The organism is Geodermatophilaceae bacterium NBWT11 (assembly GCA_014218215.1).
GTDB lineage: Bacteria > Actinomycetota > Actinomycetes > Mycobacteriales > Geodermatophilaceae > Klenkia.
Map to the genome: position 1 here is coordinate 1,314,311 of CP043652.1, position 459,663 is coordinate 1,773,973.

The window sequence follows — 459,663 nt, forward strand, 5'->3', positions numbered from 1 at the left end:
CGAGGAGGCCGACGACCCCGCGGCGTCCCCCCGGGCCCGCTGGCACGCCGTCTGCGCCGCCGTCCGCACCTGGGCCGTGGCCCACCCGCACGAGTACGCCTTGCTCTACGGCTCGCCGGTCCCCGGGTACGTCGCCCCGCAGGACACGGTGCCGGCCGCGGTGCGGGTGGGCGTCGTCCTGGGCCGGGTGCTGGGCGACGCCGCCCGGGCCGGCCTGCTGCCTCCCGCGGCGGGGGCGCCGCCGCACCTGGTCACCGCCGACGCGGCCACCGTGCTGGGCGGCGAGCACCCATCCCTGGACGACGCCGTCCGCGCTCGGGCCCTGCTCACCTGGAGTTCGCTCTACGGGCTGGTCGGCTTCGAGCTGTTCGGCCACTTCGTCAACTCGGTCGCCGACGCCGATGCCTTCTTCACCGCCCAGGTCGACGTCCTCGCCGACCTCCTGGGGCTCTGACCCGGACGCACGAGAGCCCGCCCCCACCACGTGGGGACGGGCTCAGGTGAGGTGCTTCAGGCGATGGCGAGGGTGGTCTCGTTCAGGCCGACCTCGGCCGACAGCACCCGCTCGGCCTTGCCGACGCGGGCCAGCGAGCGGAGCTTCCAGTCACCGGGGGCGGCGAAGAAGCGGAACTCGCCCTCGGGGCTGGTGACGACCTCGGCGGTGAACTCGTCGGTCGAGTCCAGCAGCCGGACGTAGGCGCCGGCGACGGGGTTGCCGTCGTGCCAGACCTGGCCCTGGATGACCGTCTGGGTGGTGAGGTCGACCCCGGCCAGGGAGCCGCCCTGCTTCGGCGCGGAGCACATCGTCAGGCGCCCTTGGCGATCGGGACGCCGACGAGGGAGCCGTACTCGGTCCACGAGCCGTCGTAGTTCTTCACGTCGCTGTGGCCCAGCAGCTCGCGCAGCACGAACCAGGTGTGGCTCGAGCGCTCGCCGATGCGGCAGTAGGCGATGGTCGACTTGCCGTCGTCGAGGCCGGCGTCGGCGTAGAGCTTCGCGAGCTCCTCGTCGCTCTTGAAGGTGCCGTCCTCGTTCGCGGCCTTGCTCCACGGCACGTTGACCGCCGAGGGGATGTGGCCGGGACGCTGGGCGCCCTCCTGCGGCAGGTGCGCGGGGGCCACGAGCTTGCCGGCGAACTCGTCGGGGCTGCGCACGTCGACCAGGTTCTTGGTGTCGATCGCGGCCACGACCTCGTCGCGGAAGGCACGGATGGAGGTGTCGGGCTCGGCGGCCTGGTACTGGGTGGCCGGACGGCTCACGGTGTCCGAGGAGAGCGGACGGCCGTCGAGCTCCCACTTCTTGCGACCGCCGTCGACCAGCTTGACGTCGCGGTGGCCGTAGACCTTGAAGTACCAGTACGCGTAGGCGGCGAACCAGTTGTTGTTGCCGCCGTAGAGGACGACGGTGTCCTCGTTGCTGATGCCCTTGGCGCTCAGCAGCGCGGAGAAGCCCTCGCGGTCGACGAAGTCACGGGACTCGGCGTCCTGCAGGTCGGTCTTCCAGTCGAGCTTGACGGCGCCCTTGAGGTGGCCCCCGTCGTAGGCGGCGGTGTCCTCGTCGACCTCGACGAAGACGAGGCCGGCGTCGCCCAGGTGCTCCTGGGCCCAGTCGGTGCTGACGAGCACGTCGGTGCGGCTCATGGGTGTTCCTCCTGTGTGTGCGGTCTGGGGGGGGTGCGGATCGAGCGGTGCAGGTCAGGCGGTGCGCGCGCGACGGGCGAGCAGGTACAGCTCGCAGCCGAGACAGAACCCGACGGCGGCGTTGAGGAGGGCGGCCACGAGGGCCAGCCCGGTGGCGACGAACCCGACGAGGGGGGCGCCGGCGAGGAGGCCGACGGTGCCCACGAGGGCGAAGCCGAAGCCGACGAGCTGGGCGAACCGCGGCGGGGCCTCGGCCTCCCGCTCGCGGACCGGCCCCAGTCGCGGGGCGACCAGGGTGCGGAAGAGCACGCCGTACGGGGCGTACCGCAGCCCGGCGAACGCGCCGACGGCGAAGACGACGGCCTGGACGGCGAGGAGCCAGCCGCTGCCGGTCAGCAGTACGACGGCGAGCACGACGGTGGTGACCCAGGCGCCGAAGCGCGGGCCGCGGACGTCGACCACCGGCGTCCGGGTGGCGGACGCAGGGGGGTGCAGCGGGGGTGTCACGGTGTGGGGCCTTCCGACGGCGGTCAGGGCGCGTCGAGGCGGGGTGTGCGCCTCAGGAGGCGCGACACAGGCAGCTGCCCAGGCGGCACAGGTCCACTGTGCGTCGCCGAGTCAGCAGGGTGCCCACGGCGCGAGGGTAGCAACACCCGGGGCGGGGCGTGATCACGAGGCCGGAGTGGCCGGGGCGTGCGCGTCCACCAGGGCGCGCAGCTCGTCGGGCCGGGGGGCGCCGCTGCTGCGGCCCAGGACCGTGCCGGCGCGGTCGAGGTAGAACAGCGTCGGGGTGCGCCGGACGTCCAGGGCGCGGACCGCCTCGAGCTGGCTCTCGGCGTCCACGTGGACGGCGGCCAGGCCCGGGTGGGTGGTCTGCAGCTGGGTCAGCCGGGCCTTCGTGGCCCGGCAGGGTGCGCAGAACGCGGTGGCGAACTGGACGACGGTGAGGTCGGCGTCCTCCGGGCGGACGCCCAGCGAGCGGAGCACGTCGGTCGTCGTGGTCACGTCGTCCTCCCCGGTCGCGCGGACGGCACCGCTGCGGCTGCGCAGCCACCAGGCTGCGACACCGGCCACCACGAGGGCGACCAGCAGCACGACTGCACCGGTCCCGTCCACGCACCGCCCAACACGACCGAGCCGGTGGGGATTCCCGTCACTGCAGGACGACGTCGGTGGCCTCGACGGTGACGTCGACGCCGGTGTCGGTGGTCTCCAGCCCGGTGAGCTGCAGGCCGAAGGGCAGCGTGGGGATCGTGTAGCGGAAGTCGAGCAGGTCCTGGGCGGCGTCGACCAGGAAGTCCGGGACGTCGATGCCGGCCCCGGACGCCTGCTGCACGTCGATGACGAGGTCCTGCCCGTCGAGGGCGACCGTCCCGGCCGCGGTGAGCCGGATCGACTGGCCGAGCACCTCGACGGTGCGGGTCACCCGCACACCGTCGCCCTCGCGGGTCAGCTCGACGTCCCCGTCGATCTGGGAGGCGACCAGGGCGTAGGTCAGGGACGCGCGCCCGTCGACCCGTTCGACCGGGATGGCCGACACCTCGCCGCCGACCACGTCGGACAGCGGCACCTGGACGCCCTGGAGGGACACCTCGGCGCTGCCGCCCTCGGGCAGGCCCAGGTCGGCCGCGGTCAACCCCAGCCGGACGTCGGAGTACCGGCCCTCGACGGCCTGGGTGAGGAACGGGAACCCGGTGATGTCGACGTCGGGCTCGCCGGCCAGCTGGCCCTGCCGGGCGACCTGGGCGGCCACCTGGTCCTCGGCGACGACCACCCCGACCCGGTCGGCGGCCACGAGCAGGCCGAGCAGGACGAGGACGGTGATCAGCAGGCCCTTCACCGGGCCGATCCTCCCCGAGCCCCCGCCCGGGCGCTCAGAGGCTGGTCTGGGCCAGCGCGTACGCCACCGGGGCGGCGGCGGCGAACGGCACCACCGCCTGGACCACGGGCAGCGCCCACCCGCGCTGCGGGCGTTCGGCGACCACGTAGCTGGCCCCCACGGCCACCAGCGCGGCGACCCCGGCCACCGCAGCGCCCGTGGTGGCCGCCGACAGGCTGTCCACCAGCTCCCCCGGGGTGCGCCGCAGCACCGACACGGCGACGCCGGCGAGCACCGCGAGCAGCAGCGCCAGCAGGCCGCGGGGCACGCCGAGGGCGATCTGCGGGCGGGGCAGCAGCAGGTCGACGAGGTGGCCGACCAGCAGGGCGGCCCCGACGACGAGAACCGTGGTGTCGACGGCCCGGTCGGCGTCGGTGTCCCCGGCGGAGGTGAGCAGGACCGCCAGCGCGGAGACGACGCACAGCAGCATCACCACCCCGGCCAGCGAGGCGACGAGGTAGCGGCGGGGGGCCGGGCGGGCCATCTGGTGCAGCACCGCCACGAGCAGCCCGGGCCCGAGCACGACCAGCAGCATCCCCGGCTGAGGCCGGTCCGGCAGCGCCATGAGGAGGTCCGCGCCTATCGCGGCGGCCGCCCCGATGGCCAGCGACCCGACGAACCCGCGGATGCCGGTGGCGGTCACCCACGCCGCGACCAGGGCCATCTGCACCACGAGCAGGGCGGCCAGCCGGCCGGGGTCGCCGGCGACGGCGGGCACCCCGACCAGCAGGGCGGTGACCACGACGACGACGCCGGCCGCGGGCAGGTGGTGGGCCGCGCGGGGGAGCTCGGTCTCCAGCGCCGAGTGGCTCACGGGTGGCTCGGGTCGCTGGGCACCGGCGCATCGTCGCAGAGCCCGACGCGGCCCACGGTCTCCCGCGCCCAACGGCCGATCCGCTCGGCCAGCGGCACCGTCATCCCGGACTCGGCGTGCCCCATCCCGGGCACCTCCCACACCGTCGTCCCCGGCCCGGCCGCCCGCGCCAGCGCCCGCACGTGCTCCAGGGGGAAGTAGTGATCGCGGTCGCCGTGCACCAGCAGCAGCGGGGTGGGCGCGATCAGGCTGACCAGCTGGACCGGGGCAGCGGGCAGCTCGGCCCAGGGCGCCCCGAGCCGGATGCCGGTCACCCGGGGGCCCAGCCGCCGGCCCAGCCCGGTCTCCAGCATCCCGTTCACCCGGCGCATCGGGACGGTGTCCCGGACGTACCAGCGGCTGACCGCGCTCACCCCCACGACGGCGTCGGGCCGGTGCTCCCCGACCGCGGCCTGGCGCAGTGCCACACCCGCGCCCATGGACAGGCCCACGGTCACCACGGTCCCGGCGCCGTCGGCCCGGGCCGCCCGCACGGCGGCGTCGACGTCGAGCACCTCGTCGTCCCCGCCGACGCCGGTGGCACCCCCGGACCGGCCGTGGCCGCGGAAGTCCAGGCCGCGCACCTCGCCGAAGGCCGCGAGCACGTGGGCCAGGCGGCGGAACGGGGCGCGGGCGGTGGAGTTGGTGAACCCGTGGGCCAGCACGAACGTGAGCGGCCGCTCGTCACCACCCAGGGGCCGCGGCAGGGCGGCGGGGACGACGATCCCGCGCAGGTCCACCCCGTCGGCCGTGCGCACCGTCACCGCACGGACGTCGCTCGAGGTCGGTACGGCAGGGCCCACGTCGGCTATCCTGCCCTCTCACCTCGACACCGGCGTCGACGCCGAGGCAGTGCAGTGCGTGTGAGGAGACGACATGCGGCTCGTGCTCATGACATCCGCCCGTCAGGCGACGACCGAGGTGCTCCCCGCCCTGGGTCTGCTGGCCCACCAGGTCCGCGTGGTCGCCCCGGAGCTGTCCAGCCTGCTCGACGGGGACGCCGGCGACGTCGTCCTGGTCGACGCCCGGCACGACCTGGTCTCGGCCCGCACGCTGTGCGCGCTGCTGTCCTCGACCGGCGTCGCGGCCTCGGTGGTCGCCGTGCTCAGCGAGGGCGGCCTGGTCGCGCTGTCGGCCGACTGGGGGGTCGACGACGTCGTCCTGGACACCGCCGGCCCGGCCGAGGTCGACGCCCGGCTCAAGTGGGCCTCGGCCCGCCGGCTGGCCGCCTCCACCCCGACCGCCGCCGACGACGGCGGGGTCACCAAGGCCGGTGAGCTCGTCATCGACGAGCACAGTTACTCCGCCAAGCTCCGCGGCCGCCCGCTGGACCTCACGTACAAGGAGTTCGAGCTCCTCAAGTACCTGGCCCAGCACCCGGGCCGGGTCTTCTCCCGCGCCCAGCTCCTCCAGGAGATCTGGGGCTACGACTACTTCGGGGGCACCCGCACCGTCGACGTCCACGTGCGTCGGCTGCGCGCCAAGCTCGGCACCGAGCACGAGCAGCTGATCGGCACCGTGCGCAACGTCGGCTACAAGCTCGACCAGCAGGTCGCCGATGCGACCGCGGCGGCCAACATCGCGGCCGAGACCACCGACAGCGGCGCCCCGCTGCGCTGATCGGCAGACCCTGACCCCCACCCCGCACCCGACCGTCACCGACGTCGACCGGCTCCCCGCCGGCGACGTCGCGGACGTGCTCGCCCTGCTCGCCGCGGCCACGGCCGCCGACCGGGTGCGTCCGGTGTCGGAGGAGGCCGAGCTCCGGCTGCAGCACGGCGGTCCCGCGGGCGGCCACGACGTGCTCGCCCGGGACGACGTCGGGGCCCTGGTGGGCTACGCCCGGCTGGAGACCGAGGGCGAGGAGGCCGAGGCCGAACTCGTCGTCGCCCCCGCCGCCCGGCGCACCGGGGTGGGCGGCCTGCTGCTCACCCGGCTCGAGGCGCTCGCCGCCGAGAGCCCGCTGCGGGTGTGGGCGCACGGGGAGCTGCCCGGCTCCACCGAGCTGGCCACCGGCCGCGGGTACGCCCGGGCCCGCACGCTGCTGCAGATGCGCCGCCCGCTGGACACCGTGGACCCCGAGCCGCGCCCGGAGCTGCCCGCCGACGTGGTGGTGCGCGCCTTCCGCCCGGGCCAGGACGAGGACGCCTGGCTGCACGTCAACGCCCGCGCCTTCGTCCACCACCCCGAGCAGGGCGGGATGACCGCGCAGGACGTCGCCCTGCGCGAGGACGAGGCGTGGTTCGACCCGGCCGGGTTCCTGCTCGCCTGGCGGGTGGCCCCCGACGGCACGGAGACCCTGCTGGGCTCGCACTGGACCAAGACCCACCCGGCCGGCGAGGTCGGCGACGAGGCGGTCGGCGAGGTCTACGTGCTCGGCGTGGACCCCGACGCCCAGGGCCTGCGGCTGGGCCGGGCGCTGACCGACCTGGGCCTGGCGCACCTGCGCGGCCGCGGCCTGGCCGAGGTGCTGCTGTACGTGGAGGAGGACAACACCCCGGCGGTGTCCCTCTACGAGAAGACCGGGTTCACCCGGTTCGCCGTGGACGTCTCCTGGCGGCGGGACCCCGCTCCCTCCTGACCGACGGTCACCGCAGTACCACTCCCCACCCCGATGACGTGAGCCATCCCTCACCCCGTCGGGCGATCCTCGGGCCTCGTTCACCTCCCGTTCACCGACGCACCCGGATCCGTCCACCTCGCACTCCTAGGTTCCAGGAGGTCGGGCTGCCGCTCGGCCGTGCACGGGCACCGCCGAGGCGAGAAGGGCACCGAGATGACGCAGGTCCGCCCCTCCGCTCCCCCGCCGGGACGTCCCGGCTCCGACGCCGCCGTCGCCGTCGAGTCCCCCACCCGCAGCGCACGAGCTCATGGAGCCCAGCGGTGACCACCACCGAGACCCCACCCCTCCCCACGACCGGCCCCCGCCAGGTCGGTGACTCCGTCTTCGCCGGCACCGCCCGCGCCGCCGGCATCCTGATCCTGGTCGTCCTGGCCGGGGTCGCCCTCTTCCTGGTCACCGAGGCCACCCCGGCGATCACCGCGGCCCCCGAGGACGTCCCGGGCGGCGAGGGGCTCGCCGCCTACATCGGCCCGCTGATCTTCGGCACGCTGCTCGCGGCGGTCATCGCGCTGGTCGTGGCCACCCCGCTCGCGGTCGGCATCGCCCTGTTCATCACGTACTTCGCCCCGCGCAAGCTGGCCCAGACGCTGGGCTACGTGGTCGACCTGCTCGCCGCCATCCCCAGCGTCGTGTTCGGCTTCTGGGGCATCTTCGCCCTGGCCCCGGCGCTGGTCCCGCTGTTCGGCTGGCTGGAGGAGCACCTCGGCTTCATCCCGCTGTTCGCCGGGCCCGCCTCGAGCACCGGTCGCACGATGCTCACCGCCGGTCTCGTCCTCGCGGTGATGATCCTGCCGATCATCTCGGCCATCTCGCGCGAGGTGTTCCGCCAGGCCCCGACGCTGCACCAGGAGGCCGCCCTGGCCCTGGGCGCCACGCGCTGGGAGATGATCAAGATGGCGGTGCTGCCCTACGGCCGCTCCGGCGTCATCGGCGGCGCGATGCTCGGTCTGGGCCGCGCACTGGGCGAGACCCTCGCGATCGCCCTGGTGCTCTCGGTCTCCGGTGGCATCACCTTCAACCTCATCTCCTCGAGCAACCCCTCGACCATCGCGGCGAACATCGCGCTGAACTTCCCGGAGTCCACCGGGCTCGACGTGAACGCGCTGATCGCCAGCGGTCTGGCCCTGTTCGTCATCACCCTCGCCGTCAACATGGCCGCCCGGTACGTCGTCAACCGGCGCGCCGACTTCACGGAGTGACCCCGATGAGCACCCAGACCCCCACCGCCCCCAGCCGCCCCGAGTCCACCCCCGAGTTCGACCTCGCCGCCGAGTCCGGCAACCGGCTCACCCGGTTCGCCGGCTGGGGCCTGTTCGTCCTCGGCGCCCTGCTCGCCGCCGCCCCGACCGCCCTGCTGGGCTGGTCCACCGGCCTGTTCGTCGTCCTCGCCGTGGTGCTGGGCACCCTGGTCACCTGGGGCGTCTCGCGCGCCGTCGAGGGCCGCCGCAAGTCCACCGACCGGCTGGTGACCTGCCTGGTCAGCTCCGCCTTCGCGATCGCCATGGTCCCGCTGTTCTCGCTGGTCTACACCGTGGTGAGCAACGGCGTGGGCCGGCTGGACGCCGAGTTCTTCACCAGCTCGATGGTCGGTGTCGTCGGCGAGGGCGGTGGTGCCTACCACGCGATCATGGGCACGCTGATCGTCACCGCACTCGCCACCCTGATCTCGGTGCCGATCGGCGTGATGGCCGCGATCTACCTGGTCGAGTACGGCAACCGCGGCAAGCTGTCGAAGTGGATCACCTTCCTGGTCGACGTGATGACCGGCATCCCCTCGATCGTCGCCGGCCTGTTCGCCTACGCCCTCTTCGCGCTGCTCTTCGGCCCGGGCGTGCGGCTGGGCGTCGCCGGTGCGGTCGCCCTGTCGGTGCTGATGATCCCGGTCGTCGTCCGCTCGGTGGAGGAGGTCCTCAAGCTCGTCCCCAACGAGCTGCGGGAGGCCGCCTACGCCCTGGGCGTGCCCAAGTGGCGCACGATCATCAAGGTCGTGCTGCCCACCGCGGCCGCGGGCCTGGGCACCGGCATCACCCTGGCGATCGCCCGCGTGGTCGGCGAGACCGCCCCGCTGCTGATCACCGTGGGCATCACGACCGCGCTGAACTTCAACCCGTTCGACGGCCGGATGGCGACGCTGCCGGTCTACGCCTACTACCAGCTGACCCAGCCGGGTGTGCCGCCGGAGTTCGGCATCAGCCGGGCCTGGACGGCAGCCCTCCTGCTGATCATCCTGGTCATGGCGCTCAACCTCATCGCCCGCCTGATCAGCCGGGTGTTCGCACCCAAGACCAACCGCTGACCCCGAACCCGACCCGCAGAGAGACGAGAGCAGACACCATGGCCAAGCGCATCGAGGTCTCCGACCTCGACATCTTCTACGGCAACTTCAAGGCCGTGGAGGGGGTCAACGTCTCGATCGAACCGCGCAGCGTCACCGCGCTGATCGGTCCCTCGGGGTGTGGCAAGTCGACCTTCCTGCGGTCGCTCAACCGGATGCACGAGGTCATCCCGGGCGCCCGCGTCGAGGGCAAGGTCGTCATGGACGGCCAGAACCTCTACGACCCGGACACCGACCCGGTCGCCGTCCGCCGGCAGATCGGCATGGTCTTCCAGCGCCCGAACCCGTTCCCCACGATGTCGATCTACGACAACGTGGTCGCCGGGGTGCGGCTCAACGGCGGCCGGATGAAGAAGTCCGACACCGACGCCATCGTCGAGCGCTCCCTGCAGAGCGCGAACCTGTGGAACGAGGTCAAGGACCGCCTCGACCGCCCCGGCGCCGGCCTGTCCGGTGGCCAGCAGCAGCGGCTCTGCATCGCCCGCGCGATCGCCGTCGAGCCCCAGGTGCTGCTCATGGACGAGCCCTGCTCGGCCCTGGACCCGATCTCCACGCTGGCCATCGAGGACCTGATGACCGAGCTCAAGGACCGGTTCACCATCGTCATCGTCACCCACAACATGCAGCAGGCCGCCCGCGTGAGCGAGCAGACCGGCTTCTTCAACCTCAACGGCGTGGGTCAGCCGGGTCGGCTCATCGAGTTCAACCCGACCGAGAAGATCTTCAGCAACCCCGACGTCAAGGCCACCGAGGACTACATCTCCGGCCGCTTCGGCTGAGGCAGCCAGTCCCGCACGTGGGCCCCGTCGACCACCGGTCGGCGGGGCCCTCGTGGTCTCAGCCGCAGGTGGCGGTGGCTTCGGGGGTGGGGGTCGCGGTGGGGACGGCGCTCTCCGGGAGCGCGGCGCCCACGGTGACCGGCTGGACGGCGACGTCGGGGCTGGCGACCACCAGCTGCACCGCTCCGCCGACCGCGTCGCTGGGCTGCAGGACCGAGCCGGGGACGGCGGCGGCCACCGTGCTGGCCTGCGCCGCCGCGTCGGGTCCGAAGCGCACCAGCGTCTGGGACACCGCCCCGGACTCGGTGCCCACGGTGCCGGTGCGGAAGCCCTGCGCGGCCAGCGCGGACGCCGTCGAGGTGGCCACCTCCCCGGTCGCGCCGTCGTCCCCACGGGTGCCGGTGGCGTCCAGGACGTCGACGGTGACGTCGGCGGGGGCCACCGAGACCGTGGCCGGAGCCGCCACCGGGGCCGCCTCGGCGGTGGCCGGCTCGGTCGGGGCGGGCAGCGCGCCGGTGCGGATGACCGCGTCGAACAGGCTCCGGGTGGCGTCGCCGTCGAGCAGCACGTGCGCGGCGGTGCCGCCGGTGGGCACGTAGCCGACCCGCTCGACCGGCAGCGTGGTGCGCTCCACGGCGTCCCCGGACACCTCCCGCAGCGTCGAGGCCAGCGCCCGGACGTCGCCCAGCGTCGTGCCGTCGTCGACGGTGAACGCATCGGCGGCCCGGGTGAGGAAGGACGTCGTCCCGATCGGGTCGACGAGCGACCCGGGGCTCAGCGCCTCGCGCAGGGTGGAGGTCAGCAGCAGCTGCTCGCGTTCGGCCACCTCGGTGCCGGTGACGTCGGAGCCGCTGCTGCCCGGGCGCAGCACCCCGGCGACCTGATCGCCGTCGAGCTCGCTGGTGCCCGCGTCCAGGGTCACCGCGGCGCTGCCGGCCGGCAGGGGCGCCGCGAGGCAGACCGAGATGCCCCCGACGGCGTCGACCATCCCGGGCAGCCCCCCGAGGTCGACCCCCAGGTAGTGGTCCACCCGCAGGCCGGACAGCTGCTGGACCGCGCGGACCAGGCACGAGGGTCCACCGTCGAGCAGCGCGTCGGCGAAGGACTCCGAGGTGGGCTCCCGCCGGCCACCCTCGGCCGTGCGGCACTCGGGGGTGTCCACCAGGGCGGTCGGCGGGACGGTGACCAGCACGGCACGACCGCCCTCGGCGGGCACGTGCGCGATGAGCGTGGTCACCGACGCCGGCCCGGTCTGCCCCGGCAGGTCGGTGCCGACGACGAGGTAGGTCTGCGCGCCGGCCTGCAGCTGGGGCGCGAGCACCTCGGGGGCGTCGGTGGCCAGCGCCGCGACCCGCTGCACCGACCGGTCGACGTAGAAGTACAGCCCCACGTAGTAGCTGCCGACCAACCCGAGCAGCACCGCGAGGACGACGACGGCGCGCACCAGGCGGCGCCGCAGCGGGCTCATCGCGGCCCGGCGCTCCGCACGGGTCGGCGGCCGCTGGACGATCGGCACGTCCCGGCCCGGGATCGGCGGGACGGGTGCCCCGGCCCGGGCGGTGCCGGGCAGCGGCGGCACCGGGGTGGACATCCGGACGCCGTCGCCCTGGGCTGCCGCCCGCGGGGTGCCGGGCAGTGGTGGCACCGGCGCCGAGGGCCGAGCTGCGGGCGCGCGGGGCGGGGTGGGCGGCGGGACGGGCGGGGCGACCGGCGGGGTGGCGGCCTGCGCCGGGAGCTCGCTGGTGACCGGCGGCTGCGGGTCCACCGGACGCCGGTCCGCGCGGCGTCGACCGGCGGCCCGCCCGCCGGTGTCCTGGGCCTCGCGGGAGCGGGCGAGCAGGGCCTCCACGGTCAGCGCCGCGTCGGCGGCGCGCCCCCCACGCCGCGAGGCACGGCTCCCGCGGGGGGTGCTGGGGTCGGTGGGGCTGGTGGGGTCGGGGTGTCCGTCGCCGGGGCCGTCGTCCCGCCTCGGCTGGTCAGCCACCAGGTCTCGACACCCCATCGTCTGTGCTCCGCGGCGCCCTCGGCCCCGGCCGCCGGTCCCCGCCACGAGGTCGGCCGACGCCGCCGTCGGGGACCCGGCCACGATACGGGGAGGTCGGCAGCACCCGGTCGCCCCACGCCGGGTCCGTTCCCTGCGTAGCGTCGGGGCTGTGAAGCTGCCTCCGCTGCCCGGCCCGGCCGACCTGTTCTCCGCCGCGGAGGGCCTGCGCGACCTCGTCACGCAGTCACTCGCCCTCGTCCCCCGGGTCGTCACCGCGGTCGGGCAGGGTGAACTGCTGCTGGACCGGGTGGCCGTGCTGCTGGCCCGGGTGGAGGCCGTCGTCGACCGCGCCGAGGACGCCGTGGCCGGGGTGGAGGGCACCAAGGCCCGCGCCGACCTGGCCATCGCCGGGGTCGCGGCGACCCGGGCCGCCGCGGACGAGGCGATCGCCGGGGTGGAGGCCACCAAGCGGACCGCCGACGAGGCCATCGCGGGAGTGGCCGGCACCCGCACCGACGCGGACTCGGCGATCGCCGGGATCGAGACGACCCGGGCCGCCGCCGACGCGTTGCTCCTCGAGGCGACCGCCCTGCTCGGCCGCACCAGCCCGCTGCTGGACGCCTACCAGCCCGCCCTGGAGCAGCTGGCCCCGCTGTTGCGGACCTTCGCCGACGACCTGGACCCCGCGGAGATCGCCGCCCTGGTCACCCTGGTCGACCGGTTGCCGGTGCTGGTGAAGCACCTGGACGAGGACGTGCTGCCGGTGGTGGCCTCGATGGGCGACCTGGCCCCCGACGTGCACCAGCTGCTGGACACCGTGCAGGACCTGCGCGAACTGGCCAAGGGGTTCCCGGGCTCCAAGCTGTTCCGCCGCCGGGGTGCCGAGGAGATCGCCGAGGAGGAGGCCGGCCAGCGCGGACGCTGACCGACCTCGGCCACTCAGTCCTCCGTGGGGTGGCCCAGGGCGCGGACCACCTCGCCGATCCGGGTGTAGGTCTCCCCTCCGGGCAGCCGGGACAGCTCGTCGGCCACCGCGTCCGGCGCCCGGTGGTCCCGGGCGGCCTCGACCAGGTCGGCGCCGGTGCTCGGGAAGTCCGCCCGGTCCAGCCAGCGCGCCAGCTCGCTCCGCAGCTGCACGGTCGCGGCGTCCGTCCCGGCCGGCACCCCACCGGTCAGGGTGCCGTCGGGAGCGGCGTCGACATCGGGCTGGTCCTCGCCGCTGGGCTCGGCCTCCCGGGACTCCTCCACCCGGCCGTCGTGCCCGGTGCGGGTGACCGCCTCGGACTCCGCGGCGAGCACGTCGTCGCGCATCGCGCCGTGCGTGCCGCCGGTCTGCACGTCCTCCGCCGGACCGGTCACTGCTTGTCCAGCGCCTCGGGCTTGTGCACCGCGGTCTTGCCGGACTTGTCGCTCTCCACCTCGTACTGCGGCTCGTCCTCGCTGGCCTTGACCGTCCGACCACCGGCCTCGGTCTCCTCGGTGATCTTCCGTGTCACGGTGCCCTCGGTCTTGGTGCCGTGGGTCTTCCAGGTGACGTCGTCACCCTTCTTGAGGTCGTCGCTCACGTCGTGCTCCTCGCGTCGTCGGGCCCGACTGCTGCCCGCCCCGCCCCTCGTCCACACATCCCGGGCCAGCGGGAGGGCTCGTCGACCAGCGGAAGCCCGGTTGGTCACCCGTCCGGGTGGCTCGGACCGCTCGAGCCGCCCCTGGGCCCCGGCGCTCACGTAGCGTGGTGTCCAGGACGACGCGACCGGCGAGAGACCCGGTCAGAGCACCGCGGCAGTCACTCTCTGTGATCAGTCGTCCTCGTGATCGCCGGCCCGGTCGGCCCCATTCCCCCGGGGCCGGCCGGGTCGGCCCCGCCGGCCGCCCTAGGCTGGCCGGTCGTGAGCACCCTCGACGTGAGCAGCCCGGAGGGGACCCGCCCGGTCGACGTGCTGACCGTGGTGTCCACCACCGACGTCACGCCCGCCGTGCGCCGGGTCTCGCTGTCGGCGTCTCCCGAGGTGGTCGCCGCAGCCGGACCCACCCTGGCCCTGCTCGTGCCCCGCGTCGGGGACCGCGCGCCCCGCTGGCCCGACGTGGCGCGGGACGGCCGGATCGTGTGGCCGCAGGGCAGCCACGGCGTCGCGCTGCGCAGCTACACCGCGCGCCGGCAGGACCCCGGTGCCGGTCTCGTCGACATCGACTTCGTGCTGCACGGCGACGGCCCCGCCGCCACCTGGGCCGCCGCTGCCACCCCGGGAGACGTGCTGGCCGTGGCCAGCGTGGCCCCCCTCGGGCACACCCCCGCCGGGTGGGTGCTGCTGGTCGGCGACGAGACCGCACTGCCGGCGATCAGCCGGATCCTCGCCGCGGCCGACCCCGGCACCCGGGGCGTGGCCCTGCTGGAGGTCGCCGGCGCCGCCGAGGAGCAGCCCCTGGCGCACCCCGCCGGGGTCGAGGTCCGCTGGCTGCACCGCGGGGACGCCGACCCGGGGGCACCCGACCTGCTGGTCGCCGCCGTCGCCGCCCTGGAGACGCCGGCCGACCCCGACGTCTTCGCCTGGGTCGCCGCGGAGTCCGCGACCGTCCGCGCCGTCCGGGCCGACCTCCGGGGACGGTGGGGCCTGGGCCGGGCCCAGCACCACGCGATCGGCTACTGGCGGCGTGGACGGGCGATGTCCCCCGCCGGGTGACACGGACGGCTTCGCAGACTCCTCACAGGTAGCGTCCAGTCCGGGCCCAGTCGCTGCGAACAACCTGTGGCCCATGACGACGACGGCACCGGAGCGCGGAGGGCACGTGAGCAGCAGCGCGGGACCCCGGACCCCCGAGGCGCGGCTCCTCGTGGTGGACGACGAGCCGAACATCCGCGAGCTGCTCTCGGCCAGCCTGCGGTACGCCGGCTTCGAGGTGGCGACCGCCGCCGACGGCCAGCAGGCCCTCGCCGTCGCCGCGCAGTTCCGCCCCGACCTGCTGGTGCTCGACGTGATGATGCCCGGCCTCGACGGCTTCGGCGTCGTCCGCCGACTGCGGCAGAACGGCACCCAGACCCCGGTGCTGTTCCTCACCGCCCGGGACGCCGCCGAGGACAAGGTGTCGGGCCTGACGCTGGGCGGCGACGACTACGTCACCAAGCCCTTCAGCCTCGACGAGGTCCTGGCCCGCATCCGCGCCGTGCTGCGCCGCAGCCTCAGCGCCCGGCCGGTCGGTGAGGCCCCGCGGCTGGTGTTCGCCGACATCGAGCTGGACGAGGAGTCCCACGAGGTCCTCAAGGCCGGCGAGCTGATCAGCCTGTCGCCCACGGAGTTCAAGCTGCTGCGCTACCTGATGAGCAACCCGGGCCGGGTGCTCTCCAAGGCGCAGATCCTCGACCACGTGTGGAACTACGACTTCAACGGCGAGGCCAACGTCGTGGAGTCCTACATCTCCTACCTGCGCCGCAAGATCGACACCACCGAGCCCCGGTTGCTGCACACCCTGCGCGGCGTCGGCTACTCGTTGCGCCTGCCCCGCGGGAGCTGAGCCGCCCCCGTGTCCGGCAGCGCCACCGATCTCCTGGAGGCCGACCAGCCGCCGCTGCACCCGCAACGGGTGCCGCTGCGGATCACCCTGGTCGGCCTCCTCGTCGTGCTGGTCGCCCTGGCGCTGGCGGCCACCGGCTTCGCGGCGACCAACCTCCTGCGCGAGTACCTCGTCGACCAGCAGGACGCCCAGCTCAGCGGCTACGCCCGCGACCTGGAGGGCGACCCGGCGACGACCCAGACCAACTGCAGCTCACCGGGGTTCCCCTTCGGCGCCAGCTACTTCGCCTGCGTGCCCACCGACGGCCAGACCCGGGTCTTCTACGGTCCGCGGACGAGCGTCTCCTCCCTGCCCGACGTCTCGGCCATCGACGTGGACAGCATCGCCGCCTACGACGACGCACCGCTCACCGTCCGCGGGGCCGACGGCAGCACCTCCTGGCGGCTGGTGGCCGCCCAGGTCTCGGACGGGCTCGTCGTGGTGGTGGGCATCGACCTGTCCGACGACGAGAAGATCCTCGGCCGGCTGATCGCCATCCAGGTCGTCGTCGGCCTGCTGGTGCTGGTGCTGCTGGGCGTCGCCGGGTACCTGCTGGTGCGCAACTCGTTGCGCCCGCTGGTCGAGGTCGAGCACACGGCGGCCGCGATCGCCGGCGGCGACCTGTCCCGCCGGGTGCCCGCCGGCGACGACCGCACCGAGGTCGGGCGGCTGTCCACGGCGCTCAACGGGATGCTCAGCCGGATCGAGGGCGCGTTCCGGGCGCAGGCGACGTCGGAGGAGCAGGCCCGGGCCTCGGAGGCCCGGATGCGCCGGTTCGTCGCCGACGCCAGCCACGAGCTGCGCACCCCGCTGACCTCGATCCGCGGCTTCGCCGAGCTGCACCGGCACGGCGCGGCCAGCGACCCGGAGAGCACCGCCCGGATGATGGGCCGGATCGAGGCCGAGGCCACCCGGATGGGCCTGCTCGTGGAGGACCTGCTGCAGCTGGCCCGGCTGGACCAGCAGCGCACCCTGGCTCTGCTCCCGGTCGACCTGGCCGAGGTCGCCGGGGACGCCGTCCACGACGCCGGCGCGGTCCAACCCGACCGGCCGGTGTCCCTGGTGCTCGAGCCATCCCTGACCGACGTCCCCGTGGTGCTGGGCGACGAGTCCCGGCTGCGCCAGGTGGTGGGCAACCTGGTCACCAACGCCCTCACCCACACCCCGGTCGACGCCGCGGTCACCGTGTCGCTGTCCGAGGACCCCGCGGACCCCGACGTGGTCACCCTGACCGTGGCCGACCGGGGCCCGGGCATGGACCCGGCCGACGCCGAGCGGGTCTTCGAGCGCTTCTACCGGGCCGATGCCTCGCGCACCCGGGCCGCCGGGGGCACCGGGCTGGGCCTGTCCATCGTGTCCTCGCTGGTGCAGGCGCACGGTGGCACCGTCACCGTGCGGACGGCGCCCGGTGAGGGGGCAGCCTTCGTCGTCCGGCTGCCCCGGTCCGGCCCCCCGGACAGCGGCCAGCTGGTGCCCGGGGAGGACCCCGACCCCGCCACCGACGCCCCCGGCTAGCCTCCCCCGGTGCCCGCCCCGCAGACCCCTCGCCGCGACGCCGTGGACCGGCTCGGTGCCGCCACCCGCCGGCTGCGCAGCGCCGTCGTCGGCACCGAGGCCCCCGACGACGTGCTGGACGACGTCGTCGCGCAGCTGGACGCACTGACCGACCTGCTGGCCGCGCACCCCCGGGCCGCCGGTGAGCCGCCCTCGGCCGACCGACGGGCCGACGGCGGCCTCGCCCCCACCGGCGCCTCGGCGTTCGACCCGGCCACCGGCAGCGGCAGCCCGGTCGCCCCCGCCGCTCACCGTCACCCGCGCCCACCACGCCGCCACCGGCACCTGCCGGCTGGGCGCCGTGCAGCAGGGGGCACCCGGTGCGGTGCACGGCGGGGTGCTGGCCCTGCTCCTGGAGACGATGACCGGCCAGGCGGTGCTGGGCGACGACCAGCCGCGGCTGGTCAGCAAGCTGGCGATCGCCTACCGCGGGCCCGTGCCCCAGGACGCCGACCTGGTGCTCGAGGCCCGGGTCACCTCGGCCGAGGACACCCGGTGGCGGGTGACCACCACGCTGGCCACCGCGGCCGACCCGGCGACGGTGCTGACCGAGTGCCAGGGCACCGTCCTGCAGCTGCGCCCCGACCAGCTGGCCCGGCACCGCGCCCTGCAGGCCTGACCGGGCGGGATACGGTCCGGCGGTGACCACCGAGAGCCCCTACGACCCCGAGCTGATGGCCGCGGTCACCGACCTGGGCGACGCCGTCCGCGAGCTGGTGCAGGCCTCGGTGCGCACCACGGTCGGCCCCAGCCAGCTCGCCGCCGCCGCTGCCCGGGCGCGGGAGATCAGCCGGGGGCTGCTCACCAGCACCCGGGACCGGCACGAGCTCCCGGCCCTGGACGACCCGGTCGCCTTCCGCCGGGTGTTCTCCCCGGTCACCGGGGTGGGCAGCGCGATCGCCCCGCCGCTGCGCATCCGCCGGGACGGGGCCGGCGTGGTCGCCGAGGCCACCCTGGGCCTGCAGTACGAGGGCCCGCCCGGCTTCCTGCACGGCGGCATGAGCGGTCTGCTGATGGACCAGCTGCTGGGCTCCGCCGCAGTCGCCGCGGACCGCTGGGGCATGACGGCGCACCTGGAGCTGGACTACCGCGGCCCGGTGCCGCTGCAGACGCCGCTGGTGTTCCGCGCCTGGGTGGCCGAGGAGGACGGCCGCAAGACCACGGTCCACGGCAGCGTCGCCCTGGCCGCCGACCCCGACCGGGTGCTCGTCTCCGTGCGCGGGCTCTTCGTCACCCCCCGGGACGAGCAGATGGCCGCCTACTTCGGCGAGATCACCGACGCCTCCGGCAAGCACGCCCCGCCCGGTCGGGCCACCGACGCCACCGCCCTGCACCCCGGGGACGACGCGTGAGCCGCAGCGACGTCGAGGTCGCCGCCCTCGCCGCCCGGGCCGCCGCCGACGTCCTGCTGCCGCTGCTGCAGGCCGGTGAGCTGCACGACGAGGCCCTCGGCGACGCCGGGGACGCCGCCGCCCAGGCCGCGATCGCCGCCGTCCTCGCTGAGCACCGGCCCGACGACGCGGTGTTCAGCGAGGAGGCCGTCGACGACCCGGCCCGGCTCACCGCGGACCGGCTGTGGATCGTCGACCCGCTGGACGGCACCCGGGAGTACCGCTCCGGGGACCGGCACGACTGGGCGGTGCACGTGGCGTTGTGGGAACGCTCCGCGGGCGACCTGACGGCAGCGGCCGTGGGGCTGCCCGCACTCGGCGAGGTGGTCACCACCGACCCGGCCCCGGTCGTCCCCCCGGTGCCCGACGGTCCGCTGCGCGTCGCGGTGTCCCGCAGCCGACCGCCGGCGCAGGCCCGGGCCGCCGCGGACGCCCTGGGCGCCGTCCTCGTGCCGTTGGGGTCGGCCGGCTACAAGACGCTGGCCGTGGTGCGTGGGGAGGCCGACGCCTACGTGCACGCCGGCGGGATGTACCAGTGGGACTCCGCCGCCCCGGTCGCCGTCGCCCGCGCAGCGGGGCTGTTCGCCTCCCGGCTGGACGGCTCGCCGCTGCAGTACGCGGTGGCCGAGGCGTGGCTGCCCGACCTGGTCGTGTGTCGGCCCGAGCTGGCCGACCGGGTGCTGGCCGCGGTGCGCGCCGGGGCATGAGCGAGACTGATCGGGCAATCCCCACCTGACTGGTGGGGATGACCCGTCCGTCGCCCTCGAGCACCCGGAGCACCTGCGCGTGAGCACCCCTGAGCACCGGCTGACCCAGCTGCAGACCCTCGAGGCCGAGTCGATCCACGTGATCCGCGAGGTCGCCGCCGAGCTCGAGCGTCCGGTGCTGCTGTTCAGCGGCGGCAAGGACTCGATCGTCATGCTCGAGCTGGCCCGCAAGGCCTTCGCCCCGGCCCGCATCCCGTTCCCGGTGATGCATGTGGACACCGGGCTGAACTTCCCCGAGGTGCTGGCCTTCCGTGACCGCCGGGTGGCCGAGCTCGGGGTGGAGCTCGTCGTGGCCTCCGTGCCCGACGCGATCGCCGCCGGCACGGTGAAGCAGGAGCCCAACGGCTCCCGCAACCGCATCCAGACCCCGGTGCTCCTGGACGCCGTCGAGCAGCACGGGTTCACCGCCCTGTTCGGCGGTGCCCGCCGGGACGAGGACAAGGCCCGGGCCAAGGAGCGGGTGTTCAGCTTCCGCGACGAGTTCGGGCAGTGGGACCCCAAGAACCAGCGGCCCGAGCTCTGGGACCTCTACAACGGCCGGATCCACCTGGGTGAGTCGATCCGGGTGTTCCCGCTGTCGAACTGGACCGAGCTGGACATCTGGGGCTACATCGCGCAGGAGCAGATCGCGATCCCCGACCTCTACCTGGCCGCCGACCGTGACGTCGTCGACCGCGCCGGGATGCTCTACGCGGTCAACGAGTTCATCACCCCCCGGGACGGCGAGGAGGTCACCCGCCGGTCGGTGCGCTACCGCACCGTCGGGGACGCCAACCTCACCGCGGCCGTGCCCTCGGAGGCCGCCACCGTCGAGGAGGTCATCGCCGAGATCGCGGTGACCCGGCTGACCGAGCGGGGGGCCACCCGCGGCGACGACAAGGTCAGCGATGCCGCGATGGAGGACCGGAAGAAGGAGGGCTACTTCTGATGGGCCCGTCGCCGTCTGCGCAGCAGCAGCCACCGGACCACGCCCACCAGCAGGGCCAGGCCCAGGAGCCAGCCCACCACCTCGGGCACCCCGGCACCGAGCGGGGCGCCGAAGGCCGCGTCCAGCCCGCGGCTGACCAGCACGGTCACCCCGTAGCCCACCAGGTAGCCGACCACCACGACCGCCAGTGCCGGGACCAGCGGTGCGAAGAACACCGGCCCAGCGTCCGCCTGTGCGCCGTCCCCCGCCACACCCCGACCCAGGAGGTGGCCGCGTGAGCGACCACGACGCCCTGACCTCCGCCGCCGCGGAGCTCGCCACCGCCCGCAAGGACATCCTGCGGATCGCGACCGCGGGTTCGGTGGACGACGGGAAGTCCACCCTCATCGGCCGGCTGCTCTACGACAGCAAGGCCGTCTTCGAGGACCAGTACGAGGCGATCTCGCGGGCCAGCCGGGGCGACCACGTCGACCTGTCGCTGCTCACCGACGGCCTGCGCGCCGAGCGCGAGCAGGGCATCACCATCGACGTCGCCTACCGGTACTTCACCACCCCGCGGCGCACCTTCGTCCTGGCCGACACCCCCGGGCACGTGCAGTACACCCGCAACATGGTCACCGGCGCCTCGACCGCCGACCTCGCGATCGTGCTGGTCGACGCCCGCAAGGGGGTGCTCGAGCAGTCCCGCCGGCACGCGTTCCTCGCCTCGCTGCTGCGGGTGCCGCACCTGGTGGTCGCGGTGAACAAGATGGACCTCGTCGACTGGTCGCAGGACGTCTTCACCGCCATCCGCGACGAGTTCCGGGCCTTCGCGGCCAAGCTCGACGTCCCCGACCTCACCGTCGTCCCCATCTCGGCGCTGGCCGGGGACAACGTGGTCACGCCCTCGGAGCGGATGCCCTGGTACGACGGGCCCTCCCTGCTGGACCACCTCGAGCGGGTCGAGGTGGGCAGCGACGTCAACCTCACCGACGCCCGGTTCCCGGTGCAGTACGTGATCCGGCCGCAGTCCGACGCGCACCGCGACTACCGCGGCTACGCCGGCACCGTGGCCAGCGGGGTGTTCCGCCCGGGCGACGAGGTGCAGGTGCTCCCCTCGGGCCGGACGACGACGATCGCCGCCGTCGACGGCCCCGCGGGCCCGGTGGCCGAGGCGTTCCCGCCGATGGCGGTGACCCTGCGGCTGACCGACGACGTCGACGTCTCCCGCGGGGACCTGCTGTCCCACCCCGCGGGCGGGCCGACCGCGACGCAGGACCTGGACGCGGTGGTCTGCTGGATGACCGACGAGCCCCTGCGGCCCCGGCAGAAGCTGGCCGTCAAGCACACCACCCGCTCGGTGCGGGCGGTGGTGAAGGCGCTGCAGCACCGGCTCGACGTCAACACCCTCGAGCCCGACGACACCGCCACCGAGCTGGGGCTCAACGACATCGGCCGGATCACCCTGCGCACCACCCAGCCGCTGTTCGTCGACGACTACCGGCACAACCGGGCCACCGGCCGGTTCATCCTGGTCGACGAGGCCACCAACGCCACCGTCGCGGCCGGGATGATCACCGCCGCCTCCTGACACGCCGAGAGCGCCCTCCCCGGGGTCCGGGGAGGGCGCTCTCGTCCGTGCTGTGGGGTCAGGCCGCGGCGGTGCTCTCCGCGGTGCTGGCCTCGGCCTCGCCGGCCGCGACCGCCAGCGCCCGGCGGGTGAGCAGCCGGGCCAGGTGCGAGCGGTACTCGGCGTCGGCGTGCATGTCCGAGGACGGCGAGGTGCCCTCCGCGGCCAGCGCGGCGGCCTCCTCGATCGACTTCCCCTCGGCCAGCGCGTCCTCGACGGCGGTGGCCTTCAGCACCACGCCGCCCATGTTGGCCAGTGCCACGCCGACCCCGCCGCCGGGCAGGTGCGCCACGGCGGCCGAGACGATCGGCCAGTCGTTCTCCCGACGGGTGAACTTCTCGTAGGCCCAGCCGGCGTCGCCGGTGCGGGGGACGCGGAGCTCGACGATGAGCTCCCCCTCCTCCATGGCCGTCTCGAAGAACCCGAGGAAGAACTCGGTGATCGGCACGGTGCGGCGGCCGTTCGGGCCCGCGAGCACCACGTCGGCACCGAGCGCGAGGAGCGCGGTGGGCAGGTCCGAGGCGGGGTCGCAGTGCGCGACGGTGCCGCCGAGGGTGCCGCGGTGGCGCACCTGGGGGTCACCGACGCGGGAGGCGACGTGCGGCAGGAGCGGCACCTCGGCCTTCGCCACGTCGGAGTTCTCCAGGTCGTGGTGCCGGGTGCCGGCCCCGATGGCGACCTGGTCGCCGTCGACGCGGACGTAGTTCAGGTCGGCGATCCCGGAGATGTCGATGAGCACCGTGGGGATGGCCAGCCGCAGCTTCATGATCGGCAGCAGCGAGTGCCCGCCGGCGAGGATCTTGGCGTCCTCGCCGTGCTCGGCCAGCGCCGCCACGGCCTCGTCGACCGAGGAGACGCGCACGTAGTCGAACGGGCTGGGGATCACGCGGACACCTCCTGCGACTGCGGGACCTGGCCGGCGACCGGTCCGGCCTCGGCGGCCTTGAGGACCGCCTGGACGATGTTGTGGTAGCCGGTGCAGCGGCAGAGGTTGCCCTCCAGGCCCTCGCGGACCTCCCGGTCGGTCGGGTTCGGGTTCGCCGCCAGGACGCCCACCGAGGCCATGACCATGCCCGAGGTGCAGAAGCCGCACTGGAGACCGTGCTCGGACTGGAAGGCGGCCTGCACGGGGTGCAGCTCGCCGTCCTCGCCGGCCAGGCCCTCCAGCGTGGTGACCTGCGAGCCCTCGGCCTGGAGCGCGAGCACCGTGCAGCTCTTCACCGACAGCCCGTCGACGATCACGGTGCAGGCACCGCAGGACGTCGAGTCGCAGCCGATGTTGGTGGCGGTGAGCCCCAGGTTGTCGCGCAGGTGGTGCGCCAGCAGCATCCGCGGCTCGACCTCGTCGGTCCGCTGCTGCCCGTTGACGGTCATCGAGACCTGCATCAGTTCGTGCTCCCGTTCTGGGTCTGCTGCGCGGCCTGGACGGCCTTCCAGACGCGCATGGAGGTGGCGGGCATGTCGACGTGCCGGACGCCGAGGTGGGCGACGGAGTCGATGACGGCGGACTGCACCGCCGGGGTGGAGCCGATGGTCCCGGCCTCCCCGATCCCCTTGGCACCCAGCGGGTTCATCGGGGTGGGGGTGGCCATCTCGACCAGCTCGAAGCTCGGGAGCTCGGTGGCGGAGATGAACGGGTAGTCGGCCAGCGTGGAGGTCTGCGGGTTGCCGTCCTCGTCGTAGAGGACCTCCTCCAGCAGGGCCTGGGCCACGCCCTGGGCGATGCCACCGTGCCGCTGGCCCTCGGCGAGCAGCGGGTTGATGATCGTGCCGGCGTCGTCGACGGTGACGATGCGGACGACGGTCGCCTTGCCCGACTCGACGTCGGTCTCCACGACGGCCACGTGCGCGCCGAAGGGGAAGGTCGCGGCGGCTGCGGTGAAGGTGGTCTGCACCATCAGCGCCTCCTCGGCGGCCAGCTCGGCGAAGCTCACCGAGACCCCGGGGGTGCCCTTGACCTGCAGCGAGGCGGAGCCCAGGTCGACGATCAGGTCGTCGGGGTTGGCCTCCAGGCGCTCGGCGGCCCGCTTCTTGGCGACCTCGACGAGCTCGACGGCGGCCTGGTGCACCGCCGCACCTCCCTGCTGCAGCGAGCGGGAGCCCATGGTGCCGCCGCCCTTGGGGATCCGGTCGGTGTCACCGTGCAGGACGGTGATCTTCTCGACCGGGATGCCCAGCTGGTCGCTGGCGAGCATCGCCCAGGTGGTGGCGTGGCCCTGGCCGTGCGGCGAGGTGCCGGTGAGGACGGTGGCGGTGCCGTCGGCGTGCACCTCGAGCTCGGCCTCTTCGCCGGTGCCGGCGCCGTTGTCGGCCCCGGTGATCTCGACGTAGGTGCTGATGCCGATGCCCAGCTGGCGGGCGTCGCCACGCTCCCGGCGCGCCTTCTGCTCCGCGCGCAGCCCGGCGTAGCCCGAGGCCTCGAGGGCGCGGTCCAGCGCCGCGACGTAGTCGCCGCTGTCGTAGGTGGCGCCCATCGAGGTGGTGTGCGGCTCGTCGAACTTCGGCACCAGGTTGATCCGGCGCACCTCGGCCGGGTCCATGCCGATCTCGGCGGCGAACAGGTCGACCGCCCGCTCGACGGCGGCGGTGGCCTCCGGTCGGCCGGCGCCGCGGTAGGCGCCGATCGGGGTGGTGTTGGTGGCCAGCGCACGGGCCTGGGCGTGCACCTTCGGGAAGGCGTACGTGCCGGGCGTCATCAGCATCGTCAGCGTGGGCAGCACGACGCCGATGCGCGGGTAGGCGCCGCCGTCCTGGTCGGTGACCAGGCTGTAGGCCTCGATCTTCCCGTCCCGGCTGCCGCCGATCTTCACGACCTGGTCCTGGCCGCGGCCGTGCAGCATCGAGGTGAGGTTCTCCGAGCGGCTCTCGGTCCAGCGGACCGGGCGGCCGGACAGCTTGGCCAGGTGCGCGACGAGGGCGTACTCGGGGTCGGCACCGATCTTGGCGCCGAAGCCACCACCGACGTCGGGGGTGATCAGGTGGACCAGCGAGGCGTCCAGGCCGAGCCACTCGGCGATCTGGCCCTTGGCCTGCTGGGCGCCCTGGTTGGTGCACCAGACGGTGACCCGGCCGTCCTCGCCCCACACGGCCGAGGTCGCGCGGGTCTCCAGCGGCACCGGGGCGACGCGCTGGTTGACCACGGCCTGCTCGACGACGACCTCGCAGCCGTCGAAGAAGTCGGCCGGGGCCGGCTCCCCGAAGGCGGCGAGCACGTTGGTGCCGGCGGCCGGGAAGAGGATCGTCTCGTCCTTGGCGGCGTTCGCGGTGCCGACGACGGCGGGCAGCACGTCGAGGTCGACGACGACCTGCTCCGCGGCGTCCTCGCCCTGGTAGCGCTCCTCGGTGAGGACGACGGCGATCGCGTCACCCACGAAGCGGACGGTGTCGGTGCACAGCCACTGCCGCTCGAACTCGGCCGCGATGAACGGGAAGGGCGGGGCCAGGGGGGGCAGGTCGGTCAGGTCGGCGGCGGTGTAGACCGCGACGACGCCGGGAGCCTGCTTCGCGGCCTCGGTGTCGACCGACAGGATCTTCGCGTGCGCCACCTGGGAGCGGACGAAGGTGGCGTGCAGGGCGCCGGTGAGGCGCTCGTCGGTGAGGTCGTCGGTGTAGACCGCCCCACGCGTCAGGAACTGGGGGTCCTCCGTACGGACCACCCGGGTGCCGAGGATGCTCATGCGCTCGCTTCCACTGTTCGACGTCGGTGTTGCACAGGGGTGTTGACGTCACTCTTGCACGGTGGTGTGAGCGGGACCACCCCCGGTCGCAGCACGGTTGCACCCAGGTGGCACCGGGTGTCATCCGAGCCGGGTGCGGCCCGCCGCCGGAGCCCGTGGTCTGCTGGCGCCGTGAGCGGACCGGGGGCTGTGGGCACCCTGCAGACACCCCCGGCCCGGACGACGGCCGGGACCCTGCTGCTGGCCCTCGCCGTCGTCCTGGTGGCGCTGAACCAGCGCCCGGCGGTCGTCGGGGTCGCACCGGTGCTGGTGGAGCTGCGGGCCGACACCGGGTTGTCCAGCGCGCTGGGCGGGCTGCTCACCTCGCTCCCGGTGCTGTGCTTCGGCGCGTTCGCCCCGGTCGCACCCCGGCTGGCACGCCGGCTCGGGCTGGAGACGGCGGTCGCCGCCTCCCTGGTGCTGCTGACCGGCGGGGTCGCCCTGCGGCTGCTGGACCCGGTCGCGGCGCTCTACGGCGGCACGGTGATCGCCGGCGGTGCCATCGCCGTCGCGAACGTGCTGGTCCCGGCCTACGTCAAGCGCGAGTTCGCCCGGCCCGGCCTGGTCATGGGCGTCTACTCCGCCGCGCTCAACGTCGGCGCCGCGGTGGCCGCCGGGCTCACCGTGCCGTTGCAGATGGCGCTGGGGCTGGACTGGCGGACGGCGCTGGCCGGGTGGGGGCTGCTCGCCGTCCTCGCCCTGGCCGTGTGGCTGCCGGTCGCGGGCACCGGCGCCAGCCGCCGCGGCGGGGTGCGGGCGCCCGGGGCGGTCCTGGGGGTTGCTGCGGGAGCCGCTGGCCCGCCGGGTGACGGTCTTCCTGGGCATGCAGTCGACCCAGTTCTACGCGCTGGCCGCCTGGCTGCCGACCCTGCTCACCGACGCCGGGCTGCCGGCCGCCGACGGCGGGGCGCTCCTGGCGGTGTCCACGGTGACCGGCGCGGTCGGGGCCTTCCTCGGGCCGACGGTCGCGGGCTCGATGCAGGCCCGCGGGCGGGGGCAGCGGCCGCTGGTCCTCGTCGTCCTGGCCTGTTACCTGGTCGGCGTCGGTGGGCTGCTCCTCGCCCCGACCACGGCGACCGTGGTGTGGGTGGCGGTCTTCGGCGTCGCCCAGGGCGGCGGGTTCGCCCTGGCGCTGACGCTGATCGTGCTGCGCTCGGCGACCCCGCTGACCGCGGCCCGGATGGGCGGGGTGGCCCAGTGCCTGGGCTACCTGGTCGCGGCGGCCGGTCCGGTGGTGCTCGGCGTGCTGCACGACCTCACCGGGGGGTGGTCCTGGCCGCTGGCCCTTCTGCTGGTGCTGCTGCTCCCCATGGCCTGGGCCGGGTGGGGCGCGGCCCGCGACGTCGTGCTCCCGGAGTCCTTCCCGGCGCCGCCGCGGGCCTGAGGCTCACTCGGTGGGCTTCGGGGCCTCCGAGGCGTCGCCGTCCCAGTCCTTGCCGGCGTTCTGGGCGTTCTCCGAGGCGCTGTCGGTCTCCTCGGCCACGATGTCGACCATCTCGCGGTCGCTGACGCCCTCGCCGGCGGGCGCGGTGGTGCCCGAGCTGTGGCTCTCGACGGTGTGCGTCTCGGTGTGCGTGGTGGGCTCGCTCATGTTCTGCACTCCTTCTGAGGTGGTCACGGCTCAGTCCCCCGCCGCGGATCGACGCAAACGGACAACGCGGTCCCGCAGCCTGGACGCCGTGCTCGGTCTCGCCGTCCACCTCTCGTTCAGGCCGGACAGATGGGCACGGTGCACCTGAGCTGGCGCAGCGGGGTCGAAGAGCTCGTCTGCACCAGCCGCTGCAGACAGGGCTCGATCACGCAGGTCCGACGGGTCCAGCAGGTGAGCCCGGATGCCGTCGGCGAGAGCTGTCACGTCTCCCTCCGCGACCAGGTGCCCGTACCTCCCTCCCGCGAGGACCTCGGACGGTCCCGCTGTGCAGTCGAAAGCGAGGCAGGGGATGCCACAAGCCAGGGCCTCCGCCAGTGAGAGGGAGAACCCCTCGTAACGGCTGGACAGGACGTAGAGCGCGGAACGGGCCACCACGGAATGCGGGTTCGGGGTGAACCCCGGGAGCCGCACCGAGTCCGCGACGCCCAGCTCGGCGGCCAGCGCCTCGAGGGCCTCCCGCTCACCACCTTCACCCAGGACCACCAGCTCGTGGCTCGGCGCACCGTCCTGCAGGGCTCGTGCGTGGGCTCGGACGAGCAGGTCGAAACCCTTCTGGTGTTCCAGACGTCCACTGGACACCACCGTCGGGTTGCTGACCGAGACCGCGACGGCCGGTGCTGCCTCGGACTGCTGCAGCACATCCCGCCGGTCCACGGAGTTCCGGGCCACGACGACGCTCCTGCTCGACACCCCGAGGCCCTCGATCGCGGGGCGCAGACCATCAGACACCGAGACCGCCAGGGAGGACGTCCGCAAGATCCAGCGGGTGATCGGACGGAGAGGCCGGTCCACGTAGTCCTCGACCGCTCTGTCGGGACGCGACTGCACGGTCACAGCGAGCGGGCGGCCTGTGAGGGAGGCTGCCATCCGCGCCACCAGCAGGCCGAAGCCCACCTCTGTGCCACTCACCACCACCTCTGCACGACGCGCCCGCAGCACAGCCCGCAAGAGCGCCCTGGGCAACGCCGTCCGCAACTGCGCGCCGGGCCGCGTGGCTCGCACGACGTCGAGCCCAGGGGGCAGCGCCGCGGTGCTCCCTTCTGCCTCCCAGGCGACCACGAGGACAGTCACGTGATCTCCGCCCTCATGCCACCGGGCCGCCCGGTCGAGAGTGACCCGGGTCGCCCCGCTGTCTCCCAGATCGGACACCACCACCATCACGTCCATCAGCTCTCCTTCTCCGTCGTCATCTGACGCAGGTCAGCCGGCCGGGACCTCGATCGCGTCGATGGCCTTGAACAGCCGCTGCTCGCTGACCGGGCGGGGGGTGCCGACCACCTGGGCGAACAGGCCGATCCGCAGCTCCTCGACCATCCAGCGGATCCGCAGCACCGGGTCGTCCGGGCCGCCCACCCCGGGCACCTTCGCGCGCAGGTCGCGGTACTCGGTGGCCACGGCCTCCACCGTGGCCTGGCCCAGGGCGTCCCGGGCGGCGTTCGCGGGCAGCTTCTCCAGCCGGTGCGCCATGCCCTTGAGGTAGCGCACCAGGTCGGGCAGCCGGCGTCGTCCGGCGGTGGCGACGAAGCCGCGGTGCAGCAGCCCGGTCATCTGGGCGCGCAGGTCGGCGATCGCGGCCTCGGGCACCCGGCGGCCCGGGGCGGCACCGATCGCGATGGCGGTCTCCCGGGCCTGGGTGAGCACCGCCTCCACCTTGCGCACGCAGTCGGCGGTGATCGTGTGCAGCTGGGTGCGGGAGCCCTCGACCAGCGCATCGAAGGCGGCCTGGTCCCGCGGCGGGCCGCCGTGGGCGGCGATGAGCTCGTCGGCGGCGGCGTCCACGCAGTCGGCGACCAGGTCGGGGATCTCCCCGTCGGGGTTGAACTGCAGGGCCAGCCGGCTGCGCGGGCCCAGGGACTTGACCACCGGCTTCACCGGGGAGGGCAGGCTCAGCAGCAGCAGCCGTCGCGCGCCCAGCCAGGTCAGCCGGGAGGCCTCGGCCGCCGTCGGCACGACCCGGACGCCGACCGTGGCGCCCTCGTCGACCAGGGCCGGGTACGCCGTCACCAGGTGGCCGCCGCGGGAGACCTGCACGGTCGCCGGCAGCGCGCCCAGCGTCCAGGAGGTCAGCCCGGTGCGGGTGACGTCGGCCGATGCCCGCGCCAACGACGCCCGCGACTGCGGGGCGACCTGCCGGCGCAGCGCGGCCAGGTCCTTGCCCTCGGCCAGCGGCCGCTGCTGGTCGTCGAGCACCCGGAAGGTGGCCCGCAGGTGGTCGGGGACGTTCGCGGTGTCCCAGGCGTCCGGGGGCACCTGCACCGCGACGGCCCGGCGGATCTCCCGCTCCAGCGCCGGCAACAGCGCCTCGGTGGGGTCGATGTGCGGCAGCACCTCGCGCACCCGGTCGGGGATGGGCACCAGACCGCGGCGCAGCTGCTTGGGCAGCGCACGCAGCAGGGCGGTGACCAGCTCCTCGCGCTGCCCGGGCACGGTCCAGGCCAGCGAGGCGCCCGAGGTCTGCTCGGCGACGGTGTCCAGCACCGCGAGCGGGACGTCGACGGTGATCCCGTCGTCGTCGGCACCCGGGTCGAAGGCGTAGGTCAACGGCAGGGTCAGGCCCTGCGTCAGGTGCACCTCGTCGGGGAAGTCCCCGGCCGCGACCTGCTCGGCGACGGCGGCGTCGGTGACCATCGCGGGGGTGAAGTCCAGCAGGTCCGGGCGCTGCCGGCGGGCCTGCTTCCACCAGCTGTCGAAGTGCCGGGCGCTGACCACCTCGGCCCCGATGCGGGCGTCGTAGAGCTCGAACACCGTCTCGTCGTCGACCCGCAGGTCGCGGCGGCGGGCGCGCTCCTCCAGCTCGGCGACCCGGGCCAGGACCTGCTGGTTGTGCGCCCAGAAGCGGTGGTTCGTCGTCCACTGGCCCTCGACCAGGGCGTGCCGGATGAACAGCTCCCGGCTGACGACGGGGTCGATCGAGCCGTACTGCACCCGCCGGCCGACGACGAGCGGGATGCCGTAGAGCGTGACCCGCTCGGTGGCGACGACGGAGCCGCGCTTGGCGTCCCACCGCGGCTCGCTGTACTGCCGCTTGACCAGGTGGTCGGCCAGCTTCTCGATGGTCTCCGGGTCGACCCGGGCCACGGTGCGGGCGAAGAGCCGGCTGGTCTCCACCAGCTCTCCGGCGACCACCCAGCGCGGGGGCTTGCGGGTGAGCACCGAGCCCGGGGCGATGACGAAGCGGGCTCCGCGGGCACCGGTGTACTCGCGGGAGCCGCGCCGCTTCTCGGCCGGGGCGGCGTCCTTGCCGGGCTCCAGCTGGAGCCCGACCTGGGACAGCAGGCCCGACAGCAGCGCCGCGTGCACCCCGCGCTCGTCGGGCTCGGGGGCCAGCTCGCCGGTGGTCATCCCCAGCCGGCGCGCGGTGCCGCGCAGCTGGCCGTGCAGGTCCTGCCACTCCCGGATCCGCAGCCAGTGCAGGTACTCGCGCTTGACGGTGCGGCGGAACTGGTTGCCCGACAGCTCGTCCTGCTTCTCGACCAGGTACCGCCAGAGGTTCAGGATCGAGGTGAAGTCGGAGTCCTCGGCGGCGAACCGGGCGTGCAGCTGGTCGGCGGCGGCCTGCGCGTCGGCCGGGCGCTCACGGACGTCCTGCACGGTGAGCCCGGCGGCGATGACCAGCACCTCCTCCAGCACCCCGCGCCGGTCGGCCTCCACGACCATCCGGGCCAGCCGGGGGTCCAGCGGCAGGGCGGCCAGTGCGCGACCGGTCTCGGTGAGCTTCCCGTCGGCGGTGAGCGCCCCGAGCTCCTCGAGCAGCGCGATGCCGTCGGCCACCGAGCGTCGGTCCGGCGGGTCCAGGAACGGGAAGTCCTCCACCTCGCCCAGGCCGAGGGAGGCCATCTGCAGCAGCACCGAGGCCAGGTTGGTGCGCAGGATCTCCGGGTCGGTGAACTCCGGCCGGGAGTCGAAGTCGTCCTCGCTGTACAGCCGGATCGCGATGCCGTCCGAGGTGCGCCCGCACCGGCCGGCGCGCTGGCGGGCCGAGGCCTGGCTGACCGCCTCGATCGGCAGCCGCTGCACCTTGGTGCGATGGCTGTACCGGGAGATCCGCGCCGTCCCGGGGTCGACCACGTAGCGGATGCCGGGCACGGTCAACGACGTCTCGGCGACGTTGGTGGCCAGCACGATCCGCCGTCCGGTGTGCTGCTGGAACACCCGGTGCTGGTCGGCCGCCGACAGCCGCGAGTAGAGCGGCAGCACCTCGGTGTGGGCGAACGCGGCCTCCCCGAGGGCGTCGGCGGTGTCCCGGATGTCGCGCTCGCCGGCCAGGAACACCAGCACGTCCCCCGGGCCCTCGGCGACGAGCTCGCGGCAGGCGTCGACGATCGCGGTCACCTGGTCGCGGTCGGGGTCGGCCTCCGGGTCGTCGGGGTCGATGACCGGCCGGTAGCGCACCTCCACCGGGTACGTGCGCCCGCTGACCTCGACGACCGGCGCATCGCCGAAGTGCTTCGCGATCCGGTCGACGTCGATCGTCGCCGAGGTGATCACGATCTTGAGGTCGGGACGACGGGGCAGCAGCTGGGCCAGGTAGCCGAGCAGGAAGTCGATGTTCAGCGACCGCTCGTGCGCCTCGTCGATGACGATCGTGTCGTACTGGCGGAGCAGCCGGTCGCGCTGGACCTCGGCCAGCAGCACGCCGTCGGTCATCAGCTTCACCAGGCTGGTGTCGCCCACCTGGTCGGTGAACCGGACCTTGTAGCCGACCACCTCGCCCAGGGGTGAGCCCAGCTCCTCGGCCACCCGCTCGGCGACGGTGCGGGCGGCGATCCGGCGGGGCTGGGTGTGCCCGATCCGCCCGCGCACGCCACGGCCCAGCTCGAGCAGGATCTTGGGCAGCTGGGTGGTCTTGCCCGACCCGGTCTCCCCGGCGACGACGACGACCTGGTGGTCCCGGATGGCCGCGGCGATGTCCGCGCGCCGACCGCTCACCGGCAGCTGCTCGGGGTAGCTGACGGTGGGCACCGCGGCGATGCGGGCGGCGATGCGCGCCTCGGCACGGACGACGTCGGCGGCGACCTGCTCGTGCTTGCGGGCCCGGGCGGCCGGGTCGCGCACGGAGCGCAGCCCGTCCAGTCGACGGCGCAGGCGGTGCTCGTCCTCGATCGTCAGCGTGGACAGCCGCGACCGCAGGTCGTCGGACTCGGGCACGTCTCTCCTCGGGGGTCGTACGGGGGCGGTGTCCCTAGGGTCCCACCCGTCCGCCACCGCGATGTCACACAGCCGAGACCCGTGTACGTCACAACTGGTTGCATGTAGCGCGCAACAGTCCTATCGTCCTCGCGTCCCACTGCACGGCACACCCGGAGACCGCATGCCCCGCCCCGACACCCTCCCGGCCCCCGTCCGGCTCGACGACGTGCACGCGCTGTCCGACGAGCTGGCCCGGCTCATGCGGGTCGTGCACGCGCTCAAGGCCCAGTTCGCCGCCTCCGGCAGCGGCGACGCCGCCCGCGAGCGCGCCGCGCACGTGCTGCTCTTCCCGCTCACCCGGCTGGGTCCGCTGCGCCAGGGCGCCCTCGCCGAGCTGCTGCACGCCGACCCCTCGACCGTCAGCCGGCACGTCACGCTGCTGGTCGAGCGGGGCCTGGTCCGCCGGGTCGCCGACGCCTCCGACGGCCGGGTCAGCCGGCTCGTGGTCACCCCGTCCGGCGAGGCCGTCGCCGAGGGGATGAAGGCCGAGCGCGAGGCCCTCTTCGCCAAGGTCACCGAGCAGTGGGCCGACACCGACCTCGCCGCCCTCACCGGCCTCCTCCACCGCTTCGTCGAGGACCTCACCACCGCACTCCCCGACACCTCACCCACCGGCAGCGCCACCACCCCCGAGAAGGACCGATGACCCAGACCACCGACCGCGACACCGCGGCCGCACAGAAGAAGGACGCCCGCGCCGCAGCCGCCGCGCCGGACGCCTCCGGGGCCTTCACCCACCGCCAGATCATGACGATCCTGATCGGGCTGCTGCTGGGCATGTTCCTGGCCGCGCTGGACCAGACCGTGGTCTCCACCGCGATCCGGACCATCGCCGACGACCTGCAGGGCTACGACCTGCAGGCCTGGGCCACCACGGCGTTCCTCATCACCTCGACCATCGCCACGCCGCTCTACGGCAAGTTGAGCGACATGTACGGCCGCCGGCCGTTCTTCATCTTCGCGATCAGCGTCTTCGTGGTCGGCTCGTTCCTCTGCGGCATCTCGCAGTCGATGTACGAGCTCGCCGCGTTCCGCGCGCTGCAGGGCATCGGCGCCGGTGGCCTGATGTCGCTGGCACTGACGATCATCGCCGACATCGTGCCGCCCCGGCAGCGTGCGAAGTACCAGGGCTACTTCATGGCCGTCTTCGGCACGTCCTCGGTGCTGGGCCCGGTCATCGGCGGCTTCCTGGCCGGCCAGGAGTCGATCCTGGGTCTGGCCGGCTGGCGCTGGATCTTCTGGATCAACGTCCCGCTGGGCGCCATCGCGCTGGCCGTGGTGTTCAAGAACCTGCACCTGCCCAAGCGCAGCAACCGCCACAAGATCGACTGGCCGGGTGCCCTCGGGCTCGTCGTGTTCCTCGTCCCGCTGCTGATCGTGGCCGAGCAGGGCCGCACCTGGGGCTGGACCGACCCCAAGTCGCTGATCGCCTACGTCGTCGGCGCCCTGGGCTTCGTCTGGTTCTTCGTCGCCGAGCGCTCCTACGGCGACGACGCCCTGCTGCCCATCCGGATGTTCAAGAACCGGACGTTCACCATCAGCGCACTGAGCTCGATCGTGCTGGGCGCCGGCATGTTCGGCGGCATCCTGCTGCTGCCCCAGTACCTGCAGATCGTGCACGGCTCCAGCCCCACCGTCGCCGGGCTGCAGATGATCCCGCTGGTCGGCGGCATCATGCTCGGCTCGATCACCGCCGGTCAGACCATCTCCCGCACCGGCAAGTACCGGCTGTTCCCGATGGTCGGCGTGGTCCTCATGGTGATCTCGCTGGTCAGCCTGTCGTTCATCGTCGACTCCGACACCTCGGTGTGGTCGCTGGTGCCGTTCATGGTGATGCTGGGCCTGGGCCTCGGGTTCAACTTCCAGCCGATCATCCTGGCCGTGCAGAACGCGGTCAGCCCCAAGGAGATCGGCGTAGCCACCTCCTCGGTGACCTTCTTCCGCCAGATGGGCGGCACGCTGGGCACCGCGGCCTTCCTCTCGGTGCTGTTCTCCGCACTGGGTGACAAGGTGCCCGCTGCCTACGCCGAGGCCCAGGGCACCGAGGCCTTCCAAGCCGCGGCCGCCGCCAACCCCGACCAGGCCGCCCAGCTGCAGGGCGCGGGCACCGACCTGGCCGACACCTCGGTGTTCCAGCGGATCGACTCGGTGCTGGCCGCCCCCTTCAAGGAGGGCTTCTCCAGCTCGATCGACCTGGTCTTCCTGATCGCCGCCGGTGTCGTGGCGCTGGGCTTCTTCGTGCTGGTCTTCCTGCCCCAGCTCGAGCTGCGCACCACCTCGGGTGTCCAGGGTCAGGCCGAGGGCGAGGGCGAGGGCGAGGCGGCCACCCGCACGGCGAACGCCGTCGGCGCCGCAGCACCCACGTCCAGCGCCGCGACCGGGGCGGTGTCCCAGGACGGCGCCCCGGCACTGGACACCGAGGCACACGGCCGGCACGAGGCCGAGGAGCACGGCCGGCACGAGGGGGACGACGACACCCCCACCGGCCTGGCCAGCATCCCGGCCGAGCACCTGCCGAAGTAGCACCCCGCACCCCGACGAGGCCCCCGACCGCACCCGCGGTCGGGGGCCTCGCCTCGTCCGGGGTGGCTCGCACCGGACGGGGGTGCGACGGTCGGGGCATGACCACCGACGCGCTCTTCCCGGGGTTCGACGTCCTCGACCGTGCCGTCGAGCACGAGCACGGGGGGACGACGGTGCACGCCGTCGTCGGCGGGGAGGGCCCACCGCTGCTGCTCCTGCACGGCTACCCGCAGACCCACGTCCTGTGGAGCTCGATCGCCCCGGACCTGGCCCGCGACCACACCCTCGTCGTCCCGGACCTGCGCGGGTACGGCGACTCCGGGACACCGGCCGACGGGGAGGGGCACGCCGGGCACTCCTTCCGCGCGATGGCGGCCGACGTCGCCGCGCTCATGCGCGAGCTGGGCCACGAGCGGTACGCCGTGGTCGGGCACGACCGGGGCGCCCGGGTGACCCACCGGCTGGCCCTGGACCACGCCGACGCCGTCGAGCGGGCCGCGGTGCTCGACGTGCTGCCCACCACGCACGTCTACGGCCACGTCGACCGCCGGCTGGCCACCGCCTACTACCACTGGTTCTTCTACCTGCAGCCCGAGCCGCTGCCGGAGAACCTGATCGCCGGCGACCCGACCGGGTACCTGCACAGCCTGCTCGGTGGCTGGGGCAGTGGACTGGACGTCTACTCCCCCGCCCAGCTCGCCGAGTACGAACGCTGCTTCGCCGACCCGGCCACCCGGCACGCCATGCTCGAGGACTACCGCGCCGGCGCGTCGATCGACCTCGAGCACGACGAGGCCGACGCCGAGGCCGGGCACCGGGTCACCTGCCCGCTGCTCGTGCTGTGGGGCTCGAAGGGCGTCGTCGGCACCGGTCCGGACGACGTCCTGGCGGTCTGGCGCGAGCGTGCGGACGACGTCCGCGGCGAGGCCGTCGACGCCGGGCACTTCCTGGTCGACGAACGCCCCGCCGAGACCCTCACCGCCCTCCGCGCCTTCCTCCACCCCTGACGAGAGGCGCCCTTCTCGTCAGGACCCCTGACGAGAAGGGCGCTTCTCGTCAGGACTCGGGGACCCCGGGGACCGCGGTCTCTGGGAAAGTGGGCCGGTGCCTGCCTCCCTGATCCTGTCCCGCCGTGACCTGGACTTCCTGCTGCACGAGTGGCTGCAGGTGGAGACCCTGACCGAGCGCGAGCGGTTCGCCGCGCACGACCGGGACACCTTCGACGCGGTCCTGGACCTGGCCGCGGAGATCGCCACCGAGCACTTCGCGCCGCACAACCGCACCGCCGACGAGAACGAGCCGCACGTCGTCGACGGGAAGGTCGTGCTGGTCCCCGAGGTCGCCGCGGCGCTGCGGGTCTTCGGCGAGGCCGGGCTGGCCGCGGGCACGTTGAGCGAGGAGCTCGGCGGCATGCAGCTGCCCCAGGTGGTCAGCAAGGCCATGACCACGTGGTTCCAGGCCGCCAACATCGGCAGCTCGGCCTACCCGTTCCTCACCATGGCCAACGCACACCTGCTCATCGCGCACGGCAGCCCCGAGCAGGTCGACACCTACGTGCGGCCGATGGCCGAGGGCCGCTGGTTCGGCACGATGGCGCTGTCCGAGCCGCAGGCCGGGTCGTCGCTGGCGGACATCACCACCCGGGCCGAGCGCCAGGACGACGGCACGTTCCGGCTCACCGGCACCAAGATGTGGATCTCCGGCGGCGACCACGAGCTCAGCGAGAACATCGTGCACCTGGTGCTGGCCAAGATCCCCGGTGGTCCGGCCGGGGTGAAGGGCATCTCGCTGTTCATCGTGCCCAAGTTCCTCCCCGAGGGCGACGGCCTCGGCGAGCGCAACGACGTCGTCCTGGCCGGGCTTAACCACAAGATGGGCTACCGGGGGACGACGAACACCCTGCTCGGCTTCGGCGAGGGCGTGCACACCCCCGGCGGGCGGCCCGGCGCGGTCGGCTTCCTCGTCGGGGAGGAGAACCGCGGCCTGGCCGCGATGTTCCACATGATGAACGAGGCCCGGGTGGGCGTCGGGCTGGGCGCGACGGCGCTGGGCTACACCGGCTACCTGCACGCGCTGGAGTACGCGAAGACCCGCACCCAGGGGCGCCCGCCCGCGGGCAAGGACCCGTCCGCGCCGCCGGTGCCGATCATCGAGCACAGCGACGTGCGCCGGATGCTGCTGGCCGCCAAGAGCTACGTCGAGGGCGGGCTGGCGCTGGGGCTGTACTGCGCGCTGCTGGTGGACGAGGAGGAGACGGCGGAGACCGAGGCGGAGCGCACCCGGGCGCACACCCTGCTCGAGGTGCTCACCCCGATCGCGAAGAGCTGGCCCTCCCAGTGGGGGCTGGCCGCCAACGACCTGGCCATCCAGGTGCACGGCGGCTACGGCTACACCCGGGACTTCCCGGTCGAGCAGTTCTACCGGGACAACCGGCTCAACCCGATCCACGAGGGCACCGTCGGGATCCAGGGCCTGGACCTGCTGGGCCGCAAGGTGGTCGCCGGGGGCGGTGCGGGCCTGCGGGTGCTGGCCGGGACGATCGCGGCGACCACCGCGCGGGCCGCGGGCACCGAGTGGGCCGACCTGGCCGCCGACGTCGACGCCGCGGTGGCCCGGGTCGCCGAGGTGACGACGACGCTGTGGTCGGCCGATGACCCCGACGTCACGCTGGCCAACGCCACGGTCTACCTCGAGGCGGTCGGCCACGTCGTCGTCGCGTGGCTGTGGCTGGAGCAGGTGCTGGCCGCCGGCGACCGGGACGGGGACTTCTACGCCGGCAAGCGCGCCGCGGCCCGGTACTTCCAGCGCTACGAGCTGCCGCGCACGGGACCGCAGTTCGACCTGCTGGCCAGCCTGGACCGCACCACCCTGGACGCCCGGCCCGACTGGCTCTGAACAGCACGACGGCCGCCGTCCCGGGAGGGAGCGGCGGCCGTCGGGTGGTCCTGCTACGCGGTGGCGGGGGCCGTCTCCGGCGCGGTGCGCGCGGCGGCGGTGGCCCGTCGCTCCTGCTCGTAGCGCGCGGTGGACTGCGATCCCAGTGCGATCACGAGGGCGGTCAACAGCAGGAAGCCCAGCAGGGCCACGGCCGGCCAGAACACCATCGGAACAACAACCCCCAGCGTGCAGTGCGGTGGCCGGCGGGGGTGCGCCCCCGGCGGCGTCTCGTCAGGATCGGTGATGCCCGTGCCATCGGCGGCCGAACCCCCTCGGTCGGGGGAAATCACGTGAACTCCCCGTGACGAATCCCGCACCCCGCGACGGACCCACGCGTCTGGTTGCCCCCTGCACCCCACTCCGTGGTGTCATCACCGGGGACGGTCACCACCGTCCGTCGAACCTCGGAGGTCCCCGTGCGCTCCCGCACCCCTGCTCCCGGGCTGCTGGTGCTGACCCTGGCGCTCTCGGTCACCACGCTGTCGCTCCTGCAGTCCCTCGTCGTCCCGATCCTCCCGGTCATCGGGGAGCAGCTCGGGGTCGGCGCCGGTGCGGCCGGCTGGGTGCTGACGGCGAATCTGCTCGCCGCCGCCGTGCTCACCCCGGTCATCGGCCGGCTCGGGGACACCCTCGGCGAGCGCCGGGTGGTCCTGGGCGTGCTGGGCGTCGTCGCCGTCGGCACCCTGCTGGCGGTGCTGACGACGTCGCTGCCGCTGCTGCTGGTCGCCCGGGTGCTGCAGGGCGCCTCGTACGGGCTGTTCCCGCTGTCGATCTCGATCCTGCGTCGCGAGCTCCCGGCGGAGAAGCTCACCGTGGCCATGTCGATCGTGTCCAGCACGCTGGCCGTCGGCGGCGTCATCGGCCTGGTGGTCACCGGCCTGCTCACCCGGGACGGCGGGGACTACCACCACCCGTTCTGGCTGGGCTTCGGCATCGCCGTCGTCGCGCTGGCCCTGGCCGCCTGGGTGCTGCCGGCCCGCGAGCCCAACGCCACCGGCGGGGTCGACTGGTGGGGCGCGGTCGTGCTCGGTGCCGGCCTGGTCCTGCTGCTGCTCCCGCTGTCCCAGGGGCACACCTGGGGCTGGACCGACCCCCGGACGCTGGGCAGCCTGATCGCCTCGGTCGTGGTGCTCGTCGGCTGGGTCGTGCTGCAGCGCCGGCGCACCCACCCGCTGGTCCGCCCGCAGCTGCTGGCCGACCGCCGGATGCTGGTGCCCAACCTGGCCGGGCTGATGACCGGGTTCGGGCTGTTCGCCTCCTTCCTCGCCGTCACCCAGTTCGTCCAGGTGCCCGAGGCCGCCGGCTACGGGTTCGGTGCCAGCACGCTGGAGGCCGCGGTGGTCTACCTGCTGCCCGGGGGCGTCGTCGGGGTGCTGCTGGCCCCGTTCGCCGGCACCGTGGTCAACCGGATCGGCGGCCAGGCCACCCTGCTCATCGGCGCGGGTTCCGGGCTCCTCGGGTTCGTCCTCTTCGCCGTCGCCCGCTCGACGCCCTGGGTCGTGGTGCTGGTCGGGCTGACCACCCAGCTCGCGGTCACCGTCGCCTTCGCCGCTCTCCCGGCCCTGGTCGTGCAGGCCGTCGAGCCCTCGGAGACCGGGGTGGCCAACGGGGTCAACTCGATCACCCGCTCGGTCGGCAGCGCGCTGGCCAGTGCGTTGATCATCACCGTCGTGGCGGGCTCCGCCGACGCGACCGGGCTGCCCAGCAGCGGCTCGTTCACCATCGTCGCCCTGCTCGGTGCCGGCAGCGCCCTGGTGACCGCGCTCGTCGCGGTCTGGGGCCTGGTGTCCGACCGCCGGGGCGGGCGGGGCCGCCGTCCCGACGAGCTGGCCGAGGTGGAGCGGGCCTGCGCCCGGGCCGGCGAGTGGTCCCCGGTGTCCGGGATCCGCTGAAACCGGTTCGGCCTGGTCCGGTGGTGGGCAGGCCTCGGGGGACCCACCCCCGACCCCCACCGGAGCACCCCCATCGCCAGCACCCGAGCACGTGACGGCGACACCCAGACGGACCCGGTGCCCCAGGACGACCAGATCTCCGACGGGGGGCGAGCCGACCACGCCCCCACCGGGGCCGTGGGCAAGCCGACCACCGCCGGCACGTTCAAGCGGCTGATCACCGAGACCAGCGAGGACAACCTCACCGACTGGGCGGCCTCGCTGACCTACTACTTCGTGCTGGCGATGTTCCCCGCCGTCATCGCGATGATCTCCGTCGTCGGCCTGGTCTTCGAGCCGCAGCAGATCAGCGACGCGCTCACCACGCTGCTGCAGTCCATCGCCCCCGGCACCGCCGCGGACACCTTCAGCGGGGTGATCGAGCAGCTCGCCGGCAGCACCGCCACCGCCGGGATCGCGCTGGTCGTGGGCCTGGCGACCGCGCTGTGGGCCGCCTCGGGCTACGTCGGTGCCTTCACCCGCGCCGCCAACGTCATCTGGGAGACCCCCGAGGGACGCACGTTCTACAAGCTCAAGCCGCTGCAGCTGCTGATCACCCTGATCGGCATCCTGTTCGTGGCCCTGATCGCGCTGTCGGTCGTGGCCACCGGCCCGATCGTCGACGCGATCGGCGAGGCGCTCGGCCTGGGCAGCACCGTCACCACCGTCTGGGACATCGCCAAGTGGCCGGTGATGGTCGTGATCGTGGCGATCATGATCGCGATCCTCTACTACACGACCCCCAACGTCCGGCTGCGCGGCTTCCGCTTCGTCTCCCCCGGCGCCGCGTTCGCCCTGGTCGTCTGGATCATCGCCTCGGCACTGTTCGCCTTCTACGTGGCGAACTTCGGCAGCTACAACAAGACCTACGGCGCGCTCGCCGGGGTCGTCGTCTTCCTCGTCTGGCTGTGGATCACCAACCTGGTGCTGCTGATCGGCCTGCAGCTCGACGCCGAGCGCGAGCGCACGATCGAGATGAAGGAGGGCGTGCCGCGCGCGGACAAGGAGATCCAGCTCGACGCCCGCGCGGAGCCCAAGGAGCAGAAGACGACCTAGCCGGACCGGCCCGGTCCGGCCGCGAGCAGCACGACCAGCAGGAGCGCGAGGGACGCCGTCAGCACGCCCAGCACGGCGGCGTCCCGCAACGTGCGCTGCCGGGGCGTGCGCTGCCGGGCCAGTGGTGACTCCGCCCGGCGGTGCGGGCCCAGCAGCCGGACGGCGAAGAGCACCAGCAGCGGCAGCTGGGCCACCCACAGCGCGGTCCGCAGCCCGCCCTCGGCCCGGAACTCCCCGCCGAGCACCAGGGCGTGCCACAACGCCAGCACGTAGGTGAGCGCGGCGGCCTGGTGACCCAGCAGCCACACCCGGCGCGGTACCCGTCGCCGCAGGTACCAGCTGGGGCCCAGCAGCACCGCCAGGTAGAACGCCAGGATCCCGGCGCTCCAGCCCAGCCGGCCGGTCTCGGCGGTCTGCGGCACGAACGAGGCCAGCCACGACCCGCCGCGCAGCCCGACCACCGAGGCCACCGCGTGCAGCAGGGTCAGCGCGAGGACGGCGAGGCTGACCTGGCGGTGCGCGGTGAGCAGCCCGACCCGGCTGCCCAGCACCCGGGGACGGCGGGACCCGGCGACCAGACCGAGCACCAGCCCGCCGTAGGCCCACAGCAGCGCGGCCAGGCCGGAGCCCAGCAGCACCTGGTGGGCCGCACCGCCCTCCCCGGGCCGGGCCGGGACCAGCAGGGAGAAGGCGACGGCGACCGCGGTGACGACGAGGGCGTGGGCGAGCCCGGCCAGGCGGCTCAGGTCGCGGAGCGGCGCATCGACCACATCTGGGCCGGCCGCTCGAACTGGGTCGCGATCTCCCAGCTGACGTGCGGCGGGCCGGTCTCCTTGCGGAAGTTGGCGACCGCGACCCGGGCCAGCTCGGGGTCGGCGGCGACCCGGGCGGCGAGCTCCCGGGCCCGCGGCTCGACCTGGTCGGACTCGACCGCGGCCCAGGCCATCCCGAGCTCGGCGGCACGGGTGCCGCTGACCTCCTCGCCGAACAGCGCCATGGCCGCCGCGGCCTCCCGGCCGATCAGCCGGGACAGGATCACGAAGTGCCCGCCGCCGGGGTGCAGGCCGCGCTTGAGGAACCCGCAGAGCAGCCGGGCGTCGGTGGCCACGACCCGCAGGTCGGCGGCCAGCAGCATGTTCATCCCGGCGCCCACGGCCGAGCCGCGGACGGCGGCCACGGTGGGCACCCGCACCTGGCCCAGCCGGTAGAACGAGTCGTAGATGGCGCCCATGCCGGCGTAGGCGTCCGGGGCGGCGGGGTCCTTGCCGGCGTCGGTGAGGGTCTGCACGTCCCCGCCGGCGCAGAAGCTCTTCCCGACGGCGGTGAGCACCAGGGCCCCGACGTCGTCCCGGCCGTCGACCTCGTCGAAGACGCCGATCAGCTCGGCCGCCATGGCCGGGGTGAGCGCGTTGCGGCGGTCGGGGGCGTTCAGGGTGACGACGGCGACGCCGTCCTCGACCTCGAGCAGGACCTCGGGCACAGCGACTCCTCGTGTCGACGGGGGCCGGCGACGGTGCCGGCCCCCGTGATCAGACCACGCGGGTCAGGAGGCGGCGCGCTCCTCCTCGAGACGCTCGGCGCCCGAGGTGGTCTTGAGCGTCTTCTCCTGGACGAAGAGGACGACGACCAGCGCGAGGGCGGCCAGCGGGGTGGCGATCAGGAACAGCTCGGCGGTGGCGTTGCCGTAGGCGTCCTGCACCAGGCCCTGCACCTCCGGGGGCAGCGACGCGACGTCGGGCACCGCGCCGTCCCCGGTGCTGGAACCGCCGAGCACCGACAGGTCCGCGGCGACCCTGCCGGCGAGCACCGCACCGAGCACGCTGACCCCGATCGTGCCGCCCAGGCTGCGGAAGAACGACAGCACCGAGGTGGCCGCACCCAGCTGGGCGGCCGGGACGTCGTTCTGTGCGGCCAGCACCAGGTTCTGCATCAGCAGCCCGACGCCGATGCCCAGCACGACCATGTACAGCCCGATCTGCACGATCGGGGTGTCGGCCGACAGCGTGGCCAGCAGGCCGAAGCCCAGGGTCATCAGCACGCCACCGGCGACCAGGAAGCGCTTCCAGCGGCCCGTGCGGGTGATGACCTGGCCGGCGACGGTCGAGGAGACCAGCAGACCGCCCACCAGCGGGAGGCTGAGCAGCCCGGCCGCGGTCGGCGAGTAGCCCAGCGACACCTGGAAGTACTGGGAGAGGAAGACCGTCCCGCCGAACAGCGCGATGCCGACCAGGGCGCTGGCGATCACGGTGAGGGTGACGGTGCGGTTCCGGAAGATCGACAGCGGGATGACCGGCTCGGGGACCCTGGACTCCACCACCAGGGCGAGTGCGACGAGCAGCAGCCCGCCGCCGACCATGAGCGCGCTCGGCCCGGAGACCCAGTCGAAGCTGCTGCCGGCCAGGGTCACCCAGATCAGCAGCGAGGAGATGCCGCCGGTGATCAGCAGCGCGCCCAGCCAGTCGATGTGCACCTCGCGGCGGCGCACCTGGGTCAGCTTCAGCGTCTTCTGCAGCAGCACGACCGCGGCCAGGGCGAAGGGGACGCCGAAGAAGAACGTCCAGCGCCAGCCCAGCCACGAGGTGTCCACCAGCAGGCCGCCGATGAGCGGGCCGGAGACGGTGGCGACGGCGAAGACCGCGCCGAAGACGCCGGCGTACCGGCCGAGCTGACGCGGCGGGATCATCGCGGCCATCACGATCTGCACCAGCGCGGTCATGCCGCCGGCGCCGATGCCCTGCAGCACCCGGGCCGCGATGAGCATGGTGGTGTCCTGCGCGAAGCCGGCGACCAACGACCCGGCCACGAAGGTGCCCAGCGCCAGCTGGACCAGCAGCTTCTGGCTGACCAGGTCGGCGAGCTTGCCCCACAGCGGCACGGTGGCCGTCATGGCGAGCAGCTCGGCGGTGACCACCCAGGTGTAGACGGACTGGCTGCCGCCCAGGTCGGCGATGATCGTGGGCAGCGCGTTGGACACGATCGTCGCGGCCAGGATGGTCACGAAGATGCCGACCATCAGCCCGGACAGCGCCTGCAGCACCTCGCGCTGGGTCATCGCCGCACGGGTGCCCCCGGCGGTGCCGCCGGCGGGGTCGGCTGCGGGATCGGCGGTGGTGGTCACGGTGTCCCTCTTCTCGGGGTGGGGGTGGGGAGGCCGTCGACGACGGCGTCCAGCGCCTCGTCGAGCAGCCCGTGCAGGGGGGCGGTGGCGCCGGCGCTGTGCCAGCGCCAGAGCGAGACCCGCAGGACGGTGCTGACCACCGCGGCGACCAGACCCGGGTGGAGGTCGGCCTCGGCGTCGAGGCCGGTGCGGGCGGCCACCGCCAGCGCCAGCTCGCGCTCGTCGGCCGAGCCGGTCTCGACCAGCCGGGGCAGCAGCGACGGGGTCGCGATGACCACGGCGAACACGCGCCGCCAGGTGTCGCCGTCGGCCTGCAGGCGGTCCAGGCAGGCGTGCAGCGCGGCCCGCAGGGCGGTCAGCAGCGGGACGTCGGGCCCCTGCTCGGCCAGCAGGTCGACCAGCCGCGGCCCGCGGTCGGGCTGCAGCAGGGCCTCCTCCTTGGAGGCGAAGTGGTTGAAGAAGGTGCGGTAGGAGACCCCGGCCGCGGTCGCCACGTCCTCCACGGTCACGTGGTCGAAGCCCCGCTCCTCCGCCAGACGCAGCACCGCGTCGGCCAGCGCGGCCCGGGTGTCGGCCTTCTTGCGCTCGCGCAGGCCCGTCGTCGTCACGTGGACCATGGGACACCCTCGCTGCACACTGTGCAATCTTGCAGGGTGTGCAGCCGATCACGGTGGTGCCGGTCACACCCCCCGTCGTCCCGGAGTGGTTCCATTCCCGGAACAGGCGTGCGCGGAGGGAGACGGGTGAGCGAGGACGGCGAGGGTGCTCCGGCGTCGCAGACGCTGGACCGGGGCATCCGCGTCCTGGAGCACCTGGCCGCCACCCGCGAGCCGCAGTCGATCGCCACGGTCGCCGCCGCGGTGGGCGTGCACCGCTCGATCGCCTACCGGCTGCTCCGCACGCTGGAGGCCCACCGGTTGGTCGAACGCGACGACGCCGGCAGCTACGGCGTGGGGCTGGCCGTCGTCGGGCTGTCCCGGTCGGTGCGCCGCACCCTGCAGGCCGCCGCCACCCCGGAGCTCGCCCAGCTGGTGCGGTCCCTGGGCATGACGGCCTTCCTCGTCGTCCGGGACGGCGACGAGGCGGTGACCGTGAACGCCGTCGAGCCCCGGGACAGCCCCGCCCACGTGGCGTTCCGGCCCGGCAACCGGCACCCGGTCGGGCTCGGCGCCACCGGCCTGGCCCTGCTCGTGCCCGACGAGCCCTCCCCCGACGACCGCGCCGACCTGGTCACCGCCCGGGCCCGCGGCTGGGCGTCCACCCTCGGCGAGGTCATCCCCGGGATGCGCGCCGTCGCCGCGCCCGTGCGCCACGCCGACGGGTCGACCGCCGGGGCGCTGGCGGTCATCTTCGTCGACCAGGCGGTGGACGACGCCGTCGTCGGCGCCGCGCTGGCCACCGCAGCCGACCGGGTGTCCGCCGTCCTCGGTTGAGCCTGCCGCGGCCGGGTAGGTGCGCACCTCCCCGAGGAGAGGAACCACCGTGCGCCTGCTCGTGCTGGGAGGTGGGGGCTTCCTGGGCTTCCACGCCGCTACCGCCGCCCTCGGCCGGGGGGACGACGTCACCGTGCTGTCCCGCTCCGGGTCCTCGGTCCTGGACGGCGCCGAGGTGCTCACCGGCGACCGGGAGGGCGACCTGTCGGCCCTGCAGGGCCGGGAGTGGGACGCGGTCCTCGACACCTACACCGACACCGACCTGGGCGCCCCGGCCGTGCGGCGCACCGCCGAGCTGCTGTCGGGCCACGTCGGCGTCTACGGCTACGTGTCGGGGATGAGCGTCTACGCCCCGTCCGGCAGCGCGGTCCCCACCGAGTCCGACGCGGTGCGCTCCCCCGGCACCGAGCCCGACGACGACCCCCTGCAGGAGCGCTCCCTGGCCAAGCTGGCGGCCGAGGAGGTGCTCGCCGAGGCCTTCGACGGCCCGGCTCTGCTCCCGCGGGTCGGGATCATGGTCGGCCCCCGCGACCCCTCCGACAGGTTCACCTACTGGCCGCTGCGGATGGCCTGGGCCCTGGGCGGCACCCGCGAGGGGCCTGCGCTGGTGCCGGGCGACCCCGACCGCCCGGTGCAGTACAGCGACGCCCGGGACATCGCGGCCTGGACCGTGGGGATGCTGGCCGCCGGCCGCGGCGGGGTGTTCAACACCGTCGGGCCCGGACGCCGGGAGACCCTGGGTGAGGTGCTCGCCGCCTGCCAGGAGGCCGCCGGCATCACCTCCGGGCACGTCGAGCTGGTCTGGGCCGACGAGGACTGGCTGCGCCCCCGGCTCGCCGACCACCCCGAGGAGCGCCGGCCGCTGTGGTTCCCCGAGGACCAGATCCCGCAGGACGCCATCGACTCCAGCGCGGCGGTCGCCGAGGGCCTGGTGTTCCGCCCCGCGGTGGAGACCGCCCGGGACACCCTGGTCTGGTCGTGGGACCACGTCGTGGCCGACGGCCTGGAGGCCGGGTTCAGCGCCGACCGCGAGCGCGAGCTGATCGAGGCCTGGCGCGCCCGCTGACCCGGCTACCGTTCCGGGCATGACGACCCCCGGCGACGAGACCACCCCGGAGACCGACGAGACCACCCCCGCGAAGACCCCGGTCTGGTGGACGGCGGTCCCGGTGCTCGTCGGCGCCTACGCCGTCTACGGCCTGCTCCGCGGCGACACCGGGTCGATCTGGCCCTGGGGCGACCTCGTCGTCCTCGCCGTCGCCCTGGTCCTGCTGGCCCTCGTCCTCGCCCCGAAGCTCAAGGCCCGCCGCCGCCCCTGACGAGGAGCACCCTCCTCGTCAGGGCCGGGCGGCCTCCGGGACCCGGGCGGGGTCGGGGAAGGAGCGGTCGCCGAAGAGGACCGCCCGCGCCGCAGCCCGGCCGGGCGGGGTGCGCAGCAGCGCGAACCCGGCCTCGGCGACCACCGGGGTGCGGACGGCGGCCAGCGCACGGCGCATCAGCAGCCTCCCGCGGAACCGGGCCCGCAGCGCCGCCCCGTCGTAGTGCACCGGCGGCCGGCCGGTGCACAGCGCGTCGTCCAGCACCTCGACGGCGTGGTCGCTCAGGCGCAGGCACGGGTCGAGTCCGCCGGCGGTGAGCGGGGAGACCGCGCCGGCCGCGTCCCCCACGAGCAGGCCGTCGGCGCAGCCGATCCGGGCGAGGAGTCCGCCGACGGGGATGGGGCCGCCGCGTCGTTCGACGTCGTCCGGACGCTGGACGCCCTCGAGCCCGGGCGCGGTGGCCGAGAACCGGCGCAGCGCGGTGGTCATGCCGGCGGGGAATCGGGCGGCGTACCCGGCGACGCCGACGTGGGCGTGCCGGCCGTCGTCGACCACCCAGGCCAGGTACCCGGGGGCCAGCCGCGGGTCGAGCACGCAGTGGAAGGTCGGCGTCCGGTCGTGCTCCGGGACGGCGAACACCTCCTCGGCGCCGATCAGCAGGTGCCGGTTGCGGTCCAGGCCCAGCTCGGCGGCGACCCGGGAGCGCGCGCCGTCCGCACCGACCAGGAAGCGGGCGCGCACCCTCAGCGGGCCGGCCGGGCCGGTGAGCAGGTGCCCGCCGGCGTCCCGCCCCTCGAACCGGGTGCCGAGCGCGAGCAGCACCCCGGCACCCTCGGCGTCCCGGGCGGCGGCCAGGTAGAGCGGGCCCATGTCCCCGACCCGGAACTCGTCCCGCGGGCTGTCGAGCACCACCGGGCGGCGCAGTCCCGGCGGGTACAGCGCCACCCGGCGGATGGGAGGACCGAGGCAATCGGCGGGCAGCGGGAAGTCGTCGAGGGTCTTCCGGACGAAGATCCCGGTGGTGCGGACGGCGACGTCCAGGGCCCGCCGCCGGTCGACCAGCAGCACGTCGTGCCCGCGCCGGGCCAGACCGGTGGCGGCGCGGAGGCCGGCGAGACCGGCCCCCACCACGAGGACGTCGACGGTGGCACTCGACAGCGTCATGCGCCGACTGTCGAGCACTACCGATCGAATGTCAATCGATGCTCATCGCGTGTCGATGACTAGACCGCGAGGACGGCGCCGTTCTCGGTGGGCACTCCGGCGCCCCGACGGGTCGGGGTCTGCTCCCCGGCCTCGACCGCGACCGACAGCCGGTTCTCCGCCGGCGGCAGCGGGCAGGTGGCGAGGTCGGTGTAGGCGCAGGGCAGGTTGACCGCCCGGTTGAGGTCCACGACCACCGAACCGTCGGCGTCGGGCTGGACCTGCAGGGAGCGGAACGCGTAGGTGCTCTGCCCGGACGTGGCGTCGGAGAACAACAGCATCAGCCGACCCTCGCCGTGGCCGGGGAAGGCGGTGAGCGCGAGGTCCTGGCCGTCGAGGGTGAACTCGACCCGGCCGGGGGCGTCGTAGACGTGCTCCACGCCCTCGAACGCGCCGCCGACCGTGGTGGGCCGCACCGCGTCGAAGGGGACGTAGCGGCCGACGGAGCGCCAGCGGGGGTCGGCCGGGAAGGCCGGGGTGCCCTCGTGCCCGCGCAGCAGCGGTGACTGCGGGTCGCGCAGCCGGACGACGTACCGGCCGCCGCGCTCGGCCACCTCGACAGCGGCGTCGCCTGCGTGCGCCAGGACGCTCTCCCGCAGGCCCAGCTCGCCGAACGCGTGCTCGCCCACGACCGGGGCGCCGTCGACGCTCAGCTCCTCGCCCTCGGCCAGCGCGACGACGACCCCGCGCGCACCGGCGGACCACCGACCGGGCACACCCGGCACCTCGGCCGGCTCCTCGGTCAGCCAGCCCAGGGCGGTGACGGCGAGGAAGCCGTGCGGGTCGGTGAGCGTGGCCTCCTTCTGCGCGTGCCACGCCTCCCACTCGGCGGTGAAGACGTCGGTCTCGGGTGCGGTGGTGGTCATCGGTACCTCCGGTGGGGTGCAGTGCCCGTCGGAGGTGGTCAGCGCCGGGGGACGGGCACGTGTTCCCCGGTCAGGGACCGATCGTCAGGTGGTGCGGGCGCTGCACGCCGAGCGCCTCGCGCAGCGTGCGGACCGACAGGGCCGCCGCGGCCCGGGCCTCGTCCGGGGCGAGGGACGTCGGCTCGGCACCGCCACCCCTCCACCAGGAACGCCGGGGCGGGGGTGCACCCCAGACCGCGTGCGGCAGGGGCAGGTGTCCGGCGACGTCCGGCGCGCTCCACCCGAGCGCGGCCAGCAGCGCCGCCCGGTCGGCGTCCGGCGGCGCCGAGGTCTCCTGGTGCACCGCCGCGCCCCCGCCGGCGAACTGGACGAGACCCGCGGGCCCGGCGTCCAGCACCAGCGGCTCGTCCTCGGGCAGCGCCCGCAGCCGGTCGGCCAACCACCGCTCGAACCGCTGCCACTCGTCCTCCACGTGGGCCCCGTGGGGATCGAACCCACAACCCGCGGATTAAAAGTCCGCTGCTCTGCCAGTTGAGCTAGAGGCCCTGGGGGGATCCGTAATTCTATCGGTGTTGTCCTCGGGGCTTCCCTCGGTGTTATCCACCAAGCCCGACTCGGCCCTCGGATCCCGCCGCCGCGGAGCCTACGGCAGGCCGATCCGCCGCGAGCGCACCGCGACGGTGCAGCCCCGCCCTGGTCGCTCCCCCCACCGGATCAGCCGGTATCCGTCCTCCAGGCAGGCCAGGCGGAGCTTCGCGGTGTCGTGAAGCGCGGTGGTCGGGCCGGTGCTCAGGTCGATGGGACCGCCCAGGTCGGTGTCGATGGAGGTATGTCGCCGGTGGTGTGGTCCTGGGCCGGTAGGTCACCGGTCACCGGTGCTCGCCTCCTCGGTCTGCTTCAGCCACCGGGCGCGCAGGGTCGCCAGCGGCACCCGCCCGCTGGGACGGTCGACGGCCCAGAAGTCCCAACCGTTGGTGGCGCTTCCTTTGACCGCGACCGCGGCGCTGCTCAGCGTCGGGTACTTTGCGCCGTTCCACTCGACGCCCCCGTCGGCCAGCAGGACGGCAGTGCCGGGCCATACGCCGTTGGTCGAGGTGAGGGTCTCCCCGGCGGTCAGCAGGTCGGCATCGAGCAGTTGCTTGGCCGTGATGCCGTAGAAGCGGTTGCTCCGGGTTCTCGTCGCCGGCCGGACCGTGGCCTGGTCGTCGGGGGTCTCGGTGTCGTAGCCAAGCAGGCTCAGCACCCGTCGGATGGGTGGGACGGTGCTCTCCAGGGCCGCACGCTCGTACGGGGGGAGGGTCTCGTCGCGGGGCCGGTTGCCGTTGTGCAGTCGGGTGTAGGCGGCGGCTTCCAGCAGGTCGTAGAGCCGCCCCTCCAGCCAGCCCACGTGGGCGCTGTTGAACCCAAAGGTGGTGTCACGGCGGATGAGCAGGGCGCGGGTCCAGTGGTCCTTGCCCTTGAGGTGCTGGCCGAGGCGGGTGCGGACGCCGCCTGGGGCCTTGCCGACGTAGCAGCCCCACGTTCCATCGGGCTCGTGCCGATCCAGCAGCACGTAGACGCCAGGGGATTCCCAGTCGACGGTCAGCTCAACAACGGCTGTGCGGCCAACGCCGGCCATCGCCAGCGCGGCGGCCGGGGCGCCGTGGCGGGCGCCCGGCGAAGCTCGGGCAGGCCCGCGACCAGCTCACCCGGATGCGGCGGCGGTAGCGCATGCAGCCGGCCAGCGGGCTGCCGCTCCGGGGAGGCGCGACGGGTAGCTGGAGCGGCCTAGTCAGCGAGGTCGGCCACGCGCTGATCACCGCCAACTGCCAGGGCATCGACGATGCGCTGCCATACCTCGGCAGCCGACCCGTGGGCGTGCGCACGGATCTCCCGCAGCCATCGGGGAAGCGACCAGGATCCCTGCGCAACACTCGTCGCATCCGCCGAGACCAGCGTTTCTACCCAGGGCAGCCCAACGGTGGCCTGGGTTTGGACCGGCGCCTCACCGAGAGAGGCGATGAGGGCGTCGACGCAGGAGGGGCGGCCTGCCGCGTAGGGCAGCCACCGTTCGATCTGTTCGCGCAGCGAGGCAAGATCGGCCCACCGAACCGGCTCACCGGCCAGTTCTCGGGTCAGGTAGCCGGCGTCGTACGCCAGCCGCGGGATGAGCGCCGCGAGCACATCGTCGCCAATGCGCCGGTTGTCGCGGAGTCTGGGCTGACTCTCGACGAAGGCGAGGACGGCGGACATCACCTGCGGCCAGAGTTGCCGGGCGGAGGCGGCCAGCTGGTCCGACTCCTCGGCGGCTGCGCCCAGCGCGCGCAGGAACTCGGCGAGCGGCCACGCCGCCTCGGCGTGCCACGCGATGTGCGCGAACAGCAGCGACGGATCCGCGCTCGCCACAGCGAGGAGTGACCGGGCTGCGACGAGGGCATCGCTGGCGCTGTGCTGGTGGGCGTGGCCCCGCGCGAGGACACCGCGACGGTGCGCGCTCAACAGCGCGGCGAGCAGTCGCGTAGCCGCTTCGTGGACGCATGTCACTGCGGACGCCGGTGCAACCGCGCGGATCGCCGGCGAGAGGTCCGGCACGAGAATGCGTTCGCCCTCCAGGTGGCCGAGCCGGTCGGCGAGGTCGCCCTCGAGGTGGACACGCCGTGATCGCTGCAGCTGTTGATCCCAGTCGCCGATAGCGCTGTCGCGGGCGGAGTCCTCGACCAGGGCCAAAGCCCGGCGGTGAACACACGGTTCCTCGCCGCAGGGAGCGGCCCATAGGGGATCGAGTGCGGCGGCGAAGAACAGCCGAACCTCGCGCGCCGCTGCGGAGGCGAGACGGCCGAGGGCCGCTGTGAGCCGGTCCTCGGCAGCGGAGTCATCGAGCCGGAGCGTCGCGACGATCGGGGCAGCCGACGGGAGCAGCAGCAGTGGCAGACCGCGTGCGGCGCTGCGGTCAGCGCCAAGCGCGAAGAACGACACGTCGTTGTCAGGGGGTAGGCGTTCGGCGACGGTCAGGAGCGTCTGGGCCGCCCACTGCAGGTGGGCTGCGTCGACCGGAACATCCCGAAACAGCGCAGCCTCCAGGGCGTAGGCGGCCACCGCGGCCGGCGCGTCGAGGGCGCTGGTGGGGCCGAGCGCGGGTGGACGGTCGAGGAGTTCCTGCGCAGTGCTGAGGTCAACGGCGAGGTCGGCAACGAGGTCGGTCGTCGTGAGGGGCCGGGACCGCTCGCGGTACTTGAACATCAGTCCGTGCGCCGTCTGGCCTCGGGCGAGGTCCGCGTTGCTCGGGGCGAGTGTCTCGGTGATCTCTTCGGGCGGGGTGACGGAGATGAAGACCGATCCGTCCGGTTCGACCTGCGCCGCGTACCGGTCGATGTCCAGTGCCGTGGCCCAGCCCCGGATCGTGGCCAGCTGCTCTGCCTTCTTCAACTCGTAGCCCGCGAGAACCACGGGGTCGGTGGACGGGGGCTCGACCTGGTCCAGCTCCGTGACAGCCCGGGCCTGCAGCTGGTCGCCGAGTTCCCGCAGGCGACGCCGCCGGCCCTCGTCGCCGTGGGCAACGAGCATGATGGCCGCTTCGCGGAGAGTCCAGCTGCGTCGCTCCGGGTGCGCCAGATCGTCGGACGCTGCGGCGAGACCCGAGTGCTCGCCCGCGGCGCGCCGGAACTCCAGCTGCCAGACGTCGGGTTCGGCGAGGAACGGGTCGAGCGCCTCGCCGGCGTGCTCAAGGTGGCGGATCAGCGTACCGACGATCAACGCGGGCATGGCCAGCGACTCGCACCCATCCAGGAGCAGCGCGACCAGCCGCGTGAGCGGGACACCGGCCTTCACGTGCTCGTCGAGCTCGCGCTCGAGCGCCTGCATCGCGCTCATGCAGGGGTACGGGCCGACCCCGGTCCCTCGGTACCAGAGCCACACGTGGTCGTCGCCGACGTAGTCGCGGGCCGTGCCGTCGAGGTTGAGCGTGCTCTTGTAGTCCCCCGGATCCCCGGGCGCCTGGTAGTCCAGGTTGGCCAGGATTTGCGCCCGGCTTCGTGCCGCGACGTTGAGCATCTTGTTGATCAAGGCGATGCCGCCGACCGGGTCGACCAGCAGCAAGATGCGGAACGGGCCCCGGTAGTGGGCAAACATGGGGGCCCAGAGGCCGAGCGGCAGGTGGTCGCGGATGCCGTCCTCATCGAAGCCGCCGGATCCCCACCCGTCGTCGTCGTCCTCGTCGTCCGGCTGCTCGATGTAGTACGCCTCGGTGAGATCCCGTAGCAGCCCAGCGTTCCACGAGGCGAGCCCAGCAGGGGCCTGGGGCTTCTCCACCGCAGGTCCGAGGTAGTACGGCGCATGCTCGGCCACCATCCGCAGCAGTCGTTCGCCGTCGGCACCCAGGTCGGCCCCAAGCAGGGCCAGCTGCTCGACGACCTCCTCCGACCGGAGCACCTGCGGTAGTTGTCGCCGCGGGCCCACAGTTCGCCGCCTTCGCACGGGCATCGCCGGCCACGACTTCCGCCGTTGCTCGTCGGCGGCGATCTCCTCCGGAGTCCTGTTTGCCAGGTCCGCGGCTCGTCGACGCTCCGCTTCCTCGAGCTCCGCCAATGCCGCATCGCACATGCCGACGAGGCGGTCCCGGAGAGCCATCCTGACCGGGTGACCGGCGGGCGCTCCCGAAGCGACGAGAGACCGCAGCCAGTCCGTGAGCAGCTCGCGCTGCTCCCGAGCAAGCGCCGGCGGAAGCGGGTGGTCCAGGACCGCCTGTACCACCGGTTCGGCCACACGGCTGTCGATCCACGCACCGTCGCGGCGATGCAGGACCGCGATCAGCCGGAGGATCCGGGCGGCGTGCGACGGGACGGCCGCCAGAATGGTGGGCCAGGTGGCACTCACGAGTTGCGACGGCCACGCGGAGATCAACAGTGCCTCGGCGGGGACGTCCGCCCACCGCGGCCCGTGCCCCACGGACGTCAGGCCGTCAAACTGATGCTGCAGTTCGACGACCGCGTCGGCGGCCACGGCAGGTTCTCCGTCACGTCGGCTGCCGAGCAGTGTCTGGCAGGCCAACCGAGCCGCCGGTCGGGCCCAACGGGGAGCGCCGGCACGGGCCATCCTGTCCCCTGGACGCTCGTCGAGCAGCAGCAACTGCGCGACCGCGTAGGTACGAAGGACGTCGTGGGCGAAGACGGGGAGCGGGGTCCACGGGCGATCCGGATCGGCCCGGAGGAGCCCGTCCCGCCGAAGCCCGGCAACCGCCTCGTGGTCCAGGGTGTTCATCACCTGTTCGACCGGCTGCCCGTCGAGCGACTGCATCGCCAGCGCTCGCATGACGGCGTCGCGAGCCTCGGGACGGCCGCGGTCGCTCCGGCCCCCGCGCCGAACGAGCTGTTCCCAAATCTCGAGCATCGCGTCGGCGTCCGTGATCGGCACCCCGGCGCCGCCGGCGCGAACGAGCAGGTCTGCAACGACCGGCCGCTGAATCAGGTCGCGAGCCTGCGGGTTGGCCGCGAGCTGCTGCAGGTGTGGGAATGAGGACTGGAGCTCCTCGAGGTCGCCGTCGGTGAGTCCGGGGACCTCGAAAGGAACGGGTGCCTGTCCGGCACGCTGCCCGAGGATGTCGCCCACGGGCCCACTGACCTCCGATGCCGCCACCGCGACGGGTACGACTCCGGCGTTGATCGCTGCCGACACGAGGTGGCCGAACATCTCGCCGTGCTGTTCCGTGGCGGCATCAGCAGCGTCGATCACGAAAAGGCGGCGAGCGGCGCTCATCTCGCCGAGCGCGTCGCTGACTGGGACGCCGAGCCCGGCGGTCAGCTCCAGCGGGGTGCGGGGCAGATCTCGGAGATTGACCGCGACGCAGTCAACGTCGTCCCCACCGGCGAAGGAACTCACCAGCTCAGCGAGCAGCGCGCTCTTCCCGGACCCGGACTGTCCACATACCAACACCGGGCGCTGCGCAGGGTCCAGGAGGGTCTGCCGGAGGTCGGCCTCGACGTCGGTGCGGCTCAGATGCACGTGCAGGGCGTCCTGCCCAATGCCGCCGACCACGCCACGGATCCCGGCCACCCAGTCCTGCTGCAGTTGATGCAGACGTCTCCACGCCGCCGCGGATGGTGTGGGGGGCGCCTCTACAGCGATCGGGGCCCCCGCCACCTCACCCAGCGCGTCGGCGAGACCTTCCGCCCCGGCCAGCGCTGCGGCGAGGGGCACGAGGTAGAGCCGCCGCTGCTGACCAGCCTCGGCGGTGACCACCAGCCCGATCAGCCGCCCGTCGGGCAGGGCCACCGCGGCCCCGGACATGCCCTTCCAGCCCGCCGCCTCCCCCGGGCTGACGGTCTCGGCGTCCAGCGGCACCCACACCGGCGGCAGCGGCCGGTCCGGGGCCTGCGGCGGCTTGCCCTGCCCGGCCGGCAACACTCGCCCCACCAGCTGCTCGCTCTGCCGCACCCGCTCCGACGACGGCGCCCCCTCCGCCGCCGGCTGCACTACCTCGTCCGGGAACCCGACGGCCTCACACTCCGACTCCGCTCCCGCGCCCAGCCGCACAGCGACCACCGCCGGCGAGTCCGGCTGCAGCCAGCCCGAGGCCTCTGCGTCCGATCGGTCGACCGCCAGGACGGCCAGATCCCACTCCGCGCTCTCCCAGGCCACGACCATCGGCACCCACGCCCCGACCAGCTCGTGCGGGCGCACGACCCGGGCAAGCACCCGCCCATCGGTCAACGCACCGGCGATCACATGCCGAGCGGTCAGCACCCCATCCGAGCCGACCAGTACACCAGACCCCGCCGACCGCGGCGAGGCCCACACCTCCACCAGTCGGTCATCCCACAACACGCCCACCGCGGCCGGCCCCCGGTTCAGCGGCCCGGCTGGTCCTGCTCGCCGCTGACATCCAACGGACCCGGCTCATCGCTGTCGTCGTACAGCTGTGGGGTCAACGTCAGCTCAAGCGTCTGCGTCGCCTGACCTGCGCTGCTGCGGTCGGCACCGGCCTCGATCAGCCACCAGCGCACCTTGCCCCCGGCCTTCGTGTCCGTACGCGCCAGCGCCTCGACCTTCACGGTCACCTTCTCGGCACGAAATCGCACCCGCGCGCCACGACTGTTGACCCATGCCTGCTCCAGCTCCTCGCGCAGGCCCTCGAGCGCATCCGACAGGCCCAGCGTTGCGTCCGGCTCCGGCACGCCTCTCCCCTTCCGGCTGATGAGACCCCCGCACCGTACTGGGCCGCACTCGAGGCCTGGACACCCGTCGAGCAGTCAACGTCCATCTGGCCCACGGCGGCCCCAGTTGAAAGTCCCACCGAGGCACCCGACGTGGCGGGCTCGGAATCGCGCATTCCAGTACAGCGCACCTGGCATTCCAAGATCGCGCTCCGCGCGTCTCAGCAGGTCAGGAAGCCGTCCCACGTGAAGGAGCAAAGTCGCAGGCCTGGATAGAAACCCTGATCTCCCGAGCCCCTGGCCGCTGCGAGTCTCCCAGACCCCCGATCAGGGCGTGGTCACTGCGCAGTCCGGGCGTGGAGTGCGCAGTCGGCACGCCCTGATGCCGGCGTCCCACGCACTGGGACTGGTTGACGCCTCAACCGGGTGAGCCGGCGTCCGGTCACGGAGCGCCACGTCACACCGCCGGCCGCCAGCATGCGCGCCGTCACCCTCCGCAGTCGTCACCTCGCGTGAACACGACACCTTTGTGTCACCCGCTCGGCACCGTTGTACGCCCGCTCGGGGGATGGTGCGACTACAGAGCGCTACCTACGGTTCTGCTTGTCACTGACGGTGACGGACGACGCCGGGGAGGCGCCGTCCACTGGGGGAGCCGAGTCCGCGGCGTAGCGGGTGCAGCACGGCTGACAGACACCGTTCCTGACTCTCGGTCATCAGCCGCCGGTCACTCTCCGGCACCATCGAAACGAGTCACGCATGTCCAGCAAGGACCTGGTCGTCCCGACCCGGCACCTCACCCAGGGCTCCGTCCTGCCCGCCTTCTCGGCCGGCGACGCACCCGTGCTCAAGGTCGCCGCCAGCCTCGGCGAGGCCAAGCGCAGCGTCTCCCGCTTCCTGCACGAGATGCGCTACCGCCCGCCGAAGCGCAAGACCGCCCGGATGCTCGTGCTCATCCCGGCGCACAACGAGGAGGCCACCATCGGCCGCACCCTCGAGGCGCTGCTGACCCAGAGCCGGGTGCCCGACCGCATCGTCCTGCTGGCCGACAACTGCACCGACCGCACCGAGGAGATCGCCCGCCGCTTCCGCGGGGTCACCGTCATGCGGACCGTCGACAACACCGAGCGCAAGGTCGGCGCCCTCAACCAGGGGTGGCGCCGCTGGCAGGCCGGCTACGACTACGTCGCCGGCATCGACGCCGACACCATCCTCGCCCCCGACTGCCTGCAGCAGCTGGAGGAGGAGCTGGCCCAGACCGCCCGCCCCGGCGGCGTGATGGCCCGCTACACCTTCGACCAGAGCCTGGGCTCCACCGCGATGGCCCGGATGCTCATCCGGATGCAGCGCCTGGAGTTCGCCTCCTGGACCATGGACGCGCTGCAGAAGAACCGGAAGACCTACGTCCTCGGCGGTCAGGCCTCCCTGTTCAGCGGCGAGGCACTGCGCAAGGTCACCGAGATGAACCAGACCCAGGGCCCGTGGGACACCACCGCCCAGGTCGAGGACATGCAGCTCACCGGCGACCTGCGCGGGATGAACTACCAGACCCTGGTCTCCACGACGGCCCGCGCCCACGCCGGCCCGATGCTGACCATGCGCTCCCTCTGGGCCCAGCGGCGCAAGTGGGACGAGGGCATGGCCCGGCTGCTGGTCCGGCCCTCGCTGAACAAGTGGACGATGACGCTCTGGAAGCAGCAGCTCTCGCTGCTGGCCAACGGCGTCAGCCGGCTGCTGTTCCTCTTCCTGCTCACCGCCTCGCTGATGGTCAGCCAGTTCGTCTGGTCCTGGATCTGGCTCACCCCGCCGGTCGTGGCCTCGATCCTGAACGCCAAGCTCGCCTGGCGGGTGCCGAACCGGACCATGGGCGACGTCCTGGCCGGGGCGCTCCTGATCCCGGTCGAGCTCTACCTGTGGATGCGGCTGGCCTGCACCACGGCGAGCTGGGCCAACGTGCTGGCCGGCATCAAGAAGGACGGCTGGGAGAACCAGGCCCGCGCCGAGCGGGGCGTCTCCAACGGCCCCGGCAAGGTCATCGCCTGGATGACCGGCATCTCCGTCGTCGTCGCCCTGGTGGTCTTCGGCTGGCTCAACGCCGGCCCGGTCTTCCAGGAGCGCGTGCTGACCGTCGGCTGGGGCGTCCTGGCCATCACCACCGTCGTCCAGACGCTCTTCATGGTCGTCCGGATCCTGCGACCGAGTCGGGGCCTCCAGCCCTGACCCCCCTGACCCCGCCCGCGTCCTCCCCCCAGCGACGCAGGCGGTGATGACCCCGGCCCCGGCCGGTCCCCTCCCCCGGGACCGCGTCCGGGGTCGGGCTCGTTCAGCCGCAGACGCGGTCCACCAGCGCCTGCAGCCGGGCCCGCTGGGCGTCGGTGAGCGGCAGCTCGGGCACCGCCTCGGTCTCTCCCACCCGCACCCGCAGCGGGAACACGAAGGGCTTCTTGGCCTCGGCCAGCACGTGCGGCTCGCAGGTCGCCAGGGTGATCCGCAGCGGCAGCACCAGCTCGCGGTCCCCCAGCGTGACCGGCAGGTCGGTCGAGGTGGCCGGCTCCAGCAGCACGCTGCGCCCCAGGGCGGTGACCTCGACGTCCTCGTCGTGCCCGGCCACCCGGGTGAGGACGACGTCGCCGGTCACGTCGTCCGGCCCGTCGGTGAGGCCGCGCACCTCGAGGGTGACGGCGGCGGTGAACTCGGCGACGGCGCACTCCTCGCCGGCCACTATCGCCAGCGCGTCCCCGGCCAGGGGGACGACGAGGTCCTCGCTCTGCCCGCCGTGGGTCACCGTGACCCGGGCGGCGACCGGCTCCACCGGCTGCCCGCAGTCCACCGCCCCGAACGGCACCGGCAGGTCGATGGTCTGGCCGGCCCGGTACTGCGTGTCCTCGACCGTGGGCGGCCGGGCCGCGAAGGCGGGGCTCTGCAGCGTGACCGCGGTGACCGTGAGCGGCTCGGCGGCGGTCAGCCGCACCTGCACCTGCCCACCGACCGCCTCGTCGGTGCGCAGCCGGACAACCTCGCCGGAGAGCTCGTCGACCGCCGGCAGCGACGGAGCGACGGCCGGTTCCCCGGCGCTGCACCCGGCCGCGAGCAGGACGACGAGGGTCCCCAGGACCGCCGCCGCCCGCATGCCGGCCGACACTAGGAGGCAGCGTGCGCCCGGACCACCCTCCGCCGGGCCCAGGCCGCGGTCACCAGCCCGGCCAGCACCGCGCCGGTGGTGTTGAGCAGGGCGTCCAGCGGGGACACCACCCGGTCCAGCGGCAGCCACCACTGCAGCGCCTCGATCGAGCAGGCCACGGTGAGGGCGGCAGCGAGCAGCCGGCCCGGCCGACGCAGCGACGGCCAGCGGAGGACGGCGAGCACGGCTGGCGGGACCAGCAGCGCCAGGTTGCCCAGCAGCTGGGTGAGCGTGCCGGCGTCGTCCAGGCCGTCCAGGTACCAGCGCAGCTCCACGGCCGGGGCGCCCCAAGACCACCCGCCACCGGGGCCCGCGGGAGTCAACGTGGCCAGCACGACCAGGAGGGCGGCCCCCACGAGCGCGACCGCTGGCACGAGACGACCCGGATCGGCGGTCCGGGGGGCGGGCCGGACGAGGCTCGGTGCGGTCACTCCCCCACGGTCACCCGGCGCCCCGTGACCGCCCCGGGAGGGAGCTGTGGGTCCCCTGGGCGACCCCGAGGTCGGTTGCAGGTGACAACCGTCACGGTTCCTGGCGCGCCCACCGGGAATGCACATCCGCTGCAGGGGTTGGCCACGTAAGCAGTACCGAGAGCTGTTGCGAGACCCCGCACCGCCGAGCACCGCCGCACCATCGGAGAACCCCGTGACCTGCCCGACCCTGCTCCGCCGCCACCCCGCGGTGGACGCCGTCTCCGACGCGGCGGACGAGTCGGCCCACCGGGTGCGTTCCTTCCTGCAGGGCCTGCGCGACGGCGACGCCGGCAGCGCCCAGTTCGCCCGCTTCGTCTTCGTCGGGGGCCTGTCCAGCGCCCTGTACGCGGTCCTCTTCGTCGCTCTCGACGGCTTCGGCGACCAGGCCGCCAACCTCGCCGGCGCGATCGCCTCGACGCTGCTGGCCAACGAGCTGCACCGCCGGCTCACCTTCCACGCCGACGGCCGGGTCTCCTGGTTCACCGCGCAGTGGGAGGGCGGCGGCCTCGCCGTCGTCGGTCTCGTCGCCACCTCGCTGGCGCTGGCCTTCGCCCACCAGCTCCTGGGCGACACCACCTGGCAGGTGAACGTGCTGCTGATCGGCGCCGTCACCGGGGCCATCGGGCTGGTCCGCTTCGTGGCCCTGCGCGCCTGGGTGTTCACCACCCGTTCGCTCCAGCGCGGGTAGTCCCGGGCTCACCGGGTAGGTGGTTGAGGACGCAACCGTCCTCGAGACCCCGGAGGCCTCCCCGCATGACCAAGATCGCTGTCGTCTACTACTCCTCCACCGGCAACACCCACCAGCTCGCCCAGGCCGTGGCCCAGGGCGCGCAGGACGCCGGCGCCGAGGTGCGCCTGCGCCGCGTCGCCGAGACCGCGCCGGACGCCGCACTGGACGCCAACCCGGCCTGGCGCGCGCACGCCGACTCCGTCGCCGACGTCCCGCTGGCCACCCCGGACGACATGGAGTGGGCCGACGGCTACGCCCTCGGCACCCCCACCCGCTTCGGGACGCCGTCCGCCCAGCTCAAGGGCTACATCGACACCCTCGGCGGCCTGTGGGGCACCGGGAAGCTCGCGAACAAGGGCGCCACGGCGTTCACCAGCGCGCAGAACACCCACGGCGGCAACGAGTCGACCATCCTGACGCTGTTCAACGTCTTCTCCCACTTCGGCGCCGTCATCGTCCCGCCGGGCTACACCGACCCGCTGCTCTTCGCCGCGGGCGGCAACCCCTACGGCACCTCGGCCCCCTCGGGCGGCAACCCCGACGCCGTCGCCGACGAGGTGCTGGCCGCAGCCCGTTTCCAGGGCCGCCGGCTCGCCGAGATCAGCGCCAAGATCACCTCCTGAACCACCCGCGCCCGGACGTGAGCCTGCTCGCGTCCGGGCGCGGCCCCACCAGGGGCTCACTACCCTGACCCGGTGACGACACCGCCCGTGACCAGCGACGACGTCGAGGGCGACCCGACCCCCACCCCGGCTCGCCGCAGCCGGCTGCGGGGCCCGGTCCGCTGGTTGCAGCGCATCGTCGTCGCCCTGGTCGGGGCCACCCTGGGCGTGCTGTTGTTCGCCCGGGTCGAGGCACCGATCGGCCCCTTCGACGCCACCGTCGCCTTCACCCCGGCCACCGACGGTGGGGCCGAGCTCGAGATCCCGCCGCTGGGCGCGCTCGCCGTCGACGCCTACGACGGTCCGCTCCGGCTGGACGTCCAGCTGCGCCGGGTCGACCAGCTGCGGGCCCAGGAGCTGGCCACCGACCCCGGTCAGCTCGACGGGGTCGTCGACCGGGTCAGCGCCGACCTGCAGGCCGCGGTCGTCCAGCTGGCCTGGACCACCGCCGCCGCCGGCATCGGCGGTGCGGCGCTGTTCTCCCTCGTCGCGCTGCGCCGGAAGCGGGAGCCGCTGATCGCCGTCGGGCTGTCCACCGTGCTGCTGGTCGGCACCGCCGGCCTGGGGGCTGCGACCTGGCGGCCGGAGGCGCTGTCCCAGCCGACGTACACCGGGCTCCTGGTCAACGCCAACAGCCTCATCGGCAGCGCGCAGGACATCGTGGCCCGCTACGACGCCTACCGGGCCTCCCTGGAGGACCTGGTCACCAACGTCAGCACGCTCTACTCCGCGGTGTCCACGCTGCCCGACCCCTCGGGCACCGGCGACAGCGTGGCGCTGCTGCACGTCGCCGACATCCACCTGAACCCCGCCGGGGCGGACCTGGTGGAGCAGATCGTGAGCCAGTTCGACATCGACGGCGTGCTGGACACCGGCGACATCGTCGACTGGGGCAGCGCCGCGGAGAACCAGACCTTCGACTGGATCGGCGACCTCGGCGTCCCCTACGTCTACATCCGGGGCAACCACGACTCGCTGAACACCGCCCTGGCCGTCGCCGCCCAGCCCAACGCCGTCGTGCTCGACGACTCCGCGACGACGGTGGCCGGGATCGAGGTCGTCGGCGCACCCGACCCCCGGTTCACCCCGGACAAGGACGCCATGCCCGAGACCCAGACGCTGGAGGAGACCGGCGAGGAGCTGCGTGACTTCGCAGAGACCCTCGACGACCCGCCGGCCATCGCGATGGTGCACGACCCCAAGCAGGCCCCGCCGCTGGACGGCGTGGTCGACGTCGTGCTGGCCGGGCACACCCACACCCGTGAGGTGTCGGTGCTCGAGGACGGCACCCGGCTGATGGTCGAGGGCTCCACCGGCGGCGCCGGGCTGCGCGGGCTGCAGGGCGAGGACCCCACCCCGCTCAGCGCCACCGTGCTCTACCTGGACCCCACCACCGGCGCGCTCACCGCCTGGGACGAGATCACCCTGGGCGGCCTCGGCCAGTCCGAGGTGACCATCCAGCGGCAGTACGTCGAACCGCTGCCCACCGGGGACGACGAGACACCCACCGACGAGACACCCACCGACGAGACACCCACCGACGGGACACCCACCGAGGCTCCAGCGGGCCCGACCGGCTGAGCCCTACGCTGCGGCACCATGCGCCTGACGACCCGCCCCGCCCGCCTCGCCGTCCCGCTGCTGGTCGGCGGCCTCGCCCTCGTGCCGCTGGCCGGCTGCTCGTTCACCTCGAACAACGTGTCGTGCTCGGGCTCGGAGTGCACGGCGACCCTGACCGGGGAGGGCTCGGAGGCCTCGATCCTCGGCAACTCGCTGGTGTTCGCCGGCACCCAGGACGGCCGGGCCACGCTGTCGGTCGGGGACGCCGAGGTCTCCTGCGCCGCCGGGGAGAGCGTCAGCGCCGGACCCCTGGAGCTGACCTGCACCAGCGTCAGCGACGACTCCGTGGAGCTGTCGGCCTCGCTGGGGTAGGTCAGGGGGTCTGGACCTCCACCACGACCCGCGAGGGTCCGGTGAGGGCGTAGACCCGGAACGGGGTCTCCGCGCCGAGACCCACGTAGGCCAGCGCCTGGCCCTCGAACACCGAGTCGTAGAAGACGCCCTGCACGGTCCCCGTGTCCGAGGCCGTGCCCCCGCGGGCGATCTCGGGCACGTCGGGCGCCTCGTAGGGGTTCGTGACGCCGGTCAGGGTGACCCGCAGGAACGTCGTCCCCGGCACGTCCACCGGGTCGCCGGTGCCCTCGGCCGTCGCGCTGTCGGTGTAGGCGACGTCCCAGCCCGGCACGGCGCTGCCCGAGACCTCGAAGACCACGCGGTCGAAGCCGTCGTGGGCCCCGATCCGCAGGTCGGTGACCACCGTCGGGCCCTCCCCGGCCTGCGCCTCGCCGGTGTCCGGCTCGGTGTCCGCCGGGAAGGGCGGTGCGTCGGTCGCCGCGTCGTCCTCGGTGTCGTCGGCGGGCGTCCCGGCGTTCCCGGTGGTCGTCGTCGGGGTCGTGGAACTGCTGGCGGCGGCCGGTGAGGAGCTGCTCGAGGTCTCCTCGGTGTCCCCGCCGCCGCAGCCGGCGAGCAGCACCAGCGCGGACAGCGGGACGGCGGCCAGTCCTCGGGTCAGGGCGGTGCGTGGCATGTCCCCACCCTGGCAGCCCCGATCCCGATGGCGGCCGACCGGCGCGCGGGCCTCCCCCGGGCAGGTGAGGCTGCCCTGCCGTTTCACCTCGGCGGGCACCGGGGAGGACGCACCGGCCCCACACCCCACCCCCGGAAGGTCCCCCGTGCTCGACGTCACCGACCTGGTCCTCGAGGACCACCACACGATGCGCCGCCAGTTCGCCCTGCTCGACGACGTCTGGGACGACCCGCGCGCCCTCGGCATGGTCTGGAAGGGCCTCGCCCGACTGCTGGACGTGCACGCCGCGTGCGAGGAGGAGGTGTTCTACCCCTACCTGCTCAAGTACGGCGACTCCGGCGACGACGACGCGACCGAGGGCGACGTCGTCGACGAGACCGACGACGCGATCGGCGACCACGACGAGATCCGGGACGCCGTGGCCGCCGCCGGCAAGGAGGAGCCGGGCACCGAGGCCTGGTGGGCGGCGGTGCGCAAGGCCCGCGAGGAGAACGACGACCACCTGGCCGAGGAGGAGCACGACGCGCTGCCGGACTTCCGTCGCAACGCCTCGGTCGAGCTGAGGGCCGAGCTGGCGCTGCGCTGGCTGGACTGGCGGTACGCGCACGACTCCGGCGAGGGCATCACCTACGACAAGGAGCCCGAGGCCTACATCGAGCAGTACCGGTCGCACCCGGTCGCCGACCCGGTCGAGCACCCCGTCGCGGCGACCTCGGTCACCCACGGCTGAGCAGCTCCTGGCTCGCCCGACCCCCTGTCCGGGGGGTCGGGCGAGCCGTGTATGGTTCGTCCTGCCTCCAGCGAGCACGAGCCCTCATCGTCTAGTGGTCCAGGACGCCGCCCTTTCAAGGCGGTAGCACGGGTTCGAACCCCGTTGGGGGCACGCACCACAGCACAACAGCAAGGCCCTGTAGCGCAGTTGGTTAGCGCGCCGCCCTGTCACGGCGGAGGTCGCGGGTTCGAGTCCCGTCAGGGTCGCCGACCGATGTCCACGGAAGCACCAGCCCGAGGATGCCGGCACCGGGGCCAGGTAGCTCAGTCGGTACGAGCGCTCGCCTGAAAAGCGAGAGGTCGGCGGTTCGACCCCGCCCCTGGCCACCCCACTCCCGCCGATTCGCTTCACAGGACCGGCACAGCACCTCCACCTGGTCCACAGAGGCCGCCCCCGCAGAGTCGTCTCCACGACCTGAGGAGGACCCGTGGAGCAGACCGACCCGCTCGAGACCCGCCACCGGGGCACCCGCCGCGTGCGGGCGGTGACCGCGTCGCTGGCCGGGGCGGCCGTCGTCGGCACCGGGGCGCTCGTCGTCGTGGTCGCCGACCAGCACCCGGCTGCCGCGTCCACGTCCACGTCCACCACCACGCAGGTGCCGGCCGACGCCGACCGGCCCACCGTCCCGTTCGGCGGCCCGCCCTCGACCGGACTCGGCCAGGCCCCCGCCGGCGGCGGCTCGCACGCCTCGAGCGGTGGCTCGTGACCAGCACCCTGCCGGCGCGCACCGTCGCGACGGCGGACTGGGAGGCATGGACCTGCCGGGTGCGGCTGGCCGTCACCGACCCCGCCGCGCTGGACGAGGCCCGTGAGCTGCTCGTCGACGACCTGGCCACCGTGGACCTGGCCTGCAGCCGGTTCCGCCCGGACGCCGAGCTGGCCCTGCTGGACGGCGCGCAGGGCCGCTGGGTGACGGTCAGCCCGCTGCTCACCGAGGCCCTGCAGGTGGCGGTGCGGGCCGCCCGGCTCACCGCAGGGGACGTCGACCCCACCGTGGGCGGCGCCATGGCCGAGCTCGGCTACGACCGGGACCTCGACCGGATCGACCCGGGCGCGGTGCCCGGCGTCGTCCACCCCGTCGCCGGCTGGCAGACCGTCGAGCTCGACGTGCCGGGCAACCGCGTCCGGGTGCCGGCCGGGGTCCGGCTCGACCTGGGTGCGACCGCCAAGGCCTGGACCGCCGACCGGGCCGCGGCCGAGATCACCAGGCGCACCGGGGCCGGGGTGCTCGTCTCGATCGGCGGGGACGTCGCCGTGGCCGGGCCCGCCCCGGAGGGCGGCTGGAGGGTGCGGGTCTCCGACGTCACCGGGGACCCCGACGGCCCGGCGCCGGCGGGCTCGGCCGTGGTCACGCTGACCGACGGCGGGCTCGCCACCTCCAGCACCCGGGCCCGGCGCTGGCTGCACGGGGGCGTCGAGGTGCACCACCTGCTGGACCCGCGCACCGGGCTGCCCGCCCGGTCGGCCTGGCGGACGGTCAGCGTCGCCGCGGGCAGCTGCGTGGACGCCAACACCGTCAGCACCGCCTGCGTCGTCCGCGGGCACCGGGCCCTGCCCTGGCTGCGGGAGCTCGGCGTCCCGGCCCGACTCGTCACCGAGGACGGCGACGTGCTCACCGCCGGGGGGTGGCCGGCGTGACCGCGCTGACCGACGGTGCCTTCCTCTGGTACCTCAACCGGGCCACCGGACTGGTCTCGCTGCTGCTGATGACGGCGACCGTCGTGCTCGGCGTCGCCGTCCAGCGGCAGGTGCGGCTGCCCGGACTGCCGCGCTTCGGCGTGGTCGGCCTGCACCGCAACGTGTCGCTGGTGTCGGCGGTGCTGCTGGTCGTGCACGTGGTCAGCGCGGTCGTCGACTCCTACGTGAGCATCGGCTGGCTGGACACCGTCGTCCCCTTCGTGTCGGGCTACGAGCCGTTCTGGGTCGGCCTGGGCACGCTGGCGGTCGACCTCACCGCGCTGGTCGTGGTGACCAGCCTGCTGCGCGGCCGGCTCCCGGCCCGCGTCTGGCGCGGCGTGCACTGGACCCCCTACGCACTCTGGCCGCTGGCCTTCCTGCACGGGCTGGGCGCCGGCACCGACCTCGGGTCGGGCTGGGTGCTCGCCGGCGCGCTGGCCTGCGCCGCCGCGGTGGCCGTCGCCTCGACGGTCGCCGCCACCGGACGGCTGCGTTCCCGGCCCCCGCTGGAGCGGGCCCCCGCCGCGCTGGCCGCCGTGTCCGCCGGCCCCTCCCCCGCCCCCTTCCGGAACAGGTGACCCCCGTGAGCGCACCCCCGATCACCCGCGGTCTGCTCGGCACCGGTGACCCCTCGCTGGGCGCCCACCTCGCCGCGCACGGCCCCCTGCCCACGCACGGCGACCCGGTGCTCGCCGCCGCCGGGCTGACCGGCCGCGGCGGCGCCGGCTTCCCCACCGCCCGGAAGCTCGCCTCGGTCCGGGACGCCGCCCGTGCGGCGCGCACCCCGGCCGTCGTCGTCGGCAACGGCGGGGAGGGCGAGCCCGCGGCGGCCAAGGACGCGACCCTGCTGGCCCGCTCCCCGCACCTGGTGCTCGACGGCCTGGCCCTCGCCGCCCGGGCGGTCGGCGCGGACACCGTCGTCCTGGCCGCCGGTCATCACCAGCTGGCCGGACTGGACCGTGCCCTCGCCGAACGGGGCGACCGCGGGCGGGTGCGGCTGGTCGGACTGGCCGGCCGGTTCCTGGCCGGGGAGGAGACCGCGCTGGTCGCCGCGGTCGAGGGCGGCCCGCCGCTGCCCCGCGGCAAGAACCCCCCGGTGTGGCAGCGCGGGGTGCAGGGTCGGCCCACGCTGGTGCAGAACGTGGAGACGCTGGCCCGCCTGGCGCTGCTGGCCCGTGGGGAGTCCGCTGCCGGGCACACCCTGGTGACCCGGCACGGGCACACCGTCGACGTCGCGGAGGTGCCCCTGGGGGCCCGGCTGGGCGACGTGCTGACCGTGGACGCCGGCGTGCAGGCCGTGCTGGTCGGCGGGTACCACGGCAGCTGGCTGCCCGCGCACGTCGCTGCCGGCGCGACCCTGGACCGCGACGGGCTGGCCGTGCACGGCGCCGCGCTCGGTGCCGGGGTGCTCGCCGCGCTGCCCGCCGACCGGTGCGGGCTGCGGGAGAGCGCCACCGTGGTCGGCTACCTGGCCGCCCAGTCCGCCGGCCAGTGCGGGCCCTGCCTCAACGGACTCCCCCGCATCGCCGCCGCCCTGGACCGGTTGGCCCGCCCGGGACCGCCCCCTGCCGGCCTGCTGGACGACGTCGCCCGCTGGTCGGGCCTGGTCGTCGGCCGCGGCGCCTGCAGCCACCCCGACGGCAGCGTCCGGTTCGTGGCCAGCGCCCTGCGGGTGTTCGCCCCGGAGCTGGCCGCGCACGCCGCGGGCTGGTGCACCGCGTCGTCGTCGGCACGGCCGTTCCTGCCCGTGCCCGCGGTGACCCGGTGAGCGACCGGCTGCGGGTGGACCCGATCGGCTGCCAGGGGCACGGCGTGTGCGCCGAGCTGCTGCCCGAGGCGATCGCCCAGGACGAGTGGGGCTACCCCCTGCTGGCCGCGGGCGCGCTGCCCGACGACCTGCGCCGTCCGGCCCGGCGTGCCGTCGCGGCCTGCCCCGCACGCGCCCTGCACCTGGACCGTGCGGCAGACTCCGGGCGCTCGGCAGGTCGACAGACACCTCCTGGGGTGCTCACAGGGAACGCGCAGGGAGGGCTCGCACAGTGACTGCCATGACCGCGACGATCCCCACCTCGACAGGCTCCCGGGCGCAGCTGACCCGACCGGACGGCAGCGCCCTGCGGGTGCTGGTCGTCGACGACGAGCGCTCCATCTGCGAGCTGCTGTCCATGGCCCTGCGCTACGAGGGCTGGGACGTCAAGACCGCCTCCGACGGCACCGAGGCCGTCAAGGCCGCCCGGGAGTTCCGCCCGGACGCCGTCGTGCTCGACGTGATGCTGCCCGACATGGACGGCCTCGAGGTGCTGCGCCGGGTGCGCGCGGACCAGCCGCTCGTGCCGGTGGTCTTCCTGACCGCCAAGGACGCCCTGGAGGACCGGATCGCCGGGCTCACCGCCGGCGGTGACGACTACGTGACCAAGCCCTTCTCCCTCGAGGAGGTGGCTGCCCGGCTGCGTGGCCTGTTGCGCCGCACCTCCCGCGTGGTGGCCGACGACGGCCTGCTGGTCGTCGGCGACCTGACCCTGGACGAGGAGTCCCACGAGGTCACCCGCAGCGGCGACGACGTCCGGCTCACCGCCACCGAGTTCGAGCTGCTCCGCTACCTGATGCGCAACCCCAAGCGGGTGCTGTCGAAGGCCCAGATCCTGGACCGCGTGTGGCAGTACGACTTCGGCGGTCAGGGCAACATCGTCGAGCTCTACATCTCCTACCTCCGCCGCAAGATCGACGCCGGTCGCTCCCCGATGATCCACACGCTGCGGGGCGCCGGGTACGTGATCAAGCCCGCCGTCTGACCCCCGAGTGACCCCTCCCGCGCCCGCGACGACTCCCCCCGGCCACCGCCGGCGGCTGTCGTTGCGGGCGCGGTTGCTGGTGGCCTTCCTCGTCCCGACGCTCGTGGTGCTGGCACTGGTCGGGGTGGTCTCCACCCTCACCCTGCGCCACCAGCTGGTCAGCCAGGTCGACGAACGACTGGCCGCCGCGGACTACCGGGCCACCGAGACAGCCCAGGGGTACGGCCCGCTCAGCGGCGCCCCGCAGGGCGGCGACGAGGACGGCGACGGGGACGGCGACGAGCCGGACTTCCTCGACGTCCGCGGCCAGGGTGCCGGCACCCTCACCGCGACGGTCGTCGACGGGGAGTGCACCACCTCCACCGTGCTCGGCGACCGGTTCGCCACCACCACGCTGACCGCCGCGCAGGGGTCGACCGTGGCCGCGGTCGACCCCGGCAGCGGCCCGCGCACCGTGGACCTGGGCGGCGACCTGGGCGACTACCGGGTCGTCGCCAGCCGGACCCCGGACGGCGACGTCATCGTCACCGGGCTGCCGCTGCAGGGTGCCAACCAGGCGCTGCGGATCCTGGTCGCCGTCGAGGTGCTGGTCGGCCTGCTCGGCCTGGTCGCGGCCGCGCTGGCGGCCACCGTGGTCATCCGGCGCACGCTGCGCCCGCTGGACCGGGTCGCCGCCACCGCCACCCGGGTCTCGGAGCTGCAGCTGGCCACCGGCGAGGTCACGCTGGCCGAGCGGGTGCCGCCCGGGGACACCGACACCCGCACCGAGGTCGGCCAGGTCGGCACCGCGCTGAACCGGCTGCTGGACCACGTCGAGGGCTCGCTCACCGCCCGCCAGGCCAGCGAGACCCAGGTGCGCCAGTTCGTCGCCGACGCCAGCCACGAGCTGCGCACCCCGCTGGCCTCCATCCGCGGGTACGCCGAGCTGGTCCGCCGTCAGCACACCGACGTGCAGCCCGAGGTGGGGCACGCGCTGCGCCGGGTCGAGTCCGAGGCGGTGCGGATGTCGGTGTTGGTGGAGGAGCTGCTGCTGCTGGCCCGCCTGGACGCCGGGCGCGACCTGTCCCTGGGCGAGGTGGACCTCGCCGCCCTCGTCGTCGACACCGTCTCCGACGCCCACGTGGCCGGCCCCGACCACCACTGGCGGGTGGACCTCCCCGACGCCGGCGTGCTGGTGCCCGGCGACCCGGTGCGGCTGCACCAGGTGCTGGCCAACCTGCTCGCCAACGCCCGCACGCACACCCCCGAGGGCACGACCGCGACGGTCCGGCTGCGCACCGAGGCCGGCTGGGCCGTGCTCCAGGTGGTGGACGACGGTCCGGGCATCCCCCCGCAGCTGGTCGCGCACGTCTTCGAGCGCTTCGCCCGCGGTGACTCCTCCCGGTCCCGGCAGGCCGGCTCCACCGGCCTCGGCCTGGCGATCGTGGACGCCGTCGTCACCGCCCACCACGGCACGGTCTCGGTGGCCAGCGAGCCCGGGCGCACCGTGTTCACCCTCCGGTTGCCGCACGCCACCGAGGTGGCCCGGGAAGCCGACCCGGAGTCCCTGGCGTGATCGCCGGACAGCCGGGTAGGGCTGGCACATGACGAGCCCCGACACCCCGCCGTCCGAGAGCCCCGCCGACGCTGCCGTCGACGTCGCCCCCGAGGTGTCCACGTCGACGCCGTCCCCCGGGGTGGCCTGCGTGACCGTCGTCGGCGAGCTCACCGCCGAGGCCCGCAAGCCGCTGATCCGGGTGGTCACCGACCTGCTGCTCGGCGACCAGCCGCCCAGGAAGATGCAGCTGGACCTGCACGGCGTCACGTTCCTCAACTCCGCCGGGTTGTCGACCGTGGTCCAGGTGCACCGGATGCTCGAGGGCCGCGGCTCGGAGCTGCAGCTGCTGGTCGGCACCACCGCCGTCGCCCGCCCGCTCCAGCTGTCCGGCCTCTGGCACCGCTTCCAGATCGTCGACGGCCGCCACACCCCCTGACGCGATCCCAGAAACCGCGGTTTCTGGGGCGCTCCTCAGCCCCGGAAACCGCGGTTTCTGGGATCAGAGGCGGGGGAGGTGGTGGGCCAGGTCGGGGTGCGGGCCCAGGGGCTCGGCGTCGGGGACGACGTCGGCGGTGCCGAAGAGGGCGTCCAGCGGGAGGTCCCAGCGGGCGGCCCGGCGCAGGGCCCGGGTGGCCGACACGGTCACCCCGGCGCCGCGCACCTGCCCGACCCCGCCCGGGCGCACCCGCTCGACCAGCGCGGCCAGCCCTCCGGGGGCCCACAGCAGCGGCTCGACGAGGTCGACCTGGGTGCGGCAGCGGGCCAGCACCGCCGGCGGCGGGTCGCCCGCGTGCACTCTCGGGTCGCCGTCGAACAGGTCGGCAGCAGGCGTCCAGACCTGGACGTCCAGGCCCGACGCCAGCACCGACCGGACGCCGAGCACGGTGGCGTCGTCGTCGGCACCCGGCGCCATCCGGACGACGACGTCGGGGTGCGGCCACCAGCCGCCCACGCCGCGGGCCGCCGGGTCGGGCAGCAGCCGGGCCAGCGACCGGGTCTCGGCGTTCTTCTCCCGGCGGGCGGCGACCGGGTCGTCCCCGCGCAGCCCCCAGTCGGGTCCGTCGTGCCAGGCGACCGCCCGCTCGCGGTGGGCCAGCACGGCGCCGGCGGTGACCAGCCGGTGGGCCAGCTCCCAGTCCTCCCCGCCGTAGCCGCCGAAGGTCTCGTCGAAGCCACCCACCTCGGTGAACAGCTCGCGGCCCACGCCCATGACGGCGCTGATGACGAACCGGTAGGAGCGGTCGTCGGCGTCCAGCAGCGACCCGGCCTGCCGCAGCCAGGCGGGTTCGGTGAGCTCCTCGGGCGCCGGACCGCCGGCGAACCAGGCGTGCAGCCGCTCGGGGGTCCAGCCGGCGAGGTCGGCGTGCCGGCGGCGGCCGGTGACCAGCGCGTCGGGGAGCAGCGCGGGCAGCGCGGCCAGCTCGGCGACGTAGCCCGGCTCGGGAACGGTGTCGCCGTCCAGGAAGAGCAGCACGTCGCCGTCGGCGGCCCGGGCGCCCAGGTTGCGCGCGGCGGCGGCCCGGAACCCGCGGTCCTCCTGCCGGACGACGGTGACCCCGGCCGGCACCCGCGGCGGCTCGGGCGAGCCGTCGTCGGCGACCACCACCTGCAACCGGGACGCCGGGTGGGTCTGCCCGGCGAGACCGGCGAGCACCAGGTCCAGCTCGGCCTGGGCCCGGTAGTACGGCACGACGACCGACACGGTGGGCGGCTGCGCCGGCACCGCGTCGGCGAGCGGGGACCAGTCGTTGCCGGCCACGACGTGCCGGCCGTCGGGGAGGGTCAGCACGCGGCAGCCCAGACGGCCCGGTAGGCCGCGACCGTGCCGGCGAGGTCGGCGCCGGTGGGCGTGCCGGGCGCCAGCCAGGTGAGGGCGGGGTCGGCGAGTGCGGCGGCCAGCGCGGGCGCCAGCTCGTCGTAGAGCGTGAGCGTGCCGGGCAGCCGCGCGGCGACCTCCCGGGTGTAGGCCACGTCGGGCACCAGCGGCCGGCGTCCGGCGGCCAGCCAGCTGCCGATCGAGCCGGACGCGCTGACGTGCCGGTGCGGGGCCAGCGGCACCGAGGCGGCACGCAGCCGGGCGGGCAGCTCGGCGTCGGGCACGTAGCCGGTGACGGTCAGCGGGCCCAGCGCGGACAGCTCGGCGACCAGGTCGTCGTGCCCGTCCGAGGGCCGGCCCAGCGCGGTGAGCCCCACGCCGTCCGGCAGGGCGCGCAGTGCCTCGTCGTGGCCCTTGCCCGGGTAGAGGAAACCGAGGACGACGACCTGCCCGTCCGGCGGCGGCACCGGGCCGGCGGGCAGCGTCATCACCGGCAGCGGGACGACGACCGGGGTGCGGTCGGAGAACGCGGCGAGCCGGGCGGCCTCGTGGTCGCTGTTGACCACCACGGTGGCCGCCGTCGCCACGACCGCGGCGTAGGCCCGGGCCCGGCGCTGCTGGAGCACCGAGCCGTCATCGGGCGGCACGTCGTGCAGGGTGACCACCAGTGGGCGGCCCAGCCCGGCCGCCACCGCGGTGAACGCCTCGGCGCTGGCCTCGGCGGTGGGGGCGAACAGCCGGTCGGTGTAGTGCACCTGCACCACGTCGACGTCGGCCGGACCGGGGGCGACCAGCGGTCCCCCGTCGCCCTCGGCCACCTCGCGGGCGTACCGCACGACGCCGTGCTCGGCCGGCCCGACGAGCAGGTGCCCGACCCTCACGAGCTGGTGCGGTCCGCGGCGACCCGGCTGTAGACGTGGGCGTGCACCCGGCGCAGCTGGGCGCGCTGCTCGGCCCGCCAGGCGGGGTCCGCACGCGGCGGCCAGGGCCGGGTGACCGCGACCAGCACGGCGCCGGTGAGCGAGGCGGTGTCCAGCCCGCGGACCTCGTCGTTGCCGTAGGTGACCACGTCGGACCACTGGTCGGCGTAGTGCCCGCAGGTGGGTGCCACCACCCGCGTGCCGACGTCCCGGCAGGCCTCCAGCCAGCCCGAGTGGGTGCCGAACCTGTGCGGCAGCACGGAGACCGCGATGGACTGCAGGTAGGCGGTGAGCTGGTCGTCGTCGTAGCGGCCGTGCACCGCGAGCTCGTACTCCCCGCGCTCGGCGCCGGCCACCAGCCCGGGCACCCGGGTCTCGAGGTCGACGTCGTCGTGCACGTCGACCCGCAGCCGCCCGCCCCCGGACACCGCACCCGACGCGGCCGCCCGGACGACGTCCAGCGGGTCGAGCAGGTTGGTGCGCAGCGACTTCAGGTGCACCCCGACCAACCGGGGCTCCCGACCGACGTCACGCAGCGGGGTGACCAGGCCGGGGTGCGCCACGACGATGCAGCTGCGCTGGAACCGCTCGGCGATCTCGTCCGCGGCGCCCTCGGTGAGGGTCAGCACCACCTCGGCGGCGCCGAGGAGGGCGGCCAGGTGCCGGTCGTGCCGCTCCCGGGTGGAGTGGTGCGGGTTGCGCAGGTCGTGCACGGTCACCACGAGCGCGACGCGGCTGCGCCGGACCGTCTCGGTCCAGGCCAGCATCTCGTCGGGGGTCAGTCCGTCGAAGCCGAAGTGCAGGTGGACGACGTCGACCTCGTCGGCGTGCGCGGCCAGGTACGCCGGGTCCAGCCACGGGCTGGGCGCCCAGGGGTCGCCGTCCGGCGGCGGCGGGCCGACCCGGACGACCTCGGTCGGCAGCACCGCGTCGAGGTAGGGGTGTGCGTAGGGGACGGTCGCGACCCGGATCACGCGGCCACCCACCCGTCGTCGGTCTGCCGCACCAGGCCACGTTCGGCGAAGGCGTCCAGCCAGCCCTGCATCGGCCACCAGCCCCACCGGTCGGCGAAGACCCGGCCGTTGACCAGCACGTCGTCCAGGTGCTCGACCGGGGGACGGGACACCGGGTGGTGCTGGTGGAACGCCGCGGCGCCCCCCACCCAGCGCAGCGGCACCCCGGCGGCGTGCGCGGTCTCGGCGAAGTCGGTGTCCTCGCCGCCGTAACCGGCGTAGGCCTCGCAGAAACCGCCCAGCCGGGTCCAGGTGTCGGTGGTCAGCGCGAACGACAGCGACCAGAACAGCCGGTGGTCCTCGGCGGTCTCCACCGTGCCCTCGGCGGGCACCGGCCGGGCCGGGTGCGGGTCGGCGAGGGTGTGCAGGGTGGCCAGGTCGTAGCCCGCGGCGGACCGCGGTGGCAGGTAGCTCACGGGTCCCGAGTCGAGCACACCGTCCTGTGCGACGGCTGCGTACCGGGCGACCAGCGTCGGCGCGGGCACGCAGTCGACGTCGAGGAAGACCAGCAGCTGCGCGCCGTCGGCGATCGCCGCGGCCGCCCCGGCGTTGCGGGCAGCGGCCAGCGGGAGCCGGTCGGCGGCGGGCAGCTCGACCACGGTGGCCCGGTCACCGACGACGCCACGCACCTCGTCGTCCCCCATGGCGACCACGACGTGCCGGTCGGCCGGGCGGGTCTGCGCGGCGAGGCCGGCCAGCTGCAGGGCGAGGTGGTCGTGCCGGCCGTGCACGACGGTGACGACAGCGGTCCTCATCGCCGCGCCACCTCGGTGACGACGGCGGCGGCCCGCTGCGCGGCGTCCCCGGGCGACCAGCGCTCCCAGGCCCCGCCCCCCAGCTCCTGCGCCCGGGCGAGCAGCCCCGGCCACTCCTCGGCGGCCGGCCAGACCGGCAGGCCGACGGCGATGCCCGTGTCGTGCAGTGCCTCGGTGGTGCGGTGCTGCTCGCGGAAGGGCCGGTCCTGGGCCACCACCACGGCCGGACGGCGGGCCGCAGCCACCTCGGCCAGGGCGTTCTGCCCGGCGTGGGTGACCACGACGTCGGCGGCCGACAGCAGCGGCCACGGGTCGGCCGACCACTCACCCGGGCCACCGAGCACGGTCCAGGTGAGCTCGGGGGTCGAGGCCCGCAGCGCGTCGACGTCCGCGGCGGTGACCGCGCTGCCGCCGCCGCCGGCCAGCAGCACGGCCGTGCCCGGCGCACGGGGGGCGGGCTCGCGGCCGTCGAACCGGGAGACCGCACCGACGTGCACGGCCTTGTCGCCGTACTCGGCCAGCCACGGCGGGTCGAGCACGTCCTGCGGCCAGAAGGCCAGCACCCGGTCGGCCACGGTGTACCCGGTGGTGTGCGGGGTGTCGGTGCGGTCCCCGGGCATGGCGGTGACGACCACCGGCACGCCCATCAGCCGCAGGAAGACGCTGACCTCGACCGACACGTCGACGACCACGACGTCCGGGCGTTCGCGCTCGACCCACGCGGCCAGCCGGGCCATCCGGGCGCGCATGCCGTCGTGCCCGCGGGGCGCCCAGTGCAGGGCGCCGCCGGCGGTGACCTCCTCGGCCGGGTGCGCGTCGTCGGGGTCGAGCTGGACCCAGTCGGCGAACGGCGCGCCCGGCGAGGGCAGCGAGGACAGCCCGACCACGGACTGGTCCAGCGCGGCCGCCACCACGGTCGCGCGGTGCAGGTGACCGCGGCCCTGGTGGTGGACGTACCAGCCGATCACGGCGCCGCCGTGACGCCCGCGCTCACCAGCGACGCGTAGAGCTGCTCGTACCGGGTGACCATGGTGTCCACCGAGCAGTGCGTGCGGGCCCGCTCCCGGGCGGCGGCCCGGGACAGGCCCTCGGCCTCCGGGATGGCCGCGGCCAGCGCGGCGACGTCACCGGCGGGCACCAGGCGACCGACCGTGGGGGTCAGCACCTCGGGGATGCCGCCGCGGGCGAACGCGACGACCGGGGTGCCGCAGGCCAGCGCCTCGGCCACGACCAGGCCGTAGGGCTCGTCCCAGCACGGGGTGACCAGCGCGACCGAGGCCCGGCCGACGGCGGCGGCCAGCTCGTCCTGGCCGAGGTGCCCGAGGTGGGTGACCCCCAGGCCCAGGAAGGGCTCGATGGTCCGCTCGAAGTAGCCGTGGTCGATCACCGGACCGGCGATCTGCAGCTCCCGGCCGGCGGCCAGCGCGGCCTGCACGGCGAGGTGGGTGCCCTTCTCCGGAACGATCCGGCCCGACCAGATCAGCGGCCCGCCACCGGGACCGGCGACCCAGCGGGTCAGGTCGACGCCGTTGGGGACGACGCCGACGGGCTGGCGGACGCCGGCCACCCCGGACCAGGCGCGCGCGGTGTGCCCGCTGACCGCGACCAGGTGCACCGGGGACGGCGTCCCGCTCTGCAGCGCCGACTCCAGCCACGGGGTGGGCGGGCAGTGCAGCGTGGACACCATCGGGACCCGCAGGGCCGGGGCCATCGCGATCGGCAGGTAGTGCAGCGAGTGGTTGTGCACCAGGTCGAAGTCGTGCGCACGGGCGCCGGTGAGCTCCATCATCAGGCTCAGGTAGGCGTGGTGGTCCTCGAGGAAGACCTCAGGGCCCATGCTCACGTCGGCGCGGGCGGCCGGGCTCACCTCGACGGTGCGCACCGGCAGGCTCTCGGCGCCCAGGCTCGGGTCGGACCCGGGGCCGGCGAACAGCGTCACGTCGTGCCCGCGGGCGGCCAGGGACCGGGTGAGCTGCCAGACGTGCGCCTCGAGGCCGCCGGCGAACGGCTCGGCGATGGGGAACCGGCTGGACGCGATCAGCGCGATCCGCAGCCGTCGGCCGGGCTCGGCCGGGGCGACCGGCAGCGAGCTGACGGTGTGCAGCCGGGTGGAGCGGCGTGGGCGGGGCAGGGTCGCCAGACCGGAGGAGCGGCGGCCGCGGCCCTCGGAGGCCGGCCGGGTGGTGGAGAGGGGCTGCTGCTGGGACACGGGGTTCTCGGACACGGACGGGCGACACCTCCAAGCGGGGAGCACCCGCGCAGGACCGGTGGGTCCACGGGGTGCGGTGGGTGGCGGTCTGGCCCCGCTTCATGAGGCGACGACGCGGGCCCGGATCACCGTCCGCTGCGTCATCGGACCGAACGTCCCTGATCTTCACAGACGGGGGGGCCCCCCGCGACCCCAGGTCGCGTGCGATGTACCACCGGCCCGGTGTGTGGTCTGCGTAACCGCCTCTTCCGGGGGGTGCGGATGATCACGGCAGGCGGTCGCGGGTAGCGGTTCGGTAGCGTTCCGCCACCGACCGGGGACGTCTGGGCCTCCTGTGCCGCCCCGGTCCCGTCGACGAGGGGGAACCGTGACCGAGCGCGGGGACGACCGCACACCGGGTGGACAGCCGGGCGGGTGGGGCGCCCAGCGTCCCGGCGGCCCGCAGGGGTCGGGTCCCCAGGGGCCCGGTCCCCAGGGGCCGCAGGGGCCCGGTCAGCAGGGGCCTCAGGGGCCCCCGCCCGGTCGTCCCCCGGTGCCGCCGTCGGGGTGGCCCGGTCAGCAGGCGCCCGGTCAGCAGGGGCCAGGTCAGCAGCGCCCGCAGGGTCCCGGTCAGCAGGGCCCGCGACCGCCGGCTCCGCCGTGGGCCACGCCTCCCGGCCAGCAGGGCCCCGGCCAGCAGGGGTGGGCGCCGCGGGAGGACACCCGCCAGTTCGGCGCCGTCCCCCCGCAGTCCGGCCAGCCCGGTGGCTCGTCGTCGTCCGCGGCCGGTGGGTGGTCGCCGCAGGGTGGCCAGCCGGCCCCCTGGACCGCCCAGCCGGCGACGAGGTCCAGCCGCAAGCCGCTGGTCATCGGCGGCGCGGTGCTGCTGGTCGCGCTCCTGGTCGCCGGTGGCCTCTTCTTCTTCCTGCGCGGCGGGGACTTCACCTACGCCGGGCGCACCGTCACCGAGCCCGAGAAGGTGCTCACCGACGGCGAGAGCGCGATCGACGCCTACGTCAGCAGCCGCAACGGTGCCAGCAGCGACGACACGGCCTGCTTCTACCGGTACCTGGACGCCGACACGACCGACGTGCAGGACGACCTGGTGTGCGGCCCGGTGCTCTTCGTCGACGGCGACACCGAGGCCCAGTACCTGCAGCTGCCGGTGACGCCGTCCGCCGGGTCGGGCGACGTGACCCTGGAGGTCGCCGCGGAGCCGAGCGACCCCGAGCCGCAGCCGATCGGCGACCGTGAGCTGCTCAGCCGGCCCGACGGGTCCTCCCCGCCGGACGGCGCCGGTGGCCTGGAGGTGCCCGAGCCGCAGCGCGCCGAGCCCGGCTACACCGCCGAGGGCCCCTTCGACGACGTCACGCTGGAGGCCCCCTCCGGCCCGGCCGTGCTGGCCGGCCCTGCCGCGCGGGTGACGGTGACCGAGGTCGGCGAGACCGACCGGGTGGGCACCGGTGACGACGCCCGCCGTCCCGCCGAGGGCGAGGTGTTCCGGGTGTTCGGCTACCAGCTCGACTCCGGCATCGGCCTGTCCAACACCGCACCGTCGCTGGCCTACCGGGTCGACGGGGGCGATGAGGTCCCGGTCGACTCCGCCCTGGTCAGCCCCGGTGCGAGCATCGAGGGGCTGCTCTCGGTCCCCGAGGGCGCAACCCTGGACCTCGTCGTGACCGACGGCGACGTGGTGCAGACGCTGTCGCTGGTCGACGGCACCCCGGGCCCGGACAACCTGCAGGTGCTGGTGCGGGAGAACACCGAGGCCGCACCGGTGCCGGCCCAGCAGATCCCGGGCGTGATCAGCGCCCCGGGCCGGGTGACGACGCCGTTCACCTTCACCGTGACGGTCCAGAGCGCCGAGCTGTCCTACTACGCGGGCACCAACGTCACCGCCCTGCCCTCGGGCCCCGACCGGGCGTTCCTGGTGCTCGACACCGACCTGGTGGCCGACGGGCTCAGCGGCGGCGAGGGCCCGGCGGAGTACTTCACGCTGACGCTCCCCGACGGCACCGTGGTGCCCAGCCAGGACCTGGTGCCCGACCCGAGCCTGGTGGGGACGGCGTTCGACGTCCCGGCCGACTTCACCGAGGGCACGCTGACCTTCGGCGGCGTCTTCACCTACCCGGACACCGCGACGGTCGACTTCCAGCCGAACACCCTGTCCTTCGCCGTCTCCGTCCCCGCCGGCTGATCGACGAGGAGCGCCCTTCTCGTCAGGAGTCCTGACGAGAAGGGCGTTTCTCGTCAGGGGGTGCGGAGCTCGGCGAGGATGGGCTTGGCGACGGCGAGGGCGTGGTTGGCGGCGGGGACGCCGGCGTAGACCGCGGTGTGCAGGCAGACCTCGGCGATCTCCTCGTCGGTCAGGCCGTTGTGCACCGCGGCCCTCACGTGCAGCGCGAACTCGTCCCAGTGCCGCAGCGAGGCGGTGATCGCCAGGGTGAGCATCGAGCGGGTGCGCCGGTCCAGGCCGGGGCGCTGCCAGAGGTCACCCCAGGCCACCCGGGTGATGAAGTCCTGGAAGTCGGCCGTCAGCGGGGTGACGGCGGCGACGGCGCGGTCGACGTGCGCGTCGCCGAGCACCTCGCGGCGGGTGCGCATGCCGGCCTCGCGGCGCTCCTCGTCGGTGCTCACGCGACACCGCCCAGGTGGTCCAGCAGCGCGTCGGTGACCTGCTGCGGCTGCTCGAGGTTGGCGATGTGCGCAGCCGGGGTGAGCTGCAGCAGCTGTGCCCCGGGGACCGCCTCGGCGATCGCGGTCTGGTGCTCCGGGGGGAGCGCCGGGTCGTCCAGGCCGCTGACCACGAGGGTGGGCGCGGTGATCCGGGCGAGGTCCGCGCGCAGGTCCATGCCCCCGACGGCGGCGCAGCAGCTGGCGTAGCCCTCGTCGGAGATGCCCTCGATGGTGGCCCGCATCTCGGCGACCAGCCCGGGGTTCTCCGCGGCGAAGGCGGGGGTGAACCAGCGCCCGACGACGGTCTCGGCCAGCGCGCCGGTGCCCTGGGTGCGGGCGGTCTGCGCCCGCTCCACCCAGGCGTCGGGGTTGCCGGTGTGCGCCGAGGTGCACAGCAGCGCGAGCCGGTCGACCCGCTCGGGGTTCCGGGCAGCCAGCCGCATCGCCGTCATGCCGCCGATCGACAGCCCGACGACGTGGGCCCGCTGGACCTCCAGCCGGTCGAGCAGGGCGACGAGGTCGTCGGTCAGGTCGTCGATCGTGGAGTCGCCGTCGGGCACCGGGGAGCGGCCGTGGCCCCGGGTGTCGTAGCGGACCACCCGGTAGCGCTCGGTCAGCGCGGGCACCTGCGGGTCCCACATGGCCAGGGTCGCGCCGAGGGAGTTGGACAGCACGACGACGGGTGCGTCGGCCGGGCCCTCCACGAGGGCGTGCACGTCGATCGGGGGCACGGGGTTCCTCTCAGTCCTGCATCGAGACGGTGTGCGCGGCGAGTGCCGCGTCGGTCTGCGCGCCGGCCTCGCCGACGTCGGGGGTGGCGTGGGCGAGCAGGGCGGCGACGTCGACGTCGGTCCGCTCGGCGACGACGTCGGCCAGGGTGCGGCCCTCCCGGGCGGCGGTGCGGACGGCGTCGGCCGCCGCGTCGTGGGCGGGCCCGCGGCCCAGGCTCTCGGTGAGCGCGTCGGCCAGCGCGCCGGCCAGCTGCGCGCCCCCGGCGGCGTCCACCACGGCGGCGGCGCGGGCGGTGTCGACGGTCAACCCGCCCAGGCAGTCCGCCAGCCAGGCCGCAGCCGAGCCCACCGTGGCCAGCAGCGCCGAGAGGGTGGGCCACTCGCTGTGCCAGGCGCCGGCGGAACGTTCGTGCTCCTGCTCCATCGCCCCGAACAGGGTGCCGACCAGGCCGGGGGCACGGCGAGCGCAGGCCCGGGCGGAGATCGCGGCGACCGGGTTGCGCTTGTGCGGCATGGCCGAGGAGCCGCCGCGTCCCTCACCCGACTCGGCCGCCTCGGCGACCTCGGTCTGGGCCAGCAGCACCACGTCCACCGCGACCGTGGCGACGACGCCGGCGGCAGCACCGAGGGCACCGGCCAGGTCGGCGACCGGCAGCCGGGTGGTGAACCAGGGGACGGCGGTGGTCTGCAGCCCGAGCTCCTCGGCCAGCGCCGCGCGGAGGTCGACGCCGGAGCCGCGGCTGGCGGCCAGCGTGCCGACCGCGCCGCCGTACTGTACCGGCAGCGAGGCGTCCACGGCGCGCAGCCGGGCGCGGGCACCGTCGAGGGCGGCGAGCCAGACCGCGGCCTTCAGCCCGATCGTGGTGGGCAGCGCCTGCTGCAGCAGGGTGCGCCCGATGGTGACGTCGTCCCGGTGCTCGCTCGCCAACCGGGCCGCGGCGTCGGCCGCGGCGGCGAGGTCGGTGTCGACGGCGGCGAGGGCCCGGCGGGCGACGAGCACCAGCGCGGTGTCGACGACGTCCTGGCTGGTGGCGCCCACGTGCACGGCCGCGGCGGCGTGTGGGCCGACCGCGTCGGTCAGCGCGCGCACGAGCGGCGGCACCGGGTTGCCGGCGTCCGCGGCGTGCGCGACGACGGTGGCCAGGTCCAGCGAGCCGGGCTGCCCGGCGAGCCGGGTGACCTCGGCGGCGGAGGTCTCGGCGACCAGCCCGACGTGGGCCGCGGCCCGGGCGAGCGCGGCCTCGACGTCCAGCATGGCCTGCAGCCAGGCCTCGTCGGAGACCGCCGCAGCCGCTCCCCCGCGTGCGAACGTGCCGTCCCAGAGTCCCGTCACGCGCCCATCCTCACACCGCGAAGAAGACGGTCTCGCTGTCTCCCTGCAGGTGCACGTCGAGCCGGTAGCCGTCCTCGCTCGGCTGGGCGACCAGGGTGGCCTGCTGGTCGGGGGTCAGACCGGTCAGCACCGGGTCGGTGGCGTTGGCGTCGGCCTCGTCGGCGAAGTAGACGCGGGTGACCACCCGGTCCAGCAGCCCGCGGGCGAAGACCGAGACGTCGACGTGCGGGGCCTGCCAGCCACCCTCGCCGTCGGGCACCGGGCCGGGCTTGAGGGTGCACACGGCGTACTCGCCGTCCCGGGTGTCCGAGCGACCGAAGCCACGGAAGCCCTCCGTGGTGGCCGCGCCCCGGGGATCGTCGGGGTGGGCGAACCGGCCGTCGGGGTCGGCCTGCCAGGTCTCCACCATCGCGTCGGGGACGACGTCGCCGTTGCCGTCGAGCACCCGGCCGCGCAGCCAGACCGCGCCCGGGGTGCCCTCCGCGACGGCGAACGGGCCGTCGGGCCAGGTCAGCCCGATGGCCAGGTAGGGCCCGACGGTGGCGCTGGGGGTGGTGCGCAGGGTGAGCGGCCCGTCGAGGAACCCGGTGCCGCGGCGCGGGGTGCCCGGCCGCCGGTCGTTGGTCTCGTCGGCGTCGCGCACCAGGTCGCTGTCGTGGGTGGTCATGCCACGTCCCCGTCGTCGTCGGTCTCGAAGGGCGTCTGGTCGGTGCCGCGCAGCACGATGTCCCACGCGTAGGCCAGCGCCCAGTCGGGCTGGGTGCGGGACAGGTCGAACGTGGCGATCGCACGGTCGCGGGCGCCCGGCGGGATGGCGTTGAAGATCGGGTCCTGGCCGAACAGCGGGTCGCCCGGGAAGTACATCTGGGTGACCAGCCGCTGGGTGAACGCGGTGCCGAACAGCGAGAAGTGGATGTGCGCCGGGCGCCAGGCGTTGTGGTGGTTGCCCCACGGGTAGGCGCCGGGCTGGACGGTCGTGAACTCGTAGCGGCCGAGGGAGTCGGTGACCACCCGGCCCAGGCCGTCGAAGTGCGGGTCGAGCGGGGCGGGCCAGTTGTCCACCACGTGCCGGTAGCGGCCGGCGGCGTTGGCCTGCCAGATCTCCAGCAGCGCGTGCGGCACCGGACGGCCGCCGCTGTCCAGCACCCGGCCGAACACGATGATCCGCTGCCCCTGGGCCTCACCCCCGGCGCGCAGCGTGAGGTCGGCGTCCCCGGGGGCGACCCGGTCCTCGCCGAGCACCGGGCCGGTGATCTCGGTGAGCCGGTGCGGCAGGTCGACCGGGGTGCGCAACGGAGCGCGCAGGCCGGTGGACCGGTAGCCGGGGAAGGCGACCGGGGTGCGCTGGTCGACGTCCTCGGGCAGGTACCTCGGCAGGACGAACGAGGACGGGGAGCCGGACATGGGCCGCAACGTACGACGTGACCCCGGTCTCTGGCACTCTCGTCCTCCCACTGGGCGGAAGGGACGCGATGGCGGGCGGGGGCACGGCGGGGCGGTCGGTGACCTCCCGCGCACTGGCGGTGCTGGACGCCTTCGACGTCGACCACCCGCGACTCACGCTGAGCGAGGTCGCAGCCCGCAGCGGGACGCCGATGACCACCGCGCACCGGCTCCTGGGCGAGCTCGCGGCCTGGGGGGCGCTGTCCCGTCGTCCGGACGGCCGGTACGAGATCGGCCGCAAGCTGTGGGACCTGGGCCTGCTGGCCCCGGTCCAGGCCGAGCTGCGCCAGGTCGCCAGCCCCTTCCTGCTCGACGTGCACACCGCCACCCGGGACACCGTGCACCTGGCCGTCCGCGACGGGACGACCGCGCTCTACGTGGACCGGGTGTCGGGCCGGGAGTCGGTGCCGGTGGTCAGCCAGGTCGGCAGCCGGCTACCCCTGCACGCGGTCGGGGTGGGCAAGGTGCTGCTCGCCGCAGCACCCGATGACGTCGTGGAGCAGGTGCTGCGGTCGCTCACCCGGGAGACCCGGCACACCCTGGTCGACCCCGGCCGGCTGGCCCGGGAGCTCGCCGAGGTCCGCCGCAGCGGGTCGGCCCGCACCTCGGAGGAGATGAGCCTGGGGGCCGCGTCGGTCGCCGTCCCGGTCAGCGTGGTGCTGCCCGGGGGACGGCCGGTGGTCGCCGCGGCGCTGGGCATCGTCGTCCCCACGCACCGGGCCGAGCGGGACCTGCCGCGGCTGGTGCCGGTCCTGGAGGTCGCCGCCCGCGGCATCGGCCGCGAGCTGGCCCGCACGGCCGAGTTCTCCTGACCCTCCCCCCTCCCTCCCTCCCCTCCCCTCCTCTCGTTGATCATGGGGTTGTCGCCAGAAGACCCGCCCGCACGAGCGTGTCCCCTGGCAACGACCCCGTGATCACGCGAGAAGGGGGCGGCGAGGGCTTCCGGTCAGCGGAAGGGATCCGTCGCCCCGCCGACGTCGTCCGGGTCACACTCCGGGCGTGCGTACTCAGGTGGGGATCATCGGGGCCGGGCCGGCCGGACTGCTGCTGTCGCGGATGCTCGCGGTGCAGGGCATCGACTCGGTCGTGCTGGAGAACCGCAGCCGCGACTACGTCGAGGCGCGGATCCGGGCCGGGATCCTCGAGCAGCACACGGTCACCACGCTGCGCGACGTCGGCATGGGCGCCCGGCTGGACCGCGAGGGCCTGGAGCACGACGGCATCTACCTCCAGTACCCGGGCGTGAAGCAGAAGCTGGACTTCCCCGAGCTGTGCGGGCGCAACGTGTGGATCTACGGGCAGTCCGAGGTGGTCAAGGACCTCATCGCCGCCCAGCTCGACGACGGCCCGCCACTGCTCTTCGAGGTCTCCGACGTCCAGCCGCTCGACGTGGACACCGACACCCCGCGCATCACGTTCACCGACGCCGACGGGGTGGCCCAGGTGCTCGAGTGCGACGCGATCGCCGGCACCGACGGATTCCACGGCGTCTCCCGGCCGATCGTCACCGCGGCCACCGACGGGCAGCTGTGGGAGCGCACCTACCCCTTCGCCTGGCTCGGCATCCTGGCCGACGTCGCCCCCAGCACCGACGACCTGATCTACGCCCGGCACCCCGACGGGTTCGCGATGCACTCGATGCGCTCGCCGTCGGTGTCGCGGCTCTACGTCCAGGTCGACCCCACCGAGAAGATCGAGGACTGGTCCGACGACCGCATCTGGGAGGCCCTCGCCACCCGGATGGCGATGCCCGGCTGGGAGCTGCAGACCGGGCCGGTCACCGAGAAGTCGATCCTGCCGATGCGCTCGTTCGTGTCCTCCCCGATGCGGCACGGCCGGCTGTTCCTGGCCGGGGACGCCGCGCACATCGTGCCGCCGACCGGGGCCAAGGGCCTCAACCTCGCCGTCGCCGACGTGACCCTGCTGGCCCACGCGCTGGTGCGGCTGCTGGCCGAGAAGGAGACCGATCTGGTCGACGCCTACTCCGACAAGGCGCTGGCCCGGGTCTGGCGCTGCACGCACTTCTCCTGGTGGATGACCTCGATGCTGCACACCTCGGGCGACCCCTTCGACGAGGAGCTGCAGCTCTCCCAGCTGCGCCGGGTGTGCGAGTCCGAGGCAGCCCAGCGCGAGCTCGCCGAGATGTACACCGGCCTGCCGGTCGCGCTCTGAGGAGCCTCAGCCACCCGACAGCGCGGTGAGCGCCCGCACGGCGTCGCCGCCGGCGACCAGGGGGACGACGAACCGCGCCGCCCCCACCCCCAGCCCGACCTCCACCACGTCGGCGTAGCGCCGGTGCGGGGTGACCGCGTGCAGCTCGACCGCGGCTGCCGGCAGCACCAGGCGGGACAGCGAGCGGTCCGGGGCCCGCCCGCGCACCACGGGGTCAGCGCGGGACAGCACCTCCAGGGTGCTGTCGTCGAGGTGGACGAGGGTCGCGGGCAGGGTCGCCGGGGACAGCCGGTGCCCCACCCGGGCGAGCACGCCGGTCGGGCGCAGCCGGGTGCGGTGCTGCACGGCGATCAGGCGGCCGCCCGGACGGCCGCCACGGACCTCGCCCAGGAAGGCGACGAGGGCCACGTCGTCGCGCCCCAGGTCACCCCTGCCCAGTGCGACGCCCGGACCGGCCGGGGCCCGACGGGACGGGAGGGTCGCGGTCAGGTGGTCGACGAGCTCACCGACCGTGGCCGCCGCCGACCCGTTGTAGCCGATCCGCACCGACCCGCCGTCCAGGTCGTACACCGCCAGCCGACCGTCGAGCAGGTCCACGGTGTCCCGGACCCCGGCCACCGCCCCGGCGGGGACCCGGCGCACGGTGAACCCGGGCCCCGGGTCGCCCGTGCGGCTCACGACCGTCAGCGCCCCGCCCTCGAGCGCCAGCAGGTGGTCGTACAGGTCCATCCCGGGGACGGCGTCCCGACGCGCGACGTTCCGCGGCACCTTGAACGCCACGGTCGACCGCGCCACGTCCACCCCGGCCGGGCGGAACAGCGGCGGCACGTCCTCCGTCGTCCGCACCGGGAGGATCCAGGGGCCGAAGGCGTCGTACTCCTGGAGCTGGGTGGCGGACACCCGAGGAGTCTCCCCCGACCACGCGTGCGCACCGGCTCCGTCGGGGGCACCCTGACACCCGTGCTCCCGACGCCCACCGAACGCCGCGCCCCCGGGGACCTCCTGCGGCGCACCCTGCTCGCCGGCGGTGCGCTCCTCCTGCTCGCCGGCTGCGGGAGCGGGGACGACGACACGGCCGACCGCCCGGCCCCGGCGACCGAGCTGACCGTCCAGCTGGACGCCGAGGGCAGCGGGGACGTCGTCACCGCCACGCTGACCTGCGACCCGGCCGGTGGTGACGTGGCCGACCCGCGCGCGGCCTGCGACCAGCTCGCCGCGGTGGGGGTGGCCGGGTTCGCACCGGTCGGCAGCGACGTCGTCTGCACCCAGCAGTTCGGCGGGCCGCAGACCGCGACGGTCACCGGCACCCTGGACGGCGAGGACGTCGACGCCACGTTCTCCCGCACCGACGGCTGCGAGATCAGCCGCTGGGACGCACTGAGCGCCGTCCTGCAACCGGCGGGTTGACCACCGGGACAGCTGGGGCGGGTGGGACCAGGTCTGTCACAGTCCCCGCAGTCGCCGGCCGATGTTCGGTGACATCTGCTCACGCGACGGAACGGTCCGCGTACGTACCGTCATGCCCATGATGGAGACGCTCGTGATCGTCGGTGGTGTGCTGGTGGGCCTGCTGGTGCTGCTGGCCCTGATCGTGAGCCTCAGCGCCCGCCCGGCCGCCGGCCGCGGGACGACGACGGCCACCCGCACCCCGGGCTGGGTCGTCGACTCCGGCCAGAAGCACCCGGACGCCTGGGCCCCGCTGTCCACCACCAGCACGTCCATCCGCGCCACCCGCTGACCCACCCCACGCCCCCGCGGCGTCGATCAGCTGGGACGACCACTGTGCGTCCTCCTCCACCGACGCCGGTGGAGGAGGACGCACGTTCGTCGTCGGAGCTGATCGACGCCGGGGTCAGGCGGGGAGGGCGCGGCGGCGGGCGGTCTCGGCCTCCAGGCGGGCCAGGGTGTCGCGGCGGGCGGCCAGCCGGGACTCGATCGCCGTCCGGGAGAAGACCTCCCCCGGCGTCGTCAGCGGCACCGGGCGCCCGGTGCGCCGCCAGGGGGCGACGGCGTCCTTGCCGGGCCGCACCAGCTGGAGCAGCTGCTCGGTCGCCTGCACCGATCCCAGCGCCGCCAGCCAGGTCTGGTGCAGCTGGTCGTCGGCCAGTGCGGTGGGTTCGACGTCGGCGGGCTGTTCGAACCGGTCACCCAGGTGGAGCAGGTCGCCACCGCCGAGACCGGGGCGTGAACCGTCCCGACCCCAGGCCCAGGGCTCGGTGGGCGCGTCCTCGGTGCGCTCGCCGAACACGTGCACGGCCGGTCGCCCGCAGTGCGGGCAGTCGCCCCGCCAGACCCAGCCGCGGGACTCCTCGTCGGCGACGGCGATCGCGGCCCCGACCGGCAGCGGCTGCCCGCAGGAGTGCGGGCGGGCCTCCAGCAGGAACGCCAGCTCCCGCTCACCGCGCACCTGGGGGCCGCTGCGCAGCAGCACCCGGTCGGGCCACTCCCGGGCCGACCGCGTCTGCAGCGGCAGCGCGGGCAGCCACACCACCGCCAGGACGACGAAGGGCACGAGCATCGAGGGCTCCTGCTCGTTGCCCTCGCTGACCACGTACGCGAGCAGGAACACGGCGATGACCACGCAGACGCCGGTGGTCAGCCGGGCCACGAAGAGCCCCTCGCGGTAGCTGCCGAAGTGCAGCGCGCGCTTGACCCCCCGCCAGGCCAGCGCGGACAGCAGGAACAGGGTGCCGCTGAACAGCACCGTCTTCACCAGGGACAGGAACACCCCGTCGTCCCCGGTCCAGGTGTCGACCAGGACGAGGAGCGCCAGGACCAGCAGGACCAGCGGCACCAGCGCCATCAGGGCGACGGCGAGCAGCACCGCCGCCGGTGGACGTCGACGACGCAGGCCGGCCAGCACCTCGCGGGTGGGCGGGCCCTCCCCCACCGGCGGGCGGGCGGCCTGCAGGACCTTGCGGGTCTCCATCAGCGGCGGGGGCTTGCCGGGCTGGGTCACGGCACGACCCTGACACGGCGGCGTGCCGGCCGGGTGCCGTCGGGACGGATAGGGTCGCCGCGATGTCCTCCGCCCCGCCGCCGGACGCGTCCTGGCTGCTCCCCCTCGGCCGTTCCCTGGGGCCCCGGGAGGACGGCGTCACCCACGACGTGCTGGCCGGTCGGGTGGTGCACGCCCTCGACCCGGTCGGCTGGCTGGTCTGGTCGTTGAGCCACGGGCTCCCCGGTGCCGCGGCCCCCTGGACCGTGGCCGACCTCGAGCTGCAGACCACGGCCGCCGGGCTGCCCGACACCCCCGCCGTCCTCGCCGACCTGCTCGACCGGGGCCTGGTCACCGCGGTCGAGCCCGACGACGCCGAGCTGCTCACCCGGGTGCGGGCGACCGTCCAGCTCCCCGCCCTGGGCAACAGCGCCGCAGAGCCCGAGGTGTGGACGCTGGGCACCCCTGAGGTGCCGCTGGTGCACCTGGACCGGGTCACCTTCGACGCGGTGACCAGCGCACACCGGTTCCCCCACCTGGCCGCCGCCGTGGCCTGGGCCGCGGGCGCTGCCGGCCGGGCCGGGCTCCCGGCCGCGGCCGGCAGTGACGCCGCCGTGCTCACCGCCCGTGTCCGGGAGGCCCTCCCGCTGCTGCTGGCCGTCGGCGCGGTCCACCTGGAGCTCGTGACCGTCGGGGCGTCGGCGTGAGCCTGCCGGGCGGCGCCCGCCTGCTGCCGGTCGGCCAGCGGCTGGGTGAGCTGCACACCGGGACGGGCGGGGAGACCCGGGGCCTGCTGGTGCACACCGGCGGGGAGGCCGTGCTGGTGGAGGACGGCGACCCGGCCGACCTCTGGGACGTGGCGCACGGGCTGACCGCCGTGGTCGGCCACGTGGCCTGGGACCGCGGACAGGTCGGCGCGGTGTTCCCCGACCTGGGCCCGGCCGACGTCGACCGGCTGGTCGAGGACCTGCTCGCCCGCCGGCTGCTCGCCGAGGTCGACCCCGACGACGCCGAGGGGTTCCTGGCCGGCCACCGCTGGTACAGCCGGCTCTCCGGCCTGGGGTACCTCGAACGGGACCACGGCTGGGTCTGCGGGATCGGCGTCCCCGGGGCGCCCCCGGTCCGCGAGGTCTCCCCGCGGGTCTACGAGTTCTGGAGCCTGGCCCCCGAGCTGGGCTCGCTGGCCGAGGCGGCGGACTTCCTGGCCGCCGCCGCGGTCGACGACCCGGGCGTGACCGCGGCCGAGACCGACCCCGCCGCGGTGCGGGCCGCCGTCGTCGACTGGTTGCACGACCTGCTCTGCGTGGGTGCCGGCTGGCTGGAGGCCCTCCCGTGAGCGTGCCCGGGCCCGGACTGCTCGCGCTGGGCTGGTGCTACGAGCTGTGGCCCGACGGCGCCTCGGTCGCCGTCGGCCGCCGTCCGATCGACCCCTGGGACGCCGTGACGCACCGCGTCTGGGCGGCCACCCGGGGCGCCCCGGACCACCCGGCCGGTCAGCCGTGGACGCCCGCCGACGTGGCCCGGGTGGCCGGCACGACCGGGCCCGACACGACCGCCGTCCTCGGCGACCTGGTCGCGCAGGGCGCCGTCGTGGGCATCGACCCGGCCGAGCCGCGCCCGGTCGCCCGGACGCTGACCCTGCTGCCGCTGGCCGAGGGCTGGGGCAACAGCGCCGCCGAGCCCACCGTCTACCGCTACGGGCTCGAAGACGTCGAGCTGGCCCGGCTCCCCCGGGTGCTGCACGACGCGCTGTCGCTGGTGCACCGCTGGCCCGACCTGGCCGCCGCCTGCGACGGGCTGGCGGCCATGGCCCGGGACGCCGACGTGCCGATGGACGAGGCCCGGGACGGCGACGCCCTGCTGCGGCTGGTCGTCGGCTGGCTGCCGGTCTGGTGCTCGATCGGACTGGTCTGCGTACAGCCGGCCGGGGAGGTCTGATGGCCGACGTCGACCAGCAGTGGCCCGGGCTGGTCCTGCCCGTCGGGCACCGGCTCGGCGAGCTGCACGACCCCTCCTCCCCCGGGCCCCGGCAGGTCGTGGTCCGGCACGGCTCGACGGCCGAGCTGCTCACCCCCGAGGACTCCCGGGTCTGGGAGCGGGCGCACGCCGGCGGGGAGCCCTCCGGGGCGCGGGCCGTGGCGGTCGCGCGCCGGCTGCTCGGACTCGGCGTCGACCCCGACGAGGCGGTGCCACGGCTGGTGGCGCGCGGGCTGCTGGTGCACGTCGATCCCCGGGACGACGACGCCCCGAGGGTGTCGGCCACCGTGCGGGCCCGCCCGTCGGGCCAGGCCACCGGGGCCGCCCCGGACGGGACGACGGGCTACGGGCTCCCCGGACTCCCCCCGCTGACCCGGCTGACCGGTCGGCACGTCGACGTCTGGTTGGCCGCCGTCCTGGCCACCGACCTGCGGCGCACCGCTGCCGGGGTGCAGGCGCTGTGGGCCGAGGACCTCGACGGCGCACCCGGCCCGGACCTGGAGCGGCGGGTCCTGGTCGACCTGTGGGACGTCGTCGCCCAGATGGTGTCCGCCGGCGCCGGACACCTCGACACCGCCGGCTGAGGTCCTGCCCTACCCCTCCACCGGTTCCGGGGTCAGCCGGCCCAGCAGCTGGGCGACCGGGGTGAGCCGCAGTGCGGCCGTCGCGGCCGCGGTCTCCCCGGCGGGCAGGACGCGGGGTCCACCGGCCGGCTGCACCGTGCCGTCCGGAGTGACGGTGACCGGGTACTCGGCCAGGTCCGGGCGGCCGCCCGGGCCCGGCCGCTCCGCGAGCAGCACCAGGCCGCGCAACCGGTCCGCGGCGCCGTCGGGCAGCAGCCGGTCCAGCGCGCCCGTGACCGCCTGCTGCACCGCGGCGGGCACGCCCCACCAGAAGGCCGCACCGGGCACCTCGGACAGCACCAGCACCGGACGTCGACCCGGACCGGGCTCGATCCACCGCGCCAGCACGGGCAGCGACTGCCCGGTCGGGGAGGTGACGTGCACGACGGTGGCCGTCGTCCGGCCGGTGCCGTCGCGCCGGTCGTCGACCAGCACCCGCTCGTCGGACCCGCCGGGAGACGGGGCGTGGGCCGGGGCGTGGGCCGGAGCAGCACCGGGAGCGGGGGCGGTCGGGGGCGGGCCGTAGGGGAAGGGCGGTGGCGCGGCTCCCGCGGGACCACGGGACGGGCGGGTGGGTCCGGCCGCCGGGGCTCGGTCCGGCGCGGCCGGCAGGAGTTCCCGGACGACGCGCACGACGACCTCGTCCTCCTCCTCCGGCCACCAGCCCGTGGCGTTGGCGATCCTGGCCATCCGGGCCCAGTCGATCCCGGCGTTCGCCGTCCCGGCACCGGTCGCCGGGCCGCCGGGCAGGGCGGCGTCCAGCTCGAGCACCCGGTCCAGCTCGGGGCTGCCGGGGACGTCGCCGGGACCGAGGCCGTCCGCCCGGGCCGCGTGCAGCAGCCGGGAGATCCGCTCGGGGGCCTCCGCGCGGGGTGCCACCGACAGCCCCGTGGCCAGTCGCGACAGCGCGGCGCGGCCCGCGGGCTCGCCGGGCCGCGCGCCGTCCAGGACGGCGCGGGCGACCGCCTCCGTCTGGGTCTGCATCCACTCGACCAACCGGACGACGAGCCCGGCAGGACGCCGGGGCACGGCGTCCTCGGCCTGCTGCTCGGCCTGGACCGCGCGGGCGGTCGAGGCCGCCTCGGCCCGCCGGACGGCGTCCAACAGCCCGTCGCGGGCGGCCCGCGGTCGGCCCAGCTCGACCTCACGCAGTGCCACGGCCCGGGCGGCCTCGTGCACCTTCAGCGCGGCCGCCCGCTGCTCCCGGGTCGCGGCCCGGCTGTTCTCGGCCCAGGACTCCAGGCTGGTCGACACGCCCGCCGACACCGCGGCCCCGAGTGCGGCGACGACCGCCACGGCCCCGACCTGCGGCAGACCGGCCAGCGTCGTCCAGGTGCCCGGGTCCCAGAGCGCACCGGCGTCGGCGGCGAAGCTGGCGTGCCAGGCGACGACCGAGGCCACCGTGCCCAGGACCGGGGCGGCGACCGCGGTGGCCACCGACCGCACCCAGGGCGCGGTGACCGCCGCATCGGGGGTGACCGGACCGGGCGCGGCGGGCACGGTGGGTCGGACCGGCGTGGGGTCGGGCACCACCGGCAGCTCCACCGACGGGTCGGCCGGGCCGACCAGGGCGTCCAGCAGCCGGCGGCGGGCGACCTGCCGCTCGGCGCGGGCCTCCCGCACCCGGTCGACCCCGGCGGCGACGTCCTCGGCCGCGGCGAGGTCCTGCCGGCGGGCACGGGCGACGGCGCGGGCGTCGGCCACCTCGGCGTCGAGCAGCACGCGGGCAGCGGCGGGCAGGTCGGTCTTCGCCCGGGCCCGGGCCGTGGTGGCGCGCTCGACGGTGGAGGCAGCGGCGTGCTGCCGGACCGCGGTGGCCACGGCGGCGCCGACCGGCAGCACCCCGAGGGCGACCAGCGCTAGCGGTCCTACCCCCACGCCCAGCAGCACCCCGGGCAGGGCGGTGAGCGCACCGGGCACCGCGGCCCCCCAGGCGGCCGAGGCCAGGTGGCTGCGCAGCCGGGGTACGGCGGTGGGGAGCGTGTCCAGCTGCGCGACGACGGGCTGCAGCGTGGGGTCCAGCAGGAGCCGGCGGTGCGGCCAGCCCAGGGCGTCGGGGTCGGACCCGGTCCCGGTGGGGTCGCTGAGCATCCCGGCGGCCTCGGCCGCGGCCCGCAGTCGGGTCTGCAGCGCCGGGTCCGGGTCGTCGCGTCCGGCGTCCAGCACGGCCTGCGCGGCGGTGGCGACGTCGGCCAGCCGGGCCCGGTCGGCCGACCCCAGGGACGCCGCGTCCAGCGGGCCGCGGACCCCACCGGGTGCCAGCACCGGACCCGACGGTGCCTGGCCGGCGGTGCCGTCAGCGGGCGGGTCCCCGGTGACCGGCGGTCCGGTCAGCGGGCCGCGGACGGCTGCCAGCAGCCGTTCGGTGGCCTCGCGCGCCTCGACCTCGACCTGGAGCTCTGCGGCCGCACGGGCCTGCGCGGTGGCCGCACCCCGGGCCTGCTCCACGGCCTTGCGGGTCTGCTCGAGCTCGGCCTTCCGGTCGGCGAACGAGCGTTGCGCGTGCGCCACCAGCCCGGCCGCGGCCGTCGAGGCGAGCGCACCCCAGGCCAGCGCCGGGGACAGCGGCAGCGCAACCAGGGCGAGGACCCCCACCCCGACCAGCGCGGTGGCCGGACCGGTCAGGCTCCGGGCGAGCCACGCGCCGAACCGCGGCACCGACGGCCGGACGTCGGGCGGGCCGGACGGCGTCGTGGCCACCACGTCCCCCGACCCGGTGGGGGCGGGGGCGGCGGGGGTGGTCGCCGGCGGCAGGACGCGACCCGGCCTCGCCCGGTCCGACCGGTCCACCCCGGCGGAGGCCAGCTCCGTCCGGAAGGCCTCGACCTCACCGGCCAGCCGGGCGGTGGCGGCGTCGAGGACCCCGCGGACCGCCGGGGACGGACCGCGCCGGGCGTCGTCGTGCACCGCCATCCGGGCGCTGAGCCGTGCGTGCGCCCGGTCGGCGAGGCCGAGCGCCGTCGAGGCCGCGACCCCGACCGCGGCGGAGGCCACCGCCGTCCCCAGCCTGGCCCAGTCCCCGCTGAGGGCGCCGACGAGCACCCCGGGCACCTGGGCGAGGACCGCGGGCAGGCCCCCGCCCACGAGCACCCGGACCGTCGTCGCCAGCCGGCCGGCCACGGCCTCGGGCACCGCGGAGGTGCCCAGCAGCTCGTTGAGGGTGCGCGCGTCGGCCTCGACGTCGGCCGGCAGCGCGGCCAACCGGAGCTCGACGTCCGGGCTGCCGCCGACGACCTGCCCGGTGGCGGTGTCCGCAGCGCCCTGGACGAGGCCGAGCTCGGTCAACAGCTCGGTCGCCGGTCCGCGGGCGCGCAGCCTGGTCGGGCCGGTGCCCTCGACCATCCGGCGGCGCAGGTCGGCGAGCCGCTCGGCCTGCTCGGGGGAGACGACGCGTCCGGCCGTCAGCCCTGGTCGGCCACCATCTCCTGGTAGACCCCCGCCGCCGTGTCGTGGCCGTTGGACAGGACCGGCCGGACCGTCCCCCGGCGCACCAGGTAGGCCGAGTCGCCCCGCTGGCGGGGCGCCGGCGCCGTCCACCACGCGTCCCGGAACGGCCGGACGTCCCAGCTGCTCGGGTCCTGCTCCGTCGGGTCGACCTCCAGCCACCGCAGCACCGTCTCCAGTGCCTCCTGCGGTGTCCCCGGGGGTGTCGGTCCCGGTGTCTCGTGCTCGCTCAAGCGCTGCTCCCGTCCACGTGCCGCCCGGCTCCCGGACGGCTGCCTCGATCTGCCACACCTGCCGCTGGTAGCCCGGGGGCCACCCGGACGTCTCGCCGGTCTGCCCGTCCACCCACTGCACGCCGTCCTCGATGACGACGGCGTTGAACCAGTGCCCGCCGTCGGGCCCGAGGTCGGCGTCGTGCCAGTCGACCCCGACGACGGCGACCGTGCCCACCGGCCGCCCGACGAGGTCGGTCTCCAGCGCCGTCCAGGCGTCGGCGGTGAACTGCACGTGGTCGGCGTCGGGTGCCGCGGTGAGGGTCTGCGTCGGCTGGCTCCCCGTCCAGGACCACATCTCCTGGCTCTCGCCCGGGCGCAGGGCGCCGTCCCCCAGTGCGGGTCGGACGTCGATGCCCTGCGCGATGTCGGCCACCGCGCGGGAGCACTCACCGCAGTTGTTCGCCCACGGCTGGGCCTGCGCCGAGCGCGGGTCCAGGGCCCGCAGCACCGGGTTGACCGCCGGCACCCAGACCGCCAGGTCGGCCAGCGGGTCGGTGGGCACCACCCGGGCCAGGGCGGCCGCGACGTCGTCCCCGGGTGACAGGTAGCGGCCGGGCTCGACGACCGAGCGCGGGACGCCGGTCTCCACGTCTCCGGGCCGGAAGACCTGCCCTGTGGCAGCAGGACCCGGACCGGGTCGGGGGCTCAGCCCGTCGGCTGGGTCCGCTCCTGCCGGAGGTCGGTCACCTGGGAGGCCGGGACGGTCAGGTTGACGACCCCCCGGTCCACCATCACTGCTCCCAGCGACTCCGCCTCGGCCTGACCCATCCCCGGACAGGCCAGCACGACGTCCTCCGCCGTCCTGGCCAGGACCGGCAGCCGGCGGCCCTGCCAGGTCGCCCAGGTCCGCAGGGTCCAGACCTCGACCTCCGAGCTCGGGACCTCCCTCTCGAACCCCCGGCCCAGCCTGCGGGACACGAAGCCGTCCTCCTGGTCGGTCGACAGCAGCACCGCCGTCCCGCGGGGCCGGACCGAGCCCACGTAGGTCTTCCCCCGCCAGGTCAGGTACGTCCCGTCCTCCAGAGGTGCGGTCGGATCCAGCACGGTGCTCTCCTTCGGACGGCGCAGTGCTGCTCCGGTCAGGGCTGCGCTGCCCAGGTCGATCGCCTGCTGCTCGTCTTGGGTCGGTCCCGCTCGGTCCACCGTCGAGGGTCTCCGTCCCGCCGACCCGTTCCCCGGGCACGGCATCGCCGTCTAGTGCTCCACGACCCCCCGGTCCGGCCAGGTCCCCGTCTCGCGCTGCCGCTTCAGCACGGCCCGGACCAGCGTCGGCATGAGCGGTTCCTCCCCGCCCACCGTCGGCCACTGCGTCGGCGCCCTCGGATCGAGCACCACCCGTCTCGACAGGGCCCCCGGGTCGTCGCCCCACCGGTACTCGACCGTCTCCGGGGTCTCGCTCGCCTTGCGGTACACCAGGTACACCGCCATCCGTGCCCTCCAGACCTTCGATCGTCTCGTCGGCGCGGGTGGGCTCACCCGGCAGCCACTGCCCGTCCACCACGCGGTTCGCGGCCTCGTGGGCCTCGCGGTGGGTCGCCTCCGGGTTCCCCGCCCGGTGGCCGGACTCGGCGACCTGGTGCTCCACCAGGGCGACGTCGACCGCGGTGTGCGTGCCGCGGACGACCCGGGTGAACGCCTCGGCCACGTCCGGGTCCGGGTCGAACCGGGCCCGGCGCGTGGGTCGGCCCGTGTCCGGGTCGGTCAGCAGGTGCTCGTCGACGACGACGTGCTGCAGCGCCCGGCGGACGTCCTCCGCACCGAACCCGGTGGAGCCGTCGGCGCGGGGAGCGTCGACCAGGTTGACCGCCATCGTCGCGGCGGCGGCGGGGTCGCCGACCAGCGCGTCGTAGACCCGCTGTGCCCACTCCCCCTGCACGTCGGGGTCCAGCACGTCCCGCGGCCGGACCGCGCCCCCGCTCTCCAGGGGGGAGTCGTCCCGGGTCAGCTCGGCGGGAGGTCCACCAACGTCGAGCCCGCGGTCACCGCTGCCGCGTCCTCCGGGTGCAGCAGGAGCCCCAGCAGCTCGCCGTCCGCCGTCGTCCGCGAGTGGATCTCCCGGGACCGGACGCGCACCCGCTGGCCCGTCCCCTCGACCTGCAGGGTCGACGCGGTGAAGGGGATCTCCCCCTCCTCCAGCCAGCCCAGCGCCGCCGGGCCCGACCCGGTCAGCTCGTACGTCCTCTGCACCCGGTACCGCACGCCCATGTCCACCCTCCTCGTACGTCTGCCACGCGCCGTCCTCGACGCCGCGCGCCTCGGCCTCCAGGTCGCCGGTGGCGGAGTCCACCACACGTCCGTCCAGGAACTGGTCGACGTGGACGTCCTCGTGCGCCAGCGTGCGGACCAGCGTCTCCCGGTCGGCGAACGCCGCCGGTGCCAGCACGATCTGCGGCCGGCCGTCGGCACCGAGGTTGGTCGACCCGAACGACTGCTGGCCGTCGTAGTAGGCGACGTCGTCGGGGCTGGTGCCGATGAGCACCTCGGCCCTGCCGAGGTCGATGCCGAGCACCGCCGCCACCTCGGCCACGCTGTCCAGGGAGATCGGGACCCGAGCACCACCGTCCAGCGCCTGGGCGCTGGACATCATCTCCTCCGAGCCGCTGCTGGACAGCTCGCTCGGGGGGACGTCCCCATCGCTCAGGAGCTGCTGCGCACCTGCTCCAGGTCGGTCACCTCCGACTCCGGGACGACCACCTCCCAGGCCATCGCGTCCGTCCTGGTCAACCCCAGGTCCCGGGCCCGCGTCTCGTCCCCGTCCCAGGCCAGCGGGAGTTGTCCCGGCGGGTCGCTGCGCGACACCACCCAGAACGTCTCCCCCTGCCACCGGCACCGGGACGTCAGCTCGAACGCCCGGACCTCGCTGGCCGGCACCCGCCGGCGCCAGCCCCTCACCCGGCCCGGGGTGAACTCCGGGTCCTCCTGGGTCTCGGCGAACACCACGTACGTCCCCGGCTCGCTGGTCACCGACCCCCGGTACGTCCGTCCCCGCCACTCCACGTAGGACCCGTCCGGCATCGTCGCGTGTTGCTCCACCGGCCTCACCCCTCTCCTGCGCGGTCACCTGCCGCTCGACGGTCGTGCCAGGCGGGAGGTGGTCGGCCACCGCGTCAGGTGAGGACGGCGGCCGCTGCACCGGGTCCATCCCCGTCGTCGGTGCGTCCTCGACCGGGAGGGCGTGCGGGATCAGTCCGTCAGCTCGGTCCGCTCCTGCCGGAGGTCGGTCACCTCCGTCGGTGCTGCCGTCCCCACGTAGACCCCCGGCGCGGCCTTCGTCAGCCCCAGGGTCCGTGCCTCCGTCTCGTCCCGGCCCAGGTACCCCAGCCGGAGGGCCCCCGACGGGGTCCGTCCCTCCACCCGGAACGGTGCTCCCCTCCACCGGCAGTACGTCGCCAGGCGGTACGGCTGCGCCTGGGTCCTGGGCAGCACCCGGGCCCACCGGCCGGTCAGCGTCGTCGTGAACTCCGGGTCCACCTGGACGTCGGCGAACACCTTCACCGAGCCCGGGGGGCGGCCCGTCGTCGCGGCCTCCCAGGTCCGACCCTGCCAGTCCACGTAGAGGCCGTCTGGACGGATCGGTTCCTCCGGGTGCGGGGTCTCGGGCATCGGTGTCCTCCGTCGTCGTCGCTGCGGTGCTGGTCTGCTGGGCCTGCGCGCCCTCCACGGTGGGGAACCAGACGCCGTCCTCGAAGACGGCCAGCAGGGTCTCCCGGCCCTGGGGGTCCACCCCGTAGATCTCGGCGCCGTCGGGGAGGGGGGAGAAGTCGTCGGCCAGGAACTCGGGCACCCGGACGTCGGGGCTGGAGGTGAGGCCGTTGCCGGTGAACGGCGGGTCCCAGTTGTCCTGGCCCCCGAGCTCCGTGGAGTAGGGCGTGTGCAGCGCCGACGCCGACTCCACCGGGAAGCGCAGCACGGGGGTGAAGGAGTCCTGCGGCGTGTAGGGCGGGCGTCCGTTGCGCTCCACGTAGCCGGGATCGTCGTACAGCAGCGCCAGTCCGTCGATGACCTGCGCCGGTGTCGTCAGGTCCTGCACGTCGGACGCGCGGGTGGTGAAGCCCTTCGTGCCGGCGGGGTCGAACAGGACGACGTCCCCGACGACGACCGGGGTGTTGGACAGGTAGTTGCGCAGGTGCTCGCCGGTGAGCGCGCGCTGCGCGAGGTCGCCGTCGGCCAGCACGACGGCGTCCCGGACGGTGCGCAGCACGGTCCGCTGGTCGGCGTCGAGGTCGGCCAGCGGGGTGGTGCGCAGGGCGTCGTAGGCCTCGGGGGTGACCCCGGGCGGGAGGTGTGCGGCCAGGTCGGCGTCGAAGGACGGCGGCAGGTCGAGCTGCGCCCGGGACCAGGAGGGCGTCACCTGCACCCCGTTGGCCAGCAGCACCTGACCGTCGTCGTCGAGGTTGCGAGGCGGGAGCGGTCCGGACGGGCCGTCGGAGGGCGACTGGTCGGTCGGGGTGCCGTCGCTGGGCGGCCCGTCGCCGGGCGGCGGGGTCAGCTCTGGATCAGGCCCCGCTGCGGCCAGGCGCCCTCCCGACTGGCGGCCACCGCCGCCCGACCGATCACCTTCCCCGTCAGTGCCTGGCTGATCCCCTCCGGGAGCACCGTCTGCGACGGGTCCGCCTTGAGGATCGTCACCCGGTGCCCGGTCGGGTCCTCCGCCCCGCCGAAGAGGTACTCCACCTCCGTCTCGGTCTCGGCTGTCTTCGTGAACTCCAGGTAGATCGCCACGGGACCCTCCGTCGGGGATGCGCTGTCTCGTCTCGGGACGCGGAGCCGGGATGTCGGACTCCCAGTCCGCCACCTCGTTGGCTGCCGCGTGCGCCTCGCGGTAGGGCGCACCCGGGTTCTGCTCGTAGTGCTGGAGCTCGGCCAGCTCGTGCTCGAGGAGCGTGCGGTCCTGCGGCAGGTGCGCCCCGGGCTGCTGCATCCGGAACCACGCCTCGGCGATGTCGGCGTCGGCGTCGTACCGCCGCATCGACGTGCCGTCGCCCTCAGGACCGTCCAGCGGGTGCTGGTCGAGGAACAGGTGCTGGTGGACCGCGGCGAGCTCCGCGGCGCTGAACCCGGTCGACCCGTCGGCGCGTGGCGCGTCGGCGAGGGCCGCCGCCATCCGGTCGACCGCGCCCGGGTCGGCGCGGATCTGGTCGTAGGCGAGCCCGGCCCACACCTCCTGCCCGGCGTAGTCGGTGGCGCGCGGCCGGACGGCGCCACCGCTCTGGGCCTGGGCGTCCGCCCCGGGCTGGTCGGTCGACGCGTCGGTGGTGCCCGCAGCCGCGGCGTTCCTCGCGCGCAGGGCCTGCAGCAGCTGGTCGGAGGTGACGGGGCTGCCGTCGGGGTTGGTCGCCCCCGCCGCGGCGGCGTTCGCCGCGAGCGTGGACACGACGGAGTCGCGGGTGTCCACGGCCTGCTGCAGCCGCTGCTGGGTCTCCGCGTCGGCCCGGCTCCCCGCGTCCTGGTCGGTGTCGGTGCCGGTGCCGGTGTCGGTCGGGCCGTGTCGGTGGCCGTGTCGGTGGCCGTGTCGGTGGCCGTGTCGGTGGCCGTGTCGGTGGCCGTGTCGGTGGCCGTGTCGGTGGCCGTGTCGGTGGCCGTGTCGGTGGCCGTGTCGGTGGCCGTGTCGGTGGCCGTGTCGGTGGCCGTGTCGGTGCCGGTGGCCGTGGCGGCCGGGCCGTCGGTGGCTGTCGTGGTGTCCGTCGAGGTCGAGGCGGTGGACTCGGCCGACCTGGGGGACGCGGTCGCGGAGGACTGCTGACCGGCCGTCGTGGACGTCGTGGTCGGGGCCGGGGCCGGGCTCGTGGTCGACGTGCTGGTGGCTGCGGGGGCAGGGGCAGGTGTCGTGGCTGCCGGGGCGGCCGTGTCGGTGCCCGTCGAGGTGTCCGTCCCCGTCGAGGTGTCCGTCCCCGTCGAGGTGTCCGTCCCCGTCGAGGTGTCGGTCGCCGCGTCCGTGCCCCCCGACGGGTCCGAGGTCGCCGGGGCGCCGGTCGGGTCCGCGGTGGTGGAGGTGTCCGATGCCGCCGGGGACGCCGTCGTCGACGTCTCCGCGGGGGACGCGGGGGTCTTGTCGGTGGTGCTGGAGGCAGGCGGCCCGGACTCCGTCGGGCTCTGCGCCGCCGGGGACGTCGACGTCTCCGCCGGGGCCGAGGCCGTCGTCTCGGTCGTGCCCCCGCTGTCGGTGGTCGCCGGGGAGGACTCGGTGGTCGACGAGCTGCCCGGACCGCTGCTCGTCGAGCTGTCGCTGCCGCCGGACGTGCCGGAGTCGGTGCCCCCGCCCGAGGACGACGGGGACGAGTTGGCGGACGACGAGCCCTGGCTGCCACCACCCTGGCTCCCGGACCCCTGGGCCCCACCGCTCGCCGGGGCGCCACCGGACGGAGCCCCACCGGAGGGCGCCCCCCCGGAGGGAGCCCCACCGGACGGTGCGGCGGCCACGGACGTCCCGCCCGCAGCGGCCGGCGCCCCCGAACCGCTCGCGCCGCCGGCGCCCGAGGTCGCACCTCCGCCCCCGGCCCCCGCCGCCGCTGCGGACCCGGAGCCGGAGGTCGCCGAACCCGAGCCCGTGGCCGACCCGCTGCCCCCCTGGGCTCCCCCGCCCCCGGGAGCCTGCGCGCCCTGTCCCCCGGACACCGGGGCCGAGGTGCCCTGGCCGGCCGAGCCCGCGCTCGTCCCCGGAGCACCCCCGCTCCCGCCGGTGGTCGCACCGGCCCCGCCGAGCTGGCTCTGCGCGGCGTCGCCCCGCGCCACGGCTGCTGCTGCGTTGTTCGCGGCGGCGTCGGCCATGGTGTTCACCGGGTGCCGCACCGCCTGCGCGACCTCGACGCTGGTCGGGCTGATCGTCCCGGCGCGGCCGGCACCGCCCAGCGCGGCGGCCAGCACGTCACCCCCCGTCGGTAGGGCCCACTGCCCGTTGACCACGCCGTTGGTGAGGGTGTTGGCCAGCGGTGAGGTGATCGCGTTGTTCGCCGCGGCGTTGGCGGCGTTGCCCGGCCAGCGGCGGACGGCGTTGCCCACGCCGGGCAGGTTGCCGGTGGCGTCGCGGCCCACCCGGTTCAGCGGCAGGTTGCGGGTGGCCCGGCTGAGCGCCGGCGCGACCGCACCGGCACCGATCAGCGCGCCGGCGGCACCCCCGGCGGCCGCGGTGAGCGTGTTGTTCCAGTTCCAGCTGTCCCGGGTGCCCTGGGCGATCTGGATGCCCTGGCTGATCGAGTCGATGAGGACCTCCTCGCCGACCTCCTCGATCACCTCCCGACCCATCCGGTTGGCCAGGTTGCGGGCCATGCTCTGCGCCGCGCGCTCGCCGACCTCCTGGGCCGCCTCCCGGGCGACGGCCCGGGTCAGGGCCTTGGTCGCGAACTTCTTGGCGACCGCGGCGATGATCTTCTGGATGATCTGACCGATCGCGGTGCGCGCGGTCGCCGCGATCGGACCGAGGGCACCGAGCGAGGCCCCACCGCTGAAGAACGCGGCCACGACGGCGATGAACGCCGCGATCACCGCCACCCAGAAGGCGACGTTGATCGAGATCTTCCCGAACTGGGTCTCCCGGGCGAAGTTGTCGGTCTGCATCGCCATGGACTGGGCGTTCTGCATCAACGCGACCAGACCGGCCTCCGGGGACGCGATCAGCTGCGAGCTGAGGTCCTCGAAGGTGGTCGCAGCCGGCGCGTCCCACCCGGCCTTGAGCTGGCTGCTGGCGTCGCTGAGGTCGGAGGCAGCGGTGGAGAGCTCCTCGACGAGGTCGGACCAGGCGGCGCTGATGTCCCAGACGGCGCTCTCGCTGCCCTCGGGCCAGCTCTGGCCCGCCACGATCATGGAGACGAGGTCGACGAACCAGTCGGGCTGGTCGCCGATCTCCCACGCGGGGCTGACGTCGCCGGAGCTCACGTCACCCCCGTCTCGTCGTGGTGCTCAGTCGTCGGCGGGCAGTCTGGCAGGACGGTGCGCCCGGAGCGGTCGGACCTGCCGACCGCTCCGTCATCAGGAGGAGGAGCCGCGCAACGCGTCGCGGATCGAGACCCGCGGGGTCTCGTCGTCCTGCTGGTCGGTCGGCAGGTCGGTCAGCTCCGTGTGCACGGCCGCCGACTGCGGTCCGGGCGCTGCGCCGCCGCCCTGCTGACCGCCGCCGCCGGCACCGCCGCCACCGCCGCCACCCATCGGGGCACCGGAGGACTGCTGACCGGCCTGACTCGACGCGCCCGGGTCGGCCCCGGCGGGGGACTGCAGCGGCTGGACCGCCTCGAGCGGCGTCGCGCGCTCCAGGGGCGCGGACGCCTCGGCGGGCGTCGACGCGGCCTGCGCCTGTCCCACCACCTCGGCAGGTGCGTCCACCGGTGCGGACGACGCCTCCACCGACGGAGCCGAGGAGCCGGCCGTGCCCAGGGCGACCGCCTGGTCGCCACCGCCACCGCCGCCACCGCCGCCGCCCGCGCTGGACGTCGCTGCGTCCGACGTCAGTGCGACGGCCTGGTCCCCACCTCCACCGCCGCCGCCGGTCGACGGCGCAGGGTCCGACGTCAGCGCGACCACCTGGTCACCACCGATGGACCCCGCCCCGGACGTCACCGTCGGTGCACCCCCCTGGTCCCCACCGTGTCCGCCCTGCCCGGTGCCCGGGCCGCCGTCGGTCGACAGCGCCACGACCTGGTCGCCACCCTGCCCGCCGCCGTGCCCGTCGGACCCGACCTGCCCACCCGAGCCGTCGACCGCTGCGAAGGCCGACGTGACCCCCGTGCCGTGGCCACCGCCGTGTCCCGGCCCGCCGTCGGTCGACAGCGCCACGACCTGGTCGCCGCCGTGCCCGTCGGGTCCACCGTGCCCGCCCTGACCGCCGCCGCCCTCCAGGGAGCCGAACGCCGACACGACCTCGGCGTGGTCGCCGCCGGGTCGACCACCCTCACCGCGTCCACCCTCGCCGCGTCCACCCTCGCCGTGGCCGCCCCCCTCGCCTCGCCCGCCGTCCACGGGTGCCCAACCGTCCGTCGCCACGGCCACGACCTGATCGCCGCGACCGCCTCGACCGCCCTGGCCGCCCTGGCCGCCGGCCGGCACCAGGCCGGCCTCGACGACCTGCGCGCCGTCGCCCCGACCACCGCGGCCGCCGACGGGGGCGAAGGCGGAGACCACGGCCGACGAACCGCCGGCCGATGCACCGCCACCGCCACCACCACCGCCGCCGGAGGCGCCACTGCCGCCGCCGCTCCCGCCGCCCGCGGCGGGCGCCCCGGTGAACTGCCCGTCGGCCTGCCGGACCGGTGCGGCCTGCTCCTCGTCCGAGGCCAGCGAGTCGCCGATGGCCGTCCTGGCGTCCTGGCCCAGCTCGTGCAGGCGGGTGGAGTGCTGCTCGATGCCGTCGGCGACCTGCCCCGACGCGGTCGGGTAGTCGGCGGCGAACTGCGCACCGGCGCCGTCGGCGCCCCAGGGTGCGGCGCCCTCGAGGCCGCGGATGGTGCTCAGGCGGGCCTGGACGTTCTGTCCGAGGGCCGTGTCGGCGGCCTCCCAGGCGGTGATCCCCTTGCCGGCCTGGGCCTCGTCGATGCGTACCTCGTCGCCGCTCATCCCGTCACCTTCCCTGGATCTGCTGGTTCATCGCGCCGAGCATCCCGTCGAGGTCGCCCTCGACGGTGGCCCGCATCTGCTCGGGCGGGATGATCGACTCGAACGTCTCCACGACCTGGTCGCGGGCCTTCCCGATGGCCTTCTGGACGGTCGCGGTGATGGTGTCGGCGAGCTCGCGAGAGTCCGGGCGCCGGTAGATGCGGGGGTCCAGGTCGAGCCGGACGAGGTCGCCACGCGGCCCGACGGTCACCGTCACCAGCCCGTCCTTCGACTTCTCGGTGACCTGGACGGCGCGCGCCTTCTCCACCAGGGCCGGCGCCTGCTCGACCATCTGGGAGAACTTCTGCTGCAGCTGCTCCGAGTAGGCACGCAGCGCCGCGGTCTCCGGCAGTTCGCTGGGTTCCACGGGGTCCTCCTCGGCGTGCGCGCAGGTCTCGGGCCGGGTGGGACGATACTGGTCCGGTCCGGTACGCACCTGCGATCGGGGACGACGACGCACGATCGGGGGACGGGCGCGTGCACCGCTGGGCCGGACGGGGCGGGCTGCTGGTGACCGCGACGCTGCTGCTCCCCCTCGGTGTGGCGGCCCCCGCGGCAGCCGTCCAGGTCTGCGAGCAGCCACCGGCAGCCGCCGGCACCGTCCCGGACGTGCCGTGGCCCCAGCTGTCCTGGGACCCGGCGGAGACGGTGTGGCCGTTCAGCACCGCAGCGGGGGTCACCGTCGCCGTGCTCGACACCGGCGTGCAGGCCGACGTCCCGCAGCTGGCCGGGCGCGTGCTCGAGGGCGTCGACCTGGTGCGCGGGGGTCCGGCCACCGTCGACTGCGTCCCGCACGGCACCGCCCTCGCCGGCATCGTCTCGGCACAGGCCGCCGACGGCGTCGGCTTCCGCGGGCTGGCCCCGGACGCCACGGTGCTGCCCGTGCAGGTCACCGACCAGGCGGCGACGGCGCCCGACGCCGACCCGGTCGACCCGGCCCGGGTGGCGGCGGGCATCGACGCAGCGGTCGGCGCCGGTGCCGGGGTGGTGCTCCTCGGGGTGGTCCTCTACGCCGACGACCCGGGGGTCGCGGCGGCCGTGCAGCGTGCGCAGACCGCCGGTGTCGTCGTCGTCGCCCCGGTCGGGGACGGCCACGACGGCCAGCGGGACGGCACCGGGCCCACCACGGGCCGGGCCACCCCGTACCCGGCGGCCTACGACGGGGTCATCGGCGTCGGCGCCGTGGACGCCTCCGGCCTGCGGGCGGCCGCCTCCCAGGTGGGCGACTACGTCGACCTGGTCGCCCCGGGGCAGGACGTCGTCTCGGCGGCGCTGGGCGGCCAGTCCCTCTACGAGGGGACGGCGTTCGCCGCGGCCTACGTCGCTGCCGGTGCGGCCCTGCTCGTGGGCGACCCCGACCTCGCCCTCCCCCAGGGTGCCGAGCGGGTCGCGGCGGTGGCCCGCCGGCTCACCGCCACGGCCGTCGCCCCGCCGTCGTCCACGGGGTACGGCGCGGGTCTGTTCTCCCCGGGCCGGGCGTTGACCGAGTCGTTGACCGACGCCGCCCCGGCCCCGCTGCCCGGTCGCAGCACCCCGTCTCCGGACCCGGCCGCCGAGGCCCGCGCGGCCGCCGAACGGTCGGCCGCGGCGACGTCCACCGGCTGGGCGCTGGGCCTCGGCGCGGTGGCCGTGCTGGTCGCGGTGGTCACCCTCGTCGTGCCCCGCGCCCGTCGGCGCGGGTGGCGCACCGGACGCCCCGCGCCGGTGGTGCGGGACGAGGTCGAGCCGGGCTTCATCCCCGGCGACGCGCTGTTCCGCCCGCCTCCGCTGCCCTGAGAACGGCCCGGGACGCACGACGGCCGCCACCACCCGGTGGGTGACGGCGGCCGTCGGTGGGCCGGTCCGGCGTCAGGCGCCGGAGACGAGGTTCGTGTTGCGGCTCTCCACGCCCTGCGAGGTCTCGGCTGCGCTGGTCAGCGAGGCCTGGAACTGCTGCAGAGCGGACTTGATGTTGTCCGAGGCCGTCGTCCACTGGCCCTGACGGGTGCCGTAGGCCTGCTGGGCGTCGGAGTCCCACGTCGCCATCAGCTTGTTCACCTGAGCGTTCACGTCGGACAAGGACGCGTCCAGCCCCGAGGTCGCCTTCGACACGTCGGAGGCCGCGTTCTGCTGGAGGGTCCAGCTGACCTGGTAGTCGCCACCGCTGCTCATCGTCTGGGTCTCCTTATCGGGTCAGGCCGGACGTGATGCCGCCGGCAGCACTGTCGACGCTGGTCATCGACGAGCCCATCTCGTCGTCGGCCTGGGTGTAGTTCGTACCGGCCGTGCCCACGTCTGCGGCGATGGACCCCAACGCCTGGTACATCACGTCGCTCTCGTTCTTGACCGTGGCCCGCACGCGGGCGAAGGCGGTCGCGAACTGACCGCGCGACGCCTGCTCCAACAGGGTCAGGTCGCCGTCCAGGGTGCGGAACGTCGACGCCAGAGCTGTCGATGCGTCGGTCGCCGAGCGGGCGAACTCCGCCATCTGCTGTGGGCTGGCACCTGTGCCGTCTGCCATGTGTCCTCAATCCCTCGTGTCCGGCCGTGGTGGACCGGTCGGGCCGTGGTGACGCTCGATGGCGCCGTGAGCGAGGCGAACGGTACCCAAGAGGGCCGGAGCCCGCGACCCTCAGCTGCCGCAGACCCCGTCCCGGACCCGCAGCTCACCCGTATGGGCGATGAGCGCAGGTCAGGCCGGTGCGGCCGCGGCGACCGGGTCCAGAGCCGGCCCCTGGGGCACCCGGGCCACGAGCGACTCGGGCAGCGCCAGCGCCTCGACGTCGGCGTACCCGAGGGTCGCGGCGACCTCGTCGTCGGGGACGGCGAACCGCCGTCCGTCGTCGGTCACCAGGAACAACGGGCCGGTGCCGGCGGTGGCAGAGGACAGCGACCGGACCAGCGCCCCGCCGCCCGGGGGGACGACGACGGCGTCGGCGAGCACCGTGCCCTCGGAGCTGCGCTGGGGGGTGTCCGCCGCGGCGGCGGTGTCCACCTCGGCGCCCAGGGACACCCGGGCGGGCTCCTGGGCACCGGCGAAGGCCGCGCACAACGTCGTGCTCTCCGACGACGGGTCGGCGACCGGGGGCTGCTCCGCCGGGGGGTCGGCCGAGGTCGGCTCGGGCAGGGCCACCCGGTCGGTGGCGTTGGCCTCGGCCGCGGACAGCGGCAGCGCCTCGGGCCGGGCGCCGCCGTAGACGCTGCCCTGGATGTCCGGGTCGGCGAGCAGGAGCGTCGACTGGACCTGGGTGATCTCGACGATCGCGTCGACGTCCACCTGGTAGTACTGCTCGTCGCCGTTGGGCGACTGCACGACCCGGACCTGGCCGACGACGCCCCCGGGGACGGCGGACGAGGGCTGCCCCCGGTCGGCGACCGGCTCCGGGGCCAGCGCACGCCCCTCGGGGAGCCCGTCCAGCCACGCCGTGCCGACCTGCACCTGGGGCTCGTCGCGCAGGACCAGGCCCTCGAGCAGCACCTGCTCGTCGGGCACCGGGAACTGCCGACCGCCCCAGACGACGTGCAGCGTGCCGTCCTCGACGTCCCGGACCAGCACCATGGCCTCGCCCAGCTCGGCACCGCCGCGGGCGCCGCCGCCGACCAGCAACGCGGTGCGCGGCTCGGTCTCCCCGCTGCTGAGCTCCACCGGGGCGGCGCACAGGGTCCACGGGTCGGCCGAGACGGCGTCCGCCGGGGGCAGGGAGTCCGGCCCGCCGACGATCCCCAGCCGCTGACCGCGGGGGGCGTCGCCCAGCGACTCCCGGGACACCGACACGGTCTCCGTGGTGCCGGCCAGGAGCACGGCCGAGGCGTAGTCGGTCACCGGGTGCAGGGCGAAGTCACCCCCTGCGCCCTCGAGCCAGACGTAGCGCGCCCCGGTGCCCTCCTCCACGAGGACGGCACCGGACTCCTGCCACGAGGTGTTGCCCCCGGGCCGGATCACGCCGATCACCCCGGTGACCGCCAGGGACAGCACGGCGACCATCACCCCGGCGAACACCGCGCCGGTCGAGCGCTTCAGCGGGTCCTGGGCCGGGTCGGTCTCCCGCAGCACCAGCCCGGAGACGACGCGACGGACGAGGAACTGGTAGCTCTGGTAGAGGTCCCGGCGACTGGCCACCGGGTCAGCCGTACAGCCCGCGGACGTAGCCGTACAGGCCCACGACCACACAGACGGTGGGGATCACGGCCAGGACGACCAGCACGTCGAGGACGTCGGCCAGCCGGCCGACGTAGGGGCCGGGGGTGCGGTCCCGGTAGACCAGACCGGAGACCAGGACGACGGCGGCGGCCACGACGAGCACCGGCAGCACCACCGCGATCCGGGTCCCGGGCTCCAGGCCCACCGCCGCGGCGACGGCCAGCAGCAGCAGACCGCCGGCCCCGCCGGCGAGGAGCGGCAGCCGGTGTCGCAGGGCCGGGAAGAGCCGGGCGCGCAGCAGACCCGCCACGGCGACGAGGGCGACCAGCACCAGCGCCGACGTCCGGCCGCTGCCCACCAGCAGGACCGCGGCGAGCACGGAGGTGAGCGCCCCACCCCCGAGCATCCCGGTCAGCAGCTCGTCGGAGCGGCGGACCCGGGCCAGGACCCGGGCCCGGGACACCGGCGGCGGGTCGGCGAGCAGGTCCTCGGTGGTCGAGGGCAGCGTGGGCACCGGCAGCCCGCCGAGCCGGATGCTCAGCAGCGGCACCAGCGGGGTGACGGCGACGACCACCGCGGTGGTGATCGCAGCCGCGTCCACCGCGTCCACCGCGTCGGTGCGGGCCACGAGCGCGCCGAGCAGACCGCTCAGGCCGACCACCACGCCACCGACGGCGTACTGCGTGCGCCCGGCCACCCCGACCAGGGCGAGCACCGAGGCCACCACGAGCGCCACCGACCCGCTGAGCACCTGGGCCGGGGACACCGCGCCCAGGGGCAGGTCGCCGAGCCCGACGACCACTCCGCCCGCGGCCGCGCCCGCGGTGCCCACGACCGAGAGCGCCGTGCCGGCGTCGGCGTCGGCGGCGACCCGGGACACCACGACCCCGCCAGCCACGGCGAGCAGCCCGACGCCGAGCAGGAGCAGGCCCGGCAGCGTCCAGGACGGCCCGGTGGTGAGCAGCAGACCGACCGCGACCAGCAGGGCGGCCGTCGACCCGGCCACCCCGGCACGGCGGGTGGCCGCGCTCCCCCACGTCCGGCTCTGCGCCCGGGCGTCGGTGGCGATGGCGTCGACGACGTCGTCGTAGTCCAGTTCGGGCCACTCGGCCTGACGGGGCAGCAGGTGCAGCACCTCGCCGTCCCGCAGCTCCTGGGCGGCCAGGGAGCGGGCGGAGTCGACGAGCGTGCCGTCCGAGCGCCGCAGGACCCAGCCGCCGTGGTCCTGGCCCTCGTCGGCCAGCCCCTCACCGGCGTTGCGCAGCACCGCGGGCAGGAGCTCGGCCACCGGCACGGACTCCGGCAACGCCACGTCGATCCGTCGCCGTGGGGCGGCCACGGTCACCCGGGCGAGCCCACCTCCGACCGCACGCGTCACCGCTCGCCCACCCGTCCGTCTCGACCCGACCCGACCCACGGGACCCGTCCGGGGGGTCGTCCCCCGCCCGGCGCGCCCATACGATACGGATCGGTCGGCACCCGGCCCGTCGTGGCACACCGCACCCAGGCACACACGCAGCAGGGACCGAGGAGGTCGCGCCATCAGCACGGTCGTGCTCCGCCGCCAGCCCCGCCGGGACGCCCCCGAGCTCCCCTCGGGCGAGGTCGTCCTGGACCCGCCCCCGGAGATCCCCGACGCCGGCGGCCGCAAGTGGACCCAGATGCTGATGATGCTGCCGATGCTGGCCGGTGCCGGGGCGATGATGCTGATGTTCTCCGGCGGCCGCGGCGGCCCGCTCGGCTACGTGGCCGGGGGCCTGTTCGGCGTCTCGGCGCTGGGCATGGTCGCCATGGGCTTCATCAACGGCGGTGGCGGCGGCAAGAAGGAGATGGCCGCCAACCGGCGCGCCTACATGCGCCACCTGTCCCTGCAGCGCCGTTCGGTGCGCCGGACGGCGGCGCAGCAGCGCGAGGCGATGCTCTACCGGCACCCCGAGCCCGACCAGCTGTGGGTGACCGCGGCCAGCCACCGCCTGTGGGAACGCCGGGCCGAGCACGCCGACTTCGGCGTCGTCCGCATCGGCCGCGGCCCGCAGGCGCTGGCCACCCCCGTCGTCCCCCCGCAGACCCGCCCGCTCGACGAGCTCGAGCCGCTGTGCGCCAGCGCGCTGCGCCGCTTCGTCCTCACCTACTCCACCGTCCCCGAGCTACCGGTCGCGATGGCGGTGAACGGGTTCTCCCGGGTGCACCTGGTGGGCCCGCGCGAGCGCACCCGCGCCCTGGTCCGCGCGGTGATCGGGCAGCTGGCCGTGCACCACAGCCCGGACGACGTGCTGGTCGCCGTCGTCGCCGGGACCGAGGAGCGCCCCGGCTGGGAGTGGGCCAAGTGGCTCCCGCACGGCCTGCACCCCGAGCGCACCGACGCCCTGGGCAAGCTGCGCCTGGTCACCCCGACCGTGCCGGCGCTGGAGGCGATGCTGGACGACCTGCTCGCCGTCCGGCCGCGGTTCAACCCCGCCGGGGCCACCGCGCAGGTCGCCGGTGCCCACGTGGTCGTGGTGCTCGACGGCGGCGACGTCGCCGGGTCCAGCCACCTGATGAGCGACGGCGGCGTCGAGGGCGTCACCGTGCTGGACCTGTCCACGCCCCCGCCGCGGCTGCTGGACCGCGGCACGCTGGTGCTCGAGGTCGACGAGACCGGGCGGATGCGCAGCCGCACCACCGACGGCGCCGCGGAGATCGGCCGGGCCGACGAGCTGGCCGCACCGCTGGCCGAGGCACTGGCCCGCCAGCTGTCGCCGTTCCGGCTGTCGGCCGGCGCGCGCGGTGAGCAGGCGATGAGCACCGCCATGGGCCTGGCGGACCTGCTCGACATCTCCGACCCCTTCACCTACGACGTGGCAGCCGGCTGGGCCCCGCGCCCCAACCGGGACCTGCTGCGCGTGCCGATCGGCATCGGCCCCGACGGCTCGCCGATCGAGCTGGACATCAAGGAGTCCGCCCAGGACGGGATGGGCCCGCACGGCCTGCTGGTCGGCGCGACCGGGTCGGGCAAGTCCGAGCTGCTGCGCACCCTGGTGCTCGGCCTGGCCGTCACCCACGACTCCGAGACGCTGAACTTCGTCCTGGTCGACTTCAAGGGCGGCGCGACCTTCACCAAGCTGGACCGGTTGCCGCACACCAGCGCCGTCATCACCAACCTGGCCGACGAGCTGCCCCTGGTCGACCGCATGGTCGACGCCATCAACGGCGAGCTGCTGCGCCGGCAGGAGCTGCTCCGCTCGGCGGGCAACTACAGCTCGCTGCGCGACTACGAGCGGGCCCGCACCTCCGGGGTTCCGCTGGCCCCGATGCCGACGCTGCTGATCATCTGCGACGAGTTCAGCGAGCTGCTCAGCGCCAAGCCCGACTTCATCGACCTCTTCGTGCAGATCGGCCGGGTGGGCCGTTCCCTCGGCGTCCACCTGCTGCTGGCCAGCCAGCGACTGGAGGAGGGGCGGCTCCGCGGCCTGGACACCCACCTGTCCTACCGGATCGGGCTGCGCACCAACTCGGCGATGGAGAGCCGGGTCGTGCTGTCGGCCCCGGACGCCTACGAGCTGCCGCGCGCGCCGGGTCACGGGTACGTCAAGTTCGGCACCGAGGCGCTGGAGCGCTTCCGCGCGGCCTACGTGTCGGGCACCTACAAGCGGCAGAGCGAGCGCGGTGAGGTGAAGGCCGCCGAGGGCCCGACCGTGCACGCCTACGACACCCAGTACCTGGCCCCACCGGTGACCACGGTCGACCCGGACGAGCCCGCCGCCACCGACGACGACAGCGTCGGGGAGAGCCTGCTCGACGTGCTCGTCGAGCGGCTGGAGGGCCGCGGCGCCCCGGCGCACGAGGTGTGGCTGCCCCCGCTGGCCGAGCCCGCCACGCTGGACCAGCTGCTGCCCGCGCTGGTGGCCCACGACGACCGGGGCTGCACCGTCGACGCCCCGGACCTGTGGGGGACGCTGCGCGCCCACGTCGGGATCGTCGACAAGCCGCTGGAGCAGCGCCGCGACCCGCTGGTGCTGGACCTGTCCGGTTCCGGTGGCCACCTGGCCGTGGTCGGTGGACCGCAGTCGGGCAAGAGCACGGCGCTGCGGTCGCTCGTCGCGAGCATGTCGCTGACCCACACCCCGCGCGAGGTGCAGTTCTACTGCCTGGACTTCGGCGGCGGGACGCTGTCCAGCCTGGCCGAGCTGCCGCACGTGGGCACCGTCTCCTCCCGTGCGGACGGCGACCAGGTGCGGCGCACCATCGCCGAGCTGCAGGGCCTGCTCGCCCACCGGGAGGCCCGCTTCGGCCGCGAGCGCATCGACGGCATGGGCACCTACCGGCGCCGACTCCGCTCGGGGCAGGTCTCCGACGACCCCTACGGCGACGTCTTCCTCGTCGTCGACGGCTGGCTCACCGTGCGCAACGAGTTCGAGGAGCTCGAGCCGGTCATCACCGACCTCGCCAGCCGGGGTCTGTCCTACGGCATCCACGTGGTGGTCTCGGCCGGGCGCTGGATGGACCTGCGCCCCGCCATCCGCGACCTCTTCGGCACCCGGCTCGAGCTGCGGCTGGGCGACCCCAGCGACTCGGTGCTGGACCGGCGGACCGCGGTCAACGTGCCCGCCGAGACCCCGGGCCGGGGGATCACCCCCGAGAAGCTGCACCTGCTCACCGCGCTGCCCCGCATCGACGGCGAGCAGTCCGTCGAGGACCTGGCCGACGGCGTCGCCGGTCTGGTCGACGAGGTCAAGACCCGCTGGCAGGGCCCGGCCGCTCCCGGCGTCCGACTGCTGCCCGCGCTGGTCGAGCACAGCTCGCTGCTGAGCGACCCCAACCTGGGCATCGCGATCGGGCTGACCGAGAACGACCTGTCCACGGTGCACCTGGACCTCTCCAGCGAGCCGCACCTGGTCGTGTTCGGCGACGCCGAGTCGGGCAAGAGCGCGTTCCTGCGGACCTTCGCCCGCCGCCTGGTCGAGGAGCGGTCGGCCTACGACGTCCGGGTGCTCACGCTGGACTTCCGGCGCTCGCTGCTGGGCGTCGTCGAGGGCGAGCACAGCATCGGCTACGGCACGTCGGCGCCGATGGCGCGGGACATGATCGCCGAGGTCGCCGAGGTGATGCGCAGTCGCCTGCCCGGCCCGGACGTGACCGCGGCCCAACTGCGCGACCGCAGCTGGTGGGACGGCCCCGAGCTCTACCTGGTCATCGACGACTTCGACCTGGTGGCCGCGAGCAACCCCAACCCGCTGCTCCCCCTGGTCGACTTCCTGGCGCAGGGGCGGGACGTCGGGCTGCACGTGGTGCTCACCCGGCGCAGCGGTGGCGCCGGCCGGGCCCAGTTCGAGCCGTTCCTCATGCGGCTCAAGGAGCTGGGCACCCCGGGCATCGTGATGAGCGGCGACCGGAGCGAGGGTGCCCTGGTGGGCAACGTCCGGCCGATGCCGCTCCCGCCCGGTCGGGGCTGGCTGGTGACCCGCAAGCGCGGGACCGAGCTGGTGCAGGTGGCCTGGGCCGACCCGGCGGGCTGAGCCACCCGATCGTGTGGTGCACGCCCCGCAGGACCGCCGTCGGGGCTGCGACCAGCCGGAACGGCCCGGTACCCTTGCCCGCGCAGCACCCCCGGCCCCCGCGGCCGGGCACGACCACGACCCACCCACATCGATGCGGGGAGACGACGTGAGCGACGGCACCAAGGCGAAGCCCGACAGCATCTCCGAGTTCGGGACCAAGACCGTCGGGCAGACCACGGAGCTCGCCGAGGGGTTCTCCACGAACGCCTCGAACGCCCTGGGCGCCAACGTCGGGGCCAGCACGCTGGAGTCCGCGAAGTACTTCCAGGGCACGTACGCCAACCACGCAGAGGCACTGGCGGCGTTCATCGCCGAGGCCGGCGACGGGCTGATGTCGCTGGGGTACGCCGGGGTCACGGTGGCGCAGAACTACCGGGACGGCGACGCCGAACAGCAGGGCGGGATGGACGCCGTGGACGGTGCCTTCCGCCCACCGGCCGGTTCCCCCTCGCTGCAGCGGGACCGGGACCAGAACCAGCAGAACGAGGCGGACGGGGGCTCGGCCACCGGCAACAGCCCCACCACCTGGACCCCGCCGGCGCTGAACGTGTGCACCCCCGGTGGGGCGACGACGACCTCGGACGGCGAACGCGACCCGTTCCAGGAGGTCCAGGACCTGAACGACGAACTCGACGGTGCCGACGGCGAGTTCGACGCCGAGGAGAAGGCCGACGAGACCCGGGAGAACGTCGAGGGACCGGACGAGGCACCCGCGACCCCGTCGCCCTCCCCCGGCCCCCAGCCCTTCCTGCCCGGGTCCACCCCGCTGCCCACCGGTGGCACGCCGACGACGTCGTTCGGCAACCCGTCACCCACGGCCACGCCCTGAGGACGACGGGTCCCACCCGTCGCTGACCCGCACACGCCCCACCACCCCCACCCGGCCCCGTCGGCCGGGCACTCCCGAGGAGCACCGTGCCGTCTGACTTCGGGTACAGCCCGTCCGGTGCAGGTGAGGAGTACCCGGCCTCGCACATGTGCGAGGTCGGGACCGACCCGTACACCCTCGACATCAAGATGCACTACCAGATGGTCATGCAGGAGGACGAGCAGGCGACCCGCGACGCCGCCACCGCCTGGTCCCAGTTGAGCTCCGTGCTGGAGACCCAGCGCGCGACCCTGGCCCGCCGGGCCACGACCCTGCAGGCGGACTGGGAGTCCGACGCCGCGGAGGCGTTCCTGCTCCGGGTCGGCCAGTCCACCTGGTCCCTGGACGACTGGGCGGCAGCGGCCAAGAACACGAGCACGGCGCTGGAGACGTTGGCCGGTGCCATCTCCACGTACCAGGCGCGCATGCAGGTGATCTGGGACGAGTACGCCGCCGATGCCGCGGAGAGCGCCCACCAGGACGCCAACGAGGGGCTCGGCCACATCGGGCTGGGGGACATCGGAGACGTCTTCGGTGAGGACCGGACCGCGACCGTGCTGCGCGAGGCCACCGAGAAGTCGATGCGGGAGGTCGTCAACCCCCTGATGCAGGCCTACGTGGAGGCCTCCGCCGGTCTGGAGCAGGGCAAGAAGTGGGCCGGACCGACCGACGCGGCCACCCCGAGCCAGGCCGCCTGGGCCGGGGCGATGGGACAGCCGGGCGCACCCGGCGCACCTGGTGCACCCGGCGCCCCCGGCGGTCCGGGCGCACCGGCCCCGGTGGCCCCTCCCTCGGGGGTGCCCGGCCAGCCGCCCGGCACCCCGCCCGGTCTCCCCCCGACGTCGCCCCCGGTCACCGAGGTCGGCATCCTCGTCCAGCAGCCGCAGGCCCCGGTGGCGCCGGTGGCCCCCGTGATGCCCGTGGCCCCGGTGGCGCCGGTGGCGCCGTCCGTGCCGGTGGCGCCCGCCCAGGTCGCGCCGCCGCCCTCCGGCGTGGGCACCGCGCCGACCGCGCCCGCCGTGCCGGGTGGGCTCTCCGGTGCTGCAGCTGCCGCCGGTCTGGCCGGTGGCGCGGCCGCGGCCGCAGCCGGTCGGGGCGCACCGCCGGCCGCTCCCGGCGGTCTGGGCGGCCGCACGTCGGCCGGTGCACCCCCCGCCCCCGCCTCCGGGCGGGCTCCGGGTGCCCCGGGCGGTCCGCAGACCCTCCAGGGCCGCAACGCACCGGGGGCACCCCCGGCCGGCGGTGGCGGGCGCCCCGCCGCACCCCAGCTCCCCGGTCGCACCGCCGGTGGACCGGACAGCCCGGCCGGCCAGCGCCCCGGCGCCCCCGGTGGCCCGCCCGGACAGGGCCGACCCGGCGCCCCCGGAACCCCGCCGGGCCAGGGCCGACCCGGCGCTCCCGGTGGCCCCCCGGCGCAGGGACGCCCGGTTCAGGGTCGCCCCGGCAGCCCCGACCTGTCCGGCCGCACCGGCCCCGGCCGTCCCGGCACGGGCAACCCGGCCGGTCCGCACGCCCCGGGCACCCCCGGCCGCCCGCAGGGCCCCGCCGTCCCCCGCCCGCTGCAAGGCAGCCGTGGCGGTCCGTCGGTGCAGTCCCGACCGGGCGCCACGGCCGGCGGCCCCGCCGGCGGCACCCCCACGACGCCTCCCGGTCTCGGCGGGCGCGCCGCCCCGACGCGGGCCACCCGCCCGGAGACGTCGGCGACCGCGCGGTCCTCCATCCGCACCGGTCTGTCCGGGCGCAGCCCGGTCACCGGCAGGCCCGCGGCCGGTGCCGGCACACCCCCGGCCCCCCGCCCCCCGGCGGTGGCCGGCCGCAAGCGCGAGGACGAGCGGACCACCGCCCTGCCCGAGCGCGTGGGCGACGCCGAGCTCTTCGACGTCGACCAGGCCGGGTCCGGGGTCATCGAGCGACCCGAGGAGCGCACCCCGGCCCGCCGGCCGGGGCCCGCCCTCGGTGGCGAGCGCTGACGTGACCACGCCCCCGGCCGACCGGGACCGCACCCCGGGCCGGCACTCCGGCGCCGCCGCCGCACCCCCGCCCGTTGCCCCGCCGCCGCCCGCCCCCGAGCAGCGGGCGGCCCAGCGGCCTCCGGCTCCCGTCCGGCGCATCGCCGCTCCGCCCGCCGCCGGCACGCTGACCGGGAGGGTGCGCACGGCCCGCCCGGCCGGCGCCCCGGTCCCTGCCCCCGCCCCCAGCGGCCCCGCCCCGGCACTGACCCTCGACCCGGCGAGCGCCTACGGCGCCCGCTCCGCCGCACCCGCCACCGCGGCCCGACCGGAGGCGGAGTGGTCGGCCACCGCGCTGGCCGCGGGCTCGGCCGTGGGCACGGCGACCCCGGCTGTCGAGGCGGAACGGGGCACCACCGCTGCCGAGGAGGCCCGGGACCAGCCCGCGGGCGAGGCGGCGCCGGAGGTCCGGGACCGGCCCCCGGCCCCGGTGCCCACCCGACCCCGCGTCCCGCGCCGACCGTGGACCCTGGGCGGGCTGCACCTGGTCCAGGTGCTGGTCTGGGAGCTGGCCCTCGTGGCCGTCCTCGCCGTGCACCGGGAGCCCCTGCCCGTGCTCGTCCCGGTGGCCACGGTCGCCGTGCTCGCCCTGCTGCTGACCACCGTGCGGCTCTCGGGCCGCTGGGCCTGGCAGGTGCTGGCCGCCCGACTGCGCTTCCGGGGACGACGCCGCCGCACGGACCCGCCCGGCACCGACCCGGTGGCCGCGGCCGACGCCGTGCTGGGTGCGGTGACCCGGGGCGGCTGGATCGACGTGGTCCGGGTCGACGGCGTCGACGCCGCGGTCTTCGACCACGCGGGCGGCGCGAGCGTCGTCGTGGAGGCCAGTCCGGCGACGACCCACCCCTTCGACGACCGGGTCCCGGTGCTGCCGGCACTGGGCAGCCTGCTGCCCGCGCCCGAGGACGGTGGCCCCCAGGTCACCGTCCAGCTGCTGGTGCAGACCGTGCCGGCGCCGGGCGTGCTGGGTCCCGAGGACCCGGCGGCGGTGTCCTACCGGGAGCTGACCGGGGGGTCGGTCCCCGCGCGCCGCCGCAGCTGGATCGCCCTGCAGGTGCAGCGGCCACCGGTCGACACCGACGAGGACGACCTGCGCCAGGCACTGGTCAACGCGGTCCGGCGGGTGCAGCGCCAGGTGCGCCGCGCAGGCCTGCGCGGCCACCTCCTCAGCCCCGAGGACGCACGGGCGGGCGTGCTCACCCTGGTCGGGGGCGCTCCGGACGGCACCCCACCCGGGGGCACCCGGGAGACCTGGCGGGCTTGGCACGGCGGGGACCTCCAGCACGTCACCCTGCACGTCGCACGGTGGCCCGACCTCGGCGACGGTGACGCCGCCCGCGCCTGGGTCGACCGGCTCGGCGAGGTACCGGCCCTCACGACGACGGTGTCGGTGGCCGCCCGGCGCACCGGGGACGAGCTGGACCTGGAGGGCACGGTCCGGCTCGTGCTCCCCCCGGGGGACGACGCCCGGGCCGCGGTCACCGCACTGGTCGAGCAGGCGCGGGCCCTCGGCGGCACCGTGCGCCGACTGGACGGCGAGCACGCCGCCGGTGTCGCGGCCACCCTCCCGCTGGGTGGGTTCCTCCGGTGACCGCCCTCCCCAGCCCGGCGTCCGTCGTCCCGGCGACCGTGCTCCCACCGCTGCGCGCCGATGCCACCACCGTCGACGCCCTGCACGTCAGCTCCGGCGGGGGCGGGCTGGTGCTCGGCCGGGACCGGGACGGCGGGACCGTCCGGCTCGCGCTGTTCCGGCCCGAACCGACCGTGGCCCTGGCCGTCGCGCCGCTGTCCCTGGTCCAGGTGCTGGTCGTCCGGTCCCTCGCACTCGGCGCCCAGGTCGTCGTCCAGACCACCCGGCCCGCGGCCTGGAGCACCTTCGCCCAGCTCGCCGCCGGACGCGCGGGGTCCGTCAGCGTCGTGGACCAGCCCGGGACGCTCCGTCCGGGCACGCTCGCCGTCCCGCAGCTGCTGGTGGTCGACGACGAGGCCGGGGGCGGGGACCCGCACCGGGTGGGCGCCTGGGCCACCCAGCTGACCCTGGTGGAGAGCATGAGCCGCTGGAACGCAGCCGGGGTCGGGAACGCCGACGTCGTGCTCACCCAGGGCCTCGGGCTGAGCTCGGCGCAGGTGGTGGGGCGCGCGATGGGCCTGCCCGACCCCGAGTCCTCCCTCGCCGGCCTGCCCGGGGACGTGGTGACCCTGGTCAGCCGGGCCGTCGCGCGCTCGGTGCAGGTCGTCCCCACCAGCGTCGAGCAGTGGCTCCTGCAGGCGGCCGCGCGCCGCTGAGCTCAGTCGAGCAGGGCGGTGTCCTCGCGCAGGCCGCGCACCTCGTCCCGGAGAACCCACCGCCGGTGCACCCCCCGGGCGACCCGTTCGAAGCCGGCGGCCACCGCCTCGGGGGTCGAACCGCCGGCGTACTCGACCAGCAGGTCGCCCCCGCCGTCCCCGGTGCGCTCGTCGTGCACGTGCACCGGCAGGCCTCGCCAGGTGCCAGCGGTGCGCACCAGCAGCAGCACGTCGCAGTCGGCCGCCGGCACCTGGCGCACCCACGGGCCGTCGTCGGTGACCGCGTCGAACCCGGCGGTCGCGCGGGGGGCGACCAGCCACACCCACAGACCGTCGAAGCGCTGCTCGGGGGTGGCCCGCAGCTCCTCGCCCCGCCAGCGGGCCCGGTACGTCGTCCACCTCACGGCTGCTCCTCGGTGACCACCAGCGACCAGACCTCGCGGACGCCGTCCCACACCGCCCGGGCCTGCTGGGCACCCGACGGGTGCAGCTCCCACAGCTCGGCGCCGTGTGGGAGCAGCAGCCCCTGCACCCGGTACTCCCGCACCAGCGAGTCCGGCTGCGCCCACCCGGTGCCGGTGAACGGCTCCTCCTCGACGACCCAGCCCGCCACGGCGTCCCGGCGTTCCTCGTCGACCCCGCCCAGCGGCGTCCGGACCAGCTCCGGTCCGACGACGGCCCAGCGCAGGACGGTGACCGACCCGGTGTCGGAGAGCAGCTCGTCCTCCTCGGCGGCCCGCCCGACGGCGTCGACCAGCGCGGTGGGGGCACCGAGGTGGGCGACGTCGGAGGCGTGGTGCACGTAGCCGGACACCCGGGCCTGCGACGCGGCCAGCAGCACCGGGACGTCGGCCGGCCTCAGCAGCTGCTGGACCACCGCCGGCAGCGCGTCGGGGTCGGCGGCCCGGTCCTCGGCCAGGGTGGGTGCGGCCAGCCGGGCCACCGTGCCGGACTCCAGGAAGAAGGGGTGCTCGGCCCCGGCGTCGACGGCGAGCCCGACGCGGGTGTCCGGCCAGCCGGCGGCCAGCTCCAGGAACGGCGCGACCCGGGCGTGGGTGGCCTCGCCGCGGGTGCACTGCTGCATCCGCTCCACCGAGCTGTAGGCGAGCACCCAGGTCACGCCCTGCGCCTGCGCGGTGGCCCAGGCCGCCGGCTCGTCGCCGGCCGCGGCGGCCGGGGTGATCGGGAGCGCGAGGTCGCCGGTGCGCAGCAGCGCCAGACAGCGCGCGGTGTCACCGGCGCGGGCGGCGGCGTCCAGCGCGGCGGTGAAGACGGCGGGGTCACCGAGCTCCGGGCCCGTCCCGTCGTCCCCCGGTCCGCTCACCTCGGCGAGCCTAGGGGCAGCCGCGACAGTAGGGTCGCAGCGGACCCGCGGGTGCCGTAGAGGACCCGCTCCGACACGTCCGCGAGCAGGAGCTGAGCAGCACCGATGAGCGCCACCCTGCAGGTGTCCACCGACCGCCCCGGCGCCTACCCGACGCTGGCCGAGGCCCTGCTGGACGCCGGTGCCGGCGCGACCGTGGTCCTGGCCGCGGGCACCTACGACGAGGCCCTGGACCTGGTGGGCGCGGACGTGACGATCACCGCGGCGGACGGCGTCGAGGCCGCCGACGTGGTGGTGGGCGGCTCCTCCTACGACCCCACCCTGCGGGTCCGCGGGGGCTCCCTCACCGTCCGCGGGATCACCCTGGTCGGTCGCGAGGCGCACGTCGTGGACGCCGCCGAGGCCACGCTCACCCTCACCGACGTCACGGTGCAGGCCGGCTACGGCGCCGGCGTCCGGGCGGTGGACCGCTGCACGATCACCGTCACCGGTTGCACCGTCACCGGCGCCCAGCAGGGCCTGGTGGTGGAGGACTCCACCGGCACGGTCAGCGGCACCACCATCGCCGAGAGCGCCGACGACGCCGTCGTCGTCCGGCTCGGGGCCGACCCGGTGCTGCGCGACTGCACGATCCGCGGGGCGGGCAGCCGCGGCGTGTACGTCTACCAGTCCGCCCGGCCCACGCTGGAGGGCTGCGAGGTCTCCGCGACCGGCGACCAGGGCATCGCGGTCGCCCAGGGCGGGGCCCCGGTGCTGATCCGGGTCTCGGTGACCGACACCCGCGGGGTCGGCATCGACTTCGGCGCCGGCACCTCGGGCCGGGTCGAGGGCTGCCGCACCGAGGCCACCGCCGCGCCCGGGGTGCGGATCGACGACGCCGCCGACGTCGAGGTGACCGAGGCACCGAAGGCCGCGGCGGTGGGGGTGGGCGCCTCCTCGGCGGCCAAGGGGGACCCCGAGCGCGTCGAGGAGCTGCTCGCCGAGCTGGACCAGATGGTCGGGCTGGAGAGCGTCAAGGACGAGGTCCGCTCGATCATCGACGAGATCCAGGTCAACGAGTGGCGGCGCAGCGCGGGCCTGGCGGTCGGTGGGTCCAGCCACCACCTGGTGTTCGCCGGCGCCCCCGGCACCGGCAAGACCACGGTCGGGCGCATCTACGGCCAGCTGCTCGCCGCACTGGGCGTGCTGCCCGGCGGTCCGCTCAAGGAGGTCTCCCGGCGCGACCTGGTGGGGCAGTACATCGGGCACACCGCGGAGAAGACCGCGGCGGTGTTCGACGAGGCCGTCGGCGGGGTGGTGTTCCTCGACGAGGCCTACACGCTCTCCCGGCAGGCCGGCGGGGGCGGCAACGACTTCGGCCAGGAGGCGATCGACATGATCGTCAAGCTGATGGAGGACCGCCGTGACGCCCTGGCGGTGATCGCCGCGGGCTACACCGCCGAGATGGTCCAGTTCCTCGACGCCAACCCCGGCCTGGCCTCGCGGTTCGTCAAGACCGTGGAGTTCGAGAACTACGGGCCCGACGAGCTCACGCTGATCATCTCCCGGATGATCACCGGCGGGGACTACCTGCTCGACGGGGACGCCGAGCCACTGCTCCTGCAGCACTTCAGCACCGTCGAGCGCGGCGCGGACTTCGGCAACGCACGCGAGGCGCGCAAGCTGTTCGAGAAGCTCCGCAAGGTGCAGTCCCAGCGGCTCCGGCAGCTCGGCGAGCGCCCCACCCTGGCCCAGCTGCAGACCATCACCGGCGACGACGTCCGAGCCGCCGTGGCTGCCTAGGGCGTGGCGAGCGCCGCGCCGAGCGCGGAGGCGGCCAGCCGGATCGCCGCCGAGCGGGTGCGGCCGTCCAGGGCCTCGAGGTGCAGCTGGCTGCCGGTGGCCAGGTGCCGGTCGGCGGGCACGGTCAGGAAGTCCCCGGCCAGCCCGGCGAACCGGGTGCGCGCCTCGGCGATGTCGACCGCCCCGCCCTGTGCGGGCACGTTGGTGACCGCGACGATGCTGCGGTCGGCGAGGGCCTCGAAACCCGACTGGCGCAACCAGCGCAGCACGTTGTGGCTGGCCAGCAGCCCGTCGACGCTGGGCGAGGTGGCCAGCACCAGGCTGTGGCAGCCGCTGACCACCCGGCGCATGAGCGGGGTGGCCAGGCCGGCGCCGCAGTCGGTGACCATCACGGCGACGTGCTTGAAGACGGCGTTCATCGCCTGGACGTAGACGTCCTCGGTGAGCTGCGCGCTCTGCTCGGGGTCCCGGCCGCTGGGCAGCACCCAGGCACCGTCGGCCGAGCGGGCCAGCGCGCCGGCGAGCACCTCGAACCGGCCCGGGTCGCCGGCCGCGGCGAGCTCGTGCGCCGAGGCCTGCAGCGGCACGCCGGTGCGCAGCGCGAGGGACCCGAACGTGGTGTCGGTGTCGAAGAGCAGCACCGGGTCACGGCGGGCGCGGGCCAGCGTGCTGGCCAGCAGCACCGACAGCGTGGTCTTGCCGACCCCGCCCTTGAGCGCGATGACCCCGATCCGCCGCGGGGAGGGCACCGGTGCGGCCAGGTACCCGGTCCAGGCGGCGACGTCGGCCGGGCCGGGCGTGGGGTCGCCCTCGGTGAGGCCGCGGCCGAACAACCGCCGGCGCGGGGCCGGGCGGGGCGCGTCGAGCCCGGCCACCCCGGGGTCGAGGTGCGGGGCGCTGCGGGTGCCGGAGTAGGGCAGGGGCGGGTGGTGCGGTGAGCTCACGTACGGACCCCGCCCGGGCCGGACACGGGGAGGGCACCCTGGGCGGCGAGCGGCGCCGTCGTCCGGAGAGTCCTCATGCCGCACAAGATACGACCCTGCGGGGGCCGTCACCTGCAGGACGTGGCCCGCCCCCACCCCACCGGGTCAGCCGCCGGTGACCAGCTCGGCAGCCCGTTCACCGATCGCCACCGCCGTCGCCGCCGGGCCCCGGGTGGTCACCTGGGGCATGACCGAGGTGTCCACCACCCGCAGGCCCTCGACGCCGCGCACCCGCAGGTGCTGGTCGACCACCGCGCCGGGGTCGGTGTCCGGGCCCATCCGGGCGCTGCCCGACAGGTGGATCGCCGTGGCCAGGTGCGACCGGGCCCAGGCGTCCAGCGCCCCGTCGTCGGCCAGCACGTCGCCGGGCAGGTCGGTGCGCCCGGCGACCAGGGGGCCCATCGCGTCGGTGCGCAGCAGCTCCGCGGCCAGCCGCACCGCCTGCCGCATCCGCCGGCGGTCGGTCCCGGTGCTCAGGTAGCGGTACCGGATGCGCGGCTGGACCGCCGGGTCGGCGCTGGTCAGGGTGAGCACGCCGCGGCTGTCCTCGGCCTGGAGCGCGACGCCGAGGTACAGGTCGTCCCGGGTGCGGGCCTGCTGCCACACCCGCTGCAGCGAGGTGCCGCGCAACGCCCTCAGGGTCGCGGCCGGTCGGCGCAGCACCTCGGTCAGCCCGGAGAGCGCGTGCCCGGAGGAGCGGGACAGCATCACCTTGCTGAACGGCTTGAGCCACGGCATCACCTCCAGGTGGTCCGCGGTGTTCAGCGCGGTGGTCAGCGGCAGCATCGCCCGCGGCATCGGCGTCCGGCGGGTGGGCTGCCAGGTCACGTAGAGGTCGGGGTGGTCGGTGAAGTCGGCCCCCACCCCGGGCAGGTCGACCAGCGGGGTCACCCCCACCGCGCGCAGAACGCCGGCCGGACCGATGCCCGAGAGCATCAGCAGGTGCGGGGAGCCGACGGCGCCGCAGGCCAGCACGACCTCGGCGGCCCGGTGCTCGGTGCCGTCCGCCGTCCGCACCCCGACCGCGCGGCCCCGCTCCACCAGCACCCGCACGACGGGGCTGTCCCCGCGCACCGTCAGCCCGGGGTGCCCGCGCCGGGGCGAGAGGTAGGCCATCGCGGTGTTCACCCGCACGCCGTCGCGGACGTTGACCGGCACCGGCCCCACCCCGGGTGGGGCGTCACCGTTCTTGTCCGGCTCGGCGGGGAACCCCAGCTCCAGGCAGGCCGCGGTGAACGCGTCGCTGACCGGGTGCGGTGCCGTCGTCCGGCTGACCGGCATCGGGCCGGTGGTGCCGTGCAGCGGGTCGCTCTCGCTGCGCCGGAAGGAGGGCAGCACCGCCTCGTGCGACCACAGGTCGTTCCCGCGGGCCGCCCAGCCGTCCAGGTCCTCCTTCGTCGCGCGGATGAAGTAGGTGCCGTTGAGCGCGCTGGACCCACCCAGCACCCGGCCGCGGGGCACCGGCCAGCGCAGGTCGTCGGTGAGCTCCCCGGTGAGGTCCCAGTTCGCCGGGTGACCGGGGACGGCGGCGCCCATGGTCGCGGCGTCCCGGATCGTGGCCGGGAAGTCCTCGGGCTGCGGGTGGTCGCGGCCGGCCTCGAGCACGAGCACCGAACGGCCGGCGTCGACCAGCCGGGCGGCGAACGCGCACCCGGCGGACCCCGCGCCGACCACGACCACGTCCCGGTCGGTCACAGGCCCAGCACGCCCGGCAGGTCCAGCCGGCGGACCTTGCCGGTCGAGGTGCGGGGCAGCTCGCCGACCGGGTGCAGGGACTTGGGCCGCTTGGCCGGGGCCAGCCGCTCCCGGGCCCAGGCCCGCAGCTCCTCGGCCGGCACGTCGCCGACGTAGGCCGCGACCACCCGCTGGCCCCAGTCGTCGTCGGGCACCCCGACGACGGCGGACTCCACCACGGCCGGGTGCGCGTCGAGCACGGCCTCCACCTCGGCCGGGTAGACGTTGACCCCGCCGGAGATGACCAGGTCCTCCCGGCGGCCGTCCAGCCACACGGTGCCGTCCTCGTCCACCCGGCCGAGGTCGCCGACGGTGACGAGGTCACCGCGCCAGGCGGCGGCGGTCTTCTCGGGGGCCCGCCAGTACTCGAACCGGGCCCAGCGGGGGACGGCGCACCACAGCTGCCCGCGTTCGTCGGTCTCCAGGCTCCGGCCGGGCCGGGCCCGCCCCACGCTGCCCGGGTGGGCCAGCCAGTCGGCGGCCGAGCAGACGGTGAACTGGGCCTCGGTGGAGCCGTAGAACTCCCACACCGCCCCCTCGGGGAGCGCCGCGACGACCGCCCGCTTCGTCGGCTCGGGGCAGGGCGCGCCGGCGTGCGCCAGCACCCGGAAGGAGGACCAGTCGACGTCCTCGCGGAGCAGCCGCTGCAGGTGGGTGGGCACGCAGAACGTCGTCGTCGGGCGCAGCCCGCTGATCACCGCGGCTGCGCGGGCGGCGTCGAACGGACCGGGCAGCAGCACCTCTCCCCCGGCCAGCAGGGTGTGCGCGGCGAACCGCAGCGGGGCCGAGTGGTGCAGCGGGGAGAGCACCAGGTGCCGGTCGGTGGGCACGAAGCCCCAGAGGTCGATCTCCTCGGTGGCCAGCGCCCGGGCGTCCTCGTCGGTCAGGACGCCGGACCACACGCCCTTGCGTCGTCCGGTCGTCCCCGACGTGTAGTGCATCGGCCGGGCCAGCGGGAACGGCGCCAGGTCACCGACGGCGTCCCCGAGCAGCTGCGCCGGGTCGTCCCCGACGTCCAGCGCGGGGTCGGCGTCGGCCACCAGGTCGGCCCGCTCGGCCGCCGGCAGCGCGGGGTCCAGCACCACCGGGACGACGCCCACGCGCAACGCGCCCAGGACGACGGCCAGCAGCGCCGGGGACGCCGAGGCCGACACGACCAGCCGGTCGCCGCGGGTCAGGCCGAGGGCGGCGAGCGAGCCGGCCACCCGTCGCTGGTCGGCGAGGCTGTCGGCGGCGGTGACGAGGGGGACGTCGGCGGTGACGGTCACGCCCGCACGGTAGGCCCCGTCCGCTCAGGCCACCCGCCAGCTGTCCCCCGCGCCCCGGACGACCTGGCCCTGGGCGGACAGCTTGGCCAGCGTGGCCCGGGTCGACTGCGCCGCGGCCGGCCAGACCTCGCGGGGCACCGCGGCGTAGACGTGGGCGACCAGCTCGTCGACGGTCTGCGGGCCGGGCAGCAGCGCGTCGACCAGCTGCCACTCGCGGTACGCCCGGTGCGCGGCGTAGAAGTCCAGGACCGCGCCGACGTCCTCGGTGAGCTCCGGGCCGTGCCCGCAGTACAGCGCCGAGGGGCCCAGGTCGTGCACCCGGCGCAGCGAGTCCAGGTAGGCCAGCACGTCGCCCTCGGGGTGGGTGACCACCGAGGTGCCACGGCCCAGCACGTGGTCCCCGACCAGCACCGCGCCGGACTCCAGCCGGTAGGCCAGGTGGTCGCTGCAGTGCCCCGGGGTGCCGACGACGTCCAGCACGGTGCCGGCCAGCTCCACCCGCTCACCGTGCTCGAGGAGCCGGCCGGCGGGCCCGGCGACGTCGGGCGAGGACGCCGCCACGGTGACGCCGAACCGGGCCGCCCAGGGCAGTGCGGCCTCGGCGTGGTCGCCGTGGTGGTGGGTGACGAGCACGCCGACGACCTCGGCGTCCCGCGCGGCCAGCACCTCCTCGACCGCGGCCAGGTGCGCGGCGTCGTCCGGGCCCGGGTCGACGAGCACCGCCTGCCCGCCGCCCGGGGCTCCGACGACGTAGGTGTTCGTGCCGTCCAGGGTCATCGGCGACGGGTTGGGCGCCAGCACCCGGGTGACCAGCGGTTCGAGCTCGGCGGTGCGGGCCAGCTGCCCGGGTGCGGGGAGGTCCCAGGAGCGGCGGGGGTCCGTGGGGGCGGTCACCCGGGCAATGTAGGCACCTGGATACGGTCGAGGCCATGCGTCTCCCCGTGCGCCTGCTGTGCGCCCTCCCGGTGTCCCTGCTCGTGCTGAGCGGCTGCTCGCAGAGCGAGGACGACGTGCGGATGGACGCCTTCTGCTCCGACGTCCCGGCCCTGCTGCGCGACGTCACCGCCGACCTGAACGCCTTCGACGGCTCCGACCCGGCGTCCGGCCCGGCCCTGGTGGACGACGCGGTGCCCCGGCTGGAGGCCGTCGACCCGCCCGCCGACGTCAGCGACGAGTGGGACCGGCTGCTCACCGCGTGGACCGGTGTCCGCGACCTCCTCGGGCAGGCCGACCTCACCGACCCGTCGGCGAACACCGCGCTCGCCCCGGAGCTGGAGAGCCTGGGCACCGAGCTGACCGAGGCCGGCGGGGCGGTCGACGACTGGGGCCAGGCGAACTGCTGAGCCCGGACCGCTCCGTAGCCTGACCGGATGCGTCTGACCACCACCGTCACCTCCGGCCTCTCCGCGGCCGCCGCCCTCGTCCTGCTCACCGCCTGCGGCGGCGCGGACTCCGACGCCACGGCGTCCTCCTCCGCCGGCAGCAGCGCCGCCGGCAGCTCCGGCCCGGCGGAGTCCAGCGCGGCGACCGACGACGAGTCGGTCGCCTTCTGCACCGAGGCCGAGGCCGTGCTGACCGAGGTCGGACCGCAGCTGGAGTCCGCCACCCCCGAGACGATCCCGTCGGTGCTGCAGCAGGTGGTGGACGGCTTCGACACGCTCACCCCGCCGGCGGCCATCGAGGGCGACTTCGGCACCCTGCGCGACGCCTACGCCACCCTGCTGGAGTCGGCGAACGCCAACGACCTGACCACCCCCGAGGGCGAGTCGGCCTTCCAGGCGGTGTTCTCCGACGTTCACGTCGGAGGCCACCACCGCCGAGACCGCGGTGGGTGACTGGATCGACACCAACTGCGCGGACGGCGCGACGCCGACCTCCTGAGCACGGTCCCCCGGGTCCCCTACCCTCGCCGCATGCGCCTGTCCACCACCCTGACCTCGGGCCTCTCCGCGGCCGCGGCCCTCGTGCTGCTCACCGCCTGCGGCGGCTCGGACACCGACGAGACGGCGGCCTCCGCGTCGTCGTCCGGCAGCTCGGCTGCCAGCACCTCCAGCGCCCCGGAGACCACCGAGGGCGGTGGCGACACCGAGGCCGACGCCTTCTGCACCGAGGCCCAGGAGGTCTTCACCGACCTGGAGTCCGCCGGGACGACGGGCGACCCGGCTGCCCTGCCGGGCCTGCTGGCCGAGGCCTCCGAGCGGATCTCGGCGATCGAGGCCCCGGCCGAGATCAGCGGCTCGTGGGACACGCTGACCCAGGCCTTCGCCGGCATCGTCGCCGACACCCAGGGCCTGGACCTCAGCACGGCCGAGGGCCAGGCCGCGTTCACGTCCGCGCTCGGCTCGCTCCAGGGCGAGGCCGCCACGGCCCAGACCGACGTGCAGACCTACGTGCAGGCCAACTGCGACCTGCCCACCACCGCACCGACCTCCTGACCCCACGCACGACAGCGGCCCGGCACCCCTCGAGGTGCCGGGCCGCTGTCGTGTGCGGTCAGCAGCCGCGGATGGTCACTCCACGCGCCGCCATCCACGGCACCGGGTTGACCTGACCGCCGTACATCACGCCGCCGGGGTGCACCTCGAAGTGCAGGTGCGGGCCGGTGGACTGGCCCTTGTTGCCGACCTCGGCGATCTGCTCGCCGGCCGAGACCCGCTCACCGGCGGAGACGAAGTACCGGTTCACGTGGCCGTAGACGGTCACCGCGCCGTCGTCCCCACGGATGTAGACGGCCTGGCCGAAGCCGCTGGCGGCACCGGCCCGGGCCACGACGCCGGAGGTGGCCGCGTAGATCGGGGTGCCGATCGGGGCGGCGATGTCCACGCCGCCGTGCAGGGTGCCCCAGCGGCTGCCGAAGCAGCTGCTGGTCCGGCCGGCCGCCGGGAGGACGTAGCCCGAGGACCCGGCGGACACCGAGCCACCGCCTCCGCTGCTGGCGCCGCCACCGCCACCGCCACCGCCACCACCGCCACCGGAGGACGGCGCCGGGGTGCTGCGGGCAGCGGCGGCAGCAGCCGCGGCGGCCGCGGCGGCCTGCTGCTGGGCGGCCGCGGCGGCGGCCTCCTCGGCGGCACGCTGGTCCAGCCACGCCTGGTAGGCGTTGCGGGCGCCCTGCAGGGAGAGCAGCTGGATCTGCGCGGCCTGCAGCTGGGAGTCGTAGGCGGCCTTGTCGGCGCTCACCTGGGCGTAGACCGCGGTCTGGTCGGCGACCTGGGCATCGGCGTCGTCCTTGGCCTCGGTGGCGGCCTGCTCGGCCGCGGCCTGCACCCCGAGCGCCTCGCGGGCGGCGGAGTCGGCGTTGGCCTGCTGCACCCGGGCGACCTCGAGGTCGCCCAGCACGTCGAGCTGGTTCTCCGCGACCCAGTCCAGCATCGCGGCCCGCTGGACGAGCTCGGCCGGTCCGCCGGCGTCGAGCAGGGCGACCTCGCTGGTGAGGGCGGCGCCGTTCATGTAGCTGTCGCGGGAGAAGTCGCTGAGCCGGCCCTGGGCGTCGGTGACGGTCTGGGTGGCGGCGGCGAGGTCGGCCGCGGTCTGGTCGGCGGCCGCCTGGGCGGCGGCCAGGGCCTCCTCGGCGGCCAGCAGGGCGGTGCCGGCGGCCTCGGCCTGCACCTGCACCTGCTCGAGCTGGGACTCCGCGGCGGCGACCAGGCCGGCGATGCGGCCCACCTCGGCCGCGGCGGCGTCCTGGGCGGCCTGGGCGCCGCCGATCTCGGCGTCGCTGGGGTTGACCGGGGGGGCCGGCACGGCCAGTGCGGGACCGGCACCGGTGACCACGAGCGCAGCCGCGAGCAGGCCCACCAGCGTGCCGGTCAGGGTCCGCCCGGCACGACGGCGGTGCGTCGTCGCGGGTCGGGTCGGACGGGTCCGGCGGGTGCCGGGGGCACGCAGCAGCAGCAGCTGCGACATGGTCGCTCCCTGGGGAAGAGGGATGGACGAGTGGGACGAAAGAGTCCCACCCGCACCACGAGTCACACGAGCAACACGCGGGAGCGCGGCGGAACTCGTCAGTTGCCGATCGCAACCCACGCCGTTCTGTCTCTTCCCCATCGACATGGGACGGGTGGGACTTGAGGGGCTCGGGAGGAGAAATCCCTCGAAGGGGAGCGGCGTGCCGCTCGACCCGGTCCCGCGGGTGCGCTAGGAGACCGGCGGGGTGGGGCGTTCCAGCTCGTGGGCCAGCTGGTCGAGCTCGGCGCCGCCGGCCATCATCGAGGTGATCTCGTCCCGGGTGACCTCGTCCTTGCGGAAGTCGCCCAGGCTGCGGCCGCGCTTGAGCAGCACGAACCGGTCGCCCACCGGGTAGGCGTGGTGCGGGTTGTGGGTGATGAACACGACGCCGAGGCCACGGTCGCGGGCCTGCGCGATGTAGCGCAGCACCACCCCGGCCTGCTTGACCCCCAGCGCCGACGTCGGCTCGTCGAGGATCAGCACCCGGGCACCGAAGTACACCGCCCGGGCGATGGCCACCGACTGCCGCTCACCGCCGGACAGGGTGCCGACCGGCTGGTCGGGGTCCCGGACGTCGATGCCCATGGCGAGCAGCTCCCGCCGGGTGGTCTCCTTCGCCGTCGCCGCGTCGAAGCGCCGGAAGGGCCCCCACCCCTTGGTCGGCTCGGACCCGAGGAAGAAGTTCCGCCAGATCGCCATCAGCGGGATCATCGCGAGGTCCTGGAACACCGTCGCGATGCCGGCGTCCAGCGCCTCGCGGGGGGCACCGAAGCGCACCGGGGTGCCGTCGAGGAGCAGCTCGCCGCGGCTGGGCTGGTGGACCCCGGAGAGCACCTTGATCAAGGTGGACTTGCCCGCCCCGTTGTCCCCCAGCACGCAGGTGACCTCACCGGCCCGGACGCTGGTGGAGATGCCGTCCAGGGCGATGACGGAGCCGAAGTCGCGGCCGATGTCGCGCAGCTCGAGCAGCGGGGGCGTGCCGGTCGTCTCGGTCATCGTCGGGCCTCCGCGTAGCGCCGGATCGCCCGGTTGGTGAGCACGGCCAGCAGCAGCATCGCGCCGAGGAAGAAGAAGAACCAGTCGGAGTCGTAGCGCAGGTAGACGATCCCCTGCTGGGTCATGCCGAAGATCAGCGCACCCAGCGAGGCCCCGATCGCCGAGCCGAAGCCACCGGTGAGCAGGCACCCGCCGATGACGGCCGCGACGATGTAGATCAGCTCGTTGCCGATGCCCACGTTGGCCTGCACCGAGGTCTGGCGCACCGCGTAGACGACCCCGACGAACCAGGCCGCGGCCGCCGTGGTCATGAACAGCGTGATGGTGGTGCGGGCGGCCGGGACGCCGACGTTGCGGCTGGCCACCTCGTCACCACCGGTGGCGAACACCCAGTTGCCGAACCGGGTCTTCAGCAGCACCCAGGTGGCCAGCGCGGTGAACAGCACCCACCACAGGATCGCGATGCGGAACGGCTGCCCGGCGATGGTCACGGTGGAGGCGAAGACGGCCTCGGCGGAGTCGAAGCCGTCGGTGGCCCCGATGCCCCCGGCGTTGACCGTGCCGGTGAACAGCTTGGTCAGACCCAGGTTCAGGCCCTGGAGCATGAGGAACGAGCCCAGCGTGATGATGAAGCTGGGCAGCCCGGTGCGGACGACGAGGAACCCGTTGAGGAACCCGACCGCCAGGGTGATCACCAGCGCGACCGCGATCCCGACCCAGATGCTGGTCTCGAACTGCACCGAGACGATGCCGACGGTCAACGCCGACGTCCCGGTCATCACCCCGGCCGACAGGTCGAAGTGCCCGCCGATCATCAGCAGCGCCACCGCGCAGGCCATGATCCCCAGCGTCGACGCCGGGTCCAGCCAGTTGGCGATGCCGGCCGGGGAGACGAAGACCGAGGACTGGGCGGCGAAGAACGCGAAGACGACGACGGCGCCCACCAGCGCGCCCAGCTCGGGCTTGACCAGCAGCCGCTTGAGCAGGCCCACCGAGGCCACCCGCTCGTCGGCCACGGGCCGGCTCGGTGGTGCGTCCGTCGTCGTCACGGGTGTCTCCGTCGTCTGTGTCAGCTCGGTGGTGGTGTCAGCGGGTGCCGGAGGACGCCAGCTCGGCGATCTCGTCGACGTTGTCGGCGTCCACGATGCCGGGGCCGGTGAGGACCGGCTGGCCACCACCCACGGTGTTCAGGTTCTGCGCGTAGAGCTGCAGCATGACGATCGGCAGGTAGCCCTGCTCGTACTGCTGCTGGTCGACGGCGAAGGAGATGCTGCCGTCCTGGATGCCGGCGATGACGTCGGAGTTGAGGTCGAACGTGGCGATCTCGGCCTCGCTCCCGGCGTCCGTGGCGGCGGTGGCGGCCACCGCGGCGACGGCGGAGTTCAGCGTCAGGACCGCGTCGATGCTCGGGTCGCTCTGCAGCGAGGAGGTGATCGTCGACTGCGCGGCCTGCAGGTCGTTGATGTCCACCTGCAGCGTGGTGACGTCGGTGCCCAGGCCCTGCGAGGCACCGTCGCACCGCTGCTCGAGACCGATGTTGCCGGCCTCGTGCACCACGCACAGCACGTTCGTCCGGCCGTCGGCGGCCAGTCGCTGGCCGGCGCCGAGCCCGGCGATGGTCTCGTCCTGCCCGACGTGCCCGATCGCACCGAACTCCACGGACTCGGCCGCACCGGAGTTGATGGTCACGACCGGGATCCCGGCGGCCACGGCGTCCTCGACGGCGCTCTGCAGCGCGTCCGGGTTGGCCATGGAGACCACGATGCCGTCGACGTCCTGGTTGACGGCGGCCTCGATGAGCTGGGACTGACGCTGCGGGTCGCCGTCGGACTGGTAGTCCACGTCGATGCCGAGGTCCTCCCCGGCCTGCACGGCGCCGTTCTGCACGACGTCCCAGAAGGCGTCCCCGGCCGAGCCGTGGGTGACGACGGCGAAGCTGAGGCTGTCGCCGTCCGCGCCGGTGGCCGCGGCGCCGTCGTCGCCGCCGGAGCAGGCGGAGAGCAGCAGGGGTGCTGCCAGGGCGAGGGCGAGCAGCCGCTGGGGTCGAGCCATGGGAGTCCTCCGGGTGCGTGTGCGTGCCGCGGTCGCACCATCGCTCCCGCGGGGGTCCTGCGTCCCGGTCTCGTCCTGGTCGGACGGACGTCGGTGGACGGGGCCCCGCACGGAGTGTGCGGCACGCGGGGCCCGAGCGGGACGCCCGACCCCCCGGGCGGGTGCCCGTTCCCTACGCTCGGCCCGTGGACGTCATGGGCTCCGGGCACGAACAGGTCGTCTTCTGCTCCGACGAGGAGTCCGGACTGAGAGCGGTGATCGCGGTCTACTCGACCGCCCTGGGTCCGGCCCTGGGTGGCACTCGCTTCTTCCCGTACGCCTCCGAGGAGGCCGCGGTGACCGACGCGCTGGCCCTGTCCAAGGCGATGGCCTACAAGAACAGCCTGGCCGGCCTCGACCTCGGCGGCGGCAAGGGCGTGATCATCGGCGACCCGAGGACGCAGAAGACCGAGGCGCTGCTGCGGGCCTACGGCCGGTTCGTCGAGGCCCTCGGCGGCCGCTACCTCACCGCGTGCGACGTCGGCACGTACAACGCCGACCTCGACGTCGTCGCCCGGGAGACCCGCTTCGCCCACGGGCGCTCCCTGGCGTACGGCGGGTGCGGTGACTCCTCGGTGCTCACCGCGTTCGGCGTCTTCCAGGGCATGCGGGCGGCCGCCCAGCACCGGTGGGGCTCCCCCACCCTCGCCGGGAAGACCGTCGCGGTCGCCGGTGTCGGCAAGGTGGGCTCCTGGCTCGTCGACTCCCTGGTCGAGGACGGCGCGTCGGTCGTCGTCACCGACGTCGACGCCGCAGCCGTGGACCGGCTGCAGGCCAAGCACCCCGGCGTCCGGGCCGTCGGCGACACCGCCGAGCTCGTCCGCACCCAGCACGACGTCTACGCACCGTGCGCCCTGGGCGGGGCCCTGGACGACGAGACCGTGGCCGTGCTGCCCGCCGAGGTGGTCTGCGGCGGGGCGAACAACCAGCTCGCCCACGACGGCACGGCCGCCCTGCTCGCCTACCGCGGGGTGCTCTACGCCCCCGACTACCTCGTCAACGCCGGCGGGGTGATTCAGGTCGAGGACGAGCGGCACGGGTTCTCCTTCGCCCGCGCCGAGGCCAAGGCCACCACGATCTTCGACGTCGCCCTGCGGGTGTTCGCCGCCGCCGACGCCGACGGGGTCTCCCCGGCCGTCGCCGCCGACCGGCTCGCCGAGGAGCGGATCGCCTCGGTCGGCCGGCTCAGCAGCATCCGACTGCCCCTCCGCGGCTGAGACACGCACCACCATCCGGCCCGTGACACCCCGCCCGACCTGCCCGTCCGGGTGGCGGAGGACGGGGACGCGTGCCGACGCCCGATCCGTGTCGTAAGCTCGGCCCAGGACACAGTCAACTCAGTCGGGGTCTCCACACGGGCCGTCCAAGCCCGGAGCTGGACGCCCGCACTCCGGTTACGAGGGGGTCGAGCCATGGGGCGCGGCCGAGCGAAGGCCAAGCAGACACGCGTGGCCCGTGAGCTCAAGTACAGCTCACCGTCCACCGATCTCACTGCTCTGCAGCGAGAGCTCGGTGGCCAGCCGTCGACCTACGTCACTCCGGTGGCCGCGGACGACGACGACGGCGACGAGCTCGCCGGCCGGTGGGCCACCGACGACGACACGGACGACGACTGGGTAGCCAGTCGCTGATCCGCTGCGCCGTCACGGCCAGCAGGACCGGACCACAGCACTCTCACGACACCGTCGCCCCTCGGGACGACGGTGTCGTCGTGTTGTCCACCGTCCGATCCCGGGGACCGCGGTCCTCGTCAGATCAGCGGTAGGAACCGACCAGCCGGGCGGCGGGGGCCGCGTCGTCGGCCCGGGTGCCGATCGTCCCGGCCACCCACGTGGGCACCCCACGGGCGGCGAGCAGCTCCAGAGCGCGGTCGGCGACGTCGGGCGCGACCGCGGCGACCATGCCGACGCCGCAGTTGAACGCCCGCTCGGACTCCGTGCGCGGCACGCCGTGGGACTCCATGAGGTGCACCGGCGCCGGGAGCGCCCACGTGGAGCGGTCCAGCACGGCCTCCAGGCCGGCGGGGACGACGCGGGCGGCGTTGCCGGCCAGGCCACCACCGGTGATGTGGGCGAAGGCGTGCACCGCGTCCACCCCGAGCTCGGCGACCAGCGCCAGGCAGTCCAGCGCGTAGACGCGGGTGGGCTCCAGCAGGGTGGCGCCCAGCTCCCGGTCCAGTCCGGCGGGGGTGCTCAGCAGGTCCAGTCCGGCCGAGGCCACGACCCGACGCACCAGCGAGTAGCCGTTGGAGTGGAACCCCGAGGACGCCATCGCGAGGACGACGTCGCCGTCCCGGACCCGCTCGGGGCCGAGCACCGCGTCGGCCTCGACGACGCCGACGGCGGTGGCGGCCAGGTCGTAGTCGTCGGCGCCCATCAGGTCGCCGTGCTCGGCGGTCTCCCCGCCGACCAGCGAGGCCCCGGCGAGGGTGCACCCGGTGGCGATGCCGGTGACGATCGCGGCGATCCGCTCGGGCACGACCTTCCCGCAGGCCACGTAGTCCTGCAGGAACAGCGGCTCGGCGCCGCAGGCCACCAGGTCGTCGACGCACATGGCGACCAGGTCGATGCCCACGGTGTCGTGCCGGTCCAGCTGCCGCGCGAGGGCGATCTTGGTGCCCACGCCGTCGGTGGAGGAGGCCAGCAGCGGCTTGCGGTACTTCTGGGTGTCCAGGGCGAACAACCCCGCGAACCCGCCGAGGCCACCCACGACCTCGGGCCGGTTGGTGGCGTGCACGGCGCTCTTCATCAGCGTGACGGCGCGCTCGCCGGCGTCGATGTCGACGCCGGACCCGGCGTAGGTGAAGCCCCCGGTCACGGGCGGGACAACGCGTCGTCGGCGCCGCCGGCGGTGCTCGGGCTGCCGGCCTGCTGACCGGTCCACCCGCTCACCGCCCGTGCAGCTGCACGGTCGACGTCGTCGAGCACCGACAGCGTGCGCCGGGAGATGCCCTCCAGCACGTGCTTGCCGAGCACCTCGGGCTCCCCCAGCGGGATCGGGTACTCCCCGGTGAAGCAGGCCGAGCAGAGCCGGTTGGCCGGCTGCTCGGTCGCGGCGATCATGCCGGCCTCGCTGACGTAGCCCAGCGAGTCGGCGTTGATCGAGGCCCGCACGCCGTCGACGTCCAGCCCGTTGGCGACCAGCTCGGCCCGGCTGGCGAAGTCGATGCCGTAGAAGCAGGGCCACTTCACCGGCGGCGAGGCGATCCGGACGTGCACCTCGACCGCGCCGGCCTCGCGCAGCATGCGGATGAGCGCGCGCTGGGTGTTGCCGCGCACGATGGAGTCGTCGACGACGACCAGGCGCTTGCCGCGGATGACGTCACGCAGCGGGTTCAGCTTGAGCCGGATCCCGAGCTGGCGGATGGTCTGGCTGGGCTGGATGAACGTGCGCCCCACGTAGGAGTTCTTGACCAGGCCCAGCCCGTACGGGATGCCCGAGGCCTCGGCGTAGCCGACGGCGGCGGGGGTGCCCGACTCGGGCACCGGGATGACCAGGTCGGCCTCGACCGGGTGCTCCTTGGCCAGCCGCCGACCGATCTCGACCCGGGCGGCGTGCACGCCGCGGCCGGAGATCGTGGTGTCGGGGCGGGCGAGGTACACGTACTCGAAGACGCAGCCCTTGGGCTCGGCGACCGCGAAGTGCTGGGAGCGCAGGCCGTCCTCGTCGATGGCGATCAGCTCGCCGGGCTCCACCTCACGCACGTAGGAGGCGCCGACGATGTCCAGCGCCGCGGTCTCGCTGGCCACGACCCAGCCCCGGTCGAGCCGGCCGAGCACCAGCGGCCGCACGCCCTGGGCGTCGCGGGCGGCGTAGAGCGTGGTCTCGTCCATGAAGGTGAAGCTGAACGCCCCGCGCAGCAGCGGCAGCACCTGCATCGCCGCCGCCTCGACCGACAGGTCCTGCTTGGCCGCGATCAGCGCGGTGACGATGTCGGAGTCGGTGGTGGAGGAGAACGCACCGGAGACGCCCTCGTCGGCGGCCCGGCTGGCCAGCTCGGCGGTGTTGACCAGGTTGCCGTTGTGGCACAGCGCGATGCCGGTGCCCGAGCCCGAGGTGCGGAACGTCGGCTGGGCGTTCTCCCAGGTCGAGGCCCCGGTCGTGGAGTACCGGGTGTGGCCGACGGCGAGGAACCCGCGCAGGCTGGACAGCGTCGACTCGTCGAAGACCTGGCTCACCAGCCCGAGGTCCTTGTAGACCACCACCGAGGCGCCGTCGGAGACCGCGATCCCGGCGGCCTCCTGGCCTCGGTGCTGCAGGGCGTAGAGACCGAAGTAGGTGAGCTTCGCGACCTCTTCACCGGGCGCCCAGACACCGAAGACGCCGCAGGCGTCCTGGGGTCCGGCGTCCTGGGGATCGAGGTCGTGCGTCAGCCGTCCATCACCGCGAGGCACGTCGACGAGGGTACCGGCGCCCGGCGACCTGATCAGCCCCGGTCGGGTGGCTCGCGCCACTGCCGACCGGGACCGCCGGTCAGTGGATGGTGTCGGTCTCCGCCGACACCGTGGTGTCGTCCCCGTGCCCGGTGCGGACGACGGTGTCGCCCGGCAGCGTCAGCAACCGCTCGCGGATGCTCGCCACGATGGTCGGGTGGTCGCTGAAGGACCGCCCGGTCGCGCCCGGCCCGCCGCAGAACAGGGTGTCGCCGGTGAAGACGGTGCCCAGCTCGGCGGCGTGCAGGCAGGTGCTGCCCGGGGAGTGCCCGGGGGTGTGCAGCGCGGTCAGCGTCGTCCCGGCGACGGTGAACGAGGTGCCCTCGACCAGGTCGTGGTCCGGGGTGGCCTCGGCGTGCACGACGTCCCACAGCATCCGGTCCTGGGGGTTGAACCAGATGTCGGCCCCGGTGGCCTCGCGCAGGGCCACCGCGGCGGTGATGTGGTCGTTGTGCCCGTGGGTGAGCACGATCGCGGTGACCGTGCGGCCGCCGATCGCCTCGAGGATCGGCACTGCGTCGTGCGGGGCGTCGACGACCAGCACCTCGCTGTCGTCACCGACCAGCCAGACGTTGTTCTCGACGTCGAAGTCCTGCCCGTCGAGGCTGAACACGCCCGGGACGACGGTCTTGTCGATGCGCGCCGGCATCAGAACACCACGACCGAACGCAGCACGTCGCCGTGGTGCATCTTCTCGAACGCGGCCTCGACGTCGCCGATCGCGATCGTCTCGGACACGAACGCGTCGAGGTCGAAGCGGCCCTGCAGGTACAGGTCGATGAGCATCGGGAAGTCGCGGCTGGGCAGGCAGTCGCCGTACCAGGAGGACTTGAGCGCACCGCCGCGGCCGAAGAGCTCGATCAGCGGGAAGGTGATCTCCATCGTCGGGTTGGGCACACCGACCAGGACGACGGTGCCGGCGAGGTCGCGGGCGTCGAAGGCCTGCTGGTAGACCGCCGGGTGCCCGACCGCGTCGATGGCGACGTCGACGCCGAACCCGCCGGTGAGCTCCTTGATGGCGGCGACAGGGTCGGTCTCCTTCGAGTTGACCGTGTGGGTGGCGCCCATGCCCGTGGCCCACTCGAGCTTGCGGTCGTCGAGGTCGACGGCGATGACCTTGGCGGCACCGGCGAGCCGGGCGCCGGCGATCGCAGCGTCACCGACACCGCCGCAGCCGAACACGGCCACGGTGTCGCCGCGGCCCACGCCGCCGGTGTTGATGGCGGCACCGACACCGGCCATCACGCCGCAGCCGAGCAGGCCGGCCGCGGTCGGGGAGGCGGCCGGGTCGACCTTGGTGCACTGCCCGGAGTGGACGAGGGTCTTCTCGGCGAACGCGCCGATGCCCAGCGCCGGGGACAGCGGGGTGCCGTCGGCCAGCGTCATCTTCTGCGTGGCGTTGTGGGTGTCGAAGCAGTACCAGGGCTTGCCCTTGGCGCACGCCCGGCACGTCCCGCAGACCGCCCGCCAGTTCAGGATCACGAAGTCGCCCACGGCGACGTTGTCCACCCCCTCGCCGACCGCGGAGACCACGCCGGCGGCCTCGTGGCCGAGCAGGAACGGGAACTCGTCGTTGATCCCGCCCTCGCGGTAGTGCAGGTCGGTGTGGCAGACCCCGCACGCCTGCACGTCCACGATCGCCTCACCCGGACCCGGGTCGGGGATCAGGATCGTCTCCAGCGAGACGGGGGCACCCTTGCTGAGGGCGACGACGCCCTGGACCTCGTACGGCATGCACCGGAGCCTATGGGTGGGGTACGACAGGCGCTCCAGGGACGCCCCAGGTCACGATCCGGCGTCGACTTCGGCCCACACCCCTCCAGAGGGGCCTCCGGGCGCGCGATCGGTTGCACACCGCACTACCGTCAGCGACCGCATGGCCCGCGTCACACAGCGGGCCCCCAGCAGACCCCGGGGCACCGCCCCGGCACAGGAGGACCCTCGGTGGCTGTTCCCAGCTTCCTGGCGCGCGAGAAGACCGTCGCCAAGCCCGGCTTCAACCGGTGGCTCATCCCACCGGCAGCTCTCGCCGTGCACCTGTGCATCGGCCAGGCGTACGCGACGAGCGTCTACAAGACCGCCCTGGTCGAGCACTTCGACGCGAGCCTGACCTCGATCGGCGTCGTCTTCTCGATCGCCATCGTGATGCTCGGCCTCTCCGCGGCCGTCTTCGGCACGTGGGTGGACCGCAACGGCCCCCGAGCCGCCATGTTCACCGCGGCCTGCTTCTGGTCCGTCGGCTTCCTGGTCGGCGCCGCCGGCATCGCCACGAACCAGCTCTGGCTGCTCTACCTGGGCTACGGCGTCCTGGGCGGCATCGGCCTGGGCATCGGGTACATCTCCCCGGTCTCCACGCTGATCAAGTGGTTCCCCGACCGCCCGGGCCTGGCCACCGGCATGGCGATCATGGGCTTCGGTGGCGGTGCGCTCATCGCCACCCCGCTCTCCCGCCAGCTGATGAGCCTGTACGACCCCGCCTACGACGGCACCGCGGCCACCGTGCCCAGTGGTGGCGCCGTGGCCGGGCTGTTCGTCACCCTCGGCCTGGTCTACCTCGTCTACATGATGGCCGGGGCGTTCATCGTGCGGGTGCCGGCCGAGGGCTGGAAGCCCGACGGTTTCGACCCCTCCACGGTCAAGCAGAAGTCGCTGGTCACCACCGACAGCGTGTCCGCGGCCAACGCCATCAAGACGCGGCAGTTCTGGCTCCTGTGGGTGGTGCTCTTCTGCAACGTCACCGCGGGCATCGGCATCCTCGAGCAGGCCAGCCCGATGATCCAGGACTTCTTCCGCGAGGGAGACGCCTCCACGGTCGCCGCGGCTGCCGGCGCCGGCTTCGTCGGCCTGCTGTCGCTGTTCAACATGGCCGGCCGGTTCGTCTGGTCCTCGACCTCGGACAAGATCGGTCGCAAGCCGATCTACATGGTCTACCTCGGCGTCGGGCTGCTGCTCTACGTCGCCCTGGCCACCGTCGGCAGCTCGGCCACCTGGCTCTTCGTCGTCCTGGCCGCCGTCATCATCAGCTTCTACGGCGGTGGGTTCGCCACGATCCCGGCCTACCTGCGCGACCTGTTCGGCACCTACCAGGTCGGCGCCATCCACGGCCGGCTGCTCACCGCCTGGGCTGCGGCCGGCGTCGCCGGGCCGCTGATCGTCAACGGCGTGCTCGACACCCAGGGCACCCCCGGTGAGCTGGTCGCGGCCGACTACCGGATCGCCCTGTTCATCATGGTCGGCCTGCTCGCCGTCGGGTTCGTGGCCAACCTGCTCGTGACCCCGGTCGCCAGCAAGTGGCACGAGCCGAAGTCCGACACCACCCCCGCCACCCCGGAGAGGAGCGCCGCCCGATGAGCACCCCCCAGCGCACGCAGTCGTCCACCCCGACCCTGCTGATCGTCGTCGCCTGGCTGCTGGTCAGCATCCCGCTGGCCTACGGCCTGGTCCGCACGATCATCACCGCGGCCCCGCTGTTCACCGGCGGCTGACCCGCCCCGCAGCGCGACCCGACGCCCCGTCCACCCTGAGGTGGGCGGGGCGTCGTCGTCCCCGTGCTCGCCCCACCCCCAGGCAGGGGAAGCCCCGCACACACCCGGGAAGCTCACACCCGGGTGCAGGGCTTCCCCTGCCTGGGGTGGCGGGGTGAGCGCTAGCCGGGCGGGCCGCTGCGGAAGGGGCGCAGGGGCAGGACCGCCGCCAGGTCTGCCCGGTTGCCGCTGGCCGCCACCTTGCCCGCCGCCACCGCGTCGCCCCAGCTCTGCAGGCCGCTCACCAGGCGCAGCCACGTCGCCGCGTCGGTCTCGACGACGTTGGGCGGGGTGCCACGGGTGTGCCGCGGGCCCTCGATGCACTGGACGGCGACGTGCGGGGGCACCCGCACCTCCACCGAGCGGCCGGGCACCTGCTGGGCCAGCCAGCGTGCCGTCGTCTTCACCGCGGCGCCCAGCACCGCACGCGCCGGCTGCTCGGCCTCCCCCCGCAGCCAGGGCAGGCAGGGGGCGAGGGCGTCGCGGAGCGCCTCGGCGGGGATCGGCGGCATGCCGGCCATCAGCTGGTCGGGACCGCCCCGGTGGGGACGGCGCCGACGGTCGCCTCGGGGGTGTCGAACAGCGCGGGAAGCGTGGTCGACCAGGCGGTGCGCAGCTCGGCGAGCGGCAGCTCCAGCAGACCGTCGACGACGAGCGCCTCGCCACCCGTGGTGCCCAGCTCGACCGCCGGGACGCCGCGGCCGCGGGCGGCGGCCAGGACGGTCGCCGGGTCCGAGGTGCTGACGACGGCGCGGGCCACCGACTCCCCGAACAGCGCGGCCGTCGGGTCGCCCTGGACCGACACCGTGGCGCCGACGCCGTACCGCAGCGCCGACTCGGTCAGCGCCTGCGCCAGGCCGCCGTCGGAGAGGTCGTGCGCGGAGCTGACCAGGTCGTCGGCGGCGAGGTCGGCGAGCAGCTCGCCCAGCGCACGCTCGGCGTCCAGGTCCAGCCGCGGGGGGAGCCCCCCGAGGTGGCCGTGCACGACCGAGGCCCAGGCCGAGCCGCCGAACTCCGCGGCCGAGGTGCCGAGCAGCACCAGGGTCTCCTCCGCGGCCCTCCAGCCACCGGACACCCGGGTGCGGACGTCGTCGTGCACGCCCAGCACGCCGATCACCGGCGTCGGGTTGATCGGCACGTCGCCGGTCTGGTTGTAGAGGCTCACGTTGCCGCCGGTCACCGGCAGACCCAGGGCGCGGCAGCCGTCGGCCAGGCCTCGGACGGCCTCGGCGAACTGCCACATGACCTCGGGCTCCTCGGGCGAGCCGAAGTTCAGGCAGTTGGTGACGGCCAGCGGGACGGCGCCGGAGACGGCGACGTTGCGGTAGGCCTCGGCCAGGTTGAGCTGGGCGCCGGTGTAGGGGTCCAGGCGGGCGAACCGGGCGTTGCCGTCCAGCGCGAGGGCGATGCCCCGGTGGGTGGTCTCGTCGATCCGGACGACGCCGGCGTCCTCGGGCTGGGCGAGCACGGTGTTGCCCTGCACGTAGCGGTCGTACTGCTCGGTGACCCAGGACTTGTCCGCGCCGTCCGGGCTGGACACGACCGCGAGCCAGTCGGCGCGCAGGTCGGTCGACGTCGCCGGCGGCAGGTCGGCCTGCAGCGCGTCCAGGTCGGCCGGGCGGGCCATCGGGCGGTCGTAGACCGGGCCGTCGAGGGCCACGGTGCGCGGGGGGACGTCGACGATCTGCTCGCCGTGCCAGCCGACGGTGAGCCGGTCGCCGTCGGTGACCTCACCGATGACGGTGGCCAGCACGTCCCACTTGACGCAGACGGCGAGGAACTGCTCGACCTTGGCGGGCTCCACGATCGCGCACATGCGCTCCTGGGACTCGCTCATCAGGATCTCGGCGGCGGTCAGCGTGGAGTCGCGCAGCGGGACGGTCTCCAGGTCGACGTGCATGCCCCCGGAGCCGGCCGCGGCGAGCTCGCTGGTGGCGCAGGACAACCCGGCGCCGCCGAGGTCCTGGATCCCGGTGACGAGGTCGGCGGCGAAGATCTCCAGGCACGCCTCGATGAGCAGCTTCTCGGTGAACGGGTCGCCCACCTGGACGGCCGGGCGCTTGGCCGGGCCGTCGGCGTCGAAGGTCTCGCTGGCCAGCACCGAGACCCCGCCGATGCCGTCGCCGCCGGTGCGGGCACCGAAGAGCACGACCTTGTTGCCCACGCCCTCGGCCTTGGCCAGCCGGACGTCCTCGTGCCGCATGACGCCGACGCACAGCGCGTTGACCAGCGGGTTGCCGGCGTAGCAGTCGTCGAAGAGCAGCTCGCCGCCGATGTTGGGCAGGCCCAGGCAGTTGCCGTAGCCGCCCACGCCGGCGACGACGCCGGGCAGCACCCGTGCGGTGTCGGGGGCGTCGGCGCGGCCGAAGCGCAGGGAGTCCATGACAGCGACCGGGCGGGCACCCATGGTGAGGATGTCGCGGACGATGCCGCCGACCCCGGTGGCCGCGCCCTGGTAGGGCTCGACGTAGCTGGGGTGGTTGTGCGACTCGACCTTGAAGGTCACCGCGTACCCGTCGCCGACGTCGACGACGCCGGCGTTCTCCCCCATGCCGACCAGCAGCGCCTCGGACCGCGGCAGGTCCCCGAAGGTGCGCAGGTGGACCTTGGAGGACTTGTAGGAGCAGTGCTCGCTCCACATGACCGAGTACATCGCCAGCTCGGCGGTGGTCGGGCGGCGCCCGAGGATCTCCCGGATCCGGGCGTACTCCTCCTCGCGCAGGCCCAGCTCGCGCCAGGGCTGCTCCTCGTCGGGGGTCTCCCCGGCGCGGGTGACGGTGTCGACGGTCATGCGGCGAGTGCTCCCTGGAGGACCGAGGTGAAGAAGCCCAGGCCGTCGGTCGAGGGTCCGGTGAGGTCCTCGACGGCGTGCTCGGGGTGGGGCATGAGGCCGACGACGCGACCGTCGGCGCTGGTCACGCCGGCGATGTCGCGGGAACTCCCGTTGGGGTTGCCGCCGGTGTACCGGACGACGACTCGACCCTCGCCCTCGAGCCGGTCGAGGTCGGCGTCGGCGCCGACGTAGCGGCCCTCACCGTTCTTGACCGGGACGACGATGGTCTGGCCCTGCTCGTAGGACGAGGTCCACGCGGTGTCCGCGCGCTCGACGAGCAGGCCCTGGTCGCGGTTGCGGAAGTGCAGGTGGCTGTTGCGGGTGAGCGCGCCGGGCAGCAGGCCGGCCTCGCACAGCACCTGGAAGCCGTTGCAGATGCCGAGCACGGGCAGACCCTGGCGGGCACGGTCGACGACGGTCCGCATCATCGGGGCCCGGGCGGCGATGGCGCCGGCGCGCAGGTAGTCCCCGTAGGAGAAGCCCCCGGGCAGGACGACGGCGTCGACCCCGGCCAGGTCGTCGTCGGCGTGCCAGAGAGCGACGGCCTCGCCGCCGGCCAGGCGGACTGCGCGGGCGGCGTCGACGTCGTCCAGCGAGCCCGGGAAGGTGATGACACCGATCCGCATGCTCAGGACCCCGGCTGGGTCTCGAGGTGGAGCTCGACGTCCTCGATGACGGGGTTGGCGAGCAGGGTCTCGGCGATCTGACGGAGCTCGGCCTCGTCGGGGGTGCCCTCGACGTCGAGGACGAAGTGCTTGCCCTGCCGGACGCCGGTCACCCCGCTGTGGCCCAATCGGCCCAGGGCGCCGAGGACGGCCTGCCCCTGGGGGTCGGAGATCTCTGGCTTCAGGACGACGTCGACCACCACGCGAGGCACGGCGCCGAGGGTACCGGGGCCCGGAGTGCCCCTCGGACGCTCGCTGTCCTCACCCCGACGAGTCAGGTCCCCCGATCAGGTAGTTCCGGAACAGAGACTGCCGATAGTTCACTCAGTGGAGCCGGACGGACACGTTCCGGTACCTCCTCGTGAAGTGGACCGTCCGTGAACAAGCGCAAGCGCTCCGGCCTGCTGGCCCTGCTCCTCGTCGGCATGCTCGGTGGGGGCATCGCCTTCGCGGCGTGGTTGACCAACGGGACCGGCTTCCTGGGTGGCCGCGCGGGAGACGCCCAGCAGTTCCTCGTCATCGCGACCACCCCCGCCACCGACCTGCTGTACCCGGGCGGCACGGGCATCCTCACGGGCACCATCACGAACCCCAACGACTACCCGGTCCAGGTGCAGTCGGTCACCCTCGGGGCCATCACCACCAGCAACCCCGGCTGCGACGCCTCGAACGTCTCCTTCCCCACCGTCACCCTCACGGGCCTGACCGTGGTGGCGCCGGCGGACTCCGCGGGCACCGTGCTCGCGCTGCCGAACGCGATCGCCATGGACGCCGATGCCGCGGACGAGTGCAAGAACGTGACCTTCACCGTCGCCGTCACCGCCACCGGGACCTCGGTCCCCTGATGACCACGACGACCCTGCGACGGTTCCGGCACACCGCCCGCCGACGGCTGCTCGTCGTGGTGGCGGCCGCGGCGGTGCTCCTGGGCGGCGGCGTGGCGTGGGCCGCGTGGACCGCGACCGGCACCGGCACCGCTGCTGCACAGGCGGTCACCGCCACCGTCGCGGCAGTCACCCCGGGCACCCCGACCGCCTCGCTCTACCCGCGACCCACGGCCGGGTACCCCACGACCGGACCGGGCTCGATCGTGTTCACCGTCAACAACCCGAACCCGTACTCGGTCACCTACAACGCCATCGCCCTGGGCGCCGTCACGTCCGGGAACGAGGGCGCGTGTCCCGCGGTCAACGTCGTGCCGGCCACGCCGACGCCCACGGTGTCGATCACGGTGGCGCCGAACGCGACGTCGACGTTGCAGACCGTGCCCGCCGCCCTGTCCATGCTGCAGTCGGCGCCCAATGGGTGCCAGGGGGTGACCTTCACCGTCGCGGTGACGCTGACCGGCACCTCCGTGCCCGCCTGAGCCCGTGGAGGTCACCCGCGTCGTCCGGCGAGGCCTGACCTCCCTCGCCGTCGCCGTCGTGGTCCTCGGAGGGCTGGCGACCACCCCACCTGCCCGAGCGGCGTGGTCGGCTGCCACCACTCCGGGACCGGCAGCCAGCGCCTCCGTCACCCTCACCGCCCCGACCGGCCTGACCGTCGCCCGGAACAACGGGGTCCTGAGTTCGACGGTGACGGTGTCCTGGAACGCCGTCCTGGTGGACGGCACACCGGTGCCCGGCTACCGGGTCGTCCTGGGCGGGAGCGGGGTCACGCTGCCGACGACCCGCGGGTGCACGACCACGGTGACCACGACCAGCTGCACCGACGTCTTCGCCCTCAACCTCCTCGCCCAGTACACGTACGAGGTGCGCGCGGTCGTCAACAACTGGACCGGGCCACCCAGCACGGGCTCCGCGTGACCGCAGGTGCCGTTCGAGGCGATTCCGTCCGGCCTCCGGCCGATACCGGCAGCAGACCCGTGCCGTTCGGCGCACGGCGGCCGACGACAGGAGCAGCCGTGAGCGACCCCAGCGCGCCCGGCGCGACCCGTCCGGCCACCGGCAGCAGCGTCGAGGTCGTCGGCGAGGACGGTGGCACCCAGGCGCACAGCACGGTCGACAGCAGCCTGGAGCAGGAGCTGGTCCTCGAGGTGGGCAGCGACCGCGAGGGCCGGCGGGTGCGACTGGGCCTGGGCGCCCAGGTGTCGGTGTGGTGGAGCCCGGCGGACACCCCGGTCCGCTGCCGGCCGTACGAGCTGGTCGACGTCCGTGGTGGCGTCGTCCCCACCTGGCGGTTGCGGCCCACCGGGCCCGCGGTCGATGGCGACCGGCGGGTGCACCCGCGCGCGCCGGTGCACGTCCCGGTCGGGCTGGCGATGCCCTCGGGGATGCTGCTCGGCGAGACCGCCGACCTCAGCGAGGGCGGGTTGCGGGTGGTGTTCGTCGCCGAGCCGACGGCGGGCTTCGGCGACGTCGTGCACCCCCTCCCCGACCCGGGTGACCGCGCCACGATGGCCATCGTCCTGGAGGGCGTCCGCACCGAGCTGCGCTGCCGCGTCGTGCACCGCCAGCGCCTGCCCGACGGCCGCAGGACGCTCCGGGTCGCCTTCGAGGACCTGCCCGACGACGTGCGCGTGCGGCTGCGCTCCACCACCGCCCTCGAGCTCGCCCACCGTGCCACCCGCGTCTGACTTCCGGGCGACTCGGTTCCGCGAGGCCGGAAGCGGGACCGTCCGGTCTCCGGTCCGGCTAGCGTCCTCCCGATCCTGGAGGGAGGCCGACGTGACCCTGGCCAGCACGGTCGGCCGTGACCGGCCGGACTCGGGCGCCCGCGTGACGGTGCTCGCCGACGACGTCCTGCACGCCACCGAGGTGCGCCTGTCCACCGAGGTCGAGCTGACCGCTGCCGTGGCCCGCACCCGGGACGGCCGCCGCGTCCGACTCGCCCTGGGCACCGAGCTGCTGCTCAGCTGGTCCGCCGACGGTGGCGTGCGCGCCCGCCGCTACCGGGTGACCGACGTCCTGGGCGGTGGTGACCCGCGGTGGTCGCTGCGACCGCTCGCCCCCGCCGAGACCGGCAACCGCCGACTCGCCCCGCGGGCCGACATCGCCGTCCCGATGGCCGTCCAGGGGCCCGACGGGCTCGTCGTCGGCACCACCGTGGACCTGTCGGTCTCCGGCGCGCGGATCGCGTTCCCCGAACCGACCCTGCGCCGCCGGCTGCCGTCGGCCGGCGCCCCGGCCCAGCTGGTGCTGGTGGTCGACGACGTCCGGCTCGAGCTGGACGCCGACGTCGTCGACCTCGCCGCCCGGCCCGGGGGCCTCCGCGAGCTGCGGGTGGCCTACCTGGGCCTGGACCAGCCCACCGTCGAGGCGCTGCGGACGACGGTGGAACGGCTGCTGGGCGAGCGGGTCAGCTGAACGGCGTCCCGGTCAGCTGCTCGTAGGCGCTCACGTACCGCTCGCGGGTGGCCGCGACGACGTCCTCGGGCAGCTCCGGCGGCGCCGACTGCCGGTCCCAACCCGACGACGTCAGCCAGTCGCGCACGTACTGCTTGTCGTAGGAGGGCTGCGTGGCGCCCGGGGACCAGGTGACGGCCGGCCAGAAGCGCGAGGAGTCCGGGGTCAGCACCTCGTCGGCCAGCACCAGCGTGCCGCCCGCGACGCCGAACTCGAACTTGGTGTCGGCCAGCACGATGCCGGCGGCCGCGGCGATCTCCGCGCCCCGCCGGTAGAGGGCCAGCGTCAGGTCCCGCAGCGCCGCAGCCTGCTCGGCGCCGACGAGCTCGACGGTGCGGGCGTAGGTGATCGCCTCGTCGTGCTCGCCCACCTCGGCCTTGGTCGAGGGCGTGTAGACCGGCTCGGGCAGCCGGGAGCCCTCGACCAGCCCGGCGGGCAGGACGACGTCCTGGATCGCGCCTGCGCGCCGGTACTCCACCGTGCCCGAGCCCGAGAGGTACCCCCGGGCCACGCACTCGACCGGGATCATCTCCAGCCGGCGGACCAGCATCGCCCGCCCGGCGACCTCGGTGGGGACGTCGTCCGCACTGAGCAGGTGGTGCTGGGCACCGTGCGCGGCGAGCACGTCGGCGAGCTGGTCGAACCACCACACCGACAGCTGCGTGAGCACCCGGCCCTTGTCCGGGATCGGGGTGGGCAGCACGTGGTCGTAGGCCGAGATGCGGTCCGAGGCGACCAGCAGGAGGCGGTCGTCCCCTGCGTCGTACACCTCCCGGACCTTGCCCCGGGCGAGGAGCGGGAGGTTCACGACAGGGCGGCCAGGCGCTCGAACAGCGGGTCGAGGTTCTGCACGTACCGCTCGGGTCGGCAGATCTCGTCCAGCCGCGCCTCGTCGAGGGCCACGCCGTCGGTCTCTGCCTTGGCGCGCAGCGTTTCCCGGAACGGGGTGCCGGTCTTCCACGTCTCCATGGCAGCGGTCTGCACCAGGGCGTAGGACTGCTCGCGGCCCATCCCCGCCTCGACCAGCTCCAGCAGCACCGAGGAGGTGTAGATCAGCCCGCCGGTGGAGTCCAGGTTGGCCCGCATCCGCTCGGCGTCCACGACCAGGTTCTCGACCAGACCCGAGGTCAGGTCGAGCAGGTAGTCGGTGGTGATGGCGGCGTCGGGGAGGAAGACGCGCTCGGTCGAGGAGTGCGAGATGTCGCGCTCGTGCCAGAGCGGGATGCCCTCCATGACCGGCACGATCGCGGCCCGGACGACGCGGGCGAGGCCGGCGATCCGCTCGGAGCGGATCGGGTTCTTCTTGTGCGGCATCGCGCTCGAGCCCTTCTGGCCCGACCCGAAGGCCTCGGACAGCTCGCGCACCTCGGTGCGCTGGCCGTGCCGGACCTCCAGCGCGATCGCCTCGCAGACGGTGGCGATGATCGCCAGGGCGGAGACCCACTCGCTGATCCCGTCCCGCAGCACCACCTGGGTGGAGGCGTCGGCGGCGCGCAGGTCCAGCGCCTGCGCGACGGTGACCTCGACCGAGGGGTCGATGAGGGAGTAGGTGCCCACCGCACCGGAGATGGCGACGACGCCGACCGCCGTGCGCGCGGTGCGCAGCCGGTCGCGGGAGCGGGCGGCGGCGAAGGCCAGGTCGGCGACCCGGTGGCCCCACACGTCGGGCTCGGCGTGCACGCCGTGCGTGCGGCCGACCTTGAGGGTGTTCCGGTGGGCCAGCCCGTGGTCGCGCAGCGCGGCGACCAGCCGGTCGGCCTTGGCCAGCAGCACGTCGGTGGCGTCGGTGAGCTGCACGGCCAGGGCGGTGTCCAGCAGGTCCGAGCTGGTCATGCCGTGGTGCACGTAGGCCGCGGCCGAGCGGGGCTCGGTGTTGTCGGCCCACGCGCTGAGGAAGGCGATGACGTCGTGCTGGGTGGTCGCCTCGATCTCGGCGACCGCCTCGGGGGTGGGCGCCGGGGCGTTGCGCACCGGCTCCACGACCTCGGCCGGCACCCGACCGGCGGCGGCGTGCGCCTCGAGCACCAGGGTCTCCACGCGGCACCACAGCTCGTACTTGTGCTGCTCGCTCCAGACCACTCCCATCTCGGGGAGGGTGTAACGCTCGATCATGCGGGTACCAGGGCGGATCGGTCAGCTCGTCGCAGCACGGGGACATCCTCGCGCACGGCCGGCGTGATCGTGAACGGCCCTGCCCCAGCCGCTGCACGTGCACCACCCACCGCGACACCCACCAGCCCCGTCGGACTCCGGTCCACCCGGCCCGGCACACCCGAGGTCCCCCATGCTGCAGCGAGCGAACCACCTGCTGGACCGGGCGCGCGAGCGCATCCGGGCCGCCGCCGAGCACGACCCGCACGCCTGGCCCGACGGCACCGTCCTGGTCATGGAGGACGGCAGCCGGGTGACCGTCGACCACGTCGAGGACCCCGTCGAGGACGACCTCCGGGACGACGTCGGCGACGACGACCTGATCGAGGACGACGCCCGGGAGCACCCGCTCGGCAGCCCGCACCCCGACGCCCCCGACCTGGACTCCCCCGGTGGGGTGAGCGGTCCCCCGGCGCAGGGTCGCGCGGACCAGCGGGTGGCCCAGCGGCGCACCGCCCAGCGTCGGCGCAGCCTGCTCGCCTCGCGCGAGCCCCAGCACGCCGACGCCAACGTGCCCAACGCGCTGAAGACAGCCGCGGCCTGGGCCTGGCGGATCATCCTGGTGATCGCCGGGATCTACGCGGTCCTGTACGCCGCGGCGTACATGGCCGTGGTCGTGGTCCCGGTGATCGTCGCGCTGCTGCTCGCCGCGCTGCTGCAGCCCGGGGCGTCGTTCCTGCGCCGGCACGGCTGGCCCTCCTCGCTGGCCGCCCTGGCGATGCTGATCGTCGGCGTCGGGGTCGTCGCCGGGATCATCACGCTGGTCGTCGAGCGGTTCGCCGCCGGCTTCTCCGACCTGGTCGCCCAGCTCGACGAGGGCATCGGCCAGATCCGGGACTTCGTCGTCACCACCCTGCCGGTCACCGAGCGCCAGATCGACAACGCGATCACCAGCGCCCAGTCCGCCCTGGCCGACAACCAGTCGACCCTCACCCAGGGCGCGCTGACCACGGCGGTCACCGTCGGGGAGGTGCTCACCGGCCTGGTGCTGGCGTTGTTCACGCTCTTCTTCTTCCTCAAGGACGGGCGCAGCATCTGGCTGTGGATGGTGGGGCTGCTGCCCGCCGACAGCCGCGCCTACGTCGACGAGGCCGCCCGACGCTCCTGGCGCACGCTGATCTCCTACGTCCGTGCCACCGCCGTGGTGGCCCTGGTCGACGCGGTCGGCATCGGCATCGCGCTGGCCGTGCTCCAGGTGCCGCTGGTGGTGCCGCTGGCCGCGCTGGTGTTCCTCGGGGCGTTCATCCCGATCATCGGGTCGTTCCTGGCCGGGTCGATGGCCGTCCTGGTCGCCCTGGTGTCCAACGGGCCGATCACCGCACTGCTCGTGCTCGGCGCGACCGTGCTGATCATGCAGCTGGAGGGCCACGTGCTGCAGCCCCTGCTGCTGGGCCGGGCCGTCCGGGTGCACCCGCTGGCCGTGGTGCTCGCGATCGCCGCCGGCCTGCTCATCGCCGGCATCTTCGGCGCGCTGATCGCCGTCCCGACCATCGCCTGCGTGAACGTGGCCGGCACCTACCTGACCCGCCGGCACGAGGGACCGCGGCCGCCGGAGCCACAGCCGCGCCGGGACAAGGTGCCCGTCGCGACGGAGTGAAGGACCCCGCTGCCCCCCGGGCCACGCTCCGCGCGACCCGGGACCCTGCAGCGGGGCCGGTCGCTACGCGACGACGATGGCGCCCTCCAGGGCGGCCAGGCCGATGTCGGTGCGCCAGTGCGCGCCGTCCAGCCGGACGGCGGCCACCCGCTCGTAGGCGGTCTGCCGGGCGTCGGCCAGGTCGGTGCCGACGGCGGTCACCGCCAGCACCCGCCCCCCGGCCGAGTGCACGCTGCTGTCGAGGGCCACCCGGGTGCCGGCGTGCAGCACGCCCTCGCCGTCGGCACCGGTGACGACGTCGCCGGTGCGCGGGGACTCCGGGTACCCGTGCGCGGCCACGACGACGGTCACCGCGGCACCCTCGGCCCACTCCAGCGGCGGGTGGGCGGCGAGGGTGCCGGTGGCCGCGGCCAGCAGCAGCCCGGCCAGCGGGGTGCGCAGCAGCGGCAGGACGACCTGGGTCTCCGGGTCGCCGAAGCGGGCGTTGAACTCGACCACGCGCACGCCCCGGCCGGTGAGCGCCAGGCCGGCGTAGAGCAGACCGCTGAACGGCTCGCCGCGCCGGGCCATCTCGTCGACGGTCGGCTGCAGCACGGTGGCCAGCACCTCCTCGACCAGCCCGGCGGGGGCCCAGGGCAGCGGGGCGTAGGCGCCCATGCCGCCGGTGTTCGGTCCGCCGTCGCCGTCGTCGCGGCGCTTGTGGTCCTGGGCGGGCAGCAGCGGCAGCACCGTCGTCCCGTCGGTGACGGCGAACAGGCTCACCTCGGGGCCGTCGAGGAACTCCTCGACCAGCACCGAGTGCCCGCCCTCCAGCACCGCGTGACCGTGCGCGAGGGCGGCGGCCCGGTCGGTGGTGACCAGCACGCCCTTGCCGGCGGCCAGCCCGTCGTCCTTGACCACGTACGGCGCTCCCGGGGCGTTGACCGCGGCGACCTCGTCGAGCGCGGTGTGCAGCTCGGCCTCCCCGCCCACGGCCCAGGACCGTGCCGTGGGCACGCCGGCGGCCTCCATGACGTGCTTGGCGAAGGCCTTGGAGCCCTCGATCTGGGCGGCCTGCGCCGAGGGGCCGAAGCAGGCGATGCCGGCGTCGCGGACGACGTCGGCCACCCCGGCGACCAGCGGCACCTCCGGGCCGACGACGACGAGGTCGGCGGCCCACGCCACGGCCAGCGCGGTCACCGCCTCGGGATCGGCGGCCGCGACCGGGTGCGCCTCGGCGAGCGCGACCGTGCCGGCGTTGCCCGGCGCACAGGCCAGCGCCGTCACCGCGGGGTCGTGGTCGAGGGCGACACAGAGGGCGTGCTCACGAGCACCGGAACCGATCACGAGCACGCGCATGGCGGGGAACCTACCGGGGCGCCCTGCGACCGCGAGGTCGGTCACACCCGGGCTGCTGCGCCGCAGGTGAGCCGGTCGTCCGCGCGATGGTCAGGCGACTGCCAGGCTCCGTTCGCCGACTGGACACCCGCCCGGAGTCTCCTGGGAGCCATGGACGAGACCGACCTGAGGGTCGCTCCTGCCGCCGCCCCCTCCTCGCGGGTCACCCGCCGTCGACCCGTGGTGGTCGGGCACCGGGGCGCCCCCGCGCACCGCCCCGAGCACACCTGGTCGGGCTACTCCCTGGCCCTGGACCTGGGCGCTGACCTCATCGAGCCCGACGTGGTGGCCACCCGCGACGGGGCCCTCGTCGTCCGGCACGAGAACGAGCTGTCGCTGACCACCGACATCGCCGCGCACCCCGAGTTCGCCGACCGCCGGCGCACCCAGGAGGTCGCCGGGGAGCTCTACACCGGCTGGTTCGCCGAGGACCTGACCCTGGCCGAGGTCCGCACCCTGCGGGCCACCGAGCGCTGGCCGCAGCTGCGCCCGAGCAACACCCGGTTCGCCGGGCTCGAGCCGGTGCTCACCCTGGCCGAGGTGGTCGCGCTGGCCACGTCCCGCGGCGCCCGGGTGCAGGCCGAGCTGAAGAACCCCACCTGGTCGGCCTCCGTCGGGCTGCCGCTGGCCGAGCTGGTGGCCGCCGAGGTCACCGCCGCGGGTGCCCTGGGCGACGTCGTCCTCCAGAGCTTCGACGCCGCCGGGATGCGCGAGCTGCGCGGCCGGCTCGGCGCCGCCGCCACGCTGGTGCAGCTGGTCGGGAGCGAGGCCGTGTACGACGGCATGGTCACCCCCGCCGGGCTGCGCGAGATCAGCACCTACGCCGGGGGCATCGGCCCCAGCACCAAGCGGATCCTGCTGCGCGACGCCGACCAGACGATGGTGGGCGTCTCCGACCTGGTCGCCCAGGCGCACCGGGCCGGGCTCACCGTCGTCCCCTACACCGTGCGGGCGGAGAACACCTTCCTGCCGCTGCACCTGCGCCGCGGCACCGACCCCGCCGCCCGCGGCGACGTGCACGCCGAGGCCCGCCTGCTGCTGGCCCTGGGCGTGGACGGCGTGATCACCGACAGCCCCGAGGTCGCCGTCCGCGAGCGCGCCGAGCTCGAGGCCCCCGCCCTCGCCCCGGTGCGCCCCCGGCTCTGAGGCCCTTCAGCGTGGATCAGGTGACCTGATCGAAGACTGGCCGCCCTCACCAGCGTTGGTGAGGGCGGCCAGCTTTGGATCAGGAGACCTGATCGAAGCTGCGCGGGGCGTCAGTCCAGGAGGTCGTGGATCAGCACGTTCTCGTCGCGGCCGGGGCCGACGCCGATGACGCTGATCCGGGCACCCGAGAGCTCCTCGAGGCGCTTCACGTAGGCCTGCGCGGTGGCGGGCAGCTCGTCGAAGGTGCGGCAGTGCGTGATGTCCTCGGACCAGCCCGGCATCTCCTCGTACACCGGGGTGGCGTGGTGGAAGTCGGTCTGGGTCATCGGCATCTCGTCGTGCCGGACGCCGTCGACGTCGTAGGCCACGCAGATCGGCACCGTCTCCAGCCCGCTGAGCACGTCGAGCTTGGTGAGGAAGAAGTCGGTGATGCCGTTGACCCGCGAGGCGTACCGGGCGATGACGGCGTCGAACCAGCCGCAGCGCCGGTCGCGTCCGGTGGTCACGCCGACCTCGCCGCCCTGCTTGCGCAGGTACTCCCCGAAGCCGTCGAACAGCTCCGTCGGGAAGGGGCCCGAGCCGACGCGGGTCGTGTAGGCCTTCAGGATCCCGACGACCCGCGTGATGCGGGTGGGCCCGATGCCCGAGCCGGCCGAGGCGCCGCCGGCGGTCGGGGACGACGAGGTGACGAACGGGTAGGTGCCGTGGTCGACGTCCAGGAGCGTGCCCTGCGAGCCCTCCAGCAGCACCCACTCCCCGGCGTCGATCGCGTTGCCCAGCAGCAGGCGGGTGTCGGCGATCCGGTGCTTGAGCACCTCGGCGTACCCGGCGTACTCCTCGACCACCTCGTCGACGTCGATGGCCTTGCGGTTGTAGACCTTGACCAGGATCTGGTTCTTCTCCCGGAGCACGGCCTCGAGCTTGTCGCGCAGGATGCCGAGGTCGAGGAGGTCCTGCGCGCGGATGCCGACGCGGGCGACCTTGTCGCCGTACGCCGGGCCGATCCCGCGGCCGGTGGTGCCGATCTTGGCCTTGCCCAGGAAGCGCTCGGTGACCCGGTCCAGGGCGCGGTGGTGCGGCATGATCAGGTGCGCGTCGCTGGAGATCACCAGCCGCGACGTGTCCACCCCGCGCTCCTCCAGGCCGGCGAGCTCGCCGATCAGCACCTCGGGGTCGACGACGACGCCGTTGCCGATCACCGGCGTGCAACCCGGGGTCAGGATCCCGGAGGGGATGAGGTGGAGGGCGTACTTCTCGCCGTCCGGGGTGATCACGGTGTGCCCGGCGTTGTTCCCGCCCTGGTAGCGGACGACGTAGGGGACGCGGCCGCCGAGGATGTCGGTGGCCTTCCCCTTGCCCTCGTCGCCCCACTGGGCACCGATCAGCACGACAGCCGGCATCGGGTGGATCTCCTCAGGTTCTCGGGCCCCGGCGACGACCGGCTGGCAGGTGGGAGGGTATCGCTGTGCCCGTCGTCCCGTTCGACCTGCGCGGTCTCGCCCCCGGTCAGGGGCCCTCGCGCCGACACGTCGCGTCCGTGGTCGACGCGGCGTCCGGCCAGGACACGACGATCGCCGTCGCCGGCCGGGTGCCGGCCCTGGCCGCCGTCCTCGCCCGGCTGTGGAAGACCGACCGACTGCCCGGGGTGGCCGTGGCCTGGGAACCGGTGGACGGCGACCGCGACTGCTCCGGCCTGGCCCGTGACCTGGGCCTGGGCACCGGGGAGCCGCGTGAGCTGTCCCTCGTGCGCGACGACCACGGCGGGGTGCTGCTGCACCACGGCCGTGTCGAGGCCGCCGGGGAGCCGCGCCGGGCGCTGGCCCGCCGGTTCGGCGCGCAGGCCCACCACGACAGCACCAAGATCGCCGACGGCCAGATCACCCGCATCGAGGTGCGGCCGCGCTGGGACGTCGCCGACGAGCTGAGCGTCGGCGTGGTGACCGTGCCGCTGCGTCCGCTCCGGCGCAGCACCGGGCGGGCCGTGCAGATCGCCTGCGACTCGGCCCGGGTGGTGCGCGACGGGGTGCCGCTGGACCGCGACGTCGTCCGCTGGACCTGGTACGCCGACGACCGGGTGCGCTGGCGGCTGCAGCCCTAGCGACCGGGCGCCACCACCGGGACGACGGTCGTGGCGCGGGTCGCGCCCGCGGCCCGCAGCGCCGCCCGCCCCGGACCGGCGGTGACCGCCATCAGCACCAGCCCGACCCCGGCGAGCACCAGGATCGGGACCCCGCCCCGGAGCGCGTCCCCGCTGGCCAGCGCCAGCACGGTGGGGACGACGAAGCCCGCGTACACCGGCAGGTAGAAGGCGCTCAGCAACGCACCGCGCCGGTCCGCGGGCGCCACCCGGTCGCAGACCGCCACGCCCGACGTCATCCCCAGCCCCTCCCCCAGTCCGATCAGCAGGCAGGCCGGCAGCACCCAGGGCCACCCGCCGGGCTGGACGGCGAGGTACCCCAGCGCGCAGCCCACCGCCGCGAGCAGCGCTGCCAGCGGACCGGCCACCACCGGGCCCAGCCGGGTCGCCAGCGGGGTGACCAGCGCGGCGCTGCCCTGCACCAGCAGCGCGGACACCCCGACGAGGGCGAACACCGCCCCGAACCCGGCTCCGGCGACCAGCAGCGGGAACACCGTCAGCGACAGCACCGCGTACGTGTAGACGGTCAGCCCCACCGGCACCAGGTAGGCCCAGAACGCCCGGCGGGCGACCCGGGGGACGCCGAGGGCCAACCGACCGGGACGGCGTTCCAGCACCGTCTCGGGCACCCCGCGCAACGCGAGCACCGCGACCAGCAGCAGCACCGCCGAGGGCACCAGCGCGACCAGCTGGGGTGCCGGCCCCCACTGCACCAGCAGACCGGCGACCAGCGGGCCCGCGGCGAACCCGGTGGCCATCGCCGCACTGGCCACGGCCGCGGCCCGGCGCACCCGACCCGGTCCCTCGTCGTCCTCGGAGGCCGACAGCTCGCGCAGCCACACGGTGCCGACGGTGAACACCGCCCCGCTGGCCAGGCCCTGGGCCACCCGGCCGACCACCAGCAGCGGCACCCCGCCGACGTCGGCGGCGATCAGCACCAGCGTGCAGACCAGCGCGGCGACCACCCCGCCGAGCACCACCCGGCGTCGCCCGTCCCGGTCCGACAGCGGGCCCGCCAGCAGCAGCGAGGGCACCAGACCGACGGCGTAGGCGGCGAAGAACAGGGTCAGCGTCAGGGCGCCCAGGTCGAGCACGTCGGCGTACCGCAACAGCAGCGGGGACGGCGACTGGGTGCTCACCGCCGTCGCGAACAGGGCGAGGAGCAACCGGCGACGCTGCCGGGAGGGGGCCATCTGCGCACCGTAGGGGGTGCGGGGTCCGGGACGCCCCCCGTCGTGGACACTGGGGCACACCGCCTGCGCCGAGGAGGACCCGCTGCCGTCCACCCGACCGCAGGCGCGCGCGTGAGCACCGCCCAGCTGCCGTTCACCGCCCGGCCGGCGCCCCCGCCGCGGTCCCCCGGGCGACGTCTGATCGACCGCGCCCTGGCCCGACCCAGCCTGGCGGCCCTGGTCGCCACGATCGCCGTCGTCGTCTTCTTCGCCCTGCAGGCGCCGCAGCTGCTGACCACCGGCGGCATCGCCACCGTGCTCGACGTGGCAGCGCTGCTCGGCATCGGCGGGGTCGCCGTGGCCATGCTGCTCATCGCCGGTCAGTTCGACCTCTCCGTCGGGGTCGTCGCCACCGGCAGCAGCCTGGTCACCGCGCTCCTGGTCAGCCAGGCGGGCTGGGGGCTGTGGCCGGCGCTGGGGGTCTCGCTGGCCGCCGCGCTGCTCACCGGGCTGGTGAACGGCCTGCTCGTGGTCAGCACCGGGCTGCCCAGCTTCCTGGTCACCCTGGCCACGTTCCTGGTGCTGCAGGGCACCTCGATCGCCGTCACCGAGGCCGTGGCCGGCTCCGGGCAGATCAGCGGGCTGTCGGCCGCCCCCGGCTGGGAGTCGGTGCGGGCGGTCTTCGGCCTGACCGTGCAGCTGGGCGACGGCCGCTTCCGGGTCTCGCTGCTGTGGTGGCTGGGCGTGACGCTGCTGGCCAGCTGGGTGCTCTGGCGCACGCGGTTCGGCAACGCGGTGCTCGGGTCCGGCGGCGCCCCCCGACCGGCCCGGGAGCTCGGCGTCCCGGTCACCCGGACCACGGTCACCCTCTTCCTGGGCACCGCCGCCGCCGGCTGGCTGATCGGCACCCTGGGCCTGGTGCGCCTGAGCGGGGTGCAGGTCGACCCGGTGCTGGGCGCCGAGATCGAGTACGTCGTCGTCGCCGTCATCGGCGGGTGCCTGCTCACCGGGGGCTACGGGTCGGCGGTCGGCGCCTCGATCGGGGCACTGCTCTACGCCGTGGCCCGCGAGGGGATCGTGCTGGCCGGCTGGGACCCGCGTTGGTTCCAGGCCTTCCTGGGCGTCCTGCTGCTGCTCGCCCTGCTGGCCAACGGCGTCGTCCGGCGCCGGCTGCTGGCGGTGCCACGGTCGTGACCGGCACCCAGCCCCCGCTCCCCTTCGAGGAGACCTTCCCCGGCGACCCGTCGGGTGACGCCGTCGCCGGTGACCCCACCGCTCCCCCCGCGGGCACCCCGGTGCTGGAGCTCAAGGGGCTCAGCGTCCGGTACGGCAACGTGCCCGCGCTGGCCCGGGTGTCGGCCCGGCTGCGCGCCGGTGAGGTCACCTGCGTGCTGGGCGAGAACGGCGCCGGGAAGTCGACGCTGGTGCAGGTGCTGTCCGGGGTGCGCCGGCACGACGAGGGCGAGCTGCTCCTCGACGGCACCGCGGTCCGCTTCCGGTCCCCCAAGCAGGCCCGCGCGCGCGGCATCGCCACCGTCTGGCAGGACCTCGCCGTCGCCCCGCTGATGAGCGTGTGGCGCAACTTCTTCCTCGGCTGCGAGCCCACCCGCGGGGTCTGGCCGCTGCGCCGGCTGGACCGCGAGGGCGCCCGGGAGACCACGGTGCGGGCCATGGCCCGGGTCGGGGTCACCGACATCGACCCCGACCGCCCGGCCAGCGCGCTGCAGGCCGGCGAGCGGCACAGCCTGGCCATCGCCCGCGCCCTGCACTTCGGCGCCCGCGTGCTGGTGGTCGACGAGTCCTCCGCGCCCCTGACGGTCAGCCAGCACGCGCTGGTGCTCCAGTCGGTCAGCGCCGCCCGCGACCAGGGCCTGGCCGTCGTCCTGGTCACCCACAACACGCAGTACGCGCACATCGTCGGCGACCGCTTCCTGCTGCTCGCCGGCGGCGCCGTGGCCGGCAACCTCACCCGCGACGACGTCGACGTCGACGACCTCACCCGCCTGGTCGCCGGCGGTGACGACCTCACGGCGCTGGTCAGCGTCCTCCGCGCCGCCCACCCCGACCTCCGCTGACCCGCCCCTGTCCGGTCATCTGGCAGGGATCCGGTCACCGGACACGCTGACCGGATCCCTGCAGGGTGACCGGATCACCCGGCGCGCGGACGACGACGGCGCCCGTCCAGCACCCGGAAGAGCGGTGGCCCGGGCGGGACCTGGGCCAGGAGACGCACCAGCCGGTCGAGAGCTCGCGGCCACCCCTGGTCGTCCAGGTCGGCGTCCACGACCGTCCAGAACCTCAGGCCGGCCGCGATGAGCGCCTCCCGCTGCCGCTTCTCCGCCCAGTGCGCCTGCTCGGTGGTCCGGCCACCCCACGGATCCCGGTACTTCACCCGCCCGTCGCAGGCCATCAGCACACGCTGCCGCCGCCAGAGCCCGTCGGCCTCCCACGTGACGGGCCCAGCGACGACGACCACCTGCAGCTGTGGGATCTCGATCGACGCCTCCACCAGCCGGAGCCTGGTCCGGGTCTCCAACGGGGAGTCCGCTCCGTCGCAGCTGAGGTCTGCCACCCGGCGGGCGGCGGCCACGCCCCGCTGGCCGGCGGCCTCGACCAGGGCCTCCGCCAGCTCCGCCTCGCTCAACCGCCCACCCCAGCGTGCGGCGTCGGTGAGGATCAGCGCCTCCTCCAGCGTCCACTCCCGGGCGCAGTCGACGACGGTGCGGGCGAGCGTGGTGACGGGCAGTCCCAGCCGGGTGGTGGTGGAGCCGGGTGGCAGCGGCGCGTGGGTGACCTCGTAGCCCCGGCCGCGCCGGTGCTGCGCCGGGTCGGTCAGGGTCACCGTCCCGCGCAGCCGCCGTGGTGTGGGCAGGCCCCACACCCGCGCGGCGGACAGCCCGCTCAGCACCGCTGACGGGCGGGCCAGGGTCAGCACCACGGCGGAGGCCTCCAGCACCGGGCGCCGGCCCTCGGCATCGGCCGCGGCCAGGACGTCGGTAGCGACGAACGCACCTCGCCGTAGCCGCACCCATGCGCCGGCGTCGACCAGGCGGCGCACCTCCTGGGGCCCGATGCCCGCGCGGACGAGGTCCCGGGTGCAGACGACGCCGTGCTGTCGCTCGGCCGCCAGCCGCAGGAAGGAGTGCACCCGTCCACCGTGCCGACCCGGAGGCTCCCGCGGGCGACGTCGGCAAGATCTGTGGACAACGGACAGCCGATCACCGTGCAGGGATCCGGTCGGCGTGTGCGGTGACCGGATCCCTGCCAGGTGACCGGCTGGGATGGGGCGGGAACGGGTCAGGCGGCGAGGCTGGGGTCGCAGTCCCGCAGGAGCTCGGTGAGGCGCTGGGTCTCCGCGGTCTCGCCGATCGCCTCGCTGGCCTTGGCCAGCTCCGTCACGCAGCGCAGGAAGCCCTGGTTGGGCTCGTGGCTCCACGGGACCGGGCCGAAGCCCTTCCAGCCGTTGCGGCGCAGGGCGTCCAGGCCGCGGTGGTAGCCGGTGCGGGCGTAGGCGTAGGCCTCGATGGTGCGGCCGCCCTGCAGCGCGTTCTCGGCCAGTGCGGCCCAGGCGGCGCTGACGGTCGGGTGCGCAGCGGCGACGACGGCCGGGTCGGTGCCGTCGGCCAGCGCGTCGTCGGCCTCGGGCTCCGCGGGCAGGCGGGTGGCCGGGGGCTCGCCGAGCAGGTTGTGGTGGGAGTGGGTCACGACTGGGCCCTGCCCGCCGACAGCAGGTCCTCACACGCGGTCTGCACGCGCTCGGCCATGCCGATCTCGGCGGCCTTCATGTAGGTGCGCGGGTCGTAGACCTTCTTGTTGCCGACCTCGCCGTCGATCTTCAGCACGCCGTCGTAGTTGCTGAGCATGTGCCCGGCGATGGGGCGGGTGAAGGCGTACTGGGTGTCGGTGTCGACGTTCATCTTCACGACGCCGTAGGACAGCGCCTCGCGGATCTCCTCCTGCGAGGAGCCCGACCCGCCGTGGAAGACCAGGTTGAACGGCTTGCTGCCGGCCTCGAGGCCGAGCTCGGCGACGACGACCTCCTGGCCCTCCTTGAGGACCTCGGGGCGCAGCTTCACGTTGCCCGGCTTGTAGACCCCGTGCACGTTGCCGAAGGTCGCGGCCAGCAGGTAGACGCCCTTCTCGCCGAGGCCGAGGGTCTTCGCGGTCTGGATGAAGTCGCCGGGGGCGGTGTAGAGCTTGTCGTTGATGTCGTGGCTGACGCCGTCCTCCTCGCCGCCGACGACGCCGATCTCGAGCTCCAGCACGATCTTCGCCGCGGAGGTCTTGGCGATCAGCTCCTCGGCGATGGACAGGTTCTCGTCCAGGTCGATGGCCGAGCCGTCCCACATGTGCGACTGGAACAGCGGGTTCTCGCCCCGGTCCACCCGCTCCTGGGACAGCGCGATGAGCGGCCGGACGTAGGAGTCCAGCTTCTCCTTCTGGCAGTGGTCGGTGTGCAGCGCCACCTGGACCGGGTACTGCTTCGCCACGACGTGGGCGTACTCGGCCAGCGCGCTGGCGCCGACCACCATGTCCTTGACCCGGGTGCCGGAGATGAACTCCGCACCGCCGGTGGAGAACTGGATGATCCCGTCGCTACCGGCGTCGGCGAACCCGCGCAGCGCGGCGTTGACCGTCTCCGAGGACGTGCAGTTGATGGCCGGGTAGGCGAAACCGCCCTCCTTCGCCCGGCTGATCATGTCGGCGTAGACCTCGGGGGTCGCGATGGGCACGGTGACGCTCCTGTCGATCGAGGAAGACCTGCTCGGGGTCCAGTATCCCGCCCCATCGGGGGACGACGACAGCGGGCGAGCGTCGGACCCGGCAGGATCACCGCCCGTGACGACACCCCCCGTCCCCGCCCGCCGGCAGCTGCTCCCCCTCGTGGGGTGGCTCGTGACCCTGGCCGCGGCCCTGTTGTCGATCCTGCTGACCGACGACAGCGTCTGGGGGCGCGGTGTGCTCGAGGACGGCGGGGAGGTCACCGCGACCCAGGGAGTGCTGGTGTCGGTCCCGGACTACCAGGCGACGATCGTCCTGGCCTTCGCCGGCCTGGGCATCGCCGCGGTCGTCGGTCTGGCCGCGGTGCCGTGGTCCAGGGCGACCCGCTGGGCGCTGGCCGCGGTCGTCGGGGCGCTCGTCGTGGCCGGCGTCGTGGCCACCCTCGCCCAGGCGCAGGACAGCCCCACGGGTGAGCTGATCGGCGCCCTGGTCGTCTCCCTGGTCCCGGCTGCCCTGTTCCTGCTGCTGGTCTGGCGGAGGCTGCGCCGCACCAGCGCGTCCATCGCCTTCGTCGCCGTGTCCGTGGGTCTGGTCGCCCACGCGATCACCCTGGTCCGGCTGCTCGGGTCTGCCGGCTCCCCCGCGGCGGGCGCCTGGGCGATGGCCGTGCTGCTGGTCCTGGGTCTGGCCGGCAGCCTGCTGGTGCTGCGGTCGGTCGCCCGGGTCAGCCCCTGACGACCGCGCTGGCCTTGCGGGCGGCGACGGCGACGACGTCGTAGGTCGGGGAGAACGGCGGGGCGTAGGACAGGTCCGACGCCGCGAGGTCCGCGGCGGTCATCCCGGCCCAGATCGCGGTGGCCAGGACGTCGACCCGCTTGCCCGCGCCCGGGCCGCCCACGACCTGACCGCCCAGGATCCGGCCCGAGCCGACCTCGGTGACCAGCTTGACCGTCAGCCCCTCGGCGCCGGGGTAGTAGCCGGCCCGGGTGGTGCCCTCGACGACGTCGCTGGTGAACGCGTAGCCGGCCTGCTCGGCCTGGGTGGTGCACAGCCCGGTGCGACCGATCTCGGTGTCGCCCACCTTGGTCAGCGCCGTCCCCAGCACCCCGCCGAAGCGGGCCGGCCGACCGGCGATGACCGAGCCGGCCACCCGGCCCTGCTTGTTGGCGTGGGTGCCCAGCGCGACGTGCTGGGGCTCGCCGGTGAGCTGGTGGTAGGTCTGCACGCAGTCCCCGGCGGCGAACACGTCGGGATGGCTGCGGCTGCGCATCGTGGCGTCGACGTCGATCCCGCCGGTCACCCCGATCGCGATGCCCGCGGCCTCGGCCAGCGATGCCTCCGGGCCCATGCCCAGCCCGAGGACGATGATCTCGGCGTCGTAGGAGCCCTCGTCGGTGCGCACCCCGCAGGCCCGCCCGTCGGCGTCCAGCAGCACCTCCTCGACCGCCTGGTCGGTGTGCACGGTCATCCCCAGCTCGCGCATCGCGGCCAGCACCAGGTCGCCCATGTCGGCGTCCAGCAGGCCCATCGGCAGCGGGTCGGCCAGCACGACGGTGACGTCCAGGCCGCGGGTCTGCAGCACCTCGGCCATCTCCAGGCCGATGTAGCCCCCGCCCATGACGACCGCGCGCCGGGGACCGTCGGCGGGCAGCTCGTCGATCGCGGCCCGGATGGCCTCGCCGTCGTCGAGCCGGTGCACGCCGAACACCCCCGGGGCGTCCAGGCCGGGGATCGGCGGGCGGGTGGGCTTGCCGCCGGTGGCGATCAGCAGGGTGTCGTAGTCGAACGAGCGCCCGTCGGCGGTGGCCACCGTCCTGGCCTCGGTGTCGATCGCGGTGGCCCGGGTGCCGGTGTGCACGGTGAGCCCCTTGGACCGGTGCTCCTCGGGGGTGCGGGCGACCAGGGCGTCGCGGCCCTCGACCAGGTCACCGATCCAGTAGGGGATGCCGCAGGCGGAGAACGAGGTGTCCCCGCCCTGCTCGAGGACGACGATCTCCAGTTCGTCCTCGTCCCGGATCCGTCGCGCCTGGGCGGCGGCGGACATGCCCGCCGCGTCGCCCCCGATCACCAGCAGTCGTGCCCGCCCCGTCATGGACCGAGCGTCCCAGGAACCACCGGGTTCAGCGCAGCGACGCCGCCCCGGCCAGGTCGGCGACGCTCGCCGAGCGGAACATCTTGCCCGGGTTCAGCAGCCCCTGCGGGTCCAGCGCGGCCTTGACCGCCTGGTGCACCGACAGCGAGACCGGGCCGATCTCGCGCTCCAGCCAGTCGGTCTTGAGGTTGCCGACGCCGTGCTCGCCGGTGATCGTGCCGCCCAGCGACAGCCCGAGCTCGAGGACGTCGTCGAAGGCGCTGAACGCCCGGGTGCGCTGGTCGTCGTCGGTGGGGTCGAACACGACGGTGGGGTGCATGTTGCCGTCCCCGGCGTGCCCGACGACGCCGATCACCAGGCCGCACCGCTCGGCGATGGCGTCGCAGCCGTCCAGGAACGCCGCGATCCGCGAGCGGGGGACGGCGACGTCGTCGATGAGCGTGGTGCCCAACCGCTCCAGGGCGGGCAGCGCCATCCGGCGGGCGGTGAGCAGCAGGTCGCCCTCGGCGGCGTCGTCGGTGACGTGCACCAGGTCGGCGCCGGCGTCGCGGCACAGCTGGGCCAGCGCCTCCATCTCGTCGACCGCGGCCTGCCCGCCGGCGTCGGACTGGGCGACCAGCAGGGCGTGGGCGTCCCGGTCGAGGTCGGCCTTGAGCATGTCGTCCACGGCCCGGATGCAGGTCCGGTCCATCACCTCGAGCAGGCTCGGCACCAGGCCCGAGGTCACCACGGCCTCCACGACCTGCCCGGTCTGCGCGGTGGTGGTGAAGCTGGCGACCAGGGTGACCGGCGTCTTCGGCGCGGGGCGCAACGACAGGGTGGCCTCGGTGATCACCCCGAGGGTGCCCTCGGACCCGACGAAGAGCCGGGCCAGGTCGTAGCCGGCCACGCCCTTCACCGTCCGGCGCCCGGTGCGCAGCACCCGGCCGTCGGCGAGCACGACCTCCAGGCCGAGCACGTAGTCGGTGGTCACGCCGTACTTGACACAGCACAGGCCGCCGGAGTTGTTGGCCAGGTTGCCGCCGATCGTGCACCAGTCGTAGGAGGACGGGTCCGGCGGGTAGAACAGCCCGTCGGTGGCCACCGCGTCCCGCAGCGCCTTGTTGACCACCCCGGGCTGGACGACGGCGAGCCGGTCGGCCGTGGACACCTCGAGGACCGCGTCCATCCGGGTGAGCACCAGGGTGATCGCCCCGTCGATCGCGTTGGCCGCCCCGGCCAGCCCCGAGCCGGCACCGCGCGGGACGACGGGGACGCCGTGCGCCGAGGCGATCCGCATCACCGCGGAGACCTCGTCGGTGGTCCGGGGCAGCACGACCGCGGCCGGGGTGCCGGACTCGGCCAGCATCGCCTGGTCCCGGGCGTAGGCGGCGGTCACGTCGGGGTCGGTGAGCACGCTGCCGGCACCCAGGGCGTCGACGAGCTCGTCGAGCCAGGCGGGCACGGGTGCGGTGTGCGACGTCGTCGTCGCGGTGATGGCGGTCACGCGACCACCGTACGACGGGCCACCGACATCCAGCTCCTGCACAGCCGACGCCCGTACGGTCCCGCCCCGTGACCGGCTTCCTCGACCCGACGAACCTGATCGACACCTTCGGGCTGATCGGCATCGCCGTGGTGCTGTTCGCCGAGTGCGGGCTGCTGGTCGGGTTCTTCCTGCCCGGGGACTCGCTGCTCTTCACCGCCGGGCTGCTGGCCGCCGCCGGTCGCATCGCGCCGCTGTGGGTGCTGCTGCTGGTGCTCCCGGTCGCGGCGATCGCCGGCAACCTGGTGGGCTGGTGGATCGGCCGGAAGGCCGGGCCGGCGGTGTTCCGTCGTCCGGACAGCCGCCTGTTCAAGGCCGACCACGTCGACCGGTCCCAGGCCTTCTTCGACCGGCACGGCCCACGCACCGTCCTGCTCGCCCGCTTCGTGCCGGTGGTGCGCACCTTCGCCACGGTGATGGCCGGCGCCTCCCGGATGGACCTGCGCCGCTTCGCCCTCTGGTCGGCCCTGGGCGGGCTGCTCTGGGCCGGTGGGCTGACCCTGCTCGGCTTCTGGCTGGGTCAGGTCGCCCTCGTCCGGGAGCACGTGGAGCTGTTCGTGCTCGGCGTCGTGGCGCTGTCCCTGCTGCCGGTGGTGGTCGAGGTGCTCCGCACCCGCCGGACGACGGCCTAGGCCAGGCCCAGGTCGCGGAGGTCGAACGCGGCGAGGTAGGTGTATCCGGCGGCCTCGACGGCCGCGCGCGCCCCGCGGTCGACGATCACGGCGATGCCGACGACCTCGGCCCCGGCCTCGGTGAGCGCCTCGGCGGCGGTCAGCGGGCTGGTGCCGGTGGTGGAGACGTCCTCGACGACGAGCACCGTGCGGCCGGCGACGTCGGGGCCCTCGATCCGGCGCTGCAGGCCGTGCGCCTTGCCCTGCTTGCGGACGACGCAGGCGTCCAGGAAGCCCTGACCGTCGCTGGCCGCGTGCAGCATCGCCGTGGCCACCGGGTCGGCACCCAGGGTCAGCCCGCCGACGACGTCGTAGGACAGGTCGACGGTGAGCTGGCGCATCACCCGGCCCACCAGCGGGGCCCCCTCGTGGTGCAGCGTCAGCCGGCGGAGGTCGATGTACCAGTCGGCCTCGGCGCCAGAGGAGAGCGTCACCTTCCCGTGCACCACGGCGAGGTCGGTGATCAGCTCCAGGAGCCGGTCACGGTCGGGGTGGTGGGAGGGCGCGGTCATGCGCCCGACCGTACTGGGGACGACGATCCGGGCATGACCTCCTCCTCGGACCGGGTGGCCGCGGCTGCCCTCGCCGTCGGTTCCGCCGTCGTCGGTGGCCTGGCCACCGACCCGGACAGTCGCTGGTTCCGGCGCCTGGACAAGCCGGCGTTCTACCCGCCACCGCAGGCCTTCGGCATCGTCTGGAGCGCGCTCTACACCGGCATCGCCTGGGCCGGTGGCGAGGTCCTGAGCCGGGCCGACGGGCAGCAGCGCCACGACTTCGGCCGGGCCTACGCGGCGAACCTGGCGCTGAACACCGCCTGGACGCCGCTGTTCTTCCGGGCCCACCGGCCGTGGCTGGCCACCGCGGAGTCCGCTCTGCTCACCGCCTCCACGGTCGACCTGGTGCGGCGGGCCGACCGGGTGAGCCGTCCCGCGGCCGCGGCGCTGGTGCCCTACGCGGCCTGGACGGCGTTCGCGACGGTGCTGTCCGGGGCCATCGCCCGGCGGAACTGACCCACCACGCGCGGCAGGGCCGCCGTCCGGGGTGCGGACGGCGGCCCTGACGGGTCGTGCGGGGTTCGATCAGGCAGCGGCGGGCGCGAGGACCTGGTCGATGATGTAGACGGTCGCGTTCTCGGTCTGCACGTTGCCGCAGATGACGTTGGCGTCAGCGGAGGCCAGCAGGGTCTGGTCGGCCGAGATGGTGAACGACTCGCCGGAGCCCTCGATGGTGACGGTGTCGCCGAGCAGGGTGGTCTGCTCGCCGGCCAGCGCGTCGGGGGCCAGGCGGCCGCCGATGACGTGGTGCTGCAGGACCGAGGTCAGCTGCGGCACGTCGGCCAGCAGGGCGTTGAGGTTCTCCGACGGGACGGCCTCGAACGCCGGGTTGGCCGGGGCCAGCACGGTGATGTCCTCGGCGGAGTTCAGGGTGTCGACCAGGTTGGCGGCCGTGACGGCCTGGACCAGGGTCGAGAGCACCGGGTTGCCGGAGGCGGCGGTGGCGACCGGCTGGGCGCTCATCGTGTCGAAGGAGCCCTCACCGTCGGTGGGGACCAGCGAGCAGGCCTCGCCGAAGGGCTCGGTGGAGGCGGCCTCGGTGGTCTCCGAGGAGGTGGCGCTCTCGGCGGCCGAGGAGGCGGCGGAGGTGGCCGAACCGACGGCGTCGCCGGCCTCGTCCGCGGCGTCGGAGCCACAGGCGGTCATGGTGAGCGCGAAGGCGGAGGTGGCGGCGATCAGGGCGCCACGGGTGAGACGGGTGCTCTTCATGGGGTGGTGCTCCTCGTACTCGTGCGACGGCGTGTCGCGGTGGGGGGTTGTCCCGGTCGGGCCGGGGCGCCTCCGGCCGGATGGCCGTCGACGAGCTCTGTGGGTGTGCTCAGCTGCTGGACAGCGGAAACACGGTTGGGCGGTTCGTGATCACGTCGTGACCACCCGGATCGAGTGCAGTCCGGTGGCGCCGTTCGGGAACGGGGCGACCCGCTCCTCGGTCTGCGTCTCACCGGTCGTGTCCGTGGCCCGGACGGTGAACTGGTGCTGGCCGGCGGCGAGGTCCACGGGCAGGACCCACTGGCGCCAGAGGTCGGCGTTCACCTCGGGGGACAGCTGCGCCTCCACCCAGTCGGCGTCGTCGACCTTGACCTCGACCTTGGCGATCCCCCGGCCCTGGGCCCAGGCGACGCCCGCGACCGGGGTCGTGCCGGCGGGGATGTTGCGCAGGGCGGCCGGGGTGTCGATCCGGGAGAAGACCTTGATCGGGGCGTCGGTGGCCCAGTCCCGCTCGGTCCAGTAGGCGTCGACGGCGTCGTAGGTGGTCGCCTGGATCTCGGTGAGCCACTTGCAGGCCGACACGTAGCCGTAGAGACCGGGGATGAGCATCCGGACCGGGAAGCCGTGGTCCACCAGGAGCGGCTCGCCGTTCATGCCGATCGCCAGCATCGCGTCCTCGACGTCGAGCGCGGACTCGGTCGGCGTGCCGATGGTCATGCCGTCGGAGGACCGGCAGACCAGCTGGTTGGAGGAGGACTGGACGCCGTTCTCGCGGAGGAAGTCCCCGAGCGGGACGCCGATCCAGCGGGCGGTGCTGGCCAGCTTGCCGCCGACCTCGTTGGAGACGCAGGTCAGCGTGATGTCCCGCTCGATCAGGTCGTCGCGGTCGAAGAGCTCCTGGAGCGTGAAGCTGCGGGGGCTGTCGAACATCCCGCTCAGCGTCAGCGAGTACTCCGAGGGGCTGATCTGGGGCACGGTGATGGCCGTGTCGACCCGGTAGAAGTCGGAGTTGGCGGTGAAGAGCGGGGTCAGGTCGGGGGTGCTGGTCGCCAGGTCGGCACCGGCCGGCAGGGCCGGGGCGGCCGAGGACGGGCTGGGCAGGCTCAGGTCGGACCGGGCGCCGGCGACGTCGAAGCGACGCTGCAGCAGACGGCCACCTCCGCCGGTGACGACGGCGGCACCCACCGCGACACCGGAGGTGAGGAAGAAGCGGCGGCGGTCGAGCGCGAAGCCCTTCCGGTCACCGGAGCCGAGCACCTCGCGCAGCCGGTCGACGATCGCCTCGTCGGCGTGCTGCCGGGAGGCTGTCGAGCCCCCACCCTCGACCCGGGCGACCGGGGCGGGGGCCGAGCTGCGGGCGGAGGCCAGCAGCGGGGAGACCAGCGCGCCGAGGGCGACCACGCCCACCAGGGCGCCGACCAGGGAGGGCAGCCCGTCGAGCAGGCCACCGGCCGGACGGGTCACCGCGGCGACGACGCCGATGACGCCGAAGAGCGCGATGCCCAGGAAGCCGACCAGTCGGCTGCGCAGCGAGACCAGGCCGACGGCGAGGGCGTAGAGCGCGATGACGACCAGCACGCCGCCGATGAGGACGATCTTGTCGTCCTCGCCGAACTGCTCGATGGCGAAGCTCTTGAGCGACTCGGGGGTGAGCGTGATGGCCGCGTTGCCGACGGCGACGACCGGGCTGGAGGCGGGGCCCACGAGACCGGCGACCAGCTCCCCGACGCCCAGCGCGACGGCGGCGGCCAGGAGGCCGGCGAGGGCGGCGAGCACCCGACGCAGTCGACGGGCACCCCGGGTGGGGGCGTCGTCGGCGCCGGCTGCGGGGGCCGGGGACTGCTCGGTCAGGGTCACGCCCTGGGTTCGGGCCGAGTGCGTCAACGGTTCATCACGAACCTGTAACGACTGTGGAACGGGGCTGGGCACCGGCTGTGGGTCTGCGTGCCAGGGTGGGCCGGTGCCCCAGACGAGCAGCCCGTCCCCGAGCCCGGCCCCGCCGTCGTTGCGGATCGCGGTAGGCCTGCTCCTGCTGCTCGCGGTGCTGCTGCTGGCCAGCGGGGCGTTGACCCTGGCCGGGCGCGAGACGGTGGTCGACCGGTTCCTGTCCGTCCAGCCCGACCTGGACCGGGAGACCGTGATGCGGTCCCTCGTGCTGGGCCAGGTCCGCTACCTGCTGGTCGGGGTCGCCGCGCTCGTGGCGGCCGTCTTCCTGCTGCGCCGCCGGGCGTGGTCCCGCTGGCTGGGCCTGCTGGCCGTGCTGTTCCTGGGCCTGCTGACGCTGCTGTCGATGGTGGACGCCGGCGGCGCCACCCTGTTCTCCCTGCTGGTCGTGGTGCTCTGCGTCGGTGCCGCCAGCAGCCTGCTGGCCGGGACCACCGCCTCCGCCGTCGGGCGCGGTCGGACGCCGGGGAGCACCCCGGGGACCGCCGCGCCCGACCGGCGCAGCTGACCGGGGTCAGCCGGGCAGGCCGGCCTTCCGACGCTGGCCCTGCACCCGGTACCAGTCGTTGGACGGCTTGAGGGCGAGCAGGGCGACCGCCGCGGCGAGCAGCAGGAACTGCAGCACGCCGAGCAGGGTGATCACCAGCAGCGGGGCGCCGAACACCGAGAAGACCCCCAGCAGGCCCAGCCCGCCGAACACCCAGAGCACGATGCGCGCCCAGTTCTGGCCCTTCCAGGCGAAGTACGCCATGGTCCCGTAGAGCGCGACGCCGAGAAGCGTGACGATCGCGCCCGCGGTCACCCCCGTGGTGCTGATCGAGTCGGTCAGCGACGAGCCGAACGTGGCCTCGTAGTCGGCCCGGCTGTAGCCGAGGTCCTCGAAGGCCTGGTCGACGTAGGCGTCCAGGTTGACGAACGTGATGATCGAGGTGATCAGCCCGATGACGGCCGCGGCCACGAAGGCGTAGATGCCGTACGTGACCGTGCTCGGCCGCGACATCGGCGGCGGGACCGGCCCACCGGGGCCCGGCTGGCCGTACCCCTGCTGGCCGTACGCCTGTTGCTGCCCGTACGGCGGCTGTCCGTACTGCGGCTGTCCCTGCTGCTGACCCCAGCCCGACGGCGGCTGCTGGCCGTAGCCGCCCTGGGGCTGCTGCCCCCAGCCACCCTGCGGCTGCTGGCCGTACCCGCCCTGCGGGGTGGGGCCTCCGCCCTGCCCGCCCTGTTCTCCCCAGCCGGGCTGCCCCTGCTGGCCGTACCCCTGCGGTCCGGACACTGACTGCTCCTCGCTGACGACTGCACTGGCGCGGGGATCATGTCCTGTCCGGTCCGCCGGTGGGCGTCGACGTGCCGACCGGCCACCCGATCGGGCGGGGTGCGTCCGGTCGCACCCACTCCCGGCTGTCCGGGTGCAGCAGCAGCCCGAGGACGACCACCCCGGCGAGCACTCCCCACGGGGAGAGGGACACCGTCGCCACCGCCAGCCCGGCGACCTCGACGACCACCAGCACCCACCAGGCCCACCGGTGCCGGCCGTGGAACGCCCTGAGCACCAGGCCCCACCCGACCAGCAGGCCGACCACACCGCCGAGCACCGGCCCGGCCACCCCGGCAGGCTCCGCGAGGGCGAACGCCGACAGCGCCAGGAGGGGCAGCCCGGCCAGAACCATCTGCAGCACCCCCAGCCGCACGACCCACCGCGTCGCCTGCAGCCCGCGCACCCGGGACCGCACCCCGTCCACCACGCCCATGCCGCCCACCCCGTCCGTCCCGGCGACCGGACCACCCGGCCGCGCAGGAGGGACGGTGTCAGCCGGGACCGACCCCGCGCGGGCTCCGTCCACAGCCTGTGGACGGAGCCCGCGCAGGGGTCAGGCGGCCGGCTCGGCCCGCCGCACGGTCAGCCCGGCGTCGGTGGCCCCGCCGGTCGCGTCCCAGGCCACGTCGACCTCCACGCCGTCGCCGTCCCGGACCTCGCCGGACAGCAGCGCCCGGGCCAGCTGGTCCCCGATCGCCGACTGCACCAGCCGGCGCAGCGGGCGGGCGCCGTAGACCGGGTCGAACCCGGTCATCGCCAGCCACTCCTTGGCCGCGTCGGAGACCCGCAGGGTCAACCGACGAGCAGCCAGCCGACGGGCCAGCACCCCGACCTGGATGTCGACGATGCCGGTCAGCTCCTCGGTGCCCAGCGCCCGGAAGACGACCACGTCGTCGAGCCGGTTGAGGAACTCGGGCTTGAAGTGCGCTCGGACCACCTCGTCGACGGCCCGCCGCTTGGCGTCCGCGGCGATGGACTGGTCGGCGATGACCTGGGAGCCGAGGTTGGACGTCAGCACCAGGATCGTGTTCCGGAAGTCCACGGTGCGGCCCTGGCCGTCGGTCAGCCGGCCGTCGTCGAGCACCTGCAGCAGCACGTCGAAGACGTCCGGGTGGGCCTTCTCCACCTCGTCGAGCAGCACGACCGTGTAGGGACGACGACGCACCGCCTCGGTGAGCTGCCCGCCGGCCTCGTAGCCGACGTACCCGGGAGGCGCCCCCACGAGCCGGGACACCGAGTGCTTCTCGGCGTACTCGCTCATGTCGATGCGGACCATGGCCCGCTCGTCGTCGAAGAGGAACTCCGCGAGCGCCTTGGCCAGCTCGGTCTTGCCCACGCCGGTGGGGCCCAGGAAGAGGAAGGACCCGGTGGGGCGGTCGGGGTCGGCCACCCCGGACCGCGCCCGTCGCACGGCGTCGGCGACGACCCGGACGGCGTCGGGCTGGCCGACCACCCGCCCGGCGAGCACGTCCTCCATCCGCAGCAGCTTGGCGGTCTCGCCCTCCAGGAGCCGGCCGGCCGGGATGCCGGTCCAGGCCTGCACGACCTCGGCGATGTCGTCGGGGCCGACCTCCTCCTTGAGCATCGAGGCCTCGCCGGTGGCACCGGAGGCCTCGGCCAACGCCTTCTCCAGGGCCGGGAGCTGGCCGTAGCGCAGCTCGGCGGCCCGCGCCAGGTCGCCGTCCCGCTCGGCCCGCTCGGCGTCGGAACGGACCGCCTCCAGCCGCTCCTTGGTCTCCCGGATGCGGTCGATGGCGCCCTTGTCCTGCTGCCAGCGGGCGGTGAGCTCGTCGAGCAGCTCGCGCCGGTCGGCCAGGTCCTCGCGCAGTGCGACCAGCCGGGCCTGCGAGGACTCGTCGTCCTCCTTGGCCAGCGCCATCTCCTCGATCTCCAGCCGGCGGACGACGCGCTCGACCTCGTCGACCTCGACCGGGCGGCTGTCGATCTCCATCCGCAACCGGCTGGCCGCCTCGTCGACGAGGTCGATGGCCTTGTCGGGGAGGAAGCGGGCGGTCACGTACCGGTCGGACAGGGTCGCGGCGGAGACGATCGCGGCGTCGGTGATCCGCACACCGTGGTGCACCTCGTAGCGCTCCTTGAGCCCCCGCAGGATGCCGATCGTGTCCTCGACGGTGGGTTCGCCGACGAAGACCTGCTGGAAGCGCCGCTCCAGCGCGGCGTCCTTCTCGATGTGCTCGCGGAACTCGTCCAGCGTCGTGGCGCCGACCATCCGCAGCTCGCCGCGGGCCAGCATCGGCTTGATCATGTTCCCGGCGTCCATCGCGGAGTCGCCGCTCGCGCCGGCCCCGACGATGGTGTGCAGCTCGTCGATGAAGGTGACGATCTCGCCGTCGGACTCGGTGATCTCGGTGAGCACGGCCTTGAGCCGCTCCTCGAACTCCCCGCGGAACTTGGCCCCGGCGACCATCGCGGACAGGTCCAGGCTCATCAGCCGCTTGCCCTTGAGGCTCTCCGGCACGTCGCCGGCGACCATCCGCTGGGCCAGGCCCTCGACGATGGCGGTCTTGCCCACGCCGGGCTCCCCGATGAGGACCGGGTTGTTCTTGGTCCGGCGGGAGAGCACCTGCACGACCCGGCGGATCTCGGCGTCCCGGCCGATGACCGGGTCCACCTTGCCCTCCCGGGCCCGCTCGGTGAGGTCGACGGCGTACTTCTCCAGCGCCTTGTAGGTGCCCTCGGGGTCGGCGGAGGTGACCTTGCGGGTGCCCCGCACGGTGCGGAAGGCAGCGAGGAGCGCGTCGTCGGTGGCCCCGGCACCGGCGAGCACGGCGCCGGCCTCGCCGCCGACGGTCGCCAGCCCGACCAGCAGGTGCTCGGTGGACACGAACTCGTCACCCAGGGCCGTGGCCTGCTCGCCGGCGGCGTTGACCACCCGCAGGAGGTCCCGGGACGGCGACGGCGCGGCGACCGTGGAGCCGGACACGCTGGGCAGCCGGCGCAGCGCGCTCTCGGCCTTGGCCCGCACCTCCCCCGGGATGGCGCCGGTGGCCTGCAGCAGCGGACCGGTGATGCCCTCGGGCTGGTCCAGCAGGGCGACCAGCAGGTGCAGCGGCTCCAGCGCCGCCTGCCCGCGGTCGACCGCCAGCCGCTGGGCCGCGGCGATGGCCTCCTGCGAACGGGTGGTGAGCTTGTCCATGGTCGGGGTGGGGTCCTCTCGGGTGGGGTGCGCGGGTGACTCGTCGGGACAACGGGCGGTGGGTTGAGTCTGTTCCGCTCAACTCTGCGCGTCCAGTCGGGCACGACCCGGTCGCGTGTCGGAACCGACAGTCCCGCGCACCGCCCAACCCGGTCGGGCACCACCTAGGCTGACCCGATGACGGACACCCCGTCGCCGAGCGTGGCTCTCGACGACCAGCTCTGCTTCGCCCTGTACGCCGCCTCGCGGGCGGTGACCGCGCGCTACCGCCCGATGCTGGACCGGATGGGCCTCACCTACCCCCAGTACCTGGTGATGATGCTGCTCTGGGAGACCGACGGGCAGACCGTGGGCCAGCTCGGCGCCCGGCTCTCCCTGGACTCCGGCACGCTGTCGCCCCTGCTCAAGCGGCTGACCGCCGCCGGGCTGGTCAGCCGGCACCGCCGGGTGGACGACGAGCGGTCGGTCTCGATCCTGCTCACCGACGCCGGTCGCGCCCTGCAGACCCAGGCGATGGACGTGTCGAGCGAGATGATCGGGGCACTGGGCCTGGAGATGGCCGAGTTCGACCACCTCAAGGACGAGCTGCGGGCCCTCACCGAACGCGTCGCGGAGGACGGGAACACTCTCCGCGGCTGATCGGTTGTGCACGACCGAACGGGGTCACCAGGCGGTGGCCCCTCGTCGACAGAGGAGTCAGCATGCCCACTCGCACCGCACGCACCGCCTGGAACGGCACCCTGGAAGAGGGCTCGGGCCAGGTCGAGCTCAGCAGCTCGAAGGTCGGCACCTACGAGGTCTCCTTCCCCAAGCGGGCGGCGGACGAGGCCGGCGGCACCACCTCCCCCGAGGAGCTCATCGCCGCGGCCCACTCGTCCTGCTACGCCATGCAGCTCTCGGCCCTGATCGCCCAGGCCGGCGGCACCCCGCAGTCCCTGGACGTCTCCGCTGACGTCTCCCTGGGCCCGGACTCCGCCAACGGCGGCTTCAAGCTCACCGGCATCAAGCTGACCGTCCGCGGCGAGGTCGACGGCCTCGACGCCGCCGGCTTCGACAAGGCCGCCCAGGACGCCAAGGCCGGCTGCCCGGTCAGCAAGGCCCTCACCGGCGTCGAGATCACCCTGGACGCCGCGCTCGAGTCCTGATCGACCACGCCACGGCCCGCCCCCGCACCGGGGGCGGGCCGTCGTGCTGTCCGGACCCTGGGTGCGTGCACAGCGGGTGCACGGGGGACGACGGCACCGTGGGGGGCATGACACCTCCCGCCGAGCACCTCCTGGAGACCCGTCGCCGCGGCACGCTGCGGCTGCGGCTGGCCACCGCCGGCGTCGCCACCGCCGCGCTGCTCGCCACCGGGGCGGCGACGGTCGCCCTCGCCGACACCGGGACGACGGCCACCGCTGAGTCGGGCAGCACCGAGTCGAGCAGCACCGCGTCCACCACCGCCGGGTCCACCACCACCGGGTCCACCACCGCCGGGTCGAGCAGCAGCACCGACGACGGCATCTCGTCGTCCGCCGGCGTGGGCCCGTCGTCCTCGAGCACCGCCGACGCCTCCTCCGGCGGCAGCTGAGCCCTCAGGTCCGCCAGGTGTAGCGCCGCTCGGGCCGCCCGGTCGTGCCGTACCGCAGGTGCACGACCGCCTGCCCGGTCGACAGGTGGTGCTCCAGGTAGCGCCGGGCGCTGACCCGGGAGGCCCCCAGCGCCTCGGCGCACTCCGAGGCCGACAGCCCCGGCTCCCCCGCCGCCCGCAGTACCTGCTCCACCCGCTGGGCGGTCTCCCGGGACAACCCCTTGGGCAGACCCCGGGCCAACTGCGCCTCGCGCGGCCCGGTGAAGGCCCGGTCGACGTCGGACTGCTCCGCCGCCCCGACGGAGGACAGGTGCTCGCGCACCTCCCGGTAGTGCAGCAGCCGCACCCGCAGGTCCTCGGCGGTGAACGGCTTGAGCAGGTAGGACACCGCCCCACCGCGGACGGCGGCCTGCACGGTGTCCACCTCGCGGGCCGCGGTGACCATGAGGACGTCGACGTCCGGGCTGGACTCCCGCAGCCGGCGCAGCACCTCGGTGCCCACCAGGTCGGGGAGGTGGACGTCGAGCAGCACCAGGTCCACCCCGCCCAGGTCCACCCGGTCCAGCGCGTCCTGACCAGTGGCGGCCACGCCGACCACGGTGAACCCGTCGACCCGGCCGACGAACCCGCGGTTCACGGCGGCCACCATCGGGTCGTCATCGACCACGAGCACCCGCACGCTCACGCCGCACCCACCGTCGAGGACGCCAGCTCCGCGGCGCCCACCGGCAGCCGGGCGGTGAACACCGCTCCCCCGCCGGCCGGGGAGTCCACCCGCACGTCCCCGCCGCGGCGGCCGGCGACCAGCTGCACCAGGGCCAGGCCCTGACCGCGCCCCTCCCCGGGCTTGGTCGACACCCCGCGGCGGAACACCGAGTGCAGCACGGCGTCGTCCACACCCGGGCCGTCGTCGGCCACCCGGACCACGACCTCGTCGCCGGCCACCCGCACGTCGACCTGCACCCGGGCGCCGGGCCGGTCGGCGACGGCGTCCAGCGCGTTGTCCACCAGGTTGCCCAGCACGGTGACCAGGTCGGCGGCCAGGCCGGGAGCGACCCGGGGCAGCGCGCTGCCGTCGGTCACGACCACGGTCGCGCCGCGTTCCCGGGCCAGGCTGGACTTCGCCGCCACCAGGGCGCCGACCGCCGGGTCGGCCAGCCGCCGGGTCACCGCGTCGTCCAGCACCGCACCGTCCCGCCCGAGCGCCTCGATGAAGTCGACCACCTCCTCGTGCAGGCCGAGCTGCACCAGGCCCGAGATGGTGTGCAGCCGGTTGGCGAACTCGTGGGTCTGGGCGCGCAGGGTGTCCCCGACGTCGCGGCTGGCGACCAGCTGCTGCTGCAGCGCGACCAGCTCGGTGTGGTCGCGCAGGGTCGTGACCGAGCCGAGCACCCGGCCGGCGCGGTGCAGGTCGGTGCGGGTGAGCACGAGCAGCCGACCGCTGCGGACGACCATCCGGTCGGGGTCGGGGGTGCCGGTGGCCCCGGTCAGCAGGCCGAGCAGCGGCTGCTCGGTGACGTGGTCGGCCAACGGGGCCCCCACGCAGTCCTCGGGCAGGTCCAGCAGCTCGACCGCGGCCTCGTTGACCAGCGTGACGCGCCCGTCGGCGTCCAGGCCGAGCACGCCCTCGCGGATGCCGTGCAGCATCGCCTCGCGGTGCTCGGTGAGCGCGGCGATCTCGGTCGGCTCCAGGCCGAGGGTCTGCCGCTTGACCCGCCGGGCCAGCAGCACCGAGCCGGCCACCCCGAGGACGCCGGCGACCAGCAGGTAGGTGAGCAGGTCGGGCAGCGCGGTGACCAGCAGCGCGGCGGTGCTGGGGTCGTCCTGGGCGACGACGACGGTGCCCAGCAGCGTGCCGTCGTCGGCCAGCACCGGGGCGCGGGCGGCCCGGACGTCCCGGTCGCCCAGCGTCGTCCCCCCGCTCCACCCGGCGCCCAGGGACACCGCGCCGTCGTCGGCGCCGGGGGTGAGCACGGTGCGCAGCAGCCGCGGGTCGTCGGGGGCGGCGAGCACGGTGCCCTCGGCGTCGGTGACGACGATCGAGTCGACCGCGTTGGTGGTGCGCAGGTCCTCCACCACCGGGGCGAGCTGGGCGCCGTCGGCCACCCGGGCCAGCTCGTAGCGCAGCACCGGCAGGCTCGCGGCGTACTCGGCGACCGCCCGCACCCGCCGGTCGGCGCCGGTCTCGCTGGTGAACCGGCTCTGCGCGACCGACACCGCGGCGACGCCGAGCACCACGACGGCGACCAACCCGAGCTGGAAGGCCAGCAGCCGGCCGGCCAGCGAGGTGGGACGTCGGTTCACGGGCCCATGATGGCCCGCCCCGTGGCGTGCCCCACCATGGGCGGATGCGCAGCCGGGCCGGACTCGTCGCGGTCGCACTGCTGCTCGCCGGCTGCGGCGGGGGGCCCGCACCGGTCGAGGACCTGCGGGTCATGGTGCCCAACACGGTGGGCGGTGGCTACGACGTCACCGGCCGGACGGCGGCCCGGGTGCTCGAGGAGACCGGCCTGGCGCCCGGGGTGGAGGTCTTCCAGCTGCCCGGTGCCGGCGGCGCGGTGGGGTTGGCCCGGCTGGCCGGGGAGGCCGGCAACGGGGACCTGCTGATGAGCATGGGGCTGGGCCTGCTGGCGGCGTCCCGGGCCAGCGACGTCACCACCACGGTCGCCGACGTCACCCCGGTGGCCCGGCTCATCGAGGAGCCCGCCGCCGTCCTGGTCACCGCCGACGCCCCGTACGACACGGTCGCCGAGCTGACCGACGCCTGGGCGGCCGACCCGGCCGCGTTCCCGGTCGGCGGCGGGTCGGCGCCGGCCGGGCCGGACAGCCTGCTCGCCCTCCAGCTGGCCGCCGCGGTCGGGATCCCGCAGGACGGGGTGGACTACGTGGCCTTCGACGGCGGCGGCGACCTGGTGCCCGCGCTGCTGTCCGGTCAGGTCGAGGTCGCGTTGTCCAGCACGGCGGAGTTCGCCGACCTGCTGGCCTCGGGCGAGGTGCGGGCACTGGCGACGACGGGGGCGCAGCGGGTGCCCACCGTCGACGCACCCACCCTCACCGAGCTCGGCGTCGACGTCGTCTTCACCAACTGGCGCGGGCTGGTCGCCCCGCCGGGGCTGAGCGCCGAGCAGGTGGACCGGCTGACCGGGCTGGTCGTGGCGATGCACGACTCCCCGCAGTGGCGGGCCGCGCTGGCGACGAACTCCTGGACCGACGCCCTGCTCACCGGCCCCGCGGCCGCGGAGTTCTTCACCGAGCAGCAGCAGGTGGTCGACGACGCGCTGGACCGCGGCTAGGCGGCCTCGCGGACCGCCATCCCGACCAGCACGGTGCGCACCAGCGACTCCGCGGCGTCGGCGACCAGCGCGGCCGCCTCGTCCATGGCCCGCTGCAGCGACATCGGCCCGGGCACGATGCTGCTCACCGCGGCCAGCCCCATCGCGTAGACGGCCTCCCAGCCCTCCCCCAGCGTGCCGGCCAGCGCCACGACCGGGGTCTGCGCGGCGCGGCAGCGGCGGGCCACCTCCGCCGGGACCTTGCCGTGCGGGGTCTGGGCGTCCAGCTGCCCCTCGGCGGTGATCACCAGGTCGGCGACCGCGATCAGCTCGTCCAGGCCCTGCCCGGTCAGCGCCCGGTCGAGGAAGACGTCGAACCGGCAGGCCAGGGTGGCACCGACGGCCATCAGCCCGGCACCCAGACCACCGGAGGCACCGCCGCCGGGGACGACGGCGAGCTCCCGACCGCACGCCCGGGAGAGCGCCGCCGCCCACCGGTCGAGTCCGGCGGCGAGCAGCTCGACCTGCGCCGGGGTGGCGCCCTTCTGCGGTCCGAACACCCGGGCCACCCCGTGCGGGCCGGTCAGCACGTTGCTGGTGTTGCCGGCCACGACCAGCTCGACCTCGGACAGTCGCGGGTCGAGTCCGGACAGGTCGACCTCGGCGACGTCGGCCAGCGCGGCCGCACCCCGGCCCAGCTCGCGACCGTGCGCGTCGAGCACCCGGGCGCCCAGGGCCTGCAGCGCGCCGGCCCCGCCGTCGCTGGTGCCGGAGTCCCCGCAGCCGACCACGACCCGCCGGCACCCGGTGTCCAGTGCCGCCCGCAGCAGCTCGCCCACCCCGGCGGTGGTCGTGCGGGTGGGGTCCCGCCGGTCGGCCGGGACCAGGGACAGCCCGGCGGCCGAGGCCATGTCGATGACCGCCGTGCCGGTGGCGGCCCCGCCCAGGACGGCGACGTGCGCCCGCACGGGGTCACCGACCGGGCCGGTCACCTCGACCGGCACGACCGAGCCGCCGGTGGTCGCGGCCAGCGCCGCGGCCGACCCCTCGCCGCCGTCGACCAGCGGCATGCGGTCGATCACGGCGTCCGGCAGCACCCGGCGGACGCCGACGGCGATGGCGGCGGCCACCTCGCCGGTGTCCAGGCTCTCCTTGAAGCCGCTGGGGGCGATCAGCACGCGGGTGAGGGTCATGAGGGGTCCTTCTCTCGGTCGAGGGGTGGGGGTCAGGAGCTGTGGGGCAGGCCGAGGAGCGGCCAGACGACGAGGGCGAAGACGAGGACCAGGACGGCGGTGAGCGGGCCGAGCACCGCGGACAGCCGGCGCAGCTCGCGCGGTCCGTACGTGGGGGCGCCCTCGATGCGGGCGAAGACCGCGACCGGCTTGGCCGAGGCGGGCAGCGTGTGGCAGAAGCCGGCGGCGGCGGTCGAGGCCAGCGCGGCGGCGACCGGGTCGACGCCGGCCACCGGGGCCAGCGCCACGACCAGCGGGACCAATACGGCCGAACGGGCGGTGCGGGAGGCGATGACGAGGTGCGCGGCCGTGCTCACCACGACGACGACGGCGAGGAAGGCGACCGGGGAGCCGGTGACCGGCCCGCCGAGGGCCAGCCCGGCCAGCGCGGCCGCCGCGCCGGAGTCGACCAGCGCCGAGCCGAGCGCCAGGGTGGCGGCGAGGAACAGCAGCAGGGACCAGGGCACCCGCGCGAGCGCCTCGGACAGCGTCGTCCCGGTGACCCCGGGCGCGGTCACCACGAGGGCGGCACCGAGCGCGACCAGCGCGGGGCTGACCCCGTGCAGGGCCTCGGTGCACCAGAGGGTGACGACGACGCCCAGCAGCACCAGCACCCGCCGCTCCTCGGGCCGGAGCCCGCGCGGGGTGCCGACCTCGGCGGCCAGCCGCTCGGCCGACACGTGCAGCGGGGTGCGCCGCTCGGCGCGGTCCACGGTCTGCCGCAGCACCAGCTCGGCCGCGGTGTGCGAGCTGACCAGCGCCAGCGGCAGGCCGAGCAGCGCCCAGCGCAGGAACGACACGCCCTCCCCGGTGGCCTCGGTGAGCACCGCGCTGGTGACCAGGTGTGCACCGGCGCCGAGCAGCGACCCGACCGCCGACAGCAGCACGACGGTCGGCACGAGCAGGGCCAGTCCGCGGACCAGCTGCGGCCGGTCGGCCAGCACCCGGGCCAGCGCCAGGAACACCGGCAGCGCCAGGGCGGCGCGGCCCGACGTCGAGGGCACCATGAAGGTGGTGGCCACCAGGGCGAGGGTGGTGAGCTGGAACAGCGTGCGCGGCGTGCGGGCCCGGGCCAGCAGCCAGCCGGCGGCCCGGTCGGCCAGCCCGGAGCCGGCGACGGCCACCCCGACCACGAAGGCCGCGACCAGCAGCCAGACCACGTCGGAACCCAGCGTGCCGAAGAGCTCCTCGACCGGGAGCACCCCGGTCACCGCGAGCACCAGGGCCGCGGCCAGCGCGACGGCGGTGTCGTCGAGGTCGGTGGCCACCCAGGCCCAGGTGGCGACGGCGAAGACCGCCAGCGTCAGTCCCCCGGCCGGGTCCAGCCCCCCGACCAGGACGGCGCAGAGCACGGCGAGCAGCACCCCGGCCAGCAGGGCCAGTCCGGCCAGCCGGCCACGGCTCGCGCCGGCCACCGCGTCCCGCACCCGCTCACGCGCGGCCACCCGGAGCCGGTCGCGCCGGCCGGGCGCGGTGGGCAGCGGCCGGGTGACGTCGTCGCGCTGGAGCGTCGGGGAGGTGGGCACGGGATGAACCGTGGTCGTCGTCCCGGTGACCGGCGTGAGACGACGGTGGCAGACCTCTCATGACGCACGCGAGGCCCGCCCCCGGGTGGGGACGGGCCTCGAGCGGTGTCTCTGCGGTGGGGTCAGCGGCGGGCGTCGACCGGCTCGTGCCGCCCGCCCTGGTCCAGCTCGGTGCCGGTGAAGACGGTGACCCGCACCGGCTCCTCGGGGGCGTCCGGACCGGCCACGGCGTGCCGGCCGGCCAGCTGGTCGTCCACCGCGGCCGTGCTGTCGGCCGGGGTCGCGCCGGCCTGCTCGCCGGCCACCCGCTCGTCGCCGCTCTCGGTGCGCAGGGCCACCTCGTGGATGAAGACCACGGCCGCCACCGTGATCACCGACAGGAGCGCGGCGATCAGGAAGATCCGGCCGGTGGCGTCGCCGTAGGAGACCCGGATGAGGTCCTGGATCTCGGGCGGGGCGGTGGTCAGCGTCGCGAGGCCGATGTCGCCGGACCCCGCCTGGCCGGCCGCGCCGGCCGGGAGGCCGTCGGTGATCAGGCTGGCGACCCGGGCGCTGAGCACCGCACCCAGCACCGAGACGCCGATCGTGCCGCCGAGGCTGCGGAAGAACGCGACCGCGGAGCTGGCCGCCCCGAGGTCGGTGGCCGCCACGGTGTTCTGCACGGCCAGCACCAGGTTCTGCATCGTCATGCCGATGCCCAGGCCGAGGACGGCGAGGAAGACGCCGAGCACGACCATGTTCGTGGTGTGGTCGATGGTGGCGAGCAGGCCGAAGCCGGTGGCCACCAGGACCGAGCCGCTGACCAGGTAGGCCTTCCACTTCCCGTAGCGGGAGATCAGGATCCCGGACGCGGTGGAGGAGACCAGCAGGCCGCCGACCATCGGGATGGTGAGCAGGCCGGCCGCCGTCGGCGAGTAGCCGCGGGAGATCTGCAGGTACTGGCCGAGGAAGACCGTCGAGCCGAAGAGCGCGACACCGACGGCGACGCTGGCGATGATCGCCAGGCTGGTCGTGCGGTCCCTGAACAGCCGCAGCGGGACGATGGGCTCCTTGGCCCGCATCTCGGTGACGATGAACGCGGCCACGGCGAGCAGGCCGCCACCGACCATCAGCAGCGTCTCGACCGACATCCAGGCGAACGTGTCGCCGGCCAGGGTGACCCAGATGAGCAGCGAGGAGACACCCGCGGTGAGGAAGGCCGCACCCAGGTAGTCGATCGACACGTCGCGCTTGATCGTGGGCAGGTGCAGCGTGCGCTGCAGCAGCACCAGGGCCACGACGGCGAAGGGGACGCCGACGAAGAAGCACCAGCGCCAGCCCAACCAGCTCGTGTCGACCAGCAGGCCACCGATGAGCGGGCCGCCGACGGTCGCCACGGCCATCACGCCACCCAGCAGGCCGGAGTACCGACCACGCTCCCGGGGGCTGATCATGGCCGCCATCGCGATCTGCACCAGCGCCTGCAGGCCACCCAGGCCCAGGCCCTGCAGCACCCGCCAGCCGATCAGCGTGGGCACCGACTGGGCGAGCCCGGCCAGCATCGAGCCGACCACGAAGACCACGATCGCGATCTGGATGAGCAGCTTCTTGCTCATCAGGTCGGCGAGCTTGCCCCAGATCGGGGTGGACGCGGTGCTGGCCAGCAGGGTGGCGGTGACCACCCAGGTGTACTGGCTCTGACTGCCGCGCAGGTCGGTGATGATCGTGGGCAGGGCGTTCGAGACCACGGTCGAGGACAGGAACGCCACGAAGAGCGCGAGCAGCAGCCCGGACAGCGCCTCGAGGATCTGCCGGTGGGTCATCCGGCCCTGCTGTTCGACCGGGGCGGTGGCCGCCGGTGCTGACCGGGCGTCGGACCGCTCGGTGGTGGTGCTGGCCATGCTGGTTCTCCTGGTGCGCTTCGGTGTCGCGGTGGGGCGGGCTGCGGGCCGGGTGGTGGGCCCGGTCAGCCGGGGACGGGGTGCAGGGCGCGGTCGACGCCAGCGGCGGCCAGGTCGGCGCTGAGCCGTTCGATGAGCCGGCCCAGCAGCTCGGCCTCGTCGTCGGTCCAGTCGGCCAGGGCGGCCACGGCCCACTCGCTGCGGACCTGGCGGGTGTGGGCGAGCACGGCGCGGCCGGCCTCGGACAGCCCGAGCAGGCTGGCGCGGCCGTCCTGCGGGTCGGGACGGCGGGTGATCAGGCCCGAGCGCTCGAGGACGGCGACCTGACGGCTGGCCACCGAGCCGTCGACCCCGAGCTGGAGGGCCAGGGCACTCAGGCGCTGCTCGCCACCGGACTCCAGCGGCACGAGCACGGCCCATCCGTAGGAGGGCAGGTCGCCGTAGAGCTCGTGCGCGGCGCGGTGGGAGAGCTGGCGGCCGACCCGGAGCAGCTGACCGATGCCGACGGTGAGCCGGTCGGTGGTGTCACGGGTGATCCGCACGGTCGCCTCCTGTTGTAGACCTCAACCATCCTCGGTCAGATGGTTGCTGTCTGCAACAGGAGTGCGCTGTGAACCCGCCCACCCGGGCGGGGATGGACCCGGGAGGTCAGTCCTGGGCGGCGCGGACCTGGGCCTCGCGGGCCTCGCCCAGCCGGTTCAGCCGGCCCAGCAGCTCGGCCAGGGTGGAGACGTCGCGGGTCGGCCACTCCTGCAGGTCGGCCTCCCAGCGGGCGCGCCGGGCGTCCCGGATCTCGGAGAGCCGGCGGTGCCCCTCGACCGACGTGCTCAGCACCTGGGCGCGCCCGTCGTCGGGGTCGGCGGCCCGGTCGACCAGGCCGGCGTCGACCAGGGAGGCGACCTGCCGGCTGACGGTGCTCTTGTCCAGGCCGAGGCGGGCGACGACGTCACTGGCCCGCAGCGGGCCGGCGTCGTCGAGCAGCACGAGCAGCCCGTAGGCCGCGCCGTCGAGCCCGCTGGCGAGCTCCCCGGCCAGGCGGCCCTGGATCGCCCGGGCCCGGCGCAGCAGCAGGGCCACCTCGCGTTCGAGCTTCACGTGGGCCCCGTGCGCGTCCAGGTCGTCCCCGGGACGGGCGTCGAGGGCCCCGTCCTGGGTGGCCGGGGACGAGAGCTGCTCGGTCACGGTCATGTCGTCCTCCACGTACACGCCCTCCGATCCGTTCCCGGCCGGCCGCTCGGGCCCGGTCACCGGCTGCCCCGCGGGCCGCGCGGCCGCCAGACCACGAGCGCCGTCCCGGGGTCGGGGTGACCCAGGTCGGGCCGGAAGCCGGAGCGGACCGCGGACTCCGCCGCCATCGCCCGGCGCTGGGCACCGTCGAGCTCGGCGAGCAGCTCGTGCACCCGCAGCTGCAGGGCCTCCACCTGGGACTCCAGCTCGATGATCCGCTTGATGCCGGCCAGGTTGACGCCGTCCTCCTGGCTCAACCGCTGGACCTCGCGCAGCAGGGCGACGTCGCGCGGGCTGTACCGGCGGCCGCCCCCGGGGGTGCGGCCGGGCCGGACCAGCCCGAGGCGGTCGTACTGGCGCAGGGTCTGGGCGTGCATGCCGGCGAGCTCCGCCGCGACGGAGATCACGAAGACCGGGGCGTCCTCGGCGACCGGGCGCGGGTCGCTCACCGGACCCACCCGCTCACGACCCGCTCCCACCCCGGACCGCCGCGGTCACGTGCGGGCGGGGGTCCTCGTGGAGCTCGGTGGCCAGGGCCTCGACGGCCTCCCGGGCCGCCGGGCTGAGCGTGTCGGGCACGGTGACGACGACGGTGACCAGCAGGTCACCGGCCACCCCCTTGGTCTGCACGCCGCGACCGCGCACCCGGAAGGTGCGGCCGCTCGCGGTGCCCGGGGGGACCCGCAGCGACACGTTGGTGTCCAGGGTCGGCACGGTGAGGGTGGTGCCGAGCGTCGCCTCGGCGAAGGTGACCGGCACCTCGAGGGTGAGGTCGTTGCCCTTGCGCCCGAAGAGGTCGCTTCCGCTGACGTGCACGACGACGAACAGGTCACCGGCCGGGCCGCCACGGCGGCCGGGGGCGCCCTTGCCGGCCAGCCGGATGCGCTGGCCGTCCTTCACCCCGGCGGGGATCCGGACGGTGATGGTGCGGGTCTGGTCGGTGATCCCGCTGCCCTTGCAGGTGCTGCACGGGTCGTCGACGACCGAGCCGCTGCCCCGGCACTGCCGGCAGGGCTCGGAGAAGGCGAACGCGCCCTGGCTGCGGCTGGTGACACCGGCCCCGTGGCACACCGGGCAGGCGTGCGGGCTGGTGCCGGGCTTGGCGCCGGAACCGTGACAGGTCGGACAGGAGCCCGGGCTCTGCATCCGCAGCGGGACGGTCACCCCGAGCACGGCCTCGTCGAAGGCCAGCGTCGCCTCGGTCTCCACGTCCTGCCCGCGCGCGGGTCCGGACGCGGCCTGCTGCCGGCTGCGGGTGCCACCGGGGGCCCCGCCCCCGCCGAACAGCCCGCCGAAGATGTCGCCGAGCCCACCGGCCCCGCCGGCGTTCCCACGGGAGCCGCCGGCCTGACCGAACAGGTCACCGAGGTCGAAGGCCTGACCGCCCTGGCCGGCCCCGGGGAACCCGGAGCCGGAGAAGCCGCCGCCGGAGCCGCCCCCGGCGCGGAAGCCGCCGGAGCCGAACAACCGGCGTGCCTCGTCGTACTCGCTGCGGCGGGTGGGGTCCGAGAGCACGTCGTAGGCCTCGGAGACCTCCTTGAACCGGGCCTCGGCGGCGTCGTTGCCCGGGTTCTTGTCCGGGTGGAGGTCGCGGGCCAGCGCCCGGTAGGCCTTCTTGATCGCGGCCGGATCGGCGTCCTTGGCGACGCCCAGCGCGGCGTAGTAGTCCTTCTCGATGAAGTCCCGGGTGCTCATCGGGCGCCCCCCTCCTGCTCGGTCTGCCCGCGCGCGGCGGGCGGTGTCTGGTGCCGGTGCGTCTGCACCGGTGGGTGTCCGGGACGGCGCGAGGCCGTCCCGGACACCGGGGCCGGGCTCAGCCGGTGGGCTGCTCGCCCTGCTCCGGCTCGGCCGTCGGGGCCGCTGCGGCGGGGCTCTCGGGGTCGGAGACCCCGACCATCGCCGTGCGCAGCACCCGCTCACCGCGCCGGAAGCCCGGGCGCAGCACCGTGGTCGCGGTGGGGACCGCGACGTCGGGGGAGGTGTCGTGCAGGACCGCCTCGTGCAGGGCCGGGTCGAACGGGTCGCCCGGGGTGCCGAAGGTGGTCACCCCGAGCCCGTCGAGGAGGCCGAGGACCCGGTCGGCCACGACCTTGAAGGCGCCGGTGAGGTCGCCGTGCTCGCGGGCCCGCTCGATGTCGTCGACGACCGGGATCAGCTGGCCGGCGAACCGCTCGGCCGCCTGGTCGACGACCACGACCCGGTCGCGGTCGACCCGCCGCCGGTAGTTCGCGTACTCCGCGCTGACGCGCTGCAGGTCCTCGGTCCGCTCGGCCAGCTGCCGGGCGGTCTCGTCCTGCGGCTCCTCGGTGGACGGGAGGTCGGTGACCTCGCCGCTCACCGCCTCGCCGGTGGTGGCATCGGGCTGGTCGACCTCGGGGGTCGATCCGGTCTGCTCGCTCATCTGCTCCCCTGGGGTGGCCGGTGGTGCCTGCCCTGCTGGTGACCCGGCGACGGGTCCGGGGGTGCCGGCCGACGCGTCCTGCTCGGACGCGTCGACCGGCACCCCGGCCTGGTCGGTCACTTCTTGTCGGTGTCCTCGTCCACGATCTCGGCGTCGACGACGTCGTCGTCGGCCGGGGTCGAGTCCGAGCCGCCGGTCGCGCCGGCCGCACCGGCAGCGCCGGGCTGGCCCTCGGCGGCGGCGTTCTCCGCCTGCTGGGCGTAGAGCGCGCCACCGACCTCCTGGGAGATGCGGGCGACGTTCTCCTGGGCGGACTTGATCGCCTGGTGGTCGGAGCCACCGAGGGCGGAGCGCAGGTCGGTCAGTGCCGCACCGAGCTCCTCCTTCTTGTCCTCGGGGATCTTGTCGCCGTTCTCCGCCAGGAACTTCTCGGTCTGGTACTGGAGGGACTCGGCCAGGTTGCGGGTCTCGGCCTCGTCGCGGCGCTTCTTGTCCTCCTCGGCGTGGGCCTCGGCGTCGGCCATCATCCGGGCGATGTCGTCCTTGGGCAGGGCCGAGCCACCGGTGATGGTCATCGACTGCTCCTTGCCGGTGCCCAGGTCCTTGGCGTGGACGTGGACGATGCCGTTGGCGTCGATGTCGAAGGCGACCTCGACCTGCGGGACACCGCGGGGCGCCGGGGGAAGACCGGTCAGCTCGAACATGCCGAGCTTCTTGTTGTAGGCGGCCATCTCGCGCTCGCCCTGGAAGACCTGGATCTGCACCGAGGGCTGGTTGTCGTCGGCGGTCGTGAAGATCTCCGAGCGCTTGGTCGGGATCGTGGTGTTGCGCTCGATGAGCTTGGTCATGATCCCGCCCTTGGTCTCGATGCCCAGGGACAGCGGGGTGACGTCGAGGAGCAGCACGTCCTTGACCTCGCCGCGGAGCACACCGGCCTGCAGTGCGGCACCGACGGCGACGACCTCGTCGGGGTTGACGCCCTTGTTGGGCTCCTTGCCCCCGGTGAGCTCGCGGACCAGGTCCGAGACGGCCGGCATCCGGGTGGAGCCACCCACGAGGACGACGTGGTCGATCGCGCTGACCGGGATCCCGGCGTCACGCACGGCCTGGTTGAACGGGGCCTTGGCCCGGTCCAGCAGGTCCTGGGTCAGCCGCTGGAACTCCGCGCGGGTGAGCGTGACGTCCAGGTGGAGCGGGCCGTCGGCGCCGGCGGTGATGTAGGGCAGGTTGACGTTGGTCGACTGCGCGCCCGACAGCTCGATCTTGGCCTTCTCGGCGGCCTCGCGCAGGCGCTGCATGGCCAGCTTGTCCTTGGACAGGTCGATGCCGTTGGCGGCGTTGAAGGTCTTGACCAGGTGGTCCATGACCTTCTGGTCCCAGTCGTCGCCACCGAGGCGGTTGTCGCCGGCGGTGGCCTTGACCTCGATGACGCCGTCGCCGATCTCCAGCAGGCTGACGTCGAACGTGCCACCACCGAGGTCGAACACCAGGATGGTCTGCTCGGTCTCGCCCTTGTCCAGGCCGTAGGCCAGCGCGGCCGCGGTGGGCTCGTTGACGATGCGCAGGACGTTCAGGCCGGCGATCTCACCGGCCTCCTTGGTGGCCTGGCGCTGGGCGTCCTCGAAGTAGGCCGGGACGGTGATGACCGCGTCGGTCACCGGCTCGCCCAGGTAGGTCTCGGCGTCGCGCTTGAGCTTCTGCAGCACCCGGGCGCTGATCTCCTGCGGGGTGTACTGCTTGCCGTCGATCGCGTCGGTCTTCCAGGTCGTGCCCATCTCGCGCTTGACGCTGCGGATGGTGCGGTCGACGTTGGTGACCGCCTGGTTCTTCGCCGACTGCCCGGTGAGGACCTCGCCGTTCTTGGCGAAGGCCACGACCGAGGGGGTCGTGCGGGAGCCCTCGGAGTTGGCGATGACCGTCGGCTCGCCACCCTCGAGGACGGCGACGACGGAGTTGGTGGTGCCGAGGTCGATGCCGACTGCTCGTGCCATGGGTGTCTTGGCCCTTCTCGTGCGGTGTCAGGTGTGGTGCGGGTCCGGTGGGTGTCACGTGCCCGGGCCGGCGGTGTCGTACACACGCCTTGCGCCGAGGCCGCTCAACTTTCCTGCCCACCCTAACGGCAGACCCCCGTGCGGTGTTCCCGGGGAGGTCAGCGGGCCGGTGAGGGGTCGGACAGGTCGTCCGCGCCGGCCCGGGGCACCGGGAGGCGGCTCACCACGGCGTCCCGCCCGTTCTCCTTGGCCACGTAGAGCAGCCGGTCGGCGCGCAGCACGACCGCCTCGACCGAGTCGGCGTCGGTGACCACGCTGACCCCGAAGCTGGCCGTCATCGACAGCCCGCCCGGGAAGGCGTGGGCGGCGATGTCCGCGCGCAGCCGCTCGGCGATCGCCGACCCCGCGGCGAGGTCGGCCCGCGGGACCAGGACCAGGAACTCCTCCCCGCCCCACCGACCGACGACGGCGTCGGGCCGCAGCGCGGCGGCGGCGACCACGGCGACCTCCTGGAGCACCAGGTCCCCGACGTCGTGGCCGTACCGGTCGTTGACCGCCTTGAACCTGTCGAGGTCGAACAGCACCACCACGGTCGGTCCGTCGTCGCGGCGGCCGTGCACCGCCAGCTGCAGCCGGTCGACCAGGCTGCGTCGGTTGGGCAGGCCGGTGAGCACGTCGGTGTCGGCGAGCTCGCGCAGTCGGGCCGCCTCGGCCCGGGTGACGGCGAGGGCCTCCTTGCTGCGGGCCATGAGGAAGGCCAGCATCGACAGCACCACCACGTAGCCCAGCGCGCCGACGAACTCCGCGGCGAGGTCGCGCGAGCTCTGCGACGGGAGGAACCGGACCAGTCCGATCACCAGGGCCGCGACCGGTCCGATCAGCGAGGCCGGCAGCGCCCAGCGGGTGTCGAACCACAGGTAGGCCAGCAGGATGAGCAGGCACAGGTTGGCGAAGACCCCCGGGTAGAGGGAGGCGTAGGCCGCGTCGTCGTCGGCGATCGTGCCCAGCTGGACGGCCATCGTGGTCAGCCAGACCACCGCGACGGTCAGGTAGCCGCCCAGCTCGACGTAGCGGATGCGCGCGGGGCGGAAGAGCAGGACCGCCACGGCGGAGAGCAGGAAGACCGCCAGCAGCGGGAAGCTGAACCGGGTCTCGACGGTCGTGCCCGCCCCGGTGCCCACCTGCCAGGCGCACCCGACCAGACCCACGACCGCGATGGCCAGGTAGACCCGGCGACGCACCTCTCCCTGCACGGTCACCCACCCCTGGCCGGCCGCGGTCGCTGGGGCCAGCGACTCCGACGGCGGCGACAGGCTGACACGCGGGTCCGACACCCGGCAACGTCCCCGACCCCCGGGCGGGGGTGCCGGGCGGTCAACGCCGGTGTGGACTACTGGCCAGTACGGACCGTCGGTGCCCTCGGCTATCGTGCGACGGGAGTCACCGTGGTCGCTCGACGCACGGGGAGAGGGATTCTCGTGGGCCCGTTGCAGATCGTCCTGGGCACGTTGTGCGTGCTGCTCCTCGTCGTCGCGGTGGTGCTCGCGACGCAGGCCGTGCGGAAGATGCTGGCGGTCATCAAGACCGGCCAGCCCGACGGCACCCGGTTCGGCCCCGTGGGCCCCCGGTTGAAGAACCTCGCCGTGGAGTCCCTGGGCCACACCCGGATGCTCAAGTGGTCCACGATCGGTGCGGCGCACTGGTTCGTGATGGTCGGCTTCTACGGGCTGTTCCTCACCCTGGTCGAGGCCTTCGGCGAGGTCTTCTCCCCCACGTTCCACCTCCCGCTCATCGGGAACTGGGGCGTGTGGAACCTGTTCGTCGACGTGATCGGCCTGGGCACCGTGCTCGGCATCCTGGTGCTGATCGTGATCCGGCAGAAGGACCACCCGCGCCGCACCGGCCGCAACGGCCGCTTCACCGGGTCCAACGAGGGCCGGGGCTACTTCGTCGAGGCCGTCGTCCTGGTCATCGGCATCTGCATCCTGTCGATCCGCGCCGCCAAGATCGCCTCGGGCATCGACGACGCCCCCGGCTGGTCGCACCCGGTCAGCTCCGCGCTGTCGAACCTCTTCCCGGACAACGCCGACCTGGTCAGCGTCATCGCCTTCGTCAAGATCGTGGTCAGCCTCGTCTGGCTGATCGTGATCGCCCGCAACCTGACGATGGGCGTGGCCTGGCACCGGTTCAGCGCGTTCTTCAACATCTACTTCAAGCGCGAGGACGATGGCGCGGTCGCCCTGGGCGCCCTGCAGCCGATGACCTCCGGCGGGGTGCCGATCGACTTCGAGGACCCCGACGAGGACGCCACCTTCGGCCGCGGCAAGATCGAGGACTTCACCTGGAAGGGGATGCTGGACTTCACCACCTGCACCGAGTGCGGGCGGTGCCAGAGCCAGTGCCCGGCCTGGAACACCGGCAAGCCGCTGTCGCCGAAGATGCTGGTGATGGACCTGCGGGACCACCTCTACGCCAAGGCCCCCTACCTGGTCGGCGCCCGCACGGTCGGCGACGGCAAGGGCGGGTCCGACGGCGGCGAGTCAACGATGACGCCCGAGGCCCCGTCGGCCGAGCAGACCTGGTACTCCGGCTTCGCCCGGATCGAGGGCACCAACGACGCCCAGGCCGAGCGGCCGCTGGTGGGCACGCTGGAGGAGGGCGGGGTCATCGACCCCGACGTCCTCTGGAGCTGCACCAGCTGCGGTGCCTGCGTCGAGCAGTGCCCGGTCGACATCGAGCACGTCGACCACATCATGGACATGCGGCGCTACCAGACCCTGATCGAGTCCAGCTTCCCCTCCGAGGCCGGCGTGATGCTGCGCAACCTGGAGAACCGCGGCAACCCGTGGGGCGTCAGCCCGGCCACCCGGGACGAGTGGATGAAGGACATGGACTTCGAGGTCCGTCAGGTCGACGGGGCGATCGACGACGACGTCGAGTACCTGTTCTGGGTCGGCTGCGCCGGGGCCATCGACGACCGGGCCAAGAAGGTCACCAAGGCCGTCGCCGAGCTGCTGCACACCGCGGGCGTGGAGTTCGCCGTGCTGGGCTCGGGCGAGACCTGCACCGGTGACCCGGCCCGCCGGATGGGCAACGAGTTCGTCTTCCAGCAGCTGGCCGCGGAGAACGTCGAGACGCTGAACACCGTCTTCGAGGGCCGCAGCGAGGGGCGCCGCAAGATCGTGGCGACCTGCCCGCACTGCTTCAACTCGATCAACAAGGAGTACCCGCAGCTCGGCGGCGACTACGACGTCGTGCACCACACCCAGCTGCTGGGCCAGCTCGTCGAAGAGGGCCGGCTCGTGCCGGTCACCCCGATCGACCGCAAGGTGACCTACCACGACCCCTGCTTCCTGGGCCGGCACAACAAGGTCTACACCCCGCCGCGGGAGATCCTGGACAGCGTGCAGGGCCTGCGCACCCAGGAGATGCACCGTTGCAAGGACCGCGGCTTCTGCTGCGGGGCCGGCGGCGCCCGCATGTGGATGGAGGAGAAGATCGGCTCGCGGATCAACATGAACCGCACCGAGGAGGCCCTCGAGCTCGAGCCCGACGTCATCTCCACCGCCTGCCCGTTCTGCATCACGATGCTCAGCGACGCGGTGAACAGCAAGAAGGAGAAGGGCGAGGCGGCCGAGCACGTCGAGGTCCTCGACGTCAGCCAGATCCTGCTGCGCGCCATGGCCCCGGTCGGCGCGGCCGCCGCGGGTGCGGAGTCCGGGCCCACCCCGGGGTCCGAGGGCCCCGGCGACCGGGGCACCGCCCCGCAGGGCACCGAGCACGGTGAGACCCAGCAGGGCCAGTCCGGCCCGGGCTCGGCCCCGGCCGAGTAGCAGTCCCGCACGACCGGGCCCTGGGAGCACACGCTCCCGGGGCCCTCGTGCGTCCGGGGGACACTGGGGCCGTGAGCTTCATCTTCGGCGGGGTGCGCGGGCGCGAGGACCCCGAGCTGGCCGCCGGCAACCGGCGGTCGGCGATGCACTACGCCCGGGACGTCAACGACGAGCGGGTGCTCGCCGACGACCGGCCGACGATCCGGCGGGGCAACCACTGGGCCTGGCTGGCCGTGGCCGTCGTGGTGCTGGCGGTGCTCGGGTTCGCCGGTGCCCGCGGCGAGGACGAGGTGCCGCTGACCGCGTCCTGCGACGCCCCGGCCATCGGGGTGTCCTCCAGCGAGCTCACCGCGGGGCAGACCTTCTACTACCGGCTCACCGGCGCCGACGGCACCGCCTACGTGGTCACCGTCGACGGCGAGCCGGTGCGCGGGGACGCAGGGTCCACGGTCTCCTACACCGAGACCGACGCCGGCCCGTCCCTGGAGCTGGCGCAGTGCCTGTCCCCCAGCCTGGCGCTGGCCGCACCGGCCGGCGACGGCCCGCACGACCTCGCGCTCCTCGAGCTGGCGGCCGACGGGACGACGACGACCGTCGCCCGGGTCACCGTCCAGGTGTCGGGGACCCGCTGAGGAGCTGACGGGGTACAACACTCCCCGTGCTCCTCCACCTGCGCCTCACCGTGCCCGCCGACCGGTGCGGTGAGGTCCTCGCCGTCCTCGGCGCCCACGTGGGGGTGACCCACCTGGTGCACCTGCCCGGCGTCGTCCGCCGTCCCGACGGCGACCTGGTGATGTGCGACGTGGCCCGGGAGTCGGTGGACGAGCTGGTCGACGAGCTGCAGCGACACGGCGTGGAGCGCGACGGCGGCATCGCGATCGAGTCGATCGACACCTCGTTGTCCGAGACCACCGACCGGTCGGTCCGGGACGCCCCCGGCGACGGTGCCGACGCCGTGGTCTGGGACCAGGTCGTGCAGACCGCCGACGAGGAGTCCCGGCTCACCCTGACCTTCTGCGCCTTCCTGACCATCGCCACGCTGCTGGCCGCGCTGGCGATCGTCACCGACTCGGCGGTGCTGCTGATCGGCGGCATGGTGATGGGCCCGGAGTTCAGCCCGCTGGCGGGCATCGCGCTGGGCCTGGTGCACCGGCACCGGGCGGTCATCCAGCACTCGGTCCGCTCGCTGACCGTGGGCTTCGCGATCGCGACGGTGCTCACCATCGGCTTCTGCCTGGCGCTGCGCGGGCTGGGCTGGGCCGACGTCGGTGACCTGCTCGCCGAACGCCCGGCCACCGGGTTCATCACCCGACCCGACCGCTGGTCCTTCCCCGTCGCGTTCATCGCCGGGGTGGCCGGGATGCTGGCCCTGACCAGCTCGAAGTCCGCCAGCCTGGTCGGGGTGTTCATCTCGGTCACCACCGTGCCGGCGGTGGCGGCCTTCAGCCTCGGCGTGGCGTTCGGCGACTGGGCCGACGCCGGCCGCTCGGTGCTGCAGCTGGGCATCAACGTGGTCGGCATCCTGCTCGCCGCGGTCCTCACCCTGCTGGTGCTCAAGGCGGTGTGGCGCCGGGTGCCGCGCGCGGTGCCGCGGCTGGTGCGCGACCCCCTCTGACGGGGGTCGCCGACACGGGCCCACGGCCTGGACGTGCCACGATGGCCCGCGTGGCGCACTCGTCAGCCTCGCCCGGGGCGTTGTTGCACCACGTGCGCACCGGCCGGGCCCGCAGCCGCGCCGAGCTGGTGGCGCTGACCGGGGCCGCCCGCAACACCGTCAGCGGCCGGGTGGACCAGCTGATCGCGGCGAACCTGCTCGCCGAGGTCGGCCGCGGGTGGAGCACCGGAGGCCGGCCCCCCACGATCCTGGAGTTCAACAGCGGGGCCGGCTGCGTGCTGGCCGTCGACCTCGGGGTGACCAGCGTCGACGTCGCGGTCACCGACCTGTCCGCCCGGGTGCTCGCCACCCTGGGGCACCCGATCGACATCTCCGACGGGCCCGTCCCGGTGCTCGCCGAGGTCGACCGCCTGTGCCGGGCCGCACTGGCCGAGGCAGGGCTGGGTCCGGACGACGTCCGCGCGGTGGGGGTGGGCGTGCCCGGTCCGGTGGAGTTCTCCACCGGACGGCCCTCGCACCCGCCGATCATGCCGGGCTGGCACGACCACCCGATCCCCGACGCGTTCGCCGCCTACGACTGTCCGGTGTTCGTGGACAACGACGTGAACGTGATGGCGCTGGGCGAGATGGGCGTCGGCGGCTCCGACCAGGACGTCCTCGTGGTCAAGGTGGGCACCGGCATCGGGTGCGGGGTGGTGGTCGAGGGCCGGGTGTACCGGGGGGCGCAGGGCAGCGCCGGGGACATCGGGCACATCCACGTCCCGGTCGCCGACGGTCGCACGGTGCTGTGCCGCTGCGGGAACGTGAACTGCCTCGAGGCCCTGGCCGGCGGCGCCTCGCTGCTGCGGGACGCGCTGGCTGCGGGGATGGCCGTCTCCACCACCCGGGACGTCGTCGAGCTCGCCCGGCACGGGGACGGTCCCGCGCTGGAACTGGTGCGTGGCACCGGCCGGACGATCGGCACGGTGCTGGCCGCCCTGGTCAACTTCTTCAACCCGCACCGGATCGTGGTCACCGGCGGCGTGGCCCAGGCCGGGCTCCCGCTGCTGGCCGGCATCCGGGAGGCCGTCTACGGCCGGTCGATGCCGCTGGCCGCGCGCACGCTGGACATCAGCGTCAGCCAGGCACCGGAGATGTCCGGGCGGGTCGGGGCCGCGCTGATGGCCATCGAGGGCTGGCTGGACGAGGACTCGGTCCGCGACGTGCTGGACGCCGCCACCTCCTGAAACCCAGGAGTCGGTGTCGTTTCGATAACGACGCCCGAGCTGCTTGACCGTGCTCTGCGCCACCCCATAGGTTCACGCCTGCACACACTTGTGCTCATTGGTGAGCACAAGTGGAGTCGAGAGGTGGCACCGTGGCCCAGGTCGACCCCGCGTCCGGCGGGTCCGCTCCCCTGCTGCAGGTCGAGGGGATCGTCAAGACGTTCCCCGGTGTCCGTGCGCTCGGCGGCGTGGACCTCGACGTCCGGGCCGGTGAGGTGCACTGCCTGCTCGGCCAGAACGGCGCCGGCAAGTCCACCCTGATCAAGGTCCTCGCCGGGGCGCACCAGCCCGACGAGGGCGTCATCCGGTGGCGTGGCGAGGAGACCCGGCTCGCCGACCCGCAGGCCGCGTTGAGCCTGGGCATCGCCACCATCTACCAGGAGCTCGACCTCGTCGCGGGGCTGTCGGTCGCCGACAACGTCTTCCTCGGTCGCGAGCGCTCCCGGTTCGGCCTCAGCCGCCCGGCCGCCCAGCGGGCCGCCACGACCGAGCTGCTCACCCGGCTCGGGCACCCGGAGATCCGTCCCGGCACCGAGGTCGGCCAGCTGTCCGCGGCCTCCCAGCAGATGGTGAGCATCGCCCGGGCACTGAGCCAGGACGCGCGGCTGATCGTGATGGACGAGCCCTCGGCGGTGCTCGACGGCGAGGAGGTGGACCGGCTCTTCGACGTCGTCCGGGACCTCACCGCCGACGGCGTCGCGGTCGTCTACATCTCCCACCGCCTGGAGGAGATCCGCCAGATCGGCGACCGGATCACCGTGATCAAGGACGGCCGGACCGTGGCCACCGGCCTCCCGGCCCGGGACACCTCGACCCGCGACGTGATCACGCTGATGACCGGCCGGGACATCGAGTACGTCTTCCCCGAGCGCCGCGCCCTCGCCCCCGGCGGGGAGCCGCTGCTGGAGGTCACCGACCTCTCGGTGCCCGGCCGCTTCGAGGGCGTCTCCTTCACCGTCGCCCCCGGCGAGGTCCTCGGCCTGGCCGGGCTCGTCGGGTCCGGACGCTCGGAGATCCTCGAGGCCGTCTACGGCGCCCGCCGGCCCAGCAGCGGCGAGGTCCGGGTGGGCGGGAAGCGGCTGCGCGCCGGGGACGTCGCCGCGGCCGTCGGCGCCGGGGTCGGGCTGGCCCCCGAGGAGCGCAAGAGCCAGGCCCTGCTGCTCGGCGAGCCGATCTACCGCAACATCACCCTCTCCAGCCTGGCCCGGTTCTCCCGCGGCGGGTTCCTCTCCGCAGCCGCCGAGCGCACCGCGGCCCGCGAGCAGACCGAGGCGCTGGACCTGCGGCCGGTGGACGTCGACCGCGAGGTGCGCACCCTGTCCGGCGGCAACCAGCAGAAGGTCGTGCTGGCCCGCTGGCTGCTGCGCGAGTGCCGGGTGCTGCTGCTCGACGAGCCCACCCGCGGCGTCGACGTCGGCGCCCGTGCCGAGATCTACGGCCTGATCCGGGCCCTGGCCGACCGCGGCGTCGCCGTGGTCGTCGTGTCCAGCGAGATCCCCGAGGTGCTCGGTCTCGCCGACCGCGTGCTGGTGCTCGCCGACGGCCACGTGCTGGCCGACGAACCCGCCACCGCCCTGGACGAACACCGGGTCCTCGACCTGGTCATGCAGGGCACCACCCACCCGAACACCACCCTGACCGAGGGACACGTGGCATGACCGAGGACACCCGCACACCCGTCGCCGCTCCGGAGACCCCGACCGGCGCCAGCCCACGGACGACGTCCTCGTCGGCCGGCCTGCTGGCCGGTCCGGTGGGCCGCAACCTGGGGCTGGTGGTCGCCTTCGCCCTGCTCTGCATCGTCGGCATCATCACCGCCGGCGACCGCTTCGCCAGCACCGACAACGTGCTGACGATCCTGCGGCTGGCCGCGGTCGTCGGCGTCGTCAGCATCGGCATGACGTTCGTGATCATCGGCGGCGGCATCGACCTCTCCGTCGGCGCGCTGGTCGCGCTGGCCTCGATCTGGGCCACCACGCTGTCCACGCAGGCGATGGCCGCCGACACGCACTGGATCCTGATGGTCGGCGCCGCCGTGCTCGTCGGCGCGATCGCCGGGCTGGTCAACGGGGTGGTCATCGCCTACGGCAAGCTCGTGGCCTTCATCGCCACGCTGGCCATGCTGGCCGCCGCCCGCGGTCTCGCCGAGATCATCGCCAACCGGCGCACCCAGATCGTCCAGGACCAGGACTTCCTCCGGTTCTTCTCCGGCAGCCCGCTGGGCGTCCCGACCCTGGTCTGGATGTTCGCGCTGGTCGCCGTCGCCGGGTGGGTGCTGCTCAACCGCACCACCTTCGGCCGCCGCACCTTCGCCGTCGGCGGCAACGCCGAGGCGGCCCGGCTGGCCGGCATCCGGGTGCAGCGGCACACGGTCGCCCTCTACGTGCTCTCCGGGGTCACCTGCGGCCTGGCCGCGGTCATGCTCATGGCCCGCACGACGACCGGCAGCTCGACCCACGGCACGCTGCTGGAGCTGGACGCGATCGCCGCCGTCGTCATCGGCGGCACGCTCCTCGTCGGAGGCCGCGGCACCATCGTCGGCACCGTCCTGGGCGTGCTGATCTTCACCACGCTCAGCAACGTCTTCACGCTGAACAACCTCTCCAGCTCCGCCCAGGCCGTCGCCAAGGGCGTGATCATCGTCGCCGCCGTGCTGCTCCAGCAGCGGGTCGCGGCCGGCCGCCGGCAGCGGCGCTCGTCGAAGGCGCTCCCGCCCACCGCCGCCGAGGGCGCCCCCGCGGGGGCCAGCCCCGGCGTCCCCGCCCCCTGACCTCCCCTCCCCAGCCCCACCCCGGCACCACCCACCCTCCCGAGGAGAACCCATGTCCGCACGGCACCGTCGCCTGCTGACCAGCACCGTCGCCCTGCTCGGCGCCGGCGTCATGGTCACCGGCTGCACCGGCAACACCCCCGAGGCCACCGGCTCCGGCGGGGGCGGCAACAACGCCGCCAGCTCCAACGACGACACCGGTGACACCGTCACCATCGGCTTCTCCGCCCCCGCGGCCGACCACGGCTGGATGGCCCAGATCACCGCGGCCGCCCGCGCCGAGGCCGACGGCTACGAGGACGTCGACCTCGTCGTCGCCGAGGGCACCAACGACGTGTCCGCGCAGATCGCCCAGGTCGAGACGTTCATCAACGACGGCGTCGACGCGATCGTGCTGCTGCCCTTCGACGGCGCCGCGCTCACCCCGATCGCGCTGGAGGCCATGCAGGCCGGCATCCCGGTGATCAACGTCGACCGCGAGTTCGACGACCCGGATGCCGCCCGCGTGACGATCCTGGGCGACAACTACGGCATGGGCGTCTCCGCCGGTGCCTACGTCTGCTCGCAGCTGGGCGACCAGCCCGACGCCGTCGTCGCCGAGGTGGCCGGGATCGACTCCCTCCCGCTGACCCAGGAGCGCAGCCAGGGCTTCTCCGACGCCCTCGCCGACTGCGGCCTGGACGTCGACAACCGGGTCGCCGCGGAGTTCACCGTGGAGTCCGGCGAGGAGGTCACGGCGAACCTGCTGCAGGCCGCCCCGCAGATCGACGCCCTCTGGAACCACGACGACGACCAGGGCATCGGCGTGCTGGCCGCGATCACCAACGCCGGCCGCGACGAGTTCTTCATGGTCGGCGGCGCCGGCTCGGCCAACGCCATGCGCTCCATCGAGGCCGGCGACTCGGTCCTGCAGGCCACCGTCATCTACCCGGCCAGCCAGGCCGCGGACGGCGTCCGGCTGGCCCGGCTCATCGCCCAGGGCAAGGCGCTCTCGGACCTCATCGACGTCGAGGTGCCCCGGCAGATCACCCTGTCGGCCCCGGTCGTGACCGCCGACAACGTCGACCAGTACATCGACAGCGCGTTCGAGTCCTGACCCAGCGGTGGGGTGCGCGGGTCACGCCCGCGCACCCCACCTCCCCCCTCCGAGAGGACTCGAGATGAGCACCCCCCTGCGCGTCGCGATGATCGGGCACGCCTTCATGGGCGCCGCCCACTCGCAGGCCTGGCGCACCGCCCCCCACTTCTTCGACCTGCCGCTGCACCCCGAGACGGCCCTGCTGGTCGGCCGGGACGCCGCCCGCACCGCGGCCGCCGCGGACCGCCTGGGCTGGGCGGCCACCAGCACCGACTGGCAGGACGCCGTGCAGCGCCCGGACGTCGACCTGGTCGACGTCTGCACCCCCGGCGACACCCACGCCGAGATCGCCATCGCCGCCCTCGAGGCCGGCAAGCACGTGCTGTGCGAGAAGCCGCTGGCCAACTCCGTCGCCGAGGCCGAGGCCATGGTGGCCGCCGCCGACCGGGCCGCCGAGCGCGGCGTCCGGGCCATGGTCGGGTTCACCTACCGCCGCGTCCCCGCGATCGCCCTGGCCCGCCGGCTCGTCGCCGAGGGCCGGATCGGGGAGGTGCGGCACGTCCGCGCGGCCTACCTGCAGGACTGGATCGCCGACCCCGCCGCCCCGATGTCCTGGCGGCTGGAGGCCGACAAGGCCGGCTCCGGCGCGCTGGGCGACATCGGCGCGCACGTGGTCGACCTGACCCAGCACATCACCGGCGAGCAGGTCACCGGGGTGAGCGCGGCGCTGGAGACCTTCGTCAAGGAGCGTCCGCTGCCCGCCGCGGCCGGGTCGCTGTCCGGCACGGCCGGGGAGGGCACCGGCTCGGTCACCGTCGACGACGCCGCGGTGTTCCTGGCCCGGTTCTCCGGCGGCGGACTCGCCACCTTCGAGGCCACCCGCTTCGCCCTGGGTCGCAAGAACGCGATCCGGATCGAGGTCAACGGGTCACTCGGCAGCCTGGCCTTCGACTTCGAGGACATGAACGTCCTGGAGTTCTTCGACGGCGCCGACCCCGACGAGACCGCCGGCTTCCGACGGATCGTCGTCACCGAGCCCGGGCACCCCTACGTCGGCGCGTGGTGGCCGGCCGGGCACGGGCTGGGCTACGAGCACGCGTTCACCCACCAGGTCGTCGACCTGGTCGGTGCCCTGGCGGCCGGCGAGCAGCCCACGCCGTCCTTCGCCGACGGGCTGGCCGTGCAGCGGGTGCTGGACGCCGTCCAGCGCAGTGCCGCCGACCGCTCCGTCTGGACCCCCGTCCCCTGCTCACCGAGGAGCTCCTGATGCCCCGCCCCGTCACCCTGTTCACCGGCCAGTGGGCCGACCTGCCCTTCACCGAGGTCTGCCGGCTGGCGTCGGGCTGGGGCTACGACGGACTGGAGATCGCCTGCTGGGGCGACCACCTCGACGTCGTGCGGGCCACCGAGGACGACGCCTACCTGCGCGGGAAGAAGGACCTGCTCGAGCAGCACGGGCTGTCGGTGTTCGCGATCAGCAACCACCTCAACGGCCAGGCGGTCTGCGACGACCCGATCGACGAGCGGCACGCGAACATGGTCGACCCGCGGGTGTGGGGCGACGGCGACCCCGAGGGCGTCCGCCGCCGGGCCGCCGAGGAGATGAAGGCCACCGCACACGCTGCGTCCGCGCTCGGCGTCCGGACCGTCGTGGGGTTCACCGGGTCCTCCATCTGGAAGACCGTGGCGATGTTCCCCCCGGTGCCCGAGTCCATGATCGACGCCGGGTACCAGGACTTCGCCGACCGCTGGAACCCGGTGCTCGACGAGTTCGACGCCGCCGGCGTCCGGTTCGCCCACGAGGTGCACCCCTCGGAGATCGCCTACGACTACTGGACGACGGTCCGGACGCTGGAGGCCATCGGCCACCGGGAGGCCTTCGGGCTGAACTGGGACCCCAGCCACTTCGTCTGGCAGGACCTGGACCCGGTCGGCTTCCTCTGGGACTTCAAGGACCGGATCTACCACGTGGACTGCAAGGACGCGAAGAAGCAGGTCGGCAACGGCCGCAACGGCCGGATGGGGTCGCACCTGCCCTGGGCCGATCCCCGCCGCGGCTGGGACTTCGTCTCCACCGGGCACGGCGACGTCCCGTGGGAGGCGTGCTTCCGGATGCTCAACACCATCGGCTACGCCGGCCCGATCTCGGTCGAGTGGGAGGACGCCGGGATGGACCGGCTGGTGGGTGCCCCGGAGGCGCTGGCCTTCGTGCGCAACCTGGCCTTCGACCCACCCACGGCCTCCTTCGACGCCGCCTTCTCCCGCAGCTGACCCCGCCACCCGGCGCCGCGGCCCCGGGTGGAACATGGCCTCTCGTGAGCAGCACAGCACCAGCCCCCGCCGGAATCCCCCGACGGGGGCTGGTGCTCGTCGCGGTGGCCATCGTGCTGACCGGGTTCAACCTGCGGACGGCGGTCAACGGCGTCGGCCCGGTGCTGCAGGAGATCGAGGCCGGCCTGGGCATCTCCTCCGGTGCCGCCGGGCTGATCACCACCATGCCGCTGCTGTGCTTCGCGGTGATCGGGTTCGCCGGACCGCCGCTGGCCGCCCGGTTCCGCGACGGGCACGTGCTGGCCGCCGCCCTGCTGGTGATGGCCCTGGGCGTGCTCGGCCGGGCCGCGGCGCCGTCGTTCTGGCTGTTCCTGCTGGGCACCGTGGCCACCATGGTCGGCGGGGCGCTGGGCAACGTGCTGCTGCCGGGCATCGTCAAGCACTGGTTCCCGCACCGCACCGGGCTGCTGGTCGGCGCCTACAGCACCACGATGGCGATCGGCGGCGCCGTGGCCAGCGTCTCGACAGCGCCGATCGCCGAGTCCGTGGGTGCCGACGGGTGGCGTTGGGCGCTCGGGGTCTGGGCGGTGTTCGCCGTCCTCGCCGTCGTCCCGTGGCTGCTGGTGCCGCGGCGGACCGCGGCGACCGGCACGCCCCGCGGCGCCGTCCGCCTGCGGGTGCTGGTGCGCTCGTCGCTGGCCTGGCAGCTCGCGGTGTTCTTCGGGCTGCAGGCCATGCAGGCCTACGTGATCGTGGGCTGGACGGCGCAGTACCTGCGCGACGAGGGCATGTCGGCCGCAGCGGCAGGGGTGCTGGTGGGCGTGAACGCGCTGATCGTCATCCCGCTGAACGCGCTGGTGCCCTCGGGGGCGGTCCGGCAGTCCTGGCAGCGCCCCATGCTGGTCGGCTTCATGGCCTGCTACCTGGTCGGCTGGACCGGGCTGCTGCTCTCCCCGCTCACCCTGACCTGGCTGTGGATGTCGATGCTCGGCATCGGGATGGGCACGTTCGCGATGGTGCTGTCGCTGCTCGGGTTGCGGGCCCGGACGCCGGAGACGGTGAACGCGCTGTCCACCGTGGTGCAGGGCTGGGGCTACGCGATCGCCGCCGTCGGCCCGCTGCTGGTGGGCCTGCTGCGCGGGCTCACCGGCGGGTACACCGGCATGTTCGTGCTGGTCTACCTCGGGGTCGCCGGGCTGTTCGTCACCGGTTGGCTGGTCTGCGCCGACCGGCAGGTGGACGACGAGGTGCCCGAGCTGCGCGCGGACCCCGACACCCGCGAGGACGTCGAGGTCGAGGCGGCCGGCGTGGAGTCCCCGGTCGTGGTGGAGCCCCGCTGATGAGTCGCGGACGCTGGTGTCCGTGATGGAGAAGTTGCGGTACGAGCGGGACGGCGTCGGCCCCCGCTGGTCCTGGTAGCGCGAGCCGTAGACCGAGCTGCCGTAGGGGTGCTCGGACGGGCTAGACAGCGTGAACAGGCACAGCTGGCCGATCTTCATCCCCGGCCACAGCGTGATCGGCAGGTTCGCCACGTTCGACAGCTCCAGGGTGATCGAGCCGGAGAACCCCGGGTCGACGAAGCCAGCCGTGGAGTGGGTGAGCAGGCCGAGCCGGCCCAGGGAGCTCTTCCCCTCCAGCCGCGCCGCCAGGTCGTCGGGCAGCGTCACGACCTCCAGCGTCGAGCCGAGCACGAACTCCCCCGGGTGCAGCACGAAGGGCTCACCGGCCGCCGGCTCGACCAGCGTGGTCAGGTCGTCCTGCTGCTGGGCGGGGTCGATGTGGGTGTACCGGGCGTTGTTGAACACCCGGAAGAACCGGTCCAGCCGGACGTCGATGCTGGAGGGCTGCACCAGTCCCGCGTCGTGGGGCTCGATGCCCAGGCGGCCGTCGGCCAGGGCCGCGGTGATGTCGCGGTCGGACAGCAGCATGGCGCGAACCGTAACCGACGCCGTGCGCATGAGAACTAGCTCATCCACCGCTCACCGGCCCGTCACCGGGCTCGCCCAGGGTCGGTGGGTGACCACTCCGCTCCTCGTGCCCGCCGCCGGCCCGGTGCTCACCGACCGCTGGCCCCGCTCGCTGCAGCTGCTGCTCGGGGACGCCGCGGTCGACCTGTGGTCGGCGGCGCTGGCCCCCACCGGCGCCACGCTGCGCTCGCTGCGGGCCACCTCGGTGTCGCTGCGCGCCGACGGCGCCGCCACCGTGCAGTACGCCGCGGCCCTGGTCGACGCCGCCGGCACCCCCACCCGGGACACCCTGGCCGCGGTCACCGGCAGCCGGATCCCCGACGGCGCCGCGGTCCTGGCCGGGGAGGTCGACGGGGGCACGGTGCACGTCGGGCTCTGGCGCTGGCCGCTGGACCCCGCCCTCCCGGCACTGGCCTGGGCCACCTCGGCGGCTGCCGTCCGCCGGCGGCTCCCCGCCCTGGGCGTCCCGGCCGAGGAGGCCGTGCTGCGGCTGCGGGCCTACCGGCCCGGCCGCCGCGCCGTGGTCGAGGTGGTCGCCCCGGGCGGATGCTGGTTCCTCAAGGTGGTGCCCCCCGCGGCGGTCGCCGGGCTCGCCGGCCGGCACGACCTCCTGGTCGGCGCCGTCCCCGCCCCGCCGGTGCTGGCCCGCACCGACGACGGCGTGCTGGTGCTGCCCGCGCTCCCCGGCACCCCGCTCAGGGACCTCCTGGACGACCTCCCCGCCCTCGTCCCGGCCCTGGACGGCGTGCTCGACGCGTTGCCCGCGTCGCTGGCCACGCTCCCCCGGGTGCGCACCCCGCTGGACCGTGCCGCGGGGCACGGCGCCGTCCTCGGCCTGGTCACCCCGCACCTGCGGCCCCGGCTCGACCGGCTGACCGTGGCGCTGGCCGCCGTCGACCCCGGGGACCACCCGCTCGTCCCGGTGCACGGGGACTTCTACGAGGCCCAGCTGCTGCTCGCCGACGGCGCGGTCTCCGGTCTGCTCGACGTGGACGGCGCCGGTGCCGGACACCGGATCGACGACTGGGCCACGCTGCTCGGGCACCTCGTCGTCCTGGGTCGGGACGACGTCCGCCGTGCCGTGGCCGCCGCCCTCCCCTGGCCCGCCGGGCAGCTGGCCGCCCGGGTGTCGGCGGTGGTGCTGGGCCTGGCCACCGGGCCGTTCCGGGTGCAGCTGGCGGGCTGGCCGCGGCGCACCGAGGCCCGGCTCGCGCTGGCCGAGCAGGTGCTCGCCGGGGGATGAGAGAGCGCTCATCGCGCTCTCCCGGAGGCCTCACCCGGCGCACCGAGAGTGGTCCCTGACAGCGAAGGACCCCCACCCGAGGAGCTCACCGTGAACCGTCCCGCCACCTGGAAGACCGTCACCTTCGGCGTCGCCCTCACCGGTCTCGGCATCGCCGGCGCCGGCGTCGCGGTCGCCGACGACGACACGACGCCCGCCCCCACCAGCTCCGTCACCGCCGTGGACACCGACGGCGACGGCACCCCCGACACCACCCCGGACGACGCCACCCCCGACACCGCGACCCCGGACGACACCACGCCGGACGACGCGACCCCCGACACCGCGACGCCGGACGACGCGACCCCGGACGCCACCCCGGACGACGTCGACTCCCCGGACGACACCCCCGACGCCTGACCGTCCACCCCAGGCAGGGGAAGCCCTGCACCCCCTCGCGAGTCCCGGAGGTGGGTGCAGGGCTTCCCCTGCCGGAGGTCGGGGCGGATCACGCCGCCAGGCGGTAGCCCATCCCCCGGACGGTCTCGATGCGGGCGGCACCCAGCTTCTTGCGCAGGTAGCGCACGTAGACGTCGACGACGTTGGAGCCGGGGTCGAAGTCGTAGCCCCAGACGTGCGAGAGCAGCTGCTCGCGGGCCAGCACCTGGCCGGGGTGGCGCAGGAACGTCTCGGTGAGCGCGAACTCCCGGGCGGAGAGGTCCACGGTCCGGCCGGCGACGTGAGCGCGGCGGGTGCGCAGGTCCAGCGACAGGTCGCCGACGGTGAGCACGGTCAGCTCGGCATCCTGCCCGCGCGGGGCCAGCCGCAGCCGCACCCGGGCCAGCAGCTCCTCGAACCGGAACGGCTTGGGCATGTAGTCGTCGGCCCCGCCCTCCAGGCCCGCGACGGTGTCGGTGACGGAGTCCCGCGCGGTGAGCACGATGACCGGGATGGTGCAGCGCTCGGCCCGCAGCGCCCGGAGGACGGCGAACCCGTCGAGCACCGGCAGCCCGATGTCGAGCACCATCAGGTCGTGCTCGCCGCTGCGGGCGGCGTCCCGGGCGGCGAGCCCGTCCCCGACCACGGTCACGGTGAACCCGTTGGCCTTGAGGCCCTTCTCCACGAACGACGCGATGCGCGGTTCGTCCTCGGCGATCAGCACACGGCTCACGGGTGGTCTCCAACAGGTTCGGGGACGTCGGCGGTCGCCGTCGACTCGTCGACGGTGGTGTCGGGGGACGGCGGGGCCAGCTGCGCGGGCAGCACGAGGGTGAAGGTGGCGCCGTGGCCGGGGACGGAGTCCAGGGCGACCCGGCCGCCGTGCGCGACCGCGATCGCGCTGACGATCGACAGCCCCAGCCCCGCGCCGTCGGTGCGCCGGGCACCGGCCTGCCCGCGGCCGAAGCGCTCGAACACCCGCTCCCGGTCCTCGACGGCGACGCCGGGGCCGCTGTCGGCGACCCAGAAGCGCAGTTCGTCTCCGATGAGCCGGCTGCCGATGCCGATCCGGTCGCCGGGTGACGTCACGTGCACCGCGTTGTCGGCCAGCGCCACGACGGCCTGGGTGACCCGTTGCGGGTCGAGCACGGCGTCGAGGTCGGCGACGTGCTCGAGCACCCACTGCCGGTCGCCCAGCCCGCCGACCTTGGACACCACCTCGGTGGTGAGCGCGGCGACGTCGACCGGACGGGGCTGCACGAAGGCCGGCTGCTCGGCCTTGGCCAGCAGCAGCAGGTCCGAGACGATCCGGTTCATCCGGTCCAGCTCGTCGTCGACCAGCGCCACGGTCTCGCGCACGTCGGCCGGGTCGGTGGGGTCGAGCACCTCGAGGTGGCCGCGCACGATGGTGATCGGCGTCCGCAGCTCGTGCCCGGCGTCGTCGACGAACCGGCGCTGGGCGGCGACCCCGGTCTCGACCCGGTCCAGCATCGCGTTCACCGAGCGGGACAGGTCGGCGAGCTCGTCCCCGGGCCCGTCGGGCACGTCGATCCGGCCGGACAGGTCGGTCTCGGTGATCCCCTGCGCGGTGGCGGCGACATCGGCGACCGGCCGCAGGATCCGGCCCGCCACCACCCAGGCGCCGCCCGCGGCGGCCAGGGAGGTCAGCAGGCCGACCAGCAGCATGAGGCGGGCGGTCTCGTCGGCGGGCTGGCGTTCGGCGTCGGCGAAGAACGCCGCGACGACGACGCCGGTCTCCGGGCTGCCGGTCAGCGCCACCGGGACGGCGACGTACAGCACCTCGCCGGCCCCGGAGGCGTAGCTGCCCGACCGGACGTCGGTGACCGAGCCGACCAGCCCGGTGAACGCGGCGTCCTGGGACAGCAGCACCGGCGCCTCGATGCGGCTCTGGAAGCGGTACACGCCCTCGACGTAGCCGAGGAACTTCTCGTTCGGCCGGGCCTGGTTGTAGCTGATCACCGTCTGCAGCACGTCGGCCACCGAGGCGAAGGGCTGCCCGGTGCGCGGGTCGAGGCCGGTGTCGACCAGGGCCCGGAACTCGGTCACCTCGGCCCGCAGCGACGCCGCCATCCGCTCGTCGGTCTCCCGCACCAGGATCCGCCAGGTCAGCAGGGTGACCGTGGCCAGGGAGAGCAGCACCAGCAGCAGGACCCAGCCGATGATCCGGGTGCGGGCAGCACGGGGCGCCCACCGTCGCCGGCCCCGGCTGCTGCGCTCAGTCCTCACCGTCGTCGTCAACGTCGTCGGCGTCGTCGGTGTCCCCGTCGTCGTCATCGTCGCCGCCGTCGTCGTCGCCGTCGTCGTCCACCGGCGGGGGCGGGACGACGTCGGTGGGGGTCACCGGGGTGTCCGGCGGGGGCGGCTCGACCGTGGGCGTGGGCTCCGGCGTCGGGACGACGGAGGGCAGCGGGACGGTGATCGGGGCCGGCTCGGGGCCGGGGTCACCGGCGGCCGGCCGCAGCGCCACCCAGCCCAGCCCGAGGACGGCGACGAGGACCAGGGCCCCCGCCACCAGCCACAGGACCGACCGGGTGCGCACGGTCCGACGGTGGAGCAGGGTGGTGACCTCCTGGTGAGAACCCGATGAGAGGACTCTCATGTCCGCAGCACCGCAGCAGGTCTCCGTCCCGCTGAGCGACGGGCGGTCCATGCGCGCGCTGGTGGTGCGCCCCGACGGGGAGGCCCCCGCGGGCGGCTGGCCGGGGGTCCTCGTCGTGCACGAGGCCTTCGGGCTGACCCCGGAGATCACCGAGGTGGGCCGCACCTTCGCCGACCGGGGCTGGGTGGCCGTCGTCCCCGACGTCTTCAGTGCCGGGAACAAGCTGGGCTGCCTGGTCCGGTCGATGCGGGAGATGGTCGGCGGCCGACCCGGCGCGGTGGTCGACGACCTCGTCGCCGTCCAGCAGTGGCTCGGGGCCCGCGACGACGTGGACGGCGACCGGACGACGGCGATCGGCTTCTGCATGGGCGGTGCCTTCGCCCTGCTCATCGGCTCGCTGGCGCCCGCCGGACTGCGCGCGGTGAGCGCCAACTACGGCCAGCCGCCGGCCGAGGACCTCGACCTGACCCGCTGCCCGCCGGTGATCGCCAGCTACGGCGAGCGGGACAGGACGCTGTCGGGGGCGGGGCCGGCTCTGGAGGCGCGGTTGACCGCGGCCGGGGTCGAGCACGAGGTGAGCACCTACCCGGGTGCGGCGCACTCGTTCCTGACCGGGGACCACAGGCTGCTGGGGTTCGTGCCGCTCCCGGGGACGTCGTACGTGACCAGCGCCGCCGAGGAGGCCTGGCCGCGGATCTTCGACTTCCTGGAGCGGCACACCGCGGTCAGGACCTGACCGCGGTCACCGCCCACAGCGGGTCCCCGCGCCGTCCGGGCGGGGTGCGCAGCGCGACCGTGGCCTCGCCGAACCCGCCGGCCCGGCGGACGAGCTCGGCGACCAGCGGCCCGTGCTGCTCGTCGGGGGTGCCGAGCCAGCCGCGCACCGCCTTGGACGGGAAGCACCGGTTGGAGAAGGTGACCGCCAGCGTGCCGCCGGGCCGCAGCACCCGGGCGGCCTCGGCGAGCACCTCGATCGGCCGGGTCAGGTAGTCGACCGAGACGCAGCAGACGACGGCGTCGACGTCGGCGTCGGGCAGCGGGATGCGCGGGTCGACGTTGAGGTCGTGCACCACCCGCTCGGTGGCCACCGGGTTGGCCTCCAGCTCGGCGGCGTTCATGCCGAGCACCACCAGCTCGGCCGGCGGGTGCTCGAAGTGCGAGACCCAGGAGCTCATCAGGTCCAGCACCCGGCCGGTCAGCCCGAGCTCGGTGTACAGCGCGCCGACCGCGGCGATCGCCCGGTCGTCGATGTGGGTGACCAGCCGCGGCGGGGCGTAGAAGACGCCGTCCGGGCTGTCGTCGGCGCGGTCGAAGAAGCCGGGCGGGAAGCCGTCGTACGGGTCGGGGATCACCTGCCGAGTGTGCGTCCGGTACTGTCTGGAGCGCGCGCGGGTGTAGTTCAATGGTAGAACATCAGCTTCCCAAGCTGACAGTGCGAGTTCGATTCTCGTCACCCGCTCTCCCCATCAGGCCCCGGTCCCACGGACCGGGGCCTGTGTCGTGTCCGGGCTCCCCGGGCGTACGTTGAGAGCTCAACCAGCACCTCGAGGAGCCCCGCCGTGTCCCGTCCCGTCCTGCAGGTCGTCGCCGCCAGCACCCGCCCCGGCCGCAAGGGCATCGCGGTCGCCCGCTGGGTCGCCGCCCGTGCCGAGGCCCACGGCGACTTCGACGTCGAGCTGGTCGACCTGGCCGAGGCCGGGCTCCCGGTGCTCGACGAGCCCAACCACCCCCGCCTGCGCCAGTACACGAAGGACCACACGAAGGCCTGGTCGGCGACGATCAGCCGCGCCGACGCCTTCGTGTTCGTCTTCCCCGAGTACAACCACTCGATCCCCGGCGCGCTGAAGAACGCCCTGGACTTCCTCTTCCACGAGTGGGCCGACAAGGCCGCGGGGCTCGTCTCCTACGGCGGGGTCTCGGCCGGCACCCGGGCGGCCGCGGCCCTGAAGCCGGTGCTGGGCGCCCTGCGGATGGTCCCGGTCGTCGAGGCCGCGACCATCCCGTTCTTCACCCAGTTCATCGACGAGGACGGGGAGTTCGTCGGCAACGCCGAGCTCGAGGCCGGCGCGACCGCGATGCTCGACGAGATCGCCCGGCTCACGCGCGGCCTGCAAAGCGTGCGTCGCTGACCGAGGCTGTCGGGGTGAGCAGCCCGTCGGACACCGGCCTCGTCGTCACCACCCTGCCCTCGGCGGACCTCGGCACCGCCGGACGCGCAGAGCTGCGCCGGTTCCTGGAGGCGACCTTCACCGACGGGTTCCGGGACGACCACTGGAGCCACGCCCTGGGTGGCCTGCACGTGCTGGCCCGCCGGGACGGCGAGCTGGTCGGGCACGGGGCGGTCGTCGGTCGCCAGCTGCTGCTCGGTGACCGCGCGCTGCGCACCGGCTACGTCGAGGCCGTCGGGGTCGCCGCGTCGGCCCGCCGGCAGGGCGTGGCCGGCGCGGTGATGGCCGAGGTCGAGCGGTTGGTCACCGGCGGCAGCGAGCTGGGTGCGCTGGCCGCCAGCACCGACGGCGCCGGGCTCTACGAGTCCCGCGGCTGGACCCGCTGGGAGGGCCCGCTCTGTGCGCTCACCCCGGACGGCATCACCGCCGGGGACGCCTCCCGGGTCTTCGTGCTGCCCACCCCGGAGACACCGGTCCAGCTGGACCCCACGCTGCGGCTGGTCTGCGACTGGCGGCGGGGCAGCGCCTGGTGATCATCCCGCTGCGTTGAGTCCCGGCGCGCCGTGGCGGTCCCGGACGGTACGACTGTGAGCGCTCACAGACGCTGACCCCGGCGTGCCGGGTCTCGCATCCCGGTGACGGACCGGTCACCATCACGGCATGAGCGGTACTGATGCGTTCCCGTCGTCCGGGGTGACCGCCCCCGTCGGCGACGTCGGGCCCCGCGTGGCCCGGCGGGAACGCCCCACCCTGCTCGTCGTCACCGACGGGTCCCCCGCCGCACACGACGCCCTCGTCTGGTCGCTGCGCGAAGCCGCGCGGCGCGACGGGACCGTGCTCGCCGTGGGCGTGCTGGCGCCCGGGCTCGGCTCCGACCAGGTCACGGCCGTCGCCGCCGCGGCGCTGGTGCGCGCCGAGGACGAGACCGGGGTGCGCGGCCGGTCCCGCACCTCGGTCGTGGACGCCGCACTGCTGGGAGCCCTCACCGGAGCGGCCCGCGGCGCGGACCTGGTGCTGGTCGGCGCCCGCGGCAAGGCCCTGCTGCGCCGGCCGGCCGGCCGGCCGAGCCCCCGACTGGTGCACCGGGTCTGACCCGGCACCACCCCCGACCACCTGTCCGACCGGGCCCTGCCCCCGCCCGGTCACCACGGTCCCGTCCGGGTCAGACGGGCAGCAGCAGCGTCGCGTAGAGCGTCAGTCCCGGCCCGAAGGCCATCGCCACGACCGGACCGTCGACGTCGCCCAGTTCCTCGAGCACCAGCAGGACGGTCGCCGAGGAGCAGTTGCCGTGCTCGGCGAGCACCCGACGGGACGGCGCGATCTGCTCCTCGGTGAGGCCCAGCTGGTCGCGGGCGACGTCCAGGATCCGCGGCCCGCCGGGGTGCACGGCCCAGCCGGCGACATCGGCGACCTGCAGTCCGGCGGTGTCCAGCAGCTCCTGGACGACGTCGCCCACGTGCCGGGCGAGGACGTCGGGCACGCGTGGGGAGAGGCCCATCTTGAAGCCCAGGTCGGTGACGTCCCAGGTCATGTGGTCGGCCGTGGCGTGGTCGGTGCGGGCCACGACCCCGGCGACCCGCATGCCGCGCCGGGCCCCGGGCTCGAGGACGACCGCGGTCGCCGCGTCGCTGAACAGCGCGTGCGCGACGACCTGGGAGAGGTCGTTGCGGGCCGGCTGCACGTGCAGGCTGGTGAGCTCGCAGCAGAGCAGGACGGCGGGGCGTGAGCGCGCAGCGACGTAGTCGCTGACCGCGGCCAGACCGGGCAGGGCGGCGTAGCAGCCCATGTGCCCGACCAGCAGGCGCTCCAGGCCGGCCGGCATGCCCAGGTCGCTGGCCAGCCGGATGTCCAGGCCGGGGGTGGCGTACCCGGTGCAGGTGGCGACGGCGAACAGCCCCACGTCGCCGGGCGCGAGCCCCGCGGAGTCCAGGGCGCCGGCCACGGCCTGCTTGCCCAGCGGCAGCGCCTCGGTGATGAAGCGCTCCATCCGGGCTCCGGTGCCCCACCGGGAGAGGTCCTCGTGCACCGGGTTGGCCACCGCGTGCCGGGTGGTGACCCCGGAGCCGGCGAAGACCCGGCGGGCCGAGCGCAGGTCGGCGTAGTGCTCGGCGAAGAAGCCGTCCCAGACGTCGTCCTGGGTGTAGGCGGCCGGCAGCGCGTGGCCGGCGCCGGTGAGCACCGCGTCGGTCATCGCGCGGGGACCAGGCGGGAGATCACCCGGTCGACGGTACGTGCGCAGCCGGGGCCGCGCCGGGTCGCTTGCGGCCGTAGCCGGCGAAGAGGATCCCGGTCCACCGCATCTGCCGCATCTCCACCACCGCCGCCCGGCCCCGCTTCCACGCGACCAGCCCTCGCACCGAGGGCCGCAGCCCGACCAGCCGGAGCTCCAGGCCCAGCCGGTCGGCGGCGGCCAGCAGCCGCCGCCGGTCGACGAACAACGCCGGGTCGTGGATGCCGGGGGGCGGCCCGCCGGGGATGCGCTCACCGATGCCGACCGCGACCGGACCGGCCAGCCGGGAGTCGGCGATCGCGTCGATGACCAGCACCCCGCCCGGTCGCAGCAACCGGGCGCACTCACCCAGCACCGTGACGTCGTCGGCCACGTGCTCGAGCACCTCGCCGCACACCACGACGTCGGCGCACCCGTCGGCCAGCGGCACCTCGAGCACCGAGCCGCGGACGGCGGAGACCCCGTGCTCACGGGCCGTCGCGAGCCCGGCGGCGCCGATGTCCACGCCCACGTGCCGGTAGCCCAGCCGCCGCACGTGCGGGGCCATCAGCCCACCGCCACAGGCCAGGTCGACCAGGACGGCGTCGGGGTGCCCGGCCGGGGGCACGTGGTGGGCCCGCGAGGCGGCCAGCCAGTGCAGCATCGCGAACCCGCCGGCGGGCTGCCACCAGGTGTCGGCGAGCTCGTCGTACTGGGCGGGGTCGTTGCGGGCCAGCGGCACGTCCACGACGCTACGGCCCCGCGGGCAGTACGCCCTGTTGCGGAACGCAGTGCTCCGGAACCCCCAGGAGCCCCAACCGCCCCACGAACGGGTGTCGTTCGTCGTGGCGCACGTGAGATGTGGCCCACGTCGGTCATCGTGGGCGCGATCCGCCGAACCGATCGGCGCCGAGGCCCGCTGGAGGGTCCCCCGTGAACACAAACCGACGAGGTCTGCTGCTGTCGGGCCGCAGGTCCTGCCAAGCCGCGGCCCTCACCCTGGGCGCCCTCGCGTTGGGTGGCGTCTGCGCGCCCGCCGCACTGGCCATGCAGGGCACCACCGATGCCGCCGTGCCGGCCGTCCCCGCGGACGCCTCCGCCCCGCGGATCCTGACCGGCTCCCCGGTGCTGGGGCTGGGATCTCCGGACGACCGGGTGCAGTTCGGTGTCGGGAAGGCGCAGCTGGCCATCCGGGCGGACGGGAGCAACCTGCCTGCCGACGTCGACCCTGACGAACTGGACCTGTCCGGGGCGACCATCCGCTTCACCTACGAGACCGTCAACGGGGGCCCACCCGACGAGTTCTTCGGCGAGGACGTGCCCGCGAGCGAGGTCTGCACCACCGACGTCGACGGCGTGTGCGTCTTCCCCGTCCCCGAGGGCGAGGACCCGGATGACGCCGACTACTCCCAGGTCGGTCTCTTCCCCCGGTCCACGTTCACCATCGAGCAGCTGACCGCTCCCACCTCCGGACAGCTGCTGCTGCCCGAGAACGGCGACGAGGTCGTCTACGGCGAGACCGACGGGCAAGGTCTGCCCAGCGCCACCGCCACCGGGGTCGACCCCTTCGACCCGTCCTCCCAGGACCAGGTCGCGGACGGGATCGACCCGACCGTGGACGCACCCCAGAACGTCGCCCCCGAGGTCGAGGAGGCGCCCGACGGCCCCTTCACCGAATCCTCCGTCACCTTCCAGGACCCCGGCGCCTACCGGACCATCGCGGTGGCCACGTCCACCCCGGCCGGCGCACCCGTCGCCGGCGCGACCTACACGCTGTGCACGGTCCCCGACGCCCCTTGCACCGACCCGGCGCAGCTCGTCTCGGCCACCACGGACGCCCAGGGCCGGCTGGTGTTCCCCGGTCTGTACCTGCCCGGTACGTACACGATCACGCAGACCACCACGGCGTCCGGCCTGCAGTTCTCCGGCACCCCGGTGTCCTTCACGGTCACCGCCGCCCAGTCCGTCGCCGACACCCAGGCCGCCCTCGTGCTGCCCGTGGTGAACGGCGCACCGGCCGCGCCGGCACCGACCGGACCGACCCTCACCCCGGTGGTCACCCCGGTCGCCACCGCCGGCCCCCAGCTGGCCCGGACCGGCACCGACACCGTCCCGATGGCACTGGCCGGTGCCGGCCTGCTCGCGGTCGGGGCCGGTGCGGTCGCGGCCGGCCGCCGTCGCAGCCGCGCGAACTGACCCACCGGCGATGACCCGTCCCGGTGGCGCGTTCTGGTACGCGCGCCACCGGGACGGCGACTCCCCCGGCCACACGCTCACCGGCATGGCCACCGACGAGTTCCCGGACGGGACCGTCGTGGACCTGCCCGGCCCGCCGCAGCGACCGGCCGGTTGGGCGCTCCAGGCCCGGGTGCCCGTCCCCGGGCGGGTGCCGTCGTCGGTCGTCGTCGCCCGCGCCGTCGCACCCGAGGCGCCGCACCTGTGGTGCGTGCTGGTGCCCGCGTCCCCCGACCGTCCGGGCCGCCTGGACCTCATCGGCTTCTCCACCGCACACCACCCCGACGGCGCCGTGATGGGCGCCGACACCTTCACCGCCCTGGACATCGCCTGGTCCAACCAGGTCTGCGCGCTGCGCTGGGACCCGCCCACCGGGGTCGTCGAGCAGGTCTACGTCGCCCCCGAGCACCGCCGCCTCGGCCTGGCCACCAAGCAGACGATGGTGGCCGCCGGCATCCGCACCGCCATGGGCTGGGCCTCGCTGCGCAGCGACGGCCGGCTCACCGACCTCGGTGACACCTGGCTGTCCGAGGCCCCGGACTGGTGGCGGCACCGGGTGCCCACCCGGACGGCCCACCTCCCACCGATGACCCCCGGGGACGGCGGCCCCACCTAGGCTCCCCCGCGTGATCGCAGCGTGAGCGTGACCGTCGTCGGCAGCCTGAACGAGGACGTCGTGGTGACCGTCCGCCGGCTCCCCGGGCGCGGGGAGACCGTGATCGGCAGTGCGGTCGAGGTGCTGCCCGGCGGCAAGGGCGCGAACCAGGCCGCGGCGGCCGGGCGGCTGGGCCGCGGGGTGCACATGGTCGGGCGGGTCGGCTCGGACGACGCCGCCGATCGTCAGCTGGCAGCGCTGGCCGAGGCCGGGGTGAACGTGGGCCGGGTGCTGCGCACCCCGGGCGTGCCGACCGGCAGCGCCACGATCCCGGTCGAGGCCGAGGGCGGGGAGAACCTGATCGTCGTCGTCCCCGGCGCGAACGCCGAGCTGAGCGCGGCCGACGTGACCGTCGAGAGCGTGCACCGCGCCGACGTGCTGCTGCTGCAGCTGGAGACCCCGCTGGACACCGTGCTCGCCGCCGCCCGGGCCACCACCGGCACCGTGGTGCTCAACCCGGCGCCGGCACAGCCACTGCCGGCCGAGCTGCTCGCCGCCGTCGACGTGCTGGTGCCCAACGAGCACGAGCTGGCGGAGCTCGCCGGCTCCGACGCCGCCGACCTCGCCGGGCTGGTCGACCTGGCCCGCGGACTGGCGTCACCGGCGGTCGTGGTCACCCTGGGCGGCAACGGCGCCCTCGTCGTCCCGGCCGACGGTCCGGCGCTGCACCAGCCCCCGCTGGCGGTGCAGCCGGTCGACACCACCGGCGCGGGCGACTGCTTCTGCGGCGCGCTCTGCCAGGCACTCTCGGCCGGCGCCGACCTGCCCACCGCCGTCGCCTACGCAGCCACCGCGGCCGCGCTGTCGACCACCGGCGCCGGGGCCCGCGGCGGGCTGCCCGACGACGACGCGGTCCGCGCCGCACTGCCCCGGCTCCCGGCGGCCCGCCCGGTCTGACGGTTGGCCCGCACACCCATCGGGCACGGTCGGGGCATGACCGAGACCACGCCCACCCACTCCGAGGACCCCGCCGAGGGCTCCGACACCACCACCCCGACCGAGAGCGCCGGCCGCACCCCGCACACCGAGGACGCCGCCGAGGGCGACCGCGACACCGCCGACGCCGAGTCCGGCGTCGACCCGGCGAACCGGATCAGCGAGGCCTGACCCCGGGCTGCCGGCCCGCGCCGCCGGCGCGCGGCGGGGCGGTCGGCTTCCGGTACGACGTGGGGTCCCGCGGCAGGGAACGGTGCGCCGAGCCTGCGCCCGGGGGTCCGGCGTAGGCCTGGGCCACGTCCATCCACCGGGCTGCGGCGACCCCGGTGGTCTGCAGCTGCAGCCCACCGGGTGCTCGGCGCTGGGTCACCCGCAGGCAGAAGTCCAGCGCGGGGCCGGTGACCCGGTCGGCAGCGGAGGGCTCGCCCCAGGTCCACAGCGCGCCGGACGGGGCGGTCAGCTCGACACGGACGTCCCCGGTCGGGGCGGGCAGCCCGTGCTGGGTGTGCGCGAACGCCCGGGTGCGGACGCCGAGGTGCGCGACGGCCTTCAGCCGGTCCGTGGACGAGGGAGGCAGCCCCAGGGCGTCGGTGACGTCGACGCCGTGCGCCCAGGTCTCCATGAGCCGGGCGGTGGCCATCGAGGCCGCGCTCATCGGCGGGCCGTACCAGGGCAGCGACGTGCCGGCGGGCACGGCCACCAGCGCGTCGGCCAGCGCCCGCCGACCGCTCCGCCAGCGGTCCAGCAGCTCGGACGGGGGCACCGCCGCACCCGCTGCAGCAGCGTCGTCGACCATCCCGTGGGTGTCGGGCAGCGCGCGGAAGGCGTCCGGGTCGGTGGCGGCGAGCAGGGCCACGTCGTCGGTCCAGGCCAGGTGGGCGACCTGGTGCGCGACGGTCCAGCCGGCGGCCGGGGTGGGGGTCGCCCAGCCGGCCGGGTCGAGGTCGGCGACGACGGCGTCCAGCGCGGCACCCTCGGCGGCGAGGTCGGCCAGCAGACCGGTCAGCAGGGTGCTCGTGGTCATCGCCGCACGGTAGTGAGGACGGCCGGACGCTGGCCACCCCGCTGTGGCCTGCGGCACCATCCGGGCATGCTGCTCGACGCGTCACTGCTCACCGCCGGGACCGACGACGTCGCCGGCACCGCCCGCCTGCTCGAGGACCGCGGCTACGCCGGGGTCTGGGCCTCCGAGGTCGCCCACGACCCCTTCCTGCTGCTGCACGCCGCGGCGCTGGCCACCGAGCGGGTCCAGGTCGGCTCGGCCATCGCGGTGGCCTTCGCCCGCTCTCCCATGACGCTGGCGTACACCGCGTGGGACCTGCAGCGGACCAGCAGGGGCCGGTTCGTGCTGGGGCTGGGCACGCAGGTGAAGGCGCACGTCGAGCGCCGGTTCTCCATGCCGTGGTCGGCCCCGGCGGCCCGGATGCGGGAGTACGTCGGTGCGCTGCGGGCGATCTGGGCGACCTGGTCGGCCGACGACGTCCCGCTCCGGTTCCGCGGCGAGCACTACCGGCACACGTTGATGACGCCGACGTTCACCCCACCCCGGCACGAGTGGGGCGCACCCCCGGTCCACCTGGCCGCGGTCGGGCCGCTGATGACCCGGCTGGCCGGCGAGCTGTGCGACGGCCTGCTCGCGCACGGCTTCACCACCGAGCGCTACCTGCGCGAGCGCACCCTCCCCGCCCTGCAGGAGGGCCTGGAGCTCTCCGGGCGCACCCGTGAGCAGGTCCAGGTCAGCCTGCCGGGGTTCGTCGTCGCCGGCCGGGACGACGCCGAACGGGCCGACGCCCGCACCGCGGTGCGCGCCCAGATCGCCTTCTACGGCAGCACCCCGGCCTACCGCCCGGTGCTCGAGCTGCACGGCTGGGAGGACCTGGGCGACGAGCTCAACGCGCTGTCCACCTCCCGGCGGGAGGACAAGTGGGAGGCGATGGCCGAGCTCGTGGACGACGAGGTGCTGGGCACGTTCGCCGTCGTCGCCGACCCCGAGGACGTGGCCCCGGAGGTGCTGCGCCGCTACGAGGGCGTGGTCGACCGGTTCAGCGTCTACAGCGGCGCCGGTCTCCCGCCGGAGGTGTGGGACCCGCTGGTGCGCGCCCTGGCCTGAGGGGGTTATGGTTCTGACAATCATTCCCACCAGTCGTTCCCTGGAGTGCCATCGTGTCCCCCCGCACCACCGTCCTCGCCGTCCTGACCGCCGGTTCCCTGGGCCTGGCCGCCTGCTCCTCCGGTGCGGCCGGGGGCACCGACACGACCGAGGCGGACTCCGCGAACTGCCCGGGCGACGTCCTCGACGTCGTCGTGTCCGTGGACCAGTGGGGCGACGTCGTCCGCTCCCTGGCCGGGGACTGCGCGAACGTGACCACGGTGATCAACTCCACCGCGGTCGACCCGCACGACTACGAGCCCAGCACCGGGGACGTCGCGGGCTTCGAGGACGCCGACCTCGTGGTCGTCAACGGCGCGGACTACGACCACTGGGCCTCGGACGCGGTGGCCAACCTGGACCCCGCCCCCGTCGTGGTGGACGCTGCCGAGGTGGTCGGCATCGAGGAGGAGGGGCACGCCGAGGACGACGGCCACGCCGAGGGCGAGGAGGGCCACGGCTCGGTGAACCCGCACCTCTGGTACTCCCCGGACTACGTGCAGCAGACCGCCGAGGCCGTCACCGACGCCCTCAGCGACCTCTCCCCCGACGCCGCCGACTACTTCGCCGAGCAGGCCACCGCCTGGACGACCTCGATGCAGCCCTACACCGACGAGCTCGCCGGCCTCGAGCAGCTGGCCGCCGGGAAGAGCTACGCGGCCACCGAGACGGTCTTCGACTACACCGCCACGGCCGTCGGGCTCACCGACGCCACCCCCGAGGGCTACCGGGACGCCGCCAGCAACGAGAGCGACCCGGCTGCCGGCGACGTGGCCGCCTTCGAGGCCGCCCTGGCCGACGGCAGCATCGACGTGCTGGTGTTCAACACCCAGACCGAGGGCGCCGTCCCCGACCAGCTGCGCGCCGCCGCCGAGTCGGCCGGCGTGCCGGTCGTCGAGGTCACGGAATCGGTCCCGGAGGATGCTGGTTCCTTCGAGGAGTGGCAGCTGGCCCAGCTGCAGCAGCTCGCAGACGCACTCGGTGGGGGTCAGTGACACAGAGCTCCTCGACGCAGACCCCGTCCAGCTCCCCGGCTCCGGCCCTGGTGCTGGACGGGGTCTCCGTCGTCCGCGGTGGCCGGCAGGTCTGGTCCGACGGCTCGCTGACCGTGCCGGCCGGCGCGGTCGTCGGCGTCATCGGGCCCAACGGGGCCGGGAAGACCACCCTCTTCCAGCTCGCACTGGGTCTGCTGCCGGCCGCGACCGGCCGGATCGAGGTGCTGGGCCGCACGCCCCGCGCCGGGGACCGCCGGATCGGCTACGTGCCGCAGAACTACACCGCCGCGCTCGGTGAGGCCGTGCGGGCCCGTGACCTGGTCGCCCTCGGCGTCACCGGCACCCGCTTCGGCATCCGGCGCACCACCGCGGCCGAGCACGCCCGGGTGGACGACGCGCTGCGCCGGGTCGGGGCCGCCGGGTACGCCGACCGCCGGATGAGCGAGCTGTCCGGTGGCCAGCAGCAGCGGGTCGCGATCGCCCAGGCCATCGTGGACGACGCCGAGCTGCTCCTGCTGGACGAGCCGCTGGCCAACCTGGACCTGCGCAACTCCCACGAGATCGTCACCCTGCTCGGCGAGCTCCGCCGCGAGCGGGCCGTGACGATCATGGTCGTGGCGCACGACCTGAACCCCCTGCTGCCGGTCCTCACCGACGCGGTCTACCTGCTCGACGGCCACCCGCACCACGCCTCGATCGGCGAGGTCGTCACCGAGGACCTGCTGACCCACCTCTACGGCACCCGCGTGCGTGTCGTCCGGACCGCGCAGGGTGACCTCTTCACCCGCAGCGGCTGAAGGAGCCCCGTGCGTTTCCAGGAGAACTGGCTGCAGGTCCTGCAGACGACCTTCATGCAGCACGCCTTCATCGGCGGCACCATGGTCGCGCTCACCGCCGGGCTGATGGGCTACTTCGTCATCACCCGGCAGAACGCCTTCGCCGCGCACGCGCTGGCGCACATCGGCTTCCCCGGCGCCACCGGCGCGATCCTCGTCGGCGCCCCGGTCACCCTGGGCCTGGCGGTCTTCTGCGTCGGCGGCGGTCTGCTGATCGGGCTGTTCGGCAAGCGGGTGGCCGAACGCGAGATCGCCACCGGCACCATCCTGGCCGGGGCGACCGGGCTGGGCGTGCTGTTCGCCTCGCTGGCCACGGCCAACGCCAGCACCACCACCAACGTGCTCTTCGGCAACCTGCTGGCGATCAGCCGGGACCAGCTGTGGCTGTTCGGGCTGTTCACCGTGGTGGTCGTCGTCGCCCTGGCCGTCATCGCCCGCCCGCTGGTGTTCGCCTCGGTCGACCCCGCCGTCGCCGAGGCCCGCGGGGTGCCGGTGCGGGCGCTGGGGGTGGCCTTCGTCGTCCTGCTCGCCCTGACCATCACGATGGCCGTCCAGGTCGTCGGCACGCTGCTGCTGTTCGCGCTGGTGGTCACCCCTGCTGCCGCAGCGCTGCGGCTGACCGCACGCCCGGGCCGGGTGGCCGGGCTCGCGGTGGCGTTCGCGCTGGCCTCGGTCTGGGTCGGGCTGCTGCTCTCGGCGATGATCGACCTGCCGCCGAGCTTCTTCGTCGTCTCGATCGCGGTGCTGATCTGGGCCGTGGTGCTGGTGGCCACCCGCGACCGGCACACCGCCGTCCGGCCCGAGCCCAGCGCGCACGGCGCCGTCCCGCGGGTCCCCGAACACACCGCCTGACCCGCCGGGGTGCCCCACCGGGCGTTCCCTGGCCGGGGCTTGCCCCCCGGGGGCATCCTGGGGGGATGACGCCAGACGAACAGCAGCACCGGGCCGACGACGACGTCCCCACCGCGCGGGGCACCCAGAGCGAGGAGCCGCCCCCGTCACCGGCTGCCCCGATCGCCCGGATGCTGGCCAACCCCCGCCGCACCCGCCGGGCCTGACCCTCGGCAGGCCCACTCGGCAGTGCCCGGCGCGGTGTGACGGACCGGGTCACACCGGCCCCACCGACCACCTCGAACCCGGCCACCACATGCGTGTTCGTGACCCTGGGTCGTGATGCCGACACACCGGCGTGCCGTGAACTGCTCCGTCACGCAGCCGTGCACCATCCCTGACGTGACCGCCGCCCTCGCCCTCGACCACGCGTCATCCACGGCCGACGACCTCCACCGGGGCGTCGACTCACAGGGCAGCCCGCTGCCCGTGCGGCGCAGCCGCGAGGAGCGTCAGGCGATCGTCCTGGACACCGCCGACCGGCTCTTCGCCGGCCGCAGCTCGCGCAGCGTCGGCATGGACGAGCTGGTCCGGGAGACCGGGCTGGGCAAGATGACGGTCTACCGGCTCTTCAAGAGCAAGGACGACCTGGTGGGCGCCTACCTGGCGCGCAAGGCCGCCACCGTCCTGGGCTACCTCGACGCCGAGACCCACCGGTTCGCCGACGACCCGCGGGGCGCGCTGCTGGCCGTCGTCGACGTGGTGGAGAAGGACGTCACCCGCACCGGCTTCCGCGGCTGCCCGTTCACCAACGTCAGCAGCGAGTACGACGACCCGCAGCACCCGGCCCGCTCGGCGGCCGCGGACTACAAGTACGAGCTGCACCTGCGGCTGGTGAACCTGTCCGAGGAGCTGGTCCCCGGCCACGGCGACGACCTCGCCGCCCAGGTGCACCTGATCATCGACGGCATGTACCTCTCCGGCGGCCTGCTGGGCCCCGACGGGCCGGCCAGCCACGGCCGCCAGCTGGCCGAGCGGCTCGTCGACGCCGCCGTCGCGGCCGCCGCGCGCTGAGCCCCCGGCTCCCCTACCGTTCTCCCGTGACCAGCGCACCCCTCTCCGGCGACCCCGCGACAACCCCCGCACCGAAGAAGCGGGGCAGCAGCGCCGGGCGGACCGTCAGCGCCGTGCTGCTGGTCGCGCTGACCGTGGTCCTGGTGCTGTTCGTCGTCTTCAACACCCAGTCGGTGCGGGTCAGCCTGGTCTTCGGCGTGGTCGACCTGCCGCTGGTGATCGCCCTCGTCGCCGCCGCGGTGCTCGGCGGTCTGATCGTCGCGCTGCTGAGCCTGCGCGCCCGCCGGCACCGCTGACGTGTCGGGGGCCGGCCCCGCGGGCAGGGCACCGGACATGACCGACCCCACGACCGACCCGGCCGACTCCCCCAGCAACCCCGACAACCTGGTCGACGGCCGCCCCGGCGACGACGCCCCCGACCAGGGCGCGCAGGACACCACGCTGACCACCGACGACGCCGCGCAGGACGACGACGCGGTGGCCGAGCCCGACAACAGCTGAGCGGCTAGATCCAGCCGTGCCGGCGCGCGGCGTCCACCGCCGCGTGCCGGTTCGGCGCCCCCAGCTTCGTCGCCGCGGCCGACAGGTGGTTGCGCACCGTGCCCGGGGAAAGGTGCGCCCGCGCGGCGATCTCCTCGACCGGGGCGCCACCGGCGGCCAGCTCGAGCACGTCGGCCTCCCGCGGGGTCAGCGGTGAGTCCCCGGCGCTGATCGCCTCCGCGGCCAGCTCGGGGTCGACGTAGCGGCCCCCGCCGTGCACGGTGCGCACGACGTCGGCCAGCACCGCCGCGTTGACCGTCTTGGGCAGGAACCCGCGCACCCCGGCCTCCAGCGCCCGCTTGAGGTGCCCGGGCCGGCCGTGCCCGGTGACGATGACGACCCGGCAGGCCGGGAGGACCGTCCGCAGCTCCGCGGCCACCGAGATGCCGTCCTGACCGGGCATCTGCAGGTCCAGCACGCACACGTCGGGGCCGTGCGCCCGGGCCATCGCCAGCGCCTCCGGGCCCGAGGCGGCCTGGGCGACCACCTCGACGTCGTCCTCCAGGCCCAGCAGGGCGGCCAGCGCGGAGCGGATGAGGTTCTCGTCGTCGGCCAGCAACACCCGGACGGTCACGCCGGCACCTCCGCCCGGACGACGAAGCCGCCGTCCGCGAGCCCGGCCTGCAGGCGGCCACCCCTGGCGGTGAGCCGCTCGGAGAGCCCGGTGAGCCCGTTGCCCCAGGTCGCGGGTGCACCGGCCCCGTCGTCGCGCACGGTCAACGTCGTCCCCTCGTGGTCGGTGGTCAGGCCGATGTCGCAGCGTCCGGCCGAGGAGTGCCGGAGCACGTTGGTGACCGACTCGCGGACCACCCAGCCGAGCAGCTCCTGGACCGGGGCCGGCACGGCGGCGACGTCGTCCTCACCGGTGACGGTGGTGGCGACCCCGGCCGAGCGCAGCACCGACCGGGCCCCGGCGAGCTCGGAGGCGAGGTCGGTGGCCCGGTAGCCGCGGACGACCTCGCGCACCTCGCGCAGCGAGGACTCGGCCAACGAGCCCACGCCGTCCATCTCGTCGGCGGCGCCGTCCCGGCCACGGCGGGCGAGCTCGGCGGCCAGCTGGCTCTTCACCGCGATGGCCGACAGGTTGCGGCCCATCACGTCGTGCAGGTCGCGGGCGAAGCGCAGCCGCTCCTCGGCGACGGCGAGCTGCAGCGCGACCCCGCGGGTGCGCTCCATCTCCTGGACGACGTCGAGGATCCACACGGTGAAGCGGAAGGCCGCGGCGACCGCCCACAGCGCGATCCCGATGGCCACCCCCGCGACCACCCCGGAGACCAGCGGGTTGCCCTCGGCCACCGAGACCGCCCCGGCGACCGCCCCGGTCACCGCCGAGGCCCAGGTGAGCCGGCGCATCGCCCAGCTGACCGACAGCACGAGCACCACCGCGCCGCCGAGCATGCCCACCGCGCCCGGGGCCGACGGGGAGGGCGGCCCGCCGTCGACGGCGGCGACCGCGGCGGCCGCGGTCAGCGCGGCCGGGACGAGCAGGAGGGCCAGCTGCGCGCGGTCCGGGCCCGGGGCGCCGGGCCGGTGCCGGGCGTCCAGCAGGGCGCGGACCACCCAGAGGCAGGCCGCCGCGGTGCCCACCGTGCCGACGAGCAGCAGCACCGGCAGCACGGTCCCGGCCGCGGACCAGCCCGGGGCCACGGCGAACAGCAGCAGCGGGGGCAGTCCGAGCAGCGCCGAGTAGTAGGACCACCGGGTGTACAGCTCGATCCGCTGCGGGTCGGTGCGGCTGCGCCACCAGCGCGAGACGGTCGGCACGGCAGCCATGCTGCCGTACCGACCGTGCCGCGGCGGCGCCGTCAGCGGCGGGGTGCCCACCGGAAGCCCTTCGCCGCGACCACGGCGCCCACGACGATCCAGGCGGCGAGGACGGCCAGGGGCTGCAGGGCGGAGCTCCACAGCTCACCGCCGGAGACGACCTCGCCGTCCCAGGTGGTGCCGGCCAGGCCCAGCTGCAGCAGCTCGATGACCGGGGTGACCGGCAGGAAGCGGGCGACGGTGGCCAGCGCCTCGGGGAAGATGCTCAGCGGGTAGAGGATGCCCGACAGCGCGGTGTTGACCAGCACGATCGGCAGCGTGGTGATCTGCGCGGCCTCCGGGGTGCGGGTGAACGACGTGCTGGCCGCGGCCAGCAGCACCATCAGCACGACCCCGCCGAGGACGGCGACCAGCGGCAGCACGACGTCGGCCGGCGCGGTCCACTCGCCCAGGACCAGCACGCCCGCGGCGACGACCAGGATCTGCCCGATGCTGACCAGCAGCGTGGGCGCGGCGGTCGCGGCGAGCACCTCGGTGCCGGTCAGCTCACCGGTGCGCATCCGCTGCAGCACCAGGTCCTCGCGGCGGGCCACGTACGTGGTGACCAGGTTGTAGTAGGTCAGGTAGATCAGCGTGATGCCGACCGAGGCCTGCACCAGCAGCGGGCCCAGCGGGGTGTCGCCGTCGCCCAGGCCCAGGACCGGGACGACCGCGACGAGCAGCAGCGGCAGGACGACGGAGTTGACCAGCGCCGTGCGGTTGCGCAGCAGCAGCCGGGTCTCGGCGGTGGCGAGGGACCGGACCCGGGCGATCCGGGACGGGCCGGTGGTCGGGCGCTCGAGCGTGGCGGTGCTCATCGGGTCTCCTCCTGCTGGGTGCGGACTGCGGGGTGGGTGCCGTCGGCGACGGCGAGGAAGGCCTGCTCCAGCGAACCGGCGCGGGCGTGGAGGGTGCGCAGCACGACGCCGTGCTCGGCGGCCCAGGCCAGCAGCCCGGCGAGCACCGGCTGCAACGCCCCGGTGTGCCACTCGACGCGACGGCCGGCGCGGGTCACCTCGACGCCGGAGGGCACCGGCGGCTCCGGGGCGTCGTCGTCCAGGGCGAAGCGGATGGTGGCGAGCTGGGTCTCGGCGATCTCGGCCTGGGTGCCCGCGAGCACGATCCGGCCCTCCCGCATCACGGCGACCCGGTCGGCGAGCTCCTCGGCCTCCTCCAGGTGGTGGGTGGTGAGCAGCACCGCGGCGCCCTCGGCGACCAGGCCCTGCACCAGCTCCCACACCCGGCGGCGGGACTCGGGGTCCAGCCCGGTGGTCGGCTCGTCGAGGACGACGACGCTGGGCCGGCCGAGCAGGGCGAGCGCGAGGTCCAGCCGACGCCGCTCACCGCCGGACAGCGAGCGCACCTTGACGTCGGCGCGGCCGGTGAGCCCGACCTGCTCGAGGGCCTCGGCGACCGGGCGGGGCGCGGTGAGGGTGCCGGCCCAGGTCGTCAGCGTCTCCCCGGCGGTCAGGTCGCCGGGCAGGCCGCTGGTCTGCAGCAGCACCCCGAGGTGCGGGCGCACCTCCGCCCGGTCGCGGACCGGGTCGGCGCCGAGCACCCGGACGGTGCCCCCGGACGCGGGGCTCAGGCCCTCCAGCACCTCCAGCGCGGAGGTCTTGCCGGCGCCGTTGACCCCGAGCAGGGCGAGGACCTCGCCGCGGTGCACCTCGAAGGAGATGCCGCGGACGGCCTCGAAGTCGCCGTAGGAGCGGCGCAGGTCGGCGACCTCGATGACCGGGGCGGTGCCTGTCGGGGTGCCGGTGGCCGTGGTCGGTGGTGCGGTGGCGGGCTGCATCGTCGTCCTCCTGCTGGTGACTCGTTCTCGGTCACCCACGACGTTCCTGCCTCACCGCGCCCGGCACAGGTGCCGTCCCTCACGACCTGCGCCGCCGTCCGCACGGGTCACCCGTGACGTTCGTCAGGGGTCGACCGCTCACCGGCGTCGATCAGCTCCGACGACGGACGTGCGTCCTCCTCCACCGACGTCGGTGGAGGAGGACGCACGGTGGTCGTCCCAGCTGATCGAAGGGCGTCAGCGCGGGAGGCGGTCGGTGTCCGCGGCGCGCAGCCGTCCACGCAGTGCGAGCACGGTGAGCCCGGCGATCAGCATCATCACGCCGACCACCCAGAGCCCGGCCCGGCTGTTGCCGGTGGCGTCGAGCAGGAAGCCGGTGATGTACGGCGCCCCGAAGCCCGAGCTGTTGCCCAGGGTGTTGACCAGCGCGATCCCGGCCGCGGCACCGGCGCCGGCCAGGAAGGTCGAGGGCAGGTACCAGAACACCGGCAGGGCGCAGAAGACGCCGATCGCGGTCACCGTGATCACGGCCATCGTGGCCAGCGGGGACTCCATGTAGAGCGCCACCGGGATGCTCACCGCGCCGAGCAGGGCGGGCAGCGCGACGTGCCAGACCCGCTCACCGGTGCGGTCGGAGTGCCGGGACCAGAACACCATCGCCACCGCGCCGATCGCGAAGGGGACGGCGACGATCAGCCCGTTCTCCAGGATGGAGAAGGTGGTGTCGAAGGACTCGGCGAACCCGGCGACGATGGTCGGCAGGAAGAAGCTCAGCGCGTAGAGGCCGTAGGTGACGCCGAAGTACACCAGGCCCAGTGCCCACACCCGGGGGTCCTTGAGGGAGTCGCGGACCCGGTGCTTCCCGCCGGCCTGGGTGGCCTGCTGCTCGGCGGCCATCGTGTCGTCGAGCCACTGCCGCTCGTCGGCGGCGAGCCAGTCGGCGTCCTTGGGGCGGTCGGTCAGGTAGAACCAGGCCGCGATGCCCAACAGGACGGCGGGCAGGCCGAGCACCAGGAACATGACCCGCCAGCCGGCCAGGCCGAGGAAGCCGTCGGCGTACTGCAGGATCGCCCCGGCGATCGGGGCGCCCAGCGCACTGGAGGCCGGCAGGGCGATCATGAACAGCCCGGTGAGGCGCACCCGGACCGACCGGGGGAACCAGAACGTCAGGTACAGCATGATCCCGGGGAAGAACCCGGCCTCGGCGACGCCGAGCAGGATGCGCGCGACGTACAGCGTGGTCGCGTTGGGCACGAAGGCCATCGCGGCGGCGATGATGCCCCAGGTGACCAGGATGCGGGCGATCCACCGGCGGGCGCCGAACCGGTGCAGCGCGATGTTGCTGGGCACCTCGAAGAGCAGGTAGCCGATGAAGAACAGGCCGCTGGCCAGGCCGAACATCGTCTCGGTGAGCCCGAGGTCGGCGCTCATCGTGAGCTTGGCGAACCCGATGTTGGTGCGGTCGACGTAGTTGAGGAAGTAGGCCAGCCCGAGGAACGGGATGAGCCGGATCGCGACCTTGCGGACCACCCGGGCCTGCATGCCCGACGGGTCGGCCTCGGTGCGCACGTCCTGGGTCGCCACGGCGGCCTCCTCGCTGGGGTGCCCCGGGCACGCCTGTGTGTCCGGTGAGCGGGACCACCCTAGGAGCCGGTGCGTTCCGAGGTGCTCCCGACCCGCAACCGACTCCCGCACTAGGTTCGACCCCGTGCCCGACGACGCCCGCTGGCTGCCCCTGCAGGGGACGACGAACACCCGCGACCTGGGCGGCCTGCCGCTGACCGACGGCGGCACCACGGTGCCCGGGCGGGTGCTGCGCAGCGACGACCTGCAGGAGCTCACCGACCACGACGTCGTGGTGCTCGTCGACGACCTGGGCGTGACCGACGTGGTCGACCTGCGCAGCAGCGCCGAGGTGCGCCTGGAGGGGCGCGGGCCGCTGCGCGACCAGCCCGAGATCGCCCACCGGCACTTCACCCTGCTGCCCGAGGCAGGCACGTACACCGACGTCTACGCCGCCGAGGACGACGCCGACGTCGACCTGCCCGAGGGCTGGCTGGAGAGCCTGCTGCCCCGCAGCGTCGCCGCCGAGCACGAGACCGAGACCCCCGCCGTCCGCTCCTACCTGGGCTACCTGACCGACGGGGCGGACAACGTCGTCGGCGCGCTGCGCGCGATCACCGCGGCGTCCGGCACGGCCCTGGTGCACTGCGCCGCGGGCAAGGACCGCACCGGCGTCGTGTGCGCGCTGGCCCTGGAGGTCGCCGGGGTCGAGCGGGAGGCCGTCGTGGCCGACTACGCGTTGACCGCCGAGCGGATCGACGACGTGGTGGGCAAGCTCGCCGCCCGGCCCACCTACGCCCAGGACATGGCGCGCCGCGACGTGGCCAGCCACACCCCGCGGGCGGACTCGATGCGCCGCCTGCTGGACCTGCTGGACGCCGACCACGGCGGCGCCGCCGGCTGGCTCGCCGAGCGCGGCTTCGGCCCGGAGGAGCAGACCGCCCTCCGCCTGCGCCTCACCGAGGCCTGAGACAGCGAACGACCCCGCACTCCGTGACGGAGTCGGGGTCGATTGCTGTGCGGCCCCCTCGGAGGGGCCCGCGGCGCGCGGAGCGCGTCGTGGGGAGCGAGGGGGTCCTTACCGGACGACGGTGTTGAACTGGCTGTTGGCCAGGGTCAGCAGGTCGTCGCGCATCGCGGGGCTGCTGCTGCGGGCGAGAGCCTTGTCCAGGGCCCGACGGGTCCGCGACGCCTGACGACGCTGACGCCAGGTGCTGGTGACGCTGCTCATGGGGTGTTCCTTCTTCCGTGCTGCTGGGTGGTTGTTACGTCTGTATTAAAGCAAGCATGTGCCGGTTCATTCCAACGGAACGATGGTGATGTCGGCCCCTGTCCTACGGATGTTCACCCCAAAGCCGTAAAGATCTACGAATGGTGTCCGACGCCACACCCCCCCCAGACGCCGCGAGCCCCTGCCGACCGTGGTGGTCGACAGGGGCTCGCGGAGCGGTTCCCGGATCAGCCGGCAGCGGCGTCCAGCACCTCGCGGACGGCGGCGCGGGCGGCCTGCGGGTCGTCGGACTCCAGGGCCACCTCGGCGGCGCGCTGACAGGTCGCCAGGCTGACCGTGGCGAGCTTGGCGCCGACGCCGGCGACCGAGGACGCCGCGCAGGACAGCGAGGTGATCCCCAGACCCACCAGCACGCAGGCCAGCAGCGGGTCGGCCGCGGCCTCACCGCACACCCCGACCGGCTTGCCGACCCGCTGGCCGGCCTCGGCGGTGAGCTGCACCATCCGCAGCAGCGCCGGCTGCCACGGGTCGGTGAGGTCGGCGAGGTCGCCGGAGAGCCGGTCGGCGGCCAGCGTGTACTGCGACAGGTCGTTGGTGCCGATGGACAGGAAGTCCAGGTGCTGCAGGAACCGGTCGGCCAGCAGTGCCACCGAGGGCACCTCGACCATCACGCCGGGCACCATCCCGCGCTCGCGCACCAGCGCCGCGAACTCGGCGGCCTCGCTGACCGTGGACACCATCGGCGCCATGACCCAGGGGGTCGAGTCGGTCTGCGCGGCGGCCTGGGCCACGGCGTCGAGCTGGCGGGTCAGGATGCCCGGGTCCAGCCGCGAGGTGCGCAGGCCGCGGACGCCGAGGGCCGGGTTGGCCTCGTCCGGCGGGGTGGCGAAGGCCAGCGGCTTGTCCGACCCGGCGTCCAGGGTGCGCAGCACGACCTTGCGGCCGGCGAAGGCCTCGAACACCGCCGCGTAGCCCTGGGCCTGCTCCTCGACGGTGGGCTCCTCGGCGTGGCCGAGGAAGGCGAGCTCGGTGCGCAGCAGGCCCACGCCCTCGGCGTGCGCGGCGGCCGCGGCCCGGGCCCCGGCGCCGTCCTGCACGTTGGCCAGCACCTGGACGGCGTGCCCGTCCGACGTCGTCGCCGGGCCCTCGTAGCCCGACAGCGCCTCGGCGGCGACGCGCGCGGCCTCGACCCGGGCGCGGGCCTCGTCCTGGTCGGGATCGACGGTGACGGTGCCCTGCTCGCCGTCGACCAGGACGAGCGCACCCTCGGCGACGTCGTTGAGCCCACCGACGGCGACGACGCAGGGCAGCCCGAGCTGGCGGGCGATGATCGCGGTGTGGCTGGTCGAGCCACCCAGCCGGGTGGCCAGCGCGACGATCCGGGTCGGGTCCAGACCCGCGGTGTCGGCCGGGGCCAGGTCGTCGGCCAGCAGCACCGACGGGGTGTCCGGGTTGGTCACGCCGGGCTCGGACTGCCCGGTCAGCTCGGCCACGATCCGGTCCCGGACGTCGTTGACGTCGGTGACCCGCTCGGCCATCAGCCCGCCCAGGCTGGCGAACAGCTCGGCGAACTGCTGCGCGGCGCCCACCGTGGCCACCGCGGCCGAGGCGCCGCCGTCGATCCGCTGCTCCACCGTGGACAGCAGCCCGCGGTCCCGGGCGAGCCCGGCCGTCGTCCCCAGCACCGCGGCACTGACGCCGCTGGCGGCCGCGGCCCGCTCGGACAGTCGGCCGGCGACCACCTCGGCGGCGGCGGTGAAGCGCTCCTTCTCCCCGGCGCGGTCGGCCTCGGCCACCGGCTGGGCGTCCTCACCGGGCAGCTGCACCGCCCCGTGCGGCTTGACGACCGGGCCCAGGGCGACCCCGGGCACCACCGGTGTCCCGGTCAGCACCGTCGGGCCGGTGACGCTGGAGGAGGTGACCTCGGGGCCGGTGGAGGTGGTCGTCATCGCAGGAGGTGCCTCTCTGTCGGGCGGGTCGCGAGGGTGCGGGTGGGGCTGACGAGGAGGCTGGCGCGCCCAGCGTCGTCCCCGGTGACAAGAGTCACGACTCGGTCTTGACTTGTCAACGTAACGGAAGTAAAACAACACCAACACAGCGGCGAACCCACACAAACGGGCAGCGTCGCGTGACGCGGACGACGCTACGAGGAGGTGCGGGTGTACGCCGAGGAACGCCAGCAGGCCATCGCCGGCCTCGTCGCCCAGCGCGGCCGGCTCGCCGTCACCGCGGTCGCCGAGCGGTTCGGTGTCACCACCGAGACCGTCCGCCGCGACCTCGCCCTGCTCGAGCGGGCCGGGATGCTGCGCCGGGTGCACGGCGGTGCCGTCCCCACCAACGCCCTCACCGTCGTCGAGCCCGGGCTGGGCGAGCGCCGGAGCACCCGCACCGACCAGAAGCGCCGGATCGCCACGGCCGCCCTCGCCCTGGTCCCCGACGTCGACGGGTCGTTGATCCTCGACGGCGGCAGCTCCACCGCCTCGCTGGCCGAGGTGCTGCCCGCCGACCGCCGGCTGCTGGTGGTCACCAACTCGGTGCCCATCTCCCACCGGCTCACCGTCGCCCCCGGCGTCAGCCTGCACGTGCTCGGCGGCCGCGTCCGCGGGATCACCCAGACCGCGGTCGGGGAGTCCACCGTCGCCGCGCTGGCCGACCTCCGGGTCGACGTGGCCTTCCTCGGCGCCAACGGGGTCAGCGCCGCGCACGGCTTCTCCACCCCCGACGAGACCGAGGCCGCCAGCAAGCGGGCCATGGTCCGGTCCGCCCAGCGGGTGGTGGTGCTGGCCGACAGCAGCAAGCTCGGCCGGGAACACCTGGTCCGCTTCGCCAGCGTCGACGACGTCGACGTCCTGGTCACCGACGACGAAGCCGACCCGGACGTCGTCACCGAGATCGAGTCGCACGGGATCGAGGTCCTCACCGCATGAGCATCGTGACCCTGACCGCCAACCCCAGCCTGGACCGCACGCTGGCCCTGCCGGGTGCCCTGGAGCGTGGGGCCGTGGCGCGGCTGGGAGCAAGCCACACCGAGCCCGGGGGCAAGGGCGTGAACGTCTCCCGCGCGGTCGCCGCCGCCGGTGCCGACGTCGTCTCGGTCCTCCCGGCCGCCGACGACGACCCGATCGTGCGCGCCCTGCAGGCCCTGGGCCTGCGGCTGGCCACGGTGCCGGTGACCGACGCGGTGCGCACCAACTACACCCTCACCGAGCCCGACGGGACGACGACCAAGCTCAACGAGCCCGGCGCCCGGCTGGACGACGACGTCTGCGCCGCGCTGCTGGCCGCGGTCGTCGAGCACAGCGTCTCCGCCCGCTGGGTCGCGCTGTGCGGCTCGCTGCCCCCGGGCACCCCGCTGGACTGGTACGCCGACCTCGTCCGGGCGGTGCGCAGCAGCGGCGCGAAGATCGCGGTGGACACCTCCGAGGCCCCGCTGCTGGCCCTGCTGGCCGCCGGTCCCGACGCCGCCCCCGACCTCCTCAAGCCCAACACCGACGAGCTCGCGCAGCTGGCCGGGGTGCCCGAGGAGGTCGTGGTCAGCGACCCCGAGGCCGCACTGGCCGCCGTCGCCACGCTGCACGCGCGTGGCGTCGACGCGGTGCTGCTGACCCTCGGTGCCGACGGCGCCCTGCTGTCCACCGCCGACGGCGGGCTCTTCTCCGCCCGGCCGCCGCGGATCACCGTCCGCAGCACGGTCGGCGCCGGCGACTGCAGCCTGGCCGGCTACCTGCTGGCCGACCTCGCCGGCGCCTCGCCGGCCGACCGGCTGCGCTCCGCGGTCGCCTACGGCTCGGCGTCTGCGTCGCTGCCCGGCTCCGCCGTCCCGACCCCCGACCAGGTGGACCTCACCGCCGTCCAGGTGACCCCCGGGTACCCCCGCTCCACCGCACCGCAGCAGGACCCCACCCCGCACGCCACCCCTGTCGCGGCCGCCGGCCGCGATGCCCGCTGAGACCAGGAGCCCCTCCGTGTCCGCACTCATCACCACCGAGTTGGTGGCCCTCGACGCCGGTCCGTCCGACGTCGGTGGCACCGACAAGACAGCCGTGATCCGCACGCTCGCGGGCCGGGTCGCCGCCGCCGGGCGGGCCACCTCCGCCGACGGGCTCTTCGACGACGCCATGGACCGTGAGTCCAAGGTCGCCACCGGCCTCCCCGGCGGCATCGCGATCCCGCACTGCCGCTCCGCCGCGGTCACCGAGGCCTCGCTGGCCTTCGCCCGGCTCACCCCGGCCGTCGACTTCGGCGCCCCGGACGGCCCGGCCGACCTGGTCTTCCTCATCGCCGCCCCGGCCGAGGGCGACGCCGACCACCTGACGCTGCTCACCGCGCTGGCCCGCGCGCTGGTCCGGCCCGAGTTCGTCGCCTCGCTGCGCGCGGCCTCCACCGAGGCCGAGGTCGTCACCCTCGTCCAGGACGTCGTCGCCCCCGCGGAGACCCCGGCCACGGCCGGTGCGACCGCCGCCGCCCCGGCCGCTGCTGCCCCCGCCGCCGCAGCCCCCGCGGCCGACCGCCCGACGATCGTCGCCGTGAGCGCCTGCCCGACCGGCATCGCGCACACCTACATGGCAGCCGACAAGCTCGCCGCCGCCGCCCGCGAGATGGGCGTGGACCTGCACGTGGAGACCCAGGGCTCCTCGGGCGCCACCCCGATCGACCCCTCGGTGGTCAGCAAGGCCGCCGCGGTGATCTTCGCCGTCGACGTGGGCGTCCGGGACCGGGACCGGTTCGCCGGCAAGCCGGTGATCCAGTCGGGCACCAAGCGGGCCATCCAGGAGCCCGAGGTGATGATCCGCGAGGCGCTGGCCGCCGCGCAGGACCCGAACGCCCGGCGCGTGCCCGGCGGCTCCGGCTCCTCCGACACCCCCGCCACCAGCGGTGGCCGCCCCAGCACCGGCTCGGAGATCCGCCGCTGGCTGCTCACCGGCGTCAGCTACATGATCCCGTTCGTCGCCGCCGGTGGTCTGCTCATCGCGCTGGGCTTCCTGTTCGGCGGGTACCAGATCGTCAACGGCAACCCCGACGTCGAGGGCCAGAGCTACGGCCTGAGCTGGCTGCTCAACAACAACGTGTTCGACCTCCCCGTCGCACCGGGCATCGAGGGCCTCAACGACGGCCTCCTCGGCTACCTGGGCGCCCTCTTCGTCGTCCTCGGGCAGGCAGCGTTCGGCTTCCTCGTCCCGGCACTGGCCGGCTACATCGCCTTCGCCATCGCCGACCGCCCGGGCATCGTCCCCGGCTTCGTCGTCGGTGCGGTCTCCCTGACCGTCGGCGCCGGCTTCCTCGGCGGCCTGGTCGGCGGCATCATCGCCGGCTTCGCGGCCAAGTGGATCGCCGGCTGGAAGCTCCCCGCCGGCGTGCGCGGTCTGCAGCCGGTCGTGATCATCCCGCTGCTGGCCACGGTGATCTCCAGCGGCATCATGGCCCTGGTCCTCGGCCGCCCGCTGGCCCTCGCACTGACCGGCCTGAGCGACTTCCTCACCGGCCTGTCCGGCTCCTCGGCCATCCTGCTGGGGGTCATCCTCGGCCTGATGATGTGCTTCGACCTCGGTGGCCCGGTCAACAAGGCCGCCTACGTCTTCGCCACCACGGGCATCGGCGTGGCCGACCCCAGCCCCGCGTCGCTGCGCATCATGGCGATCGTCATGGGTGCGGGCATGGTCCCGCCGCTGGCGATGGCGATCTCGACCTTCATCCGCAAGCAGCTCTACACCCAGGCCGAGCGCGAGAACGGCAAGGCCGGCGTGCTGCTCGGACTCTCCTTCATCTCCGAGGGCGCCATCCCGTTCGCCGCGGCCGACCCGCTGCGGGTCATCCCCTCGATGATGCTCGGCGGGGCCACCTCCGGCGCCCTCATCGCGGCCTTCGGCACCGAGCTGCGGGCTCCGCACGGCGGCGTGTTCGTCTTCTTCGCGATGACGAACTTCTTCCTCTTCCTGCTGGCGGTCCTCATCGGTGCCGTGGTCGGCGGCGTGGCCGTCACGCTCGCCAAGAGCGTCGGCCGCACCCCGGAGGCGGCCCCCCCGGCCGCCACCGAGGACGCGATGGTCGGCGCCTCCGCCGGGACCACCCGGAGTGACGCCGTCCGCGCCAGCTGACACGATCACCGACAGAACTCGACGCAGAGGAGCGCACCGCATGCCCAGCCAGACCGTGACCGTCGGATCCGCCGTAGGCCTGCACGCCCGTCCGGCCGCCCTGATCGCCGAGGCCGTCGGCAAGGCCGGGGTGCCCGTCACCCTGGCCACCGCGGGGGGCAACCCCGTGGACGCCGGCTCGCCCCTGATGATCATGACGCTCGGTGCGAAGAAGGGCGCCGAGGTCACCGTGACCAGCGACGACGAGGCCGTCCTGGCCGACATCGCCGCGATGGTAGAGCGCGACCTCGACGCCGAGTAGCAACGCGCAGCGAACGCCCCGTCCCTCTCCTCGAGGGGCGGGGCGTTCTGCATTCCCGGCCTGGCAGAGGAACCTCCACACCCCCTGGGACGCCCGATGGGGGGTGTAGAGGTTCCTTCGTCGGTCAGGGGAGCAGCGCGGCCGCGAGGCTGCCGCGGACGGGGCGCTCGCGCAGCAGGAGCATCTGGGCCAGGTGGTAGGCGTCGGGCTGGCCGGTCCAGGTGCCGGTGCCGACCTCGCCGGTCGGGGTCAGCTCGTGGTGCCAGGAGCCGGTGGAGCGGTCCAGGAAGTGCGCGTCGCCGTGCGCCTCCCAGGCGTGCTGCAGGCCGGCGGCCCGCGGGTCACCGGTGACCTCGTGCCGGACGGCGGCCGCCGCCACCGCCTCGCACAGCACCCAGTGCATCCGGGCGGCGACGACGGGCCGGTCGGACCAGTCCAGCGTGTACGGGAACCCGGGGTGCCCGTCGGCGGCCCAGCCCCGCTCGGTGGCCGCGGTGAACAGCGCATCGGCGTCGGCGCGCAACCAGCCCGGGGCCCGGTCCCCGAGGACGGCGTCCAGGTGCAGGCACAGCCGGGACCACTCGAACTGGTGCCCGACGGTCACGCCGTAGGGCCGGAACGGGTCGGCGGGGGCGTCGGCGTTGTACTCCGGCAGCGGGGTCCAGAGGTGCGTGAAGTGCTCGGGCAGCCGCCAGTCGGCGTCCCGGGCGAAGCCGTGCACGACCCGTTCGGTGGCCCGCAGCGCGTGGGTGCGCAGCCGGGCGGTGGCCTCCGGGTGGGTGCGGGCCAGCGCGTCGGCCGCGGCGAGCACCGCCTCCACGCCGTGCATGTTCGCGTTGGCCCCGCGGTAGTCCTCGACCTCGGTCCAATCGGCCGAGAACGACTCCCGGGCCAGGCCGGCGGCGTCGTCCCAGAACCGGTCCTCCCAGACCGCGAGCGCCTCGGTGAGCAGGGCGCCGGCCCCCGGCACCTCCGCGGTCACCGCGCTGGAGGCGGCCAGCAGCACGAACGCGTGCACGTAGGCGGCCTTGCCCCGCTCGGCGGTCGAGTCCCCCCACCCGCCGTGCTCGGCGTCGCGCAGCGGGCCGGCCGTCAGCGCCCGCACCCCGTGCTCGGCCAGGTCGAGGGCCTCGGTCGACCCCAGCAGGGCGGCGAGGGAGAACACGTGGGTCATCCGGGCGCTGATCCACGTCTCGGTGGGGCGCTGCTCGACCTCGCCGTCGGCCCCCAGGTACCCGAACCCGTCGGGCACCCGGGAGCGCGCGGCGAAGGTGAGCAGCGGCCCGAGCTCGGTCTCCATCGCACCGACCCTAGAAGGCCAGGGCGGTCCCCGGGTCGTGCAGCACGGCGCCGATGTCGGCCAGGAACCGCGAGCCGAGCTCGCCGTCGACGATCCGGTGGTCGAAGCTCAACGCCAGCTGGGTCACCTGCCGGATCCTGATCTTGCCCTTGTGCACCCAGGGCATCTCCCGGACCGCACCGAAGGCCAGGATCGCCGACTCCCCCGGGTTCAGGATCGGGGTGCCGGTGTCCACGCCGAAGACGCCCACGTTCGTGATCGTGATGGTGCCGCCCGACATCGCGGTCGGGCTGGTCCTCCCCTCCCGCGCGGTGGCGGTCAGGTCGGCCAGCGCGCCGGCCAGCTCGGCCAGCGACAGCCGCCCGGCGTCCTTCACGTTGGGCACGATCAGCCCGCGCGGGGTGGCCGCGGCGATCCCCAGGTTCACGTAGTCCTTGACCACGATCTCCTGGGCCGCCTCGTCCCACGAGCTGTTGACCATCGGGTGCCGGTGCGCCGCGAGCAGCAGCGCCTTGGCCACGAACAGCAGCGGGCTGATCCGCAGCCCGGCGAGCTCGGGGCGGGCGGCGAGCCGGGTGCGCAGCTGCATCGTCCGGGTCACGTCGACGGTGAGGAACTCGGTGACGTGCGGGGCGGTGAAGGCGCTGGCGACCATGGCGGCCGCGGTGTGCTTGCGGACGCCCTTGACCGGGATGCGCTGCTCACGGCCCTCGGTGCCGGCGTCGGCGACCGGGAAGCGGACGACCGTGCCGGCCTCGGCGGCCAGCTCGGCCGGGGTGCGGGCACCCGACGGGGCGGCCCCGCTGCGGGCGGCGTCGACGTCGGCACGGGTGATGACCCCGCCGTCCCCGGTGCCGGTGACGGTGGTCAGGTCGACGCCGCAGTCCTTGGCGTACTTGCGCACCGGCGGCTTGGCCAGCGGGCGGGGCGCCCGGCGACCGGGGGCGACGGCCTGGCCCGAGGCGGCCTCGGAGTCGGTGGCGTGCTGCTCGGCGGCCCGGCCCATCTCCACGCCCCCGGGACGCACCGGCTTGCTGCGCACGTCCGGGGCGGTCGCCAGCAACGGCGGGCGGTCGCTGCCCGAGCCGTAGTCGGCCTCGGGGAGGACCTGGGGAGCGGTGGCCCTCTCGGCCGCGGCCGCACCGGAGCGGCGCGGGCGACGGACGGCCTCGGTGTTCTTCGGGCCGTAGCCGACCAGCACCGAGGTGCGGCCGCCCGGCGCGGGGCCGCCGATCAGCCCCGCGGCGGGGGTGTCGTCGGCAGGTGCGTCGTCGGCCGCGGGGCCGCCGATGTCGATGGTGATGATCGGGGCGCCGACGTCGACCGTCGTCCCCGGCTCGTGCAGCAGCTCGACCACGGTGCCGGCGTAGGGCGAGGGCAGCTCGACGGCGGCCTTCGCCGTCTCCACCTCGCACAGCGGCTGGTTGGTGGTGACGACGTCGCCCACCGCGACGAGCCACTGCAGGATCTCGCCCTCGGTCAGGCCCTCGCCGACGTCGGGCAGCTTGAACTGACGCAGGTCGGCCATCTCAGAACTCCATCGCTCGGTCGACCACGTCCAGCACCCGGTCCAGGTCGGGCAGGTACTCCTCCTCGAGCTTGGACGGCGGGTAGGTGACGTCGTAGCCACCGACCCGCAGCACCGGGGCCTCCAGGGAGTGGAAGCAGCTCTCGGTCACCCGGGTGGCGATCTCGGCGCCGAGCCCGAGGTTGGTCTGCGCCTCGTGGACGACGACGCAGCGCCCGGTGCGGCGCACCGACTCCTCGACCGGGCCCAGGTCCAGCGGGGAGAGCGTGCGCAGGTCGATCACCTCGATCGAGCGGCCCTCCTCCTCGGCGGCCTGCGCGGCCTGCAGGGCCGTCTTCACCATCGGGCCGTAGGCCAGCAGGGTCAGGTCGTCGCCGGCCCGGACCACGCGGGAGGTGAACAGCGGCGGCGGGGCGACGTCGAGGTCGACGTCGGCCTTGTCCCAGTACCGGCGCTTGGGCTCGAAGAACACCACCGGGTCGGGGCAGGCGATGGCCTGCTGCAGCATCCAGTAGGCGTCGGCCGGGTTCGACACCGCGACCACCTTGAGGCCGGTGGTGTGCGCGAAGTAGGCCTCGGGGCTCTCGCTGTGGTGCTCGACCGCGCCGATGCCCCCGCCGAACGGGATCCGGATGGTGATCGGCATGGGCAGCCGGCCGCGGGAACGGGCGTGGATCTTGGCGACCTGGGTGACGATCTGGTTGTAGGCGGGGAAGACGAATCCGTCGAACTGGATCTCGCAGACCGGCCGGTAGCCGCGCATCGCCAGGCCCACCGCGGTGCCGATGATGCCGGCCTCGGCGAGCGGGGTGTCCACCACGCGCGCCTCGCCGAAGTCCTTCTGCAGGCCGTCGGTGATCCGGAAGACCCCGCCCAGCTTGCCGATGTCCTCGCCCATGAGCACGACCTTCGGGTCGTCCTCCATGGCCTTGCGCAGGCCGGTGTTGAGGGCCTTGCCCAGCGTCAGGGTGGTCACTGCTCGAACCCCTCGTGGTAGCTGAGGAACTCCGCGCGCTGCGCGGCGATCTCCTCGGTCTGCTCGGCGTAGACGTGGTCGAACATGTCGGTGCCGGCCGGGTCGGGCATCTCCAGCGTGCCCTTCCGGATCCGGACGGCGAGCTCGTCGCCCTCGGCGTCGACGGCGGCGAAGAACTCCGGCCCGGCCTTGCCGGACCGGGACAGGTGCGCCTTCAGGCGGGCGATCGGGTCACGCAGCTTCCACTCCTCCAGCTCCCCGGCCAGCCGGTAGCGGGTGGGGTCGTCGGATGTGGTGTGCGCACCCATCCGGTAGGTGAACGCCTCGATGAACGTGGGCCCGGAGCCCTCCCGGGCGCGGGCCAGCGCGGCGCGGGTCACGGCGAGGACGGCGAGGACGTCGTTGCCGTCCACCCGGACGCCGGGGAAGCCGAACCCCGCGGCGCGCTGGAACAGCGGCACCCGCGACTGGCGCTCGATCGGCACGCTGATCGCGTACTGGTTGTTCTGGCAGAAGAACACCACCGGGGCGGAGAAGGTCGCGGCCCAGATGAAGGACTCGTTGACCTCGCCCTGGCTGGTCGCGCCGTCGCCCAGGAAGGCCAGCGCGGCGGCCTCGGCGTCGTCGCGCTGTATGCCCATCGCGTAGCCCGTGGCGTGCAGGCACTGCGCGCCGATGACCACGGTGTAGAGGTTGAACCGGCGGGCCACCGGGTCCCAGCCGCCGAGGTCGTTGCCGCGGAACAGGCTGATCACGTGCAGCGGGTCGACGTCGCGGGTCCAGGCCACGCCGTGCTCGCGGTAGGTCGGGAACGCCATGTCCCCGGTCCCCATGGCCCGGCCGGCGCCGACCTGGGCGGCCTCCTGGCCCAGCAGCGAGGCCCAGATGCCCAGCTCGCCCTGGCGCTGCAGGGCGGTGGCCTCGACGTCCCAGCGGCGCACCAGGGCCATGTCCCGGTACAGGGAGCACAGCTCCTCGTCGGTGACGTCCAGGGCGTAGTCGGGGTGCTCGACGCGCTCGCCCTCCGGCGTCAGGAGCTGCACGAGGTCGGGCTGGGCGGGCAGGTGCGGCTCGCCGGCCCCCGGGACGGGGTCGACGATCTCCTGCATCTCGGGTGCTGCGGTCACGACTTCTCCTCGCCGTCTCCCCCGCCCCCGGGATCCCCGTGGGCACGGTCGGTGGACGTCTCACGGCACCGTGCAGCGCCGTGTGCAGCACATCACTGCCGGATCGGAGTGCGCAAGGGGGGTCGTTCGGATTGAGCAGGATGCTCGGTCAGCCCCCGTTGTGGCGTGGCACACTGAGCACCGTGCCCGGCATCGACGCCACCGACGCCCGTCTCCTGCTCGCCCTCTCCGAGGACCCACGGGCGACGGTGATGGCGCTGTCCGCCCAGCTCGGGCTGGCCCGCAACACCGTGCAGGCCCGGCTGGCGCGCCTGGAGTCCGGCGGGGTGCTGGACCCCTTCGAGCGGCGCGTCCGCCCCGAGGCGCTGGGCTACCGGCTGGGCGCCTACGTGACCGTCACGGTCACCCAGACCTCGCTCGCCGAGGTCAGCGCGGGCCTGGCCGACATCCCCGAGGTGCTCGAGGTGACCGGGCTGTCCGGTGTGGCCGACCTGCTCGTCCAGGTGGTCGCCGTCGACGCCGACGACCTCTGGCGGATCAGCGAGCAGGTGCTGGCCATCCCGGGCGTGCAGCGCACCGACACCAACCTGGCACTGCGCCGGTTCGTCGACCACCGGATGACCCCGCTCCTCCGCCGCGCCGCGGGCCTGGACGGCTGACCTGCACCGTTAAGGTGCGCCGTGCGTCCGCTGCGTGTCCTGCTCCCCGCCCTGCTGCTGCTCACCGGGTGTGCCACCTGGTCGCAGCCCGCGGCCCCGGTGACCGTGGTGTCCGAGGAGCCCTGCGCGGACGCCGAGGGCTTCAGCTGCGTGACCCTCGCCGTCCCCACCGACCACTTCGCGGTCGACAGCCCGACGTGGGACGTCACCTTCGCCGTCCACCGGGCCGAGCAGGAGTCGCGCGGGGTGTTCGTGACCGCGACCGGCGGGCCGGGTTCCAGCGGCATCGCCCTCGCCACGGACTACACCGACGCCATGCCCGCGGAGATCACCGACTCCTTCGACGTCGTCTTCTTCGACCAGCGCGGCATCGGGCTCTCCCAGCCCTTCCGGTGCGACGACACCGTCGCCGCGGACACCAGCGCGGGCGTGGACAGCTCGTCGTCCCCGGAGGAGCGGGACGCCTTCGCCGAGGCCGCCACCGCGTTCGGGGAGGACTGCTTCGCCGAGGCCGGCGTGGACCCGGCCGAGGCCGCCCGCTACGACACCCGGCAGGCGGTGGAGGACCTGGAGCTGTTCCGCCGGTGGCTGGGCGCGGACACCCTGACGCTCTACGGGGAGAGCTACGGCACGCAGTACGTGCAGACCTACGCCGACGCTCACCCCGAGCACGTCGACGGGCTCGTGCTCGACGGCGTGGTGGACCTGAGCACCGAGGTCGAGGACTTCTACACCGAGGCGGCGCAGGCCTACAGCGACGCGTTGACCGCGACCCTGTTGGCCTGCGACGAGCAGCGCCGCTGCGCCGACGAGGCCCCGGGTGACTCGCTCGCCGGCTACGACCAGCTGGCCGAGCAGCTGGCCGCCGAGCCCGTCGATCTGGGGGACGGCGAGGAGTTCGGGCTGGACGGGCTGCAGGCCGCGGCCTTCGCATCGGTGAGCGACCCCTTCTCCCGCACCGCGCTGCAGGAGGCGCTCAACGAGGGGCTGGCCGGGGAGTTCGGGTCGCTGGCGACCCTGGCCGCGCCGTACCCGGTCGACGACTCGTTCTCCGACGCCCTCTTCCTGGCCGTGGAGTGCCAGGACTTCGACTTCGTGCCCCGCGGGGGCGACGGACGCGCCGAGCTGGACGACTGGCTGGACACCGCCGCCGAGATCGGCGCGGACGGGATGCGGCTGGGCGCGGTGTTCTACGACCTGAGCTGCCTGTTCTGGCCAGGCGTCGCCGACACCGCGGACTTCGACCGGCCGGCGCCGGTGACCGATCCGGCCTACCCGCTGCTCGTGCTCACCGCCGACACCGACCCGAACACCCCGACCCAGAACGCGCTGCGGGTCTACAGCCGCGTGCTCGACGACGCCTCGCTGGTCACCCAGCAGGGCGGTCCGCACGTGCTCTTCGGCCGCGGGGTCTCCTGCGTGGACGACCTGGTGGCCGACTTCGTCGCCGACGGCACCCCGCCGCCGACCGAGGTGACCATCTGCGCCGGTGACGTGTCCGACCCCTACTGACCGTTTCCGACCCCGCGGACGGCGGGTAGCTGCCGCCCATGGCAAAGCAGACCCCCCTGGGTGCGTTCGGCAAGGGCAAGCGCGGCATCTCCACCGGCGGGTGGCTGGTCCGCGGCGCGGCCGCCGGCGCGACCGGCACGACCGTGCTGAACACGGTGACCTTCCTGGACATGACCGCCCGCGGCCGCGGCACGAGCTCCACCCCCGAGCAGACGGTGGAGAAGCTGGCCGAGAAGGCGCACGTGGAGATCCCCGGCGAGGGCGACACCCGCGACAACCGGGTCTCCGGCCTCGGCCCGCTGACCGGGATCGTCGCCGGCGTCGGCGTGGGCGCCCTGGCCGGGCTGGCCCGGGCCCTGGGCTTCCGGCCGAACCCGCTGGTCGGCGGTCTCGTCGCCGGCGTCGGCGCGCTGGTCGCGGCCAACGGCCCGATGGCGGCCCTGGGCATCAGCGACCCGCGCACCTGGTCGGCCACCGACTGGGCGGCCGACGTCGTCCCGCACCTGGCCTACGGCTTCGCCACCCACTCCACCCTGGCGGCCCTCGACCGCGCCTGACCCCTGCTGCACGAAGCGCCCTTCTCGTCAGGTCTCCTGACGGGGAGGGCGTTTCTCGTCAGGGGGTGGGGGTCCAGCCGCGCTCGTCGACGCCGCCGGGGACGGGGGCGGCGGGGTCGTAGGGCTGACGGGTGAAGGTGAAGGTCGCCAGGTCGAGGTGGTCGGCGGCGATCCGCAGGGTCTCCCCCGCGTAGTAGCCGTCCAGGCCGACCCACGAGCCGTCGGGACGACGGGCGAACCGGCTGGCCCGGCCCCCCCGCCCGGGCAGCGGGCCCAGGTGCAGCAGCCCGCCGGACTGGGCGCGCAGCACGTGCGGCGTCGGGCCCCAGAACCACAGGCCCAGGTCGGTCAGCGGCACCGGCGGGGCCTCCGGTGTCCAGGCCTCGACCACCCGGGGCTCGGCGGCCCGCAGGTCGGCCAGCAGCCCGGGCACGAGCGGGTCCAGGCCGCTCGTGGTGTTGGCCAGCATCACCGCTCCGGTCTGCTCGGCGCGGTCCACGAACACCCCGGCGAGGAAGCCGGGCATCGAACCGCCGTGTCCGACCAGCGTCGCGCCGTCGGCCCGGAGGACCTGCAGACCCAGCCCGTAGGCCGACCACCCGGCCGACGAGGAGTCCACCCCGGCCGGCTCGCTCATCTCGGCCAGCGTCGCCGGGGAGAGCACGTCACCGGTGTCACCGAGCAGGAAGGCCGCGAACCGGCCCAGGTCGGTCAGCGTGGCCCAGAGCTGGCCGGCGGCGTCCATGACGCCGGCGTCGTGCTCGGGCTCGGGCAGGACGACGTCGGCCCACGGGTGCACCGCGCCGCCCCGGGCGGCGACGCCGGAGGGGCGCGGCGTCGTCCGACTCATCCCCAGGGGGCCGAGCACCTCCGCGGTGACGGCCTCGGCCCAGGACGTCCCGCGGTGCCGGGCGACGAGCTCGCCGAGCAGGCCGAAGCCGAGGTTGGAGTAGTGGAAGCGGCGGGCCGCACCGAGCACCACGTGCTCGGGGGCCAGCGCGAGGTCCTCCAACGACCCGCCGGGGACCCGCTCCCACCACCCGCCGGGGCTCTCGCTGGAGGCCCCGGCCAGGTGCGAGAGCAGCTGGCCGACCGTGCGGTCACCGAACGGGGTGCCGGGGACGTGCGCCTCCAGCGGGTCGTCCAGGCCGAGCCGGCCCTCGTCGCGCAGCCGCATGACCACGACGGCGGTGACGGTCTTGCTGATGGAGCCGAGCCGGTACTGCACGTCGGTGTGCGGGTCGGCGACGTCCCCGCGGCCGGCCGACCACGCCAGCCCGCCGTCCCGGACGACACCGGCGACCAGGCTGGGGGCCCGCCCGTCGCGCTGCACCCGGGCGGTGCGGGCCAGCAGGGCGCGGGCCGTGGTGGGTGCGACGGGGGTGGGCTCGACCATGTCCCGCAGGCTAGCCAGCCGTGCGCGCGACGGTCTCCCCGAGCGGCAGCCGGCCGGTGCGGGCGGCCCAGCGCTCGAACCAGATCGTGGTGAACGGCGGGACCGAGGCGATCAGCGCCAGCGCCGCGGTCCGGAGGTCCCAGCGCAGGACCCGCCAGGCCAGGAACGACACCGCGACGTAGCCGACGAAGACCGCGCCGTGGATCGGCCCGGCCACCTGGACGCCGACCTCGGAGGTGCCCAGCACCCACTTGACGAACATGCCGGCCAGCAGCAGCGCCCAGGTCACCGCCTCGGCCAACGCGACGACGCGGAAGAGGCGGGCAACGGTGCGGGGCTCGGTCAGGGCGCTCACGACAGGTCCCAACGGCGCGCAGCCCGGGAGGGTCCCCGGGTGTGACCGACCTCCCGACAGCACACCGCCCCGGTCACCATCAGGTGACCGGGGCGGTGAGAGGTGTCGGCTGGGTCAGCCGGCGAGACGACGCATCGCGGTGATGGAGCCCATCGTGTCGATGCTGGCGACCTTGACGACGTCACCCGAGGTGGGCGCGTGCACCATCTGGCCGTTGCCGATGTAGATGCCGATGTGGCTGACCGGGCTGTAGAACGCGATCAGGTCACCGGGCTGCAGGTCGGCGCGGGAGACGGCCTGGCCCATCGAGGCCTGCATCCGCGAGGAGTGCGGCAGCGAGATGCCGGCGGCGGCGTAGGCGTACTGCACCAGGCCCGAGCAGTCGAAGCTGTTCGGCCCGGAGGCGGCCCACACGTACGGGTCGCCGCGCTGCGCCATGGCGGTGTCGACCGCGATCTGCGCGGCGGCGCTGTTGGCGGTCACCGCACTGCCGCCGGACGCCGAGGAGCTGGCGGCCGGGGCACTGGCCGAGCTGCTCGAGGACGACGACGAGGTCGAGGACGACGCACTGCTCTCGGTGGTGGCCGGGGCAGCTGCGGCGGCGGCCGCGGCAGCAGCAGCCGCGGCGGCGGCGGCGGCCTGCTCCTGGGCCGACAGCGCGGCGTACTCGGCCTGGTACTCGGCGATCTGCGCGTTCAGGGACTCCTGCTGGGCGGTCACGCTGTCCAGCTGGGCCTGGGCGTCGGCCGCGGTCTGCTGCGCGGCGGCCTGGGCCTGCGCGGCGGTGTCGTTGGCGGCCTGCGCCGAGGTGAGCACGTCGGTGTTGTGGGCGCCGAGGACGTCGAGGGTGGAGACCCGGTCGACGAACTCGCTGGCCGACCCGCTGGTCAGCATCGCCTGCAGCGAGCCGAGCTGGGTGTCACCGGTGTAGGCGGTGCGCGCCACGCTGGTGACCGACTGCTGGGCCTGGCTGTAGGCGCTCTGCGCGGCCGCGGCGTCGGCGGCGGCCTGGTCGGCGGCGGCCTGGTCGAGCAGGAGCTCTTCCCGGGCGGTGTTGAAGTCCTCGGTGACGACCTCGAGCTCGTGGCCCTTGTCGGCGATGAGCTGGGCGGCCTCGGCGGCGGTGGTCGGCTCGGCCGGGGCGGACGAGGTGCTCGGCGCGTCCGTGGTGTCCGGTGCGGCGAGGGCCGGCGTGGAGGTCAGGACGACCCCGGCAGCGGCGAGGAGGGTGATCGCAGCGCGACGCCCCCGGAGGGCGGGGCGACGCGCGGGCATGCTGGAACTCGCCATGTGCGGCGGGTGGTCCTTTCTTCCAACGAGCCGCCTACCGGGTTAGCTGACGGATTCGGACGGGAAGTTCGCCCGGCACGTCGACCCTGGGTGGGTCGGTGCGTGCTTCACCCCAGTGCTGCGGTGGGTCCCCGGTCCGCTGCTCCTCGGTGCGCAGCGGGGGCTGCGCGGTGGTGCCGGTGGTGCTCACGAGGGGCGTGCGGTTCGGCGGCGTCCGGTCGGTGTCACCCAGGGGAGGCGACGGAACGATCCGTCCGGACGGGCCGACGGTAGGTGCGTAATACGTTCGTGACAACCGCCGAGACCCCTTTTGTGGACTTCCGCACCCGGGTCCGGTGAACACGCTCACAACGGGTGAGGAGGTGCCTCCGTGCAGGGACTGGCGCGCCGCGAGTTCTGCCTCGTGCTGCTCCGCCGGATGGCCGACGTGCGGCCCGACCTCGTCGCTGCCGCACTGCCCCGGCTGGGCGCCACCCGGGCGCAGGCGCACGCCGCGCACACCCGGTGGCAGACGCTGCAGCACTCGGCCCGGCGGGGTGACCGGCACGCCGCGGTGCTCGGCCCGCCGGAGAGCACCGCCGCGCGTCCCTGGGGGGACCTCGAGCTCGTGGTCCGGCAGTGGGTGCTCCCGTTGTGGCCGACGCTGCGCTGGGAGGTCGTGTCCGGGCCGGGCGGGCAGGTGCTCCGCGAGCAGCTGGTGCGGGGCCCCGACTCCCCCGCGCCGTCCGGCCTCCTCGTGTGGGAGCACGTGCTCGACGACGCCGCCGCGGTGGAGGGCGCCGTCCTCGATCCCCCCGACGTCCCCACCCGGGACGTGGTGGCCCTGCCCGACGGCACCCGGGCGCTCTTCGTCTGGGGGCTGCTGCAGCGGGTCGACCGGGCAGGATGACCGGGTGCCGACGCTGACCGCCACCACCTGGGCCGACCCCCGGGTGCAGGCCCTGTCCGACGCCCAGCAGGCCGAGCTGCGCGAGCGGTACGACGGCCGGGGCGAGTCCGGCACCCCGCCCACGGCCGAGGACGTCGCGGTGGTCCTGCTGCTGAGCGAGGACGACGGGACCCCGGTCGGCTGCGGGGCGCTGCGCCCGCTGGAGCCCGGTACGGCCGAGCTGAAGCGGATGTACGTCGTCCCCGCCGCCCGGGGTCGTGGGCTGTCCCGGCTGGTGCTCACCGGGCTCGAGGCGACCGCCGCCGAGCGCGGGTGGCACACGCTGCGCCTGGAGACCGGCCCGCTGCAGCACGAGGCGATCGCGCTCTACGAGCGGTCGGGCTACCGGCCCATCGAGGCCTTCGGCCACTACCTGGACGAGCCCGACGAGTGGTCCCGCTACTACGAGAAGGAGCTGCCGTGACCGCCGCCCGGTACGACGTCGTGGTCGTGGGGGGCGGGCACAACGGCCTGGTCGCCGCTGCCTACCTGGCCCGCGCGGGCCGCTCGGTGCTGGTGCTGGAACGCCGGGCCGGTCTGGGCGGGGCGGCGGTCAGCGAGCAGGTGTTCCCCGGGGTCGACGTCCGGCTCTCGGCCTACAGCTACCTGGTCAGCCTGCTGCCCGACCGGATCGCCGCCGACCTGGACCTCGGCCTCACCCTGGCCGACCGGTCGGTGCACTCCGCGACCCTGCTCGGTGACCGGGCGCTGCTGGTGGAGCCGGACTCCTTCCGGGCACTCACCGGCTCCGACGCCGAGTGGGCCGGCTGGCAGCGCCTCTACGGCCGGCTGACCACGCTGGCCGAGGACCTCTCCCCCACCCTCGTCGAGCCGCTGCCGACCCGGGCGGAGCTGGAGTCCCGGCTGCGCGACCCCCAGCTCTACCGCGACCTGGTCGAGCGCCCGCTCGCCGACGTCGTCGCCGACCACCTCGACCACGACGTCACCCGCGGCGTCGCGCTCACCGACGGGCTGATCGGGACCTTCGCCGACGTGCACGCCGCCGACGGCCTCGCCGGGCGCTGCTTCCTCTACCACCTCGTCGGCAACGGGACCGGCCTCTGGCGGGTGCCGGTCGGCGGCATGGGCGCGGTCAGCGGCGCGATGGCCGCCTCCGCCCGCCGGGCCGGCGCCGAGTTCGCCACCCGGGCGACGGTCACCGCCGTCGAGACCCGGGACGACGGGGCGACCGTGCACTGGACCGACGACGACGGGACCACGCACGCCGCGGACGCCGGGCACGTGGTCGCCGGCTGCGCCCCCGCGGTGCTCGACGAGCTGACCGGGGCCGCGCCCGCACCCCGCCCGGCCGGCGCCCAGCTCAAGGTCAACACGGTGCTCACCCGGCTCCCCCGGCTGCGCTCCGGCCTGGACCCCGCGGTGGCCTTCGGGGGCACCTGCCACGTCGACGAGGCAGCGACCCAGATCGACGCCGCGTACGCGCAGGCCGCTGCCGGTGCGATGCCCGACCTCATCCCGTTCGAGGTCTACTGCCACTCCCTCACCGACCCCTCGATCGTCGGCGACACCGGGCTGCACACGCTCACCGTGTTCGGGCTGCACACCCCGGCCGACCTGTTCACCGCCGACCCGGTGGGCACCCGGGACGAGGCCGTGCGCCGGGTCGTCGCGCAGCTCGACGCCCAGCTGGCCGAGCCACTGGCCGACGTGCTCGCCACCGACGCCGAGGGCCGGCCGTGCCTGCAGGCGTCGTCCCCGCTGGACGTGGAGGCCTCCCTCGCCATGCCGGGCGGGCACATCTTCCACGGCGACCTGGCCTGGCCGGTCGCCACCGAGGCCCAGCCCGCAGGCACCTGGGGCGCGGCCACCGGGCACCCCCGGGTCGTCGCGGCGTCGTCCGGCGGCACCGTGCGCGGCGGGGCCGTCAGCGGCCTGGGCGGGTACGCCGCCGCCCGGCACCTCCTCGGCTGACCCTCCCCCGCCCGCGGCGTTGATCAGGGTCGACGACCAGAGTGCGTCCTCCTCCACCGACGCCGGTGGCTGAGGACGCACGGTGGTCGTCCCAGCTGATCGACGCCGCGGGGGGCGGGGCTGTTAGACACAGCCCCGTGGAGACGACCGGCGCGGTGCTGCGTGGCGAGGGCGGACAGTACGAGCTCGTGACCCTGGAGGTCGGCGATCCCGGGCCGGGCGAGGTGCTGGTCGAGATGGCCTACGCCGGGCTCTGCCACTCCGACGAGCACCTGCGGCACGCCAACGCCGGTGGCCGGTACCCGATCGTCGGCGGGCACGAGGGGTCCGGCGTCGTCCTGGCGGTGGGGCCGGGCGTGAGCCGGGTGGCCCCCGGGGACCACGTCGTCGCCAGCTTCCTGCCGGCCTGCGGGATCTGCCGCTGGTGCGAGTCGGGCCGGTCCAACCTGTGCGACCTGGGCGCCACCATCGCCACCGGTCAGCTGCCCACCGGCACCTGGCCCTTCCGGCTGGACGGCGAACCGCTCGGCGGGTTCTGCATGGTCGGCGCGTTCGCCCGGCACTCGCTGCTGAGCGAGGCCTCCTGCATCCGGATCGACCCCTGGCTGCCGCTGGACACCGCGGCCCTGATGGCCTGCAGCGTGCCCACCGGTTGGGGCTCGGCGGTCTACGCCGGCGGCACCCAGCCCGGGGACACCGTCGTCGTGGTCGGCTGCGGCGGGGTGGGTGCCAACGCGGTGCAGGGCGCGGTGCACGCCGGCGCCTCGCACGTCATCGCCGTCGACCCGGTCGCCTTCCGCCGCGAGTTCGCCCAGTCCGTCGGGGCCACCCACGCCCTCGAGGACACCCGGTCGGCGTCGAAGCTCGCCCGCGAGCTCACCCGGGGCAACGGCGCGGACGTCGTCGTCCTCACCGTGGGCGCCCTGGACGCCGACACCACCCGCAGCGCCGTCCGCTGCCTGGGCAAGGGCGCCACCCTCGTGCTCACCGCGCTCGCCGACCTCGGCACCGACGTCACCGTCGCGCTGATGGGCAACGGGCTGACCGTCTACGAGCAGCGGGTGCAGGGCGCGCTGTTCGGCAGCTGCAACGCCCACCGCGACGTGCCGATGCTCCTGCGGATGGCCCAGGAGGGGAAGCTCGAGCTCGACCGGATGATCACCCGCCGGTACTCCCTGGACCAGCTCGGCCAGGGCTTCGCCCACCAGGCGGCCGGTGAGACGATTCGCGGCCTGCTCGTGCACGCCGACTGAGCGCCCGGGTCAGCCCTTGACGCCGCCCTCGTTGGCGCCGGCGACGAAGTAGCGCTGGAAGACGAAGAACACGATCGCGACCGGGATGGTCATCAGGAGCGCCGCACCCAGGGTCAGCGGGAACTGGTTGCCCGAGCCCAGCTGGCCGGTGGTGAGCGTCGCGACGCCCTTGGTGAGGGTGTAGAGGTCGCGGTCCTGGCTGGCGACGATGAAGTGCGGCAGCTCGTTCCAGGAGGCCTGGAAGCTCAGGATCGTCAGGGTGATCAGCGCGGGCCGGGCCATCGGCAGCACCACCGACCAGAACACCCGGAAGGTGCTGGCGCCGTCGATCCGGGCGGCCTCCTCGATGGAGGCCGGCACCGACTCGAAGAACTGCTTCATGATGAAGACGCCGGCGGCATCGGCGACCAGCGGCAGGAACAGCGCCACCGGGGTGTCGTAGATGCCGAGCTGGTTGAGCACCAGGAACTTCGGGATGAGCAGCACGACGCTGGGCACGGCCATGACCGCCAGGACGGCGGTGAACAGCGCCGACCGACCGCGGAAGCGCAGCCGGGCCAGCGCGTAGCCGGCCAGCGAGCAGAGGAACACCCGCCCGGCGGTGACCAGCACCGCGACCCACACCGAGTTGAACGCCCACAGCGGGAACTGGGTGTCGAACAGCCGGCTGAACGCCGCGGTGGTGACCGGGTCGGGCAGCAGGGTCAGCGGGGAGTTGGTCGCGTCGGTGTCGGTCTTGAACGACGTGACGATCTGGATGAGGAACGGGTACAGGTAGACGATCGAGAAGAAGACCAGGACGACGTAGGCCAGGAAGCGGCCGATCTGCCGGCCCGGTCCGCGGCCGGTGCTCGGGCGGGCCGGCGGGCTGGTGCCGTCGGCGGAGGTGGGCAGGCCCGCGGCGTTGCCCGGCGTGGTCGGGATCGTGGTGGTCATCGTCGCCTCACCGGCCGGCGTGGAAGAAGGTGGTGCGCGAGGAGGACGACCGGCGGCGCTGGGCGGCCCTGGCCGCCTTCTTCTCCGCGATCGCGTCCTTGTCGCGCATGACGTAGCGCTGGACCGTGGTGAGCACGACGATGATCGCGAACAGCACGAACGACATCGCCGCGGCCCGGCCCCACTGCCCGGTCTCGAAGGCCGAGGTGTAGCTCAGGTAGGCCGGGGTCAGGGTCGTCTTGGCCGGGTTGCCCTGGCTGATCAGGTACACCTGGTCGAACACCTGCCAGGTGCCGATCAGCCCCAGCGTCGTCACCAGGAACAGCGTGGGCCGCAGCGCCGGCAGCGTGACGTTGCGGAACCGCTGCCAGGCGTTGGCACCGTCCATCCGGGCGGCCTCCTGGACGTCGGCGGGCACGTCCTGCAGCGCGGCCAGGAACATCAGCATGTAGCCACCGGCCGAGGTCCAGACCACCAGCAGGATCAGCGCGGCGAGCGCGATCGAGGGGCCGGACAGCCAGTCCCACCAGGAGAGCCCGAGCGGGCCGCCGTCGGTGAGGGCGGCCGGCGGGTTCGAGGCGTCCCAGAGCCCGAGACCGTCGCCGGCCAGGTGCAGCAGCCCGCGGGGGTCGCTGAACCAGTTGGGCCCGTCGATGCCGACCAGGCCCAGCAGGCCGTTGACCGCGCCGCCGCCGGTGAACAGGAAGATGAAGACCAGGCTGATGGCGACCGAGCTGGTGACGGTGGGGAAGTAGAACGCCGTCCGGAAGAAGCTCTTGGCCCGGATCTTGCTGTTGAGCACCAGCGCCAGGCCCAGCGCGATCGCCGTCTGCAGCGGGACGACGAACACCACGTACCAGGCGTTGTTGCGCAGCGAGGTCATGAAGTCCTGCCGCGGCAGGCCGGGCTCGGTGAGAATCGTGGCGTAGTTGTCGAAGCCGACGAACCCGACCCCGGTGCTGAACGGCGAGCCGCGGCCGCGCCAGTCGGTGAGGCTGACCCAGAACGCCATCAGGATCGGGATGAGCACGAAGAGCCCGACGAGCACGACCTGCGGGGCGCTGAACGCCCAGCCGGCGGCGTTCTGGCCCGACGAGCGCTTCGAGCGGGTGCGCCCCGGCTCCCGCACGGGGCTCGTCGCGAGGCCCCCCGCGGGAGCCGGGACGGCGGTCATCCGACGATCGCCTGCTCGAGGTTGGTCTGGGTGGACTCCAGGATCGCCTGCGGGTCGCCGGTGGCCAGGCCGCCGAGCTGGCTGTCGAAGTCGATCAGCACCTGCTCCACGCCGGGGGCGTTGACCGGGCCCTGGGCGAACTCGGCGCCGTCGACGTAGGCCTGCCGCTCGGGGAACTGCTCGAGGTAGGCATCGGCCAGGGACTGCCGGGAGGGCAGCACACCGGTGTCCTGGGTCAGCGCGGTCATCGCGTCCGCGCTGGTCAGGTAGGTGGCCAGGTCGACCGCGGCGTCCTGCGCGTCGCTGTCGGCAGCGACCGCCAGGCAGTTGGTGAAGGACAGGGTGCCGGCGCCGCCGGGGCCCTCGGGCAGCGGGACGACGGTGTAGCCGACGTCGGGGTAGTCGGCTTCCATCGCACCGACCAGCCAGTTGCCCTCGATGGTCATCGCGGCCTTGCCGGTGCCGAAGGCCTCGCCGCCCCAGCCCGCGTCGACCGCGCTCGGGTAGGCGAAGGAGCCCGCGGCCAGGTTCTCCTGCACGTACTGCAGCGCCTCGAGGTTCTCCGGGCTGTCGGTGGTGACCTCGCTGCCGTCCTCGTTGAGGAACCAGCCCCCGGCCTGGGTCATGAAGGCCCCGACCCGGTCCCGGGTGTCGCCGATGACCAGGCCGGTCTGCCCGCCGGTGGTGAGCGTCTGGGCGACCGTGGACAGCTCCTCCCACGTGGTCGGGTAGTCGGCCTCGGTGAGCCCGGCGGCCGACCACGCGGCGTCGTTGATCTCCAGGGCGAGGGTGGAGAAGTCCTTGGGCAGGCAGTACTGGGTGCCGTCGTAGGTGAACGCGTCGACCAGGTTCGGGTAGAAGTCGTCGAGGTCGTCGACCTGGTCCAGGTAGGGGTACAGGTTGCCGGCGTCGGCCTGGTCGGCCAGTCGGCTGGCGTCGAGGTAGAACACGTCGGGCGGGTTGCCGCCGGCGAAGCCCTGGGCGAGCTCCTGGGAGAGGTCGGCGGCGACCTGCAGGTCCACGGTGTTGCCCGACTCCTGCTCGTAGGCGTCCACCTGGGCCTGCACGGCCTGGGTCTCGGCGTCCCCGGAGCTGGCGATGAGCATGGTGAGCGAGGCGCTGCCGGAGTCCTGCTGCTCGGCGGAGTCGTCGAACCCGCCACCGCAGGCGGCGGCCAGGCTCAGGGTGGCGACGGCGACGGCCGCCTGCGCGGACCGGCGGATGGGGTGTCTCACTCGGGGGTTCCTCCTCGTCGAGGGGCCGGCGGCATCGGTGCCGCCGGTCGGGGGTCAGGGAGCGGGCAGGACCGGTGGGGTGGCGGTGGGCGCCGACCCGGCACCGCGGACCGAGGACGCCCGGACGACGAGGCGCGGTGCCAGCAGCACCGGTTCGTCGGTCGCGGCGTCCCCCGGGCCCGGGTCGAGCTGGGCACGGAGCAGGTCGATGCAGGCCGCGGCGGCCGCGGCGACCGGCTGGGCGATCGAGGACAGCCCGATGGCGGCGGCGACCGGGCTGTCGTCGAACCCGACGACGGCCACGTCGGTGCCGGGCTCGCGGCCCAGTTCGCGGACGGCGCCCAGGGCGCCGAGGGCCAGGGAGTCCGAGGCGCAGACCAGCGCGGTGACGCCGCGGGCGGCGACGAGGCCCAGCGCCGCGGCCTGGGCGACGGCCGGGTCGTCGGGGAGCCCGGCGTCCAGGCCGGTGGTGGACAGGCCGGCCGAGGACATCGCGTCCGCCCAGCCGGCCCGCCGGTCGTCGCCGGTGCCCGAGCCGACGGGCCAGCCGAGGAAGGCGATCCGGGTGTGGCCCTGCGCCAGGAGGTGCTCGACGGCGGCGCGGGTGCCGGCGGCTCCGTCGATGTCGACCCAGCTGCGCCCCGCGGCGTCGTCCCAGGGCCGGCCGAAGCTGGCCACCGGCAGCCGGCGGCGGCGCAGCCAGGCGGTGCGCGGGTCGCCGTGCGAGGTGCCGGTGAGCACGAAGGCGTCGACGGCGAAGGAGGCGACCAGCTCGTCGTAGGCGGCGACCTCGGCCTCGGCGTGCCCGGCGGTGAACAGCACCAGGCGGTGCCCGGACTCCTCGGCGCTGGCGGTCAGCGCGTGCAGGAACTGGTCCAGGACGATGCCGCCGATGCCCTCGCGGACCGGCTCGATGCGCATGCCGATCAGCTGGGAGCGGTTGCTGCGCATCTGCTGGGCCGCGCGCAGCGGGCGGTAGCCGACCTCGTCGATCACGCCCTGCACCCGCTCCAGGGTCGACTCGCTGACCAGGTGCGGGGCGTTGAGCACGTTGCTGACGGTCTGCTTGGAGACCTGGGCGGCCGCAGCGACCGACGCCAGGGTGGGCCGGTGGTCCTCGTGCATCGGATCCGACTCCCTCCGCGGACGTATTGGAACGGTCTAAGTGACCGCTGGCACAGTGCGCCCCGGTGAACACCGCTGTCAAGTGCGGCCCTGACGAGAAGGGCGTTTGTTGCACCCTGCGGGGCGGGTCGGGTTGGATCGGTCGAATGACGAGCACCCCGGGTCTGCAGCCGACCGTGCACGAGCTCGACGTGTGCCTGCGGGCCCCGGTCACCGTGCTGTCGGCCCGGGACGGCGCGGTGCGCGGGCAGGGCGCCGAGGGCGTGTTCTGCGGCGACGTCCGGGCGCTGTCGGTGCGCACCGTGACCGTCGCCGGGCTGGTCCCCGACGGCATCGGGGGCGGCAGCACGGCGCCCGGGCACAGCCGGCACGTCGCCGTCCTCCGCGGGCTGGGGGACGCCGGGCCCGACCCGACCGTGCGACTGGAGACCAGCCGGGTGCTCACCGCCGACGGGCTCACCGAGACCCTGCGGCTGGTGTCCACGGCGGCCGAGCCGGTGGCGGCCGAGGTGGTGCTGACCCTGGGCACCGACCTGGCCACCGTCGAGGAGGTCAAGAGCGGTTCCGCGCGCTCCCTGGTCGCGCCGTCGGGCAGCGGGTGGGCCGGGCGCGGGGTGCAGGTCGAGGTGCCGGGGCTGGAGCCGGCCGGGGACGTGGGCGAGCTGCGCTGGTCGGTCGTCGTCCCCCCGCGGGACGCCGTGGAGGTGACCTGGTCGCTCACCGTCACCGACCCCGGGGGCGTGACCGCCGCCCCGCCCACCGCACACAGCTGGGCCACCCCGACGGTGACCGCCGACGACCACCGGCTGGCCACCCTGCTCACGCAGTCGCTGGAGGACCTGGCCGGGCTGCGGATGGTCACGACCACCGCACCGGAGGACGTCTTCACCGCCGCCGGGGCGCCCTGGTACCTGACCCTCTTCGGCCGGGACAGCCTGTGGACGGCGCGGTTGCTGCTGCCGCTGGGCACCGAGCTGGCCGCCGGGACGCTGCGCACGCTGGCCGCCCGGCAGGGCACCCGCCGCGACGACGCCACCGGGGAGGAGCCGGGGAAGATCCTGCACGAGATCCGCCGGCCCCCGGTGGCCGAGGAGGGCACGACGCCGTTCCTGCCGCCGGTCTACTTCGGGACCATCGACGCCACCCCGCTGTGGGTCTGCCTGCTGCACGACGCCTGGCGCTGGGGTCTGGACCCCGCGGTGGTCACCGAGCTGCTCGACCCGCTCGAGCGCGCCCTGGACTGGCTGGCCACCGACGGCGACCCGGACGGCGACGGCTTCCTGGAGTACCTGGACCGCTCCGGGGCGGGGCTGGCCAACCAGGGCTGGAAGGACAGCCACGACTCGGTGCGCTTCGCCGACGGCCGGATCGCCGAGGGGCCGATCGCGCTGTGCGAGGCACAGGCCTACGCGCACGAGGCGGCGCTGGGCGGGGCGGCGCTGCTGGAGGCCTTCGGCCGGCCCGGCGCCGACCGGTGGCGGGCCTACGCCGCCGACCTGGCCAAGCGGTTCCGCGAGGCGTTCTGGGTCGCCGACGACGATGGCCCCTACCCGGCGATCGCGCTGGACGGCACCAAGACCCCGGTCGACGCCCCGACCTCCAACATCGCCCACCTGCTCGGCTCGGGGCTGCTGGACGCCGCGGAGTCCGCCGCGGTGGCCGCCCGGGTCGGCTCGGCGTCGATGGACTCCGGGTTCGGGCTGCGCACCATGGCCACCACCGCCGGCGGCTACGGCCCGCTGACCTACCACTGCGGCTCGGTCTGGCCGCACGACACCGCGATCGCGATCACCGGGCTGGCCCGCGACGGGCACGGCGCGGTCGCCGGGTCGCTGGCCCGGGGGGTGCTGGCGGCCGGGGAGTCCTTCGACTGGCGGCTGCCCGAGCTGTTCGCCGGGGACTCCTCCGCCGACGTCCGGCACGCGCTGGCCTACCCGGCGTCCTGCCGCCCGCAGGCCTGGTCGGCCGCGGCCGCGGTGGCGGTGCTGTCCGCGGTGCTCGGGCTGCGCCCCGACGTGCCGGCCGGGCGGTTGACCGTGGCCCCGCTGCGCCCGGCACCGCTGGGTGCGGTGCGGGTCGAGGGCCTGCGCGTCGGGGACGACGCGGTGACCGTGGCCGTCACGGCGTCCGGCGAGGTCGAGGTGGCCGGCTTCTCCGGTGAGGTCGTCCTGGGCTGACCCGTTCGCTGGGCGCCGCCGGGCGCGGGGTGGTGGAGTGGACACGATGACCACCGGCCCGTCCTGGCACGCCCGGTGGCGCAGCGAGGCCGACTTCCTCATGCGCTCGGTCCGGCGCGGGCTGCGCGGGCGCGACCTGTCGCTGATCGCGGCGGGGCTGACCTTCTACGCCGGGATCTCCGTCGTCCCGCTGTTGCTGCTGGCGCTGGCGCTGACCTCGCTGTGGACCAGCCCGGAGGCCGTGCGCGGCTACCTGGCCGAGCTGGGCGGCATCCTCCCGGACGAGCTGGGCGCCCCGGACGCCCTGGCCCGCCTGGCCGAGGCCGGCACCCAGCTCAGCCTGCTGGGCGGGGTGCTCGCGCTCATCCCGATGACCTTCTACGGCGAGGGCCTGCGCCGCGCGCTGCTGCGCTTCACCGACGAGCGCGACACCTTCACCGGGTGGCGGGGCCGGCTGGCCGTCGTCCCGCTGCTGCTGGTGACCCCGGTGCTGCTCTACCCGTTGCTGCTGGTGGTCCCGGTGCTGGCCGACCTGCAGCGGACCGGTGGGTTCGGGGCCGGTCTGGCGTCGGTCGCCGTCGGCTTCTACGCAGTGCTGTTCGTCCTGGTCGGCCCCCTGGTCTGGGGGTTCCGGGTGGTGGCGGCCGGGATGCTGCCCTGGCGGGCGGTGCTCGTCGGGGCGTTCTTCACCGCGGCGTCGCTCTCGGGCTTCCTGCAGGGGTTCACCCTGTTCCTGGCCCTCCCGCTGTCGCTGGGCGCGCCGTTCGGCGGGCTCGAGGTGATCGGCGGGATGGTCGCGCTGGGGCTGTGGCTGTTCCTGCTGCACCTGGTGGTCATCGCCGGGTGGCTGTTCACCCAGGCGCTGGACCGCCGGCTGGCACTGGTCGACTGAGCCGCTCCCGGGCCACCACCGGGGCCACCGAGCCGGGCAGCAGCGTGGACGGGTCGGCGGGCCGGAGGACCTCCGCCACGACCCCCTCGGCCAACCGGTAGGGCCGGGTCGCCAGCACCGGGCCGGCGGTGCGCCGCAACCGGGACACCTCGGCCCGCACGGTGACCGTGCGGGTGGGGTCGGCGAACAGGTCGTCGGCGAGCTCGGCGGCCGACCGGCCCAGCGGCGCGCGGGCCAGGGCCAGCAGCATCTCCGCGTGCCGCAGCCCGAGCACGTCCTGCCAGGAGCCCGATCCCGCCGCCACGGTCAGCCGCGGACGGGTCCCGGTGAGGTCCAGCGTGAGCCGGGTGGCCGGCATCTCGTCCTCGGCGTCGTCCAGCCGGACCAGCCAGCCACCGGGCAGCGGCTCGACGCGGCACAGCCCCAGCGCGGGCAGCAGCAGCCGACCGGCGTCCAGGGTCTCGGGCAGGTGCACCCGGGGCGGACCGCTGAAGCCGGTCACCGCCGCGGTGGCGCCGTCCGGACCCACGACCAGCGCCCGGCCGCCCACCCGGGCCAGCACCGGGGCGGCCACCCGACGCAGCTGCTCCAGCGACCGGTCGTGGGCGGCCCGCAGCTCGTGTTCGGCCAGCGAGGCGACGGCGGCGACCAGCGCGACGGTGCCGGGGTGCGCCGTCCTGGCGGGCCCGGACAGGTCGACCACGCCCAGCAGCTCCCCGCCCACCGGGTCGCGCAGCGGGGCAGCCGCGCAGGTCCAGCGCTGGTGGCCGTCGACGAAGTGCTCGTCGCCGTGCACGCCCACCGGGGCACCGAGCACCAGGCAGGTGCCGATCGCGTTGGTGCCCACCGACCGCTCGCCCCAGGCAGCGCCGGGCACGAAGCCCAGTGCGTCCGCCCCGCGCCGGATCTCCGGGGCCCCCGCCTGCCACAGCACCCGCCCGTCGACGTCGGTGACCACCAGGATCTGGCCACAGGCCCGCGCCACCGGTTCCAGGCGGTCGCGCAGCACCGGGATCATCGGCGCGAGCGGTCCGGCAGCCACCCGGCGGGCGACCTCGGCGCCGGGGAGCACGGCCGGCGCCGTCGTCCCCCCGCGGTCCACCCCGGCCGCCGCGACCCGGCGCCACGACGCGTCGATGAGGGGGCGGGTCACCCCACCAGGGTGTGACCCCGGCCACCTCCGGCGCAACCCCCTGCAACCCTCCCGGCGACGTCCCCGAACCGGTGCACTGCCTCCTGAGGGCGGCAGCGTGGCCGCCGAGACGGAGGACGGCATGACCCAGACGCTCCAGCGCCCATCCGGTACGCAGACCCCGGCCGAGCGGGTGCAGGCCTGGCTGGAGGCGTTCCAGACCGCGCTCACCGCCCGCGACGTCGACGCAGCGGTCGAGCTCTTCGCCGCCACCTGCTTCTGGCGCGACCTGGTCTCCTTCACCTGGAACATCACCACCGCCGAGGGCCAGGACGCCGTCCGGGCGCGGCTGACCGAGGTCCTCGACCGGGTCGACCCCACCGGGTTCCGGGTGGCCGACGGCGAGGAACCGACCGGGGCCGACGGCGTCGACGAGGCCTGGATCGAGTTCGAGACCTCGGTCGGGCGGGGCCGCGGGCACCTGCGCCTGACCGACGGACGGGCCTGGACGCTGCTCACGACGCTCCACGAGCTGACCGGCCACGAGGAGCGGTCCGGCGCCCACCGGCCGCGCGGGGCCGAGCACGGTGCGAACAAGGAGCGCCGCACCTGGCTCGAGGAGCGCGACGCCGAGTTCGCCGAGCTGGGCCGCACCCGCCAGCCGTACGTGCTGGTGATCGGCGGCGGTCAGGGCGGCATCGCGCTGGGCGCCCGGCTGCGGCAGCTCGACGTCCCCACCATCGTGGTGGACCGCTACGAGCGCCCCGGGGACCAGTGGCGCAGCCGCTACAAGTCCCTCTGCCTGCACGACCCGGTCTGGTACGACCACCTGCCCTACCTGCCGTTCCCGGCGAACTGGCCGGTGTTCGCCCCCAAGGACAAGATCGCCGACTGGCTCGAGATGTACGTCCGGGTGATGGAGATCGACTACTGGGCCTCGACCACCGTCGACGCGGCGTCCTACGACGAGGCCGCGGGCACGTGGACCGTCCGGCTCACCCGGGACGGCGAGCAGCTGACGATGCACCCCACCGAGCTGGTCTTCGCCACCGGCATGAGCGGCAAGGCCCGGATGCCCCACTTCCCCGGGACGGACCGCTTCCGCGGCGAGCAGCAGCACTCCTCGGCCCACCCAGGTCCGGAGGCCTACCGCGGGAAGAGGGTCGTCGTCGTCGGGTCGAACAACTCCGCGCACGACATCTGCGCCGCGCTCTGGGAGAACGGCGCCGACGTGACGATGGTGCAGCGCAGCTCCACGCACATCGTCACCAGCCACTCGCTGCTGGGCACGATGGAGGGGCTGTACTCCGAGAGCGCGGCCGCGGCCGGGGTGACGACCACCAAGGCCGACCTGACCTTCGCGTCGCTGCCCTACCGGATCATGGGCGAGTTCCAGAAGCCGCTCTACGACCAGATCCGCATCGACGACGCGGACTTCTACGCCCGGCTGGAGGCTGCGGGCTTCCAGCTGGACTTCGGGGACGACGACAGCGGCCTGTTCCTCAAGTACCTGCGCCGCGGCTCGGGCTACTACATCGACGTGGGTGCCTCCGAGCTCATCGCCGACGGCTCGGTGCACCTGGTGGCCGGCCAGGTGCGCGAGCTGACCGAGGACGCCGTCGTGCTCGAGGACGGCACCGAGCTGCCGGCGGACCTGGTCGTCTACGCCACCGGCTACGACTCGATGAACGGCTGGGTCGCCGATCTCGTCGACCAGGAGACCGCCGACCGGCTCGGCAAGGTCTGGGGACTCGGGTCGGACACGACCAAGGACCCCGGTCCGTGGGAGGGCGAGCAGCGCAACATGTGGAAGCCCACCGCCGTCCCGCACCTGTGGATGCACGGCGGCAACCTGCACCAGTCCCGGCACTACTCCCTCTACCTGGCCCTGCAGCTCAAGGCGCGGTACGAGGGCATCCCGACACCGGTGTCCGAGCCGGCCGCCGTGCACCACACGAGCTGAGGAGCACACGATGAGGGCAGCACGCTGGCACGGCCGCGAGGACATCCGGGTCGAGGACGTCCCCGAGCCGCAGCTGCAGCCGGGGCACGTGGCGATCGACGTCGCCTGGTGCGGTATCTGCGGCAGCGACCTGCACGAGTACCTGGAGGGGCCGATCTTCATCCCGCCGGCCGGGCACCCGCACCCGGTCTCGGGCGAGAGCGCGCCGATCACGATGGGCCACGAGTTCTCCGGCACGGTGAGCGCCCTCGGCGAGGGCGTCACCGACCTCGCCGTGGGTGACGCCGTGGTCGTGGAGCCCTACGTCATCGCCGACGGCGTCGACACCACGCCCGGGCAGTCCTACCAGCTGTCGAAGGACATGAACTTCATCGGGCTGGGCGGCCGGGGCGGCGGGCTGAGCGAGAAGGTCGTCGTCGCGAGGCGGTGGGTGCACCCGGTCGGGGACATCCCGCTGGACCAGGCCGCGCTGATCGAGCCGCTGGCGGTCGGCCACCACGCCTACCGGCGCAGCGGCGCCGTCGCCGGGGACGTCGCGCTCATCGGCGGCGCCGGCCCGATCGGGCTGCTGCTGGCCGCCGTGCTCACCGCCGAGGGGCTCACCGTGGTGGTCACCGAGGTCAGCGCCGCCCGGAAGGCCAAGGCACGCGAGACCGGGGTCGCCGCGCACGTGCTGGACCCGACCGAGGGGTCCGTGGGCGACCGGGTCCGGGAGCTGACCGGCGGCCGGGGGGCCGACGTCGCCTTCGAGTGCTCCAGCGTGGACGCCGTCCTGGACACGCTCCTGGACGCCGTGAAGCCGACCGCGGTGGTCGTGAACGTGTCCATCTGGGGCCACCGACCCGCCGTGGACCTGCAGAAGCTGGTGCTGAAGGAGATCGACCTGCGCGGCACGATCGCCTACGCCGGTGACCACCCCGCGACGATCGAGCTGGTCCGCAGCGGGAAGGTCGACCTGGCCCCCTTCATCACCGCCCGGATCGACCTCGGCGACCTGGTGGAGCAGGGCTTCCAGACCCTGGTGCACCACAACGACACCCAGGTGAAGATCCTCGTCCACCCCTGACGCACCCCGGGGGTGGAGGTGGGTCCGCCCCCCGACGAAGGAACCTCTGCACCCCCTCTGAGCCTCGTCAGGGGGTGTGGAGGTTCCTTCGTCGGGGGGGGGTCAGGCGGTGGGCGGGGCCGGGATGCCCGGCGGGAGCTCGACCGGTGGGGCCGGGCCGGGGACGGGGGCCGGCGCGGGTGCCGGGACGGGGGCCGGCGCTGGCGGGACGTAGGACGCGCCGTTGCTGACCAGGATCGACACCACCTGCCCGGCGACGGCGCGCCCGCCGGCCCGCGGGCTGGTGCCCAGCAGCGACCCGGACGGGCTGCTGCCCTCGACCCGGACCACCTGCGGCACGAAGCCCGCCCCCGACAGCGCCGCCTGGCAGCGGGACACCGACGAGCAGCCCGGCACCGGACGGGTGTTGCCGTTCATCACCGTGGGGTCGGCGGGCGGGAACTCCCCGCTCCCGCGGGCGTCCAGGATCGGCGCCATGGCCGCACGCCAGATGGTCGCGGGCTTGTTGCCGCCGAAGCCGCCGACGTCCTGGTTCTGCTTGGGGTTGAGCACCATGACGCTGGCGGCGATCTCGGGGGTGTAGCCGACGAAGGCGGCGGAGAAGTTGTCCTGCGACGTCCCGGTCTTGCCCGCGATCTGGTGGCCGGGCACGTAGGCGCGTGACCCGGTCTGGCCGGGGTTCCCGGGTTCGACGTCCCGGCGCAGGATCTGGTTCATCGTCGTGGCCACCCCGGACGGGATCGCCTCGGCGGTGCACTGGTCGCCCGTCACCAGGGGCTGCCCGGCGTCGTCGAGCAGCGGCTGGCCGGCGCGGTCCAGGACGGCGGTGACCGGGGTGACCAGGCAGCGGGTGCCGCTGGCGGCGAAGGTCGAGTAGGCGCTGGCCAGGCCGAGCGGGCTGGTCTCCTCGGCGCCGAAGGTGAACGAGCCGCGGTTCTCGTCGATCACCTGCTGGGCCAGTCCCGGCCGGCTGAACTGGAAGAGCCCGGCCGCCTCGGCCATCCGCACCGGGCCCTCGACGCTGCCGAGGGCGTCCTCCAGGGCGAGGAAGTAGGTGTTGGAGGACTGGTAGAGCGCCGTGGACAGGTCCAGCGTGGCCCCGTACCGCCCGGCGTTGCGCACGTCGTAGGGCTCGCTGCCGTCGCGGTAGACCCGGGAGACGTAGGGGTCGGACGTGGTGAGCGTGTAGTAGGCGGAGAACTGCCTGCTCAGCGCAGCCGCCGCGGTGAACACCTTGTAGGTCGACCCCGAGCCCTGGCTGGCCGCGACGTTGAGGTTGTAGGACTCCTGCGCCGGGTCGTCCACGTCGTAGCCGAAGACCCGGTTCACGCTCATCGCCAGCAGGTGCCCGGTGCCGGGCTGGACGGCGGTGAACATGCCGGCCAGCGAGTCGCCCATCGGCAGGGTGCCCAGCACCGCGGCGTCCCCGGCGCGCTGCAGCTCGGGGTCCAGCGTGGTCTGGATCGTCAGGCCGTCGTGCTCGAGCTGCTCCTGGGTGAGACCGAGGGTCTGGGTGAGGTACCGCTGCACGAAGTCGCAGACGAAGGGCCCGACGGAGGCCTGCACGCAGCCCCGTGGCGGGGCGGCCCCGAGCACCAGACCCAGCGGGGCGGCCTGGGCGGCGGCGGCCTCGGCGGCGGTGACCATCCCCTGCTCGGCCATCCGGTCGAGCACCTGGTCGCGCCGGGTGGTGGCCGCCTCCGGGTCCACGGTGGGGTCGTCGCTGGTGGGGCTCTGGGCCAACCCGGCCAGCATCGCGGCCTGGGGCAGGGTGAGTGCGATCGCGTCGACGCTGAAGTAGGCCCGCGCCGCCGGCTGGATGCCGTAGGCGTTCTGCCCGAAGTACACGATGTTCAGGTAGCGGGTGAGGATCTCGTCCTTGGAGTACGTCTCCTCCAGCGCCAGGGCGAGCCTGGCCTCGCGGATCTTGCGCTCGAGGGTCTGCTCGACCGCGGCGGCAGCCTCCTCGGGGGTCTCCGCCGTCTGCAGCAGGGTCTGCTTGACCAGCTGCTGGGTCAGCGTCGAGCCACCCTCCTGGACGTCGCCGGAGGCCAGGTTGGTCACCAGCGCACGCAGGGTGCCCTGCACGTCCAGGCCGTTGTGGGAGTAGAACCGGGCGTCCTCGATGGCCACCATCGCGTCCTTCATCACCGGCGCGATCGCCTCCGGGCCGACCGGGGCGCGGTTCTCGTCGTAGAACCCGGTGATCGGCTCCCCGTTCGCAGCCAGGAGCACGGTGTTGCCCGGCGGGGTCGCGTCGGTGAGCTCGACCGGCAGGGCGTCGAGCAGGGACGCCGAACTCCGCGCCACCGCACCCGCACCGCCGACCAGGGGGAACAACACCCCGGCGACGAGCACCCCGGCCAGCGCGACGGCCCCCAGCAACTGGGCCACCGTGCCGATCCGGCGGGCCGCGCTCATCCGGGCCTCCGCCCCTGGTGTCCCGTGCGTCACAGGAAGTGGATCAGAGAACACCCGGTCCTGCAACGACCTGCACTCCGGTCGGCGACGTGCTCCGCGTCGCCGAGACCTGCACGCAACCTCGAGCAGGCACCCTGGTGCACCACCGCACCGCACCCGACGAGGAGTCGCCCCCCATGCAGTCCCCCAGCGTCACCGTGAACGGGCAGGCCGCCCCCCTCGACGGCGTCCCCGCGCACACCACGGCGCTCGACTGGCTGCGCGGCCGCGGACTGGTCGGGGCCAAGGAGGGCTGCGCAGAGGGCGAGTGCGGCGCCTGCTCGGTGCTCGTCGCCCGCCCGGGGACGACGACGCCCACCCGCTGGACGGCGCTGAACGCCTGCCTGGTGCCGGTGCTGGCCCTCGACGGCCAGGAGGTGGTGACCGCCGAGGGGCTGGGCACCCCGGCCGACCTGCACCCGGTGCAGCGCGAGATGGCGGTGCGCGGGGGCTCCCAGTGCGGCTACTGCACCCCGGGCTTCGTCTGCAGCATGGCGGCGGAGTTCTACCGGCCGGGACGGGGTGGCGCCGCCCCGGTGGACGTCGTCGGCAGCACCCAGCCCTCCCACGAGCACGGCCCCAACGGCTTCGACCTGCACGCGCTCAGCGGCAACCTCTGCCGGTGCACCGGCTACCGGCCGATCCGGGACGCCGCCTACGCCCTGGACGCCCCGGCCGACGGCGACCCGCTGGCGGCCCGCCAGCAGGAGCCGGTGCCACCGGCCAGGGAGACCCGGACGCCGGCGTTCGTCCGCCCGGCCGACCTGGCCGCGACCCTCCAGCTGATCGGCGAGCGGCCCGACGCGGCGGTGGTCGCCGGCTCGACCGACTGGGGCGTCGAGGTCAACCTGCGCGGCGTGCGTGCTCCGCTGGTGGTGGCGATCGACCGCCTGCCCGAGCTGCGCGGGCTCACCGTCGGCGCGGACGTCGTCGAGATCGGCGCCGCGGTCACCCTGAGCGAGATCGCGCTGCGGCTGGACGGCGCCGTCCCGCTGCTGGACCTGCTGCTCCCCCAGTTCGCGTCGGTGCTGATCCGCAACGGCGCCACGCTGGGCGGCAACCTGGGCACCGGCTCCCCCATCGGCGACACCGCCCCCGGCCTGCTGGCCCTGGGCGCCTCGCTGGTGCTCGTCTCCGCCGGCGGGGAGCGGGAGGTGCCGCTGGCCGACTACTTCACCGGCTACCGGCGCAGCGTGCGGACCGCGGGCGAGCTGATCCGCGCCGTCCGCATCCCGCAGCCCCAGCCCGGGCTGGTCGGCTTCACCAAGATCGCCAAGCGGCGGTTCGACGACATCTCCAGCGTCGCCGTGGCCTTCGGCCTGGACGTCGTCGACGGCGTCGTCGCGGCCGCCAGGATCGGGCTGGGCGGGGTGGCGGCGACGCCGATCCGGGCCCTGGCCACCGAGGAGGCCCTGGTCGGCCGCCCCTGGGGCGACGTGACCGCGGCCGCCGACGTGCTGGGCGCCGAGGGCACCCCGCTCGACGACCACCGGGCCAGTGCCGCCTACCGCGCCGCGATGCTGCGCCAGGCCCTGCTGAAGTTCGCCACCGAGAACACGCTGGAGGCAGCCCGATGAGCGCCCTGTCCGAGCGCCCCGCGAACGCCGTCGTCGGCACCGCGGTGCCGCACGAGTCCGCCGCCCTGCACGTCACCGGCCAGGCGCTCTACACCGACGACCTGGTCGGCCGCACGAAGGACGTGCTGCACGCCTGGCCGGTCCAGGTCATGCACGCCCACGCCCGGGTGACCGCGCTGCGCACCGGGCCGGCCCTCGCCGTCCCCGGGGTGGTGCGGGTGCTCACCGGCGCCGACGTCCCCGGGGTCAACGACGCCGGCGTCAAGCACGACGAGCCGCTGTTCCCCGACGAGGTCATGTTCTACGGCCACGCGGTCTGCTGGGTGCTCGGGGAGACCCTGGAGGCCGCCCGGCTCGGCGCCGAGGCCGTCGAGGTCGAGGTCGAACCGCTGCCCAGCGTGGTCACCGTGCAGGAGGCGATCGCGGCGGACGCGTTCCAGGGCGGGCGGCCGAAGCTGGTGCGCGGCGACGTCGAGGAGGCGCTGGCGTCCTCGGCGCACGTGTTCCACGGCGAGTTCGAGTTCGCCGGCCAGGAGCACTTCTACCTGGAGACGCACTGCGCGCTGGCCCTGGTCGACGAGGCCGGTCAGGTGTTCGTGCAGTCGAGCACCCAGCACCCCTCGGAGACCCAGGAGATCGTGGCGCACGTGCTGGGCCTGACCAGCAGCGAGGTCACCGTGCAGTGCCTGCGGATGGGCGGCGGCTTCGGCGGCAAGGAGATGCAGCCGCACGGGCTGGCCGCGATCGCCGCGCTCGGCGCCCGCCTGACCGGCCGGCCGGTCCGCCTGCGCCTGAACCGCGGCCAGGACATGACGATGACCGGCAAGCGGCACGGCTTCCACGCGCAGTGGCAGGTCGGCTTCGACGACGAGGGCCGGCTGACCGCCCTGGACGCCACGCTGACCTCCGACGGCGGCTGGAGCCTGGACCTGTCCGAGCCGGTGCTGGCCCGCGCGCTGTGCCACGTCGACAACGCCTACTGGATCCCCGCCGTCCGGGTGAACGGGCGGATCGCGCAGACCAACAAGACCTCGCAGACGGCGTTCCGGGGCTTCGGCGGGCCGCAGGGCATGCTCGTGATCGAGGACGTGCTGGGCCGCTGCGCCCCCGCGTTGGGCATCGAGCCGCACGAGCTGCGGCGGCGGAACTTCTACGCGAAGGACCAGGAGACCCCCTACGGCCAGCCGGTGCGCCAGGCCGACCGGCTCGCCCGCACCTGGGCCCAGGTGCTGGACACCAGCGACTTCGCCGCCCGGACGGCGGAGGTCGAGGCGTTCAACGCCGGGTCGCTCCACGTGAAACGGGCACTGGCCATCACGCCGGTGAAGTTCGGCATCTCGTTCAACTTCACCGCGTTCAACCAGGGCGGTGCGCTGGTGCACGTCTACAAGGACGGCTCGGTGCTGATCACCCACGGCGGCACCGAGATGGGCCAGGGCCTGCACACCAAGATGCTGCAGGTCGCCGCCACCGCCCTCGGCGTCCCGCTCTCGAAGGTCCGGCTGGCCCCCACGCGTACCGACAAGGTGCCCAACACCTCGGCGACGGCGGCGAGCTCGGGCGCGGACCTCAACGGCGGCGCGGTGAAGAACGCCTGCGAGCAGATCACCGCTCGGCTGGCCCAGGTGGCCGCCGAGCAGCTGCACGTGCCGGCCGCCGACGTCCGGTTCTCCGGCGGGGTGGTGCGCGGCCTGGCGCCGGGCGGGCCGACCGTGCCGTGGGAGGACGTCGTCCGGCTGGCCTACTTCTCCCGGGTGCAGCTGTGGGCGGCCGGCTACTACCGGACCGAGGGCCTGCACTGGGACTCCGCGGCGATGCGCGGCGAGCCGTTCAAGTACTTCGCGCACGGGGTGGCCGCCGCCGAGGTGGAGGTCGACGGGTTCACCGGGGCCTACCGGGTGCGCCGGGTGGACATCGTGCACGACGTCGGCGACTCGCTGTCCCCGCTGGTGGACATCGGCCAGGTCGAGGGCGGGTTCGTGCAGGGCGTCGGCTGGCTGACCCTGGAGGACCTGCGCTGGGAGGACCGCGAGGGCCCCACCCGCGGCCGGCTCAGCACCCAGTCGGCGAGCACCTACAAGCTGCCCAGCTTCTCCGAGATGCCCGAGGACTTCCGGGTCTCGCTGCTGGAGTCCGCGCACGAGGAGGGCGCCGTCTTCGGCTCCAAGGCCGTCGGCGAGCCCCCGCTGATGCTGGCGTTCAGCGTGCGCGAGGCGCTGCGCCAGGCCGCGGCCGCGTTCGGTCCGGCCGGCACCACCGTGGACCTGGCCTCCCCTGCCACCCCCGAGGCGGTGTTCTGGGCGGTCGAGGCGGCCCGGGCCGGCGAGGGCGCGCACGTGCGGGACGGCGGGGAGCAGCCCCCGCAGCCCTCCGGTCCGCCCATCCGGCCGACCTCCGAGCGCGTGCTGAGCGAGTCCTGATGCGCTGGGACCGCGCGGTGCAGACGCTGCGCGACCGGCGCGAGCCGGGCGTGCTGGTGACCGTGGCGACCGTCCGTGGGCACTCCCCGCGCGAGGCCGGCGCCAAGATGGTGGTCACCGCGGACGCCCAGCACGGCACCGTCGGCGGGGGGAACCTCGAGGCGGTCGCGGTCGAACGGGCCCGGGAGCTGCTGCTCGCCGGCGGAGGCACCCGGGTCGTCGACGTCGCACTGTCGGACAAGGCGCCCTACCAGCACGGCGTGCAGTGCTGCGGCGGTGAGGTCGGGCTGCTGCTGGAGCCGCTGCCCGTCGTCCCGGCGGTGGCGGTGTTCGGCGTCGGCCACGTCGGTCTCGAGCTTGCCCGCATCCTGGCCCGGCACGACCTGGACCTGCACCTCGTCGACTCCCGCCCCGCGCAGCTGACCCCCGAGCGGCTGGCCGTGCTCGACGACGCGATCGCCGCCGTGCACGTGCACCAGGTGCCGGTGCTGCCCGAGCTGGTGCTCGCCGAGCTGCCCGCAGGCAGCCACGTGCTGGTGATGACCCACGACCACGCCGAGGACGCCGCCCTCTGCGACGCCGCGCTGCGCACCCCCGGCCTGGCCTCGATCGGGCTGATCGGGTCGGCCGGCAAGTGGGCGAGGTTCCGGCGGACGCTGGTCGCCGACGGCGCCCCCGACCCCGACCGGATCACCTGCCCGATCGGCCTCCCCGAGCTGACCGGCAAGGAGCCGGCGGTGATCGCGGTCGGAGTGGCGGCCGCCCTGCTCGGCGCGGTCGCCCGGGTGCCCTCGTGACGGTCTACCGCGGGACGTTCCTGGACACCCCGGCCGCCGGTGAGCTGCGGGTCGAGCTGGACGGCGGGGTGCGGGTCCGCGACGGCGCGATCGTGGCGCGCGGGCCGTTCGCCGAGCTGTCGGGGGACGACGAGGTCGTCGACCTGCGCGGCGGGCTCGTGCTGCCCGGGTTCGTCGACACCCACGTGCACTACCCCCAGGTCCGGGCGATCGGCGGGCTGGGCATGCCGCTGCTGGACTGGCTCGAGCGGTGCGCGCTGCCCGAGGAGTGCCGCCTCGCCGACCTGGACTACGCCCGCACGGTGGCCGCGGAGTTCGTCGACGGCCTGGCCCGCGCCGGGACGACGTCCGCGCTGGTGTTCGGCTCGCACTTCGCCCCGGCGGTGGACGCGCTGTTCACCGAGGCCGACCGGGTCGGGCTGCGGGTGACCTCGGGGCTGGTGGTCAGCGACCGGCTGCTGCCCGAGGCGCTGCTGACCTCGCCGTCCCGGGCCCTGGAGGAGGGGCGGGCGCTGGCCGAGCGCTGGCACGGCGTGCGGCGGTCGCGGTACGCGGTGACGCCGCGGTTCTCGCTGTCCTGCACGACCGAGATGCTGGACTCCTGCGCCGACCTGCTGGCCTCGGTGGACGGTGCGTTCTTCACCTCGCACGTGAACGAGAACCCGGCCGAGGTGGCCGCGGTCGCCGAGCTGTTCGGCGGCTCCTACGTCGACACCTACGACAAGCCGGGGCTGCTGGGGACGCGGTCGGTGCTCGCGCACGACGTGCACCCCACCGACGGCGAGCTCGACGTCCTGGCCCTGCGCGGCACGGCCGTGGCGCACTGCCCGACCTCGAACGCGGCGCTGGGCAGCGGCCTGTTCCCGCTGCGCCGGCACCGCGCGGCCGGGGTGCGGGTCGCGCTGGGCTCCGACGTCGGCGCCGGCACCGGCTTCTCGCTGCTCAAGGAGGGCCTGCAGGCGTACTTCGGCCAGCAGCTGCTGGGCGACGAGGGCGAGCCGCTGACCCCGGCGGACCTGTTGCACCTGGCGACAGCGGCCGGTGCCGACGCCCTGGGGCTCTCCGACGTCGGCCACCTGTCGGTGGGCACGCGGTTCGACGCCGTCTGGCTGCGCCCGTCCGCCGGATCGACCCTGGACGTCGTCCTGCGGTCGGCGGCCGGCCCCGAGGACGCGCTGGCCAAGGCCTTCGCCCTCGGCGGCCCGGCCGACGTGGCCGCCGTCTGGGTGGACGGGGGCCGGATCAGGGGCTGAGCCTCAGTCGGCCTCGTCGATCAGCCGGTCGCGCTGGGCGTCGACGTCGTAGTCCCCGGGCGGGAAGCGCGGCGCGAGGTCGGTGGTGGCCTCCAGCAGCAGCCGGCCGACGGCCCAGTTGCGGTACCACTTGCGGTCGCTGGGGACGACGTACCAGGGGTTGGCGTCGGTGCTGGTGCGCTCCAGCACGGTCTCGTAGGCCCGCTGGTAGGGCTCCCACAGCTGGCGCTCGTCGATGTCGCCGGGGTTGAACTTCCAGCGCTTCGTCGAGTCGTCGAGGCGGGCCAGCAGCCGCTGCTTCTGCTCCCACTTCGACACGTGCAGGAAGCACTTCACGATGGTGACGCCGGCGGCGGTGAGCTGGTCCTCGAAGCGGACGATCTCCCGGTAGCGGCGCTCGACCACCTCGGGGGTGACCAGCTCACGCACCTTCCCGATGAGCACGTCCTCGTAGTGCGACCGGTCGAAGACCCCGATCATCCCGGGCGCGGGCACGGCCCGGCGCACCCGCCAGAGGAACGAGTGCCGCAGCTCGGTGGGCGTGGGCTTCTTGAAGCTGGTGATCGACACGCCCTGCGGGTTCACCGCCCCCGCCACGGACTTGATCACCCCGCCCTTGCCGCTGGTGTCCATGCCCTGCAGGACCAGCAGCACCCGCCGCTGCCCGCCGGAGACGCCCTCGGCGTAGAGCCGCTCCTGCAGCCCGGACAGCGCCTGGCCGTCCAGGGTCATCTGGTCCTTGGTCTCGTCCTTGTCCCCGGGGGCTGACGGCTTGCCGTGCGGGTCGATGTCGGCCAGCACCACGGGGGAGGACGGCGCGCGGAGCACCTCGCGCAGGGAGTGGGCCATGGGGCGCAGCCTAGAGACCACCCCAGACCGCGGAGGACCTCCCATGTGGCACGACCTGTTCGTCCAGCAGCTGCCGTGGACCGAGAAGGTGCTGCGCACCGTGCTGGTCTACGCGCTGCTGGTGGTGCTGTTCCGGCTCACCGGCAAGCGCGGGCTGGCCTCGATGAACACCTTCGACGTGATCGTGGTGTTCATGCTGGGCAACGTCGTGCAGAACGCGGTCATCGGCAACGACGACTCGGTGACCGGCGGGGCGATCGGCGCGGTCACCCTGGTCGCGGTGAACGCGCTGGTCAACCGGCTGGTGGTGGTCAGCCCGCTGGCCCAGCGGCTGTTCGAGGGCACCCCGACCACGGTGATCCGGGACGGTCGGGTGCTGCCCGGGGCGCTGCGCCGGCTGGGGCTGCAGCGCACCGAGCTCGAGCACGCCGTCCGGGTGCAGAACGGCGACGACGTCGCCCAGGTCGACCACGCCGAGCTCGAACCCGGCGGCCAGCTCCTGCTGACGCTCAAGGACGACGAGCAGGGCGCCACCAAGGCCGACGTCGCCGAGCTGCTGGCCCGGCTGGCCCGGGTGGAGGACCTGCTCACCGCACGGCCAGCGCCGCCGGGAGCTCCCCCCGGTGCAGGACGACGAGACTGCTGACCGCCCGGGTCAGGGCGACGTAGAGCCGGTGCAGCCCGCGCGGCTCGGCGGCGACGATGGCGGCGGGCTCGACGACCACGACGTGGTCGAACTCCAGGCCCTTCACCAGCGACGCGGGGACGACGGCGACCCGGGCGGCCTCGGCGTCGTCGGTGAGCGCCGGCGCGTCGAGTCCACCGGCGGCCAGCAGGGCGACCAGCGCCGGCACGTCGGCGTCCGCGCAGACCACCCCGGTCGAGCCCGCCGTGCCGGACAGCTCCGTCACGACCTCCACCAGCGGCTCGGCCAGCGCGGTCACCCGGCGCACCTGCAGCGCACCGGGGTCCGAGCGCACCGCGGTCGCCGGCGGCAGACCGGGCGCGATGGTCGGCAGCAACCGGTTGGCGAACGCCAGCACCTCCCCGGGCACCCGGTACCCGCGGGTCAGCGGCCGGACGACGGTGTCCGGGCGGCCCAGCGCGGCCAGCGTCTGCGACCAGTCGGCGACCGCCCACGGGCTGGTCGCCTGGGCCAGGTCACCCAGCACGGTCAGCGACCCGGCGCCCAGCCGGCGCGCGATGGCCCGGCACTGCATCGGGGACAGGTCCTGCGCCTCGTCGACGACCACGTGCCCGTGACCCGCCGTCCGCTCCAGCAGCCCGGCGACCTCGTCGACCAGCACCGCGTCGGCCTCGGTCCAGCGGGAGGCGCGCACCGAGCGGGCCGCCGGCCGCAGGAGCAGCGCCTGCTCGGCGTCCTCCAGCACCCCCCGGCCGGCCCGGGCGAGCAGGTCGGGGTCCGACAGCACCCGGGCGACCAGCCCCGCGGGGTCGACCGGGGGCCAGTGCGCGTCGCAGAACGCCCGCACCTCGGGTGACCGGGCCGCCGTCCGGGTCTCGGCGTCGGTGGGGCTGCCGCCGGCCGCCTCCTTCTGCCGGCGGGCGTCCTCGGCCAGGGTCAGGGCCAGTCGTTCCCGGCCGGCGGCGTAGTGCACGACGTCCCCGGTGCCCGAGCCCGAGCGGCGCAGGTCGTCCACGTGCCGCTTGAGCCGGTCCACCTCGATCCGGTACCGGCGGCCGGTGAGCGTCACCTGGATGGACTCCGTCGGCTTCACCACCCCGCGCCACAGCGCCCGGCGCAGCACCTCGGCCATCCGCTCGTCGCCCTTCAGGACGGCGACGGCGGGGGCGTCGACCGCACGCACCGGCACCCGGTCGACCAGGTCGGCGACCGTGGCCTGCTCCACCTCGACCTCGCCGAGGGTGGGCAGCACCTGCTCGATGTAGCGCAGGAACGCCCGGTTGGGGCCGACGACCAGGACGCCGGTGCGACCCAGCTGGGCGCCGTGTGTGTAGAGCAGGTAGGCCGCACGGTGCAGCCCCACGGCGGTCTTGCCGGTGCCCGGGGCGCCCTGCACGCAGATCGACTCGGCCAGCGGGGCGCGGACGACGTCGTCCTGGTCGGGCTGGATGGTGGCCACGATGTCGCGCATCGGACCGGAGCGCGGCCGCTCGACCTCCTGCCGCAGCAGGTCCGAGGGACCGTCGTCGGCGGCCAGCGACTCGTCCTCGTAGGAGGTGAGCAGGCCCTCGCTGAACCCGAACCGGCGACGGCGCTCCAGACCCTGCGGGTCGGCGGCACTGGCCTGGTAGAACGGCCGGCTCATCGGCGCCCGCCAGTCGATGACCACCGGGTCACCGGCGACGTCGCGCACGTGCCGCCGGCCGACGTGGAAGGACTCGACGCCGGAGTCGGTGCGGCCGAAGAACGGGGGCGCGCCCGGGTCGGCGGCCAGGGAGCGCAGCCGCTGCACGCGGGCGGCGCCCAGCCGCTCCGACGCCCAGGCGTCGACCCCGGCGTCGGCGGTCGCGCGGGTGGCCGCGTGCATCACCTGCAGGCAGGCGGCGGCGTGCTCGAGGTGGGCCCGCTCGGCGGCCAGGACGGGATCGGGGGACACGATCGCGCGACGCTACGCCTCCCGCTGCCCTACCGTGCGGCCATGGAGATCGCACTGCTCGCGGTGGGTGCTCTGTCGGCGGGCCTGCTGGTCAGGGCGCTGCGCCGGCGTCGGGACGGCTGGTACGCCGACGGGGACGACCCGCCGGCCACCGATGCCCGCGGCGCGGTGGACCGGAACAGCTGGATGCTCGGCGGCGGTGGGGGTGGCGGCGGGGGCTGAGCGTCAGCCCACCGCGCGGACCAACTCCACGACGGCGTCGGGCGCGGTGACCATCAGGTCGTGCCCGACGTCGAGGGAGACGGTGCGCCAGGCCGGGTCCGCGGCGGCCCGGGCCAGCAGGTGGTCGGCGAAGGGCTGCGCCCAGCGGGTCGCCCGCACGTAGGTGCGCGGCGCCGCCGAGGGCCCGAACGCCAGGGGCTCGGCCCAGACCGCGAGGGAGTCGTCGGTCAGCCGGGCGTCCACCCAGGCCCGGTCGGCCGGGTCCTCGACGCCCAGGTCGGCGGCCCGGGAGCGGTCGGGGGTCAGCCGCCAGCGCTCCCCGGGGAAGCCCGGCTGCGCGCGGCGGGCCCGGCGCCGGGCGACGACGTCGTCGGGCTCGCCCTGGTCGAGGACGTCCAGGTGCGACTGGCCCGGCAGCGGGACCACCGCGTCCAGGTACAGCAGGTGCCGCACCCGGTCGGGGAGCCGGTCGGCCACCCCGGTGGTGACCATCCCGCCGGCGCTGTGCCCGACCAGGACGACGTCGCGGAGGTCCTCCAGCTCGACCAGCCGGACCACGGCGGTCACCCGGTCGGCCAGCGTCGTCGCCGCGGTGAGCAGGTGGGCGTGCTCACCGGCCCCGGACAGGCTCGGCGCGTGCACCGTCCAGCCCGCGGCGCGCAGCGGGGCGGCGACCCGCTGCCAGCACCAGCCGCCGTGGAAGCCCCCGTGCACCAGGACGGCGGTGGGCACCGACTCAGAGCTCCAGGTCGTCGGCCCGGGGCGCGAGGTGGCGGGCCACCTCGCCCGGGTCCACCCCGGCCAGGCTCGCGGGCCGCCAGTGCGGGTCGCGGGTCTTCTCCACCACCTGGGCCCGGATGCCCTCGGCGACGTCGGGCCGACCCAGGCTCGCCGAGGAGATCCGGTACTCCTGCACCAGCGCCTCGGGCAGGGTCATGGTCGCCGCCGAGCGCACCGCGGCGAGGGTGACGGCGACCGCGGTCGGGCTCTTGGTGCCGATCAGCTCCCCGGCCTCCCGGGCGGCGGGCACGTCGGAGGCCAGCAGCCGCTCGACGACCACGGCGGCGTCGTCCCCGGCGTAGCAGGCGTCGATCCAGCCGCGGTCGAGCTCGGGTGGTCCCGGGTCGACCGCCGCGGCCCGGACGGCCGACTCCAGGGAGGCCCACGTGGTCGGCGCGTCCAGGCCGTCGAGGGAGGAGACGCACACGTCGGCCAGCCCGCAGGCGATCGCGTCGGCCGGCCCGGCCGAGGTCCCGGTGAGCGCCAGGTGGGTGCCCAGCTCGCCCGGGGCGTGCGCCAGCAGGTGGGTGCCGCCGACGTCGGGCACCAGCCCGATGGTCACCTCCGGCATCCCCAGCCGGGACGACGACGTCACCACCCGCAGCGAGGCGTGGCAGCCCAGCCCGACCCCGCCGCCCAGCACGATCCCGGGCAGCAGGGTCACCACCGGCTTGGGGTAGGCGCCGATCCGGGCGTTCATCCGGTACTCGTCACGCCACAGGGCCCGGGCGGCCACACCGTCCCCGAGCGCGGACTCCCGGATCGCCTTGACGTCGCCGCCGGCGCAGAACCCGCGGTCGCCCTCGCTGTCGACGAGCACGCACTCGACGGCGTCGTCCTGCGCCCAGGCGGCGAGCGCGGCGTCGACCGCGGCGATCATCGGGTGGGTCAGGGCGTTGATCGCCCGCGGTCGGGTGAGGGTGATCCGCCCGACGGCGCCCTGCAGGCCGATCCGGACGTCGTCGGTCACTACTTCGCGTAGGGGAAGAAGCCCCGGCCGGTCTTCCGGCCGAGCAGACCCGCGTCGACCATCCGCAGCAGCAGCGGCGGCGGGGCGTACAGCGGCTCCTTGAACTCCGCGTACATCGACTGCGCGACGGCCGCGGTGGTGTCCAGCCCGATCAGGTCGGCCAGGGCGAGGGGGCCCTGCGGGTGGGCGCAGCCCTGCACCATGCCGGCGTCGATGTCCTCGGCGGAGGCGAAGCCGGACTCCATCATCCGGATCGCGCTCAGCACGTAGGGGATGAGCAGGGCGTTCACGATGAACCCGGCCCGGTCCTTGGAGCGGATCGTGGTCTTGCCCAGCTGGGTCTCGGCGAAGTCGGTGACCGTCGCGAGCGTCTCGTCGCTGGTCAGCAGGCTGGCCACGATCTCCACCAGCGGCAGCACGGGCGCGGGGTTGAAGAAGTGCACCCCGACGACCTTGTCCGGCCGCTTGGTGACGCTGGCCATCTTCACCAGCGGGATGGAGGAGGTGTTCGAGGCCAGGATCGCGTCCGGCGGGAGGATCTCGTCGAGCTTGCGGAACAGGTCGAGCTTGAGCTCCTCGATCTCCGGCGCGGCCTCGATGACCAGCTCGGAGTGCACGACGGCCTGCAGCGAGGTGGCGACGTCGACCCGGGCGAACGCGGCGTCGGCGTCCTCCTGGGAGATCCGGCCCGAGGTCGCCGCGCGCTGCAGCGACTTCTCCATCCGGGCCCGGAACCGCTCGGCGCCGGCCTCGTCGGCCTCGACCACGACGACGTCGCAGCCCGCCCGGGCGCTGACCTCGGCGATGCCGGCCCCCATGGTGCCGCCACCGATGACTGCGATGCGCTGCATCCCCAACTCCTCCTGCTCGACGGGACCCCACGGTGTCACGACGACGATGCGTGGACGTCCAAGTACTTCCGGCGTAGGTTACGTGGACGTCCAAGCACCTCCGCGCCGCACCCCGGCACCGTCGCCGTCTGGAGCCCCCATGGCCGACCTCCACGTCCCCGCGAACCCGGTCCGGTTCGTCACCGCCGCGAGCCTGTTCGACGGCCACGACGCCGCGATCAACGTGATGCGGCGGCTGCTGCAGGCCCAGGGCGCCGAGGTCGTGCACCTCGGGCACGACCGCAGCGTGGCCACCGTCGTCCGCGCGGCGATGGAGGAGGACGCCCAGGGCATCGCGCTGAGCTCCTACCAGGGCGGGCACGTCGAGTACTTCAGCTACCTGGTCGAGGAGCTGGAGCGGCACGGCGCCGGGCACGTGCAGGTGTTCGGCGGGGGCGGCGGCGTGATCGTCCCCGAGGAGATCGCCACCCTCCGCGAGCGCGGTGTGAAGATCTTCGCCCCCGAGGACGGCCAGAAGCTCGGCCTGCCCGGGATGATCAACACCCTCATCGAGGCCTGCGACGTCGACCTGGCCGGTGCCGGGCCGGACGTCGAGGCGCTGCTCACCGGCGACCCGGCCGCCCTGGCCCGGGCGATCACCGTGCTCGAGGCCGGCCGCTCCCCCGAGCTCGCCGAGCGGGTGACGAAGGAGGCGGCGCAGCGGCACGTCCCCGTCCTGGGCATCACCGGCACCGGCGGCTCGGGCAAGTCCTCGCTGACCGACGAGCTGCTCCGCCGGCTCCGGCTGGACCAGGAGGACAAGCTCCGCATCGCCGTCCTCGCCGTCGACCCGTCCCGTCGCCGCGGCGGCGGTGCACTGCTGGGCGACCGGATCCGGATGAACGCGCTGGAGACCGGCGACCGCAACTCCACGTTCTTCCGCTCGCTGGCCACCCGCACCGCCGGTGCTCAGGTGCCCGAGCACCTCGACCACGTCATCTCCGCGGTCAAGGCCGCCGGATACGACCTGGTGATCGTGGAGACCCCGGGCATCGGCCAGGGCGATGCCGCGATCCTCCCGTACAGCGACGTCTCGCTGTACGTGATGACGCCGGAGTTCGGCGCCGCCTCACAGCTGGAGAAGATCGACATGCTCGACTTCGCCGACGTCGTCGCGGTGAACAAGTTCGAGCGCCGCGGCGCCGAGGACGCCCGCCGCGACGTGGCCCGGCAGATGGTCCGCAACCGCGAGGCGTTCGGGCAGAGCTGGGACACCATGCCGGTCTTCGGCACCAGCGCCGCCCGGTTCAACGACGACGGCGTCACCGCGCTGTTCCAGGAGCTCAAGACGCTGCTGGCCGCCAAGGGCCTGGCGCTGGGCTCGGGCGTGCTGCCGCACGTCGACGTCCGGGCGTCGTCCGGGCTGACCAGCGTCGTCCCCTCGTCGAAGGCCCGGTACCTGGCCGACGTCGCCGACACCGTGCGCGCCTACCACCGGACGACGGCCGAGCAGGCCGCCCTGGTGCGCCAGCGTCAGCACCTCACCACCGCCGCGCAGCTGCTGGACGGCGAGGCCGCACAGGCCGCCGCCGCCAAGGCCGCCGCGGTCGAGGGCGAGCTGCTGCCCGCGGTCAAGCACCTGCTCGACGAGTGGCCGGCCCGGGTCGAGGAGTACTCCGGCGACGAGCTGGTCTACACCGTGCGCGGCAAGGAGATCCACACCCCGCTGACCCGGGAGACCCTCAGCGGCAACAAGGTGCGCCGGGTGGCCCTGCCGCGCACCGACGACGACGCCCAGCTGGTCGGCTGGCTGCGTCGGGAGAACGTCCCCGGCCACTTCCCGTACACCGCCGGCGTCTTCCCGTTCAAGCGGCAGGGCGAGGCCCCGGCCCGGATGTTCGCCGGCGAGGGCGACGCGTTCCGCACCAACAAGCGCTTCCAGATGCTGTCGGCGGGCAACGAGGCCACCCGGCTGTCGACCGCCTTCGACTCGGTGACCCTCTACGGCCGCGACCCCGAGCTGCGCCCCGACGTCTACGGCAAGGTCGGCACCTCAGGTGTCTCCATCGCCACCGTCGACGACATGAAGGTGCTCTACGACGGCTTCGACCTCTGCGCGCCGAGCACCTCGGTGTCGATGACCATCAACGGCCCCGCGCCGGCGATCCTGGCCATGTTCATGAACACCGCGATCGACCAGCGGCTGGACCGCTTCCGGTCCGACGAGGGCCGCGAGCCCACCGGGGACGAGGTCGCCGAGACCCGCGCGTGGGTGCTGGCCAACGTCCGCGGCACGGTGCAGGCCGACATCCTCAAGGAGGACCAGGGCCAGAACACCTGCATCTTCTCCACCGAGTTCGCGCTGCGCTGCATGGCCGACATCCAGGAGTGGTTCATCCAGGAGAAGGTGCGCAACTTCTACTCGGTCTCGATCTCCGGCTACCACATCGCCGAGGCCGGGGCGAACCCCATCAGCCAGCTGGCCTTCACGCTGGCCAACGGGTTCACCTACGTCGAGGCCTACCTGGCCCGCGGCATGAGCATCGACGACTTCGCGCCCAACCTGAGCTTCTTCTTCTCCAACGGGATGGACGCCGAGTACACCGTCATCGGCCGGGTGGCCCGCCGGATCTGGGCGGTGGCCATGAAGGAGCGCTACGGCGCCAACCCCCGGGCCCAGCAGCTGAAGTACCACGTGCAGACGTCGGGCCGCTCCCTGCACGCCCAGGAGATGGACTTCAACGACATCCGGACGTCGCTGCAGGCGCTGTGCGCGATCTACGACAACGCCAACTCCCTGCACACCAACGCCTACGACGAGGCCGTGACCACCCCCTCGGCGCACTCGGTGCGCCGCGCGCTGGCCATCCAGATGATCATCGACCGGGAGTGGGGCCTGGCGATGAACGAGAACCCGCTGCAGGGCTCGTTCGTCGTCGACGAGCTGACCGAGCTGGTCGAGGAGGCCGTGCTGGCCGAGTTCGACCGCATCGCCGAGCGCGGCGGGGTGCTGGGCGCCATGGAGACCGGCTACCAGCGCGGTCGCATCCAGGACGAGTCGATGCTCTACGAGCACCGCAAGCACGACGGCTCGCTGCCGATCATCGGGGTCAACACCTGGCTGGACCCGAACGCCGGGCAGCAGGAGCCGCAGACCGTCGAGCTGGCCCGGGCCACCGAGTCGGAGAAGCAGTCCCAGCTGGACCGCCTCGCCGACTTCCACGCCCGGCACGCCGCCGAGGCCCCCGAGGCCCTGGCGAAGCTGCAGGACGCGGCCATGCACGGCGGCAACGTCTTCGACGCGCTCATGGAGGCCGTGCGGACCTGCTCGCTCGGGCAGATCAGCGAGGCGTTCTTCGAGGTGGGCGGGCAGTACCGCCGCAACGTCTGATGGCGCTGCCCTTCGACCCGGTGGCGGAGGCCGCGCGCCAGTGGCGGGAGCACGGGTGGGAGGACGCCGCCGACGGGATGACCGCGGTCACCTCGATCATGCGGGCCCAGGCGATCGTGCTGGCCCGGGTGGAGGAGGTGCTCCGGCCGCTGGGGCTCTCCTTCGCCCGGTACGAGCTGCTGCAGCTGCTGAGCTTCACCCGGTCCGGGTCGCTGCCGATGGCCCGGGCCGGGGCGCTCCTGCAGGTGCACCCCGCCTCGGTCACCAACGCCGCGACCCGGCTGGAGGCAGCCGGGTTCGTGCAGCGGCGGCCACACCCCGACGACGGCCGGGCCGTGCTGGTGGAGATCACCGAGCAGGGCCGGTCGGTGGCGGCCAAGGCCACCGACGAGCTCAACGCCGGGGTCTTCCGTCGCCCCGGGCTGTCGGCGGACTCGGTCCGCACGCTGGTAGACGTCGTCCGGGAGCTGCGGGCCGACGCCGGGGACTTCGCGTGAGGACCCTGGACGACGACCTCGGCACCCCCGTGGTCCTCCCCCGCCCGCCGCGCCGCATCGTCTCCCTGGTGCCCTCGCTGACCGAGGCGTTCGCGGTGACCGTGCCCGACCGGCTCGTCGGGGCCACCGACTGGTGCACCCACCCCGCCGACCTCGACGTCACCCGGGTGCGCGGCACCAAGAACCCCGACCGGGCAGCGATCGCCGCCCTCGAGCCGGACCTCGTGGTGTGCAACCAGGAGGAGAACCGCCAGCTGGACGTCGAACGGCTGCGATCGGCCGGCACCGCCGTCTGGGTCACCGCGATCGAGACCCTGGACGGCGCGCTGACCTCGATGGACCGGCTGTTCACCGAGGTGCTCGACGTCGGCACCCCGGACTGGCTGGCCACCGCCCGCAGCGCCTGGGCCGCCCCGGCTGCCCCCGGGCCACGCGTCGCCGTCCCGATCTGGCGTGACCCGTGGATGTGGGTGGGCGCCCGCACCTTCACCGGCGACATGCTGACCCGCCTCGGCCTGGTCAACGCCGTGTCCGAGGAGCGTTACCCGAAGGCCGAGCCCGCCGACGTGGACGCCGAGCTGTTCCTGCTGCCCGACGAGCCCTACGTCTTCACCGCCGACGACGGGCCCGATGCCTTCCCTGGCCGTGCGACCGCGCTGGTCAGCGGCCGGCTGCTCACCTGGTACGGCCCGTCCCTGGCCACCGCTCGTGCCGACCTGACCGCCGCCCTGCAGAGAGGGAACCCGTGAGCTCCACGACGACCGACCCCGTGCTCCCCCCGCCCGTGCTGCAGGAGGTCGCCGACGGCGTCTTCGCCTACGTGCAGCCCGACGGCACCTGGTGGGTGAACAACACCGGCCTGCTGGTCGGCCGCCGCGGTGCCGCGATCGTGGACACCTGCTCCACCGAGAAGCGCACCCGGGCCTTCCGGGACACCATCGCCACGGTCACCGACCAGCCGGTGCGCACCCTGGTGAACACCCACCACCACGGCGACCACACGCACGGCAACTGGCTGTTCGGCGGGGCCACCGTGGTCGGCCACGAGGGCACCCGGGAGGGCGTGCTCGCCGCCGGGATCCCCGGCGACCAGCCGTTCTGGACCCCGTTCGAGATCGGCGAGGTCGTCCTGGAGCCGCCGTTCCTCACCTACACCGACGGCGTCACCCTCTGGGTCAACGACCGCCGGGTCGAGGTCACACACGTCGGCACCCCGGCGCACACCACCAACGACTCGGTCGTGTGGCTGCCCGAGCAGAAGACGCTGTTCGCCGGCGACCTGCTCTTCGCCGGTGGCACCCCGTTCCTGGTGATGGGCTCGCTGGCCGGTGCGATCGAGGTGCTGGAGCAGGTCGTCACCCCGCTGGGGGCCCAGACGATCGTCCCCGGCCACGGGCCGGTGGCCGGCCCCGAGCTGGTGACGCAGATCCTGGGCTACCTGCACTGGCTCGACGGCGTCGCCCGCGACTCCTTCGCCGCCGGGGTCGCGCCCCTGGAGGCCGCCCGCAGCGTCGACCTGGGCGAGTACGCCGGGTGGAGCGACGCCGAACGGATCGTGGGCAACCTGCACCGGGCGCACGCCGAGCTCGCCGGGGGCGCGCGGGGCTGCAGGATCGACGTCCCCGCCGCACTGGCCGACATGGTCACCTACAACGGCGGGCAGCGGCTGACCTGCATCGCGTGACGTCCGGCCGCCGCGGCGGTTACGGTCAGGGCTGACCGTCGACGTCGGCCCTTGCGTCCGAGCACCGCGCAGGCGACGATGGCCGCTGAGTCAACTCATGTGTTGACGACGGTCCCGGCAGAGCTGCCGGGCCCCTGTGACCGAGAGGAGTCGCGACATGCGCGACGCAGTCATCGTCGAGGCCGTCCGCACGCCCGTCGGCAAGCGCAACGGGGGCCTGTCCGGCGTCCACCCCACCGAGCTGTCGGCCCACGTGCTGAAGTCCCTCGTCTCCCGCGCCGGGGTCGACCCGGTGCTGGTCGACGACGTGATCTGGGGCTGTGTCTCCCAGGTCGGTGAGCAGACCTACGACATCGCCCGCAACGCGGTGCTCTCCGCCGGCTGGCCCGAGAGCGTCCCCGGCACCACCGTGGACCGCCAGTGCGGCTCCTCCCAGCAGGCCGTGCACTTCGCCGCCGCCGGGCTGGTCGCCGGGCACTACGACGTCGTCGTCGCCGGTGGTGTGGAGTCGATGTCCCGCGTGCCGATGGGCTCCTCCACCCAGGGCCAGGACCCGCTGGGCCAGGTCTACCGCGACCGCTACGACGGCGTGTCCCCCAACCAGGGCGTCGGCGCGGAGCTGATCGCCGAGAAGTGGGGCCTGTCGCGCACCCAGCTCGACGAGTTCGCCATCCGTTCGCACGAGCGCGCCGCCACCGCCCAGGACGAGGGCCGCTTCGACGCCCAGATCGCCCCGGTCGACGCCCCTGAGGGCCGGGTGACCCAGGACGAGGGCATCCGCCGCGGCGGCACCGTCGAGGGCCTCGCCGGGCTCAAGACCCCCTTCAAGGAGGACGGCGTCGTCTCCGCGGGCAACGCCAGCCAGATCTCCGACGGCTCGGCCGCGCTGCTCATGATGACCGCCGAGAAGGCCGCCGAGCTGGGCCTGAAGCCCATCGCCCGGGTGCACAGCGTCGCGCTGGCCGGCGACGACCCGGTCAAGATGCTCACCGCCCCCATCCCGGCGACCAAGAAGGTGCTCGAGCGCTCCGGCCTGCGGCTGGACGAGATCGGCGTCTTCGAGATCAACGAGGCCTTCGCCCCCGTCCCGCTGGCCTGGCAGGCCGAGATCGGCGGCGACGAGAAGCTGCTCAACCCCCTCGGCGGCGCCATCGCCCTGGGCCACCCCCTGGGCGGCTCCGGCGCCCGCATCATGACCACGATGCTGTTCCACATGCGCGACAACGGGATCCGCTACGGCCTGCAGTCGATGTGCGAGGGCGGCGGCCAGGCCAACGCCACCGTGCTCGAGCTCCTCTGACCGCCTCCACCGCGCCGTGAGCGTTGATCAGGGTCCCTGATCGAAGTCCGTCCTCCCCCACGATCGTTCACGGGGGAGGACGGACTTCTGTGCAGGACCCTGATCAACGCTCCGGTCAGGCGAGCACGGCGCGAAGGTGCGTCCCGAGCCAGGCGGTGAGCTCGGCGGCCTCGGGCAGGGCGCCGGCCATCCACCAGAAGCCGTGGATCGTGCCCGGGACGGCGTGCAGCGTGACCGGCACCCCGGCGGCCTCCAGGGCGTGCGCGTAGTCCACGCCCTCGTCGCGCAGCGGGTCGAACTCCGCCACCACCAGCGTCGTCGGCGGCAGCCCGGCCAGGTCGGTGGCCAGCAGCGGGGCGGCCTCCGGGGTCGCCGGGGCGCCGGCGAGGTGGTGGTCCCAGAACCAGTCCAGCGACGCCGTCGTCATGGAGAAGTCCGCGGCGTTGTCGACCAGCGAGGGCGTCGTGCGCCCGCGGGGTGGCGCCAGCGTCGGGTAGACGAGCAGCTGGCGGACGACGGCCGGCCCGCCGCGGTCCCGCAGCGTCCGGCTGGTGCTCGCGGCCAGGGTCGCGCCGGCACTGTCGCCGGCCAGCACCAGCCGGTCGGGGTCGGCGCCCAGCTCGGCGGCGTGCGCGACCGCCCAGCGGACGGCGGCCACGCAGTCCTCCTGCGGCCCGGGGAACGGCGTCTCCGGGGAGAGCCGGTACTCCACCGACACCACGACCACCCCCGCGGCGACGGCCAGTCCGCGACAGGCCCGGTCGGCCACCGCGACGCCGCCGGCCACGAAGCCACCGCCGTGGAAGTAGACGACCAGCGGCAGCGGGGACCCCGGCGACGGGTGGTAGACCCGCACGGGGAGCCGACCCTCCACCAGCAGGTCGCGGACGTCGGCCACCTCGGTGCGCGGGCCGCCGATCCGGGTCGAGGCCGACACCGAGACCCGGGCCTGCAGCACGCTCATCCGGTCGAAGGGCTGCACGCCCTGGGCCGCGAAGGCCTCCAGCAGGGCGCGCACCCCGGCGTTGGGCGTCCCGGACCAGTCCACAGCGACCACCTGTCTCCGATTGCGTCAACACCTACGTTGACACTGCTCGTGCGCCACCTTACCGTCGGCGGTGCACCAACGGAGCAGACGACGGGAGCACCCCATGAGCAGCACCCAGACCCACCACGACGTCGACGTCGTGGTGGTCGGCGCCGGGTTCGCCGGCCTCGCCATGCTCCGCGAGCTGCGCGACGAACGCGGGATGAGCGTGCGGGTCCTGGAGGCCGGCGACGACGTCGGCGGCGTCTGGTACTGGAACCGCTACCCCGGTGCCCGCTGCGACGTGGACTCCACCGACTACAGCTACACCTTCTCCCCCGAGCTGGACGAGGAGTGGAACTGGTCCGAGCGCTACGCCACGCAGCCGGAGATCCTCCGCTACGTGCACCACGTCGCCGACCGGTTCGACCTGCGTCGCGACGTCACCACCGGGGCCCGCGTCGCCACCGCCACCTGGGACGACGACACCGCCCACTGGGACGTGACCTGCGAGGACGGCACCACCGCCCGTGGCCGCTACCTGGTGATGGCCACCGGCTGCCTGTCGGCGGTCAAGCGGCCCCAGGTCGAGGGCATCGAGGACTTCACCGGCCAGGTGCTGCACACCGCCGACTGGCCGCGCGAGCCCGTGGACCTGGCCGGCAAGCGGGTCGGCGTGATCGGCACCGGGTCCTCCGGCATCCAGGTCATCCCGCGCATCGCCCCCGAGGTGGCGGAGCTGGTGGTCTTCCAGCGCACCCCCGCCTTCAGCGTGCCGGCCCACCACCAGGTGCTCACCGACGCCGAGCGGGCGGCGCTGAAGCTCTCGCTGCCCGAGCGCCGGGAGATGCTGCGCAACAGCCCCACCGGGCTGTCGGTGCCGGTCACCCGCCGCGGCGCCCTGGACGACGACGACGCCACCCGCGAGCAGCACTACGAGGAGCAGTGGCACTCCGCCGGCTTCGGGTTCCTGCTGGCCTACAACGACCTGCTCATCAGCCACGAGGCCAACCGGACGGCGTCGGACTTCATCCGCGGCAAGATCGCCGAGCGCGTCACCGACCCGGCGCTGGCCGAGAAGCTGTCGCCGCACACCTACCCCTACGGCGCCAAGCGGCCGTGCGTGGACACCGGCTACTACGAGACGTTCAACCGGGAGAACGTCACCCTGGTCGACATCGCCGCGGCGCCGCTGACCCGGGCGACGGCCACCACGCTGGAGACGACGGACGCCGCGTACGACCTCGACGTCATCGTCTTCGCCACGGGCTTCGACGCGATGACCGGCTCGCTGCTCAAGCCGACCATCACCGGCCGGGACGGCGTCACGCTTCAGGAGCACTGGGCCGGCGGACCGCTGACCTACCTGGGCCTGATGACCGCCGGCTTCCCGAACATGTTCGTCATCGCCGGGCCCGGGTCGCCGTCCCTGCTGGGCAACGTGATGGTCTCCATCGAGCAGCACGTCGACTGGGTCTCGGCCCTGCTGGTGGACTCCGAGGCCGCGGGCACCCCGGTCATCGAGGCTACCGAGGAGGCCGAGCGCGCCTGGGTCGACCGCGTCAACGCCGCAGCCGCCCCGACCCTCTACATGGAGGCCGCGTCGTACTACCTGGGCGCGGAGATCGAGGGCAAGCCGCGGGTGTTCATGCCCTACGCCGGTGGCCTGCGCCGCTACCGCCGGGAGTGCGACGAGGTGGCCCGCGAGGGCTACCGCGGCTTCCGCCGCAGCCCCGAGCCCAGCACGGACCTCCAGCCGGCCTGACCGGCCCACCGACGAGAAGCGCCCTTCCTGTCAGGAGTCCTGACAGGAAGGGCGCTCCTCGTCGTGCTGGGGGGTGGGTCAGGCGCCGAGGTAGGCGTCGACCAGGTTGCCGCCGCGCATCTCCTCGGCGGTGCCCTCGAGGACGATCCGGCCCTGGCGGAGCACGAAGGCGCGCTCCACGACCTCCAGGGCCAGGCCGGCGTTCTGCTCGACCAGGACCACGCTCATGCCGCCGGCGGCGATCAGCTCGCGGAGGGCGTCGAACAGCGAGGCCACGATGGCCGGGGCCAGGCCGGTGGAGGGCTCGTCGAGCAGCAGCAGCGACGGGTCGGTCATCAGGGCCCGGCCGAAGGCCAGCATCTGCTGCTCACCGCCGGACATCGAGCCGGCCCGGCGGTCGAGCATCGCCGACAGCGCCGGGAAGAGCTCGAGCACCCGGCTGCGCAGCTCGGCGGCCCGGGCAGCCGGCAGCGCCTGGCCGCCCATGGCCAGGTTGTCCTCCACGCTCATGTCGGCGAACAGCTCGCGGCCGCTGGGCACGTGGCCCACGCCGGCGCGGGTCATCGCGTGGTCGGGCAGCCCGGTGACGTCGCGGCCGAGCAGGGTGACGGTGCCGCCCTGGGGCCGGACGACGCCGGCGATCGCACGCAGCAGGGTGGTCTTGCCGGCCCCGTTGGCGCCCAGGACCCCGACCACCTCGTTGCGGGCCACGCTCAGCGAGACCTCGTGGAGCACCCGGAGGGCGCCGTAGCCGGCGGTGAGGCCGGCGACCTCGAGGGCCGGGCCGGTGCCGGAGGTGTCCCGCTCGCGGGTGGCCCCGCCGCCGAAGAGCTTCACGGGGTCACGTCCTCGGGGACGTCGGCCGAGCCGACACCCAGGCCCACGCCGGAGCCCAGGTAGGCCCGGATCACCTCGGGATGCCGCAGGACCTCGGTGGGTGCGCCGGTGAGAATGGTGGCTCCTCTGTCCATGACGACGATCTCGTCGGCCAGGTCGACGATGGCCTTGATGACGTGCTCGATGCCGGCGACGGCGTCGACCCCGAACGCGGGCATCCGGCGGATGGCGTCCCGGACGACCTCGAGCTCCTCGTCGCTCATCCCGGCCATGACCTCGTCGAGCAGGATCAGCGACGGGCCCAGCGCCAGGGCGCGGCCGAGCTCGACCATCCGGCGGTGCCCGACGGCCAGGGTGTCCGAGGCGTGGAAGCGGATCTCCTCCAGCCCCAGCACCTGCACCACCCAGGCCGCCTGCTCCTGGGCCTGGCCGCGGTGCCGGCCGCCCAGGGCTGCCAGGTACACGTTCTCCCAGACGGTCATCGAGGCGAAGGGCCGCGGGATCTGGAAGGTGCGGGCCAGGCCGCGGCGGGCGAGCCGGTGCGCCGGGGCGCCGCCGACGACGGGCTGGCCGTCGAAGACGATCGAGCCCTTCGACGGGGTGACGACGCCGGCGATCGCGTTGAACAGGGTGGTCTTGCCGGCGCCGTTGGCCCCGATGATGAACACCGTCTGGCCGCGGCGGACGGTGAAGTCGACCTCGCGCAGCGCCTGCACGCCGCCGAAGGTGACCCCCACGTCGCGGCAGACCAGCAGCTCGGCGTCGGTGTCGGCCGGGCTGCGGTGGGCGTGCGCCGCGGTGAGCCGCTTCTCCAGCTCCGCCTCGGTCGGCAGGTCGGTGGTCCCGCGGACGATCTCCCGGCGCAGCCAGCCGACCTTGTTGGCCAGCGAGACGATGCCGCCGGGCAGGAAGACGGTGACCAGCACGATGAGCAGGCCGAACAGGGCCAGCTGGTAGTCGGGGAACGCGCTGGCGAGCTGGTCGCTGACGATCGTCAGCACGACCGCACCGATCAGCGGACCCCACAGCGTGCCGATGCCCCCGGCGAGCACCAGCACGATGACCTGCAGGTCCAGCGCCGGGTTGAACACCGTGGAGGTGTCGATGAAGGCCCGGTTGTAGGCGACCATGCCGCCGACGAGGGCGGGCATCAGGGCGCTGAGCGTGAAGGTGACGACCTTGACCCGGGTGGTGGCCACGCCCATCGCCTCGGCGACCTGCTCGTCGTCCCGCACCGCCATCGCGCGCAGGCCGAACGGCGAGCGGGCCATGAAGGCGTTCACCGCGAAGGCCAGGACGGCGACGCCGGTGATGCCCAGCAGGACCGGCTTCTGGGCGATGACGCCGGGCACGACCAGACCGGTGGAGCCACCGGTCAGCTCCCACTGGGACAGCAGCAGCGAGACGATGTAGGCCAGCCCGAACATGCCGAGGGCGAAGTAGATGCCCTGCAGCCGGAGCATGACCCAGCCGATGGGCACGGCGACGACGGCGCCGCCGATGCCGCCGAGCACCGCGGCCAGGAACCAGGGCACGTCCGCGTGGATGATCAACAGCGCGGTGGCGAACGCCCCGAAGCCGAAGAAGACCACCTGGCCGAAGCTGATGTAGCCGGTGAACCCGCTGATGATGTTGAAGGCGTACGCCAGCGCCACGAACATCGCGACGTCGATCGCCAGCTGGTTCTGCGACAGCGAGCCCAGCAGCCCCCAGGACAGGAACGCCGCGACGAGGACGGCGAGCAGCCCGATCTGGAGGACGTCGCTGCGGGTGGAGGGCAGCCGTCCGCCGGTGTGCCGGGGCCCGCGGGACCGGCTCATCAGCCCGGCGACCAGGGAGCCGCCGGCGGGGCGGTCGGTGGAGGGGGTCGGGTCGGTCATGCCGAGGCCTTCCTCGAGAGCAGCCCGGCAGGCTTGAACAGCATCACCAGGATGAGCATCAGGTAGGGCGCCGCCGCCTGGACCACGGCGCCGAGCTCGTAGCCGGACACCGTCTGGACGACGCCGACCAGGAGCGCGCCGACGGCGGCCCCCTTGTAGTTGCCGAGCCCGCCCAGGGCGATGACCACGAACGCCACGATGGTGAAGTTGGTGGCCGCCTGGGGGGCGATCGGCTGGGTCATCACCAGGAGCATCCCGGCGGCCGCGGCGACGGCCGCACCCACGCTGAAGCCGACGAGCCGGAGCCTGCGGGGGTTGATCCCGCAGGCCCCGGCCCCGAGCGGGCTCTGCGCCTGCGCCCGGAGGCTGGTGCCCGACCGGGTGCGGGTGAGCCAGAACGCGATGCCCAGGGTGATGACCGCGGCGAGCACGACGCCGACGATCAGCGCCAGGGAGAACCGGAGGGGACCCACCACGACCGCCGACTGGAGGAAGTCGATGGTGCGGTAGTCCGAGCCCCAGTACTGCTGGCCGAGGTTGATCAGGATGTAGGACAGGCCGAACGTGGCCATCAGGGTCAGCAGCTCGTGCTGCTTCGCCGTCCCCTTGATCCGCTCGATGACCGCCCACTGCACGAACGCGCCGAGGGCGGCAGCGGCCACCATCACGACCACCAGCCCGAGGAACGGGTTGACCCCGGCGCCGTACAGGCTCCAGACCCCGAGCCCGCCGAGGACGATGAACGCCCCGTGGGCCAGGTTGACGATGCCCATGACACCGAAGACCAGGTTCAGCCCCTGCGCCATGAGCAGGTAGAAGCCACCCAGCAGGATGCCGTTGAGCACCACCTGTACGTACGTCACGACCCGGTCCTCCTCAGCTCACGCGGTGCGGGTCAGTAGGGCAGCTGTGCGGCGACGGCACCCGCCTCGTCGGAGGGGAAGACCACCGCCTGGGCGCCGTCCTGGTACTGGAAGAGGATCGGGGAGTAGCCGGTCTGGACGCCGGTCTCGTCGACGGAGTAGGTGCCGATGACCGTGTCGAACGAGCCGTCGTGGAGCGCGGTGTTGACGGCCTCCTTGTCGGTGCTGCCGGCCTCCTCGATGGCGGCGGCGAGCACCTGGACCGTGGCGTACGCGCCGGCGGCCTGGCTGTTCACCGGGGTGTCGTAGGCCTCGTCGTAGCCCTGCACGAACTCCTCGCTGCCCTCGAAGCCCAGGCTCTCGGAGAACTCGCTGTAGCCGATGGCACGGGCCGACAGCTCACCGAGGGAGTCGGCGAAGGCCGGGTCCGAGGCGGTGGGCGAGGCGATGATCGCGGGGCGGAAGCCGCCCTGGTCCATGGCCCGGGTGAGGCCGATGGAGTCCTGGATCGCGGAGCACTCGACGACGACCTCGGGGTCGCCCTCGGCGATGCGCAGCGCGGTGGAGGAGAAGTCGCTGGTGGAGGCGGCGTACTCGATGCGGTCGACCAGCGTGCCGCCGGCGTCCTCGATGCCGTCCTCGACGCCGTCGCAGATCGCGGAGAAGGCGTCCAGGTCGTTGTTGACCAGCGTGATCCGGGTGTAGCCGTTCTCCGCGGCGAAGGCCGGGACGTCGGCCAGGACGGTGTAGCCCGGGGTGAGACCGGCCATCACGTTCCACTCGGTGCCCTCGAACACCGCCGGGGAGGACGTCTGGCTGTGCGCCATGGGGGTCTGGTACCGCTCGGCGAGCTGCGCGGCCGGGCCGCCGAGGGCGCTGCCGTAGGGGCTGAGCAGGGCGTCGACCTCGTCGGTGCCGAGGAACTCGGTGTAGAGCCGACCGACGACGGCGGCGTCGCTCTGGTCGTCCTGCAGGTCGAGCTCGAGCTGACGGCCGAGCACCCCACCGTCGGCGTTGATCTGGTCCACGGCCAGCTGGTAGCCGTTGGAGACGTTGGTGCCCGAGGAGGCGTAGGCGCCGGTCAGGGAGACGGTGGCCCCGATGGTGATGGGCTCGTCGGACGAGCCGCCCCCTGCGGAGCCGTCGTCGGACCCACCGCCGCACCCCGCGAGGACGGTGGCGGAGACCGCGATGCCGACGGCGACCTTCGTGGACCTGCTCATGGACTGCTCCTGGGGTGCTGGCCCGGCGACGGTGCCGGGTCGGGTGGGGGGTGGGGGCGTGCTGGTGGAGGTGGTCCGAGTCTCTGGGGCGGGCCACCGGGAGGTCAAGGAGTTCTTCGAGTTAAACGTAGTGCACTTCGGTTTCCCGAAACAGTCAGAGACCGGCTGCCGCGACCTCGGCGGCCGAGGGGGAGGCGATCGAGGCGTCGCCGGCGGTCATCCCGCCGTCGACGGGCAGGACCTGGCCGGTGAGGTAGGCCGCGTCGTCGGACAGCAGGAAGGCGATGACCCGGCCGACGTCGTCGGGGGTGCCGAAGCGGCCCATCGGGGTGCGGGCGAGGACGGCGTCGCGGAAGCGGGGCACCGAGAAGGTGCGGCGGGTCATCCCGGTCTCGATGTAGCCGGGGCTGACCGCGTTGACCCGGATGCCCTGCGGGGCCAGCTCGAGGGCAGCGACCCGGGTGAGCATGGCGACCCCGCCCTTGGACGCGGCGTAGGAGGCCACGTTGAGGGTGGCGAAGTGGGCCATCACCGAGGCCAGGTTGACGATCGAGCCGGTCGCACCGCGGGCGAGCAGTTCCCTCGCCAGCAGCTGGGTCATGGTCGTCGTGCCGGTCAGGTTGACCGCGATGACCCGGTCCCACTCGTCGTCGGGCATGTCGGTGAAGGCGACCCGGCTGGCCACGCCGGCGCTGTTCACCAGGCCGTCGACGAGGACCCCGCGCCCGCGCAGGCCGTCGAAGAGCGCCTGCGCCGCGGCCCGGTCGGTGACGTCGACCTCGACCGCCTCGGCCGAGCCGCCGGCGGCGGTGGCCGCCTCGGCGACGGCGGTGGCGCCGTCGAGGTCACGGTCGGCGACGACGACGTGCGCCCCCCGGGCGGCGAGCACCACGACGGCACCGGCACCGATCCCAGACGCTCCCCCGGTCACGAGCACGGTGCGCCCGTCGAGGGACGGCGCGGTCGGGCCGGGCTGGCTCATCGGGGTCTCCTCGTCGTCCGCAGGGTGCTCAGGCGTGGCTCAGGTCCTCCACTGCGGAGCAAGCTAGGTGACCCGGACCACGCCCGTCAACCCTCCTGTTGACAGCCGGCGGGATCGTTCCCGGGCCGTGACCCGAACGTCGGGCACGACGAGGGGCCGGACGACCCGCAGGTCGTCCGGCTCGTCGGAGCGGGGTCGTCAGCGCCGGCTGCGGGACCTCAGCAGGCCGTGCCGGTCGCTGACCACGACGCCGCCGGAGACGACGCCGTCGGCCACCGTGACCAGCCCGGCCAGGCCGAGACGGACCGGTCCCCCGTCGGCCGGCAGCTCGTCGGTGCCCAGGAACTCCCCGGTCTGGGTCGCGGCGAACGCGACCGTGGAGCCGGCGGAGAACAGCTCGGCGACCTCCAGCCCCCGGGGTCGCACCAGCGCAGCCGTCAGCCCGTCGTCCCAGGTCACGCTGTCGAAGCCGGGCTGGGCCGACCCCAGCCAGGCCCGGACGACGTCCTCGGCGGCCGGGTCGGGCGCCGCCGGCTGCGTCGTCCAGGGCGCCACCATCGGCGGGCCCACGGTGTCGGGCACCCCGTCGGCGAGCTGCCGCCGGCGGGCCGCGTAGTCCTCCTGGGTCCAGTTCTCGGTGAGCACCTCGCCGTCCCAGGCGAACAGCGCGACACCGGTCCAGGCCGCCCCGCGCAGGTCGTGCCGCACCGAGGCGCCGTGCTCGGTGAAGTGCAGCGCGAGCCGGTCCTCGGTGAGCACCAGGGAGTGCACCGTCAGCTGCAGGCCGGGGAACTGCTCGAGCTGGCCGACCGTGGCCGGGGTGTAGGCCCCGAGCCCGTCGAGCTCGACGTCCCCGATGTGCACCTGGTAGCCCGGCGCCATGATCTGCGGCGGCACCGTGGCATCGGCCCGGTCCAGCCAGTCGATCGTGAACCGCTGGGCCAGTCTCGCGAGGTCGTGCATCAGTTCACCTTCCGGGTGGAGCCGACCCAGAACGGCTCGCGCAGCACCTTCTTGAGCACCTTGCCCGAGGCGTTGCGCGGGAGTTCGTCGGCGAAGTCGATGCTGGTCGGGCACTTGTAGTGCGCCAGCCGGTCACGGACGAAGGCAATCAGGTCCGGCGCCGTCACCCCGGCCCCGGGACGGCGGACGACGACGGCCTTCACCGTCTCGCCCCACCGGTCCGACGGGACGCCGATGACCGCGGCCTCCAGGACGTCGGGGTGGGCGTAGAGCACGTTCTCCACCTCGGCCGGGTACACGTTCTCCCCGCCGGACACGACCATGTCCTTGATCCGGTCGTGCATGTAGAGGTAGCCCTCGCCGTCGAGGTAGGCGGCGTCGCCGGTGCGCAGCCAGCCACCCTCGACCAGGGTCTCGGCGGTCAGCCCGGGCTGCCCCCAGTAGCCGACGGTGTTCTGGCCCGAGCGGACCCAGATCTCCCCGACCCCGCCGACCGGGGCGTCCTCGCCGGTCGCCGGGTCGACGACCCGCAGGTCCAGCCAGGGCAGCGGCCGGCCCACCGAGCGGAGCAGGTGGGCGCGGGGGCCGCCCGGGTCGTGGTCCTCCGGGGCGAGCGAGACCACGGTCCCGGCGGTCTCGGTCATCCCGTAGACGCCCATGAAGTCGCAGCCGAACAGGGCGATCGCCTTGAGCAGCTGGGTCTCCCCCATCGGGGCCGCGCCGTAGGCGATCCGCTGCAGGCTCGAGGTGTCGGTGCCCTCCAGCGCCGGGCTCTCGGCCAGCATCTGCACGACGGCGGGCACCAGGAAGGTGTGCGTCACCCGGTGCCGCTCGATCAGCCCCAGCACGGCCGCCGGGTCCATGTCGCGGACCAGCACGGTGTGCCCACCCTGACCCAGTGCGGTGAGGCTGTAGCCGGTGCCGCCGATGTGGAACAGCGGCGAGGGCACCAGGTTCACCGTGTCCGGGCCCATGCCGTAGAACTCCCGGCCCATCCGCGGCGTCCACATCAGGTTCGCCGAGGTGAGCATGGCGCCCTTGGGGTTGCCCGTGGTCCCGGAGCTGTAGAGCTGCAGGACGACGTCGTCCGGGTCGGGCTCGTACCCGGGGTCGGCGTCGTCGTCGCCCAGCCAGGCCTCGTACTCCTCCCCCAGCTGCACGACCGTCGGACCGTCGGCGGGCAGCAGGTCCGCGAACTCCGGGTCGACGACGACCACGCGGGGTGCGGCGTCGGCGACGATCGCGGCCACCTCGGGTGCGGCGAGCCGGAAGTTCAGCCCCACGGTGACCGCACCGAGCTTGGCGGCACCGAACACGACCTCGTAGAACGTCGGGGCGTTCTTGTCCAGCACGCCGACCCGGTCACCGGGGGTGACCCCGGCGGCCTGCAGCGCCCGGGCGACCCGGGAGCTGCGGGCGTGGAGCTCGCCGAAGGTGCGGGTGGTGTCCCCCAGGGTGACCGCGGGGGCCTCGGCGCGGGTGGCGCCGAGCTCCCGGACCAGCCCCGCCAGCGTCGTCGCCGTCGGCACGCTCATGCCTCAGTAGCTCTTGGGCAGGCCCAGGCTGTGCTGGGCGACGTGGTTGAGGACCATCTCGCGGCTCACCGGGGCCGTCTTGAACATCCGCGCGACGAACCACAGGTCGGCCAGGCCGTACTCGTAGCTCAGCCCGTTGCCGCCGTGCACCTGGATGGCCTGGTCGAGGGCCTTCACCGCGGCGTCACCGGCGGCGAACTTGGCGATGTTGGAGGCCTCGGCGGCGTCCAGCCCGGCGTCGGACATCTCGGCGGCGCGCATGGTCATCAGCCGGGCGAGCTCGACGGCGATGTAGGACTCGGCCAGCGGGTGGGCCACGCCCTGGTGCGCCCCGATCGGGGTCTTCCAGACGGTGCGCTCGTTGGCGTACTGCGCACCCTTGGCCAGGGCGTACCGGGCGATGCCGTTGGCCATGCAGGCCGCGGCGACGCGCTCGGGGTTCAGCCCGGCGAAGACCTGCTTGAGCCCCTCGCCCTCGGTGCCGACCAGGCCGGCGCGCTCCACCGGGACGTCGTCGAAGAACGTCATGAACTGCTTCTCGGGCAGCTGCAGCGCCGAGTCCAGCTGCTGGAAGGTCAGCCCGGGGGCATCGGTGTCGCAGATGAACAGCGACAGCGTGTGCCGGCCGTCGGGACCGGGCTCGGCGTCGCGGGCCACCACCAGCAGCGCCTGGCACTCGTCCACGCCCGAGGTCCAGTACTTCTGACCGCGCAGCCGCCAGCCGCCGTCGCCGTCCTTGTGCGCGGTGGTGGTGATCTTGTGGGTGTTGGAGCCGGCGTCGGGCTCGGTGATGGCGAAGGCCATCCGGAACGTGCCGTCGGCGATCCCGGGCAGGTACTTCTGCTTCTGCTCGGGCGTGCCGTGCGCGGTGAGCACGGTGCCGGCGATGGCCGGGCTGATCACGACCATGAACATCGGGCAGCCCTGGCTGGCCATCTCCTCGATGACCACCGCCAGGTCGGCCAGCCCGCCGCCCCCGCCGCCGTACTCCTCGGGCAGGTGGACGCCGAGGAACCCGGCCTTGCCCATGTCCGACCAGAGCGCGTCGGCCTTCTCGCCCTTGCCGACGACCTCCTGGAAGTAGGACCGGCCGTAGCTGCCGACGAGCTGCCCGACGGCCTCGCGGAGGTCCCGGCGCTCCTGGGTGGTGTCGCTGATCCGCGAGCCCTTGCCGGGCAGACCGACCGGGGTTCCGTTCACGGGGTGCTCCTCTGTTGGTTCGTCAACGCTGCCGTTGACGGTAGGGAGTGGCCTGGGCCACGTCAAGCGATGACATCGCGGTCCTCCGGACCGCACCGCACCAGGTGCCGGGTGGCGTGCGCCGAGCGGGACGGCCACTCCTGGTCGGGAGACCCTGCGGGCCCCCGCGCCTGCGGAGCGGCGGCGCTCCGCGCATCACCAGTCGTAGAAGCCCCGGCCGGACTTCACGCCCAGCTCGCCGGCGGCGACCTTGTCCACGAGCAGCTGCGGCGGGGCGAACTGCGGGCCCAGCGCGTTCTCCAGGTTGCGGGCGATGTGCAGCCGGACGTCGAGGCCCACGATGTCGGTGAGCCGCAGCGGACCGACCGGGTGCCGGTAGGCCAGCTGGATCGCGCGGTCGATGTCGGCGGGCTCGCCGACGCCCTGCTCGACCATCCGGATGGCCTCCAGCGCGGCGACGACGTCCAGCCGGCTGGTGGCGAAGCCCGGGGCGTCGGCGACGACGGCGGACTCCTTCCCGATGCCGGCCACCGCGGCCAGCGCCGTCTCCAGCGTGGCGGGGCTGGTGCGCGCGCCGCGGACCACCTCGACCACCGGGATGGACCAGACCGGGTTGAAGAAGTGCAGGCCGAGGAAGTCCTCGGGCCGGGCCAGGTCGGCGGCCAGGGTGTCGATGGACAGCGCACTGGTGTTGCTGGCCAGCACCGCGGGCCGGCGGGCCTCGCAGGCGGCCAGCACCCGGCGCTTGAGGTCCAGGTCCTCCGGCACGGTCTCCACGACCAGGTCCAGGCCCTCGGGCAGCCGGTCGGCCGAGGTCACGTGCTCGATCGCGGCGTCGAGGCCGGCGGCGGTCTCCTCCGACAGCTTGCCGCGGCGGACCCCGGCGGCCGCGGCATCGGCGATCTCCCGGCGGACCGCGGCCATCCGGTCGGCGTCGGGCTCGACCACCGTCGTCCGGGCCCCGGTGACGGCGAAGACGTAGGCGATGCCCACCCCCATCGTCCCGGCGCCGACGACGCCCACCCCCTGCTGCGCTGCCACCTGGTCCTCCTCGTCGAGCCCTGGCTGTACCGTCGCGTCAACGTACACGTTGACGCCGCCCCCGGGCAGCGTCCTCGAGGAGGTCTGCGATGAGCGAGACGGTCCGCGTCGACCGGCACGGCCCGGTGCTGGTGATCACACTGGACCGGCCTGCCAAGCGCAACGCGGTGGACGGCGCGATGGCCCGCTCGCTGGCCGCCGCCGTCGACTCCCTCGACGCCGACCCCACGCTCACCGTCGGCGTGCTCACCGGCGCCGGGGGCACCTTCTGCGCCGGGATGGACCTGGGGGCGTTCCTCACCGGCGACCTCCCCGAGCTGCCCGGTCGGGGCTTCGGCGGCATCACCCGCACCCCGCCGGCCACCCCGCTCATCGCCGCCGTCGAGGGCTACGCGCTGGCCGGGGGCTGCGAGCTGGTGCTGGCCTGCGACCTGGTGGTCGCCGCCGAGGACGCGGTGTTCGGCATCCCCGAGGTCACCCGCGGGCTGTTCGCCGGCGCCGGGGGCCTGATCCGGCTCCCGAAGCGCATCCCGCCGGCCATCGCGCTGGAGCACGCGCTCACCGGCGACCCGCTGCCGGCCACCGAGGCCGCCCGCTGGGGGCTGGTCAACCGGCTCACCGCCCCGGGCGGCGCACTCGAGGGCGCGCTGGACCTGGCCGGCCGGATCGCCCGCAACGGACCGCTGGCCGTCCGGGTCACCAAGCAGGTCGTGCAGACCTCGCCGGACTGGCCGGTCGAGGAGCTGTGGGACCGCCAGCAGGTGCTGCTGGACCAGGTGCTGGCCTCCGCCGACGCCCGCGAGGGCGCCCGGGCCTTCGCCGAGAAGCGCCCGCCGGAGTGGACCGGGAACTGAGCCCTCAGCGGGCGCGGAGCCCGTCCAGCACCACGTCGGCGTAGGCCCGGCCGATGGTCGCGGCGTCCACGTCGGACTTCGTCGGGTTGAACCAGCGGTTGGTCCAGCCGACCATGCCGATCAGCCCGTAGGCCAGCACCCACGGCTCGGCCACCGGGCGGACGGTGCCCTCGGCGATGCCCGCGGTGATGATGTCGACCACGCACTCCTGGTAGGCCCGGTTGAGTTCACGCATCTCGTGCGACCACTCGCTGCGCTTCTCCCCGACGTGGCTCAGGTTCTCCTGGATGAACACGTAGAGGAAGGGATAGGACGCCGCGTAGGAGTCCATCAGCTCGGTGACCAGGCGGGCCAGCTTGTCCGGAGCCTCGCCCGCGCCGTCCCGGATGGCCTGCGCCCGGGCGACGTTGGCCCGCACCGCGTCGCTGACCACCTCGTCGAACAGCTCTTCCTTGCTGCCCACGTAGTAGTAGAGCGTCGCGCGGTCGGTGTTCATCGCCTCGGCGATCTGGCCGATGCTGGTGCCCCGGAAGCCGTGCGTCTTGAACAGCCCCGCGGCCGCGGCGATGATCTCGTCGCGCCGCTCCTTGTAGGCGGTCCGCGCCTCACCCTGCGCGGCGGCGCGCCGCCGGCCGATGGCGCTGGGCTGGTCCTCGGTCATCCCCGGACCCTATGTGCTCGTCGCCCGGTCACCAGGCTCCACCAGGTGCACACGCACCGCGCGCAGCTGGGCCGCGGCCTCGAGCAGCACGACCTTGGTGGGCTCCCCGACGTCCAGCGGGTCGGTGCGGGGCAGGGCCGCGACCGGGGCCAGCCGGGGGTCGGCGAGCACCTCGGCGACCAGCCCGCGGTCGCCCCCGGTGGCCAGGGCCGCACAGCCGGCGGCGTGCGGCAGCAGGACCCGGACGGCGGTCTCCACCGCGTGGTCGACGACGGCGTCGGTCTGGTTGCCGCGCCGGCGGGCGAACCGCTGCTGGGACCACCCACCGGCCGCGGTGCGCCCCTGCACCTGGCGGGCGTCGACCTTGGAGACCACGAGCGTGGTCCCGTCGAAGACCCCCACCGCCCACCGGCCCCGGCGCACCAGGAGGACGGCGGCCCGGTGGGGGCGCTGGGCCTGGGTGGTCAGCGCGGTCAGCGGTGCCGGCCCGGGCTCCCAGGGGAAGGGCGGCCGCAGGGTCAGCGTGGTGCTGTCCGCGCAGGTCACCCGCACGTGCTGGCCGGCCACCAGCACCTCGGTGAACGCGCCGTGCCGGTCGGCGACCCCGTCGAGCCACCGGCCCAGCCGCTCCGGGGCGATGCCCAGGTCCCGGCCCCCGCCGGCGGCCGGGCGGGGGCGGGTCACCTGCTCATGCAAGCACGACCGGCCCGCGGGGACGCCCCTCCGTCGAGCGTCCCCACGAGCCGGTCGCGGGTCAGTGGGTCGGGCCGCCGAGCGGGGCGCCGGCGTCGGTGCCCAGCACGTGCGGCAGCCCGGCGGCCACCCAGTCGTGGAACCCGCCGATGACGTCGGTGGCGCTGGTCAGGCCGATCGACCGCAGGGCGTCGGCGGCCAGGCTGGAGGTGTAGCCCTCCGAGCACAGCACCAGGACGTCGACGTCGTACCCGGTGGCCTCGGGCAGCCGGGCGTCGCTCGTCGGGTCGAAGCGCCACTCGAGGACGTTGCGCTCCACGACGGTCGCGCCGGGCACCCAGCCCTCCCGGGCGCGCTGGGCGGCCGGGCGGATGTCGACCAGGTGGCCGCCGGCGGCCCAGCGGGCGGCGGCCTCGGCGGGGGTGACCCGGGTGATCCGGGAGCGGGCGTCGGCGAGCAGGTCGTCGATGGAGCGGGCGCCGGCCGGGCGCTGGAGGAGGCTGGTCACCAGTCCACCCCGGCACGCTCGGTGCTGACCCGGACCAGGCCCGCGGGGTCGACCCGGTAGGTGTTCATCAGGGTCAGCCGCGGGCTGTAGACGTGCACGCTCACCGCGGGCTCGTGCAGCGTGTTGACCACCTGGTGCACGTAGTGCGGCCCGAAGAACCGGACCCGTCCGGCGGCGAGGTCCGCCGTGCTCTGGTGCGGGGCCCGGCCGTCACGCCCGGCGACCACCCGCTCGGTCAGCGTGCCGCGGGCGACGGCGAAGGCCCCCGAGGAGGCGCCGTGGTCGTGCAGCGGGGTGCCCTGTCCGGGCAGCCAGGACAGCAGCCAGACCTGGGACTCGGCGAGCTCGGGGTGCAGGGAGGGGTCCAGCGCGGGCGCGAGGTCGGCGGTGGGGAGCAGGTGGGTCCACCGGCTCTCCTCGCGGTACTCGACGAGGTGCGACCACAGGTCGGTGCGCACGGCCAGGGCGACGGCGAGCGCGGCCTGACCGGCCGGGCGGGTGGCCTCGGTGGCCTGGCCGGCGCGGCCGACGGGGCCGGTGGAGCGGGAGGTGGACAGGGCGGAGCTGGACAGCACGGTGCTGGTCACGGGTTCCTCACGGGACGTGGGCGCGGCGGCTCTCAGAGGCCGCCGACGGGGGCTGGTGCGGGCGCGGGGGGATCAGCGACCCGGACACAGCGCGCTGGCCGTACGCAGCAGGTCCACGGTGGACCTGCGGTGCAGCAGCAGCGAGTACGTCACGGCCTCATCACACCAGGCGACCCCGACACCCGTCAATCCCGATCAGATTGGTGGGGTTCGGCCCGGTCAGCGCGCGAGAGCCGGCTCGGCCACGTGCTCGGCCGGCACCACGAGCAGCTTCTGGCACACCCCGACAGCGGCGGCGGCCAGCACCGCGGCGCCCAGCGCCACCCCGAACGCGGCGTTCGCCCCGGCGTCGTCGGCCACCTTGCCCGCGGCCGAGGCGCCGATCGCGACCCCCAGGGCGAGCGCGGTGCCGATCCAGGTGAAGGCCTCGGTGACGCAGACCCGCGGCACCAGCACCTCGGCCAGCGTGAAGGCGCTGATCAGCGCCGGGGACACCGCGAAGCCGGACACCACGACGAACGGGAGGATCACCCAGAGGTCGTCGACCACCAGCAGCGGCAGGCTCAGCACGGGGAAGGCGACCAGCACCAGGAGCAGCCGGCGGCGGACCGGGGACCGGAAGTGCAGCAGCCCCCAGCCGATGCCCGAGGCCATCGAGCCCACGGCCAGGGCCGCGATGAGCAGGCCGGAGTACGACTTGGCCCCGACCTGGTCGGCGAAGGCGACGAGCGCGATCTCCAGGGTGCCCAGGATCGTGCCGACGGCCAGCCCGACGACGAACAGCACCCGCAGGCCCGCCGTCCGCATCGCCGAGGGGCCCTGCCGGCTGGCGTGCCCGTGCGCGGGCGGCTGCGTCCTGCCCTGCGCGGCGAACAGCAGGCTGCCCACGACCGCCAGGGAGAAGGCGGTGACCACGCCGGAGGTGGTGTGCCCGGTGGTGGACAGGAAGGTCACCAGCACCGGCCCGACGATGAAGACGAACTCGTCGACCACCGACTCCATGGCCAGCGCGGTGGGCAGTCGCGGCGTCCCGCGCAGCAGGTGGGTCCAGCGCACCCGGATCATCGACCCGACCGGCGGGATGGCGGCCCCGGCGACGGCCACGGACGCGAACGTCGTCCACAGCGGCCAGCCCTCGCGGACCGAGAACAGGAAGAGGAAGCCGGCCACGATGAAGGCCAGCAGCACCGGCAGCAGCACCCGGCGCTGGCCCAGGGTGTCGGCCAGCCGCCCGAGCACCGGGCCGCTGATCGCGGTGGCCACCGCACCGACCGCGGCCACCCCGCCACCCAGGGCGTAGGAGCCGGTGTAGTCCTGCACCAGCAGCACGCTGCCCAGCCCGATCATCGACAGCGGGAGCCGTCCGATGAACGCCGCAGCCACCATCGGGAGGGCGTGCGGGGTGCGCAGCACGTGCAGGTACGGGTTCGGCACGGGGAGAGGGCCTCCGAGGGGCGGGGTGGGGAGGGACGGGCGGGTCAGCCCTGCGGCGGGCTCCAGGCCTGCGGCGAGCTCTGCGGGACGGCGGTGAACCCGTCGTCCTCCCGGCCGTCGTCGCCCTTGGCCCGGCGCACCCGGCGCCCCTGGGGGACCAGCGCCAGCACGACCAGCAGCGCACCGATGACGGCCGCCGTCCCGGTGTAGACCAGCTGGTCCAGGCCGCGGCTCAGGTCGCCGTCGCCCACGTCGGGCAGCACCCGGGCGACGTCCTGCACCGTGAGGACGACGCCGGCGATCAGCAGCGCACCGCCGAGGAACGGGCTGACCGGGGAGACCCGGCGGGACGCGGCGAGCAGCCCGAACAGCACACCGCCGACCAGCACCCAGGCCAGCCCGGTGCTGCTGGGGTCCCGGGTCGTGGCGGCCAGGCCCAGCTGGCCCACCCCGACGGCGGTGACGGCCAGTGCCGCAGCAGTGAGCACGAGCCCGACGACGATCCCCAGCAGGTGCCTCATGCCCCCGACGCTAACCGCTGGAGCTGGGGGACCCGGTCAGCCGCTCCGGATCCCCCCTCCCGTCAGGCCAGCCGGCTCTTGAGGATCTCCAGCTCGTCCCACATGGTCGTCGGCAGCTTGTCGCCGAACTTCTCGAACCACTCGGTGATCTGCGGGACCTCGGCCTGCCACTCCTCGGACTTCACCGCCAGCGCAGCCTCGACCTGCTCGTCGGTCATCCCGAGGCCCTCGACGTCCAGCGAGCGGGCGGTCGGCACGTGGCCCACGGCGGTCTCGACGGCCGACGCGGTGCCCTCCAGGCGCTCGACGACCCACTTGAGCACCCGGGAGTTCTCCCCGAAGCCCGGCCACAGGAAGCCGCCCTCGTCGTCCCGGCGGAACCAGTTGACGTAGAAGATCTTCGGCAGCTTGGTGGCGTCGGCGCCCTTGCCGGTCTCCACCCAGTGGTTGACGTAGTCACCGGCGTTGTAGCCGATGAACGGCAGCATGGCGAAGGGGTCGCGGCGGACGACGCCGACGGCCCCGGTGGCCGCAGCGGTGGTCTCCGAGGACAGCGTGGCCCCCATGAAGACGCCGTGGTTCCAGTCCCGCGCCTCGCTGACCAGCGGGATCGTGGTCTTGCGGCGTCCGCCGAAGAGGATCGCCGAGATCGGCACGCCCTTCGGGTCGTCGTACTCCGGCGCGAGGATCGGGCACTGGGTGATCGGGGTGCAGAACCGGCTGTTCGGGTGGCTGCTGGGCTCGCCTGCGTCCGGCGTCCAGTCCCGGCCCTTCCAGTCGGTGAGGTGCGCCGGGGGCTCCTCGGTCATCCCCTCCCACCAGATGTCGCCGTCGTCGGTGAGCGCGACGTTGGTGAACACCGAGTTGCCCTGGTCGATGGTGCGCATCGCGTTGGGGTTGGTGTCCCAGCCGGTGCCCGGCGCGACGCCGAACAGGCCGAACTCGGGGTTGAGGGCGTAGAGCCGGCCGTCCTCACCGAACCGCATCCAGGCGATGTCGTCGCCGAGGGTCTCGACCTTCCAGCCCGGGATGGTGGGCTCGAGCATCGCCAGGTTGGTCTTGCCGCACGCCGAGGGGAACGCCGCGGCGATGTAGTGCACGACGCCCTCGGGGTTGGTCAGCTTGAGGATGAGCATGTGCTCGGCCAGCCAGCCCTCGTCGCGGGCCATGACCGAGGCGATCCGCAGCGAGTAGCACTTCTTGCCCAGCAGGGCGTTGCCGCCGTAGCCCGAGCCGTAGGACCAGATCATCCGCTCCTCGGGGAACTGGACGATGTACTTGGTCTCGCTGCACGGCCACGCGACGTCGGCCTGGCCCTCGGCCAGCGGGGCGCCCAGGGAGTGCATGGCGGGCACGAACGGGCGGTCGGTGCCCATGGCCTGCAGGGCGGCGGTGCCGATCCGGGCCATCACGCGCATGGAGACCACGACGTACTCGGAGTCGGTGAGCTCGACGCCGAACATCGGCGCCTCGGCCTCGATCGGGCCCATGCAGAACGGGATGACGTACATCGTCCGACCGCGCATGCACCCCCGGTACAGCTCGGTCATGACGGCCTTCATCTCGGCCGGTTCCATCCAGTTGTTGGTGGGACCGGCGTCGGCCTCGTCGACCGAGCAGATGTAGGTGCGGTCCTCGACCCGGGCGACGTCACTGGGGTCGGACTGGGCCAGGAAGGAGTTCGGCTTCGCGGTGAGGCGGGTGAAGGTGCCGGCGGCCACGAGGGACTCGGTGAGCCGGGTCCACTCCTCGTCGCTGCCGTCGACCCAGACCACCTGGTCGGGCGTGGTCAGCTCAGCCATCTCCGCCACCCAGGCCAGCAGCTGCGCGTGCTCGGTGGGGGCGTTCTCGATGCCGGGTGTGGCCACGGACGTCACAGGCGTCTCCATCCTGGTGAACGCCTGGTGCGGGTCTCACACCGGCGCTGGTGCAATCGACTTGGCTCCCCCGGCGACCTCGTCGTCCCCAGGGGATCTGGGAAGGCTAGCGCCGCCGGAGGGGGTCCAACACCCTGAGATCTATGACGTACATGACGTCTACCCGCCGGTAGGACGTCTCGGACGTCTCCCGCTGTGACGAGGTCGTCGGAAGAGCCCCCGTCCGGGGTCCGTTCGGCCCTGGTGTGAGCGCACCCACCCTGTCCACGCCCCTCGTCCTGCGCGGGGTGACGCTGCCCAACCGGCTCGTCGTCGCCCCCATGTGCCAGTACTCCGTGGTCGAGGGCGTGGTCGGGGACCACCACCTGGTCCACCTCGGCCGGTTCGCCCTGGGCGGCTTCGGCACCGTCGTCGTGGAGGCCACCGCGGTCACCCGGGACGGCCGGATCAGCCACGGCGACGTGGGGCTCTGGGACGACGGACAGGTCGCCGGGCTCGCCCGGGTCGCCGCCTTCCTGCGCGAGCACGGCGCCGTCCCGGCCGTGCAGCTCGCGCACGCCGGCGGCAAGGCCTCCAGCCACCGCCCCTGGGACGGCGAGGGCCCGGTCACCGCCGCCGACGCGCTGCCCGGCGAGGAGCCGTGGCAGACGGTCGGGCCCAGCGAGGTGCCCCTGGGCGAGGGCTGGCCGACCCCGCACGCGCTGACCACCGACGAGCTCGCCGCCCTGGTGCAGGACTGGGTCGCGGCCACCCACCGCGCCGAGCAGGCCGGGTTCGACGTGGTCGAGGTGCACGCCGCACACGGCTACCTGCTCAACGAGTTCCTGTCGCCGCTGACCAACACCCGCACCGACGGCTACGGGGGCTCGCTGGAGGCCCGGATGCGCTTCCCGCTGGAGGTCGTGGCCGCCGTCCGTGCCGCCTGGCCTGCGGACAAGCCGCTGCTGGTGCGGGTGTCCTCGGTGGACGGGGCGGCCGACGGCACGACGATCGAGGACACGGTGGCCTTCGCCCGCGAGCTGGCCGCCCTCGGCGTCGACGCGGTGGACGCCTCGGGCGGTGGCATCGGCGGCGGGTGGCAGCACCCGATCGGCTACGGCTACCAGGTGCCGTTCGCGGCGGCGATCAAGGAGGGCTCCGGGCTGCCCACCATGGCGGTCGGGATCATCACCGAGCCGGCCCAGGCCGAGGCCGTGCTGGCCACCGGGCAGGCCGACCTCGTCGCGCTCGCCCGCGCCGCGCAGGACGACCCGAACTGGCCGCTGCACGCCGCCCGCGAGCTGTCCGGCGGCTCCTACGACGCGTGGCCGGTGCAGTCCGGCCCGCGGCTGGCCTCCCGGGACCGGCTGCTCGGCTCGATCGGCCCGTGGACCGGCCCGGACCCGGTGCAGCTGGCCCCGCCGCGCAGCTGACTCAGGCGCCGTACCGCGGCGCCGTGCCGGCGAGGAACTCCTCCCAGGCCGGCGGCGCGGCGGTGCCGCGCACCTCGGCGTCGAGCCGGTCGAGGTACCAGTGCCACCCGAGGGCGACGTCGTCCGGCACGTCCGCGGCCCCCCGGAAGACCTGGCTGAACACCAGCGTCGTGGCACCGCCGACCTCGGCCAGGTCCAGGTCGACCGCCCAGTGGTCGGGTGCCCCCCAGGCCACCGACAGCCGTCGTCCCTCAGCACACTCCACGACGGTCAGCGGCTCGCCGGTGGCGCCGTCCTCGGCGGTCATGGTCAGCAGTCCGGTGCCGCCGGGTTCCCGGGGCCCGTCGTAGGTGCCGAACCAGCGGGCCAGCCGGTCGGGCGCGGTGAGCGCCGCCCACACCTCGGCGGCGGGCACGTCCCAGTGCCGGGTGAACTGCAGGCGTGCGCCCGCGGGGGTGCTGTCCGTGGTCCCTGGCTCGGTCATCGGTGGCCTCCTCGGGCGCCAGTGTGGTTCGTCCCGGCGCCCGCGGGGAAGACCCGCGCCCATGACCGTCACCGATCCCGACGTCCCGGACCCGTTGAACGACCCCCGCACCACCCAGGCCGACCCCGGCGCACTCGGCGAGGGCGCCGACCTCGCCTCCACCGAGGACGACGCCGTCACCGCCGGTGAGGACGAGCTCGTCGAGGACCCCGCCGGAGAGCCCGCCGAGCAGCTGACCGAGCAGGCCCCCTAGGAGGCCCGGCCGGCCAGCGCGGCCAGCGCGTCGGCCACGGCGGCCGGCTGCTCGAGCGCGGTGAGGTGCCCCGAGCCGGGGACGACGACGCTGGTCGCGTCCGGCCGCACCGCCTGCAGCTCGGGCAGCCGCTGCTCCGGCGGCGTCGGGGTGTCGTGCTCGCCGAACAGCAGCAGGACCGGGCCGGGGTGGGCGCGCAGCGCCTCGGTGGTGTCGGGCCGGACGGCCAGCGCGCGACAGACCCAGGCGACGTCGCCCGGCACCTGCCCCTCGATCATCTGCGCCACCCGGCCGGCGAGCTCGGGTCCGGCGTGCGGCCCGAGACCGTCGGTGACGGAGTCCATCACCGCGGCGATGCCGAGCGCGCCCTCCAGCTGGCGGGCGGTCTCCTGCCGGGCGTCGGGCTCGTCGGGCGGCCCGACCACGGTGGTGGTGTCGCACAGCGCGAGCGCGGCGACCCGCTCGGGCGCGCGACCAGCGAGCATCGCGGCCACGTAGCCGCCGGTGGACAGCCCGGCGACCACCGCGCGGTCCAGGCCGAGGTCGTCGAGCAGGGCGAGCACCCCGTCGACGGCGCGCTCCAGCGAGGGCTCCCCCACGGTCGGCGAGCCCAGCCCGGGCAGGTCGACGGCGATCGGGCGCAGGTCGGCCGGGAGCAGGGCGACCACGTCGTCCCACACCCGGTGGTCCAGCGGGAAGGCGTGCAGCAGGACGACGGGGAGCCCGTCGCCTCCTCGGTCCAGGGCGTGCAGGGGTGCGGTCACCGACCCCGCCTACCCATGGACGGGCGATCAGAAGCGGAAGCGGCCGACCTCGTAGGGGTAGCGGACGACGACGTCGCCCATCGACACCTTGCCCCGCACCACCAGGTGCAGCCGGCCGGGCTGCGGGCCGCCGGGCACCTTGAGCTTGACCCCGCCCAGCCCGGCCGCGACGCCGTCCACGTCGGCGGTCGCGCCGTCCGGGAGGATGAACTTCGCCGTCCCGGCGCCGAGCTTGAGCCGCACCTCGACCACCTGCTGGGTGACCACGGCGCTGGTGAAGTCCAGCGTCACGTCGCCCATGGTGCTCTGCACCTCCATCACCGGCGGCACGTGCCAGCCGCCGTTGCGCTTGACGTCGCCGACGGTGGACCGGAGCACCACCGGGGCGGGGGCCGGCGGCGGTGCGGGCTGCCAGGCGACGGGGGTCGGCACCGGTGGAGCCACGGCGAGGCCGGTGGGCGGGTGCTCGGGCGGCAGGTCGGCCAGCGGGGGCACCAGGTCGTCGGCGTACCGGGCGGCGTAGACCTGGGCCAGCCGGTCGTCGAGCTCGAGGAAGCTGATCCGGCCCTCGCTCATGGCCGTCTGCAGCCGCGCAGCCGCGCGCTCCCGGTCGGCGTCGGAGATCCGTACGCCGCGAGACCCGTCCGTTCCGTCCACCCCGGGGACCCTAGCGGGATCGGGTCAGACGGTGCAGGAGTCGTCGGTGCAGCCGTCGGCGGCGGGGACGGCGGTGGTGAGCACCGGGTGGGTGTCGGCCCAGGCGCGGTCCAGGACGGCGAGCAGCTGCTCGGCGGGCTGGGCGCCGGCGGCACCGTAGGTGCGGTCGACGACGAAGAACGGCACGCCGGTGGCACCCAGGGCCCGGGCGGTGGCGATGTCGTCGTGCACGGCGGGCAGGAAGCGCCGGTCGACGAGCGCCGCACGGGCCTCGTCGGCGTCCAGGCCCACCTCGACCCCGAGCGCGACCAGGGCGTCGAGGTCGAACACCGAGGTGCGCTCCTCGAAGTGCGCGTGGAGCAGCCGCTCCTTCATCGCGTCCTGCATCCCGCGCTCGGCGGCCAGGTGGATGAGCTGGTGGGCGAGCAGCGTGTTGCCGCTGACGCCGTTCGCCAGGTCGTAGTCCAGGCCCTCCGCTGCGGCGAGTTCGTCGATGGAGGTCATCTGCGCGCGCATCTCGTCCTCGCTGCGGCCGTACTTCGCGGCCAACGCGGGGAGGGTGGGGTGCACGTCGCCCTCGGCGACCGAGGGGTCGAGCTGGAAGGACCGCCAGACCACCTCGACGTCGTCGGCGTGCTCGAACCGCGACAGGGCGGTCTCGAAGCGGCGCTTGCCGATGTAGCACCAGGGACAGACGACGTCGGACCAGATCTCGACCTTCACGCGCGCAGGAACAGGGGTTCCGTCCGCCGTGTTCCCGGGCCACGATCGGGGTGTGCTGGACCACCCGGGCCCCTGGGCCGACCGCGGCGCCACGCCGGCCTCCTCCGCGACGACGACCACGACGATGGCCGGGCTGCCGGCCCTGCAGGGGCGGGTGCTGGGCACCAGCGACTGGTTCGCCATCACCCAGGCGGGGGTGGACGCCTTCGCGGACGCCACCCACGACCACGAGTGGATCCACGTCGACGTCGCGCGGGCGACGGCCGAGAGCCCCTTCGGTGGCCCGATCGCGCACGGTCACCTGACGCTGTCCCACCTCGCCCCGATGGTCGGCCAGGTGCTGCAGGTGACCGACGCGGCGATGACGGTGAACTACGGGCTGGACCGGGTGCGCTTCCCCGCCCCGGTGCCGGTCGGGTCGCGGATCCGGATGACCGCGACCCTGGCCGACGTCCACGAGGTCGAGGGCGGTCTGCAGCTGCGGCTGGCGGCGGTGATCGAGGCCGAGGGGACGGCCAAGCCGGTCTGCGTCGCCGAGCCGGTCTTCCGCAGCTACCGCGAGCTGTCGACCAGGTAGGGACGGCGCAACGCCACCTTCCGCACCTTGCCCGCGGCGTTGCGCGGCAGCGCGGGGACGACGTCCACCGAGGTCGGGCACTTGTAGTGGGCCAGGTGCTGGCGGGTGAAGGCGATCAGCTCGGCCGCGGTGACCTCGACGTCCGGGCGCAGGGCCACGACCGCCTTCACCGTCTCGCCCCAGCGCTCGTCGGGCACCCCGATGACGGCGACCTCGGCGACCGCGGGGTGGCGGGCGAGCACGGCGTCCACCTCGGCCGGGAAGACGTTCTCCCCGCCGCTGATGATCATGTCCTTCAGCCGGTCGCGGACGACGACCCGGCCGGCGGCGTCCAGGTGGCCGACGTCCCCGGTGCGCAGCCAGCCGTCGGCGGTGAGCGTCCGCGCGGTCTCCTCGGGCTTGCCCCAGTAGCGGGTCATGACCGCGTCCGAACGCACCCACAGCTCCCCGGTCTCGCCGGTGCCGACCGATCGGCCGGTCTCCGGGTCGACCGCCCGGATCTCCGCCCACGGCACCGCAGCGCCGACCGACCCGTCCAGCAGTGCCTGCAGCCCGGCGGCGTCCCCGGCCGGGGCCCGCAGCGCGGTGACCGTGCCGCCGGCCTCGGTGAGCCCGTAGGCGTGCAGCAGCCCGCAGCCCAGCACCGCCGTGGTGGCCGCCACGAGCCCGGCGGTGATCGGTGCCGCCCCGTAGGCCAGGGTGCGGAAGGCCGAGAGGTCCAGCTCGGCGATGCCCGGCACCTCCAGCAACGTGGCGATCACCGAGGGCACGAAGAAGGCGTGGGTGACCCGGTGCCGGGCCAGCAGCTCGACGGTCTCGGCCGGCCGGGCCGCCCGGGTCAGCACCACGTGGCCGCCCTGCAGCAGGGGACCGAGCAGGTGGGCCAGCCCGCCGACGTGGAACAGCGGCAGGGCGACCAGCATGGTGTCGTCGGGCCCGCAGTCGTAGACCTCGGCCATGAGCCGTCCGGCGTGGGCGACCGAGGCGTGCGAGAGCACCACGCCCTTGGGCAGTCCCGTCGTCCCCGAGGTGTAGATCAGCACCGCCGGGTCCTCGGGTCCCGCACCGGGCAGCTCCTCGGTCCCGGACGCCGCCGCCAGCCAGTCCTCCCAGCCCCGGTCCAGGTCGACCACCGGGAGCGTGTCGTCGACCAGGTGCGCGGTGGCGGCGTCCACGACCACCAGCGAGGGCCCGGCGTCGGCGAGGATCGGGGCCACCTCGGCGGCCGCCAGCCGCCAGTTGACCGTCACCAGGGCGACCCCGGCGCGACCGGCGCCCAGCAGCAGGTCCACGTAGGCGGCGCTGTTGTGCGCCAGCAGCGCCACCCGGTCGCCGGGCCGCAGGCCGTGGGCGACCAGCGCCCGGCCCACGGCCGTGCTGCGCCGGGAGAGCTCGGAGAGGTCGGCGGTCACGCCGTCCGACGTCAGACCCGGGTGGTCGGGTCGAGCGGCGGCCCGTCGGTCGAAGAGCCTCCCGACGTCCATCAGTAGCTCTTCGGCAGCCCGAGGCTGTGCGTGGAGACGTAGTTGAGGATCATCTCCCGGCTGACCGGGGCGGTCTTGTGCAGCCGGGCGGTGAACCAGAGGTCGGCCAGGCCGTACTCGTAGGACAGCCCGTTGCCGCCGTGCACCTGGATCGCCCGGTCCAGCGCGAGCAGCGAGGCGTCCGCGGCGGCGTACTTGGCGATGTTGGCGGCCTCGGCGGCGTCCAGGCCCTGGTCGAACATCTGCGCGGCCCGGCTGTTCATCAGCCGGGCCTGCTGGACGGCGATGTAGGCCTCGGCCAGCGGGTGGGCCACGCCCTGGTGCGCACCGATCGGGGTCTTCCACACCGTGCGCTCGACGGCGTAGCGGGAGGCCTTCTGCAGCGCGTACCGGGAGATGCCGTTGTTGATCGCGGCGGCCGACACCCGCTCGGGGTTCAGCCCGACGAACACCTGGCGCAGGCCGTTGCCGGCCTCGCCCACCAGCGCCTCGGGGCCCAGCCGGACGTCCTCGAAGAACACGGTGAACTGCTTCTCCGGCACCATCAGCGCCGAGGGGATCCGCTGGGCGACCAGGCCCGGGGCGTCGGCCGGGACGATGAACAGCGACAGCTGGTACCGCCCGTCGGGGCCCGGCTCGTGGCCGCGGGCCACCACCAGGACGGCGTCGGCCTCGTCGATGGCCGAGGTCCAGTACTTGGTGCCCGAGAGCACCCAGCCGCCGTCGCCGTCGGGGCGCGCCGTCGTCGTCACCTGGTGGGTGTTGGAGCCGGCGTCGGGCTCGGTGATCGCGAAGGACATCTTCTTGGTGCCCGAGGCCAGCGCGGGCAGCCACTCCTCGCGCATCGCGGTGGAGCCGTGCCGCTCGATGATCGGCGCGCAGATCGAGTTGATCACCATCGAGAGCAACGGGCAGCCCTGGGCGGCGACCTCCTCGATGACCACGTTGTAGTCGGCCAGGCCGCCGCCACCGCCGCCGAACTCCTCGGCGATGTGCACGCCGAGGAACCCGGCCTTGCCCAGCTCGGCCCACAGCTCGGTGGGCTTGGTGTCCTCGGCGACGCACGTCTGGAAGTACTCGCGGCCGTAGGACCCGACGAGCTCGCCGACGCTGGCGCGCAGGTCACGGTGGTGCTCTGCGGTGTCGATCAGCAGGGCATCGGTTCTGGGGTCGATCGACACGCGCGTGCTCCCTCGGACGACAGGTGTGGCCTGCACCTCAACCTAGGAGCCGCACCGATCACCGTCAACTGTCCTGTTGACGCGCCGGGGGTCAGCCCGGAGCCCGGACCCCACCAGCACCCCTAGACGAGGTCGCGGACCGCCAGGACGACGACGAGCAGCAGCAGGACGGCCACCGCGCCGACGACCCAGCCGATGCCGGCCCGCATGCCCGGGGGCAGCCGCTCGGTCCACCCCAGGTCGCGTCCGGCCCGCCGGACCAGCTCGCGGTTCTCGGCCAGGCGCAGGTCCCAGCCGCCCTCGGGCACGAGGGCACCACCGCGGGTCTCGGGGAACCGGTGCGGACGCAGCGGGGGGACGTCCCGACGGGTGAGCCGGCGATCCGACGGCCTGCTGGTCAACCGGCCGGCGGAGTCGGCCGTGACGTCGACGGTCCGCACGTCCACGGTGTACCGCCGACCCTCCTCGTCGAGGTGCACGCACAGGTCGTGCACCCAGGCCGGGGTCCCGCCCGCCGGCGCCGCTGCGCCCTGCCGGAGCGCCAGGTCGAAGCCGGCGTCGCAGGCCCGGACCTCGTAGGGGCTGGCCGCGGCCAGCTCCCGCACCCGCTCGACGAACTGGGTGCCGCCCGGACCCGGGGTCACAGCCGGCCCACCAGGGCCAGGATCCCCAGGACGATGCCCGCGACCAGCAGCAGCGCGACCGTGACCCCCGCGACGGCGATCCCGGTCTTCATGTCCCGGGGCATCGTCTCCCGCCAGCCCTGCTCTCGGGCGGCCCAGCGGACCAGCTCGCGGCCCTCGCCCATCCGGAAGTCCCACCCGGCGGCGACACCGAGGGTGCCGTCGTCCCGGAGGCCGTACTCCCGGCCCCTGCTGAACCCGATCTGCCGACCGGAGGCGAACGACGCGGACCCGGCCAGCCGCAGCACCGGCGGCCCGGTGGGGTCGACGCCGACCGACCACTGGGCGCTCCGGGTGAGGTCGTTGACCGAGAAGGACCGGGCCTGCTCGTCCACCCGCACCTGGTGGGTGACCGTCTTCCTCAGCCCCCGGCGGTACGCCAGCGTCGTCCACCGAGCGTCCACGGCGTCCAGGACGACGTCGAAACCACCCTCGGCGGGGACGACGACGTAGGGGCTGGACCCGGCCAGCTGGTGCACGCGCTGGGCGAACTCCCAGCCGGCCGAGCCCGGGGTGGGACCGGTCAGCGCACGCCGACCAGGTCGACGACGAAGACCAGCGTCGCGCCGGGCTTGATGACCCCGCCCGCGCCGCGCTCGCCGTAGGCCTTGTGCGCGGGGATGGTGAGCCGGCGACGTCCGCCGACCTTCATGCCGGCGATGCCCTCGTCCCAGCCGGCGATGACCATGCCGACGCCGAGCTGGAACTCCAGCGGGTCGCCGCGGTCCCACGAGGCGTCGAACTGCTCGCCGCCGTCGTGGGTGACGCCGACGTAGTGCGCGGAGACCAGGCTGCCGGAGGTGGCCTCGGCGCCGTCGCCGACGGTGATGTCCTCGATGACGAGGTCGTCGGGGGCCGGGCCGGTCGGCGGCTCGACGTCGGGGCGGGTCAGCTCTGCCACGGGGTGTGCTCCTGGAGGTCGTGCGCCGGGCTGGTCCCGGCACCGCCGACCATCCAAACAGCGTGCGGGCGTCCGCTCCACGTGAAACCCGTGTTACGTCTGGTCCCCGGGTCTTGCCGCCGGCGCCGGGCGCCCGCTTGCATGGTGCGCAGAGCCGCGGCGTCTGCTGTGCGGCCTCCCCTCGGGGGAACACCACCGTGAGCACACTGACCGAGCTGACCCGCGAGTCCCGGATGGGCGCCGTCGGCACCCTGACCAGCGACCGCGAGATCCGCCGCATCTCCCTCGCCGGGTTCGCGGACCGGCGAGCCGAGATCACCGCCGAGCTGTGGGAGGCGGCCACCGACATCGGCTTCTTCCAGGTCGTCGACCACGGCATCGCCCCCGCCGAGGTGGACGCCGCCTTCGCCGCCTCGCAGGCCTTCTTCGCCCTCACGGCCGAGGTCAAGGCCCGGTTCCCGCTGAAGAAGGGGCTCAACGCCGGCTACGAGTTCAAGAGCCAGGTGCGGCCCTCGGTGGGCACGGCCGACCAGAAGGAGTCCTGGCAGCTCACCCGGCCGCACATGGCCGGGCTCTGGCCCACCGACGACGAGGTGGCCGGCTTCCGGGACACCCTGCTCGCCTTCGAGGCGCGCTGCTGGTCGGTGGCGATGCAGGTGCTGTCCTGCTTCGCCGACCGGCTCGGCCTGCCCCGCGACTTCTTCGCGTCCGTGCACGACCCGGCGTCCGCGCAGTACCAGTCCTGCCTGCGGCTGATCCACTACATGGCCTTTCCGGAAGACCTGCTCGACACGCCCGGCACGTGGCGGGCCGGGGCGCACACCGACTTCGACTGCCTGACCCTGCTCTTCCAGCGCGAGGGCCAGGGCGGGCTGCAGGTGCTGCCCGGCGCGGAGGCCGCCCGGCCCTCGGACGACGGCTACGCGTGGACCCCCGTGCCGGCCACCGACGAGGCCATCACCTGCAACGTCGGTGACATGCTCATGCGGTGGAGCGACGACCGGCTGCCGTCGAACTTCCACCGGGTGGCGGCGCCGAGCCGGGGCGAGTCGACGGCCCCCCGGTACTCGATGGCGTTCTTCGCCCAGGCCGACAAGGACGCGGTGATCGAGAGCCCGGCCGGCCTGCACGAGCCGATGACGGCCGGGGACTTCCTGCTGCAGCGGATCCAGGCCAACTTCCGGGCCTGACCCGCCGACTCCTCCTCGCGGCGGCCCTGGGTGCACTGACCGGGGTCGCTGCGAAGGCCGCCGACGCCTCCGGGGTCTCCTGGCTGGCCGACCTGGGGTCCTACCCGGCTGCCTGGGTGCTGGCCGTCGCCCTGCTGGCCCGGGCCGCTCCGACGGTGCGGGTGGCCGCCGCGACCAGTGCCGTCTTCTTCACCGTGATGAGCGTGGCCTACTACGGCTGGGCGGTCGGCGTCCTGGGGTTCGGGCTCCGGGCGAACCTGGTGCTGCTGGCTGCGTGGACCGTGCTGTCGCTCACCGCGGTGCCGCTGTTCGCCGTCGTCGTGCACCTGGCCACCCGGCGGCGCGGCGTGCTGCCCGGCACGGTGCTGGCCGGGGCCGCCGCGGTGGCACTGGCCGACCGGACGCTCTGGCAGCTCTGGCTCGCCGCCTCCGGAGGGCTCCCTCCGGGCACCCCGCTGCACCCGGTCCAGGCCGTGGCCGGCGTCGTCGTCGCGCTGGTGGTGGCCGGGGTGCTCCCCCGCCACGGTCGCACCCGGGCCGTCGCGCTGGTCCTGCTCGTGCCCGCCGCCGTCCTGGCCACGCTGGGCGTCGACCTGCTCTACGGGCTGCTGCCGGGCTGACCCCTCGACTCGGAGAGTGGTCCGTGTCACAGTTCGGGGCGGCCCGGTGTCGGGCCCCGGCGTCGAGGAGCCCCATGACCGAGACCACGTCCGCACGCGCCGTTCAAGTGGGGCGGCTCGCCGACCCCGACGCCAGCCTGGCGACCGACCCCCGGACGCACACCGCGCTGCTCGCCGGGCTCGCCGCCTTCGGCCTGGACGCCCCGGCCGCGCCCGCCCCGTTCGGCCGGGATGCCGCCCCGGAGGCCGTCGCCGAGTTCGTCGGCGCCTCGCACGCGGCGTTCGAGGGGCTGTACGCCGCGCTGCAGCCCGCTCCCTCGCCGACCCCGGTCGAGGTCGAGCACCGGACCCAGACGATCCGCGGGGTCGACGACAGCGAGATCGTGCTGCGCGTCTACCGCCCCACGGGGGCGGTCGGGACGCTCCCCGGCGTCGTCTACGTCCACGGCGGCGGCATGACGATCCTCGACGCGCACAACGCGGTGCACGAGCAGTGGAGCCGGGACCTGGCCGCGACCGGCCTCGTCGTCGTCACCCCGGCGTTCCGCAACGCCTGGACGCCGGAGGGGCCGAACCCCTTCCCGGCCGGCCTGGACGACGTCAGCTCGGCGCTGGACTGGGTGCACGAGCACCGCACCGACCTCGGGCTCTCCGCGGTGGTGGTACAGGGCGAGTCCGGCGGGGCCAACCTCGCGCTCGCGGCCACCATCAAGGCCAAGCGGGAGGGCCGGCTGGACCGCATCGACGGGGTCTACGCGATGGTCCCCTACATCAGCGGCGGCTACGGCTGGTCGACCGACCGCAAGCTGGCCGAACTGCCCTCGATGGTGGAGAACGAGGGCTACTACCTGAACACCTCGATGATGGACATGCTGGTCGCCGTCTACGACCCGACCGGTGAGAACGCGGAGAACCCCCTCGCCTGGCCCTACTTCGCCACCGCCGAGGACCTGGAGGGCCTGCCCCCGCACGTGGTCTCGGCCAACGAGCTCGACCCCCTGCGCGACGAGGGCGTCGCCTACGCCCGCAGGCTCCAGCGGGCCGGGGTCTCCGTCGTCGGCCGGGTCAACCTGGGGCTCACGCACGCCGCGGAGATGTCGTGGCGGGAGGCCGCCGGTGACGCCTACCGGGCGACCGTCCGGGACGTCCGGGGGTTCGCCGCCGACCTCTGAGGACCCCCCTCAGGGCCGGAAGTGCTCGATCTCGTCCGGCCGGTGGTGGTCCTGCGCCTTGACCCTGCGGACGACGGTGCCGGCCCGACGCGGAGGACGTCCCGGTGAGGGAGATCAGGTGAGCGCCGCGCGGGCCGCCGTCCGCACGGCGTCGGCGACCAGGTCCAGGCTGGGCGAGCGCAGCTTCCACTGCTGCCACCACAGGACGACGTCGACGGCACCGCCCGGGTCGAGCTCGACCAGCCGGTCGTCGGGTCCGGTCTGCAGATCGGGCACCATCCCCCAGCCGAAGCCGAGCCGGACCGCCGCCAGGTAGTCCGCCGACGAGGGCACGTGGTGCGTCGGCGGCCGGACGACGGCGTGCGTGCGCCGGCGCAGGTAGGCCGCCTGCAGGTCGTCGGTGCGGTCGAAGACCACCACCGGGGCCCGGCGCAGCGCGGCCGACGTCGCCCCCTCGGGGAACCACCGTTCGACCACGGACCGCGCGGCCATCGGGCGGTAGCGCATCGCCCCCAGCCGGGACGCCGAACAGCCGGGCACCGGGTCGGCGTCGGCGGTGACCGCGGCCATCACGGTGCCCCCGCGCAGCAAGGAGGCGGTGTGCTCCTGGTCGGCGACCCGGGCGTCCAGGCCCACCCGGTCGGCGACCGGGGCGAGCGCGGGCAGGAACCAGGTGGCCAGCGAGTCGGCGTTGACCGCGACCGGCACGGTGGGCGGGGACCCGTCGGCCGGGACCCCCGCCAGCGCCGCGGTGGTGTCGGCGACCAGCAGCTCCACCTGCCGGGCCAGCCGGAGCACCGCGGCGCCGGCCTCGGTGGGCTCGACCGGGCGGCTGCGGACCAGCAGCACCTGGCCGGTGTCCACCTCCAGCGCTCGGATCCGCTGGCTCACCGCGGACGGCGTCACGTGCAGCACCCGGGCGGCAGCGTCCAGCGTGCCGGTCTCGACGGCGGCGGCCAGGGCGCGCAGCTGGGGCAGGTCCATCGACAGCAGAGCTTACGGTGCATCAAAGTCCGTAGCGGTGCTGTCGTCGGTGCCGGCCCAGGATGGGCGGGTGGTCATCTCCGCCGTCCTCGCCGGCCTCGGTCTCGGGCTCTCCCTCATCGTCGCCATCGGCGCGCAGAACGCCTTCGTGCTCCGCCAGGGCCTGCGCCGGGAGCACGTGCTGGCCGTGGTCGCGGTGTGTGCGCTGTCCGACGTCGTGCTGATCCTGGCCGGGGTCGCCGGGACCGGGGCGGTGCTGGAGCGGGTGCCCTGGCTGGTCACCGTCGTCCGCGTCGCCGGTGGGCTCTTCCTGCTCGGTTACGCGGTGCTGGCCGCCCGCCGCGCCCTGCGGCCCACCGCACTGGACACCTCGGCGGGCGGGGCGCGGGTGTCGCTGGGCGCCGTCGTCGGCACCGCCCTGGCGCTGACCTGGCTCAACCCGCACGTGTACCTGGACACCGTGCTGCTGCTGGGCTCGGTGGCCGGCACGCACGGCGACCAGCGCTGGTGGTTCGCTGCCGGGGCCTGCGCGGCCAGCGTGCTGTGGTTCACCGGGCTGGGCGTGGGGGCCCGCGCACTGCGCCCGGTGTTCGCCCGACCGGCCGCCTGGCGGGTGCTCGACGGGGTGATCGCCGTCGTCATGGCTGCCCTGGCCGTGTCGCTGTTGGCCGGTGCTGGTGGGATCGACCCATGAGCTCCGACCTGTCGCTGCGCTGGCTGACCTCCCCCGCCGACGTCACCGCCGCCATGGCCACCGAGCTCGCCACCTGCTGGCGCGCGGTCAGCAACGCCGGCGGCGCGGTCGGGTTCCCGGAGCTGCCGGTCGACGAGCCCACCGTGCGGGCGGCGGCCGATGCCGTGATCGCCGCCCTCAGCCCCGACGAGCGGCTCCTCTGGGTGACCGCGCCCGACGGCTCGCTGGCCGGCTGGCTGGTGCTGGCCCGCAACCCGCAGCCGATCTTCCGGCACTGGGCCACCCTGCGGCGGGTGCAGACCTCGCTGGGCTCCCGCGGCACCGGCGTCGGCTCGGTGCTGCTCACCGAGGCCGCCCGCTGCGCCCGCGAGCTCGGCCTGGCCCACCTGCACCTCTACGTCCGTGCCGAGCAGGGCCTGGAGCCGTTCTACCTGCGGCACGGCTACCGCGAGATCGGCCGCTGGCCCTCCGCGCTGAGGATCGCCGACGGCTACCGCGACGAGGTCCTCATGTTCCTGGAGCTCTGACCCGACCCCAGCGTGGATCAGGTCTCCTGATCAACGTCTCTCCTCCCTCACCAACGCTGGTGAGGGTGGAGAGACGTGGATCAGGTCACCTGATCCACGCTGACCCCGGCGCAGGCGGCGGGCCAGGGTCAGGACGGCGACGACGCCCAGCGCCGAGGCGGCGTGCTGGACGTCGGCGATGCCGTGGTCGAGCACCAGGGCGACGGCGAGGACGGCGGCCAGGGCGGCAGCCGCCCGGGTGCGCCGGCGGCCGGCCGGCAGCAGGACGACGACAGCGGCCAGCAGCGCCCAGCTCCCCGCCAAGCTGCCGCCGTCGACCTGGTGCAGCTCGGCCAGCGCGCTGTCCGAGCCGGTCGCCGCGGCCAGCCGCACGCCCAGCAGCACCGGCACCGAGCCGAGCAGGTCACCGGCGAAGAATCCCAGCGCGGTCCACCGGCTGCCCAGCCGCGACTCGGCCAGCGGGAACGCCACCGCCCCCAGCGCGATGTTCACCCACACCCAGCCCGGGCTGGCCTGCACCACCGGGGAGGTGAGCAGCCGCCACAGCTGGCCGTGCGCGAGCAGCTCCCAGGACGAGCCGGCCGCGGCGATCAGCTGCCGGTGCACCTGCGGGTCGTAGGCCCCGGCGAGCATGAGCCACAGCTGGACGGCGGCGAACGTCGTCGTCACCGGGAACCGGCCGACCAGGCCGACCAGCCGGGTCAGCGGGCGCCGTGGGTCGGGCAGCTCCCCGAGGCGGGCGACGGCGAGAGCGACCCGGGGCAGGGCGGTGTCCCCGGTGGTGACCAGGTACCGGGACTCCCACCGCGGCGCCCACTTGTCCTTGAACGAGCGCAGCCCGGCGTAGTCCAGCAGCACCCCGCCGCGCTCGTAGAGCAGCCGCATCACCCGGGCGGGCACGCCGGGCTGGTCGGCCAGACCGGTGAACGGGGCGAGCCCGAGGTTCATCCCGGTGCCGCCCCCGGCGGCGAACCGGTCGCCCATCGCCACGAACAGCTGGTCCATCACCCCGTTCACCGCGCCGGGACGACGCCGCATCAGGTCGAAGCTGCGCTCGGTCGAGCGGTAGGCCGGCAGCGTGTTGGCGAAGGCCTGGACCCGGTCCTCGGCGTCGACGACCGCGAGCACCGGGGTCCGTCGCAGCTGGTCGGCGTCGAACTGGCCGAGGGTGAAGGTGCGCTCGCGGTGCTCGCCGTCGGCGGCCCAGGCCTCGGACACCTCGCGCAACCGAGCCAGGTCGACGTCGGTGAGCGGGTGCTCCAGCGCGACCACCCGGTAGCCGGCCCGCTCGCAGCGCCGGACGGCCGAGCGGATCGACTTCCCGGCCCGACCCTCCGGCGCGGTACCGCCGGCCAGCTCGATCACCGCCTCCTCACCGATCTTGTAGGCGCGCAGGCCCAGGGCCGTCAGGTCGGGCAGCTCGGCAGGCGTGACCTGGTGGAAGCCGGGCGTCCAGCCGTTGCGGCGGCACAGGGCCAGGAACTCCGCGGCCGCGGCACGACGGCTCCCCGGCGCGCCGATCGGGCCGCCCAGCGCCACCGCCGTCCGTCCGCGCAGGCCGTAGCCGACGAAGGCCTGCCCGTCGGCGGCCACCAGCCAGTGCTTGTCGGGCAGCAGCTGGAAGTGGGCCAGCGACGTGGTGGCGTGCTCGTCGAGCAACCGCGTGACGACGGCGCGGTCGGCGGCCCGCTGGCGGCCGCCGGACACCGCCGCGATCAGCATCCCGGCCCCCACCAGGACGACGGCCAGGGCCGCGCCACGGGTGGCCGAGACCAGCCAGTCGGCGTGCCGGGTCAGCGGTTCGGCGTCCACCGGCAGCATCAGCAGCAGCCGGGCGGCCTGCCCGGCCGACCCCCAGGCCGTGGTCCCCCCGCGGAACTGGCCGTCCAGCTCGTAGAGCCCGGCCGTCGCGACCGCGACCAGGAGGGCGGCACCGCCGACGAGCACCGCGATGCCCCGGCGGACCAGCATCGGGTCACCGCGCGCGGTGAACGCCCGCCCGCCGGCCCCGACCAGCGTGGTGAGCACTGCCAGCGTCGCCGAGACCCGCAGGTGCGGGTGCACGACCAGCGACCCGACGGTGGCCGCGGCCAGCCCGGCGACGGCGGCCAGCCAGGCCGCGCGTCGTCCGCGCAGCAGCGCCCGGACGACGAGCAGCAGCACCAGTCCGGCACCGAGCAGCAGGTACCGGCCGCCGTCGATCGCCGCGACCGCGCCCTCCAGCGGGCGCAGCCCCGGGACCGGCCGGTGCTCCGGGTGCGGCACGACGCGCACCACCGCGGACAGCGCCCCGACCCCCACGAGCAGCGCCACCAGGGCGCTGGCCCGCCGGACGGCGGTCACCGGGCCACCGGCTCGCGGCGCCCGGACGCCCAGGCCAGCCCGCCGACGGCCAGCGGCACCCAGAACTCGGCCACCCGGAACAGCAGGGTCGCCGCCGCGGCGACGGCCAGCGGCACACCCCCCACCGTGAGCGCGGCCGCGGCACCCACCTCGGCGGCCCCGATCCCCCCGGGCAGCGGCCCCAGCACCGCGGCCACCGAGGCCAGCACGTACGCCGAGAGCGCCAGCCCCAGGTCGTGCCCGCCGCCCACCGCGGCCAGCGAGGCCGCCAGCATCAGCACCCCGATCACGTCCACGGCGGTGGCCGCCAGCAGCGGTGGCACCGCCCGGCCCGGACGGCGGGTGACCGACGCCGCGGCCGCGACCAGCTCCTCGGTGCGGGCCGGGTCCCAGGCACGCGCCGGCCGGCGGAGCACCGTCGCCTCCAGCCGGAGCACCCACCCGGTCAGCCGGGCCAGCGTGGCCGGTCGCCGGACCGCGAGCACCGTCACCACCACCCGGGCGGTGGTCAGCGCGAGGAAGACCGCTCCGGCGAGCAGGTCCAGCCCGGTCAGCCGTCCGTCGGCACCCAGCACGACGAAACCGGCCACGAGCACCAGCAGGAAGCCGAGGTCGGTGACGGTCGCGGCGAGCAGGTAGCCACCGGCGACCTCGGCGCGCGGCAGGCCCCGCCGGCGTCCGGCCCGGTCCATCGCCGCCAGCCCGGCGAGCCCGGCCGAGGTGACCACGGAGTTCAGCGCCACCGCCGACACCGCGCCGCGGGCGAGCTCGGGCAGGTCCGCGGCGCGCACCCGGGTGACGCCGGCCAGCGCGGTGGCGTGCACCGCCGTCCACGCCGCCCACCAGGCCAGCAGCAGCACGCCGAGCACCGCCAGCCAGCGGGGGTCGGCCCGGTGCAGGTCCCGGCCGACCCCGGCGAGGTCGCCCCGCTGGGTCCACCCGACGGCGGCGAGCACGGCGCTGACCAGCAGCGCGAGGCCCACCCGCCGTGCCGTCGTCGTCCGCCCGGTGCCCACGTCGGGGGACCGTAGGTCGCGGCGGGGCCGGCGAACCCGGCTCCCAGCCGACCCACAGCGCACGATGCCGAACTGGCAGCCTCCTCCCAGCCGGGGGGCGGTAGAACGGATCGCATGAGCAGCAGGCGGCAGTTCCTGGCCCGCGCCGGCCTCGGTGTCGGCGGGCTGGCGGTGGGCGGTGCGCTGGGCGGCACGATCGGCGCGGTCACCGCCCGCAGCGACGACGAGATCCGCGACGAGGCCCGCACCCGCGCCCAGCAGCAGTTCGCCGAAGCCGGCGGTGCTGCGGACGAGGGCGAGGCCGTCGCCCGGCTGGGGACCCACCGGGTCGTCTGGAACACCACGGTGAGCACGCCCATCGCCTGCATCAGCTTCGACGACGGCCCGACGCCGGACTTCACCCCGCGGATCCTCGAGGCACTGGCCGACGCGGGGGTGACCGCGACGTTCAACGTGATGGGCTGGAACGCCGTCCGGCACCCGGACCTGCTGCGCGAGGTGGTCGCCGCCGGGCACGAGATCGGCAACCACACCTGGACCCACCGCGACCTGACCACGCTGACCGCCGCACAGACCCGGGACGAGCTGGTGCGCTGCCGCGACGAGGTGGCCGGGCTGATCGACGCCCCGTTCACCAGCTTCCGGCCCCCGCGCGGGGAGATCACCGGGTACGCCCTGCGGGTGGCCGCCGAGCTGGGCTACGACACCTACATCTGGTCGGTCACCCGCGGCCCGGGCGACTCGACGTCCCAGCGGCACGTCGAGGACTACATGGGGCAGACCGTGATCGCCGGTGACGTCCTCGGCCTGCACGACGGGATCGGCCAGGGCACCTTCGACCCGGGAGCCTCCTTCGCGCAGGAGCTGGCGGCCCGGCGCGAGCTCGAGGTGCGCGCGCTGCCGGCGGCGCTGGCCCAGATCGCCGACCGGGGGATCACGCTGATGAGCGCGAACCGGCTGCTGGCCGCCAGCGAGCCCGAACCGGTCGGCGGGCAGCCCGCGGTCGGCTAGACCCGGACCACGACCCCCCGCCGGGCCAGCACCTGGCACACGCCCCACACCACGACCACCGACGCCGCGGCGTAGAGGTACGCCGACGTCGTCGCCGACGTCAGGTCGGTGAGCCAGCGGTCCACCACCGGCTGGACCCCGTGCGAGAGCACCGCGCGGAACACCAGCTCGGAGACGGCGAACGCCACGATCGCGTTCAGCCCCATCACCTCCGCCGGCCGGAAGGGCCGCCGCACCCCGCGGACGTCGACCAGCCACAGTGCCGCGGCCAGGACCAGCAGCCCGATCCCCCCGGTGACCAGCACGAACGACGGCGTCCACAACCGCTTGTTCACCGGCAGCAGCGGGGCCAGCGCCAGCCCGGTCACCAGCAGCACGGCGGCGCCGGTGACCATCCGCGGCAGGGCCCCGCGCACGCCGTGCTCCAGCAGCGCCCGGCCGGCCAGCACGCCGAGGAAGACGGTGACCGCGCTCGGCAGGTAGGAGTGCGGCGCCTCGGCGGAGAAGGTCAGGCCCATCGTCTGGTCGAGCCAGTGCGCCCAGGAGAGGTCCGGCTCGACCGCCGTCCGGCCGCTGCCGGGCACCGGCACCAGCACCGCCACCAGCGTGAGGACGGCGAGCACGCCGCCCGCCGTCGGCAGCTGGGCCCGGCGCGGCAGCCGGAGCAGCAGCCAGCACAGCAGGTAGGCCCCGGCGACGTGCCCCAGCACCCCGGCGCCCACCACGTCGAAGCCGTACTTCGCGGTGACGATCAGCCAGCCGAGTGCCGCCAGCTTGAGCACCCGCAGCAGCACCGCCCGCGGCCGGTCGGCCCGGCGGGAGAACGGCATGGACACCCCGACGACCAGCAGGAACACCGGGAAGACGACGTCGGCGACCCGCAACCCGTGCCAGGGCGCGTGCACGAACTGGGTGCCGATCGCGGCGTTGCCCCGGTTGTCCACGAACAGCATCCCGACCACGGCCAGCCCGCGGGCGACGTCCACGCCGTGCAGCCGCTGCCCCTCCACGGACCCACTCTGACCGCCCACGGCCCCGGCGCACCCGGTCGGCAGCCACCCCGCAGCCGACCCACAGGCGACTCCCCGGCTCGGCCCCGGTCAGCGTGGATCAGGTGACCTGATCCACGTCTCCCCACCCTCACCGACGCTGGTGAGGACGGAGAGCCGTTGCTGAGGGCGGGGCGTCAGGTCAGCGGCGAGCGGGGCAGCATCCGGTCGCTGATGATCCGCTTCTGGATCTCGCTGGTGCCCTCGAAGATGGTGGTCAGCCGGGCGTCGCGCCAGTGCCGCTCGACCTGGCGCTCGGTGGTGTAGCCGTTGCCGCCGTGCAGCTGCATCGCCTGGTTGGTCACCCGCACCGCCATCTCGGTGGCCTGCAGCTTGACCATCGCCGCCTCCCGCTCGCAGGGGACGCCGACGTCGAGCAGGTGCGCGACCTGCCGGTAGAACGCCCGGGACTCCTCCACCTGCGCGGCCATCTCGGCCAGGGCGAAGCGCAGCGCCTGGAAGTCGCCGATCGGGTGGCCGAACTGCTCGCGCTCCTGCAGGTAGGTGGTGGTGTCCTCCACCGCGGCGCGGGCCAGGCCGACGGCGCGGGCCGCGGTGTGCACCCGGGCGGTGTTGAGGAAGGCCTGCGCCTCGGCGAACCCGGCCTTGGAGCCGCCGTCGCCGTCGGCGTCACCGGGGGCGACGATCAGGTCGTCGGCCGGGATGCGGACGCCGTCGAACTCGAGGTCCCAGGTCAGGAAGCCGTGGTAGCCGACCTTGTCGATCGGGTAGCCCGACAGCCCCGCCGGGAACGAGCCGCGCTCCTTGGCCAGCAGCACGTTGCGCAGCCCGCGGGAGCGGGACTCCCCCGGCTGTGGGTCGGCGGTGCGCACCAGCACCTGGATGAAGTCGGCGGCCTTGGCGTTGCCGCACCAGCGCTTGTGCCCGGTGATCACCCACTCGTCGCCGTCGCGGACGGCGCGGGTCTGCACGTTGGCCAAGTCCGAGCCGGCGTCGGGCTCGCTCAGCGCGACCGCCCCGATCCAGGAACCCGCGGCCGACTTCCGCAGCAACGAGTCCCGGCGCGAGGCGTCCGCGACCGACGTCCCCATGCCCTGGGACCGGGCCAGGATCGAGGCCACGCTCATCCAGGCCCGGGCCAGCTCCTCGCTGACCATGCAGTACTCGAAGACGCCGAGACCCAGCCCGCCGTGCTCGCGGTCGATCGTGATGCCGAACCACCCGAGCTCGCCCATGCGCTCCAGCAGGTGCTGCGGGATCTCGCCCTTCTGCGGGTCGAGCTCGTTGGCGACCGGCAGCACCTCGTCCGTCGCGAAGGCCCGCGCCTGCAGCTGCAGGGCCTCCCGCTCGGGGGTGTGCCACGGCGGCAGCAGGTCGGGACGGCGGGGCTCCATCTCGACGGTGCCGGTGGTGGTCTCGTCGGTGCTGGCGGTCGACGTCATCGTCGGGTGCTCCTCGGGTCGGCGACCCCGCTGAAGTTACCCGCGGGTAACCAACCCGGCACGCTCGACCGTCGTCCGCACCGCCCGGCGGCGCCGGAACACCGCACCCCGCTGGACGGCGAACGACACCGACACCAGCAACAGCTCGGTGACCAGCTTGGCGGTCAGCAGACCCAGCCCGAGCGCGGTGAACCCGCTGATCAGCGCCAGGTTGGCCACCAGCAGCGAACCGGCGAGCGCGACGTAGCCCAACAGCGACCGGCGGCTGCGGCCGGCGCGGAACACCACCCGCCGGTTGACCGAGTAGTTGACCGTCCCGCTCACCAGCCGGGCGCCGACGACGGACAGCCACAGCGACCCGGTCAGCGCCGACAGCACCACCAGCGCGACCAGGTCGACCGCGGCGGCGGTCAGCGAGGAGAGCAGGAACAGCGCCAGCGGCCGGTAGACCCGCAGCGAGTCGCGGACGGCGCGGAAGTGCGAGGAGGAGTTGCCGGCCAGGTAGACCGTCGCGATCGGCACCTGCTCGACCCGCACGCCCCGGCGGGCGGCCTCCAGCAGCACCCGCAGCTCGTACTCGAACCGGTCCCCGCGCACGGTCAGCAGCCAGGGCACCAGGTCGGCGGCGAACCCGCGGAGCCCGGTCTGGGTGTCGGCCAGCGCCCGGCCGGTGGCCGCCCGCACCAGCAGCGCCGAGGCCCGGTTGCCCACCCGCGACCGCAGCGGCACGTCGTCCCCGTTGAACGACCGCACCCCCAGCACGATCCGCCCGCCGGCGGCTGACGAGAAGGGCGCTTGTTGCAGACCGGCCGCGACGGCGACGACGTCGGAGGGCAGGTGCTGGCCGTCGGCGTCGGCGGTGACCACGGCGGCGTCGGGGTGCAGCAGCGCGACGTGCGCCAGCCCGGTGCGCAGGGCCGCCCCCTTGCCGCGGTTGACCCCGTGGTGCAGCACGGTGGCACCCAGCGCCCGGCAGGCGTCGAACACCGGCGTGGGGTCGGAGCCGTCGTCGACGACCAGCAGCTCGAGGGCGGGGTCCAGCCGGCGGACGGCGGCCAGCAGCGCGGGCAGCCGCCCGTCGGGCTGGAAGGCCGGGACCAGGAGGACGGTCACGCGATGTACAGGACGTCGGAGGTGCCGCGCTCGGAGCCCTTGCCCAGCGGGTCGTTCACCAGCGCGCCGTCGAAGACCATCGTCGAGGAGCCGCCGCCGTCGATGTTGTAGGCGGTGACCGCACCGAGCCCCACGAAGATCTCGGCCAGCTCGGGCAGCGTGACGCCCTCGCTGTAGCCCTCGCTGCGCCCGTCGACGACCACGAAGACCAGGTGGTTGGTCCCGATGACGCCGACGGCGGTGCGCGGTTGGTCGCCCTGGATGGAGTGGTTGCCGACGTTGGTGTCGACCTCGACGTCGTCGATGCCGGCGACCACCGCACCGTTGAGCACGATCGCCGGGCCGAAGGAGAGCGTGTTCCACACCCCGTCGGCGACGAGCTTGTCCGCCGTGGTCGCCGTCTCGTCGTAGACCCGCACCGTGCCGTCGCGGTAGAACGCCATGCCCTCGCGGGCGCCGGCGTCGCGGTAGGCGACGCCGTTGCGGATGACGATGCCGGTCTCGCGGAAGCCGTAGTAGTCGCCGTTGACCGCGAAGACCGCGCCCACCGACGCGGCGATGTCGGAGGGCTCGTCGACGATGTTGAGCCCGAACTCGTCGTCGGCGAACGCCGAGCGCAGCGCGGTGGCGTCGGTGAGCACGACGTCGGCGACGAAGTAGGTGACCGTGGAGTCGCCGCTGCCGGTGACGACGGTGGAGATGGTGATCGTGGCCTGGTCGGAGGTGTACGTGTCGCCGGTGACGGTGCCGTTGGTGGTCGCGGTGGTGCCGGCGTCCACGCCCGAGGCGGCCTCGTAGGCCGAGGCGTCGGCCACCTCCACGTGGTCGACGACGAAGCGGTCCAGCGCCCACCCCGCCGTCCCCGCGCCGGCGGCGAACAGGACGCCGGCGGCGCCCCCCAGGAAGGCCCGTCGGCTGTGTCGCCGGGGCGGTGTCTGCGTCTCGGTCATGCGTTCGACGGTCGGGGGCCTCCCCGTGCCGCAGCTGTGCGTCCGGTGAGCGGATCCGGTGCACAGCTGCCGCTCAGCGAGCAGCGGGTGCCCGCACACCGGGGCTCCGCAGAGTCCCCGTCGAACCCCACCCCCGACGGACGGATCCCGATGTCCTCGCTCGTGCTCTACCTCGCCGACCTGGTCGCCATCGGCGTCCTGGCCTTCGGCGTCTACTTCCCCCGGCACCGCCGCCGCGACCTGCTCGCGGCCTTCCTCGGCGTCAACGTCGGCGTGCTGGCGGTCGCTGCCGCGCTGTCCACCAGCAGCGTCGGCGCGGGGCTCGGGCTGGGCCTGTTCGGCGTGCTGTCGATCATCCGGCTGCGCTCCACCGAGCTGGCCCAGCACGAGGTGGCGTTCTACTTCGCGGCCCTGGCACTCGGGCTGCTCGGCGGGCTGGGCTCGGGCACGGCGCAGTCGGAGTGGCTGGTGCCCCTGCTGATGGCGCTGATCGTCGTGGTCATGTGGGCCTCGGGGCACCCCCGGCTGTTCCGCCGGCACCGGCACACCACCCTGGTGCTGGACCGGGCGTTCACCGACGAGTCCGCGCTCACCGCGCACCTGGAGGGCCTGCTGGGCGCCCGGGTGCACCAGGTGACGGTGCAGCGGGTCGACCTGGTCGACGACACCACGCTGGTCGACGTCCGGTACGAGCTGTCCGCACACCCCGCGCTGACGGGTGCGCACGAGCAGCTGACCGCGGAGGCCCGCCGGTGAGCGTCGTCGCCGACCTGCCCACCGTCGAGCTCGCCGAACTGGTCGAGCGGGCCGCGCTGCAGACCCGGGTCGACCGCAAGTACCTGCTCACCCCGGCGCACGCCGAGCAGGTGCTCGCCCGGCTGGCCGCGACCGAGGCGCCCCGGGTGCTCTGCATCCAGGGACGGCGGGACTCCGGCTACGACTCGCTGTACCTCGACACCCCCGACCTCGCCGGCTACCACCTGGCCGCGCACGGCCGGCGCCGCCGCTTCAAGGTCCGCCGCCGCACCTACCTGGAGACCGGCGAGACCTGGCTGGAGCTCAAGACCCGCGGGCCGCGGGGCGCCACGGTCAAGCAGCGCTCCCTCGGCGGCGACCGGGCCTTCCTCGACGACGCGTTCTGCGCCGCCGGCCTGCCCGACCTGCGCGGCGTCGCGCTGGTGCCGGTGCTGACCACCACCTACCGCCGGACGACGCTGCTGCTCCCCCGTTCCGACAGCCGGCTGACCCTCGACGCCGGACTCCGCTGGACCACCCCCGACGGCCGCCGGCTCGACCTGCCGCACCGGGTGGTCGTGGAGACGAAGTCCGGCGCGCAGCCCTCGGCCGCCGACCGGCTGCTCTGGCGCTGCGGGGTCCGCCCGGCCCGCATCTCCAAGTTCGGCACCGGCCTCGCCGCACTGCACCCCACCCTGCCGGCCAACCGCTGGCACCCCGTCCTCACCCGCCACCTCACCGCTCTGGAGTCCTCGTGACCGTCCGCCGTCTGCGCGCCGCCCTCGTGGCCGGCGCCGCCGCCACCCTCATCGCCGCCTGCGGCACCACCTCCACCACCACGGCGTCGTCGGACACCGCGGTCTCCGCCGAGGTCGCGGGTGCGGTCACCGCCGCCACCGGGACGACGGTCGAGGCGGCGCTGGCCGCGAACGACGGCTGGGTGACGTCGTCCGACGTGGGCTCGGGGACCGCGATCTCGCTGGAGGGCGACACCGCGTCGGCGGACTCGGGTGCGGTGTCCGTCGACGGGGACACGGTCACCATCACCGCAGCCGGCACCTACGTGCTGTCCGGTGAGCTCGAGGGGCAGGTCGTCGTCGACACCGTCGACACCGAGGACGTCGTCCTGGTGCTGGACGGCGCCACGATCACCTCACCGACCAGCGCGGGCATCGCGGTGACGAACGCCGAGACGGTGGTGCTGTCGCTGGCCGACGGCTCGACCAACGAGGTCGCCGACACCGCCGACCACGCCGACGACGGCACCAGCGCGGCGATCGACTCGTCGGCGGACCTGGTGGTCACCGGCACCGGCTCGCTGCAGGTCACCGGGGCGTCCAACGACGGGATCAACAGCTCCGACGGCGTCACGGTCGAGTCCGGGACGGTCGTCGTCGACGCAGCCGACGACGGCATCCGCGGGCAGGACTCCGTCGTCGTGCTCGACGGCGACGTGACGGTGACCGCGGGCGGCGACGGGCTGAAGAGCGACGACACCGAGGACGTCACCCGCGGGTACGTCTACGTCGCCGACGGCTCGGTCACCGTGACCGCCGGTGTCGACGGGGTCGACGCCGCGACCGACGTGGTCGTGGGCGGCGGCACGCTGGACGTCACCGCCGCCGCCAAGGGGCTCGAGGGCGATGTCAGCGTCGTGGTCGGCGACGGTGCCACGACCGTGGACGCCACCGACGACGCCGTGCACTCCAACGGCGCGGTCTCCGTGACGGGCGGGTCCCTCACGCTGGACTCCGGGGACGACGGGGTGCACGCCGACGTCGACCTCACCGTCTCCGGCGGCAGGCTCACCGTCGCGTCGTCCGTGGAGGGGCTGGAGAGCGCGGCCATCACGCTGAGCGGCGGCGACGTCGCGGTGACGTCGTCCGACGACGGGGTGAACGCCTCGACCGGGACGACGTCGGACACCGGCGGCGGCACGGGCGGTGGCATGGGCGGTGGCATGGCGGACGACGGCAGCACCCTGACCATCAGCGGCGGCACCCTCGTCGTGGACGCCGAGGGCGACGGGCTGGACTCCAACGGCTCGCTGGCGGTCACCGGCGGCGACACCACCGTGTACGGCCCGACCGGGCAGGGCAACGGCGCGCTGGACAGCAACGGCGGGATCACCGTCAGCGGCGGCACCCTGGTCGCCGGCGGCAGCGCCGGCATGGTCGAGACGCCCGGCACCGACTCGTCGCAGGGCTGGCTGGTCTGGTCGGGGTCGGCCTCGGCCGGCGACACGATCCAGGTGACCGCCGGGGACGGCACCGTGGTCGCGACCTACACGGCCGAGAAGGACGCCGCCTCCCTGGTCGTCTCGGCCGCCGGCATCACCAGCGGCGAGACGTACACGGTGACCGTGGACGGCAGCTCGACGACGGTGACCGCCGGCGAGGGCGCGAGCACCGGCATGGGCGGCGGCGGGATGCCCGGCGGGGGCATGGGCGGCGGGGGCATGGGCGGCGGCCGCCCGAACGGCTGACGGCTCCCCTGGTTCAGCGCACCCCGCGCTCGGCGGCCAGCTGCACGTAGTGGTCGACCAACGAGGCGTCGTCGACGGCGCCCACGTTCAGCGCCTTCTCCGGGACGACGCCCTGGAAGAGCCGCTTGAGCGGCACCTCCAGCCGCTTGCCGGTGCGGGTGTGCGGCACCCCGGGGACGACGATCACCTCGTCGGGGACGTGCCGGGGGCTGGCGTCGCGGCGGACGGCGTCCCGGATCTCGGTGACCAGCGCGTCGGTGAGCTCGAACCCGGGCGCGAGCTGCACGAACAGCGGCATCCAGTAGCCGCCGTCGCGTTGCTCGACGCCCAGCACCACGCAGTCGGCGATCGCCGGGATGGACTCCACCGCGGCGTACAGGTCGGCGGTGCCCATCCGGACGCCGCCACGGTTGAGCGTGGAGTCCGAGCGACCGGTGATGATGCAGCTGCCGGTCGGGGTGGTCTCCAGCCAGTCACCGTGCCGCCACACCCCCGGCCAGGGCTCGAAGTAGGCCTCCCGGTAGCGGGTGCCGTCGGGGTCGGCCCAGAAGAACAGCGGCATCGAGGGCATCGGCTCGGTGACGACCAGCTCGCCCAGCTCACCGACGACGGGGTGCCCGGCCTCGTCCCAGGACGCCGCGGCCACGCCGAGCATCGGCCGCTGCAGCTCCCCGGCGACCACCGGCAGCAGCAGTGAGGAGCCGATGAACCCGGTGGCGACGTCGGTGCCCCCGGACAGCGACCCGAGGAAGACGTCGGGCTTCACGGCGGAGTAGACCCACTCGTAGGCCGCCGCCGGCAGCGGTGACCCGGTCGAGCCGATGCTGCGCAGCGCGGACAGGTCGCGGTTGTCCACCGGACGCAGCCCGGCCCGCTCGCACGCGGTCAGGTAGCCCGCACTGGTGCCCAGGTAGGTCAGCCTGGTCGCCTCGGCGACGGCGAACTGGGTGTCCAGCGTCGGGAACCCGGGCGCCCCGTCGTGCACCACGACCGTCGCCCCGGTCAGCGGCGAACAGGTCGCGATGTTCCACATGATCCAGGCAGTGGAGGCGTACCAGTAGAAGCGGTCGCCGGGCCCGACGTCGATGTGCAGCCCGCCCTGCTTGAGCTGCTCGAGGGCCACCCCGCCGTGCCCGTGCACGATCCCCTTGGGCAGGCCGGTGGTGCCCGAGCTGAACACGATCCACAGCGGGTGGTCGAAGGGCAGCGCCTCGAACACCGGCGCCTGCTCGTCGGCCACGGCGTCGGCCCAGGCCAGCGCGCCGTCCGGGACCTCGACGTGCAGCCGCGGCAGCGCGATCGTCGTCCGCACCGTGGGCAGGGCGGCCCGCAGCTCGGCCACGACGTCCCGGCGGTCGTGCTCCTTGCCGTTGAACCGGTAGCCGTCGACGGCGACGAGCACCACCGGCTCGATCTGGGCGAACCGGTCGAGCACGCTGCGGGTGCCGAAGTCCGGCGCGCAGGTCGACCAGACGGCGCCGATCGAGGCGCACCCCAGGAACGCGACCACCGCCTCGGGCACGTTGGGCAGGTAGCCGGCGACGCGGTCACCCCGCTGGACGCCGAGCCCGCGCAGGGTGGTCGCGAACGCCCCCACCTGCCCGCGCAACGACGCCCAGGAGAGCTCCTCGGGGTCGCTCAGCCCGGTCTCGGTCTCGTGCACCGCGATGATCGCCGGGCGGTCGTCGGAGGCGTGCCGCAGCGCCAGCTGCGCCAGGTTCAGGGTCCGCTCGGGGAACCACTGCGCGCCCGGCATCGCCCGTGAGCCCAGCACCTCGTCGTCCCGCACCGGGGCCTCGCCGGGGAAGACGTCGAACCAGGTGGCGACATCGGCCCAGAACTGGTCCAGGTGCTCGGTCGACCACGTCCAGATCGCGTCGTAGTCCTGCCCGAGGGACAGCCCGCGCCGCTCGTCGACCCAGGCGGCGAACCGGCCCAGCCGGCTGGCCGCGATCGAGGCGGGGGTGGGTGACCAGAGCGGGGTGTCGGCCGTCACAGACCCACCCTGTCAGAACGCACACCCGGGGGGTTCGACGGTGCGAGAACGGGCAGGTCAGGGGCCATCGACGAGCCGACACCCTGGAGAGCACCGTGCCGACCCGCCCCCTGACCCGCGACCGCGGGCACCTGCCGATCGAGGACCACGGCCTGATCGGGGACGGCGCCACCTGCGCGCTCGTCGCCCGCGACGGCTCGATCCCCTGGCTGTGCCTGCCCGACTTCGACTCCCCGCCGTTCCTGGCCGGGCTGCTCGACCACGAGCGCGGCGGGGAGTTCTCGATCTCGATGGCCGGGTTGGAGACCGCCGACCAGCGCTACCTGGACGACACCGGGGTGCTGCTCACCGAGCTGCACGGCCCCGACGGCGTCGTCGAGATCACCGACTGCCTCACCCTGCGCGCCGGCGCCGACCTCACCGAGCTGGTGCCCGCCGGCCGCTCGGAGCTGCTCCGGCTGGCCCGGGTGGTCAGCGGCTCGGCCGAGCTGACCGTGCGGCTGCGCCCCCGCGACGACGTCCAGGTGCGCCCGGAGGGCGGCGGCTGGGCGCTGTCCTGGCCCGCACAGCCCGACCTGCGGCTCACGCTGTGGTCCTCGCACCCGCTCGAGGTCGCCGAGGACGGGTCACTGGGCGGCACCGTGACGCTGCGCGCCGGCGACCCCCTGACCGTGGCCCTGCACTGGTCGGGCAACACCCGGCTGCAGGACCGTCAGGACCCCGCCGCGCTGGTGCACCAGACCGCGACCGCGTGGCGCGCCTGGGCCGGCCGGATCCGCTACGAGGGCCCGCAGCGCCGGCTGGTCCGCCGCTCGGCGATCACCCTCAAGCTGCTCGACCACGCCCCGACCGGCGCGATCATGGCCGCCGCGACGTCGTCCCTGCCCGAGGAGGTGGGCGGGGTCCGCAACTGGGACTACCGCTACACCTGGGTCCGCGACGCCTCGTTCTCGGTCTTCGCGCTGCGCCGCATCGGGCTCACCACCGAGGCCGACTCGTTCCTGGCCTGGACGCTCACCAACGCCGAGCGCGACGGCGGTCCGAAGATCATGTACGCCCTGGACGGCGGGCAGCCGCCGGAGGAGTGGGAGGACCCGGCCCTGCGCGGCTGGCGGGACTCCGGCCCCGTGCGCTGGGGCAACGGCGCCGCCGGGCAGACCCAGCACGACGTCTACGGCGAGCTGATGGACGTCGCCCACCAGTGGACCACCGACGGCGGTGTCGTCGACGCCCACCTGTGGGAGGCCCTGCACGCCCTCGCCGAGCAGGCCATCGAGATGTGGACGACGCCCGACCAGGGCATCTGGGAGATCCGCGGCGCCGGCCGACCGTTCACCTACTCGGTGGCGATGTGCCAGGTCGCGGTCGACCGCGCGCTGCAGATCGCCGAGCGCTGCGGCCTGGACCACCCGCGCGAGCGCTGGACCGAGGCCGCCCGGGAGATGCGGGCCGCCGTCCTCGAGCGCTCGTGGGACGCCGAACGGGGCACGTTCACCGAGCACCTCGCGGAGGACGGCGAGGCCAACGACGGCGGGCTGGACGGCTCGCTGCTGGCCCTCCCGCTGCGTGGCGTCGTCCCCTTCGACGACCCGAAGATGGTCGCCACCGTGGAGGCGGTCCGCGAGCACCTCGACGCCGGCGACGGCCTGCTCTACCGCTACCTGCACTCGGAGTCCGACGACGGCCTGCCCGGCCAGGAGGGCGCGTTCCTGCTCTGCAGCTTCTGGCTGGTGGACAACCTCACCGGGCAGGGCCGGCTCGACGAGGCCGAGGCCCTGTACGACTCGCTGTGCGCCCGGGCCACCCCGCTCGGCCTGCTCAGCGAGGAGATCGACCCGAGGGACGGATCGTTCCTCGGCAACTTCCCGCAGGCGTTCAGCCACCTCGGGGTCATAGCCTCCGGGTGGAAGATCGCCCAGGCACGTCGCGCAGAGGCAGGTCGCAGGTGAAGCGTTCGTTCGTCGTCCTCGGGGGTTCCGGCGACCTCACCGGCCGGTTGCTGCTGCCCAGCCTCGCGGAGCTCTACGAACGCGGGGTGCTGGACGGTGACGTGCAGGTGCTCGCGGTCAGCCAGCAGGACTGGGACGACGCGGCCTACCGCGACTGGGCCCGCGAGCGGCTGACCGCGCACGCCGAGGACCTGGGCGAGGACGCCCGGGAGAAGGTGGTGGCCCAGCTCGGTCACGAGCACGGCGACGTCACCTCCCCCGCGGACCTGCGCCGGGCGCTGGACCGGGTGGACGGCGTGCCGGTGGTCTACCTGGCACTGCCCAACACCGTCTTCCTGCCCACGCTGACCGCGCTGCGCGAGGTCGGGCTGCCCGAGGGCTCCCGCGTCGTGGTGGAGAAGCCGTTCGGCACCGGCATCGAGGACGCCCGCGAGCTCAACGAGGTGCTGCACGGGCTGGTCCCGGAGGAGGGCGTCTTCCGGATCGACCACTTCCTGGCCAAGCAGACCGTGCTCAACGTGCTGGGCCTGCGCTTCGCCAACCGGGTGTTCGAGCCGGTGTGGAACGCCCAGCACGTGGACAGCGTCGACGTCGTCTTCGACGAGGACCTCGGGCTGGAGGGCCGGGCCGGTTACTACGACAAGGCCGGCGCGCTGCGGGACATGCTGCAGAACCACCTGCTGCAGCTGCTCGCGGTCGTCGCGATGGAGCCGCCGCAGTCCCTGGACGCAGCGACCCTGCAGGCCCGCAAGGGCGACGTGCTGAGTGCGGTCCGGGCCGACGTCGCCGGCAGCGTGCGGGGCCGGTACACCGCCGGCACGATCGACGGCCGCGAGCTGCCCGACTACGCCTCCGAGGACGGCGTGGACCCCGCGCGGCAGACCGAGACGTACGCCGAGTTCACCGTGACCATCGAGAACTGGCGCTGGTCGGGGGTGCCGTTCCGGCTGCGCACGGGCAAGGCGCTGGGCACCCAGCGCAAGGAGATCGTCGTCCGGTTCAAGCCGGTGCCGCACCTGGCCTTCGCCGACGAGCAGCCCGAGCCCGACGTGCTGCGCCTGCAGCTGTCCCCCGACGGCATCGCACTGGAGATCAACCTCAACGGCGCCGGGGACCCCTTCGACCTGGAACGCGAGGTGCTGCGGGCGACGTCCCCGGAGCAGACGCTGCCGGCCTACGGGCTGCTGCTGCGCGAGATGCTGTCCGGCGACCCGACGCTGTCGATCTCCGACGTCGAGGCCGAGCAGGGCTGGCGGATCGTGCAGCCGGTGCTCGACGCCTGGGCCGCCGACGAGATCCCGCTGCGCGACTACGCCGCGGGCTCGGACGGACCGGCGTGACCGCCCCCGGGGAGCGCAACGTGCTGGGCGGGCCGCTCGAGGTCTGCGGCACCGACCCGGTCACCGGCTTCTACCGCGACGGGCACTGCTCCAGCGGTCCGGACGACGTCGGCAGCCACACCGTGTGCGCCGTGGTCAGCGCCGAGTTCCTGGCGATGCAGGCCGCGCTGGGCAACGACCTCACCACCCCGCGCCCGGAGTACGGCTTCGCCGGGCTGACGCCGGGCGACCGGTGGTGCGTGGTCGCCGTCCGGTGGCGGCAGGCGTTCGAGGCCGGGGCACCGGCCGGGGTGGTGCTGGCCGCGACCAACGTGAAGGCGCTGGAGGTCGTGCCGCTGGAGATGCTGCGGGCGCAGGCCGTCGACGTCCCCGACGACCTCTCCGGCTGGCCGGCACCCGGGTCTGATCAGGTGGACCCGTGACCGACCTGCTGCAGCTGCCCCTGTCCACCCTCGCCGGCTCCCCCACCACGCTCGGCGAGCTCACCGGCGGCCGGACTTCGTTGGTGGTGAACGTGGCCAGCCGGTGCGGGCTGACCCCGCAGTACCGCGGGCTGGAGGCGCTGCAGCAGGAGTACGCCGACCGCGGGTTCACCGTGCTCGGCGTCCCCTGCAACCAGTTCGCCGGCCAGGAGCCCGGCACCGCCGAGGAGATCGAGACGTTCTGCTCGGCGACCTACGGCGTGACGTTCCCGATGACGGACAAGCTCGAGGTCAACGGCCCGGACGCCGATCCGCTCTACCGCGCGCTGACCGCCGTCCCCGACGCCACCGGACAGGCCGGCGACGTGCAGTGGAACTTCGAGAAGTTCCTGCTCTCGGGCAGCGGGGACGTCGTCGCCCGCTTCCGCCCGCGCACCGAGCCCGACTCCGCCGAGGTCCGCGCCGCCATCGAGGCCCAGCTCGGCTGAGCGGAGTGCCGGAGCGCAGGATCCCTGCGCCCCGGCCCTCCGCTACTTGACGAGGCAGCCGGCGTCCACGGGCAGCGGGACGCCGGTGATGTAGCGGGCGTCGTCGCTGGCCAGGAACACCAGGGCCTTCGAGATGTCGATCGGCTCGACCCAGGGGATCGGCAGGGCGTTCATCGCCTGCGAGGAGACGGCGAACTCCTCTCGGGTCGGGTTCGGGTTGTCCGGCACGAAGAGCTTCATCGTCTCGTCGTTCATGATCATGTCGGTGTCGACCTGGGTCGGGTGGATCGAGTTCACCCGGATCCGGTCCGGGGCGTACTCCACCGCGAGGGTCTTCATCAGCCCGACGACGCCGTGCTTGGCCGACACGTAGTGGGCGATGTTGGCGTAGGCCTGCAGCCCGGCGGCGGAGCTCGTCAGCACCAGGGCGCCGCCCCGCCCACCCTCCAGCAGGTGCGGGATGGCGGCCTTGCAGGTCTGCCACACGCCGGTCAGGTTGACGTCGATCATCTGCTGCCAGGTGTCCCGGTCGATCTCGTGCGCCCGGTGCGGGCGGGACCCGATGCCGGCGTTCGCGGCCACGATGTCCAGCCGCCCCAGCTGTGCGACCCCGTCGTCCACGGCTGCCTGCAACGCGTCCATGTCCCGCACGTCGGCCTTCGCCGCGATGATCCGCCGGTCCAGCGCCTCGACCTGACGGACCGTCTCCTGCAGCTTCTCCCAGGTGCCCATCGGGTACGGCATGCCGTCCAGCTGCTCGCAGACGTCGACTGCGATGACGTCGGCGCCCTCCCGCGCCAGCTCCAACGCGTGACTGCGGCCCTGTCCCTGTGCCGCGCCGGTGACCAGCGCGACCTTGCCCTCGACTCGTCCCATGTCCCCTCCCTAGCGGAGAGTGGCCTGGATCACAACCAGGGACGGACACGGGTGAGTCCCCGCACGTCGACGGTTGCGCACGACCGATCTGGGGCATTCTCGCGCCGACACGCTCCGAGATCCGGAGCCGAGCACCACGGGAGGACCCGCATGATCCCCGCAGGCAACATCCGCGACTGGCGCGGCGAGAACGTCGTCGACAACGAGGGCCACAAGATCGGCAGCCTCGAGTCGGTCTACGTCGACGTCGTCAGCGACGAGCCGTCCTTCATCGGCGTCGAGATCGGCGGCCTGATCGGCGGCAAGAGCCTCGTCTTCATCCCGCTGAAGGACTCCACCGTCGGCCCCCGCGAGGTCCGGGTGTCCTACCCCCGCGACCTGGCCAAGGCCGCCCCGAACATCGACACCGACGGCGAGCTCACCGCCGAGGAGGAGCCGAAGGTGTTCGCGCACTACCAGCTGCCCTACGCCACCGGCCCGAACGGCGAACGCCAGCTCGCCCGCCGCTGAGGAAGGACCGCCTGCTGGTGGGGTGAGCCGCTGTCCGTCGCGGCTCACCCCACCACGGTGCGGCTCACCCCCGGCGGGTCAGCCGGCGATCGCCGACGGGTCCATCCAGACCGCCTCCCAGACGTTGCCGTCCGGGTCGGCGAAGCTGGTGCCGTACATGAAGCCGTGGTCCTGCGGCGCGGTGAACTGCGTCCCGCCGTGCGCGAGCGCCCGGGCCAGCAGGTCGTCGCACTCGGCCCGGTCGGCTGCCGACAACGCGTTCATCACCGACACGGCACGGGACGGGTCACCCGCAGTCGCCCCGTGCGGCAGGAACCCGGCGAACTTCTCCCGGGTCATCACCATCGCGGTGATGTTCTCCTCGATGACGAAGCTCGCGGTGTCGACGTCGGAGAACTGCAGGTTCTGCTCGAAGCCGAGCCCGGCGTAGAAGGCCTTGGCGGCCTCCACGTCGGTGACCGGCAGGTTCACGAAGATCATGCGCACGGGGGTCCTCCTGGGGTGTCGGGGCGACCATCCTCGCCCGCCTGCCCTTGAGACCGGCGTCCGCCCGCCGGGTCATCGGTGCTCAGGCGGTGGGTTCCTCCGCCGTCCCGTCGTCGGTGGTGTCGTCCTGCCCGGGCAGGGTGCCCATGGGCCCGCCACCGTCCGGGGGCGTGCCCAGCTGCCCACCCGGCCCGCCGCCGGGGAACTGCTGGTCGGTGGTCGAGGTCGAGGCGGTCTCCGGCGCGGTGGCCCGGCCGATGGCGAAACCACCCCCACCGCCGACCGCGAGGACGGCGACGGCGAGCGCGGCGACCAGGGCCACCCGCTTCCGCCCGCGCCGTCGGGGGGCCTCCTCGACCTCGACGGTCGGCGGGGTCGCGGTCGGGAACTGCTCGGTCGGGTGGGGCTGCGGGTCGGTCACGATCACTCCTGCACGGTTCCGGTGGGTGTGTGACCACCGTCGGGTCCCGCGCTGTGCCGCCCCCAGCCCCTCGCTGAGCGGTCGCTGTGGCCCGCTCAGCCGATCCGGACGAGCTTCTTGTTCACGAACTCGTCGGCGGCGAGCAGCCCCATCTCGCGCGAGGTGCCGCTGCGCTTGATGCCGCCGAAGGGCAGCTCCGGGGAGTCGGCGAGCACGAGGTTGACGTAGACCATGCCGGCCTCGATCCGGTCAGCGACCCGCTCGCCCTGCTCCGCGTCGGTGGTGAACACGTAGGAGCCCAGGCCGAAGCCGGTGTCGTTGGCCAGCTCGACCGCGGCGTCCTCGTCGGGCACCGAGTAGACGACGGCGACGGGGCCGAAGAACTCCTCGCCGTAGGCCGGGTTGTCCGGGGTGACGTCGGTGAGCACGGTGGGCTCGAAGAACGCGTCGGTGCGGGTGCCGCCGGCGACCAGGGTGGCGCCGTGCGCGACGGCCCGCTGCACCTGCTCCTCCAGCGTCTGGGCCGCGCGCAGCGAGGACATCGGGCCCAGCTCGGTCTCGGCCTTCGTGGGGTCGGCCGGCACGATCGCGGTCATCTTCGCGGTGATGCCGGCGAGGAAGTCCTCGTACAGGTCGGCGTGGACGACGAAGCGCTTGGCGGCGTTGCAGGACTGCCCGCTGTTGTCCATCCGGGCCTCGACCGCGGCGGAGACGGCGCCGTCCAGGTCGTCGGTGGACAGGAGCACGAACGGGTCGGAGCCGCCGAGCTCGAGGGCGACCTTCTTCAGGTGCCGGCCGGCCACCTCGGCGACGGCGGTGCCGGCCCGCTCGGAGCCGGTGAGCGAGACCCCGGCGACCCGGGGGTCGGCGATGATCGTCGCCGCCTGGTCGTTGCTGGCGTAGACGTTGACGTAGGCGCCCTCGGGGAAGCCGGCGTCGAGGAACACCTGCTCGATCGCGGCGGCGGACTCCGGGCACTGCGGGGCGTGCTTGAGCACGATGGTGTTGCCGACCGCCAGGTTCGGGCCGGCGAACCGGGCCACCTGGTAGTAGGGGAAGTTCCACGGCATGACGCCCAGCAGCGGGCCCAGCGAGGCCCGGCGGATCACCGCGGTGCCCTCGGCGCCGTCGGCCAGCTCGATCGGCTGGTCGGCGGTCACCTTCTCGGCGTTGTCGGCGTTGTACTCGTAGATGTCGGCGGCGAAGTCGACCTCGCCCTCCGCCGCGGTGATCGTCTTGCCCATCTCCCGCACGATGAGTGCGGCGAGGACGTCCTTGCGCTCGCGGTGCAGTTCGGCGACCCGGCGCAGCAGGGCCCCGCGCTCGGCCGCGGTCGAGCTGCGCGACCAGCCGCGGTGCGCCGCGGTGGCCGCGGCGATCGCCTGCTCGACCTGCTCGTCGGTGGCGGTCGGGTAGCTGGCGACGGTCTCGCCGGTGGCGGGGTCGACGACGACGTACTCGCTCATGAGCGCTCCGATCAGGGGCTGCCGGGCTGGACGACGGATCCGGTCGTCACGGTAGCGTGCACCGACGGTTTCCGTCGCCGGACAGAGGAGACGCTGATGGCCCGCTACGGCCCGCAGTTCGGCCCCGACATCACGTTCCTGGGCGTGGACCGCTGCGACCACACCGACCCGGCGTCGATGGCCGGCGCCGACGTCGTCGTCCTCGGGGCCCCGTTCGACGGCGGGACCAGCCACCGGCCGGGCACCCGGTTCGGCCCGCAGGCGATCCGGATGACCGACTACCTGCCGCACGACGGCTCGCGCCCCTCGCTCGCCCTGCGCACCGACGGGCTGCGCGACCTGCGGGTGCTCGACGCCGGGGACGTCGAGATGTACTCCGGCGACATCGAGGTGGCGCTGCCCGCGCTGCGTGCCGCGGTGGCCGACGTCGTGCGGGCCGGGGCGATCCCGGTGGTGCTCGGCGGGGACCACTCCATCGCGTTCGCCGACGCCGGCGGGGTGGCCGACGTGCTCGGCCACGGCCGCGTCTCGATGATCCACTTCGACGCGCACGCCGACACCGGCGACATCGAGTTCGGCTCCCTGTGGGGCCACGGCCAGCCGATGCGCCGGCTCATCGAGTCCGGCGCGCTGCGCGGGGACCGGTTCCTGCAGGTCGGGCTGCGCGGCTACTGGCCACCGCCGGAGACGCTGGACTGGATGGCGCAGCAGCGCATGCGCTCCTACGAGATGACCGAGATCGGCCACCGCGGCCTCGCGGCCTGCCTGACCGAGGCCTCCACCATCGCCACCGACGACTGCGACGGCGTCTTCCTCTCCGTCGACATCGACGTCTGCGACCCCGGGCACGCGCCGGGCACCGGCACCCCCGAGCCCGGCGGGCTGACCGCCCGCGAGCTGCTGGACGCCGTCCGCCGCATCTGCCTGGAGCTGCCGGTGGTCGGCATCGACGTGGTCGAGGTGTCCCCGCCCTACGACCACGCCGACATCACCGCCGCGCTGGCCAACCGGGTGGTGCTCGAGGCGCTGAGCGCGATCGCCCGGCGGCGCTCGACCCTGCCCCCCTACGACCCCTCGCTCCCGCTGCTCGCAGACAGGAACCAGCCGTGACCGCACACCCGCTCGACCCGTTGACCGCCGACGAGTTCCGCGCCGCCGCGGCTGTGCTGCGCCGGGAGAAGGGCGTCGCCGAGGGCTGGCGGTTCGCCTCGATCGAGCTGCGCGAACCGGCCAAGGACGTCGTCCGCACCTGGCAGGCCGGTGACCCGAACCCGCGCACGGCGCTGGTCACCTGCTTCGAGCAGGCCAGCAACACCGCCTACAAGGCGGTCGTCTCGCTCACCGACGACGCCGTCCTGGACTGGGCCGCGGTGCCCGGCGAGCAGCCGAACATGACCGTGGACGAGTGGCACGAGGCGCACGTCGCGCTGATCGCCGACGAGCGGGTGATCGCCTCGCTGGCCGCCCGCGGCATCACCGACCTCGAGCTGGTGCTCATCGACACGTGGGCCTACGGGCACTCGCTCATCCCGCAGCAGTTCAGCGACCGCCGGGTGGGCTGGACCGACGTGTGGGTGCGCGAGACGCCGAACGGCAACCCCTACGCGCACCCGGTGAACGGCCTGCACCACGTGGTCGACCTGAACACCATGGAGCTGCTCGACATCGAGGACACGTTCACCGTGGCCGCCCCGGAGAACGCGATGGGCGAGTACGTGCCCGCCCTCGTCCCGGGCCTCGTGCAGCGGGAGGACGTGAAGCCCTTCGAGGTCACCCAGCCCGAGGGCGTCTCGTTCACCCTGGACGGCAACGAGCTGAGCTGGCTGGGCTGGTCGATGCGGATCGGGTTCACCCACCGCGAGGGCCTGGTGCTGCACCGGGTGGGCATCGACGGGCGCTCGGTCGCGCACCGGATGAGCTTCGCCGAGATGGTCGTGCCCTACCGCGACCCCAGCGAGGACCACTACCGCCGCACCGCCTTCGACATCGGCGAGTGGGGCCTGGGCTTCATGACCACGTCGCTGGAGCTGGGCTGCGACTGCCTCGGCGAGATCACCTACGTCGACGCGGTGCTGCACGACAGCCACGCCAAGCCGTACACGATCACGAACGCCATCTGCATCCACGAGGAGGACGACGGCGTCCTCTGGAAGCACGTCGACGAGCACGCCGGGGCCGAGGTGCGCCGCTCCCGCCGGCTCGTCGTCAGCTTCCACGCGACGGTGGCCAACTACGAGTACCTCGTCTACTGGCGCTTCTACCAGGACGGCCAGATCGAGTGCGAGGTCCGGGCGACCGGGATCATGGTGACCTCGGCGTTCGAGGACACCCCGCCGGAGCACGGCACCGTCGTCGACGACCACACCTACGCCCCGATCCACCAGCACTTCATCGTCGCGCGGCTGGACATGGAGGTCGACACCCCGGACAACACCGTCGTGCAGGTGCACACCGAGGTGCCGCCGATCGGCCCGGGCAACCCCTACGGCATGGCGCTGACCTCGCGGTCCACGCCGATCACCACCGAGGGCGGGCTCGACCTGGACTGGGCCTCCCAGCGCGGCTTCAAGGTCACCTCGGCGTCCAGGCGCAACGCCTGGGGCGCGCCGACGAGCTACAAGCTGGTGCCGACCGCGGCGATCCCCGCGCTGGCCGGGCCGGAGTCACCGCTCATCCAGCGGGCCGGGGTGGTGGCGCACCCGGTGTGGGTCACCCCGTTCGACGCCGCGGAGCGCTGGCCGTCGGGCGAGTTCTGCAACCAGAGCTCCGCCGACGCCGGGCTCCCGGAGTGGACGAAGGCCGGTCGCTCCACCGAGGCGACCGACGTCGTCCTGTGGCACGTGTTCGGCCTGCACCACGTGCCGCGGGTCGAGGACTGGCCGGTCATGCCGGTGGACATCGTCCGGTTCGAGCTCAAGCCCACCGGCTTCTTCGACCGCAACCCGACCCTGGACGTGCCCCCGTCGAAGGGCGCGCACTGCTCGATGTGAGAGGACCCCGTCGCCCCCCACGACTCGCAAGCTCGCCGCGGGCCCCTGCGACGGGGCCTCACCGGTAGCGGACGGCGTGGCCCTCCCCGCCGAGGCGGGCGATGGCCAGGCCGAGGCCGGCCAGCCGGAGCACCTCGGCGGCGGGTCGGCCGGGGGTGAGCGGGCTCAGGCCCGCCACCGCCGGCACCCCGGCGTGACCGAGCAGTCGGGCCGCGGCGTCGTCGAGGTCGGCGTCGGTGACGACGGCGAACTCCGCGGCGCCGCTGCGGGCCAGCCACTCCCCCGGTGCCAGCGCACCCTCGAGGGAGTCGGACACCGCCAGCAGCACGCCGGCGCCGATCGGCGAGCCGTACGGGACGAGGCCGACGAGCACCAGGCCGGCGGCGGGCGTGCGCAGGGTCAGGTGGTCGAGCAGGGCGGCCCGTCCGGGCAGCAGGGTGACGGCGTCGGTGTCGGGCTCGCGGTGCGGGGCGGACACGGGCGGACCGTCGAGCAACGTGGTCACGGGCCCACTGTCGGACCGATCGGCCCCGACCTGCAGACGGCTCGCCGTGACCCGACCCGACGGGGTGACGCCGCGGTCGTTGCCGGGGGGAGCCCCGGGCTGGGAGGCTCGCGCGGTGCCGCTGACCGTCCGGCCCGTCGACGCCGCGCTCTTCGACGACGTCCAGACCGTCCTGGGCGACCGCGGGCAGGCCGCCCGCTGCCAGTGCCAGGGGTACCGGCTGGGGTGGCACGACCAGCACTCCCCCGACGTGGCCGGACGGCGGGAGCTGCTGCGCGACCAGGTCGCCGAGGGGCACGGGCTGCTCGCCCACCTCGACGGGGAACCGGTCGGCTGGTGCTCGCTGTCGCCCCGCCCGCACAGCACCCACCTGCGGAAGACGACGTGGGCCGGCCGGCACGAGGACCGCGACGACGCCGGCGTCTGGTCGGTCACCTGCTTCGTCACCCGGGCCGGGTACCGCCGACGCGGGGTGAGCACCGCGCTGGCCGCCGGCACGGTCGACCTCGCCCGCTCGCACGGCGCGCGCCTGGTCGAGGCCTACCCGATGCAGCCGGCCCCGGGCGCCGAGGTCACCTGGGGCGAGCTGCACGTCGGCGCGCTGAACGCGTTCCTGGCGGCGGGCTTCGAGATCGTGCACCGGCCCTCGCTGCGCCGGGTCGTCGTCCGGCACGACTGCTGAGGGCCCGGCTCAGCCGGCGGGCTGCTCCTCGACGGCGGCGACGGGGGTGAACGCCCCGGTGGAGGGCCCGGGCCACAGGGCCTCGAGCACCTCGACGGTCTCGTCGCGGCTGTTCGCCGCGGCACCCACGGTGCGGTGCCGGCCGACGACGGCGCCCTCGGTCTCCTGGACGTCGGCGACCACGACGGTCACGTTGTCCGAGGCCGGTGCGGCCAGCGCCGCCCCGAGCAGGGTGGCGGCGGCCTGGTCGGGGTTCTCGGCCAGCGCCAGGTGCTCGGCGATGGCCTCGGGGGGCAGCGCACCGGAGAGCCCGTCGGAGCAGACCAGCAACCGGTCGCCGGGGAGCACGTCGACGAAGGAGACCTCCAGGCCGTCGACGTCGTCGGTGCCACCGTGCAGCGCGGCGTAGACCGCGGAGCGCTGCGGGTGCACCAGCGCCTCGGCGGGGGTGATCGACCCGGCGTCGATGAGGGCCTGCACCAGGGTGTGGTCGCGGGTCAGCTGGACCAGCTCGGGGGACCGCCAGCGGTAGGCACGGGAGTCACCGATGTGGGCGAGCACCGCGCGGTCGCCCACGACGCCGATCGCCGACATCGTGGTGGCCATGCCCTCCAGCCGGGGGCGGTGCCCGACCGCCGTCCGGATGCGCTCGTTGGCCGCCGACACCACGCGCGCCAGGCCGCCGTCGACCTCGTCGGGCAGCAGGACGCGACCCAGGGGGGCCAGCCACGACACGATCAGGGACGACGCGACCGCACCGCCCACGTTGCCGCCGACCCCGTCGGCGACGGCGATCAGCGCGGGGGCGGCGAGCCCGGAGTCCTGGTTGTCCGGCCGGGGACCGGTGTGCGAGCGCGCAGCAGCCACCAACGACAGCGCCACGCCCACCTGCTTCCACCTCGGATGATCGTGGGTCAGTAGACCAGCCCGATCTGTGTCAGGCCTGATCGAACCCGCTGGTCGTGACCCGTGCGGGTGGTCCACGATGACCAGGTGGGCGGGGACGGGACCGGGCGGGTGGCGCTGGTCACCGGGGCGTCGCGGCGGGCCGGCATCGGGCAGGCCGTCGTCGAGCGGTTGGTGGCCGACGGGTTCGCCGTCCTGGTGCACGGCTGGGAGCCGCACGACGCCGAGCAGCCGTGGGGCGAGGACCCGGGCTCGGCCCGTGCGCTGGTCCGGCGGCTCGGGGACTCGACGGCACTCGTCGAGGCCGACCTCGCCGACCCCGCAGCCCCGGCCGCCCTGGTGCAGGCCGCGGTCGAGCGGTTCGGCCGGCTCGACGTGCTGGTGGCCAACCACGCCCGCAGCAGCGAGCAGTCCCTGGAGGAGCTGACCGCCGAGGAGCTGGACCTCTCGCACGCGGTGAACACCCGCGGCTCGCTGCTGCTGTGCCAGGCCTTCAGCCGGGCGTTCACCGCCGCCGACGGGGGCCGGGTCGTGCTGTTCACCTCCGGCCAGCACCACGGCGCCATGCCCGGCGAGCTGCCCTACATCGCCACCAAGGGCGCGCTGCACCAGCTCACCGGCAGTCTCGCCGTCCACCTGATGCCGCGCGGGATCACCGTCAACTGCATCGACCCCGGCCCGACCGACACCGGCTACGCCTCCCCGGAGGCGGTCGCCGCCGTCGCGGCCCGCCACCCCGGCGGCCGGTGGGGCACCCCCGCCGACACCGCGAGGCTGGTGTCCTGGCTGGCATCGCCGGAGTCGGCCTGGGTGACCGGCCAGGTGATCGGCTCCGACGGCGGCTGGGCCGCCCGCTGACGCGCCCCCTCCCGAGCCGGCGAGCAGGCATCGCGACAGCCCGTCAGGTGCGCCCACCAACGACCTGGACTGCACAAAGACGACGTTGTTGAACTGTCACTCATCTGTGACCAGCCGCCCCCCGACCTGTCGTAGGTTGTCCAGGGCCATCCGAGACCGTGGATTGCCAGAATCCACGGGGGTGGCAGCAGGGCATGGGCGCGCGTTTCGAGGGTGCGTACGACGTGGACTGCGTCGAGGCCGGTGGGCGGTGGGCCGCCACGGTCCGCGGAGCCGGCTTGCCGGCCAGTGCCGGGCACTCCACACCGGCCGAGCTGGTGTTCGCCGCTCTCGACCTGCTCGCCGCGCACACCGGGATGCGTCCGGCCCAGCTGCGGCTGCACCCCGCCGGCGGTCGGCCCATCGAGGCGCACTTCCCACCCGGCCGCAGCGAGCACCGCACCAGCACCGAGCACGGGACGGACTGGTCCGACACCTGGACGGCGAGCCCGGACGCCGACGTCCCCGGCGTCGTCTGCATCGCCGCCCGCCGCCAGTCGGCGCCGCGACGCACCACCCCCTGAGCCCCGGCGGGCGGGGGTCCGGCCGGTCACGGGGCCGGCCGGCCCCCCGCCCCCGGTCCGTCGCGGGCGTCGAGCGCCCTTCTCGCCAGGAGTGCTGACGAGAAGGGCGCTTCTCGTCAGGGGGCGGGGCTGAGGGCCCAGAGGACCTCGGCGGCGTCGGTGGCCGAGCCGTTGGCCCAGGTGTGCGGGGTGCGGCCGGGGAAGGTGAGGGCGTCGCCGACCTCGAGCAGGTGCGTCTCCGACGCCAGCTGCACCGTCAGCGACCCGGCCAGCACGTAGACGAACTCGACCGCCGAGCGCAGCGTGTACAGGTCCACACCACCCGTGCCGCCGGGTTCGAGGCGGGAGTGGATGACCTGCAGCTCGCGCTGGGTCCCGGGGGTCAGCAGGCTCTCGTGCACGTGCTGGCCTCCGAACGCGATCGGCGGGCCGGTGCCGGCGCGCACGAGCTGGGTGGACGGGGGGTCGAACAGCTCGCCCATCCCGATGCCCAGCACCCCGGCGACGGCGACCAGCGAGGCCACCGACGGGGACACCTCGTCGCGCTCGAGCCGGCTGATGAACCCCTTGGTCAGCTCGCAGGCCGCGGCGACCTGGTCCAGGGTCATGCCGCGGGCCTGCCGGGCGGCCCGCAGGCGCGCCCCGATCCGGGCCTCGGGCGGGGTCACGGGGCCACCTGCATCGCGACGGCGCGCACCGGGGCGCCGTCGGCACCGGTGAGCTTGAGCGGCAGCAGCGACACCCAGGGGTCGGGGAACTCCACGCCGGCCAGGTTGGTCAGGTTCTCCCCGATCACCCCGCCGACGGCGGCGACCAGGTGGTGCACCGGGTAGCCCTCGCCGGGGTCGTCGTCTGTGGGGGTGACGTCGAGGTTCGGGGCGTCCAGGGCGATCAGCCGCACGCCGGCGGCGAGCAGCCGTCGGCAGGCGCCGGCGTCCAGGAACGGGTGGTCGAAGTAGGCCGGGGTGCCGTAGTGCGCCGACCAGCCGGTCTGCAGCAGCACGAGGACGCCGGGGCCGAACCGGTCGTGCGGGGCGAGGTCGTCCCAGGTCAGCCGGCTGCGCGGCGCCCGGCCGCGGACGTCGACGACGACGCCGGGCCCGGTCAGCAGGGACAGGTCGAGCTCGTCGACCCGCAGCCCGCCGTCGGCGAAGTGGAAGGGGGCGTCGACGTGCGTGCCGGTCTGCGAGCCCATGGACAGCGCCTGCACGTTGTAGCCGTCGGCGGCCACGGTGGCGTGCGGCCGGGAGGCGACGACCGGGTCGCCGGGGAAGACCTGCGTGTCGGCGTCGACCGGCACCGACAGGTCGACGACCTGGATGACCTGCACGTGTCCTCCCGGGACGTCGTGTTTCACAGCGGTGAACATTCGTTGCCCTCTGAGCAACCTGTGGATACGGTACCGGCCGGTGGCCTCCGTCACCCCCGAACGAGGAGACCCTCGATGGCCCACACCGACGCACCGACCCGCCGCCCCCGCGCGCTGGAGGTCGAACAGCACGGCATCGACACGATCCCCGACGCCGAGCGCACCTCCCGCCCGCGTGACCTGCTGCGCATCCAGTTCGGCGGCGCGAACACCTTTGCCACCATCATCCTGGGCACCTTCCCGATCCTGCTCGGGTTGTCGCTGGTCGAGGCGGTCGCGGCCACGGTGCTCGGCGTCGTCCTCGGTGGGCTGGTGCTCTCCCCGATGGGGCTCTTCGGCCCCAAGACCGGCACGAACAACGCGGTCTCGTCCTCGGCGCACTTCGGCGTCCGCGGCCGGATCCTGGGCTCGTTCCTGTCGCTGCTGACCGCGATCGCGTTCTACTCGATCTCGGTGTGGGTCTCCGGCGACGCCCTGGTGGCCGCCGGCAACCGGCTCTTCGGCCTGCCGGACGGCGACCTGACCCGCGCGCTGGTCTACGCCGTCCTCGGTGCCCTGGTCATCGTCGTGGTGGTCTACGGCTACCAGTTCATGCTGCTGGTCAACAAGGTCGTCGTGGTCGGCAACACGGTGCTGATCCTGCTCGGCCTGGTCGCCTACGCCGGCGCGTTCGACGCCTCCTACGACCCGGGCCCGGACGCCTACGCGCTGGGCTCCTTCGCCCCCACGTTCGTGCTCAGCGTGCTCATCGTGATGGGCAACCCGGTCTCGTTCGGTGCGTTCCTGGGCGACTGGTCGCGCTACATCCCGGCCGACACGTCGCGCCGCTCGCTGCTGTCGGCGACGCTGCTGGCGCAGCTGGCCACGCTGGTCCCGTTCCTGTTCGGGGTGGGGACGGCGACGCTGGTCGCCGGCGAGGTCGACTACGTGTTCGCCCTCGTCCAGGCCTCGCCGCTCTGGTACGCGCTGCTGCTGATGGTGGTCGCCGTCCTCGGTGGGCTCTCCACCGGCGTCACCTCGCTGTACGGCACCGGGCTGGACTTCTCCTCGGTGCTGCCGCGACTGGGCCGGGTGCGCGCCTCGCTGGTGATCGGCGCGCTGAGCTTCGTGTTCATCGTGGTCGGCCGGCTGGCGTTCGACCTGGTGGGCAGCGTGAACGCGTTCATCGGCGCGATCGTCATCTGCACGACGCCGTGGATGGTGATCATGACGCTGGGCTACGTCACCCGCCGCGGCTTCTACGACCCGGCCGCGGTGCAGGTGTTCAACCAGGGCCGCGAGGGCGGCGCGTACTGGTTCTCCGGCGGGGTCAACTGGCGCGGGATGGTCGCCTGGATCCCCTCGGCCGTGCTCGGGCTGCTGTTCGCCAACTACCCGCCGCTGATCGTCGGCCCGTTCACCAACGCCTTCGGCGGGGTGGACGTGAGCCTGCCGGTGGCCCTGCTGCTAGCCGCGGTGCTCTACCTGGGCTCGCTGTACCTCTTCCCCGAGCCGCGCTACGTCTTCGGCCCGCAGGGCCCGCGCTGGGTGCCCAGCTCCCCCGGCGAGGCCCCGCCGATCACCGAGCCGGTCCGCCGGGCCGGCGCGGACGTGCCCGCGTGACCCCGCTCGAGGGTCTCGACGCCCTGGTCGCGGCGTTCGCCTCCTCCGACGAGGACGCCTACTTCGCCTGCCTGCACCCCGACGCCACCTTCGTGCTCCCCGGCAGCCCCCGGTTCGGCTCCCGCGAGGAGTACCGCGCGGCCTGGCGGCAGTGGGTCGCCGGGGACGGCTTCCGGGTGCTGGCCTGCACCTCGACCGACCAGGAGCTGCAGTGGGTCGGGGAGACTGCACTGCTGACCCACCACGTGACGACGACGGTGGCCACCCACACGGGCGAGGCCACCACGCAGGAGCGGGAGACCGTCGTCCTCAGCCGGGACGGCGACCGCTGGCTCGTCGTGCACGAACACCTCTCACCGTCTGGAGACACCCCGTGAGCACCCCGATCGGCCCCGTCGACGCCACGAAGGTCCCCCGCTACGGCGGACCGGCGACCTTCGCCCGGCTGCCCCGGCTGGACGAGGTGTCCCGCGCCGACGTCGCCGTGCTGGGCATCCCGTTCGACTCCGGGGTCAGCTACCGGCCCGGCGCCCGCTTCGGCCCGGGGCACGTGCGCGCGGGCTCGAAGCTGCTGCGGCCCTACAACCCGGCGCTGGACGCGATGCCCTTCGGCACCCAGCAGGTGGCCGACGCCGGCGACCTCGGGGTGAACCCGTTCGACATCGAGGAGGCGATCGGGACCATCGACGCCGGGGTCAGCGCGCTGCGGGCCGACGGCGCCCAGGTGCTCACCCTGGGCGGGGACCACACGGTGGCGCTGCCGATCCTGCGCTCGGTGGCGCGGGACCACGGGCCGGTCGCCGTCCTGCACTTCGACGCGCACCTGGACACCTGGGACACCTACTTCGGCGCCCCGTACACCCACGGCACCCCGTTCCGGCGGGCCAGCGAGGAGGGCCTCATCGACCTGGAGCGCTCGATGCACGTGGGCATCCGCGGTCCGCTGTACTCCAAGCAGGACCTCGAGGACGACGCCGTGCTGGGCTTCCAGGTCGTCCGCAGCGACGACTACGAGACCGACGGCGTCGCCAGCGTCGTGGAGCGGATGCGCCGCCGGCTGGGCGACGGGCCGGTCTACGTGTCGGTCGACATCGACGTGCTGGACCCCGCGCACGCACCGGGCACCGGCACCCCGGAGGCCGGCGGGCTGACCAGCCGCGAGCTGCTGAACACCCTGCGCGGCCTGGTCGGCCTGGACGTGGTGGGTGCCGACGTCGTCGAGGTGTCCCCTGCCTACGACCACGCCGAGCTGACGGCGGTCGCCGCCTCGCACGTGGCGTACGAGCTGCTCAGCGTGCTGGCGCTCAACCGGACGCGCTGACCCCCCGGGGGTCGACGACGGGGCCCAGGACCCGCTGCGGGGTGCAGGACAGACCCACGCCGCGGGCCGCGAGCACCGCAGCGCCGGTCGCGGAGGCGCTGCGCACCTGGACCAGCTGCACCGGCCGGCCCAGCGCGTCGGCCAGCAGCTGCTGGACGGCCGGCGTGCGGGCGCCTCCCCCGGTCAGCACCACGGGCTCGTCACCGGCGACGCCCAGCAGCCCGGCGGCGGCGGCGACCGCGGCCGCCACGCCCTCCAGGGCCGCCCGGCCGAGGTCGGCCCGGGTGGTCCCCGGGTGCAGACCGGTCCAGGCACCGCGGTCGGTCGGCCCGGCGACCCCGCCGCGCTCCCCGGTGAGCCAGGGCGCGAACCGCACGCCCCCGGCTCCGGGTGCCGACCCGTCCAGGGTGGCCAGCAGCTCCTCCCAGCCGAAGCCGAGCACCCGGCGGACCCAGTCCCAGGCCAGGCCGCCGTTCTGCAGCGCGGCCATGGCGTACCAGCCCTGCTCGGCATCGGCGTAGGTGTGCACCACCGGGTCCAGCGCCGGGGCGGGGGTGGCGCCGGGTCGCAGCAGCTGTGCGCCGGTGCCCAGGTTGACCTGCAGCCCGGTCGTGGTGCCGGTGGCCAGCAGCGCCAGCGGGGTGTCTGCGCCACCGACGACGACCGGCACCTCGCCGACACCCGGGAGTACGGCGGTCCCGGCGACGGCGTGCGAGGGCAGCACCCGGGGGCAGCGGACACCGGCGAGCCCGACGGCGGCGGCGGACCAGTCGTCGGCGGGGACGTCCCAGAGCAGGGTCGCGGCGGCGTCGCTGCGGTCGGTCACGGCGGGGTCGACGCCGGGCAGGAGGGTGGCCCGCAGCGCGTCCTTGGGCAGCAGGACGCCGGCCGCACGCGCCACCAGCTCGGGCTCGTGCTCGGCCAGCCAGGCCACGAGCGGGCCGGTCATCCCCGGCACCAGCGGGTTGGCCAGCGCCGCGCGGTCGGCGTCGGGCAGTGCGCGCCACCGCTCGACCTGTGCGGCGGCCCGCTGGTCGGGCCACAGCAGGGCCGGGGCCAGGGCGGCCCCGGCGTCGTCGACGAGCACCGCGCCGTGCATCTGGCCCGACAGGCCCAGCCCGCGTACGGCGTGCCCGGCCAGGGCCGGGGTCAGCTGGGCGAGGGCGTCGTCGAAGGCGCTGCGCCAGACGGCCACCTCGGTCTGCGCCCAGCCCTGCCGGGGGGTGTCGACGGGGTAGGCGACCTCCGCCTCGGCGACGACCGCGCCGGCGGTGTCCAGGGCAGCGAGCTTGAGCCCGCTGGTGCCGAGGTCGGCGCCGAGGAGGAGGTCGGACATCAGCGGGCCAGTCGCTCGGCCATGAACGCGTGCGCGTGGGCGGCCAGGTCCCGGCCGTCGTCCCACAGGTTGCGCCACACGCCGAGCTTGTTGGACAGCTCGGCGGCCACGACGGCGGAGGAGAAGCTCTCGAAGACGACCGGACCGGTGAACCCGGTCTGCCGCACGGCACCGAAGAACCCGTCGAAGTCGATGGTGCCGGTGCCCAGGTAGCCGCGGTGGCTCTCCCCGATGTGCACGTAGCCCAGCTGGTCGGCGGTCTCCAGGACGGGGGTCACGAAGCCGTCCTCCTCGATGTTCATGTGGTAGGTGTCCAGGTGGACGCCGATGTCGCCGCCGGTCTCGGCGATGAAGGCCCGCATCTCCGCGGCGGTGTTGACCACGTTGGACTCGTAGCGGTTCACCACCTCGAGGTTCAGCGACAGGTCGGTGCCGGCGACCTGCTCGGCCAGCCAGGCCATCGCCTCGACGGCGTTGGCCCGGCCCTGGGGGGTCACCGGCGCCATGTACTTGCGCAGGTCGGAGTAGAGCACCCCGCACAGGTGGGTGGCGCCGGCGCCGACCGCGCACTCGAGGGCCTTCGCGACCAGGTCGCGGCCCCGGGCGACGACGGCGGGGTCGTCGCTGGAGACGTCGGCGTCCGGGGCGAGGCCCAGCGAGCAGGCCGCGGTGATGCCGTTGTCGGCGAGAAGCTGCTTCGTGTGCGCGGCGTCGAAGGTGGCCGGGTCGTGCAGCGAGATCTCGATCATGTCGAAGCCGGTGGCGGCGGTGGACTCGATGGCGAACCGGCTGGACTCGCGGGTCCAGTCACCGGCCCAGACCAGGGCGTGCACACCGAGCGGGTTGGTCACGTTCTCGGTCATCAGGGGGCTCCTCGGGGCAGCAGGGGTGCCGCGACGCCGTCCGGCGCGCGGTGGGTGGGTGGTGGGGGGTGGTCAGCCGGCGACGGCGCCGGTGACCAGACCGACGAGGTCCTCACCGGTGGTCCCGGCGGTGTGCCGGTGGGCCACGCTGCGGCCGGCGCGCATGACCCAGACCTCGTCGGCCAGGCGGAGCACCTGCTCGAAGTTGTGGCTGATCAGCAGCACGGTCAGACCGCGCTCGCGCAGGTCGCGGATCAGCTCCTCGACCCGGGCCGTCTCCTGGACGCCGAGGGCAGCGGTCGGCTCGTCCATGATCACCATCGAGGTGCCCCAGTGGGCGGCCCGGACGATCGAGACGGCCTGGCGCTGGCCGCCGGAGAGCCGACGGACCCGCTGGGTGACCCCGGGGACGTTGACCGCCAGCGAGCCGACCATCGCCGCGGCCTCGGTGCGCATCCGCCGGCGGTCCAGCAGCTTGACCGGCCCGATGCCCCGGGTGAGCTCGCGGGTCAGGTAGAGGTTCTGCCAGACGGTGAGGTCCTCGACGAGGGCGAGGTCCTGGTGCACGGTCTCGATCCCGGCCGCCTGGGCCTGCTCGGGCAGGGTGAAGCGGACGGGTTCACCACCGAGCAGCAGCTCGCCGCTGTCGGGGGCGTGCACCCCGGACAGGCAGCGCACCAGGGTGGACTTGCCGGCCCCGTTGTCGCCGATCAGGGCGGTCACGGTGCCGCGGCGGACGGTCACGCTGCCGTCCTTGAGCGCCTGGACGCTGCCGAAGCTCTTGGTCAGGTTGCGGGCGACGAGGAGGTCCTCGCCGGCGGCGGTGGGAGCGGCGGTCACTTGGAGAACCTCGTGAGGAAGGCGGCACCGGCGACGACGACACCGACGGCGAGCGGTTGGTAGAACTGCGAGACCCCGACGAGGGTCAGCCCGTTGACCAGGGCGGTGAGCAGGACGGCGCCCACGACGGGGCCGATGATCGTGGCCCGGCCACCGAACAGGCTCACCCCGCCCAGCACGACGGCGGCCACGGAGTTGAGCAGGAAGCTGGTGTTGCTGGCCGGTTCGGCAGCCCCGACCCGGGCGACGAGCAGCACCGCGGCGATCCCGGCGAGCACGCCGCTGATCACGTAGGCGGCGATCTTGATCCGCGAGGTGTGCACCCCGGTCTTGCGGGCCGCCTCCTCCGAGCCGCCGGTGGCCAGCAGGCGCAGGCCGAACCGGGAGTGGAAGAGCACCAGGTGCGCGAGGACGGCGACGACCACGGCGATCAGGACCGGCCAGGCGACCGGGCCGATGCCCCCGGCGGCGAGCTCGAGCAGGAAGCCGTCGATGACCGGCTGGGGCTTGCCGTCGGCGATCACCAGAGCCAGCCCGGAGGCCGCCGACAGCGTGGCGAGGGTGACGATGAAGTCGGTGATCTTGCCGCGGGCGACCAGCAGGCCGTTCACCACGCCGACCAGTGCGGCCGCGACGATCCCGGCGAGGCAGGCCAGGTAGATCGACGTGCCGGCGACGACGAACTGCCCGAGCACGACCGCGCCCAGGGTCATCGTGGAGGCCACGGACAGGTCGATGCCCGAGGTGGCGACGACGAAGGTCTGCCCGACGGCCAGCACCACGAGGATGGCGCTGGCGGCGAGGATCGCCTCGATGTTGCCCCCGGTCAGGAAGGTCGGGGTGAGGATGCCGAACACCACGACCAGGACGACGAGTCCGATCGGGGCGGCGAGCTCGGCCCAGGGGGCGGCGCCGAGCCGGTTGCCGACGCTGCGCCGCTGGGCGCCCTCGGGTGCCGGGCCCGGCGGGGGCTGGTCGGCCACCGGCGACGGGGCAGCCGTTCCGGTGGTGCTGCTGGGGGTGGAGCTCACGGGGGTGTCCCTCTCCTGCGGTGGAGCGCGGGGTGGTCGGTGCGGGTGCTCGGTGCCGGTGTCCCGGACCGGGGCGCGTCGGGCGCAGCCCCGGTCCGGGGGTCAGCGGTGGTGCCGGGAGGTCACTGGATCAGGTCGGCCAGCGGGTCCTCGAACTCCTCGAACGGCGCCGGGAAGGCGGCGAGGGCGTCGGCGGCGTTCTCGGTGGTGACGACGGCGACCGGGGCGGTCACCTCGGCGGGCAGGTCGGCGCCCTGGGTCGCGGCGACGCAGGCCTCCACGCCCATCTGGCCGATGGCGTAGGGGTACTGCGCGACGGTGGCGGTGAGCTCGCCGTCGGCCACGGCCTGCAGCGCCTCCTCGTTGCCGTCGACGCTGATCACCGCGACCTCACCGGTGCGGCCGGCGTTGGCGACGGCGCGGGCGATGCCCAGCCCCATGTCGTCGTTGGCGGCGAAGAACCCGACGAGGTCGGGGTTGGCGGCCAGGATGTCGGTGGCGGCGGTGAGGGCCTTCTGGCGCTCCCAGTCCGCGGCGACGGTCTGCACCACGTCCAGCGTGCCGTCGACGGCGCCGGTGAACCCGTCCACCCGGGCGCCGCTGGTGACGTCGCCGGCGATGCCGCCGATGACCGCGACCTGGCCCGACCCGACGGCGTCGATCATCTGCTGGCCGGCCTGGGCGCCGGCGTCGGAGTTGTCGGTGCCGATGTAGGTGGTGATGTCGGCGCCGGCCTCCTCGGCCGCGTCGGCGTCGACCGGGGAGTCGATGTTGACGATCGGCACGTCCTGGCGGGCGATCTGCGCGAGACCCTGCACGAGGTTGCTGCCGGAGATGGGGTTGACGACGTAGCAGCCGAAGTCCTGCTGGGCGAGGGCGGTGAGCCGGTCGGCCTGGCCGGTGGTGTCGGTGATGCTCTGCGCCGCCTGGACCGTGACGTCGACGCCCTGCTCGTCGGCAGCGGCGTTGATGCCGTCCTCCATGGCCTGGAAGAACGGGTTGTCCAGGCCCTTGATGACGGCGGCGACGGTCGAGGCGCCCTCGGCGTCGGCCGCGCTGGTGTCGTCCCCACCACCGCAGGCGGCGAGGAGGGTGAGGGTGGCCGTGCCTGCGGCGACGGCGGTGAGGGTCCGACGGACCCGGGGGGAAGAGAGCATCGTTGCGGCCTCCTTTATGGCTTGTGCCAGACATTAAGCAGCCACTAGAGTGATGTCAACAGACAAAAAGGGAGATTCGTGACGGACACCACGCACGCCGGACCGCCCCCGCTGGACCCGGCGACGGCCGCCGGCGCGGTCGCCCTGCTGCAGGTGTTCCGGTCCTCGGGCTCCCTCACCCGCGCCGAGGTCGGCGAGCGCACCGGCTGGGCCCGGGTCACGGTCAACTCCCGGATGGACGCCCTGGCCGACTGCGGGCTGCTGGTCGAGGACGGCACCGTGGTCGGTGGCCGGGGCCGGCCCGCCACCCGCTTCCGCCTCGACCCGACCCGGGCGGTGCTGCTGGTCGCCGACATCGGCGCATCGGGCATGCGCCTGGCGGTGTGCGACCTGGCCGGGGTGGTGCTCCGGCGGGCCGAGGTGCCCTGCGCCATCGCCGACGGGCCCGCCACCGTCCTGGGCCTGGCCCTGGAGGGCCTGGCGCGGCTGCGCGACGCCGTCCCCGGACCGCCGGTGTGGGGCGTCGGCCTCAGCGTGCCCGGCCCGGTCGAGGCCGCGACCGGCCGGGTGGTCTCCCCGCCGATCATGACCGGCTGGGACGGCGTCGCCCCCGCCGACACGGTCCGGCAGTGGTTCGACGTCCCGGTGCTGGTGGAGAACGACGTCAACGCCATGGCCGCCGGCGAGCGCGCCCAGTGCCACCCCGACGTCGACGACCTGCTGTTCCTCAAGGTGGGCACCGGCGTCGGGTCCGGGGTGGTCAGCAACGGGCGGGTGGTCCGGGGCGCCCAGGGATCGGCCGGGGACATCGGGCACACCTGGGCCGACACCCCCGACGGCACCCCCGCCGAGCCCCGCCCGCTGTGCCGGTGCGGCAAGACCGGCTGCCTGGAGGCCTACGCCTCCGGGTGGGCCCTGGTCGACCAGCTGGCGGCCGCGGGCCACCCGGTGGGGTCGGTGGACGGCCTGCTCACCGCCGTCCGCGCCGGGGAGCGGTACGCCGTGGCCGCCGTCCGGGAGGCCGGCCGGGTGCTCGGCGCCGGGGTGGCGCAGGCGGTGAGCATGCTCAACCCGTCGGTCGTCGTCGTCGGCGGCCAGCTGGCCGAGGCCGACGAGCACCTGCTGGCCGGCATCCGGGAGCGGGTCGCCGCCCGCTCGCTGCCGCTGGCCACCCGCGACCTGCAGATCGTGCGCAGCAAGCTCGACGGGGACGCCGGGGTGCTGGGCCTGGCCGCGGGCATCGCCGAGCGGGTGATGAGCGACCCCGACGTCCTCCTGGCCGCCGTCGCCCGCTGACCGGCCCGGAGGGGTGGCCGGTCGACGTGTGCGGTGGCGGGCCGTTGCACCGACCCGCCACCGTCACGACCGGCCCGCCACCCCCGCGAGCCGCCGGCGACCTCGGCCGCGCCCGCTACAGCCCGATGCCGCCGACGAGGGCGCCGATGCCGTAGGTGACGGCCATGGCGATCGCGCCGCCGACGACCAGCCGGAGGACGGCGGTCCGCTTGCCCGAGCCGCCGAGCCGGGCGCTGACCGCACCGGTGAGTGCCAGGGCGAGGAGCACGACCAGGAAGGTCACCGGCACCCGGACGGCGGTGGGGGCGAGCAGGATCGCGGCCAGCGGGAGCAGCGAGCCGACCGTGAAGGCGAGCGCGGAGGCGCCGGCGGCGTGCCAGGGGTTCGTCAGCTCGTCGGGGTCGATGCCCAGCTCGGCCTCGACGTGCGCGGCGAACGCGTCGTGCTCGGTGAGCTCCCGGGCCACGGTCAGCGCGGTCTCCGGCGACAGCCCCTTGGACTGGTAGATCGCGGCCAGCTCGGCGAGCTCCTGCTCGGGCATCTCGACGAGCTCGATGCGCTCCTTCTCCAGCAGCGCCCGCTCGCTGTCGCGCTGGCTGCTCACCGACACGTACTCACCCAGCGCCATCGACACCGCGCCGGCGACGAGCCCGGCCACCCCGGCGGTGGCCACCGGGGCGACCGAGGTGGTCGCCCCGGCGACGCCGACCACCAGGCCGGCGGTGGAGACGATCCCGTCGTTGGCGCCGAGCACCCCGGCGCGCAGCCAGTTCAGCCGGGCCGAGAGCGCGCCGGCGTGCGGCTCACCGCTGTGCGTGCCGATCGGGGCGGCGGGCTCGTCGAGTGTCACGGCGCGACGGTAGGACGGCGCACAGCCCACTGCCAGCAAGGCGAGGCTGCGCTGGGCGGGGTCAGTCGTCGTCCCCGTCCGGCCGGTCCGGGGAGGCGGACGCGGTGTCCGACCACGTGGCGGCGGCACCGGAGTGCCCGATCCGCACGACCTGCTGGGTCACCCCGACCACCGCGACGACGGCCAGGACGGCGGCCGCGACGCTGAGCGCCCGGCGCACCCCGGTGGGTCGCCGGCCGAGCAGGTAGACGACCACGGCCATCACGAACAGCCCGATCATCCAGGGCAGCAGGCCGTCGGCGAGCTCGGAGTGCTTCTCCACCAGGTCGCTCTCCCCGACCATCCGCTCCAGGTTCTCCCCGCTGGCGGTGGACAGCGGGGTGAGCACCAGCCCGACGAGCGCCACGAGCGGGGTGACGATGCCCAGCCGGCGGCGGGCGGCGGGCCAGAACGCGTGCAGCAGCACCAGGAGCGCGCCCAGCGGGACGAGGACGACGGTCGCGTGGACGATCAGCGGGTGGGCGGGCAGACCGAAGAGGGTCTCGGGCACGGTGGGAGCTCCTGCAGGTGTGGCGTGGCGGTGCTGACGCCGTCAGTGAGCCATGGGGGCGTGTGCAGGAGCTGTGACTTCAGAGCTGTGGAGCTGTGCCGTCCTCGGGGCGGCGGGTGCCCCACGCGTAGGTCTGCTTGCGCAGGCCCAGGTAGAGGAACGTCTCGGTGGACTCGACGCCCTCGACGGCCCGGATCCGGCTCACGGTGTCCAGCAGCTGGGTGTCGTCGGCACAGACCACCTCGACGAGCAGGTCCAGCGAGCCGGCGGAGATGACGACGTAGTCGACCTCGTCGAACTCGGCGAGCGCGTCCGCGACCGCGCGGCTGTCGCCCCGCACCCGGATGCCGACCATGGCCTGGCGGGGGAAGCCGACCTGGCGCGGGTCGGTCACCGCGACGATCTGCATGACCCCGGCGTCCAGGAGCCGTTGCACCCGCTGCCGGACGGCGGCCTCGCTGAGCCCGACGGCCTCGGCGATCCGGGCGTAGGGACGACGACCGTCCTGCTGGAGCTGCTCGATGATCGCCCGCGACGTGTCGTCGAGGACCAGCGCCGGGCGTTCTCGGCTCGTCATGCCACGTCCCCCCACGGATCCCGTCGTCAGCCGGGTGCTCGACCACGGGAAACAGTAGTGCGCCCAGCACTGGCTAACTGTGTTAGCTTGTACCTAACAGCGAGAGCCACTCCCCCGGAGGTACGACATGACCGAGTTCCTGACCGTCGACGGCGGCACGCTCGCCTACGAGGTGACCGGCGCCGGACCGCTGGTCGTGCTGGCGCACGGCATGGGCGACACCCGCCGCGCCTACGACGCCCTCACCCCCGCCCTGGTCGCGGCCGGCCACCGGGTCGCCGCGCTCGACCTGCGCGGCTGCGGGGAGTCCAGCGTGGAGTGGGGCTCCTACACCCGCACCGACATCGCCGGAGACCTGCTGGCCCTGGTCCGCCACCTGGGCGGACCCGCCGTCCTGGTCGGGCACTCCATCTCCGGCGGTGCCGCCACGATCGCCGCGGCCACGGCACCGGAGCTGGTCACCGCGCTCGTCGAGCTGACGCCGTTCACCCGGGCGCAGAAGATCGGCCTGGGCGACCTGCGGGTGGCCCGGTTCCGCCGCGGCATGACCCAGCTGGTGCTCGCGACGACGCTGGGCAGCACGGAGCGGTGGGCGCGCTACCTCGACGTCGCCCACCCCGGCACCAAGCCCGCCGGCTACGAGGCCCGGATCGCCGGCATCCAGGCCTCGCTCGCCGAGCCCGGCCGGATGGCCGTACTGAAGGAGATGGGCGCCACGAAGCCCACCGACGCCGGCCTCGCCCTGCCCCGGGTGACCTGCCCGGTCCTCGTCGTCCAGGGCTCGGAGGACCCCGACTGGGCCGACCCCCGCGCCGAGGGCGAGGCGATCCTCGCCGACCTCCCCACCGGGCTGGGCCGGCTCGCGGTGGTCGAGGGCTCCGGCCACTATCCCCACGTGCAGCACCCCACCGAGGTCGCCGAGCTCGTGACGCCGTTCCTGGCCGGTGCGCGTGCCTAGGGCGGGGCTGCACCCGGCCGCCGTGGTGGCCGCCGGCGCCGACCTCGCCGACGAGATCGGCTTCGGCGGGCTCACGATGGGCGCGCTCGCCGAACGCGTCGGGGTGCGCACGCCCTCGCTGTACAAGCACATCGCCAGCCAGGACGACCTGCACCGGCAGATCGCCGTCCTGGCCTTCACCGAGGCCGGCCACGCCGTCGGCGTCGCGGTCCAGGGGCGCTCGGGCAAGGACGCGTTGTCCGCGGCGGCCCACGCCCTGCGTGACTTCGTCCTCGCCCACCCCGGCCGGTACGCCGCCACGGTCGGCCTCACCCCCACCGGGCCCGACGACCCCGTCGCGGTCGCCGCCGCCCAGGGGCTGGCGCCCTTCGACGCCGTGCTGCGCAGCTACGACATCGACCCCGCAGACCGCATCCACGCCCTGCGCGCGATGCGCAGCGTCTTCCACGGCTTCGCCACCCTGGAGGCCGACGGCGGATTCCAGTGGTCCACGGACGTCGACGAGAGCTTCGACTGGCTGATCGACCTCGTCGACCGGGGCCTGCGGGCCCGCTGAGGGACGGTCAGCCGGCGGCGGCCACCGTGGCACGGGCCTGGCGGGCGAAGGCCTCGTCGAGCAGCCGGCCCTGCGCATCGACCGCCACCCCGGGGGACGCGGCGAGCCGGGCGAGCACGTCGCGGGCGGCGGCGACCTGCTCGGGCGTCGGCCGGCAGACCCGCTCGACGACGGCGACCTGGGCCGGGTGGATGCAGGCCCGGCCGCGGAACCCCAGCGCCACCAGCGCCCGGGTCTGCGCCTCGAAGGCGTCCAGGTCGCGGAACTCCGGGGACACCGCGGCCGGCGGCGGGGCGATGCCCGCGGCGGCCGAGGCGAGGACGACGGTGCTGCGGGCCAGCAGCAGCTCGGAGCCGTCCGGACCGGGGGTGACCCCGAGGTCGGCGGCCAGGTCGACCTCGCCCAGCTGCAGGCAGCTCACCCGCGGCCCGCCGGCGAGCGCGGGGGCGGCGAGCACCCCGGCGGCGCTCTCGACGAGCGGGCTGACCGCGATGCTGCCGGGCGGCCGGCCGGTGGCGACCTCGGCGGCCGACAGCTGCTCGTGCACCCGTTCCAGCAGGGCGCGTGAGCTGGTCTTGGGCAGGACCACCCCGGTCAGCCGGGGGGTGCGGGCGACGGCGGCGACGTCGTCCGCCCCTCGTCGTCCCCCGTTGACGCGGACCCAGACCTGCACGGGCACGGGGCCCCCGGCGCACCAGTCGAGGACGGCGGCGAGCGCGGCGTCCTTGCCGGCCAGCGGGACGGCGTCCTCCAGGTCGAGGACGACGGCCCCGGCGCCGGCCGCGGCGGCCCTGTCGAAGCGGTCGGGCCGGTCGCCGGGCACGTAGAGCCAGGAGCGCGCGCTCACCCGACGACCGTAGCGCCGGAGACCAGGGCCTTGGCGATGACGGTGCGCAGCACGTCGTTGGTGCCCTCACCGATGGCCATCAGCGGGGCGTCCCGGTAGAGCCGTTCGACCACGAACTCGGTGGAGTAGCCGTAGCCGCCGTGGATGCGCATGGCCTCCAGCGAGAGCGCGAGCGCGGTCTCGGAGGCGAACACCTTGGCCATCCCGCTCTCGGCGTCGACCCGCTGGCCGGCGTCGGCCTTCGAGGCGGCCCAGTAGGTGAGCAGCCGGGCGGCCTGCAGCTGGGTGGCCATCTCGGCGAGCTTGAGCGCGATGGCCTGGAACTCCGCGATCGGGTGGCCGAACGCCTCCCGTTCGCCGGCGTACTTCAGTGCCGCGTCGTAGGCGGCCTGGGCGACGCCGACCGAGCGCCCGGCGATGTTGAGCCGGCCGATCTCCAGGCCGGAGAGCGCCTGCTGCATGCCGCGGCCCTCGGCGCCGCCGAGGAGGTCGGCGACCGGCACCCGGACGTCGACCAGGGATATCTCACAGGACTCGGTGCCCTTGTAGCCGAGCTTGCCCAGGTCGCGGCTGACCTCGAAGCCCGGGGTGGTGGTGTCGACGAGCAGCAACGACATGCCGCGGTGCCGGGGGCTGGCCTTCGGGTCGGTCTTGACCAGCACCGGCAGGACGTTCGCGTGCCGGGCGTTGGTGATCCAGGTCTTGGTGCCGTTGACGACGTAGTGGTCACCGTCCCGCACGGCCGTCGTCCCGATGCCCTGCAGGTCGGTGCCCGCGCCGGGCTCAGTGAGGCCGACGCCGGTGCGCCACTCCCCGGTCGCCAACTTCGGCAAGAAGCGCCGTTTCTGCTCGTCCGTGCCGTGCTTGGCGATCATCCAGGCGGACAGGCCGTGGCTGCCGAGGATGCCGGCGATGCCCATCCAGCCGCGGCTGATCTCCTCGTAGACGAGGGTGAAGCTGACCATGTCCAGGGCCAGGCCGCCGTACTCCTCGGGCGTGGTGAGCCCGAACAGGCCCATCGCCTTGAGGTGGTCGACGATCTCGGTCGGGTAGCGGCCGGTGCGCTCCCACTCCGAGGCGACCGGGACGATCTCGCGGTCGACGAAGCGGCGCAGCGCCTGCTGGAAGTCCTGCTGCTCCTCGTTGAGCGTGAAGTCCACGTCAGCTCCCCTGTTCTCCGAAGGCGCCGGCGGCTGCCAGCTCGGCGACCCGCTCGGGCGAGTAGCCCAGCAGGTCGGCGGTGATCTCGTGCTGGTGTTCGTTGCGGTGCGGGGCGCGTCGGTGCTCGACGGGTCGATCGCCGAACCGCACCGGGCTGCCGACCTGCCGGACGGTGCCCCAGTGCGGGTGCTCGGTCTCCAGCAGCAGCCCGCGGGCGGCGGCCTGCGGGTCGGCGAGTGCCTGGTGCACGTCGTTGATCGGGGACGACGGGACCCCGGCAGCGGCCAGCAGCGCCAGCCAGTGCTCGACCGTGTTGCTCGCGAAAGCGGCCTTGAGCTCGGGGAGCAGCGCGTCGCGGTGCACGTCGCGGGCGGTGAAGCTGGCGAAGCGTTCGTCGTCCCCCAGGTCGGGGCGTCCGAGGACGGCGACCAGCCGCTGCCAGAACTTCTCCTTGGCGCAGCCCACGACGAGCCAGCCGTTGCTGGCGGCGAACGCCTGGAACGGGACCAGCGAGGGGTGGGCGGAGTCCACGGTGCGCACCGGCTCGTAGCCGGCGTTCAGCGCCCAGGTGGCGGGATAGGTCAGCAGCGACATGGCGGTGTCGTAGAGCGAGACGTCGCAGTCACCGCCGACGCCGTCCCTCCTCGCCGCGTGCAGCCCGGCCATGAGGCTGAGCGCCGCGACGAAGCCGCTGGAGAAGTCGACGAGGCTCAGCCCGGTCTTGGTGGGCGGGCCGTCGGGGTCGCCGGTGAGGCTCATCCAGCCGGCGATGCCCTGCAGCACGTAGTCGTAGCCGGGCTCGGCGGCGCGCGGGCCGGTCATCCCGAACCCGGTGAGGCTGCAGCAGACGAGCGACGGGTTGAGGTGGGCGAGGTCGGCGTACCGGATGCCGATCTTGGCCGGGACGTCGCCGCGCAGGTTGGACCAGACGGCGTCGCTGGTGCGCACGAGGTCCTCGAACACCGCGCGGCCGGCGGGGGTGGAGATGTCGAGGCTGAGGCTCTGCTTGTTGCGGTTGAAGGTCTCGAAGAACAGCGAGTCCTCGCCGGCGGTGTAGGGCGGGACGTAGCGGCCGATGTCGCCGCCGGTGCGCGGGTCCTCGATCTTGATCACCTGGGCGCCGAGGTCGGCCAGGTGCACGCTGCCGAACGGGCCGGCGCCGTACTGCTCCAGGGCGATGATCCGGACGTCCTCCAGCGGCCTCATGCCTGCAGGGGCCCGTTCTTGGCCTGTGGGAAGTGGTCCTGCCCGATGCCGGACTCCCGCGTGGCGACCATGACCGACCGCTTGTAGGAGATGACCTCGTCGCCGTCCTGGTTCAGGCCGCGGGTGACCATCGAGACGATCCCCGCGTACGGCCGGGACCTCGACGCGCGCAGCCCGGTGCAGAGGCTCTCGGCGTAGATCGTGTCCCCGGCGTAGACGGGGTGGGTGAGCTTCACGTCGGTCATCTCGAGGTTGGCGACGGCGTTCTGGCTCATGTCCAGCACGCTCAGGCCCAGCGTCAGCGCGATCGTCAGCCCGGAGTTCACGATCACCCGGCCCTCGGTGATCGGGTTCTGGGCGGCGAGGTGGGCGTTGACGTGCTGCTGGTTGGTGTTCATCGTCAGCAGCGTCAGCCAGGTGTTGTCCGCCTCGGTGATCGTGCGCCCGAGCGGGTGCTGGTAGACGTCGCCCACCACGTAGTCCTCGAAGTACCGCCCCAGAACGGCTGGGTGTGTGGTCATGGAGACCTCCCTCGACACCCGGACGCTAATTGTCTGATGATTGGCTCCGCAAGCCCTTCCCAGGAGGTCTGATGGACGACGCCGGCACCAACTCCGTGATCCGCCGGGTCGACCGGGGCGTCCCCGGCCCCGGGCCGCTGGCGGGTGTGCGGCTGGGCGTGAAGGACAACATCGACGTCGCCGGCGGCCCGACCACCTGCGGCTCGGCCTTCTTCGCTTCGCGCGTCCCCGCCGAGGACGCCGAGGTGGTGCGGCGGCTGACGTCTGCGGGCGCTTCTCTTGTGGCGACGCTGAACCTGAGCGAGTTCGCCGTCGGGGTGACCAACCAGAACTCCGCCGCCGGCCCGTGCCGGAACCCGTGGGACCTCTCCCGGATCCCCGGCGGGTCCTCGGGCGGATCGGGTGCCGCCGTCGCCGCGGGCGTCGTCGACTTGGCGCTGGGCACCGACACCGGCGGCTCGATCCGGCTGCCCGCGTCGGCCTGCGGGGTGGTCGGCCTGCGGCCGACGCACGGCTCGATCCCCATGGACGGCGTCTTCCCGGTCTGCGACGACGTGGACACGGTGGGGCCGCTCGCCCTTGACGTGGCCCTGGTCGCCCGGGCGCAGCGGGTGCTCACCGGGTCGTCCGCCCCACTGCCCGCCGCTGCTCCCCCGCGCCGCATCGGCCTGCCGGTGCAGCTGCTGCCCGACATCGACCCCGGGGTGCAGGCGGTGGTGGACGCCGCGGTGGCGGTGTTCGACGCCGAGGTCGTGCCGATCGAGGTCGAGGGCCTGCTGGACGCGCAGGACATCGTCTACACGCTGGTCTACGCCGATCTGGCCCGCATCCACGCCGCACGGCTCGCAGACGAGCCGGAGCGCTTCCACCCCGACACCCTCGTGCGGGTCGGCCTGGGCGTGGACATCACCGCCGACGAGCGCGCCGCCGCCGTCCTCGCCCGCCGCGCCCTGCAGAGCCGGATCTCGGCGGCCATGGACGGCGTCGACCTCGTCCTCACGCCGACCCTCCCGGTCGACGTCCCCCGCGCCGACCCCGACGACGTGCTGCGGGTGTCCCGCCGGCTGGGGCAGCTGACCTACCCGTGGTCGCTGCACGCCGGGCCGACCCTGGCGCTGCCGGTGGGGTTCCACCCGTCCTCCGGCATGCCGGTCGGAGTGCAACTGACCGCGCTGGAGGACGGCGAGGACGTGCTGTTCGCGGCCGGCCTGTGGTTCCAGGAGCGGACGACGTGGCACGCCGCGCGGCCGCCCCTGATCGCGTGAGCCCTCGGTCCGCGAGCCGTGCGACCCGACGGGGGCCGTGCGCAGCAGCTCGACCTCCCACGGATGGGCGGGGGAGCGAAACCGGCCGCTTGACCAGCACTTTCACCTGGATCTGAGCCCCTGAGTGCGGTACAATTCGTACAGGTGTTCGAGTGGGTCCGGGAGGTGTCATGGGGCTGGACGGGGGGTTCGACCCCTTCCCCGACGGCGGCACCTTCGCGCTGGACTCCCCGGCCGGTACCGCCACGATGGCTGCCCTCGCTGACGAGCGGGCCACCGAGAAGGCCGCGGCTCGCGAAGCTGCTCGACAGCTGTCGCTGCAGCTCCCCGATGACGTCGCCGACGTGCTGGCGATGGCGCTGCGACTCGTCGGCGTGGGCCCGCCCGAGGGCGGGGCGGCGGTGCAGGCCCCGGCACTTCTCGCCAGGGTGCGCGGCCTGACCCAGCTGGCCAGCGTCATCGACACCGCCCGCGTCCAGGCGGTGCGGTCAGCCGAGTGCGCCCAGGCGGCCGAGTTCGACGGCCACAAGTCCATGGCGTCCTGGCAGGTCGGCCACCTCAACGTGTCGAGTGCGACCGCCGCCCGCGCCGTCCGAGCCGGCCGCACCCTCGAGCAGCTGCCGACGTGGGCGGCTGCCGCCGCCTCGGGCCGGGTCACCCCCGACCAGACCGCGATCGTGGCCAAGGTGGCGACCCACGCGCGGCTGGCGGTTGCCGCTGAGATGGGCGCGGACGTGGGCGAGATCGAGCGCGCCCTGCTCGACACCGCCACGGGGACCACACCCGAGGCGCTGCCCGCGGTGACGAAGCGGCTGCTGGACTGGATCGACCCCGACGGGTGCGAGCCCGACCCCACCCAGCAGCGCGAACTGCACCTGACCCCGTCGGTCGGCGGGGGCGGCACCATCCACGGCCGCCTCGACGCGGTGGGCTTCGAGAAGGTGTCCACCGTCCTGACCGCGTTCCAACAGACGGGCCGGGTCGCCGACGACGACCGCAACCACGCCCAGCAGATGGGCGACGCCCTCGTGCAGCTGGCCGACGCGCAGCTGGCCTGCGGCGACGACGTGCCGATGATGCGCAAGCACCGCGCCCAGATCGCGGCCACCATCTCCGCCGAGGACCTTCTCGACACCGAGGTCGTGAGCGACGCCGCTCGCCTCGGATCCGGCCAGGTCGTCTCCAACACCGCAGCGCAGCAGCTGTCCTGCGACTCGATCATCACCCGGGTGCTCTTCGGCCCCGACGGGATGCCGCTCAACATCGGCCGCGCCCAACGCCTGGTCCCCGCCCACATCCGCAAGGCCGCCGAAGCCCGCGACGGAGGGTGCGTCTTCGCCGGCTGCTCAGCCCCCACCTGGTGGTGCGACGCCCACCACGTCCTCGAGTGGATAGCCGACCACGGCGAGACATCGGTCGAGAACACCGCGTTGCTGTGCGAGAGGCACCACACAAAGGTGCACCACGGGTTCTCGATCAGATGGGATCCCGATGACCGTCGATGGCGGACCTACCGGGAGAGCGGAAACGAGATCGTCGTCGGGTCGCAGACCCGGCCGAGCCCCTAGACCGGAGCACAGTCCGGCCGGGCGTACCTACGCCGCCGTTGGGTGTCCGCAGACGACCGTCCATCGGGACGGCTGAGGCGAGAACAACGTCCCATAGGTTGATCAACATGACGGTGGACCGATCGCTCGAGGAGATCACCCCGGACAACATCGGTGACGCGCTGAGCATCGAGGTGCGGGAAGACCAGAAGCCAGCGGTCTCGCCGGTCGCGAACTCCCTGGCGGAGGCCTACGCGTTCGGAGAGCGCGCCTGGCCCCGGCTGATCCGGTGCGACGGGAACGCGGTCGGTTTCCTCATGGCGTTCTTGGACTTCGACTTCAACTACGCCCGGGAAATGGCGGAGCCCGACCTCCGCTCCGGGCTGTGGCGGCTCAACATCGCCGCGGCACACCAAGGGCGAGGCCATGGCCGGTACGCCGTGGCCGCCGTTGCCGCGGAGCTCCGCCGCCGAGGCACTCCGCGCCTCACGACGACCTGGCACGTCGGGGACGCCAGCCCTGAGCTCTTCTACCTGGGGCTGGGGTTCTCGCCCACTGGAGAGATGAGCGGAGGTGAGCGCGTGGGTGAGCTCGAGCTCTGAGCCCGAGCAGTTGGTCTCGGCAGACGAGTGCGCGTCGTGCGACCAGGGGTACCGGGCGCCCACCTGCTGAATTGACTGGTCACGACCGTCCAGCGGACGGGGGCGGAAAGGCGGTCTCACCGACGTCGAATGCGAATGATGCTGTCCCCATGGAGCCGCAGGGACCTACGTACGAACAAGACCCGGCGGCAGCAGACTGGGTTCAGCCGCGGCTCACCGGGCCCTGGGGAACCGTCACCGGCACAGTCCCCAGCGGTTACCCCTCCTACGTCAGGCTTCTGCACCCCGCCAGCTCAGCGACCTGGTCAGACGTCGCCCTTGAGCTCGGCACACTCATACACCCCACGGTCCAGTGGCACCGGTTGTCCGGCGCATCCGACCCTCTCGACTCCAACACCTCCCGTCGGCCAGATCTGGCCCCAGCTCACGGCCACCTCGTCGCTGCAGCCCTCACACCGCTCACTCGACTGCTGGCCGAGCACACCAGTACCCCGCGCGACTGCTGGTTCTGCACGTGGACCGGTTACAGCTGGAGCAGTCCCACCGGCCGCTACGTGGTCCACCCCGGCCGTGAATACGTCCTGGGCCGAGGACCCATCACAGCGGCACTGGGCAACGGAGAACACCTGACCCCGGACTGGTTCCAACCCCAGTCGCCGAACCTGTGGTGGCCCGAGGACCGCGCCTGGTTCGTCGGCACCGAGATCGACTTCGACTCCACCCTCATTGCCTGCACCACCGACCTCGCCGCAGCCCTCCTCGAGGGACCCGACCTCGAGACACTCCCGGTCAAGTCAGAGGACTCGCTGCGATACGACGCCGACCTGCTGAACTGACCGGTCACGACCGTCTACCGGACGTCCCGCTCTCTGCGTCCCCGCTTTCGTGACAGGGTCGTCGTGCGGGTTGCTGTCCGGGACGGGGAACGGTCGGAGGAGGTTCCATGGCGTCTGCGGCTGACCTTCGTCGTCGGTGGCTGGAACCTGGAGCGCCGGCGCTCGGCCGAGCGGTGGGGCGTTGGCTGACCGGGCGCGGCGAGCGGCCGGACGGGTTGGCCGACGTCTCCGGACGTACCGACCTGCGTGGTCTGTCACTGTCGGTGCTGCCCACCACGGTGGGTGACAGCGAAGCAGCTGGGGCACCCGTGACCTGGGAGTCCCTGGACCTGCGTGGCGCCGACGTCGCCGAGCTCCGCTTGTTCGACGCCCGCATGCAGGACTGCCTGTTCGACCGGGCCAACTGCGCGGGATGGCGGGTGTGGGTCACCCGGGTCGAGGACTGCTCCTTCGTCCGCGCCGACCTGCGGAGCAGGGGGCTGGGCGGAGGCGGGCCCTGGAGGGGACGCACCACCACCTGGCGGCGGGTCGACTTCAGTCGCGCACGACTGGCGGAGTCACACTTCGTCGGCTGCGCACTGCACTCGTCCACCTTCGACACCCCTGGACCCCGACTGGTGATCGAGGACTGCGCCGTCACCGACCTCGTCGTCCGCGGGGAAGCCCGCACGATGATCGTCACCGGAGTAGTGGACCAAGCACATCCGCCCGGGTCGCGGTCGTTCACCGCGGATCTCTCGGCTGCCACGTTCCGGGACACCCACGTCATCGGCTACCCCTGGACGGGGTCACCCCGCCCCGACAGGACGACGTCCGCCTCATCCGCGATCTACCGGCGGCCCTGCCGGGCCTGCTCACAGCCCTGAGGACCCAGGACGACGACGGTCGCCTCCTCGCAGCGGTCTGGGAGAGGTGGCTCAGGCATCCGGGCCGACCCGGCACCGACCTCCTGCTGGACCTGGATGGTGATCCCCGCACCGCGGCCGCCGTGGACGCAGCCATCGCGTCCGGACGATGACCGTCTACTGGGACGCAGACGCTCCAGAGAGGATCAGGTCCGCATGGATCTCGGGACGCTCCCGTGCCATGTAGGCGTCCTCGTGAGCCATGTCTACAGCCCATTGCTCCCGGGACGCTTCGCCGTCCCGCGCGATGCCCCTGGCCAGACGTTCGGCGCGGGGCGTGTCGATCCAGATCGAGTAGGCCAGGAACGGTCGAAAAACCAGTCGAGAGGCCGAGACGCCCTCCAGGATCACTACCGGGACTGGCTTAATCTCGACGCGCCCATCAAGGCGCCCGCCCGCCCAGTCGTAGGGCCTGAAGGCGACGGGCTTCCCCTCGCGCAGTGGAGACAGGACCTCCTCGATGACCCGTGGCCACCAGTCCAAGGGAGACGCCGGTGTCGCGAAGTGGTCGGTGTGCACCACGGGAGCCCCACCGAGCGCCTCGGCCAACAGCGCGGCCAGGGTTGTCTTGCCAGACCCACCAGGGCCATCAATCGCCACCACCGACACCGGCGATCTGGGGGTGCGTTCGAGCACATCGCGCACCTGCTCGACCACCGCGGACACGTCAAAGCTCACCACCTCAGTCTGCCGAGCAACGGCCGCGCCGTGACCCTCGCCAGCACTCCTGGGGCAAATGTCCCCAAGCCCGACCGCAAACCACCGACTAACGGAACTCATCCCGGTCATGACGGAGCAACTAGACCACCTGAGTCTGGTCCGTGAAGCTGGGGCGGTGACTGCCGCAGCTCGCAACGCCCCACCTGCCCTCGTGCGAACCGCGTTCAGCACGCAAAAGGCGTGGGATGCCGTGCAACAAGCTTTTTGCACACCATCCCCGGACGGCTTCCTCCCCTACGTCGAGTACGTGGACGACCCCGCTTATGACCAGATGTCACCGTCTGAGGTCCTTACCCATCTCCCTGGGAGCGAACGGTCCGTGGTCTTCCTCGCAGATGCCGTCACGGAGACGAGCCCCGAACTTCTCGTGCTCGCTCTGCGCCCAGGCACACAGCCTGTGGCCTCCTTCCGCCTGCCTCCGGCTCAAGCGTGGTCCGTCGAGAACAACTTGACCCTCGCCAACATGGACTGGGATGACTTCACTGGTGCCGTAGATGCAGAAAACGTCTACCGAGGCTTCTGACCGTTCACCACCGTTTAGCGGGACGTGGCCCCGTCTGGCTGCCAGTCAGTACGAGGTCATGAACCACAAAGGTCCGTCTTCGCGGACCTCCGAATGAACCACTAGGCCCCGATCTCCATGGGGTCGAGCTTGAGCTCTTCGATTGGCTCCGCCATCCGGCGCAGGAGGTGTGGCAGATCGTCCAGCGCGTTGGCGAGGCTCAGATGGCGGGTAGGCCAGCTAGGGCGAGCCACCCAACGAGTGTCGATGACGACCGCCCCTCACACGAGACTCGTTCAGACCGGGTCGCCGTCGGCGTCGGCAAGCGCCGGGATGTCATCGTCGTGATCGACTGACTCCGGGTTGGCAACAGCAGTGGCAGCCAACCTCCTCAACTTCGTTTCAAGCGACCGTCGCTCGGACGCGAAGTCCGGGTCCGCAATTTGCGCCTCAGCGGAGGCCATTAGAGCGATGGCATCTTCCAAGACCTTTAGCGACCCCGAAAGCCGATAAAGCACCTCGCCGACTTGCCCCATAACTCGGTAGTTGTACCGATCTTTCGGAGAACGTGCTACGCAGGAACGTATCAGGCGCTCGGCCTCTAGCACCATAGCCAGGCGGTCTTCTGGCATTAGGGATGATTTCTGCTCAGCTCTTGCGATTGCGAGTAAAGCCCGGTACCGCTCGATGATCTGATCCTGCCCTAGATCGCGCCGGCTCACCTGAATTGCACGATCAGCGTCATCCAGGCTTCCCTGGTCAATCAGCAGGCGAACCAGGCGGCGACGGGGTATGCGCTCACCTGGCACCTTCGCGATCAGCTTCTCCAGGAGTTGGACGCGTTCGTCGACATCGATCAGCCGATTGATTCCCATATCATGGGAAGCGATGGAGCGAGCCGTTTCCATCTCTAGATGGATCGTTGGATTGAGCCCATCGATCAGGCGAGTAAGTAGGCCCAGCAGCTCAACCTGGTCGGCGTATTTGTAGGTCGCGATTACCTGAGCGATCACGTCATGACGGGTGACCCACCCGTACAACCCCATACGCACATCTACGTCGTACTCGTCAACGACTTCCTCCATCTGACCAAGCAGGGTCTGAACACCCCCCGCCTCAAGGCCGAGTAGCCGCATGATCAGCTGTCTGTGAACCCGACCACCCATGGACTGCAGCACTGCAACGTGCCTATACACGGTCTGGGACGACTCATCGAGATCAGCGAACTCTTGCAAGAGAATTTCATCAAGTCTCTCGTTCGCGAAAATGTTCTTCAGACAAACGAACATGTCTGCATTACACCGGTCACGGAGCCTGCGGATTTTGTCCTTGTGCCCAAGGTGGAGAAAGTCATGATTAACGAGCTGCCTGATACTCGCGACCCTGTCAACCAGGTTGACCATTTCGCTAATATCACCGTCGGTGAGCAGCGAGATTTTTTCTATGGAACCACGGCTGTAGAAGTAGCTGGATTTCATCTTGGTCCGCCACTGTGCGGCGTTGACCGTGACCACGATCCGTAGATGGGGTCGAGCAATCGCGCCGAGGCCGTCTACGAGGCGGTTGAGCGCAGCCATGTTCTGCGCACAGTCATCGACCAGGAGGATCCCCTGCCGGTTTGCACTGCGGAGCCGAGCCTCGACCTCCAGCCATGCGTGAGCGTCTAACGGAAAGTTATTGAGATGCTCCCAACAGCTGAAACCTTGACTCAATCGGGAGTACATCAAGCGCCGGGCGAGGGAGGTTTTCCCAACGCCCGCAGCGCCTGAGAGGACTAAAAAGAAGCTCCGCACACCTGAATCCTGGGTCTGCTTAAGCCGCGTCTCCACTGCCCTGCTGATCGTCAGACCGGCCTTGATATCCGCATAAGTTGCGGGTGAACCATTGAAGAGCCTGCCAGGATTTGGAGCAAGATTGGAAGCGTGCTTTGCGTCCATCGTTGAAGTAGCAAGTCCTGGGGGCAACGCGTCCACCTCGGCGCTTTCCGCCTTAAACGCTGGGTGCAACTTCCCCTGCTGCTTGTCGAGCTCGTGCAGGAATGCTTCGAAGCTACCGCCCGCAACCTGGATGCCCCGTTGCTCGAAGAGCTGTGCTCGGCTCTCCTCGTAGTCGTAGGCCAGTAGAAAGACGCGACCTTGTACGCCCTGAGTCCGAAGCGCCGCAACATCTTTCGCCATTGCTCGCAAGTGGTGGTCACGAAGCGACTGACCGATTATGAGCGTGTCGCCGGTGTACATATTCGTGCGCAACGCATCGAACATGCTTTGTCGATATTCGGCGAACGAGTCATAGTCATTCTCAGTCAGCAGCATACGCGAATTGCTGCCATCCGCTGTGTCTTGGGAAACGCAGCCGTGCATCTTGTAGAGCACAACGTCAGTATGGGAGCCCGTTCTGGACGTGTACTCGTAGTTTGACCTGACTACGCGTAAGTCTCGCCCCGCAAGCCGGTATGACTCCTCCACTAGCCGGTCGAAGTTGGTAGTGAAGATGGCACGCCAGGAAAAGGCAGGGAGCGCAAGCATGCCTTGGGTTGGCGTCAAGTTCTGAAGCCTGATCCTGAGGGCGGAAACCAAATCTTTACGTCCGTGTCGGTTTTCATATAGACCACAGACTTCGGCGAGGTCATCGCTGCCGGACCCGGCCGGCAACCGCTCGGCCAACTGAGTTGCCAATTGAGGCCCCGATGGTGCCCCAGAGGAAATTGACGCCCCAGCGCCTAAGAATAGGGAGGTCTGCGATGGGGTGATAAGAGAGACCAGATCCTCAAGTTTCACACTGTCCCCCGCCAGGCTATTGCGATACCGACACGTCCACTTGTGGACCCTAGGGCACGTCAAGGGCTGGGCCTAAGAGGGGTGCCTTGAAGATCCACTCATCCCAGTGCTTCACGAATTCGGCAGCCGACGCTGCCACCCCTCGGCTTAATCGTCCTCCAGCGAGCTGCCTCCTGTCTGCTGCGTGAGCCGAACCGAGCTCAGCGCGGTGTCCGAAGACCGTAGTGGGTCAGCCCGGCGTCTGCGGTCAGCGCGATGTGTGTGGCCGCCGGACCAGAAGTGCCGGTCACCGGCACGACCGCGACGTGACCCAGACGGCTGTTGAGGGCGTTGACGCTCAGCACCACGGCGGGGTGCCGGCCGAAGTCAGGGAAGTCGACGTCCCAGACCTCCCCACGGAACGGCTCAGGAAGCGGCACCGGTGGCCTCGCCACCGTCCGCGGGACGTGCCCGTCGCACCCCGATCGGCAGGGGCACGGGCTGGTCGCCGTAAAAGTCGGTCACGCTGCGGGCCATCCGCTCCTCGGCGGCCCGCTGGCGCAGCATCGCCGACGCCGCGCACACGATCTCGGTGCGCGCGCTCATCCCCAGCACCGCGGAGTCCTTCCGGAGAGCAGCCACCAGGTCGGAGTCGAGGCGGGCCTGCCACACCTCGGTGGTCCCGCGGCCGTCGTCCTGCGCCCACGACCTGTCGTACCGCGCGGTGCTGTCGAGGGGAGGCGGTCAGCCCCGGCTCAGCCGGTCCATCTGCTCGTACGCCCCCGTCAGGTGGTCCAGGTGGCGCCGCATCGCAGTGGTGGCCCCGTCGGAGTCGCGCGCAGCAACCAGGTCGTGCAGCTCCGCGTGGTCGTCCGCCACACACGCCCAGAACCCGTCCGGCGCGTGGTCCCGCCCGAAGCGCGTCCCCAGCACCCGGAACAGCGGTGCTGTGATCACCTCCAGCAGCGGGTTACCGGTGGCCCGCAGCAGGACCAGGTGGAAGTCCTGGTTGGCCGCGTAGGTGGCCTCACCCACGGCGGTGGCGGGGTCGAACTCCGCCCGGCGCAGGTCGTCGAGGTGCTCGTCGGTCCGGTGCAGCGCGGCCTCGCCGGCCGCGGGCACCTCGAGGATGTGCCGGGTGGCCATCAGCTGCGCCACGGTCACCCGCTCGGCAGCCGCCATGAGGGCGACGCCTGTCTCCAGGTGGGCACTGATGTGCCCGATCGTGGGCACGCTGACGAAACTGCCGCCGCTGACCCCGCGGGTGGTCTGGATCAGGTTCTGGCTGGCCAGCGAGCGCAGTGCCTCGCGGACCGTCGACCGGCCGACCCCGAAGTCCGCGGACAGCTCCTGCTCGGCGGGCAGTCGAGCGCCGGGGGCCAGGTCGCCCGACAGGATCCGGGCCCGGATCTGCTCGGCCAGCACGGCGTACGCGGGTCCCGCCGGCGCACCGCTGGTCACGGCGGCCAGTCTGCCAGCGGAGCGGTTCACACAGCGTTGACAGGCCAGGCGTTGACGACGGCAATCGTCTGACAGTTGGATGAGGCCGTGCCCGTCACCCCCCGCGTCGCCGTCGTCTTCTACTCCTCCACCGGCAACCTGGCCGCGATGGCGCAGGCCATCGGCAAGGGCGCGGAGGAGCAGGGCGCCGAGGTGCGGCTGCGCATCGTCCCCGAGCTCGCCCCGCCGGCCGCCATCGCGGCCAACCCGAAGTGGCAGGCCTTCGTCGACGCCGCGGAGTACGAGACCGCCACCCTCGACGACCTCGAGTGGGCCAACGGCCTGGCGCTCGGCAGCCCCACCCGCTTCGGCCTCCCCGCCGGCCAGCTCAAGGAGTTCCTCGACACCACCGGCGGCCTCTGGTTCCAGGGCAAGCTCGCCGACAAGGTGGGCACCGCCTTCACCAGCGCCTCCACCGGCCACGGCGGCCTCGAGTCGACGATCCTGGCGATGAACAACGTGCTCTACCACTGGGGCTCGCTCGTCCTGCCCCTCGGCTACGGCGAGCGGCACCTGATGAAGGAGTCGGGCAACCCCTACGGCGGCTCCTTCGTCTCCCGCTCCGGCGCGGCTCCCGACGACGTCGCCCTGGAGGCGTGCCGGCTCCAGGGCGTGCGCCTCGCGAACTTCGCCGGCTACGTCGCGAGCGGGCTGGCCGGGTGAGCACGCCCGAGGCGGTGACCGTCGGCGTCGGCCGGCTGGACTCCACCGAGCGCCCCGGCCTGGTGATGGTCGACTGCCAGCGGCTGTTCACCCTCGGCGGCGACCCCGGGACGGCGCTGGGCGCGGCGGCCGAGACCTGCGGCGCCGTCGTCGCCGCTGCCCGGGAGGCCGCCGTCCCCGTCGTCTGGCTGCGGGTGGTCTTCGACGAGGGCGAGGACCTCGGCCCGGTCTGGACGGCGAAGGCCCCCGCGCTCACCCAGCTGCGCCCCGGCGCCGAGCTGGCCGAGTTCGACCCCCGCACCGGCTACCGCCACGGCGACACCGTCGTGACCAAGAAGCGCGCCTCGGGCTTCGTGCGCACCGACCTGGACGACGTCCTCCGCGGCCTGGGCGTGCAGACCCTCGCCGTCGCCGGGTTCACCACCGCCGGGTGCGTCCGCGCCACCGTGGTCGACGCCGCCTCGCTCGACTACTCCCCCGTCGTCCTCGCCGACGCCATGGCCGACCGCTCGCAGCCCATCCACGACGCGGCCCTGGTCGACCTGGACGCCCGGTACGCCGACGTCGTGGCCGACGGGGTCGCCTGGTTCCACGCGCTCAGGGGTTCCGCCGCGTAAACGTCTGACCTATGGTCGCCGTCACAGACAGGAGGGGTCGATGAGCACAGCAGCACTCGCCCGCCAGGTCGCCGACGCGGTCGTCTCGATCGGTCCGGACGACGTCCCACCCGAGGTCCTGGACCGCGCCCGGCACCTGGTGCTCGATGCCGTCGGCCTCGCGTACGCCGCCACCGCGCACCGGTTCCCCTCCGTGGCCGCCGAGGCGCTGGAGTCCCTGGGCAGCGGCGACCACCCGGTGCTGGGCATGAAGACCCGCCTGTCACCGCGGGACGCCGCCGTCCTCAACGGCGTCCTGGTGCACGGCCTGGACTTCGACGACACCCACATCGGCGCGGTCACCCACGTCTCGGCGTCCGCCCTGCCCGCCGCCCTGAGTGCCGCCGTCGCCGCCGACGCCACCACCCGCGACCTGCTGCTGGCCTACGTGCTCGGTGTCGAGGTCGCCGCCCGGGTGGGCCTGGCCGGGGCCGGGGCGTTCCACGACCTGGGCTTCCACCCCACCGCGCTGGCCGGCGCGTTCGGCGCCGCGGTGGCTGCTGGCAAGGTCGCCGGGCTCGATGCCGACCAACTCGTCGCCGCGCAGGGCGTGGTCGGCTCGATGGCCGCCGGGTTGCTGGAGTTCCTCGAGGACGGCGCCTGGACCAAGCGGCTGCACCCCGGCTGGGCCGCGCAGAGCGGGCTGACCGCGGCCGCCTTCGCCAAGGCCGGCTGGACCGGGCCCGCCGCGGTCTACGAGGGCCGGTTCGGGCTGTTCGCCACCCACCTCGCCGGCCGGGACACCCACCCCGAGCTCGTCGCCGAGAGCCTGGGCACCCGGTGGGAGACCGCGGAGACGGCGGTCAAGCCCTACCCGGTCTGCCATTTCGCGCACGCCTTCGCCGACGCCGCGCTCTCCCTGCGCGAGCAGCACGGGCTCACCGCCGCCGACGTGGCCGGCATCCGCTGCGCCATCCACCCGGTGCCCGGCAAGGTCGTCTGCGAGCCGGCGGCCGCCAAGTGGGCCCCGCGCGACGAGTACGACGCCAAGTTCTCGCTGCCCTACATCGTGGCGACCACGCTGGCCCGTGGTCGGTTCACCCTGGCCGAGCTCGAGGAGTCGGCGCTGCGCGACCCCGAGGTGCTGGCGCTGACCCGGCTGGTCGACGTCGTCCCCGACCCCGACAGCGCCTTCCCCACCGCCTACTCCGGCTGGGTCGAGGTGACCACCACCGACGGCCGGGTGCTCACCCACCGCGAGCAGGTCAACCGCGGGCACGCCGACCGACCGCTCACCAACGCCGACGTCGTCCTCAAGTACCGCGAGTCGATGGCCCCGGTCGCCGACGAGGCGACCACCGAACGGGTGCTGGCCGCCGTCCTCGCCCTCGGGGACGACACCCCCGCCCGCACGTTCGCCGAGGCCTGCGCCGCCGGCTGACCCCCAGACCCCGGCAGCGACGCCGGCCCACCCCACCTTCTAGCCCCAGGAGCAGGCATGGACTTCGGCGTCTTCATCCCGATCGGCAACAACGGCTGGCTCATCAGCGAGAACGCCCCGCAGTACAAGCCCTCCTTCGAGCTGAACAAGCGGATCGTGCAGGAGGCCGAGGCGCAGGACTTCGCCTTCGCGCTGTCGATGATCAAGCTGCGCGGGTTCGGGGGGAAGACCGAGTTCTGGGACCACAACCTGGAGTCCTTCACCCTCATGGCCGGCCTCGCCGCGGTCACGTCGACGATCAAGCTCTACGCATCGACGGCCGTCCTCACCCTGCCGCCGGCACTGGTCGCCCGGATGGCCACCACCATCGACTCGATCGCCCCCGGCCGGTTCGGGGTCAACATCGTGTCGGGCTGGGCGTCGGGTGAGTACGCGCAGATGGGCCTGTGGCCCGGCGACGACTACTTCGGCTACCGCTACGACTACTCCACCGAGTACGTGAAGGTCATGCAGGACCTCTGGGAGACCGGCACCTGCGACCTGGACGGCCAGTACTTCCAGATGACCGACTGCAAGCTGTCGCCCCAGCCCAGCAGCCACATCGACGTCGTCTGCGCCGGGCAGAGCGAGCGCGGCATGCAGTTCTGCGCCGAGTACGGCGACTACAACTTCATCCTCTCCCCGGGCGTGAACACCCCTGAGACCTACCGCGAGCCCACCGAGAAGCTGGCCGCGGCCGCTGCGAAGACCGGCCGGGACGTCGGGTCCCTGCCGCTGTTCATGGCGATCATCGCCGACACCGACGAGGAGGCGCAGGCCAAGTGGAAGAGCTACCACGACGGCGCTGACCTGGCCGCGCTCGGTTACATGAGCGACGAGGGCGCCAAGGACACCACCGCCGACGAGGGCGGGACGGCGCGCACGATCAACCTCCCCGAGGGCGCGGTCAACTTCAACATGGCCACCCTGGTCGGCTCCCCCGAGACCGTCGCCCGGCAGATCGACGAGGTCGCCAAGATGCAGGGCGTCAAGGGGATGATGTTCACCTTCGACGACTTCGAGCAGGGCGTGAAGACCTTCGGCGAGAAGGTCAAGCCCCTGCTCGGCTGAGCCGCCGGCGGGGCTCCCGTCCCCCCGTGCGGGAGCCCCGTCGGCCCACTCCTCGGAAGGACCCCTCGTGACCTCGTTCGTCGCCCCCCGCCCGAACCCACGCGCCCGGCTGCGTGAGCTGCTGGCCGCTCCCGGCCCGCTGATCGCGCCCGGCGCCTACGACGCGTTGAGCGCCCGACTGGTCCAGCAGGCCGGTTTCGACGTGGTCTACATGACCGGCTTCGGGACGTCGGCCTCGCTGCTCGGGCGGCCGGACGTCGGCCTGCTCGGCGGTGCGGAGATGACCGACAACGCCCGGCGGATGGCCCAGGCCGTCGACGTCCCGCTCATCGCCGACGCCGACACCGGGTACGGCAACGCGCTCAACGTCGTCCGCACCGTGCGGGAGTACGAGCAGGCCGGCGTCGCCGGGCTGCAGCTGGAGGACCAGGTCTCGCCCAAGCGCTGCGGGCACATGACCGGCAAGGCCGTCGTGGACGTCGAGGAGGCCGTGTCGAAGGTCCGGGCCGCGGTCGCCGCCCGCACCGACCCCGACCTGGTGGTCATCGCCCGCACCGACGTCGCCCAGGTCGAGGGCACCCGGGCCGCGATCGACCGGGCGCTGCGGTTCGCCGACGCCGGTGCCGACGTGCTCTTCGTCGAGGCGCCGCGGACGGCCGAGGACGTCGAGCTGGTCGCCACCGAGCTGAAGGGCCACCACCTGCTCTTCAACTGGGTCGAGGGCGGGGCCACCGAGGGCCTGACCATGGACACCGTCGCCGAGCTGGGCTTCTCCCTGGTGCTCTTCCCCATCAGCACGCTGCTGGCCGCCACGCACGCCATGCAGGCCGCGCTGTCGACGCTGAAGCAGACGTCCTCGACCGCGGGCGCCCCGATGGGCGACTTCGACGGGTTCCTGCAGACCATCGGCCTGCCCGAGCTCCGCGCCGACGAGGCCCGCTTCGCGAGCTGAGTCAGGCGCGGCGGCTGCCGAGCACGCCGCAGACGGTGAGGACGTCGAGGCGCTGCTGGTCGGGGCGGGCGCGGAGCCACGCGGGCTCGGTCCGGGAGAGGAAGCGGGTGACGACGCGGACGGCGAGGTCGTCCGCGCCGGGCACCGCGGCGCGCTGGAGCCGACCGAACACCGTGCCGAGGTGGTCGACGGGGACTGCTGCTGTCACGTGCTGACCTCCGAGCTGAGGGCTCCCACCGGTGGGGCGGGACCAGCGTGCGACATGCGGAACAGGATCGTCCCCAGCTGACCGGCGTGATCACCCGGACGGGTCAGCCCAGCACCACCAGCAGGTCACCACCCTCCACCTGCTGCACCGTGCTGATCGCCAGGCGCGCGACGGTGCCCGCCTGCGGGGCGGTGATGCCCGCCTCCATCTTCATCGCCTCGATCGTGGCCACGGTGTCCCCGGCAGCCACCTCGTCGCCCTCGGCCACCTGCAGGGTGACCACGCCGGCGAACGGCGCCGCGATCTCCCCGGGCTTCGCGCGGTCGGCCTTCTCCGCGGCCTTCACCGCCGAGTCCACCGACCGGTCGCGCACGCTCACCGGGCGCAGCTGGCCGTTCAGCGTGCACATCACGGTGCGCATGCCGCGCTCGTCGGCGTCGCTGACCGCCTCGATGCCGATCAGCAGCCGCACCCCGGGCTCCAGGTCGACGGCGTGCTCGACGCCGCGCCGCAGCCCGTAGAGGAACTCCTTGCTGGGCAGCACCGAGGTGTCGCCGTAGGTCTCCCGGTGGGTGTCGAACTCCGCCGTCGGGCCGGGGAACAGCAGCCGGTTCAGCGTCGGCCGGGGGGTGTCGCGCAGGCCGTCGAGGTCGTCGTCGGACAGCTCGGCCGCCGGGGCCGCCGCCCGCCGTCCCTCCAGGGCCTTGGAGCGGAACGGCTCGGGCCAGCCGCCGGGCGGGTCGCCCAGCTCGCCGCGCAGGAACCCGACCACCGAGTCCGGGACGTCGAACTTCCCGGGGTCCTCGGCGAACGCGGTGACGTCGACCCCGGCACCCACGAGCTGCAGGGCCAGGTCACCGACCACCTTGGACGACGGGGTGACCTTCACCAGGTGGCCGAGCAGCCGGTCGGCCGCGGCGTAGGCGTCCTCGACCTCCTCGAACCGCTGGCCCAGGCCCAGCGCGATCGCCTGCTGCCGCAGGTTGGACAGCTGCCCGCCGGGGATCTCGTGCGTGTAGACCCGTCCCGTGGGCGAGGGCAGGCCCGACTCGAACGGCGCGTAGACCCGCCGGACGGCCTCCCAGTACGGCTCCAGGTCGTTGACCGCGGCCAGGTCCAGGCCCGTCGCGTACGGGGTGTGGTCGGTCGCGGCCACGATCGCGCTGAGCGGGGGCTGCGACGTGGTGCCGGCCATCGACGCGACGGCACCGTCGACGGCGTCCACGCCGGCCTGCCAGGCCGCCATCAGCGTGGCGAGCTGGCCGCCCGCGGTGTCGTGGGTGTGCAGGTGCACCGGCAGGTCGAACCGCTCGCGCAGGGCCGTGACCAGCGTGGCGGCGGCCGGCGGGCGGAGCAGGCCGGCCATGTCCTTGATCGCCAGCACGTGGGCACCGGCCCCGACGATCTCCTCGGCCAGCCGCAGGTAGTAGTCCAGCGTGTACAGCTGCTCGGCCGGGTCGGACAGGTCGCCGGTGTAGCAGAGCGCCACCTCGGCCAGCGCCGTCCCGGTGTCGCGGACGGCCTGGATCGCCGGGTGCATCTGGGACACGTCGTTGAGCGCGTCGAACACCCGGAACACGTCGATGCCGGTGCGCGCGGCCTCGTGCACGAACGTCTCGGTCACCTGGGTCGGGTAGGGCGTGTAGCCCACGGTGTTGCGCCCGCGCAGCAGCATCTGCAGCGCGATGTTCGGCACCGCCTCGCGCAGCGCGGCCAGCCGCTCCCACGGGTCCTCGTGCAGGAAGCGCAGCGCGACGTCGTAGGTCGCCCCGCCCCAGGCCTCCAGGCTGAGCAGCTGCGGCGTCGTCCGGGCGACGTGCGGGGCGACGGCCAGCAGGTCCTTGGTGCGCACCCGGGTGGCCAGCAGCGACTGGTGCGCGTCGCGGAAGGTGGTGTCGGTGACCGCCAGCGCGGTCTGCGCGCGCAGGTCGGCGGCGAACTGCTCCGGGCCGACGGCGAGCAGCCGCTGCCGGGAGCCCTCGGGCGGGGTGCCCACCAGCTCGACCTGCGGGAGCTTCTCGGTGGGGTCGACCAGGTGCGGGCGCTCGCCGTGCGGCTCGTTGACCGTGACGTCGGCGAGGTAGGCCAGCAGCCGGGTGCCGCGGTCGGCGGACTGCCGGGCGGTGAGCAGCTCGGGCCGCTCCTCGATGAACGACGTCGTCACCCGGCCGGCCCGGAAGTCGGGGTCGTCGAGCACGGCCTGCAGGAACGGGATGTTGGTGGAGACGCCGCGGATGCGGAACTCGGCGACCGCACGGCGGGCCCGGGCGACGGCGAGGTCGAAGTCCCGGCCGCGGCAGGTGAGCTTGACCAGCATCGAGTCGAAGTGCGCGCCGACCTCGGCACCCAGCGACGAGCCGCCGTCCAGTCGCACCCCGGCGCCCCCGGGCGAGCGGTAGGCGGTGATCCGCCCGGTGTCGGGGCGGAACCCGTTGGCCGGGTCCTCGGTGGTGATCCGGCACTGCAGCGCGGCCCCGCGCAGCACGACGGTGTCCTGGCTGAGCCCGAGGTCGGCCAGCGACTCCCCGGAGGCGATCCGCAGCTGGGACTGCACCAGGTCGACGTCGGTCACCTCCTCGGTGACCGTGTGCTCGACCTGGATGCGCGGGTTCATCTCGATGAACACGTGCTTGCCGCTCTCGTCGAGCAGGAACTCGACCGTGCCGGCGCAGGTGTAGTCGATGGCCTTGGCGAACGCGACGGCATCGGCGCACATCCGCTCGCGCAGCTCGGCCGGCAGGTTCGGCGCGGGGGCCAGCTCGATGACCTTCTGGTGCCGGCGCTGCACCGAGCAGTCGCGCTCGAACAGGTGGATCACGTTGCCCTGGGTGTCGGCGAGGATCTGCACCTCGATGTGCCGCGGGTTCACCACCGCCTGCTCGATGAACACCGTGGCGTCGCCGAACGCCGACTCCGCCTCGCGCATCGCGGCCTCGATCGAGCTGCGCAGCGCGCCCTGCTCGTCGACCTTGCGCATCCCGCGCCCGCCGCCCCCGGCGACCGCCTTCACGAACAGCGGGTAGGCCATGTCGGCGGCCTGCTCGCGCAGCGCGTCGACGTCGTCCGTCGGTTCGGTGGAACCCAGCACCGGCAGCCCGGCGGCCTTCGCCGCGGCGATCGCCCGGGCCTTGTTGCCGGTCAGCTCCAGCACCGCGGCGCTCGGCCCGACGAAGGTGATCCCGGCATCGGCGCAGGCCGCGGCCAGGTCGGGGTTCTCCGACAGGAAGCCGTACCCGGGGTACACGGCGTCCGCCCCGGCGCGCTTGGCGGCTGCGACCACCCCGGCCACGTCGAGGTAGGCGCGCACCGGGTGCCCGGGCTCGCCGATCTCGTAGGACTCGTCGGCCTTGAGCCGGTGCACCGAGTTCCGGTCCTCGTGCGGGAACACCGCGACCGTGCCGGCGCCGAGCTCGTAGGCGGCGCGGAACGCCCGGACGGCGATCTCCCCGCGGTTGGCGACCAGGACCTTCTGGAACACGGACACTCCCGGGGACGGTGAACGGGTGTGGGCACGGTAGCGGGCCGGGTAGCGGACGGGAGTGACTCCGAATCGCACTGCCCTGGTGACCGGCGCCTCCAGCGGGATCGGCCGGGCCACCGCGCTGCTCCTCGCCGAGCAGGGCGCCCGCCTGGTGCTCCTGGCCCGCAGCGCCACCACCCTCGAGCAGGCCGCGGCCGACTGTCGTGCCGCCGGGGCCACCGACGTCGTCGTCGAGGCCTGCGACGTCAACGACCGGGCCGGGCTGGGGGACGTCGTCCGTCGGTCGGTCGAGCGGTTCGGCTCCCTGGACCTGGTCGTGCACGCCGCGACCGTGATGGCCTACGGCGACGTGGAGGACCTGCGCGCCGAGGTGTTCGAGCAGGTCGTGGACACCGCGATCCACGGGACGGCGAACGTCGCCCGCCCGGTGCTGGCCCAGTTCCGCCGCCAGGGCCGCGGCGACCTCGTCGTCGTCAGCTCGCTGCTGGCCTCGATCACCGCGCCCACGATGGGCGCCTACGCCACCGCCAAGTGGGGCCAGCTCGGGCTGGTGCGCACCCTGCAGCAGGAGACCCGCGACGTGCCGGCGATCCACGTCAGCGCTGTCTCCCCGGGCGGGGTCAACACCCCGATCTACTACCAGGCCGCGACCGTGCTCGGGAACACCGGACACCCGCCGCCCCCGGTCTACAGCCCCCGCCGGGTGGGCCAGGCGATCCTCGCCGTGGTCGAGAACCCGCGGCGGCTCAAGCAGTCCGGCATCGCCAACCCGCTGATCATCGCCGGCTACCGGCTGGTGCCGCCGGTGTTCGACGCCCTGGTCGGTCCGTTGCTCAAGGTGTTCGGGATGAGCCGGGACTCCGTGCCCGCCAGCGACGGGAACGTGTTCGCGCCGGTGCCGGAGAACGAGGCCACCACCGGCCCCTGGCGCGACATCTGACCCCTACGGTGGGTGCGTGCTGGCTGAGCTGACGGCGGTGGCCTGCGCGCTGGTGGGCGGGGTGTTCTTCGCGTTCAGCGGGTTCGTGATGGCCGCGCTGCGCCGACTGACCGACGACGCGGGCTCGGCGGCGATGCGGGCGGTGAACGTGACCGCCGTCCGGCCGCCGTTGATGGTCGCGCTGTTCGGGACGGCGGCCGCCTGCGTCGCCGTCCTGGTGACCGGGCCGTCGGCGCTGCAGGTGGCCGGTGCCGCGGTCTACCTGGTCGGCACCGTGGGCGTGACGGTCGCGGCGAACGTGCCGCTGAACGACGCCCTGGAGCGCGACGCCGCCACCTGGCCGCGCTACCGGCGCACGTGGACCCGCTGGAACCACCTGCGGACGGCGGCCGCACTCGCCGCCGCCGTCCTGCTCGTCGTCGACTGACAGCTCAGCGTCGTCCGGGCCAGCCGCGGAGCACCGTCAGCCGTCACTCGGCGGGACCGGGCGCGGAACCCGCACGATGGAGGCGTGTTCCTGCTCAGCGACCTCGCCGACTCCGCCCGGGCCTCCTTCCGCGGTCGGGTCTCCGGCGACCCCACCGGCGCGCCGGACTGGGTGCGCGAGATCGGCACGGTCGGCGAGGGTGACGGCTGGTTCGACCCCGACGGCGTGGTGTGGCGGGTGCACGGCGACCTGTCCACGCTGGTCGGCGGGGTGGCGGCCCTGCTCGGGCAGGGCGCGCATCCGCTGGCTCTGGCCGGCGTGCAGCGGCACTCGGCCTACCGCGAGGACCCCTGGAAGCGGCTGGCCGGCACGGCCCGCTGGCTGGTGGTCAGCACCTTCGGCTCGGCCCAGCTCGCCGAGCGCGAGTCGGCCCGGGTGCGCGGCATGCACCGTCGGGTGAAGGGCGTCATCGAGGACGGCCGGGCCTACTCCGCGGGCGACCCCGACCTGCTGCGCTGGGTGCACCTGGCCTTCACCGACGCGTTCCTGGCCGCGCAGACCGCGGTGGGCCGGGACATGAGCCGGTTCGGCCCGCGCTGGGCCGACACCTACGTCGGGGAGTGGGCCGTCACCGCCGAGCGGCTGGGCGCCACCGACCTGCCGCACACCGAGGCCGAGCTGGCCGAGGCGCTCGCCGCCTACGCCCCGACCCTGGAGCCGGTGCCCGCGGACCTGCTGGCCTTCCTCTCCGCCCCGCCCGGGCTGGGGGCCGCCGAGCGCGTCGTCTACTCCGGGTTCTCCGGCGGCGCCGCGCTGCTGGTCTCCCCCACCATCGCCCCGCTGGCCGGTGTGCCCGGGCGGGCGGTGCGCGGGCTGCGCGAGCGCGGGCAGCTCGCCGTCACCCGCGCCCAGCTCCGCGGCCTCAGCCTCGCCCTGGGCTCGCACAGCCCGTCGGAGGAGGCCGCCCGCTGGCGGCTGGGCACCGGCCCCACCCCCGCCTGGGCCGCCTGACCCTCAGCCGCAGGAGGCCAGCACCTGGCTGCAGCGCTCGGCCACCGGCGGCCCGGCGACCGGGGTGCCGGCCCAGGAGGCGAGGCGACCGGCGTCCATCGCCAACCGCATCTCGGTGACCAGGTGCGCGGCGACCCGTTCGGGGTCGGTGCGCACGCCGGGGTGGTCGCAACCGGCGAGCGCACGGGCCAGCTCGGCCTCGGTGCGGGCCTGCCCGTCCCGCTCCCAGTGCCGCAGCACCGGCTGGTTCAGCAGGTCCTCCAGCACGCGCCGGTTCGCGGGGTCGGCCATCGCACCGAGGTGCCGCTCCACGGCAGCGGTCAGCAGGCCCAGCACGGCCCCGACCGGCACGTCCGGGCCCAGGGCCGGGAGGTCGCGGACGGCCAGCAGCTCCCACGGGCACCGGTCGGCGAAGAACAAGGCCTGCTTCTGCGGGAAGTGGTTGAACACGGTGGCCACGGCGACGTCCGCGGTCTCGGCCACGAGCGCCACCGGGGTGTGGGCGAACCCCCGCTCGGCGAAGAGGGTCTGCGCGGCGGTGACGATGTCGCTTCTCGTACGGGCCGATCTGCGCGCCCAGCGGCCGGTCTCGGTCACGTCACCCCCTGCGTCTGTCGATCTGCACGCGGAGCGTAAGCGTCTGTGATCCACGTCGCAGGTGGGCCACCGGGGACGGCACCCCCGGGGGCACGGGGGAGGATGTCCGCCGTGACCTCCTCCTTCTCCGCCGAGGTCGAGGCTGCCGTCGGGCGGCTGGCCGGCGTCGCGACGCCGACCCCCGTGCAGCGCAACGCCCGGCTCTCGGCCCTCACCGGCGCCGACGTCTGGTTCAAGCGGGAGGACCTGCAGGTCGGCCGCTCGTACAAGGTGCGCGGGGCCTACAACACGATCGCCCAGCTCGGCCGTGGCGGCACCGCCGTCACCGCCAGCGCCGGCAACCACGGCCAGGGCTTCGCCTACGCCTGCAAGACCCTCGGCGTGCAGGGCCACGTCTTCGTGCCCGGGACGACGCCGAAGCAGAAGCGCCAGCGGATCGCCGCGCTCGGTGGGGACGCCGTGACCCTGGTCGTCGAGGGCGACACCTACGACGACGCCGCCCGGGCCGCGGCCGAGCACGCCGCCACCACCGGGGCGACCCTGGTGCCGGCCTTCGACGCGCTGTCCACCGTCGCCGGCCAGGCCACCGTGGCCGTGGAGTTCCTGGCCCAGCTGCCCGTGGTGCCCGACGTCGTCGTCCTGCCGGTGGGCGGCGGCGGCCTGCTCGCCGGCTGCGCCACCTGGCTGGCCGAGCACGCCCCGGGCACCCGGGTGGTCGGTGTCGAGCCGGTCGGCGCGGCGAACATGGCCGCGGCGCTCGCGGCCGGGGAACCGGTGACGCTGGAGCAGATCGAGACGTTCGTCGACGGCGCCGCGGTGCGCCGGGCCGGCAACGTCACCTACCCGCTGGTGCGCGACTCCGGCGCCGAGCTGGTCACCGTGCCCGAGGGCCAGATCTGCACCGAGATGCTGGAGCTGTACCAGGTCGACGGGGTGATCGCCGAGCCCGCCGGTGCGCTGGCCAGCGCCGCGCTGACCGGGGGCGCCGTCGTCGTCGAGCCGGGGCAGACGGTGCTCTGCGTGCTGAGCGGGGGCAACAACGACGTCAGCCGGTACGCCGAGGTGGTCGAGCGCTCCCTGGTGCACCGCGGGCTCAAGCACTACTTCCTGGTCGAGTTCCCGCAGGAGCCCGGCGCGCTGCGCCGCTTCCTCGACGAGGTGCTCGGGCCCGACGACGACATCGTGCTGTTCGAGTACGTCAAGCGGGACAACCGGGAGACCGGCGCCGCGCTGACCGGCATCGAGCTGGGCAGCGTCGACGGCCTGGCCCCGCTGCTGGCCCGGATCGAGGCCGGCCCGCTCAAGATCGAGCACCTGGCACCCGGGACGACGGCCTACCGCTTCCTGGTCTGAGGGACCCCGTGGCCGGCTCCCCGACGGGCTTCGGGCACCGCGCGCTGGCCGGTGGCGAGGTGGAGATCACCCACCACGGGCGGGTCGCCACCACGCTGCGGGGTGCCGCGGCACAGCGGTTCCTCGCCGAGCTGGCCGCCGGTGCGGACGCCCAGCAGCTCATGGCCCGGGCGACGGGCAACTACCGCCGGGGCAACGAGCGCACCGCCCGCCAGCACCCGCGCAACCGGGGTCGCTGAGGGGGGAGCGGGGTGCGCTGAGCGGATGGCGGACCGGGACGGCGGCCGGTTGGCTGACGCGGTGACCCCACGCCTGCTCGTGCTCGACGACCGCGAGGGCCTGCTGCGCGACTCCCCGGGCGGGCGGCGGCTGACCGAGCTCGCCGACACCCGGTTCCTCGACGTCCCCCTGGCCGACGTGCCCGACGCCGAGCTCGTGGGCGTCACCGCGATCGTCACGATCCGGGAGCGCACCCGGCTGGACGCCGGCACCCTGGCCCGCTTCCCGGACCTGGGGATCGTGCTGCAGACCGGTGGCCACGCCTACCACGTCGACCTCGCCGAGACCGCCCGCCGCGGCATCCCGGTGACCCTCTGGCGCACCAGCGCCGCGCCCGAGGCGGCGATGCGCGAACTGACGTTCGGGCTGGCCATCGCCGCGCTGCGCCGGTTCCCGGAGGCCACCCGGGCCTTCGACGCCGGTGCCTGGCCACCGCTGCTGGGCGGCACGCTGGCCGGCCGACGGCTCGGGGTGCTCGGCATGGGCCGGCAGGGCCGCGCCGTCGCCGAGCTCGGCCGGGCGTTCGGCATGGACGTGGTCGCCTGGGCCCGGCCGGGCGGTGCACCCGCCACCGACGACGTCCCCCGGCTGGACCTGGACGAGCTGCTGGCCACCACCGACGTGCTGAGCGTCAACCTGCGGCTGACCGATGAGTCCCGCGGGCTGCTGGACCGCGACCGGCTGCGGGAGATGAAGCCGGGCTCGGTGCTGGTCAACACCGCCCGCGGGGCGATCGTGGACGAGGTGGCGCTGGCCGAGGTGCTCCGCGACGGCCCGCTGCGGGCGGCCGGGCTCGACGTGTTCGCCGTCGAGCCGCTGCCCGCGGACTCGCCGCTGCGCACGCTGCCCAACGTCGTCCTGGCCCCGCACGTGGGCTGGGTGGTCGAGGAGACCTTCGCCGAGTTCGCCCAGAACGTCGCCGACCAGTACGCCGACCACCTCGCCGGCCGGCTCCCGGCGTCCGAACTGGCCTGATGCTCAGCGGTGCGTGCGCAGCGCCGTCCGCACCGTCTCGGACGGCGACTCCCCGAACTGGGCCCGGTACTGCCCGGCGAAGCGGCCCAGGTGGGCGAACCCCCAGCGCAGCGCCACGTCGGTGACCGACCGGTCGCCCGCGGTCTCGGTCAGCTCGGCGCGCACCCGGTCCAGCCGCACCTTGCGCAGGTAGGCCAGCGGCGCCATGCCCACGGTCTCCCGGAACCCGGCCTGCAGCGCCCGCGCCCCGACCCCGGCCACCCGGGTCATGTCGACGAGCGTGAGCGGCTGGTCGGGGTGGGCGTCGATGAGCTCCACCACCGCGCCGACCCGGGTGCGCTGCGCCGGCGCCGTAGGGGTGGCCAGCTGCGCGGAGTGCTCGTGCGGGACGGCGAGCAGCACCTGGGTCATCACGAACGCCTCGAGCTGGTCCCGGGCCAGCGGTGAGGTGGCCAGGCCACCGGGCCGGGCGAGCTCGCCGCGCAGGAAGTGCACCGCGGACACCAGGTTGCGTCCGGCCGCACGGGTCAGGTCCACGGTCAGGTGGAAGTCGATCGGCCCGCCCACCGGTCGCCCGAGCAGCCCGGCGAGGTGGTCCTCCAGCTGCCGGCGGGGCAGCTTGATCGCGTACTGCACGGCCTCGGGCGACCAGCGCACCGTGAACGGAGACAGCGGCCCGAAGAGCACCCCACGCCGGCCGCCCGACGTCGCCGCCGTCCGGCCACCCTGGCTGACCTGGGTGGCGCCGCCCAGGGTGAGGTTCAGGTGGTAGCAGTCGAGCATCGCCGGGACGAGCAGTTCGGCGTCCGCGCCGTAGTTCAGGTGACCGACGGTCAGCTTGTGCGACTGCAGGAAGTTCAGCGTGAAGTCCAGCGGCCGGCCGTCCCGGGAGCGCAGGTCGTGCGGGATGTAGACGTCGGTGATGGCGGCCTGCGCCTCGGCCAGGTCCGACGTGCGCACCAGCCGGGAGGCCGGCAGCACCGCGTGTCCTGGGTCACCCACACGAGCAGTGCACGGTACGACGGCCCCGGCGTCCATCCGCTGAGCGCACATCCCTGTCCGCTGGACGACCCCACTTCGTCCAGCGGACGACGGTCGTCGTCCGGCGGATCGTGCGGCCCGGTGCCCGGTGCCCACGATGCCGGGGACGGGTGGCACGCAGCCACCCCCGACGTGGAGGTCGACGATGACCCTTCCCATGCACCAGGCCGACGGACTGCTGGGCCACTACAAGCCCACCACCGACAACCCGGTCTTCAACGACCAGAAGCTCAAGCTGGGCATCTTCTCCAGCAACTGCTCCGGCGGCGTGATCATGAGCGACGCCCCCACCGACTTCCGGGTCACCTGGGACCAGCAGCTCGACATCGCCCGCACCGCCGACCAGCTGGGTCTCGAGGCGATGGTGCCGGTCGGCCGGTGGACCGGGTTCGGGGGCAACACCGACTTCAACGGGGTCTGCTACGAGACCTACACGTGGGCCGCGGGGCTGGCCCAGGCGACGGAGAACATCGGCATCTTCACCACCACCCACGTGCCGACCGTGCACCCGATCGTCGCGGCGAAGATGGCCGCCACCATCGACCACATCTCCGGCGGCCGGTTCGGGATGAACCTGGTCATGGGCTGGTTCACCCCCGAGATGGAGCTGTTCGGCAAGAAGCAGCTCGAGCACGACGAGCGCTACGCCTACGGCCAGGAGTGGCTGGACTTCGCGATGAGGCTCTGGAACGAGGAGGGCACCTTCGACGTCGACGGGAAGTACTTCACCTCCAAGGGCGCCAAGGCCTTCCCCAAGCCGATCCAGGACCCCCGCCCGGCCCTGCTCAACGCCGGCGCCTCACCGGCCGGGCAGGACTTCTCGGCCAAGAACGTCGACATCAACCTCATCGCGCTGCCCACCGAGGAGGCCCCGGCCTACGTCAAGGGCATCAAGGCGCTGGCCAACGACACCTACGAGCGCGACATCGACGTCTGGACGTACTGCCTGGTGATCTGCCGGGAGACCGAGAAGGAGGCCAAGGCGGCCCAGCAGGCGATCATCGACGCCGGCGACTGGCCCGGGGCCAACATCATCATGGACGTGCTCGGCATCCAGTCGCAGTCCTTCGGCTCGCAGATCAAGCAGTTCCAGGAGCGCTTCATCGCCGGCTGGGGCGGCCCGAACCTCGTCGGCACCCCCGAGCAGGTGGCCGAGCAGTTCCACGAGCTGTCCGAGTCCGGCATGGGCGGGGCGATCTTCGGCTTCCACGACTACGCGAAGGAGCTGAAGGAGTTCGGCGCCGAGGTGCTGCCGATCATGCAGAAGAACGGCCTCCGGCACGCCTGACCACCCTCACCCACGACTCGCCGCCCTCACCAGCGTTGGTGAGGGCGGCGAGGCGTGGATCAGGTCACCTGATCCACGCTGGGGTCACAGCAGGTCGAGGGCGGCGCCGACGACGGAGTCGGTGTCGATGCCGTGGTGCCGGTAGACGCTCTGCAGGTCGCCGGACTGGCCGAAGCGGGTGACGCCCAGGTGCGCGGCGGGCACCCGGTGCACGCCGGCCAGGAACGCCAGCGTGTGCGGGTGGCCGTCGAGCACGGTCACCATCGGGGTGGCCCGGTCGGCGGGGAACACCGAGCCCAGGACGGCGTCGTCCACCACCGGGGTGCCGACGTCGTCCAGCCCGCGGCGGGCCTGCAGCGCGCGGAAGAGCAGCCCCGGGCTGGTCACCACGACCACGTCGGCCGGGTGGCCCAGCGCGGTCAGCCGGTCGGCCGCGGCCAGGCCCTCGGTGATCATCGCGCCCATGGTCACGACGGTGACGGCGGGCTCGGCGACGCGGCGCAGTGCGTACGCCCCGCCCACCACCTGACGACGACGACGCTCGCGGGCGGCCGGGTCGGTCGGCACCTCGGCCAGCGCCTGGTCGACCGGCCGGGTGGACAACCGCAGGTAGGCGCTGGACCCGTCGGCCTTCCCGAGCCGACCCAGCGAGGCCAGCAGGCACCACTCGGTGTCCAGGGCGAAGCCCGGCTCGTAGGTGACCACGCCCGGCTGCTCCAGCCCGATCGAGGGGCTGGTGATCGACTGGTGCGCCCCGCCCTCGGGCGCCAGCGTGACCCCGGACGGCGTCCCCACCAGGATCGACTGGCCGCCGGCGTAGACCCCGAAGCTCCACGGCTCCAGCGCCCGGGAGACGAACGGGTCGTACATGACGCCGATCGGCAGCAGCGGCTGCGCCCACCGGTTCCACGTGGAACCCAGCTCGCCCATCAGCGACACCAGGTTGACCTCGGCGATGCCCAGCTCGACGTGCTGGCCGCTGGGCCGCTCGCGCCAGTGCAGGATCGTCTCGGGGTCGTCGGAGAACCAGTCGCGGCGGTCCTCGGCCGACCAGACGCCGACCTTGTTCACCCAGCCGCCCAGGTTGGTGGAGCTGGAGACGTCGGGGCTGACCGTGACCACCCGGGCGCCGGCCTCGGGCGCGGCCCGGTTGAGGTCGAGCAGGGTGCGGCCCAGCGCGGCCTGGGTGGTCGCCGTGCCGGACGGCGTCCGGCCCAGGTCGGCGGGCACGGCCGGGGCACCGGCGCCCTCGTGCTCGGGCTTGCGCAGGCGCCGCGCGGCATCGGCCAGCAGCCGGCCGGGCTCGGTGTGCGGGTCGAAGGCCGCCCACGGCTGCGCCGGGTCCACCCCCACCCGGTCGGCCAGCTCGTGCAGCTGGGCCTCGTTCAGCAGCGCGGAGTGGTTCTGCGGGTGCCCCTCGGTGGCCAGCCCGTAGCCCTTGAGCGTGTAGGCCAGCACCACGGTGGGGCGGGTGTCGTCGATCTGGGCGAACGCCGTCCGCAGGGCCTGCAGGTCGTGCCCACCCAGGTTGCGCACGGCGGCGACCAGGTCCTCGTCGGAGACCCCGGCGATCAGCCCGGCCACCGCGGCGGCCCCGGCGCCGTCCCCGGGCAGGTGCTCGCGCAGCTCGGCGGCGGTGCGGCGCAGCATCCGCTGGTACTCGGGGTTGGTCATCTCGTCGATCCGGTCGCGCAGCTCGGGGCCGCCCTCGCGGGTGTAGAGCTCCTCCAGCAGGGCGCCGTACTTGACGGTGAGCACCTGCCAGCCGGCGGCGGCGAACATGCCCTGCAGCCGGACGGCGCCCATCGTGGGCACCACCCGGTCCAGCGACTGGCGGTTGAGGTCGACCACCCAGACGACCTCGCCCAGCTCGGCCACCATCGGGTCGACCACGGCCTCCCAGACCGCGCCCTCGTCGAGCTCGGCGTCCCCGACCAGCGACCACTGCCGGCCCGCACCGCCGGTGCCGAACTGGGTGTTGACGTAGCGGCGGGCGATCGCGCCCCAGATCGGCGCGGTGGCCCCGATGCCGACCGAGCCGGTGGAGTAGTCCGCGGGCACCGGGTCCTTCAACCGCGAGGGGTAGGACTGCAGGCCGCCGAACTCGCGCAGCGTGGTCAGCGCCGAGGCCGGCAGCTGGCCGAGCAGGAACTCCAGCGCGTGCAGCACCGGGGAGGCGTGCGGCTTGACCGACACCCGGTCCTCCGGGCCCAGCGTCTCCAGCCACAGCGCGGTCATGATCGTCGCGATCGAGGCGCTGGAGGCCTGGTGGCCGCCGACCTTGAGCCCGTCGGGGTTGGGGCGCACCCGGTTGGCGTGGTCGACGATCGAGGAGGCCAGCCAGAGCACGCGCTGCTCGATCTCCCGCAACGCGGTGTCGTGGGTGCTCGTTCCGGCGGCGTTGCCGAGGGTGGCGGTCACACCGACCAGCATGACGCCCGCGCGCGCCGGGCGTCGATCCGCCCGCGGCAGCCCGACAGCCGCACACCGCACCCATCTCGACGCCCGGCGGACACCCTGCTGCGCGCAACGGCTGGTCGGACCACCCGGTCCGGCCTAGATTGCGGCTCAGGTGTGGCTGGCGCCACACGGGTCGAGCCCGGAGGTGATCGTGCAGAGCAGTGCCGCGCTGCCGTTGTCACGCTTCCCCGTCGTCGGGACGCACAGCCTCGAGGAGGCCCGCGACGCGGTCACCCGGGTGTACCTGGCGCACGACCTGACGGCCGACCACGACCGGGTGGACATGACGCTCAACGCCGTCGCCGACCACCACCTGACCCTGGGCTACCTGACCTACCAGGCGGCGGCGGAGCTGACCATGCCGCCGACCGAGGACTGCTACCACGTCAACCTCACGACGGCGGGGTCCACCGACGCCGACCGCTCCGACGGCGCCCGGGCCCGCACCGAGGCCCGCCGCTCCGGCGCCGTGCTCAACCCGCTGCAGCGCAACACCGTGCGCTGGAGCGCCGACGCCGAGCAGCTGATCCTCAAGATCCCGCGCAGCAGCCTGGAGTCCCACCTCGGCGACCTGGTCGGCCGGTCGGTCGCCGAGGTGCTGGACTTCGACTTCGGCCTGGACCTCACCCACGCCGCCGGGCAGTCGCTGCTCAACTCGGTGGAGTTCCTGGCCCGCGAGCTGGACCGCCCCGGTGGGCTGGCCGACATGCCGCTGGCCCGCGAGCAGCTCGAGGCGTTCGTGATGACCCAGGTGCTGCACGCCGGACGGCACCAGTTCTCCGACGTGCTGGCCGCCCCCGCCGAGGCCGTCCGGTACGGCCGGCTCGCCCCCGTCGTCGCCTTCCTGGAGGAGCACGCCGACGAGCCGCTGACCCCGCAGCAGCTGGCCCGGGTGGGCTGCATGAGCGTGCGCACCCTGCACGCGGCGTTCCAGCAGCAGTTCGGGGAGTCCCCGATGAGCTACCTGCGCCGGGTCCGGCTGGACCGGGTGCGCAGCGAGCTGGTGCGCAGCGACCCGGCCACGGTGCGGGTCACCGAGGTCGCGATGCGCTGGGGCTTCTTCCACCAGAGCCGTTTCGCCCAGCAGTACCGGGACCGCTTCGGCGAGCTCCCGTCCGCCACCCTCCGGCACTGACCCCCTCGAGGAGCCCCACCGTGGACTACGCAGAACTGTCGGCCGCCTTCCTGGCCGAGCCCTCCGCCGGGCGACCCGCCCCCCGGGTGCCCACCGGCGCGGCCCGCTCGCTGCGTGACGCGGCCGAACCGCTGGCCACCATCGGCTTCTGGGGCAAGCCCGCCTACGCCGCGATGGAGGCCCTGGGCCTGGAGTTCCTCACCGGCTACGTGTGGGGCCGCACCGCCCCGATGGGCGAGCCCACCGCGCCGGTCGTCGTCGCCGCCTTCGGGGTCTTCGAGCCCGGGCTGGTCACCTCCCTCTACGAGGACGCCCGCGGCATCGCCTCCCGCGCCGACGTGCTCGCCGCCCGGGAGCGCGGGGCCGTCGAGTCGCTGCACGAGGTGCTCGGCGACGTCCCCACCGGGGACGTCGAGACCGCCGTCGCCCAGCTCCGCCGGGCCACCGACCTGGCCGTGGCCGACGTCGCCGGCCGCCCGCTGGTCGCCGGCCTGGCCTCGCTGGACTGGCCCGAGGACCCGCTGGGCCAGCTGTGGCACGCGCTCAACCTGCTGCGCGAGTACCGCGGCGACACCCACCAGGCGGCCAACGTCGCCGCCGGGCTGACCGGGGTGCAGATGAACCTGGTGACCGAGTACTGGGTGGGCTGGGAGCCCACCGCCTACGCCGGCACCCGCGGCTGGGCCCCGGAGGTCATGGCCGCCGCCGACGCCGACCTGGTCGCCCGCGGCTGGGTCGCCGACGGCGCGCTCACCCCGCAGGGCCAGACCGAACGCGACCGCATCGAGGCCCAGACCGACGCCGCCATGGACCGGGTGCTCGCCCCGATCGGCGACGACGTCCCCGCCCTGACCGAGCAGCTGGACGCCTGGTCGGCCCAGATCGTGGCGGCGGGCGCGGCGCCGTCGGACCCGTACAAGCGCATCTCCGGCTGACCCGCGGCAGGGGAAGCCCCGCACACACCCGTGGACCCCGGTGGTGTGTGCAGGGCTTCCCCTGCCTGGGTGCGGGCGGTCCCCCTCAGGGCTCCAGGAGGACCTTGATCGCGCCGTCGCGCTTGGTGCTGGCGACCTCGAAGGCCTCCGGGGCGTCCTCGAGGGAGAAGCGGTGGGTGACCAGCGGGGAGAGGTCGACCCGGCCGGCCCGGATGAGCTCCAGCGACCGCTCGTACTGCCCGCGCCCGCCGTTGCCGCCGATGCCGAAGACGGTGGCCGTCTTGAGCATCATCGGGACGACGGGGATGCCCGGGAGGTCGTTGGCGTAGCCGATGAAGGAGGCCTTGCCCTCCTTGCGCACCAGGTCGATGACCGACGCCGAGGCCGCGGGCGCACCCGAGGTCTCCACGACGATGTCGGCGCCGCGCCCGCCGTGCATCTCCAGCACCCGCTCGACCAGGCCGTCGGTGCGGCTGTCCAGGCAGTCGGTGGCCCCGAACGCCCGGGAGACCTCGAAGACCTCGTCCCGGACGTCGGTCACGGTGAGCCGGCCGGCGCCCGAGAGCGCGGCGAACCGGGCCACGGCCAGGCCGATCGGGCCCTGGCCGAGCACCAGCACGGAGTCGCCCAGCTTGATCTGCAGCCGGTCGATGCAGTTCAGCGCGACGGCGAAGGGCTCCAGCAGCGCCGCGCCCCAGATCGGCACGCCCTCGGGGATCGGCACCAGGTTGACCCGCGGGACGGCGACGAGCTCGGCGAAGCAGCCGTCGCTCCACAGCCCGATGAGCTTCTTGTTCGGGCAGTCCAGCGAGGGGCCGTCGACGCACGCGGCGCACTGCCCGCACGGCAGCGAGGGCTTGACGGCGAACTGGCGGCCGATGAGCCCCTCGTCCACCCCCTCGCCCACCGAGACCACGGTCCCGGCGAAGTCGTGCCCGGGCACCCGCGGGAAGGGCGAGTCGATCCGGCCCTCGTACTGGTGGGCGTCGGTGCCGCAGAGCGAGGCGACGTCGACGTGCACGACCACGTGCAGCGGGTCGGCGGTGGGGTCCGGGCGGTCCTGGACCTCGACCTGGCCGACCCCGGTGAGGACGACGGCGCGCATCAGGCGTTCTCGCCCGTGTGGCCCTCGGGCACCTCGAAGCGCTCGGGCAGCTTGCCCCGGGACCTGAGGACGGCGTGCAGCTGGTCGCGGTGGTGCACGACGTGCCCGACGATGATCGGCAGCCACTCGGCGACCGTCATCCGGCCCAGCGTGGTGATCTCCACCGACCGCTCGAGGATCTCCGGGGTGTGGTTCGGCATCGTCGAGAGCATCGTGCGGCGCAGCGAGGCGATCTTGTCCGCGGCCTCGGCGGCGGTCGGCGGGATCGCGCCGATCGTGTCGTGGCCGATCTCCTCGCGGTAGAAGAAGTCCAGCTCGGGGTCGGCCTGCAGGCGGGCGATGTCGGCCACCCACAACAACCCGGCCAGGGTCATGTGGCTGACCACGGTCGCGCCGGTCCAGCCACCGCCGGGGTCGGCGACGTGCAGGTCGCCGTCGTCGATGGTGCGCAACAGCTCCTCGACGGCGGTGAGCGTCCGGTCGGCGATCCGGGACTGCTCTGCTACCAGGTCGGACATGACTCTCCCTGTCGTCGGCCGGGCTGCGGTGCCCGGCGTCTGCGGAGAAAGGTAGGGCGCAACACATGTGCGGTCCAGACCCGCGGGGCCAGGCTGCGCTGTGCGGATGGAGGTCCGCCGACGGCGGATGGTCGGCGTCCCCCGGACTGCCTACCGTCGGACCCGACCCCGCACGACGACGTGAGGAGCAGTCCCCGTGACCGGTGCCCTGGACGGCATCCGCGTGCTCGAGATCGGCACGCTCATCGCCGGTCCCTTCGCCGGGCGGCTGCTCGGCGACCAGGGGGCCGACGTGGTCAAGATCGAGGCCCCGGACCGCCCCGACCCGCTGCGCACCTGGGGCCAGGTGCACGAGGACGGCCGCGGCTTCTTCTGGACCGTGCACGCCCGCAACAAGCGCTGCATCACCCTGGACCTGCGCTCCGAGCGCGGCCAGGAGCTCTTCCTGGGTCTGGCCGCCGACGCCGACGTGGTGGTGGAGAGCTTCCGGCCCGGCACGCTGGAGCGCTGGGGCCTGGGCTACGACCGGCTGAGCGCGGCCAACCCCGGCCTGGTGCTCGCCCGGGTCTCCGGCTACGGCCAGACCGGCCCGATGGCCGCCCAGCCCGGGTACGCCAGCGTCGCCGAGGCCCGCGCCGGGATGCGCTACGTGACCGGCTTCCCCGGCCAGCCGCCGGTGCGGATGGCGCTGTCGCTGGGCGACTCGCTGGCCGGCATGTTCGCCTGCCAGGGCATCCTCACCGCGCTGGTCGCCCGGGGCCGCACCGGCCGCGGGCAGGTGGTCGACGCCGCCCTCACCGACTCCTGCCTCGCGGTGACCGAGTCGATGGTCGCCGACTACTCGCGCGCCGGGCACGTCCGCCAGCCCAGCGGCACCCGGCTGGACGCCATCGCGCCGTCCAACAGCTACGAGACCGCCGACGGCACCTTCGTGATCATCGCGGCGAACCAGGACACCCTGTTCCGGCGGCTGTGCGCGGCGATGGACCGCCCCGAGCTCGCCGACGACGAGCGGTACGCCACGCACACCGCGCGGGCCCGCAACCAGGACGAGCTCGACGCGCTGATCGGTGCGTGGGCCAGGGAGCTCCCGCCGGACGACGTGGTGGCCCGCTGCTCGACCGCCGGTGTCGTCGTCGGACCGGTCGCCACCATCGCCGACGTCGTGGCCGACGAGCAGTTCGCCGCCCGGGACATGCTCGTCGCCCACCACGACCTGGGCGTCGGTGCCGACGTGCTCGGCCCCGGCATCACCCCGCAGCTGTCCGAGACCCCGGGCACGGTCCGCTGGGCCGGCCCGCCGCGGCCGGGCAGCCACAACACCGAGGTCTACGGCGAGCTGCTCGGGCTCACCGCCGACGACCTCACCGAGCTGGCCGAGCAGGGAGTGGTCTGACGTGGAGCTGCCCAGGAACGTCGACGTCCGCGAGGTGGGGCTGCGCGACGGTCTGCAGATCGAGGCGCCGATCCCGCTGGCGGCCAAGGTCGCGATGCTGGAGGCCCTCGTGGCCACCGGGGTCCAGCGCATCGAGGTCACCTCGTTCGTGTCGCCCAAGGCCGTGCCGGCACTGGCCGACGCCGACGAGCTCGCCGCGCAGCTGCACCGCTTCCCCGGGGTGCACTTCTCCGCGCTGGTGGCCAACCTGCGCGGCGCCCAGCGCGCGGTCGACGCCGGGATCCCGCACCTGGAGTACGTGGTCAGCGCCGCCGACAGCCACTCCCGGGCCAACGCCGGGCGGCCCACCGCGGAGGCCGTCGAGGCGGTCGGCGCGATCGCCGAGGTCTCGCACGGCGCCGGCGGGTCGCTCGAGGTGATCGTGGCGACGGCGTGGGACTGCCCCTTCGACGGACGGACCGATCCGTCCCGGGTGCTGGACGTCGTCCGGTCCGCGGTGGCCCAGGGCGCCGACCAGCTGTGCCTGGGCGACACCATCGGCACGGTCACGCCCCGGCGCACCGTCGACCTGCTCGACGCCGTCCGGGACGCCGCGCCCGGGCTGCCGCTGGGCGCGCACTTCCACGACACCCGCGGCACCGGCCAGGCCAACGCGCTGGCCGCCGTCCTCGCCGGGGTGACCCAGCTCGACGCCTCGGTCGGCGGGCTCGGCGGCTGCCCGTTCGCCCCCGGCGCCAGCGGCAACATCGCCACCGAGGAGCTCGTCTACTGGCTGGCCGACTCCGGCGTGGAGACCGGCATCGACCTGGACGCCGTCCTCACCGCGGCCGCGGTCACCGAGGACGCGGTCGGGCACGCCCTGCCCAGCTCGCTGTTCCGGGCCGGTGGCACCAGCCGCCCGCGGGGGGAGTTCCGGTGAAGGTGCTCGGGATCGTGGGCAGCCCGACGGCGGGCGGCCGGACCGACGCCGCCGTCGCGGGCCTGCTGGCCGGGTGCACCGGCGCCGAGACCCGCAGGCTCAGCCTCGCCGACACCGACGTCCCCACCGTGCTGGACGCCATGGAGGCCGCGGACGCGGTCGTGTTCGGCAGCCCCACCTACCGGGCGTCGTTCTCCAGCCTGCTCCGCAGCCTGTTCGAGTCCGCCGAGCGCGGCCGGTACGCCACCGAGACCACGGCCCACCTCGCCCGGACGACGGCGGCGATCGTGATGACGAACAACGCCCCCGAGCACTACCTGGCCCAGGACTCGCTGCGCAGCCTGCTGGCCGGGTTCTACGGCTGCCAGGTGCTCAGCCCGGGGCTGGTGCTCACCCACCCGCACTTCGAGGGCACCGAGCTGACCGCCGAGGCCGCCGAGCTGGCTGCCTCGCACGGCCGGGCCCTGGTCGACCTCACGACCGCCGTCCTCGCCTCCCCCGCACTCCAGGCACTGGAACCCCAGGTCTGACCTGATGACCCCGCACCCTGACGACAAGGAGCAGTCGATGACGACCGCAACCCCCACCGACCTCGAGCGCTTCGGCCTGTTCATCGGCGGCGAGACCGTCGACGCCCGCTCGGGGAAGACCTTCGAGTCGCAGAACCCCTACACCGGCCAGCCGTGGGCGACCCTCGCCGACGGCTCCCCCGAGGACGTCGACCTGGCCGTCGCCTCGGCCCGCGCCGCCTTCGACGGCGAGTGGGGCCAGATGTCGGGCTTCCAGCGCGCCGCGATCCTGCGGAAGTGCGGCGACGCGATCCTGGCGAACGCCGAGCGGCTGGCCCAGCTGGAGGTCAACGACTCCGGCAAGCTGATGCGCGAGATGCTCGGCCAGCTCAAGGGCCTGCCCCAGTGGTACTGGTACTTCTCCGGCCTGGCCGACAAGATCGAGGGCCGCACCGTGCCCCCGGTGAACCAGAACTACTTCGCGTACACCACGCGGGAGCCGGTCGGCGTCGTCGGCTGCATCACCCCGTGGAACTCCCCGCTGCTGCTGCTGACCTTCAAGCTCGCGCCGCTCCTGGCCGCCGGCAACACCTGCGTGGTCAAGCCCTCGGAGCACGCACCGGCCTCCACCGTGGCCTTCGCCGAGATCCTCACCGAGGCCGGGCTGCCCGCCGGCGTCATCAACGTCGTCACCGGCTGGGACCGCTCCACCGGCGAGGCGCTGGCCTCGCACACCGGCATCGACAAGGTCGCCTTCACCGGGTCCACCGCCACCGGGGCCGCCGTGGCCAAGGCCGCGGTGACCAACCTGAACCGGGTCACCCTGGAGCTGGGTGGCAAGAGCCCGCAGATCGTGTTCGCCGACGCCGACCTCGACGCCGCCGCGAACGGCCTGGTCGCCGGCGTGTTCGCCGCCACCGGGCAGACCTGCATGGCCGGCTCCCGGCTGATCGTGCACGCCGACGTGCACGACGCCCTGATCGAGAAGGTCGCCGCCCGGGCGAACGCGATCAAGCTCGGCGACCCCAACGACGCCGACACCGAGATGGGCCCGGTCGCCAACCGCCCGCAGTACGAGAAGGTGCTGGGCTACCTGCAGGGCGCCGCTGCCGAGGGCGCGACCTTCGCCTGCGGCGGGGAGCCCTCGGCCGAGCTCGGCGGGCTCTTCGTCAAGCCCACCGTGGTCACCAACGTCGGTCCGGAGAACACCATCGTCCGCGAGGAGGTGTTCGGGCCGGTGCTCGCCGCCTACACCTTCACCGAGGAGGACGAGGCGCTGAAGCTGGCCAACGACACCCCCTACGGCCTGGCCGGGGCGGTGTGGACCAAGGACGTGCACCGCGCGCACCGGGTCGCCGCCAAGCTCCGCGCCGGCACCGTCTGGGTCAACGCCTACCGCGTGGTGGCCCCGAACATGCCCTTCGGCGGGTTCGGCAACTCCGGCATCGGCCGGGAGAACGGCGTCGAGGCGATCAACGAGTACACCGAGAACAAGTCGGTGTTCATCGAGCTCACCGGCGGCACCCGCGACCCCTTCCAGCTGGGCTGAGCCGTGCTGGCCGAGCAGTTCCGTGAGGTGATGTCCGGGGTCGCGACCCCGGTGTCGGTGGTGACCGCGGTGTCGGCCGACGGCGTCCCGCACGGGACGACGGTCTCGGCCTTCGCCTCGTTGTCGATGGACCCGCCGATGGTGCTGGTGTCCCTGGACCGGGGGTCGGACCTGCTGACCCTGGTCCGGGACACCGGCCGGTTCGGGGTCAACGTGCTCGGGTCCACCCAGTCGGCGCTGGCACTGTCCTTCGCCCGCAAGGGCACCGACAAGTTCGCCAGCGTCGACTGGGTGCCCGACCAGGGCCTGCCCCGGTTGCCCGGGGCGCCGGGCTGGCTGGCCTGCGAGGTGGCCTCCCTGGTCGAGGGCGGGGACCACGTCGTGGCACTGGGCACCGTGCTGGCCGCCGACACCGCCGACGGTGCGCCGCTGACCTACCACTCGAGGGTGTTCGGCACCCACGCCGCACTGGAGGCCACGGCATGACCCGCAGGACACCCACCGAGGCCGTGCAGACCGCCGTCGCAGCGATCGCCGCCGGCGGCATGGTGATCGTCGTCGACGACGAGGACCGGGAGAACGAGGGCGACCTCATCCTCGCCGCCGAGCTGTGCACGGTCGAGCAGATGGCGTTCCTCGTCCGGCACACCACCGGCATCGTCTGCGCCCCGATGCCCGCTGCTCGAGCCACCGAGCTGCAGCTGCCGCTGATGGTCACCGACAACACCGACGCCCACGGCACCGCGTTCACGATCACCGTCGACGCCCTGGACACCTCCACCGGCGTCTCGGCCGCCGACCGCGCCACCACCGTCCAGGCGCTGGCCTCGGCGGCCACCACGCCCGCGCAGCTGCGTCGTCCCGGGCACGTGTTCCCGCTCATCGCCCGCGCCGGCGGGGTGCTGGTGCGGGCCGGGCACACCGAGGCCGCCGTCGACCTCACCACCATGGCCGGGCTCTCCGGCGTCGGCGTGATCGGGGAGATCGTCGACGAGGACGGCTCCATGCGCGCCGGTGCCTCGCTCACCGCGTTCGCCGAGGAGCACGGGCTGCCGGTGCTGGCGATCGCCGACCTCGTCCGGCACCGCCGGGCCACCGAGCGCCTCGTCGAGGTCGTCGGCACCTCCGCCATGCCGACGGAGTTCGGGGACTTCCGCGCCACCGCCTACCGCAACACCCTCGACGGCACCGAACACCTCGCCCTGGTGATGGGCGACCTCGCCGCAGCCTCCCGGACGACCGAGGGCGCCCTGGTGCGGGTGCACTCCGAGTGCCTCACCGGGGACATCCTCGGCTCGCTGCGCTGTGACTGTGGCGGGCAGCTGGAACAGGCGCTGGCCGCGATCGCCGCCGAAGGCGCCGGCGCGGTGGTCTACCTGCGCGGCCACGAGGGCCGCGGCATCGGCCTCGGACACAAGATCCGCGCCTACGCCCTGCAGGAGCAGGGCCTGGACACCGTGGACGCCAACACCGCCCAGGGCCTGCCCGTCGACAGCCGTTCCTACGGCGTCGGCGCCCAGATCCTCGGCGACCTCGGCGCCACCCGCATCCGTCTGATCACCAACAACCCCGCCAAGTACGGCGGCCTCGACGGCTACGGCCTCACCATCACCGGCCGGGTCGCCCTCCCCACCGTGGAGACCGCGCACAACGTGCGGTACCTGCGCACCAAGCGGGAGCGGATGGGCCACCTCGGCCCGCACCTGTCCGCCGTCGTCGACCTCCCCGTCGCCGGAGTCTGACCCACCCCCTGACAAAGGAACCTCTGCACCCCCCATCAGCGCCGATGGGGGGTGTGGAGGTTCCTTCGTCAGGGGGTGGGCAGGTCTGCGCCGAGCGGCCGGAGGGGTGCGCTGCGCGGCTGTCGAGGGCCCTCCGGCGGACCTAGCGTCGTCGGCGAGACGTGGCCCAGGGCACACCGAAGACCCGGCCCGCCGACCTCGAGGAGCCTCCCGTGACGACCACCGACGACCGTCCGACCGAGACCGCCAACGTCCGCCTGGGCCTGGCCCCCACCGACCCGCGCCCGGCCAACGAGACCGGCCCGCTGGCCGACCGGCAGAAGACCAACCCGCTGTTCAACGACCAGAAGATGAAGCTGGGCCTGTTCGGCACCAACTGCTCCTTCGGGCTGATCATGAGCCACGCGGCCAGCAGCTACGAGGTCACCTGGGAGCACACCAAGGCGATCGCCCAGCGCGCCGACCAGATGGGCTTCGAGGCCCTCATCCCGGTCGCGCGCTGGAAGGGCTTCGGCGGCTCGACGAACTTCAACGGCAACTGCTTCGAGACCTACACCTGGGCCGCCGGCCTGGCCGAGGCCACCGAGCACATCGCCATCGCCGCGACGAGCCACCTGCCCACGATGCACCCGATCGTCTCGGCCAAGCAGGCCACCACGATCGACCACATCTCCGGTGGCCGGTTCGCCCTCAACCTGGTCATGGGCTGGGTGACCCCGGAGATGGAGATGTTCGGCGGCTCGCAGCGCGAGCACGACCGCCGCTACGCCTTCGGCCAGGAGTGGATCGACTACGCGTTCAAGCTGTGGTCGGAGACCGGCAGCTTCGACGTGGACGGCGAGTTCTTCTACGGCCGGGACGTCGAGGCCTACCCCAAGCCCGTGCAGGGCCCCCGCCCGGCGCTGGTGAACGCCGGCAACTCCGCCTCGGGCATCGAGTTCTCCGCCCGCAACGTCGACGTCAACTTCGCCTCCCTGGACACCCTGGAGAACGTGAAGACGTACACGTCCTCCCTCAAGGAGAAGGCCAAGAGCGAGTACTCCCGCGACATCCAGACGATGACCTACGGGCTGATCGTCTGCCGGGACACCGAGGCCGAGGCCAAGGCCGCGTTCCAGAACGTCGTGGACGAGGGCGACTGGGGCGCCGCCGGCAACGTCATCAAGATCGCCGGCTCGGGTGCCTCGCAGTCCTTCGACCACGTGGTGAAGGAGTACCAGGAGCGCTTCATCGCCGGCTGGGGCGGCTACCCGATCGTCGGCACCCCGGAGCAGGTCACCGAGGAGCTGGTGAAGCTCAACGAGGCCGGCATGGACGGGATGATCATGGGGCTCATCGACTACAAGGAAGAGCTCGAGATCTTCAACGACGACATCCTGCCGCTGATGAAGCAGGCCGGCATCCGCCACTGAGGAACGCAGAAGGCGCCCTTCCCGGGATCCCGGGAAGGGCGCCTTCTGCGTTCTGGGGGGCCTACGGCTCGACGGTGACCTTGATGGCCGAGCCGGCCTTGACGATGTCGAAGGCCTCCAGCGCGCGCTCCAGGGGGAGCCGGGCGGTGATCAGGTCCTTGACCGGCACCTGGCCGGTGGAGATGTACTCCAGCGCCCGCTTGTTGTGCTCGGGGGCGGATCCGTTGGCGCCGTGGATGTGCAGCTGGCGGTAGTGCACGACGTTGGAGTCGCAGGTGATCGTCGGGTTGGTCTTGGGCAGACCACCGAAGAAGGAGATCCGGCCGTTGCGGGCCGCCATCGCGATGGCCTGCTCCTGCGTGATGTTCGCGGCGGTGGCGGTGATGACGACGTCGGCACCGCGGCCGCCGGTCAGCTCCATGACCCGCTCGACGACGTCGACCTCGGCGCCGTTGATCGTCTCGTCGGGCTGGACGGCGTCGGCCGACATCTGCAGCCGCTCGGCGTTGACGTCGACGAGGAAGACCTTGCCCACCTTGTGCACGCCGCGGGCGATGCGGATGTGCATGCAGCCGATGGGGCCGGCACCGAAGACGACGAGGGTGTCGCCCTCCTCGATGTCCAGCAGCTCCTGGGCGTTGATGGCACAGGCGAAGGGCTCGGCGGCCGAGGCCTCGTCGTAGCCGACGTTGTCCGGGATCCGGTTGAGCCCGTCGACCTTGAGCACCTGCTTGGGCACGATCATGAACTCGGCGAAGCCACCGTCGTACTGGTAGCCGACCGAGGTCTGGTTCTGGCAGACGGCCATCCAGCCCTTGCGGCACTCGTGGCACTCACCGCACGGCACCGCGGCGATGACCTGCACGCGGTCACCGGGGGCCCAGCTGCTGCCGTACGTGCTGTTGACGTCGGCGCCGACCTCGACGACCTCGCCGGCGATCTCGTGACCGATGGTGCGCGGCGGGGTCAGGTTCTGGTGGCCGTTGTGGAAGATCTTGACGTCGGTGCCACAGGTCGAGCAGTTCTTCACCGCGATCTTGACCTCGTCCGGACCGCACACGGGCTCCGGCACGTCCTCGAGGCGGACGTCTTCGGGGGCGTAGAACCGCAGGGCCTTCATGGTGTCCTCCACAGGGCTGGATGAGGGGCGGGGACGGGCAGCTGGACCACACATGTCCACACCGAGATGTGTCTGTGGTCACCCTAGCTGCGGTCCCAGGCCGGTCGCCGGGCCGGAATGACGCCCGAGAGGGCCCGAGTGTCTCCGTTCAGGACCGAACGAGTCTGACTCTAGGTCCTTGACGCGCGCTGTGCGCCAGGATACAAACGCATACACAGATCCGTGACTGCCATCACAGGGTCTGTCACCCATCACTGAGCAGGCCCCGGAACACCCCGCCGACAGCGGCCTCCGAGGACCTCCACGGAGGAAGGCACGACATGGCCAGCACCACAGAGGCAGCACCCCGCGGGGGGGCCCGGCTGCACGTCCAGCGGTTCGGCACCTTCCTGTCGAACATGGTGTTGCCCAACATCGGGGCGTTCATCGCCTGGGGCCTCATCACCGCCCTGTTCATCCAGACCGGCTGGATCAAGCTGATCGGCGACGCGCTCGGCTACGAGGGCGGCTACGGCTTCGTCTCCCAGCTCGGCGCGTGGGCCAACGCCGACGGCACCCCGATGCACGAGGGCACCGGGATCGTCAGCCCGATGATCACGTACCTCCTGCCGCTGCTCATCGGGTACACCGGCGGCCGGATGATGTACAACGACAGCCTCCGCGGCGGGGTGGTCGGTGCCATCGCCACCATGGGTGCCATCGCCGGCGCCAGCGGCACGCCCATGTTCCTGGGCGCGATGATCATGGGCCCGCTGGGCGGCTGGTCGATGCGGAAGCTCGACGCCCTGTGGTCGCACAAGATCCGCCCCGGCTTCGAGATGCTGGTCAACAACTTCTCCGCCGGCATCTGGGGCGGTTTCCTCGCCGTCATCGGCTTCGTCATCGCCGGTCCGTTCGTCAGCGCCTTCAGCACCGCCGCCGGCAACGTCGTGGACTTCCTGGTCGAGCGGAACCTGCTGCCGCTGACCTCGATCTTCATCGAGCCGGCGAAGATCCTGTTCCTGAACAACGCGATCAACCAGGGCATCCTGACCCCGCTGGGCACCAACGAGGCGGCCAGCACGGGCCAGTCGATCCTCTTCCTGCTCGAGGCCAACCCCGGCCCTGGCCTGGGCCTGCTGATCGCCTTCGCGCTCTTCGGTCGCGGTGCCGCCAAGGCCTCGGCCCCCGGCGCGATCCTCATCCAGTTCGTCGGCGGCATCCACGAGATCTACTTCCCGTACGTGCTGGCCAAGCCGAAACTCGTCGCCGCTGTGATCCTCGGCGGCATGGCCGGTGTGGCCACCAACCTGGCCTTCGGCTCGGGCCTGCGCTCCCCGGCCTCGCCCGGCTCGATCATCGCCGTCTGGGCGTCCTCCCCGCCGAGCAGCCTGCTGGGCGTCACGGCCTCGGTGGTCGTCGCGGCCGGTGTCTCGTTCCTCGTGGCGGCCTTCCTGCTGAAGATCGACAAGAGCGGGGACGGCGACCTGTCGGCGGCCACCGCGCAGATGGAGGCCAACAAGGGCAAGAAGTCCTCGGTCTCCGGGATGCTCGGCGGCTCCGGTGCCGGCGCCCCCTCGGGCCCGATCCACTCGATCGTGTTCGCCTGCGACGCCGGCATGGGCTCCTCGGCCATGGGCGCCTCGGTGCTCCGCAAGAAGGTGCACGGCGCCGGGTTCACCGACGTCACCGTGGTGAACAAGGCCATCTCCAACCTGACCGACGACGCCGACCTCGTCGTCACCCACCAGGACCTCACCGCCCGCGCCCGGCAGAAGACCCCCTCGGCCACCCACGTGTCGGTCGAGAACTTCATGGCCAGCCCGCGCTACGACGAGATCGTCGAGCTGCTCCAGCAGCAGAACGGCGCCGGTGCCGGCACTGCCGCCGCCGCGACCTCGGCCGGCGGGGTCGACAGCGGGCTGCTGGCCCGTGAGTCGATCGTGCTGGACGCCTCGGGCGACAAGTCCGCGGCGATCGAGCAGGCCGGTCAGCTGCTGGTCGCCGCCGGCGCCGTCGACGCCTCCTACGTGCGGGCCATGCACGAGCGGGAGACCTCGGTGTCGACCTACATGGGCAACCTGCTGGCCATCCCGCACGGGACGAACGAGGCCAAGCCCTCGATCAAGCGGACGGCGATCTCCTTCGTCCGCTTCCCGCAGGGCGTCGACTGGAACGGCAAGCAGGTCGAGTTCGTGATCGGCATCGCCGGCGCGGGCGACGACCACCTCAAGCTGCTCGGCCGGATCGCGGAGGTCTTCACCGACGACGCCCAGGTCGCCCAGCTGTCGGCCGCCCGCACGCAGGACGACGTCCTCGCCGTCCTGGGGGCCATGCAGCCCGCGTAAGCAGCTCCCGCAAGACGACGGCCCCGGTCCCCACGGACCGGGGCCGTCGTGCGTCCGCATCCTCCCCCCACGCCCGGCAGGGGAAGCCCTGCACCCACGCCCGGACCTCCACCCTGGGTGCAGGGCATCCCCTGCCGGGGGTGGGGCGGGCAGCATGGCCTCGTGGACACCCCCCAGCGGCCCGTCACCGTCGTCACCGGCGGCTCCCGCGGGATCGGGGCGGCCACGGTCGCCGCGCTCGCCCGGGCCGGGCACGACGTCGTCGTGGGCTACCGCGCCGACGCGGACGCCGCAGCGCGGGTCGTCGACGACGCGACATCCGTGGGCGTCCGGGCGTTGGCCGTGCAGGCCGACGTCACGGTCCCGGCGGACGTCGACCGGCTGTTCGGCACCGACCTCGGCCCGGTCACCGGCCTGGTGGCCAACGCGGGGCTGACCGCCCACCTCGGCGACCTGGCCGACACCCCGGTGGACGTCGTCCGCACCGTGCTGGACGTGAACCTGCTCGGGGTGGTGCTCTGCTGCCGGCGGGCAGCCCAGCTGATGAGCACCGACCGGGGTGGCGCCGGCGGCTCGATCGCGGCGGTCTCCTCGGCGGCGGCGACGCTGGGCTCCGCGCACGAGTACGTGCACTACGCGGCGGCCAAGGCCGGCGTGGACGCCCTGGTCGTCGGGCTGGCGAAGGAGCTGGCCACGGCGGGCGTGCGGGTGAACGGCGTCGCGCCGGGGCTGGTGCGCACCGACATCCACGCCGGCGCCGGCGACCCGGGCCGGCTGGACCGGGTGACCGCCCGGGTGCCGATGGGCCGCGCCGGGGAGCCCGACGAGATCGCCCCGGCCGTCGTCTGGCTCCTGGGGCCGCAGGCCGGCTACGTCACGGGCACGGTGGTCCGGGTGGCCGGTGGGCTCTGAGAACGATCCCAGCGGGGAGTGACACGGGTCACCACTGACCTCTACGGTCTCGGTACTGGCACTCGGTGCCACGTCCCCGACCGAAGGTGAGCGACGATGCCCATCCGCACCCGCGCAGCGATCATCCGGCAGTCCCCCGGTGAGTACGAGACCGTCGAGCTCGAGCTCGACGACCCCCGCCAGAACGAGGTCACGGTCAAGCTGACCGCCTCGGGCCTGTGCCACTCCGACGACCACCTGCAGACCGGCGACATGGTCCTGGGGCACTACCCGATGTGCGGCGGGCACGAGGGGGCCGGTGTGGTCACCGCCGTCGGCCCGCACACCCCGGGCTACGAGGTCGGCGACCACGTCGTCTTCTCGTTCCTGCCCGCGTGCGGGAAGTGCGCGGCCTGCTCGCGGGGTCAGTTCAACCTCTGCGACACCGGCGCCAACACCCTGGTCGGCTCCCGCGCGGACGACGTCAGCAGCTTCCGCATGCACCTGGACGGCGAGGACGTCGGGCAGATGGCGGGCATCTCCACCTTCGCCGAGTACACGACCGCGCACGTCGACTCGGTCGTGAGGATCCCCAAGGACATCCCGCTCAAGGAGGCCGCCCTGGTCGGGTGCGGGGTGCCCACCGGGTGGGGCTCGGCCACCAACATGGCCGGCATCGAGCCCGGTCACACCGTGATCGTGATGGGCGTCGGCGGCATCGGCATCAACGCGGTCCAGGGTGCCCGGCACGCCGGGGCGACCACCGTCATCGCCGTCGACCCGGTCCCCTTCAAGCGGGAGAAGGCCCAGGAGTTCGGGGCCACCCACTCCTTCGCCGACATCGCCGAGGCCACCACGTTCGCCCAGTCGATCACCGAGGGCCAGGGGGCGGACTCCGCGATCGTGACCGTCGGCGTCACGACCGGCGAGCACGTCGGCCAGGCCGTCGCCGCCATCCGCAAGGGCGGGACCGTCGTCCTCACCGGTGTGGGCAAGATGGCCGAGGTCGGCATCCCGGTCTCGCCGTTCGAGATGGTGATGATGCAGAAGCGCATCCAGGGTGCGATCTACGGCGGCAACAGCCCGCACGACGTCATCCCGCGGCTGCTGCGCATGTACCAGGCGGGTCAGCTCAAGCTCGAGGAGCTGATCACGAAGGAGTACACCCTCGACGAGGTCGCCCAGGGCTACCGCGACATGCACGCCGGCACGAACATCCGCGGCATCGTCGTCTACGAGTGAGGGCGCGGCCGCGCCGGCCACGGTCGGCGCGGTCCCCTCTGGACACGGTCGCGGACGCACGGCAGATTCCCAGTGACCGCGGTCACCGCGATGTCAACGCATGCGTTTATGGTCACACCGACACCTGACACCGGGTGCCAGTGCCGCCGATCCACAGGAGAGCTGAGCAACGATGCCCACCACCACCCGCGCCTCGATCATCCGCGAGTCCCCCGGCCACTACGAGACCGTCACCGTCGAGCTCGACGACCCCCGCAGGGGCGAGGTCCAGGTCAAGCTGGCCGCCTCGGGTCTGTGCCACTCGGACGACCACCTGCAGACCGGTGACCTCCAGGTCGCCACGTACCCCTTCTGCGGCGGCCACGAGGGTTCCGGCGTCATCACCAAGGTCGGCCCGGACACCCCCGGCTACGAGGAGGGCGACCACGTCGTCTTCTCCTTCGTCCCGTCGTGCGGCAAGTGCCAGGCCTGTACCCGCGGTGACTTCAACCTCTGCGACACCGGCGCCAACCTGCTCGTCGGCTCCCGGGCCAACGACCCGACGGACTTCCGGATGAAGCTCGACGGCGAGAACGTCGGCCAGATGTGCGGCATCTCGACCTTCTCCGAGTACACGACCGCCGACGTCGCCTCGGTCATCAAGATCGACAAAGACATCCCGCTCAAGTCCGCCGCGCTCGTCGGCTGTGGCGTCCCGACCGGCTGGGGCACCGCGGTCGAGGCCGGCCAGGTCAAGCCCGGTGACGTCGTCATCGTCATGGGCATCGGCGGCATCGGCATCAACGCCGTCCAGGGCGCCAAGCACGCCGGCGCGACCAGCATCATCGCCGTCGACCCGACCCCCTTCAAGCGCGAGATGGCGCAGGAGTTCGGCGCCACCGACGTCTTCGAGGACATGGACCAGGCCACCGCCTACGCCCAGTCGATCACCCAGGGCCAGGGCGCCGACGTCACCCTGATCACCGTGGGCGTGCTCAAGCCCGAGCACCCCGCCCAGGGCCTGGCGTCCATCCGCAAGGGCGGCACCGTCGTGGCCACCGGCCTCGGCGCGATGACCGACATGGCCCCGATCTCGATGTTCGACCTGACCCTCATGCAGAAGCGGCTGCAGGGCGCGATCATCGGCGGCCAGTCGCCGCACTCGGACATCCCGAAGCTGCTGCGCATGTACCAGGCCGGTCAGCTGAAGCTCGACGAGCTGATCACCAAGGAGTACACGCTGGACCAGGTCACCGAGGCCTACGAGGACATGCACGCCGGCAAGAACATCCGCGGCGTCATCGTCTTCAACGACTGAGGAACTGACGAGAAAGGCGCTTCTTGCACTCGCACGAAGCGCCTTTCTCGTCAGCGGGGGTAACGGGCGGCGGCCTTCTCGCGGGCTCGGGCGGCGAGGACCTCGCGGTCGCGTGGGGGCGCCGTCGTCCGCAGGTCCTCCAGCAGGTGCCGGGTGGCGTGCGCGATCTCGGCCACCGCCCGGTCGAAGACCTCCTGGTTGGCCTGGGAGGGCTTGACCGACCCACTCACCTTGCGGACGAACTGCAGCGCGGCGGCGTCGACCTCGTCGGGCGTCGTGGCCGGCGCGAGGTTGTGCAGGACCCGGATGTTGCGACACATGGCGGTGACGGTAGGCCCGCCCGCACCCCTCAGGCCAGGGCGAACTCGGCCGGGGAGACCGCCGTGGAGACCGCGCCGCCCTTGGCCAGCGCCCGGCTGATCACCAGCCGCTGGATCTGGTTGGTGCCCTCGAAGATCTGCATGACCTTGGCCTCGCGCATGTAGCGCTCGACCGGGAAGTCCCGGGTGTAGCCGAAACCGCCGAGCACCTGGACGGCGTCGGTGGTCACCTTCATCGCGTTGTCGGTGGCCACCAGCTTGGCGATCGAGGCCTGCTGGGAGTAGGGCAGACCGGCGTCCTTGAGCCGCGCGGCGTGCAGCGTCATCGCCCGGGCGGACTCGACCGCGGCGGCCATGTCGGCCAGCAGGAACGCCAGGCCCTGGTGCTCGATGATCGGGACGCCGAAGGTCTCCCGCTCCTTCGCGTAGGCCAGCGCGTCGTCCAGCGCGCCCTGGGCCAGGCCCACGGCGACCGCGGCGATGCCCAGCCGCCCGGCGTCCAGACCGGCGAGGGCGATGGGCAGGCCCATGCCCTCCTCGCCGAGCCGGCGGTCGGCGGACACCCGGACGCCCTCGAAACGCATGGTCGCCGTCGCCTGGGCGGTGAGGCCCATCTTCCGCTCCGGCGGGTCGGCGACCAGACCGTCGCTGTCGGCCGGGACCAGGAAGCAGGAGATGCCTCGCGAGCGGTGGTCCGACGTCCGCGCCATGACCTTGTAGAAGTCGGCCTCGCCGCCGTGGGTGACCCAGGCCTTCTCCCCGGTCAGCACGTAGTCGTCCCCGTCGCGGACGGCGGTGGTGCGCATCGCGGCCGGGTCGGAGCCGGCGTGCGGCTCGGAGAGGCAGTAGGCACCCAGCAGCTCCCCGCCCAGCATGTCGGGCAGCAGCCGCTGCTTCTGCTCGTCGGTGCCCTGGGTGACCAGCCCGAAGCAGGACAGCCCGTGCACGCTCACCCCGACGCCCACACCCGCCCAGACCGCGCTGATCTCCTCCAGCACCTGCAGGTAGACCTCGTAGGGCTGCGCGCCGCCGCCGAACTCCTCGGCGTAGGGCAGGCCCAGCAGGCCGGCGCGGCCCAGGGTGCGGAACGCCTCGCGCGGGAAGACCTCGTCGGCCTCGGCGGCGACCACCTTCGGCGCCAGCTCCTCGCGGGCCAGCTCGCGGGTGAGCTCGAGGAGGTCGGCTGCCTCCTGGGTGGGGACCAGACGCTGGACCGGCATGACGGGACCTCTCATCGGTACTGCAGGACGGCGTTCAGTACGGAAGATAGCCTGGACGACGTGACCACGGCCAGAGCTGCCACCCGCGGCCCGGCCCGTCGGGAGGCCCTCCTCGACGAGCTGGTCGACCTGTTCCTCGCCGAGGGGTTCGCCTCCTTCACCCTCGACGAGCTGGCCCGCCGGCTGCACTGCTCCAAGAGCACCCTCTACGCCGTCGCCGGGAGCAAGGAGCAGCTGGTCGTCGCCGTCGTCCGGCGGTTCTTCGCCCGGGCCACGCAGGCCGTGGAGTCCCGCGCCGCCGACCCGGTCGACCACCGGGAGCGGATCGAGGCCTACCTGCTGGCGGTCAGCGAGCAGCTGCGTCCGGCCGGGCCGGCGTTCTTCACCGACCTGGCCGCGTTCCCGCCGGCGGCCGAGGTCTACGCCCGCAACACCCGGACGGCGGCCCGGCGGGTGCAGCAGCTGGTCAGCGAGGGCGTCGCGGCCGGCACGATCCGGCCGGTGCACGCCTCGTTCGTGGGCGCGGCCGTCGCCCAGGTCATGGGGGCGATCCACGCGGGGACCATCACCACCGAGACGGGCCTGGACGACGCCGCGGCCTACGCCGAACTGGCCGCCCTCGTCGTGGCCGGACTGCGCCGGGCCTGACCAGCTCGATTCCCGCTGAGACCGTGAGAGCGGCCACACCCGGGTTGACCGGGGGCGCGACCGCAGCGGTAAGGTGAGCCTAACCGATCATGGTCCCGTGGGGCCGTGTGTCCAGCCCCCGCCCCCAGGAGACGCCCGTGCCCCAGCGCGCTGTCGTCCCTGCCGCGGCGGAGGGCACCCCCGGTGACTCCGCCGCCGACGACCAGCGCAGCCGCGGCCTGCTGCACGGCGCGGCCACCCGCATCGGCGGGCTCTGGCTGCTGCTCGCGCTCACCGTCGTGGTGTGCGGACTCAGCATCGCCGTCGGCACCCGCGCGATCGGGCTCGGCACCGTCTGGCAGGCCCTCACCGACAACGGCTTCCCCGGCGACGAGGCCGTGGTGATCCGCGAGCTCCGGGTGCCCCGCACGCTGCTCGGCATCCTGGTCGGACTGTCCCTCGGCGTCGCCGGTGCCCTCATGCAGGGCCACACCCGCAACCCGCTCGGCGACCCCGGTCTGCTCGGGGTCGCTGCCGGCGCCTCGGCCGCCGTCGTCCTGGCCATCTTCGTGCTGGGCGTGACCACCCCCGCCGGGTACGTCTGGTTCGCCTTCGGCGGCGCGCTGGCCGGCTCGGTCGCGGTGTTCGCCATCGGCTCCAGCGGCCGGGGCGGGGCCACCCCGGTCAGCCTGGCGCTGGCGGGAGCCGCGCTGTCGGCCCTGCTCTACGCGCTGGTGCGCGCCGTGCTGGTCAGCGACAGCCAGACCCTGGACAGCTTCCGCTTCTGGGTGGTGGGGTCGCTGGCCGGCCGGGACGCCTCGATCGCCTGGCAGGTGCTGCCGTTCATCGTCGTCGGGCTGGTGCTCGCGGTGGTCAACGCGCCCGCGCTCAACCTGCTCGGGCTGGGCGAGGACGTCGCCCGCGGCCTGGGCCAGAACGTCCTGCTCGCCCGGGTCGTCGGCATCGCCTCGATCACCCTGCTCACCGGCGCGGCCACCGCGGCCTGCGGCCCGATCGGCTTCGTCGGCCTCGTCGTCCCGCACGTCGCCCGCGCCCTCACCGGCCCCGACCACCGCTGGTTGATCCCGTACTCCGCGCTACTCGGCGTGGTCCTGCTGCTGACCGCCGACGTCGTGGGGCGCATCGTCGTCCGGCCCGGGGAGCTGCAGGTGGGCATCGTGCTCGCCCTGGTCGGCGCGCCGTTCTTCATCGCGCTGGTCCGTCGCAAGCGGCTGGTGGGCCTGTGACCGCCGGCGGCTCGATCACCACGCGCTCCACCCCGCAGCACGTGGACAAGCGGCGCACCGTCCGCATCGGGCCACTGTCGGGCGTCGTCCGCACCCGGCAGCTGCTGCTGCCGGTGGTCGCCGCGATCGCCCTGGTGCTGGTCAGCGCGGTCAGCATCGGCCGCGGCGACTACCCGATCGGGCTGCTCGACGTGCTGCGCACGCTCGTGGGTGCCGGCGACCAGACCCAGCAGTTCATCATCACCGAGCTGCGCGCCCCGCGGATCGTCGTGGGGGCCCTCGTCGGCCTGGCCCTGGGCCTGTCCGGCGCGCTCATCCAGACCTTCGCCCGCAACCCGCTGGCCAGCCCCGACACCCTGGGCATCAACGCCGGCGCCTCGGCCGCCGCGGTCGCGGTGATCGTGCTGGGGGGCGGGTCGAGCGCCGCGGCGGGCCTGCTCGGCGGACTCGGCCTCCAGGTGGCCGCGCTGATCGGCGCGCTGCTCACCGCCCTGCTCATCTTCGTGCTGGCCTGGAACAAGGGCGTGGACGGCTACCGCCTGGTGCTGGTCGGCATCGGCCTGGGCGCGGTGGGCTACGCGGTCGTCGACTGGCTGCTCACCCGCTCCGACATCACCGACGCCGCCGCGGCCACCGTGTGGCTGACCGGCTCGCTCAACGCCCGCACCTGGGACCAGGCCTGGCCGCTGGCGCTGGCGCTGCTGGTCCTCGTGCCGGTCGCGCTCGCGCTCTCCCGGGTGCTCGGCGTGCTGCAGTTCGGCGAGGACACCGCCCGTGCCCTGGGCATCCGGGTCGGCCGCGCCCAGGCCACCGTCGTCCTGGTCGCCGTGTGCCTCGCCGCGGCCGCCGTCGCCGCGGCCGGGCCGGTCCAGTTCGTCGCCCTCGTCGTCCCCCAGGTCGCCGTCCGGCTGGCCGGGGGCTCCCGCCCGCCGCTGCTGGCCTCGGGCCTGCTCGGCGCCCTGCTCGTGGTCGGCGCCGACCTACTCGCCCGCACCGTGCTCCCCGTCGCGCTCCCCGTCGGCATCGTCACCGCCGTCATCGGGGCGCCCTACCTGCTCTGGCTGCTCGTCCGCGGCCGCCGCAGCATCACGTGAAGGAGGGACCGACCATGACCGCTGTCCTGGCACACCCCGAACTCGGCACCGAGGCCACGCCCCGGGTGCGGCTGGCGGCCGAGCAGGTGCGGCTGGCCTACGGCGAGAACGTCGTCGTGGACTCCCTGGACCTGGACCTGGTCGACGGGTCGTTCACCGCCATCGTGGGCCCCAACGGCTGCGGCAAGTCCACCCTGCTGCGCGCCCTGGGCCGGTTGCTGCGCCCCACGTCGGGCCAGGTGGTGCTCGACGGCAAGCCGATCGCCAAGACCCCCACCCGCGACGTCGCCCGGGTGCTCGGCCTGCTCCCGCAGACCCCCATCGCCCCCGAGGGCCTGACCGTGGCCGACCTGGTCGCCCGCGGCCGGCACCCGCACCAGTCCTGGCTGCGCCAGTGGTCCCGGGACGACGAGGCCGTGGTCGCCGAGGCGCTCCGCTGGACCGACATGCTCGACCTGGCCGACCGCCCGGTCGACGCGCTCTCCGGTGGTCAGCGGCAGCGGGCCTGGATCTCGATGGCCCTGGCCCAGGGCACCGACCTGCTGCTGCTCGACGAGCCCACCACCTACCTCGATCTCTCCCATCAGATCGACGTGCTGGAGCTGGTCGCCCGGCTGCACGCCGAGCGCGGCCGCACCGTGGCCGTCGTGCTGCACGACCTGAACCTGGCGGCGCGCTACGCCCAGCGGCTGGTGGCCATGAAGGACGGCGTGCTGGTGGCCTCCGGCACCCCCGCCGAGGTGCTCACCGAGCAGCTGCTCGACGAGGTGTTCGACCTCGAGGCCCGGGTCATCGAGGACCCGGTCTCGGGCACCCCGATGGTGGTGCCGGTCCGCCGCCTGCGCTGAGCGGAGGACTCAGCTGCGCGGGGCGACCTCGCCCATGGCGCCCCAGTCGTCCTGCGGCACCTCGACGTTGATGATCTTCGGGGTGTCGGTGACCAGGTAGGACATCTCGTCGATGGCCTTCTGGAAGTGCGGCTCGGCCACGTGGGCCTCCCCGGCGGCGCCGTCCCGGAAGGACTCCAGCAGCACCCAGGTGTTCTCCTCCTCGAGGCTGCGCGACCACTCGAAGAAGACGTTGCCGGGCTCGGCCCGGACGGCGGCGGTGAACTCGGCGGTGACCCGCTCCCACTCCTCGACCTTGTCGGGGCGGACCGGGAACTTCACGGCGATGAAGATCATGCAGCCATCCTCACCGACACCACGAGGCCCCGCCTCCCGGAGGGAGACGGGGCCAGGTGACGTGCTGGAACGGCCTCGGTGCAGGGCCCCGCGGCGCGCGGAGCGTGCCGTGGGGGGCACCGAGGTCCTTCCCTAGTCCCGGGGTTCCTGCGGGCGGCCGGCGCCCATCGGCTCCCGCACCGGGATGGGCGAACCCACGTCGGCGATGGTGTTCTCGCCGTCCCGACGCCGGTCGGCTGCGGTGCGGGCCGGGGTCGGGCCGTCGGCCACGCCGTCGCCGTCCTCGTCGGGTGCGTGCCGCACCGAGATGACGAAGTCGTCGCCGTGCGTGGTGAGGCCGTGCACGACGGCCTGCTCGACCGCCTCCTCGGCGACGGTGCTGCGCAGCACCATCGGGTCGCTGCGCAGGTCCTTGGCCAGGGAGAACGCCAGGCCGACCATGACGATGGCGAACGGCAGCGCCGCGATGATGGTCAGGTTCTGCAGGCCGGTGAGGGCCTCGTCCCCGCCCACCAGCAGCATGATCGCCGCGACAGCGCCCATGACGACGCCCCAGAAGACGACCACCCAGCGGGAGGGCTCCAGGGTGCCGCGCTGGGAGAGCGAGCCCATCACGATCGAGGCGGCGTCGGCACCGGAGACGAAGAAGATCGCCACCAGGACCATCACCAGCACCGTGGCCACGCTGGCCAGCGGGTACTGCTGGAGGACGCCGAAGAGCTGCCCCTCGCTGGTGGACTGCCCGGCGACGTCGACCCCGCTCTGCTGGGCGGCGATCCCGGCCCCGCCGAAGATCGCGAACCAGACCAGGCTCACGACGCTGGGCACGAGCAGCACGCCGGTGACGAACTGGCGGATGGTGCGGCCCCGGGAGATGCGGGCGATGAACAGACCGACGAACGGCGTCCAGCTGATCCACCAGGCCCAGTAGAAGACCGTCCAGCCCTGCAGCCAGGTGGCCATGGCGTCCCCGCCGGAGGCCTCGGTGCGGGCGGCCATCTCACCGAGGTCGGAGAAGTAGCTGCCGATCGCGCCCGGGATCAGGTTGAGGATCAGCACGGTCGGGCCGACCACGAACACGAAGACGGCCAGGGTCAGCGCCAGCACCATGTTGGTGTTGGACAGCCACTGGATGCCGCGCGAGATGCCGGAGACCGCCGAGGCGACGAAGGCCATGGTCAGCACGGCGATGATGACGACGAGCAGGCCGTTGCCGACGTCGCCGGCCCAGCCGAGGATCTGCACGCCGGAGCCGATCTGCAGGGCGCCGAGGCCCAGGGAGGCGGCGGAGCCGAACAGCGTGGCGAAGATGGCGAGGACGTCGATGACCTTGCCGGCCGGGCCGCTGGTGCGCTTCTCCCCGAACAGCGGGGCGAAGGCGGCGCTGATCAGCTGCTTGCGGCCACGGCGGAAGGTGCCGTAGGCGATCGCGAGCCCGACGACGGCGTAGATGGCCCACGGGTGCAACGACCAGTGGAACAGCGTCGTGGCCATGGCGGTGGAGACGGCGTCGGGGGTCTCGGCCTCCACGGTGCCCGGCGGCGGGGAGACGTAGTGCGACAGCGGCTCGCTGACGCCGAAGAACATCAGGCCGATGCCCATGCCCGCGCTGAACATCATCGCGATCCAGGAGACGGTCTTGAACTCCGGCGCCTCGCCGTCGCGACCCAGCGGGATCTTCCCGTAGCGGGACGCGGCCAGCCAGATCACGTAGACCACGAAGCCCGAGGCGATCAGCACGAAGAACCAACCGAGGTTGGACTCGATCCAGGACAGGGCGCTGCCGCTGGTGGACCCGAGTCCGGCGGGGCTGGCGAAGCCCCAGGCGACGAAGGCCAGCGCGATGGCCGCGGCGACCCCGAACACGACGGTGTCCAGGTGGCCCTTCTCGTCGGCGGTGGCCGGTGGTGGCTCGGCGATCGCGGGGTGCGCGCCGGTGTCGGCCGGGCCCCCCGAGGTGCTGGGTGTGGTGGTCATCGGTGGGCGTGGCGCACGGGTTCGGCGCCCCTCCGTTCGGGCTCGGGGACAGGGAGCCGGCCCGTCCTCCCAGGTGAGAGGCGCAGAGCCGACTCCCCACCGTCCGCCCCACCGGCCCCACAGGTCAAACCGAGGTCGGTCACAGCAACCCTTTCGTGACACAACGACGCCCCCTCCGGCAGGGCGGGAGGGGGCGTCGTCAGCAGGTGCGGAGGCGGGTCAGCCCGGGAACTGCTCCTGCAGCTGGGGCAGCAGCGCGTCGAGCGCGAACGGCACGCTGAGCACGTCGTTGTAGGAGATCGCACCACCCTCGGCGGACGGGTCGAGGTACAGCACCCGGCCCGCGGCGACCGCCGGGATGGCGGAGAAGACCGGGTCGGCCTCGAGCTGGGCGCGGGTCTCCTCGAGGTCGAACAGGGCCGGGACGACGATCAGGTCGGCGTCCAGCAGCTGGGACTCCTCGGCGGAGACGGTGGTGAAGAAGGAGTCGGTCTCCAGCCCCTGCACGGCGTCGGTGAGCTCGAAGCCGAGGCTGCGGAAGAACTCCACCCGGGTGTCGCCGGCGACGTAGACGCCGTAGCCACCGGCGCCGGTGGTGTCCGGGACGGTGATGGTCACCGTGGCGTCGGCGAACTGCGGGTTGGCGTCGGCGGCCTCGGTGAGCGAGCCGTCGACGTCCTCCAGCAGGGCCTGGGCCTCGTCGGCCTTGCCGAGGGCCTCGCCGATCATCGTGGTGGCCTCGTCCCGGCCGACCAGGAAGGCGTCGGAGCCCTCGGGGCGGGCGAGCACCGGCACGAGCTGGGAGAGCTGGTCGTACTCCTCCTGCTCGATGCCGCTGCCGATCGCGATCACCAGGTCGGGCTCCAGGGCCAGCACGTCCTCGACGGTGGGCACCTCGGCGACCGGCAGCAGCTCGATGTCGCCCTCGGCGGCCGGCTCGTCCTGCGCCCACGGGCCCAGGCCCGGGACGGTGGCGTCGGGGAAGGTGGAGAACTCCTGGAAGGCCACCGGGGTGACGCCGAGCGCGAGCACCGTGTCGACGTCGGTGTAGCCGGTGACCACGACGCGCTGGGGCTCGGACTCGATCGTGGTCTCCCCGAAGGCGTTCGGGATGGTGACCGGGAAGGCCCCGTCGGAGGCGGTCGAGGACCCCTCGGCGGCGGGCTCGTCGGACCCGCCACCGCAGGCGGTCAGGGTCAGGGCAGTGACCGCGGTGAGGGCGGCCAGGGTGGTGCGTCGGGACATCGGGGTTCCTCGTCGGGTCGTGGGGTCAGGCGGCGCTGGTGGCGGCGAGCGCCTGCACCAGCAACGGGGTGAGCTGCTCGACGGCGAAGGGCGCCGAGAGCACGGTGTTGTAGGACATCGCGCCGCGCAGGTCGGCGTCGGGCAGCACGAGGCCACCGGCGGTCACCACAGGCAGGCCCTGGAGCACGGCGTCGGCCTCGACGACCGGTGCGCTGGCCTCGTCGGTGAGCACCACGAGCGCGTCCCCGTCGGCCAGGTCCAGGCGCTCGCTGGACAGCTCGACGTAGAAGCTCTCCCCGGTGTCCTCGGCGAGGATGCCCTCGGGGACGGACAGGCCCAGCTGGTCCATGACCTGGCCACGAGCGTCGGCCGGCAGGTACGCGCCGTAGACCCCGCTGTAGGGCAGCAGCACCGCGGCGGTCGCACCCGCGAACTGCGGGTTGGCCGCGACGGCGTCGTCGAAGGCCGCGTCGGCGGTCTCGATCAGCTCCTCGCCCTCGGCCTCCTTGCCCAAGGCCTGCGCGATCATCCGGGTCGCGTCGTCCCGGCCCACGCCGTAGGCAGCGGTGCCCGCGGGGCGCACCAGGGTGGGGGCGACCTGGGAGAGCTGCTCGTAGACGGTCTCGTCGAAGCCGGCGGAGATGCCCACGATCAGGTCGGGGTCGAGAGCGGCGACCTCCTCGACGCTGACCTCGGCGGTCGGGTCGAGCACGGTCAGCTCGGCGCCGTCCAGGTACTCCTCCGCCCAGGGCCCCACGCCCGTCTCGGCGTAGAAGGAGAACGGCTGGACGGCGACCGGGACGACCCCGAGGGCCAGGATCGGGTCGGAGTCGGTCACCCCGAGAGCGACCACCCGCTCGGGGGCCTCCTCGATCGTCGTGCTGCCCCAGATGTGGTCGACGGTCACCGGGAAGGCCGCCGAGGACGACCCGGGTGCCGTGCCCGCTGCGGCGGGCTCGTCGTCCCCGGACCCGCAGGCGGCCAGCCCCCCGACCAGCAGGGACGTGGACAGGACGGCGGTCAGACGGGCAGTGCGGCGCAACGGAGCTCCTCGGTCAGTGGTGAGGGCAGCCTAACCTGAGCTGGGCAGCAGCTGTGTCAGCAGTGCCGCGCGGATGCTCGGTCGGGAGCCGAAGACGAGCAGGAACAGCGCCTCGCGGGCCAGCCGCTCCGCCGGGTGCCCGCGGCCGACCGAGCGGCTGCCGGTGGCCACGGCGAGCAGTCCGCTCGCGCGGTGGGCCAGCGCCGCGGCGGCCGCCCGGGCGGCGGGCAGCTCCGCCGGGCCGGCGGCGTCCAGCTGTGCGCGGACGGCGGCGAGGTCGGCGTCCAGGGCGGGCAGCTCGGCCAGCCGGGCGCACCGGGCGGCCACCCCGAGGGCCAGCGAGCCGTTGGGGCGCAGCCCCGCCGGGTCACCGGCCTGCCAGCGGGCCATCGGCACGGTGCGCACCAGCCGGCCGGCCGGCACCCGGTGGCCACGCACCGACAGCTCGACGGTGGAGCTGGCCTCCACCGCGACCAGCCGCTGCGGGTCCGCGGTGAGCGTGGGGCCCTCGACGGCGTCGACGAGCAGGAAGTGCACGACGTCCGCGGCGTCCCGGGCAGCGACCAGGAGCACGTCCACGTGTGCCCAGCCGGTGACCCACGGGACCCCGCCGTCCAGCACGAACTCCGCACCCTCCCGACGCACGGTGATCGCCGGGGGCCCGGGCCGGGTGGCGGCCAGCAGCGCGATGCCCGAGCGGGTGCGGCCGGCGCAGAGGTCGGCCAGGAACTCCTCGCGCAGCGCCGCGGGCGCCTCGGCGACCATCCGGGGCACGCCCAGGTGCTGCAGCCAGACGAACGTGGTCGCCAGGTCGCCCCCGGCGAGTGCCTCGACCACCGCGTGCACCGTGGCCTGGTCGGCACCTGCCCCGCCGGCAGCCACCGGGCCGGTCAGCCCGTAGAGCCCGGCCGCGGCCAGCGTCTGCAGGTGCGAGGTGGGCACCACCCCGGCGGCGTCCACCTCACCGGCGACCGGGAAGAACACGTCGTCGGCGATCGTCTGGGCCCGTGCGATGAGCTCGTCCACCCCGCCATCGTCCACACTGCACGGGTGGGAGCGCCGGGGTGAGCGGGCTGAGCGACATCACCGACTGGTTCGCCGGCCGGTTCCTCGAGGCCGTGCTGATCGTGCTGGGCGCGGTGCTGCTGGCCCGCCTCGCCGGCTGGACCGGTGGCCGGATCACCAGGCGGATCGACACCGCCGCCGCGGCGTCCGGTGAGCTGGTGCGCTCCGAGGCCGCCAAGCACCGGCACTCCCTCACCCAGGTGGTCACCTGGGCCGCGGTCGTGCTGGTCTACACCGTCGCCGTCGTGCTGGTGCTCTCCACCCTGGGCGTGCCGATCACCAGCCTGGTCGCACCGGCCACCGTGCTCGGTGTCGGGCTCGGCTTCGGTGCCCAGCGGCTGGTCCAGGACGTGCTGGCCGGGTTCTTCATCATCACCGAGCGGCAGTACGGCTACGGCGACTCCGTCGGCATCGTCACCCTCGGCGGGCAGGCCGACGCCTACGGCACCGTCGAGGACGTCACGCTGCGGATCACCCGGCTGCGCTCCCCGGACGGCGAGGTCGTGCACATCCCCAACGGCCAGGTCATCCGGGCGGTCAACTACTCCCGGGACTGGGCCCGCGCGGTCATCGACGTGCCCGTGCCCGCCGGCAACGACCCCGAGCGCTTCGACGCCCTGCTGCAGACCGTCGGCGAGCAGGCCTTCGCCGACCCCCAGCTGGGCCCGATGCTGCTCGACCCGCCCACCGTCATGGGAGCCGAGAGCCTGGAGCTCGACCAGGTCGACGTCCGCGTCGTGGCCCGCACGCTGCCGGGCAAGCAGTTCGACGTCAGCCGGGAGCTGCGTGCCCGGATCGCCCGCGCGCTGGCCCGCGAGGGCCTGGCCAGCACCCCGCAGGACGCCACGCCGCCGGCCGCCGGACCGCCCACCGACGGTGAGCGCGCCGCCGTCCGCACCCGGGACGACGGCGCGTGACCCGGCCCCCGGACCCCGCCGACCAGCACCCCACCGAGGTCGTCCCGACGGTGGGTCGCGCCGACACCGCCCCGGTGCCGACCGTCGAGCCCGCCCCCAGCGGGCGGGAGCGGCTGTTCCCCCGGTCCCGGCCCGGCCACCTCGGCCCCCTGCGCACCTCGACCGTCGTCCTGGCCGTGCTGTTCGTCGCGGTGTTCGCGCTGTGGGTGACGGTGCGGCCCCCGACGCCGCAGACCGAGGGCACCACGACCCCGGCGGTGCAGACCACCGTGGAGCAGCCGGTGCCCACGACCGAGGCCCCGGCGCCCACGACGACGGCCCCGGCCACCACGAGCGACGAGCCCACGACGACCCCGCGGACGACGACGACCAGCCGCCCCACCACCACCGCGCCGACCACCACCGGGGACGACGACCCGACCTCGACGCCGGCAACCACCACCCCGGCGCCCACCACGACCCGTCCACCGGCCACCACGCAGCCGCCGACGTCCTCCGAGGCCCCGGAGACCTGACCGTCGAGTGCACGACTGCCGTGGGCACCGGGGCTCCGGGACCACGGCAGTCGTGAACTCGAGGGCCGACCGCGGTGGGTCAGTCGGCGGTGCGGCGCCGGCGGACGGTCAGCAGGGCCGTGCCGCCGCCGAGCAGCAGCACCCCGAGCAGCGCGGTCAGGGCGACCGGGGACCCGGTGCTGGCCAGCCCCCCGGGCCGGGAGCCCTCGGCCGTGCCCCCGCCGGCGCCGTCGCCGCCGTCGGGCCGGGTCACCCCGGGACCGCCCGGCGCACCGGGCACACCGGGCGCCGTCGGACCGCCCGTGCCGGGGCCGGCCGGGCCACCCGTGCCAGGACCCCCGGTGCCAGGACCACCCGTGCCGGGACCCCCGGTGCCAGGGCCACCCGTCCCCGGGTCGGCGCCGGCCACCGTGAACAGCCGGACCTCGGACAGGTCGACCGCGCCGTAGGGGTCCGTCGTCCGCACGTACCAGCCGTGCGTGCCCACCCCCGGGTCAGCCCAGGTCGCGGTGACCCGGGTGCCGCTGGGCACGTCGGCCACCGTGGCGATGGTCGAGGTGGTCAGCAGCTCGACGGCGAACCCGTCGGTGGCCAGCGTCTTGGTCCGCTGCTCCAGGCCGATCGCCGCGAACGGGATCGTGAACTCCTGGTGCTCGGGGGCCAGCGTCGGGTCCTCGGAGTCGTACTGCATCAGGTACGGGGAGAAGGTGCGGGCCAGCACCTGCTGGTCGGCAGTGGAGAAGTGCAGCAGCCGCAGGAAGGACTGCCCGCCCTCCGGCAGGCCCTGGTAGTCGAAGAGCACCTGGTAGACCGAGCGGTCCGCGGCGCCGTCCCCGTCGTCGTCGAACTCGTCGACCCGGGTGAAGGCGTCGTGGTAGTGCCCGGAGAACACCATGGCCACGTTCGGGTTGGTCGCGACGACCTCGTCGTAGACCTGCTGCGGCACCGGGCCGAGCCCACCGGTGGTGAGCATGTACTCGTGCAGGTTGATCACGGCCGTGCGCTCGGGGTACTGGGCCAGCACCTCGTTCATCCAGTCGATCTCGGCCTGGCCCGGTCCCCAGCCCATGTAGAGCATCAGGAAGTCCATCCCGCCCGCGGTGATCAGGTCGTAGTGCCCGCGGTTGTCCTGGTAGCTCTCCCCGTACCAGGGGTTGCCGGCGAACCGGGCCTCCCCGAAGAACCGGCTGAACTCGGTGTAGTCCCCGTCCATCTGGCCGACGTCGTGGTTGCCGGCCAGCACGCCGTAGGGCAGGCCGGCCTCGTCGAGGGCGCGGTAGGCCGGGTCGGCGTTGGCCCACTGGGCCGGGTCGCCGGCGTCGTCCACGACGTCGCCGGTGTGGAAGACGTACTGCAGGTTGAGCTCGTCGCGGCGGTCGAGGAAGTAGTCGTGGATGTCGGTCTGCCGCTGCGGGTAGCTGGCGTTGTAGTACTGGGTGTCGGACTCCCAGCCGAGGGTGAAGTCGTAGTCCGAGCGCGGGGTGTCCTCGGGGTGGAACGGGTCCACCGGGGTGGCCGACGTCGACAGGTCGGCCCCGGCGAAGCCCTCCGAGTGCTGCACCAGCACGGTGATGGCCCCGTCGGTGACGTGTCCGGCGACCGGGACCAGTGCGGCGAGCTCGAAGTCGGTGGCGGCCCCGTCGGTGGTGACGTACCGGTCCACCTCGATCCAGCCCCCGGTGGCCGCGTCCTGCACGTACAGCAGGACCTTGGCCTCGGCGTTGGCCGAGCCCGACCAGCTGACCCGGGCCAGGGCGTCCTCCGTGCCGGCCGGGACGGCGACCCGGAACAGCTGGTAGGGGAAGGCGCTGTCCGAGCTCACCCCGGTGTCCAGGCCGTCGACGCCGGACAGCGCCGCGACGTCGGCCCCGGTGAGCAGCTGGGCGTCGCTGCGGTCGGTGCCCGCGGCGATGCCGGTCACCCCCTGCGAGCTGGTGACCCCGGCGTCCCCGGGCACCAGCCGGTGGCCCTCGGCGAACTCGACGTCCAGGACGTCGCCGCTGGGGTCGGTGACCGTCGCGGACAGCTCCGCCGAGCCGTCCACCGCAGCCCCGTCCGCCGGACCGCCCAGGGTCGCCTCGGGCTGCTCGACCGGGGTCGTGAAGACCACGGTGCGGACCGCCTCGTTGCCGACGGCGTCCGTGGCCGTGACGACGAACCGGTGGTCCCCGGCCGGCAGCGTGAGCGAGGACGTGGCCAGCGGCAGCGTCACCGGGGCCCCGTCCAGCGTGGCCTCCAGCGACGCGAGCCCCGAACCGGCGTCGGTGCCGGTGGCCCCGACGGTGAAGTCCCCGCGGTAGGTGACGCCGTCCCCGACCGTGGTCGCGACCGCCGGCGCGGTGTTGTCCACCACGACGGTCGCCGCAGCCGAGTCGGTGCCGTCGGTGGCGGCGACGGTGTGCGGGCCGTCGGCGACAGCAGTGGTGTCCCAGTCGTGGGCCACCGCGGTGAACGCGTCGCCCGGCAGGGTGAACCGGGCGTCGTAGTAGTCGAGCTTGCCGGCGCTGTCGCCCATCGACAGCACCCGCGTCGGGTCGTCGTACCCGGCCGGGGTCAGGGTGCGACCGTCCGGCAGCACCAGGCGCAGGCCCCGGATGGTGAAGTCGTCGTTGTTCTCGTCCGGGTCGATCTCCGGGGCGGCCTTCGTCCCGGCCCACACGCTGACGACGAGCTCGTCGCCCTGACGCACGTAGGACAGCGGCACCGCGGTGCTCACCGTCTGGTACCCGGTGGGCGGTCCGTCGTCGACGACGGCGAGGACGTCCTCCCCGACCAGGATGCCGTTGCGGAAGAACGTGTTGACCCCGGCGATCTCCACGACGAACTGCGGGGCGGACTCCAGCGCCGGCGCGACATCGCCCACCGGACTGCCGTCGATGGACAGCTGCACGGCCGCCGGGTACGTGTCCCCCGCGGCGGAGACCGTCGTCGTCCCGCTGACGAAGCCGCCGCCGGTGACCGACAGCCGCACCGGGGAGGTGTCCACCCCGGCGATCGGCACCCGCACGACGTCGGTGCGGGTGGTCGAGGTGCCGTCGGATGCCTCGAACCAGTACTCGTAGAACGTCTTGCCGGTCAGGTCGGCCGCCGCGATCGTCGTCGCGTAGCCGGCCTGGCCGTCGGTGGTCAGGGCCAGCACCCGTTCGGTGTCGTCGACGTCGCTGCGCAGGTGCAGGGTGACCCGGCGGACGAGCACGTCGTCGGTGACCGTGGCCGCGACGACCGCGTCGGCGGTGGGGTCGAGCTCGGCGGGCGTGGTGTCGGTGACGACCGGGGCGGTGGTGTCGGCCGGGATCTGCACCGGCGCGGCCGGGCGCTGGTCGGCGGTCACGGCGCCCGGGGACGCGACGTCGGTGCGCAGCAGCGCCCGGCGCAGCGGGTCTGCCGGGTCGGACCCGTACTGGATGCCCCGGTCGGCGTCGACGTCGTCGGCCCCGGCCAGGTTGTAGTAGGCCCGGCTGAACGGGACGCCGGTGGAGGTGCCGACCTCCAGTCCGCGGGCGGAGCCGTTGGCCATGCCCCCGACCGACATCTCGACCAGGTCGACCCCGGCGGTCAGCGCGGTGCCGAAGTGGGTGTTGAAGTCGGCCGCGGTGAGGGCGTCGTTCGGGCCGTTCTTGACCCAGAGCACGAGCGTGCCCCCGGCCGGGACGACGACGTCACCCGGGACAGCGGGCCAGTCGACGACCTGGGAGCTGGTGAGGTCGGCCAGCGGGTAGAGGTAGCGCAGCGTCAGGTCCGCGTAGGGCACGGGCGCCGTCGTGGGGTTGTGCAACTCGACGAACTCGTACCCGTCCGCGCTGCCGACGTTGCGGCTGTCGGGCAGCAGCTCGGTGACGACCAGCGGGCTGACCGCGCCCGCCGGGACCTCGGGCTCGGGCTGCGGGTCGGGCTGCGGCTCGGGGTCGGGCTCGGGGTCCGGCTCGGGGTCCGGCTCGGGGGCCGCCGGCGGGACCAGGGCGGCCGGGTCGACGAGACCCGGCGAGGGCGGGGCCGGCGAGGTGCGCAGCAGGGCCGCGCCCGGGGCGGCCGGGACGCCGAAGTGCGCCGAGGCGTCGACCCCGACGGAGCCCGCCGGGTAGAACGACCAGCTCAGCAGGCTGCCGTCGCCGTCCACCAGCCGGATCGACCGGTTGCCGCCGTTGGCGAGACCGGGCTGCCCGGTGACCCGCACCAGGTCGAACCCCTCGGCCGCGGTGCCACCGACGGAGGCCGCGTGGGCGCGGAAACTCCTCCTCCGAGCGCGCGGGGCTGTCGACCGAACCGCTCACGTAGTCGACCCAGAGCACCAGCGGGCGTCCGGGCTGGACGACGGTCCCGGCGGGGACGCTCAGCGGCACGTCGCGGGCGCGGTCGTCGGAGTCCACGTAGCCGTAGGCCACCGTGACACCGCGAGCGGACAGGTCGATCGGCGCACCGGTGGTGTTCACCAGCTCCACGAACTCGAAGTCGTCGGCGCCGCCACCCCCGACCGTCGTGGTGTCCGGGGCGATCTCGGAGACGAACAAGGGCGGCGGGGTGGCGGCCGCGGCGGGCGGTGCCAGCAGCGCCACGGTGCCGACGGCCAGCGCCGCGGCCAGGACGCCAGAGGCGATCCGGTCTCTCAGGGGGTGCACAGGGGGTCCTCACGAGGTGGTCGGTCGGTTCCCGGCAAGGACACAGACCGGCCACGACCCCGAGGTGGCCACGACGGGGCCCACCGGGTGAACACCGCGTTGAGAGGTGGTGAGCCCCGCTAACGGCTGAGGCGCCGCTCCAGGGCCACCGGGTCGAAGGACCGCGGCCTGCGGCGGAACGCGAAGGTCGACCCCGCGCCGACCTCCTCGTGCGTGGGCGGGGTGTCGGCCGGGACGCCGCCCACCGGGTGGGGCTCCCCCGGCAGCTGGTCGACAGCGTGGTCCCAGCGCAGGCCGGCGAGGTCGGCGGCCCGGTGCAGCAGGCCGGCGACCACCCAGACGTCGCGTCGGTCCAGCGGCCCGGCGGCGACCACCACCAGCGCCGACACCGCGGTGCGCAGCAGCTCGGGGTCCCGACTGCGGACGACGCGGGTCGCAGCGTCCTCGACCCAGCCCAGCAGCACCCAGGCTCGCCCGACGGACAGCGCCTCCGCCGTCCACCCGGACGGATCCTGCCGCAGCGACCGCTCGACCTGCGCCTCCCAGGGCGAGCCGAGCGCCGGGACGCCGTCCCCGGGGTGCGCGTCGAGCAGCGGCAGCACCATCAGAACGCGGTGACCACCGTGACGCCGGGGCGTCGGCCGACCTCGACCAGTGCCGGGCCGGCGTCGTCCAGCGCGATCTCCCGGGTGACCAGGTCCTGCGGGCGGAGCCGGCCGGCGTCGATCATCGCCAGCATCGCCGGGTAGTCCGCGGCGGCCATGCCGTGGCTGCCGAGCACCGCCAGCTCACGGGCGACGACCAGCTCCATGGGGACGACGGCCCGGCCCTCCGACGGCGGCAGCAGACCGACCTGGACGTGCCGGCCGCGGGGGCGCAGCGCGGCGATCGAGGCCTCGCAGGTGGCCGGGGAGCCCAGGCAGTCCAGGGACAGGTGCGCCCCGCCGCCGGTGAGCTCGACGACGCCCTCGGCCGAGGCCAGCACGTGCTCGGCGCCCATCGCGGTGGCCAGGTCCCGCGCCCCGGGCGAGGGGTCCACGGCGACGACCCGGGCCCCGCAGGCGACCGCGACCTGGACGGCGGACAGCCCCACCCCGCCGCAGCCGAGGACCGACACCCACTCCCCCGGCCGCACCGCACCCACCCCGGTGACCGCCCGGAACGCGGTGGCGAACCGGCAGCCCAGCGCGGCCGCGGTGGAGAACGGCAGCTCGTCGGGCAGGGCCACCAGGTTGACGTCGGCGGCGTCGAGGGCGACCAGCTCGGCGAAGGAGCCCCAGTGCGTGAAGCCCGGCTGGGTCTGGCGCAGACAGACCTGACCGGCCCCCTCCCGGCACGGCGGGCACGTGCCGCAGGCGCAGACGAAGGGCACGGTCACCCGGTCACCGACCGACCAGCGGCGCACCCCGGCACCGACGGCGGCGACCGTGCCGGCCAGCTCGTGCCCGGGCACGTGCGGCAGGACGACGTCGGGGTCGTGCCCGGACCAGGCGTGCCAGTCGCTGCGGGACACCCCGGTCGCACCGACCCGCACCACGACGCCGTCCGGGGTGGGGGTGGGGTCGGCCACCTGCCGGACGGTCAGCGGACCGGAGAACTCCTCGAAGACGAGTGCGCGCACGCCGCCAGCCTGCTGGACGTCACATCGAGCGGGGTCCGGGGGTCCGGTCACCGCTCGATGTCACATCCAGCGGCGGGGGCGGGTCAGGAGGACAGCTCGCGCCGTTCGGCGTCGGCGCGGGCCCGGGCGGCCTTGGCGCGGGCCTCGAGGGCGACGGCCTCGGCCTCGCGGGCCTCGGCCTCCAGGTCGGGGGCGGCGGGGGCGGCAGCGGCGGCGCGGGCCTCGTCGTCCTTCATGCCGCCCATCTCGCCCTTGAAGATGCGCAGCGACCGGCCGATGGACCGCGAGGCGTCGGGCAGCTTCTTGTAGCCGAACAGCAGGAACACGGCCAGCACGATGAGGAGGATCTCCGGCGCACCCAGGTTCATGCGTCCAGGGTGCACCTGCCAGCTGTGCGGGAGCTGGACGTCAGCCGTCCACGAAGCGACGGAGCAGCCGGGCGAGCTCGGCGCGCTCGTCGGCGGGGATGCGGCCCAGGGCGGCCCGGGCGTCGGCGGCGCGGGCGGCGGACACCTCGGCCTGCACCCATCGTCCCTCGTCGGTGAGCTGCACGAGCACCGCGCGCCGGTCGGTGGGGTCGGGCACCCGCTCGACCAGGCCGCGCCCGGCGAGCCCGTCGACCACCTCGGTCGCCGAGCGCGGGGCGATCCGCAGGCCCTCGGCCAGCGCGGACAGCCGCAGCCCCTCGGCGCGACCGACGACGCCGAGGGCGCGGGCCTGGTGCGGGGAGAGGTCCCAGGGCTCCAACACCTCGCGCCAGCGGCCGCGCAACGAGCGGGCCGCCCGGACGATCAGCTCGCCCAGGTCGTCGTCGGGTGAGGGGGGCACGCGGGAATGCTAGCGGGCATCGCGTTGCTACCTCACCGTGAGGTAACCTCAGCAATGCCCCTCGACGTGAAGGAGGACGTGGATGCCACGCCCCGAGACCGGCCGGCCCAGCCCGGCAGACAAGACCCAGCTCGAGCGCAACCCGGTGCGACTGCGCCGCGTCCTCGCGCTCTTCCGCCCCTACCGGCTGCAGGTCGGCGTCGTCATGGCGCTGATCGTGGCCAGCTCGGCGATCGCCCTGGCGACGCCGTTCCTCGTGCGCACCGTCATCGACGACGCACTCCCCCAGCAGGACGTCCGGCTGCTGGCCTGGGCCGTCGCCGCCATGGTCGGCGTCGCCGCGGCCACCTCGCTGCTCGGCGTGGTGCAGACCTGGATGTCCACCACCGTCGGCCAGCGGGTCATGCACGGCCTGCGGACGTCGGTCTTCAGCCACCTGCAGCGCCAGTCGCTGGGCTTCTTCACCCGCACCCGCGGCGGTGAGGTGCAGTCCCGGCTGACCAACGACATCGGCTCCATGCAGTCGGTGGTCACCTCCACCGCGACGAGCCTGGCGTCCAACGCCACCACCGTCGTCGGCACCGCGGTCGCGATGGCCGCGTTGAGCTGGCGGCTGTCCCTGCTCTCCCTCGTCGTGCTGCCGCCGGCGATCTGGCTGACCCGCCGGGTCGCGCTGATGCGCCGCGAGGTCACCGCCGCCCGGCAGCGCCGGATGGCCGACATGCAGACCCAGGTCGAGGAGGGCCTGTCGATCTCCGGCGTCCAGCTGGGCAAGACCCTGGGCACCGGTCCGGCGCAGTCCGCCCGCTTCGCCGACACCTCGGCCGACCTGGTGGCCCTCGAGGTGCGCTCCCAGCTCGCCGGTCGCTGGCGGATGGCCACCATGAGCATCGTCTTCGCCGGCATCCCCGCGCTGATCTACCTGTTCGCCGGGCTGCCGGCGACCTCGGGCGGGATGACGATCGGCACCCTGGTCGCCTTCACCGCGCTGCAGGGCACGCTGTTCCGCCCGCTCATGGGCCTGCTCGACGTCGGCGTGCAGCTGACCAGCTCGATGGCCCTGTTCAGCCGGGTGTTCGAGTACCTCGACCTGCCGGTGGACATCGCCGACCCGGAGACGCCGCAGACCCTCGCCGCGGCGCGGGGCGAGGTGCGCCTGGAGCACGTCGGCTTCCACTACGGCGACCCCGGGCGGCCGGCGCTCACCGACGTCGACCTCGTCGTCCCGGCGGGCAGCACGCTGGCCCTGGTCGGGGAGACCGGATCGGGCAAGACCACGCTGGCCTCGCTGGTCAGCCGGCTCAACGACGTGACCGCGGGGCGGGTGACCATCGACGGCGTCGACGTCCGCGACCTGTCGCTGGCCGAGCTGGCCCGGGTGGTCGGCGTGGTCAGCCAGGAGACCTACCTGCTGCACACCACGATCCGGGAGAACCTCCGGTACGCGAAGCCCGACGCCACCGACGCCGAGATCGAGGACGCCGCCCGCCGGGCCCAGGTGCACGCGGTGATCGCGGCGCTGCCCGACGGCTACGACACCCTCGTCGGCGCCCGCGGGCACCGGTTCTCCGGCGGGGAGAAGCAGCGGCTGGCCATCGCCCGCACGCTGCTGCGCGACCCCCGGGTGCTGGTGCTCGACGAGGCCACCAGCGCGCTGGACAACGAGACCGAGCGGGCCGTGCAGGCGGCGCTGGACGAGGTCGCCCGCGGCCGGACGACGATCACCATCGCCCACCGGCTGTCCACCGTCCGGGACGCCGACACCATCGCGGTGCTGGCCCACGGCCGGGTCGTCGAGCAGGGCAGCCACGACGAGCTGGTCGCCCGCGGCGGCCGGTACGCGGCTCTGGCCGGCTCGCCGGTGGGCGTTCCCGCCTGACCCGACGAGGGCTAGCGTCGGTCGGGTGCCCGCACCCGCCGACCCCGCCGTGGCCGCGCGCTGGGAACGCCTGTGCGCCCTGCTCGACGACGACGAGCACCTCTGGCCCGCCGTCCGGCAGGCCCTGCTCGACCCTGCCGGCTACCTGGCGGCCCGGGCCGGCAGCCCGCTGGCCCCCACCGACCCGGCCGACGTCGACCCGTGGGTCGCGCTGATCGACGGCCTGGACGACGCCGGCGCGCTGGCCTACCTCGACCCCGGCGACCAGGGCGAGGAGCTCGCCGAGGCCCTCGCCGCGCTGCCCCGGGTGGTCCGCGCCAGGCTCGACCTGGGCCCGGTCACCGACACCGACGGCGACGTGCCCACCGCGGTGCGGGCGGCCGATGCGGTGCTCGCCCCCGCCGGGCTCTGCCTGGTGCACCTGCACGAGGACGACGAAGCACACCCGCTGGTCGTCGTCCGGGCCGTCGACCACGCCGAGATCACCGCCACCGCGCAGGCCCTGGGGCACCGGACCGACCTGGACTGAGCCCACGGGTGCACGCCCCGCCCGGGCGTCCTACGATCGGCACGGCTCACGAGAGGCAGCGACAAGCACCTGGCTGGCTGCCCGGCAACCGCTACTCCGTCTGCGGTGCTCCAGGGGAAGAGCCGGTGTGGACGGCGCCCGCCGTCCGCGCAACCGACGGAGCGCCCGTTCGCCCGGGTCTCCCGACACAGGAGGACGTGGCCATGACCGACCCCAGCGGCTGGAGCTTCGAGACCCGGCAGATCCACGCCGGCACGAGCCCCGACCCCACCACCGGCGCCCGCGCACTGCCCATCTACGCGACCACGAGCTACCAGTTCCGCGACAGCCAGCACGCCGCGGACCTGTTCGCCCTCGCCGAGATGGGCAACATCTACACCCGGATCATGAACCCGACGCAGGACGCGCTGGAGCAGCGCGTGGCGTCCCTGGAGGGCGGCGTCGCCGCCCTGGCGGTGTCCTCGGGGCAGGCTGCGGAGACGCTGTCGATCCTCAACCTGGCCGAGGCCGGCGACCACGTCGTGGCCTCCGCCTCCCTGTACGGCGGCACGTACAACCTGCTTCACCACTCGCTGCCGAAGATGGGCATCACCGTCTCCTTCGTCGAGGACCCCGACGACCCGCAGGCCTGGCAGTCGCTGGTCCAGGACAACACCAAGGCCTTCTACGCCGAGACGATCGGCAACCCCAAGGGCGACGTGCTCGACATCTCCGCGGTCAGCGAGGTCGCCCACCGCAACGGCGTCCCGCTGATCGTGGACAACACCGTCGCCACCCCCTTCCTGATCCGGCCCATCGAGTTCGGCGCCGACGTCGTCGTGCACTCGGCGACGAAGTACCTGGGCGGGCACGGCACGGCCGTGGCCGGCGTGATCGTCGACAGCGGCAACTTCGACTGGACCGCGGGCAAGCACCCCGGCTTCACCACCCCCGACCCGACGTACCACGGCGTGGTCTACGCCGACCTCGGTGCACCGGCGTTCGCGCTCAAGGCCCGGGTGCAGCTGCTGCGCGACCTCGGCCCGGCGATCTCACCGTTCAACGCCTTCCTCGTGGTGCAGGGCATCGAGACCCTGTCGCTGCGCATGGAGCGGCACATCGCCAACGCGCAGAAGGTCGCCGAGTGGCTGGAGACCCGCGAGGAGGTGGAGTCGGTGCACTACGCCGGGCTGCCCTCCTCGCGCTGGTACGAGGCGGGCAGGAAGTACGCCCCGCTGGGCACCGGTGCCGTGCTGGCCTTCGAGATCGTCGGGGGCGTCGCGGCCGGCAAGGCGTTCGTGGAGGCCCTGGAGCTGCACAGCCACGTGGCCAACATCGGCGACGTGCGCAGCCTGGTCATCCACCCGGCGTCCACCACGCACTCGCAGCTGACCCCGGAGGAGCAGGTCACCACCGGTGTCACCCCCGGCCTGGTGCGCCTGGCCGTCGGCCTGGAGGGGATCGAGGACATCCTCGCCGACCTCGACGCCGGCTTCCGCGCCGCGAAGGCAGCCTGAGGTGACGGGGGTCCGGGAGACCTCGTCCCGGACCCCCCTCCGGTCCGGCGGGTGGGTCGAGGGCGACCCGTCCGGTGACCGGCAGTTCCTCGACCTGGGCCCGCTGGACCTGGAGCGCGGGGGCGCCCTGCCCGCCGTCCGCGTCGCCTACGAGACGTGGGGGACCCTCGCCGCCGACGGGTCCAACGCGGTGCTCGTCGAGCACGCGCTGACCGGGGACAGCCACGTCGTCGGCCCCACCGGGCCCGGCCAGCCGACCCCGGGCTGGTGGGACGGCCTGATCGGCGACGGCGCCCCGCTGGACGGCCGGTTCGTCGTCTGCGCGAACGTGCTGGGCGGCTGCCAGGGCACCACCGGCCCGTCGTCGACCGCGCCGGACGGCCGGCCCTGGGGGTCGCGCTTCCCCGCGGTCACCATCGCCGACCAGGTCGCCGTCGAGCGCCGCCTGGCCGAGGCGCTCGGGGTGGACCGCTGGTCGGCCGTGATCGGCGGGTCGATGGGCGGCATGCGGGCCCTGGAGTGGGCGGTCGCGCACCCGGACCGGGTCGAGCGGCTGTTCTTCCTGGCCTCGGGCGCGGTGGCCACCGCCGACCAGATCGGCACCCAGACCACCCAGCAGACCGCGGTCACCACCGACCCGCGGTGGGCCGGCGGGGACTACGCGGCCGGCGAGGGCCCGGTCGCCGGGCTCGGCACCGCCCGGCGGATCGCCCACCTGACCTACCGCAGCGCCGAGGAGCTGGAGACCCGGTTCTCCAACCGGACGGCCGCTGCTGGGTACTTCGACGTGGCCAGCTACCTCGACCACCACGCCGCCAAGCTCGCCGCCCGGTTCGACGCCGGCAGCTACGTGGTGCTCACCGAGGCGATGAACACCTGGGACGTCGGCCGCGGCCGCGGCGGCGTGGAGGCCGCCCTGGCCAGGGTCACCGCGACCGCGGTGGTCGGTGGCATCGACAGCGACCGGCTCTACCCGGTCGCCGAGCAGCAGCGGGTCGCCGACGCCCTGGGCGTGCCGCTGCGGGTGGTCCCCTCCCCGTACGGCCACGACGGCTTCCTGGTCGAGGTCGAGGCGGTCGGTGCGCTGGTCCGGGAGCTGTTAGCCGCCCCCGCCGGGGGGCTACCGTCAGCGCGGTGACCACCCCCGAGGCCCGACCCGTGGTCCGGCTGTTCGCCGACCACTCCTCCCCGTACCCGCTGTGGTCCGGCTCGGGCAAGGGCGAGGCCCTGGACCCCGTCGAGCTGGGTGTGTCCCCCGACCTGACCGAGGCGCTGCGCGCCTGGGTCGGCCATTGGACGAAGCACCAGGACGAGCTGTCGGGCTGGGACCCGCCGTCGGCCCGCGAGACCCACCAGGTCCAGGGCCACCGGCTCTTCCTGGCCCTCGTCGAGCAGCTCGGCGACCGCTACGACGTCGTCCGCCCGAGCCTGGGCCACTGATCCGGACGAACGTGTCTCGCGACATCCGGTGCCACACGACCGACCGCCCGCCGATCTGAGGGGCAGGCGACCGCTCCAGTGCCGGTACACCTCTGGCCCGGTCGCCCACGGGGGTCTCGATGAGAGCACGGCGGACGATGGTCGTCCTGGGCGCAGCACTGCTGGTGGCCGGCGGCGGCGTGGCGACGGCGAACTGGCTGTTGGAGGGCACCGGCCCCGGGGCCACGTCGGGGGCCACGATCCAGCCCCTCGAGGTCTCGGCGGGGACGCCCACCACCGGGCTCTACCCGGAGCCCACCGGCGGGTACCCCTCGCTCAGCCCCGCCGTCGGCACGGTGGTCGCCCAGGTGCGCAACCCCAACAGCTTCCCGGTCCGGTTGACCTCGGCGACCGTGGGTCAGATCGACGTGACGGCGGCGGCCAACCGCACCTGCGCCGCGGGCAACGTGGTGGCCGCGGCCACGACCGTCACCATGCCCACGGCGGCCCCGGTCGTGGTGGCGCCCGGGGCGACGAGCGTGCAGGTCATGGTCCCGGCTGCGGTCCGGATGCTGCCCACGGCCCCGATCGGCTGCCAGGGCGTGCTGGTCAACGCCTCGCTCACCTTCGCCGGCGTCCCCGCCTGACCCGGTGCGCCGACGCAGCGCCGCGGTCGCCGTCCTCACCGTGGTCCTCGCGACCTGGACGACGACGGCGGCCTCGGCGGCCTGGGACGTGCGCGGGGTCGGGCCGGGTCAGGCGGCGGCGGGCGTCCTGCCCGCGTCCCCGGTGCCCGTCGTGTCCGAGCAGACGGTCCTCGGGGTCCGCACGGTCACGGTGACCTGGCCGGCCCCGCCGGACGGGGTCCCGCTCACCGGGTGGCGGGTGGTCCGTTCCGGCGGCACCGGCCTCCTCGGCGGCACGTGCGCCGGGGTGCGGACGCCGCTGGGCGTCAGCGGCGTCCTCACCACGGTCGGGCTCACCGGAGCGGTGAGCTGCACCGACCCGGCCACCGGGTCGGTCCGCTACGCGGTCGCCCCGGTGGCCGGGACCTGGGTGGGCGAGCCCTCCGCCTGGTCCCTGCCCACGGGCTGACCGTCAGGCGAGGACCACCGACAGCGCGCCCGGGCCGTAGCCGGCGACGGTGACGGCCAGGTCGAGCCGGTTGGTGGAGCCGGTCAGCACGGCGACGTCGGCCGGCAGCACCTCGCCCGGGGCGATCAGCCGGTCCAGCTTGGAGTGCGTGACCCCGCCGGCGTTGAGCAGCGCGGCGGCCACGTTGACCACCTCGTGCAGCACCTCCAGGTGCATGTCCGACAGCTCGCCCTCCTCGACCGCGTCCTCCAGACCGCCCTTGGGCAGCAGTGCCAGCGCGCCGGCGCACCAGGCGGCCAGCGGCAGGTCGACCAGGCAGACGGCGGTCAGCGAGGACGTCGGGTCGACGTAGACCGCGGCCGCGGCCGGCCGGGACGGGGTGGGGGTGACCGGGGCGCCGGGCGCCACGGTCACGTCGCGGCCGAGCAGGCCGGTGAGCAGGTCGCGGACGTCCTTGGCGGTGGGCAGGGCCGTCCCGAGCACGGCGGTCACGCGAGCACCGACCCGAGCTGGTCGCGGAAGGTGTCGGCGGTGAAGGGCTTGGCGATGAGGAACAGCGCACCGGCCTCGGCGGCGGTCTCCCGCATCTCCGGGGAGCCCTCGGAGGTGACGAAGCCGAAGGGCACCGCCGACCCGCGGGCGCGCAGCTCGCGCAGGCAGTCGATGCCGGTCATCTCGGGCATGTTCCAGTCCGAGAGCACGAGGTCGGGGTCCTCCTCGGCGATCTTGACCAGGGCGTCGGCCCCGTCGACGGCCTCGACGACGTCGACGTCGTCCCAACCGGCCTGGCGCAGGGTGCGGATGACGATCTGCCGCATGACACGGCTGTCGTCGGCGACCAGGATCTTCATGGCGTGACCTCCGTGGTGGGGTGGTGCGCAGGGGCCTCCGTGGCGCCCTGGACGGTGATGGTGAGCGGGTGGCCGCGCCAGGTGGCGCCGACCGGTCGGACGTCGGTGCCCGGCTGCGGGGGCGTGCCGGTCTGCGGCAGCCCCAGCGTCGACGGGCCGGGGAGCAGGGACTTCACGTTCCCGCCGAGGATGTTGGCCAGCTCGCGCAGCACGTCGTCGACGTCCTCGTCGGCGAGCTCCTCGGCCGGTGCCAGCTGCAGCACCGCCCGGGTGAGGTCGTCGGTGGCCGACGCCGAGCAGGTCAGCACGACCAGCCCGGACCACGGGCCCTCGACGCCCACCCAGGCGCTGCGCCCGTCGGCGACCGGGCCGTCACCGGGGACGAGCACCTCGTCCTCGCCGACCAGGGCGCTCCACACCTCGGCGGCGACGGCGTTGACGGTCTCGTCGTCGAGCAGGGTGGCGATCGGCGCGCTCACGCCGGGACGCCGTGCGGCAGCAGACCCAGCAGGGCGAGCTTGTCGCCGATCGCGTCGGCGGTGAACGGCTTGATCACGTACTCGTGGGCGCCGGCGGCCAGCGCCCGGACGATCTGGCCGTGCTCGCTCTCGGTGGTGACCATCATCAGGGTCACCTGACGCCAGGCCGGGTTCGCCCGGACGGCGGAGACGAACTGCAGCCCGTCCATCACCGGCATGTTCCAGTCGATGCAGGCCAGGTCGGGGACCCAGCCCTCCTCGAGGACGTCGAGGGCCTCGCGTCCGTGCCCGGCGGGCCGGGTCTCGTACCCGAAGCCCTCCAGGATCGAGCCGACGATCCGGCGCATCGCGCGGGAGTCGTCGATCACCAGCGCTCGCATCTCATGCCCCTCTCGGGCGGTAGGCGGAGCCGCGGCCGCAGGCGACCCGCTCCCAGGTGTCGTCGACCCCGAGGGTCGTCTCGGCTGCGCCCAGGAAGAGCCAGCCGTCCGGGCGCATCAGGCGACGCACCCGCTGGAGGACGTCCCGCTTCGTCGCGGGGTCGAAGTAGATGAGGACGTTGCGCAGGTACACGACGTCGAAGGGCCCCAGGCGGGGCAGCGGGGCGGCCAGGTTCAGCTCGCTGGCGGTGACCATGGCGCGCAGCTGGGGGGCCACCTCCCACTCGGTACCCACCCGGCAGAAGTGCCGGACGAGCATCGAGGCGGGGAGCCCGCGGTTCACCTCGAGCTGGCTGAACCGGCCGGCGCGGGTGCGCGCCACCATGTCCCGGGACAGGTCGGTGGCGGTGATCTGCACCCTGCCGGAGGCGTTGGGCAGCGCGTCGGCCAGCAGCATCGCGACCGTGTAGGCCTCCTGGCCGCTGGAGCAGGCCGCCGACCAGATCCGCAGCGCCTCCCCGGGCCGGCGGGCGGCCTGCAGGGCGGGCAGGACGGTCGAGGTGAGCGCGGTGAACGGGTCGCCGTCCCGGAACCAGGACGTCTCGTTCGTGGTGAGCGCCTCCACGATCCGGCGGCTCAGCGCGGCGTCGGGGCGTGCCCGGACCCGGTCGACCAGCTCGGCCACGCCGGACAGGCCCAGCGACCGGGCCACCGGCAGGAGCCGGGCCTCCACCAGGTACTCCTTGCCCGGGGCCAGCACGATGGCGGACTCCCGGCGGACCAGCTGGCAGACCCAGTCGAAGCCGGTCGGGGACAGCGCGGTGGCGGCGGTCATGCCGGCACCCGGGACAGCGTGGGACGACGGGCGGGCAGCCGGCGCAGCACCGCGTCGGCGACCCGGTCCAGCGGCAGCACCTCGTCGGCCAGTCCGGCCTGGGTGACCGCACCGGGCATGCCCCAGACCACCGAGGTGGCCTGGTCCTGGGCGAGCACGGTGCCCCCGGCGTCGCGCACCAGCGCGGCCCCGTCGCGTCCGTCGTGGCCCATCCCGGTGAGGACGACGGCCAGCACGGCGCCGTCGTAGGCGGCGACCGCGGAGCGGAACAGCACGTCCACGGCCGGCCGGCAGAAGTTCTCCGGGTCGCCCTGGTCCAGCGCGGTGCGGCGCAGCCCGCCGGTGGAGGACACGGTGAGGTGGAAGTCGCCGGGGGCCACGTGCACGGTCCCCGGGCGCAGCGGGGTGCCGGCCACGGCCTCCACCACGCTCAGCGGGCTCAACCGGTCGAGCCGGGCGGCGAACTGGGCGGTGAAGACCGGGGGCATGTGCTGCACGACCAGCACCGGGACGGCGAGGTCGGCCGGCAGCCGGGGCAGCACCTTGGACAGGGCGTCCGGACCGCCGGTGGAGGAGCCGATGACCAGCACGGCCGGGGTGCGCCGGACACCGGTCCGGGCCGGGGCGGGCGTCGCCGGTGCGGCCGCGCGGGGTGCGGGGAGCACCGGGTCGACCCGTCGTCCGGTCAGGGCCTTGATCCGGGGCACCAGCTGCTGCCGGACGCTCTCCATGGACGCACCGATGCTGCCCACGTTGGCCGGCTTGGTGACGTAGTCGTCGGCACCGGCGGCGAGGGCGTCCAGGGTGGCGGTGGCCCCGCGCTCGGTGAGCGTGGAGAACATGACGATCGGGACCCGGTTGCCGGCCGCGCGGATGGCGGTGACCGCGCCGATGCCGTCCAGCTCGGGCATCTCGATGTCCATCGTGACCAGGTCCGGGCGCAGCGTCTCCAGCTTGGCCAGCGCCACCCGTCCGTTGACCGCGGTGCCGACGACCTCGATGGCCGGGTCGGCGGAGAGCACGTCGGTGACGAGCTTGCGGACGACGACCGAGTCGTCGACCACCATCACCCTGATCGGAGCCACGGGGCCTCTGCTCTCTGGTCTCGGTCCCCCGGCGGGGGGACTCGGTGGTGTTTCGGCACGGCCCGGGCCGTGTTGAGCCGGTGCCCTCACCCGTGCGGGTGGTCCTGGGCGGGGACGGCAGCGGTGCTGCCGCCGGGGGGCCAGTCGCCGTGCGCGAGCACCCACGGGGCGCACAGCAGCTCCGACGAGGTCTCGTCGAGGAGGTCGGCGACCGCCAGGGCCTGCACGCAGCCGGCGACGGCGTTCCAGACCCCGCGGGCACCGTCGGCGGGGGTGAACCCGGCGTCGACGAAGCCGCCCACGGCCAGCAGCTGGGCCGCGGCGAGCGCGCGGGTGCGGCCGGAGACGTGCGCGGCCCACGAGGCGCCGTGCATGGCCGCGGCCCAGGAGCGCCGGCCCTCGCGCACCTCCTCGACGGCGGCGCGCCACCGCACCCGGTCGGCGTCGTCGCAGGTGCGCAGCCGGGTGACCAGCGCGTGCAGCCCCACGGCGGACGGGCCCAGGTCGGGGGTGCCGGGCGGTCCGGCCCGGTCCACCGCCGCGGAGAAGGCCCGGCGGTCCCGGCCGGGCAGCGCGGCAGCGGCCCAGGCCGCGACCGCCCCGTCGGCGAGGACGTCGGCGGCCAGCGCGGTGACGTCGGGACCGGCGTCGGCCGCGGCCGGGGAGTCCGGGCCCAGGACGTCGTCCCGGATGACCCGTTCGACCGCTGCGGCGCTGCCGATGGTGCCCTGCTCGAGCAGCTCCACCAGGGCAGCGGTCCGGGTGGCCGGGTCCAGGCCGGGGCCGGTGACCCGGAGCGAGGGCACCCCGGCCTCGGCGAGCTCGCGGACCCGGCGCGACCGGACGGCCCAGCGGCCGCGTTGGGCCGGGGTGCCGGTGGCGACCGGGTGCGCCGCGGCGAGCCGTTCCAGCGTCGCTGCGTCGGCGGCCAGCCCGGTCAGCAGCACCGCGGCCACGGCCGGGCCGGCCGGCAGCCGCACCAGGTCGAAGCCCAGCGTGGCCGCGCTGACCAGGGAGTAGGGCACCGGCTCAGTGCTGGAAGCGCGCGACGGCGCCGCGCAGCTCGTCGGCCATCCGGGACAGCTCGTCCACCGACGCCCGGGTCGAGGCCAGTGCTTCGGTCGTGGACCCGGCCGCGGCCGAGACCGCGGTGATCGACCCGGCGATGCCGGTGCTGCCCGCGGCGGCCTCGGCGACCGACCGGGACATCTCGTTGGTGGTGGCGGTCTGCTCCTCCACGGCGGAGGCGATCGTGGTCTGGAAGTCGTCGATCTGGCCGATGACCGCCCCGATCCGGCCGATCGCCTCGACCGCTCCCCCGGTGTCGGCCTGGATCGCCTCCACCCGGCGGGCGATGTCCTCGGTCGCCCGCGCGGTCTCCTGCGCCAGCTCCTTCACCTCGGTGGCGACCACGGCGAAGCCCCTGCCGGCGTCCCCGGCCCGGGCGGCCTCGATGGTCGCGTTGAGCGCCAGCAGATTGGTCTGCTCGGCGATCGACCGGATGGTCTTGACGACGTCCCCGATCTCGCGGGAGGAGTCCCCGAGCCGGCCGACCGTGGCGTTGGTGGCGGCGGCCTCGGTGACGGCGGACCCGGCGACCCGGGCGGCCTCCCCGGCGTTCTGGGCGATCTCCCGGATGGAGGCGCTCATCTGCTCGGCGCCCGCGGCGACCGTGGCCACGCTGTCGGACACCCCGCCGGCGGCCACGGACACGGCCTCGGACCGGGAGCTGGTCTCGGCCGCGGAGGCGGCGATCTGCGCGCTGGCCGCGGACAGGTCCTGCGCGGAGGCGGCGACCGCGTCGGCGGAGGTGGAGAGCCGGCGGACCAGGCCGCGGACCTCGGTGACCGCGGCGTCCAGGGCAGCGCCGGTGCGGCCGACCTCGTCGGCACGGCGCAGGCCCGTGGTCCGGGTGAGGTCGCGGGCACCGACGGCCTCGGCGACGACCCGGATCCGCTCGAGCGGGCCGACCACCGAGCGGGTGACCAGCCAGGCCAGCAGCGCGGCGAGGGCCAGACCGAGGGCCCCGGCCGACCACAGCAGCCAGGTCGCCCGCGACTGGGCGGCGGACTGCTCGTCGGCCAGCCCGGCCAGCCGGTCCTGCGCGGAGGCGGCGATGTCGTCGGCGATGCCGAGGACGACGGTGTACCCCTCGCCGGCCTCCCCGCCGTTGATCGAGGTCTGCGCGGTGGCCAGACCCTCCCGGGTGCCGGGTCGGACCCAGTCGACGACCTGGTCGTCCCAGGCGAAGTAGCTGTCCCACGCCGGGCGCAGCCGGTCGAAGTCGGCGCGCTCGGCCGGGCTCATCGCCCGGGTGTCCACAGCGTCCAGCCAGGCGTAGACCGAGGCCTTGCTGGCGAGGAAGCCGGCCCGGTTGTACGAGTCGTCGGCCAGCGCGGCCTCGGGGCCGAAGGCGGCGACGTCGGCGAGCACGAAGCCCTGCCAGCCGGTGGCGTCGGCGATCTGGAAGCGCATCGTCTCGGCGTCACGGAGCACGCCGTCGGCGGCGGTGACCTCCTGGGCGAGCCCGCGCTGCTCGCTGACCGCGGCGACCCCGCCGACGGCGCAGCCCACGACGAGCAGCGCCACCCCGCCGAAGGCCAGGCCGAGCCGGGTCCGCAGCCCCACGTCGGTGATCCTCACCAGGAGAACCGCCCCACCGTGGTGCGGAGGTCCGCGGCCATCCGGGACAGCTCGTCGACGGCGACCCGGGTCTGACCGAGCGCCTGGGTCGTCGAGCTCGCGGCGGTGGAGACGCCGGTGATGTTCGCGGCGATCTCGGTCGACCCGCCGGCGGCCTCGGCCACCGAGCGCGACATCTCGTTCGTCGTCGCCGTCTGCTCCTCCACCGCACTGGCGATGGTCAGCTGGTGGTCGTTGATCTGCCCGATGACCGCACCGATCCGCCCGATCGCCGCCACCGCCCCGCCGGTGTCGGCCTGGATCGCCTCCACCCGCCGGGCGATGTCCTCGGTCGCCCGGGCCGTCTCCTGCGCCAGCTCCTTCACCTCGTTGGCCACGACGGCGAAGCCCTTCCCGGCCTCCCCGGCCCGCGCCGCCTCGATGGTGGCGTTGAGCGCCAGCAGGTTCGTCTGCTCGGCGATGGACGTGATCACCTTGACGACGTCACCGATCTCCTTGGAGGAGACGCCCAGCTTGGTGATCGTCGCGTTGGTGGTCTCGGCCTCGGTGACCGCACCGGCGGCGACCCGGGCCGCCTCGTTGGCGCTCTGCGCGATCTCCCGGATCGAGGCGCTCATCTGCTCGGCCCCCGCCGCGACCGTGGCCACGCTGCGGGACACCTCGTCGGCGGCACCGGACACCACCCCGGACTGCACGGAGGTCTCCTCCGCCGACGCCGAGATCTGCGCCGACGACGCCGACAGCTCCTCACTCGACGCGGCCACCGCGTCCGCGGAGCCGGCGACCGAGGCCATCAGCGCCCGCAGCTGGGCCTGCGCGGCGACCAGCGAGGCGGCCATCTGACCCAGCTCGTCGGCGGAGCGGACCTCCGGGGCCACCGTCAGGTCACCCAGGGCGAGGGCCTCGACGGCGGTGCGCACCGAGCGCACCGTGCGCAGCAGGCGGCGGACGACGAGCACGGTGAGCGCGACGGCTGCCGCCACGCCGAGCGCGAGCACGGTCCAGATCAGGGTCAGCGCGGTGCCGGCCTCCTCGTCCCCCTGCGACGAGCGGGAGGCGGCCAGCGCGGACTGCGCCTCGGACTCGGCCTGCAGCGGCTCCACCACCGCGGTGGTCTGCGGGCGCACCTCGTCCTGGAACACCTGGGCGAAGGCGGCGGCGTCACCGGCGTCGGCCAGCGGGAAGAGGGTGTCCTCGGCCAGTGCGTAGTACGTGTCGAGCTGCTCGGTGAAGGCGGCGAACGCCGCGGGGTCGGCCGCCGCGGCCCGGTAGCCCTCGATCTGGGCGGTGATCTCGGCCCGGCGCTCGGTCAGGTCGGTGCGCAGCTCGGCGCGGGTGGCCTCGTCGGCGATGCCGTACTGCACCACCCGGGCGCGGTCGCCCTGGAAGCTGCGCTGGATCTCCGACAGCTCGGTCAGCGGCACGACGGTGTCCCGGTAGAGGACGTCGGCCGAGTCGCGCAGCGACCCGATCCGGACGGCGGCCAGCGTCGCGACGGCGACCGCCACGAGGGCGAGGGCCAGGACCGCGGTGCCGATCTTGACCGCGATGGGGCGGTCGGCGGTCCAGCTGCGGGACGGCGTGCTCATGGGTGGTTCTCCCCCGTGGAGGTGTGGTCGGGCGGGGTCGTCCCCGCCCGGGGTGGTCAGTAGGTGAAGCGGCCGACGGTGGTGCGCAGGTCGGCGGCCATCCGGGACAGCTCGTCCACGGCCACCCGGGTCTGACCGAGCGCCTGGGTCGTCGAGCTCGCAGCGGTGGAGACGCCGGTGATGTTCGCGGCGATCTCGGTCGACCCTCCGGCGGCCTCGGCCACCGAGCGCGACATCTCGTTCGTCGTCGCCGTCTGCTCCTCCACCGCGCTGGCGATGGTCAGCTGGTGGTCGTTGATCTGCCCGATGACCGCGCCGATCCGCCCGATCGCCGCCACCGCCCCGCCGGTGTCGGCCTGGATCGCCTCCACCCGCCGGGCGATGTCCTCGGTCGCCCGGGCGGTCTCCTGCGCCAGCTCCTTGACCTCGTTGGCCACGACGGCGAAGCCCTTGCCGGCCTCCCCGGCCCGCGCCGCCTCGATCGTCGCGTTCAGCGCCAGCAGGTTCGTCTGCTCGGCGATGCTCGTGATCACCTTGACCACGTCACCGATCTCCTTCGAGGAGACCCCGAGCTTCGTGATCGTCGCGTTCGTCGCCTCGGCCTCGGTCACCGCACCGGCGGCCACCCGGGCCGCCTCGTTCGCCGACTGGGCGATCTCCCGGATGGAGGCCGACATCTGCTCGGCACCCGCCGCGACCGTGGCCACGCTGCGGGACACCTCGTCGGCGGCACCGGACACCACCCCGGACTGCACGGAGGTCTCCTCCGCCGACGCCGAGATCTGCGCCGACGACGCCGACAGCTCCTCACTCGAGGCCGCGACCGCGTCGGCGGAGGAGACGACCGTGGCCATCAACGTCCGCAGCGTGCCGGTCGCGGTGTCCAGGGCCCGGCCCATCCGGCCGAGCTCGTCGTCGGTGGTCAGGTCCGACGTGGCCGTCAGGTCCCCGGCGGCGAGGGCGTCGGCGGTGACCTGCACCCGGCGCAGACCGCGGGCGATCGTGGTGGCGACGAACCAGCCGATCGCGACCGCCGCCAGGACCCCGGCCACGAGCACCACGAGCGTCGTCGTCAGGGCGGTGCCGGCGGCGTCCTGGGCGGCCGCCGCCGCCGTGGCCGCGTCGGCCTGCTCGCTCGCGGTGAGCTCGCCCAGCGCCTCGGCTGCCTCGGTCAGCAGCAGGTTCTCGCTGTTCGCGGCGTACCAGCCGGTGGTGTCCTTCGCCGCCGCGAGCGGGGCCAGGGTGGTGTCGAAGAAGTCCCCCCACCGGGCGACGGCCTCGTCGGCCCCGTCGACCAGTGCCTGCTGCTCGGCGGACAGATCCACCGCGTAGGTGGCCATCTCCTCCGTGTACCGGTCCTGCAGCTGCGCGATCTCCGCCAGCACCGCGTCGGTCTCGGCCTCCGGTGCCAGCACGGCGTTCCGCGAGGCGATCCGCAGGTCGCTGAGGGTGACGTCGACGGCGGCCAGCTGGGAGACGCTCATCAGGTTCGACGCGTAGACCTCCTGCCCGGCGTCGGCCGCCGAGCCGGTCGCGGTGATGCCGACGACGCCGATGGCCACCGAGGCGACCGCGCCGGCGGCGACCGCGGTGAGGACCTTCGTCCTCAGGCTGCGGTCCCCCCACCAGGCCCGGGTGGACGGCTGCGGTGTGGACGTGCTGGACGTGGGCATGCGGGAGCGCTCCTCAGGAGTCGGGGGACGGAGCGGGGGAGGGTGCTGGGGAGGGGGAGCGGGTCAGGCTGCGACGGCGCGGCCGACGTCGAGGGCGAGCAGCAGCCGGCCGTCGAGCTTGTAGGCGCCGCGGATGAGCTCGCGGGCGCGGCCGTCCAGGGTGTCCGGCGGCTGTTCGAAGTCCACGGCGTCCACGTGCACGACGTCGGCGATGCCGTCGACGAGGAAGCTGACGGCCTCCCCGTGCATCCGGACGACGATCACGACCGAGTCCGCGCCCGCCGGGCGGGCCGGTCGGCCGAGCCGCTCGCGCAGCTCGATGGCGGTGACCACCTGGCCGCGCAGGTTGATCAGCCCGGCGACCGCCGGTGGGGCCAGCGGCACCCGGGTGAGCTTCTGCGCCCGGAGCACCTCCTGGACGTGGGCCACCTCGACGCCGTAGAGGTCGCCGTCCAGCCAGAAGGTGGCCAGCTGGGTCGTGCGGCTGGTGGTGGGTGCGCTCATCTCAGACCGCCAGCAGACCGGTCGGGACGCCGTCGGCGTGCTCGGCGCCCTCGAAGGCGTAGAAGGACGGGTCGGCGGCGAGGATGGCGGCCCGGACGTCGAGCAGCTCGGTGACCTTGTCGCCGAACACCGCCGAGCCCAGCAGGCCGTGGTCGTCGATGTCGGAGTGCAGCGCCTCGGCGTCGTCGACGATGTCCAGGATCTGCTCCACCACGATGGCGACGGATCGGTCGTGGTCGGCGTAGACGATCACCTCGAGGACGTCCCGCGAGGGGCTGTCGTAGGAGGAGGCGCCCAGGAGCCGGTCCAGCCGCACGATCGGCAGGATCGCGCCGCGGTACTGGACCACCTCGCGCGAACCGACCCGCTCGACACCGGCCGCGGGCAGCTGCTCCAGCCGGGTGACGGTGTCCAGGGGGATGGCGACCCGTCGTCCGCCGCCGATGGTGGCCAGCAGCATCCGCTGCCGCTCGACCGGCCCGGCGGCCCGGTCGTGGGCCTGCGCCTGGGCGCGCTGCTCGGCCCGTTCCGCGCTCTCGGCCCGCAGCGCCCGCCGGGCCAGGGCCTGCACGTCGAGGATGAGCGCCACCGTGCCGTCGCCCAGGACGGTCGCCCCGGAGTACAGCCCGATGGACTTCAGCTGAGCACCGACTGCCTTCACGACGATCTCCTCGGTGTTGACGACCCGGTCCACGACCAGGCCGAAGCGGCGGCCCTCGGACCGCAGGACGGCGATGACCACGTGCCCGTCGTGCCGGTCGGACGTCAGCCCGAACACGTCGGCCAGCTGCACCAGCGGCAGCAGCTCCCCGCGCAGCCGGTAGACCCGGGCACCGCCGATCTCCTCGACCGCGCTGGCCGCCTTCTCGGCGTCCAGGCTGACCAGCTCCTGCAGGCTGACCTGCGGGATCGCGTAGCGGTCGCCGGCACACTCCACGGTCAGCGCCGGCACGATCGCCAGGGTCAGCGGGATGCGCAGCCGGGTGCAGGTGCCCCGGCCGGCCTCGGACTCGATCTCGATCGTGCCGCCGATGGCCTCGATGTTGGTCTTGACCACGTCCATGCCGACCCCGCGGCCGGACACGTTGGTGACCGCGGCGGCGGTGGAGAACCCGGGGGCGAAGACGAGCTGCAGCACGTCGGCCTGGCTCATCCGGGCCAGCGCGTCGGCGGTGACCAGCCCGCGTTCGACGGCCTTGGCCCCGACCCGGACGGGGTCGATCCCGGCGCCGTCGTCGGCGACCTCCACCACGACCTGGCCGGACTCGTGCCGGGCCCGCAGGCTCAGCACGCCGTCGGGCCGCTTGCCGGCGGCGAGCCGCGCCTCCGGGGTCTCGATGCCGTGGTCGACGGAGTTGCGGACCAGGTGGGTCAGCGGGTCCTTGACCGCCTCCAGGAGCGTCTTGTCCAGCTCGGTCTCGGCGCCCTCCATCGCGAGGGTGACCGACTTGCCGCACTGCTGGCCCAGGTCGCGGACGACGCGGGGCAGCTTGGACCAGATGTGGTCGATGGGCTGCATGCGCGTCTTCATGACGCCCTCCTGCAGCTCGCTGGCGATCAGGTTCAGCCGCTGGCCGGCCCGCACGAGGTCGGTGTCGGACTGCCGGGAGACGTACTGCACGATCTGGTTGCGGGTCAGCACCAGCTCGCCGACCAGCTGCATCAGCGCGTCGAGCAGGTCGACGTCGACCCGGATGGTGGCGTCGGCGACGGCCCGGCGACCGGGGACCGGCTCCTCGTGGTGCTCCTCGACGGCCGGGGGCACGGGGGCGACCACGTCGGTGTGCCGGACGGGGACGGCGTCCACCACCTCGGCGGCCTCGGCGAGCACGGCGGTCGCCTCGGCCGTCGTCCCGACCGTGGCCTCGACCGGTGCCGGGGCGACGCCCACGGCGACCGGCACGGCCTCCATCGAGGCGACGATCGCGGCCACGGCCGGGGCGACGTCGACCGCACCCTCGCTGCCGGTGGTCTCGATCGAACCCAGCAGCGCCCGGACCGTGTCGACCATCGTCAGCAGCGCGTCGGTGCGGTGCGGGGTCAGCTCCAGGACCCCGTCGCGCAGCCGGGACAGCATGTTCTCCCCGACGTGGGTGACCTCCTCCAGCTTGCCGAAGGCGAGGAAGCCGCTGGTGCCCTTGATGGTGTGGATGGTCCGGAAGATGCTGGACAGCTGCTCGCGGGAGCCGGGGTCCTGCTCGAGGGCCACCAGGTCGCGGTCCAGCTGGTCCAGGTTCTCGTGGCTCTCCACGAGGAAGTCCTCGACGATGTCGTCCATGCCGTCCACGCGTCACCGCCCTCGTCTGTTCGTGCGACGACGGACGTGCTCCGCTGTCGGAGGCGGTTACGGCGTCCGGTGCGGACTCTCAACCCGAAGTGCCGAACCCGTTCCGGGACCATTCCTCGGCCCTCGTGACGACCATTCTGGGAATGGCCGACGACCGGTCCCGGCAGCCTCAGGAGCCCCACGGTCATCACCCGCCCCAGGTCGACCCGAGCCCTGCACCAGCACCGTTTCCCCAGCAGGAGGCCCGTTCCCGGGCCCTGCGAGCGGGCCGGTCACCACGCTGGCCGGGTCGACACGTCGAGGACCCCGGAATGGTCACCCGACCCCGGAGTCGACACGACGACCCGGGACTCCCCGACCATTCCCGGAGAACGCGACGGACGTCACCAGAACGTGACCGGCCGGCACCCGTGGTCGTCGTCCCGCGCACGGACCGGGGCCCGCGCCGACCGCCGTAGACTCGGTGGGTCCCCCGCGTCGCCGGGCCACCCGCACGACCCAGCACCGCCCCCGTCCGCGGGTACGCCGGTGAGGACAGGAGCACCGTGAGCACCGCCGCCACCGAGGCCGCGCGCCGGCGCACCTTCGCCGTCATCAGCCATCCCGACGCGGGCAAGTCCACGCTCACCGAGGCCCTGGCCCTGCACGCCCACGTGATCGGCCGCGCCGGCGCGGTGCACGGCAAGGCCGGCCGTGGCGCCACCGTGTCGGACTGGATGGACATGGAGAAGGCCCGCGGCATCTCCATCACCTCGGCCGCGCTGCAGTTCGCCTACCGCGACGCCGTGGTCAACCTGGTCGACACCCCCGGGCACGCCGACTTCTCCGAGGACACCTACCGGGTGCTCACCGCCGTGGACGCCGCGGTGATGCTGGTCGACGCGGCCAAGGGCCTGGAGACCCAGACCATGAAGCTGTTCGCGGTCTGCCGGCACCGTGGCATCCCGATCATCACCGTGGTCAACAAGTGGGACCGCCCCGGCAACGAGGCCCTCGCGCTGATGGACGAGATCTCCGACCGCACCGGCCTGCAGCCCACCCCGCTGACCTGGCCGGTCGGCATCGCCGGGGACTTCCGCGGCGTGCTGGACCGCCGAGACGGCTCCTACCGGCACTTCACCCGCACCGCCGGCGGCGCCACCATCGCCCCCGAGCAGGTCATGCCCGCCGACGCGGCCCTGGCCCAGGAGGGCGACGCCTGGACCACGGCGGTCGAGGAGGCCGAGCTGCTCGGCGAGACCGGCGCCGACCACGACCAGGAGCTCTTCCTCGCCGGCGCCACCACCCCGGTGCTCTTCGCCTCGGCCGTCTCGAACTTCGGCGTCGCCGCCCTGCTCGACACCCTGGTCGACCTGGCCCCGCCGCCCGGGGACCGGCCCGACGTCGACGGCAAGCCGCGCGCCATCGACGACCCGTTCAGCGCCTTCGTGTTCAAGGTGCAGGCCGGCATGGACACCGGGCACCGCGACCGGCTGGCCTACATGCGGGTGTGCACCGGGGTGTTCGAGCGCGGCATGGTGGTCACCAACGCCGCCAACAACCGGCCCTTCGCCACGAAGTACGCCCAGCAGGTGTTCGGGCGCGACCGGGAGACCATCGAGACCGCCTACCCCGGTGACGTCGTCGGGCTGGTGAACGCCCAGGCCCTCGGGGTGGGAGACACCCTCTACGTCGACTCCCCCGTGGTCTACCCGCCGATCACCACGTTCGCCCCCGAGCACTTCGCCGTCGCCCGGGTGGCCGACACCAGCAAGTACAAGGCCTTCCGCAAGGGGATGGACACCCTGGCCGGCGAGGGCGTCGTCCAGGTGCTCATCAGCGAGCGCCGCGGGGACGGCGCCCCCGTGCTCGCCGTCGTCGGACCCATGCAGTTCGAGGTCGCCCAGCACCGGATGGAGCACGAGTTCGGCGCCAAGGTGAGCCTGGAGAACCTGCCCTACTCGCTGGCCCGCGCCACCGACGCCGAGTCGGCCGAGGAGATCAGCCGTGCCCGGGGCGCGGAGGTCATGACCCGCCCCGACGGCGAGCTGCTGGCCCTGTTCACCGACAAGTGGTCACTGCGGGCCCTGGAGCAGAACAAGCCGCACCTCACCCTCACCCCCCTCGTCGCCGCCGAGCTCTCCTAGCCCCAGGGACTGCGGCCCCCTCTGACGAGAAGGGCGCTCCTCGTCAGAGGGGGCGGAGGGCGCGGTGCTGGTCGAGGCGGTCGGTGTAGCTGGTGGCGTTGGCGCGGATCGGGCCGACTGCGGCCTCGCCGAGCTCCTTGACCACCTTCGCCGGCACTCCGGCGACCAGCGAGCCGGCCGGGACGACGGCGTTCTCGGTGACGACGGCACCGGCGGCGACGATCGACCCGGAGCCCACGTGGGCCCCGTTCATCACCACCGCGCCCATGCCGACCAGCACGTCGTCCTCGATCCGGGCACCGTGCAGCACCACCCGGTGGCCCACGGTGACCCGGTCGCCGAGGACGAGGGGGAAGCCGGGGTCGCTGTGCAGGGTGGAGCCGTCCTGGACGTTCGAGTCGGCGCCGATCGAGATCGTCTCGGCGTCGGCCCGCACGATCGCGCCGTACCAGACCGAGGACCTCGGACCCAGGGTCACGCTGCCCAGCACCACGGCGGTGGGGGCGACGAAGGCGGTCTCGTCGACGGCGGGGACTCGGTCGCCCAGGGCGGCGATCAGGGGTGCGCTCACCACCCCTGACTACCTCACTGGCGGGTGCGCCGCGCCTTCAGCACGTCGAGGCGCTCGCTGAGGAGCTCGTCGAGGTCCTTGATCTCGCGGCGCTCCAGCAGCATCTCCCACGGGGTCTTGCTCACCCGCGGCGGGCCGGTCTTCCGGGCGCGTCCCCGGGTCGGCGAGGCCTCGCCGTCGGCCAGCACCGGGGCGACCGGGGTGTCGGGGGTGACCACGAGGATCGAGGTCTGGCCGTGGTTGGGGCAGGCCCAGGCGTTCGGCGGAACCGCGTCGGCGGCGAAGGTGACCCGCACGTCGTGACCCAGGGGGCACTCGTACGTGTGGGTCATGGTCTCGGCGAGCACGGCCCCGCGAACGGACTCGAGGCTGGTGGTCCCCATCCGGGAACCGCGGAGGTTGTCAGGCACGGTGGGGCCTCTCAGTCGTGACCGACCGGAGCGGGCGAAGGGATCGCCGGGGCAGTCGGACGTCGTCGTCCCTGACCAAGATAGCCCTGCCGAGGCAGATGCAAACGCTGTTTACGCTCGTCGGGCCTGTGACCCTGACGTCACATCCCCACCTCGGATCAGCTGAGCGGGCTGGGCACGATCCGCGGTCCGCGGCGCGGGGCCGCAGCGGCCTGCTCCACCGCGGTGCGGTGCGCCGACACGAGCTGGGAGACCCGGTTGCGGGTCACCCCGGCCTCGCGGGCGACGGCGGAGGGGGCGTGGCCCGCCTCGACGGCGGCGACGAGGGCCGCCTCCCACCGCCGCTGGGCGTCGCGGGCTGCCGACTGCGCCGCCTGACGCTCGACGTCGGCGAGCCGGATGGCGCGCACCGCGGCGTGGGTGGTCGTGTCTGAGCTGCCCGTCATGCGCCCCACGATAGGCGCTCGCACCCCTGCCCGGGGGCCCCCGGAGCCCGGAGTCGCCCGGCTCACGCCTCTCCCACCAGCCCGAACGCCGTTGAACAGGCCGCCGACCAGCCCTCCACACGGACCGGCCAGGGGCTGGAGAAGCCCTCGGCGCGCAGCCGGAAACGCAGCGACCGGGCCGGGCGGCCCTGCCGCACCAGCCGGTCCTCGCCGTCCGGGCGGTACCCCAGCCGTCGGGTGACGGCGATCGAGGCCGCGTTGTCCTCGAAGGCCTCGGTGGTGGCGTGCTCGGCGCCCAGCGTGCCGAGGGCGAAGGACAGCACCGCGGCCCGCATCCGGGTGCCGATGCCGCGACCCTGGTGCTCCCGGCCGACCCACGAGCCGGTCGCGACCTCGCGCAGCACCGGCAGGTCGTGCGCGGACAGCTCCTGCATGCCGACGACGACGCCGTCCTGCAGCGCGACCACCGGCCAGCACCACCGTTGCGGGGTCCAGGACCCCCGCACCTGCCAGTGGTACTGCACCGTGCGGCGGGCCCGGTCGGCGCCGGTGCCCACCGTCCACGGCTGGGTGAAGGGCATCTCGTCCTCGCCGTGCACCCCGGCTGCCGCCAGCGCGCCGAGCTCGGTCAGCCGGGCCTCGTCGGGGAGCTGGAGGACCAGCCCGTCCACGTGCAACCGCACGTCCGCCGGGGGCCAGGTCGGGGTGTCCACGGCTCCACCCTGGCCGGTCGGGCAACCGGTTTCGGCCGTGCCGGCCGGTGGTGACAGTCGGTCGCCAGCGGACTCACCACGACGAGGGAGACGTCGCCCGGACGGGGGCTCAAGTCGAGATCCGATCCGGTCGATGCCGGAATGGTGACGTTCCGCATCCCCGGTCTCCTCGCCGCACTCCTCGTGGCCGGCCTGCTGGCCCTGGTCGGGGCCACGCCGGCGGTCGCGGCGCCGTCGCTGAAGCCGGCCAAGGCGACCGGCACCGCCGCCCGTCCCGCGGCCGCCGCTCCCGCCCCGACCGGGCGGGCCACGGCGCTGCGCTTCGGGGTCAGCGTCCCCGGTGGGCCCACCGCATCGGCCGAGCTGGACGCCAGTGCCACCGCCGCCGGCGAGCGCCCCAGCGTCGTCCTCTCCTACGCCGACTTCACCACCGCGCCCCCGCTGGCCGGCCTGGACGCCGTCCGCGCCCGGGGCGCCGACCCGGTGGTCACCTGGGAGCCCTGGACCTGGGGGTCGGCCGACCGCACCCGGTTCTCGATGTCGAGCATCGCCGCCGGCGCCCACGACGCCTACCTGCGCACCTGGGCCGACTCCCTCCGCCGCTGGGGCAGCACCGTGTACCTGCGCTTCGCCCACGAGCAGAACGGCGACTGGTACCCGTGGTCGGTCGGCGGCGGCACCACGGCGGCGGACTACACGGCCGCCTGGCGGCACGTCGCCCAGCTGTTCGACCAGGCCGGCGCCGGCAACGTCCAGTTCGTCTGGAACCCCAACGTCTCCTACGCCGGCTCGTCGCCGATGGCGGCCACCTGGCCCGGCGCCGACGTCGTCGACGTGGTCGGTCTGGACGGCTACAACTGGGGCACCTCCCAGTCCTGGAGCTCCTGGCAGTCGCCGCAGACCGTCTTCGCCGGCAGCCTCGCCGAACTGCGCACCCTCGCCCCCGGGAAGCCGGTGGTGATCGGCGAGGTCGCCTCCGCGGAGGCCGGCGGGGACAAGGCCGCCTGGATCCGCGACCTGGTCACGTGGCTGGACGCCCAGCGCGACGTCGCGGCCGTCGTCTGGTTCGACCACGCCAAGGAGACCGACTGGCGGATCGCCAGCTCCCCGGCGTCCGCACGCGCCCTGACCACCGCACTGGACCTCCGATCGGGGCAGCACGCATGACCACCACCGACGTGGTCCACCACCTGGACCCCGAGCTCCTGCGTCAGCGGGCGGTCGACGCCCTCCAGCTGATCGGCACCCCCGCCGAGGAGCGCTTCGACCGGATCACCCGGATCGCCCAGCGGGTCTTCGGGGTGCCGATCGCGACGGTCACCCTGGTCGACCACGACCGGCTCTGGTTCAAGTCCTGCGCCGGGATGGACGTGCCCGAGGCCCCCAGACAGGCCTCCTTCTGCGACCGCACGGTGAGCCTGGCCGAGACCGTCGTCGTCCCCGACACCCTCGACGACCCGTGGTTCGCCGACACCCCGGCGGTCACCGGGCCCCCGCACATCCGCTTCTACGCCGGCCACCCGCTGGTCGGTCCGGCCGGGCAGGTCGTGGGCACGTTCTGCCTCTTCGACGTCCGCCCCCGGCGGCTGGACACCACCCAGCTGGCCCTGCTCGACGAGCTGGGCGAGTGGGCCCAGCGGGAGCTCGCGCACTCCGCGGAGATGGAGCGCGCCCAGCAGGTGCAGCGGGGCCTGCTGCCCTCCACGACCCCGGACGTCCCCGGGTGGGACGTCGACGGGCTGTGCATCCCGGCCCAGGCCATCGGCGGCGACCTCTACGACCACGAGCCGGTGCCCGGCGGGCTGGCGCTCACCGTCGCCGACGTCATGGGCAAGGGCACCGGGGCGGCCATCCTGATGGCCACCGTGCGCGCCGTGCTCCGCGGTGCGGCCCGTACGGCGGAGTCCCGGCCCGGCCGGGGCGGCGAACCGCCCTGGGCCGGGGTCTCCCTGGGCGAGGTGTTCGCCGCGACCAACCGCGACCTCGAGCCCGACCTCGCGCGCTCCGGCAGCTTCGTCACCGCCTTCCACGCCCGGCTGGACCCGGCGACCGGCGTGCTCCGGTACGTCGACGCCGGCCACGGGCTCTCCCTGGTGGCGCGGGCCGACGGCACGACCGAGCACCTCTCCGGCGGGGACCTGCCGCTGGGCCTGGACCGGGACGCCACCTGGACCGAGCGGCAGCTGGTGCTGCTGCCCGGGGACACCCTCGCGGTGTTCAGCGACGGCCTGTTCGACGTCTTCGGCGGGACCACGGACTCCCTGGACGCCCTCTCCGCCCTGGTGCGGCGCGACCCCGAGCCGGCCGCGGTCGTGGCCGCCGTCCGCGCGCTCACGTCGGTCTCGGCCCCGCTGGACGACGTCACCGCGCTGGTGGTCCGCCGACGGCCCGACGTCTGATGGGCCGTGCACGGGGGGAGCGCGCGGTCCCGCTGACCGGTCGGTTGGTGGTCATCCGCACGCTGGTGCTGCTGACGGTCCTGCTGGGGCTGAACTACATCGTGTGGCGCTGGCTGTTCAGCGTGAACTGGTCGGCCTGGTGGCTGGCCGTGCCGCTGGTGGTCGCCGAGACCTACAGCCTGATCGACTCGCTGCTGTTCGGGCTGACGATGTGGCGCTACCGGCAACGCGGGGAACCGCCGCCGGCGCCTCCCGAGGCGACCGTCGACGTGCTGATCGCGACCTACAACGAGCCGCTGGACCTGGTCATGCGCACCGCCCGGGCCTCGGTGGCGATCACCCACCCGCACCGGACCTGGGTGCTCGACGACGGCGCCCGCCCCGAGCTGCGGGAGCTCGTCGAGGCGGAGGGCATCGGGTACATCACCCGCTCGGTGGACTGGACCGACCGGCCCCGGCACGCCAAGGCCGGCAACCTGAACAACGCGCTGCTGGCCACCGACGGGGAGTTCCTCCTCATCCTGGACGCCGACCAGGTGCCCGAGCCGGGCATCCTGGACCGCACGCTCGGGTACTTCACCGACGAGCGGGTCGCCCTGGTGCAGACCCCGCAGTACTTCGTCAACGTGCCCGAGAACGACCCGCTGGGCAGCCAGGCGCCGCTGTTCTACGGGCCCATCCAGCAGGGCAAGGACGGCTGGAACTCGGCCTTCTTCTGCGGCTCGAACGCGGTGCTGCGCCGCGAGGCGCTGATGCAGCTGGGGGTCACCCGCTACGTCACCGAGCTCGAGGTCAGCCTGGACCGCAGCCTGCGCACCTCCGGCGCGGTGCTCGAGCGGGCCCGGGCCGGGGTGGACCCCGAGCAGAAGGTGGTGGCCCGGGCGCTGGGCTACGTGGCGTTCTCGCTGCGCCAGGCCCGCAACGAGCTGGCCCTGGGCCACGCCATCGCCGACGTCACCTGGTCCTTCCAGCAGCGGGTGGACGCCGCCGCGGCCGAGGTCGTCGCCGCCGACGTCAAGGCCCTGGAGGCCGACCTGGCCTCCATCCGGGAGCTGACCGCCGAGCTCGGCGACGAGGGCGGGCTCGCCGAGATCGACCCGGCGGCGCTCCGTCAGCTGGCCGGCCGGGGCTGGTCGCCGCTGGGCGCGCTGGAGACGGTGCGCACGCTGGTCCGCTCGGTCGACGTCGACCGGGACGACGAGGCGCAGCCGGTGATGCCGCTGGCCACCATCTCCGTCACCGAGGACATGGCCACCTGCATGCGGCTGCACGGGCTGGGCTGGCGCTCGGTCTACCACCACGAGGTGCTGGCCCTGGGCCTGGCGCCGG

General features: G+C 74.2%; 431 protein-coding genes, 5 tRNA genes, 4 pseudogenes and 1 riboswitch (2 of these 441 only partly in view). Of the genes and pseudogenes, 214 read left to right on the forward strand and 226 right to left on the reverse strand.

The genetic code is table 11. The features are described 5' to 3' along the window. Window positions 1-454 carry the 3' portion of a TetR/AcrR family transcriptional regulator gene (locus F1C76_06305; protein ID QNG36253.1) on the forward strand. 224 nt of this gene lie to the left of the window's left edge, so 454 of the gene's 678 nt are visible here — the last part of the coding sequence; its start codon lies beyond the left edge, outside the window; the stop codon is at window positions 452-454. A 56-nt stretch (window positions 455-510) separates the two neighbouring features. On the opposite strand, the gene F1C76_06310 is transcribed toward F1C76_06305, so the two are convergent. From F1C76_06310 to F1C76_06340, 7 genes are all read right to left on the reverse strand, one after another. Further along, window positions 511-804, reverse strand: coding sequence for a DUF1416 domain-containing protein (locus F1C76_06310; GenBank protein ID QNG36254.1), 294 nt, complete (start codon window positions 802-804; stop codon window positions 511-513). Window positions 805-806: 2 nt separating this feature from the next. Beyond that, window positions 807-1,640, reverse strand: a complete 834-nt coding sequence (locus F1C76_06315; GenBank protein QNG36255.1) for a sulfurtransferase — start codon at window positions 1,638-1,640, stop codon at window positions 807-809. 54 nt (window positions 1,641-1,694) lie between these two features. Further along, window positions 1,695-2,102 (reverse strand): DUF4395 domain-containing protein, encoded by a 408-nt coding sequence (locus F1C76_06320; GenBank protein ID QNG36256.1) that lies wholly within the window; start codon window positions 2,100-2,102, stop codon window positions 1,695-1,697. A 207-nt stretch (window positions 2,103-2,309) separates the two neighbouring features. Then, window positions 2,310-2,690 carry a thioredoxin family protein gene (locus tag F1C76_06325; GenBank protein ID QNG39051.1) on the reverse strand — a complete coding sequence of 127 codons (381 nt, stop codon included), beginning with the start codon at window positions 2,688-2,690 and terminating at the stop codon, window positions 2,310-2,312. A 103-nt stretch (window positions 2,691-2,793) separates the two neighbouring features. Continuing rightward, window positions 2,794-3,480, reverse strand: a complete 687-nt coding sequence (locus F1C76_06330; protein QNG36257.1) for a DUF2993 domain-containing protein — start codon at window positions 3,478-3,480, stop codon at window positions 2,794-2,796. 34 nt (window positions 3,481-3,514) lie between these two features. Continuing rightward, window positions 3,515-4,333 (reverse strand): hypothetical protein, encoded by an 819-nt coding sequence (locus F1C76_06335; GenBank protein QNG36258.1) that lies wholly within the window; start codon window positions 4,331-4,333, stop codon window positions 3,515-3,517. Further along, window positions 4,330-5,184 carry an alpha/beta fold hydrolase gene (locus F1C76_06340; GenBank protein ID QNG36259.1) on the reverse strand — a complete coding sequence of 285 codons (855 nt, stop codon included), beginning with the start codon at window positions 5,182-5,184 and terminating at the stop codon, window positions 4,330-4,332. The genes F1C76_06335 and F1C76_06340 overlap by 4 nt, the downstream gene beginning before the upstream one ends. Window positions 5,185-5,248: 64 nt before the next feature. Here F1C76_06340 and F1C76_06345 point away from each other — a divergent pair, with 64 nt between their 5' ends. The 5 genes from F1C76_06345 to F1C76_06365 all read left to right on the forward strand — a co-directional run bounded on the left by F1C76_06345 (window position 5,249) and on the right by F1C76_06365 (window position 10,109). Then, the gene (locus F1C76_06345; protein ID QNG36260.1) at window positions 5,249-5,992 is read left to right on the forward strand and encodes a response regulator transcription factor; all 744 of its coding nucleotides are present in this window, start codon (window positions 5,249-5,251) and stop codon (window positions 5,990-5,992) included. Continuing rightward, on the forward strand, window positions 5,931-6,953 hold the full coding sequence (mshD, locus tag F1C76_06350) for a mycothiol synthase (GenBank protein QNG36261.1): 1,023 nt from the start codon (window positions 5,931-5,933) through the stop codon (window positions 6,951-6,953). Before F1C76_06345 ends, mshD begins: the two co-directional genes overlap by 62 nt. A gap of 302 nt (window positions 6,954-7,255) precedes the next feature. Then, entirely contained in the window at window positions 7,256-8,194 is a 939-nt protein-coding gene (gene pstC, locus F1C76_06355; GenBank protein QNG36262.1) for a phosphate ABC transporter permease subunit PstC, read from the forward strand. A gap of 5 nt (window positions 8,195-8,199) precedes the next feature. Next, the gene (pstA, locus tag F1C76_06360; GenBank protein ID QNG36263.1) at window positions 8,200-9,291 is read left to right on the forward strand and encodes a phosphate ABC transporter permease PstA; all 1,092 of its coding nucleotides are present in this window, start codon (window positions 8,200-8,202) and stop codon (window positions 9,289-9,291) included. 38 nt (window positions 9,292-9,329) lie between these two features. Beyond that, window positions 9,330-10,109 (forward strand): phosphate ABC transporter ATP-binding protein, encoded by a 780-nt coding sequence (locus F1C76_06365; protein QNG36264.1) that lies wholly within the window; start codon window positions 9,330-9,332, stop codon window positions 10,107-10,109. Between the two features lie 58 nt (window positions 10,110-10,167). On the opposite strand, the gene F1C76_06370 is transcribed toward F1C76_06365, so the two are convergent. Then, window positions 10,168-11,700 (reverse strand): LytR family transcriptional regulator, encoded by a 1,533-nt coding sequence (locus F1C76_06370; protein QNG39052.1) that lies wholly within the window; start codon window positions 11,698-11,700, stop codon window positions 10,168-10,170. A gap of 562 nt (window positions 11,701-12,262) precedes the next feature. Here F1C76_06370 and F1C76_06375 point away from each other — a divergent pair. After that, window positions 12,263-13,018 carry a hypothetical protein gene (locus tag F1C76_06375; protein ID QNG36265.1) on the forward strand — a complete coding sequence of 252 codons (756 nt, stop codon included), beginning with the start codon at window positions 12,263-12,265 and terminating at the stop codon, window positions 13,016-13,018. Between the two features lie 14 nt (window positions 13,019-13,032). Here F1C76_06375 and F1C76_06380 read toward each other — a convergent pair whose 3' ends face one another. Together F1C76_06380 and F1C76_06385 are read right to left on the reverse strand one after the other, a co-directional pair. Then, window positions 13,033-13,404, reverse strand: coding sequence for a DUF2795 domain-containing protein (locus F1C76_06380; protein ID QNG39053.1), 372 nt, complete (start codon window positions 13,402-13,404; stop codon window positions 13,033-13,035). A gap of 44 nt (window positions 13,405-13,448) precedes the next feature. Continuing rightward, entirely contained in the window at window positions 13,449-13,658 is a 210-nt protein-coding gene (locus tag F1C76_06385; protein QNG36266.1) for a DUF2945 domain-containing protein, read from the reverse strand. Window positions 13,659-13,979: 321 nt separating this feature from the next. Between F1C76_06385 and F1C76_06390 the strand changes: the two genes are divergently transcribed. From F1C76_06390 to cysD, 7 genes are all read left to right on the forward strand, one after another. After that, window positions 13,980-14,771, forward strand: coding sequence for a siderophore-interacting protein (locus F1C76_06390; protein ID QNG36267.1), 792 nt, complete (start codon window positions 13,980-13,982; stop codon window positions 14,769-14,771). Window positions 14,772-14,844: 73 nt separating this feature from the next. Continuing rightward, window positions 14,845-15,600: a response regulator transcription factor gene (locus tag F1C76_06395; GenBank protein QNG36268.1), complete on the forward strand. Its 756-nt coding sequence runs from the start codon at window positions 14,845-14,847 to the stop codon at window positions 15,598-15,600. A gap of 69 nt (window positions 15,601-15,669) precedes the next feature. Next, entirely contained in the window at window positions 15,670-17,154 is a 1,485-nt protein-coding gene (locus F1C76_06400; GenBank protein ID QNG39054.1) for a HAMP domain-containing histidine kinase, read from the forward strand. 181 nt (window positions 17,155-17,335) lie between these two features. Next, window positions 17,336-17,812, forward strand: a complete 477-nt coding sequence (locus F1C76_06405; GenBank protein QNG36269.1) for a hypothetical protein — start codon at window positions 17,336-17,338, stop codon at window positions 17,810-17,812. Between the two features lie 22 nt (window positions 17,813-17,834). Further along, window positions 17,835-18,545, forward strand: a complete 711-nt coding sequence (locus F1C76_06410) for a PaaI family thioesterase (protein ID QNG36270.1) — start codon at window positions 17,835-17,837, stop codon at window positions 18,543-18,545. Then, window positions 18,542-19,291, forward strand: a complete 750-nt coding sequence (locus tag F1C76_06415; GenBank protein QNG36271.1) for a 3'(2'),5'-bisphosphate nucleotidase CysQ — start codon at window positions 18,542-18,544, stop codon at window positions 19,289-19,291. The genes F1C76_06410 and F1C76_06415 overlap by 4 nt, the downstream gene beginning before the upstream one ends. A gap of 79 nt (window positions 19,292-19,370) precedes the next feature. Next, on the forward strand, window positions 19,371-20,279 hold the full coding sequence (gene cysD, locus F1C76_06420) for a sulfate adenylyltransferase subunit CysD (protein ID QNG36272.1): 909 nt from the start codon (window positions 19,371-19,373) through the stop codon (window positions 20,277-20,279). Here the strand turns inward: cysD and F1C76_06425 are convergent. Continuing rightward, a complete protein-coding gene (locus tag F1C76_06425) occupies window positions 20,270-20,494 on the reverse strand; it encodes a hypothetical protein (protein ID QNG36273.1) in 225 nt (74 codons plus the stop codon). The two genes, cysD and F1C76_06425, sit on opposite strands and share 10 nt — an antisense overlap. Window positions 20,495-20,571: 77 nt before the next feature. Between F1C76_06425 and F1C76_06430 the strand changes: the two genes are divergently transcribed. Further along, window positions 20,572-21,849 (forward strand): GTP-binding protein, encoded by a 1,278-nt coding sequence (locus F1C76_06430; protein ID QNG39055.1) that lies wholly within the window; start codon window positions 20,572-20,574, stop codon window positions 21,847-21,849. A gap of 58 nt (window positions 21,850-21,907) precedes the next feature. Here the strand turns inward: F1C76_06430 and F1C76_06435 are convergent, their stop codons facing one another. From F1C76_06435 to F1C76_06445, 3 genes are read right to left on the reverse strand one after another with little or no spacing between them, the layout of a single operon-like run. Next, the gene (locus F1C76_06435) at window positions 21,908-22,774 is read right to left on the reverse strand and encodes a xanthine dehydrogenase family protein subunit M (protein QNG36274.1); all 867 of its coding nucleotides are present in this window, start codon (window positions 22,772-22,774) and stop codon (window positions 21,908-21,910) included. Continuing rightward, on the reverse strand, window positions 22,771-23,274 hold the full coding sequence (locus tag F1C76_06440) for a (2Fe-2S)-binding protein (protein QNG36275.1): 504 nt from the start codon (window positions 23,272-23,274) through the stop codon (window positions 22,771-22,773). Before F1C76_06440 ends, F1C76_06435 begins: the two co-directional genes overlap by 4 nt. Next, window positions 23,274-25,565 (reverse strand): xanthine dehydrogenase family protein, encoded by a 2,292-nt coding sequence (locus tag F1C76_06445; GenBank protein ID QNG36276.1) that lies wholly within the window; start codon window positions 25,563-25,565, stop codon window positions 23,274-23,276. The genes F1C76_06440 and F1C76_06445 overlap by 1 nt, the downstream gene beginning before the upstream one ends. An 817-nt stretch (window positions 25,566-26,382) precedes the next feature. Between F1C76_06445 and F1C76_06450 the strand changes: the two genes are divergently transcribed. After that, a complete protein-coding gene (locus tag F1C76_06450; GenBank protein ID QNG36277.1) occupies window positions 26,383-26,988 on the forward strand; it encodes an MFS transporter in 606 nt (201 codons plus the stop codon). Between the two features lie 3 nt (window positions 26,989-26,991). On the opposite strand, the gene F1C76_06455 is transcribed toward F1C76_06450, so the two are convergent. Genes F1C76_06455 through hrpA form a run of 3 tightly spaced genes read right to left on the reverse strand, consistent with a single transcriptional unit; the run spans window position 26,992 to window position 32,403 of the window. Continuing rightward, window positions 26,992-27,195, reverse strand: a complete 204-nt coding sequence (locus F1C76_06455) for a hypothetical protein (GenBank protein QNG36278.1) — start codon at window positions 27,193-27,195, stop codon at window positions 26,992-26,994. A 30-nt stretch (window positions 27,196-27,225) separates the two neighbouring features. Further along, window positions 27,226-28,422, reverse strand: a complete 1,197-nt coding sequence (locus tag F1C76_06460; GenBank protein QNG36279.1) for a glycosyltransferase — start codon at window positions 28,420-28,422, stop codon at window positions 27,226-27,228. A 33-nt stretch (window positions 28,423-28,455) separates the two neighbouring features. Continuing rightward, window positions 28,456-32,403: an ATP-dependent RNA helicase HrpA gene (gene hrpA, locus F1C76_06465; GenBank protein QNG36280.1), complete on the reverse strand. Its 3,948-nt coding sequence runs from the start codon at window positions 32,401-32,403 to the stop codon at window positions 28,456-28,458. Between the two features lie 163 nt (window positions 32,404-32,566). Between hrpA and F1C76_06470 the strand changes: the two genes are divergently transcribed. The 6 genes from F1C76_06470 to F1C76_06495 all read left to right on the forward strand — a co-directional run bounded on the left by F1C76_06470 (window position 32,567) and on the right by F1C76_06495 (window position 40,892). After that, on the forward strand, window positions 32,567-33,091 hold the full coding sequence (locus F1C76_06470) for a MarR family transcriptional regulator (GenBank protein QNG36281.1): 525 nt from the start codon (window positions 32,567-32,569) through the stop codon (window positions 33,089-33,091). Next, window positions 33,088-34,968 (forward strand): MFS transporter, encoded by a 1,881-nt coding sequence (locus tag F1C76_06475; GenBank protein ID QNG36282.1) that lies wholly within the window; start codon window positions 33,088-33,090, stop codon window positions 34,966-34,968. The genes F1C76_06470 and F1C76_06475 overlap by 4 nt, the downstream gene beginning before the upstream one ends. Before the next feature lie 98 nt (window positions 34,969-35,066). Next, complete coding sequence (locus F1C76_06480; protein QNG36283.1) at window positions 35,067-35,975, forward strand: alpha/beta hydrolase; 909 nt, start codon at window positions 35,067-35,069, stop codon at window positions 35,973-35,975. A 97-nt stretch (window positions 35,976-36,072) separates the two neighbouring features. Then, a complete protein-coding gene (locus tag F1C76_06485; GenBank protein ID QNG36284.1) occupies window positions 36,073-37,863 on the forward strand; it encodes an acyl-CoA dehydrogenase in 1,791 nt (596 codons plus the stop codon). 458 nt (window positions 37,864-38,321) lie between these two features. Beyond that, entirely contained in the window at window positions 38,322-39,797 is a 1,476-nt protein-coding gene (locus F1C76_06490; GenBank protein QNG36285.1) for an MFS transporter, read from the forward strand. Between the two features lie 72 nt (window positions 39,798-39,869). Further along, window positions 39,870-40,892 carry a YihY/virulence factor BrkB family protein gene (locus F1C76_06495; protein ID QNG36286.1) on the forward strand — a complete coding sequence of 341 codons (1,023 nt, stop codon included), beginning with the start codon at window positions 39,870-39,872 and terminating at the stop codon, window positions 40,890-40,892. On the opposite strand, the gene F1C76_06500 is transcribed toward F1C76_06495, so the two are convergent. The 4 genes from F1C76_06500 to F1C76_06515 form a co-directional block, all read right to left on the reverse strand. Then, window positions 40,889-41,701 carry a hypothetical protein gene (locus F1C76_06500; GenBank protein ID QNG36287.1) on the reverse strand — a complete coding sequence of 271 codons (813 nt, stop codon included), beginning with the start codon at window positions 41,699-41,701 and terminating at the stop codon, window positions 40,889-40,891. The two genes, F1C76_06495 and F1C76_06500, sit on opposite strands and share 4 nt — an antisense overlap. Further along, on the reverse strand, window positions 41,635-42,372 hold the full coding sequence (locus tag F1C76_06505; GenBank protein QNG36288.1) for an enoyl-CoA hydratase/isomerase family protein: 738 nt from the start codon (window positions 42,370-42,372) through the stop codon (window positions 41,635-41,637). The genes F1C76_06500 and F1C76_06505 overlap by 67 nt, the downstream gene beginning before the upstream one ends. A gap of 63 nt (window positions 42,373-42,435) precedes the next feature. Then, complete coding sequence (locus F1C76_06510) at window positions 42,436-43,944, reverse strand: MFS transporter (GenBank protein QNG39056.1); 1,509 nt, start codon at window positions 43,942-43,944, stop codon at window positions 42,436-42,438. Between the two features lie 62 nt (window positions 43,945-44,006). Next, the gene (locus F1C76_06515) at window positions 44,007-44,627 is read right to left on the reverse strand and encodes a TetR family transcriptional regulator (GenBank protein ID QNG36289.1); all 621 of its coding nucleotides are present in this window, start codon (window positions 44,625-44,627) and stop codon (window positions 44,007-44,009) included. 126 nt (window positions 44,628-44,753) lie between these two features. Here F1C76_06515 and F1C76_06520 point away from each other — a divergent pair, with 126 nt between their 5' ends. From F1C76_06520 to F1C76_06530, 3 genes are read left to right on the forward strand one after another with little or no spacing between them, the layout of a single operon-like run. Then, complete coding sequence (locus F1C76_06520; protein ID QNG36290.1) at window positions 44,754-45,443, forward strand: IclR family transcriptional regulator; 690 nt, start codon at window positions 44,754-44,756, stop codon at window positions 45,441-45,443. Window positions 45,444-45,492: 49 nt separating this feature from the next. Next, entirely contained in the window at window positions 45,493-46,509 is a 1,017-nt protein-coding gene (locus F1C76_06525; protein QNG36291.1) for a hypothetical protein, read from the forward strand. Between the two features lie 19 nt (window positions 46,510-46,528). Then, entirely contained in the window at window positions 46,529-46,762 is a 234-nt protein-coding gene (locus tag F1C76_06530) for a hypothetical protein (GenBank protein QNG36292.1), read from the forward strand. 18 nt (window positions 46,763-46,780) lie between these two features. Here F1C76_06530 and F1C76_06535 read toward each other — a convergent pair whose 3' ends face one another. From F1C76_06535 to F1C76_06575, 9 genes and pseudogenes are all read right to left on the reverse strand, one after another. Further along, window positions 46,781-47,926, reverse strand: coding sequence for an NAD(P)/FAD-dependent oxidoreductase (locus tag F1C76_06535; GenBank protein ID QNG36293.1), 1,146 nt, complete (start codon window positions 47,924-47,926; stop codon window positions 46,781-46,783). Between the two features lie 59 nt (window positions 47,927-47,985). Next, window positions 47,986-48,831: a DUF1684 domain-containing protein gene (locus F1C76_06540; protein QNG36294.1), complete on the reverse strand. Its 846-nt coding sequence runs from the start codon at window positions 48,829-48,831 to the stop codon at window positions 47,986-47,988. A gap of 70 nt (window positions 48,832-48,901) precedes the next feature. After that, on the reverse strand, window positions 48,902-49,303 hold the full coding sequence (locus F1C76_06545; GenBank protein QNG36295.1) for a hypothetical protein: 402 nt from the start codon (window positions 49,301-49,303) through the stop codon (window positions 48,902-48,904). A 1-nt stretch (window position 49,304) separates the two neighbouring features. After that, window positions 49,305-49,377: transfer RNA gene (locus F1C76_06550), tRNA-Lys, on the reverse strand. Between the two features lie 316 nt (window positions 49,378-49,693). Further along, window positions 49,694-50,449 (reverse strand): DUF2924 domain-containing protein, encoded by a 756-nt coding sequence (locus tag F1C76_06555; GenBank protein ID QNG36296.1) that lies wholly within the window; start codon window positions 50,447-50,449, stop codon window positions 49,694-49,696. 149 nt (window positions 50,450-50,598) lie between these two features. Then, window positions 50,599-54,684, reverse strand: coding sequence for a hypothetical protein (locus F1C76_06560; GenBank protein ID QNG36297.1), 4,086 nt, complete (start codon window positions 54,682-54,684; stop codon window positions 50,599-50,601). 4 nt (window positions 54,685-54,688) lie between these two features. Beyond that, on the reverse strand, window positions 54,689-54,892 hold the full coding sequence (locus tag F1C76_06565) for a hypothetical protein (GenBank protein QNG36298.1): 204 nt from the start codon (window positions 54,890-54,892) through the stop codon (window positions 54,689-54,691). Window positions 54,893-55,044: 152 nt separating this feature from the next. Then, window positions 55,045-55,656 (reverse strand): annotated as a pseudogene (locus F1C76_06570) (trypsin-like peptidase domain-containing protein). Then, complete coding sequence (locus F1C76_06575) at window positions 55,653-55,979, reverse strand: hypothetical protein (GenBank protein QNG36299.1); 327 nt, start codon at window positions 55,977-55,979, stop codon at window positions 55,653-55,655. The pseudogene F1C76_06570 and the gene F1C76_06575 overlap by 4 nt, the downstream one beginning before the upstream one ends. Before the next feature lie 738 nt (window positions 55,980-56,717). On the opposite strand from F1C76_06575, the gene F1C76_06580 reads away from it, so the two are divergent. Then, entirely contained in the window at window positions 56,718-58,178 is a 1,461-nt protein-coding gene (locus F1C76_06580) for a glycosyltransferase family 2 protein (protein ID QNG36300.1), read from the forward strand. Between the two features lie 103 nt (window positions 58,179-58,281). Here the strand turns inward: F1C76_06580 and F1C76_06585 are convergent, their stop codons facing one another. Both F1C76_06585 and F1C76_06590 read right to left on the reverse strand, forming a co-directional pair. Continuing rightward, window positions 58,282-59,088 (reverse strand): hypothetical protein, encoded by an 807-nt coding sequence (locus F1C76_06585; GenBank protein QNG36301.1) that lies wholly within the window; start codon window positions 59,086-59,088, stop codon window positions 58,282-58,284. Between the two features lie 11 nt (window positions 59,089-59,099). Beyond that, window positions 59,100-59,696 carry a VanZ family protein gene (locus F1C76_06590; GenBank protein QNG36302.1) on the reverse strand — a complete coding sequence of 199 codons (597 nt, stop codon included), beginning with the start codon at window positions 59,694-59,696 and terminating at the stop codon, window positions 59,100-59,102. Between F1C76_06590 and F1C76_06595 the strand changes: the two genes are divergently transcribed. The 4 genes from F1C76_06595 to F1C76_06610 all read left to right on the forward strand — a co-directional run bounded on the left by F1C76_06595 (window position 59,689) and on the right by F1C76_06610 (window position 62,936). Continuing rightward, on the forward strand, window positions 59,689-60,300 hold the full coding sequence (locus F1C76_06595) for a GtrA family protein (protein ID QNG36303.1): 612 nt from the start codon (window positions 59,689-59,691) through the stop codon (window positions 60,298-60,300). The two genes, F1C76_06590 and F1C76_06595, sit on opposite strands and share 8 nt — an antisense overlap. A gap of 65 nt (window positions 60,301-60,365) precedes the next feature. Further along, the gene (gene wrbA / locus F1C76_06600; protein QNG36304.1) at window positions 60,366-60,965 is read left to right on the forward strand and encodes an NAD(P)H:quinone oxidoreductase; all 600 of its coding nucleotides are present in this window, start codon (window positions 60,366-60,368) and stop codon (window positions 60,963-60,965) included. Window positions 60,966-61,052: 87 nt separating this feature from the next. Continuing rightward, window positions 61,053-62,585 carry a metallophosphoesterase gene (locus F1C76_06605; protein QNG39057.1) on the forward strand — a complete coding sequence of 511 codons (1,533 nt, stop codon included), beginning with the start codon at window positions 61,053-61,055 and terminating at the stop codon, window positions 62,583-62,585. 18 nt (window positions 62,586-62,603) lie between these two features. Continuing rightward, window positions 62,604-62,936 (forward strand): hypothetical protein, encoded by a 333-nt coding sequence (locus F1C76_06610; GenBank protein ID QNG36305.1) that lies wholly within the window; start codon window positions 62,604-62,606, stop codon window positions 62,934-62,936. A gap of 1 nt (window position 62,937) precedes the next feature. Here F1C76_06610 and F1C76_06615 read toward each other — a convergent pair whose 3' ends face one another. Then, window positions 62,938-63,591 carry a hypothetical protein gene (locus F1C76_06615; GenBank protein QNG36306.1) on the reverse strand — a complete coding sequence of 218 codons (654 nt, stop codon included), beginning with the start codon at window positions 63,589-63,591 and terminating at the stop codon, window positions 62,938-62,940. Between the two features lie 145 nt (window positions 63,592-63,736). Between F1C76_06615 and F1C76_06620 the strand changes: the two genes are divergently transcribed. From F1C76_06620 to F1C76_06675, 12 genes are all read left to right on the forward strand, one after another. Then, on the forward strand, window positions 63,737-64,321 hold the full coding sequence (locus F1C76_06620) for a hemerythrin domain-containing protein (GenBank protein ID QNG36307.1): 585 nt from the start codon (window positions 63,737-63,739) through the stop codon (window positions 64,319-64,321). Between the two features lie 80 nt (window positions 64,322-64,401). Then, window positions 64,402-64,474 (forward strand) — tRNA-Glu (locus F1C76_06625). A 21-nt stretch (window positions 64,475-64,495) separates the two neighbouring features. Further along, window positions 64,496-64,569, forward strand: a tRNA-Asp gene (locus F1C76_06630). Window positions 64,570-64,615: 46 nt separating this feature from the next. Beyond that, window positions 64,616-64,689 (forward strand) — tRNA-Phe (locus tag F1C76_06635). A gap of 101 nt (window positions 64,690-64,790) precedes the next feature. Continuing rightward, a complete protein-coding gene (locus tag F1C76_06640; protein ID QNG36308.1) occupies window positions 64,791-65,069 on the forward strand; it encodes a hypothetical protein in 279 nt (92 codons plus the stop codon). Beyond that, on the forward strand, window positions 65,066-66,001 hold the full coding sequence (locus F1C76_06645; protein ID QNG36309.1) for an FAD:protein FMN transferase: 936 nt from the start codon (window positions 65,066-65,068) through the stop codon (window positions 65,999-66,001). Before F1C76_06640 ends, F1C76_06645 begins: the two co-directional genes overlap by 4 nt. Window positions 66,002-66,069: 68 nt before the next feature. Continuing rightward, on the forward strand, window positions 66,070-66,618 hold the full coding sequence (locus F1C76_06650) for a ferric reductase (protein QNG39058.1): 549 nt from the start codon (window positions 66,070-66,072) through the stop codon (window positions 66,616-66,618). Further along, complete coding sequence (locus F1C76_06655) at window positions 66,615-67,808, forward strand: NADH-quinone oxidoreductase subunit E (GenBank protein ID QNG36310.1); 1,194 nt, start codon at window positions 66,615-66,617, stop codon at window positions 67,806-67,808. Before F1C76_06650 ends, F1C76_06655 begins: the two co-directional genes overlap by 4 nt. Further along, the gene (locus F1C76_06660) at window positions 67,805-68,083 is read left to right on the forward strand and encodes a ferredoxin (protein QNG36311.1); all 279 of its coding nucleotides are present in this window, start codon (window positions 67,805-67,807) and stop codon (window positions 68,081-68,083) included. The genes F1C76_06655 and F1C76_06660 overlap by 4 nt, the downstream gene beginning before the upstream one ends. A 5-nt stretch (window positions 68,084-68,088) precedes the next feature. After that, a complete protein-coding gene (locus F1C76_06665) occupies window positions 68,089-68,832 on the forward strand; it encodes a response regulator transcription factor (GenBank protein QNG36312.1) in 744 nt (247 codons plus the stop codon). Between the two features lie 55 nt (window positions 68,833-68,887). Beyond that, the gene (locus F1C76_06670) at window positions 68,888-70,387 is read left to right on the forward strand and encodes a HAMP domain-containing protein (protein ID QNG39059.1); all 1,500 of its coding nucleotides are present in this window, start codon (window positions 68,888-68,890) and stop codon (window positions 70,385-70,387) included. A gap of 28 nt (window positions 70,388-70,415) precedes the next feature. Next, complete coding sequence (locus F1C76_06675; protein QNG36313.1) at window positions 70,416-70,805, forward strand: STAS domain-containing protein; 390 nt, start codon at window positions 70,416-70,418, stop codon at window positions 70,803-70,805. Window positions 70,806-70,868: 63 nt separating this feature from the next. Here F1C76_06675 and F1C76_06680 read toward each other — a convergent pair whose 3' ends face one another. Genes F1C76_06680 through F1C76_06705 form a run of 6 tightly spaced genes read right to left on the reverse strand, consistent with a single transcriptional unit; the run spans window position 70,869 to window position 76,959 of the window. Continuing rightward, window positions 70,869-72,128, reverse strand: coding sequence for a glycosyltransferase (locus tag F1C76_06680; protein QNG39060.1), 1,260 nt, complete (start codon window positions 72,126-72,128; stop codon window positions 70,869-70,871). 23 nt (window positions 72,129-72,151) lie between these two features. After that, entirely contained in the window at window positions 72,152-73,066 is a 915-nt protein-coding gene (locus tag F1C76_06685) for a glycosyltransferase family 4 protein (GenBank protein ID QNG36314.1), read from the reverse strand. Then, a complete protein-coding gene (locus F1C76_06690) occupies window positions 73,063-74,091 on the reverse strand; it encodes a glycosyltransferase family 4 protein (protein QNG36315.1) in 1,029 nt (342 codons plus the stop codon). The genes F1C76_06685 and F1C76_06690 overlap by 4 nt, the downstream gene beginning before the upstream one ends. Then, window positions 74,076-74,873, reverse strand: coding sequence for a glycosyltransferase (locus F1C76_06695; GenBank protein QNG36316.1), 798 nt, complete (start codon window positions 74,871-74,873; stop codon window positions 74,076-74,078). The genes F1C76_06690 and F1C76_06695 overlap by 16 nt, the downstream gene beginning before the upstream one ends. Beyond that, window positions 74,870-75,841 (reverse strand): hypothetical protein, encoded by a 972-nt coding sequence (locus tag F1C76_06700; protein ID QNG36317.1) that lies wholly within the window; start codon window positions 75,839-75,841, stop codon window positions 74,870-74,872. Before F1C76_06700 ends, F1C76_06695 begins: the two co-directional genes overlap by 4 nt. After that, window positions 75,838-76,959, reverse strand: coding sequence for a glycosyltransferase family 4 protein (locus tag F1C76_06705; protein ID QNG39061.1), 1,122 nt, complete (start codon window positions 76,957-76,959; stop codon window positions 75,838-75,840). The genes F1C76_06700 and F1C76_06705 overlap by 4 nt, the downstream gene beginning before the upstream one ends. Before the next feature lie 655 nt (window positions 76,960-77,614). Here F1C76_06705 and F1C76_06710 point away from each other — a divergent pair. After that, window positions 77,615-79,258 carry a hypothetical protein gene (locus tag F1C76_06710; protein QNG36318.1) on the forward strand — a complete coding sequence of 548 codons (1,644 nt, stop codon included), beginning with the start codon at window positions 77,615-77,617 and terminating at the stop codon, window positions 79,256-79,258. 53 nt (window positions 79,259-79,311) lie between these two features. Here F1C76_06710 and pcaC read toward each other — a convergent pair whose 3' ends face one another. Genes pcaC through pcaH form a run of 5 tightly spaced genes read right to left on the reverse strand, consistent with a single transcriptional unit; the run spans window position 79,312 to window position 83,205 of the window. Beyond that, on the reverse strand, window positions 79,312-79,665 hold the full coding sequence (gene pcaC / locus F1C76_06715) for a 4-carboxymuconolactone decarboxylase (protein ID QNG39062.1): 354 nt from the start codon (window positions 79,663-79,665) through the stop codon (window positions 79,312-79,314). Window positions 79,666-79,694: 29 nt separating this feature from the next. Next, window positions 79,695-80,468 (reverse strand): 3-oxoadipate enol-lactonase, encoded by a 774-nt coding sequence (pcaD, locus tag F1C76_06720; protein ID QNG36319.1) that lies wholly within the window; start codon window positions 80,466-80,468, stop codon window positions 79,695-79,697. A 10-nt stretch (window positions 80,469-80,478) separates the two neighbouring features. Next, window positions 80,479-81,801 (reverse strand): 3-carboxy-cis,cis-muconate cycloisomerase, encoded by a 1,323-nt coding sequence (pcaB, locus tag F1C76_06725; protein QNG36320.1) that lies wholly within the window; start codon window positions 81,799-81,801, stop codon window positions 80,479-80,481. A 10-nt stretch (window positions 81,802-81,811) separates the two neighbouring features. Beyond that, window positions 81,812-82,468: a protocatechuate 3,4-dioxygenase subunit alpha gene (pcaG, locus tag F1C76_06730; GenBank protein QNG36321.1), complete on the reverse strand. Its 657-nt coding sequence runs from the start codon at window positions 82,466-82,468 to the stop codon at window positions 81,812-81,814. After that, window positions 82,465-83,205: a protocatechuate 3,4-dioxygenase subunit beta gene (gene pcaH, locus F1C76_06735; protein QNG36322.1), complete on the reverse strand. Its 741-nt coding sequence runs from the start codon at window positions 83,203-83,205 to the stop codon at window positions 82,465-82,467. The genes pcaG and pcaH overlap by 4 nt, the downstream gene beginning before the upstream one ends. A 68-nt stretch (window positions 83,206-83,273) precedes the next feature. Between pcaH and F1C76_06740 the strand changes: the two genes are divergently transcribed. Both F1C76_06740 and F1C76_06745 read left to right on the forward strand, forming a co-directional pair. Continuing rightward, window positions 83,274-84,056, forward strand: a complete 783-nt coding sequence (locus F1C76_06740) for an IclR family transcriptional regulator (protein ID QNG36323.1) — start codon at window positions 83,274-83,276, stop codon at window positions 84,054-84,056. Window positions 84,057-84,243: 187 nt separating this feature from the next. Continuing rightward, the gene (locus F1C76_06745) at window positions 84,244-85,416 is read left to right on the forward strand and encodes a 4-hydroxybenzoate 3-monooxygenase (GenBank protein ID QNG36324.1); all 1,173 of its coding nucleotides are present in this window, start codon (window positions 84,244-84,246) and stop codon (window positions 85,414-85,416) included. Between the two features lie 6 nt (window positions 85,417-85,422). Here F1C76_06745 and F1C76_06750 read toward each other — a convergent pair whose 3' ends face one another. Then, a complete protein-coding gene (locus F1C76_06750) occupies window positions 85,423-86,145 on the reverse strand; it encodes a hypothetical protein (protein QNG36325.1) in 723 nt (240 codons plus the stop codon). A gap of 150 nt (window positions 86,146-86,295) precedes the next feature. Between F1C76_06750 and F1C76_06755 the strand changes: the two genes are divergently transcribed. Both F1C76_06755 and F1C76_06760 read left to right on the forward strand, forming a co-directional pair. After that, window positions 86,296-86,823: a hypothetical protein gene (locus F1C76_06755; protein QNG39063.1), complete on the forward strand. Its 528-nt coding sequence runs from the start codon at window positions 86,296-86,298 to the stop codon at window positions 86,821-86,823. Between the two features lie 118 nt (window positions 86,824-86,941). Next, window positions 86,942-87,154, forward strand: coding sequence for a hypothetical protein (locus tag F1C76_06760; GenBank protein QNG36326.1), 213 nt, complete (start codon window positions 86,942-86,944; stop codon window positions 87,152-87,154). A 114-nt stretch (window positions 87,155-87,268) separates the two neighbouring features. Here F1C76_06760 and F1C76_06765 read toward each other — a convergent pair whose 3' ends face one another. Continuing rightward, entirely contained in the window at window positions 87,269-88,375 is a 1,107-nt protein-coding gene (locus F1C76_06765) for a hypothetical protein (GenBank protein ID QNG36327.1), read from the reverse strand. Window positions 88,376-88,437: 62 nt separating this feature from the next. Between F1C76_06765 and F1C76_06770 the strand changes: the two genes are divergently transcribed. The 4 genes from F1C76_06770 to F1C76_06785 are packed head-to-tail and all read left to right on the forward strand — an operon-like array spanning window position 88,438 to window position 90,915. Further along, window positions 88,438-89,061 carry a hypothetical protein gene (locus F1C76_06770; protein QNG36328.1) on the forward strand — a complete coding sequence of 208 codons (624 nt, stop codon included), beginning with the start codon at window positions 88,438-88,440 and terminating at the stop codon, window positions 89,059-89,061. Continuing rightward, a complete protein-coding gene (locus F1C76_06775) occupies window positions 89,058-89,690 on the forward strand; it encodes a hypothetical protein (GenBank protein ID QNG36329.1) in 633 nt (210 codons plus the stop codon). Before F1C76_06770 ends, F1C76_06775 begins: the two co-directional genes overlap by 4 nt. Then, on the forward strand, window positions 89,687-90,292 hold the full coding sequence (locus F1C76_06780; protein QNG36330.1) for a hypothetical protein: 606 nt from the start codon (window positions 89,687-89,689) through the stop codon (window positions 90,290-90,292). The genes F1C76_06775 and F1C76_06780 overlap by 4 nt, the downstream gene beginning before the upstream one ends. Next, a complete protein-coding gene (locus tag F1C76_06785) occupies window positions 90,292-90,915 on the forward strand; it encodes a hypothetical protein (protein ID QNG36331.1) in 624 nt (207 codons plus the stop codon). The genes F1C76_06780 and F1C76_06785 overlap by 1 nt, the downstream gene beginning before the upstream one ends. 9 nt (window positions 90,916-90,924) lie before the next feature. Here the strand turns inward: F1C76_06785 and F1C76_06790 are convergent, their stop codons facing one another. Next, window positions 90,925-100,068, reverse strand: coding sequence for a hypothetical protein (locus tag F1C76_06790; GenBank protein QNG36332.1), 9,144 nt, complete (start codon window positions 100,066-100,068; stop codon window positions 90,925-90,927). Window positions 100,069-100,158: 90 nt separating this feature from the next. Between F1C76_06790 and F1C76_06795 the strand changes: the two genes are divergently transcribed. Both F1C76_06795 and F1C76_06800 read left to right on the forward strand, forming a co-directional pair. After that, window positions 100,159-100,416, forward strand: a complete 258-nt coding sequence (locus tag F1C76_06795; GenBank protein QNG36333.1) for a hypothetical protein — start codon at window positions 100,159-100,161, stop codon at window positions 100,414-100,416. A 9-nt stretch (window positions 100,417-100,425) separates the two neighbouring features. Further along, the gene (locus F1C76_06800; GenBank protein QNG36334.1) at window positions 100,426-102,054 is read left to right on the forward strand and encodes a hypothetical protein; all 1,629 of its coding nucleotides are present in this window, start codon (window positions 100,426-100,428) and stop codon (window positions 102,052-102,054) included. A 2,166-nt stretch (window positions 102,055-104,220) separates the two neighbouring features. Here the strand turns inward: F1C76_06800 and F1C76_06805 are convergent. After that, a complete protein-coding gene (locus F1C76_06805) occupies window positions 104,221-104,547 on the reverse strand; it encodes a YbaB/EbfC family nucleoid-associated protein (GenBank protein QNG39064.1) in 327 nt (108 codons plus the stop codon). A 185-nt stretch (window positions 104,548-104,732) separates the two neighbouring features. Between F1C76_06805 and F1C76_06810 the strand changes: the two genes are divergently transcribed. Further along, complete coding sequence (locus tag F1C76_06810) at window positions 104,733-106,031, forward strand: S8 family serine peptidase (GenBank protein ID QNG36335.1); 1,299 nt, start codon at window positions 104,733-104,735, stop codon at window positions 106,029-106,031. Between the two features lie 72 nt (window positions 106,032-106,103). On the opposite strand, the gene F1C76_06815 is transcribed toward F1C76_06810, so the two are convergent. From F1C76_06815 to eccD, 4 genes are all read right to left on the reverse strand, one after another. After that, window positions 106,104-106,406 carry a WXG100 family type VII secretion target gene (locus F1C76_06815; GenBank protein QNG36336.1) on the reverse strand — a complete coding sequence of 101 codons (303 nt, stop codon included), beginning with the start codon at window positions 106,404-106,406 and terminating at the stop codon, window positions 106,104-106,106. Window positions 106,407-106,419: 13 nt separating this feature from the next. Continuing rightward, window positions 106,420-106,755 (reverse strand): hypothetical protein, encoded by a 336-nt coding sequence (locus tag F1C76_06820; GenBank protein ID QNG36337.1) that lies wholly within the window; start codon window positions 106,753-106,755, stop codon window positions 106,420-106,422. Between the two features lie 171 nt (window positions 106,756-106,926). Next, complete coding sequence (gene eccB / locus F1C76_06825) at window positions 106,927-108,405, reverse strand: type VII secretion protein EccB (GenBank protein ID QNG36338.1); 1,479 nt, start codon at window positions 108,403-108,405, stop codon at window positions 106,927-106,929. Continuing rightward, a complete protein-coding gene (gene eccD, locus F1C76_06830) occupies window positions 108,359-109,924 on the reverse strand; it encodes a type VII secretion integral membrane protein EccD (protein QNG36339.1) in 1,566 nt (521 codons plus the stop codon). Before eccD ends, eccB begins: the two co-directional genes overlap by 47 nt. On the opposite strand from eccD, the gene eccCa reads away from it, so the two are divergent. The 5 genes from eccCa to F1C76_06855 all read left to right on the forward strand — a co-directional run bounded on the left by eccCa (window position 109,917) and on the right by F1C76_06855 (window position 119,075). Further along, entirely contained in the window at window positions 109,917-113,870 is a 3,954-nt protein-coding gene (eccCa, locus tag F1C76_06835) for a type VII secretion protein EccCa (protein QNG39065.1), read from the forward strand. The two genes, eccD and eccCa, sit on opposite strands and share 8 nt — an antisense overlap. Before the next feature lie 148 nt (window positions 113,871-114,018). Then, on the forward strand, window positions 114,019-114,741 hold the full coding sequence (locus F1C76_06840; GenBank protein ID QNG36340.1) for a hypothetical protein: 723 nt from the start codon (window positions 114,019-114,021) through the stop codon (window positions 114,739-114,741). Window positions 114,742-114,827: 86 nt separating this feature from the next. Continuing rightward, entirely contained in the window at window positions 114,828-116,750 is a 1,923-nt protein-coding gene (locus F1C76_06845; GenBank protein QNG36341.1) for a WXG100 family type VII secretion target, read from the forward strand. 1 nt (window position 116,751) lies between these two features. Next, window positions 116,752-118,380: a type VII secretion protein EccE gene (eccE, locus tag F1C76_06850; GenBank protein QNG36342.1), complete on the forward strand. Its 1,629-nt coding sequence runs from the start codon at window positions 116,752-116,754 to the stop codon at window positions 118,378-118,380. Beyond that, window positions 118,377-119,075 (forward strand): hypothetical protein, encoded by a 699-nt coding sequence (locus tag F1C76_06855; GenBank protein ID QNG36343.1) that lies wholly within the window; start codon window positions 118,377-118,379, stop codon window positions 119,073-119,075. The genes eccE and F1C76_06855 overlap by 4 nt, the downstream gene beginning before the upstream one ends. A 2-nt stretch (window positions 119,076-119,077) precedes the next feature. Here the strand turns inward: F1C76_06855 and F1C76_06860 are convergent, their stop codons facing one another. Continuing rightward, complete coding sequence (locus tag F1C76_06860) at window positions 119,078-119,479, reverse strand: hypothetical protein (GenBank protein ID QNG36344.1); 402 nt, start codon at window positions 119,477-119,479, stop codon at window positions 119,078-119,080. Further along, the gene (locus F1C76_06865; protein ID QNG39066.1) at window positions 119,476-120,333 is read right to left on the reverse strand and encodes an SseB family protein; all 858 of its coding nucleotides are present in this window, start codon (window positions 120,331-120,333) and stop codon (window positions 119,476-119,478) included. The genes F1C76_06860 and F1C76_06865 overlap by 4 nt, the downstream gene beginning before the upstream one ends. Window positions 120,334-120,504: 171 nt before the next feature. Between F1C76_06865 and F1C76_06870 the strand changes: the two genes are divergently transcribed. Further along, window positions 120,505-122,181, forward strand: coding sequence for an AAA family ATPase (locus tag F1C76_06870; protein ID QNG36345.1), 1,677 nt, complete (start codon window positions 120,505-120,507; stop codon window positions 122,179-122,181). On the opposite strand, the gene F1C76_06875 is transcribed toward F1C76_06870, so the two are convergent. Genes F1C76_06875 through F1C76_06890 form a run of 4 tightly spaced genes read right to left on the reverse strand, consistent with a single transcriptional unit; the run spans window position 122,178 to window position 127,060 of the window. Continuing rightward, window positions 122,178-123,260 (reverse strand): AAA family ATPase, encoded by a 1,083-nt coding sequence (locus tag F1C76_06875; GenBank protein ID QNG36346.1) that lies wholly within the window; start codon window positions 123,258-123,260, stop codon window positions 122,178-122,180. The two genes, F1C76_06870 and F1C76_06875, sit on opposite strands and share 4 nt — an antisense overlap. A gap of 9 nt (window positions 123,261-123,269) precedes the next feature. After that, complete coding sequence (locus F1C76_06880) at window positions 123,270-124,859, reverse strand: NAD(P)-binding protein (GenBank protein ID QNG36347.1); 1,590 nt, start codon at window positions 124,857-124,859, stop codon at window positions 123,270-123,272. Further along, window positions 124,856-126,166, reverse strand: coding sequence for an AMP-binding protein (locus F1C76_06885; protein QNG36348.1), 1,311 nt, complete (start codon window positions 126,164-126,166; stop codon window positions 124,856-124,858). The genes F1C76_06880 and F1C76_06885 overlap by 4 nt, the downstream gene beginning before the upstream one ends. Window positions 126,167-126,190: 24 nt before the next feature. After that, complete coding sequence (locus F1C76_06890; GenBank protein QNG36349.1) at window positions 126,191-127,060, reverse strand: MBL fold metallo-hydrolase; 870 nt, start codon at window positions 127,058-127,060, stop codon at window positions 126,191-126,193. A gap of 35 nt (window positions 127,061-127,095) precedes the next feature. Between F1C76_06890 and F1C76_06895 the strand changes: the two genes are divergently transcribed. The 3 genes from F1C76_06895 to F1C76_06905 all read left to right on the forward strand — a co-directional run bounded on the left by F1C76_06895 (window position 127,096) and on the right by F1C76_06905 (window position 128,601). After that, window positions 127,096-127,509 (forward strand): hypothetical protein, encoded by a 414-nt coding sequence (locus F1C76_06895; protein ID QNG36350.1) that lies wholly within the window; start codon window positions 127,096-127,098, stop codon window positions 127,507-127,509. A gap of 27 nt (window positions 127,510-127,536) precedes the next feature. Continuing rightward, complete coding sequence (locus F1C76_06900) at window positions 127,537-128,001, forward strand: hypothetical protein (protein ID QNG36351.1); 465 nt, start codon at window positions 127,537-127,539, stop codon at window positions 127,999-128,001. Window positions 128,002-128,079: 78 nt separating this feature from the next. Next, window positions 128,080-128,601 (forward strand): hypothetical protein, encoded by a 522-nt coding sequence (locus F1C76_06905; GenBank protein QNG36352.1) that lies wholly within the window; start codon window positions 128,080-128,082, stop codon window positions 128,599-128,601. Between the two features lie 58 nt (window positions 128,602-128,659). Here F1C76_06905 and F1C76_06910 read toward each other — a convergent pair whose 3' ends face one another. From F1C76_06910 to F1C76_06925, 4 genes are all read right to left on the reverse strand, one after another. Continuing rightward, on the reverse strand, window positions 128,660-130,072 hold the full coding sequence (locus F1C76_06910) for a M23 family metallopeptidase (GenBank protein ID QNG36353.1): 1,413 nt from the start codon (window positions 130,070-130,072) through the stop codon (window positions 128,660-128,662). Between the two features lie 231 nt (window positions 130,073-130,303). Continuing rightward, a complete protein-coding gene (locus F1C76_06915; protein QNG36354.1) occupies window positions 130,304-131,110 on the reverse strand; it encodes a sugar ABC transporter ATP-binding protein in 807 nt (268 codons plus the stop codon). Then, entirely contained in the window at window positions 131,107-132,159 is a 1,053-nt protein-coding gene (locus F1C76_06920) for an ABC transporter permease (GenBank protein ID QNG36355.1), read from the reverse strand. The genes F1C76_06915 and F1C76_06920 overlap by 4 nt, the downstream gene beginning before the upstream one ends. 37 nt (window positions 132,160-132,196) lie before the next feature. Further along, window positions 132,197-133,162, reverse strand: coding sequence for a sugar ABC transporter substrate-binding protein (locus F1C76_06925; GenBank protein QNG36356.1), 966 nt, complete (start codon window positions 133,160-133,162; stop codon window positions 132,197-132,199). A 194-nt stretch (window positions 133,163-133,356) separates the two neighbouring features. Between F1C76_06925 and F1C76_06930 the strand changes: the two genes are divergently transcribed. Both F1C76_06930 and F1C76_06935 read left to right on the forward strand, forming a co-directional pair. Next, on the forward strand, window positions 133,357-134,418 hold the full coding sequence (locus F1C76_06930; protein QNG39067.1) for a Glu/Leu/Phe/Val dehydrogenase: 1,062 nt from the start codon (window positions 133,357-133,359) through the stop codon (window positions 134,416-134,418). A gap of 195 nt (window positions 134,419-134,613) precedes the next feature. Then, window positions 134,614-134,832, forward strand: a complete 219-nt coding sequence (locus F1C76_06935) for a DUF3073 domain-containing protein (protein QNG36357.1) — start codon at window positions 134,614-134,616, stop codon at window positions 134,830-134,832. 124 nt (window positions 134,833-134,956) lie between these two features. Here the strand turns inward: F1C76_06935 and F1C76_06940 are convergent, their stop codons facing one another. The 4 genes from F1C76_06940 to F1C76_06955 form a co-directional block, all read right to left on the reverse strand. Next, window positions 134,957-136,018, reverse strand: a complete 1,062-nt coding sequence (locus F1C76_06940; protein QNG36358.1) for a phosphoribosylformylglycinamidine cyclo-ligase — start codon at window positions 136,016-136,018, stop codon at window positions 134,957-134,959. Further along, a complete protein-coding gene (locus F1C76_06945) occupies window positions 136,015-137,595 on the reverse strand; it encodes an amidophosphoribosyltransferase (GenBank protein QNG36359.1) in 1,581 nt (526 codons plus the stop codon). The genes F1C76_06940 and F1C76_06945 overlap by 4 nt, the downstream gene beginning before the upstream one ends. A 79-nt stretch (window positions 137,596-137,674) precedes the next feature. After that, on the reverse strand, window positions 137,675-138,283 hold the full coding sequence (locus tag F1C76_06950; GenBank protein QNG36360.1) for an MBL fold metallo-hydrolase: 609 nt from the start codon (window positions 138,281-138,283) through the stop codon (window positions 137,675-137,677). Beyond that, window positions 138,283-139,368: an S-(hydroxymethyl)mycothiol dehydrogenase gene (locus F1C76_06955; protein ID QNG36361.1), complete on the reverse strand. Its 1,086-nt coding sequence runs from the start codon at window positions 139,366-139,368 to the stop codon at window positions 138,283-138,285. The genes F1C76_06950 and F1C76_06955 overlap by 1 nt, the downstream gene beginning before the upstream one ends. 210 nt (window positions 139,369-139,578) lie before the next feature. On the opposite strand from F1C76_06955, the gene F1C76_06960 reads away from it, so the two are divergent. Next, on the forward strand, window positions 139,579-140,985 hold the full coding sequence (locus F1C76_06960; protein QNG36362.1) for an OFA family MFS transporter: 1,407 nt from the start codon (window positions 139,579-139,581) through the stop codon (window positions 140,983-140,985). Window positions 140,986-141,280: 295 nt separating this feature from the next. Here F1C76_06960 and F1C76_06965 read toward each other — a convergent pair whose 3' ends face one another. From F1C76_06965 to purS, 4 genes are read right to left on the reverse strand one after another with little or no spacing between them, the layout of a single operon-like run. Then, complete coding sequence (locus tag F1C76_06965) at window positions 141,281-141,670, reverse strand: hypothetical protein (GenBank protein ID QNG36363.1); 390 nt, start codon at window positions 141,668-141,670, stop codon at window positions 141,281-141,283. 8 nt (window positions 141,671-141,678) lie between these two features. Continuing rightward, window positions 141,679-143,949, reverse strand: a complete 2,271-nt coding sequence (purL, locus tag F1C76_06970; protein QNG36364.1) for a phosphoribosylformylglycinamidine synthase subunit PurL — start codon at window positions 143,947-143,949, stop codon at window positions 141,679-141,681. Beyond that, a complete protein-coding gene (gene purQ, locus F1C76_06975; protein QNG36365.1) occupies window positions 143,946-144,623 on the reverse strand; it encodes a phosphoribosylformylglycinamidine synthase subunit PurQ in 678 nt (225 codons plus the stop codon). The genes purL and purQ overlap by 4 nt, the downstream gene beginning before the upstream one ends. Continuing rightward, a complete protein-coding gene (gene purS, locus F1C76_06980) occupies window positions 144,620-144,868 on the reverse strand; it encodes a phosphoribosylformylglycinamidine synthase subunit PurS (protein QNG36366.1) in 249 nt (82 codons plus the stop codon). Before purS ends, purQ begins: the two co-directional genes overlap by 4 nt. Window positions 144,869-145,033: 165 nt before the next feature. Between purS and F1C76_06985 the strand changes: the two genes are divergently transcribed. The 4 genes from F1C76_06985 (at window position 145,034) to F1C76_07000 (ending at window position 147,961) form a co-directional block, all read left to right on the forward strand. After that, window positions 145,034-145,501, forward strand: a complete 468-nt coding sequence (locus F1C76_06985) for a hypothetical protein (GenBank protein ID QNG36367.1) — start codon at window positions 145,034-145,036, stop codon at window positions 145,499-145,501. Next, a complete protein-coding gene (locus F1C76_06990) occupies window positions 145,501-146,022 on the forward strand; it encodes a hypothetical protein (GenBank protein QNG36368.1) in 522 nt (173 codons plus the stop codon). The genes F1C76_06985 and F1C76_06990 overlap by 1 nt, the downstream gene beginning before the upstream one ends. 102 nt (window positions 146,023-146,124) lie before the next feature. Continuing rightward, entirely contained in the window at window positions 146,125-147,231 is a 1,107-nt protein-coding gene (locus tag F1C76_06995) for a PilZ domain-containing protein (protein ID QNG36369.1), read from the forward strand. Window positions 147,232-147,322: 91 nt separating this feature from the next. Then, window positions 147,323-147,961, forward strand: a complete 639-nt coding sequence (locus F1C76_07000; protein QNG36370.1) for a PilZ domain-containing protein — start codon at window positions 147,323-147,325, stop codon at window positions 147,959-147,961. Here the strand turns inward: F1C76_07000 and F1C76_07005 are convergent. Both F1C76_07005 and F1C76_07010 read right to left on the reverse strand, forming a co-directional pair. Next, window positions 147,954-148,808, reverse strand: coding sequence for a phosphoribosylaminoimidazolesuccinocarboxamide synthase (locus F1C76_07005; GenBank protein QNG36371.1), 855 nt, complete (start codon window positions 148,806-148,808; stop codon window positions 147,954-147,956). The two genes, F1C76_07000 and F1C76_07005, sit on opposite strands and share 8 nt — an antisense overlap. After that, entirely contained in the window at window positions 148,805-150,112 is a 1,308-nt protein-coding gene (locus F1C76_07010) for an adenylosuccinate lyase (protein ID QNG36372.1), read from the reverse strand. The genes F1C76_07005 and F1C76_07010 overlap by 4 nt, the downstream gene beginning before the upstream one ends. Before the next feature lie 172 nt (window positions 150,113-150,284). Here F1C76_07010 and F1C76_07015 point away from each other — a divergent pair, with 172 nt between their 5' ends. After that, on the forward strand, window positions 150,285-151,748 hold the full coding sequence (locus F1C76_07015) for an AI-2E family transporter (protein QNG36373.1): 1,464 nt from the start codon (window positions 150,285-150,287) through the stop codon (window positions 151,746-151,748). A gap of 63 nt (window positions 151,749-151,811) precedes the next feature. Here F1C76_07015 and purD read toward each other — a convergent pair whose 3' ends face one another. After that, window positions 151,812-153,086: a phosphoribosylamine--glycine ligase gene (purD, locus tag F1C76_07020; GenBank protein QNG36374.1), complete on the reverse strand. Its 1,275-nt coding sequence runs from the start codon at window positions 153,084-153,086 to the stop codon at window positions 151,812-151,814. A 150-nt stretch (window positions 153,087-153,236) separates the two neighbouring features. On the opposite strand from purD, the gene F1C76_07025 reads away from it, so the two are divergent. Further along, window positions 153,237-154,271 (forward strand): glycerophosphodiester phosphodiesterase, encoded by a 1,035-nt coding sequence (locus tag F1C76_07025; protein QNG36375.1) that lies wholly within the window; start codon window positions 153,237-153,239, stop codon window positions 154,269-154,271. Window positions 154,272-154,381: 110 nt separating this feature from the next. Here the strand turns inward: F1C76_07025 and F1C76_07030 are convergent, their stop codons facing one another. Then, the gene (locus F1C76_07030; protein QNG36376.1) at window positions 154,382-155,671 is read right to left on the reverse strand and encodes an adenylosuccinate synthase; all 1,290 of its coding nucleotides are present in this window, start codon (window positions 155,669-155,671) and stop codon (window positions 154,382-154,384) included. A gap of 65 nt (window positions 155,672-155,736) precedes the next feature. Between F1C76_07030 and F1C76_07035 the strand changes: the two genes are divergently transcribed. Then, the gene (locus tag F1C76_07035; GenBank protein QNG36377.1) at window positions 155,737-156,369 is read left to right on the forward strand and encodes a hypothetical protein; all 633 of its coding nucleotides are present in this window, start codon (window positions 155,737-155,739) and stop codon (window positions 156,367-156,369) included. Here F1C76_07035 and F1C76_07040 read toward each other — a convergent pair. Beyond that, complete coding sequence (locus F1C76_07040; GenBank protein QNG36378.1) at window positions 156,366-157,601, reverse strand: MFS transporter; 1,236 nt, start codon at window positions 157,599-157,601, stop codon at window positions 156,366-156,368. The genes F1C76_07035 and F1C76_07040 overlap by 4 nt on opposite strands. A gap of 126 nt (window positions 157,602-157,727) precedes the next feature. Here F1C76_07040 and F1C76_07045 point away from each other — a divergent pair, with 126 nt between their 5' ends. Both F1C76_07045 and F1C76_07050 read left to right on the forward strand, forming a co-directional pair. Beyond that, window positions 157,728-158,774 carry an ABC transporter permease gene (locus F1C76_07045; protein QNG39068.1) on the forward strand — a complete coding sequence of 349 codons (1,047 nt, stop codon included), beginning with the start codon at window positions 157,728-157,730 and terminating at the stop codon, window positions 158,772-158,774. Continuing rightward, window positions 158,771-159,655, forward strand: a complete 885-nt coding sequence (locus F1C76_07050) for a sugar ABC transporter ATP-binding protein (GenBank protein ID QNG36379.1) — start codon at window positions 158,771-158,773, stop codon at window positions 159,653-159,655. The genes F1C76_07045 and F1C76_07050 overlap by 4 nt, the downstream gene beginning before the upstream one ends. Before the next feature lie 74 nt (window positions 159,656-159,729). Here F1C76_07050 and F1C76_07055 read toward each other — a convergent pair whose 3' ends face one another. Genes F1C76_07055 through fbaA form a run of 3 tightly spaced genes read right to left on the reverse strand, consistent with a single transcriptional unit; the run spans window position 159,730 to window position 162,313 of the window. Continuing rightward, window positions 159,730-161,016, reverse strand: coding sequence for a hypothetical protein (locus F1C76_07055; protein ID QNG36380.1), 1,287 nt, complete (start codon window positions 161,014-161,016; stop codon window positions 159,730-159,732). Next, complete coding sequence (locus F1C76_07060; protein QNG36381.1) at window positions 160,878-161,285, reverse strand: DUF3151 domain-containing protein; 408 nt, start codon at window positions 161,283-161,285, stop codon at window positions 160,878-160,880. The genes F1C76_07055 and F1C76_07060 overlap by 139 nt, the downstream gene beginning before the upstream one ends. Further along, window positions 161,282-162,313: a class II fructose-bisphosphate aldolase gene (fbaA, locus tag F1C76_07065; protein ID QNG36382.1), complete on the reverse strand. Its 1,032-nt coding sequence runs from the start codon at window positions 162,311-162,313 to the stop codon at window positions 161,282-161,284. The genes F1C76_07060 and fbaA overlap by 4 nt, the downstream gene beginning before the upstream one ends. 106 nt (window positions 162,314-162,419) lie before the next feature. Between fbaA and F1C76_07070 the strand changes: the two genes are divergently transcribed. Next, window positions 162,420-163,037, forward strand: a complete 618-nt coding sequence (locus tag F1C76_07070) for a hypothetical protein (protein QNG36383.1) — start codon at window positions 162,420-162,422, stop codon at window positions 163,035-163,037. Here F1C76_07070 and F1C76_07075 read toward each other — a convergent pair. Together F1C76_07075 and F1C76_07080 are read right to left on the reverse strand one after the other, a co-directional pair. Beyond that, the gene (locus F1C76_07075; protein QNG36384.1) at window positions 163,027-164,394 is read right to left on the reverse strand and encodes a flavoprotein oxidoreductase; all 1,368 of its coding nucleotides are present in this window, start codon (window positions 164,392-164,394) and stop codon (window positions 163,027-163,029) included. The two genes, F1C76_07070 and F1C76_07075, sit on opposite strands and share 11 nt — an antisense overlap. Before the next feature lie 28 nt (window positions 164,395-164,422). Continuing rightward, a complete protein-coding gene (locus F1C76_07080; protein QNG39069.1) occupies window positions 164,423-165,838 on the reverse strand; it encodes an FAD-binding protein in 1,416 nt (471 codons plus the stop codon). 110 nt (window positions 165,839-165,948) lie between these two features. On the opposite strand from F1C76_07080, the gene F1C76_07085 reads away from it, so the two are divergent. Beyond that, window positions 165,949-166,551: a DedA family protein gene (locus tag F1C76_07085; GenBank protein ID QNG36385.1), complete on the forward strand. Its 603-nt coding sequence runs from the start codon at window positions 165,949-165,951 to the stop codon at window positions 166,549-166,551. Here the strand turns inward: F1C76_07085 and F1C76_07090 are convergent. After that, complete coding sequence (locus F1C76_07090; protein ID QNG36386.1) at window positions 166,548-167,102, reverse strand: orotate phosphoribosyltransferase; 555 nt, start codon at window positions 167,100-167,102, stop codon at window positions 166,548-166,550. The two genes, F1C76_07085 and F1C76_07090, sit on opposite strands and share 4 nt — an antisense overlap. A gap of 33 nt (window positions 167,103-167,135) precedes the next feature. On the opposite strand from F1C76_07090, the gene F1C76_07095 reads away from it, so the two are divergent. After that, window positions 167,136-167,600 (forward strand): tryptophan-rich sensory protein, encoded by a 465-nt coding sequence (locus F1C76_07095; GenBank protein QNG36387.1) that lies wholly within the window; start codon window positions 167,136-167,138, stop codon window positions 167,598-167,600. A gap of 69 nt (window positions 167,601-167,669) precedes the next feature. On the opposite strand, the gene F1C76_07100 is transcribed toward F1C76_07095, so the two are convergent. Both F1C76_07100 and F1C76_07105 read right to left on the reverse strand, forming a co-directional pair. Then, window positions 167,670-168,353: a fasciclin domain-containing protein gene (locus tag F1C76_07100; GenBank protein QNG36388.1), complete on the reverse strand. Its 684-nt coding sequence runs from the start codon at window positions 168,351-168,353 to the stop codon at window positions 167,670-167,672. 150 nt (window positions 168,354-168,503) lie between these two features. Then, a complete protein-coding gene (locus tag F1C76_07105) occupies window positions 168,504-170,138 on the reverse strand; it encodes a molybdopterin-dependent oxidoreductase (GenBank protein ID QNG39070.1) in 1,635 nt (544 codons plus the stop codon). Window positions 170,139-170,313: 175 nt separating this feature from the next. On the opposite strand from F1C76_07105, the gene F1C76_07110 reads away from it, so the two are divergent. Next, entirely contained in the window at window positions 170,314-170,805 is a 492-nt protein-coding gene (locus F1C76_07110; GenBank protein QNG36389.1) for a hypothetical protein, read from the forward strand. 6 nt (window positions 170,806-170,811) lie between these two features. Here the strand turns inward: F1C76_07110 and F1C76_07115 are convergent, their stop codons facing one another. The 3 genes from F1C76_07115 to clpB form a co-directional block, all read right to left on the reverse strand. Further along, window positions 170,812-171,573 (reverse strand): hypothetical protein, encoded by a 762-nt coding sequence (locus F1C76_07115; GenBank protein QNG36390.1) that lies wholly within the window; start codon window positions 171,571-171,573, stop codon window positions 170,812-170,814. A 37-nt stretch (window positions 171,574-171,610) separates the two neighbouring features. Next, window positions 171,611-172,048, reverse strand: coding sequence for a hypothetical protein (locus F1C76_07120; protein ID QNG36391.1), 438 nt, complete (start codon window positions 172,046-172,048; stop codon window positions 171,611-171,613). Between the two features lie 120 nt (window positions 172,049-172,168). Beyond that, window positions 172,169-174,772 carry an ATP-dependent chaperone ClpB gene (clpB, locus tag F1C76_07125; protein QNG36392.1) on the reverse strand — a complete coding sequence of 868 codons (2,604 nt, stop codon included), beginning with the start codon at window positions 174,770-174,772 and terminating at the stop codon, window positions 172,169-172,171. A 177-nt stretch (window positions 174,773-174,949) separates the two neighbouring features. On the opposite strand from clpB, the gene F1C76_07130 reads away from it, so the two are divergent. The 3 genes from F1C76_07130 (at window position 174,950) to F1C76_07140 (ending at window position 176,345) form a co-directional block, all read left to right on the forward strand. After that, window positions 174,950-175,411, forward strand: a complete 462-nt coding sequence (locus F1C76_07130; GenBank protein QNG36393.1) for a MarR family transcriptional regulator — start codon at window positions 174,950-174,952, stop codon at window positions 175,409-175,411. A 62-nt stretch (window positions 175,412-175,473) separates the two neighbouring features. Beyond that, window positions 175,474-175,917 carry an OsmC family protein gene (locus F1C76_07135; GenBank protein ID QNG36394.1) on the forward strand — a complete coding sequence of 148 codons (444 nt, stop codon included), beginning with the start codon at window positions 175,474-175,476 and terminating at the stop codon, window positions 175,915-175,917. A 107-nt stretch (window positions 175,918-176,024) separates the two neighbouring features. Next, a complete protein-coding gene (locus F1C76_07140) occupies window positions 176,025-176,345 on the forward strand; it encodes a hypothetical protein (GenBank protein ID QNG36395.1) in 321 nt (106 codons plus the stop codon). A 4-nt stretch (window positions 176,346-176,349) separates the two neighbouring features. On the opposite strand, the gene F1C76_07145 is transcribed toward F1C76_07140, so the two are convergent. Together F1C76_07145 and F1C76_07150 are read right to left on the reverse strand one after the other, a co-directional pair. Further along, the gene (locus F1C76_07145; GenBank protein ID QNG36396.1) at window positions 176,350-177,030 is read right to left on the reverse strand and encodes a response regulator; all 681 of its coding nucleotides are present in this window, start codon (window positions 177,028-177,030) and stop codon (window positions 176,350-176,352) included. Further along, window positions 177,027-178,649 carry a sensor histidine kinase gene (locus F1C76_07150; GenBank protein QNG36397.1) on the reverse strand — a complete coding sequence of 541 codons (1,623 nt, stop codon included), beginning with the start codon at window positions 178,647-178,649 and terminating at the stop codon, window positions 177,027-177,029. The genes F1C76_07145 and F1C76_07150 overlap by 4 nt, the downstream gene beginning before the upstream one ends. Before the next feature lie 44 nt (window positions 178,650-178,693). Here F1C76_07150 and F1C76_07155 point away from each other — a divergent pair, with 44 nt between their 5' ends. Further along, a complete protein-coding gene (locus F1C76_07155) occupies window positions 178,694-179,638 on the forward strand; it encodes a tripartite tricarboxylate transporter substrate binding protein (protein QNG36398.1) in 945 nt (314 codons plus the stop codon). Here the strand turns inward: F1C76_07155 and F1C76_07160 are convergent. The 10 genes from F1C76_07160 to F1C76_07205 all read right to left on the reverse strand — a co-directional run bounded on the left by F1C76_07160 (window position 179,635) and on the right by F1C76_07205 (window position 191,208). Further along, a complete protein-coding gene (locus F1C76_07160; GenBank protein ID QNG36399.1) occupies window positions 179,635-180,810 on the reverse strand; it encodes a glycerate kinase in 1,176 nt (391 codons plus the stop codon). The two genes, F1C76_07155 and F1C76_07160, sit on opposite strands and share 4 nt — an antisense overlap. Window positions 180,811-180,842: 32 nt before the next feature. Next, entirely contained in the window at window positions 180,843-182,264 is a 1,422-nt protein-coding gene (locus F1C76_07165; protein ID QNG39071.1) for an SLC13 family permease, read from the reverse strand. 233 nt (window positions 182,265-182,497) lie between these two features. After that, window positions 182,498-184,177, reverse strand: coding sequence for an MFS transporter (locus F1C76_07170; protein QNG39072.1), 1,680 nt, complete (start codon window positions 184,175-184,177; stop codon window positions 182,498-182,500). A gap of 143 nt (window positions 184,178-184,320) precedes the next feature. Continuing rightward, window positions 184,321-184,797, reverse strand: a complete 477-nt coding sequence (locus F1C76_07175) for a MarR family transcriptional regulator (GenBank protein QNG36400.1) — start codon at window positions 184,795-184,797, stop codon at window positions 184,321-184,323. Window positions 184,798-184,903: 106 nt separating this feature from the next. Beyond that, entirely contained in the window at window positions 184,904-185,443 is a 540-nt protein-coding gene (locus F1C76_07180) for a MarR family transcriptional regulator (GenBank protein ID QNG36401.1), read from the reverse strand. Window positions 185,444-185,499: 56 nt separating this feature from the next. Further along, window positions 185,500-185,859, reverse strand: a complete 360-nt coding sequence (locus F1C76_07185) for a MerR family transcriptional regulator (GenBank protein ID QNG39073.1) — start codon at window positions 185,857-185,859, stop codon at window positions 185,500-185,502. Between the two features lie 85 nt (window positions 185,860-185,944). Further along, window positions 185,945-187,177, reverse strand: coding sequence for a molecular chaperone DnaJ (gene dnaJ, locus F1C76_07190; protein QNG36402.1), 1,233 nt, complete (start codon window positions 187,175-187,177; stop codon window positions 185,945-185,947). Window positions 187,178-187,295: 118 nt separating this feature from the next. Beyond that, entirely contained in the window at window positions 187,296-187,883 is a 588-nt protein-coding gene (grpE, locus tag F1C76_07195) for a nucleotide exchange factor GrpE (GenBank protein ID QNG39074.1), read from the reverse strand. A 116-nt stretch (window positions 187,884-187,999) separates the two neighbouring features. Then, complete coding sequence (gene dnaK / locus F1C76_07200; GenBank protein QNG36403.1) at window positions 188,000-189,874, reverse strand: molecular chaperone DnaK; 1,875 nt, start codon at window positions 189,872-189,874, stop codon at window positions 188,000-188,002. Between the two features lie 158 nt (window positions 189,875-190,032). Continuing rightward, window positions 190,033-191,208, reverse strand: a complete 1,176-nt coding sequence (locus F1C76_07205) for a GGDEF domain-containing protein (protein QNG36404.1) — start codon at window positions 191,206-191,208, stop codon at window positions 190,033-190,035. A gap of 144 nt (window positions 191,209-191,352) precedes the next feature. Here F1C76_07205 and F1C76_07210 point away from each other — a divergent pair, with 144 nt between their 5' ends. The 10 genes from F1C76_07210 (at window position 191,353) to F1C76_07255 (ending at window position 204,046) form a co-directional block, all read left to right on the forward strand. Continuing rightward, a complete protein-coding gene (locus F1C76_07210) occupies window positions 191,353-193,707 on the forward strand; it encodes a (Fe-S)-binding protein (GenBank protein ID QNG36405.1) in 2,355 nt (784 codons plus the stop codon). A 71-nt stretch (window positions 193,708-193,778) separates the two neighbouring features. Then, a complete protein-coding gene (locus F1C76_07215; protein ID QNG36406.1) occupies window positions 193,779-194,339 on the forward strand; it encodes a hypothetical protein in 561 nt (186 codons plus the stop codon). A 26-nt stretch (window positions 194,340-194,365) separates the two neighbouring features. After that, a complete protein-coding gene (locus tag F1C76_07220; protein ID QNG36407.1) occupies window positions 194,366-195,322 on the forward strand; it encodes a DUF389 domain-containing protein in 957 nt (318 codons plus the stop codon). 41 nt (window positions 195,323-195,363) lie between these two features. Then, window positions 195,364-196,548 carry an ROK family protein gene (locus F1C76_07225; GenBank protein ID QNG36408.1) on the forward strand — a complete coding sequence of 395 codons (1,185 nt, stop codon included), beginning with the start codon at window positions 195,364-195,366 and terminating at the stop codon, window positions 196,546-196,548. A gap of 131 nt (window positions 196,549-196,679) precedes the next feature. Then, window positions 196,680-198,245 carry a sugar ABC transporter ATP-binding protein gene (locus tag F1C76_07230; protein QNG36409.1) on the forward strand — a complete coding sequence of 522 codons (1,566 nt, stop codon included), beginning with the start codon at window positions 196,680-196,682 and terminating at the stop codon, window positions 198,243-198,245. Next, window positions 198,242-199,357 (forward strand): ABC transporter permease, encoded by a 1,116-nt coding sequence (locus tag F1C76_07235; GenBank protein ID QNG36410.1) that lies wholly within the window; start codon window positions 198,242-198,244, stop codon window positions 199,355-199,357. Before F1C76_07230 ends, F1C76_07235 begins: the two co-directional genes overlap by 4 nt. A gap of 52 nt (window positions 199,358-199,409) precedes the next feature. Next, window positions 199,410-200,453: a substrate-binding domain-containing protein gene (locus F1C76_07240; GenBank protein ID QNG36411.1), complete on the forward strand. Its 1,044-nt coding sequence runs from the start codon at window positions 199,410-199,412 to the stop codon at window positions 200,451-200,453. A 64-nt stretch (window positions 200,454-200,517) separates the two neighbouring features. Further along, a complete protein-coding gene (locus F1C76_07245) occupies window positions 200,518-201,702 on the forward strand; it encodes a Gfo/Idh/MocA family oxidoreductase (protein QNG36412.1) in 1,185 nt (394 codons plus the stop codon). Next, window positions 201,702-202,706, forward strand: coding sequence for a sugar phosphate isomerase/epimerase (locus tag F1C76_07250; GenBank protein ID QNG36413.1), 1,005 nt, complete (start codon window positions 201,702-201,704; stop codon window positions 202,704-202,706). The genes F1C76_07245 and F1C76_07250 overlap by 1 nt, the downstream gene beginning before the upstream one ends. Before the next feature lie 74 nt (window positions 202,707-202,780). Further along, window positions 202,781-204,046, forward strand: a complete 1,266-nt coding sequence (locus tag F1C76_07255; protein ID QNG39075.1) for an MFS transporter — start codon at window positions 202,781-202,783, stop codon at window positions 204,044-204,046. An 18-nt stretch (window positions 204,047-204,064) separates the two neighbouring features. On the opposite strand, the pseudogene F1C76_07260 reads toward F1C76_07255, so the two are convergent. Beyond that, window positions 204,065-204,634, reverse strand: a pseudogene (locus F1C76_07260) (dCTP deaminase). Window positions 204,635-204,722: 88 nt separating this feature from the next. Here F1C76_07260 and F1C76_07265 point away from each other — a divergent pair. Further along, window positions 204,723-205,916, forward strand: coding sequence for a phosphotransferase (locus tag F1C76_07265; GenBank protein ID QNG36414.1), 1,194 nt, complete (start codon window positions 204,723-204,725; stop codon window positions 205,914-205,916). Between the two features lie 90 nt (window positions 205,917-206,006). Beyond that, window positions 206,007-206,315 (forward strand): hypothetical protein, encoded by a 309-nt coding sequence (locus F1C76_07270; protein ID QNG36415.1) that lies wholly within the window; start codon window positions 206,007-206,009, stop codon window positions 206,313-206,315. 88 nt (window positions 206,316-206,403) lie between these two features. On the opposite strand, the gene F1C76_07275 is transcribed toward F1C76_07270, so the two are convergent. The 3 genes from F1C76_07275 to F1C76_07285 are packed head-to-tail and all read right to left on the reverse strand — an operon-like array spanning window position 206,404 to window position 208,893. Next, window positions 206,404-207,066, reverse strand: coding sequence for a response regulator transcription factor (locus F1C76_07275; GenBank protein QNG36416.1), 663 nt, complete (start codon window positions 207,064-207,066; stop codon window positions 206,404-206,406). Further along, window positions 207,063-208,628: a HAMP domain-containing histidine kinase gene (locus F1C76_07280; protein ID QNG36417.1), complete on the reverse strand. Its 1,566-nt coding sequence runs from the start codon at window positions 208,626-208,628 to the stop codon at window positions 207,063-207,065. Before F1C76_07280 ends, F1C76_07275 begins: the two co-directional genes overlap by 4 nt. Further along, window positions 208,570-208,893, reverse strand: a complete 324-nt coding sequence (locus F1C76_07285) for a hypothetical protein (GenBank protein ID QNG36418.1) — start codon at window positions 208,891-208,893, stop codon at window positions 208,570-208,572. The genes F1C76_07280 and F1C76_07285 overlap by 59 nt, the downstream gene beginning before the upstream one ends. A 58-nt stretch (window positions 208,894-208,951) precedes the next feature. On the opposite strand from F1C76_07285, the gene F1C76_07290 reads away from it, so the two are divergent. Then, entirely contained in the window at window positions 208,952-209,689 is a 738-nt protein-coding gene (locus F1C76_07290) for a dienelactone hydrolase family protein (GenBank protein ID QNG36419.1), read from the forward strand. Here F1C76_07290 and F1C76_07295 read toward each other — a convergent pair. Next, window positions 209,679-210,305, reverse strand: a complete 627-nt coding sequence (locus F1C76_07295) for a class I SAM-dependent methyltransferase (protein QNG36420.1) — start codon at window positions 210,303-210,305, stop codon at window positions 209,679-209,681. The two genes, F1C76_07290 and F1C76_07295, sit on opposite strands and share 11 nt — an antisense overlap. Before the next feature lie 36 nt (window positions 210,306-210,341). On the opposite strand from F1C76_07295, the gene F1C76_07300 reads away from it, so the two are divergent. From F1C76_07300 to F1C76_07315, 4 genes are all read left to right on the forward strand, one after another. Further along, window positions 210,342-210,412 (forward strand) — tRNA-Gly (locus F1C76_07300). Window positions 210,413-210,512: 100 nt separating this feature from the next. Further along, window positions 210,513-211,082 carry an NAD(P)H-dependent oxidoreductase gene (locus F1C76_07305; GenBank protein QNG36421.1) on the forward strand — a complete coding sequence of 190 codons (570 nt, stop codon included), beginning with the start codon at window positions 210,513-210,515 and terminating at the stop codon, window positions 211,080-211,082. A gap of 53 nt (window positions 211,083-211,135) precedes the next feature. Next, window positions 211,136-211,654, forward strand: coding sequence for a GNAT family N-acetyltransferase (locus F1C76_07310; protein QNG39076.1), 519 nt, complete (start codon window positions 211,136-211,138; stop codon window positions 211,652-211,654). A gap of 127 nt (window positions 211,655-211,781) precedes the next feature. Beyond that, window positions 211,782-212,213, forward strand: coding sequence for a hypothetical protein (locus tag F1C76_07315; GenBank protein ID QNG36422.1), 432 nt, complete (start codon window positions 211,782-211,784; stop codon window positions 212,211-212,213). A 70-nt stretch (window positions 212,214-212,283) separates the two neighbouring features. On the opposite strand, the gene F1C76_07320 is transcribed toward F1C76_07315, so the two are convergent. Continuing rightward, window positions 212,284-213,312, reverse strand: coding sequence for a type III polyketide synthase (locus F1C76_07320; GenBank protein ID QNG36423.1), 1,029 nt, complete (start codon window positions 213,310-213,312; stop codon window positions 212,284-212,286). A gap of 22 nt (window positions 213,313-213,334) precedes the next feature. Beyond that, the gene (locus F1C76_07325) at window positions 213,335-213,994 is read right to left on the reverse strand and encodes a methyltransferase domain-containing protein (GenBank protein ID QNG39077.1); all 660 of its coding nucleotides are present in this window, start codon (window positions 213,992-213,994) and stop codon (window positions 213,335-213,337) included. Window positions 213,995-214,263: 269 nt separating this feature from the next. On the opposite strand from F1C76_07325, the gene F1C76_07330 reads away from it, so the two are divergent. The 3 genes from F1C76_07330 to F1C76_07340 are packed head-to-tail and all read left to right on the forward strand — an operon-like array spanning window position 214,264 to window position 217,117. Beyond that, complete coding sequence (locus tag F1C76_07330) at window positions 214,264-215,526, forward strand: LPXTG cell wall anchor domain-containing protein (protein ID QNG36424.1); 1,263 nt, start codon at window positions 214,264-214,266, stop codon at window positions 215,524-215,526. Window positions 215,527-215,536: 10 nt separating this feature from the next. After that, entirely contained in the window at window positions 215,537-216,181 is a 645-nt protein-coding gene (locus F1C76_07335; protein ID QNG36425.1) for a GNAT family N-acetyltransferase, read from the forward strand. A gap of 21 nt (window positions 216,182-216,202) precedes the next feature. Next, window positions 216,203-217,117, forward strand: coding sequence for a ribokinase (locus F1C76_07340; protein QNG36426.1), 915 nt, complete (start codon window positions 216,203-216,205; stop codon window positions 217,115-217,117). A 196-nt stretch (window positions 217,118-217,313) separates the two neighbouring features. On the opposite strand, the gene F1C76_07345 is transcribed toward F1C76_07340, so the two are convergent. Then, window positions 217,314-218,180: a TIGR03084 family protein gene (locus tag F1C76_07345; GenBank protein ID QNG36427.1), complete on the reverse strand. Its 867-nt coding sequence runs from the start codon at window positions 218,178-218,180 to the stop codon at window positions 217,314-217,316. A 66-nt stretch (window positions 218,181-218,246) separates the two neighbouring features. Here F1C76_07345 and F1C76_07350 point away from each other — a divergent pair, with 66 nt between their 5' ends. The 6 genes from F1C76_07350 (at window position 218,247) to F1C76_07375 (ending at window position 223,337) form a co-directional block, all read left to right on the forward strand. Continuing rightward, window positions 218,247-219,266: a TIGR03617 family F420-dependent LLM class oxidoreductase gene (locus F1C76_07350; protein ID QNG36428.1), complete on the forward strand. Its 1,020-nt coding sequence runs from the start codon at window positions 218,247-218,249 to the stop codon at window positions 219,264-219,266. Window positions 219,267-219,370: 104 nt separating this feature from the next. Beyond that, the gene (locus F1C76_07355; GenBank protein QNG39078.1) at window positions 219,371-220,300 is read left to right on the forward strand and encodes an ABC transporter substrate-binding protein; all 930 of its coding nucleotides are present in this window, start codon (window positions 219,371-219,373) and stop codon (window positions 220,298-220,300) included. Next, window positions 220,297-221,097, forward strand: a complete 801-nt coding sequence (locus F1C76_07360) for an ABC transporter ATP-binding protein (GenBank protein ID QNG36429.1) — start codon at window positions 220,297-220,299, stop codon at window positions 221,095-221,097. Before F1C76_07355 ends, F1C76_07360 begins: the two co-directional genes overlap by 4 nt. A gap of 54 nt (window positions 221,098-221,151) precedes the next feature. Continuing rightward, entirely contained in the window at window positions 221,152-221,988 is an 837-nt protein-coding gene (locus F1C76_07365; protein QNG39079.1) for a metal ABC transporter permease, read from the forward strand. Window positions 221,989-222,309: 321 nt separating this feature from the next. Next, window positions 222,310-223,041 carry a TetR/AcrR family transcriptional regulator gene (locus tag F1C76_07370; GenBank protein ID QNG36430.1) on the forward strand — a complete coding sequence of 244 codons (732 nt, stop codon included), beginning with the start codon at window positions 222,310-222,312 and terminating at the stop codon, window positions 223,039-223,041. Then, the gene (locus F1C76_07375) at window positions 223,038-223,337 is read left to right on the forward strand and encodes a LapA family protein (GenBank protein QNG36431.1); all 300 of its coding nucleotides are present in this window, start codon (window positions 223,038-223,040) and stop codon (window positions 223,335-223,337) included. Before F1C76_07370 ends, F1C76_07375 begins: the two co-directional genes overlap by 4 nt. 209 nt (window positions 223,338-223,546) lie before the next feature. Here F1C76_07375 and F1C76_07380 read toward each other — a convergent pair whose 3' ends face one another. From F1C76_07380 to F1C76_07400, 5 genes are all read right to left on the reverse strand, one after another. Then, window positions 223,547-224,155, reverse strand: coding sequence for a response regulator transcription factor (locus tag F1C76_07380; protein ID QNG36432.1), 609 nt, complete (start codon window positions 224,153-224,155; stop codon window positions 223,547-223,549). Further along, a complete protein-coding gene (locus tag F1C76_07385; GenBank protein QNG36433.1) occupies window positions 224,152-225,345 on the reverse strand; it encodes a sensor histidine kinase in 1,194 nt (397 codons plus the stop codon). Before F1C76_07385 ends, F1C76_07380 begins: the two co-directional genes overlap by 4 nt. Before the next feature lie 41 nt (window positions 225,346-225,386). Continuing rightward, the gene (locus F1C76_07390; GenBank protein QNG36434.1) at window positions 225,387-226,202 is read right to left on the reverse strand and encodes an ABC transporter permease; all 816 of its coding nucleotides are present in this window, start codon (window positions 226,200-226,202) and stop codon (window positions 225,387-225,389) included. Continuing rightward, window positions 226,199-227,179: an ABC transporter ATP-binding protein gene (locus tag F1C76_07395; GenBank protein ID QNG36435.1), complete on the reverse strand. Its 981-nt coding sequence runs from the start codon at window positions 227,177-227,179 to the stop codon at window positions 226,199-226,201. Before F1C76_07395 ends, F1C76_07390 begins: the two co-directional genes overlap by 4 nt. Window positions 227,180-227,416: 237 nt before the next feature. After that, complete coding sequence (locus F1C76_07400; protein QNG39080.1) at window positions 227,417-228,721, reverse strand: MFS transporter; 1,305 nt, start codon at window positions 228,719-228,721, stop codon at window positions 227,417-227,419. On the opposite strand from F1C76_07400, the gene F1C76_07405 reads away from it, so the two are divergent. Further along, the gene (locus F1C76_07405; protein ID QNG36436.1) at window positions 228,720-229,712 is read left to right on the forward strand and encodes a tyrosine-protein phosphatase; all 993 of its coding nucleotides are present in this window, start codon (window positions 228,720-228,722) and stop codon (window positions 229,710-229,712) included. The two genes, F1C76_07400 and F1C76_07405, sit on opposite strands and share 2 nt — an antisense overlap. A gap of 488 nt (window positions 229,713-230,200) precedes the next feature. Here F1C76_07405 and F1C76_07410 read toward each other — a convergent pair whose 3' ends face one another. After that, complete coding sequence (locus tag F1C76_07410) at window positions 230,201-231,922, reverse strand: phosphoenolpyruvate--protein phosphotransferase (GenBank protein ID QNG36437.1); 1,722 nt, start codon at window positions 231,920-231,922, stop codon at window positions 230,201-230,203. 210 nt (window positions 231,923-232,132) lie between these two features. Between F1C76_07410 and F1C76_07415 the strand changes: the two genes are divergently transcribed. From F1C76_07415 to F1C76_07430, 4 genes are read left to right on the forward strand one after another with little or no spacing between them, the layout of a single operon-like run. Next, window positions 232,133-232,900, forward strand: a complete 768-nt coding sequence (locus tag F1C76_07415) for a DeoR/GlpR transcriptional regulator (GenBank protein ID QNG36438.1) — start codon at window positions 232,133-232,135, stop codon at window positions 232,898-232,900. Beyond that, window positions 232,897-233,922, forward strand: a complete 1,026-nt coding sequence (locus tag F1C76_07420) for a 1-phosphofructokinase (protein QNG36439.1) — start codon at window positions 232,897-232,899, stop codon at window positions 233,920-233,922. Before F1C76_07415 ends, F1C76_07420 begins: the two co-directional genes overlap by 4 nt. Beyond that, window positions 233,912-236,068, forward strand: a complete 2,157-nt coding sequence (locus tag F1C76_07425) for a PTS lactose transporter subunit IIC (protein QNG36440.1) — start codon at window positions 233,912-233,914, stop codon at window positions 236,066-236,068. Before F1C76_07420 ends, F1C76_07425 begins: the two co-directional genes overlap by 11 nt. 40 nt (window positions 236,069-236,108) lie before the next feature. After that, complete coding sequence (locus F1C76_07430; GenBank protein QNG36441.1) at window positions 236,109-236,369, forward strand: HPr family phosphocarrier protein; 261 nt, start codon at window positions 236,109-236,111, stop codon at window positions 236,367-236,369. A 124-nt stretch (window positions 236,370-236,493) separates the two neighbouring features. Here the strand turns inward: F1C76_07430 and F1C76_07435 are convergent, their stop codons facing one another. The 4 genes from F1C76_07435 to pdhA are packed head-to-tail and all read right to left on the reverse strand — an operon-like array spanning window position 236,494 to window position 241,282. Beyond that, on the reverse strand, window positions 236,494-237,669 hold the full coding sequence (locus F1C76_07435) for an AGE family epimerase/isomerase (GenBank protein ID QNG36442.1): 1,176 nt from the start codon (window positions 237,667-237,669) through the stop codon (window positions 236,494-236,496). Window positions 237,670-237,679: 10 nt separating this feature from the next. Further along, window positions 237,680-239,197 (reverse strand): 2-oxo acid dehydrogenase subunit E2, encoded by a 1,518-nt coding sequence (locus tag F1C76_07440; GenBank protein ID QNG36443.1) that lies wholly within the window; start codon window positions 239,195-239,197, stop codon window positions 237,680-237,682. Between the two features lies 1 nt (window position 239,198). Next, entirely contained in the window at window positions 239,199-240,122 is a 924-nt protein-coding gene (locus tag F1C76_07445; GenBank protein QNG39082.1) for an alpha-ketoacid dehydrogenase subunit beta, read from the reverse strand. 47 nt (window positions 240,123-240,169) lie between these two features. Beyond that, window positions 240,170-241,282, reverse strand: a complete 1,113-nt coding sequence (gene pdhA, locus F1C76_07450) for a pyruvate dehydrogenase (acetyl-transferring) E1 component subunit alpha (GenBank protein QNG39081.1) — start codon at window positions 241,280-241,282, stop codon at window positions 240,170-240,172. A 158-nt stretch (window positions 241,283-241,440) separates the two neighbouring features. Here pdhA and F1C76_07455 point away from each other — a divergent pair, with 158 nt between their 5' ends. The 3 genes from F1C76_07455 to F1C76_07465 are packed head-to-tail and all read left to right on the forward strand — an operon-like array spanning window position 241,441 to window position 244,028. Then, window positions 241,441-241,959 (forward strand): Lrp/AsnC family transcriptional regulator, encoded by a 519-nt coding sequence (locus F1C76_07455; GenBank protein QNG36444.1) that lies wholly within the window; start codon window positions 241,441-241,443, stop codon window positions 241,957-241,959. A 21-nt stretch (window positions 241,960-241,980) separates the two neighbouring features. Beyond that, window positions 241,981-243,471, forward strand: coding sequence for an alpha/beta fold hydrolase (locus tag F1C76_07460; GenBank protein ID QNG36445.1), 1,491 nt, complete (start codon window positions 241,981-241,983; stop codon window positions 243,469-243,471). Window positions 243,472-243,509: 38 nt separating this feature from the next. Continuing rightward, the gene (locus F1C76_07465; protein ID QNG36446.1) at window positions 243,510-244,028 is read left to right on the forward strand and encodes a hypothetical protein; all 519 of its coding nucleotides are present in this window, start codon (window positions 243,510-243,512) and stop codon (window positions 244,026-244,028) included. Between the two features lie 58 nt (window positions 244,029-244,086). On the opposite strand, the gene F1C76_07470 is transcribed toward F1C76_07465, so the two are convergent. The 3 genes from F1C76_07470 to F1C76_07480 all read right to left on the reverse strand — a co-directional run bounded on the left by F1C76_07470 (window position 244,087) and on the right by F1C76_07480 (window position 247,069). Further along, a complete protein-coding gene (locus tag F1C76_07470) occupies window positions 244,087-245,424 on the reverse strand; it encodes a beta-lactamase family protein (protein ID QNG36447.1) in 1,338 nt (445 codons plus the stop codon). A 10-nt stretch (window positions 245,425-245,434) separates the two neighbouring features. Next, window positions 245,435-245,791, reverse strand: coding sequence for a DUF3817 domain-containing protein (locus F1C76_07475; protein QNG36448.1), 357 nt, complete (start codon window positions 245,789-245,791; stop codon window positions 245,435-245,437). Between the two features lie 102 nt (window positions 245,792-245,893). After that, a complete protein-coding gene (locus F1C76_07480; GenBank protein ID QNG36449.1) occupies window positions 245,894-247,069 on the reverse strand; it encodes an NlpC/P60 family protein in 1,176 nt (391 codons plus the stop codon). A 418-nt stretch (window positions 247,070-247,487) separates the two neighbouring features. On the opposite strand from F1C76_07480, the gene F1C76_07485 reads away from it, so the two are divergent. The 4 genes from F1C76_07485 (at window position 247,488) to F1C76_07500 (ending at window position 251,182) form a co-directional block, all read left to right on the forward strand. Next, the gene (locus F1C76_07485; protein ID QNG39083.1) at window positions 247,488-247,958 is read left to right on the forward strand and encodes a hypothetical protein; all 471 of its coding nucleotides are present in this window, start codon (window positions 247,488-247,490) and stop codon (window positions 247,956-247,958) included. A gap of 4 nt (window positions 247,959-247,962) precedes the next feature. After that, on the forward strand, window positions 247,963-248,421 hold the full coding sequence (locus F1C76_07490) for a GNAT family N-acetyltransferase (GenBank protein ID QNG36450.1): 459 nt from the start codon (window positions 247,963-247,965) through the stop codon (window positions 248,419-248,421). After that, complete coding sequence (locus tag F1C76_07495) at window positions 248,418-249,929, forward strand: NAD(P)/FAD-dependent oxidoreductase (protein ID QNG36451.1); 1,512 nt, start codon at window positions 248,418-248,420, stop codon at window positions 249,927-249,929. Before F1C76_07490 ends, F1C76_07495 begins: the two co-directional genes overlap by 4 nt. A gap of 137 nt (window positions 249,930-250,066) precedes the next feature. After that, on the forward strand, window positions 250,067-251,182 hold the full coding sequence (locus tag F1C76_07500) for an NDMA-dependent alcohol dehydrogenase (protein ID QNG36452.1): 1,116 nt from the start codon (window positions 250,067-250,069) through the stop codon (window positions 251,180-251,182). 9 nt (window positions 251,183-251,191) lie between these two features. Here F1C76_07500 and F1C76_07505 read toward each other — a convergent pair whose 3' ends face one another. From F1C76_07505 to F1C76_07520, 4 genes are read right to left on the reverse strand one after another with little or no spacing between them, the layout of a single operon-like run. Then, entirely contained in the window at window positions 251,192-252,118 is a 927-nt protein-coding gene (locus tag F1C76_07505; GenBank protein ID QNG36453.1) for a carbohydrate ABC transporter permease, read from the reverse strand. A gap of 7 nt (window positions 252,119-252,125) precedes the next feature. Continuing rightward, window positions 252,126-253,292 carry a sugar ABC transporter permease gene (locus F1C76_07510; GenBank protein ID QNG36454.1) on the reverse strand — a complete coding sequence of 389 codons (1,167 nt, stop codon included), beginning with the start codon at window positions 253,290-253,292 and terminating at the stop codon, window positions 252,126-252,128. Then, window positions 253,289-254,527 carry an extracellular solute-binding protein gene (locus F1C76_07515; GenBank protein QNG36455.1) on the reverse strand — a complete coding sequence of 413 codons (1,239 nt, stop codon included), beginning with the start codon at window positions 254,525-254,527 and terminating at the stop codon, window positions 253,289-253,291. The genes F1C76_07510 and F1C76_07515 overlap by 4 nt, the downstream gene beginning before the upstream one ends. Before the next feature lie 54 nt (window positions 254,528-254,581). Next, window positions 254,582-255,652, reverse strand: coding sequence for a LacI family transcriptional regulator (locus F1C76_07520; GenBank protein ID QNG36456.1), 1,071 nt, complete (start codon window positions 255,650-255,652; stop codon window positions 254,582-254,584). A 146-nt stretch (window positions 255,653-255,798) separates the two neighbouring features. Between F1C76_07520 and F1C76_07525 the strand changes: the two genes are divergently transcribed. Both F1C76_07525 and F1C76_07530 read left to right on the forward strand, forming a co-directional pair. Beyond that, window positions 255,799-257,829 carry an amylo-alpha-1,6-glucosidase gene (locus F1C76_07525; GenBank protein QNG36457.1) on the forward strand — a complete coding sequence of 677 codons (2,031 nt, stop codon included), beginning with the start codon at window positions 255,799-255,801 and terminating at the stop codon, window positions 257,827-257,829. A gap of 46 nt (window positions 257,830-257,875) precedes the next feature. Beyond that, window positions 257,876-258,721 (forward strand): YihY/virulence factor BrkB family protein, encoded by an 846-nt coding sequence (locus F1C76_07530; protein ID QNG36458.1) that lies wholly within the window; start codon window positions 257,876-257,878, stop codon window positions 258,719-258,721. On the opposite strand, the gene F1C76_07535 is transcribed toward F1C76_07530, so the two are convergent. Next, window positions 258,681-259,997: a GAF domain-containing protein gene (locus F1C76_07535; GenBank protein QNG36459.1), complete on the reverse strand. Its 1,317-nt coding sequence runs from the start codon at window positions 259,995-259,997 to the stop codon at window positions 258,681-258,683. The genes F1C76_07530 and F1C76_07535 overlap by 41 nt on opposite strands. Between F1C76_07535 and F1C76_07540 the strand changes: the two genes are divergently transcribed. Further along, on the forward strand, window positions 259,996-261,816 hold the full coding sequence (locus F1C76_07540) for an NAD(P)/FAD-dependent oxidoreductase (protein QNG36460.1): 1,821 nt from the start codon (window positions 259,996-259,998) through the stop codon (window positions 261,814-261,816). The genes F1C76_07535 and F1C76_07540 overlap by 2 nt on opposite strands. 10 nt (window positions 261,817-261,826) lie before the next feature. After that, window positions 261,827-262,882, forward strand: a complete 1,056-nt coding sequence (locus F1C76_07545) for a 2,3-butanediol dehydrogenase (protein QNG36461.1) — start codon at window positions 261,827-261,829, stop codon at window positions 262,880-262,882. Between the two features lie 102 nt (window positions 262,883-262,984). Here F1C76_07545 and F1C76_07550 read toward each other — a convergent pair whose 3' ends face one another. After that, window positions 262,985-265,303, reverse strand: a complete 2,319-nt coding sequence (locus tag F1C76_07550) for a penicillin-binding protein (GenBank protein ID QNG36462.1) — start codon at window positions 265,301-265,303, stop codon at window positions 262,985-262,987. Window positions 265,304-265,479: 176 nt separating this feature from the next. Between F1C76_07550 and F1C76_07555 the strand changes: the two genes are divergently transcribed. Genes F1C76_07555 through F1C76_07570 form a run of 4 tightly spaced genes read left to right on the forward strand, consistent with a single transcriptional unit; the run spans window position 265,480 to window position 271,389 of the window. Further along, window positions 265,480-266,919 (forward strand): xanthine dehydrogenase small subunit, encoded by a 1,440-nt coding sequence (locus F1C76_07555; GenBank protein QNG36463.1) that lies wholly within the window; start codon window positions 265,480-265,482, stop codon window positions 266,917-266,919. After that, window positions 266,916-269,339 carry a xanthine dehydrogenase molybdopterin binding subunit gene (gene xdhB / locus F1C76_07560; protein QNG36464.1) on the forward strand — a complete coding sequence of 808 codons (2,424 nt, stop codon included), beginning with the start codon at window positions 266,916-266,918 and terminating at the stop codon, window positions 269,337-269,339. Before F1C76_07555 ends, xdhB begins: the two co-directional genes overlap by 4 nt. After that, window positions 269,339-270,136 carry a xanthine dehydrogenase accessory protein XdhC gene (gene xdhC, locus F1C76_07565; GenBank protein ID QNG36465.1) on the forward strand — a complete coding sequence of 266 codons (798 nt, stop codon included), beginning with the start codon at window positions 269,339-269,341 and terminating at the stop codon, window positions 270,134-270,136. The genes xdhB and xdhC overlap by 1 nt, the downstream gene beginning before the upstream one ends. Then, complete coding sequence (locus tag F1C76_07570; protein ID QNG36466.1) at window positions 270,133-271,389, forward strand: guanine deaminase; 1,257 nt, start codon at window positions 270,133-270,135, stop codon at window positions 271,387-271,389. Before xdhC ends, F1C76_07570 begins: the two co-directional genes overlap by 4 nt. 3 nt (window positions 271,390-271,392) lie before the next feature. Here F1C76_07570 and F1C76_07575 read toward each other — a convergent pair whose 3' ends face one another. Beyond that, window positions 271,393-272,238, reverse strand: a complete 846-nt coding sequence (locus F1C76_07575) for a polyphosphate kinase 2 family protein (protein ID QNG36467.1) — start codon at window positions 272,236-272,238, stop codon at window positions 271,393-271,395. Between the two features lie 43 nt (window positions 272,239-272,281). Between F1C76_07575 and F1C76_07580 the strand changes: the two genes are divergently transcribed. Then, window positions 272,282-272,884: a DUF421 domain-containing protein gene (locus tag F1C76_07580; GenBank protein ID QNG36468.1), complete on the forward strand. Its 603-nt coding sequence runs from the start codon at window positions 272,282-272,284 to the stop codon at window positions 272,882-272,884. Here F1C76_07580 and F1C76_07585 read toward each other — a convergent pair. Further along, window positions 272,826-274,751, reverse strand: coding sequence for an AAA family ATPase (locus tag F1C76_07585; GenBank protein ID QNG39084.1), 1,926 nt, complete (start codon window positions 274,749-274,751; stop codon window positions 272,826-272,828). The two genes, F1C76_07580 and F1C76_07585, sit on opposite strands and share 59 nt — an antisense overlap. Before the next feature lie 111 nt (window positions 274,752-274,862). Here F1C76_07585 and F1C76_07590 point away from each other — a divergent pair, with 111 nt between their 5' ends. Continuing rightward, entirely contained in the window at window positions 274,863-275,042 is a 180-nt protein-coding gene (locus F1C76_07590) for a hypothetical protein (protein QNG36469.1), read from the forward strand. 3 nt (window positions 275,043-275,045) lie between these two features. Here the strand turns inward: F1C76_07590 and F1C76_07595 are convergent, their stop codons facing one another. From F1C76_07595 to F1C76_07605, 3 genes are read right to left on the reverse strand one after another with little or no spacing between them, the layout of a single operon-like run. After that, window positions 275,046-275,774: an alpha/beta fold hydrolase gene (locus F1C76_07595; protein QNG36470.1), complete on the reverse strand. Its 729-nt coding sequence runs from the start codon at window positions 275,772-275,774 to the stop codon at window positions 275,046-275,048. A 4-nt stretch (window positions 275,775-275,778) separates the two neighbouring features. Beyond that, window positions 275,779-276,792, reverse strand: a complete 1,014-nt coding sequence (locus F1C76_07600) for an enoyl-CoA hydratase/isomerase family protein (protein QNG36471.1) — start codon at window positions 276,790-276,792, stop codon at window positions 275,779-275,781. After that, on the reverse strand, window positions 276,792-277,649 hold the full coding sequence (locus F1C76_07605; GenBank protein ID QNG39085.1) for a 3-hydroxybutyryl-CoA dehydrogenase: 858 nt from the start codon (window positions 277,647-277,649) through the stop codon (window positions 276,792-276,794). The genes F1C76_07600 and F1C76_07605 overlap by 1 nt, the downstream gene beginning before the upstream one ends. 133 nt (window positions 277,650-277,782) lie before the next feature. Between F1C76_07605 and F1C76_07610 the strand changes: the two genes are divergently transcribed. The 5 genes from F1C76_07610 (at window position 277,783) to F1C76_07630 (ending at window position 284,494) form a co-directional block, all read left to right on the forward strand. After that, on the forward strand, window positions 277,783-281,013 hold the full coding sequence (locus F1C76_07610) for a methylmalonyl-CoA mutase (protein ID QNG36472.1): 3,231 nt from the start codon (window positions 277,783-277,785) through the stop codon (window positions 281,011-281,013). Beyond that, a complete protein-coding gene (locus tag F1C76_07615; GenBank protein ID QNG36473.1) occupies window positions 281,013-281,510 on the forward strand; it encodes a MarR family transcriptional regulator in 498 nt (165 codons plus the stop codon). Before F1C76_07610 ends, F1C76_07615 begins: the two co-directional genes overlap by 1 nt. 5 nt (window positions 281,511-281,515) lie before the next feature. Next, window positions 281,516-282,259, forward strand: a complete 744-nt coding sequence (locus F1C76_07620; GenBank protein ID QNG39086.1) for a cobalamin-binding protein — start codon at window positions 281,516-281,518, stop codon at window positions 282,257-282,259. Continuing rightward, the gene (locus F1C76_07625) at window positions 282,256-283,194 is read left to right on the forward strand and encodes an MBL fold metallo-hydrolase (protein ID QNG36474.1); all 939 of its coding nucleotides are present in this window, start codon (window positions 282,256-282,258) and stop codon (window positions 283,192-283,194) included. Before F1C76_07620 ends, F1C76_07625 begins: the two co-directional genes overlap by 4 nt. Window positions 283,195-283,351: 157 nt before the next feature. Continuing rightward, a complete protein-coding gene (locus F1C76_07630) occupies window positions 283,352-284,494 on the forward strand; it encodes a thiolase family protein (GenBank protein ID QNG36475.1) in 1,143 nt (380 codons plus the stop codon). Between the two features lie 115 nt (window positions 284,495-284,609). Here the strand turns inward: F1C76_07630 and F1C76_07635 are convergent, their stop codons facing one another. Further along, window positions 284,610-285,542 carry an alpha/beta hydrolase gene (locus F1C76_07635; protein QNG36476.1) on the reverse strand — a complete coding sequence of 311 codons (933 nt, stop codon included), beginning with the start codon at window positions 285,540-285,542 and terminating at the stop codon, window positions 284,610-284,612. A 103-nt stretch (window positions 285,543-285,645) separates the two neighbouring features. On the opposite strand from F1C76_07635, the gene F1C76_07640 reads away from it, so the two are divergent. Continuing rightward, window positions 285,646-287,286, forward strand: coding sequence for an NAD(P)/FAD-dependent oxidoreductase (locus F1C76_07640; GenBank protein ID QNG36477.1), 1,641 nt, complete (start codon window positions 285,646-285,648; stop codon window positions 287,284-287,286). Window positions 287,287-287,364: 78 nt separating this feature from the next. On the opposite strand, the gene F1C76_07645 is transcribed toward F1C76_07640, so the two are convergent. From F1C76_07645 to F1C76_07685, 9 genes are all read right to left on the reverse strand, one after another. Further along, window positions 287,365-288,123 (reverse strand): ABC transporter ATP-binding protein, encoded by a 759-nt coding sequence (locus F1C76_07645; GenBank protein QNG36478.1) that lies wholly within the window; start codon window positions 288,121-288,123, stop codon window positions 287,365-287,367. Further along, a complete protein-coding gene (locus F1C76_07650; GenBank protein ID QNG36479.1) occupies window positions 288,120-290,003 on the reverse strand; it encodes a branched-chain amino acid ABC transporter ATP-binding protein/permease in 1,884 nt (627 codons plus the stop codon). The genes F1C76_07645 and F1C76_07650 overlap by 4 nt, the downstream gene beginning before the upstream one ends. Continuing rightward, a complete protein-coding gene (locus F1C76_07655; GenBank protein QNG36480.1) occupies window positions 290,000-290,866 on the reverse strand; it encodes a branched-chain amino acid ABC transporter permease in 867 nt (288 codons plus the stop codon). The genes F1C76_07650 and F1C76_07655 overlap by 4 nt, the downstream gene beginning before the upstream one ends. A 32-nt stretch (window positions 290,867-290,898) precedes the next feature. Next, window positions 290,899-292,089 (reverse strand): ABC transporter substrate-binding protein, encoded by a 1,191-nt coding sequence (locus tag F1C76_07660; protein QNG36481.1) that lies wholly within the window; start codon window positions 292,087-292,089, stop codon window positions 290,899-290,901. A 154-nt stretch (window positions 292,090-292,243) separates the two neighbouring features. After that, entirely contained in the window at window positions 292,244-293,071 is an 828-nt protein-coding gene (locus F1C76_07665) for an SDR family oxidoreductase (protein QNG36482.1), read from the reverse strand. A 198-nt stretch (window positions 293,072-293,269) separates the two neighbouring features. Next, window positions 293,270-294,034 carry an ester cyclase gene (locus F1C76_07670; GenBank protein QNG36483.1) on the reverse strand — a complete coding sequence of 255 codons (765 nt, stop codon included), beginning with the start codon at window positions 294,032-294,034 and terminating at the stop codon, window positions 293,270-293,272. Then, window positions 294,034-295,569 carry a long-chain-fatty-acid--CoA ligase gene (locus F1C76_07675; protein ID QNG36484.1) on the reverse strand — a complete coding sequence of 512 codons (1,536 nt, stop codon included), beginning with the start codon at window positions 295,567-295,569 and terminating at the stop codon, window positions 294,034-294,036. Before F1C76_07675 ends, F1C76_07670 begins: the two co-directional genes overlap by 1 nt. Before the next feature lie 3 nt (window positions 295,570-295,572). Beyond that, a complete protein-coding gene (locus F1C76_07680; GenBank protein QNG39087.1) occupies window positions 295,573-296,727 on the reverse strand; it encodes an acyl-CoA dehydrogenase in 1,155 nt (384 codons plus the stop codon). 237 nt (window positions 296,728-296,964) lie between these two features. Continuing rightward, complete coding sequence (locus F1C76_07685) at window positions 296,965-297,768, reverse strand: 3-hydroxyacyl-CoA dehydrogenase family protein (GenBank protein ID QNG39088.1); 804 nt, start codon at window positions 297,766-297,768, stop codon at window positions 296,965-296,967. Window positions 297,769-297,899: 131 nt separating this feature from the next. On the opposite strand from F1C76_07685, the gene F1C76_07690 reads away from it, so the two are divergent. Beyond that, a complete protein-coding gene (locus tag F1C76_07690) occupies window positions 297,900-298,664 on the forward strand; it encodes a crotonase/enoyl-CoA hydratase family protein (GenBank protein QNG36485.1) in 765 nt (254 codons plus the stop codon). Between the two features lie 4 nt (window positions 298,665-298,668). Here F1C76_07690 and F1C76_07695 read toward each other — a convergent pair whose 3' ends face one another. The 7 genes from F1C76_07695 to F1C76_07725 all read right to left on the reverse strand — a co-directional run bounded on the left by F1C76_07695 (window position 298,669) and on the right by F1C76_07725 (window position 304,945). Next, entirely contained in the window at window positions 298,669-299,325 is a 657-nt protein-coding gene (locus F1C76_07695) for a TetR/AcrR family transcriptional regulator (protein ID QNG36486.1), read from the reverse strand. Between the two features lie 9 nt (window positions 299,326-299,334). Continuing rightward, on the reverse strand, window positions 299,335-299,964 hold the full coding sequence (locus tag F1C76_07700) for a hypothetical protein (protein ID QNG39089.1): 630 nt from the start codon (window positions 299,962-299,964) through the stop codon (window positions 299,335-299,337). A 115-nt stretch (window positions 299,965-300,079) separates the two neighbouring features. Continuing rightward, window positions 300,080-300,478 carry a rhodanese-like domain-containing protein gene (locus F1C76_07705; GenBank protein ID QNG39090.1) on the reverse strand — a complete coding sequence of 133 codons (399 nt, stop codon included), beginning with the start codon at window positions 300,476-300,478 and terminating at the stop codon, window positions 300,080-300,082. 44 nt (window positions 300,479-300,522) lie between these two features. After that, complete coding sequence (locus tag F1C76_07710) at window positions 300,523-301,113, reverse strand: cysteine dioxygenase (GenBank protein QNG36487.1); 591 nt, start codon at window positions 301,111-301,113, stop codon at window positions 300,523-300,525. A 219-nt stretch (window positions 301,114-301,332) separates the two neighbouring features. Next, window positions 301,333-302,547, reverse strand: a complete 1,215-nt coding sequence (locus F1C76_07715) for an MFS transporter (protein ID QNG36488.1) — start codon at window positions 302,545-302,547, stop codon at window positions 301,333-301,335. 44 nt (window positions 302,548-302,591) lie between these two features. Beyond that, the gene (locus tag F1C76_07720) at window positions 302,592-303,068 is read right to left on the reverse strand and encodes a hypothetical protein (protein ID QNG36489.1); all 477 of its coding nucleotides are present in this window, start codon (window positions 303,066-303,068) and stop codon (window positions 302,592-302,594) included. A gap of 62 nt (window positions 303,069-303,130) precedes the next feature. Continuing rightward, the gene (locus F1C76_07725; GenBank protein QNG36490.1) at window positions 303,131-304,945 is read right to left on the reverse strand and encodes a phosphoenolpyruvate carboxykinase (GTP); all 1,815 of its coding nucleotides are present in this window, start codon (window positions 304,943-304,945) and stop codon (window positions 303,131-303,133) included. A gap of 245 nt (window positions 304,946-305,190) precedes the next feature. On the opposite strand from F1C76_07725, the gene F1C76_07730 reads away from it, so the two are divergent. Beyond that, window positions 305,191-306,357, forward strand: a complete 1,167-nt coding sequence (locus F1C76_07730; protein QNG36491.1) for an NADH:flavin oxidoreductase/NADH oxidase — start codon at window positions 305,191-305,193, stop codon at window positions 306,355-306,357. A 1-nt stretch (window position 306,358) separates the two neighbouring features. On the opposite strand, the gene F1C76_07735 is transcribed toward F1C76_07730, so the two are convergent. Continuing rightward, window positions 306,359-306,841, reverse strand: coding sequence for an ATPase (locus F1C76_07735; GenBank protein ID QNG36492.1), 483 nt, complete (start codon window positions 306,839-306,841; stop codon window positions 306,359-306,361). 61 nt (window positions 306,842-306,902) lie between these two features. On the opposite strand from F1C76_07735, the gene F1C76_07740 reads away from it, so the two are divergent. Next, window positions 306,903-307,094 carry a hypothetical protein gene (locus F1C76_07740; protein QNG36493.1) on the forward strand — a complete coding sequence of 64 codons (192 nt, stop codon included), beginning with the start codon at window positions 306,903-306,905 and terminating at the stop codon, window positions 307,092-307,094. Here the strand turns inward: F1C76_07740 and F1C76_07745 are convergent. The 3 genes from F1C76_07745 to F1C76_07755 are packed head-to-tail and all read right to left on the reverse strand — an operon-like array spanning window position 307,091 to window position 309,238. Next, window positions 307,091-307,846: an alpha/beta fold hydrolase gene (locus F1C76_07745; protein QNG39091.1), complete on the reverse strand. Its 756-nt coding sequence runs from the start codon at window positions 307,844-307,846 to the stop codon at window positions 307,091-307,093. The genes F1C76_07740 and F1C76_07745 overlap by 4 nt on opposite strands. A 39-nt stretch (window positions 307,847-307,885) precedes the next feature. Next, complete coding sequence (locus F1C76_07750) at window positions 307,886-308,515, reverse strand: DUF1707 domain-containing protein (GenBank protein ID QNG36494.1); 630 nt, start codon at window positions 308,513-308,515, stop codon at window positions 307,886-307,888. 24 nt (window positions 308,516-308,539) lie between these two features. Continuing rightward, complete coding sequence (locus tag F1C76_07755) at window positions 308,540-309,238, reverse strand: DsbA family oxidoreductase (GenBank protein QNG36495.1); 699 nt, start codon at window positions 309,236-309,238, stop codon at window positions 308,540-308,542. Window positions 309,239-309,362: 124 nt separating this feature from the next. Between F1C76_07755 and F1C76_07760 the strand changes: the two genes are divergently transcribed. After that, a complete protein-coding gene (locus F1C76_07760; protein ID QNG39092.1) occupies window positions 309,363-309,815 on the forward strand; it encodes a MaoC family dehydratase in 453 nt (150 codons plus the stop codon). Here the strand turns inward: F1C76_07760 and F1C76_07765 are convergent. From F1C76_07765 to F1C76_07785, 5 genes are all read right to left on the reverse strand, one after another. Further along, window positions 309,791-311,299: an AMP-binding protein gene (locus tag F1C76_07765; protein ID QNG36496.1), complete on the reverse strand. Its 1,509-nt coding sequence runs from the start codon at window positions 311,297-311,299 to the stop codon at window positions 309,791-309,793. The genes F1C76_07760 and F1C76_07765 overlap by 25 nt on opposite strands. Further along, window positions 311,299-312,453: an acyl-CoA dehydrogenase gene (locus tag F1C76_07770; GenBank protein QNG39093.1), complete on the reverse strand. Its 1,155-nt coding sequence runs from the start codon at window positions 312,451-312,453 to the stop codon at window positions 311,299-311,301. The genes F1C76_07765 and F1C76_07770 overlap by 1 nt, the downstream gene beginning before the upstream one ends. A gap of 149 nt (window positions 312,454-312,602) precedes the next feature. Next, the gene (locus tag F1C76_07775) at window positions 312,603-313,124 is read right to left on the reverse strand and encodes a hypothetical protein (protein ID QNG36497.1); all 522 of its coding nucleotides are present in this window, start codon (window positions 313,122-313,124) and stop codon (window positions 312,603-312,605) included. Next, a complete protein-coding gene (locus tag F1C76_07780) occupies window positions 313,121-313,642 on the reverse strand; it encodes a hypothetical protein (protein QNG36498.1) in 522 nt (173 codons plus the stop codon). Before F1C76_07780 ends, F1C76_07775 begins: the two co-directional genes overlap by 4 nt. A gap of 44 nt (window positions 313,643-313,686) precedes the next feature. Beyond that, entirely contained in the window at window positions 313,687-314,064 is a 378-nt protein-coding gene (locus tag F1C76_07785; GenBank protein ID QNG36499.1) for an FKBP-type peptidyl-prolyl cis-trans isomerase, read from the reverse strand. 233 nt (window positions 314,065-314,297) lie between these two features. Here F1C76_07785 and F1C76_07790 point away from each other — a divergent pair, with 233 nt between their 5' ends. The 3 genes from F1C76_07790 (at window position 314,298) to F1C76_07800 (ending at window position 317,046) form a co-directional block, all read left to right on the forward strand. Beyond that, on the forward strand, window positions 314,298-315,254 hold the full coding sequence (locus F1C76_07790; protein ID QNG39094.1) for an isopenicillin N synthase family oxygenase: 957 nt from the start codon (window positions 314,298-314,300) through the stop codon (window positions 315,252-315,254). 116 nt (window positions 315,255-315,370) lie between these two features. Beyond that, on the forward strand, window positions 315,371-315,874 hold the full coding sequence (locus F1C76_07795; protein ID QNG36500.1) for a hypothetical protein: 504 nt from the start codon (window positions 315,371-315,373) through the stop codon (window positions 315,872-315,874). Window positions 315,875-315,948: 74 nt separating this feature from the next. Next, entirely contained in the window at window positions 315,949-317,046 is a 1,098-nt protein-coding gene (locus F1C76_07800; GenBank protein ID QNG36501.1) for an alpha/beta hydrolase, read from the forward strand. A 114-nt stretch (window positions 317,047-317,160) separates the two neighbouring features. Here F1C76_07800 and F1C76_07805 read toward each other — a convergent pair whose 3' ends face one another. Further along, window positions 317,161-318,036, reverse strand: a complete 876-nt coding sequence (locus F1C76_07805) for a LysR family transcriptional regulator ArgP (GenBank protein ID QNG36502.1) — start codon at window positions 318,034-318,036, stop codon at window positions 317,161-317,163. A 70-nt stretch (window positions 318,037-318,106) separates the two neighbouring features. On the opposite strand from F1C76_07805, the gene F1C76_07810 reads away from it, so the two are divergent. Beyond that, the gene (locus F1C76_07810) at window positions 318,107-318,724 is read left to right on the forward strand and encodes an amino acid transporter (protein ID QNG39095.1); all 618 of its coding nucleotides are present in this window, start codon (window positions 318,107-318,109) and stop codon (window positions 318,722-318,724) included. Continuing rightward, complete coding sequence (locus F1C76_07815) at window positions 318,721-319,251, forward strand: GNAT family N-acetyltransferase (protein ID QNG36503.1); 531 nt, start codon at window positions 318,721-318,723, stop codon at window positions 319,249-319,251. Before F1C76_07810 ends, F1C76_07815 begins: the two co-directional genes overlap by 4 nt. A gap of 30 nt (window positions 319,252-319,281) precedes the next feature. On the opposite strand, the gene F1C76_07820 is transcribed toward F1C76_07815, so the two are convergent. Both F1C76_07820 and F1C76_07825 read right to left on the reverse strand, forming a co-directional pair. Next, window positions 319,282-321,594: a DUF2156 domain-containing protein gene (locus F1C76_07820; GenBank protein QNG36504.1), complete on the reverse strand. Its 2,313-nt coding sequence runs from the start codon at window positions 321,592-321,594 to the stop codon at window positions 319,282-319,284. After that, window positions 321,591-322,934, reverse strand: a complete 1,344-nt coding sequence (locus F1C76_07825) for a UPF0104 family protein (protein QNG36505.1) — start codon at window positions 322,932-322,934, stop codon at window positions 321,591-321,593. Before F1C76_07825 ends, F1C76_07820 begins: the two co-directional genes overlap by 4 nt. On the opposite strand from F1C76_07825, the gene F1C76_07830 reads away from it, so the two are divergent. Next, on the forward strand, window positions 322,725-323,621 hold the full coding sequence (locus F1C76_07830; GenBank protein ID QNG36506.1) for a polysaccharide deacetylase family protein: 897 nt from the start codon (window positions 322,725-322,727) through the stop codon (window positions 323,619-323,621). The two genes, F1C76_07825 and F1C76_07830, sit on opposite strands and share 210 nt — an antisense overlap. On the opposite strand, the gene F1C76_07835 is transcribed toward F1C76_07830, so the two are convergent. The 4 genes from F1C76_07835 to F1C76_07850 form a co-directional block, all read right to left on the reverse strand. Then, entirely contained in the window at window positions 323,618-324,631 is a 1,014-nt protein-coding gene (locus tag F1C76_07835; GenBank protein QNG36507.1) for a DUF1624 domain-containing protein, read from the reverse strand. The two genes, F1C76_07830 and F1C76_07835, sit on opposite strands and share 4 nt — an antisense overlap. Before the next feature lie 176 nt (window positions 324,632-324,807). Continuing rightward, a complete protein-coding gene (locus tag F1C76_07840) occupies window positions 324,808-326,073 on the reverse strand; it encodes an acyl-CoA dehydrogenase (GenBank protein ID QNG36508.1) in 1,266 nt (421 codons plus the stop codon). A gap of 36 nt (window positions 326,074-326,109) precedes the next feature. Beyond that, a complete protein-coding gene (locus F1C76_07845) occupies window positions 326,110-327,186 on the reverse strand; it encodes a glycosyltransferase (GenBank protein QNG36509.1) in 1,077 nt (358 codons plus the stop codon). Continuing rightward, window positions 327,183-328,136 carry a phosphodiester glycosidase family protein gene (locus F1C76_07850; GenBank protein ID QNG36510.1) on the reverse strand — a complete coding sequence of 318 codons (954 nt, stop codon included), beginning with the start codon at window positions 328,134-328,136 and terminating at the stop codon, window positions 327,183-327,185. Before F1C76_07850 ends, F1C76_07845 begins: the two co-directional genes overlap by 4 nt. Before the next feature lie 150 nt (window positions 328,137-328,286). Between F1C76_07850 and F1C76_07855 the strand changes: the two genes are divergently transcribed. Genes F1C76_07855 through F1C76_07865 form a run of 3 tightly spaced genes read left to right on the forward strand, consistent with a single transcriptional unit; the run spans window position 328,287 to window position 331,356 of the window. Next, a complete protein-coding gene (locus F1C76_07855; GenBank protein QNG36511.1) occupies window positions 328,287-328,892 on the forward strand; it encodes a DUF4956 domain-containing protein in 606 nt (201 codons plus the stop codon). Then, window positions 328,889-329,629, forward strand: a complete 741-nt coding sequence (locus F1C76_07860; GenBank protein ID QNG36512.1) for a VTC domain-containing protein — start codon at window positions 328,889-328,891, stop codon at window positions 329,627-329,629. The genes F1C76_07855 and F1C76_07860 overlap by 4 nt, the downstream gene beginning before the upstream one ends. Further along, window positions 329,626-331,356 (forward strand): carbohydrate-binding domain-containing protein, encoded by a 1,731-nt coding sequence (locus F1C76_07865; GenBank protein ID QNG36513.1) that lies wholly within the window; start codon window positions 329,626-329,628, stop codon window positions 331,354-331,356. Before F1C76_07860 ends, F1C76_07865 begins: the two co-directional genes overlap by 4 nt. A 13-nt stretch (window positions 331,357-331,369) precedes the next feature. On the opposite strand, the gene F1C76_07870 is transcribed toward F1C76_07865, so the two are convergent. Further along, entirely contained in the window at window positions 331,370-333,352 is a 1,983-nt protein-coding gene (locus F1C76_07870; protein ID QNG36514.1) for an acetoacetate--CoA ligase, read from the reverse strand. 95 nt (window positions 333,353-333,447) lie between these two features. On the opposite strand from F1C76_07870, the gene F1C76_07875 reads away from it, so the two are divergent. Genes F1C76_07875 through F1C76_07890 form a run of 4 tightly spaced genes read left to right on the forward strand, consistent with a single transcriptional unit; the run spans window position 333,448 to window position 337,551 of the window. After that, the gene (locus tag F1C76_07875) at window positions 333,448-335,301 is read left to right on the forward strand and encodes a glycoside hydrolase family 15 protein (protein ID QNG36515.1); all 1,854 of its coding nucleotides are present in this window, start codon (window positions 333,448-333,450) and stop codon (window positions 335,299-335,301) included. Next, a complete protein-coding gene (locus tag F1C76_07880; GenBank protein QNG36516.1) occupies window positions 335,298-336,641 on the forward strand; it encodes a glucose-6-phosphate dehydrogenase in 1,344 nt (447 codons plus the stop codon). Before F1C76_07875 ends, F1C76_07880 begins: the two co-directional genes overlap by 4 nt. Then, window positions 336,638-337,063: a DUF2237 domain-containing protein gene (locus tag F1C76_07885; GenBank protein QNG36517.1), complete on the forward strand. Its 426-nt coding sequence runs from the start codon at window positions 336,638-336,640 to the stop codon at window positions 337,061-337,063. The genes F1C76_07880 and F1C76_07885 overlap by 4 nt, the downstream gene beginning before the upstream one ends. After that, window positions 337,060-337,551: a glutathione peroxidase gene (locus F1C76_07890; GenBank protein QNG36518.1), complete on the forward strand. Its 492-nt coding sequence runs from the start codon at window positions 337,060-337,062 to the stop codon at window positions 337,549-337,551. Before F1C76_07885 ends, F1C76_07890 begins: the two co-directional genes overlap by 4 nt. 42 nt (window positions 337,552-337,593) lie before the next feature. On the opposite strand, the gene F1C76_07895 is transcribed toward F1C76_07890, so the two are convergent. After that, a complete protein-coding gene (locus tag F1C76_07895) occupies window positions 337,594-338,427 on the reverse strand; it encodes a mycofactocin-coupled SDR family oxidoreductase (GenBank protein QNG36519.1) in 834 nt (277 codons plus the stop codon). Between the two features lie 150 nt (window positions 338,428-338,577). Here F1C76_07895 and F1C76_07900 point away from each other — a divergent pair, with 150 nt between their 5' ends. Continuing rightward, complete coding sequence (locus F1C76_07900) at window positions 338,578-338,937, forward strand: PRC-barrel domain containing protein (GenBank protein QNG36520.1); 360 nt, start codon at window positions 338,578-338,580, stop codon at window positions 338,935-338,937. Window positions 338,938-339,015: 78 nt separating this feature from the next. Here the strand turns inward: F1C76_07900 and F1C76_07905 are convergent, their stop codons facing one another. The 3 genes from F1C76_07905 to F1C76_07915 all read right to left on the reverse strand — a co-directional run bounded on the left by F1C76_07905 (window position 339,016) and on the right by F1C76_07915 (window position 341,310). Continuing rightward, complete coding sequence (locus F1C76_07905) at window positions 339,016-339,417, reverse strand: glyoxalase (GenBank protein QNG36521.1); 402 nt, start codon at window positions 339,415-339,417, stop codon at window positions 339,016-339,018. An 88-nt stretch (window positions 339,418-339,505) separates the two neighbouring features. After that, window positions 339,506-339,844 carry a hypothetical protein gene (locus F1C76_07910; GenBank protein QNG36522.1) on the reverse strand — a complete coding sequence of 113 codons (339 nt, stop codon included), beginning with the start codon at window positions 339,842-339,844 and terminating at the stop codon, window positions 339,506-339,508. Between the two features lie 95 nt (window positions 339,845-339,939). Then, on the reverse strand, window positions 339,940-341,310 hold the full coding sequence (locus F1C76_07915) for an NAD-dependent succinate-semialdehyde dehydrogenase (GenBank protein QNG36523.1): 1,371 nt from the start codon (window positions 341,308-341,310) through the stop codon (window positions 339,940-339,942). A gap of 96 nt (window positions 341,311-341,406) precedes the next feature. Between F1C76_07915 and speB (F1C76_07920) the strand changes: the two genes are divergently transcribed. Both speB (F1C76_07920) and F1C76_07925 read left to right on the forward strand, forming a co-directional pair. Then, window positions 341,407-342,420: an agmatinase gene (gene speB, locus F1C76_07920; protein ID QNG36524.1), complete on the forward strand. Its 1,014-nt coding sequence runs from the start codon at window positions 341,407-341,409 to the stop codon at window positions 342,418-342,420. Further along, entirely contained in the window at window positions 342,417-344,300 is a 1,884-nt protein-coding gene (locus F1C76_07925) for a primary-amine oxidase (GenBank protein QNG36525.1), read from the forward strand. The genes speB (F1C76_07920) and F1C76_07925 overlap by 4 nt, the downstream gene beginning before the upstream one ends. Window positions 344,301-344,358: 58 nt before the next feature. On the opposite strand, the gene F1C76_07930 is transcribed toward F1C76_07925, so the two are convergent. Next, window positions 344,359-344,805 (reverse strand): hypothetical protein, encoded by a 447-nt coding sequence (locus F1C76_07930; GenBank protein ID QNG36526.1) that lies wholly within the window; start codon window positions 344,803-344,805, stop codon window positions 344,359-344,361. A 121-nt stretch (window positions 344,806-344,926) separates the two neighbouring features. On the opposite strand from F1C76_07930, the gene F1C76_07935 reads away from it, so the two are divergent. After that, window positions 344,927-345,487 (forward strand): GNAT family N-acetyltransferase, encoded by a 561-nt coding sequence (locus F1C76_07935; protein QNG39096.1) that lies wholly within the window; start codon window positions 344,927-344,929, stop codon window positions 345,485-345,487. A 9-nt stretch (window positions 345,488-345,496) separates the two neighbouring features. Here F1C76_07935 and F1C76_07940 read toward each other — a convergent pair whose 3' ends face one another. Continuing rightward, entirely contained in the window at window positions 345,497-346,612 is a 1,116-nt protein-coding gene (locus tag F1C76_07940) for a serine/threonine-protein phosphatase (GenBank protein ID QNG36527.1), read from the reverse strand. Here F1C76_07940 and F1C76_07945 point away from each other — a divergent pair. Next, on the forward strand, window positions 346,481-347,251 hold the full coding sequence (locus tag F1C76_07945) for an SDR family oxidoreductase (protein QNG36528.1): 771 nt from the start codon (window positions 346,481-346,483) through the stop codon (window positions 347,249-347,251). The genes F1C76_07940 and F1C76_07945 overlap by 132 nt on opposite strands. A gap of 194 nt (window positions 347,252-347,445) precedes the next feature. After that, entirely contained in the window at window positions 347,446-347,814 is a 369-nt protein-coding gene (locus F1C76_07950; protein QNG36529.1) for a hypothetical protein, read from the forward strand. 116 nt (window positions 347,815-347,930) lie between these two features. Here F1C76_07950 and F1C76_07955 read toward each other — a convergent pair whose 3' ends face one another. Then, complete coding sequence (locus tag F1C76_07955; protein QNG39097.1) at window positions 347,931-348,422, reverse strand: cupin domain-containing protein; 492 nt, start codon at window positions 348,420-348,422, stop codon at window positions 347,931-347,933. 56 nt (window positions 348,423-348,478) lie between these two features. After that, a complete protein-coding gene (locus F1C76_07960) occupies window positions 348,479-349,144 on the reverse strand; it encodes a cyclase family protein (protein QNG36530.1) in 666 nt (221 codons plus the stop codon). Between the two features lie 114 nt (window positions 349,145-349,258). Here F1C76_07960 and F1C76_07965 point away from each other — a divergent pair, with 114 nt between their 5' ends. From F1C76_07965 to speB (F1C76_07975), 3 genes are read left to right on the forward strand one after another with little or no spacing between them, the layout of a single operon-like run. Next, the gene (locus F1C76_07965) at window positions 349,259-350,785 is read left to right on the forward strand and encodes a cytosine permease (GenBank protein QNG36531.1); all 1,527 of its coding nucleotides are present in this window, start codon (window positions 349,259-349,261) and stop codon (window positions 350,783-350,785) included. Continuing rightward, complete coding sequence (locus F1C76_07970; protein QNG36532.1) at window positions 350,782-351,162, forward strand: nuclear transport factor 2 family protein; 381 nt, start codon at window positions 350,782-350,784, stop codon at window positions 351,160-351,162. The genes F1C76_07965 and F1C76_07970 overlap by 4 nt, the downstream gene beginning before the upstream one ends. After that, entirely contained in the window at window positions 351,159-352,106 is a 948-nt protein-coding gene (speB, locus tag F1C76_07975; protein ID QNG36533.1) for an agmatinase, read from the forward strand. The genes F1C76_07970 and speB (F1C76_07975) overlap by 4 nt, the downstream gene beginning before the upstream one ends. On the opposite strand, the gene F1C76_07980 is transcribed toward speB (F1C76_07975), so the two are convergent. The 5 genes from F1C76_07980 to F1C76_08000 all read right to left on the reverse strand — a co-directional run bounded on the left by F1C76_07980 (window position 352,090) and on the right by F1C76_08000 (window position 357,333). Continuing rightward, window positions 352,090-353,442, reverse strand: coding sequence for a carbohydrate kinase (locus tag F1C76_07980; protein ID QNG36534.1), 1,353 nt, complete (start codon window positions 353,440-353,442; stop codon window positions 352,090-352,092). The genes speB (F1C76_07975) and F1C76_07980 overlap by 17 nt on opposite strands. Beyond that, the gene (locus F1C76_07985) at window positions 353,442-354,305 is read right to left on the reverse strand and encodes a sugar phosphate isomerase/epimerase (protein QNG36535.1); all 864 of its coding nucleotides are present in this window, start codon (window positions 354,303-354,305) and stop codon (window positions 353,442-353,444) included. Before F1C76_07985 ends, F1C76_07980 begins: the two co-directional genes overlap by 1 nt. Before the next feature lie 72 nt (window positions 354,306-354,377). Beyond that, window positions 354,378-355,145 (reverse strand): sugar ABC transporter ATP-binding protein, encoded by a 768-nt coding sequence (locus F1C76_07990; protein QNG36536.1) that lies wholly within the window; start codon window positions 355,143-355,145, stop codon window positions 354,378-354,380. Further along, window positions 355,142-356,128: an ABC transporter permease gene (locus F1C76_07995; GenBank protein ID QNG39098.1), complete on the reverse strand. Its 987-nt coding sequence runs from the start codon at window positions 356,126-356,128 to the stop codon at window positions 355,142-355,144. Before F1C76_07995 ends, F1C76_07990 begins: the two co-directional genes overlap by 4 nt. 170 nt (window positions 356,129-356,298) lie before the next feature. Next, on the reverse strand, window positions 356,299-357,333 hold the full coding sequence (locus F1C76_08000; GenBank protein ID QNG36537.1) for a substrate-binding domain-containing protein: 1,035 nt from the start codon (window positions 357,331-357,333) through the stop codon (window positions 356,299-356,301). 78 nt (window positions 357,334-357,411) lie between these two features. On the opposite strand from F1C76_08000, the gene F1C76_08005 reads away from it, so the two are divergent. Next, complete coding sequence (locus tag F1C76_08005; protein QNG36538.1) at window positions 357,412-358,629, forward strand: ROK family protein; 1,218 nt, start codon at window positions 357,412-357,414, stop codon at window positions 358,627-358,629. 115 nt (window positions 358,630-358,744) lie between these two features. Here the strand turns inward: F1C76_08005 and F1C76_08010 are convergent, their stop codons facing one another. The 3 genes from F1C76_08010 to F1C76_08020 form a co-directional block, all read right to left on the reverse strand. Further along, a complete protein-coding gene (locus tag F1C76_08010) occupies window positions 358,745-359,518 on the reverse strand; it encodes a VIT family protein (protein QNG36539.1) in 774 nt (257 codons plus the stop codon). Between the two features lie 22 nt (window positions 359,519-359,540). Further along, window positions 359,541-360,029: a hypothetical protein gene (locus F1C76_08015; GenBank protein ID QNG36540.1), complete on the reverse strand. Its 489-nt coding sequence runs from the start codon at window positions 360,027-360,029 to the stop codon at window positions 359,541-359,543. Window positions 360,030-360,108: 79 nt separating this feature from the next. Further along, the gene (locus tag F1C76_08020; GenBank protein ID QNG36541.1) at window positions 360,109-360,606 is read right to left on the reverse strand and encodes an Lrp/AsnC family transcriptional regulator; all 498 of its coding nucleotides are present in this window, start codon (window positions 360,604-360,606) and stop codon (window positions 360,109-360,111) included. 127 nt (window positions 360,607-360,733) lie between these two features. On the opposite strand from F1C76_08020, the gene F1C76_08025 reads away from it, so the two are divergent. Further along, window positions 360,734-361,564: an alpha/beta hydrolase gene (locus F1C76_08025; GenBank protein ID QNG36542.1), complete on the forward strand. Its 831-nt coding sequence runs from the start codon at window positions 360,734-360,736 to the stop codon at window positions 361,562-361,564. Between the two features lie 22 nt (window positions 361,565-361,586). Beyond that, window positions 361,587-362,120: a TetR/AcrR family transcriptional regulator gene (locus F1C76_08030; GenBank protein ID QNG39099.1), complete on the forward strand. Its 534-nt coding sequence runs from the start codon at window positions 361,587-361,589 to the stop codon at window positions 362,118-362,120. A 7-nt stretch (window positions 362,121-362,127) separates the two neighbouring features. Here the strand turns inward: F1C76_08030 and F1C76_08035 are convergent, their stop codons facing one another. From F1C76_08035 to F1C76_08050, 4 genes are read right to left on the reverse strand one after another with little or no spacing between them, the layout of a single operon-like run. Further along, window positions 362,128-362,967 (reverse strand): CoA ester lyase, encoded by an 840-nt coding sequence (locus F1C76_08035; GenBank protein QNG36543.1) that lies wholly within the window; start codon window positions 362,965-362,967, stop codon window positions 362,128-362,130. Beyond that, window positions 362,964-364,127, reverse strand: coding sequence for an acyl-CoA dehydrogenase (locus tag F1C76_08040; GenBank protein QNG36544.1), 1,164 nt, complete (start codon window positions 364,125-364,127; stop codon window positions 362,964-362,966). Before F1C76_08040 ends, F1C76_08035 begins: the two co-directional genes overlap by 4 nt. Window position 364,128: 1 nt before the next feature. After that, on the reverse strand, window positions 364,129-365,334 hold the full coding sequence (locus tag F1C76_08045; GenBank protein QNG36545.1) for a CoA transferase: 1,206 nt from the start codon (window positions 365,332-365,334) through the stop codon (window positions 364,129-364,131). Next, window positions 365,331-365,855: a MaoC family dehydratase gene (locus F1C76_08050; GenBank protein ID QNG36546.1), complete on the reverse strand. Its 525-nt coding sequence runs from the start codon at window positions 365,853-365,855 to the stop codon at window positions 365,331-365,333. Before F1C76_08050 ends, F1C76_08045 begins: the two co-directional genes overlap by 4 nt. A gap of 146 nt (window positions 365,856-366,001) precedes the next feature. Between F1C76_08050 and F1C76_08055 the strand changes: the two genes are divergently transcribed. The 5 genes from F1C76_08055 to F1C76_08075 all read left to right on the forward strand — a co-directional run bounded on the left by F1C76_08055 (window position 366,002) and on the right by F1C76_08075 (window position 370,971). Then, a complete protein-coding gene (locus F1C76_08055) occupies window positions 366,002-367,120 on the forward strand; it encodes an amidase (protein ID QNG39100.1) in 1,119 nt (372 codons plus the stop codon). Window positions 367,121-367,290: 170 nt separating this feature from the next. Continuing rightward, window positions 367,291-368,688, forward strand: coding sequence for a DUF222 domain-containing protein (locus tag F1C76_08060; protein QNG36547.1), 1,398 nt, complete (start codon window positions 367,291-367,293; stop codon window positions 368,686-368,688). Window positions 368,689-368,795: 107 nt separating this feature from the next. Next, the gene (locus F1C76_08065) at window positions 368,796-369,269 is read left to right on the forward strand and encodes a GNAT family N-acetyltransferase (protein QNG36548.1); all 474 of its coding nucleotides are present in this window, start codon (window positions 368,796-368,798) and stop codon (window positions 369,267-369,269) included. A 362-nt stretch (window positions 369,270-369,631) separates the two neighbouring features. Continuing rightward, window positions 369,632-370,105, forward strand: coding sequence for a hypothetical protein (locus F1C76_08070; GenBank protein ID QNG36549.1), 474 nt, complete (start codon window positions 369,632-369,634; stop codon window positions 370,103-370,105). Window positions 370,106-370,413: 308 nt separating this feature from the next. Beyond that, on the forward strand, window positions 370,414-370,971 hold the full coding sequence (locus F1C76_08075; protein QNG36550.1) for a hypothetical protein: 558 nt from the start codon (window positions 370,414-370,416) through the stop codon (window positions 370,969-370,971). Window positions 370,972-371,127: 156 nt separating this feature from the next. Here the strand turns inward: F1C76_08075 and F1C76_08080 are convergent, their stop codons facing one another. The 5 genes from F1C76_08080 to F1C76_08100 form a co-directional block, all read right to left on the reverse strand. Beyond that, on the reverse strand, window positions 371,128-371,688 hold the full coding sequence (locus tag F1C76_08080; GenBank protein ID QNG36551.1) for a hypothetical protein: 561 nt from the start codon (window positions 371,686-371,688) through the stop codon (window positions 371,128-371,130). 840 nt (window positions 371,689-372,528) lie between these two features. Then, window positions 372,529-374,895, reverse strand: a complete 2,367-nt coding sequence (locus tag F1C76_08085) for a hypothetical protein (GenBank protein ID QNG36552.1) — start codon at window positions 374,893-374,895, stop codon at window positions 372,529-372,531. Window positions 374,896-375,209: 314 nt separating this feature from the next. After that, a complete protein-coding gene (locus tag F1C76_08090) occupies window positions 375,210-375,428 on the reverse strand; it encodes a type II toxin-antitoxin system PemK/MazF family toxin (protein ID QNG36553.1) in 219 nt (72 codons plus the stop codon). Then, window positions 375,415-375,660, reverse strand: a complete 246-nt coding sequence (locus F1C76_08095) for a hypothetical protein (GenBank protein QNG36554.1) — start codon at window positions 375,658-375,660, stop codon at window positions 375,415-375,417. The genes F1C76_08090 and F1C76_08095 overlap by 14 nt, the downstream gene beginning before the upstream one ends. Before the next feature lie 72 nt (window positions 375,661-375,732). Then, the gene (locus F1C76_08100) at window positions 375,733-376,479 is read right to left on the reverse strand and encodes a FadR family transcriptional regulator (protein QNG36555.1); all 747 of its coding nucleotides are present in this window, start codon (window positions 376,477-376,479) and stop codon (window positions 375,733-375,735) included. Window positions 376,480-376,536: 57 nt separating this feature from the next. On the opposite strand from F1C76_08100, the gene wrbA (F1C76_08105) reads away from it, so the two are divergent. The 5 genes from wrbA (F1C76_08105) (at window position 376,537) to F1C76_08125 (ending at window position 381,250) form a co-directional block, all read left to right on the forward strand. Then, the gene (gene wrbA / locus F1C76_08105) at window positions 376,537-377,151 is read left to right on the forward strand and encodes an NAD(P)H:quinone oxidoreductase (protein ID QNG36556.1); all 615 of its coding nucleotides are present in this window, start codon (window positions 376,537-376,539) and stop codon (window positions 377,149-377,151) included. Further along, window positions 377,148-377,768, forward strand: coding sequence for an isochorismatase family protein (locus F1C76_08110; protein ID QNG36557.1), 621 nt, complete (start codon window positions 377,148-377,150; stop codon window positions 377,766-377,768). Before wrbA (F1C76_08105) ends, F1C76_08110 begins: the two co-directional genes overlap by 4 nt. 40 nt (window positions 377,769-377,808) lie before the next feature. After that, entirely contained in the window at window positions 377,809-379,188 is a 1,380-nt protein-coding gene (locus tag F1C76_08115) for an MmgE/PrpD family protein (protein QNG36558.1), read from the forward strand. Window positions 379,189-379,245: 57 nt separating this feature from the next. Beyond that, window positions 379,246-380,298 carry a pyrimidine utilization protein A gene (gene rutA, locus F1C76_08120; protein QNG36559.1) on the forward strand — a complete coding sequence of 351 codons (1,053 nt, stop codon included), beginning with the start codon at window positions 379,246-379,248 and terminating at the stop codon, window positions 380,296-380,298. 67 nt (window positions 380,299-380,365) lie between these two features. Continuing rightward, window positions 380,366-381,250, forward strand: coding sequence for an isocitrate lyase/PEP mutase family protein (locus F1C76_08125; protein ID QNG36560.1), 885 nt, complete (start codon window positions 380,366-380,368; stop codon window positions 381,248-381,250). A 1-nt stretch (window position 381,251) separates the two neighbouring features. Here the strand turns inward: F1C76_08125 and F1C76_08130 are convergent, their stop codons facing one another. Together F1C76_08130 and F1C76_08135 are read right to left on the reverse strand one after the other, a co-directional pair. Then, the gene (locus F1C76_08130) at window positions 381,252-381,458 is read right to left on the reverse strand and encodes a hypothetical protein (protein ID QNG36561.1); all 207 of its coding nucleotides are present in this window, start codon (window positions 381,456-381,458) and stop codon (window positions 381,252-381,254) included. 103 nt (window positions 381,459-381,561) lie between these two features. Next, on the reverse strand, window positions 381,562-384,936 hold the full coding sequence (locus F1C76_08135; GenBank protein ID QNG36562.1) for a pyruvate carboxylase: 3,375 nt from the start codon (window positions 384,934-384,936) through the stop codon (window positions 381,562-381,564). A gap of 61 nt (window positions 384,937-384,997) precedes the next feature. Here F1C76_08135 and F1C76_08140 point away from each other — a divergent pair, with 61 nt between their 5' ends. The 3 genes from F1C76_08140 to F1C76_08150 all read left to right on the forward strand — a co-directional run bounded on the left by F1C76_08140 (window position 384,998) and on the right by F1C76_08150 (window position 387,317). After that, window positions 384,998-385,879 (forward strand): SDR family NAD(P)-dependent oxidoreductase, encoded by an 882-nt coding sequence (locus F1C76_08140; GenBank protein QNG36563.1) that lies wholly within the window; start codon window positions 384,998-385,000, stop codon window positions 385,877-385,879. Window positions 385,880-385,967: 88 nt separating this feature from the next. Then, complete coding sequence (locus F1C76_08145; protein ID QNG39101.1) at window positions 385,968-386,306, forward strand: DUF1772 domain-containing protein; 339 nt, start codon at window positions 385,968-385,970, stop codon at window positions 386,304-386,306. Between the two features lie 84 nt (window positions 386,307-386,390). Then, the gene (locus tag F1C76_08150) at window positions 386,391-387,317 is read left to right on the forward strand and encodes a DUF2236 domain-containing protein (protein QNG36564.1); all 927 of its coding nucleotides are present in this window, start codon (window positions 386,391-386,393) and stop codon (window positions 387,315-387,317) included. A gap of 3 nt (window positions 387,318-387,320) precedes the next feature. On the opposite strand, the gene F1C76_08155 is transcribed toward F1C76_08150, so the two are convergent. Beyond that, window positions 387,321-388,259, reverse strand: a complete 939-nt coding sequence (locus F1C76_08155) for a TetR/AcrR family transcriptional regulator (protein ID QNG36565.1) — start codon at window positions 388,257-388,259, stop codon at window positions 387,321-387,323. On the opposite strand from F1C76_08155, the gene ilvA reads away from it, so the two are divergent. From ilvA to F1C76_08170, 3 genes are read left to right on the forward strand one after another with little or no spacing between them, the layout of a single operon-like run. Further along, window positions 388,017-389,267 (forward strand): threonine ammonia-lyase IlvA, encoded by a 1,251-nt coding sequence (ilvA, locus tag F1C76_08160; GenBank protein ID QNG36566.1) that lies wholly within the window; start codon window positions 388,017-388,019, stop codon window positions 389,265-389,267. The genes F1C76_08155 and ilvA overlap by 243 nt on opposite strands. Before the next feature lie 8 nt (window positions 389,268-389,275). Then, entirely contained in the window at window positions 389,276-389,506 is a 231-nt protein-coding gene (locus tag F1C76_08165; GenBank protein ID QNG36567.1) for a hypothetical protein, read from the forward strand. Window positions 389,507-389,531: 25 nt separating this feature from the next. After that, a complete protein-coding gene (locus tag F1C76_08170; protein ID QNG36568.1) occupies window positions 389,532-390,521 on the forward strand; it encodes a D-2-hydroxyacid dehydrogenase family protein in 990 nt (329 codons plus the stop codon). 3 nt (window positions 390,522-390,524) lie between these two features. Here F1C76_08170 and F1C76_08175 read toward each other — a convergent pair whose 3' ends face one another. Then, on the reverse strand, window positions 390,525-391,559 hold the full coding sequence (locus F1C76_08175; protein QNG36569.1) for an AraC family transcriptional regulator: 1,035 nt from the start codon (window positions 391,557-391,559) through the stop codon (window positions 390,525-390,527). Between the two features lie 148 nt (window positions 391,560-391,707). Here F1C76_08175 and F1C76_08180 point away from each other — a divergent pair, with 148 nt between their 5' ends. Continuing rightward, entirely contained in the window at window positions 391,708-392,850 is a 1,143-nt protein-coding gene (locus F1C76_08180) for an LLM class flavin-dependent oxidoreductase (protein ID QNG36570.1), read from the forward strand. Between the two features lie 84 nt (window positions 392,851-392,934). On the opposite strand, the gene F1C76_08185 is transcribed toward F1C76_08180, so the two are convergent. Beyond that, window positions 392,935-395,283 (reverse strand): pyruvate dehydrogenase, encoded by a 2,349-nt coding sequence (locus tag F1C76_08185; protein ID QNG36571.1) that lies wholly within the window; start codon window positions 395,281-395,283, stop codon window positions 392,935-392,937. Between the two features lie 172 nt (window positions 395,284-395,455). Here F1C76_08185 and F1C76_08190 point away from each other — a divergent pair, with 172 nt between their 5' ends. Continuing rightward, a complete protein-coding gene (locus tag F1C76_08190) occupies window positions 395,456-396,445 on the forward strand; it encodes an AraC family transcriptional regulator (protein QNG36572.1) in 990 nt (329 codons plus the stop codon). Between the two features lie 20 nt (window positions 396,446-396,465). Continuing rightward, window positions 396,466-397,380: a hypothetical protein gene (locus F1C76_08195; protein ID QNG36573.1), complete on the forward strand. Its 915-nt coding sequence runs from the start codon at window positions 396,466-396,468 to the stop codon at window positions 397,378-397,380. Between the two features lie 85 nt (window positions 397,381-397,465). Here the strand turns inward: F1C76_08195 and F1C76_08200 are convergent, their stop codons facing one another. Continuing rightward, the gene (locus tag F1C76_08200) at window positions 397,466-398,485 is read right to left on the reverse strand and encodes an alcohol dehydrogenase catalytic domain-containing protein (protein ID QNG36574.1); all 1,020 of its coding nucleotides are present in this window, start codon (window positions 398,483-398,485) and stop codon (window positions 397,466-397,468) included. Further along, the gene (locus F1C76_08205; protein QNG36575.1) at window positions 398,485-399,003 is read right to left on the reverse strand and encodes a DinB family protein; all 519 of its coding nucleotides are present in this window, start codon (window positions 399,001-399,003) and stop codon (window positions 398,485-398,487) included. Before F1C76_08205 ends, F1C76_08200 begins: the two co-directional genes overlap by 1 nt. Before the next feature lie 196 nt (window positions 399,004-399,199). Here F1C76_08205 and F1C76_08210 point away from each other — a divergent pair, with 196 nt between their 5' ends. From F1C76_08210 to F1C76_08240, 7 genes are all read left to right on the forward strand, one after another. Then, complete coding sequence (locus tag F1C76_08210; GenBank protein QNG36576.1) at window positions 399,200-400,399, forward strand: CoA transferase; 1,200 nt, start codon at window positions 399,200-399,202, stop codon at window positions 400,397-400,399. 1 nt (window position 400,400) lies between these two features. Further along, window positions 400,401-401,318 carry a hydroxymethylglutaryl-CoA lyase gene (locus F1C76_08215; protein QNG36577.1) on the forward strand — a complete coding sequence of 306 codons (918 nt, stop codon included), beginning with the start codon at window positions 400,401-400,403 and terminating at the stop codon, window positions 401,316-401,318. Continuing rightward, window positions 401,315-401,848, forward strand: coding sequence for an NAD(P)H-dependent oxidoreductase (locus F1C76_08220; GenBank protein ID QNG36578.1), 534 nt, complete (start codon window positions 401,315-401,317; stop codon window positions 401,846-401,848). The genes F1C76_08215 and F1C76_08220 overlap by 4 nt, the downstream gene beginning before the upstream one ends. 37 nt (window positions 401,849-401,885) lie before the next feature. Continuing rightward, on the forward strand, window positions 401,886-403,376 hold the full coding sequence (locus F1C76_08225) for an aldehyde dehydrogenase (protein QNG36579.1): 1,491 nt from the start codon (window positions 401,886-401,888) through the stop codon (window positions 403,374-403,376). A gap of 30 nt (window positions 403,377-403,406) precedes the next feature. Then, complete coding sequence (locus F1C76_08230; protein QNG39102.1) at window positions 403,407-403,862, forward strand: flavin reductase family protein; 456 nt, start codon at window positions 403,407-403,409, stop codon at window positions 403,860-403,862. Next, window positions 403,859-405,118 (forward strand): bifunctional 3,4-dihydroxy-2-butanone-4-phosphate synthase/GTP cyclohydrolase II, encoded by a 1,260-nt coding sequence (locus tag F1C76_08235; protein QNG36580.1) that lies wholly within the window; start codon window positions 403,859-403,861, stop codon window positions 405,116-405,118. The genes F1C76_08230 and F1C76_08235 overlap by 4 nt, the downstream gene beginning before the upstream one ends. A 212-nt stretch (window positions 405,119-405,330) precedes the next feature. Continuing rightward, window positions 405,331-406,530 carry an LLM class flavin-dependent oxidoreductase gene (locus F1C76_08240; protein ID QNG36581.1) on the forward strand — a complete coding sequence of 400 codons (1,200 nt, stop codon included), beginning with the start codon at window positions 405,331-405,333 and terminating at the stop codon, window positions 406,528-406,530. A gap of 61 nt (window positions 406,531-406,591) precedes the next feature. On the opposite strand, the gene F1C76_08245 is transcribed toward F1C76_08240, so the two are convergent. Continuing rightward, entirely contained in the window at window positions 406,592-407,650 is a 1,059-nt protein-coding gene (locus F1C76_08245) for an alcohol dehydrogenase catalytic domain-containing protein (GenBank protein QNG36582.1), read from the reverse strand. A 320-nt stretch (window positions 407,651-407,970) separates the two neighbouring features. Here F1C76_08245 and F1C76_08250 point away from each other — a divergent pair, with 320 nt between their 5' ends. From F1C76_08250 to F1C76_08265, 4 genes are all read left to right on the forward strand, one after another. Beyond that, a complete protein-coding gene (locus tag F1C76_08250) occupies window positions 407,971-409,977 on the forward strand; it encodes a PTS mannitol transporter subunit IICBA (protein QNG36583.1) in 2,007 nt (668 codons plus the stop codon). 162 nt (window positions 409,978-410,139) lie between these two features. Beyond that, window positions 410,140-410,889, forward strand: a complete 750-nt coding sequence (locus F1C76_08255; GenBank protein QNG36584.1) for an SDR family oxidoreductase — start codon at window positions 410,140-410,142, stop codon at window positions 410,887-410,889. 96 nt (window positions 410,890-410,985) lie between these two features. Next, entirely contained in the window at window positions 410,986-412,110 is a 1,125-nt protein-coding gene (locus F1C76_08260; GenBank protein ID QNG36585.1) for an NDMA-dependent alcohol dehydrogenase, read from the forward strand. 172 nt (window positions 412,111-412,282) lie between these two features. Further along, entirely contained in the window at window positions 412,283-413,407 is a 1,125-nt protein-coding gene (locus tag F1C76_08265; protein ID QNG36586.1) for an NDMA-dependent alcohol dehydrogenase, read from the forward strand. A 50-nt stretch (window positions 413,408-413,457) separates the two neighbouring features. Here F1C76_08265 and F1C76_08270 read toward each other — a convergent pair whose 3' ends face one another. Continuing rightward, window positions 413,458-413,727 carry a DUF2277 domain-containing protein gene (locus F1C76_08270; protein QNG36587.1) on the reverse strand — a complete coding sequence of 90 codons (270 nt, stop codon included), beginning with the start codon at window positions 413,725-413,727 and terminating at the stop codon, window positions 413,458-413,460. Window positions 413,728-413,756: 29 nt separating this feature from the next. Further along, window positions 413,757-414,947 (reverse strand): acyl-CoA dehydrogenase, encoded by a 1,191-nt coding sequence (locus F1C76_08275; GenBank protein QNG36588.1) that lies wholly within the window; start codon window positions 414,945-414,947, stop codon window positions 413,757-413,759. Between the two features lie 60 nt (window positions 414,948-415,007). On the opposite strand from F1C76_08275, the gene F1C76_08280 reads away from it, so the two are divergent. The 4 genes from F1C76_08280 to F1C76_08295 all read left to right on the forward strand — a co-directional run bounded on the left by F1C76_08280 (window position 415,008) and on the right by F1C76_08295 (window position 418,763). Then, entirely contained in the window at window positions 415,008-415,595 is a 588-nt protein-coding gene (locus F1C76_08280; protein QNG36589.1) for a TetR/AcrR family transcriptional regulator, read from the forward strand. An 89-nt stretch (window positions 415,596-415,684) separates the two neighbouring features. After that, entirely contained in the window at window positions 415,685-416,821 is a 1,137-nt protein-coding gene (locus F1C76_08285) for an iron ABC transporter permease (protein ID QNG36590.1), read from the forward strand. Between the two features lie 14 nt (window positions 416,822-416,835). Continuing rightward, window positions 416,836-417,915, forward strand: coding sequence for an iron chelate uptake ABC transporter family permease subunit (locus F1C76_08290; protein ID QNG39103.1), 1,080 nt, complete (start codon window positions 416,836-416,838; stop codon window positions 417,913-417,915). Between the two features lie 14 nt (window positions 417,916-417,929). Then, complete coding sequence (locus tag F1C76_08295; GenBank protein QNG36591.1) at window positions 417,930-418,763, forward strand: ABC transporter ATP-binding protein; 834 nt, start codon at window positions 417,930-417,932, stop codon at window positions 418,761-418,763. A gap of 9 nt (window positions 418,764-418,772) precedes the next feature. Here the strand turns inward: F1C76_08295 and F1C76_08300 are convergent, their stop codons facing one another. From F1C76_08300 to F1C76_08320, 5 genes are all read right to left on the reverse strand, one after another. Then, entirely contained in the window at window positions 418,773-419,099 is a 327-nt protein-coding gene (locus F1C76_08300; GenBank protein ID QNG36592.1) for an antibiotic biosynthesis monooxygenase, read from the reverse strand. Window positions 419,100-419,231: 132 nt separating this feature from the next. After that, window positions 419,232-421,076: a BCCT family transporter gene (locus tag F1C76_08305; GenBank protein QNG36593.1), complete on the reverse strand. Its 1,845-nt coding sequence runs from the start codon at window positions 421,074-421,076 to the stop codon at window positions 419,232-419,234. Window positions 421,077-421,295: 219 nt separating this feature from the next. Continuing rightward, window positions 421,296-422,321 (reverse strand): iron-siderophore ABC transporter substrate-binding protein, encoded by a 1,026-nt coding sequence (locus F1C76_08310; protein QNG36594.1) that lies wholly within the window; start codon window positions 422,319-422,321, stop codon window positions 421,296-421,298. Window positions 422,322-422,346: 25 nt separating this feature from the next. Next, window positions 422,347-423,345, reverse strand: coding sequence for an ABC transporter substrate-binding protein (locus F1C76_08315; protein QNG39104.1), 999 nt, complete (start codon window positions 423,343-423,345; stop codon window positions 422,347-422,349). Between the two features lie 48 nt (window positions 423,346-423,393). Then, on the reverse strand, window positions 423,394-424,389 hold the full coding sequence (locus tag F1C76_08320) for an acyl-CoA dehydrogenase (GenBank protein ID QNG36595.1): 996 nt from the start codon (window positions 424,387-424,389) through the stop codon (window positions 423,394-423,396). A gap of 56 nt (window positions 424,390-424,445) precedes the next feature. Between F1C76_08320 and F1C76_08325 the strand changes: the two genes are divergently transcribed. Together F1C76_08325 and F1C76_08330 are read left to right on the forward strand one after the other, a co-directional pair. Continuing rightward, window positions 424,446-425,345, forward strand: coding sequence for a mechanosensitive ion channel family protein (locus tag F1C76_08325; protein ID QNG39105.1), 900 nt, complete (start codon window positions 424,446-424,448; stop codon window positions 425,343-425,345). After that, complete coding sequence (locus F1C76_08330) at window positions 425,342-425,860, forward strand: hypothetical protein (protein ID QNG36596.1); 519 nt, start codon at window positions 425,342-425,344, stop codon at window positions 425,858-425,860. The genes F1C76_08325 and F1C76_08330 overlap by 4 nt, the downstream gene beginning before the upstream one ends. A 79-nt stretch (window positions 425,861-425,939) precedes the next feature. Here F1C76_08330 and F1C76_08335 read toward each other — a convergent pair whose 3' ends face one another. Further along, the gene (locus F1C76_08335) at window positions 425,940-429,611 is read right to left on the reverse strand and encodes a hypothetical protein (protein QNG36597.1); all 3,672 of its coding nucleotides are present in this window, start codon (window positions 429,609-429,611) and stop codon (window positions 425,940-425,942) included. Window positions 429,612-429,627: 16 nt separating this feature from the next. Here F1C76_08335 and F1C76_08340 point away from each other — a divergent pair, with 16 nt between their 5' ends. After that, complete coding sequence (locus tag F1C76_08340) at window positions 429,628-429,942, forward strand: hypothetical protein (protein ID QNG36598.1); 315 nt, start codon at window positions 429,628-429,630, stop codon at window positions 429,940-429,942. 192 nt (window positions 429,943-430,134) lie between these two features. Here F1C76_08340 and F1C76_08345 read toward each other — a convergent pair. From F1C76_08345 to F1C76_08365, 5 genes and pseudogenes are all read right to left on the reverse strand, one after another. Continuing rightward, a pseudogene (locus F1C76_08345) lies at window positions 430,135-430,476 on the reverse strand (lamin tail domain-containing protein). Between the two features lie 119 nt (window positions 430,477-430,595). Continuing rightward, window positions 430,596-431,081 carry a hypothetical protein gene (locus F1C76_08350; protein QNG36599.1) on the reverse strand — a complete coding sequence of 162 codons (486 nt, stop codon included), beginning with the start codon at window positions 431,079-431,081 and terminating at the stop codon, window positions 430,596-430,598. Continuing rightward, window positions 431,081-432,097: a zinc-dependent alcohol dehydrogenase family protein gene (locus tag F1C76_08355; protein ID QNG36600.1), complete on the reverse strand. Its 1,017-nt coding sequence runs from the start codon at window positions 432,095-432,097 to the stop codon at window positions 431,081-431,083. The genes F1C76_08350 and F1C76_08355 overlap by 1 nt, the downstream gene beginning before the upstream one ends. An 83-nt stretch (window positions 432,098-432,180) precedes the next feature. Next, window positions 432,181-432,465, reverse strand: coding sequence for a Sec-independent protein translocase subunit TatA (locus F1C76_08360; protein QNG36601.1), 285 nt, complete (start codon window positions 432,463-432,465; stop codon window positions 432,181-432,183). Between the two features lie 40 nt (window positions 432,466-432,505). Continuing rightward, a complete protein-coding gene (locus F1C76_08365) occupies window positions 432,506-432,925 on the reverse strand; it encodes a MarR family transcriptional regulator (protein QNG36602.1) in 420 nt (139 codons plus the stop codon). An 82-nt stretch (window positions 432,926-433,007) separates the two neighbouring features. On the opposite strand from F1C76_08365, the gene F1C76_08370 reads away from it, so the two are divergent. The 7 genes from F1C76_08370 (at window position 433,008) to F1C76_08400 (ending at window position 439,343) form a co-directional block, all read left to right on the forward strand. After that, window positions 433,008-434,804, forward strand: a complete 1,797-nt coding sequence (locus tag F1C76_08370; GenBank protein ID QNG36603.1) for an ABC transporter ATP-binding protein — start codon at window positions 433,008-433,010, stop codon at window positions 434,802-434,804. Between the two features lie 25 nt (window positions 434,805-434,829). Next, window positions 434,830-435,333 (forward strand): hypothetical protein, encoded by a 504-nt coding sequence (locus F1C76_08375; protein ID QNG36604.1) that lies wholly within the window; start codon window positions 434,830-434,832, stop codon window positions 435,331-435,333. Window positions 435,334-435,377: 44 nt separating this feature from the next. Continuing rightward, a riboswitch (SAM riboswitch) is annotated at window positions 435,378-435,495 on the forward strand. 41 nt (window positions 435,496-435,536) lie between these two features. Continuing rightward, complete coding sequence (locus F1C76_08380) at window positions 435,537-436,829, forward strand: bifunctional o-acetylhomoserine/o-acetylserine sulfhydrylase (protein QNG36605.1); 1,293 nt, start codon at window positions 435,537-435,539, stop codon at window positions 436,827-436,829. 1 nt (window position 436,830) lies between these two features. Beyond that, window positions 436,831-437,967, forward strand: coding sequence for a homoserine O-acetyltransferase (locus F1C76_08385; protein ID QNG36606.1), 1,137 nt, complete (start codon window positions 436,831-436,833; stop codon window positions 437,965-437,967). Beyond that, window positions 437,964-438,269: a hypothetical protein gene (locus F1C76_08390; protein QNG36607.1), complete on the forward strand. Its 306-nt coding sequence runs from the start codon at window positions 437,964-437,966 to the stop codon at window positions 438,267-438,269. The genes F1C76_08385 and F1C76_08390 overlap by 4 nt, the downstream gene beginning before the upstream one ends. 119 nt (window positions 438,270-438,388) lie before the next feature. Further along, window positions 438,389-438,895 carry a hypothetical protein gene (locus tag F1C76_08395; GenBank protein ID QNG36608.1) on the forward strand — a complete coding sequence of 169 codons (507 nt, stop codon included), beginning with the start codon at window positions 438,389-438,391 and terminating at the stop codon, window positions 438,893-438,895. Window positions 438,896-438,899: 4 nt separating this feature from the next. Next, window positions 438,900-439,343 (forward strand): hypothetical protein, encoded by a 444-nt coding sequence (locus F1C76_08400; GenBank protein ID QNG36609.1) that lies wholly within the window; start codon window positions 438,900-438,902, stop codon window positions 439,341-439,343. A gap of 3 nt (window positions 439,344-439,346) precedes the next feature. Here F1C76_08400 and F1C76_08405 read toward each other — a convergent pair whose 3' ends face one another. The 12 genes and pseudogenes from F1C76_08405 to F1C76_08460 form a co-directional block, all read right to left on the reverse strand. Beyond that, on the reverse strand, window positions 439,347-439,835 hold the full coding sequence (locus F1C76_08405) for a hypothetical protein (protein QNG36610.1): 489 nt from the start codon (window positions 439,833-439,835) through the stop codon (window positions 439,347-439,349). Then, window positions 439,832-440,194, reverse strand: coding sequence for a response regulator (locus tag F1C76_08410; GenBank protein QNG36611.1), 363 nt, complete (start codon window positions 440,192-440,194; stop codon window positions 439,832-439,834). Before F1C76_08410 ends, F1C76_08405 begins: the two co-directional genes overlap by 4 nt. Continuing rightward, the gene (locus F1C76_08415; protein ID QNG36612.1) at window positions 440,191-440,673 is read right to left on the reverse strand and encodes a chemotaxis protein CheX; all 483 of its coding nucleotides are present in this window, start codon (window positions 440,671-440,673) and stop codon (window positions 440,191-440,193) included. Before F1C76_08415 ends, F1C76_08410 begins: the two co-directional genes overlap by 4 nt. After that, window positions 440,670-441,053, reverse strand: coding sequence for a response regulator (locus F1C76_08420; protein QNG36613.1), 384 nt, complete (start codon window positions 441,051-441,053; stop codon window positions 440,670-440,672). Before F1C76_08420 ends, F1C76_08415 begins: the two co-directional genes overlap by 4 nt. A 1-nt stretch (window position 441,054) precedes the next feature. Beyond that, window positions 441,055-441,888 carry a protein-glutamate O-methyltransferase CheR gene (locus F1C76_08425; protein QNG36614.1) on the reverse strand — a complete coding sequence of 278 codons (834 nt, stop codon included), beginning with the start codon at window positions 441,886-441,888 and terminating at the stop codon, window positions 441,055-441,057. Then, a complete protein-coding gene (locus F1C76_08430; protein ID QNG36615.1) occupies window positions 441,885-442,973 on the reverse strand; it encodes a chemotaxis response regulator protein-glutamate methylesterase in 1,089 nt (362 codons plus the stop codon). The genes F1C76_08425 and F1C76_08430 overlap by 4 nt, the downstream gene beginning before the upstream one ends. 155 nt (window positions 442,974-443,128) lie before the next feature. After that, window positions 443,129-443,998: pseudogene (locus tag F1C76_08435) on the reverse strand (hypothetical protein). A 4-nt stretch (window positions 443,999-444,002) separates the two neighbouring features. Continuing rightward, window positions 444,003-445,448, reverse strand: coding sequence for a methyl-accepting chemotaxis protein (locus tag F1C76_08440; protein QNG39106.1), 1,446 nt, complete (start codon window positions 445,446-445,448; stop codon window positions 444,003-444,005). A 164-nt stretch (window positions 445,449-445,612) separates the two neighbouring features. Then, window positions 445,613-447,205 (reverse strand): methyl-accepting chemotaxis protein, encoded by a 1,593-nt coding sequence (locus F1C76_08445; protein QNG36616.1) that lies wholly within the window; start codon window positions 447,203-447,205, stop codon window positions 445,613-445,615. A gap of 56 nt (window positions 447,206-447,261) precedes the next feature. Next, the gene (locus F1C76_08450) at window positions 447,262-448,878 is read right to left on the reverse strand and encodes a methyl-accepting chemotaxis protein (protein QNG36617.1); all 1,617 of its coding nucleotides are present in this window, start codon (window positions 448,876-448,878) and stop codon (window positions 447,262-447,264) included. A 63-nt stretch (window positions 448,879-448,941) separates the two neighbouring features. Next, window positions 448,942-449,382, reverse strand: a complete 441-nt coding sequence (locus tag F1C76_08455; protein ID QNG36618.1) for a chemotaxis protein CheW — start codon at window positions 449,380-449,382, stop codon at window positions 448,942-448,944. A 1-nt stretch (window position 449,383) separates the two neighbouring features. Next, window positions 449,384-451,669 (reverse strand): chemotaxis protein CheA, encoded by a 2,286-nt coding sequence (locus F1C76_08460; protein QNG36619.1) that lies wholly within the window; start codon window positions 451,667-451,669, stop codon window positions 449,384-449,386. 545 nt (window positions 451,670-452,214) lie between these two features. Between F1C76_08460 and F1C76_08465 the strand changes: the two genes are divergently transcribed. After that, the gene (locus tag F1C76_08465; protein QNG36620.1) at window positions 452,215-453,795 is read left to right on the forward strand and encodes a peptide chain release factor 3; all 1,581 of its coding nucleotides are present in this window, start codon (window positions 452,215-452,217) and stop codon (window positions 453,793-453,795) included. A 43-nt stretch (window positions 453,796-453,838) separates the two neighbouring features. On the opposite strand, the gene F1C76_08470 is transcribed toward F1C76_08465, so the two are convergent. From F1C76_08470 to F1C76_08485, 4 genes are all read right to left on the reverse strand, one after another. Beyond that, window positions 453,839-454,366 carry a gamma carbonic anhydrase family protein gene (locus F1C76_08470; GenBank protein QNG36621.1) on the reverse strand — a complete coding sequence of 176 codons (528 nt, stop codon included), beginning with the start codon at window positions 454,364-454,366 and terminating at the stop codon, window positions 453,839-453,841. Window positions 454,367-454,380: 14 nt separating this feature from the next. Continuing rightward, the gene (locus F1C76_08475) at window positions 454,381-454,749 is read right to left on the reverse strand and encodes a hypothetical protein (GenBank protein QNG36622.1); all 369 of its coding nucleotides are present in this window, start codon (window positions 454,747-454,749) and stop codon (window positions 454,381-454,383) included. Window positions 454,750-454,934: 185 nt separating this feature from the next. Then, entirely contained in the window at window positions 454,935-455,222 is a 288-nt protein-coding gene (locus F1C76_08480; protein ID QNG36623.1) for a hypothetical protein, read from the reverse strand. Between the two features lie 62 nt (window positions 455,223-455,284). After that, window positions 455,285-455,935: a GNAT family N-acetyltransferase gene (locus tag F1C76_08485; protein ID QNG36624.1), complete on the reverse strand. Its 651-nt coding sequence runs from the start codon at window positions 455,933-455,935 to the stop codon at window positions 455,285-455,287. Between the two features lie 141 nt (window positions 455,936-456,076). Between F1C76_08485 and F1C76_08490 the strand changes: the two genes are divergently transcribed. The 3 genes in view from F1C76_08490 to F1C76_08500 are tightly spaced (each overlapping or abutting the next) and all read left to right on the forward strand, a layout consistent with a single transcriptional unit that may run on beyond the window. Further along, window positions 456,077-457,102 carry an endoglucanase gene (locus F1C76_08490; GenBank protein ID QNG36625.1) on the forward strand — a complete coding sequence of 342 codons (1,026 nt, stop codon included), beginning with the start codon at window positions 456,077-456,079 and terminating at the stop codon, window positions 457,100-457,102. Beyond that, window positions 457,099-458,334, forward strand: a complete 1,236-nt coding sequence (locus tag F1C76_08495; GenBank protein ID QNG36626.1) for a SpoIIE family protein phosphatase — start codon at window positions 457,099-457,101, stop codon at window positions 458,332-458,334. Before F1C76_08490 ends, F1C76_08495 begins: the two co-directional genes overlap by 4 nt. After that, on the forward strand, window positions 458,334-459,663 hold the 5' portion of the coding sequence (locus F1C76_08500) for a glycosyltransferase (protein ID QNG36627.1). 665 nt of this gene lie beyond the right edge of the window; only the first 1,330 of its 1,995 coding nucleotides appear in the window; the start codon lies at window positions 458,334-458,336; its stop codon lies off the right edge, out of view. The genes F1C76_08495 and F1C76_08500 overlap by 1 nt, the downstream gene beginning before the upstream one ends.

Coding starts and splice junctions, on each gene's coding strand:
- F1C76_06595 (QNG36303.1), top strand. CDS start 59,689: ATGCACATCCGCTGCAGGGGTTGGCCACGTAAGCAGTACCGAGAGCTG.
- F1C76_07695 (QNG36486.1), bottom strand. CDS start 299,325: ATGACCGAGGACCAGCCCAGCGCCATCGGCCGGCGGCGCGCCGCCGCG.
- F1C76_06510 (QNG39056.1), bottom strand. CDS start 43,944: ATGACCCAGCGCGAGGTGCTGCAGGCGCTGTCCGGGCTGATGGTCGGC.
- F1C76_06900 (QNG36351.1), top strand. CDS start 127,537: ATGCGTCTGACCACCACCGTCACCTCCGGCCTCTCCGCGGCCGCCGCC.
- F1C76_07610 (QNG36472.1), top strand. CDS start 277,783: ATGGCCGACCTCCACGTCCCCGCGAACCCGGTCCGGTTCGTCACCGCC.
- F1C76_06770 (QNG36328.1), top strand. CDS start 88,438: ATGTCCTCCGCCCCGCCGCCGGACGCGTCCTGGCTGCTCCCCCTCGGC.
- F1C76_06455 (QNG36278.1), bottom strand. CDS start 27,195: ATGAGCGAGCCCACCACGCACACCGAGACGCACACCGTCGAGAGCCAC.
- pdhA (QNG39081.1), bottom strand. CDS start 241,282: ATGCAGGAGATCGTCGACCCCGTCCCGGGGGCCGGCGAGCCGCACCTG.
- F1C76_06935 (QNG36357.1), top strand. CDS start 134,614: ATGGGGCGCGGCCGAGCGAAGGCCAAGCAGACACGCGTGGCCCGTGAG.
- pcaH (QNG36322.1), bottom strand. CDS start 83,205: ATGTCCGGCTCCCCGTCCTCGTTCGTCCTGCCGAGGTACCTGCCCGAG.
- F1C76_07535 (QNG36459.1), bottom strand. CDS start 259,997: ATGCCGTCCTCCGTCTCGGCGGCCACGCTGCCGCCCTCAGGAGGCAGT.
- F1C76_07830 (QNG36506.1), top strand. CDS start 322,725: ATGAGCAGCAGGCGGCAGTTCCTGGCCCGCGCCGGCCTCGGTGTCGGC.
- F1C76_07130 (QNG36393.1), top strand. CDS start 174,950: ATGACGGACACCCCGTCGCCGAGCGTGGCTCTCGACGACCAGCTCTGC.
- F1C76_07135 (QNG36394.1), top strand. CDS start 175,474: ATGCCCACTCGCACCGCACGCACCGCCTGGAACGGCACCCTGGAAGAG.
- F1C76_06460 (QNG36279.1), bottom strand. CDS start 28,422: ATGGACGTGATGGTGGTGGTGTCCGATCTGGGAGACAGCGGGGCGACC.
- F1C76_07540 (QNG36460.1), top strand. CDS start 259,996: ATGACCCAGACGCTCCAGCGCCCATCCGGTACGCAGACCCCGGCCGAG.
- speB (QNG36524.1), top strand. CDS start 341,407: ATGGCCCGCTACGGCCCGCAGTTCGGCCCCGACATCACGTTCCTGGGC.
- F1C76_08395 (QNG36608.1), top strand. CDS start 438,389: ATGAGAGCACGGCGGACGATGGTCGTCCTGGGCGCAGCACTGCTGGTG.
- F1C76_07335 (QNG36425.1), top strand. CDS start 215,537: ATGACCCGTCCCGGTGGCGCGTTCTGGTACGCGCGCCACCGGGACGGC.
- F1C76_07015 (QNG36373.1), top strand. CDS start 150,285: ATGCTGCAGCGAGCGAACCACCTGCTGGACCGGGCGCGCGAGCGCATC.
- F1C76_08420 (QNG36613.1), bottom strand. CDS start 441,053: ATGCGAGCGCTGGTGATCGACGACTCCCGCGCGATGCGCCGGATCGTC.
- F1C76_07170 (QNG39072.1), bottom strand. CDS start 184,177: ATGACCCACCGGCAGATCCTCGAGGCGCTGTCCGGGCTGCTGCTCGCG.
- F1C76_07955 (QNG39097.1), bottom strand. CDS start 348,422: ATGACCCTGGACCAGGTCGCCGCGGCCTGCGAGCTGACCAAGGGGTTC.
- F1C76_07075 (QNG36384.1), bottom strand. CDS start 164,394: ATGACGGGGCGGGCACGACTGCTGGTGATCGGGGGCGACGCGGCGGGC.
- F1C76_07510 (QNG36454.1), bottom strand. CDS start 253,292: ATGACCGCCGTCCCGGCTCCCGCGGGGGGCCTCGCGACGAGCCCCGTG.
- F1C76_07765 (QNG36496.1), bottom strand. CDS start 311,299: ATGGACGTCGGGAGGCTCTTCGACCGACGGGCCGCCGCTCGACCCGAC.
- F1C76_07735 (QNG36492.1), bottom strand. CDS start 306,841: ATGACCGAGCCAGGGACCACGGACAGCACCCCCGCGGGCGCACGCCTG.
- F1C76_06395 (QNG36268.1), top strand. CDS start 14,845: ATGACGACGACGGCACCGGAGCGCGGAGGGCACGTGAGCAGCAGCGCG.
- F1C76_07615 (QNG36473.1), top strand. CDS start 281,013: ATGGCGCTGCCCTTCGACCCGGTGGCGGAGGCCGCGCGCCAGTGGCGG.
- F1C76_07760 (QNG39092.1), top strand. CDS start 309,363: ATGGCCGGGCTGCCGGCCCTGCAGGGGCGGGTGCTGGGCACCAGCGAC.
- F1C76_06930 (QNG39067.1), top strand. CDS start 133,357: ATGGGCTCCGGGCACGAACAGGTCGTCTTCTGCTCCGACGAGGAGTCC.
- F1C76_06675 (QNG36313.1), top strand. CDS start 70,416: ATGACGAGCCCCGACACCCCGCCGTCCGAGAGCCCCGCCGACGCTGCC.
- F1C76_06870 (QNG36345.1), top strand. CDS start 120,505: ATGAGCGCCACCCTGCAGGTGTCCACCGACCGCCCCGGCGCCTACCCG.
- F1C76_06955 (QNG36361.1), bottom strand. CDS start 139,368: ATGCCGTACGAGGTCCAGGGCGTCGTCGCCCTCAGCAAGGGTGCCCCC.
- F1C76_08300 (QNG36592.1), bottom strand. CDS start 419,099: ATGATCTTCATCGCCGTGAAGTTCCCGGTCCGCCCCGACAAGGTCGAG.
- F1C76_08440 (QNG39106.1), bottom strand. CDS start 445,448: ATGCGCTTCCAGATCGCCGACGCCACCGGCTGGCAGGGCTTCGTGCTC.
- F1C76_07640 (QNG36477.1), top strand. CDS start 285,646: ATGAGCAGCACCCAGACCCACCACGACGTCGACGTCGTGGTGGTCGGC.
- F1C76_06750 (QNG36325.1), bottom strand. CDS start 86,145: ATGGACCTGTACGACCACCTGCTGGCGCTCGAGGGCGGGGCGCTGACG.
- F1C76_07590 (QNG36469.1), top strand. CDS start 274,863: ATGGAGATCGCACTGCTCGCGGTGGGTGCTCTGTCGGCGGGCCTGCTG.
- F1C76_08115 (QNG36558.1), top strand. CDS start 377,809: ATGAGCACAGCAGCACTCGCCCGCCAGGTCGCCGACGCGGTCGTCTCG.
- F1C76_08265 (QNG36586.1), top strand. CDS start 412,283: ATGCCCACCACCACCCGCGCCTCGATCATCCGCGAGTCCCCCGGCCAC.
- F1C76_07630 (QNG36475.1), top strand. CDS start 283,352: ATGCGCGACGCAGTCATCGTCGAGGCCGTCCGCACGCCCGTCGGCAAG.
- F1C76_07685 (QNG39088.1), bottom strand. CDS start 297,768: ATGGGGGTGGGCATCGCCTACGTCTTCGCCGTCACCGGGGCCCGGACG.
- F1C76_06580 (QNG36300.1), top strand. CDS start 56,718: ATGTCCAGCAAGGACCTGGTCGTCCCGACCCGGCACCTCACCCAGGGC.
- F1C76_07250 (QNG36413.1), top strand. CDS start 201,702: ATGCCCCGCCCCGTCACCCTGTTCACCGGCCAGTGGGCCGACCTGCCC.
- F1C76_07505 (QNG36453.1), bottom strand. CDS start 252,118: ATGACCACCACGATCCCGACCACGCCGGGCAACGCCGCGGGCCTGCCC.
- F1C76_07895 (QNG36519.1), bottom strand. CDS start 338,427: ATGGGACGAGTCGAGGGCAAGGTCGCGCTGGTCACCGGCGCGGCACAG.
- F1C76_06615 (QNG36306.1), bottom strand. CDS start 63,591: ATGCCACGCACCGCCCTGACCCGAGGACTGGCCGCCGTCCCGCTGTCC.
- F1C76_08285 (QNG36590.1), top strand. CDS start 415,685: ATGGTCCCGTGGGGCCGTGTGTCCAGCCCCCGCCCCCAGGAGACGCCC.
- F1C76_07095 (QNG36387.1), top strand. CDS start 167,136: ATGACCTCCTCCTCGGACCGGGTGGCCGCGGCTGCCCTCGCCGTCGGT.
- F1C76_07425 (QNG36440.1), top strand. CDS start 233,912: ATGCCCGCTGAGACCAGGAGCCCCTCCGTGTCCGCACTCATCACCACC.
- F1C76_08045 (QNG36545.1), bottom strand. CDS start 365,334: ATGAGGCCGCTGGAGGACGTCCGGATCATCGCCCTGGAGCAGTACGGC.
- grpE (QNG39074.1), bottom strand. CDS start 187,883: ATGAGCGAGCAGACCGGATCGACCCCCGAGGTCGACCAGCCCGATGCC.
- F1C76_08410 (QNG36611.1), bottom strand. CDS start 440,194: ATGAAGATCCTGGTCGCCGACGACAGCCGTGTCATGCGGCAGATCGTC.
- F1C76_08060 (QNG36547.1), top strand. CDS start 367,291: ATGGGGCTGGACGGGGGGTTCGACCCCTTCCCCGACGGCGGCACCTTC.
- F1C76_06805 (QNG39064.1), bottom strand. CDS start 104,547: ATGGTCGAGCAGGCGCCGGCCCTGGTGGAGAAGGCGCGCGCCGTCCAG.
- F1C76_07470 (QNG36447.1), bottom strand. CDS start 245,424: ATGGTCGAGCCCACCCCCGTCGCACCCACCACGGCCCGCGCCCTGCTG.
- F1C76_07690 (QNG36485.1), top strand. CDS start 297,900: ATGAGCGAGACGGTCCGCGTCGACCGGCACGGCCCGGTGCTGGTGATC.
- F1C76_07290 (QNG36419.1), top strand. CDS start 208,952: ATGTCCGCAGCACCGCAGCAGGTCTCCGTCCCGCTGAGCGACGGGCGG.
- F1C76_07465 (QNG36446.1), top strand. CDS start 243,510: ATGGCAAAGCAGACCCCCCTGGGTGCGTTCGGCAAGGGCAAGCGCGGC.
- F1C76_06535 (QNG36293.1), bottom strand. CDS start 47,926: ATGACGCTGTCGAGTGCCACCGTCGACGTCCTCGTGGTGGGGGCCGGT.
- F1C76_07915 (QNG36523.1), bottom strand. CDS start 341,310: ATGAGCGAGTACGTCGTCGTCGACCCCGCCACCGGCGAGACCGTCGCC.
- F1C76_07900 (QNG36520.1), top strand. CDS start 338,578: ATGATCCCCGCAGGCAACATCCGCGACTGGCGCGGCGAGAACGTCGTC.
- F1C76_08495 (QNG36626.1), top strand. CDS start 457,099: ATGACCACCACCGACGTGGTCCACCACCTGGACCCCGAGCTCCTGCGT.
- wrbA (QNG36304.1), top strand. CDS start 60,366: ATGACCAAGATCGCTGTCGTCTACTACTCCTCCACCGGCAACACCCAC.
- F1C76_07670 (QNG36483.1), bottom strand. CDS start 294,034: ATGCACGACCTCGCGAGACTGGCCCAGCGGTTCACGATCGACTGGCTG.
- F1C76_06665 (QNG36312.1), top strand. CDS start 68,089: ATGACCGCGACGATCCCCACCTCGACAGGCTCCCGGGCGCAGCTGACC.
- F1C76_06815 (QNG36336.1), bottom strand. CDS start 106,406: ATGAGCAGCGGTGGCGACTACCAGGTCAGCTGGACCCTCCAGCAGAAC.
- F1C76_07720 (QNG36489.1), bottom strand. CDS start 303,068: ATGAGGCACCTGCTGGGGATCGTCGTCGGGCTCGTGCTCACTGCTGCG.
- F1C76_07090 (QNG36386.1), bottom strand. CDS start 167,102: ATGACCGCGCCCTCCCACCACCCCGACCGTGACCGGCTCCTGGAGCTG.
- F1C76_07245 (QNG36412.1), top strand. CDS start 200,518: ATGAGCACCCCCCTGCGCGTCGCGATGATCGGGCACGCCTTCATGGGC.
- F1C76_07030 (QNG36376.1), bottom strand. CDS start 155,671: ATGCCGGCTGTCGTGCTGATCGGTGCCCAGTGGGGCGACGAGGGCAAG.
- F1C76_07815 (QNG36503.1), top strand. CDS start 318,721: ATGAGCTCCGACCTGTCGCTGCGCTGGCTGACCTCCCCCGCCGACGTC.
- F1C76_08235 (QNG36580.1), top strand. CDS start 403,859: ATGACCCGCAGGACACCCACCGAGGCCGTGCAGACCGCCGTCGCAGCG.
- F1C76_07790 (QNG39094.1), top strand. CDS start 314,298: ATGGGCGCCGTCGGCACCCTGACCAGCGACCGCGAGATCCGCCGCATC.
- F1C76_07350 (QNG36428.1), top strand. CDS start 218,247: ATGCTGCTCGACGCGTCACTGCTCACCGCCGGGACCGACGACGTCGCC.
- F1C76_07235 (QNG36410.1), top strand. CDS start 198,242: ATGACCGAGGACACCCGCACACCCGTCGCCGCTCCGGAGACCCCGACC.
- F1C76_06910 (QNG36353.1), bottom strand. CDS start 130,072: ATGTCGCAGCTGCTGCTGCTGCGTGCCCCCGGCACCCGCCGGACCCGT.
- F1C76_07800 (QNG36501.1), top strand. CDS start 315,949: ATGACCGAGACCACGTCCGCACGCGCCGTTCAAGTGGGGCGGCTCGCC.
- F1C76_06445 (QNG36276.1), bottom strand. CDS start 25,565: ATGAGCATCCTCGGCACCCGGGTGGTCCGTACGGAGGACCCCCAGTTC.
- F1C76_06470 (QNG36281.1), top strand. CDS start 32,567: ATGCCCCGCCCCGACACCCTCCCGGCCCCCGTCCGGCTCGACGACGTG.
- F1C76_07160 (QNG36399.1), bottom strand. CDS start 180,810: ATGACCCTCACCCGCGTGCTGATCGCCCCCAGCGGCTTCAAGGAGAGC.
- F1C76_08445 (QNG36616.1), bottom strand. CDS start 447,205: ATGAGCACGCCGTCCCGCAGCTGGACCGCCGACCGCCCCATCGCGGTC.
- F1C76_07430 (QNG36441.1), top strand. CDS start 236,109: ATGCCCAGCCAGACCGTGACCGTCGGATCCGCCGTAGGCCTGCACGCC.
- F1C76_07575 (QNG36467.1), bottom strand. CDS start 272,238: ATGGCCCACTCCCTGCGCGAGGTGCTCCGCGCGCCGTCCTCCCCCGTG.
- F1C76_07155 (QNG36398.1), top strand. CDS start 178,694: ATGCGCAGCCGGGCCGGACTCGTCGCGGTCGCACTGCTGCTCGCCGGC.
- F1C76_08175 (QNG36569.1), bottom strand. CDS start 391,559: ATGGACGCCGGGGCCGTCGTACCGTGCACTGCTCGTGTGGGTGACCCA.
- F1C76_08310 (QNG36594.1), bottom strand. CDS start 422,321: ATGTCCCGACGCACCACCCTGGCCGCCCTCACCGCGGTCACTGCCCTG.
- F1C76_07485 (QNG39083.1), top strand. CDS start 247,488: ATGGCCGACGTGCGGCCCGACCTCGTCGCTGCCGCACTGCCCCGGCTG.
- F1C76_08450 (QNG36617.1), bottom strand. CDS start 448,878: ATGCCCACGTCCAGCACGTCCACACCGCAGCCGTCCACCCGGGCCTGG.
- F1C76_07445 (QNG39082.1), bottom strand. CDS start 240,122: ATGGAGGACGACCCGAAGGTCGTGCTCATGGGCGAGGACATCGGCAAG.
- F1C76_07025 (QNG36375.1), top strand. CDS start 153,237: ATGGACGAGACCGACCTGAGGGTCGCTCCTGCCGCCGCCCCCTCCTCG.
- F1C76_08455 (QNG36618.1), bottom strand. CDS start 449,382: ATGAGCGCACCCACCACCAGCCGCACGACCCAGCTGGCCACCTTCTGG.
- F1C76_06530 (QNG36292.1), top strand. CDS start 46,529: ATGACGACCCCCGGCGACGAGACCACCCCGGAGACCGACGAGACCACC.
- F1C76_07650 (QNG36479.1), bottom strand. CDS start 290,003: ATGACCGACCCGACCCCCTCCACCGACCGCCCCGCCGGCGGCTCCCTG.
- F1C76_07185 (QNG39073.1), bottom strand. CDS start 185,859: ATGCACGCCCAGACCCTGCGCCAGTACGACCGCCTCGGGCTGGTCCGG.
- pstA (QNG36263.1), top strand. CDS start 8,200: ATGAGCACCCAGACCCCCACCGCCCCCAGCCGCCCCGAGTCCACCCCC.
- F1C76_07665 (QNG36482.1), bottom strand. CDS start 293,071: ATGAGCCAGCCCGGCCCGACCGCGCCGTCCCTCGACGGGCGCACCGTG.
- F1C76_08380 (QNG36605.1), top strand. CDS start 435,537: ATGACCGACCCCAGCGGCTGGAGCTTCGAGACCCGGCAGATCCACGCC.
- F1C76_06820 (QNG36337.1), bottom strand. CDS start 106,755: ATGGCAGACGGCACAGGTGCCAGCCCACAGCAGATGGCGGAGTTCGCC.
- F1C76_08225 (QNG36579.1), top strand. CDS start 401,886: ATGACGACCGCAACCCCCACCGACCTCGAGCGCTTCGGCCTGTTCATC.
- F1C76_08350 (QNG36599.1), bottom strand. CDS start 431,081: ATGGTGCTGCCGCTGCTCGACGCGCACCCCGGGGACGGCGTCCCGGCG.
- F1C76_07525 (QNG36457.1), top strand. CDS start 255,799: ATGACGAGCACCCCGGGTCTGCAGCCGACCGTGCACGAGCTCGACGTG.
- F1C76_08475 (QNG36622.1), bottom strand. CDS start 454,749: ATGGGGACCACCAGCCTCGAGTCCGTTCGCGGGGCCGTGCTCGCCGAG.
- F1C76_06310 (QNG36254.1), bottom strand. CDS start 804: ATGTGCTCCGCGCCGAAGCAGGGCGGCTCCCTGGCCGGGGTCGACCTC.
- F1C76_06905 (QNG36352.1), top strand. CDS start 128,080: ATGCGCCTGTCCACCACCCTGACCTCGGGCCTCTCCGCGGCCGCGGCC.
- F1C76_06695 (QNG36316.1), bottom strand. CDS start 74,873: ATGAGGACCGCTGTCGTCACCGTCGTGCACGGCCGGCACGACCACCTC.
- F1C76_07530 (QNG36458.1), top strand. CDS start 257,876: ATGACCACCGGCCCGTCCTGGCACGCCCGGTGGCGCAGCGAGGCCGAC.
- F1C76_07740 (QNG36493.1), top strand. CDS start 306,903: ATGACCGTCACCGATCCCGACGTCCCGGACCCGTTGAACGACCCCCGC.
- F1C76_06895 (QNG36350.1), top strand. CDS start 127,096: ATGCGTCTCCCCGTGCGCCTGCTGTGCGCCCTCCCGGTGTCCCTGCTC.
- F1C76_07410 (QNG36437.1), bottom strand. CDS start 231,922: ATGACGACCACCTCCACCGGCCCCGAGGTCACCTCCTCCAGCGTCACC.
- F1C76_07365 (QNG39079.1), top strand. CDS start 221,152: ATGCAGCACGCCTTCATCGGCGGCACCATGGTCGCGCTCACCGCCGGG.
- F1C76_06315 (QNG36255.1), bottom strand. CDS start 1,640: ATGAGCCGCACCGACGTGCTCGTCAGCACCGACTGGGCCCAGGAGCAC.
- xdhC (QNG36465.1), top strand. CDS start 269,339: ATGCGCTGGGACCGCGCGGTGCAGACGCTGCGCGACCGGCGCGAGCCG.
- F1C76_07550 (QNG36462.1), bottom strand. CDS start 265,303: ATGAGCGCGGCCCGCCGGATCGGCACGGTGGCCCAGTTGCTGGGGGCC.
- F1C76_08065 (QNG36548.1), top strand. CDS start 368,796: ATGACGGTGGACCGATCGCTCGAGGAGATCACCCCGGACAACATCGGT.
- F1C76_06475 (QNG36282.1), top strand. CDS start 33,088: ATGACCCAGACCACCGACCGCGACACCGCGGCCGCACAGAAGAAGGAC.
- F1C76_07345 (QNG36427.1), bottom strand. CDS start 218,180: ATGACCACGAGCACCCTGCTGACCGGTCTGCTGGCCGACCTCGCCGCC.
- F1C76_07400 (QNG39080.1), bottom strand. CDS start 228,721: ATGCAGGCCCGGGTGGTCCGCAAGGTCGCGATCCGGCTCATCCCGTTC.
- F1C76_07100 (QNG36388.1), bottom strand. CDS start 168,353: ATGAAGAGCACCCGTCTCACCCGTGGCGCCCTGATCGCCGCCACCTCC.
- F1C76_06610 (QNG36305.1), top strand. CDS start 62,604: ATGCGCCTGACGACCCGCCCCGCCCGCCTCGCCGTCCCGCTGCTGGTC.
- F1C76_07840 (QNG36508.1), bottom strand. CDS start 326,073: ATGACGTCGACCGCCAGCACCGACGAGACCACCACCGGCACCGTCGAG.
- F1C76_08360 (QNG36601.1), bottom strand. CDS start 432,465: ATGAACCTGGGTGCGCCGGAGATCCTCCTCATCGTGCTGGCCGTGTTC.
- F1C76_07180 (QNG36401.1), bottom strand. CDS start 185,443: ATGACCGTGACCGAGCAGCTCTCGTCCCCGGCCACCCAGGACGGGGCC.
- pcaG (QNG36321.1), bottom strand. CDS start 82,468: ATGACCACCCACGACAGCGACCTGGTGCGCGACGCCGACGAGACCAAC.
- F1C76_07480 (QNG36449.1), bottom strand. CDS start 247,069: ATGGCGAGTTCCAGCATGCCCGCGCGTCGCCCCGCCCTCCGGGGGCGT.
- F1C76_07140 (QNG36395.1), top strand. CDS start 176,025: ATGACACCTCCCGCCGAGCACCTCCTGGAGACCCGTCGCCGCGGCACG.
- F1C76_06785 (QNG36331.1), top strand. CDS start 90,292: ATGGCCGACGTCGACCAGCAGTGGCCCGGGCTGGTCCTGCCCGTCGGG.
- F1C76_08275 (QNG36588.1), bottom strand. CDS start 414,947: ATGCCGGTCCAGCGTCTGGTCCCCACCCAGGAGGCAGCCGACCTCCTC.
- dnaJ (QNG36402.1), bottom strand. CDS start 187,177: ATGAGCACCCGGGACTTCATCGAGAAGGACTACTACGCCGCGCTGGGC.
- pcaC (QNG39062.1), bottom strand. CDS start 79,665: ATGCGCACCCGCCGCGAGGTGCTCGGCGACGCGCACGTCGACCGCGCC.
- F1C76_07980 (QNG36534.1), bottom strand. CDS start 353,442: ATGTCCGACCTCCTCCTCGGCGCCGACCTCGGCACCAGCGGGCTCAAG.
- F1C76_07520 (QNG36456.1), bottom strand. CDS start 255,652: ATGCACGAGGACCACCGGCCCACCCTGGCGTCGGTCGCTGCGGCCGCC.
- F1C76_07315 (QNG36422.1), top strand. CDS start 211,782: ATGAGCGGTACTGATGCGTTCCCGTCGTCCGGGGTGACCGCCCCCGTC.
- F1C76_06515 (QNG36289.1), bottom strand. CDS start 44,627: ATGGTCCACGTGACGACGACGGGCCTGCGCGAGCGCAAGAAGGCCGAC.
- F1C76_08180 (QNG36570.1), top strand. CDS start 391,708: ATGACCCTTCCCATGCACCAGGCCGACGGACTGCTGGGCCACTACAAG.
- F1C76_07855 (QNG36511.1), top strand. CDS start 328,287: ATGTCCTCGCTCGTGCTCTACCTCGCCGACCTGGTCGCCATCGGCGTC.
- F1C76_08020 (QNG36541.1), bottom strand. CDS start 360,606: ATGACGAGCCGAGAACGCCCGGCGCTGGTCCTCGACGACACGTCGCGG.
- F1C76_08260 (QNG36585.1), top strand. CDS start 410,986: ATGCCCATCCGCACCCGCGCAGCGATCATCCGGCAGTCCCCCGGTGAG.
- F1C76_06950 (QNG36360.1), bottom strand. CDS start 138,283: ATGCCGGCGCGCATCGACAAGACCGTCGTCCCGGGCGTGTTCAGCCTC.
- F1C76_07580 (QNG36468.1), top strand. CDS start 272,282: ATGTGGCACGACCTGTTCGTCCAGCAGCTGCCGTGGACCGAGAAGGTG.
- F1C76_08145 (QNG39101.1), top strand. CDS start 385,968: ATGGCCGCGCTGCGCCGACTGACCGACGACGCGGGCTCGGCGGCGATG.
- F1C76_07905 (QNG36521.1), bottom strand. CDS start 339,417: ATGATCTTCGTGAACCTGCCGGTCACCGACGTGGAGGCCGCCAAGGCC.
- F1C76_08480 (QNG36623.1), bottom strand. CDS start 455,222: ATGACGGGCAGCTCAGACACGACCACCCACGCCGCGGTGCGCGCCATC.
- F1C76_06740 (QNG36323.1), top strand. CDS start 83,274: ATGGCGGGCGGGGGCACGGCGGGGCGGTCGGTGACCTCCCGCGCACTG.
- F1C76_07240 (QNG36411.1), top strand. CDS start 199,410: ATGTCCGCACGGCACCGTCGCCTGCTGACCAGCACCGTCGCCCTGCTC.
- rutA (QNG36559.1), top strand. CDS start 379,246: ATGGACTTCGGCGTCTTCATCCCGATCGGCAACAACGGCTGGCTCATC.
- F1C76_07585 (QNG39084.1), bottom strand. CDS start 274,751: ATGCACGCGGCCACCCGCGCGACCGCCGACGCCGGGGTCGACGCCTGG.
- F1C76_07455 (QNG36444.1), top strand. CDS start 241,441: ATGCTCGGTCAGCCCCCGTTGTGGCGTGGCACACTGAGCACCGTGCCC.
- F1C76_07370 (QNG36430.1), top strand. CDS start 222,310: ATGCCGACACACCGGCGTGCCGTGAACTGCTCCGTCACGCAGCCGTGC.
- F1C76_07325 (QNG39077.1), bottom strand. CDS start 213,994: ATGCTGCACTGGCTGGCCGCCTCGCGGGCCCACCACGTGCCCCCGGCC.
- F1C76_08270 (QNG36587.1), bottom strand. CDS start 413,727: ATGTGTCGCAACATCCGGGTCCTGCACAACCTCGCGCCGGCCACGACG.
- F1C76_08250 (QNG36583.1), top strand. CDS start 407,971: ATGGCCAGCACCACAGAGGCAGCACCCCGCGGGGGGGCCCGGCTGCAC.
- F1C76_06345 (QNG36260.1), top strand. CDS start 5,249: ATGCGGCTCGTGCTCATGACATCCGCCCGTCAGGCGACGACCGAGGTG.
- F1C76_07225 (QNG36408.1), top strand. CDS start 195,364: ATGGCCCGCGTGGCGCACTCGTCAGCCTCGCCCGGGGCGTTGTTGCAC.
- F1C76_07545 (QNG36461.1), top strand. CDS start 261,827: ATGAGGGCAGCACGCTGGCACGGCCGCGAGGACATCCGGGTCGAGGAC.
- F1C76_07675 (QNG36484.1), bottom strand. CDS start 295,569: ATGAGCGTGCCGACGGCGACGACGCTGGCGGGGCTGGTCCGGGAGCTC.
- F1C76_06585 (QNG36301.1), bottom strand. CDS start 59,088: ATGCGGGCGGCGGCGGTCCTGGGGACCCTCGTCGTCCTGCTCGCGGCC.
- F1C76_07390 (QNG36434.1), bottom strand. CDS start 226,202: ATGAGCACCGCCACGCTCGAGCGCCCGACCACCGGCCCGTCCCGGATC.
- dnaK (QNG36403.1), bottom strand. CDS start 189,874: ATGGCACGAGCAGTCGGCATCGACCTCGGCACCACCAACTCCGTCGTC.
- F1C76_08050 (QNG36546.1), bottom strand. CDS start 365,855: ATGACCACACACCCAGCCGTTCTGGGGCGGTACTTCGAGGACTACGTG.
- F1C76_07120 (QNG36391.1), bottom strand. CDS start 172,048: ATGGGCGTGGTGGACGGGGTGCGGTCCCGGGTGCGCGGGCTGCAGGCG.
- F1C76_07395 (QNG36435.1), bottom strand. CDS start 227,179: ATGCAGCCCGCCACCGCACCACCGACCACGGCCACCGGCACCCCGACA.
- F1C76_07280 (QNG36417.1), bottom strand. CDS start 208,628: ATGACGACGACGGGGACACCGACGACGCCGACGACGTTGACGACGACG.
- F1C76_06990 (QNG36368.1), top strand. CDS start 145,501: ATGACCACGACGACCCTGCGACGGTTCCGGCACACCGCCCGCCGACGG.
- F1C76_06365 (QNG36264.1), top strand. CDS start 9,330: ATGGCCAAGCGCATCGAGGTCTCCGACCTCGACATCTTCTACGGCAAC.
- F1C76_07850 (QNG36510.1), bottom strand. CDS start 328,136: ATGACCGAGACGCAGACACCGCCCCGGCGACACAGCCGACGGGCCTTC.
- purL (QNG36364.1), bottom strand. CDS start 143,949: ATGACCGTCGACACCGTCACCCGCGCCGGGGAGACCCCCGACGAGGAG.
- F1C76_07555 (QNG36463.1), top strand. CDS start 265,480: ATGCAGTCCCCCAGCGTCACCGTGAACGGGCAGGCCGCCCCCCTCGAC.
- F1C76_08185 (QNG36571.1), bottom strand. CDS start 395,283: ATGCTGGTCGGTGTGACCGCCACCCTCGGCAACGCCGCCGGAACGAGC.
- F1C76_07010 (QNG36372.1), bottom strand. CDS start 150,112: ATGATCGAGCGTTACACCCTCCCCGAGATGGGAGTGGTCTGGAGCGAG.
- F1C76_08295 (QNG36591.1), top strand. CDS start 417,930: ATGACCGCTGTCCTGGCACACCCCGAACTCGGCACCGAGGCCACGCCC.
- F1C76_08000 (QNG36537.1), bottom strand. CDS start 357,333: ATGCTCTCTTCCCCCCGGGTCCGTCGGACCCTCACCGCCGTCGCCGCA.
- F1C76_06480 (QNG36283.1), top strand. CDS start 35,067: ATGACCACCGACGCGCTCTTCCCGGGGTTCGACGTCCTCGACCGTGCC.
- F1C76_08025 (QNG36542.1), top strand. CDS start 360,734: ATGACCGAGTTCCTGACCGTCGACGGCGGCACGCTCGCCTACGAGGTG.
- F1C76_07040 (QNG36378.1), bottom strand. CDS start 157,601: ATGGCCCCCTCCCGGCAGCGTCGCCGGTTGCTCCTCGCCCTGTTCGCG.
- F1C76_08425 (QNG36614.1), bottom strand. CDS start 441,888: ATGACCGCCGCCACCGCGCTGTCCCCGACCGGCTTCGACTGGGTCTGC.
- F1C76_06440 (QNG36275.1), bottom strand. CDS start 23,274: ATGCAGGTCTCGATGACCGTCAACGGGCAGCAGCGGACCGACGAGGTC.
- F1C76_08490 (QNG36625.1), top strand. CDS start 456,077: ATGGTGACGTTCCGCATCCCCGGTCTCCTCGCCGCACTCCTCGTGGCC.
- F1C76_08230 (QNG39102.1), top strand. CDS start 403,407: ATGTCCGGGGTCGCGACCCCGGTGTCGGTGGTGACCGCGGTGTCGGCC.
- F1C76_08205 (QNG36575.1), bottom strand. CDS start 399,003: ATGTCCGACCTGGTAGCAGAGCAGTCCCGGATCGCCGACCGGACGCTC.
- F1C76_06965 (QNG36363.1), bottom strand. CDS start 141,670: ATGCCGCCGATCCCCGCCGAGGCGCTCCGCGACGCCCTCGCCCCCTGC.
- F1C76_07440 (QNG36443.1), bottom strand. CDS start 239,197: ATGGCCGACCTGCGTCAGTTCAAGCTGCCCGACGTCGGCGAGGGCCTG.
- F1C76_07405 (QNG36436.1), top strand. CDS start 228,720: ATGCCCGACGGGTCGGCCTCGGTGCGCACGTCCTGGGTCGCCACGGCG.
- F1C76_06380 (QNG39053.1), bottom strand. CDS start 13,404: ATGCGCGACGACGTGCTCGCCGCGGAGTCCGAGGCGGTCACCCGCACC.
- clpB (QNG36392.1), bottom strand. CDS start 174,772: ATGGACAAGCTCACCACCCGTTCGCAGGAGGCCATCGCCGCGGCCCAG.
- F1C76_06555 (QNG36296.1), bottom strand. CDS start 50,449: ATGGCCGGCGTTGGCCGCACAGCCGTTGTTGAGCTGACCGTCGACTGG.
- F1C76_07660 (QNG36481.1), bottom strand. CDS start 292,089: ATGAGCAGGTCCACGAAGGTCGCCGTCGGCATCGCGGTCTCCGCCACC.
- F1C76_06540 (QNG36294.1), bottom strand. CDS start 48,831: ATGACCACCACCGCACCCGAGACCGACGTCTTCACCGCCGAGTGGGAG.
- F1C76_07420 (QNG36439.1), top strand. CDS start 232,897: ATGAGCATCGTGACCCTGACCGCCAACCCCAGCCTGGACCGCACGCTG.
- F1C76_07965 (QNG36531.1), top strand. CDS start 349,259: ATGGCCCACACCGACGCACCGACCCGCCGCCCCCGCGCGCTGGAGGTC.
- F1C76_07985 (QNG36535.1), bottom strand. CDS start 354,305: ATGACCGAGAACGTGACCAACCCGCTCGGTGTGCACGCCCTGGTCTGG.
- F1C76_06760 (QNG36326.1), top strand. CDS start 86,942: ATGATGGAGACGCTCGTGATCGTCGGTGGTGTGCTGGTGGGCCTGCTG.
- F1C76_06590 (QNG36302.1), bottom strand. CDS start 59,696: ATGTGCATTCCCGGTGGGCGCGCCAGGAACCGTGACGGTTGTCACCTG.
- purD (QNG36374.1), bottom strand. CDS start 153,086: ATGCGCGTGCTCGTGATCGGTTCCGGTGCTCGTGAGCACGCCCTCTGT.
- F1C76_07950 (QNG36529.1), top strand. CDS start 347,446: ATGGGCGCGCGTTTCGAGGGTGCGTACGACGTGGACTGCGTCGAGGCC.
- F1C76_06925 (QNG36356.1), bottom strand. CDS start 133,162: ATGGCTCGACCCCAGCGGCTGCTCGCCCTCGCCCTGGCAGCACCCCTG.
- F1C76_08370 (QNG36603.1), top strand. CDS start 433,008: ATGCCACGCCCCGAGACCGGCCGGCCCAGCCCGGCAGACAAGACCCAG.
- F1C76_06370 (QNG39052.1), bottom strand. CDS start 11,700: ATGTCCACCCCGGTGCCGCCGCTGCCCGGCACCGCCCGGGCCGGGGCA.
- ilvA (QNG36566.1), top strand. CDS start 388,017: ATGTCCGCCGTGACCTCCTCCTTCTCCGCCGAGGTCGAGGCTGCCGTC.
- F1C76_07320 (QNG36423.1), bottom strand. CDS start 213,312: ATGACCGACGCGGTGCTCACCGGCGCCGGCCACGCGCTGCCGGCCGCC.
- mshD (QNG36261.1), top strand. CDS start 5,931: ATGCGACCGCGGCGGCCAACATCGCGGCCGAGACCACCGACAGCGGCG.
- xdhB (QNG36464.1), top strand. CDS start 266,916: ATGAGCGCCCTGTCCGAGCGCCCCGCGAACGCCGTCGTCGGCACCGCG.
- F1C76_08305 (QNG36593.1), bottom strand. CDS start 421,076: ATGACCACCACACCCAGCACCTCGGGGGGCCCGGCCGACACCGGCGCG.
- F1C76_08170 (QNG36568.1), top strand. CDS start 389,532: ATGGCGGACCGGGACGGCGGCCGGTTGGCTGACGCGGTGACCCCACGC.
- F1C76_08200 (QNG36574.1), bottom strand. CDS start 398,485: ATGCGCGCCGTCGTCCTCACCGGGGTCGGCCAGGTCGAGGTCCAGGAC.
- F1C76_06915 (QNG36354.1), bottom strand. CDS start 131,110: ATGACCGAGACGACCGGCACGCCCCCGCTGCTCGAGCTGCGCGACATC.
- F1C76_08245 (QNG36582.1), bottom strand. CDS start 407,650: ATGAAGGCCCTGCGGTTCTACGCCCCCGAAGACGTCCGCCTCGAGGAC.
- F1C76_06650 (QNG39058.1), top strand. CDS start 66,070: ATGACGGCGACCGTCGTGCTCGGCGTCGCCGTCCAGCGGCAGGTGCGG.
- F1C76_07435 (QNG36442.1), bottom strand. CDS start 237,669: ATGGAGACCGAGCTCGGGCCGCTGCTCACCTTCGCCGCGCGCTCCCGG.